Annotated in this window: 374 protein-coding genes, 7 tRNA genes, 3 rRNA genes, 2 other RNA genes, 12 pseudogenes and 1 other annotated feature (2 of these 399 cut by a window edge); of the genes and pseudogenes, 230 read left to right on the top strand and 168 right to left on the bottom strand. The window is 41.3% G+C overall.

The window, feature by feature from the left end:
* The 4 genes from BFG52_RS11640 to BFG52_RS11625 all read left to right on the top strand — a co-directional run.
* Positions 1-1,291, top strand: the 3' portion of a protein-coding gene (locus tag BFG52_RS11640) for a coniferyl aldehyde dehydrogenase (RefSeq protein ID WP_067556333.1). 137 nt of this gene lie to the left of the window's left edge; only the last 1,291 of its 1,428 coding nucleotides appear in the window; its start codon lies beyond the left edge, outside the window; its stop codon occupies positions 1,289-1,291.
* Between the two features lie 473 nt (positions 1,292-1,764).
* Positions 1,765-3,882 carry a TonB-dependent receptor gene (locus BFG52_RS11635; protein WP_067556330.1) on the top strand — a complete coding sequence of 706 codons (2,118 nt, stop codon included), beginning with the start codon at positions 1,765-1,767 and terminating at the stop codon, positions 3,880-3,882.
* 304 nt (positions 3,883-4,186) lie between these two features.
* Positions 4,187-4,531 (top strand): DMT family transporter, encoded by a 345-nt coding sequence (locus tag BFG52_RS11630; RefSeq protein WP_081408698.1) that lies wholly within the window; start codon positions 4,187-4,189, stop codon positions 4,529-4,531.
* 4 nt (positions 4,532-4,535) lie between these two features.
* Positions 4,536-5,153, top strand: coding sequence for a LysE family translocator (locus BFG52_RS11625; RefSeq protein ID WP_067556326.1), 618 nt, complete (start codon positions 4,536-4,538; stop codon positions 5,151-5,153).
* A 159-nt stretch (positions 5,154-5,312) separates the two neighbouring features.
* On the opposite strand, the gene BFG52_RS11620 is transcribed toward BFG52_RS11625, so the two are convergent.
* The 3 genes from BFG52_RS11620 to BFG52_RS11610 all read right to left on the bottom strand — a co-directional run bounded on the left by BFG52_RS11620 (position 5,313) and on the right by BFG52_RS11610 (position 7,877).
* On the bottom strand, positions 5,313-5,897 hold the full coding sequence (locus tag BFG52_RS11620) for a TetR/AcrR family transcriptional regulator (RefSeq protein ID WP_067556323.1): 585 nt from the start codon (positions 5,895-5,897) through the stop codon (positions 5,313-5,315).
* 132 nt (positions 5,898-6,029) lie between these two features.
* Positions 6,030-6,947 carry an alpha/beta hydrolase family protein gene (locus tag BFG52_RS11615; protein ID WP_067556320.1) on the bottom strand — a complete coding sequence of 306 codons (918 nt, stop codon included), beginning with the start codon at positions 6,945-6,947 and terminating at the stop codon, positions 6,030-6,032.
* Positions 6,948-7,091: 144 nt separating this feature from the next.
* On the bottom strand, positions 7,092-7,877 hold the full coding sequence (locus tag BFG52_RS11610) for a crotonase/enoyl-CoA hydratase family protein (RefSeq protein ID WP_067556316.1): 786 nt from the start codon (positions 7,875-7,877) through the stop codon (positions 7,092-7,094).
* A gap of 332 nt (positions 7,878-8,209) precedes the next feature.
* On the opposite strand from BFG52_RS11610, the gene BFG52_RS11605 reads away from it, so the two are divergent.
* A complete protein-coding gene (locus BFG52_RS11605; protein ID WP_067556313.1) occupies positions 8,210-8,668 on the top strand; it encodes a DUF6097 family protein in 459 nt (152 codons plus the stop codon).
* 120 nt (positions 8,669-8,788) lie between these two features.
* Here BFG52_RS11605 and BFG52_RS11600 read toward each other — a convergent pair whose 3' ends face one another.
* The 5 genes from BFG52_RS11600 to BFG52_RS11585 form a co-directional block, all read right to left on the bottom strand.
* Positions 8,789-10,195 (bottom strand): DKNYY domain-containing protein, encoded by a 1,407-nt coding sequence (locus BFG52_RS11600; protein WP_067556310.1) that lies wholly within the window; start codon positions 10,193-10,195, stop codon positions 8,789-8,791.
* A 348-nt stretch (positions 10,196-10,543) separates the two neighbouring features.
* The gene (locus BFG52_RS11595) at positions 10,544-11,977 is read right to left on the bottom strand and encodes an aminotransferase-like domain-containing protein (protein WP_067556307.1); all 1,434 of its coding nucleotides are present in this window, start codon (positions 11,975-11,977) and stop codon (positions 10,544-10,546) included.
* 308 nt (positions 11,978-12,285) lie between these two features.
* The gene (locus BFG52_RS17005; RefSeq protein ID WP_099092636.1) at positions 12,286-12,411 is read right to left on the bottom strand and encodes a DUF2474 domain-containing protein; all 126 of its coding nucleotides are present in this window, start codon (positions 12,409-12,411) and stop codon (positions 12,286-12,288) included.
* A gap of 33 nt (positions 12,412-12,444) precedes the next feature.
* A complete protein-coding gene (cydB, locus tag BFG52_RS11590) occupies positions 12,445-13,449 on the bottom strand; it encodes a cytochrome d ubiquinol oxidase subunit II (RefSeq protein ID WP_067556304.1) in 1,005 nt (334 codons plus the stop codon).
* Positions 13,442-14,887 (bottom strand): cytochrome ubiquinol oxidase subunit I, encoded by a 1,446-nt coding sequence (locus tag BFG52_RS11585; RefSeq protein ID WP_067556300.1) that lies wholly within the window; start codon positions 14,885-14,887, stop codon positions 13,442-13,444. The genes cydB (BFG52_RS11590) and BFG52_RS11585 overlap by 8 nt, the downstream gene beginning before the upstream one ends.
* Positions 14,888-15,311: 424 nt before the next feature.
* Between BFG52_RS11585 and BFG52_RS11580 the strand changes: the two genes are divergently transcribed.
* On the top strand, positions 15,312-16,115 hold the full coding sequence (locus tag BFG52_RS11580; RefSeq protein WP_067559499.1) for a hypothetical protein: 804 nt from the start codon (positions 15,312-15,314) through the stop codon (positions 16,113-16,115).
* Positions 16,116-16,165: 50 nt separating this feature from the next.
* The gene (locus BFG52_RS17155) at positions 16,166-16,330 is read left to right on the top strand and encodes a hypothetical protein (RefSeq protein ID WP_169817569.1); all 165 of its coding nucleotides are present in this window, start codon (positions 16,166-16,168) and stop codon (positions 16,328-16,330) included.
* 88 nt (positions 16,331-16,418) lie between these two features.
* Here BFG52_RS17155 and BFG52_RS11575 read toward each other — a convergent pair whose 3' ends face one another.
* The 7 genes from BFG52_RS11575 to BFG52_RS11545 form a co-directional block, all read right to left on the bottom strand.
* Positions 16,419-17,822 (bottom strand): LLM class flavin-dependent oxidoreductase, encoded by a 1,404-nt coding sequence (locus BFG52_RS11575; protein ID WP_067556296.1) that lies wholly within the window; start codon positions 17,820-17,822, stop codon positions 16,419-16,421.
* A gap of 172 nt (positions 17,823-17,994) precedes the next feature.
* A complete protein-coding gene (gene phrB, locus BFG52_RS11570; RefSeq protein WP_067556292.1) occupies positions 17,995-19,428 on the bottom strand; it encodes a deoxyribodipyrimidine photo-lyase in 1,434 nt (477 codons plus the stop codon).
* Positions 19,429-20,185: 757 nt separating this feature from the next.
* A complete protein-coding gene (locus tag BFG52_RS11565) occupies positions 20,186-21,493 on the bottom strand; it encodes an acyl-CoA dehydrogenase family protein (protein ID WP_067556288.1) in 1,308 nt (435 codons plus the stop codon).
* Between the two features lie 469 nt (positions 21,494-21,962).
* Complete coding sequence (locus BFG52_RS11560) at positions 21,963-22,697, bottom strand: siderophore-interacting protein (RefSeq protein WP_067556286.1); 735 nt, start codon at positions 22,695-22,697, stop codon at positions 21,963-21,965.
* Positions 22,698-22,729: 32 nt separating this feature from the next.
* Positions 22,730-24,265, bottom strand: coding sequence for a DHA2 family efflux MFS transporter permease subunit (locus BFG52_RS11555; protein ID WP_067556283.1), 1,536 nt, complete (start codon positions 24,263-24,265; stop codon positions 22,730-22,732).
* Positions 24,266-24,287: 22 nt separating this feature from the next.
* On the bottom strand, positions 24,288-25,436 hold the full coding sequence (locus BFG52_RS11550; protein ID WP_067556280.1) for an efflux RND transporter periplasmic adaptor subunit: 1,149 nt from the start codon (positions 25,434-25,436) through the stop codon (positions 24,288-24,290).
* A gap of 60 nt (positions 25,437-25,496) precedes the next feature.
* A complete protein-coding gene (locus tag BFG52_RS11545) occupies positions 25,497-26,966 on the bottom strand; it encodes an efflux transporter outer membrane subunit (protein ID WP_071890129.1) in 1,470 nt (489 codons plus the stop codon).
* Between the two features lie 90 nt (positions 26,967-27,056).
* Between BFG52_RS11545 and BFG52_RS11540 the strand changes: the two genes are divergently transcribed.
* On the top strand, positions 27,057-27,962 hold the full coding sequence (locus tag BFG52_RS11540) for a LysR family transcriptional regulator (protein ID WP_067556274.1): 906 nt from the start codon (positions 27,057-27,059) through the stop codon (positions 27,960-27,962).
* Positions 27,963-28,933: 971 nt separating this feature from the next.
* Here the strand turns inward: BFG52_RS11540 and BFG52_RS11535 are convergent.
* On the bottom strand, positions 28,934-29,149 hold the full coding sequence (locus BFG52_RS11535) for a hypothetical protein (RefSeq protein WP_067556270.1): 216 nt from the start codon (positions 29,147-29,149) through the stop codon (positions 28,934-28,936).
* Between the two features lie 806 nt (positions 29,150-29,955).
* Here BFG52_RS11535 and BFG52_RS11530 point away from each other — a divergent pair.
* The 3 genes and pseudogenes from BFG52_RS11530 to BFG52_RS11520 all read left to right on the top strand — a co-directional run.
* A pseudogene (locus tag BFG52_RS11530) lies at positions 29,956-30,270 on the top strand (helix-turn-helix domain-containing protein); the annotation flags it as partial.
* A 513-nt stretch (positions 30,271-30,783) separates the two neighbouring features.
* Positions 30,784-32,103 carry an NCS2 family permease gene (locus tag BFG52_RS11525; RefSeq protein ID WP_067556268.1) on the top strand — a complete coding sequence of 440 codons (1,320 nt, stop codon included), beginning with the start codon at positions 30,784-30,786 and terminating at the stop codon, positions 32,101-32,103.
* A gap of 158 nt (positions 32,104-32,261) precedes the next feature.
* Positions 32,262-33,257 (top strand): adenosine deaminase, encoded by a 996-nt coding sequence (locus BFG52_RS11520; protein ID WP_067556265.1) that lies wholly within the window; start codon positions 32,262-32,264, stop codon positions 33,255-33,257.
* A gap of 85 nt (positions 33,258-33,342) precedes the next feature.
* Here BFG52_RS11520 and BFG52_RS11515 read toward each other — a convergent pair whose 3' ends face one another.
* Entirely contained in the window at positions 33,343-33,900 is a 558-nt protein-coding gene (locus BFG52_RS11515; RefSeq protein ID WP_067559493.1) for a cytochrome b, read from the bottom strand.
* Between the two features lie 246 nt (positions 33,901-34,146).
* Between BFG52_RS11515 and rnhB the strand changes: the two genes are divergently transcribed.
* Positions 34,147-34,737, top strand: a complete 591-nt coding sequence (gene rnhB, locus BFG52_RS11510) for a ribonuclease HII (RefSeq protein ID WP_067556262.1) — start codon at positions 34,147-34,149, stop codon at positions 34,735-34,737.
* An 83-nt stretch (positions 34,738-34,820) separates the two neighbouring features.
* On the opposite strand, the gene csrA is transcribed toward rnhB, so the two are convergent.
* The 3 genes from csrA to BFG52_RS17375 form a co-directional block, all read right to left on the bottom strand.
* The gene (csrA, locus tag BFG52_RS11505; protein ID WP_067556259.1) at positions 34,821-35,075 is read right to left on the bottom strand and encodes a carbon storage regulator CsrA; all 255 of its coding nucleotides are present in this window, start codon (positions 35,073-35,075) and stop codon (positions 34,821-34,823) included.
* Between the two features lie 242 nt (positions 35,076-35,317).
* Positions 35,318-36,598 (bottom strand): aspartate kinase, encoded by a 1,281-nt coding sequence (locus BFG52_RS11500; protein ID WP_067556257.1) that lies wholly within the window; start codon positions 36,596-36,598, stop codon positions 35,318-35,320.
* A 361-nt stretch (positions 36,599-36,959) separates the two neighbouring features.
* Positions 36,960-37,082, bottom strand: coding sequence for a hypothetical protein (locus BFG52_RS17375; protein ID WP_267284026.1), 123 nt, complete (start codon positions 37,080-37,082; stop codon positions 36,960-36,962).
* Between the two features lie 45 nt (positions 37,083-37,127).
* On the opposite strand from BFG52_RS17375, the gene BFG52_RS11495 reads away from it, so the two are divergent.
* From BFG52_RS11495 to BFG52_RS16665, 3 genes and pseudogenes are all read left to right on the top strand, one after another.
* The gene (locus BFG52_RS11495) at positions 37,128-38,429 is read left to right on the top strand and encodes an IS4 family transposase (protein WP_067556254.1); all 1,302 of its coding nucleotides are present in this window, start codon (positions 37,128-37,130) and stop codon (positions 38,427-38,429) included.
* 238 nt (positions 38,430-38,667) lie between these two features.
* Complete coding sequence (locus tag BFG52_RS11490; protein WP_067552802.1) at positions 38,668-39,414, top strand: IS5 family transposase; 747 nt, start codon at positions 38,668-38,670, stop codon at positions 39,412-39,414.
* A 105-nt stretch (positions 39,415-39,519) separates the two neighbouring features.
* Positions 39,520-40,754: pseudogene (locus BFG52_RS16665) on the top strand (IS3 family transposase).
* Positions 39,795-39,903 (top strand) — a sequence feature (AL1L pseudoknot). It overlaps the preceding pseudogene by 109 nt.
* A 71-nt stretch (positions 40,755-40,825) precedes the next feature.
* On the opposite strand, the gene BFG52_RS11470 reads toward BFG52_RS16665, so the two are convergent.
* The 4 genes from BFG52_RS11470 to BFG52_RS17510 form a co-directional block, all read right to left on the bottom strand.
* Positions 40,826-41,338, bottom strand: a complete 513-nt coding sequence (locus tag BFG52_RS11470) for a transposase family protein (RefSeq protein WP_067552569.1) — start codon at positions 41,336-41,338, stop codon at positions 40,826-40,828.
* Positions 41,271-41,675: a transposase family protein gene (locus tag BFG52_RS11465; protein WP_067552566.1), complete on the bottom strand. Its 405-nt coding sequence runs from the start codon at positions 41,673-41,675 to the stop codon at positions 41,271-41,273. Before BFG52_RS11465 ends, BFG52_RS11470 begins: the two co-directional genes overlap by 68 nt.
* Positions 41,676-41,746: 71 nt before the next feature.
* Entirely contained in the window at positions 41,747-42,190 is a 444-nt protein-coding gene (locus tag BFG52_RS11460; protein WP_067556251.1) for a hypothetical protein, read from the bottom strand.
* An 18-nt stretch (positions 42,191-42,208) separates the two neighbouring features.
* On the bottom strand, positions 42,209-42,868 hold the full coding sequence (locus BFG52_RS17510; RefSeq protein WP_407639206.1) for a hypothetical protein: 660 nt from the start codon (positions 42,866-42,868) through the stop codon (positions 42,209-42,211).
* Here BFG52_RS17510 and BFG52_RS16915 point away from each other — a divergent pair.
* The 5 genes and pseudogenes from BFG52_RS16915 to BFG52_RS11430 all read left to right on the top strand — a co-directional run bounded on the left by BFG52_RS16915 (position 42,860) and on the right by BFG52_RS11430 (position 47,295).
* Positions 42,860-44,373, top strand: a protein-coding gene (locus BFG52_RS16915) for an IS3 family transposase (protein WP_099092610.1) whose coding sequence is annotated in 2 segments (ribosomal slippage) — positions 42,860-43,304 and positions 43,304-44,373 — 1,515 coding nt in all. Because the reading frame shifts where the segments join, the coding sequence is not laid out codon by codon here. The two genes, BFG52_RS17510 and BFG52_RS16915, sit on opposite strands and share 9 nt — an antisense overlap.
* A gap of 40 nt (positions 44,374-44,413) precedes the next feature.
* Positions 44,414-44,548, top strand: a pseudogene (locus BFG52_RS17315) (hypothetical protein); the annotation flags it as partial.
* 52 nt (positions 44,549-44,600) lie between these two features.
* Positions 44,601-45,185: an N-acetylmuramidase family protein gene (locus BFG52_RS11440; protein ID WP_067556248.1), complete on the top strand. Its 585-nt coding sequence runs from the start codon at positions 44,601-44,603 to the stop codon at positions 45,183-45,185.
* Positions 45,182-45,547, top strand: a complete 366-nt coding sequence (locus tag BFG52_RS11435) for a hypothetical protein (RefSeq protein ID WP_067556245.1) — start codon at positions 45,182-45,184, stop codon at positions 45,545-45,547. The genes BFG52_RS11440 and BFG52_RS11435 overlap by 4 nt, the downstream gene beginning before the upstream one ends.
* A 206-nt stretch (positions 45,548-45,753) precedes the next feature.
* Complete coding sequence (locus tag BFG52_RS11430) at positions 45,754-47,295, top strand: IS1182 family transposase (protein WP_067552400.1); 1,542 nt, start codon at positions 45,754-45,756, stop codon at positions 47,293-47,295.
* 202 nt (positions 47,296-47,497) lie between these two features.
* On the opposite strand, the gene BFG52_RS11425 is transcribed toward BFG52_RS11430, so the two are convergent.
* The 7 genes from BFG52_RS11425 to BFG52_RS11395 all read right to left on the bottom strand — a co-directional run bounded on the left by BFG52_RS11425 (position 47,498) and on the right by BFG52_RS11395 (position 52,378).
* Complete coding sequence (locus BFG52_RS11425) at positions 47,498-47,851, bottom strand: hypothetical protein (protein WP_067556242.1); 354 nt, start codon at positions 47,849-47,851, stop codon at positions 47,498-47,500.
* Positions 47,851-49,098, bottom strand: a complete 1,248-nt coding sequence (locus BFG52_RS11420) for a hypothetical protein (protein WP_067556239.1) — start codon at positions 49,096-49,098, stop codon at positions 47,851-47,853. The genes BFG52_RS11425 and BFG52_RS11420 overlap by 1 nt, the downstream gene beginning before the upstream one ends.
* 2 nt (positions 49,099-49,100) lie before the next feature.
* The gene (locus BFG52_RS11415) at positions 49,101-49,451 is read right to left on the bottom strand and encodes a hypothetical protein (protein WP_067556235.1); all 351 of its coding nucleotides are present in this window, start codon (positions 49,449-49,451) and stop codon (positions 49,101-49,103) included.
* 314 nt (positions 49,452-49,765) lie between these two features.
* On the bottom strand, positions 49,766-51,115 hold the full coding sequence (locus tag BFG52_RS11410; protein WP_179946357.1) for a tyrosine-type recombinase/integrase: 1,350 nt from the start codon (positions 51,113-51,115) through the stop codon (positions 49,766-49,768).
* A 142-nt stretch (positions 51,116-51,257) separates the two neighbouring features.
* A non-coding RNA gene (gene ssrS / locus BFG52_RS11405) (6S RNA) lies at positions 51,258-51,440 on the bottom strand.
* A 99-nt stretch (positions 51,441-51,539) separates the two neighbouring features.
* Positions 51,540-51,824 carry a cell division protein ZapA gene (locus tag BFG52_RS11400; RefSeq protein ID WP_067556230.1) on the bottom strand — a complete coding sequence of 95 codons (285 nt, stop codon included), beginning with the start codon at positions 51,822-51,824 and terminating at the stop codon, positions 51,540-51,542.
* A gap of 2 nt (positions 51,825-51,826) precedes the next feature.
* Positions 51,827-52,378, bottom strand: coding sequence for a hypothetical protein (locus tag BFG52_RS11395; protein WP_067556228.1), 552 nt, complete (start codon positions 52,376-52,378; stop codon positions 51,827-51,829).
* A 65-nt stretch (positions 52,379-52,443) separates the two neighbouring features.
* Between BFG52_RS11395 and BFG52_RS11390 the strand changes: the two genes are divergently transcribed.
* The 5 genes from BFG52_RS11390 (at position 52,444) to BFG52_RS11370 (ending at position 57,467) form a co-directional block, all read left to right on the top strand.
* Positions 52,444-53,073 (top strand): UPF0149 family protein, encoded by a 630-nt coding sequence (locus BFG52_RS11390; RefSeq protein ID WP_067556225.1) that lies wholly within the window; start codon positions 52,444-52,446, stop codon positions 53,071-53,073.
* A gap of 168 nt (positions 53,074-53,241) precedes the next feature.
* Entirely contained in the window at positions 53,242-54,573 is a 1,332-nt protein-coding gene (locus tag BFG52_RS11385; RefSeq protein ID WP_067556222.1) for an aminopeptidase P N-terminal domain-containing protein, read from the top strand.
* Positions 54,574-54,615: 42 nt separating this feature from the next.
* Positions 54,616-55,827 (top strand): 2-octaprenyl-6-methoxyphenyl hydroxylase, encoded by a 1,212-nt coding sequence (ubiH, locus tag BFG52_RS11380; protein WP_067556219.1) that lies wholly within the window; start codon positions 54,616-54,618, stop codon positions 55,825-55,827.
* Positions 55,824-57,056 carry an FAD-dependent monooxygenase gene (locus tag BFG52_RS11375; RefSeq protein WP_067556216.1) on the top strand — a complete coding sequence of 411 codons (1,233 nt, stop codon included), beginning with the start codon at positions 55,824-55,826 and terminating at the stop codon, positions 57,054-57,056. The genes ubiH and BFG52_RS11375 overlap by 4 nt, the downstream gene beginning before the upstream one ends.
* A gap of 168 nt (positions 57,057-57,224) precedes the next feature.
* The gene (locus tag BFG52_RS11370; protein WP_067556213.1) at positions 57,225-57,467 is read left to right on the top strand and encodes a hypothetical protein; all 243 of its coding nucleotides are present in this window, start codon (positions 57,225-57,227) and stop codon (positions 57,465-57,467) included.
* Positions 57,468-57,577: 110 nt separating this feature from the next.
* Here the strand turns inward: BFG52_RS11370 and rsmI are convergent, their stop codons facing one another.
* Entirely contained in the window at positions 57,578-58,435 is an 858-nt protein-coding gene (gene rsmI, locus BFG52_RS11365) for a 16S rRNA (cytidine(1402)-2'-O)-methyltransferase (protein WP_067556210.1), read from the bottom strand.
* 478 nt (positions 58,436-58,913) lie between these two features.
* Here rsmI and BFG52_RS11360 point away from each other — a divergent pair, with 478 nt between their 5' ends.
* From BFG52_RS11360 to BFG52_RS11350, 3 genes are all read left to right on the top strand, one after another.
* Complete coding sequence (locus BFG52_RS11360; protein WP_081408694.1) at positions 58,914-59,399, top strand: YraN family protein; 486 nt, start codon at positions 58,914-58,916, stop codon at positions 59,397-59,399.
* 67 nt (positions 59,400-59,466) lie between these two features.
* The gene (locus tag BFG52_RS11355) at positions 59,467-60,138 is read left to right on the top strand and encodes a BON domain-containing protein (protein ID WP_067556207.1); all 672 of its coding nucleotides are present in this window, start codon (positions 59,467-59,469) and stop codon (positions 60,136-60,138) included.
* A complete protein-coding gene (locus tag BFG52_RS11350; RefSeq protein WP_067556204.1) occupies positions 60,119-61,063 on the top strand; it encodes an alpha/beta hydrolase in 945 nt (314 codons plus the stop codon). Before BFG52_RS11355 ends, BFG52_RS11350 begins: the two co-directional genes overlap by 20 nt.
* Position 61,064: 1 nt before the next feature.
* On the opposite strand, the gene nudC is transcribed toward BFG52_RS11350, so the two are convergent.
* Together nudC and dnaQ are read right to left on the bottom strand one after the other, a co-directional pair.
* Positions 61,065-61,838 carry an NAD(+) diphosphatase gene (gene nudC, locus BFG52_RS11345; RefSeq protein WP_067556201.1) on the bottom strand — a complete coding sequence of 258 codons (774 nt, stop codon included), beginning with the start codon at positions 61,836-61,838 and terminating at the stop codon, positions 61,065-61,067.
* Positions 61,839-61,971: 133 nt separating this feature from the next.
* On the bottom strand, positions 61,972-63,639 hold the full coding sequence (gene dnaQ, locus BFG52_RS11340; protein WP_067556198.1) for a DNA polymerase III subunit epsilon: 1,668 nt from the start codon (positions 63,637-63,639) through the stop codon (positions 61,972-61,974).
* Between the two features lie 215 nt (positions 63,640-63,854).
* Between dnaQ and BFG52_RS11335 the strand changes: the two genes are divergently transcribed.
* From BFG52_RS11335 to BFG52_RS11305, 7 genes are all read left to right on the top strand, one after another.
* On the top strand, positions 63,855-67,118 hold the full coding sequence (locus BFG52_RS11335; RefSeq protein ID WP_067556195.1) for a lytic transglycosylase: 3,264 nt from the start codon (positions 63,855-63,857) through the stop codon (positions 67,116-67,118).
* Between the two features lie 41 nt (positions 67,119-67,159).
* On the top strand, positions 67,160-68,995 hold the full coding sequence (locus tag BFG52_RS11330; protein ID WP_067556193.1) for an extracellular solute-binding protein: 1,836 nt from the start codon (positions 67,160-67,162) through the stop codon (positions 68,993-68,995).
* A 9-nt stretch (positions 68,996-69,004) separates the two neighbouring features.
* Entirely contained in the window at positions 69,005-70,081 is a 1,077-nt protein-coding gene (locus BFG52_RS11325; protein WP_067556191.1) for a microcin C ABC transporter permease YejB, read from the top strand.
* Entirely contained in the window at positions 70,081-71,094 is a 1,014-nt protein-coding gene (locus tag BFG52_RS11320; protein WP_067556188.1) for an ABC transporter permease, read from the top strand. Before BFG52_RS11325 ends, BFG52_RS11320 begins: the two co-directional genes overlap by 1 nt.
* A complete protein-coding gene (locus BFG52_RS11315; protein WP_067556185.1) occupies positions 71,069-72,694 on the top strand; it encodes a dipeptide ABC transporter ATP-binding protein in 1,626 nt (541 codons plus the stop codon). The genes BFG52_RS11320 and BFG52_RS11315 overlap by 26 nt, the downstream gene beginning before the upstream one ends.
* 163 nt (positions 72,695-72,857) lie before the next feature.
* Positions 72,858-74,099 carry an NADH:flavin oxidoreductase/NADH oxidase family protein gene (locus BFG52_RS11310; RefSeq protein WP_067556182.1) on the top strand — a complete coding sequence of 414 codons (1,242 nt, stop codon included), beginning with the start codon at positions 72,858-72,860 and terminating at the stop codon, positions 74,097-74,099.
* 351 nt (positions 74,100-74,450) lie between these two features.
* Entirely contained in the window at positions 74,451-74,933 is a 483-nt protein-coding gene (locus tag BFG52_RS11305; protein WP_067556179.1) for an AmiS/UreI family transporter, read from the top strand.
* 120 nt (positions 74,934-75,053) lie between these two features.
* Here BFG52_RS11305 and BFG52_RS11300 read toward each other — a convergent pair whose 3' ends face one another.
* The 11 genes from BFG52_RS11300 to pyrC form a co-directional block, all read right to left on the bottom strand.
* On the bottom strand, positions 75,054-75,692 hold the full coding sequence (locus tag BFG52_RS11300) for a TetR/AcrR family transcriptional regulator (protein ID WP_067556176.1): 639 nt from the start codon (positions 75,690-75,692) through the stop codon (positions 75,054-75,056).
* A gap of 13 nt (positions 75,693-75,705) precedes the next feature.
* A complete protein-coding gene (locus BFG52_RS11295) occupies positions 75,706-76,914 on the bottom strand; it encodes a multidrug effflux MFS transporter (RefSeq protein ID WP_081408693.1) in 1,209 nt (402 codons plus the stop codon).
* Positions 76,915-77,237: 323 nt separating this feature from the next.
* Positions 77,238-77,313: transfer RNA gene (locus BFG52_RS11290), tRNA-Glu, on the bottom strand.
* 37 nt (positions 77,314-77,350) lie between these two features.
* Positions 77,351-77,426: transfer RNA gene (locus BFG52_RS11285), tRNA-Glu, on the bottom strand.
* A 32-nt stretch (positions 77,427-77,458) separates the two neighbouring features.
* Positions 77,459-77,534: transfer RNA gene (locus BFG52_RS11280), tRNA-Glu, on the bottom strand.
* A gap of 169 nt (positions 77,535-77,703) precedes the next feature.
* On the bottom strand, positions 77,704-78,591 hold the full coding sequence (locus tag BFG52_RS11275) for a lipase family protein (protein ID WP_067556170.1): 888 nt from the start codon (positions 78,589-78,591) through the stop codon (positions 77,704-77,706).
* A gap of 192 nt (positions 78,592-78,783) precedes the next feature.
* Positions 78,784-80,325 (bottom strand): IS1182 family transposase, encoded by a 1,542-nt coding sequence (locus BFG52_RS11270; protein WP_067552400.1) that lies wholly within the window; start codon positions 80,323-80,325, stop codon positions 78,784-78,786.
* Between the two features lie 104 nt (positions 80,326-80,429).
* A complete protein-coding gene (locus BFG52_RS11265; RefSeq protein WP_067556167.1) occupies positions 80,430-81,860 on the bottom strand; it encodes an amino acid permease in 1,431 nt (476 codons plus the stop codon).
* 345 nt (positions 81,861-82,205) lie between these two features.
* Positions 82,206-83,639, bottom strand: a complete 1,434-nt coding sequence (locus BFG52_RS11260) for an amino acid permease (protein ID WP_067556164.1) — start codon at positions 83,637-83,639, stop codon at positions 82,206-82,208.
* A 230-nt stretch (positions 83,640-83,869) separates the two neighbouring features.
* A complete protein-coding gene (gene rnt, locus BFG52_RS11255) occupies positions 83,870-84,529 on the bottom strand; it encodes a ribonuclease T (RefSeq protein ID WP_067556161.1) in 660 nt (219 codons plus the stop codon).
* The gene (pyrC, locus tag BFG52_RS11250) at positions 84,514-85,548 is read right to left on the bottom strand and encodes a dihydroorotase (RefSeq protein WP_067556158.1); all 1,035 of its coding nucleotides are present in this window, start codon (positions 85,546-85,548) and stop codon (positions 84,514-84,516) included. The genes rnt and pyrC overlap by 16 nt, the downstream gene beginning before the upstream one ends.
* A 409-nt stretch (positions 85,549-85,957) precedes the next feature.
* On the opposite strand from pyrC, the gene BFG52_RS11245 reads away from it, so the two are divergent.
* The gene (locus BFG52_RS11245) at positions 85,958-86,950 is read left to right on the top strand and encodes a L,D-transpeptidase family protein (protein ID WP_228703841.1); all 993 of its coding nucleotides are present in this window, start codon (positions 85,958-85,960) and stop codon (positions 86,948-86,950) included.
* Positions 86,951-87,104: 154 nt separating this feature from the next.
* On the opposite strand, the gene BFG52_RS11240 is transcribed toward BFG52_RS11245, so the two are convergent.
* Positions 87,105-87,806: a pirin family protein gene (locus BFG52_RS11240; protein WP_067556155.1), complete on the bottom strand. Its 702-nt coding sequence runs from the start codon at positions 87,804-87,806 to the stop codon at positions 87,105-87,107.
* Between the two features lie 764 nt (positions 87,807-88,570).
* On the opposite strand from BFG52_RS11240, the gene BFG52_RS11235 reads away from it, so the two are divergent.
* Positions 88,571-89,614, top strand: coding sequence for a M20/M25/M40 family metallo-hydrolase (locus BFG52_RS11235; RefSeq protein ID WP_067556152.1), 1,044 nt, complete (start codon positions 88,571-88,573; stop codon positions 89,612-89,614).
* Between the two features lie 197 nt (positions 89,615-89,811).
* On the opposite strand, the gene BFG52_RS11230 is transcribed toward BFG52_RS11235, so the two are convergent.
* Positions 89,812-90,630, bottom strand: coding sequence for an IclR family transcriptional regulator (locus tag BFG52_RS11230; protein WP_407639205.1), 819 nt, complete (start codon positions 90,628-90,630; stop codon positions 89,812-89,814).
* 260 nt (positions 90,631-90,890) lie between these two features.
* Between BFG52_RS11230 and BFG52_RS11225 the strand changes: the two genes are divergently transcribed.
* The 14 genes from BFG52_RS11225 (at position 90,891) to BFG52_RS11160 (ending at position 104,684) form a co-directional block, all read left to right on the top strand.
* Positions 90,891-91,196, top strand: coding sequence for a non-heme iron oxygenase ferredoxin subunit (locus BFG52_RS11225; RefSeq protein WP_067556146.1), 306 nt, complete (start codon positions 90,891-90,893; stop codon positions 91,194-91,196).
* A 56-nt stretch (positions 91,197-91,252) separates the two neighbouring features.
* Positions 91,253-91,552 carry a recombinase-like helix-turn-helix domain-containing protein gene (locus tag BFG52_RS11220; RefSeq protein ID WP_067556143.1) on the top strand — a complete coding sequence of 100 codons (300 nt, stop codon included), beginning with the start codon at positions 91,253-91,255 and terminating at the stop codon, positions 91,550-91,552.
* A gap of 20 nt (positions 91,553-91,572) precedes the next feature.
* Entirely contained in the window at positions 91,573-92,637 is a 1,065-nt protein-coding gene (locus tag BFG52_RS11215) for a Rieske 2Fe-2S domain-containing protein (RefSeq protein WP_407639204.1), read from the top strand.
* On the top strand, positions 92,630-93,394 hold the full coding sequence (locus BFG52_RS11210) for an SDR family oxidoreductase (protein WP_067556138.1): 765 nt from the start codon (positions 92,630-92,632) through the stop codon (positions 93,392-93,394). The genes BFG52_RS11215 and BFG52_RS11210 overlap by 8 nt, the downstream gene beginning before the upstream one ends.
* 10 nt (positions 93,395-93,404) lie before the next feature.
* The gene (locus tag BFG52_RS11205; protein WP_067556135.1) at positions 93,405-94,334 is read left to right on the top strand and encodes a VOC family protein; all 930 of its coding nucleotides are present in this window, start codon (positions 93,405-93,407) and stop codon (positions 94,332-94,334) included.
* Positions 94,335-94,363: 29 nt separating this feature from the next.
* On the top strand, positions 94,364-95,572 hold the full coding sequence (locus tag BFG52_RS11200) for an NAD(P)/FAD-dependent oxidoreductase (protein ID WP_067556132.1): 1,209 nt from the start codon (positions 94,364-94,366) through the stop codon (positions 95,570-95,572).
* A 44-nt stretch (positions 95,573-95,616) separates the two neighbouring features.
* The gene (locus tag BFG52_RS11195) at positions 95,617-96,840 is read left to right on the top strand and encodes an MFS transporter (protein ID WP_067556130.1); all 1,224 of its coding nucleotides are present in this window, start codon (positions 95,617-95,619) and stop codon (positions 96,838-96,840) included.
* 137 nt (positions 96,841-96,977) lie between these two features.
* Entirely contained in the window at positions 96,978-97,499 is a 522-nt protein-coding gene (locus tag BFG52_RS11190; RefSeq protein ID WP_067556127.1) for a cupin domain-containing protein, read from the top strand.
* Between the two features lie 121 nt (positions 97,500-97,620).
* Positions 97,621-98,448 carry an alpha/beta fold hydrolase gene (locus BFG52_RS11185; protein WP_067559480.1) on the top strand — a complete coding sequence of 276 codons (828 nt, stop codon included), beginning with the start codon at positions 97,621-97,623 and terminating at the stop codon, positions 98,446-98,448.
* A 9-nt stretch (positions 98,449-98,457) separates the two neighbouring features.
* Positions 98,458-99,252 (top strand): SDR family oxidoreductase, encoded by a 795-nt coding sequence (locus BFG52_RS11180; protein ID WP_067556118.1) that lies wholly within the window; start codon positions 98,458-98,460, stop codon positions 99,250-99,252.
* Positions 99,253-99,261: 9 nt separating this feature from the next.
* Positions 99,262-100,053, top strand: coding sequence for an aspartate dehydrogenase (locus tag BFG52_RS11175; protein ID WP_067556115.1), 792 nt, complete (start codon positions 99,262-99,264; stop codon positions 100,051-100,053).
* A 13-nt stretch (positions 100,054-100,066) separates the two neighbouring features.
* Positions 100,067-101,533 carry an aldehyde dehydrogenase gene (locus BFG52_RS11170; RefSeq protein ID WP_067556114.1) on the top strand — a complete coding sequence of 489 codons (1,467 nt, stop codon included), beginning with the start codon at positions 100,067-100,069 and terminating at the stop codon, positions 101,531-101,533.
* Between the two features lie 45 nt (positions 101,534-101,578).
* On the top strand, positions 101,579-103,219 hold the full coding sequence (locus BFG52_RS11165) for a thiamine pyrophosphate-binding protein (RefSeq protein ID WP_067556111.1): 1,641 nt from the start codon (positions 101,579-101,581) through the stop codon (positions 103,217-103,219).
* A gap of 250 nt (positions 103,220-103,469) precedes the next feature.
* Positions 103,470-104,684, top strand: coding sequence for a hypothetical protein (locus BFG52_RS11160; protein ID WP_067556107.1), 1,215 nt, complete (start codon positions 103,470-103,472; stop codon positions 104,682-104,684).
* A gap of 137 nt (positions 104,685-104,821) precedes the next feature.
* Here the strand turns inward: BFG52_RS11160 and BFG52_RS11155 are convergent, their stop codons facing one another.
* On the bottom strand, positions 104,822-105,214 hold the full coding sequence (locus tag BFG52_RS11155; protein ID WP_067556104.1) for a hypothetical protein: 393 nt from the start codon (positions 105,212-105,214) through the stop codon (positions 104,822-104,824).
* Positions 105,215-105,604: 390 nt separating this feature from the next.
* Between BFG52_RS11155 and BFG52_RS11150 the strand changes: the two genes are divergently transcribed.
* The 6 genes from BFG52_RS11150 (at position 105,605) to BFG52_RS11125 (ending at position 113,131) form a co-directional block, all read left to right on the top strand.
* Positions 105,605-106,135: a sigma-70 family RNA polymerase sigma factor gene (locus tag BFG52_RS11150; protein WP_067556101.1), complete on the top strand. Its 531-nt coding sequence runs from the start codon at positions 105,605-105,607 to the stop codon at positions 106,133-106,135.
* Positions 106,132-107,124, top strand: a complete 993-nt coding sequence (locus BFG52_RS11145; RefSeq protein WP_067556098.1) for a FecR family protein — start codon at positions 106,132-106,134, stop codon at positions 107,122-107,124. The genes BFG52_RS11150 and BFG52_RS11145 overlap by 4 nt, the downstream gene beginning before the upstream one ends.
* Before the next feature lie 169 nt (positions 107,125-107,293).
* On the top strand, positions 107,294-109,750 hold the full coding sequence (locus BFG52_RS11140) for a TonB-dependent siderophore receptor (RefSeq protein ID WP_067556095.1): 2,457 nt from the start codon (positions 107,294-107,296) through the stop codon (positions 109,748-109,750).
* 303 nt (positions 109,751-110,053) lie between these two features.
* Positions 110,054-110,830, top strand: coding sequence for a DUF481 domain-containing protein (locus BFG52_RS11135; protein ID WP_067556093.1), 777 nt, complete (start codon positions 110,054-110,056; stop codon positions 110,828-110,830).
* Positions 110,831-111,050: 220 nt separating this feature from the next.
* Entirely contained in the window at positions 111,051-111,488 is a 438-nt protein-coding gene (locus tag BFG52_RS11130; protein WP_067556090.1) for a Fur family transcriptional regulator, read from the top strand.
* A 440-nt stretch (positions 111,489-111,928) separates the two neighbouring features.
* A complete protein-coding gene (locus tag BFG52_RS11125; RefSeq protein ID WP_067556087.1) occupies positions 111,929-113,131 on the top strand; it encodes a lactate oxidase in 1,203 nt (400 codons plus the stop codon).
* A 239-nt stretch (positions 113,132-113,370) separates the two neighbouring features.
* On the opposite strand, the gene BFG52_RS11120 is transcribed toward BFG52_RS11125, so the two are convergent.
* The 6 genes from BFG52_RS11120 to tssH all read right to left on the bottom strand — a co-directional run bounded on the left by BFG52_RS11120 (position 113,371) and on the right by tssH (position 121,047).
* The gene (locus BFG52_RS11120; protein ID WP_067556084.1) at positions 113,371-114,318 is read right to left on the bottom strand and encodes a M15 family metallopeptidase; all 948 of its coding nucleotides are present in this window, start codon (positions 114,316-114,318) and stop codon (positions 113,371-113,373) included.
* Positions 114,319-114,325: 7 nt separating this feature from the next.
* Positions 114,326-114,922, bottom strand: coding sequence for a hypothetical protein (locus BFG52_RS11115; RefSeq protein ID WP_067556082.1), 597 nt, complete (start codon positions 114,920-114,922; stop codon positions 114,326-114,328).
* A gap of 10 nt (positions 114,923-114,932) precedes the next feature.
* Positions 114,933-115,736: a type IVB secretion system protein IcmH/DotU gene (gene icmH / locus BFG52_RS11110; RefSeq protein ID WP_067556079.1), complete on the bottom strand. Its 804-nt coding sequence runs from the start codon at positions 115,734-115,736 to the stop codon at positions 114,933-114,935.
* 12 nt (positions 115,737-115,748) lie between these two features.
* Positions 115,749-117,113 (bottom strand): type VI secretion system baseplate subunit TssK, encoded by a 1,365-nt coding sequence (gene tssK, locus BFG52_RS11105; RefSeq protein ID WP_067556077.1) that lies wholly within the window; start codon positions 117,111-117,113, stop codon positions 115,749-115,751.
* 5 nt (positions 117,114-117,118) lie between these two features.
* Positions 117,119-118,270 carry a type VI secretion system protein TssA gene (gene tssA / locus BFG52_RS11100; RefSeq protein ID WP_067556074.1) on the bottom strand — a complete coding sequence of 384 codons (1,152 nt, stop codon included), beginning with the start codon at positions 118,268-118,270 and terminating at the stop codon, positions 117,119-117,121.
* Positions 118,271-118,365: 95 nt separating this feature from the next.
* Positions 118,366-121,047, bottom strand: a complete 2,682-nt coding sequence (tssH, locus tag BFG52_RS11095) for a type VI secretion system ATPase TssH (RefSeq protein ID WP_067556071.1) — start codon at positions 121,045-121,047, stop codon at positions 118,366-118,368.
* Between the two features lie 381 nt (positions 121,048-121,428).
* Here tssH and BFG52_RS11090 point away from each other — a divergent pair, with 381 nt between their 5' ends.
* The 13 genes from BFG52_RS11090 (at position 121,429) to BFG52_RS11030 (ending at position 137,184) form a co-directional block, all read left to right on the top strand.
* Positions 121,429-122,085 carry a hypothetical protein gene (locus BFG52_RS11090; RefSeq protein ID WP_067556068.1) on the top strand — a complete coding sequence of 219 codons (657 nt, stop codon included), beginning with the start codon at positions 121,429-121,431 and terminating at the stop codon, positions 122,083-122,085.
* Positions 122,086-122,109: 24 nt separating this feature from the next.
* Entirely contained in the window at positions 122,110-122,619 is a 510-nt protein-coding gene (gene tssB / locus BFG52_RS11085; protein ID WP_067556065.1) for a type VI secretion system contractile sheath small subunit, read from the top strand.
* On the top strand, positions 122,612-124,093 hold the full coding sequence (gene tssC / locus BFG52_RS11080; protein WP_067556062.1) for a type VI secretion system contractile sheath large subunit: 1,482 nt from the start codon (positions 122,612-122,614) through the stop codon (positions 124,091-124,093). The genes tssB and tssC overlap by 8 nt, the downstream gene beginning before the upstream one ends.
* A gap of 47 nt (positions 124,094-124,140) precedes the next feature.
* Complete coding sequence (locus tag BFG52_RS11075) at positions 124,141-124,644, top strand: Hcp family type VI secretion system effector (RefSeq protein ID WP_067556059.1); 504 nt, start codon at positions 124,141-124,143, stop codon at positions 124,642-124,644.
* Between the two features lie 75 nt (positions 124,645-124,719).
* Positions 124,720-125,193 carry a type VI secretion system baseplate subunit TssE gene (gene tssE / locus BFG52_RS11070; RefSeq protein WP_067556057.1) on the top strand — a complete coding sequence of 158 codons (474 nt, stop codon included), beginning with the start codon at positions 124,720-124,722 and terminating at the stop codon, positions 125,191-125,193.
* 21 nt (positions 125,194-125,214) lie between these two features.
* Positions 125,215-127,023, top strand: a complete 1,809-nt coding sequence (gene tssF / locus BFG52_RS11065) for a type VI secretion system baseplate subunit TssF (protein ID WP_067556054.1) — start codon at positions 125,215-125,217, stop codon at positions 127,021-127,023.
* The gene (gene tssG, locus BFG52_RS11060; RefSeq protein WP_067556052.1) at positions 126,987-127,979 is read left to right on the top strand and encodes a type VI secretion system baseplate subunit TssG; all 993 of its coding nucleotides are present in this window, start codon (positions 126,987-126,989) and stop codon (positions 127,977-127,979) included. The genes tssF and tssG overlap by 37 nt, the downstream gene beginning before the upstream one ends.
* Entirely contained in the window at positions 127,980-129,401 is a 1,422-nt protein-coding gene (locus tag BFG52_RS11055; protein WP_067556049.1) for a hypothetical protein, read from the top strand.
* 22 nt (positions 129,402-129,423) lie between these two features.
* Positions 129,424-133,221, top strand: coding sequence for a type VI secretion system membrane subunit TssM (tssM, locus tag BFG52_RS11050; RefSeq protein ID WP_067556046.1), 3,798 nt, complete (start codon positions 129,424-129,426; stop codon positions 133,219-133,221).
* An 85-nt stretch (positions 133,222-133,306) separates the two neighbouring features.
* Positions 133,307-134,266 (top strand): type VI secretion system-associated protein TagF, encoded by a 960-nt coding sequence (gene tagF, locus BFG52_RS11045; RefSeq protein ID WP_067556043.1) that lies wholly within the window; start codon positions 133,307-133,309, stop codon positions 134,264-134,266.
* 17 nt (positions 134,267-134,283) lie between these two features.
* On the top strand, positions 134,284-135,039 hold the full coding sequence (locus BFG52_RS11040; protein WP_099092670.1) for an OmpA family protein: 756 nt from the start codon (positions 134,284-134,286) through the stop codon (positions 135,037-135,039).
* Positions 135,040-135,056: 17 nt separating this feature from the next.
* Positions 135,057-135,323, top strand: a complete 267-nt coding sequence (locus BFG52_RS11035) for a PAAR domain-containing protein (protein WP_067556037.1) — start codon at positions 135,057-135,059, stop codon at positions 135,321-135,323.
* A gap of 196 nt (positions 135,324-135,519) precedes the next feature.
* Entirely contained in the window at positions 135,520-137,184 is a 1,665-nt protein-coding gene (locus BFG52_RS11030; RefSeq protein WP_067556034.1) for a Na/Pi cotransporter family protein, read from the top strand.
* Positions 137,185-137,440: 256 nt separating this feature from the next.
* On the opposite strand, the gene BFG52_RS11025 is transcribed toward BFG52_RS11030, so the two are convergent.
* The 7 genes from BFG52_RS11025 to BFG52_RS10995 form a co-directional block, all read right to left on the bottom strand.
* Positions 137,441-138,292, bottom strand: a complete 852-nt coding sequence (locus BFG52_RS11025; RefSeq protein ID WP_407639251.1) for a SphA family protein — start codon at positions 138,290-138,292, stop codon at positions 137,441-137,443.
* A 232-nt stretch (positions 138,293-138,524) separates the two neighbouring features.
* Positions 138,525-139,586, bottom strand: coding sequence for an NADH:ubiquinone reductase (Na(+)-transporting) subunit F (locus BFG52_RS11020; protein WP_067556028.1), 1,062 nt, complete (start codon positions 139,584-139,586; stop codon positions 138,525-138,527).
* Positions 139,587-139,600: 14 nt separating this feature from the next.
* Entirely contained in the window at positions 139,601-139,960 is a 360-nt protein-coding gene (locus tag BFG52_RS11015; protein ID WP_067556025.1) for a phenol hydroxylase subunit P4, read from the bottom strand.
* A 164-nt stretch (positions 139,961-140,124) separates the two neighbouring features.
* Positions 140,125-141,648 carry an aromatic/alkene/methane monooxygenase hydroxylase/oxygenase subunit alpha gene (locus BFG52_RS11010; RefSeq protein WP_067556021.1) on the bottom strand — a complete coding sequence of 508 codons (1,524 nt, stop codon included), beginning with the start codon at positions 141,646-141,648 and terminating at the stop codon, positions 140,125-140,127.
* A gap of 166 nt (positions 141,649-141,814) precedes the next feature.
* The gene (locus tag BFG52_RS11005; RefSeq protein WP_067556018.1) at positions 141,815-142,096 is read right to left on the bottom strand and encodes an MmoB/DmpM family protein; all 282 of its coding nucleotides are present in this window, start codon (positions 142,094-142,096) and stop codon (positions 141,815-141,817) included.
* A gap of 11 nt (positions 142,097-142,107) precedes the next feature.
* The gene (locus BFG52_RS11000) at positions 142,108-143,112 is read right to left on the bottom strand and encodes an aromatic/alkene monooxygenase hydroxylase subunit beta (RefSeq protein WP_067556016.1); all 1,005 of its coding nucleotides are present in this window, start codon (positions 143,110-143,112) and stop codon (positions 142,108-142,110) included.
* 18 nt (positions 143,113-143,130) lie between these two features.
* The gene (locus tag BFG52_RS10995; protein WP_067556013.1) at positions 143,131-143,421 is read right to left on the bottom strand and encodes a phenol hydroxylase subunit; all 291 of its coding nucleotides are present in this window, start codon (positions 143,419-143,421) and stop codon (positions 143,131-143,133) included.
* Between the two features lie 632 nt (positions 143,422-144,053).
* Here BFG52_RS10995 and mobR point away from each other — a divergent pair.
* The 14 genes and pseudogenes from mobR (at position 144,054) to folE (ending at position 159,427) form a co-directional block, all read left to right on the top strand.
* The gene (mobR, locus tag BFG52_RS10990) at positions 144,054-145,727 is read left to right on the top strand and encodes a phenol degradation transcriptional regulator MobR (protein WP_067556010.1); all 1,674 of its coding nucleotides are present in this window, start codon (positions 144,054-144,056) and stop codon (positions 145,725-145,727) included.
* A gap of 688 nt (positions 145,728-146,415) precedes the next feature.
* Positions 146,416-146,562, top strand: a pseudogene (tatA, locus tag BFG52_RS16655) (twin-arginine translocase TatA/TatE family subunit); the annotation flags it as partial.
* A 32-nt stretch (positions 146,563-146,594) separates the two neighbouring features.
* Complete coding sequence (gene tatB / locus BFG52_RS10980; protein ID WP_067556004.1) at positions 146,595-147,023, top strand: Sec-independent protein translocase protein TatB; 429 nt, start codon at positions 146,595-146,597, stop codon at positions 147,021-147,023.
* 24 nt (positions 147,024-147,047) lie between these two features.
* A complete protein-coding gene (tatC, locus tag BFG52_RS10975) occupies positions 147,048-147,791 on the top strand; it encodes a twin-arginine translocase subunit TatC (protein WP_099092669.1) in 744 nt (247 codons plus the stop codon).
* A 134-nt stretch (positions 147,792-147,925) separates the two neighbouring features.
* The gene (locus tag BFG52_RS10970) at positions 147,926-148,249 is read left to right on the top strand and encodes a hypothetical protein (RefSeq protein ID WP_067555999.1); all 324 of its coding nucleotides are present in this window, start codon (positions 147,926-147,928) and stop codon (positions 148,247-148,249) included.
* A 95-nt stretch (positions 148,250-148,344) separates the two neighbouring features.
* Positions 148,345-150,132, top strand: coding sequence for a cholesterol oxidase substrate-binding domain-containing protein (locus BFG52_RS10965; protein ID WP_067555996.1), 1,788 nt, complete (start codon positions 148,345-148,347; stop codon positions 150,130-150,132).
* A gap of 212 nt (positions 150,133-150,344) precedes the next feature.
* Positions 150,345-151,607, top strand: a complete 1,263-nt coding sequence (locus BFG52_RS10960; RefSeq protein WP_067555993.1) for an HlyD family secretion protein — start codon at positions 150,345-150,347, stop codon at positions 151,605-151,607.
* Positions 151,608-151,634: 27 nt separating this feature from the next.
* The gene (locus BFG52_RS10955; protein WP_067555990.1) at positions 151,635-153,767 is read left to right on the top strand and encodes a peptidase domain-containing ABC transporter; all 2,133 of its coding nucleotides are present in this window, start codon (positions 151,635-151,637) and stop codon (positions 153,765-153,767) included.
* A complete protein-coding gene (locus BFG52_RS10950; RefSeq protein WP_067555987.1) occupies positions 153,764-155,251 on the top strand; it encodes a TolC family protein in 1,488 nt (495 codons plus the stop codon). The genes BFG52_RS10955 and BFG52_RS10950 overlap by 4 nt, the downstream gene beginning before the upstream one ends.
* 361 nt (positions 155,252-155,612) lie before the next feature.
* Positions 155,613-156,197: an aminodeoxychorismate/anthranilate synthase component II gene (locus tag BFG52_RS10945; protein ID WP_067555984.1), complete on the top strand. Its 585-nt coding sequence runs from the start codon at positions 155,613-155,615 to the stop codon at positions 156,195-156,197.
* A gap of 10 nt (positions 156,198-156,207) precedes the next feature.
* Complete coding sequence (gene trpD / locus BFG52_RS10940; RefSeq protein ID WP_067555981.1) at positions 156,208-157,254, top strand: anthranilate phosphoribosyltransferase; 1,047 nt, start codon at positions 156,208-156,210, stop codon at positions 157,252-157,254.
* A 9-nt stretch (positions 157,255-157,263) separates the two neighbouring features.
* Positions 157,264-158,067: an indole-3-glycerol phosphate synthase TrpC gene (gene trpC, locus BFG52_RS10935; RefSeq protein WP_067555977.1), complete on the top strand. Its 804-nt coding sequence runs from the start codon at positions 157,264-157,266 to the stop codon at positions 158,065-158,067.
* Between the two features lie 39 nt (positions 158,068-158,106).
* Positions 158,107-158,796 carry a Smr/MutS family protein gene (locus BFG52_RS10930; protein WP_067555974.1) on the top strand — a complete coding sequence of 230 codons (690 nt, stop codon included), beginning with the start codon at positions 158,107-158,109 and terminating at the stop codon, positions 158,794-158,796.
* An 82-nt stretch (positions 158,797-158,878) separates the two neighbouring features.
* The gene (gene folE, locus BFG52_RS10925; protein ID WP_171257365.1) at positions 158,879-159,427 is read left to right on the top strand and encodes a GTP cyclohydrolase I FolE; all 549 of its coding nucleotides are present in this window, start codon (positions 158,879-158,881) and stop codon (positions 159,425-159,427) included.
* A 228-nt stretch (positions 159,428-159,655) separates the two neighbouring features.
* On the opposite strand, the gene tssK (BFG52_RS10920) is transcribed toward folE, so the two are convergent.
* On the bottom strand, positions 159,656-161,020 hold the full coding sequence (tssK, locus tag BFG52_RS10920) for a type VI secretion system baseplate subunit TssK (protein WP_067555968.1): 1,365 nt from the start codon (positions 161,018-161,020) through the stop codon (positions 159,656-159,658).
* Positions 161,021-161,603: 583 nt separating this feature from the next.
* On the opposite strand from tssK (BFG52_RS10920), the gene BFG52_RS10915 reads away from it, so the two are divergent.
* Together BFG52_RS10915 and BFG52_RS10910 are read left to right on the top strand one after the other, a co-directional pair.
* A complete protein-coding gene (locus BFG52_RS10915) occupies positions 161,604-162,272 on the top strand; it encodes a hypothetical protein (protein ID WP_157758108.1) in 669 nt (222 codons plus the stop codon).
* Between the two features lie 175 nt (positions 162,273-162,447).
* Positions 162,448-162,951 (top strand): Hcp family type VI secretion system effector, encoded by a 504-nt coding sequence (locus tag BFG52_RS10910; protein ID WP_067555961.1) that lies wholly within the window; start codon positions 162,448-162,450, stop codon positions 162,949-162,951.
* Positions 162,952-163,178: 227 nt separating this feature from the next.
* Here BFG52_RS10910 and BFG52_RS10905 read toward each other — a convergent pair whose 3' ends face one another.
* Complete coding sequence (locus tag BFG52_RS10905) at positions 163,179-164,447, bottom strand: L,D-transpeptidase family protein (protein ID WP_067555958.1); 1,269 nt, start codon at positions 164,445-164,447, stop codon at positions 163,179-163,181.
* A gap of 214 nt (positions 164,448-164,661) precedes the next feature.
* On the opposite strand from BFG52_RS10905, the gene hemE reads away from it, so the two are divergent.
* From hemE to BFG52_RS10885, 4 genes are all read left to right on the top strand, one after another.
* Complete coding sequence (gene hemE, locus BFG52_RS10900; RefSeq protein WP_067555955.1) at positions 164,662-165,735, top strand: uroporphyrinogen decarboxylase; 1,074 nt, start codon at positions 164,662-164,664, stop codon at positions 165,733-165,735.
* A gap of 39 nt (positions 165,736-165,774) precedes the next feature.
* Positions 165,775-166,578: a DUF817 family protein gene (locus BFG52_RS10895; RefSeq protein WP_067555952.1), complete on the top strand. Its 804-nt coding sequence runs from the start codon at positions 165,775-165,777 to the stop codon at positions 166,576-166,578.
* Between the two features lie 195 nt (positions 166,579-166,773).
* Positions 166,774-168,807, top strand: coding sequence for an NADPH-dependent 2,4-dienoyl-CoA reductase (locus BFG52_RS10890; protein WP_067555949.1), 2,034 nt, complete (start codon positions 166,774-166,776; stop codon positions 168,805-168,807).
* Positions 168,808-168,919: 112 nt separating this feature from the next.
* Positions 168,920-169,009 (top strand) — tRNA-Ser (locus BFG52_RS10885).
* Positions 169,010-169,025: 16 nt separating this feature from the next.
* Here the strand turns inward: BFG52_RS10885 and BFG52_RS17445 are convergent.
* A pseudogene (locus BFG52_RS17445) lies at positions 169,026-169,118 on the bottom strand (tyrosine-type recombinase/integrase); the annotation flags it as partial.
* 191 nt (positions 169,119-169,309) lie between these two features.
* On the opposite strand from BFG52_RS17445, the gene BFG52_RS10880 reads away from it, so the two are divergent.
* The gene (locus tag BFG52_RS10880; RefSeq protein WP_067555946.1) at positions 169,310-170,488 is read left to right on the top strand and encodes a DUF4268 domain-containing protein; all 1,179 of its coding nucleotides are present in this window, start codon (positions 169,310-169,312) and stop codon (positions 170,486-170,488) included.
* 217 nt (positions 170,489-170,705) lie between these two features.
* Here the strand turns inward: BFG52_RS10880 and BFG52_RS17440 are convergent.
* Both BFG52_RS17440 and BFG52_RS10875 read right to left on the bottom strand, forming a co-directional pair.
* Positions 170,706-170,810: pseudogene (locus BFG52_RS17440) on the bottom strand (tyrosine-type recombinase/integrase); the annotation flags it as partial.
* Positions 170,811-170,885: 75 nt separating this feature from the next.
* Positions 170,886-171,617 (bottom strand): Fic family protein, encoded by a 732-nt coding sequence (locus tag BFG52_RS10875; protein ID WP_067555942.1) that lies wholly within the window; start codon positions 171,615-171,617, stop codon positions 170,886-170,888.
* Between the two features lie 500 nt (positions 171,618-172,117).
* On the opposite strand from BFG52_RS10875, the gene BFG52_RS10870 reads away from it, so the two are divergent.
* On the top strand, positions 172,118-177,217 hold the full coding sequence (locus BFG52_RS10870) for an ESPR-type extended signal peptide-containing protein (protein ID WP_067555938.1): 5,100 nt from the start codon (positions 172,118-172,120) through the stop codon (positions 177,215-177,217).
* Positions 177,218-177,283: 66 nt separating this feature from the next.
* Positions 177,284-178,090, top strand: coding sequence for an OmpA family protein (locus tag BFG52_RS10865; RefSeq protein ID WP_067555935.1), 807 nt, complete (start codon positions 177,284-177,286; stop codon positions 178,088-178,090).
* A 213-nt stretch (positions 178,091-178,303) separates the two neighbouring features.
* On the opposite strand, the gene BFG52_RS10860 is transcribed toward BFG52_RS10865, so the two are convergent.
* Both BFG52_RS10860 and BFG52_RS10855 read right to left on the bottom strand, forming a co-directional pair.
* The gene (locus BFG52_RS10860) at positions 178,304-180,535 is read right to left on the bottom strand and encodes an NADP-dependent isocitrate dehydrogenase (protein WP_067555933.1); all 2,232 of its coding nucleotides are present in this window, start codon (positions 180,533-180,535) and stop codon (positions 178,304-178,306) included.
* Positions 180,536-181,091: 556 nt separating this feature from the next.
* A complete protein-coding gene (locus BFG52_RS10855) occupies positions 181,092-181,901 on the bottom strand; it encodes a siderophore-interacting protein (protein WP_067555930.1) in 810 nt (269 codons plus the stop codon).
* 159 nt (positions 181,902-182,060) lie between these two features.
* On the opposite strand from BFG52_RS10855, the gene BFG52_RS10850 reads away from it, so the two are divergent.
* A complete protein-coding gene (locus tag BFG52_RS10850; RefSeq protein ID WP_228703743.1) occupies positions 182,061-183,401 on the top strand; it encodes a condensation domain-containing protein in 1,341 nt (446 codons plus the stop codon).
* Positions 183,402-183,455: 54 nt separating this feature from the next.
* Here the strand turns inward: BFG52_RS10850 and BFG52_RS10845 are convergent, their stop codons facing one another.
* Positions 183,456-184,229 (bottom strand): SDR family oxidoreductase, encoded by a 774-nt coding sequence (locus BFG52_RS10845; RefSeq protein ID WP_067555927.1) that lies wholly within the window; start codon positions 184,227-184,229, stop codon positions 183,456-183,458.
* 185 nt (positions 184,230-184,414) lie between these two features.
* Between BFG52_RS10845 and BFG52_RS10840 the strand changes: the two genes are divergently transcribed.
* From BFG52_RS10840 to BFG52_RS10820, 5 genes are all read left to right on the top strand, one after another.
* Positions 184,415-185,647, top strand: a complete 1,233-nt coding sequence (locus BFG52_RS10840) for an isochorismate synthase (protein WP_067555924.1) — start codon at positions 184,415-184,417, stop codon at positions 185,645-185,647.
* 36 nt (positions 185,648-185,683) lie between these two features.
* The gene (locus BFG52_RS10835; RefSeq protein WP_407639201.1) at positions 185,684-187,348 is read left to right on the top strand and encodes a (2,3-dihydroxybenzoyl)adenylate synthase; all 1,665 of its coding nucleotides are present in this window, start codon (positions 185,684-185,686) and stop codon (positions 187,346-187,348) included.
* A gap of 23 nt (positions 187,349-187,371) precedes the next feature.
* Positions 187,372-188,022, top strand: coding sequence for an isochorismatase family protein (locus tag BFG52_RS10830; protein ID WP_067555922.1), 651 nt, complete (start codon positions 187,372-187,374; stop codon positions 188,020-188,022).
* Positions 188,019-188,249, top strand: coding sequence for a phosphopantetheine-binding protein (locus BFG52_RS10825; protein WP_067555919.1), 231 nt, complete (start codon positions 188,019-188,021; stop codon positions 188,247-188,249). Before BFG52_RS10830 ends, BFG52_RS10825 begins: the two co-directional genes overlap by 4 nt.
* 121 nt (positions 188,250-188,370) lie before the next feature.
* Positions 188,371-189,537, top strand: coding sequence for a type III PLP-dependent enzyme (locus tag BFG52_RS10820; RefSeq protein ID WP_067555916.1), 1,167 nt, complete (start codon positions 188,371-188,373; stop codon positions 189,535-189,537).
* Between the two features lie 234 nt (positions 189,538-189,771).
* Here BFG52_RS10820 and BFG52_RS10815 read toward each other — a convergent pair whose 3' ends face one another.
* Complete coding sequence (locus BFG52_RS10815) at positions 189,772-190,290, bottom strand: hypothetical protein (RefSeq protein WP_067555913.1); 519 nt, start codon at positions 190,288-190,290, stop codon at positions 189,772-189,774.
* Positions 190,291-190,686: 396 nt separating this feature from the next.
* Here BFG52_RS10815 and BFG52_RS17305 point away from each other — a divergent pair, with 396 nt between their 5' ends.
* Both BFG52_RS17305 and BFG52_RS10805 read left to right on the top strand, forming a co-directional pair.
* A complete protein-coding gene (locus tag BFG52_RS17305) occupies positions 190,687-191,010 on the top strand; it encodes a hypothetical protein (RefSeq protein WP_067555910.1) in 324 nt (107 codons plus the stop codon).
* Positions 191,011-191,205: 195 nt separating this feature from the next.
* Positions 191,206-191,619 carry a hypothetical protein gene (locus BFG52_RS10805; RefSeq protein WP_157758107.1) on the top strand — a complete coding sequence of 138 codons (414 nt, stop codon included), beginning with the start codon at positions 191,206-191,208 and terminating at the stop codon, positions 191,617-191,619.
* Between the two features lie 73 nt (positions 191,620-191,692).
* On the opposite strand, the gene BFG52_RS10800 is transcribed toward BFG52_RS10805, so the two are convergent.
* Positions 191,693-192,232, bottom strand: a complete 540-nt coding sequence (locus BFG52_RS10800) for an MFS transporter (protein ID WP_157758106.1) — start codon at positions 192,230-192,232, stop codon at positions 191,693-191,695.
* A 282-nt stretch (positions 192,233-192,514) separates the two neighbouring features.
* Between BFG52_RS10800 and BFG52_RS10795 the strand changes: the two are divergent.
* Positions 192,515-193,377 (top strand): annotated as a pseudogene (locus BFG52_RS10795) (IS982 family transposase).
* A gap of 19 nt (positions 193,378-193,396) precedes the next feature.
* On the opposite strand, the pseudogene BFG52_RS10790 reads toward BFG52_RS10795, so the two are convergent.
* Positions 193,397-193,873, bottom strand: a pseudogene (locus tag BFG52_RS10790) (MFS transporter); the annotation flags it as partial.
* 131 nt (positions 193,874-194,004) lie between these two features.
* Here BFG52_RS10790 and BFG52_RS10785 point away from each other — a divergent pair.
* Positions 194,005-194,583: a TetR/AcrR family transcriptional regulator gene (locus BFG52_RS10785; protein ID WP_067555901.1), complete on the top strand. Its 579-nt coding sequence runs from the start codon at positions 194,005-194,007 to the stop codon at positions 194,581-194,583.
* 44 nt (positions 194,584-194,627) lie between these two features.
* Here the strand turns inward: BFG52_RS10785 and BFG52_RS10780 are convergent, their stop codons facing one another.
* The gene (locus tag BFG52_RS10780) at positions 194,628-195,935 is read right to left on the bottom strand and encodes an MFS transporter (RefSeq protein WP_067555898.1); all 1,308 of its coding nucleotides are present in this window, start codon (positions 195,933-195,935) and stop codon (positions 194,628-194,630) included.
* A gap of 424 nt (positions 195,936-196,359) precedes the next feature.
* Here BFG52_RS10780 and BFG52_RS10775 point away from each other — a divergent pair, with 424 nt between their 5' ends.
* The gene (locus BFG52_RS10775; RefSeq protein ID WP_067555895.1) at positions 196,360-197,205 is read left to right on the top strand and encodes a Cof-type HAD-IIB family hydrolase; all 846 of its coding nucleotides are present in this window, start codon (positions 196,360-196,362) and stop codon (positions 197,203-197,205) included.
* A 45-nt stretch (positions 197,206-197,250) separates the two neighbouring features.
* Here BFG52_RS10775 and BFG52_RS10770 read toward each other — a convergent pair whose 3' ends face one another.
* Both BFG52_RS10770 and BFG52_RS10765 read right to left on the bottom strand, forming a co-directional pair.
* A complete protein-coding gene (locus tag BFG52_RS10770; RefSeq protein WP_157758105.1) occupies positions 197,251-197,553 on the bottom strand; it encodes a hypothetical protein in 303 nt (100 codons plus the stop codon).
* Positions 197,554-197,757: 204 nt separating this feature from the next.
* On the bottom strand, positions 197,758-199,041 hold the full coding sequence (locus BFG52_RS10765; RefSeq protein WP_081408689.1) for an MFS transporter: 1,284 nt from the start codon (positions 199,039-199,041) through the stop codon (positions 197,758-197,760).
* Positions 199,042-199,434: 393 nt separating this feature from the next.
* Between BFG52_RS10765 and BFG52_RS10760 the strand changes: the two genes are divergently transcribed.
* On the top strand, positions 199,435-200,370 hold the full coding sequence (locus BFG52_RS10760; protein ID WP_067555889.1) for a helix-turn-helix domain-containing protein: 936 nt from the start codon (positions 199,435-199,437) through the stop codon (positions 200,368-200,370).
* 131 nt (positions 200,371-200,501) lie between these two features.
* Here BFG52_RS10760 and BFG52_RS10755 read toward each other — a convergent pair whose 3' ends face one another.
* The 3 genes from BFG52_RS10755 to BFG52_RS10745 form a co-directional block, all read right to left on the bottom strand.
* A complete protein-coding gene (locus BFG52_RS10755; RefSeq protein WP_067555887.1) occupies positions 200,502-201,359 on the bottom strand; it encodes a Vmh family MBL fold metallo-hydrolase in 858 nt (285 codons plus the stop codon).
* 62 nt (positions 201,360-201,421) lie between these two features.
* Positions 201,422-202,060, bottom strand: coding sequence for a DsbA family protein (locus tag BFG52_RS10750; protein WP_067555883.1), 639 nt, complete (start codon positions 202,058-202,060; stop codon positions 201,422-201,424).
* A 247-nt stretch (positions 202,061-202,307) separates the two neighbouring features.
* The gene (locus BFG52_RS10745) at positions 202,308-202,661 is read right to left on the bottom strand and encodes a hypothetical protein (RefSeq protein WP_157758104.1); all 354 of its coding nucleotides are present in this window, start codon (positions 202,659-202,661) and stop codon (positions 202,308-202,310) included.
* Between the two features lie 10 nt (positions 202,662-202,671).
* Between BFG52_RS10745 and BFG52_RS10740 the strand changes: the two genes are divergently transcribed.
* The 5 genes from BFG52_RS10740 to BFG52_RS10720 all read left to right on the top strand — a co-directional run bounded on the left by BFG52_RS10740 (position 202,672) and on the right by BFG52_RS10720 (position 207,901).
* Complete coding sequence (locus BFG52_RS10740; protein ID WP_067555876.1) at positions 202,672-203,382, top strand: LysR family transcriptional regulator; 711 nt, start codon at positions 202,672-202,674, stop codon at positions 203,380-203,382.
* Between the two features lie 144 nt (positions 203,383-203,526).
* A complete protein-coding gene (locus BFG52_RS10735) occupies positions 203,527-204,204 on the top strand; it encodes a class I SAM-dependent methyltransferase (protein ID WP_067555873.1) in 678 nt (225 codons plus the stop codon).
* 108 nt (positions 204,205-204,312) lie between these two features.
* Positions 204,313-206,979 (top strand): heavy metal translocating P-type ATPase, encoded by a 2,667-nt coding sequence (locus tag BFG52_RS10730; RefSeq protein ID WP_067555870.1) that lies wholly within the window; start codon positions 204,313-204,315, stop codon positions 206,977-206,979.
* A gap of 187 nt (positions 206,980-207,166) precedes the next feature.
* Positions 207,167-207,559 (top strand): Cu(I)-responsive transcriptional regulator, encoded by a 393-nt coding sequence (cueR, locus tag BFG52_RS10725; RefSeq protein WP_067555866.1) that lies wholly within the window; start codon positions 207,167-207,169, stop codon positions 207,557-207,559.
* Positions 207,560-207,706: 147 nt separating this feature from the next.
* Positions 207,707-207,901 (top strand): heavy-metal-associated domain-containing protein, encoded by a 195-nt coding sequence (locus BFG52_RS10720; protein WP_067555863.1) that lies wholly within the window; start codon positions 207,707-207,709, stop codon positions 207,899-207,901.
* Between the two features lie 203 nt (positions 207,902-208,104).
* Here BFG52_RS10720 and BFG52_RS10715 read toward each other — a convergent pair whose 3' ends face one another.
* Positions 208,105-208,806: a hypothetical protein gene (locus tag BFG52_RS10715; RefSeq protein ID WP_157758103.1), complete on the bottom strand. Its 702-nt coding sequence runs from the start codon at positions 208,804-208,806 to the stop codon at positions 208,105-208,107.
* Between the two features lie 131 nt (positions 208,807-208,937).
* Between BFG52_RS10715 and BFG52_RS10710 the strand changes: the two genes are divergently transcribed.
* Both BFG52_RS10710 and BFG52_RS10705 read left to right on the top strand, forming a co-directional pair.
* Positions 208,938-209,342, top strand: a complete 405-nt coding sequence (locus BFG52_RS10710) for a transposase family protein (protein WP_067552566.1) — start codon at positions 208,938-208,940, stop codon at positions 209,340-209,342.
* A complete protein-coding gene (locus BFG52_RS10705) occupies positions 209,275-209,787 on the top strand; it encodes a transposase family protein (protein ID WP_067552569.1) in 513 nt (170 codons plus the stop codon). The genes BFG52_RS10710 and BFG52_RS10705 overlap by 68 nt, the downstream gene beginning before the upstream one ends.
* Positions 209,788-210,102: 315 nt before the next feature.
* Here the strand turns inward: BFG52_RS10705 and BFG52_RS10700 are convergent, their stop codons facing one another.
* Positions 210,103-211,596, bottom strand: coding sequence for an MFS transporter (locus tag BFG52_RS10700; RefSeq protein ID WP_067555857.1), 1,494 nt, complete (start codon positions 211,594-211,596; stop codon positions 210,103-210,105).
* A gap of 108 nt (positions 211,597-211,704) precedes the next feature.
* Between BFG52_RS10700 and BFG52_RS10695 the strand changes: the two genes are divergently transcribed.
* Together BFG52_RS10695 and BFG52_RS10690 are read left to right on the top strand one after the other, a co-directional pair.
* On the top strand, positions 211,705-212,301 hold the full coding sequence (locus BFG52_RS10695; protein WP_067555854.1) for a TetR family transcriptional regulator: 597 nt from the start codon (positions 211,705-211,707) through the stop codon (positions 212,299-212,301).
* 163 nt (positions 212,302-212,464) lie between these two features.
* Complete coding sequence (locus BFG52_RS10690) at positions 212,465-213,049, top strand: hypothetical protein (RefSeq protein WP_157758102.1); 585 nt, start codon at positions 212,465-212,467, stop codon at positions 213,047-213,049.
* A 153-nt stretch (positions 213,050-213,202) separates the two neighbouring features.
* Here the strand turns inward: BFG52_RS10690 and BFG52_RS10685 are convergent, their stop codons facing one another.
* Positions 213,203-214,249 carry an NAD(P)H-dependent flavin oxidoreductase gene (locus BFG52_RS10685; protein ID WP_067555848.1) on the bottom strand — a complete coding sequence of 349 codons (1,047 nt, stop codon included), beginning with the start codon at positions 214,247-214,249 and terminating at the stop codon, positions 213,203-213,205.
* A 478-nt stretch (positions 214,250-214,727) separates the two neighbouring features.
* Between BFG52_RS10685 and BFG52_RS10680 the strand changes: the two genes are divergently transcribed.
* Both BFG52_RS10680 and BFG52_RS10675 read left to right on the top strand, forming a co-directional pair.
* The gene (locus tag BFG52_RS10680) at positions 214,728-215,987 is read left to right on the top strand and encodes a putative DNA modification/repair radical SAM protein (protein WP_067555846.1); all 1,260 of its coding nucleotides are present in this window, start codon (positions 214,728-214,730) and stop codon (positions 215,985-215,987) included.
* 3 nt (positions 215,988-215,990) lie between these two features.
* Positions 215,991-216,770: a TIGR03915 family putative DNA repair protein gene (locus BFG52_RS10675; protein ID WP_067555844.1), complete on the top strand. Its 780-nt coding sequence runs from the start codon at positions 215,991-215,993 to the stop codon at positions 216,768-216,770.
* A gap of 64 nt (positions 216,771-216,834) precedes the next feature.
* On the opposite strand, the gene BFG52_RS10670 is transcribed toward BFG52_RS10675, so the two are convergent.
* Entirely contained in the window at positions 216,835-217,533 is a 699-nt protein-coding gene (locus BFG52_RS10670) for a VIT1/CCC1 transporter family protein (protein WP_067555842.1), read from the bottom strand.
* A 402-nt stretch (positions 217,534-217,935) separates the two neighbouring features.
* Here BFG52_RS10670 and BFG52_RS10665 point away from each other — a divergent pair, with 402 nt between their 5' ends.
* Together BFG52_RS10665 and BFG52_RS10660 are read left to right on the top strand one after the other, a co-directional pair.
* Complete coding sequence (locus BFG52_RS10665) at positions 217,936-219,225, top strand: MFS transporter (RefSeq protein ID WP_067555839.1); 1,290 nt, start codon at positions 217,936-217,938, stop codon at positions 219,223-219,225.
* 53 nt (positions 219,226-219,278) lie between these two features.
* Complete coding sequence (locus BFG52_RS10660) at positions 219,279-220,433, top strand: amidohydrolase (protein ID WP_067555836.1); 1,155 nt, start codon at positions 219,279-219,281, stop codon at positions 220,431-220,433.
* Positions 220,434-220,578: 145 nt separating this feature from the next.
* On the opposite strand, the gene ahpF is transcribed toward BFG52_RS10660, so the two are convergent.
* On the bottom strand, positions 220,579-222,147 hold the full coding sequence (ahpF, locus tag BFG52_RS10655; RefSeq protein WP_067555833.1) for an alkyl hydroperoxide reductase subunit F: 1,569 nt from the start codon (positions 222,145-222,147) through the stop codon (positions 220,579-220,581).
* Between the two features lie 277 nt (positions 222,148-222,424).
* Here ahpF and BFG52_RS10650 point away from each other — a divergent pair, with 277 nt between their 5' ends.
* The 4 genes from BFG52_RS10650 to BFG52_RS10635 all read left to right on the top strand — a co-directional run bounded on the left by BFG52_RS10650 (position 222,425) and on the right by BFG52_RS10635 (position 224,922).
* On the top strand, positions 222,425-222,646 hold the full coding sequence (locus BFG52_RS10650) for a DUF1653 domain-containing protein (protein WP_067555830.1): 222 nt from the start codon (positions 222,425-222,427) through the stop codon (positions 222,644-222,646).
* A 329-nt stretch (positions 222,647-222,975) separates the two neighbouring features.
* Entirely contained in the window at positions 222,976-223,569 is a 594-nt protein-coding gene (locus BFG52_RS10645) for an O-methyltransferase (RefSeq protein WP_067555827.1), read from the top strand.
* A 285-nt stretch (positions 223,570-223,854) separates the two neighbouring features.
* The gene (locus tag BFG52_RS10640) at positions 223,855-224,622 is read left to right on the top strand and encodes a hypothetical protein (RefSeq protein WP_081408688.1); all 768 of its coding nucleotides are present in this window, start codon (positions 223,855-223,857) and stop codon (positions 224,620-224,622) included.
* A 129-nt stretch (positions 224,623-224,751) separates the two neighbouring features.
* On the top strand, positions 224,752-224,922 hold the full coding sequence (locus BFG52_RS10635) for a hypothetical protein (protein ID WP_157758101.1): 171 nt from the start codon (positions 224,752-224,754) through the stop codon (positions 224,920-224,922).
* A gap of 53 nt (positions 224,923-224,975) precedes the next feature.
* On the opposite strand, the gene BFG52_RS10630 is transcribed toward BFG52_RS10635, so the two are convergent.
* The 9 genes from BFG52_RS10630 to BFG52_RS10590 form a co-directional block, all read right to left on the bottom strand.
* A complete protein-coding gene (locus BFG52_RS10630; RefSeq protein ID WP_067555821.1) occupies positions 224,976-225,269 on the bottom strand; it encodes a cyd operon YbgE family protein in 294 nt (97 codons plus the stop codon).
* 3 nt (positions 225,270-225,272) lie between these two features.
* Positions 225,273-225,374, bottom strand: coding sequence for a cytochrome bd-I oxidase subunit CydX (gene cydX / locus BFG52_RS10625; protein WP_067555818.1), 102 nt, complete (start codon positions 225,372-225,374; stop codon positions 225,273-225,275).
* Positions 225,375-225,396: 22 nt separating this feature from the next.
* A complete protein-coding gene (gene cydB, locus BFG52_RS10620; protein WP_067555815.1) occupies positions 225,397-226,542 on the bottom strand; it encodes a cytochrome d ubiquinol oxidase subunit II in 1,146 nt (381 codons plus the stop codon).
* Entirely contained in the window at positions 226,539-228,125 is a 1,587-nt protein-coding gene (locus BFG52_RS10615) for a cytochrome ubiquinol oxidase subunit I (protein WP_067555812.1), read from the bottom strand. The genes cydB (BFG52_RS10620) and BFG52_RS10615 overlap by 4 nt, the downstream gene beginning before the upstream one ends.
* Positions 228,125-228,316: a cytochrome oxidase putative small subunit CydP gene (gene cydP, locus BFG52_RS10610; RefSeq protein ID WP_067559466.1), complete on the bottom strand. Its 192-nt coding sequence runs from the start codon at positions 228,314-228,316 to the stop codon at positions 228,125-228,127. Before cydP ends, BFG52_RS10615 begins: the two co-directional genes overlap by 1 nt.
* An 874-nt stretch (positions 228,317-229,190) precedes the next feature.
* Entirely contained in the window at positions 229,191-229,424 is a 234-nt protein-coding gene (locus BFG52_RS10605) for a hypothetical protein (protein ID WP_067555810.1), read from the bottom strand.
* Positions 229,425-229,778: 354 nt separating this feature from the next.
* Positions 229,779-230,870: a tRNA (uridine(54)-C5)-methyltransferase TrmA gene (gene trmA / locus BFG52_RS10600; protein ID WP_067555807.1), complete on the bottom strand. Its 1,092-nt coding sequence runs from the start codon at positions 230,868-230,870 to the stop codon at positions 229,779-229,781.
* 281 nt (positions 230,871-231,151) lie between these two features.
* On the bottom strand, positions 231,152-232,060 hold the full coding sequence (locus BFG52_RS10595) for a LysR substrate-binding domain-containing protein (protein WP_067555803.1): 909 nt from the start codon (positions 232,058-232,060) through the stop codon (positions 231,152-231,154).
* A gap of 237 nt (positions 232,061-232,297) precedes the next feature.
* Complete coding sequence (locus BFG52_RS10590; RefSeq protein WP_067555801.1) at positions 232,298-232,555, bottom strand: hypothetical protein; 258 nt, start codon at positions 232,553-232,555, stop codon at positions 232,298-232,300.
* Between the two features lie 93 nt (positions 232,556-232,648).
* Here BFG52_RS10590 and BFG52_RS10585 point away from each other — a divergent pair, with 93 nt between their 5' ends.
* Positions 232,649-232,975: a hypothetical protein gene (locus BFG52_RS10585; RefSeq protein WP_067559462.1), complete on the top strand. Its 327-nt coding sequence runs from the start codon at positions 232,649-232,651 to the stop codon at positions 232,973-232,975.
* A gap of 120 nt (positions 232,976-233,095) precedes the next feature.
* Here the strand turns inward: BFG52_RS10585 and BFG52_RS10580 are convergent, their stop codons facing one another.
* Complete coding sequence (locus tag BFG52_RS10580; RefSeq protein ID WP_067555798.1) at positions 233,096-234,076, bottom strand: LysR substrate-binding domain-containing protein; 981 nt, start codon at positions 234,074-234,076, stop codon at positions 233,096-233,098.
* A gap of 342 nt (positions 234,077-234,418) precedes the next feature.
* Between BFG52_RS10580 and BFG52_RS10575 the strand changes: the two genes are divergently transcribed.
* On the top strand, positions 234,419-235,633 hold the full coding sequence (locus tag BFG52_RS10575) for an acyl-CoA dehydrogenase (RefSeq protein ID WP_169817582.1): 1,215 nt from the start codon (positions 234,419-234,421) through the stop codon (positions 235,631-235,633).
* Positions 235,634-235,894: 261 nt separating this feature from the next.
* The gene (locus BFG52_RS10570; RefSeq protein WP_067555793.1) at positions 235,895-237,121 is read left to right on the top strand and encodes a CaiB/BaiF CoA transferase family protein; all 1,227 of its coding nucleotides are present in this window, start codon (positions 235,895-235,897) and stop codon (positions 237,119-237,121) included.
* A 319-nt stretch (positions 237,122-237,440) separates the two neighbouring features.
* On the opposite strand, the gene ppk1 is transcribed toward BFG52_RS10570, so the two are convergent.
* Positions 237,441-239,525, bottom strand: a complete 2,085-nt coding sequence (gene ppk1, locus BFG52_RS10565) for a polyphosphate kinase 1 (RefSeq protein ID WP_067555790.1) — start codon at positions 239,523-239,525, stop codon at positions 237,441-237,443.
* A gap of 558 nt (positions 239,526-240,083) precedes the next feature.
* Here ppk1 and BFG52_RS10560 point away from each other — a divergent pair.
* From BFG52_RS10560 to BFG52_RS10535, 6 genes are all read left to right on the top strand, one after another.
* Positions 240,084-241,620, top strand: a 16S ribosomal RNA gene (locus BFG52_RS10560).
* A gap of 57 nt (positions 241,621-241,677) precedes the next feature.
* Positions 241,678-241,754: transfer RNA gene (locus BFG52_RS10555), tRNA-Ile, on the top strand.
* A gap of 75 nt (positions 241,755-241,829) precedes the next feature.
* Positions 241,830-241,905, top strand: a tRNA-Ala gene (locus BFG52_RS10550).
* A gap of 316 nt (positions 241,906-242,221) precedes the next feature.
* Positions 242,222-245,113: ribosomal RNA gene (locus tag BFG52_RS10545) — 23S ribosomal RNA — on the top strand.
* A 186-nt stretch (positions 245,114-245,299) separates the two neighbouring features.
* Positions 245,300-245,414, top strand: a 5S ribosomal RNA gene (rrf, locus tag BFG52_RS10540).
* The 16S, 23S and 5S rRNA genes sit together here with 2 tRNA genes alongside, the layout of an rRNA operon.
* A gap of 222 nt (positions 245,415-245,636) precedes the next feature.
* The gene (locus BFG52_RS10535) at positions 245,637-247,202 is read left to right on the top strand and encodes a class I SAM-dependent methyltransferase (protein ID WP_067555787.1); all 1,566 of its coding nucleotides are present in this window, start codon (positions 245,637-245,639) and stop codon (positions 247,200-247,202) included.
* Between the two features lie 147 nt (positions 247,203-247,349).
* Here the strand turns inward: BFG52_RS10535 and BFG52_RS10530 are convergent, their stop codons facing one another.
* From BFG52_RS10530 to exaC, 4 genes are all read right to left on the bottom strand, one after another.
* A complete protein-coding gene (locus tag BFG52_RS10530; RefSeq protein WP_067552400.1) occupies positions 247,350-248,891 on the bottom strand; it encodes an IS1182 family transposase in 1,542 nt (513 codons plus the stop codon).
* A 111-nt stretch (positions 248,892-249,002) separates the two neighbouring features.
* Entirely contained in the window at positions 249,003-250,325 is a 1,323-nt protein-coding gene (locus BFG52_RS10525; RefSeq protein WP_067555784.1) for an MFS transporter, read from the bottom strand.
* A gap of 639 nt (positions 250,326-250,964) precedes the next feature.
* Positions 250,965-251,696 (bottom strand): glutamine amidotransferase, encoded by a 732-nt coding sequence (locus tag BFG52_RS10520; protein ID WP_067559459.1) that lies wholly within the window; start codon positions 251,694-251,696, stop codon positions 250,965-250,967.
* Between the two features lie 138 nt (positions 251,697-251,834).
* Positions 251,835-253,346: an acetaldehyde dehydrogenase ExaC gene (gene exaC, locus BFG52_RS10515; RefSeq protein WP_067555781.1), complete on the bottom strand. Its 1,512-nt coding sequence runs from the start codon at positions 253,344-253,346 to the stop codon at positions 251,835-251,837.
* Positions 253,347-253,768: 422 nt separating this feature from the next.
* On the opposite strand from exaC, the gene BFG52_RS10510 reads away from it, so the two are divergent.
* Both BFG52_RS10510 and BFG52_RS10505 read left to right on the top strand, forming a co-directional pair.
* Positions 253,769-254,947 (top strand): sigma-54-dependent transcriptional regulator family protein, encoded by a 1,179-nt coding sequence (locus tag BFG52_RS10510; protein WP_067555778.1) that lies wholly within the window; start codon positions 253,769-253,771, stop codon positions 254,945-254,947.
* Positions 254,948-255,113: 166 nt separating this feature from the next.
* A complete protein-coding gene (locus tag BFG52_RS10505) occupies positions 255,114-256,829 on the top strand; it encodes an AAA family ATPase (RefSeq protein ID WP_067555775.1) in 1,716 nt (571 codons plus the stop codon).
* Positions 256,830-256,931: 102 nt separating this feature from the next.
* Here the strand turns inward: BFG52_RS10505 and BFG52_RS10500 are convergent, their stop codons facing one another.
* The gene (locus BFG52_RS10500; RefSeq protein WP_169817581.1) at positions 256,932-257,240 is read right to left on the bottom strand and encodes a Rieske (2Fe-2S) protein; all 309 of its coding nucleotides are present in this window, start codon (positions 257,238-257,240) and stop codon (positions 256,932-256,934) included.
* 11 nt (positions 257,241-257,251) lie between these two features.
* A complete protein-coding gene (locus BFG52_RS10495; RefSeq protein WP_067555769.1) occupies positions 257,252-258,262 on the bottom strand; it encodes an adenosine kinase in 1,011 nt (336 codons plus the stop codon).
* Between the two features lie 234 nt (positions 258,263-258,496).
* Here BFG52_RS10495 and BFG52_RS10490 point away from each other — a divergent pair, with 234 nt between their 5' ends.
* Positions 258,497-261,436 carry an insulinase family protein gene (locus BFG52_RS10490; RefSeq protein ID WP_067555766.1) on the top strand — a complete coding sequence of 980 codons (2,940 nt, stop codon included), beginning with the start codon at positions 258,497-258,499 and terminating at the stop codon, positions 261,434-261,436.
* A gap of 19 nt (positions 261,437-261,455) precedes the next feature.
* Positions 261,456-262,655: a phospholipase A gene (locus BFG52_RS10485; protein ID WP_067555763.1), complete on the top strand. Its 1,200-nt coding sequence runs from the start codon at positions 261,456-261,458 to the stop codon at positions 262,653-262,655.
* 112 nt (positions 262,656-262,767) lie between these two features.
* Here the strand turns inward: BFG52_RS10485 and BFG52_RS10480 are convergent, their stop codons facing one another.
* The 3 genes from BFG52_RS10480 to BFG52_RS10470 all read right to left on the bottom strand — a co-directional run bounded on the left by BFG52_RS10480 (position 262,768) and on the right by BFG52_RS10470 (position 266,374).
* A complete protein-coding gene (locus BFG52_RS10480; RefSeq protein ID WP_067555761.1) occupies positions 262,768-264,114 on the bottom strand; it encodes a TrkH family potassium uptake protein in 1,347 nt (448 codons plus the stop codon).
* Position 264,115: 1 nt separating this feature from the next.
* Positions 264,116-264,772 carry a potassium channel family protein gene (locus BFG52_RS10475; RefSeq protein WP_067555758.1) on the bottom strand — a complete coding sequence of 219 codons (657 nt, stop codon included), beginning with the start codon at positions 264,770-264,772 and terminating at the stop codon, positions 264,116-264,118.
* A 273-nt stretch (positions 264,773-265,045) separates the two neighbouring features.
* Positions 265,046-266,374, bottom strand: a complete 1,329-nt coding sequence (locus BFG52_RS10470; RefSeq protein ID WP_067555755.1) for a metal-dependent hydrolase family protein — start codon at positions 266,372-266,374, stop codon at positions 265,046-265,048.
* A 350-nt stretch (positions 266,375-266,724) separates the two neighbouring features.
* On the opposite strand from BFG52_RS10470, the gene BFG52_RS10465 reads away from it, so the two are divergent.
* Entirely contained in the window at positions 266,725-267,180 is a 456-nt protein-coding gene (locus BFG52_RS10465; protein WP_067555752.1) for a hypothetical protein, read from the top strand.
* 31 nt (positions 267,181-267,211) lie between these two features.
* Here the strand turns inward: BFG52_RS10465 and BFG52_RS10460 are convergent, their stop codons facing one another.
* The 4 genes from BFG52_RS10460 to BFG52_RS10445 all read right to left on the bottom strand — a co-directional run bounded on the left by BFG52_RS10460 (position 267,212) and on the right by BFG52_RS10445 (position 271,796).
* Positions 267,212-268,312, bottom strand: a complete 1,101-nt coding sequence (locus tag BFG52_RS10460) for a YheT family hydrolase (protein WP_067555749.1) — start codon at positions 268,310-268,312, stop codon at positions 267,212-267,214.
* A gap of 160 nt (positions 268,313-268,472) precedes the next feature.
* Positions 268,473-269,471, bottom strand: a complete 999-nt coding sequence (locus BFG52_RS10455; protein ID WP_067555746.1) for a helix-turn-helix transcriptional regulator — start codon at positions 269,469-269,471, stop codon at positions 268,473-268,475.
* Between the two features lie 293 nt (positions 269,472-269,764).
* The gene (gene alr, locus BFG52_RS10450; RefSeq protein ID WP_067555743.1) at positions 269,765-270,841 is read right to left on the bottom strand and encodes an alanine racemase; all 1,077 of its coding nucleotides are present in this window, start codon (positions 270,839-270,841) and stop codon (positions 269,765-269,767) included.
* Positions 270,842-271,160: 319 nt separating this feature from the next.
* Positions 271,161-271,796, bottom strand: coding sequence for an alpha/beta hydrolase (locus BFG52_RS10445; protein WP_067555740.1), 636 nt, complete (start codon positions 271,794-271,796; stop codon positions 271,161-271,163).
* A gap of 123 nt (positions 271,797-271,919) precedes the next feature.
* Here BFG52_RS10445 and yaaA point away from each other — a divergent pair, with 123 nt between their 5' ends.
* A complete protein-coding gene (yaaA, locus tag BFG52_RS10440; RefSeq protein WP_067555737.1) occupies positions 271,920-272,699 on the top strand; it encodes a peroxide stress protein YaaA in 780 nt (259 codons plus the stop codon).
* Positions 272,700-272,863: 164 nt separating this feature from the next.
* On the opposite strand, the gene trmB is transcribed toward yaaA, so the two are convergent.
* A complete protein-coding gene (gene trmB / locus BFG52_RS10435; protein WP_067555734.1) occupies positions 272,864-273,580 on the bottom strand; it encodes a tRNA (guanosine(46)-N7)-methyltransferase TrmB in 717 nt (238 codons plus the stop codon).
* Between the two features lie 174 nt (positions 273,581-273,754).
* Here trmB and BFG52_RS10430 point away from each other — a divergent pair, with 174 nt between their 5' ends.
* The 3 genes from BFG52_RS10430 to BFG52_RS10420 all read left to right on the top strand — a co-directional run bounded on the left by BFG52_RS10430 (position 273,755) and on the right by BFG52_RS10420 (position 275,973).
* Complete coding sequence (locus BFG52_RS10430; protein WP_157758100.1) at positions 273,755-274,324, top strand: hypothetical protein; 570 nt, start codon at positions 273,755-273,757, stop codon at positions 274,322-274,324.
* 173 nt (positions 274,325-274,497) lie between these two features.
* Entirely contained in the window at positions 274,498-275,061 is a 564-nt protein-coding gene (locus BFG52_RS10425) for an FxsA family protein (RefSeq protein WP_067555728.1), read from the top strand.
* A gap of 282 nt (positions 275,062-275,343) precedes the next feature.
* Entirely contained in the window at positions 275,344-275,973 is a 630-nt protein-coding gene (locus BFG52_RS10420; RefSeq protein ID WP_067555725.1) for a LysE family transporter, read from the top strand.
* A 219-nt stretch (positions 275,974-276,192) separates the two neighbouring features.
* Here the strand turns inward: BFG52_RS10420 and BFG52_RS17300 are convergent.
* Positions 276,193-276,309: pseudogene (locus tag BFG52_RS17300) on the bottom strand (hypothetical protein); the annotation flags it as partial.
* A gap of 301 nt (positions 276,310-276,610) precedes the next feature.
* Here BFG52_RS17300 and BFG52_RS10410 point away from each other — a divergent pair.
* Positions 276,611-278,497 (top strand): M48 family metalloprotease, encoded by a 1,887-nt coding sequence (locus BFG52_RS10410; protein ID WP_067555718.1) that lies wholly within the window; start codon positions 276,611-276,613, stop codon positions 278,495-278,497.
* Positions 278,498-278,723: 226 nt separating this feature from the next.
* Complete coding sequence (locus tag BFG52_RS10405) at positions 278,724-279,503, top strand: hypothetical protein (RefSeq protein ID WP_067555715.1); 780 nt, start codon at positions 278,724-278,726, stop codon at positions 279,501-279,503.
* 73 nt (positions 279,504-279,576) lie between these two features.
* Here BFG52_RS10405 and BFG52_RS10400 read toward each other — a convergent pair whose 3' ends face one another.
* Positions 279,577-280,296: a FadR/GntR family transcriptional regulator gene (locus BFG52_RS10400; RefSeq protein ID WP_067555712.1), complete on the bottom strand. Its 720-nt coding sequence runs from the start codon at positions 280,294-280,296 to the stop codon at positions 279,577-279,579.
* A gap of 538 nt (positions 280,297-280,834) precedes the next feature.
* Between BFG52_RS10400 and BFG52_RS10395 the strand changes: the two genes are divergently transcribed.
* Positions 280,835-282,547: an OFA family MFS transporter gene (locus tag BFG52_RS10395; protein WP_067555709.1), complete on the top strand. Its 1,713-nt coding sequence runs from the start codon at positions 280,835-280,837 to the stop codon at positions 282,545-282,547.
* Positions 282,548-282,809: 262 nt separating this feature from the next.
* Positions 282,810-285,185 carry an FdhF/YdeP family oxidoreductase gene (locus BFG52_RS10390; protein WP_067559456.1) on the top strand — a complete coding sequence of 792 codons (2,376 nt, stop codon included), beginning with the start codon at positions 282,810-282,812 and terminating at the stop codon, positions 285,183-285,185.
* Between the two features lie 4 nt (positions 285,186-285,189).
* Here BFG52_RS10390 and BFG52_RS10385 read toward each other — a convergent pair whose 3' ends face one another.
* Positions 285,190-286,011 carry an AraC family transcriptional regulator gene (locus BFG52_RS10385; protein ID WP_081408687.1) on the bottom strand — a complete coding sequence of 274 codons (822 nt, stop codon included), beginning with the start codon at positions 286,009-286,011 and terminating at the stop codon, positions 285,190-285,192.
* Positions 286,012-286,263: 252 nt separating this feature from the next.
* On the opposite strand from BFG52_RS10385, the gene BFG52_RS10380 reads away from it, so the two are divergent.
* The 3 genes from BFG52_RS10380 to BFG52_RS10370 are packed head-to-tail and all read left to right on the top strand — an operon-like array spanning position 286,264 to position 290,721.
* A complete protein-coding gene (locus BFG52_RS10380) occupies positions 286,264-287,775 on the top strand; it encodes a TolC family protein (protein ID WP_169817568.1) in 1,512 nt (503 codons plus the stop codon).
* Between the two features lie 5 nt (positions 287,776-287,780).
* The gene (locus tag BFG52_RS10375) at positions 287,781-289,148 is read left to right on the top strand and encodes an HlyD family secretion protein (protein WP_157758099.1); all 1,368 of its coding nucleotides are present in this window, start codon (positions 287,781-287,783) and stop codon (positions 289,146-289,148) included.
* The gene (locus BFG52_RS10370; protein ID WP_067555703.1) at positions 289,141-290,721 is read left to right on the top strand and encodes an MDR family MFS transporter; all 1,581 of its coding nucleotides are present in this window, start codon (positions 289,141-289,143) and stop codon (positions 290,719-290,721) included. Before BFG52_RS10375 ends, BFG52_RS10370 begins: the two co-directional genes overlap by 8 nt.
* Positions 290,722-290,929: 208 nt before the next feature.
* Here the strand turns inward: BFG52_RS10370 and BFG52_RS10365 are convergent, their stop codons facing one another.
* The 4 genes from BFG52_RS10365 to betI form a co-directional block, all read right to left on the bottom strand.
* Positions 290,930-292,405 carry an alanine/glycine:cation symporter family protein gene (locus BFG52_RS10365; RefSeq protein ID WP_067555701.1) on the bottom strand — a complete coding sequence of 492 codons (1,476 nt, stop codon included), beginning with the start codon at positions 292,403-292,405 and terminating at the stop codon, positions 290,930-290,932.
* 697 nt (positions 292,406-293,102) lie between these two features.
* Positions 293,103-294,812 (bottom strand): choline dehydrogenase, encoded by a 1,710-nt coding sequence (betA, locus tag BFG52_RS10360; protein WP_067555698.1) that lies wholly within the window; start codon positions 294,810-294,812, stop codon positions 293,103-293,105.
* A gap of 148 nt (positions 294,813-294,960) precedes the next feature.
* On the bottom strand, positions 294,961-296,433 hold the full coding sequence (gene betB / locus BFG52_RS10355) for a betaine-aldehyde dehydrogenase (protein WP_067555695.1): 1,473 nt from the start codon (positions 296,431-296,433) through the stop codon (positions 294,961-294,963).
* A 31-nt stretch (positions 296,434-296,464) separates the two neighbouring features.
* On the bottom strand, positions 296,465-297,082 hold the full coding sequence (gene betI, locus BFG52_RS10350; RefSeq protein ID WP_067555692.1) for a transcriptional regulator BetI: 618 nt from the start codon (positions 297,080-297,082) through the stop codon (positions 296,465-296,467).
* A 232-nt stretch (positions 297,083-297,314) separates the two neighbouring features.
* On the opposite strand from betI, the gene BFG52_RS10345 reads away from it, so the two are divergent.
* The 14 genes from BFG52_RS10345 (at position 297,315) to BFG52_RS10280 (ending at position 317,130) form a co-directional block, all read left to right on the top strand.
* Positions 297,315-298,943, top strand: a complete 1,629-nt coding sequence (locus BFG52_RS10345) for a BCCT family transporter (protein WP_081408685.1) — start codon at positions 297,315-297,317, stop codon at positions 298,941-298,943.
* A gap of 280 nt (positions 298,944-299,223) precedes the next feature.
* Positions 299,224-301,278, top strand: coding sequence for a choline BCCT transporter BetT (gene betT / locus BFG52_RS10340; RefSeq protein ID WP_067555689.1), 2,055 nt, complete (start codon positions 299,224-299,226; stop codon positions 301,276-301,278).
* Positions 301,279-301,423: 145 nt separating this feature from the next.
* Positions 301,424-302,350 (top strand): LysR family transcriptional regulator, encoded by a 927-nt coding sequence (locus BFG52_RS10335; RefSeq protein ID WP_067555686.1) that lies wholly within the window; start codon positions 301,424-301,426, stop codon positions 302,348-302,350.
* A gap of 85 nt (positions 302,351-302,435) precedes the next feature.
* Positions 302,436-304,697: an FUSC family protein gene (locus tag BFG52_RS10330; RefSeq protein ID WP_067555683.1), complete on the top strand. Its 2,262-nt coding sequence runs from the start codon at positions 302,436-302,438 to the stop codon at positions 304,695-304,697.
* Between the two features lie 15 nt (positions 304,698-304,712).
* The gene (locus BFG52_RS10325; protein WP_067555680.1) at positions 304,713-304,907 is read left to right on the top strand and encodes a DUF1656 domain-containing protein; all 195 of its coding nucleotides are present in this window, start codon (positions 304,713-304,715) and stop codon (positions 304,905-304,907) included.
* Between the two features lie 51 nt (positions 304,908-304,958).
* Positions 304,959-305,879: an efflux RND transporter periplasmic adaptor subunit gene (locus BFG52_RS10320; protein WP_067555677.1), complete on the top strand. Its 921-nt coding sequence runs from the start codon at positions 304,959-304,961 to the stop codon at positions 305,877-305,879.
* An 11-nt stretch (positions 305,880-305,890) separates the two neighbouring features.
* A complete protein-coding gene (locus BFG52_RS10315; protein ID WP_081408684.1) occupies positions 305,891-307,342 on the top strand; it encodes an efflux transporter outer membrane subunit in 1,452 nt (483 codons plus the stop codon).
* A 192-nt stretch (positions 307,343-307,534) separates the two neighbouring features.
* A complete protein-coding gene (pheA, locus tag BFG52_RS10310; protein WP_067555674.1) occupies positions 307,535-308,644 on the top strand; it encodes a prephenate dehydratase in 1,110 nt (369 codons plus the stop codon).
* Positions 308,645-308,650: 6 nt separating this feature from the next.
* Entirely contained in the window at positions 308,651-310,906 is a 2,256-nt protein-coding gene (locus tag BFG52_RS10305) for a bifunctional prephenate dehydrogenase/3-phosphoshikimate 1-carboxyvinyltransferase (RefSeq protein WP_067555671.1), read from the top strand.
* Between the two features lie 212 nt (positions 310,907-311,118).
* On the top strand, positions 311,119-311,496 hold the full coding sequence (locus BFG52_RS10300) for a hypothetical protein (protein ID WP_067559444.1): 378 nt from the start codon (positions 311,119-311,121) through the stop codon (positions 311,494-311,496).
* Between the two features lie 751 nt (positions 311,497-312,247).
* On the top strand, positions 312,248-312,781 hold the full coding sequence (locus BFG52_RS10295) for a fimbrial protein (RefSeq protein ID WP_067555667.1): 534 nt from the start codon (positions 312,248-312,250) through the stop codon (positions 312,779-312,781).
* 44 nt (positions 312,782-312,825) lie between these two features.
* The gene (locus BFG52_RS10290; protein ID WP_067555664.1) at positions 312,826-313,554 is read left to right on the top strand and encodes a fimbrial biogenesis chaperone; all 729 of its coding nucleotides are present in this window, start codon (positions 312,826-312,828) and stop codon (positions 313,552-313,554) included.
* A 13-nt stretch (positions 313,555-313,567) separates the two neighbouring features.
* Complete coding sequence (locus BFG52_RS10285; protein WP_067555662.1) at positions 313,568-316,081, top strand: fimbria/pilus outer membrane usher protein; 2,514 nt, start codon at positions 313,568-313,570, stop codon at positions 316,079-316,081.
* On the top strand, positions 316,078-317,130 hold the full coding sequence (locus BFG52_RS10280; RefSeq protein WP_157758098.1) for a fimbrial protein: 1,053 nt from the start codon (positions 316,078-316,080) through the stop codon (positions 317,128-317,130). Before BFG52_RS10285 ends, BFG52_RS10280 begins: the two co-directional genes overlap by 4 nt.
* 164 nt (positions 317,131-317,294) lie before the next feature.
* Here the strand turns inward: BFG52_RS10280 and BFG52_RS10275 are convergent, their stop codons facing one another.
* From BFG52_RS10275 to BFG52_RS10250, 6 genes are all read right to left on the bottom strand, one after another.
* Positions 317,295-319,082: a sensor histidine kinase gene (locus BFG52_RS10275; RefSeq protein ID WP_228703741.1), complete on the bottom strand. Its 1,788-nt coding sequence runs from the start codon at positions 319,080-319,082 to the stop codon at positions 317,295-317,297.
* A 77-nt stretch (positions 319,083-319,159) separates the two neighbouring features.
* Positions 319,160-319,843 carry a response regulator transcription factor gene (locus BFG52_RS10270; RefSeq protein ID WP_067555652.1) on the bottom strand — a complete coding sequence of 228 codons (684 nt, stop codon included), beginning with the start codon at positions 319,841-319,843 and terminating at the stop codon, positions 319,160-319,162.
* Between the two features lie 291 nt (positions 319,844-320,134).
* A complete protein-coding gene (locus BFG52_RS10265) occupies positions 320,135-321,250 on the bottom strand; it encodes a hypothetical protein (RefSeq protein ID WP_067555649.1) in 1,116 nt (371 codons plus the stop codon).
* Between the two features lie 13 nt (positions 321,251-321,263).
* Complete coding sequence (locus BFG52_RS10260; protein ID WP_081408682.1) at positions 321,264-323,525, bottom strand: TonB-dependent siderophore receptor; 2,262 nt, start codon at positions 323,523-323,525, stop codon at positions 321,264-321,266.
* A 120-nt stretch (positions 323,526-323,645) separates the two neighbouring features.
* On the bottom strand, positions 323,646-325,085 hold the full coding sequence (dnaB, locus tag BFG52_RS10255; RefSeq protein WP_067555646.1) for a replicative DNA helicase: 1,440 nt from the start codon (positions 325,083-325,085) through the stop codon (positions 323,646-323,648).
* A 614-nt stretch (positions 325,086-325,699) separates the two neighbouring features.
* Positions 325,700-326,530, bottom strand: coding sequence for a YbgF trimerization domain-containing protein (locus tag BFG52_RS10250; protein ID WP_067555642.1), 831 nt, complete (start codon positions 326,528-326,530; stop codon positions 325,700-325,702).
* Between the two features lie 320 nt (positions 326,531-326,850).
* Here BFG52_RS10250 and ffs point away from each other — a divergent pair.
* Positions 326,851-326,947: signal recognition particle sRNA small type (gene ffs / locus BFG52_RS10245), an RNA gene on the top strand.
* Positions 326,948-327,179: 232 nt separating this feature from the next.
* On the opposite strand, the gene BFG52_RS10240 is transcribed toward ffs, so the two are convergent.
* From BFG52_RS10240 to BFG52_RS10225, 4 genes are all read right to left on the bottom strand, one after another.
* Complete coding sequence (locus BFG52_RS10240; protein ID WP_067555639.1) at positions 327,180-327,857, bottom strand: regulatory protein RecX; 678 nt, start codon at positions 327,855-327,857, stop codon at positions 327,180-327,182.
* A gap of 82 nt (positions 327,858-327,939) precedes the next feature.
* Positions 327,940-328,989: a recombinase RecA gene (gene recA / locus BFG52_RS10235; protein WP_067555636.1), complete on the bottom strand. Its 1,050-nt coding sequence runs from the start codon at positions 328,987-328,989 to the stop codon at positions 327,940-327,942.
* Between the two features lie 182 nt (positions 328,990-329,171).
* Positions 329,172-329,612, bottom strand: coding sequence for an RNA-binding S4 domain-containing protein (locus BFG52_RS10230; protein ID WP_067555633.1), 441 nt, complete (start codon positions 329,610-329,612; stop codon positions 329,172-329,174).
* 26 nt (positions 329,613-329,638) lie between these two features.
* Complete coding sequence (locus BFG52_RS10225) at positions 329,639-330,295, bottom strand: HAD-IA family hydrolase (protein ID WP_067555630.1); 657 nt, start codon at positions 330,293-330,295, stop codon at positions 329,639-329,641.
* Positions 330,296-330,660: 365 nt separating this feature from the next.
* On the opposite strand from BFG52_RS10225, the gene BFG52_RS10220 reads away from it, so the two are divergent.
* Together BFG52_RS10220 and BFG52_RS10215 are read left to right on the top strand one after the other, a co-directional pair.
* A complete protein-coding gene (locus BFG52_RS10220) occupies positions 330,661-331,515 on the top strand; it encodes a 3'(2'),5'-bisphosphate nucleotidase CysQ family protein (RefSeq protein WP_067555627.1) in 855 nt (284 codons plus the stop codon).
* A gap of 63 nt (positions 331,516-331,578) precedes the next feature.
* On the top strand, positions 331,579-332,349 hold the full coding sequence (locus tag BFG52_RS10215; protein WP_067555624.1) for a histidine phosphatase family protein: 771 nt from the start codon (positions 331,579-331,581) through the stop codon (positions 332,347-332,349).
* A gap of 244 nt (positions 332,350-332,593) precedes the next feature.
* Here BFG52_RS10215 and rpsT read toward each other — a convergent pair whose 3' ends face one another.
* Positions 332,594-332,860: a 30S ribosomal protein S20 gene (gene rpsT, locus BFG52_RS10210; RefSeq protein ID WP_067555621.1), complete on the bottom strand. Its 267-nt coding sequence runs from the start codon at positions 332,858-332,860 to the stop codon at positions 332,594-332,596.
* Positions 332,861-333,250: 390 nt separating this feature from the next.
* On the opposite strand from rpsT, the gene rraA reads away from it, so the two are divergent.
* Positions 333,251-333,760 carry a ribonuclease E activity regulator RraA gene (gene rraA, locus BFG52_RS10205; RefSeq protein WP_067555618.1) on the top strand — a complete coding sequence of 170 codons (510 nt, stop codon included), beginning with the start codon at positions 333,251-333,253 and terminating at the stop codon, positions 333,758-333,760.
* A gap of 86 nt (positions 333,761-333,846) precedes the next feature.
* Here rraA and BFG52_RS10200 read toward each other — a convergent pair whose 3' ends face one another.
* Together BFG52_RS10200 and lpxO are read right to left on the bottom strand one after the other, a co-directional pair.
* On the bottom strand, positions 333,847-334,329 hold the full coding sequence (locus BFG52_RS10200; protein WP_067555615.1) for a hypothetical protein: 483 nt from the start codon (positions 334,327-334,329) through the stop codon (positions 333,847-333,849).
* Positions 334,330-334,571: 242 nt separating this feature from the next.
* A complete protein-coding gene (gene lpxO / locus BFG52_RS10195) occupies positions 334,572-335,477 on the bottom strand; it encodes a lipid A hydroxylase LpxO (protein WP_067555612.1) in 906 nt (301 codons plus the stop codon).
* A 279-nt stretch (positions 335,478-335,756) separates the two neighbouring features.
* Here lpxO and BFG52_RS10190 point away from each other — a divergent pair, with 279 nt between their 5' ends.
* The 3 genes from BFG52_RS10190 (at position 335,757) to BFG52_RS10175 (ending at position 338,701) form a co-directional block, all read left to right on the top strand.
* A complete protein-coding gene (locus BFG52_RS10190) occupies positions 335,757-336,008 on the top strand; it encodes a hypothetical protein (protein WP_067555609.1) in 252 nt (83 codons plus the stop codon).
* Positions 336,009-336,560: 552 nt separating this feature from the next.
* On the top strand, positions 336,561-337,613 hold the full coding sequence (gene cobT, locus BFG52_RS10180; protein ID WP_067555603.1) for a nicotinate-nucleotide--dimethylbenzimidazole phosphoribosyltransferase: 1,053 nt from the start codon (positions 336,561-336,563) through the stop codon (positions 337,611-337,613).
* A 350-nt stretch (positions 337,614-337,963) separates the two neighbouring features.
* Complete coding sequence (locus BFG52_RS10175; protein WP_067555599.1) at positions 337,964-338,701, top strand: adenosylcobinamide-GDP ribazoletransferase; 738 nt, start codon at positions 337,964-337,966, stop codon at positions 338,699-338,701.
* A 290-nt stretch (positions 338,702-338,991) separates the two neighbouring features.
* Here the strand turns inward: BFG52_RS10175 and dsbG are convergent, their stop codons facing one another.
* On the bottom strand, positions 338,992-339,735 hold the full coding sequence (gene dsbG / locus BFG52_RS10170) for a thiol:disulfide interchange protein DsbG (RefSeq protein ID WP_067555597.1): 744 nt from the start codon (positions 339,733-339,735) through the stop codon (positions 338,992-338,994).
* A 58-nt stretch (positions 339,736-339,793) separates the two neighbouring features.
* Positions 339,794-341,866, bottom strand: a complete 2,073-nt coding sequence (gene dsbD / locus BFG52_RS10165) for a protein-disulfide reductase DsbD (protein WP_081408680.1) — start codon at positions 341,864-341,866, stop codon at positions 339,794-339,796.
* A gap of 264 nt (positions 341,867-342,130) precedes the next feature.
* Here dsbD and BFG52_RS10160 point away from each other — a divergent pair, with 264 nt between their 5' ends.
* From BFG52_RS10160 to BFG52_RS10150, 4 genes are all read left to right on the top strand, one after another.
* On the top strand, positions 342,131-342,727 hold the full coding sequence (locus tag BFG52_RS10160; protein WP_081408763.1) for a YceI family protein: 597 nt from the start codon (positions 342,131-342,133) through the stop codon (positions 342,725-342,727).
* 557 nt (positions 342,728-343,284) lie between these two features.
* Positions 343,285-343,959, top strand: a complete 675-nt coding sequence (locus BFG52_RS10155; protein WP_157758097.1) for a tetratricopeptide repeat protein — start codon at positions 343,285-343,287, stop codon at positions 343,957-343,959.
* A 224-nt stretch (positions 343,960-344,183) separates the two neighbouring features.
* Positions 344,184-344,276 (top strand): PAAR domain-containing protein, encoded by a 93-nt coding sequence (locus BFG52_RS17500; protein WP_407639200.1) that lies wholly within the window; start codon positions 344,184-344,186, stop codon positions 344,274-344,276.
* A gap of 259 nt (positions 344,277-344,535) precedes the next feature.
* Entirely contained in the window at positions 344,536-344,772 is a 237-nt protein-coding gene (locus tag BFG52_RS10150; RefSeq protein ID WP_067555591.1) for a hypothetical protein, read from the top strand.
* Between the two features lie 54 nt (positions 344,773-344,826).
* On the opposite strand, the gene BFG52_RS10145 is transcribed toward BFG52_RS10150, so the two are convergent.
* The 8 genes from BFG52_RS10145 to tusD all read right to left on the bottom strand — a co-directional run bounded on the left by BFG52_RS10145 (position 344,827) and on the right by tusD (position 351,833).
* The gene (locus BFG52_RS10145) at positions 344,827-346,839 is read right to left on the bottom strand and encodes a lipase family alpha/beta hydrolase (protein ID WP_067555588.1); all 2,013 of its coding nucleotides are present in this window, start codon (positions 346,837-346,839) and stop codon (positions 344,827-344,829) included.
* A gap of 365 nt (positions 346,840-347,204) precedes the next feature.
* Positions 347,205-348,575, bottom strand: coding sequence for an acetyl-CoA carboxylase biotin carboxylase subunit (gene accC / locus BFG52_RS10140; RefSeq protein ID WP_067555585.1), 1,371 nt, complete (start codon positions 348,573-348,575; stop codon positions 347,205-347,207).
* Positions 348,576-348,592: 17 nt separating this feature from the next.
* Positions 348,593-349,009 carry an acetyl-CoA carboxylase biotin carboxyl carrier protein gene (gene accB, locus BFG52_RS10135; RefSeq protein ID WP_067555583.1) on the bottom strand — a complete coding sequence of 139 codons (417 nt, stop codon included), beginning with the start codon at positions 349,007-349,009 and terminating at the stop codon, positions 348,593-348,595.
* A gap of 18 nt (positions 349,010-349,027) precedes the next feature.
* Positions 349,028-349,483 (bottom strand): type II 3-dehydroquinate dehydratase, encoded by a 456-nt coding sequence (gene aroQ / locus BFG52_RS10130; RefSeq protein ID WP_067555576.1) that lies wholly within the window; start codon positions 349,481-349,483, stop codon positions 349,028-349,030.
* A gap of 868 nt (positions 349,484-350,351) precedes the next feature.
* Entirely contained in the window at positions 350,352-350,663 is a 312-nt protein-coding gene (locus tag BFG52_RS10125; RefSeq protein WP_067555572.1) for a TusE/DsrC/DsvC family sulfur relay protein, read from the bottom strand.
* 97 nt (positions 350,664-350,760) lie between these two features.
* The gene (locus tag BFG52_RS10120; protein WP_067555569.1) at positions 350,761-351,042 is read right to left on the bottom strand and encodes a hypothetical protein; all 282 of its coding nucleotides are present in this window, start codon (positions 351,040-351,042) and stop codon (positions 350,761-350,763) included.
* 28 nt (positions 351,043-351,070) lie between these two features.
* A complete protein-coding gene (locus tag BFG52_RS10115; protein WP_067555565.1) occupies positions 351,071-351,421 on the bottom strand; it encodes a hypothetical protein in 351 nt (116 codons plus the stop codon).
* 43 nt (positions 351,422-351,464) lie between these two features.
* Entirely contained in the window at positions 351,465-351,833 is a 369-nt protein-coding gene (gene tusD / locus BFG52_RS10110; protein ID WP_067555562.1) for a sulfurtransferase complex subunit TusD, read from the bottom strand.
* Positions 351,834-351,909: 76 nt separating this feature from the next.
* Here tusD and BFG52_RS10105 point away from each other — a divergent pair, with 76 nt between their 5' ends.
* The 8 genes from BFG52_RS10105 to BFG52_RS10070 all read left to right on the top strand — a co-directional run bounded on the left by BFG52_RS10105 (position 351,910) and on the right by BFG52_RS10070 (position 360,789).
* A complete protein-coding gene (locus tag BFG52_RS10105) occupies positions 351,910-352,911 on the top strand; it encodes an NAD-dependent epimerase/dehydratase family protein (protein WP_067555561.1) in 1,002 nt (333 codons plus the stop codon).
* 110 nt (positions 352,912-353,021) lie between these two features.
* Entirely contained in the window at positions 353,022-354,416 is a 1,395-nt protein-coding gene (gene fumC / locus BFG52_RS10100; RefSeq protein ID WP_067555558.1) for a class II fumarate hydratase, read from the top strand.
* Between the two features lie 221 nt (positions 354,417-354,637).
* A complete protein-coding gene (locus tag BFG52_RS10095) occupies positions 354,638-355,129 on the top strand; it encodes a hypothetical protein (protein WP_067555555.1) in 492 nt (163 codons plus the stop codon).
* Positions 355,130-355,779: 650 nt separating this feature from the next.
* Positions 355,780-356,829 carry an N-acetyl-gamma-glutamyl-phosphate reductase gene (gene argC, locus BFG52_RS10090; protein WP_067555554.1) on the top strand — a complete coding sequence of 350 codons (1,050 nt, stop codon included), beginning with the start codon at positions 355,780-355,782 and terminating at the stop codon, positions 356,827-356,829.
* Positions 356,830-356,908: 79 nt separating this feature from the next.
* The gene (locus tag BFG52_RS10085) at positions 356,909-357,658 is read left to right on the top strand and encodes a DUF6776 family protein (protein WP_067555551.1); all 750 of its coding nucleotides are present in this window, start codon (positions 356,909-356,911) and stop codon (positions 357,656-357,658) included.
* An 18-nt stretch (positions 357,659-357,676) separates the two neighbouring features.
* Positions 357,677-358,090 (top strand): ATP-dependent Clp protease adapter ClpS, encoded by a 414-nt coding sequence (clpS, locus tag BFG52_RS10080; RefSeq protein WP_067559433.1) that lies wholly within the window; start codon positions 357,677-357,679, stop codon positions 358,088-358,090.
* Positions 358,091-358,099: 9 nt separating this feature from the next.
* Positions 358,100-360,376: an ATP-dependent Clp protease ATP-binding subunit ClpA gene (clpA, locus tag BFG52_RS10075; protein WP_067555549.1), complete on the top strand. Its 2,277-nt coding sequence runs from the start codon at positions 358,100-358,102 to the stop codon at positions 360,374-360,376.
* A 59-nt stretch (positions 360,377-360,435) separates the two neighbouring features.
* Positions 360,436-360,789 carry a YnfA family protein gene (locus tag BFG52_RS10070; protein ID WP_067555546.1) on the top strand — a complete coding sequence of 118 codons (354 nt, stop codon included), beginning with the start codon at positions 360,436-360,438 and terminating at the stop codon, positions 360,787-360,789.
* A gap of 88 nt (positions 360,790-360,877) precedes the next feature.
* Here BFG52_RS10070 and argF read toward each other — a convergent pair whose 3' ends face one another.
* Both argF and BFG52_RS10060 read right to left on the bottom strand, forming a co-directional pair.
* Positions 360,878-361,792 carry an ornithine carbamoyltransferase gene (gene argF / locus BFG52_RS10065; protein ID WP_067555543.1) on the bottom strand — a complete coding sequence of 305 codons (915 nt, stop codon included), beginning with the start codon at positions 361,790-361,792 and terminating at the stop codon, positions 360,878-360,880.
* A gap of 150 nt (positions 361,793-361,942) precedes the next feature.
* On the bottom strand, positions 361,943-362,596 hold the full coding sequence (locus BFG52_RS10060; RefSeq protein ID WP_067555540.1) for a TetR/AcrR family transcriptional regulator: 654 nt from the start codon (positions 362,594-362,596) through the stop codon (positions 361,943-361,945).
* Positions 362,597-362,825: 229 nt separating this feature from the next.
* Here BFG52_RS10060 and prpB point away from each other — a divergent pair, with 229 nt between their 5' ends.
* Positions 362,826-363,716: a methylisocitrate lyase gene (prpB, locus tag BFG52_RS10055; RefSeq protein ID WP_067555538.1), complete on the top strand. Its 891-nt coding sequence runs from the start codon at positions 362,826-362,828 to the stop codon at positions 363,714-363,716.
* 43 nt (positions 363,717-363,759) lie between these two features.
* Positions 363,760-364,896: a bifunctional 2-methylcitrate synthase/citrate synthase gene (gene prpC / locus BFG52_RS10050; RefSeq protein WP_067555534.1), complete on the top strand. Its 1,137-nt coding sequence runs from the start codon at positions 363,760-363,762 to the stop codon at positions 364,894-364,896.
* 108 nt (positions 364,897-365,004) lie between these two features.
* Here prpC and glnG read toward each other — a convergent pair whose 3' ends face one another.
* Together glnG and glnL are read right to left on the bottom strand one after the other, a co-directional pair.
* On the bottom strand, positions 365,005-366,477 hold the full coding sequence (glnG, locus tag BFG52_RS10045; protein WP_067555532.1) for a nitrogen regulation protein NR(I): 1,473 nt from the start codon (positions 366,475-366,477) through the stop codon (positions 365,005-365,007).
* Positions 366,464-367,573, bottom strand: coding sequence for a nitrogen regulation protein NR(II) (gene glnL / locus BFG52_RS10040; protein ID WP_067555530.1), 1,110 nt, complete (start codon positions 367,571-367,573; stop codon positions 366,464-366,466). Before glnL ends, glnG begins: the two co-directional genes overlap by 14 nt.
* 479 nt (positions 367,574-368,052) lie before the next feature.
* Here glnL and rimO point away from each other — a divergent pair, with 479 nt between their 5' ends.
* From rimO to lpxA, 12 genes are all read left to right on the top strand, one after another.
* Complete coding sequence (gene rimO / locus BFG52_RS10035; RefSeq protein WP_067555527.1) at positions 368,053-369,396, top strand: 30S ribosomal protein S12 methylthiotransferase RimO; 1,344 nt, start codon at positions 368,053-368,055, stop codon at positions 369,394-369,396.
* Positions 369,397-369,446: 50 nt separating this feature from the next.
* On the top strand, positions 369,447-370,175 hold the full coding sequence (gene pyrH / locus BFG52_RS10030; protein ID WP_067555524.1) for a UMP kinase: 729 nt from the start codon (positions 369,447-369,449) through the stop codon (positions 370,173-370,175).
* 79 nt (positions 370,176-370,254) lie between these two features.
* Positions 370,255-370,809, top strand: a complete 555-nt coding sequence (gene frr / locus BFG52_RS10025; RefSeq protein WP_067555521.1) for a ribosome recycling factor — start codon at positions 370,255-370,257, stop codon at positions 370,807-370,809.
* A gap of 6 nt (positions 370,810-370,815) precedes the next feature.
* Positions 370,816-371,568 carry a polyprenyl diphosphate synthase gene (gene uppS / locus BFG52_RS10020; RefSeq protein WP_067555519.1) on the top strand — a complete coding sequence of 251 codons (753 nt, stop codon included), beginning with the start codon at positions 370,816-370,818 and terminating at the stop codon, positions 371,566-371,568.
* A complete protein-coding gene (locus BFG52_RS10015; RefSeq protein ID WP_067555516.1) occupies positions 371,568-372,392 on the top strand; it encodes a phosphatidate cytidylyltransferase in 825 nt (274 codons plus the stop codon). The genes uppS and BFG52_RS10015 overlap by 1 nt, the downstream gene beginning before the upstream one ends.
* Positions 372,393-373,589: a 1-deoxy-D-xylulose-5-phosphate reductoisomerase gene (gene ispC / locus BFG52_RS10010; RefSeq protein WP_067555513.1), complete on the top strand. Its 1,197-nt coding sequence runs from the start codon at positions 372,393-372,395 to the stop codon at positions 373,587-373,589. It abuts the gene before it with no gap.
* Between the two features lie 2 nt (positions 373,590-373,591).
* Positions 373,592-374,947, top strand: coding sequence for an RIP metalloprotease RseP (rseP, locus tag BFG52_RS10005; RefSeq protein WP_067555510.1), 1,356 nt, complete (start codon positions 373,592-373,594; stop codon positions 374,945-374,947).
* A 43-nt stretch (positions 374,948-374,990) separates the two neighbouring features.
* On the top strand, positions 374,991-377,495 hold the full coding sequence (gene bamA / locus BFG52_RS10000) for an outer membrane protein assembly factor BamA (protein ID WP_067555507.1): 2,505 nt from the start codon (positions 374,991-374,993) through the stop codon (positions 377,493-377,495).
* 133 nt (positions 377,496-377,628) lie between these two features.
* Positions 377,629-378,114 carry an OmpH family outer membrane protein gene (locus tag BFG52_RS09995; protein WP_067555504.1) on the top strand — a complete coding sequence of 162 codons (486 nt, stop codon included), beginning with the start codon at positions 377,629-377,631 and terminating at the stop codon, positions 378,112-378,114.
* A gap of 3 nt (positions 378,115-378,117) precedes the next feature.
* Positions 378,118-379,188 carry a UDP-3-O-(3-hydroxymyristoyl)glucosamine N-acyltransferase gene (gene lpxD / locus BFG52_RS09990; RefSeq protein WP_067555497.1) on the top strand — a complete coding sequence of 357 codons (1,071 nt, stop codon included), beginning with the start codon at positions 378,118-378,120 and terminating at the stop codon, positions 379,186-379,188.
* Positions 379,189-379,190: 2 nt separating this feature from the next.
* Positions 379,191-379,676: a 3-hydroxyacyl-ACP dehydratase FabZ gene (fabZ, locus tag BFG52_RS09985; protein WP_067559430.1), complete on the top strand. Its 486-nt coding sequence runs from the start codon at positions 379,191-379,193 to the stop codon at positions 379,674-379,676.
* Entirely contained in the window at positions 379,673-380,461 is a 789-nt protein-coding gene (gene lpxA, locus BFG52_RS09980; RefSeq protein WP_067555494.1) for an acyl-ACP--UDP-N-acetylglucosamine O-acyltransferase, read from the top strand. The genes fabZ and lpxA overlap by 4 nt, the downstream gene beginning before the upstream one ends.
* Here the strand turns inward: lpxA and BFG52_RS17295 are convergent.
* A pseudogene (locus tag BFG52_RS17295) lies at positions 380,429-380,683 on the bottom strand (hypothetical protein); the annotation flags it as partial. The gene lpxA and the pseudogene BFG52_RS17295 overlap by 33 nt on opposite strands.
* A gap of 82 nt (positions 380,684-380,765) precedes the next feature.
* Positions 380,766-381,329 (bottom strand): alkyl hydroperoxide reductase subunit C, encoded by a 564-nt coding sequence (ahpC, locus tag BFG52_RS09975; protein ID WP_067555491.1) that lies wholly within the window; start codon positions 381,327-381,329, stop codon positions 380,766-380,768.
* 405 nt (positions 381,330-381,734) lie between these two features.
* On the opposite strand from ahpC, the gene BFG52_RS09970 reads away from it, so the two are divergent.
* The 4 genes from BFG52_RS09970 (at position 381,735) to BFG52_RS09955 (ending at position 385,163) form a co-directional block, all read left to right on the top strand.
* Positions 381,735-382,262, top strand: coding sequence for a chorismate--pyruvate lyase family protein (locus BFG52_RS09970; protein WP_067555488.1), 528 nt, complete (start codon positions 381,735-381,737; stop codon positions 382,260-382,262).
* A complete protein-coding gene (ubiA, locus tag BFG52_RS09965) occupies positions 382,259-383,140 on the top strand; it encodes a 4-hydroxybenzoate octaprenyltransferase (RefSeq protein ID WP_067555481.1) in 882 nt (293 codons plus the stop codon). Before BFG52_RS09970 ends, ubiA begins: the two co-directional genes overlap by 4 nt.
* 326 nt (positions 383,141-383,466) lie before the next feature.
* Positions 383,467-384,696: an alpha/beta hydrolase family protein gene (locus tag BFG52_RS09960; RefSeq protein ID WP_067555478.1), complete on the top strand. Its 1,230-nt coding sequence runs from the start codon at positions 383,467-383,469 to the stop codon at positions 384,694-384,696.
* Between the two features lie 209 nt (positions 384,697-384,905).
* Positions 384,906-385,163: a hypothetical protein gene (locus tag BFG52_RS09955; protein WP_067555475.1), complete on the top strand. Its 258-nt coding sequence runs from the start codon at positions 384,906-384,908 to the stop codon at positions 385,161-385,163.
* A gap of 237 nt (positions 385,164-385,400) precedes the next feature.
* Here BFG52_RS09955 and BFG52_RS09950 read toward each other — a convergent pair.
* A tRNA-Asn gene (locus BFG52_RS09950) sits at positions 385,401-385,476 on the bottom strand.
* Between the two features lie 298 nt (positions 385,477-385,774).
* On the opposite strand from BFG52_RS09950, the gene BFG52_RS09945 reads away from it, so the two are divergent.
* Positions 385,775-386,203: a GFA family protein gene (locus BFG52_RS09945; protein ID WP_067555472.1), complete on the top strand. Its 429-nt coding sequence runs from the start codon at positions 385,775-385,777 to the stop codon at positions 386,201-386,203.
* A 229-nt stretch (positions 386,204-386,432) separates the two neighbouring features.
* Here the strand turns inward: BFG52_RS09945 and BFG52_RS09940 are convergent, their stop codons facing one another.
* Positions 386,433-387,662 (bottom strand): pyridoxal phosphate-dependent aminotransferase, encoded by a 1,230-nt coding sequence (locus tag BFG52_RS09940; protein ID WP_067555470.1) that lies wholly within the window; start codon positions 387,660-387,662, stop codon positions 386,433-386,435.
* A gap of 225 nt (positions 387,663-387,887) precedes the next feature.
* On the opposite strand from BFG52_RS09940, the gene BFG52_RS09935 reads away from it, so the two are divergent.
* Complete coding sequence (locus tag BFG52_RS09935) at positions 387,888-388,070, top strand: hypothetical protein (protein ID WP_067555467.1); 183 nt, start codon at positions 387,888-387,890, stop codon at positions 388,068-388,070.
* A gap of 128 nt (positions 388,071-388,198) precedes the next feature.
* Here BFG52_RS09935 and BFG52_RS09930 read toward each other — a convergent pair whose 3' ends face one another.
* Positions 388,199-388,981 carry an A1S_2505 family phage non-structural protein gene (locus BFG52_RS09930; RefSeq protein WP_067555463.1) on the bottom strand — a complete coding sequence of 261 codons (783 nt, stop codon included), beginning with the start codon at positions 388,979-388,981 and terminating at the stop codon, positions 388,199-388,201.
* A gap of 138 nt (positions 388,982-389,119) precedes the next feature.
* On the opposite strand from BFG52_RS09930, the gene uvrB reads away from it, so the two are divergent.
* The 8 genes from uvrB to BFG52_RS09890 all read left to right on the top strand — a co-directional run bounded on the left by uvrB (position 389,120) and on the right by BFG52_RS09890 (position 398,304).
* On the top strand, positions 389,120-391,132 hold the full coding sequence (gene uvrB / locus BFG52_RS09925) for an excinuclease ABC subunit UvrB (RefSeq protein ID WP_067555460.1): 2,013 nt from the start codon (positions 389,120-389,122) through the stop codon (positions 391,130-391,132).
* Positions 391,133-391,244: 112 nt separating this feature from the next.
* Positions 391,245-392,183, top strand: coding sequence for an EamA family transporter RarD (gene rarD, locus BFG52_RS09920; RefSeq protein ID WP_067555457.1), 939 nt, complete (start codon positions 391,245-391,247; stop codon positions 392,181-392,183).
* 217 nt (positions 392,184-392,400) lie between these two features.
* On the top strand, positions 392,401-393,858 hold the full coding sequence (locus BFG52_RS09915; protein ID WP_067555454.1) for a glyceraldehyde-3-phosphate dehydrogenase: 1,458 nt from the start codon (positions 392,401-392,403) through the stop codon (positions 393,856-393,858).
* Positions 393,859-394,315: 457 nt separating this feature from the next.
* Positions 394,316-395,050 (top strand): MFS transporter, encoded by a 735-nt coding sequence (locus BFG52_RS09910; RefSeq protein ID WP_228703838.1) that lies wholly within the window; start codon positions 394,316-394,318, stop codon positions 395,048-395,050.
* A gap of 416 nt (positions 395,051-395,466) precedes the next feature.
* Positions 395,467-395,772 (top strand): YcgL domain-containing protein, encoded by a 306-nt coding sequence (locus BFG52_RS09905; protein ID WP_067555449.1) that lies wholly within the window; start codon positions 395,467-395,469, stop codon positions 395,770-395,772.
* A complete protein-coding gene (locus tag BFG52_RS09900) occupies positions 395,762-396,172 on the top strand; it encodes a hypothetical protein (RefSeq protein ID WP_067555447.1) in 411 nt (136 codons plus the stop codon). Before BFG52_RS09905 ends, BFG52_RS09900 begins: the two co-directional genes overlap by 11 nt.
* A gap of 56 nt (positions 396,173-396,228) precedes the next feature.
* Positions 396,229-397,080, top strand: a complete 852-nt coding sequence (locus BFG52_RS09895) for an AAA family ATPase (RefSeq protein ID WP_067555445.1) — start codon at positions 396,229-396,231, stop codon at positions 397,078-397,080.
* A gap of 36 nt (positions 397,081-397,116) precedes the next feature.
* The gene (locus BFG52_RS09890; protein ID WP_067555443.1) at positions 397,117-398,304 is read left to right on the top strand and encodes a vWA domain-containing protein; all 1,188 of its coding nucleotides are present in this window, start codon (positions 397,117-397,119) and stop codon (positions 398,302-398,304) included.
* A 98-nt stretch (positions 398,305-398,402) separates the two neighbouring features.
* Here the strand turns inward: BFG52_RS09890 and BFG52_RS09885 are convergent, their stop codons facing one another.
* The 3 genes from BFG52_RS09885 to BFG52_RS09875 all read right to left on the bottom strand — a co-directional run bounded on the left by BFG52_RS09885 (position 398,403) and on the right by BFG52_RS09875 (position 399,901).
* The gene (locus tag BFG52_RS09885) at positions 398,403-398,834 is read right to left on the bottom strand and encodes a CBS domain-containing protein (protein WP_067555431.1); all 432 of its coding nucleotides are present in this window, start codon (positions 398,832-398,834) and stop codon (positions 398,403-398,405) included.
* 275 nt (positions 398,835-399,109) lie between these two features.
* A complete protein-coding gene (locus tag BFG52_RS09880; RefSeq protein ID WP_067555429.1) occupies positions 399,110-399,484 on the bottom strand; it encodes a DUF2750 domain-containing protein in 375 nt (124 codons plus the stop codon).
* A gap of 183 nt (positions 399,485-399,667) precedes the next feature.
* Positions 399,668-399,901, bottom strand: a complete 234-nt coding sequence (locus BFG52_RS09875; protein WP_067555426.1) for an SEL1-like repeat protein — start codon at positions 399,899-399,901, stop codon at positions 399,668-399,670.
* A gap of 724 nt (positions 399,902-400,625) precedes the next feature.
* Between BFG52_RS09875 and BFG52_RS09870 the strand changes: the two genes are divergently transcribed.
* Positions 400,626-400,949: a hypothetical protein gene (locus BFG52_RS09870; RefSeq protein WP_067555423.1), complete on the top strand. Its 324-nt coding sequence runs from the start codon at positions 400,626-400,628 to the stop codon at positions 400,947-400,949.
* 32 nt (positions 400,950-400,981) lie between these two features.
* Here BFG52_RS09870 and BFG52_RS09865 read toward each other — a convergent pair whose 3' ends face one another.
* Both BFG52_RS09865 and BFG52_RS09860 read right to left on the bottom strand, forming a co-directional pair.
* Positions 400,982-402,673 (bottom strand): M16 family metallopeptidase, encoded by a 1,692-nt coding sequence (locus BFG52_RS09865; RefSeq protein ID WP_067555420.1) that lies wholly within the window; start codon positions 402,671-402,673, stop codon positions 400,982-400,984.
* Positions 402,674-403,996, bottom strand: a complete 1,323-nt coding sequence (locus BFG52_RS09860) for a M16 family metallopeptidase (protein ID WP_081408762.1) — start codon at positions 403,994-403,996, stop codon at positions 402,674-402,676.
* A 290-nt stretch (positions 403,997-404,286) separates the two neighbouring features.
* Here BFG52_RS09860 and ftsY point away from each other — a divergent pair, with 290 nt between their 5' ends.
* The 3 genes from ftsY to BFG52_RS09845 all read left to right on the top strand — a co-directional run bounded on the left by ftsY (position 404,287) and on the right by BFG52_RS09845 (position 407,406).
* Positions 404,287-405,405 (top strand): signal recognition particle-docking protein FtsY, encoded by a 1,119-nt coding sequence (gene ftsY / locus BFG52_RS09855; RefSeq protein WP_067555417.1) that lies wholly within the window; start codon positions 404,287-404,289, stop codon positions 405,403-405,405.
* Positions 405,406-405,818: 413 nt separating this feature from the next.
* Positions 405,819-406,412, top strand: coding sequence for a nitroreductase family protein (locus BFG52_RS09850; protein ID WP_067555414.1), 594 nt, complete (start codon positions 405,819-405,821; stop codon positions 406,410-406,412).
* 286 nt (positions 406,413-406,698) lie between these two features.
* Positions 406,699-407,406, top strand: a complete 708-nt coding sequence (locus tag BFG52_RS09845) for a DUF2057 family protein (RefSeq protein ID WP_067559423.1) — start codon at positions 406,699-406,701, stop codon at positions 407,404-407,406.
* 132 nt (positions 407,407-407,538) lie between these two features.
* Here BFG52_RS09845 and BFG52_RS09840 read toward each other — a convergent pair whose 3' ends face one another.
* Positions 407,539-409,041: an amidase gene (locus BFG52_RS09840; protein WP_067555411.1), complete on the bottom strand. Its 1,503-nt coding sequence runs from the start codon at positions 409,039-409,041 to the stop codon at positions 407,539-407,541.
* Positions 409,042-409,699: 658 nt separating this feature from the next.
* On the opposite strand from BFG52_RS09840, the gene BFG52_RS09835 reads away from it, so the two are divergent.
* Complete coding sequence (locus BFG52_RS09835) at positions 409,700-412,660, top strand: TonB-dependent receptor domain-containing protein (RefSeq protein ID WP_067555408.1); 2,961 nt, start codon at positions 409,700-409,702, stop codon at positions 412,658-412,660.
* Between the two features lie 113 nt (positions 412,661-412,773).
* Here BFG52_RS09835 and BFG52_RS09830 read toward each other — a convergent pair whose 3' ends face one another.
* The 3 genes from BFG52_RS09830 to BFG52_RS09820 all read right to left on the bottom strand — a co-directional run bounded on the left by BFG52_RS09830 (position 412,774) and on the right by BFG52_RS09820 (position 417,397).
* Positions 412,774-415,362: a TonB-dependent siderophore receptor gene (locus tag BFG52_RS09830; RefSeq protein WP_067555406.1), complete on the bottom strand. Its 2,589-nt coding sequence runs from the start codon at positions 415,360-415,362 to the stop codon at positions 412,774-412,776.
* A 282-nt stretch (positions 415,363-415,644) separates the two neighbouring features.
* A complete protein-coding gene (locus tag BFG52_RS09825) occupies positions 415,645-416,685 on the bottom strand; it encodes a FecR family protein (protein WP_067555403.1) in 1,041 nt (346 codons plus the stop codon).
* Positions 416,686-416,878: 193 nt separating this feature from the next.
* Complete coding sequence (locus BFG52_RS09820; RefSeq protein ID WP_067555400.1) at positions 416,879-417,397, bottom strand: RNA polymerase sigma factor; 519 nt, start codon at positions 417,395-417,397, stop codon at positions 416,879-416,881.
* 375 nt (positions 417,398-417,772) lie between these two features.
* Here BFG52_RS09820 and BFG52_RS09815 point away from each other — a divergent pair, with 375 nt between their 5' ends.
* The 10 genes from BFG52_RS09815 (at position 417,773) to BFG52_RS09770 (ending at position 430,706) form a co-directional block, all read left to right on the top strand.
* Positions 417,773-421,519 (top strand): ABC transporter ATP-binding protein/permease, encoded by a 3,747-nt coding sequence (locus BFG52_RS09815; protein ID WP_067555397.1) that lies wholly within the window; start codon positions 417,773-417,775, stop codon positions 421,517-421,519.
* Between the two features lie 155 nt (positions 421,520-421,674).
* Positions 421,675-424,608, top strand: coding sequence for an insulinase family protein (locus BFG52_RS09810; RefSeq protein WP_067555394.1), 2,934 nt, complete (start codon positions 421,675-421,677; stop codon positions 424,606-424,608).
* Between the two features lie 182 nt (positions 424,609-424,790).
* On the top strand, positions 424,791-425,591 hold the full coding sequence (exbB, locus tag BFG52_RS09805; protein ID WP_067555391.1) for a tonB-system energizer ExbB: 801 nt from the start codon (positions 424,791-424,793) through the stop codon (positions 425,589-425,591).
* A gap of 1 nt (position 425,592) precedes the next feature.
* Complete coding sequence (locus tag BFG52_RS09800; RefSeq protein WP_067555388.1) at positions 425,593-426,015, top strand: ExbD/TolR family protein; 423 nt, start codon at positions 425,593-425,595, stop codon at positions 426,013-426,015.
* A 14-nt stretch (positions 426,016-426,029) separates the two neighbouring features.
* A complete protein-coding gene (locus BFG52_RS09795; protein ID WP_067555385.1) occupies positions 426,030-426,845 on the top strand; it encodes a TonB family protein in 816 nt (271 codons plus the stop codon).
* Between the two features lie 131 nt (positions 426,846-426,976).
* On the top strand, positions 426,977-427,408 hold the full coding sequence (locus tag BFG52_RS09790; RefSeq protein ID WP_067555382.1) for a thioredoxin family protein: 432 nt from the start codon (positions 426,977-426,979) through the stop codon (positions 427,406-427,408).
* 3 nt (positions 427,409-427,411) lie between these two features.
* Positions 427,412-427,822 (top strand): thioredoxin family protein, encoded by a 411-nt coding sequence (locus tag BFG52_RS09785; RefSeq protein WP_067555379.1) that lies wholly within the window; start codon positions 427,412-427,414, stop codon positions 427,820-427,822.
* A 20-nt stretch (positions 427,823-427,842) separates the two neighbouring features.
* Positions 427,843-428,238 (top strand): thioredoxin family protein, encoded by a 396-nt coding sequence (locus BFG52_RS09780; protein WP_067555376.1) that lies wholly within the window; start codon positions 427,843-427,845, stop codon positions 428,236-428,238.
* A 145-nt stretch (positions 428,239-428,383) separates the two neighbouring features.
* Positions 428,384-429,547, top strand: a complete 1,164-nt coding sequence (locus tag BFG52_RS09775) for an aminotransferase class V-fold PLP-dependent enzyme (protein ID WP_067555374.1) — start codon at positions 428,384-428,386, stop codon at positions 429,545-429,547.
* A 154-nt stretch (positions 429,548-429,701) separates the two neighbouring features.
* Positions 429,702-430,706 carry an alpha/beta hydrolase gene (locus BFG52_RS09770; protein ID WP_157758096.1) on the top strand — a complete coding sequence of 335 codons (1,005 nt, stop codon included), beginning with the start codon at positions 429,702-429,704 and terminating at the stop codon, positions 430,704-430,706.
* A gap of 53 nt (positions 430,707-430,759) precedes the next feature.
* Here the strand turns inward: BFG52_RS09770 and BFG52_RS09765 are convergent, their stop codons facing one another.
* On the bottom strand, positions 430,760-431,410 hold the full coding sequence (locus BFG52_RS09765) for a CatB-related O-acetyltransferase (protein ID WP_067555372.1): 651 nt from the start codon (positions 431,408-431,410) through the stop codon (positions 430,760-430,762).
* 110 nt (positions 431,411-431,520) lie between these two features.
* Complete coding sequence (locus tag BFG52_RS09760; protein WP_218921008.1) at positions 431,521-432,456, bottom strand: LysR family transcriptional regulator; 936 nt, start codon at positions 432,454-432,456, stop codon at positions 431,521-431,523.
* Between the two features lie 90 nt (positions 432,457-432,546).
* Between BFG52_RS09760 and BFG52_RS09755 the strand changes: the two genes are divergently transcribed.
* On the top strand, positions 432,547-433,740 hold the full coding sequence (locus tag BFG52_RS09755) for an MFS transporter (RefSeq protein ID WP_067555369.1): 1,194 nt from the start codon (positions 432,547-432,549) through the stop codon (positions 433,738-433,740).
* Positions 433,741-433,868: 128 nt separating this feature from the next.
* On the opposite strand, the gene BFG52_RS09750 is transcribed toward BFG52_RS09755, so the two are convergent.
* Positions 433,869-435,395, bottom strand: a complete 1,527-nt coding sequence (locus tag BFG52_RS09750) for a class I adenylate-forming enzyme family protein (RefSeq protein WP_228703739.1) — start codon at positions 435,393-435,395, stop codon at positions 433,869-433,871.
* A 196-nt stretch (positions 435,396-435,591) separates the two neighbouring features.
* Positions 435,592-437,256, bottom strand: coding sequence for an isovaleryl-CoA dehydrogenase (locus tag BFG52_RS09745; RefSeq protein WP_067555363.1), 1,665 nt, complete (start codon positions 437,254-437,256; stop codon positions 435,592-435,594).
* 231 nt (positions 437,257-437,487) lie between these two features.
* Here BFG52_RS09745 and BFG52_RS09740 point away from each other — a divergent pair, with 231 nt between their 5' ends.
* Positions 437,488-438,330, top strand: a complete 843-nt coding sequence (locus BFG52_RS09740; RefSeq protein ID WP_081408677.1) for a PaaX family transcriptional regulator C-terminal domain-containing protein — start codon at positions 437,488-437,490, stop codon at positions 438,328-438,330.
* Between the two features lie 77 nt (positions 438,331-438,407).
* Here the strand turns inward: BFG52_RS09740 and BFG52_RS09735 are convergent, their stop codons facing one another.
* The 3 genes from BFG52_RS09735 to BFG52_RS09725 all read right to left on the bottom strand — a co-directional run bounded on the left by BFG52_RS09735 (position 438,408) and on the right by BFG52_RS09725 (position 442,862).
* On the bottom strand, positions 438,408-439,802 hold the full coding sequence (locus BFG52_RS09735) for an amino acid permease (RefSeq protein WP_067555360.1): 1,395 nt from the start codon (positions 439,800-439,802) through the stop codon (positions 438,408-438,410).
* Between the two features lie 134 nt (positions 439,803-439,936).
* Positions 439,937-441,433 carry a CoA-acylating methylmalonate-semialdehyde dehydrogenase gene (locus tag BFG52_RS09730; protein ID WP_081408676.1) on the bottom strand — a complete coding sequence of 499 codons (1,497 nt, stop codon included), beginning with the start codon at positions 441,431-441,433 and terminating at the stop codon, positions 439,937-439,939.
* 97 nt (positions 441,434-441,530) lie between these two features.
* Complete coding sequence (locus BFG52_RS09725) at positions 441,531-442,862, bottom strand: aspartate aminotransferase family protein (RefSeq protein ID WP_067555354.1); 1,332 nt, start codon at positions 442,860-442,862, stop codon at positions 441,531-441,533.
* Positions 442,863-443,765: 903 nt separating this feature from the next.
* Between BFG52_RS09725 and BFG52_RS09720 the strand changes: the two genes are divergently transcribed.
* A complete protein-coding gene (locus tag BFG52_RS09720) occupies positions 443,766-452,102 on the top strand; it encodes an ESPR-type extended signal peptide-containing protein (RefSeq protein ID WP_067555351.1) in 8,337 nt (2,778 codons plus the stop codon).
* 166 nt (positions 452,103-452,268) lie between these two features.
* Here the strand turns inward: BFG52_RS09720 and BFG52_RS09715 are convergent, their stop codons facing one another.
* Positions 452,269-453,015, bottom strand: coding sequence for an IS5 family transposase (locus BFG52_RS09715; protein ID WP_067555348.1), 747 nt, complete (start codon positions 453,013-453,015; stop codon positions 452,269-452,271).
* A 484-nt stretch (positions 453,016-453,499) separates the two neighbouring features.
* Between BFG52_RS09715 and BFG52_RS09710 the strand changes: the two genes are divergently transcribed.
* From BFG52_RS09710 to BFG52_RS09700, 3 genes are all read left to right on the top strand, one after another.
* Positions 453,500-454,087: an IMPACT family protein gene (locus BFG52_RS09710; RefSeq protein ID WP_067555345.1), complete on the top strand. Its 588-nt coding sequence runs from the start codon at positions 453,500-453,502 to the stop codon at positions 454,085-454,087.
* Positions 454,088-454,108: 21 nt separating this feature from the next.
* Positions 454,109-454,723: an acyltransferase gene (locus BFG52_RS09705; RefSeq protein WP_067555342.1), complete on the top strand. Its 615-nt coding sequence runs from the start codon at positions 454,109-454,111 to the stop codon at positions 454,721-454,723.
* Positions 454,724-454,873: 150 nt separating this feature from the next.
* Positions 454,874-455,716, top strand: coding sequence for a universal stress protein (locus BFG52_RS09700; RefSeq protein WP_067555338.1), 843 nt, complete (start codon positions 454,874-454,876; stop codon positions 455,714-455,716).
* 87 nt (positions 455,717-455,803) lie between these two features.
* Here the strand turns inward: BFG52_RS09700 and BFG52_RS09695 are convergent, their stop codons facing one another.
* From BFG52_RS09695 to mutS, 4 genes and pseudogenes are all read right to left on the bottom strand, one after another.
* Positions 455,804-456,469 carry an O-methyltransferase gene (locus BFG52_RS09695; RefSeq protein WP_067555335.1) on the bottom strand — a complete coding sequence of 222 codons (666 nt, stop codon included), beginning with the start codon at positions 456,467-456,469 and terminating at the stop codon, positions 455,804-455,806.
* 113 nt (positions 456,470-456,582) lie between these two features.
* Positions 456,583-457,146, bottom strand: a pseudogene (locus tag BFG52_RS09690) (peptidase M15); the annotation flags it as partial.
* A 297-nt stretch (positions 457,147-457,443) separates the two neighbouring features.
* Positions 457,444-457,767, bottom strand: a complete 324-nt coding sequence (fdxA, locus tag BFG52_RS09685; RefSeq protein WP_067555329.1) for a ferredoxin FdxA — start codon at positions 457,765-457,767, stop codon at positions 457,444-457,446.
* Positions 457,768-458,150: 383 nt separating this feature from the next.
* Entirely contained in the window at positions 458,151-460,775 is a 2,625-nt protein-coding gene (gene mutS, locus BFG52_RS09680; RefSeq protein WP_067555326.1) for a DNA mismatch repair protein MutS, read from the bottom strand.
* Positions 460,776-461,209: 434 nt separating this feature from the next.
* Between mutS and BFG52_RS09675 the strand changes: the two are divergent.
* A pseudogene (locus tag BFG52_RS09675) lies at positions 461,210-461,373 on the top strand (ShlB/FhaC/HecB family hemolysin secretion/activation protein) (it continues 1,584 nt past the right edge of the window).

Genomic DNA, 461,373 nt, shown 5'->3' with positions numbered 1-461,373 from the left:
ATTGGCAAAAAAACATGAGATTAGTCAAGCCATTTGTGCAGATTTTGGTCATCGCTCAGAACATGAAACATTGATCATGGAAGTGATGGTTTTGGTGATGGGCATTGATTATTTATATCAAAATTTAAGACGTTTTATGCGTGCATCGCCACGTAAAGTGGCTTTGGCGATGCGTTTTGGTCGTGCACGTGTTGAATATCAACCTTTGGGGGTGATTGGTATTATGTCGCCGTGGAATTATCCTTTTTCTTTGGCGCTGATGCCTTTGGCAACGGCGTTGGCAGCGGGGAATCGCGCTATGATTAAACCCTCTGAATTTACCCCACGCACCAGTGCAGTATTACAAACGCTTTTAGCAGAGATTTTTACAGAAAAACAAGTGGCTGTTGTACAAGGTGATCACAATGTTGGACAAGCTTTTTCCAGTTTAGCCTTCGATCATTTACTCTTTACCGGCAGTACTTCGGTGGGGCGTGCGGTGATGCGTGCAGCCAGTGAAAACTTGGTTGGCGTGACTTTAGAATTGGGGGGTAAGTCTCCTGTTCTGATCTCGAAAGATCAAGATCTAAACCGCGTTGCGACGGCGATTGCCTATGGCAAATTGGCAAATGCAGGGCAAACCTGTGTCGCACCTGACTATGTGTTATTACCAGAACAAGACGTCGATGCCTTTGTTAAAGCCTTTGATCATGCAACACGACAATTGTATCCGCAGGGTCCAAGTAGTATTGACTATACTTCGATTATTAATGCACAACATCATCAACGTTTACAACAGTTGCTAGACGGTGCCAAAGCGCAAGGCGCACATATTTTACAGGTGGGCATTCGTCCGCATGAAGCAGAGCAACGTATAAATACCATTGCCCCGACACTGGTTTTAGAGGCTGATGAGCAGATGCAGATTATGCAAGATGAAATCTTTGGTCCCATTCTGCCGATTAAGCGCTATGCACATATTGATGAAGCAATCGCTTATATTAACCGTAAACCCAGACCACTGGCATTATATTATTTTGGTCATGATAAACAGGAAAAATCTAAAGTATTATCGCAGACGACTTCTGGTAATGTGACGGTCAATGGTACCTTAACGCATTATGCACAAGAGGATTTACCTTTTGGCGGTGTTGGTAGTAGTGGTTTAGGTGCTTACCATGGTATTGAAGGTTTTCGGCGTTTAAGTCATGCCAAAGGTATTTTTGAACAAGGTCGTTGGCATACTGCTAGCTTGTTGCGTGCACCCTTTGGACGGATTGCCGATATTATCTTAAAAGTCTTTTTAAAATAATCAAACTGTACTGAATATTGCGCGAATAAACGTTCGCGTACCGGTATTTTATATAAAAATGGCTTAATATATTAATTTATATTAACGATGCTGTGCATTTCACGTTTATAATTTAAAGTCACTGAGAGGCTTAAAATCAATAACTGATTTTAAGCTATCGTGAGGGCTCATATCAATTCCAGCCCAATGAATATTAAATGATTGGATCAATGATTCGCGTAACGATTGGATCAGCAATTGGAGCAATGGTTGAATCATCTACGCTAGCGCTCACCGAGACCCAAGCGCAATTTTGTTGAGCAAAGATTGTTGATCAACAAATTTTGATTAAAGATATCTGCTTTTATTGATAATGGGTTGCGCCATTTATTGTACTCATTGCAGTTTAATATTCTCTCACGTCTCAATCGCTTATTTATTCTGTTGGTGCTTCCTATTCGAAACATCACGATTATCCAGCATAAGGATGCAACGTGAAATCAAATCAGCTGTATAAATTACCATTCAAACCGGTATTATTGACCAGTATTATATTTCAGGTCATGACACTATCTGCATTCGCAGAGCCTCTCGAATTACCTATTATTCAAATTCATGCCGTACCGACCCACCAAGATTTATTAACCACACCAGCATCTGTGCAAAAAATAGTAAATGATAAGGCACAACAGCAAAGCAATGTTAATTTGTCAGAACAGTTGCAAGGCATTGCTGGTTTGCAAGTCAATAATCGCGAAAACTATGCACAAGACTTGCAAATTTCCATGCGTGGATTTGGTGCTAGATCAACTTTTGGCGTGCGGGGGATTCGTTTATATGTTGATGGTATTCCAGCCACCATGCCAGATGGTCAGGGGCAAAGTTCGAATATTGACCTCAATAGCCTGCGTCAGTTAGAAGTCTTGAGTGGACCTTTTTCTTCGATTTATGGGAACTCATCTGGTGGTACGATCTTAACCCAAACCCAAGAAGGACAAGGTCGCGATAGCCTACAACTGGGTTATGTGGGCGGTAGTCACGGCAAACAACAGCTCAATGTGCAATTACAAGGCGGGTCCGATCAAGCGAGTCAACCTGCTTATGTAATTAGCTCTTCTTATTTTGATACAGATGGTTATCGTGAACATAGTGCTGCAAGAAAAGCCTTACACAATGCAAAATTGACTTGGAACTTAGATGATGGCAGTAAAATAAACTGGGTATTGAATCATGTAGATATTCGTGCCGACGATGCAGCTGGGCTGAGTCGCGCAGATTGGAAAGCAGATCGCAAACAACAAGCAAGTACTTTAAAAGCATTTGACGTTCGTAAAACTATTTTACAAACTCAAACGGGTCTAACGTGGACTAAACCGATTGATGCCCATAATGAGCTGTATAGCATGGCTTATTTGGGTAACCGACAGGTACAACAATACCAGTCTATTCCGCAAAAACCGCAATTAAACCCGCGTCATGCTGGTGGGGTAATCGATTTTGATCGCAATTATTATGGCGTAGATTTACGTTGGAAAAATACCGATTGGCTGCCCAATACCACGATCATTGCAGGCTTAGCCTATGATGCCATGCAGGAAGATCGCAAAGGCTATGAAAACTTTGATGCTGATGGGCATTATGGTGTGAAAGGTCAATTACGCCGTGATGAAAAAAATACCCTATGGAATTTAGACCCCTATGTACAAGCATCATGGCAGTTTTTGCCAGCTTGGCATTTCAATGCGGGTCTGCGTTATAGTAATGTCCATTATAAATCTGCGGATCATTATATTCGAGCTGGCAATGGCGATGACAGTGGTCGACAAAGCTATGATAAGGTTTTACCTTCAGTGGCATTGGGCTGGAATATCTTACCGTCCTTGTATAGTTACATCAGTTATGCCCAAGGTTTTGAAACACCAACCTTTACTGAAATGGCTTATCCTACGGTTGGTAGCTCTGGTATGAATTTTGATTTACAAGCATCATCCAGTGATACTTATGAATGGGGATTAAAATCCCAAAACCCTTATGGTTTATTTACAGCTGCAGTATTCCAGACCAATACTAAAAATGACATTGTTCCCGATGACGCCAATGCTGGGCGTAGTACTTTCCGCAATGCTGATAAAACCTTACGTCAAGGGGTAGAGCTAACTTGGCAAAAAGACGTATGGCAGGATTTAAAGCTGCGTACCAGTTATAGTTATCTTGATGCAACTTTTGCTGCTGATATTCCTGCTACTAATAGTAAAGCATTGATTACAAAAGGCACTTATATTCCTGGTATTGCCAAGAACCAAGCCTTTGCCAGTGTGGCGTGGCAACCGCAACAGGGAATACAGGCGGGTTTAGATATCCGTTATATGGATAAACTTTTTGTAGATGATATGAATTCTGATCAAGCGCCTAGTTATACTGTTGCAGGTGCTTATGTGGGGTATGTCTGGCGTAATCAAGATTGGACGCTCAATAGTTTTGCGCGTGTTGATAATCTGTTTGACAAAGATTATGTGGGCTCAGTTATTGTAAATGATGGCAATCAACGTTTTTTTGAGCCTGCCGATGGTCGTAATGTCAGCTTAGGTCTGAGTATTCGCCGTGCATTTTAAGAATGCTATAGGGCTGATAGCTTATGAATGTCATGCTATTTTGTGATCTAAACCCGTATTTATATCTATAGCCTTGGTCCGTGAATGGGTGATCTGATTGAACCCTCACGGACTTTGCTCAAAATTTGTAAGACTGTTGTATTTGAAAGCAAGACTGCTATAGATGAGAAAAGCATTGACAACTGCCTTGGCTCTTTTGTACTTTGCGCTGCTGTAATTTCTTTTTTCTAAGTGTATGAGTGAGCGATGGCATTATTGGCTGTTAATGCGATCGATGGCTGTGCTGATATCTTGAGACTGTGTCATGAATTCTTTATTAATGGCTTATATCTTGCTGGCGATTGCGATTGTGTCAGAGGTGATCGGTTCGACTTTTTTGGTCAAGTCCGATAGTTTTACCAAGCTGGTGCCATCTTTGATTGTGGTCATTTGTTTTTGTATTGCTTTTTATTTACTGTCACAAGTCGTGAAGGTGATTCCTCTGGGTATTGCCTATGCCATTTGGGCTGGAGTCGGGATTATCCTAACCGCCATTATTGGATTTTTTGTTTTTAAACAAAGTCTCGATTTTGCTGCTCTGTGCGGTATCGCCTTAATTATTTGTGGTGTCGTGGTAATTAATTTATTTTCGAGTACAGCAGGGCATTAAATAGATGTTGAGTATATTATTGCCTTACTTGGTCGCTATTACGCTATTGACCATCACCCCAGGTCTAGATACCACGCTCATTCTTAGAACAGCTGCATTAGAAAGTAAAGGTGATGCATTAAAAGCTGCCATGGGAATTAATCTGGGCTGTATGGTCTGGGGCTTGCTGGTTGCAGTGGGCTTGGGTGCTATTTTGGCCAGCTCTGCATTGGCTTTTGTGGTATTAAAATATTTGGGCGCAGCATATTTGGCATGGTTGGGATTGCAATGTATTTTAAAACCACGTCATCATTTGCGGGGAGATCAGCCAGTCACGCATCAGGAAAATTGGTGGCTTAAAGGGTTCTATACCAATATATTAAATCCCAAAGTGGGATTATTTTACCTGTCTTTTTTACCGCAGTTTATCCCAGCACAGCATGCAGTATTTATGTGGACGATGGGTTTGGTGTTTATCCATATTGTACTGAGTATCATCTGGGCATTTTGTCTCATTGCCTTAACACAACCTTTGGCACAATATTTAAAACAAAGTGCAGTGATTCGTAGGCTAGACCGTATCAGTGGTGTAATTTTTATTGGTTTTGCACTTAAGCTCATTGGCACTAAACTTAATCCTTAGGTGGACAGTATCGCACTGCTATTTTAAGGAATAGTTCCATTATTCAGCAAACCATTGCAACAAGAGGTTAATGCCTGTGCCAATTGGTTTTGCTTGTACTATGCCAATGAGTGTACCGTGCAGATTAATGCAATGACGTTTTATATATTGTGTTGATGATTACGGCGTAGTTGCAGTATATAAAGGCACGCTAAGTTGTTGTATAAAGCGTTGTTCAATAAGATCGATATAATCTAGATCACGGTTGAGGCGGAACATTAAAATTGCTCCCTCATAATCAGCAATGGCCATTTTTGCCAATCGTTCAGCTTCTACTGGGGGATAATGCGCTGTATATAAGTGCAACATGGCTGTTTGCCAATCGGCAAAAAACTGTTGTATAGGTGCTAATAATGCTGGCATTGCATAAAGTGCTTCAATGGAAATAATAGCCATTAAGCAACCTTTTTCGCCCTGACTAAAAAAGATTTTGGCGTAGTGATGCATCTCTTGGAAACGTTGCAGTGATGAGCGTTGTTTTTGCTCAGCAATTGCAAAGACTGTGGTGGCTAAGTGTTGATGTAAGCTGTTTAGAATATCGCTGATTAAATCTTGTTTATTACGATAATAATAATAAAATGCGCCCTTGCTTAAACCACACGCCTCTGCCAGCATTTGCATACTGGTACCATGATAGCCATGTTGCTTAAAACATAGCGCGCATTTTTGGATAATTTGCTCTTGGGTTAGTTTGGCTGGGCGCATAATATGGGTTACAGCTTATCAAAATAAAAGATTATAAAGTTAAAAACTAGTTTACAGCGAGTTCGCTTATAGAGAACTGGTTTATAGGCATCAGGGCTAGAAACCAGTGAATAGAAAGCTAACGCATAGAAACTAGCGCATCGCACACTGCGGCTTGGGCTGTTTAGCAATGACATCGCGCAATGTACCGAGTATTTGCGCCCAGAGCAAGTGAGCATCTTTACGAAAGTATCCCATATGACCAATGTGTTTTAGTTTAAATTGTGCGGGTTGAATATCGAGGCATTGTACCTTTGCTTGACGATAATATTTGGCAAAGGCATTTCTCGATTTTGCCATTGCCCATTCATCATCACTGGCGGTCAATGCAAAGATTGGCATTTTGACTTGTGCAAATTGCTGTTGTAACTGCTGTCCACGGATGGGGTCATTAAAAAAATATTCAGAACTTTTACACCATTGGCGCCACTGTTTATAAACATCCAAGGGGAGATCGGCGCCCATATTGAGCTTGCTCCATGCAATATAACCATCTTTGGCAGCCATCAGCGGAAAGACCATATTCCAGAACACATTGACTTTCATTCGTTCTGGCCAGGGCATATAACCAGCCCAGCCCACACCCGTGCCCAAGGTATAATAGGCACTGATTTTATCATGATTCGGACAGAGTCCTAGCGCTTGTCCGCCATATGAATGTCCGATGATAAAAAGTGGAATATCTTTACCATAAAAATAATCAATTGCCGCAGCTAAATCTAATTTCCCCCAATCTAAATAATCCATTTTAAAATTTTTCAATGTTGCTGGTGCGGACAGTCCAATACCACGATAATCAAAAGTGAGCACATCAAAACCTTGCTGACGAGCATATTCAGCAAAACGACGATAAAACTGTTGTGGCACACCGGTTGCACTGGCAATAATTAAACGTGCTTGGCACGGTGTTGCACTGGGATAATAAAGCGCCTGTAAGGGATAAGCATCTGCCGCATAAAATTGGCATGACTGTACAGATGAATCAGTTGCGGTGGAGTCAGAATTTTGCATATAAAGTCCTTTGCTTTTTGTTGTTCAGGCTTTTGAGGCTGACGCTATAGTTGATCTACTGCTGTATATGCTTTATATGCTGTAGTAGATATAGTCTGTGCTGTAGATATTTTTACTGCTTAGTATCTCGATTGTGGGTTATCGTTAGCGCCCTTGAAAGAGCGGCGCACGCTTTTCTAACATGGCCATAACACCTTCTTGCGCATCTTGTGATTGAAATAACGGCAAGATACTTTGATCAAGTGCGGCATAAGCGGCATCTGGTCCTTGTGCCAGCGCTTGCTGTGCTGAATGCAGTAATGCACGTACCGCCAGAGGAGCAGCGTGGCTAATTTCTGCGGCAATTTGTAAAGCACGTTGTAATTGCTGACCTTTTGCAACGACTTCAGAGACTAGATTGAGTGACCATGCTGTCTGCGCATCAAAATTTTTACCTGTAAGCAAGTAGGGCATGGCTTTTTGCCAACCGGCAGCTTGTACAAAACGGACCGTAGCACCGCCAAAAGGCATAATGCCACGTAACACCTCCATTTGTGAAAAGTTACAATCATCACTGGCAATGGCCACATCTGCATTGAGCATCAGTTCAATGCCTGCGGTATAGCAGGTGCCTTGCACAGCAACGACCACGGGTTTAGAGCGTTGTAGCCCAGATGTACCCCATGGGTTAATCTGTTCGGCTGAAAACTGGAAGATACCAGTTGAAATTTTGTCTTGCAATTCAAGTAAATCTAGACCAGCACTAAAGTGCTCACCATGTGCAAAAATCACAGCACAACGTAATTCGGGATCACGCTCATAATGGGTTAATGCTTGAGATAAGCTTAGAATCATATGGCTATCAAAAGCATTGCGTTTTGCAGCACGATCTAATCCAATACAAAAAATATGATCACGTGTTTCAGTCGTGACTTGACCAATTTGTGTCATGCATAGGCTCCTTGCATACAAGCGTTGTGATAGATTATGTTTTTAAACGATCATTTAAAAATTGTCAATTTTTGAATCGTTATCATGCGTGAACTGTACAGACACAAGGCGGATTGGCATATGAGGTGCCGCAGACTGTAAAGCATGATGTTGATGATCATGTGCGTGATTGGTGCTTAAATGACGATTTAAAGCCAAGCATCACCAGAAAATGTTATTTTTTATTTAAAAAGTTTATATCCATGATAATTATTTTATAAAATAGCTGAACTATATTTTGCACTAGATTTGCTGTGTTATGACACAGTATTCTTAAGGTTATACAGGTTGTTATGTCTATTTTAAGTACATTGAGTAAAACAGTGGATAATGCCCAGAAGTTAAAAGAGCTTCATCAATATATTGAGCAAAGGGATTTACCAATCCAATCTAGAGATGAGTATCCAGCGCAAATAATAGAAATTGAAGCTTATCTTGGCACACAGCAGTATCGAGATTTTCTCAAGAAAAAGAATACAGTCAATTATTTAAGCGGCATCTTGGCTTTGCCAGCATTGATTTTTGCTCTATTTCTATTTGCTGACCGTATTTTGAGTAAATGGGCAATTGATTTGAAAGTTGCTGAAGTGAGTCAGAAGCTATTAAATTTTGCCATTGAAAATAGTGCACTGATGATTATTTATGCTCTGATATTTATTGCGACGATTATTTATTTTTACGCACTCAATCGCAAAACTGAGCAATATGAAGAGCAGGTTATTACTGCATTCTTAGCACGTACCCAACGTTAGTTGAAGTCTGTTGCTATGGTCATGTTTAGTCTATCTGGCAGTGTATAAATCAAAACATCTGCATTAAAACTGGCAAATAGCAACATCAATTAAAATAAATAACCGAGCAGTAATATATCGCTAAGTTGCAGGAGATGACTGGCGATATATTCTATATCGTTGCACTAAAAATAATATAAATGATAATACTAAAATAGTGATGATCATAAACCATATCATTTTTTGATCGCGATAAACCACTTTGGATTTGACGGTCAACAGGGCTGTACGCTGAGGTTCGACGAGTTTATCTTGTTTAATGAGCTGGCGGATTTGCTGAGGAGATAATCTGGCATGTTGTAGCATATGCAAACTTTCTAGATCTTTAATACGGTAAATAGTCTTTTGAATCAGCTGACTACTACCAAGTTGGTCAAAATAATAAAAATGTTCGCCATGTTGCCACAGGCTATAATGGTTGTCATATTGCTTGAGTTGTTGCCATGCTGCTGTTTGGGCGTCATTTAAACGATATAACACGCTAAAATATGCTTTCGCCATTGTTCTTTTATGACCTTGATAGGCGTTTTTCGTCTCTAAGTAGAGCACTTGCTGACCATCCGCATAAACCAAGGGTGCGATTTCTTTAAAGTTGCCATTTAAAAATGGGTTGTCTCTTAGTGCAATAATTTTACGTTTTTCTGCATCAAAATAAAATATGCCTGACGGACTTAAAAATAAAGTATGTTGAATATGTGCGCCATATTGAGAGATTACACGATAAGGACGGTATTTCTGCTCAAAAGCTAAATCTCTTACATAAACTTGACCTGTGTGCGGTTCAAATAAATAATTTTCTTGATGACTTTGATCAATCACCAAAACATAAATGTCGGGATTATCTTTGAGATCAAGTACAGTGTTTTGATAATACACCCGTTGCCCATCAGCCAGATAAACAGGACTGGGTCGATAGGTTCCATCCGCATATTTTTGTGGAATCTGTCTTAACGTATGAGGATTGGCATATGGAAGCACTTGGCCACGATAATAGACTGCTGTGCCATCTGTGAGTAGGTCAGTATCGAGAAGAGCATGATAATGTTGCTTTGATGCTGGTAATTTAAAAGCAGGATAATCATGAGTGACTGGTGGAGTGCCAAGATTTAAAAAATAGCGCAGGCTTTGTAAGGTTTGTTGTATGGTCGACAGGCTAGCAATTTCTTGACTTTGCGGAGCACAATACCAAGTACTTTGACCGTCAGTGATATAACCATGTGCGATTATTTTCAGTTGTTGCACATTTAGACCAGCTAAAATCTGTTGACCACAATAAACATGCTGTCGATCTGCAGCCAATTGGCGATATTTAATTCTATCACTAATTAAATGGAAGCTGTGTGCATCGGCTTGTTGTATCCAATAAGTACCACCATGTGCAATATTGGCATAGACCTTTTGCCCCTCAATATGAAATATTCCAAGCTTTTGCTGATTTGTACTATGATCATGGCTATTACTTAGCTTTGCCACCAATATAAAGCACATAACACAGCTGATCAGGATTAGTAATGTACATAGAATAATAAAAATCTTTTTTAGTTTTGTTGGGTGTTTGGACGAATTCGGCATACGGTATTTGTATCACTCTAAGATTAAATCATCCTCAAACACCTATCTTCTCACTACGGCGAATAAAATAGCGCCTTGATGTCGGGTTAATATAGGGCAGAAAGTATAATAGCATGACCGAGCTCTGTGCTATAGACTTTGCAGCCTCTCCAGAGGGTTAGGTATTTATGTGCGAAGCAACATTGTCTTGAGTATCCGCACAGTCTTAATTCATGCCACGTTAGTATGCATACCACTTTTTAGTATGCATACTGGTAGTGGATTTTAGGCTGAGTGGGTGATTTGACGAAGCTTTAAATGATTTTGGATACTCTGACTAAGTTGGTCCAAAGCGTGTGCAATATCGCTATGCCATTCAAAGGAACAGTTAATCCGTAGGAAATGCTGTTGTGATTGCAAGATATTAAATAATGGGCTTGGTGTCACGCCAATATGCTGTTCTAGTAAATCTTCATAGATTTCTATGCTATTGACATGGTCTGGCAATTTAATCCACAAAAAATAGCCACTGGCATAATTAAAAATCTCACAGCCTACAGGTAAATGCTGCTTGAGATAGAGATAAAATTGCTTCTTGTGCTTTTCTAAACTACGTCTTAGACCACGCAGATGCTTTTCATAATGATGATGCGATAAAAACTCAACCAATGCATTTTGAATGAGACTGTTTGCCGAGATGGTGCTCATTAATTGTAAATGTTGTATATGTTCAGAAAACTTACCAGCATAGACCCAACCGACTCGAAAACCAGCACCCAAAGTTTTTGAAAATGAGGAGCAATGTAAAACCAGATTTTGCTGGTCAAAATACTTCATCGGAAGTGGTTTTTTACTACCATAAAATAGCTCTTCATACACATCGTCTTCAATTAAATGAATTTGATGTTGATGTAATAATTTAGCGATTTTATATTTAATCTCATCGCTCACGGTAAAGCCAATCGGATTATGCGCATTGAGCATAAACCAGCAGACTTTAATGGGATAGGACTGAATGACCTGTTCAAATGCTTCGAGGTCAAAACCATGTTGCGGATGTTCTGGAATGGTAATCACCTTCAGCCCGAGGCGTTCTGCGGCTTGCCACGCACCATAGAAAATGGTTTGTTGTAATAAAATATAATCACCTGGCTGAGTAATTGCTTGCAAAGATAAATTGAGTGCATCTAAACAACCTGAGGTAATGACAATATCATCAGCATCGGTAGTTATGCCTTGCATACAATAACGCTGAGCAATCAGTTGGCGTAGTGCAAAATTACCAGGCGGTAAGTTTGAGCTTTGTTCATAGTTTTTTCGATTACGTGCCAATTGCCCCATAATTTGAATCAATTTACTCGGGCACAACAACTGATGATCAGGAAAGGCAGAACCTAAAGGCACAATTTGCTGATGTTGTGTCGATTTCAAATACTTAAAAACTTGTGAGTTAATTTCAATTTTAGGATTCAGTGAAACCACGCTATAAGTTTGAGGAACTTGCGTACTCAGGTGTTCTGCAACAAAATAACCCGATTTTTCCTTGGCATAGATAAGACCCTGTGCCTCAAGTTCTTGATAGGCGTTCATAACGGTCATTAAGCTATATCCAGAGCTCTGCGCTTGCTGGCGTAGGGATGGTAATTTGCTGTGAGCGGGCCAAGTACCATTATCGATTAAAAGTCGCAGGTTATGCGCTAATTGTTCTGATTTATACATAGTGGGCTAAATAATTAAAGCAAAAATTGAATCACACGCAGTCACTGCGCATTGAAAAGCATATTGAAAATATGACAGGTTAAACATAAATTTCTTGTTGACTGCAACACGGTTTATCACCGCTATGCTTTGTACCATGGAGCATTTTATTTTTTATATAATAAATACAGCTATTTATATGAAATAAAGTGCTGTACATCCCTGTACTGACATATAAGTGACGAATTGCCCTGATCGGTTTAGCATCAATACACGACTAAATGCAGCGCATTGCCCTTTTATCCTGTTATATCGATGTGATGCAATGATTATGGATAGGCCAATAATAAGAGCATTTTAAATAGACCAGCAATCAGCGCTAAGCCTAAAAAACCCGCTAACCAGAGCACGATAAACCATTGTGTTTTGTTGAGCTTGATATTGAATTTTGCCATATGTAGCCTCCTTCTCTATAAATATCAACGACATTAATGATAGCCATCATCACCAACACGGACTTTATCGCGAAAAACCCAATACGATAAAATGGTATAAGCAATAATGATTGGAATTAAAATCACCGCCCCAACCAGGGCAAATAATTGACTAGAATGTGGTGATGCCGCCTGCCAAATCGTGACGGAAGGTGGAATAATATTCGGCCATAAACTAATTACAAAACCACTAAATGCCAAGAATACCAAAGCCAATGTATAAACAAATGGTTTTAATTCTTGATGGTTTTTGCACGCTTTTAAAATGAGTCCAACAAAGAGCAACACCAATAAAGGCACAGGGCTAAAATAAAATAAATTGGGGGTAGTAAACCAACGTGCCGCAATCTCAGCATGGGTGAGTGCAGTATATAGACTCACACCCGCAAAAATAACCAATAGCGCGATTATCATTTTCGGCATGAGCTGGAACATTTTTTGCTGTAATTCATGATCTGTTTTTAAAATCAACCAACCACAGCCTAAGGTTGCATACATTACCACCACACCGAGACCCGTAAAGAGTGAGAACGGCGTTAACCAATCCAAAGCCCCACCAGCATAAATACCATTTTGAGTTTCAATACCTTGGATATAAGCACCCAAAATGACGCCTTGCATAAAGCTCGATAAAATTGAACCCCAAATAAAAGCTAAATCCCAAAGATATTTACTACGGTTGGCTTTAAAACGAAATTCAAAAGCAACGCCACGGAAAATCAGTGCCACCACCATAAGAATAATTGGCAAATATAATGCAGAAAGTACAGTGGCATAAACTAAGGGGAAGGCTGCATATAAACCCGCACCACCCAATACCATCCAAGTTTCATTTCCATCCCAAACCGGCGCAACGGTATTCATCATGACGTCACGTTCTTGCTGGTCTTTAATAAAGGGAAACATAATACCGATGCCAAGGTCAAAACCATCGAGTACGACATAAATGAGCACGCCGAGCCCGATAATACCGACCCAAATCAGAGACAAATCAATCATGGTGTTTCTCCTTGGTTGAATCATTTTGATCAAAGGGTTCATCGACCGCACTTAATGGACGCTGAGGGGTTTTAAAATGACCATGACCAGCAGGTTGTAAATCTACGGCTTCAATAAACTGTGGACCTGTCTTCATCAGTTTCAGCATATAATAAATTCCACTGCCAAATACCAAGGCATAGACCACTACAAAAATAATCAGACTTAAGCCGACTTGGTCCGCAGAGACACTATGGGATAAACCATCATGGGTCCGCATCACGCCATAGACCACCCAAGGCTGACGACCTACTTCTGTGGTGACCCAACCTGCCAATAGTGCGATATAACCCGTTGGTCCCATGCATACTGCCCAGCGATGTAACCAGCTGTTATGGTAAATTTTGCCATTTCTACGTAAATATAAGGCAAATAATGACATTGCAACCATGAGCATGCCTAGACCGACCATGACACGGAAGCTCCAAAATACAATAGCCATATTGGGGCGATCTTCAGCAGGGAAGTCTTTGAGACCAGTCACTGTGCCGTCGATACTATGGGTTAAAATCAAGCTGCCAACATTGGGGAGCGCCACTTCTAGATGATTGCGTTCATTTTCCATATCTGGCAATGCAAATAATAATAAGGGCATGCCTTCATCATGGTTGGTTTCCCAATGCCCTTCAATCGCTGCCAATTTGGCAGGTTGATGTTTTAAGGTATTTAAACCATGAAAGTCACCGACCAAAACTTGTGCGCAAGAGGTCGCAAGCACCATCCAGAGTCCCATCGAAAATGATTTTTTGACTAATTCGTCACGACGACCTTTGAGGAGATGCCAAGCTGCTGTGGCGACAACCAGTAGCGAAGAGACTAAGAATGCTGCTACTGCCATGTGAACAAAGCGGTAAGGGAAGGAGGGGTTAAAGACGATTGCCCACCAATCTGTGGGCACAATAATGCCATTTTCAAGACTAAAACCTTGTGGTGTTTGCATCCAACTGTTGGACGACAAAATCCAAAACATTGAAATACAGGTACCAATAGCAACCATCAGGGTGGCAAAGAAGTGCGCTTTGGCACTGACACGCCCCCAGCCAAATAGCATAATACCCAAAAAGCCTGCTTCTAAGAAAAATGCACTGAGCACTTCATAGGTCAGTAGTGGACCTGTAACACTGCCTGCAACACGTGAAAACTCACTCCAATTCGTCCCAAACTGATAACTCATCACCACACCAGAGACTACGCCCATACCAAAGGCAACAGCAAAGATCTTGATCCAAAATTGAAAGAGATCTTTATAGATGGGGTTTTGGCTCCTCAGCCATTTCCACTCCAACATAGCCAGAAAGCATGCTAAACCAATAGAGGTGGCTGGGAAGATAATGTGAAAAGAAACAGTAAAGGCAAACTGTATGCGTGCCAATTCTAATGCGGTTAGACCAAGATCCATATATCCTCTCCCACGATCAACGACCAAAGGGTTGTTGATTGGAAAATCAAAATAAAATCGTTTCATTGCATGATGAACATCGTGCAGCGCTGTCGTGGTTGCCGATTGATCAGATCTGCTCGCGACAAGAGCGGTGCTTCAAGACACAATCCAATGATTATTATAATAATCAACTTTCAATCTGTTTTGGTATAGATACAGTTTTTTTATTATTTTATATAACAGTTTTAGCTATGTAGATGGATCTGTTATATTTTTTTATTCACTTTCTGTCTCTATACGCATTTTGAACACTGATAGACAATACAACCATATCGTATGGCTAATGGCTTTGTTGTTGCGCGAAATGATGTGAAAGCGTGCTATAGCATGTAGATTTGATGTGTTGAATGATTTTTAGTAAATAATTATGGGTACAGAAGCAATGTTTGTGACAGCAGAATTAAATGCGATCGTTCAGATGTTTGAAGATGACCCGCCATCATCGGCATTATTGGCGCAATTACGGCTTGATTACTTAAATTTAGAAGCGAATCTATTGCGTGCCAAGGTGTTGCGAGACTTTTCTACTGAGAAATTAATTTATATCGCACAAGCACCGATTGCCCAGCAAGACTGTAATCTGGCTTATTTATTTGCGCCTTTTATTTTGGCGAACTTAAACAAGTCTGTCATTTACAGTACAACGGCAACGCCTGAGTTATTAGCGATTTTAAATCGTTATTACCAAGCAGAACAGCCAGTACAGGTCAATGTCGATGATGTTCTACAGAATTTTCATGTTTATCTTGATCTGCAGGACGCACAGCTGAGCCAAAGCGATGTGTTATTTAAAAGTTTAATCAAGGCTTTATGCCGTAGTGACTTATCAACCCTATTTTTAATCACTGATAAACAGTTTGATCGCGCTTTAATTCGTCAAATCGAAATCTTTTTGAAAATTAAGATTGTGGTGATTTATAGCCAATATCAGCAGAGTTTATTACCAGCAGCAGAAATGAATGGTCGTAAATTATTGTTTAAAAATAAGGATGATGTACATAAAGCATTGTGTAGTGATTTTGCTCATCGGAATGCGTTGTTATTCAGTCATATAGAGCGTCTAAATATGGAACAGCTCACCCGACTGATGGATGACATGTTCTATGCCGAACATATTTTTGAGCGGATTTCTGTATATAGCGAATATATGCAAACGCGTATGCAATATAGCAAAGATACTACCTAGCGTAGAGCCACGCTATTCATGTTATTTGATCCTTTCAGAGGAGTGACGTCATGTCTTTAGAGAAACAAAAATTTCCAGTGATTACTGTGGTGATTAGTATCTTGTTGGGTTGTTTGTTTTTAGGAATATTCTATTTGGCGGTGAGTAATGAACCAGACTATATGCCATCTCAGAAACATAAACAAAATAATAGTCAGGTTCAAAACACGCAATAAGGTTTTCTCCCAGCCTCATTGCATGGAAGACATCGCCCGATTGTGGGCGATGTCAGTATATCCGCATAGGCATAAAGCTGGTTTGGAATTAAGCTGTCGCTTGCTCTGGTTGAACAGGTTGTTGTTGTGCTCGCTGACGGTATTGTGCTGCACGGTGCTGATCTGACAATAAAGGACCTTGCCCAAATAGTTTTTCTCTGAGCGTCCCCTCACGATATTGTGTTGGATAAACCCCGCGACGCTGTAATTCTGGTACCACATAGTCTACAACATCACTAAAACTTTGATGTGCCAAGATATAAGCTAAGTTAAAGCCGTCGATTCCGGTTTCGGCAACCCATTCTTGTAAGCGATCAGCGATGGTACTTGCTGAACCTACCAGTACAGGACCATTTCCGCCAATACTGGTCCACTTGGCAATTTCTTCAATGGTCCAAATCCGTTCTGGATCGGCATTCACATAAGATGCCAACATCGATTGAATAGCATTGGTTTCAATATATTCTACCTGATCGGTCGATTTAAACTGTGCAAAATCTACCCCAGACCAACCAGAGGTCAGGGTCAGTCCACCATCATAACTGGCATATTTTTGATAGTCAGCAAATTTAGCTTGCGCTTTTTCATCTGTTTCATCGACTACAATAGACAGCATGGTGTAAATGAGTACCGAATGCGGCTCATGACCTTCGCGAACTAAGCGTTGTCGGATACTGTCGTTGAACTGTTTAACGGCTGCTTTGGTGGGCGCAGAAATAAATATACATTCGGCATTTTGACTGGCAAATTGTTGACCTCGACTAGATGCCCCAGCTTGATATAAAACGGGGGTACGCTGTGGTGAGGGTTCACAGAGATGAATACCTGGCACGCTAAAGTATTTACCTTCATGTTGAATTGCATGGACTTTGTTGGGGTCGGCAAAAATCCCGCGTTTTTTATCTCTGAGTACTGCATCTTGTTGCCATGAACCTTCCCAGAGCTTATATAACACCTCTAAATATTCATCAGCAATATCATAACGATGATCATGGGTGAGCTGATCTTTTTGACCTAAATTTTTGGCGCCACTCTGCAAATAAGAGGTCACGATATTCCAACCTGCACGACCTTTGGTCAAATGGTCTAATGTGCTCATACGGCGCGCAAAAGGATAGGGGTGTTCAAAGGAAATAGACGTGGTTACACCAAAGCCTAAATGTTTGGTTACCGCAGCCATAGCAGGAACAATTTGTAAAGGGTCATTGACGGGGACTTGCACTGCGCCGCTGAGCGCATGTTCCGCAGAAGCATGATAAACATCATAAATCCCCAATACATCGGCAATAAAAATGCCGTCGAATATGCCACGTTCTAAAATTTTGGCAAGATCTGTCCAGTATTCTAAGTCTTTATATTCAGTAGAACGATCTTGAGGATGACGCCACAAACCAGGGGATTGGTGCGCAATGCAATTCATTTCAAAAGCATTAAAACGAATGAGTTGAGTCATAGTCTTCGATATACATCGTTTAAGTTACAGACGATGTTATGCAATAAATACAGAAAACATTAATAAGAAAAATATGCTTGGTTAGCAGATAAAATTTTTATGAAAATATCCACTTTAGGTTTAAGAATCTTTGATATTGATATTTACAGTCGTGATTATCGTAGCGACCATTTTATGAATGAGAGTGGTGTGTGGATGAGAGCTGTTGAAAGGCTGCTATCGCGGCTTGGCGACTTTGTTTTAAATCGACGATGGGTCGAGGATAGTCCAATGGTAGATCTGCTTGATAGGCATAAGGATCATGGATGCTTTTATCATCCAAATGTGCCAGTTCAGGCAGCCATTGTCGCAGGTATGCACCTGTTGCATCAAAGCGTTGCGACTGGCTAATCGGGTTGAAAACGCGGAAGTAGGGTACGGCATCTGTTCCAGTCGATGCACACCATTGCCACCCGCCATTATTGGCAGCCAGATCACCATCCATTAAATGTTGCATAAAATAACGTTCGCCATGGCGCCAATCGATCCAGAGATTTTTGCATAAAAACATTGCACAAATCATGCGAACACGATTATGCATCCATGCTGTTGCTTTAAGTTGTCGCATACCTGCATCAACGATTGGAACACCGGTTTGTCCATTTTGCCAAGCGTGTAAATCGTCAGGCGCATCACGCCATTGTAAGGCGCGGGTTGCCGCTTTAAAGGGTTGGTGTTTGGAGACCTGTGGGTAGTCAAATAATATATGTTGATAGAACTCACGCCAGAGTAGCTCATCTAGCCAAGTTTGTTGTCCTGTGCTGTTTAAATAAAACTGACCATATGGATTAAAAATACGCTTGAGACATTGCCGGATTGATAAGATACCGATATTGAGATAAGCCGCGAGTTGGCTCGTTCCTGTTTGTGCTGGAAAATCACGTGTTTGGTCGTATCGATCTAAAGCCGTATCGATAAACTGATCTAAGCAATGTTGTGCAAAGTGTTCACCGACAGGCCAACGTGTAAGCAGTGTTTCATCGACTACATAGTCTTGCAATACATCTTCAAGTGCTTGTAGAACATTGGGAAATTTCGTGTGTTGTTGCGGGCGAATGGCTGGATAGCATTGTGGCAAAGACAGGCTGAATTGTGCATAACAATATTTTTTAAAAGCGGAGAAGACTTGATAGGCTTGTCCAGATTGATTGCGAATACTGCCTACTGGGAATAATGTCCGATCTTGATAGTATTGCCAAGCAATGTGCTGCTTGCTCAACTGTTGGCGTACCGCTAGATCACGTTTTTGTTCATTGTAGCCAAACTCCATATTACTATGCACAGCATGGATATCGTAGTGTTGACACAGCTTTACGATACACTCGGCTACTGTTTGCCAGTTTGCGCAATGTGCAACATGTAGTGGTATATTGAGCTGCTGCAACTGTTGAGCCAGATATTGAACTTGTCGTAAATAAAAATTTATTTTAACGGTCGCATCATCATGCAATTGCCATTGTTGCGGGCTGAGGATAATCAATGCGACACATGGACCCGCTTGGGTGGCATGCCATAACGCAGCATTATCTTCAATTCGCAAATCTTGTCGAAACCACATCAATTGCATGTTATTACCTCGGTCAAATGATCTTCGCGATCAGCCAGTATAATCAGCACTCAACCTAGAAGTATATTGTAGAAACTTAAATCAAAACTATGGCGACTCAGATCGATATATTATCCTGATGATTTGCTATTTCTATTTCGGCAAAATTTTCTACTTCGGAAATTTTCTGCTTCGGCAAAATTATACTTTGGCAAAAAAAATTTCTACTTTGGTAAAATAAGTTCTTAAAATCATCACGGCGGTGTCTGACCGAAGTTCATCCAATGCTTGGAGCTCGTATTGTCACTTTTTAAAAAGTGACACAAAACTTTTTCATGCGCAAAACCTGTTTAAGTACATCAACTGTTTTGATTCTTCGCAGAAACAGGACAATCTAATGCCAGTCAGGTTGCGCATGATCACAAGCTTCACGGACTCAAAATTATTATTTTAAAAATATCAAATAGGGTGTTTTTGCATCAGCATACTGCATATTGAAATGCAGGAAATAATATATTAATGCCATATAAACAGTAGATTGTCTTTAATTTTCTTTAATATATGGTGTAAAAAATAAGCTTAAAACTTTATAAAAAATATATGTTTAGAGGTTTAGTCAAAAAAAATCCCATTGTTTATAAGCAATGGGTGGAGTCTACAATATTGGTATCCAATCTGAATACCTGCGCTGTTTATTTATTGTTATGGTTATTTCAACTAAATAGAGACTAGGCTTATTAAAAACTATTTTAGAACAACTTGCCATGGCAGATTGTGTTTATTTTAGCGTTTCCGTATTATTTTTAACTTGACCAATGCGCCATTGATAGGGCGGAAGTGTGCCATTAATACTAAAATCACCGACAATTCGATCTTTAAATATCCGCGGGTTATGTGAAGCTAAAGTTCTGATATTGCGCCAATATCGATCTAAGGCGAGGTCTTTGTTGGTTGCTGAAGCACCTAAGGCATCAAATAAAATTGATGCAGCCTCTAAACCTAAATCACTGATAATACTTTGGGTTTGTGCTGTTTCTAACTCAGCAATAGCATTTTGGTCGGCTTCATATTGTTCATCTTGTTGTAAGCCTGCTTCAAAAGCACGCTGCAAAGCTTGTGCATTTTTTTCGACCAAAACATTATTGCTATAGGCTATGCCACGAATCCTGCCAACGACTTGTTGAATTTGTGGATCTTGTTTGACCAGCTGACTATTGGCATGACTATAGTTGCGGGTACGCTGTTCAACCAGCTGAGCTACATCATAATGTGCTGCCCGAGTTAATCCCGCAATAATCGCCAACTGTACTAACTGATAATATGCTGCTGAGTATTTAAAACGCACTTCATCGAGTAAGACATCTTTGGCATCGACTTCGACTTGATGAAATTTTGCAGTTCCACTCGCTGTCAAGACCTGACCAAAGCCATTCCAATCGTCGATCACCTCAACACCTGAGGCGGTCCGTGGCACTAAAATAGAGGCAGAATTTCCATCTAAATCAGTAATTCCTACATCTAACCAGTCTGCATATAAGCTCCCCGTGGTGTAATATTTTTCGCCGTTTAAATAAACTTTTCCTTCTGCATCTTGGCTTAAATGGGTACTGAAATGGTCAATAGATTGCTGTCCACCTTCGGACCAAGCACTCCCTACAGTTTGACCTTGGGCGATGCGTTGTAACCAAGTCTCACGAAAAGTGGGGGCGCGACTTAATAAAACATCTTCTGTGAACCCAAAATGTACCCGTAAGGCTTGTGGAAGGTTAGAGTCAGCTTCAGCAAGTTCAACTAAAAGCGCAAATAATTCTGGGATCGTTGCATCAAAACCTTGATAAGCTTTGGGTAAGCGCAGTCGCGTGAAGCCGCTGTCTTTTAACCACTGTATCTGTTCTGTCGGTAAAATATGTTGTTGTTCACGTTCTTTGGTTGCTGCTTTGATTTTGGCAAAAATAGGACGAAACTGCGCAGCCAATTGATCATAGCGTGCCGATGGTCCTTGCCCCCAAACGGCATCAATTTGCGTGCTTTCTGCTTGCGGACGATGCTGTAAATTGCTGAGTGTCGGTATATTGAGTGAAGTCATAAAACTACTGCCAAGTATTATAAAAATATGATAGTAACCATCTTTTTAAATACGGAAATACAGTTTTTCTGCTATTAAAATATTTTTCAGAGATAAAATTTATTCTGACTTATTTATATAAAAAAAATATTTAGCTTGCTTGAGTGACTCTGTTTAAATAAGTTTTTCAATTAGATTAGAGGTGCTTTGTGATGTGCGTGCAATCATGCTGCTTATAATACAGTCATACTGTATTAAATGATGGATATTGAAAGTGCTTCATTTTAATGAGATACATCATTTTATTGCAGTTTAAAAAATCGGGCTCTATTTTATTTATAAATAGAGGTATATTTTAATGAGATATTCGCTGTGTCAATTTTGTTCAATTTAAACATTAAAGCCGATGCAACATGGCGCATCGGCTTTTTATTTAAATTACAGCCTAAACGGCGGCAGCCCTCTTAGGTGCGATAAATCGTGCGAAAAATTAATCTCGATAATCTTGTTCACCCAATTTCCAGTAGCCTTTGCTGCTCATTCGTGATGCTGGCAATTGCTGATGGTCCAACCAGAAGTCACGCCAGCCTTTGCTCCAACGTGCTTCTCCAGCAATCCAGACTTGACCATTACCCTGGGGCAGAGCTTTGATATCTTTCATAATATGGTTGCGCATGGCACCAGTATCTGGACGAATTGCCAACGTCCGCCAGCGTGCTTGTAGCTTTGCGACAGTGTCGATTTCTTGTTTATCTAAGAGTGAGTCAATTACAAAGAATGCCGTGACTGGAAAATCAGCTGCTAAAGACTCAATAATGTTAATGGCTGCAGGTAAGGCGGTAAGATCCGCAGCAATCCATAACCACTCCGTGTCGCTTTGCAAGTTAAAACCGCCACTGCGTGGTCCAGCGATTTCTACACAGTCGCCGGGCTGACAAAAGCTTGCCCATGCCGATACCGTATTCTTCTCATGCTCTTTGCTGTGCATTACAAAATCAATACAAATAGTCGACTTCTGGTAGTCAATTGAACGGATGGTATATGCTCTTCCTTTGATACCCGGCGGGAAAATCTTAACCCAAGCGGCGGGAACTTGGACTTGTGGGTTCGACAGCCATGCACTGAGTTCTGGTCCGCCAAGCACTACACGGCGCATATGAGGTGTAATCGTGATGGCGGATAACACGATACACTGGATATGTTGTTTAGTTTGATCAACAAACATATGGTCATTCCTTAAAAAAATTGATTAATCATCTATTTTTTGGTCGATAAAGCTTGAGGGTTACGTGCAAACCAAATCACCACAATAGAAAGTGCAAAGGCGATACTGGACCATAAGAAGAAGTCATTCAAGGCGAGCATGTCTGCCTGTATGATGGTTTCTCGCCAAATGACCTGCCAACTTTGCTGTTCTGTGAGCCCTTGTGCAGTCATTTGTTGCATGGTCGTAGCCACTGCCGGGCGACTGTCCTCGAGGGAATCGACCAAAACATTTTGGTAATAACGGGAACGTTGATCCCAATAGGTTTGTGCCAAAGATGCAATTAAACTTCCTGCCATCATGCGTATAGATGTCTGTAAACCTGAAGCAGATGCGATTTTTTCTGGTGGTATGCCATTGAGAGATAATGACACCAATGGCGTTAAAAACAACCCAATACCAATACCTTGCGCTAAACAGCTTAAGGCGATCAAGCTAACATCAACTTCGGTGGTCATTGAGGTACGCCACCATGCGACCAAGGACCAGGCAATAAAAGCGAGGCTGGCAAAAATACGCGCATCGTTGCGTTGTATCCAACGACCCAGCAAAGGCGCAAGTAATATGCCAAATATTCCCATGGGTGCGGTAGCGAGTCCCGCCCAAGTGGCGGTATAGCGCATATCAATTTGCAACCAGAGTGGAATTAACACCAATGCGGCAAAGTACAAGCCAAAGCCAACCGCAACTGCAATGGTACCAATGCTAAAGTTGCGGTATTTAAACAGGGTGAGATCAACTATTGGATGCTTGTCGCCCAATTCCCAGATAACAAAGAAAATAAAACTTAAAACACAGATAATGCTGGTGGTAATAATAAATGGCGATGAAAACCAATCCAAAATACGACCACGATCTAGCGTGAGTTGTAATGTTCCGATGGCTAAAGCTAATAAAATCAAACCACGGGTATCGATGGGAAGCTTAGCCGTTGCTGTATCACGTCCTTTCAACATCATACCGGTTACCACGACCACAATAAGACCAATGGGAAGATTGACGAAGAAAATCCAAGGCCAGCTATATGCATCGGTCAACCATCCACCCAATACCGGTCCTGCAACAGGACCTGCCATATTGGTCATTGCCCACATCGATAGAGCAAATGTTCTTTTCGAGGGTGGGAAAATTGCCACTAAGAGGGCTTGACTCAGGGGCACAATTGGACCAGAAACCACACCTTGTAAAATACGAAATGCCAATAAGCTTTCGAAACTTTGTGCCATGCCACAGAGTAAAGAGGCAATGGTAAAGGCAGTAACCGACATAATAAATAATCTAAGCTGACCAAAACGCCTCGATAACCAACCCGTTAATGGAATACAAATTGAGTTGGCGATTGCAAAAAAAGTAATGGTCCATTCACCGATTTCTGGGCTGACCCCGAGATCACCAGAAATACTCGGTACAGAGACGTTGGCAATGGTAATATCTGTGACCGCCATAAAGGACGCCAAACCGATTGCGATGGCGGCGATCATGAGTGCCATGCCCGATAAGGGTTCAATCGGACGAGTTTGAGTCGTCATAAACATTTCCTCATGAGAAGACCTAGATATCCCAATGTGTCAACATCATGTTGAATGATGTGGGTTTTGCAATCTGTAAGGACTGTAGTGGGGGGGTAGACGGCGTTTTATTTTTTATCGTGGTGCTGGGGTTACAACGCGTCGTATCCACTTTGACTTCGGCAGAAAGACCAATGCGCAGTGGATATTGGGCCAATTGTTTGGGGTCGAGTTGAATGCGAACAGGAACGCGTTGTACCACCTTAATCCAGTTTCCGGTAGCATTTTGTGCCGGGAGTACGGAAAATGCCGAACCACTGCCCACCATAATGTCTTGAACTTTGCCGCGATATTTAATTTTCCGACCATAGCTGTCTATGGTGACTTCAGCTGCTTGCCCTGCACAGATACCACTGAGTTGGGTTTCTTTAAAGTTGGCATCGATCCACATTTGATCTAATGGAATAATGGACAACAATTTTTGCCCTATTGCGACTTGCTCACCCAGTTGTACGGTACGCTGTGCCACCATGCCACTGACAGGTGCAATAATATTGCTACGTTGCATATTGAGTAGGGCTTTTTCAACCCGCTCTTTGGCCAATAGGACTTCTGGGTGATGATCAATGTCTGTTCCTTGGATGTGTGCTAGCACTTGTTGTTGGGCTGCAATTGCTTGGTCGACATTGGCTTGGGCAACTTTTACTGCATCAGCGGCGTGTCGAAGCTCTTCTTTTGTAATCAAGTCTTGATCAGCCAAACCACGTCGTGCATTGAAATCTGCTTGTGCTTTTGTTAACAGTACTTTTTCTGCATGAATTTTACTATCAGATTGTTTTTGCTGGGTAAATAATGCTGTTACATTGCGGCGTATACGCGCCAGATCGGCTTGTGCAGCTGCTAGTTCAATATTGACATCGCTTTGGTCTATATCGACCAAGGCGTGACCTGCCTGTACGCGATCGGTATTGTCAACATAGATTTTTGCAATAGACCCAGTAATACGCGGGCTAATATCTACCACATGGCCATTGACATAAGCGTTATCTGTGCTTTGGCTATTTTGTCCATTCATCATGTAATAACCCGTTGCACCGATTGCTGTCAGTAGGGTGACGCCAGAAGCCAGCATCAAATTTTTTCCACGAGCAGATTGTGCCGTGCTCTTGTCGGCTTTTTCAATATCAGTCATTTTTTCTACCTAGAACTTTTCTATCTAGAACTTTTATGTCTAGAATCAACTCAATACATTTCAATGAAAGACCCAACGCCCGCCCAGTGAACGGGTCAAATTAAACTGTGCCAGTGCAATGGCATGTTCGGTTTGGATACGTTGTATTGCACGATCGAGTTGTTGTAATTCAGTACGCAGCAGCGCTTGCCGTGTGTTGAGACCTTGCTTTAAGCGTTGCGCGGCAATTTTGTGTAATTGCTGCGTTTGTTGTTGCGCTTGCTGCACCAGTACAAATTGTTGTTGTGCACTGTGAAATTGCTGCAGCGCATCACTTACTTGTTGAATGGCATTGACCAAGCTTTGGTTGTATTGCACCACCGCCAAATCATAATTGGCTAGTTCGCCTCTTAAGTTGGCACGCAAACGGTTTTGTTCAAAAATAGGTAAATTGATCGCTGGACCAATCGCCATGGTGCGACTACCTTCTCTGAATAAATAGTCCAAACCTAGGCTTTGTAAGCCCAATACCGCAGTTAGATTGATGTCTGGATAAAAACTCGCGCGTGCGGCATCGCTTTGCCGAGCTTGTGCTTCAATCAGTTGCCGTAACGCGGCAATATCTGGACGTTCTCCTAACCAGTGCAAGGGGAGGGTTGTTGCAACAGCCTGCTGAGATTTTAACTGTAGTGCTGGCTTTTGCAGTGCATCACTAAATTCAGTGCTTTGTCCTAAGAGCGCTGCAATGGCATGACGATCTTGAGCAATGTTGCGCCGTAATATTGGCAGTTGGCTATCAATGGTATTGATAGCAAGACTTGCTTCAATAACATGGTCTTGTTTTGCCAAACCAGCACGGCGTTTTTGCTGTTCGATGTTGAGCAATTCTTGTAGAATTTTGCGTTTTTCCAGTTGCTTTTGCAGTAATTGTTCAGAAATATGCCACTGTAAATAATGATTGCTAATCGCCAGTTGTAAGCTGAGCCGTACATCTTGCAGCTGTAATTCTGCCGCATCAGTTTGTAATGCTGCTGCATCCGCCAAGGCTTTATATTTACCCCAGAGATCTAAATGCCAACCAATAGTTGTGGTTAAACGACCAGAGCTACCCGTTTTACCTGCATATTTTTCTGGATAGCTGTCATGATCTGGGTAGCGATCAGCACTCATTTTCAGTTCACTACTGGCTTGTACTTGACGATCAACCTGCTTAAGATCAGTTAATGCCGCGGCACGTTCTAGACGAATTTGCGCGAGATGTACGTTAGGTGCGTAATCATCCAATGCCGTTAAAATCTCATTGAGCTGCGGATCTTGCCAAACTTGCCACCAGTGCTGGGGAGATTGAGAAGAGTTAGGATGGGTTATATCGATACGCAATTGTTTGCTTTGTAAACTACTGAGTTCAACCGGTTTAAAGCTGGAACGTAGCTGACCATCACTGGCACAACCCACTAAGATAAAGCATAACGCGACAGTTAGGCTGTAACGGCTATGCCGATGAAGAACGATCGAGCGGGATGACTTGGTCGACCGAATAAGAGTATTCATTTACTTGGTTCCTAATAAGAACTTGTTTTTATTATGTGAAAAATATAATCTTGCATATATAGACAAAGTGGTAATCAATAGTTGCGCTATATGCAATCGATGGATTTAAATTTACTGGTCGCCTTAGATGCCTTGTTGGCTGAGGGTAGTGTGACGGGGGCAGCAGAACGTTTACAGTTAAGTGTGCCTGCAATGAGCCGCACGCTAGACCGTATTCGTAAAATGATAGGTGATCCTTTATTTGTTCGTGCTGGTCGTGGCTTGGTCCCAACGCCGCGTGCAGAACAATTACGTGAACCAGTACGTTTATTGGTATTACAGGCGCAACAACTGTTGGTTAAAGAGCAGGATTTTGATGTACATGCCATGCGCCGAGTCTTTACCATTCGCGCAGATGATGGCACGGTGGTGCTATTGGCACCCTTAATCATTGAAAAAATGTCACAGTTGGCACCAATGTCTACTGTTCGATTTATTGCACAAGGTCAACAGGATGTGGTCGCTCTTAGAGAAGGTCGTATTGATTTAGATATTGGTGTTATTCAAGATTTGGGTCCAGAGATTATTCGGCAGAGTTTATTTCAAGATCGTTTTATTGCAGTTTTTCGTAGTGAAAATCCATTGACGCATAAAGCACAGCTCATAGCAGAAGATTTTGCCAATGCTCAGCATGTTACTGTTTCGCGGCGTGGTATTTTGAGTGGTCCGATAGATGTTGAGCTGGCCAAACAGGGCTTATCACGGCATATTCATGCCGTCACACATTCATTTGCAGAAGCATTATTTATTGCACGGGCAACGGATTTAGTGGCTTCTTTACCAGCACGCTTAACTTCAACGATGCGGCAAGATATGCAATGGCGCACCTTACCCTTCGATACTCCCTCAATGACAATTTCACATGCATGGCATCCACGCTTTAATGGTGACTATGCGCATAAAGTATTACGTAAAATCGTCTATGAGATTTGCCAAACAGATGCTTTTCAACACTAAGCCATCGATGCTATAGCAACATATCGTGATCGCGTAAATGGCATGTTGTGCAATCCAACTGAAATATAAATAAAATATGCGAAATATATTAAGTGTGAATATTGATATATTTTTTATATTATTGATTTTAAAAATAAAAAGCTCGGATTTCATCATGAAATCCGAGCTTGTCATTCAGCTTATGCTGATCCGCATGCTGTAACAAACATTAGCTGAATGCTTTTAAATCGAGTAATCGAAATTACTTCTGACTTTTTAACTCTTTTTTGAGTTGTTTGATTTTGCTTTCGTGTTTTGAAATTTTTTCAAGACGTGCTTTGATCTTCTGCTTCAACGATTTAACTTGCTTAGACATAATGTCACTCCTTGGTATCAGTTGCTGCCCTATATAGATAGAAAGGCAGCTGATTATGGTTGCATGATTGATGACAAAGACATTGGCGATGCCATATAAAACTCAATACAACTGATGCATTTTTACAGGTCTTTCAGAGAGATTGAAGTCATGCTTCAAGCCGCATAAAGACCGTAATCCAAAAATGTATATACATTATATATACGTTTTATTTTAAATGCAAGTTCTTAAAAATATTAGTTTTTTATGTTTTGTACGGTCGCTGTTGTCGATATGTTGTATGTACTTGCAGCATGAGTCGCCGATATGGGCTAAGGCAAAAGCGCCAAAGCAGGGCTTTGCTTTGCTGAAGCTTTAGTAAAAAAACTAAGCAGTTTGTGGCGGGCGATGTTGCTCGTCAACGTGGCTACTTGCACAGAGGATATAGAAAAAGATATAGAAGATCTGGGGGATCAAAAATCAGGAGAATCAAAGAAAATAATGGCGAACCACAGTGCATATTTTTATAAGTTTTGAGATCTCGCAATCAGAAATTGCTTCAGCTTTAGGGTAAAGGAGAGTGTGTGAGATACTCACCTTTACTTTTATTTGTTTTTAGTCTGCGTTTTTAGCACAGTCAATGGTCTAAGGCGTTGGATTGTTCTGAGGGTTTTGCTTCGGCATCGTGGTGCATCTTGACAAAATTTCGAATAAATCTACGCAGTTCACGGGCGGCACTGGTATCGAGTTCATCGCAAAGGCGAATAAATTCATCACGTTCAGCACTACTAATACGGATTAAGAGCTGACCATCTTTTTTACTGGCTTTGGTTTTTTTAGGTAAATCTGACATTGCTTATCGTTCCACCAAACAACACAAATCGCATAGGCGCCAGTGCATATAAAGTTGTTTCAATTGCAGATCTAGATGCATAGAGCTTAAAGATAGCATGTTCTGACCCATTCAAAATTTTGTTAATTGTCTCATAAGCAATGATTTTTTCCCAGCTTGATCTCATACTTGGTTCAAGTGGTTGTTTTATATTTATAGTGCTTCAAGCTCAATGTTTTAAATAATGTTGTGTTTAGTACTTTTAATTGAATTTTTACAATAAGCAAAGCAAATACTTCAAGAATGCAGTAATCCTATACGGTTCGAAACGCAATTGTGAAGTAATTAATTATAAAATGCTTTACGCAACATTGGCTCAAGCACTGTCAAATTATGCCATTTCAGCAGCAGATGTTGTTTATATGCTCATTGATGAATTAAAACAAAGCATAAATTAAAACCATAAAATACCTGCAAAAGAAAAAGATGAAACATCATATTGATGCGATTAAACAACTGATAATTAGGATTTAATGTGATGTACATCACTTTATTTTGTGTATAATGTATTTTAATTATTGTTTTTTATTTAAGTGCTTTAGGTATCACGCTAAAAAGTTTAATTGACTGTTGGTGCGTGTTTTATGGATATTTAGTGATTAGCCAAAGGTTTTGTTTTTGCAGCTCAGTTGTAACGTTCTAAAACAAACCACATCCCCAATGCGCCATTTTGCATTGTTGTTTGCTGAAAAAAGCAGATTTTCAATAAACAATAGTCACCTCAGGTGCATTGATTGAACATGAACATTTTAAAGAACAGCAAAGCTATGAAATATGAAAATTTTAAAAACCTAAATGATGATGAGTTTGATGCTGCGGTGGGTATATCCCGTGAGCTCTTTCTCTTGATGGTGAAAACACTTGACCAAGCAGAAAGTCGTAAGAAAAAGTCAGGTCGACCACATTCTTTGTGTTTAGAAGACCAAGTCTTGTTAACACTCAATTATTTTAAAAACAATAAAACCCAATCACAGCTTTCATATGAATATCATTTGGCTGAAAGTAATGTGAACCGGACGATTAGTAAGGTGGAAACTGCTTTGTCTCAGTCTGGGCAGTTTTCTATTTCATCTAGACATCAAGTGACCTTAAATAATGGGGACTCTTTAACTCAAATTTTAAAAACAAAGTTAAGTTTATATTTACATCCAACCGCGACTGATTGAACGAAACAACAGATCTATTCTATTTTCTATTTGAAATAGGGGCTGTGCATTTGATTTGATGTTTTCTCGGATATAATTTACATCGCTGTTCCAATGGTTGCGGTGGATTCAAATGTTGTGGCGATGTCATATCATCACGACTGTCTAAAAATTGCAAATCGCTGACCGAGTGACTCATCGTTTTATAGGGGATTATGTTATAATTCGCCAAAATTAACAGGGTACGTGCTCCCTCATTTGATCTGCTCCTCTAAAGCTGCCATTTATGCAGCTTTTTTAGTTTTGCTTGGTTTAACCTCGGCACGATGATGTCGTTATGCTTAGTCTGAGCAACACTGTATGGCAAATCGCTTCGCCAATATGTGCTGATTCAGCAGATATTATTGAAATATCAACATAGTTATAGCTCAACGTCCACAGGAGCTCACGATGGCTAATCCAAATTCTACACTGAATTTATGGGAACGCTTATTTAAGCTTAGCGACAATAAAACGACTGTAAAAACAGAGATTGTTGCTGGCTTCACCACTTTTTTGACCATGTGTTACATCATCATCGTCAATCCAAGCATTTTATCCATTACTGGGATGGACTTTGGCGCTGTATTTGTTGCAACCTGTTTGGCTGCTGCAATCGGCTGTTTTGTTATGGGGTTAGTCGCCAATTATCCGATAGCATTGGCGCCCGGTATGGGACTGAATGCCTATTTTACCTTTAGTGTCTGTCAGGGCATGGGGGTACCTTGGCAAACGGCATTGGCTGCAGTTTTTGTGTCGGGGCTGGTTTTTATTGCCATTAGCATGTTTAAAATTCGTGAAGCTATCGTCAATGCTATTCCGATGTCACTGAAGTTTGCAATTGGCGGTGGTATCGGCTTGTTTTTGGCCTTAGTTGCCTTAAAGAATTCTGGCATTATTGTACAAAATCAGGCAACTTTAGTCGCTCTAGGGGATATCACTGAACCGAAGGTTTTACTGGTCTTTTTGGGCTTCTTGCTGATTATGGTATTGCATCATTTTCAAGTCAAAGGTGCGATTATTATTAGTATTTTGGTATTGACCGTGATTGCAAATCTGACGGGTTTAAAAGCCTTTGAAGGTATTATTGGTCCGATTCCAAGTATAGCGCCGACTTTTTTACAGATGGATTTCAAAGGTTTATTTGAAGCCAGCCTTATGGGTGTGGTTTTTGTCTTTTTCTTAGTCGATTTATTTGATTCGACCGGAACCTTGGTAGGGGTATCGCATCGTGCAGGTTTATTGCAAGATGGTAAATTGCCCCGTTTGAAAAAAGCCCTATTTGCAGACTCTAGTGCAATTGTTGCTGGCGCGGCATTGGGAACCTCATCGACTACACCATATATCGAATCTTCTGCTGGCGTTGCCGCAGGGGGGCGTACCGGCTTGACCGCAGTAGTGGTGGGAATATTCTTCTTATTGTGCTTATTCTTAGCGCCATTAGCGAAAAGCGTTCCAGACTTTGCAACAGCACCTGCCTTGATTTTTATTGGAATCTTGATGATCCAGGGGATTACCAATATTGATTGGGATGACATTACCGAAGCAGCACCTGCCTTTTTAACCATTATTTTTATGCCATTGAGCTATTCGATTGCAGATGGTATTGCCATGGGCTTTATTAGCTATGCATTGATCAAGTTATTGACAGGTAAAGCTAAAACTGTGCCTTATATGGTGTGGATCGTTGCATTGCTTTGGGTGGTGAAGTTTATTTACTTTGGTGGTTAATGGATTCCACTGACACATTTAGTTTGCTGCTCAGTCAAGCTGGATGATAGACCAGAACTTTGTAAAACATGCCTTGGTATAGCAATATGCCAAGGATTTTATTAAATATTTTCTTTTATACTTGATGTATAACATTTTGCCAGCATGAGACTTAAACAATGCATAGCCCGTTGATTGCTGCTTTACCCAAAGCAGAATTACATGTTCATATAGAAGGAACATTTGAGCCAGAATTGATGTTTGAAATTGCTCAGCGCAATCAAATTTCTTTGCCTTACGATAGTGTCGAAGCCTTACGCCAAGCCTATAACTTCCAAAACCTGCAGTCATTTTTAGATTTATATTATGCTGGTGCGCAGGTTCTCATACATGAACAAGATTTTTATGACTTAGCTTGGGCTTATTTTGAAAAGTGCCATGCCGATCATGTGGTACATACTGAAATTTTCTTTGATCCACAAACACATACTGACCGTGGTGTAGCCTTTGCAACTGTGTTACATGGCTTAAAGCGGGCTTGTCAGGATGCCAAAGCCCACTTTGGCATTAGTTCACATTTAATCATGTGTTTTTTAAGACATCTTTCTGAACAAGACGCCTTTAACACCCTAGCACAAGCTGCTGCATTTAAAGACGATATTATTGCTGTAGGATTGGATTCTAGTGAAGTCGGGCATCCACCTGAAAAGTTTGCACGGGTGTTTGCAGCTGCGGCTGAACAGGGTTACTTATGTGTAGCACATGCTGGTGAAGAAGGTCCGGCAACGTATATTTGGCAAGCACTAGAATTACTTAAGGTCCATCGTATTGATCATGGCGTGCGTTGTGATGAAGATGCCGAGCTCATGCGTTATTTGGCAGAAAAAAATATGCCTCTAACCGTATGTCCGCTCAGTAATTTAAAACTCTGTGTGGTGGACGATATGCGTGACCATAATATTAAAAAGTTGTTGCATGAAGGACTGTGTGTTACGGTCAATTCAGATGATCCATCTTATTTTGGTGGTTATATGAATGATAATTATCAAGCTATTCACGATGCGCTGGCACTGTCAGATGATGAACTTAAACAATTGGCATGCAATGCATTTCAAGCATCATTCTTGGCGGAAACAGAGAAACAAGCCTGGTGTGAACAGATTAAGGCATTATAACTACGCACTGAAAGCGCTCTTAAAATAGCAGCCTATAGGGTAATGGCTGCTATTGGATGACTTGACTGATGAATAGCACAACCAACTAAGATTTATCCTTGCCTAACATGCTACGCAATACATGGTCTTTATCGATAAAATGATGCTTCAATGCTGCGGCAATATGTCCGAGCAGCAATAAGCCTGCAAACCAAGATAAATAAACATGTGCTGGCGCAACGATGCTCATAATTTCAGGGTTTTTATCTAGTAGTCTGGGTATTTCAAATAAATACAATACGGGTGCAGGATGCCCAGCACTCCAACTATATAAACAGCCAGTAATGGGGAGAGCGATTAAAATAAAATATAAGATCCAATGTGCAATATGTGCAGCACTTTTCATTGCTGGCGACATACTAGCGGGTAAAGCAGGTGTTGGGTGGGTATAACGCCAAAATAGACGTACTACCACTAAAAATAGAATAACAGTAGCAATGTTCTTATGTAAGGTAATGATATTGCCCTTAAAGCTGCCATCTACGTCATAGCTAAGAAAATTACCACTATAAAAGCCGATCACCCAAGCGGTTATAAAAATTATTGCCATGATCCAATGTAAGTATTGGGCAGTACGCGTATAGTATTGAGTTTTTTCTGGCATTTGTTTACTCATCATGCGCATGTGCGCTTCGCTGGAAAAGGCATAGCTTAATCAGCCATGATGATGTGAGCAACCCTACAAAGTTCAACAGAATGTGCTGGATTTGCAACAATGAACATTGCAGTCTGGCACAGCTGAATTGAGGCGCTTATACCAGAAATTTTGCGCAGTACAATTGTATTTGATGATTTGTCGTATGCTGCCATTTGTAGGGCTATGCTAGACTGTGATCGGTCATAATGAGAGATGAAAATTTTGCAACATTTAAAAATAGCTGGCGTAGACGAAGCTGGTAGAGGTCCTTTGGTTGGTTCAGTGGTGGCAGCCGCTGTTATTTTAGATCCACAGCAAGTAATCCTTGGTCTAAATGACTCTAAAAAACTTTCTGAAAAAAAGCGTGAAGCATTATTTGTCGAAATCCAAGAAAAAGCTTTGGCTTGGTGTATTGCAGAAGCGAGTCATGAAGAAATCGATACGCTAAATATTCTACAGGCTTCGTTGTTGGCGATGCGCCGTGCAGTTGAAGGGTTACAGTTGCGACCTGATTTGGTGCGTGTTGATGGGAATAAAAGTCCAACAGGGTTGCTTATGCCATGTGAGGCGATCGTTTCCGGAGATGCATTACATGCTGAAATTTCGGCGGCAAGTATATTGGCTAAAGTCACGCGTGATCGTGAGATGGTTGCTTTGGGACAGCGTTATCCCGATTATGGCTTTGCTCAACATAAGGGCTATCCAACCAAGGCGCATTTTGCGGCGATAGAGCAATATGGGGTCATTGCAGAGCATCGTCGCAGTTATGCGCCCGTGCGTAAAGCCTTGGACAAGCAAATCTGACACATTGAATATTTACAATGCCCAGATAAGTTTAAAGCGGTATAAAACCGCTTTAGCATAATAATTTTAACCGTAAATGCGAATTAGCGGTTAAAATTATTTTGCGTATAATTATCATCTTCGAAAGAAGGCTGATAATCTTGATCGAGGTGTTGTAGGTGCTCATGCATCGCACGCTCATGTTGAATACGCTGATAAATCTCTTCACGGTGCACAGAGACTTCTTTCGGCGCATTCACACCAATACGTACTTGATTGCCTTTGACACCAAGTACAGTCACACTTACTTGATCCCCAATCATTAAAGTTTCGCCGACACGTCGGGTTAGAATCAGCATGTTTATCTCCTTGCAAAACGCTAAACGTGCAATCGTCAAATTTAAAAACACAGCCGAAAGATCAAACAAATTTGAATTTATTTATAAAGCCTTAGCTTATTTGAAATATTAAATCGAAATTTGAAAAATCTATGGGTTCTAATATAACAGAGCCACTATATAAAAAACTATAGTGGCTCTGATTTTTTGTATTGTTTTGCAAAAAATTGTCGAACAATAACAAAAAAGTAAACAAATTGCTCTTAAGCGCGGACGCTAGACTCACCTTGCTCACGGTCTAGACCAAAGGCTGTATGCAAGCTGCGCACAGTCAGTTCTAGATAGTTTTCATCAATAATGACAGAGATCTTAATCTCCGATGTTGAAATCATCAGGATGTTAATACCATCTTCGGCGAGGGCTGTGAACATTTTTGATGCAACGCCTGCGTGAGAGCGCATACCTACCCCAACAATAGAGACTTTCACGATATCATCACGGGTCGCGACTTCACGTGCACCAATGGCTTTGGCTGTTTCTTCTAAGATTTTTTTAGCTTTGGCGAGTTCACTACGATTAACGGTAAAAGTGAAATCAGTTGTGCCATCTTCTTCGACATTTTGGATAATCATATCCACTTCAATATTGGCCGCACCAATTGGTGAAAGAATTTTGGCGGCAATACCAGGCTCATCTGGCACACCTAAAATCGTCAACTTAGCTTCATCACGGTTAAACGCGATACCAGAGATAATTGGCTGTTCCATATTGTCTTCCGCCTCAGTGGTAATTAGTGTTCCAACATTTTTTTTGAAATTTTCGTCAAATGCACCATCATCTTCATTGTCAAAACTTGATAGTACGCGCAATGGTACTTGATATTTGCCAGCAAATTCGACGGAACGAATTTGTAAGACTTTAGAACCAAGTGATGCCATTTCCAGCATTTCTTCAAAAGAAATACGATCAACTTTTTTGGCCTTGGGTGCAACACGTGGGTCAGTGGTATATACCCCATCCACATCTGTGTAGATTTGGCATTCATCCGCTTTTAGTGCGGCAGCCAGTGCGACGCCAGTTGTATCTGAACCACCGCGGCCTAATGTTGTGGTGTTCCCGTATTGATCTACACCTTGGAAACCAGCAACCACGATGACGCGACCGGCATCAAGATGCTCCGTCATAATGTGCGTATCTATAGATTCAATACGTGCTTTGGTAAAGGCACTATCCGTTTTTATTCCAACCTGACGACCAGTCAGTGATTTTGCTGCAACATCTAAAGAATTTAAAGCCATTGCTAGCATGGAAATTGACACTTGTTCACCAGTAGAAACCATTTGATCTAGTTCACGAGAATCAGGTGTATCACTAATGGCTTTGGCGAGGGCGAGTAGGCGGTTGGTCTCACCGCTCATTGCTGAAACGACCACAACCACTTGATGGCCGTGATCATGCCAGCGTTTTACACGTCGAGCAACATTGAGAATGCGCTCGGGAGTCCCCATTGAGGTGCCACCATATTTTTGAACGATTAATGCCATTTTACCTAAACCCTTGACTTAACTTAGTAAAAGTTAAATCTTGTTCCTTGAGATTGGTATTATGTACACATTGATGTACATAAAAGAAAATGCTATGTTCTTGCAAGAAGAGAAAACGGAACAAGTATATAGTAAGAAAAAAGAGCTAACAATCATCGAAATAAGCATTTAGACTGTGGACATTGCTATAAGTATCACGAATATAAGGTGAGGCATGGGGCAGTAGTCGGGGTAATTGAGTAAGGCGTAATAAAACCCCAGCCATAAGACTAGGATAGATCAGTCGAATTATGTTAATTTGGATGATCAATGTAGCATTTAAAATTAGCTTGAGCTTTCTCGTCTCCGTTGAGATTGGTATTTATTCAATAGATTTAAATATTTCATCCGCATCATGACGTTGCCAAATTTGAAAAAATCCATCACAAGTACACGTCATTGCTTTTAAAATTTCTTCTTGTGTCTCATCCGAGTTATAACCCATAATTCTTAATTCCTGTTAAATTTCTACTATTTAATGAACTCTTCAATGTGGGCTGAGCAGGAAATGGGTAATATTGATTTAGGCGATCGCCGAAGAATGATTCGACTGTGTGAATTTCTAAACAAAGCCAGTCAAAACTTCCAAGCCAGTGTCTCTCAATTGTCTAAAGATCAACATACACGTAAAGCCTATTATCGGTTAATTGAAAACCCTAAACTCGATAAAAATATTGTTTTAGAAGAACATATTAAGGCTGTTCAACTCAGAGCAAAAGAACACGACACCGTACTATGTATTCAAGATACAACCGAATTAGATTACAGCACAAAGTCCTCAATCAAAGGCTTAGGTCGCTTGAATTACGAAGCCCGTCAAGGCATGTATTTACATCCAACATTGATGATTACACCCGAAGGTGTACCTTTGGGTATTACCGATATGTGGTCATGGGCGAGGAAGGCTAAAGATGAGCCAGATATCAAAGAGAGTTTACGTTGGAAAGAAGGCTACGAAAGGGTTTGTGAACTAGCCGAGGACAATCCCGAAACTCATTATGTTTATATTGCTGATCGTGAAGGTGACTTGCACGATATCATTGAATTAGCTGAGCAAAAACAATGTCCTGCAGATTATTTAATACGTGCAAAACATTCAAGATTACTACAGGATGGTAGTAAATTATTCGATATCACTAAAGCAGAAAATATACTTGGACAGATCGAATTTACTGTATCAAGTGGACGAGGTAAGCCAAGTCGTAAAGTTACTCAAACGATTTATAGTAAACGCGTTCAACTCAAAAGTGGCTTCTGGATAACGATTATTATCGCTAAAGAAAATAATCCACCGAAAGGAAGTACAGCAGTGATATGGCGCTTGTTGAGCAATCGCATTGTGAATGAGCTTGATGAGGCAAGCCAATTAATAGACTGGTATCGCCACAGTTGGCAGATAGAAATTTTATTTAACATTCTAAAAACGGGTTGTCTGATTGAAGAAAGGCAGTTCAATAGCATTGATAAGCTAGAGAAATTATTTTTACTTTATTTATTGATATCATACAGGATATTACTGGTTACGATGCTTTCTAGAGAGCTTCCTGACTCAAGTTGTGAGGTATTATTTGATAGAGAAGAATGGCATGTTGCTTACAAACTTTATTATGAAAAAAAGCCACCAACGAAGCCACCGAAGTTAAAACAAATGGTAAGTATCATTGCTCAACTTGGAGGGCATATGGGCAGAAAAGGAGATGGAGACCCTGGTGTAAAAACCATTTGGCGGGGTCTAATGCTAGTACAGACATCCTTGCACATGGTAAATATTCTAACAAAAACAAATAATTAGAGAGTTTTGGGTGCAACTATGAGTTAGATGCAGGGGGCTAATTTATATTTAATTTAAATTATGAATATCAAAAGCTTTATTCATTAGAATGCAGGGCTTGATATTAAGCTAGTTAGAAAAATAATGATTTATGTGTGTTGATTCAGAGTGGTATTAGATTAGGGTCTGTTGACATTTGTTGCCTAAAAAAATAGCGAGGTAGTAAAATCAAATCGCCAAACGTAATTTTACACTCGCTATGCTTCGTACAATGTTAAATGATCAACACTGGTCTAAGTTAAAATCTATTTTCAGACATTTTAATATTTATCTCAAATTAAATTTACGAAATTTTATTGAAGCCATCTTATTTCGTATTAGAACGGGATGTCCTTGGAGAGATTTACCTAAAGAATTTGGTAATCATAATTCAATCTTTAAAAAATATAATCGTTGGTCTAAAAATGATAAGCTCATGAATATATTTAAGTTATTTAGTAAACATGCTGACAAAGAATGGATTTTTATTGATGGCAGTCACGTCAGAGCACATCAACATTCAGCAGGAATTAAGCATCAAGACATTTCTAAAAGTATCGGTGGTAATAGCTCTAAAATACATTTAGCAACTGATTCTAATGGTAATCCAATAGACTTTATTATTTCTGACGGGACATCTCATGACATAAAAATTGCCCCAGCCCTAGTATCAAAACTGGATTTGACTGAATCAGAAATACTATGTGCTGATAAAGGTTATGACTCTGAAAGTCTGAGAAATCAAATTGAAGCGACTAAAACAAAAGCGAACATTCCTAAAAAATCCAACACAAAATCTAGTAATGATTATATGGACTGGTATATGTATAAAATCAGGCACTTAGTTGAGAATACATTCTGCAGATTGAAACAGTTCAGAGGAGTTGCTACACGATATGACAAGCTAAAGCGTAATTATCAAAGTGCTGTTGCCTTAGCTTGTATCTATATTTGGTTGCCTCTTTAGATCAATTTATCGACTGTAAATGTCAACACACCCTATTTATTCAACAGATTTAAATTGAACCGTACCGGGTTTGTCGGAGACCCAACTTTCTGAGAAACTACTCCGATGAAAAAAACAAACTATACCCCTGAGATCAGAGAACGTGCTGTTCGCTTAGTTCTAGAATCCAAAAAAGATTATCCCTCGAATTGGGCTGCAATCACTGCTATTGCGCCTAAAATAGGCTGTACTCCTGAAACACTTCGCACCTGGTATCAGAAACACCTTGATCTTCAAAATCCTAGCAAAGTTCAGCAGATGTCTGATCAAGAACGTATTAAAAAACTTGAGCGTGAAAATAAAGAACTACAACGTGCGAATGAGATTCTTCGTAAAGCAGCCGCTTTTTTCGCCCAGGCGGAGCTCGACCGCCCACGCAAATAATGGTGGATTTTATTCACAACAATAAAATCAAATATGGCGTAGAAGCAATTTGCACCATATTGCCCATTACAGCATCAACTTATTATCGCCACTTAGAGTTGATTGAAAATCCAGATAAACGTTCCAAACGAGCTTTGCATGATAAGCATTATGCAGAAGAAATTAAGCGAATATAGCGTGATAGTTCAGGTCGTTATGGCGTTCGTAAAGTGTGGGAGCAATTGAAAAAAGAAGGCTATAGTATTGCACGTTGCCGTATTGCACGTTGCCGTATTGCGCGATTAATGCAACAGCTTGGTATACAAGGGATATGGCGTGGTAAGAACAAACAAACCACGCGGAGTCGTGATGATCAAAAACGTGCGGATGATTTAGTTAAACGCGATTTTACAGCACAACACCCGAACAACCTCTGGGTGGCTGACTTCACCTATATTCAGACCAATTCAGGCTGGGTATATACGGCATTTATCATTGATGTATTTTCAAGGGCAATCGTGGGCTGGAAAGTTTCTACACGTATGAATACTGATATGGTCCTTGATGCATTAGAACAAGCATTACATGATTGAGGGATGCCAAAGAATGTGATTCATCATTCTGACAGAGGTGTGCAATATTTATCGATTCGCTATACCAATCGCCTAGAATCAGCAAATGTAAAAGCCTCCGTTGGTACTACAGGTGATTCATACGATAATGCTTTGGCTGAAACAGTGAATGGTTTATACAAAATGGAGGTGATTGAATATTTAAAATCTGATTGGACGGGTCTATCTGATGTTGAACTTGCAACATTGAATTGGGTGGATTGGTTTAATAAAAAACGGCTACATAGCGCAATTGGATATGTATCTCCATTTGAATATGAAACGATATACTATGCTAAGATGAATCGGTTAGGTCAAGTGGCCTAACTTAAATAAAAAGTCTCCGACAAACCCGGTACGGTTCAGAGCTATATTATTTACTCAATAGACTTCCTTCATTAATCATTTTTTAAACAGCCATCTTTTTGATCTCCCGCCCACTCAAGGTTATATATACCTGCTAATAAATTGAATCTTAAATTTATTCTTTTTCGCCGATTTCTGTACACACAGGATAAGATTTTAAAGATTTTCATTCTTCCAAAAACATGCTCAATACCAATTCGTCTACGGCTGATTTCTTTATTGAATTTTTTCAGCTGCTTATCTAGAGCACACCCTCTTTTAGCCTTAAAAGGAACCAAGCAACCAAATCCAAGTTTTTCTATACCTAAATAGCCCTTGTCAACTATAAAAAATGGTTTAAATTTAAGATATTTAATACTTTTATTAAATATCTTAAAATCATGAACTCTACCTTTATCGCAACAAACACTCAGTATTTTACCGGTCATATAGTGCATTGAAACTTGAAATTTAATCGTGTGACGTTTCTTTTTGCCGCTATACCATTTTTTCTGTTTTTTTTGGACGTTGCACGAAAATCTCTGTTGCGTCAACGACAACAACATCCCAATTAGCTTCTTCTCGATCAGGCATTTGTTTGGGTAGACTAAATTTCCCTGATTTAATCAGAATATCTTCAATCTTACGGGTGGTTCGGAGTGCACTGGTTTCTGAAACACCATAATTCATGCCGACATGGAATAGCGTTCTATATTCCCGCCAATACTCTAAACACAAGAGAAGACGGTCTTCTAAGGGCAATTTTGGAGGGCGACCCTTGCCAGTATTGACTGGTAATTGAACTCTTAATTCATCCATCATTAAATTAAATGTGGACCAACTAATGCCTGTAAGTCTGCGAAACTTATCATCAGGTAACTTTTTAACGTCTTTATATCTCATTGAGATATTATCGCTAAGAATTAGATTTTTAGCTGTATAGTTGGTAATCAAACAGCTGTGTATTTTTTAATTTATGAAGGAAGTCTAATAGTTTTAAGTATTTCCTCAGCATCATGACGCTCCCAAATTGAAAAATAACCCGTCTCAATACATCCTAGAGCTTTTAATATTTCGTGCTGTGTTTCATCAGAATTATAACCATCTAATTTTTCGTTTAAGATTTTAAAAAATAATATATCAGCATTTTTAATATCATTGTAAATATTAATACCACCATCTTTTTTTTGAATTGTCCATCTTGGCTGAGGAAGGTAATCGCTACCATCTACAATAATATAAACTGCTAAAATATCTTTATAAAAATATTTAATTTCTACTCCATCAATATTTGTAGCAATTATTCTTTCATTATCAAACCTTAAATCCATGATTTGAGACTTAATAGAATGATCCCGTTCAGCATCATAAATTAAGTTATCCTTTTTTTTGAATATTTTTTTTAAGAAATGAAACATGTCATACCCTTTTTCTAATTAAAATAAAGTCCATTTAGTGAATGCCTCTAGCTCTTCATCAAAAGCTTCGACTAATTTATACGCTCCATAACCCCCAGCTATTCCTCCAATAATCACACCCACGGTTGAGCAAATTGGTGATCCAGGACCGTATATACCTCCAGCAATTGCACCACCTGCTGCTCCGCCTGCAATTCCAGCACCAATCGTTGCACCTTGTTTATAAAACTCTTTTTCCTTATTCTCAGCGTTATAGATTTCATATCCAGCGTACGCAATAGAAATAAAAACGATAACTCGACCAGCAGGCTTCATAAATTTCGATGCTTTATCAAACCAACCATTAGAACTTCCTGAGCCTTTAATAACACTATAATAAACTTTATTTTTTTCAGATTTAGATGATTTTGAAAAATATGAATTCTCTGATTTTGCAGATTTTTTAACAAAGTTATCCAGATCTTTTCTCAATTGCTTTTGTAATTTTTCAAATAAATTGGGATCTTTTAACTTTAGGGCATAGTACTCAAGAAACTGATCCAAAGTTTTTGCAACCATCTTTTCTTTTTGAGAAACAGCTAAAGCAATTGGGGAATGATTGCCCCTCTCACTGTCAGGATAGTTGTCACCCCCTCTGAAACTAAATTTATGAGGGTAAAGGAGTGACAAATGAAACATATTTCATCTGAACGAAAAACGAGTGTCTTAGCTAAATTATTACCACCTTACAATATGACTGTAGCAGCTGTTGCTCAAATGGAAGGTATTTCTGAATCAACCCTTTATAATTGGCGACAACAAGCTAAAGCCAAAGGAATTCCTGTGCCAGGTACGAATATTACAACTGAACAATGGCCTGTCGAGGCTCGATTTGCTGTGATCGTTGAAACTGCAACCATGAGTGAAGCTGAAATTGCTGAATACTGTCGTAAAAAAGGACTTTATCCTTCTCAACTCATCGAATGGAAAAGTAATTTCTTAGACATACCTGAAAAAGTCAGTAAAAATGAGCTTAAAAAAGTGAAAAGTGAAAATGCAAAATTAAAAAGAGAACTGATTCGTAAAGAAAAAGCACTAGCTGAGGCGGCAGCGATTCTGGTTCTTCGAAAAAAGCTCAACGATTATTACGGGGAAGTCGACGAGGACAATTAACGAGTATTGATCATCGCCAGCTAATTATTTTATGGATTGGTGAAGCAGTAACAGCAGGTGCGCGCTTAAAAATAGCCCTTAAAGAGGTTAATTTAAGTTTACGGACTTGGCGTAGATGGCAGAAATCGAGTGAAGATCGTAGAACGACTGTTATCCGCCCAACACCAGTCAACCGATTGAGTATTGAAGAAGAACAACAGATATTAGAGATCTGTCATCAGCCTCGATATGCTGAGCTTCCACCTTCTCAAATTGTTCCAAGGCTTGCAGATCAAGGCATTTACATCGCCAGTGAGTCTACATTTTATAGAGTGCTTCGACGCCATGGGGAGATTCATCACCGAGGACGACAGCACAAACCAAGGAACATAAAACCACCGACAACTTTCAAAGCCCACACCTCATGTCAGGTGTGGAGTTGGGATATTACTTGGCTCCCCTCAAAGGTCCGTGGTCGTTGGTATTACTTGTATCTGATTGAAGATATATTTAGTCGCAAGATTACTGGAGCTGAAGTACATGAAGTTGAGAGTGGTGAGCTTGCGGCTGAACTCGTTCATCGTACGGTACTGCGTGAGCAATGCTATCGCCAACCATTAATACTGCATGCAGATAATGGGGCTGCAATGAAATCTCAAACTTTACAGGTGAAGTTAACGGATTTAAATATCTCGCCTTCACACAGTAGACCGCGGGTGAGTAATGACAATGCCTATGTTGAGTCATTATTTAAGACCTTGAAATACGTACCTTATTGGCCATCGTCAGGCTTTGAAAGTTTAGATCAAGCCCGAGTTTGGGTTGACGGTTTTATTCACTGGTATAACGAAGAACATCGTCATAGTGGTATTAGTTATGTTACGCCATCACAACGGCATAAAGGTGAGGATATTGGGTTATTAGCGCAACGGTCTGAAGTATATCGTATAGCGCGAGAAGCAAAACCAGAACGCTGGTCAAAGCAGATTAGAAACTGGCACAGAAAAGATGTTGTTATGCTTAATCCTGAGCGATTAAAAATAGCGGCTTAAAATCAACAAAGGGTGACAACTACCTTGACATTTACCGGCCCTTGGGGGCTTTTTTTTCGTCTGCGGTTTACCGGGATGGGCTATTGTACGCTGGACCTTTAACTTCATAAATCGACAAGAAGGGAAAACGATTGTTGAGGTAGTGAAAGAACTCAAGAAGATGAAAGATGAATAATTTAAATAAATTTAAGCCGCCGAAAGGCGGTTTTTAATTGGGGATAAGTGAAATGAAAAAACTCACACAACAGCAAATCGAAGCACAAGCCACGGCGTTAGCTGTTTCAGTTGCAGCATTACGCGCCGTGATTGAAGTTGAATGTCGTAATTCGGGCTTTAATTTAGATGGTACACCCGTCATTCTATTTGAACGCCATGTATTTCGGCAGCGTTTGATTGCCAACGGCAAAGCTAATATCGCAGCCCAAGCCATGCGTGAACGTCCAGATCTCTGCAATACATCATCTGGCAACTATGGCTTATATTCAGCTCAGCATGGGCGCTTAAATGTAGCAGCTCAATATCATCGTGATTCAGCATTAGAATCTGCAAGCTGGGGGCTTGGCCAGGTGATGGGCTATCACTGGAAATCACTAGGTTACGCTTCACTACAGACCTTTATAAATGCCATGTATCGCGATGAAGCATCACAGCTTGAAGCCATGTGCGGCTACATCAAAGTAAATAATCTTGTTAAAGCCCTGAAAAACAAAGACTGGAAAGCCTTCGCACGTGGTTATAACGGTCCAGCGTATGCAATCAATAAATACGATGTAAAACTTGCTGCAGCATATAAAAAGTGGGGTGGGCGATGAATTGGTACCTGATTTGGAAATACAAACACTGGATCGCAATCGCGGTCCTTTCTTTTATCTGCTTAGGGCAATTGGCCTATACCAATCATTTGGCAGGTGAGTTGCGTAAGGCTGAGGCAGCGTGCACAGCCAAAATCGACAAGATTCATTCTGACAATGCCAAAGCTATAGCCGACCAACAAAACAAACTCAATCAAGCGAGCGCCGACTATGAAAAACTCAAATCCGAGCAACGAGTCAAAACAGAAACCGTTACGCGTGAAGTGCAAAAGATCATTGATCGTCCTGTTTATCTCAACACTTGTTTTGATGATGACGGCGTGTCAGCAATCAACAGTCTTATCGCCGTCGATTCCAGCTAATCTACTCACACCTTGCCCTGATCTGCAAAAGTTAGAATCAGGGCAGGCTAGCGCCGTGATTCTTTGGGCTGTGGATGTTGTCATTAAATATAACGAGTGTAAGGCGAGGCATGGGGCGGTGGTTGAGTAAGAGTAATCAAAGAGGCTGTCTCAAAAGGCAGCCTTTTTGCTGTATAATTAAGCCATCTTAAAAAAGGATATTTAAGATGGCTATAAAGACATATCACCAAAACCAACTTCACTTAATTCCTCATAGCTTTGATGACTTGATTCCTGAGAAACACCCTGTTCGCTTAGTGAATAAAGTATTGGATCAAATTGACAGTAGCCCATTAGTAAATGCGTATGATGAATCTGGTCGACCAGGTTATCACCCACTACTCATGCTTAAAATCATGGTCTACGCTTATATGACCAATACCTATTCCTCTCGTAAAATCGAAAAAGCTCTACGTGAAAATATTAATTTCATGTGGTTAAGCAATATGACCATTATTGATCACAATACGATTAATCGCTTTAGAAATTCAAAGTTAGAGCAATGCTTTAAAGACATATTCAAACAGATCGTATTGATGTTAGCTGAAGAAGGAGTCATTACTTTAAAAGAGATTTACACAGATGGCACCAAACTTGAGGCACAAGCCAATCGCTACACCTTTGTGTGGGGTAATGCAATTAAAACCAACAAAGCTAAGATGCTTAAACAGCTAGATGAACTATGGAAGTATGCTCACCAAATCGAAGTTGGCGATCAAGAACCGAGTAAGCTTGAAATCACAGAAATATCATCGCATACGATAGATCAAGTTTTAAAAGCGATAGATGATCGTTTGAATGAACATTCGATTCAACCGGATCAAGCGACTAAAAAGAAATTAGGTGCGGTAAAAAAAAACTTTAAGAATCGACTAATAGACTACGAAGAAAAAGAAAAGATCCTTGATGGGCGCAATTCGTATAGCAAGACTGACCATGATGCAACTTTCATGCGGATGAAGGAAGACCATATGAAAAATGGTCAACTTAAGGCTGGTTATAATGTTCAAATAAGCACTGAAAATCAGGTAATTGTTAATTATAGCGTGCATCAAAATAGTAATGACTTTCCTACATTAAAGCCCCATTTAGAGCAAATGCGTGAACTTTATGGCGAAGAACAGTTTCAAGAACTTGAAGTTATTACCGCTGATGCAGGTTATGGTAGTGAGGAAAACTATCAATATTTAGAACAGCAAGGGTTATTAGCGTATATCAAATACAGCACCTTTGACTTAGAACGTCGTCAACAACGTGGTAAAAAAGCCAAACAGAATTTAAAAAATAAGCAATATCTACATTACAACGCGATTGATGACTATTATGTTTGCCCAATGGGACAACATATGACGAAGATCAAAGATAAACAAACAAAAACCAGTAGTGGATTCATTCAACATATCAGTATTTATGAGGCACAGCGATGCGAAGGATGCCCGCTTAGAAGTAGCTGCCATAAGAGCCAGGGCAATAGACGAATTGAGAGAAACCATCATTTAGAGCATTACAGGACGTTAATGTATGAACGCTTACTAAGTGAAGAAGGAATCGAAAAGCGTAAGCGACGAAGTATAGAAGTTGAACCGGTGTTTGGACATATAAAGTCGAATCGAGGCTTTAAGAGATTCACGCTTAGAGGGATGCGAAAAGTGAATTTAGAGTTTGGATTACATGCTTTAGCACACAATATGATGAAAATGGCAGCTTAAAAGGCTGCATTTTTACTTTTAGAAGTAAAAAGAGGAATAATAAAAATATTTTAAGGATCAAAAAAGAATATGGTGAAAATGAAGATGACTTAAACAAAAAGCCGCCCCATTGAGTTAATGGGACAGCCTCTTCATATAAAATTTGTTATGTAGATTTTAGGAGTTCTTGATTAATATTAGAACTTGTAAAATATATTTTCTATCATTCAACTGTAAATTTATACGTTTTTTTAATTTCATTATTGCCACCGCCAAAAAATTCAGCATAGACGGTTACAATATAGTTACCTTTATATTTTGGTATACCTTCAATTTTAAAAACATTATATCCATCGAGATCGTTAACTGTCTGAATTTTTAATCCCATATCTTCGGGAAAATTTGTTTTTAAAATAAAGTTTTTATCTATAACCTTTCCGCCTGATATGGTTACAGTTTGGCTGTATGACTTCCCTGTGTAAGCATTAGGTAATTCAAGGGGGTGTATTTCATATTTACGTCCACAACCATATAAAAAGATTGAAAATATTATTGTAAATAAATATATTTTACGCATTAAAAATTTTCCTTTTTAACTATAAATGAAAAAAATAAATTTTTCATGAATTTGTAATATGAGATATCATCTTTCAGTAATTGTTCATGATCTCCCCATGAAAACATTTTTAATTTAACTTTTGTATTAAATGGTTCTGTCAAAGCTTTTATAGGGATACCTTGTGTATCTCTAAGTTGGTCAGTCCAAACAATCCAATGATCAGGTAGTTTTGTTCCAGAACTTCCTCCGCCTCTTAAAATACTTGCAGATATTAATGAAACAACATAATAGTCTTGACCTGCATACTTATTAATTTCATCAATTAATATTGTATTATATCCATTTCCGTAGAAAGGATACTTTTTCAAGCCTCTAAAGTTAGATTTCTTAAACCAGTTAAATAAGTCCCCCCATGTTGTTATGCCTGCAATTTCCTGATCAGGATCATTTAGTTTCAGCAGTATATTTTCTGATTCTCGTAAACTTGCTAAAGTAATCCAATCTATAGGAGGAATTTTAGGTTGACCATTTTTGTTATAAAAATTTCTAACTCGTCTACATCCATCGTTAAATGGTTTTATGGATAATTTTCCTATATCTGCTTTTCCAGTTTCCCATAAACGCTTTACAGCCATCTTATAGCTTGATGGACTTAAGTTAACCAAGCAAAAAAAGTATGCTGCTGGACCACATAAGGAGGTACGATCTTGAACTGGAAAAGGATTATTTAACCTTGCTTGTAATCCAGCTTCTATTTGCTTTTTAGTAAAAGGGTCTTTAGGTTCACCGGGTCGACATCCAGGATCAATACATTGAAAAATTCTATTTTTATTCAGACTTAATTCAATGGTGTTTTTAAGATCTCCATCAAGTACAACCTGTGTGGGGAAAGTTGTTGTATTAAATTCAACTGGTTTAATTGCGGCGTTAAAGGCTGGTGTTGAATAATTATCTACTCTTTCGGGGATAACACTATCCCATACGAGTAACTCTTTTCCTGAAAGACTTAACTTATAGAGCTTAAAATTTATTACGTAGTCTCCTATAGACTTTTCATTTATTTGAGTATTATCTAATTTTATATGTTCAGTTTTATATAAATTTGCTCCAACTTTTTTAAAGTTATTGCTCGTTGGTAGCTTGGGTGGCAAAGGGAAACTAGATACTACTTTGTTAGTAACTGAGTTGTATATTTGGAAACTATACTTTAAGTATTTTATATCAACATTTGTTTTTAATACAACGTATGGATAATAAGCTTTCATAATTATTTAATATCAATTTGTTCATTTTTGAATAAATGTATTTCTATATCATCTGATTGGACTGTTTCAAAGAATTCAGTATATCCTTTATCATCTGTAACACCTTCTACAATATTTCCATTGGGTAAAAATGCTGCATATTTGTGATTAGAAAAAATAACACCATTTTTATCTTTCATTAGATACCTCAAATTATATTTGTTTGTATCTCCTAGAACAGGAAGCTGAATAGCAGGGATGTTAACTTTTTCTCCTCCCTCAAAAACATGCTGTCCAGCTTTTACCTCAAATTTTCGAGGAGTGATGATGGTAATCCCATTTTCATCAATAATGATCTGCGATCCGCCTGCCATAGTATTATCCTTCTATTTATTGCTCTATTTTTTATAGTACACAAAAAATGACCAGTTCATCTCACTAATTCGTATGACTTTTATTTATGTTATACCAATAGAGGATGACACCATTGTTGAGACTGACAAGCATGAAGCTGATGCACGGCGATTGAGCAAGGCGTAGTCTGAGTAAATCAAGGTCAGCGAGAGTTTACGCTGACCTAATGTCGGTATTGCCGACATCAACTTACTCGGAAATTTGATACTAAAACTTGAATTAAGACTAAATATCTAATTTGTCAACCAAGACTTAGGACTAAAAATGGGATTTGTCAACCAAATGAAGCTACCAGTTTGTTCACATGGTCATCCCAATATTGTTGCGCATTCCGTGTTTCACCATCTTTGATATAAAGCCTATTCTCGATTAAGACCTTTACTTGTTCGGGCAAAACGACATCTTCAATCATATTCATTGCTTTGCGTAAATCATCAAATGGAACCTGAACATAACCATCGGTTACGTCATGCGAGTTATCTTCGACGGTATGGTTAATTAGGCGCTTAATGGTATAGCTGCCGATGGCTAGACTATTCGCGATTGAACTAAATGTACGGCGTAGATCGTGATAGGTGAACGTTATGCCTGATTTCTCAGCCACCTTGGCTCTAGCAATACGCCGATCAGTTAGGTGTGAATCAGCATTACGTCCAGGGAAAACATATTTAGAGGTTGAGCGCTTTTTACGTTCTTTTAAAATATGCAGCAGGGTATCGCCGATTGGCAAAGTTAAATCCTCGCCATTTTTAGTGTCAGTAACAGTAATGGTGCCATATTTCAAATCTACCTTGGACCATTCGATCCGCTCGGCTTCATCACGGCGAAAGCCAGTTAAAGCGATTAAAAACAAGAAATCCAGATTGGTATAGGCGAACATATCATTATTTTGGTGACCGACCCATTGCGTTGTTGCAACAGCCATAGCCCAGTCAGATTGCTGATCTGCACGAATATAAGTTTTTCTACGTTTAACTTTATTCCATGATTTCAATTCATAGAGAATTTTTACTGGGTTATCAGATGTGATTATATTTTTACCAGAATCATCAATGTAGTATTTTTTTGAATAATTAAAGAGAGCTGATAATAACTTCATGCTTAAGTTGGCTTGAGCCTTACCTGATGTCGAATCTGAAATTATTTTATGTTTGTCGCGCACCATTTTTTCAGTGAGCTTGGTAATTTTTAAATCTTTCCAGTCGACAAAATAATTTTCTATGCAATTCGTATATGATAATAAAGTTCTTTCTGCAAGTTCCTTGTTGGCTTTGTAGTTTTCAAAAGCTTCAAATAGACTCGGAATAGACTTTTCTAGATTATCTTGGGCAATTGTATCTGCCTTAGCCTTTCTTTTTTCTTCAACAGGGTCTATACCATTATCCATATCAATGAGTAGTTGCTTGGCAATTGTGCGTGCTTGCTCAAGTGTATATACACCATGCTTGCCGATAACCTTACGTTTAGGTTTGCCGTTTGGCATTTTCTTTTCTACAAAATAACTTTTAACACCACCAACGCATATACCAAAGCCAATAGTGACAGTATCTCTATACAGAATCTGCTTTGTTGGTGATAAATCTATAGAATCAATAAAAGTTTTAGTTAGTTTCTCATGAGGCATTTTAACAACCCGTAGCAATACGAAGCGATACATAGCAAGATTTTTGCGGTCTATTAATGGTATATTTATTGAGAAATTAAGCAAGAAGTATATTTTTGCGAAATACTTATTTAATTCAAGTTATTGTTTTTATTATAAAAAATATAGCTCCAGGATGCCGCTGTATGTCATTACCCTTGAACCCTAAAGTTCAAGGTGGACACGACGTGTATTTGCTGGGTTTCCTACTCGAGGTAGGCATACACTCTAAACACACAGATCGCATCCTAAGATGTAGATATCGGCTCAGGGGAATTTGACCCACTGGCGTACATCCCAGAGTTATATTGAGTATAACCAAACTCGCTGTATTAGCAAATCGATAATCTTGATTCAGAGCATAAAAATGATGGAATCATTAACTGATCGTACAAACAAAAATCATTTAAATGATTTTTTCTACATCATCAATAATATCGGCTAACAAGCGCTCGCAATGAGAATATTCTTGTAGTGAGCGATTCATGCTTAAAACTTCCTGCATCAATTCTAAGCCCACCATGATAACCAGTTTATTATGTTCAACATTGGGTGCTTTACGGCGAAATTCTTGGAATTTCTCATTTAATAGTTGACCGGCACGTTCAAGATCTGCTTTTTTCTCGGCAGAAGTTGCCAGACGAAAAGTTTGTTCGATTAGGCGGAGCTCTACCGTAACGACATCAGACATGCTTATACTTCCTCATGAGATTCTGTTGGATGTGCAAGCTGTTGAATTTCTTGCGCATGATGATCTTGTTCTGTGCCTAAAATGGCTAAGCGTTGGATAATGGCTTCAACTTTATTTTTAGCTTGATCATTTTTTTGAGCTAAGCGTTCGCGATCTTGTTGCAACTCAGCAATTTGTCGCTGTGCTTGTTGTTGTTCATGCAGTAATTGTTCTTTTAAAGTTCTTAAACTATTACGTTCAGCTAAAATTTCTTGGAAGCGGTTTTTCAAATCGGTACAACTTTTTTCTAAACGGCTATAACGTTCAGCAAGTGCTGTGGCATCATGATTGAGTTGTTGGTGCTGAGCTTTAAGCTTGGCGAGACTCTCAGTGAGCTCTTCGATTTGATCTTGCTTCTGCGTAATAATGCTATTTTTTTGCATGATTTGGGCAGCAGACTGTTGTTCACTGCTGGCTTTGTCTTTGAGCAATGATTGGTTTTCACTGTCTAAATGCCCAAGTCGTGTTTTTAATACTTCAATATGCGTTTGAAGACACTTTAATTGTTCTAACATAAGATGGTCGCACAGAGTCATAATCAACGTTAATATATAGAGAAGTATAGAGGTTGGAAAAACGAATGCAAGACGATATTTCTGGTTGGACACAATGGCAACAAAATTTTTCTACTATTGATGAGCTTAGTGGTCCAAGTGAGCTCCATGGATTATTAACGGGAATTCTCTGTGTAACCGATGCACCGAGTGCTGAACAATGGCAAATGATTTTAGCAAGTTTAAATATTCCAAGTCTTCCGGATGAAGCCTTGCGTTTGTTGACAGAAGAAGCTGAGGATTTGGCACATTTATTTGCTGAAGAAGATTATGATTTTTTTCCGATTTTACCAGATGATGAACATGGTCTTGCAGAGCGTGTACAAGCGTTAGCCGATTGGTGTGCTGGTGTTGTGCTCGGTTTTGGTTTGGCATCGGGGCATATTCGCCGTGATGAACAGGAGTGGATTGAACACTTGCAAGATGTTGCAGCTGTTGAATTTGCCGATGACGATGATGATGAAGAAGGTGAGTTAAGTTATCAGGAACTGCTCGAATTTGTACGTTTAGTACCTGCATCATTGTCGGTTGGACGGCAAAAAGTTGCAGTTGACCAAAGTACTTTGTTGAATCATATGCGTATGGCTGCAAATAAATTGCCAGAGCATGCTGCTAGCGAAGTCGTAGAAATGTATACACCTGATCGTCCCAGTTAGCATACTGCAATTTATCTCATTGCAGTTGCAATATTTAAACTGGAGCCAAATAGGCATTGTAGTGGCTTGATCTGTGATCAATTGCTGCAATGCTAAACAAAGACTTTTGCCTGATGGCATGATTTTACATATATTGAATTCATCTGATTTGTGGTCGATTAATACATCATGAAATTTTCCCAAGATATTTTTGAACAGCGGCGTGATCGTTTGGCACAGATGATGGGTGCTAATTGTATTGCAGTGATTGAAACCAGCCCGGTGGCGATGCGTAATCGTGATGCTGATTATAAATATCGGGGGGATAGTAGTTTTTATTATCTGACCGGTTTTACTGAACCTGAGGCTGTTGCTGTCATTGAGACCTTCGATACAGCTGAACAGTACTGTTATACATTATTTTGTCGTGAGCGCCATCATGAAATGGAAATTTGGAATGGTCGTCGGGCAGGGACAGCGGGTGCATTGGCAGATTATGCTGCACATGAAGCTTATGCAATTGAATTTTTAGATGAAAATATCATTGAGATGTTGCAAGCCAAAGAGCAGCTTTATTATCGTATTGGGCAACGCAGAGATTTTGATCATAAAGTCACAGATTGGCTGAGACAAACTGCTGAACAATATACGCCTGCCGCAGTACCTAAACAGTTAAGACAATTAGATGAAATTGTTGATGAGATGCGGGTGATCAAATCGGCAGATGAAATTGCCTGCATGGAAACAGCCGCAGCAATTAGTGTGCGTGCACATCAACGCGCTATGCAACAGGTCCGACCCGGCATGATGGAATATGCTTTGGAAGCTGAATTGAATTATATTTTTGCTCAGGCAGGCTGCGTACCCGCATATACCAGTATTGTGGGCGGTGGGGCTAATGCTTGCATTTTACATTATGTTGAAAATGATCAAGTTTTAAATGATGGTGATTTAGTTTTAATCGATGCTGGTTGTGAATATGCATATTATGCCGCCGATATCACGCGTACTTTCCCTGTAAATGGTAAGTTTAGCCCAGCACAAAAAGCTTTATATCAATTGGTTTTAGATGCACAGTTAGCAGCCATTGCTGCGGTACAAGTCGGTGCACATTATCATGCTCCGCATCAAGTGGTGGTTGAAATCTTGGTGAAAGGTTTAGTCACGCTCGGTTTATTACACGGTGATATCGATACATTGATTGAAGATGAAGCCTATCGCCGTTTTTATATGCATGGTACCGGGCATTGGTTAGGCATTGATGTGCATGATGTTGGTGCTTATAAGCAGCAGGGTGAATCGCGTCGATTAGAAGCGGGAATGGTTTTGACGATTGAGCCTGGTCTTTATATTGCTGAAGATGATGAAACAGTCGATGCAAAATGGCGTGGTATTGGTATTCGCATTGAAGACGATGTCTTGGTTACGGCTCAAGGTCCGCGAGTATTAACCGATCAAGTTGCTAAAAGTATTGATGAAATTGAACAATTGATGGCGCAGCATAAAGCAGCCACATGCTAGAATCAAAGCGCGAGCAATCGGCTCGGCGGAGGAGTGTTGAAGGTGCAACAACAAGTTATTATTGTCGGCGGTGGCATGGTGGGATTGAGTCTGGCCTTGATGTTGGCTAAAGCCAATATATCCGTCAAGATATTGGAAGCAATTCAGTATCCAACATTAAATACCCAAGAGCCTGTACCTTATCACTCGAGTTTTGATGCACGGAATACAGCGTTATCGCGTCGTAGCGTACAAATTTATCAAAACTTAAATCTGTGGGAAGCCTTACAACAGCATGCAGCGCCCATTCTTGAAGTGCAAATTACCGAACAAGGTAGTTTTGGTAAAGCACGATTATTGGCTGAGCAAGAAAAAGTCGAAAGTTTTGGTCAAGTGATTGAAAATGCTTGGTTAGGGCGGGTGTTATTACAGCAGGTTCGTGCGCATGCTGGGATTGAGCTGATTGATGGCGTAACGGTGCAGGGGCTGTGTCAAGATCATGATAAAGTTTATATTGAAGCTGTGCGTGCAGATCAACAAGCTTTATCCTTGGACAGCGATTTACTCATAGCTGCCGATGGTCGTGACTCAGTTTGTCGTCAAGCCTTAGGAATATCGGTCTCTGTGCATGATTATGATCAAGTGGCTTTAGTGACCGCTGTAGAGACCAGTAAAGCACATCATAATATTGGTTTTGAGCGTTTTAGCCCGCAAGGACCTTTGGCTTTATTGCCATTACCTGGAGAGTATCGCCGTTCAGTGGTCTGGCCGGTTGCCAAAGGTACTGAACAGCAATGGTTGGGTGAAGAGAACGATCAGCATTTTCTCGATGCATTACAACAGACCTATGGCGACCGTGCTGGTAAGTTTGTCAAAACAGGTAAACGCTCAAGCTTCCCTTTGTCGCAAGTTTTGGCTGAGCGTCAGGCAGTTGGGCGTGTGGTGTTGATGGGCAATGCGGCACATACCATTCATCCAGTAGCAGGACAAGGTTTTAATCTTTGTCTGCGAGATGCAGATGTATTGGTACGATATATCGCTGAACAATTACAAAGCCAACAAGACATAGGTGATCCAGCAATGTTACACGCCTATGCACAAGCACGTTTAACCGATCAACGTCGTGTGATTAAATTTTGTGATAGCGTAGTGCGCGGTTTTTCCAATCAAAATCCAGTATTAAAAGTACTTAGAAATACTGGATTATTGGCTTTCGACTTGATTCCTGGTGTAAAACCATTATTGGCCAACTACGCGATGGGGCTAAAAGCATGAGTGAAATGTTAGATGTGGTCATTGTCGGTGGTGGGCTGGTTGGAGGATTAACCGCGTTATTACTTGCTCAAGGTGGGGTGCAAGCCACAGTACTTGATGCTGCGCCTATTTTAGATGAAGCAACGATATTGGCTGAAAGTAATCCACGTGTTTTGGCCTTAAACCGAGCAACGCTACACCTATTACAACGCGTTGACGTCTGGTCTTCGGTACAACGTTTCATGCCCTATACCGGTATGCAAGTGTGGAATAAAAATGGTTATGGTGACATTCATTTTGGTCAAGCCAGCGCGCAGCGTCCCCATCTCCAACACAGTCTTGGGGCGATGGTTGAACCGAGCCTGTTAAATCTGGCTATTCAGCAAAAGATGCAACATCAGTTAAGCGACTACCGTAGTCAGGTGCGGGTGCAGCGTATTGAAAAAATTAATCATGGTTGGTTGGTGGTATTGCTTGATGGCACGGAACTGCGCACGAAATTGCTCATTGGCGCTGATGGTGCCAATTCATTTGTGCGTCAACAAGCTATGATTGATTTGGCGGTCTTGGATTATCAGCAAGCTGGCTTAACGTGTGCCATTCAGACCACAGCGCCACATCAGTTTGTTGCGCGGCAAATTTTCCTTGAGACTGGTCCATTGGCATTTTTGCCGATGCAAAGTCTTATTTCTGCAGAAGATCAACATTGGCTTTCTATTGTCTGGACTTTGCCAGATGACTATGCCGCTGAATATGCGCGTTATGATGATGCAAAATTCCTGCAATGTCTCACGCAGGCAAGTCAACATATGCTTGGACCTGTGCTGGCGGCAACGGCACGAGTACAATTTCCACTAAAAGCACGCCATGCACAGCATTATGTACAAGATGGTTTGGCTCTGCTTGGGGATGCCGCCCATGTGATTCATCCATTAGCGGGGCAAGGTGTCAATATTGGCTGTTTAGATGCCGCTGTATTGTGTGATTGTTTGTTACATGATTTACAGCGTGGTGCTTGGGCATATCCACAGACTTTACAGCGTTATCAGCACTTACGTAAAGGGCAGAATGAGATAATGATGCATAGTATGTCGGGTATTGGTTGGTTAGAGCGTCAGGCATTTTTTCCTATTATTTGGGCACGTAATGCAGGATTAAAATGTGTGGAACAACAGCCTCTGCTAAAAGATTTATTTATGTCGCGAGCGGATGGTCTGTATGCTCTAGAAAATACACGCTATGCGCCATAAGATGCTTGGTGTTATTTTTTGAGCAGTCGATTAAAAATTTTTACTAATTTGATTAAAAAAAACACGTTTTTGTTGTCTTAGACTCTAGTCGAAAATCAGAGAGCTTGATAAATTTCTCGTTAAATCAACACCTATATTATAGGCAAAAGTATTGCTGGGGAGTTTAAGATGACTGATGTAAATGATTACGATGAAAATGAAGAAAGCAGTGTCGATGATGACGAAGCCAAAGCCGCTGAGAAAGGCGCATCAGATAGTGAGCCTGCACTCTCTGATGCCGATTTAGCAGAGGCTGAAAGCTTGACGGTAACGGCAAAACAACGGCAACGCCAAGCTCTAGAAGATGAAATTGCTGCATTTTTGGCGAAAGGTGGGCAAATTACCCAAGTTCCTTCGGAAGAGTCTAACTAAGCGTGCATATGCTATCAGGGCTATCTCGATAGCCCTTTAACTTTTTCACCGCGCCGACGACATTTTAACCACAGCCGGTCACAGTATTGGGCCGGAGAAAGCTTTCAGCTTTAATCTTCTGCTTGATCTGGGCTATTTTGATCGAGTTCTAAAGCACGTTGATAGGCTATTTTCTTTTTAACTCCCAATAAGTCTGCTGCTAATTGTGCTGCTGCTTTGACTGACAGGTCTTGTCTTAAACGTCCTAATAGTTGATCAAGCGCATCATCTGTAACGGCTACCGGTTGGGTTAAGCCTGCAACAACCAACACAATTTCACCTTTTTGCTGATGTGGATCATTGCTCACAAACTGATAGAGTTCACCTAAAGTCATTTGTTTAATGGTTTCAAAAGTCTTGGTAATTTCGCGCGCTAAGCCGACACGACGATCCTCACCAAAAACCTGACACATATCTTTGAGACATGCCAAGATACGATGTGGGGCTTCATAAAAAATCATCGTGTGGGGCTGCTGTTGTAATTGTTCTAATTGCTGTAAACGTTGTGAAGCTTTTGCAGCAAGAAAACCCTCAAAACGGAAATGGTCACTGGGTAAGCCGACACTACTGAGTGCTGCTATTGCCGCACATGCACCAGGAATAGGAATCACACGAATATTGTTTTCTTGTGCGGCACGCACCAGTTTAAAACCCGGATCACTGATTAATGGTGTGCCAGCATCACTTACTAAAGCAATATCTTGTCCTTGTTTGAGTTTTTCAATGAGTTGTTGAATCACACTAGATTCATTGTGGTCGTGGCAAGCAGTCAGTGGCGTATCTATTTGATAATGTTTCATCAGTTGTGCAGATTGTCGTGTGTCTTCGGCTGCAATTAAATCGACAGATTTTAACACCTGCACTGCGCGGAAAGTCATATCGTCTAAGTGCCCGATAGGGGTTGCAACGACAAATAACTGGGCACTCATAAATCCTCTCCATACTTCATCTAAACCACTACACGATTACAAATCAAAGCGTCTATGCTGAGCAAAAATGAGCGCGCGTTTGTAATCCATAAAGCCGTTATTCTACCCGATTCGACTGCAATGGCGAGAAACTTCTAGGCAATCTGCATGATTTACAGGCATTAAGCCAGAATTTATGCAGTGTTTTGATGATATCTCGCAGTGGATATTTCATTACCGATGAATATTGCACCACCGCTGAATCATGCCTTGTAAGGTAAGCACTGCCGGTCGTGATTGATGAGTATCGGTATTAGGTATTGAGTATTAGGGATTGAGTATTAGGGATTAGGTGTATTGGGGGCTATTGGGGTGAATGTCGGAAGTCAAACCTTAAGCGCTCTTGGTATTCAGTGCGATCAGTATTCAGCTTGCTTGATAATAGATCCCTTTGGGTACTGATGAGGCATTGTGATGTTGTAGTAGCGGAGTCTAGTCGATGACAAAATTATCCAAACGTTCGTCAAGCTCTGATCGAGCCCCAGCGCAGCAAGTCGTTACAGCTGCAATCGTGCCCTCATTGGCACAGTGGTCAGAACAGTGTGCTGCTGAGTATTTACAATTGCAGGGTTATCACATGTTGCAACGCAACTATCATAGCCGTTATGGTGAAATCGATTTGATCATGTGTCGTGCCGATCAATTAGTATGTGTTGAAGTAAAAGCTCGTTCTACAGATGGATTTGGTGCGGCATGTGAAATGCTTAATGATCGTAAGCAAATAAAAATATATAAGACAGCCTTATCTTTTTTAGCGCAGTACCCTAAATATGGAGAATATAATGTACGTTTTGATCTGATTTGTTTTGATTTATCGAAAGAAATTGCAAAAAATGTACAGTATCGCTTTGCCAAGCGTACATATGATTTATGCTGGATTGAAAACGCATTTACTTTAGATGCGGACTTGATTAATCTGTGTTGAGATACAGCACTTTATGACAGTAATGATCGAAAATTACGTTTATTAGAATATTTAGGAGTCGAACTGCGTGTTTAAGCCGATTGCGATAGCACTAATTTGTGTTGCTAGTTTATCTGGATGTACGAGCTTCATTTCAGGCGGTACAGGAACTCAACCTGTAGGGACTGAAAGTGGTGTTCGATCATTAGGTCAAGTATTTATAGACAATTCTATTCAACGTACCGCTAAAATTAACCTGTATAAACTCGATACGCGTTTTAAGCAGTCGCGGGTGAATATCAATAGTTTCCACAGTAATGTACTTTTAACTGGACAAGTGCCGGATGAGCATTTGAAACAGTTGGCAGAAGATAATGTACGCTCCATGAGCGATGTGAAAACCGTACATAACTATATTACGGTTGGACCGCAGATCGGTTATAGCACCATTATGCAAGATACCACTGTAACAGCAAATACGCGCGGTTTAGTGATGAAAGCTCCCGTTATTTCGGACAGTAAGGTGCTGTTACATACCGAGGATGGTGTGCTGTATGTGATGGGACGTTTAAACAATGCTGAGATTACCGATCTCAATGATGTCCTACAAAAAGTGGGGAATGTCACCAAGATCGTAACTTTGGTCGATAACACGCAACAAGCAACCGCTGTTGACGTCCAACCACAAGTACAAACGCCTTATGCAATTGATCCAAATACCAATATAGAAACAGCACCGAATGCTCAAATTCAACCTTAAGCCCGATCAAGTCCGTCGGCAAGTTTTGCTTCAAGTCGCTAAACTGAAACGTTTGAAGCAAAACTTTAGAGCCTATGATTTAGCCCGTGTGGCATTAAATAAATTCAGTGCAGCAGGACATTATCAAGTACAGCAGAATATTGCTTATGGTTTTAAGGCACGGCAACGCTTAGATTTATATTTGAGTAACAATGTGTCGCAACACCATGGTCAACGCCAAGCCAAAGGGTTAGTGATCTTTGTTTATGGTGGGGCATGGCAACATGGCAGCCGTCAAGACTATATCTTTGTTGCTGAAGCCTTAACCCGCCATGGTTATGATGTGGCAATCATCGATTATCAATTGGCACCGCAGCATAAATTTCCAAGTTATGTCGACGATCTGGCTTTGGCTATTCGCTATCTTCAAGATAAACAGCAACAGTATGCTATCGCTGCCGAGCGTCTGGCATTATTGGGACATTCCGCCGGGGCGTTTAACTGCATGAGCTTGCTTTATCATCCACGTTATCAAGATGCTGATTTTCAAGCACATATTGCAGCAGTGATCGGAATAGCTGGACCTTATCATTTTGATTATGTCGGTGACCGATTAGCTGAGGATGCATTTGATCAGCAGGTATCCTATCAACAGGTGATGCCTTATTATTTTGTACGTCCGCATCAAGCACGGCATTATTTGTTGCTTGCCCCCTATGATCGCGTGGTGGCGGCACAAAACAGCTATGACATGCAACAACAGTTGTTGGCACAACAAAATCATTGTCAGTTACAGCAGATTGCACATACTGGACATGTCACGATTATGGGCAGTATGGCGAGCATTTTTTCACGATTTTTCAATACCCAACAACGTGTTATTGCCGCTTTAGATGAAAGTTTTGCATTATTCAATGACCAAGCTAGCGATAAAAAATCGGCTTAGCTTAATTTTTACTGTGACTGCTTTGCCATTGTGCGTGCCCGTGTAGCACATGTTCAATCATGGCATGTGCAATACTGCCAGCGACAGGAATAGTCGGAAGATGGTTAAATTTGAAGAAGCGTGCATCACTGATCTCATCACGTTGTAGCTTGATTTCACCTGAGTCATATTCAGCTTGAAAGGCAAGCATGAGATTGCTGGGGAATGGCCAGGGTTGGCTGGCTAAATATCGAATATTTTTTAGTTTTAATCCGACTTCCTCAAAGGTTTCGCGTTGTACAGCTTCTTCCAGTGTTTCGCCAACCTCAACATAGCCCGCGATGAGCCCATAGATGTTATTGCTGGCTTTGGCATTTTTGGCTAATAAAATTTCATCTTCTCCACGCGTGATCACAGTAATGACACAAGGTTGCACACGCGGATATTGGTGATAGCGACAATTGGGGCAGACCATGGCGTATTCACGTTTATGTACATGGGTTTCATAACCACAATGACTACAAAAACGGTGGTTACGACGCCATTCTAATAGCTGTACGGCACGGCTGGCTTGTTCAAACTCTGTTTTGGTCCATTGTGAGATTAACTGTCGAATGGGAACGAGTTGGTAGCCTTCAGGAATCGGTTCTAGATCAAGTAAGTCCCGGGCAATGACACGATCACCCGTGCTTAAGAATTGATTCGGGTCAAACTCGAGCAGACGCGGAAGTTGTAAGTTATGATCGACTAATAATTGATGGTGATGAAAAATATAGGCGACGGCGAGTTCAGACATAATAAACCATGTATATCAGTATTTTTAAGTGAGGCGGTGACTAGCATAAATCGTGTTGCAATCACGCTCAAGTGAAAGTACACGATTTATGCTTTATAACGAGATCGGGATTTCTCGTACTGCATCGGCTGCTTTAGCTGTTATGGCTATTTTGTGCAAATAAACAAGCTTTGTCATTTTTTTCTTGGTATTTCTCCATCCATTGTTGATGTGCAGCAAGTTCTTCCGCAGAAGGTGCAATATAAGCCAACTGGTATTGGCTATAACTGGTCTGCTGCTGACCATGTTCATGGTCATGCTCAGTTTGGCTTAGGGCATCAATATCAAAAGCGACCTGACCACCCGTCATAGCCAGATAGACATCTGCTAGAATTTCGGCATCCAGTAAAGCGCCGTGGAAGGTACGGTCACGCTGAATAATATCGTAACGACGTACCAAAGCATCTAGAGAGTTTTTTTGCCCAGGATGTTTGTGTTTTGCCATTGCGAGGGTGTCAACAACTTCGCATACGCTTGATAATGCAGGGAGTTTACAACGTTGAAACTCTGCATCTAGGAAGTTCATATCGAAGCTGGCATTGTGGGCAATAATCTCGGCGCCCTTGAGGTATGCAAATGCGGTTTGGGCGATTTCTGCAAAACGTGGTTTACCCACCAAAAATTCATCGCTAATACCATGCACATTGACTGAATCACCGACAGCTTTGTCAGGCTGAATATAGATGTGAATAGAGCTACCCGTTAACTTACGGTTAATCATTTCAATGGCGCCAATCTCAATAATACGATCGCCATCTTGATAATAAAAACCAGTGGTTTCGGTATCGAGAATGAGCTGACGTGGACCGTCCAAACTGATGTTGGCTGCTGTGATATGAATGGCTGGATGGATGTCACTGTTGTCCGTCGTCATTTGACCGATGTCAGTTGTCTCCTGACTTGCTGCTGTAGGCACAGCTAAATGACTTGAAGAAGATTCTGTTTCAAACGATGCTGCTGAGTCTGAGTCTGAGTCTGAGTCTGAGTCGGTCTGTTCCGTGGGCTCTGCTGTTGCTGTTACTGCGTGAGCTGTCGCTGTGGCAAGTGTCGTGCTTGCTTTTTCTGCCGCTATCTCTGTAGCTGGCGTTTCTGCGGCAATTGTATCCGCTGTTGATTCAGCTATAGCGTCATTGTCGAGTAAATCAAAGCCAAAAGGATCATCTAATAACCAGTCATTTTCAATTTTTTTTTTGTCTGTTGTTTTTGTTGCTTCTGCTGCTGAAGCGGGCGTTGGTACAGCCTGTACTGGGTTGAAAGCATAGCGCTGTTGTATTGCTGCGGTCATGGCTGTGCTGTTTTGCGCTGTTAAGATTGGGTTTGGGCTTGCAGATTGGGCTGCGGCAGCGGCTAAGTCTGCGCCTTGATTGGCTAAACGGTCAGCCGTTTCGTTGCCAGCATGACCGGCATGTCCCTTGACCCAATTCCATTCGATATCACGACCTTGGCAAACTTGGTCAAGCTGTTGCCAAAGTTCTGGGTTTTTTACATTTTTCCAGTTTTTATTTTTCCAACTGCTAATCCATTCTGTAATACCGCGTTTTACATAGTTAGAATCGGTCCAAATCACCAACTGGGCATCGGCAGCACAGTATTGAATACCTTCGATCGCAGCCTGTAGTTCCATACGGTTATTGGTGGTCTGTAGGGCACCACCACATAGCTCATGTTGTTGCTCTGGTGTTAGAATGAGCGCACCCCATCCGCCAAGCCCTGGATTACCTCGGCAAGCGCCATCAACATAAAGTACGATTTTTTCAGACATATTTTGAACCAATGCGATAAAAATTAGGGTTGATCACAATCAACGTAGAATTTATTGTATACGCAAATAAACCCATTCAGAGCATGAACCGAAATTATTTTAATTTTTTGTAACATTTATATGCAATTGACATGAAATGATTGCCTTGTTTAAGCATTACGCTACTCTAAAATGTCACAGAGAAAATAATTGACGCGTGTTGTACGGAACCTTATATGTATAAACCTAGCTCAGTAGTGTCTCAGCCTACTGCACACATTATATTTAAATTATCTATACTTGCTTCTGCTCTTACAGCTGTAATGCTTAGCACTGGATGCTCAACGACACCAACAACAACGACAGTGAGCCAACAACCCAGTGGATTATTAGATGCTAACAGCCTGAACTCCTTAGAAGATTTATTATTTGCCACAGATATGCGCGCAGTTGAAGGGGATCGCCTACAAATTTTAAAACATGGTGATGTCTGGAAGCGAATGACCGTTGGTTTTAAAATGGATACCAATCATTGGGATGCACGGATCGATGCACAGCGGAGCTGGTTTATTTCACGTCAACCTTATCTCGATCGATTGAGTGCACGCGCATCGCGTTATTTATATTACACGGTAAAAGAAGCTGAACGCCGTGGTATGCCGACAGAGTTAGCGTTATTACCGATTATTGAAAGTTCATATGATCCTGCGGCGACCAGTAGTGCTGCTGCAGCGGGTTTATGGCAGTTTATCCCATCTACTGGGCGTATTTATGGTTTAAGACAAACCAGTCAATATGATGGTCGTCGCGATGTTGTTGAATCAACCCGCGCAGCCTATGAGTTCCTCGGAAGTTTATATAATCAATTTGGTTCTTGGGAATTGGCACTGGCTGCCTATAATGCCGGCCCTGGTCGTATCCAACAGGCAATTAACCGTAACCAAGCTGCAGGTTTACCAACAGATTATTGGTCATTGCGCTTACCACAAGAAACCATGAACTATGTGCCGCGTTTTTTAGCTGTTGCACAGATTATCAAAGAGCCTAAGCGTTATGGTGTGAGTTTACCGCCTATTGCCAACCGCCCGCACTTTAGAGAAGTGACGGTACCCGCCGGTGCACAACTCAATCAAATCAGTAGTATTACTGGTTTAAGTCGTGCAGAACTCTATGCGCTAAACCCTGGGCATCGTGCTGAAATGATTGATCCAGAAAGCCCGCGCCGAATTTTAATTCCAGCAGATTTAAATCCAACCATTGATGCCAAATTGAAGTCCTTGCAAACGGGTACCAGTGGCTATTGGGCAAATAATAATAACAGCACCGTCACTACAACTACGAGCTCAACCAGCACGCCACAGGCGGGTGTGGTCATTCAGGTGACACCTGGCAATAGCACCACCACCGCAGCAGCGAAACCCAATAGCACGCCGTCTTATATGACGACTACACCAAGCACACAGACCTTAGCCACAAGCAGCAAACCGACAGCAACACCAAGTACAACGCCAAGCACTGCGGCAGGCAGCATAAGCACCAGTAGTACCGTACCAACGACATTACAGCGTACACCACAAGGTGCAGAAGCCTTGGCAGCATTTGCCAATAATGCCGCTGTCCCTAGTGCACCACGTATTCCTGTTGCGGTCACTCCGGCAAGCAATGTGCAACCAATTCGCACTGAACCGCCGATTAGCGCACGCGAACGTGATCAGATCAGTGCTGGTTTTATTGCAGCATCTAAACTACAACAGCCTGAAGTGAGTGCTGCCGAAAAAGAACAGGTTGTGAAAGAACTGACCGCACTGGCACCGAAAGGCACCGAGGTGGTTGATCCACTAGATGGCAAAATTAAGCTCACGGCGATTCAAACCAGTCAATCGGTGGCTGAGCAACAAGGGAAAGATGTCAGTGTAGCCTTTGCTTATCCAAAAAGCGTTGCGGAGAATACCCCACGTGATTCCATCGAAGCCAAAATGAATAGCAATAAGGTATTTGAAAAAACGGCTGATGATGTTGTGGTTACACCGCCTAAAGGTAAGCGTAGTACGTATATCGTCGTTGCTGGCGATACCTTGGCGATTATTGCCACTAAAAATGGCGTCAACTGGCGTGATATTGCGGCATGGAACCAAATTGATCCAAGTGGCACGCTATATGCAGGCACAACCTTATATCTTTATGATGCCAAGCCAGTTGCAAGTGTGAGTAATACCACAAGTAATACGGTCAGCAATAAGTCGTCAGACAAGCCGAGTCAATATGTAGTACAGCCCAATGACAGCTTAACTGGTGTAGCCAATCAATTTGGCTTAACTGTACAACAGTTGGCGCAATATAATGATTTAAATGTCACCAGCAATTTATTTGTGGGACAGAAGCTCAAATTGCAGCCGAGTGCAGAGCCACGTAATCATGCGACCAATACGCATAGCCAAAACACAAGTAACGCAAACAGCAGCAACTCAAACAGTAGTACTGCTCGCGCGCCTGAACGTCCACAGATTAAAACCAAAGTCTATACGGTCAAACGAGGTGAGTATTTTAAAATGATTGCCGATCGTTACGGTTTATCATTGCAAGAGCTTGCCAGTTTAAATGACAAAGTTGATGTTTCTCAGCCCTTGTTGGTTGGCCAAAAGCTCAATGTGCCATTGCAAGAAGTTGCCACGAACAATGCCAGTAATAATAGTGCAAACAACAGCAATGCTGGCGCTGATCGTCAAGCCAAGAACAATAAAACACCGGATTATTATGTTGTGCAACCCGGTGATAGTTTAACGGCCATTGCTGATCGCTTTAATCTGCCGTTGAGCCGTTTGGCTGCATTGAATGGGCTTGCGAGCAATGCTGGAGTATTTGTCGGGCAAAAATTAAAACTTACGGGCGAAGTGGTCGAAAATACGGCAAACAGCAAAAATATGAAAACTGAAAAAGCACAGCCTACTACTCTACGTACGCAAACGCATGTGATTAAGGCAGGCGAGTCTTTGGCGAGTATTTCTGCCAAATATAATATGCAGATTACCGATTTAACCGAATTGAATAATCTAAGCATTCAATCCAGTATTCATCCCGGTCAGCGTATTAAAGTTGCGGCAGGCAATGAGCCGGTAGCCAGCAAAGCGGAGCGTAGCACTCCAGCCAACAACAGTATGACGAGTGTGAATAATACGAGTGCGAAGCCTGTGGTAAATAGTAAAAATACTGAAAAATATGTGGTCAAAGCAGGGGAATCATTGACCAGTATTGCCGCTCGCATTGGTGTAAGTGTACAGAGCTTGGCAGAGCTCAATCAGTTAAAAACCAATAGCCAATTACGCCGTGGTCAAAACATTTTATTGCCTAAGACCACGACGCAGTACAAAGTAAAAAGTGGTGATTCATTAATTCGTTTGGCTGCACGTCATGGGATTGAAGTACAGCAATTGGCTGAGATGAATAATATCAAGCCGAATGCTGCACTGAAGATCGGTGATGTAATCACGATACCGAACTAACCTATTTTATGCCGATTGTACTGTGTACTTTACAGCGCCTCATGTCAGGGGTGCTGTTGCTGTTTGCAACACTATTTGCAACTTTAACCCATGCGGCTTGGCAGCAATATGCTTATTTAGCCATGCATGGTGAAACACCGCGTTATTTGGGTGTTGGTGCCATGCCTTATGCCAATGCCCATGCTCCCAAAGGCGGTATTCTCATTCGTTCAGCGCCGGGAACTTTTGATAATCTCAATAGTATGAATGGGGCAGGCAGTTATACCGAAGGGGTGAATTTTTTATTTGACTCATTAATGGCGCGCTCTTTAGATGAAGCAGGGGTGATGTATCCCTTGTTGGCAGAAAAAGTTAGCTATGACGCAGATAATCTGCAAGAGATTATTTTTCATCTTAATCCTCAGGCGAGTTTTAGTGACGGCAGTCCAGTTACAGCCGAAGATGTTCAATTTACCTTTGAGATTTATCAGAGCAAAGCCAATCTCGGCTTACAAATGTATATTTCAGATTTGGCAAAAACCGAAGTGCTGTCAAAATACCAAGTCAAAATGATTTTTAAGTCGAAGCATAATACCGAGTTGCCTAGTATTTTGGCAGAGTTACCGATCTACTCTAAAGCAGATTGGCAAAATAAAGATTTTAGTCGAATTAGCCTGAGCCCGATTTTAGGTTCAGGACCCTATGTGATTGCACGTATCGATCCCGGTCGTAGCATTACCTATAAACGTAATCCACAGTATTGGGCACGGGATTTAGCCGTGAATCGTGGGCGGTATAATTTTGATTATCTCAAATATATTTATTACCGCAGTACCGAGATGAGCTATGAAGGTTTTAAAGCAGGGCAATTTAGTTTAAGAGAAGAAAATAGCGCTAAACGTTGGATGACCGGATATCAGTTTCCGGCGGCACAACAGGGTTTAATTGAAAAATACCAGCATCGTAGTCGTAATCCGGTAACGACCCAAAGTTATGTGTTTAATATGCGCCGTGCGCCTTTTGATAATATTTTACTGCGCCAAGCCATTAGTTATGCCTATGATTTTGAATGGATGAATAAATCCATGTTCTATGGGCAGTATCAGCGTTTAAATAGTTTTTTTCAAAATAGTGAGCTTGCAGCCACTGGACCTGCAAGTGCTGCAGAACGCGAGATTTTAACGCCTTATCTGAGGCAGTTAAATCCAGTACAACGTGCTGGGGTATTGATCGATTGGCAAGCGCCTGTTTCGGATGGCAGTGGCTATAACCGTGCAGCCTTATTACAGGCTCGACAATTGTTACAACAAGCAGGTTATCAGGTGAAGCAGGGACGTTTGGTTGACGGCAAAGGGCAGGCATTGCAGTTTGAGATCTTGGTGCATCAACAAAACCTGATACGAACCATGATGCCATTTGTGCGTAATCTCAAAAAATTAGGCATCAACGCGACAGTACGTCAAGTCGATGTTCCACAATATCTAGAGCGTATTCGTCGTTATGATTTTGATATGACGTCTTTGGCGATGCCGCAGTCGCTGAGTCCTGGTAATGAACAAGCCCAAATGTGGGGGTCGCAAGCGGCGGATGAGATCGGCAATTATAATTTATCAGGCATTAAAAACCCGGTGATTGATCAGGTGATTGCCAAAATTATTCAAGCCCCGAATCGCGAACAGCAGGTGTTATATACCAAAGTGTTAGATCGATTATTACGCGCAGGTTATTACCAGATTTTGGGCTATAGTAAAGCCGATAGTTGGTTTGTTTCGTGGAAGATGTATCAACGTCCGCAACGTGCACCGCAATTGAGTAGTGGGATTGAGTATTGGTGGTCAGATCCACAACAGGCAGCGCGGGTGGTGGGCTATTTGGGCAAAAATGCCATGCAACCCTAAGGAGGGGCAATGGGACGCTATATCTGCAAACGATTGCTGTTGATTATTCCTACCTTATTTTTGATCTTGTTGATTAATTTTATTGTAGTACAAATTGCACCTGGCGGTCCTGTTGAACAAGCCATTCAGCAAGCTGAATCTTTTCGCCCACCGGGCGCCGCATTACAAGCCAGTGAACATTCTTCTTTGGGTGCAGAGAGTCGCTATCAAGGGACGCGTGGCTTAAGTCCTGAAATGGTCGAGAAAATCAAACAGCAATATGGTTTTGATCAACCCGCAACAACCCGCTTCTGGCTGATGCTCAAAGGGTATCTGCAGTTAGATTTAGGCAATAGCTTTTTCAAAGATAAAGCCGTGACGCAGTTGATTTGGGAGCGATTGCCTGTGACCCTATCACTTGGGCTGTGGAGCACCTTGCTAATTTACTTAGTTGCCATTCCACTGGGAATACAAAAAGCACGGCGTCATGGCAGTGCCTTTGATCAATTCAGTTCTTTATTTTTAGCAATTGGTTATGCTGTGCCTGCTTTTGTCTTTGCAATTCTGTGTATTGTATTATTTGCGGGCGGGTCATATTGGCAATGGTTTCCTTTACAAGGCTTAGTCTCCGATCATTTTGCTGAACTGAGTTTATTGGAACGGATTGGCGATTATTTTTGGCATATTACTTTACCTATTCTTAGTGTGGTTTTGGGTGGTTTTGCAGGGCTATGCTACCTCACCAAATATTCATTTTTAGAAGAACTCAATAAACCCTACGTTTTGGCGGCACGTGCCAAGGGTTTAAACGAACAGCAAGTTTTATATGGACAAGTATTTCGTAATGCTATGTTGGTGGTTATTGCCGGTTTGCCTGAAGCCTTGATTGGGATTTTCTTTGCTAGCAACTTGTTTATTGAGATTATTTTTAATCTGGACGGGCTGGGTTTATTGGGTTTTGAGGCGATACAGCAACGGGATTATCCTGTCATCTTTGGCACTTTATTTATTTATACCGTGCTGGGGCTGTTATTACGTTTAGTCAGTGACGTGATTTATCAGTGGATTGATCCACGCATTCATTTTGATGCGATTGGAGGGCGTTAATGTCACCTGTACTGCATGCGGCTTTGCAACGCTTTAAACGCAATCGCTTAGGGTTTTTCTGCACCATTATTTTTTTAATTATTTTTGTTTTATCTTTGGGTGCGGAATGGATCGCCAACGATAAGCCTTTAGTGGTGCGTTATCAGCAACAGTATTATTTTCCTGTGCTACAGCAGTACCCAGAAACACAGTTTGGCGGGGTTTTTGAAACAGAAGCAGATTATAAAGACCCCGTCGTACAGCAGTTGATTACAGCGCAAGGCTGGATGCTATGGCCCGTGATCCGCTATTCCTATCAAAGTCCCAATCTGGCATTGGATGGTGCGGTGCCTTCCGCACCGAGTCGCGAAAACTGGCTCGGTACAGATGACCAAGGGCGTGATGTCTTGACTCGGATCTTATACGGACTAAGAGTCTCGTTACTTTTTTCTTTGGCTTTGACCTTGAGCGCTGCCAGCTTGGGCGTTTTAGTCGGTGCGATACAAGGTTATTTCGGTGGCTGGGTCGATCTGCTGGGGCAACGTATTTTGGAAGTCTGGGGTGGGTTGCCGAGCTTATTTGTGGTCATGATCGTGGTGAGCATGTTTAGTCCCAATATCTATTGGTTATTTTTGATTATGTTGTTTTTTGGCTGGCCGGCTTTGGTGGGGTTGGTACGTGCCGAGTTCTTAAAAAGTCGCCAGTTAGACTATGTCAAAGCAGCACAGCTATTGGGCGTTGGGCATTGGCGTATGATTTGGCGTCATATTTTACCCAATGCCTTGACCTCAAGTTTGTCACAAATTCCTTTGATGTTAACTGCTAATGTCACGGCACTTACCGCACTCGACTATTTGGGCTATGGTCTGCCACCCGATGCGGCATCTTTGGGCGAGTTGTTATTGCAAGCGAAAAATAATTTAGATGCACCGTGGCTGGCTATCGCCAGTTTTGTCAGCTTGGCACTGGTGTTGTCATTGCTAATTTATATGGGTGAGGCGATTCGTGATGCATTCGATCCAAGACGACAATAACAGCGCAGCGACAGCAGGACCTATCTTAAGCATTACACAGTTGCAGATAGCTCTTGCTGCACAGCCTAAGCAAATCTTATTGCAATCGCTTTCCTTACAGTTACATGCCGGTGAAACCTTGGCTATTGTGGGCGAAAGTGGTTCGGCAAAGTCCCTAACCGCATTGGCCATTTTGGGTTTATTGCCACCAACTTTATCTTGTCAAGGGCGAATCGACTATCGCGGGAAAAATCTGCTGACAGCTTCTGATCGGGCATTATTGGCATTACGTGGTCGAAAAATTGCCTTAATTTTACAAGAACCCATGACGGCATTAAATGCCTTACATCGGGTCGAAAAGATTTTAGCGCAGTCTTGGGCGCTGGCGGGTTATGCCAAAGCATCTTGGCGACAACGCAGTCTGGATATTCTGCATGAGGTGGGCATTGAGGATGCGGAACAAAAATTACGCTGCTATCCATTTGAGCTCTCTGGTGGGCAGCGGCAACGATTAATGATCGCTGCTGCCATTGCACTGGCACCGGATATTTTAATTGCCGATGAACCGACGACGGCATTGGATGTGAGTTTACAACAACAGATTCTCGAGCTATTACAACGCTTGCAACAGCAACGCGGTATGGCAATCATCCTGATTAGTCATGATTTGAATTTAATACGCCGTTATGCGCAACAGGTGGTGGTGTTAAAAAAAGGTCAGGTCATGGAGCAGGGCAGTGTTAGCGATATTTTTCAGCATGCACAGAGTGATTATACTCAGCAGTTATTGCATGCCGATTTTGGTCAAGCCCAGCCATATTTAGCGCATGCAGAAACGTTATTGTGCGTGAATGCTTTGCAAGTTGATTATCAGCTCAAATCGGGGTGGTTGCAGCAGCACAAACAGCAGTTTACCGCACTGCATGCACTGAATTTTCAGTTGCCTGTGGGCAGTTGTTTAGGTGTGGTGGGGGAAAGCGGCTCCGGCAAAACAACGCTAGCACAAGCATTGGTCCGATTGCTGCCGAGCCAAGGGCAAATGGTATTTTTAGGGCAAGATCTTAATCTATTGTCTAACCAGAAGCTCAGTCCGATACGTCGGAAAATGCAAATGGTTTTTCAAGACCCTTTTGCGAGCTTAAACCCGCGTATGCGCGTGTACGATATTATTGCAGAAGGGCTGTGCTGTTTACAGCTTGCCCGCAGCTTGGTGCAAGAAAAAGTATTACAAGCATTATCTGCGGTAGATTTGGCGGCATCTTTTGCCGAGCGTTATCCGCATCAACTGTCTGGTGGGCAGCGGCAAAGGGTGGCGTTGGCGCGTGCCATTATTTTACGACCGCAATTGTTGATTTTAGATGAACCGACCTCTGCTTTAGATCGTGTTACGCAAATTGCTATTTTGGCATTACTGCGCAGGCTGCAACAACAATATCAGATGAGCTATATTTTTATTAGCCATGATTTACAGCAAGTTCAAGCCATTTGCCAGCAGGTTCTGGTACTCAAACAGGGACAAGTGGTGGAATATGGTCGAACAGCGCAAGTTTTCCAACAACCGCAGCATCACTACACCCAGCAATTGTTGGCGGCTCACCAACTCAGTCAATCGACGTCTTAAAACCAAGATTTTGATTGTATTGATGATTTAACCTATGAGTGAATGATCATGTTCGACAGAATACACGCACGTCAAGCCGTGTTGAACGACAGCGTACATGACATAGCATAGGGGGCATTGACGTGCTATGTTAATTGCTTCTTCATGAGCGTTGAGAAGCTAGATGTCTGAGATTGCTGAGCCTTTTGTAATAAGGCATACCCGATTTAAAAACCGCTTGATTAAAGCCGCCATGAGTGAGGCGCTGTCGAATCATGCTGGGCAAGTGAACGATGGCTTAATCACTTTGTATCGGCGCTGGGCTGAAGGCGGTGTTGGCTGTGCGATTACAGGCAATGTCATGGTTGACCAACGTGCTAAAAATGAACCCGGCGTGTTGGTGATTGAAAATGATCATGACTTGCTCCAATTAAGGCGTTGGGCAGAGGTAGGGCGGCAGCATCAGATGGTGCAGTTGGTACAGCTTTCTCATCCTGGGCGCCAATGTCCCAAAGGCTTAAATCGTGAAACAGTGGCGCCATCGGCGATTGGCTTTAGTGCGGCATTATCAACCACTTTTGCCCAGCCGCGTGCATTGACTGAACAAGAAATTTTAGAGATTATCCAGCGCTTTGCCAATGCTGCCCGCGTTTGTCAACAAGCTGGTTTTGAGGGAGTGCAACTGCATGGTGCACATGGTTATTTGATCAGTCAGTTCCTATCGCCTTTGACCAACCAGCGTCAAGACCGTTGGGGTGGTTCGATTGAAAATCGTATGCGTTTTTTATTGGAAATTTACCATGCCGTGCGCGCAGCCACGTCAGATGATTTTATTGTAGCAGTGAAATTGAACTCGGCAGATTTTCAGCGCGGAGGCATCAGTGAAGCTGAAGTGGTCACAGTGTTTCAGGCTATTGATGCTGCGGGGATTGATCTGATTGAAATTTCTGGTGGGAGCTATGAAGCACCGGTGATGGCAGGCGCAAAGGCAGAACGTCGCACGGTCAGTCAAATTAGTCGTGAAGCCTATTTCTTGGCTTTTGCTGAAAAAATTCGTCAGCAGGTCAATTGCCCCTTAATGGTCACGGGTGGTTTTCGTACAGTACAAGCCATGAATGCTGCTTTACGTAGTGGTGCTTGTGATTTTATTGGTATGGCACGTCCCTTTGCAGTTGAGCTTGATCTAGGGCAGAGAGTATTACAAGGTCATGATGTGCGTTATGCCGTAAAGCCGATAAAAACAGGTTTGAAAGTCATTGATAGGATGGCAATCATGGAAATCATTTGGTATGCCGCGCAATTTAAAGCGATCGCCCAAGGCAAAGCACCGAATCCCAAGCAATCGGCATTGCTGATCTTTTTTAAATATGCCAAAAGTAATGTCAAAGCGATGCTCAAAGGGCAGTTAAATTCACGTCGCCGTTGATTATCGCACAGTCATAGCACTGCGAATATTCTCTCCAATAACCGCTTAAAAGAATAAAGACAGAACACCTCGCAATGGGCTGTTCTGTATGCTCTCTTGCGTAAGTCATAAAAATAGATTAAGGTAAATTGTCATGCAATATGCTGCAAGCACATGCAGCCGTTGCAGGCTCTATCAATAAAAAACATTTTCAATTTTGCCATCTACCGTGTCTTTGCCACGGTGTAGCGTTATAACATTAAATGAAAAAAAATCATGACATAAAGCGCAGCACAGTACGCCACATACAACAATAAGTTTGCGGAGATTGCTTTTAAAGCACACGCAATAGACAGAATAAGGAGCGCGTTGATGTTGGGAATTTCACTTTTTTTTATTGGTGCGGTATTGATCGTCAATGGTGTAGGGCTCACAGGGCGTATTCACGCCAAAGAGTCAGCACCTTTCAATCTCTTGGTTGGTTTATTAGCTCTTTTTATCAATCTTGTCGCGTTGTATCGGGCTACGGAGACCATGAGTTATTTTGCCGTGGCAGGCGGTTTATTATTTGCATTTACGTATTTATATCTTGCAGTCGTCCAGTGGTTTGGCCTAAAAGGTAGTGGGCTGGGCTGGTATTGTTTATTTGTTGCCATCAGTGCGCTGGTCTTTGCCGTGATGAGTAGCGATTATCGTTTGATTGCCATGTGGTTGGTGTGGGCAAGTTTATGGTTTCTCTTTTTTCTCAGTTTGGCGCTTGAAAAAGAGTTAAAATTCTTAGCCGCTTATACCATATTTGTTGGCATTGTCAGTTGTTGGCTGCCGGGGCTTATGCTTTTAACAGGCTATTGGTAAGTTCGGGTCTATGCATCCAACATCTGCTGAGTTGAGTCGGCATCTACTGCTCATAGGCGCAGTAGATGCATGGCTGCCCTGTGTAAACGTAAATCTTGAACGACGCATGCTAGCAATGATCTAGGGTGCTTTGGGGCTGGGCGTATGCACTGGCTTGCTGTGCTCATTTGTTTGAATTGCTAAGGCATCATAGGCTGAATGATACAGCATCATCATGGCATCAAAACGATGGCGATAGACATTGCCTGCATATAACAATTCAACACTTAAGCTATCGACTATCCCAAGATAGGCATCGATATACAGCCTTTGTTTGGCTTGAGGCAAATGATACTCTTGTAAAGCATGTTGCATGTACTGTCGAATTCGCTGGATATAATATTCATAATTTTGTTGGATTTTCTCAATAAAACAACTGGGTGGTGCATAGGCCATACGGATTAAAAAACGCGTACTGATATTCTGTTGGTAGCGACTTTGGAAGGCTTGGCAATAGGCTTCACCAGGTCCCAGTTGTGCATCTGTTGTTTCGAAACATTGCTGTACAAAAGTGCATTCCAGATACAGTGCATCCGCTAAAAGCTGTGCAAAAATAGCTTCTTTGCTGGCGAAATGGGTATAAATAGAAGCTTTGCGAATCCCAACATGTTCAGCAATGGCACGTAAAGACGCCGCATCATAACCATGTCGCACAAAGTGCTCAAAAGCCGCATCGATGAGACGTTGTTTGGCTGCAGTTCGCGGCGTGTAGACGTGCATAATAAAATCCTATTTAGCGATGAGCATGATTGATGGTGGCATATTTGGGAACACGCGCACCGAGGAAGACCAAGATTAAAATCACTGGACCAATTGCACCCAGTACAGTTAACCAATATAAAGTTCCCATTTCAACCAGTCGTCCTGCTATCGGCGTTGCAGTTGATGATAATAACATCGGAAAGGCACCGAGTAAGGCAGAACTCGCACCCAGCGCTTGGCGCTGTGATCCCATGGCAATTGCCATTAAGGTCGCTTCTAAAATACCCAGACCAAATAAGCCGAGACTAATACCTGCAACAATACCCAGCAGACCAAAAGACAGTAAATAAGCCCCGATGCAGACCGCACAACCGAGCATCATGATCAATGCACCGATCATGGCAAGGCGCGTGACGGCAATTTTTTTCACCCAGTAGGCTGAAGATGATGCGCCTAAAATTAAACTGACACTGGTCAAGCCAAAGACAAAACCAAATTGTTGTAGGCTAAGTTGAAAGTCAGTTTGGTAGACATAGGCAGAACCGCCGATGTAGGCAAATAAAAAGAAATATACCGCTGAAAGCGCGAGTAAATTAAAAGCAAAGACACGGTTCTTACAGATACTTAAATAGGTGTGGATCACCTCTTTACTGTTCAATTGGGTGCGTTGTGCTTTGGGGAGGCTTTCTTTGATGTTCATAACGCTATTGCAGAGGACTGCGGCGGCTAAGAGTGCCAACACCAACATGACACCTCGCCATCCGTAATGGGCGCCAATCATGCCGCCGATTGCCGGTGCCACAATGGGACCAAGTGCGACGATGGTATTGAGTAGGGCATAAAGTTGAGCTGCGGCAGCGCCGTCGAGCAGGTCACGTACCATACTCATGACCACAACGATTGCCATTGAAGCGCCAATCCCTTGTATGACGCGCGCTAAAATCAAACTGTCGAGACTATTGGCGCTAGCCGCCCAAAGTGCGGCAATCAGATAGGTGATTAAGCCCAATAATAGTGGGCGCCGACGACCTATGGCATCGGAGAGCGGACCAAAAATGAGCTGACCTAAGCCCATAAACATCAAGAAAACCGTTAAGGTCATTTGGGTTGCAGCATAACTGCTGTGTAGGTCTTTTGCCATATTGGGCATAGAAGCCAAGTACATATCTATTGCTGCGGGACCTAGGGCGACAATACTCGCCAAAGATAGGGTTATTTTGAAACCCACAGATTTGTTCATTTGCAAACAGTCCATAAACTAACTACCGATCGGTAGCTTTATAGGGTAAAAAAAAGCTCAATGCAAGATTTTTTTTCAACAAAGATTGTTGTAGCGAAGCACAATAAACAGCATAAAGCATTGTCTGTATGTGCTTATAGCGCAAGATTGGTAGCAGTTAGCCGACAGCAAATGAATTACATGGGGGCAATGTAGTCGTAGCGTTTTTAGATCTCTGATACAGCTGAGCTTGGCAAATCGCGCATGATGCGATTGAGGGAATGATGGGTGCTAAAAGCAATATAATCAGCTTAAATTGAGAAGGTGTTAAGCTGAGAAGAAGATGGCGACCCTACGGGGATTCGAACCCCGGTTACCGCCGTGAAAGGGCGATGTCCTAGGCCTCTAGACGATAGGGTCGTTTCGATGAAAAGCATTGCAAAACCATCTGAGAAGATGGCGACCCTACGGGGATTCGAACCCCGGTTACCGCCGTGAAAGGGCGATGTCCTAGGCCTCTAGACGATAGGGTCTTTGACATTGCAATTGCAAAATCATCTGAAAGTGGCGACCCTACGGGGATTCGAACCCCGGTTACCGCCGTGAAAGGGCGATGTCCTAGGCCTCTAGACGATAGGGTCACTTCAGAGGTGGGCGTATAATAGGTGTAATATAAAAAGCTGTCAAACTGTTTTTAGACGAATTACTGCAAAAAAGTTTTGAATGATTGAAATAAAAGCAAAATTGGCAATTCTGCTTATTTTTCATATAAAAATCATGCAAAACTATCAGCACAACAGTTTAATTTTTCTACTCAAGGGTAATAGCGCGAATGACTTGGGGATGTTGTAAATAACCAATAATCTCGTGGGGTTTATCGACAAAAGTGTGAATTGTCTGGTTTATGATCTGTGGTTGGAAATTAAAAGGGGCACGATCAAGGGGCTGAGTCGCAAAAAAATCTTCATCGGCACAGAAATTATACCAATCCCCCAATAGGCTGGTGGGGCGTGCTACACGCTGCTTGAAACTTTTTTTCATGGCTTGATAGGGCAAAGGCGAAGCCAAGGTAATCAAGCGCTGTACAGCAAACTGCGGATTTGCCCTGAGAAAATTATAGGCGATTACTGTGCCCAAAGAGTGTGCCACCACAATGGCAGGTTCGCTACTGTGTGCAAAACGCTGCTGTAAGCGTTGATGCACGGCTTGCATAAAGTGGTCATTGCAGAGGTAGAGATAACTTTCCGTGAGAAAGTGTTGTAATACTTTTAGATGCAGTTGTGGATGACGATTGAGTCTGATCATTAAGTCTTTATAAATCTCATCTTTAAAGCGCAATGAACGCCACCAGAGTTGGTGTTTGAGTGATGCTTTCTGCTGTGGGCGATAGATCGGGAGTAATGGAATCTGTGTTGTCGCTGCGCTACGGGTATAATAGTTGGCTAAGTTGGCACGTTGCCATAATTTGACCAAGGGTTGTGGCAGTTTTTTTTGTACTTCTGCCAAAGCCAACGCGCGTTGAGACTGATAGTGTGTGATCAGATCCCCATAAAAAGCCATTTCAATTTCAAAGTCTTCCGCATGATAACGGCTTTGGCTATGTTGTAGCCCTTGTTGAAAGATATCGCGCCAGTGTTGTTTTAAGCTGTGTGCTTGATGTTCTTGTTGGCTCATCCCATGAATAAATATTAAACGCATACTCTGACTAATATGAACTATTTATCAGGAGTATAAACAATTATCTGAAAGATAAACAAAAAGAGGCTGTCCCATTAACTCAATGGGGCGGCTTTTTGTTTAAGTCATCTTCATTTTCACCATATTCTTTTTTGATCCTTAAAATATTTTTATTATTCCTCTTTTTACTTCTAAAAGTAAAAATGCAGCCTTTTAAGCTGCCATTTTCATCATATTGTGTGCTAAAGCATGTAATCCAAACTCTAAATTCACTTTTCGCATCCCTCTAAGCGTGAATCTCTTAAAGCCTCGATTCGACTTTATATGTCCAAACACCGGTTCAACTTCTATACTTCGTCGCTTACGCTTTTCGATTCCTTCTTCACTTAGTAAGCGTTCATACATTAACGTCCTGTAATGCTCTAAATGATGGTTTCTCTCAATTCGTCTATTGCCCTGGCTCTTATGGCAGCTACTTCTAAGCGGGCATCCTTCGCATCGCTGTGCCTCATAAATACTGATATGTTGAATGAATCCACTACTGGTTTTTGTTTGTTTATCTTTGATCTTCGTCATATGTTGTCCCATTGGGCAAACATAATAGTCATCAATCGCGTTGTAATGTAGATATTGCTTATTTTTTAAATTCTGTTTGGCTTTTTTACCACGTTGTTGACGACGTTCTAAGTCAAAGGTGCTGTATTTGATATACGCTAATAACCCTTGCTGTTCTAAATATTGATAGTTTTCCTCACTACCATAACCTGCATCAGCGGTAATAACTTCAAGTTCTTGAAACTGTTCTTCGCCATAAAGTTCACGCATTTGCTCTAAATGGGGCTTTAATGTAGGAAAGTCATTACTATTTTGATGCACGCTATAATTAACAATTACCTGATTTTCAGTGCTTATTTGAACATTATAACCAGCCTTAAGTTGACCATTTTTCATATGGTCTTCCTTCATCCGCATGAAAGTTGCATCATGGTCAGTCTTGCTATACGAATTGCGCCCATCAAGGATCTTTTCTTTTTCTTCGTAGTCTATTAGTCGATTCTTAAAGTTTTTTTTTACCGCACCTAATTTCTTTTTAGTCGCTTGATCCGGTTGAATCGAATGTTCATTCAAACGATCATCTATCGCTTTTAAAACTTGATCTATCGTATGCGATGATATTTCTGTGATTTCAAGCTTACTCGGTTCTTGATCGCCAACTTCGATTTGGTGAGCATACTTCCATAGTTCATCTAGCTGTTTAAGCATCTTAGCTTTGTTGGTTTTAATTGCATTACCCCACACAAAGGTGTAGCGATTGGCTTGTGCCTCAAGTTTGGTGCCATCTGTGTAAATCTCTTTTAAAGTAATGACTCCTTCTTCAGCTAACATCAATACGATCTGTTTGAATATGTCTTTAAAGCATTGCTCTAACTTTGAATTTCTAAAGCGATTAATCGTATTGTGATCAATAATGGTCATATTGCTTAACCACATGAAATTAATATTTTCACGTAGAGCTTTTTCGATTTTACGAGAGGAATAGGTATTGGTCATATAAGCGTAGACCATGATTTTAAGCATGAGTAGTGGGTGATAACCTGGTCGACCAGATTCATCATACGCATTTACTAATGGGCTACTGTCAATTTGATCCAATACTTTATTCACTAAGCGAACAGGGTGTTTCTCAGGAATCAAGTCATCAAAGCTATGAGGAATTAAGTGAAGTTGGTTTTGGTGATATGTCTTTATAGCCATCTTAAATATCCTTTTTTAAGATGGCTTAATTATACAGCAAAAAGGCTGCCTTTTGAGACAGCCTCTTAAAGATGGTTTCCCAAATAATCACCATGACAGTGCGATTACGGCGTTTTATGACGATAGAAATAATAGTGGCTGAGGTAGCATGCCGCGATAAAGATTAAACAACCGATAAAACCCGGTAGCATCTCTGGATCGGCAGCCATACTAATGCCGGTAATAAAACAAAAGACAAAGCCTAGAATGGGCACCCAAGGAAAGAAGGGCGCAATAAATTTGAGTTGTTCTTTACGATATCCATCACGATACCATTGTCGTCTAAAATTAAAATGCGACCAACAAATGCTCATCCAGACGATGACCATGGTAAAGGCCGCGACACCGAGTAAGTTTTTAAAAATCGTTTCAGCGGCAAATTGTTCTGACAGTAAACCAGGCACAGCACCAAACATGGTTACAATAATCGCAATGAAGGGAATGCCTGAGCGGCTGAGTTTAGAAAAGACTTGCGGCAATTGCTGTTTAATCGACAATGCATACATCATGCGAGATGCCGCATAGAGTCCTGAGTTGGCAGCAGAGAGCAATGCGGTAATAATCACGAAGCGGATTATATCATCGGCATGGGGAATTCCGACATAAGCAAATACGGTCACAAATGGGCTATTGCTGACGCCATGTGAGGCATTGAGTCCTGCCTCTTGGTATGGCAACAAGGCACTAATCACCACAATGGTTCCCACAAAGAAGATCAGTAGACGCCAGATCGCAGCATTGATGGCTTTGGGAACATTGCGTGCTGGGTCTTGTGTTTCGCCTGCGGCAACACCGATCAATTCTGTACCAGAGAAGGCAAAATTGACAATGAGCATGGTGGTGAAAATTGGCCACGCGCCTTTAGGGAACCAATCATCGTGAATAAAATTGTTAAATAACGGGGCAGATTCAGCACCATTAAAAGAGATCAAACCAAAGATGGCACACAGACCTATCACAATAAAAGCAATAACGGTCAAGACTTTGACCAAGGAGAGCCAAAATTCAGATTCGGCAAATAAGCGTGTAGAGCTAATATTGAGTATAAACACCGTTGCCGCGAAAATCAGTGTCCACAGCCAAACAGACACTTGTGGAAACCATTCCTGCATGAGTAAAGCGGCTGCGGTAAACTCAGTGCCCAGTGTTGCCGTCCAAGTTAACCAGTATAGCCAAGTGACCATATAACCCGTTCCGGGACCGATGAACTTGGTGGCGTAACTCCCGAAAGAACCGGAAACGGGCATGTGTACCGCCAGTTCACCGAGGCAGAGCATCACCATATAGGCAATTAAACCACCTAAAATATAAGCCAGAATGGCACCGATGGGACCGGTTGCTGCGATCACTTCACCGGAGCCTAAAAATAAGCCAGTTCCGATCGCACCGCCCAAAGACAGCATGACCAAATGACGTGTGCTCATTGCACGCTTTAAACCGGTTTTTTGTGCTGTACTCTGGGTTGCAGCATCATTTTGCGAATCTGATGGGCACATAATCTGACACGTTTAAGACCATGGAAGGGGGTTATTGTATGCAAAAAAATATTCAGTGCAATGTAATAAAGCTGTAACTTGAAAATGAATGTTCTAGTTGTTTGTTTGATCGCAATTTCATGGTAAAAGGTGCGATTTACAAGGCTTTTCACTGCAATTTTGATATTCAACTAAGGATGCCACATTGCTGTGTTGAGCCACACATTGTAGTGCGCGATCATTTGCGCATAGTGCTGCGGGGTTGGGTGACGATGATGCGAGGCAAGGATATGATTTAAGGATCAATATCAACGTACAGCCTTGCAGCTTGCCACAAGGCTGTACGGATTTGAGCGCAGCTTGAATTTAAGCTTTGTTGTGATAGAGCAAATAGTAACTGGCATAGCAGCCAGCCATAAAAATTAAACAACCGATAAAGCCAGACAGCATACTAGGATCCGCAGCCATACTCAGCGCAGTGACTGCACAACAGAGAAAGCCTAAAATCGGTACCAAGGGATAGCAAGGCGTTTTAAATTTTAAATCAGTCAAGCTGTGACCATTGGCAAGCCATTGACGTCTAAAGTTAAATTGACTCCAACAAATGCTCATCCAGACGATGACCATGGTGAAAGCAGCAACACCTAACAGATTTTTAAAAATAAGATCCGCACCAAATTGTTCCGATAATAAACCCGGCAGACCACCGATCATGGTCACCAGAATGGCAATAACTGGGGTGCCACGACTGCTTAATTTTGAGAAAATTTTCGGCAGTTGTTTTTGAATGGACAGTGCCCACATCATACGCGAAGCTGCGTATAAACCTGAGTTGGCGGTAGACAGCAGTGCGGTAATAATAACAAAACGCATGATGTCTTCGGCATAAGGAATACCAATATACTGAAAGACAGTTACAAAGGGACTATTACTTAAACCAGCTCCATGACCTGCATCACCGACTAGCCCAGCATGTTGATAGGGCAGTAAGGCACTAATCACAATGATGGTCCCGACAAAGAAGATCATTAGACGCCATATTGCAGCATGAATGGCTTTGGGGACGTTCTTTTCAGGGTTTTCGGTTTCACCTGCCGCAATGCCAATCATTTCGGTCCCATTAAAGGCAAAATTGACAATGAGCATGGTGGCAAAAAGTGGCCAAAGACCATTGGGCAACCAATCGTGGAAGTGCAGATTGCTAAATAAGGGGGCTTGGGTTGCGCCCTGAAAGGGAATTAAACCAAAAATTGCCGCAAGCCCTAACAAGATAAATAAAGCCACGGTCATGACTTTAATCATCGATAGCCAAAATTCAGATTCAGCAAAGAAGCGGGTGGAACTCAGGTTGGAGAACAGTACACCAACAATAAAAATAATGGTCCAAATCCAAACCGAAATCGAGGGGAACCATTCTTGCATGAGCAATGCTGCCGCAGTGAACTCTGTGCCCAAGGTTGCCGACCAACCCAGCCAATACATCCATGACACCATATAGCCTGTGCCCGGACCGATATTACGTGCAGCAAAGGCACCAAATGAACCGGTAACAGGTTGGTTAACTGCCAATTCACCCAAACAGAGCATCACCATATAAGCGATGAGACCACCAATGATATAGGCTATCACAGCGCCCATTGGCCCAGCTTTTGCGATCACTTCGCCAGAGCCTAAAAAAAGCCCGGTACCAATCGCACCGCCCAAAGACAACATAATCAAATGTCGTTTGGTCATACTCCGTTTCAGTGTGGTGCTATTGGTTGGGGTGTGGGGCGAAGGCGGTTTTGAATGCAGTGACATAAAATTAACAGGTTGATCTTAAAGCAATAGTTTAAATGAATCCGCATCGTTACACAAAAGCAATGCATCATCGAAAGCGGTACTTTTGTGTGCTGTTCGACAAAATAAGATTGCTTTTGATGGTTTCTATCTGCCCGACGGCATTGTGCTAGAAACAAATAAGATGAACGGGGCTATCTCTGCGCTATAAGCAAATGGCTAACATGATCAAGCAGATACGATGGCTGATCTTATTGATCTGCCACCAAATGTTCAATTAAGTGTGGAGAGAGTTTATTGAGGATAAAACAAAATAACTCTGCTGTTTTTTGCGTATCGTACAAGGCCGAATGCGCTTCTTTGCCATTAAACTCAATTCCCGCTTGTATACACGATTTGGCCAATACAGTTTGCCCAAACATGACCGCACTCAACGTAACCGTGTCAAAAACCGAGAAACTATGGAAGGGGTTTTGATTTTTGGTTGCAGTACGCAATACCGCGGCTTTTAAGAAACCGAGATCGAAATGTGCATTGTGCCCAACCAATACCGCATGAGTACAGCCTTGTTGACGGCGCACGTCATTGATGGCTTTGAAAATACGCTTCAGTGCGGTTTTTTCATCTTCAGCCATGGCCATGCGCAGCGGATTAGATGGATCAATTCCGGTAAAGTCCAAAGAGCGTCGATCTAAATGTGCGCCCTCAAAAGGATTAATATGTGCATGATATGCAGGACCGGGGATAAACTGTCCCTGTGCATCATAGAGTATTGGAATACAAGCAATCTCTAATAAGGCATCAGTTTCGGCATTAAAACCAGCTGTTTCTACATCAACCACGACTGGTAAAAAACCACGAAATCGCTGACCCATCACGGGTAGGTTGTCAGTTGTCACACTTTTCTCCAAGCAATCGTTTGCCCCGCGTATAAAGGAATAATCTGTTCACCATCCAAATAGTCCAGTGCAGTCGGAATGACCTGATCTTCCTTCACTAAGGTAATGCTATTTTCATTGCGTGGTAGACCATAAAAGTCAGCACCAAAATGACTAGCAAAGCCTTCAAGTCGTTCAATTTTTCCAACTTGATCAAAAGCTTGTGCATAAAGTTCAATGGCGGTCGGTGCGCTATAACAACCGGCACAACCACAGGCATTTTCTTTGGCATGACGTGCATGTGGTGCGCTGTCGGTACCCAAAAAGAATTTCGGATTACCACTGGTTGCTACTTCTAACAGGGTTTGTTGATGACTTTGGCGTTTTAAGATCGGTAAACAATAGAAGTGCGGTTTCACACCACCGACCAATAAATCGTTACGGTTAAACAGCAAATGCTGTGGCGTAATGGTTGCGGCAACATTCCGGTCATATTCCAATACAAAAGTTGCAGCTTCGCTGGTGGTGATATGTTCAAGGACCAGCTTCAGTTTGGGGAACTGACGTAATAATGGCGTTAAAACCTCATCGAGGAAACGCTTTTCACGATCAAAGATGTCGATATGCTGATGCGTGACTTCACCATGCAGCAATAATGGCACTTGATATTCTTCTAGCTGTTCAATCACGGCATAGACTTTACGAATATCACTGACACCGTTGTCGGAGTTGGTGGTTGCACCTGCTGGGTACAGCTTAATGGCATTGACATAGTCTGAAGCATGAATTTTTGCGACTTCATCCGGCGAGGTTTGATCGGTAAAGTACAAGACCATCCGTGGATCAAAGTGCAGACCTTGAGGCACATGTGCCAAAATTCGCTCACGATAAGCCAATGCTTCGTCAACGGTTTTTACTGGCGGGACTAAATTGGGCATACAAATTGCGCGCGCAAATTGTTTGGCTAAATCGGGTACAGTGCGCTTTAGAGCGGAACCATCACGAAGATGTGCATGCCAATCATCTGGCTGGAGCAGGGTAATCGTTTCCAAGGCTTTTCAAACTAAAAATAAAATAGATGATAATCGATATACGCATAAAAAGGTAACTCACAGGGATAATTCGCTTAAAAATATACCGCGATAAGTTACGGATAGCACTAGATATTACTTACAAAACCGACGTTTGCACAGGCTGTGAAGAACAGCAGCTTGTGTTTGTCATCTGAGCAAATACATAGCGCTTGCTATTGAAGAAACGAGCATGGTCTGAGTTAAATTTGATGAATATCTAAATAATTATCTTATAACTAGAAATAACTATATAACTATAGTTAAAATATGAACCAATTCATATTTTTAAATATTTTAGTAGTCTAAGCCGAATTAGGCTGAGATGGAACACAATGAGAATAGCGAGTAATTGAAATTGATGACCAAGGGGAAATCTATCTATCAACTGATGATGAGCGTATTGTTGCTCAGCATATGTGGTTTGCTACAGGCACAGCCCAATTCACCAAGCCCAGTTGCCAGCAAGCCCACAGTAGCCGTTTCTTGGGGAATAGATCAACTCAATCAAGCACAATGGGATGCCAGTTTGGGACGGGGGCAATTCCCGGCCTACGCACGCGCACAAGTTATGTTGAATACCCAGCATGCTTCACCCGGTGCGATTGATGCTATGAGTGGGAAAAATTTTTTAAAAGCGCTTTCCGCATATCAACAGATGAATGCTTTGAATATTAGTGGGACTTTGGATCGTGAGACCTGGGAACATTTAGTGGCAAGACAACAGCAGGATGCATTTCAGTACTATACGATTCAGGCCGAAGACTTAAAAGGTCCGTATGTCAATAGTATTCCGCGGGATTACGCATTGCAGGCAAAAATGCAAGGTCTGCACTATACCCGTGTCTCAGAGATGTTGGCAGAGAAGTTTCATATGGATGAAAACTTTTTAAAGCAGATCAATCCCAAAGCCAATTTTTCCAAGGTTGGAGAGCGTATTGTAGTCAGCAATGTTCGCAATGAACTGCCTACAGACATTACTTTGATTGTGGCGCATAAAGGTGCGCGGCAACTGTATATGTTTAATGCGCAAAATCAAATGGTAGCATCTTTTCCTGCCAGTATTGGTGCGAGCAATACGCCATCGCCCAAGGGCACGCATACCATTACCAAAGTGGTCAAAAATCCATTTTATGGTTATTCACCTAAAAACTTTGTTCAAGGGAAAAATAATAAACCGTTGACTTTACCACCGGGTCCAAATGGTCCAGTCGGTAATATTTGGATTGCATTGAGCAAACCCAGTTTTGGCATTCACGGTACAGCAAATCCAAGTCTGATTTCTAAAACGGCATCGCATGGTTGTATTCGCCTCACCAATTGGGATGCCAATGATCTTGGGCGTAAGGTCAGTGCGGGGACGGTGGTCAAGTTTGTAGACTAGCCAAAGAAAATTGAGTTTATAGCGTGTGCGCATACAATATACAGCCCCCCAGCCGTTGCTCATCAACGCTGGGGGGCTGTGTATTACATCAATGTTTTACCATATGACTGTTTTACCACATGACGTTTTATCACATGGCTGTTTTACAGCAAAGCTATTCGGGCTGCGCGATTGCCAAGTCAAAATAAAGTAAATGGCTATGCGTTTGGGCTAAAATAGCAGTGGCTTGATCAATCTGTATAGCATCGCCTTGGCTTAACCGCTGCTGATTGACAATGACTTCACCATCAATAACATGCAAATAGCCTTTTTGCCCAGTGAGTGGCAATGCCAACTGTTGCTGCTGTTGCAGATAGGCAGTTTCGATCCGTACCTGTTGATGGATATGCATCGGTGCTTGTTGATCATTTGCTGCAATTTGCTGCCATTGATTGGGCGTTTCCTTGGCATCTAGTCGAATCTGTTGATAATGCGGTTGTAGATTGAGTTGGTCGGGTTGTATCCATATTTGAAATAGATGTACTGCTTCTGGACCTTGGTTAACCTCACTGTGACGAATACCTGTACCTGCTCGCATGAGTTGCCATTCGCCGGCAGTAATGTGTGTTTGGTTGCCCATACTGTCTTGATGGGTCAAGGTACCAGAAATAACATAAGTCAAAATTTCCATGTCCTTGTGTGGGTGGGTGGCAAAACCACGTTGGGGTGCAATAATATCTTCATTAATCACCCGTAGTGCGCCGACACCCATAAGGTCTGGATCATACCATTGACCAAAGGAAAAACTATGATGTGTTTTTAGCCAGCCATGATCGATATAGCCGCGCGCTTCACTGCGATGGATAGTTGTTTTCATCGTGGACTCACTTCAATGTTGCTCATTGAGGTCTATCTTACGCAGGGCATTATTGGAACAAAATATTGTAAGTATGATGTAGTGTTCTATTTATAAGACATGGTGCTTTCATGACCAGTCTGGTCAAGTTGCACTGGAATAGTACATGATGAACTTATTTATGGCATTCAGCAGCGTGCTGTGTGGCGGTGCGTATGATCAGTTTGTGGGGATGAGTGCTATACATGGTGATTCAAATAACGGCATGATGCTGTTAAAATACTAAAATTTCATCAATATAAATAATAGCTTAGATTATAAGTTAGTTTCTAAATGCGCTTCTAGAAGAACTTCTCGAATAGGTACTTGGCATAACAATTGCTATAAAACCTATGAGTCAAAGATGGCTCTAATAAAATTTGTAAGACAAGCAACCGAGTTTGTTCTGATCGACTCTACAAGGTCCTCATCTGCTTTGTAGAGATCCCAACACCTTCAGCGCTGAATAAGGTGATGTCTACAAATGCCAATCATCATAAAACAACAAAAATAACTTTTCTTACTGTTAGCCGTGTCGTCATGAGAGCCTTCCTAATGTGTTGGCTCTCTTTTTTAGGGCTGGCACAATTTTAGTTGGACATGGTCATTTTAGTTAGACATTGTCATTTTAGTTGGACGTGGTCGTTAAACTTTAGCAACGCACATACACTGAATAACTATAGGTTCGTCGGATTAAATGAGGTAAATTTCACATAAATTTATTGTTCATTCTGAGATATTTATTCATGTTTAGCAAAAAAAAATTAACATTATGTGTGCTGACACTCGGCATTGCTCTGAGCGCTTGTCAGGATCATCAGAAGTCAACGGACTCAAAAGATCATCAAGAAGTCAAAGTCGACAATGCTCTCGATATTTCTTTAGATAGTACGCAAATGATGGCGCATCTTAAGGCCTTTGAACAGATTGCGACTCAGCATCAGGGCAACCGTGCGGTGGGAAGCTCTGGTGGTATTGCCAGTGGTGACTACATTTTAGCTTATGCGAAGCAACTGGGTTATGCGACTCAAGTACAAAGTTTTAAAAATCACCAGCAGTTAACCGGTCGTAATATTATTGTGACCATTCCAGGAACATTAAAAGAACCGCAACTGCTAATAGGTGCGCACTATGATTCTGTAAAAATGGGACCTGGAATAAATGATAATGCATCTGGTGTAGCATTATTATTGGAACTGATGCGGAGTTTGGCTAGCAGTAAACAACCATTGCAGCATACGATTTATTTGGCTTTTTGGGATTCTGAAGAAGAAGGTATTGCTGGATCACGCGATTATGTTGCCAAGTTAAGTCCCGAACAATTACAGCAGATCAAAGCATATATTAATGTTGATATGGTGGGTACCAAAGATCCAGAGATTCTTATTGCAGATGGTGATCGTTCATCTATCGATGAGATGGAAAAAATGTTGCGCGAGCGCGGAATGACTGAAAATGACTTTAAACCGATCATTGAGGGATTACGCAGTATTCCTGTCCATGCAAAGGATGCCGCATTGGAAAATAGTTTGCAGCAGTTCTTTAAAGATAAAAATCTAAAAATCAAAGAGGACGTTTCTATTTTAACTGCCAGCGATACTGCGGCATTTTTAGGGAAAGTTCCCGTGACCGGACTGGTTTTATTTAATGAAAAACTGCAAGGTGATGAGTTAGAGTTTGCACCATGCTATCACAAGGCTTGTGACACACTAGAGCTGATCGATCCAGAGTCAATGAAATTGGCAGGTGAGGCATTAATGCATTTATTAAGAAGCTTAGATGCCCAATAATATAAAATCATCCATAGCATCACAGACTCGCCCACAGCACCTTATCGCAACTAATTGTTCGTCATGATATTTTCGCTAGGGGTGTAGTATGGGCGAGTATTTTTGAATAGGGTTAGGATTACTGCCGCGCGACTGTGTAATGGGTCTGTAGCATGGGCAGTTAAGCGGGTTTATTTATACAGGTTTATTGAAGGGCTTTATTTATAAATAAACTTTGAAATTTTATCGGCATATGCGACAACATTTTTTGAAACCTCATTGCTAAACTCTGCTTCAGAATAACTGCTAAGCGGGCAACTAACGGATAATATAGCACTAATTTGTTGGGTGGCTTGACTATAAATGGGTGCAGCACAGGCTGCCATATCATGATTGAAATGCCCCCAACTGATCATAAAGGCTTGTTGCCGCACGTCTTCAAGGCGTTTTAATAACGCGTCTAAATTTTTTGGCGTACGTTCTGAATAAACCTGCCAATCATTAAAGTTTTCATAACGTGCAATCACTTCTGCTTCACTCAGTTGAGATAAAGCCAATTGCCCAATGACGGTGGCATGTGCCGGCCAGCGTGTACCAATATGGATATTACTGGTGAATGGACCATTGGATTGCACATTGCTGACAAAAACAATATGGGTATTGTCTAAAATTGATAAATGCACAGCAATTTCAATTTGATCGCGGAGTTCCCGCATAATGGGTGTCGCAATATCAATTAAAGAAGATTTAGATAAACTATTGAACCCTAGTTCCATCACATTGCTATTCAGTGCATAGGTTTTTTGCGACATTTTTCTTAAATAGCCGCAATGTTCTAAGGTATGGATTAAACGAAATGCACTAGAACGATTCACTGCTAGTTTTTCTGCAATTTCAGAAATGGTCATTTCTTGATGATGTTGATCAAATAATTTGAGGATGGCCAAGCCACGTACCAAACCAGGTACCAAATAACGATCATCTAAATTAGCCTCAGTGTCTTGCTTTAAAAGAATATTTGTAGAGTTCATTGGCATTGTGACCTAATAAGAAAGGATGACATTCCCAGAGTGAAAAGAAATGCGCTGCGTCATTTTAGCGCGCTAGTTTTTATATCTCAATGTTTATATATAAAACAATATTTCATAATCAAAATAATAAAAAATCAATTTTAATGTAAATCATTGAAAAATATATAAATATAAGATTTGACAAATAAATCGCTTAAAGCTTATGCTATTTCTAGTGTTTCAAATACTAAATAATGTTTTGCATATGAAACAAGGAAGAAGAGCACATGAACTGGATCTCTGTTTGTAAGATTGATGATGTTGCTGAGGAGGAACCCAAAGCCGTTGCTGTAGATGACAAAAGTATTGGTATTTTTGTGATCGAGGAAAATTATTTTGCGGTTGAAAATGTTTGTCCTCATGCCTATGCACTGCTGACTGAAGGATTTATCGAAGGCAATACAGTGGAATGCCCATTGCATGAAGCAATTTTTAATCTTGAAAGTGGTGTCTTAGAGAGCGGGCCAGGTTGTAGAAATTTATGTGTTTACCCTGTGCGTGTTGAGAATGGAGAAGTACAAATTCAACTTTAAAAAAGCAACAGTAAGCAAAAAGCAGGCAATCAACAGCGAGCAAAAGGAAGCCCTCAATGAAAGAGTTCAATGAAAAGCTAGCCAGATGGATTAATGCGACGCCTTCAAAGGACGCAGGAATTAACAATATTCAAATCCCCGGTCAGGTCGAACATTTGGTGTGGCAAAACCGCAGCAAAATACCCAGCCAATATGAAATGGATTTTGTTCAGCATTTAATACAAGCGTTTAGCAATGACGTCACCCAGCTCAATGATTTGGTTAGCACACTGAATCAGCAAGGATTTAGAAATGAAGATGGTGAGCTTTGGACCATCGAGTGTTTTTCCAGTGAAATGCAACGTTTGGGTTATTAATCATAAATAAGGACATGATGATGACAATAGCAATTGATATTGAAAAATATTTAGCGCTGGGTTTGCGAGATCAATGGTATCCAGTTTTGGCCAGTTGGGAAGTGGGTGCAAATCCTGTCGGTATTACCCGTCTTGGGGAAAATATTGTGTTGTGGCGTGATGGCGATGGCGTGGTGCATGCACTAGAAGATCGCTGTCCACATCGTGGTGCACGTTTATCACTCGGTTGGAATTTAGGCGATCGCGTGGCGTGTTGGTATCACGGTGTAGAGGTTGGTCATGACGGTACGGTGGTTGATGTGCCTGCTGTGAGTGACTGTCCGTTAAAAGGCAGTGATTGCGTGAAGGCTTATGCAGTCAAAGAAATGCATGATGCAATTTTTGTCTGGTTCGGGGTGGATGTACAAGCGCCAGCAGCTGATCTGAATTTACCTGATCAATTGTGTGATGCTGAGTGGAGCTCATTTCTATGTATGGCGGATTGGAAGGTAAATCATCAATATGCCATTGATAATGTTATGGACCCAATGCACGGTACTTATTTGCATTGCACATCGCACTCCATGGCGGAAGGTGAACGCACGGCAGAAATGAAACATCGTGCAACACCACATGGCTTTGTATTTGAAAAAGAAGGTCAAACTGGCGTGAACTTTGACTGGGTAGAGTACGGTCAAACGGGTGCAGCATGGCTGCGTTTATCGATTCCATATCGTAAGCAGTTTGGACCGGGTGGGGAGTTCTGGATTGTTGGTTTTGCAACCCCGATTGATGAGCACAATACCCGCGTATTTTTCTGGCGTTGTCGTAAGGTCAGTGGTTGGCAGCGTAATGTCTGGCGCTTTTTATATCGTAATCATCTGGAAAAATTACACTGGGATGTTTTGGAACAAGACCGCATTATTCTTGAAAATCTGGCGCCCAATGCGCGGCAACATGAGTTCTTATATCAGCATGATGTCGGCTTGGCACGCTTACGCCGCATGATGAAAAAAGAAGCTGAAAAACAGCTTAAAAAAATTCAAGCTTTACAGGATGCGCAAGACAGTAGTCGTATTCGCATGCAGGATATTTCACATGCTTAGCCCTGAAATTTTAAGCAATAAACGGATTTTGCTCACCGGTGCTGCACGAGGATTGGGACGAGATTTTGCCGCAGCCATCGCCCATGCGGGTGCGCATGTGGTCATGGCCGATATCTTGACCAATCAAGTACAGCATGAGGCGGCACAATTGGCTGCCCAAGGCTTGAAGGTCAGTGCGGTTAGCATGGATATTAGCCAGAAACAGTCGATTCAGCAGGCGGTCGAGGTTGCTGTGCAGCGGTTGGGTGGGCTAGATGGCTTGGTCAATTGCGCCGCCTTAGCAACAGGGGTCGGTGGGGTTGGCATGCAACAACATGACGAAGCACTTTGGGATCGGGTGATGACAGTCAATGTCAAAGGGACTTGGTTGGTTAGCCAAGCCTGTGTTCCTCATTTGCAAGCATCGGGTCAGGGCAAAATTGTCAATATTGCCTCAGATACCGCCTTGTGGGGGGCGCCGAAATTGTTGGCCTATGTGGCGAGTAAAGGCGCTTTGATTGCCATGACCCGTGCGATGGCCAGTGAATTGGGTGAATACAACATTTGTGTCAATACCGTTAGTCCTGGTTTGACTTTGGTAGAAGCGACACAGTATGTGCCACAACAACGCCATGATTTGTATGTAAATGGACGTGCCATTCAACGCCAGCAACATCCTGAAGATGTCAATGGTACGGTGCTGTATTTGCTGTCTGAAATGTCTTCCTTTGTCACGGGGCAGAATATTCCAGTGAATGGCGGCTTTGTGTTTAATTAAGGAGAAACACATGATTACAGGGATAGAAGTGCTCAAGTTCGGTGTGGAGAACCGCCAAGAAGCACAGCGTTTTTTGACTGATTTTGGTTTGCAAGCAGCGCTGTCTGACATTGAGGCGACGGATTTATATCAGACCCAAAACGGCTGCAAAATTTATCTATATGACTGGCATGATGCGCGTTTGCCAGCGGCAATAGAAGCAGGTTCGACTTTACGTGAAGTTACTTGGGGGGTTGATCAGCTTGAAGATTTAACGCATTTGGCGGAGAAACTTGCCGATGTAGACGGCTTTGTACAGCATGCGACACAACTACAATGTCGTGATCCCAATGGCATGACATTGGTTTTTCAGCACAGTATAACCCAGCCTGTGCCTACGGCGAAAACTGCGGGCATTAATCAATATGGCAATGTGCAACGTATCAATGCCGCCAGCCCGGTGTATGAGCAGGCGCAACCCGTCGATATTGGTCATGTGGTATTTTTCACGCCAGATTTGGCGAAGACGCAGGCATTTTATATTGAAAAATTAGGTTTTTATTTATCTGATGCCTATCGTGCCCGCGGTGCATTCTTACGCTGCCGTGCCGAAGCTTTTCATCACGATTTGTTTTTATTGTCGATCCCCAATAAGCCGGCGGGACTAAACCATGTGGCGTTTGTGGTCCGTGATATCCATGAAGTAATTGGTGGCGGTCTGGCGATGAATCGTCAAGCATGGTCAACTTTTATTGGACCTGGGCGTCATCCAATTTCATCTGCTTATTTCTGGTATGTCCATTCACCATTGGGTGGGGCTTTTGAGTACTACACCAATGATGACTATCTCACTGCAGATTGGCAGCCACGCGAAGAAGAACATAGCTTGGCTTTATTTACTGAATGGGCGATTGAAGGTGGTTTAGATCACGATACACGTCGCCAAGTTAAATCAGCTTAGCAAAGCGCAGGGAATAGGAGCACAACAATATGGATCGAATCGTGATTGTTGGAGCCGGGCAAGCGGCAGGATGGGCTGTACATACCTTACGTGATCAAGGCTTTGCGGGTGAAATTCATGTGGTGTCCAACGAAGAACAAGTGTTTTATGAACGCCCGCCTTTGTCTAAAGCGGTGTTATCGCGTGAAGCGACGCTAGAAAGTTTGAATTTATTTTCGAAGGATCAGGTCGATGCATTTGCGATTACTTGGCATAAACCAGATATCGCGATTGATGTGGATAAGACCGCGCAAACGGTGCAGCTGCAAAGTGGCAAAGTCTTAGCTTATGACAAATTACTGCTTGCCACAGGCAGCCGTGCGCGCATACCTGTTTTGACTTGGTCGAGTATGCAGCATGTGTATACCCTACGCGATATCCAAGATTGCCAGCAATTGGCTGACAAATTGGCGAGCGCTGAGCATGTTGCGGTCATTGGTGGCGGCTGGATTGGTTTGGAAATTGCTGCGACTGCACGCAAACAAGGTAAAAAAGTTGATATTTTTGAGTATGGCAGCAGGCTTTGTGCGCGTAGTGTGAGCCCAGAAGTTTCAGACTTTTTGTTGCAGTTACACCAAGCAATGGGCACTCAGATTCATTTAAATGCAACCCAGTTGCATCTGATTGAAAGCAGTAGTCAGCGTATCGAAGTGTTTAATGCCGATGTGAAATTACAGCAATTTGACTGTGTGGTGGTGGGCGCGGGAGCTGACATTGCCAAGGAGCTGGCATTACAGGCTGGGCTCGACAGTAAAGATGGCATTGTGGTGAATGCCTATGGGCAAAGTTCGGATGCCAATATTTATGCGGCAGGAGATGTCGCGATTCACCCCAGCTTGGGGTATTGCATTCAGTCTTGGGCAAATGCACAAAATCAAGCGATTGCAACAGCGAAGTCGATGTTGGGTGATATGACAGCCTACCAAGATATTCCTTGGTTATGGTCTGATCAATATGACTGCAATATTCAAATTTTAGGGACTTATCAGCCAGAAAAAACGCAGCAAGTCATTCTCCGCAAAGTGTCGGATCGCCAGCTTAGTTTTTTTTATCTGGATCAACAACAGCAGTTACTCAATATGATTGCGGTCAATGAAGCGAAATGGGTCAAACTGGCTAAACGATGGATGAGCAGCGCACGTCAGTTGGATCCAGCACAGTTGCAAGATCCAGAATTTAATCTGATGAAACTAAAATAGCTGTTAAAAATCATAGTATTAGACCATGAATTAAAGGATTTTACATGGATAATGATGCAAAAACAGGGATTAAGCATTGGATACCTGCGACCATTTTAATGATCTGCGTGGTATTGGCTTTTTTTGACAAGATCAGCATCGCAGTATTGTTTTCTGACGCAACCTTTCAACACGCCATGGGGATTGCGCAGGACAAAGCCAAACTCGGTTGGCTGATGACCAGCTTTCTGTTGGCATACGGTTTTTCTTCAATGTTTCTGAGTTTTTTGGGCGATATTTTTAGCCCGAAAAAAATGTTGTTTTGGAGTGTGACCTCATGGGGCATTCTCATGATTTTAATGGGCTTCACCACCGACTATAGCACCATGCTGACTTTACGGGTGTTATTGGGGTTGGCAGAAGGTCCGCTGTTTGCCTTGGCTTATACCATTGTTAAACAGACTTATACCGATCGTCAGCAAGCCAGAGCATCAACCATGTTCTTGTTGGGTACCCCCATCGGCGCGTTTTTAGGTTTTCCGATCACAGCCTTTGTCTTGGCACATTACGATTGGCATAGCACCTTTTTTGTCATGGGTGCGATGACTTTTGTGGTCTTGGCTTTGATTGTGTATGGCCTAAAAGACTTGCAGTTGAAACGTACGGTTGATCTGGAAGGCGTAGGGAAACGGGTCAATTTTAAAACCCACTTAAAGAATACCCAGCGTTTGATCAGCAATGGTGCTTTTTGGTTGCTGTGTATTTTTAACATTGCGTTGATGACGTACTTATGGGGATTAAACAGCTGGGTGCCGTCTTATTTAATCCAAGACAAAGGCTTTAACTTAAAAGAATTTGGTATTTATTCCAGCTTACCGTTTATCGCCATGTTGCTGGGTGAAGTATTCGGGGCGTTTATTTCAGATCGTTGGGGACGCCGCGCTATACAAGTCAGTGCGGGACTTTTGGTGGCAGGTATTTTTATGTACTTGATGGTCTTGGCACACGATCCGATGCTGGTCATTGTTGCCATGTCCTTAAGTGCCATGGCGTGGGGCTTTGGGGTCGCCGCAGTATTTGCCCTATTAGCACGGATTACCACAGCCGATGTGGGCGCAACAGCAGGTGGAATTTTTAATGGACTGGGTAATTTTGCCAGTGCAGCGGCACCGGTGGTGATTGGTGCCATTGTGATGCAAACCGGCAGTTTTAATATCGGCATTAGCTTTTTGGCAGCTGTTGCAGTGATTGGGGCATTTTTCTTGGCACCCTTACTACAACGCTACTAGCGCGGCATGCTCGGTCGAGGCGACAGACTTGGACTGACAACATGTTAGAACTTTAGAAGCTTAGAACTTTAGACCGCTTGAAGGTACAGATGCGGCAGCGGATCTTTTGATCACGTTGCAATAAACAGGAGCAGATTATGTCTACACAACAATTTGAATCATGGAAACAACCGGAAGGTCAATCATTGGCAGATTGGATTGCTGGGCGTATCGCACGCTTTGAAACGCGTAAATACGATTTTAATGCCTTGAAATTTCAAGCCGACTATGACCCCAAATATCGCCGTGCACAAATGCGCTATATGGGAACGGGTGCAACAGGGGTCGCCAATGATAGCAATACCGTGCCTGCTGAGAATTTTACCTTCTCTACCATGGTGTTGCCGCCACAATGCGAAGGACCATTACACATCCACCATGACGTAGAAGAAGTGTTTTTTATGCTACGTGGTGAGATTGATCTATTTATTGAACATGACGGTGAGAAATTCTCAACCCGTTTAAAAGAGCGCGATTTGATTTCGATTCCACCGGGTATTTATCGTGGTCTCTTTAACCCAGGTCAGGATGATGCCTTGATGTGTGTGATGCTGGGAACCGGCAAACCGACCATCCCGAACTATCCACCTGAGCATCCTTTGTCAAAAATTAAGCGTTAATGATAAGGGGCAAAGCGCGTCGTTGTACGCAGCGAGGCGCAAAATTTAAAGCGTTTGACCCATTGATGGTGGTCTAGCGACGCAGCTGATCGAAATAGCAGTTTGGAACAACAGGATGACCATGATGACTTTGGTTGAACAATTGGCACAGTTTGAAGTAAAGCATATCGATTTAGCCGGTGTGCAGCAGTCTTATCGTGAAGCCGGTCAAGGACCAGATCTGGTGTTGTTACATGGTATCAGTTCTGGCTCAGGTGCATGGCTAAAACAGCTGCAGGCCTTAAGTCCGCATTTTCATGTGCTGGCGTGGGATGCACCGGGGTATGGTCAATCCGATGTTTTGGCAACCGATCAGCCTAATGCGCTGGATTATGCCCATCGTCTCAAAGCATGGTTGGATGCGTTGGGAGTGAAACAGGTCATTTTACTGGGGCACTCCTTGGGGGCTATGCAGGCGGCGGCATTTCAGGCGAGTTATCCCGAATATGTACGCGCACTGATATTGGCCAATCCAGCACAAGGCTATTACAGCGCAGATGCGGCACAGCAAGCTGAGGTTTATGCCAAGCGACCGCAAATGTTGCAACAATTGGGTGCGATTGGCATGGCTAAATTGCGTGGACCGCATTTGGCTGCGCATTGTTCGGCAGAGGTTTTGCACTTGATCACCGTCATGATGCAAGGCATTGGCTTGGCTGGTTTTACTGCGGCATCGTATTTACTGGCCTATGACGCTATAAAGCGTTATTTGCGTCCACAACAAGCCCATACCCATGTCATTAAAGCTATGTTGGATGGCATCACACCGCCACAAGATATTCAGGACTTGGCAGATCAGTTTCAGCTGCAGTCGTGTTATGCGCTTGAACAGGCAGGGCACCTGAGTTATTTGGACCAAGCCACACAGTTCAATCAAATTTTATTGTCACTTCATGACGCAAAGATGTGAGATAGGGAAATGAGCTTCCAATTAGAAGGGAAAAATGCAGTTGTGACCGGCGGCTCGTCTGGTATCGGTCTGGCAACTGTCGAATTATTACTGGCACAAGGCGCTCGTGTTGCATGGTGTGGTCGAGACCAACAGCGTCTAGAACAATCACGTGCTTATATGGAGTCGCGTTATCCAGATGCCAAAATCTTTACCATGACATGTAATGTTTTAGACAAACAGCAAGTACAGCAATTTGCTGCTGCGGTACAACAACAATTTTCAGGTGTGGATTGCTTGATCAATAATGCTGGGCAAGGGCGTGTGTCTAACTTTGACAATACGGCAGATGAGGACTGGCTCAAAGAAGTTGAGCTGAAGTATTTTAGTGTTTTGCACCCGATCCGCGCTTTTTTGCCAGCCTTAAAACAATCAAATGCTGCATCGATTAGCAATGTTAATTCTTTATTGGCCTTACAACCAGAGCCGCACATGATCGCAACCTCATCTGCACGTGCGGCATTACTGAACTTAACCCATTCCTTGGCGCATCAATTTGCCCCAGATCGGATTCGGGTCAATTCAATTTTATTGGGCATGGTGGAATCTGCGCAATGGAAACGACGCTATCAAGAACGCAGTGATCCTGAGCAGTCTTGGGCTGAGTGGATTGGCAATATTGCCAAAAAACGCGGCATTCCTATGGGGCGTTTGGGTAAGCCTGAAGAAGCGGCTCAAGCGTTGGTGTTTTTGGCATCACCATTGGCATCTTATACCACAGGTTCTGTGATTGATGTCTCTGGTGGCTTTAATAAACACATATAAGGTGAGCCTATGAAACAATTGATGATGATTGGCTTTGGTGCAATGGCCAACGAAGTTCGCCAGCATTTACCTGAAGATTTAGTGCTACGTTGGGTGGTGGTTCCTGCACGGAGTGTCGCCCATGTACAACAACTGTTACCAGCAACGGTGCAAGTGATCAGTGATGTTGAGGCTTGTCAGGGGCAGCCAGACTATGTGATTGAAGTGGCTGGTCAAGCGGCGGTCAAACAGCATGCTGCTCAGGTATTAGGCAAAGGCTGGCGTCTCGGCTTGATCTCAGTGGGCACTTTGGCAGATGCCGATTTTTTACAACAGTTACTTCACATTGCGCAAAATTCTGGCGGTCATTTACATGTGCTTGCTGGTGCAATCGCAGGTATTGATGGCTTAGCTGCAGCCAAAGAAGGTGGCTTAGAACAGGTGACCTATAAAGGTTGTAAAAGCCCCAAGAGCTGGCGAGGAAGCTATGCCGAACAGTTGATTGATTTAGATCAGGTCACAGAAAGCACTGTGTTTTATACCGGTACAGCGCGTGAGGCTGCTTTGGATTTTCCAGCCAATGCCAATGTTGCTGCCACCATTGCTTTGGCTGGAATAGGTATGGATCAAACCCGTGTGGAGCTGAGTGTTGATCCACATATTCAACAAAATAAACATAGCATTGTTGCGACAGGGCGTTTTGGACAAATGCATATCGAAATGTCTGGTGTGCCCTTAGCAAGCAATCCCAAAACCTCAACCTTAGCTGCACTGAGCGTGATCCGTGCATGCCGCAATAGTGTTGATGCCATTCAAATTTAAAAGGATTGTTGCCATGGTAAAAGAAATTTATATCGCTGGAGAATGGCGTTTAGGGCGTGGTCCTGTGATCCAAAGTAACTTTCCTGCGGATCAGTCGCTCAATGCCGAGATTGCGAGCGCATCGCTTGATGATGTGCATGAGGCAATCGTGAAAGCCGACCAAGCCTGGCGTCAGTCCGCATGGCGTCATTCATTGCCACATGAACGGGCTAAAATTTTATATCGTGTAGCTGATTTGATTGAGGCACGTGCTGAGCAATTGGCGCAATTACAAACCCGTGATAATGGTAAGCCTTTGGCTGAAACCCGTGCCTTGGTGATGAGTGCGGCGGCGACAGCACGTTTCAATGCTGCTGCATGTGAGACTTTAAATGAAGAGCTCACCACACAGCGTGCCGCAGATTTTATGACCATGAGTGTGCATGAGCCAGTGGGGGTGGTTGCTGCGATTACACCGTGGAATTCACCGATTGCCAGCGAAGTACAAAAACTGGCACCGGCTTTGGCTGCAGGCAATGCGGTGGTTTTAAAGCCTGCCGAAGCGACTTCATTGATTGCGTTGGAACTGGCGAAAATTTTTGCAGAAGCTGGGTTGCCCAAAGGTCTATTGAGCGTGCTGGTTGGGCGTGGCGCAGTGATTGGTGATGCCATCGCGCAGCATCCCTTGGTGCGCAAGATTTCATTTACTGGCGGAACCACTACAGGACGGCATTTGGCACATATTGCTGCCGATAAACTGATTACCACTGCGTTGGAATTGGGCGGGAAGTCACCAACCATCGTACTTGCCGATGCCGATATCGAGTTGGCAGCCAAAGGGATTGTTTATGGCATATTTAGTTCGGCCGGGCAGGCTTGTATTGCAGGATCAAGGCTGTTTATTCACCGTTCAATTTATGACCGTCTGTTAAAGCGTATTGTGGAAATCAGTGCTGCCTTAAGGGTGGGGCATCCAGAACAGCCCAATGTACATATGGGACCGTTGATCAATGCCAAACATTTGCAGTCGGTGCACCAATATGTCGAGTTGGCCAAGGCTGAAGGGGGGCAGGTGGTACTGGGAGGTGAAGCACTCACTGCAGGCGAATTGAGCAAAGGGAGTTATTATCCACCGACCATTATTACGGGTTTAAGCAATCAAGCGCAAAGTTGTCAGCAAGAAATCTTTGGTCCTGTATTGGTGGTGCTGGCTTATGACGATGAACAAGATCTGATCGCTCAGGCCAATGACAGTTGTTTTGGTTTGGCAGCTGGTATTTGGACTGAAAATTATCGTCACGCTTGGCGTTTGGCACGTGTGCTTGAGGTGGGAACGGTTTGGATTAACACCTATAAAAAGTTTTCGGTGAGTACCCCATTTGGCGGCTTCAAAGACAGTGGTATTGGCCGCGAAAAAGGACGACTCGGTATTTTGTCTTATATGCAGCAAAAAAGTATTTATTTGGGATTAAGCGAGCAAGCCAACCCTTGGGCTGAGTAGCCAGTAGGATGAAGCCAGCACCATTAAGAATGAAGGAACAAAAGAATGACTGAACGCGTAAATGTAGGCGAAGCCATCGCTAGAATATTGGAACAACATCAGGTTGAGAGTCTGTATGGCGTAATTTCCATCCATAACTTACCCATTGCCGATGCCATAGGTCGCCGTGAAAAAATTCGTTTTATCGCTGCACGTGGTGAAGCTGGATCGGTGACGATGGCAGATGCACATGCTCGTTTTAAAGGTTTGGGCGTAGCCCTGACCAGTACTGGCGCAGGGGCTGGCAATGCGGTAGGCTCTTTAATCGAAGCTATGAATGCCGCCAGCCCAGTGTTGCATTTAACTGGGCAAGTTGAACGCGAGTATCTCGATCGTGATGCCAGTTTTATTCATGAAACCAAAGATCAGCTCAGCTTTTTAAAAGCATCGAGTAAAGCTGCTTTTCGTATTAGCAGTCCAGAGCATGCGGTGGGGGTGATTCGAGAGGCTATTCGTATTGCGACCACTGTACCGATGGGTCCGGTGAGTGTAGAAATTCCAATCGATGTACAGGCAGCTGAAATCGATTTACCCGCCAATTTAGCACCAGTTCAAGCCTTAGCCTTGCCTGCTGCTGAACAAGCTGAAATCGATGCGCTTGCGGCACAGTTAACCGCAGCCAAACGCCCGATGCTATGGGTTGGTGGCGGGTGTTTACATGCGGTTGACGAAGTGCGTGCCTTGGCTGATTTGGGGATACCTGTGCTGTCGTCTACGCATGCCCGTGGCGTTTTGGCGGATGATCATCCGCGTAATTTAAGAGCCTTTCACAATGCAACGGCTGTGGAGCAACTGCTAGAACAGGCTGATCTATTGCTGGTGGTGGGTTCTCGCCTCAGAAGCAATGAAACCAAAACCTATAGTTTGGCTTTTCCAGATCAGGTGATTCAAATTGATGCCAGTCCGATGGCACAGCAACGCAATTATAAGATTTCACAATTTATTTGTGGTGATAGCCGCGACACCTTGGCACGTTTGCTACAGGCTATGTCGGGGCTCAGTAAAATAGATGCTGACTATGACGCGCAAATCACCGCAGCACGTGAACAAGCCATCGCCAAGCTACGTGAGCAAATGGATCAATATGCTTTGATTTGTGATCATTTGCGTGCAGCCCTCCCTGAGGATGGCATTTTTGTTCGTGACATCACTATGTCTGGCAGTACTTGGGGCAGTCGTCTATTTCCAGTACAGCGACCAAAGCAAAATATTCACTCCTTGGCGGGTGCCATTGGTTTAGGCTTGGCGCATGCCATTGGTGCTGCGATTGCCAATCCCACGAAGAAAGTCGTTGGTTTGGTGGGGGATGGTGGTTTGATGCTGGGTATTGGTGAAATTGCCACTATGGCACAGGAAAATACCGACATGGTGTTGATGGTAATGAATGACGGCGGTTATGGCGTAATGCGCGGCATTCAAAACAATTACTTTAGTGGCAGACAATATTTTAATGCACTGCACACACCAGACTATCGTTTATTAGGAGAGTCCATGGGAATTAAAAGTTGGAAGGTAGGCAGTGCTGCCGAATTTAAAACGGCAATCCAGCAAGCCATTGCCATCGATGGTCCTGCGCTTATTGAGCTGGATATGCATGCTATTGGTCCATTACAGTTTGCTGGACCGCCACAGAAAAAATTGTACTAGTGCTTGTACTGCGCCAATAAATTCTAGTGAGGGCTGAGGTTCAAGGTGTGGGAATTTTGGGGAAATTCTACGCCTTAGTCTGCTAAAGCCTAGTTCCATCAAGGGCGAAGTTTCATCAAGGGCGAAGGGGTTGCGCATAGGAATTGCCGACCTACAGCTGCTGAAGCAAGTCTTCACTATTATTTTTTTAGCTAAATTAAATACCAAACAATGTTTTTTATATAAAACAAGACATCCATAGGGAAATGATATGAAAAAAATAATTTCTAGCGTTGCAATCGTCGCATCTTGCACGGGGTTAAACAGTTATAGCTATGCTGAGGCATCGACTGAGCAAAGAGACCCTTTGTTGTGGAGCAGTGCAGATGGTCGTAAATCTTTTAAAGTCGGTGGGGTAGTGCGTTTAAACCATCGCTATGAGCAATGGCAGGCTAGTCCAAACCGCGGTTTTGGCAAATTAGACTTTGATATTTTTCGTTTAGACCTCAAAGGTCAGTATGACAAGGCTTATTTAGATGCCAGCTACGTGGTACAGGATCAAGAAAAAACTTCAATTGAAAAAGCCTTTGTCGGCTATAAACTCACAGATCAGCAACGGCTTGAAGCTGGTATTGTTTATAAACCTTTTGCGATTTATCCCTATCCACAAAATGGTTGGACCTATCATATCCCCTTCTTTTTAGGCTATGGCAATAATGCTGCACCTGGGGTGAACTGGGGGTATAACAATGCCGATTGGGATATTAAACTGGGATATTACCCGCGTATGTTAGATGCAGATTTGCGTTATTCACCAGAGTCGGCAACTTATGAAGATTTATCGGAGAATCATTTATCGTTCCAAGCTGGCTATCAAAATGAAAAGCAAAACCAAGTGAATGCACGTGTGGTACATAAATTTGGCAATGCGCAGTTGGGGAAACATGAAGCGGGTTTGTCTGGTTCTTGGGCACAGCTGCATAATAAGAGCACCGATAAACAAGGTCATTATTATGCTGTCGGGCTACATAGTAATAGCAACTATCAACGCTGGAATCTACAGTCTTCACTGATTCATTATCAATATGATGCCAAGAATCCAACCGGCGTCGACAAAGACATGACCTTAATGGGGGCAAATGGTTTAACGCCGGCATATTTTATTGCCTCTGAGGGAACGGTTGCGAGTGTCAATGTGGCCTATACCTTACCCGTACAGAATATGGGCAAATTAAAAGCCATCCGTTTTTATAATGACTATAGTTACCTCGATAAAAAACGTAGTGATTGGGCAGCTTCACAGATGAATACCACCGGCGCAATGTTTATTGCATCGCCCTTTATGCTTTGGGCGGATTATACCTGGGGTAAAAATGCCAATATTATTGGTGGCGCAACGAATGGCACGGGGTTTACTTCAGCGACTTCTGAAAATAGTGAGAAATGGATGTATCGCGTCAATTTAAATATTGGCTTTAGTTTCTAAAATTGCTTTAGGTTATATCTAGGTCCTGCGCAATCCTCTTTAAGCGAAATGTTGCTTAACCGATGAATCAACTGCAACTTTTGATTCATCGGTTTTTTTTAGAGGATAGGGGCACTGGTTCAGTTCGGGCTTTGGTTTTAGCAGGCAATTGCTGCAGCGCGTTCAAAAATGGACTCGACTTGTTCAAAAGCGAGCTTGCTCATTTGGTTTTGATGTTCGCGTGCATAACGATTGACAGCACGTTCTAGGGTTTCGAGGAAATCATTATAATGGTCTTCAAAATCGGGTAGATCGAGCAAATCTAAGCGTTTTTTATTATGACAATTATATTGCTGAATAAAGCTCAACATTAACTTTTGCACAGCGGTATCGGTAAAATAAATCAAATAGGTTGCGGCAGAACCACAATGTAAGCAGCCCTGTTCAAGGTAAATTTCTTCGTTGTTGAACCAACAACACTGTAGGGTGTAAAAAGCACGGAGGGCTTCAGTGGCTAAGCTTGGTTTTTCTATTAAGCTGGTTTTTTCCATAATGGTCACTATATATTAAACGCTTTATAATTGATAATCATTATCAGTTAGTTTGTGGGTGAAGTCCATCCGATAAAAATTTAAATTCTTAAAAAATTAATCGGTTATTCCGTAAATATTTGATATTAAGAAATATATTTTTATTGTTGCTTGCACGTATCTTAGACAAAGTATGTACGATTGCAGATAGGATGGTGTCGATCTAGGCACTCAATCGCTGCTATGGCATAGGGGGCTAAGCTGTGCCGAGCTTAGGATAAGCTAGCATCTACATCTTCATTGTTGATCATTAAATTTGCGCGAACAGCAGCTAAACTATTGCCTGTTTCGCATAAATAAATAATAATCACTATCATTTGAATTTAGTGCCAGTATTGATTGAGTTGCGTCATGTCATCAACCCTACAACAGAATATGCAACAACTTTATGTGGATCATAATGCATGGCTCAAAAACTACCTCAACAGGCAGTTACTGGCGCGTAATGATGTTGCGGCAGATTTAGTTCAGGATACTTTTTTATCTTTATTGGAGAAACCACATTGTATTCCACAGATTCGGGAACAGCGTGCTTTCTTATTAACCATTGCCAAACGGAAGTTATTTAATTTTTGGCGTAAACAAGATTTAGAGCAGACCTATTTACAAAGTTTGGAACATTATGGCATAGCGCAAGATAGTATTCCTGCCGAACAATTGTGTTTAATCCAAGATGCTTTACAGCAAATCGATTTATTATTAGATGGGCTAAGTAGCGCTGTACAACAGGCTTTTTTACTGAAAAAATTAGAAGGTTTAACCCATCCAGATATCGCACAGCGTATGCAGATATCTTTGGCCACAGTTGAGCGTTATATTAAACAAGCGACCATCCACTGTGTATTACGACGTAAACATATTTTAAATGACAACGTTAAATGACAGCTGAACACGATCAAACATCTGATCAACTGGACCCTATTTTACTACAAGCCATTGATTGGATGGTGTGTTTGGAATCTGGTTTAGCGACTTTAGCTGAACAGCAAGCGTTTCAGGATTGGTTACAACAAGATATACGCCATCAACAGGCTTGGCATAGTCTGGAACAAAGCATGGATCTGCCTTTTCAACAATTACAGCAATGTAGTCGCGCGGCAGAGCTCCCAGTTGCAGCCATGACGCAAACGGTGTTACAGCCTAAACAGCGTCAGCTTAAAGCGCTACTCAAAGGGGGCGGTGCATTATTCTGTTTGGGTTTATTGGTGAGCATGGTTTGGTTACAGCAAAGTCGTCCTTTGTCTTTTATTCAAGCTGACTACTATACAAAAACAGCAGAGCAAAAACAGATTCGTTTGCAAGATGGCAGTGAAATTACTTTGGCGCCTTATTCTGCGATTCAGGTCGATTATAATGCGTCACAACGACATATTTATATTTTAGAGGGTGCATTAATTGCCAAGGTGGCAGCAGATCGTAACCGTCCTTTTGTGGTTCAAACCAAACAAGCTGCAATGCAAGCTTTGGGCACAGAATTTATGGTGCAACAACATGGGCAATATAGTGATTTGGCGGTATTAGAACATCGTGTAAAAGCCAGCAATAGTCACCAGTCTAAAGCAGTATTCGAAGGGCAATCTGTACGTGTTGATGCAGATAAAATTGAAAAACTCGCCATGAAAGCGCAAGATCTCGCCAGTTGGAAAGATGGTGTTTTACAGGTTGAAGATATGACCTTGGCAGAATTCATTGAGCGGATTAAACCACATCATCAGGGTTATATTTACTTAAGCGATGAGGTCAAGCATATTAAAGTGTATGGGGTATTTTATCTCACGGACACCAATAAAATTTTAGAGATCTTAGAAAGTACCCACCCGATTCGAATACGAAAAAGTCATTTAGGTTGGATCGTTATTCAGTCGAAATGATTGGGGAAATGGGTGGGGAAATGAGTGGTATAAGTATTTTGAGTCATTCACGGTGTTAGTTTTACGGATTGAATTTAAAAAAATACGATTATTTTGAGGGGATTTACCTTGTTGGCGTGACATATAAAAAGAATACATTCATTTTGTCACGTTCGAGGTTGATCACAAGATGTCTTTTACGCGTTATCAGGTTTTAACACTTGCAGTCATGGCAAGCTTGCAGCAAGTCGCTTTTGCACAAACCCAGCATTATCAAATTGCAGTTGCACCTTTGGCGCAGACAATGGCGAAAATAGCACGTCAAAATAAAGTGAGTTTAAGTGCAGATCCAGCTTTATTAGAAGGAAAAATTGCGCCTGCAATCGAGGGAGATTATGCATTAGATCATGCATTTGATCTGGCATTACACGGCAGTGGCTTGGTACTGATAAAAAATGCTGATGGCAGTATGTACAGTTTAAAGCTGCTTGAAAAAAAACCAAGCACACCAGCTGATGATATTGTCATCTTAGAAACAATCCAATTACAGGCTAAGGCAGACCAAACTGCACAGCAAGTGGAGATGGAGAAAGGTGCTGTTGCTGAGCTGCCAGTGATCTCATTGCATGCAGAAGACAAGCGTTTAGCAAGCGCTAAAATTTCTATTATGAAAGGTGCCAATAGTATCAAAGAAATACCACAATCTGTTTCTGTGATGACCAGACAGCAAATGGATGAACAAGGCATCTCTGATTTACGTGATGCAGCAAATCATGTGACTGGTGTTGTTGGAACCAAAGGGGTAGGGCAAGGTATGATATTGTCGGCACGAGGTTTTCAAATTGATGCATGGCAATATGATGGGATTCCAATTCCTCGCAATATGTATGCGCTGGGAAACTGGGGAACACAGGATATGGTGTTCTACGAAAATTTAGAAGTTTTACGTGGTGCTTCTGGCTTAATGCAAGGTACAGGAAGCCCTGGTGGGGCAGTCAATTTAGTCCGTAAACGTGGTTCAACTCATCGTAATATTGCGTTAACTGCGCGTGCAGGGTCATGGGATCGTTATGGTGCACAATTAGATGCCGGTGGACCATTAAATCAAGATGCTTCATTGCGTGGTCGTATAGTCTTTGACGAAGCAGATACTCATTCTTTTGTAGATTATGTCCATAATCGCACCCACTCCTTATATGCAGCATTGGATTATGATCTTGGTCCCGCAACCACTTTAGGCGTTGGCGTGAGTTATTCAGACAGTCAGGGCAGACCAATGATTCGAGGTTTGCCGCGTTATAGCGATGGTGGTGATTTAGGTTTATCTCGTTCGACTTATTCTGGTGCATGGTGGAATCGTGCCAATATTCAACAGACAATGCTTTATGCTGATTTTGAGCATCATTTTAATCAAGATTGGCGGTTTAAAGTTTCTATTTTAAATCTCAATGAAAAAAATACTTCTGTGCACCAACGTATACAAGGCGCCGTGGCCAATGACGGCAGTGGTATTACCTATGCCAATTGGGCGACTGATTTTGATTCATCTAAAATTGGGATGGATACATATTTAACTGGAGATTTTCAGTTTTTAGGGCGGGAAAATAAACTTACTGTGGGGGCGACTTATTCTAAATATACCTCAGATGATATGTATGCTAGAACTTTTACTCCGGAAGGCAATGTTTTTGCGATTGAGCATCATAGACCATGGCAAAATGTAGATACGATTATGGCAGCTGGTGGTGTGCAAACTTTGGCAGATTATGATGTACAACAAAAAGGAGTTTATGCCAGCTGGCATATTAAACCATTAAATTCATTGACTGCAATTGTCGGTGCGCGAGGCAGTTGGTATGAGTATATTTATAATGAGTCTTTATATAATACCCAAACAGTGAATAAAGCTTCTGGTGAAATAACCCCTTATGTGGGGCTGATCTATGATATTAATCCAGAATGGTCAGTATATGGTAGTTTTACCAGTGTTTTTGAACCGCAATCATCTCGGGATATTCATGGACGTGTCCTTGATCCTATTATCGGAAGCAATTATGAGTTAGGTATTAAAGGCGCTTTAATGGATGAAAAAGTTAATGCTTCATTGGCTATTTTCCGTTATGACCATAAAAATCGACCTGTGAATGATGTTGAATCGGGCTTTGCTTGTGATGGTTGGTATTGTTCTAAACCATCTGGTGAAGTACGCAGTGAAGGGATTGAAGCTGAACTGAATGGCGAAATATTGCCTAATCTACAACTTTTAGCGGGTTATACCTTTAATAAGACTGAATTTTTAAGTGATCCTGTTAATCAAGGCAAAGTCTTTAGTACATGGACGCCGAAACATATGTTGCGTACATGGGCATCTTATCAGTTACCAGGACAATGGAACCAGCTGACGCTAAGTGGTGGCTTTAGCACACAAACACATACATTAAGCTATGATCGTTCTTTTAAAGTACCTGGTTTTACGGTGTGGAATATGCGTCTGTCATATCAGCTCACACCAGATAGCACGATAGCAATGAATTTCAATAATATCTTTGACAAGCGCTACTGGATTTCTGCTTTTGCTGAGCAGAATGGCAATAATGATTATGGTGATCCGCGCAATGTCATGTTTACATTACACAGTAAGTTTTAATCTTGCATGATATTGTTTAGGCGAAGCCTTAATATTGCTGTGTATACTATTCTTTAAAAGCAATAGATCCCAAATAAACATACAGTTTATATGTTATATGCTTGAGTGAATGCTGTTCTAGGTCATCGTCCAATCATTTAATTGATTAGATATATTACAAAGTCTGCATAGGAACACGAGGATATTTTAGCTTGCATCTAAAATATCCAACCAGACAAAAAATCTTTCTGTTACAAAAGAAAACGATTCAATATGAGCTTTTTTCTGACGCTCTACGTCTATGTATATAGACGGGGGAATTATATGAATCACTTTATTTTAAAATGTGGCGCGGTCATTTGTTTAGGGGGAGCGATCAGCAGTGCTTATAGCCATGATCTTGAGCCAGTACGCCAGATGCCAGCCAGTGTGCCTAGTATGTTGCAAAATAATTTATTTAAACTCAATTTTTCTTATTATTTGGATCAAGAGCAAAGCAAGCAGACTGAAAATACCACAGACCAACATAATTTACGTTTTAAGGTGGCTTGGCAGAATTACCAACATCATTGGTTAAAAGATTTGAATCTAGAAACCTTCCAGTTGCGTAATCAGGATGGCACTTTACGTGAGCAGTATTTAAACTTTTTTAAACTGGCTAAATATAAAAATGATTTGAACTATAGTTTTACCAAAGCACAGTGGGAAAAAGACAGTAGTCAAATTTATAACAGTTTAAGCAGTTTGACTGCGGGATTGGGGCGTGATTTCTTAATTTCTGATCATTCTTCATTGTCTGGAGAATTTGGTTTGGGCTATCGTTATAACGATATACAGTTAGCCGAAGTGACTAAAAATGAAGCTTTGGGTACAGCGGGGCTATTTTATAAACATTATTTTAGCCCAATAGTCAGTTATGAACAAAATCTGAGTTATGAGTTAACGCAAGACAATCATATTTTTCGAAGTAAGTCCGCTTTGAATTTTCGTTTAAATAAAAACTATTTTGCGCAAGCCAGTTATCATTTAAAGCGCCAAGAGGATTTATGGGATACGCATAAAGACTCAAGAATTTCATTGGGATTTGAATATCAATACTAAATTTTTAATTTGCATAATAGTTTTATTTTACCCAAATGCTTATCGAATGAAATTTATTTTAAGTGCTGATCAGTTTTATTGTCATAAGTTGGGCAGATAAACTGGTTTAAAGCTTACTTGTATTGTGATTGTTGTAGATACAAGAAAATGCCATAGATTGGCTGTAGATCTCATTTAAATTTTAGACTGAATTTGAATTTTGCAGAGTAACGATTTGACCATGTTGAAACTAAAACAGCTCAATAATGCACGTGATGTATTGAAACGTGTTGATGTGAGAGTAACCATTCCTAGATTGGCAATATATGACATTTTAGAAAATGTTGATGTGGGGCTAACTGCTTATGATATTGAAAATATGTTGATCAAAATGGATCATCATATTAATTTGGCGACGATTTATACCACACTGAAATTATTTCAAAATAAAGGTTTGATTCAACGTTATAAAACAGATTTTGAACAAGCAATTTATTTTATTAATCCTAAAGCTTCAGCAGTGCAATTTAAATGTCAGCATTGTGGCTCTTTACAGTCTTGGTATGATGAAGAAATCAAACAACGCATAACGCAGCTTTGTCAGCAGAGACAACTAAGTCTACAAGATTACCGCGTAATTATTGACGTTGCCCACTGTGAACATTGTGAGCGTGAGTGATGCACCAAGTATTGTGGTTTAGCCAATTTGCCAAAACTATAGTAAACGGTTTGTTGCTGCATAAATTAAAAATGAAGTGATTTAAATGAAGCATCTTGAATGTCGAGTTTAAAATAAAATATTTTGTATGCATGCTTTTAACTGGAAAGTTGCAAAGCTATATTTGTATCTTTAATATAGCTTATGCAGAATAAATCTGCTTTGAGCTTGCTTGATATCTATGAGTAGCAAAGTCGTTTATAGCGAGATCGAAAATATAAATGATTTGGCATATCAATATAAAACATATGTGTTATTAAAATAAAAAATAATTCAAAATATGGGAAATAATAAAATATTTAAGTTATATTAAAGTGCTTGTAAATAGATTAACAATTTAAACACTTATATTTTTATTTTGAAGAGACATGCTTTTAACTAAGTACCAGAGGGTAATTTGAATGAACCAGAAAGTCCGTCACATTATTTTTGCCTTGAGTACATTGACTGCGGCATTATCTGTACATGCACAAGAAACGGCATATAAAGCCAGTACTGTGAATAAACCAATAAATATTGTCAATATAGCAAGCCTCGAAGCTCAAGCAGAGGCACAAATGCAAGCTGGTGCATTTGGATATATCCGTGGTGGCGCTGAAGATGAAAAAAATCTGCGTAGTAATACCAGCGCTTTTGATAAAAAATATATTATGCCACGTATTATGCAGGGTATTGAGTTAAAAGACATTCAAATCAATACGAAATTTTTAGGCATTGATTTAAAAACACCAATTATTCAGGCGCCGATGGCTGCACAAGGTTTAGCCAATATAGATGGTGAATTATCAACTGCCAAAGGTATGGCTAAAGCAGGTTCTATTTTTTCACTCAGTACTTATGGTAATAAAACCATTGAAGAGGTTGCTCAAGTCGCAGGCAAGAGCCCTTTCTTTTTCCAGCTCTATATGAGTAAAAATGACAAGTTTAATGAATTCACATTAAAACGTGCCAAGCAAAATGGTGCTAAGGCGATTATTTTAACAGTGGATGCCGCGGTAGGCGGTTACCGTGAAGATGACATTAAAAATAATTTTGAATTTCCTTTAGGCTTTGCCAATCTCGAGCTATTCGCCAAACAAAATGGTGATACCGCGAAAACAGGCAAGGGTACAGGCATCAGCGAAATTTTCGCGCAAGCGAAACAAGGTTTTACGCCAGCAGATATTAATTATGTTAAAAAAATGACGGGTTTACCTGTCATTGTAAAAGGGATTCAATCTGCTGAGGATGCCGATATGGCAATACGTGCTGGCGCGGATGCCATCTGGGTATCGAATCATGGTGGTCGTCAGCTAGACAGTGGACCAGCTTCTTTTGATGTATTGCCAAGTATTGCCAAAGTGGTCAATAAACGCGTCCCCATTGTTTTTGACAGTGGTGTCCGTCGTGGTTCACATGTATTTAAAGCATTGGCTAGCGGTGCAGATATTGTCGCGATTGGTCGTCCAGTATTATATGGTTTGCAATTGGGTGGCGCTGAAGGGGTAAATTCAGTTGTAGAACAGTTTAATAAAGAATTACGCATTAATATGATGTTGGCTGGCGTCAAAGACATTGAGGCAGTTAAGCAAACTCGATTGTATAGTGATAAAGATTTTGAATAAGCAAACTCAAGTGTCGCTTTAAAATATTTAAGATAACCAGATTTTTTTATTGTTAAAAGATCTGGTTATTTTGAAATTATATTCATACAAAATAACCTCTTAGGTGACCTTCTTAAAATAATTATAATCTGGTGAGGGTTTTAGTTTTTAAGTATGCTTATATAAATCAACTGTCGGCTTATTGGAGTTGCTCAAATAAGCCGACAGCTTTACCAGATGATATTAATTTAAGGGAGATGTTATTGACCCTCTCGTGTGAGTTTTTCTGCCATTTCTGCTGTTTTCTTTAGACCGGGCATACGATATTCAGTATGACCAAAATCTTTGATCGATTTCCAGCGTCCTCCCCATGTTAAACCAACCGATTCAGCCACTTCACCATAGAGTTCATAACCACGCATTGCCCATGGATCGCGTTCACTAATCACGACTTTACCATTACGTTTAAATGCCACATCAGCCGCTAAACCAAATTGGTGATAACTTTGATATGCTTTGGCAAGTGTGGTATTTCGATTACCAGATAACATGTTTTGACGCTCAGGGCTACGGTAGCCTTCAAGTAATACCAATTCGTAGTTATAACGTTCCCGCATAATTTTAAATACCATGAGTAAACGCTGTTTATAACGAGGATTCATGCGATCCCATTTACGGTCTACCACTTGATTCTCAAGTTGACCATGTCTAGTTTGGCTCATGATTTCATTATTTAACTCTAAATTAAACGCAGTATGATCAGGATTGGCTGCTTGATATTTCTGCTCTAACTGAATTGCTTCAGTAATTGCAATATCAACGAGTTTTTCATCAACTTCTGGTGGCGGTGTGAGCATTTCTCCATTGAGTAGAGCATAAATCTGCGGATCAACTTCTTTTAAATAATCAGCTTCAACTCTGGTCGGGTCGATTTGACGGGTAAATGCAAACATCAAAATACTGGATAATAATAATAAACCAGCAATTAAAATCCACCATTGTTGTAAATGCCAATGCGTTTGCAATTGCTGATTTGAACTTGCATCACCCATCTGTTGCGCAAAATGACGAACAGAAAGCAATTTTTTTTTACTGCTTGGAATAATGGCGTGTAATATCTTCAAGACCTGATTACGTAAGTCATAAGACATTAATAGCCCTAAACCAATAATGAGAATTACAAAGCAAATAATGATAAATGCAATCATAAAGCTTTTAATCCGATTTGCTCATTGCTGCGCGAGAGGAATTGCTCTGTGCTGATTTAAGTTCATTTTCGATATTTAAACTATCTAATGAAGAGGGTTTTACCGGTGTAGTGGGACGCTCTTTTTCAACGCTTTTCTCAATCTTTTTGGTACGATCATGCTCAGGTTTAGTCTCCGGATTTTTTGTGTTTTGTGCAGAACGTGTTTGTGGGGCTTGACCAAGCATCGTATCAAAAGGGGATGAATGATTTTTTACCGGCTCTTTTGCTGCAACTGTCGGTGGTACAGGTTTAAATAAACTACTGAGCTGTTGCTCATCCACTTGATTTTCATAATCCTGCTCTTCAGTAGCAGCCTGCGAGTCGTTTAAGCGAATTGCTGTGCGATCAGCATCATTTTCTTCAATATGACTTTTAGACGGGGTTTTAACACTGCTTTGTGTTTGATCTGTTTCTTGATCAAAATAGAAATATAAAAAAATGATTAGGCAGATCGTAAGGATACCGCCTAAAAACCCCAACAATGCATAAAGAACAACGGGCTTTGCCGTTTTCTTCGCTGAGCTTGGTAAAATACGTACAGAATTATTTTTTTGATGGGCCATAGTTCAGCCATTAAGGTAAATAAATAGTAATATGTGCTTGCTCTTCAGGCGTTGTAATCACATTTTGATATTGGTTTAATGACGTATGATTCTGTTTGTTCAACATAAAATATAGTCCTGTAAAGGACAAAATTGCAAACAGAAACAATAAGAGCAAAATCCAAATAAACGGTAATTCTTTATGGATAATATGTTTGATCTGATCTGGAAGTTTAGAAAACGGTGAAAAAGCTGCTTTGGTCCCTTTCAAATAATCAATTTCATCACCGACTCTTGCAACCAAATGGTTGAGGCTTTCAATCGACTCAATGCGGTATTTACCTTGAAAACCCAATAATAGGCAATAATGACAGACTTCTAATGCCGCTAACCGTTCTTTACCTTTAGCACGTAGTTGTTCTAAGAGTTCAAAAAATTGATAACCCGCAAGTTGTGATCCAACCAAGCTTAATTGTAGTGGGTTAATTAACCAGGTATTTTGCAAGTTAAAATAACTCGCATCTTGCTGAGTCACGATGGTCTCATCTAATAATGCACAATAAGCATATTTTGCATCTTGAATATCTTGTGCTGAAAATTGTAGTTTTTTCGCTTGTAACTCAAAACGCTCTAAAAGATCTAAAATCTTTTGTCGAAAAGCTTCGGGTGAAGCGGGCACATAACCATTACGCAGTAAAAAGACAATATAAAACCCATCATAAAGTAAGTCGACTAAATTGAGGTTATACGCTGTATGTTGTGTTGTAGAAGGTGTGGCTGCTGCACCAATTTGCCCGTCATCAAATAATGACGGCGCGCCATGGGGTAATTTCATTATTATTCTCCTTTAGCCATTGAGGACCGCGATTAATTCAACGCTAATATCTTGGAATCCTGCCGGTATATAAATACAGAGTGTTTCTGAATCCAACATTCGTTGATAGAGTTCATCATGATTTTCGATTTCAAAATAACTCACGCCAGAACGTACAGGTATAGCGGTTGGAACTTGCATTAAGTGATGTAGCGGAATTGCGGGTAACGCAGCAACAACACGCTGTTCGACATCAACAGTATTTGCAACTTTAAAGCGTAATGGAACCAACTGAATCAGCTCATGGGTTTGCATCATGCCGCTGGATACTGCGAGATATAAACGTGTATCACGAGTAATTTTATCTGTTTCAAGACTACCAACCCAATAAGAAGGTCGAATTTCTTTGAGTGCAATACTAATATAACGATTGGAAATAATGGTATCGAGTAAATCTCTCAAGATGGTTTCGAGTCGGTTAAAACTTTCTTGTAAATTATGATGCTGATATTGCGGTAGTTGATCTACGTCATAGGCTGTTGAGAATGTTAACAGTGAGCCTGTTAATCTCAATAGTTCGCAAAATAAACGTTCTGGGTGGATATGTGGATTCAATAACAAATGATGAAGCGTTGCATGTGCAGTATTTAATGCATTGACTAACCAGAATGAAACAATATCGCCTGAGCGAAACTCGATTAACTTTTGCTCATTTTCGCGGTTATTGGCTTGGATGGCTTTAATCTTCGCTTTCAGCACATTGAGGGTACGTTGTAAGTTTTGCATTAATGTTGCGTTGGAGTGAATATGCAAAATAGGCGGAATAAATTTATGCTCTAACTCAAAAGTACCTGCACTATGCCGTTTGAGTTTGGCAATGGGTAAATATAAAAAACCATCGAGTTCCTGATCTGGTGCGATGCTTTGTTCGAGTAGTTTAAATTCTGCCCGACGTCTCAGTAAGGTTATTTGCGCAGGTGTCGCGTCTGTAAATAAATCGTGTGTATCCGTTGAATAAGAATGATAGCGACTCGGCTGTGTAATCTCATCAAAGCTGACATTCTTTTTATTAGCCTGCACAATAGGAAGTGCTAAATAGACGATCATTTCACCACGAAGATTAAGCTCGTCTAGTAACAGCGGTTCAGGCAATAAGTCTTGTGAGGGCGCATGATAGACCTCGCCATCTTGCCATATCATTTCTATCTTTTCTAAAGCCAAGACATGTAAATTTAACTGGCTTTCATCAAAATGAATCGCTTGCACACCATACGAAAAGGGTATCGTCGCGCGAATGGTATAATTCAGATGTTGTTCATGATATTGATCTTGAACCTGAAAGTGTTGTGGGCGTAAAAATAAACCTTCACCCCAAAGAATTTTTTCTGCTTTAAACATGTAAATTACCAGTCATTAGATTCATTATTATTGGATTGAACACCCAATAATTCTTGGATAGATTCAAGTGGATTGTCGTTTTTAACCACTTGTGCGAGCCATTCATGTAATGGCATTTGGCTCCACGCAATAGTTTTGTTCAGCATATAGCTAACAGGACTATGTGGCTCATTTTCTTGAAAGTATTTAGAAATATCCTGCAAGATTTTGAGTGCTTGTTCGCGATTTTGAATATGGCTTTGTGGCGCAGGTTGAAAGGATTGTTGCACTTGATTCACCATGGTTGGTGTTGTAGTGGATAGGGGTTCTGTCGAGCGGACCAGATTTTCTGATGAAATAGGTGTGTTATTGTCCTGTGATACGGGTGGATTTATCGCGCTATTGGTCGTGGCTATATGACTAAAAGTATGTGTTTTATAGATTTTATCGAGCGCGCTTTGAATATCATCAAGTTGTGAATCGACTTGGGCAAAACTCGGTGCATCTAATTGCATTAATTGGTCTAAAACATTTTTCAAAGTATGCCAATGCACTAAAATACTTTGAAAATCTTGATAATTTTGCTGTTGAAAGGTTTTACTGCTAGCAGACAAGGCTTGTTCGAACTGTTCCAGTTCTGGCAACATGTCCGTACTATCATAGTCTTCACTGTGTTTACGTCGATTATTTTGTTGATGTAAAAAGCTTTCATAATCAAATAATGCATAAAAAGGGCTGCTATTTACCAAAGCGACGGTCTTGATGAGTACCGGGAGCTGATTGACCAGCCCTTGTAATAAACCTAAACGCTGATCTAAATCCTCATCGTCATCCAGTTCTGGATGTATCTCACGCCAATAATCTTGCAGCATGCGATAGGACAACTCTAAGCTTTTTGCTAAACCAGCAAAGCCATATAAATGTGCCCACGCCTCAGATAACCAAGTGAGTAATCGAATATCTTTGGATTGTTGTTGCAGTAGTTCGGTGCATTTTTCTGCAACAAATACCCAGTCCGCTTGTTTGGGTTCTGCAACCCAATCCCCCTGATCTAATAAAGGATCATCTTGTGTCTTGGCTTTTTTAATGTCATGAAAGGCATTAGAAAAAGATAAATCTTCCCCACACGGATGTTGTTCAGATACAGGCTGTAATAATGTCTCTATGTTTATATTCATTATTGCTCTTACTCAATTGCTCTTACTTCATTAGCTTTAGGCGATATTGTGTTTTGCCATGACGTGTAGTTAATGTTGCGCGAAGGCAGTCATTGTTATTCAGTCGTGGTTTTTTTAGCTTTCGCTGGTGCTCTTTTTTTCGCCACCTTTTGCTCAGGATCAAGTTGATACATAATGTCATCATCTTTCACTTCAATCCGAATCAGCTTAGGTATTTTTTGTTCACTAATGGCAATTAAAATCTGAGTTGCCAATGCCGGAAGCACAGATGAGGTCAGAATATGATCCACATTACGTGCACCACTATCGACTTCTGTACAACGGCTCAGTAGTAACTCAGTTAGATCATCACCATATTGCACTTCAGTTGCATATTGTTTATGTAGACGATCAATAATTTTACCTAGTTTATGATGGATAATACGAACGAGTAAATCATCATGTAAAGGAAAATACGGCACGATACGCATGCGACCTAAAAATGCTGGTTTAAACTGCTTATATAAACTCGGTTTGAGTTGATCAATTAACTGCTCAGCATCTGGCCACTCTTCAACTGGGGTATTGATACAGGCTTGCATGATGACATTAGAGCCAACATTTGAGGTTAATAAAATCGTGGTGTTTTTAAAATCAATTACTCGACCTTCACCATCTTCTAGGGTGCCTTTATCGAAGACTTGATAAAATAACTCTTGCACATCTGGATGTGCTTTTTCAATTTCATCGAGCAATACTACGCTATAAGGATTACGTCTGACGGCTTCAGTTAATACCCCACCTTGTCCATAACCCACATATCCTGGCGGTGCGCCTTTAAGCGATGATACGGTATGTGCTTCTTGGTATTCCGACATATTAATGGTAATTAAATGCGATTCTCCGCCATAGAGCTCATTGGCAAGGGCGAGTGCTGTTTCTGTTTTACCCACACCACTTGGACCCACCAACATAAACACACCTTGTGGTTTATTGGGATCTTCTAGTTTAGCTTTGGAGGTTTTAATGCCTTTGACCAGTTGCTGTAAAGCGTAGTCTTGTCCCATGACACGTTGCTCAAGTTTATCTTCCAAGCTGAGGATTTGCTTAATTTCATCATGAACCATTTTCCCAACGGGAATACCAGTCCAGTCAGAAATAATTTCATTGATAATATTGGCGTTTACGCGTTCAAAAACGAGTGTTTGTTGTGCTTGCAAAGCTTGTAATTCAGCACGTAATTGATTGATCTCTTGAGCATTATCACTCAATTGCTCATGATTATCTACTTGTAAGGCTTTGATTTTATTTACAAGATTTAGTTCAGCTTGCCATTGTTGCTGAGTCTGACTGATTTCTGCTGTGAGTGCCGCAATCTCTTGTGCGAGTTGCTTTAGGCGTTGTTCATGAATCGGGCTTTGTTGGTGTTCATTGCTGAGAATATTACGCTCTAGGTTTAAATTGTGTAATTGTGCTGTTAATTGATCCAGTTTGACCGGTTCAGCATTTTGGGTCAGGGCAACACGTGCTGCAGCCGTATCTAATACACTGATTGCTTTATCTGGGAGTTGTCTACCACTGATGTAACGATGTGATGCATGTACGGCAGTCACAATCGCCTCATCATCAATGGCGAGATTGAAGTGCGCTGTCATTACTGGAATCATGGCGCGTAACATGTCAATCGCAACGTCTTCCGTTGGCTCTTCAATTTTCACCACTTGAAAGCGACGACTTAAGGCAGCATCTTTTTCAAAGTATTGTTTGTATTCTGCCCAGGTTGTTGCAGCGATTGTTCTTAGCTCACCACGCGCCAGTGCGGGTTTGAGTAAGTTTGCGGCATCATTTTGCCCAGCTTGTCCGCCGGCACCGATCAAAGTATGCGCTTCATCTATAAATAAAATAATAGGTTGTGTTGCACTCTGCACTTCTTGAATGACTTGTTTTAAACGGTTTTCAAATTCACCTTTTACGCTAGCGCCTGCCTGTAGTAGTCCCATATCCAGCACATGAATTTGCACATTTTTTAAGGCATCCGGGACCATGTTGTTGGCGATTTTTAAAGCAAGCCCTTCGACAACAGCAGTTTTTCCGACCCCGGGTTCGCCGGTCAGAATCGGGTTGTTTTGGCGTCGGCGCATTAAAATATCGAGCATTAAGCGTATTTCAAATTCACGACCAATCACTGGGTCAATACCGCCGTTTTGTGCTTTATGTGTCAGATTAATGGTGTATTGATCTAAAGCAGGTGTTTTATGCTGATCGGGAGCAGCCGTTTGTGCTGCTGTAGCAGACTGTTGATCGCTGTCAGTTGCAGCTGTTTGCTGTTCACTGCTGCTATGGCAGAACTCTAAAAATTTATGCTTCAGGGTGTCGATAGGAAGTTGTTCAAATAGACTGGAAGCGCGCATAGCCATCTGATATAGATCAGGGGCAGTCGTTAGTGCCACCAGTAAATGCCCACTGCGGATCATTGGATTTTGGTCTGCTGAAGCCAATAGCCAAGATTGTTCTAATAGTCGAATAATAGACTGCGCAAACACAGGGGTGCGGGTATTTCCTTTAGGAAGCTGTTGAATATTTTCTAGTAAATCCTTACATAAGTCTTCTGTTGAGACTTTGTATTTGTTTAGTAAAAGTTGTAAATCATTTTTACTCGAATCCTTTAAGATTTCGTACAAGAAATGCTCAATTTCAATTTCATAATTTTGTTGCGATATACAAAAGTTAGCCGATTTTTCTAAAGCTGTTCTGGCAGGTTTAGATAGTTTTGTAATTAATATTTTCAAATTATTCATCGTTGCGCTCAGTAATAAAGTTAATGCTGACGTCTTGTCAAACAGTTGCTATGTGGTTGTCTTACATTAATTGTTGATTTGTGAAAACTAAATGTTCGACGTGTTATCTATGTTAAATTGAGGATTATTTTACATAAAAAAATAAACTTTTGTATAAACTTGTGTTTAATTCATTTTAAGTTGTATGGTTATATTAAGTTGTAAAGTTATTTGTAAGGTTGTATTATTTTTAAATATGTGTTGCTTGATTAATGCTTTACAATATTAATGCGATTGATTTCTAAGTTGAATAAAATTTAATGATGCGTTAACAAGCTAGAGATATTCTAAATGATATAGATATCTAAATTAAGAAATCTAAAACGATTATTGAGGTTGGTTTTGAAAAGAATATTTGCAGTAAGTGCTTTTCTCGTTAGTGCAGCATTGTCACAAGCAACTGTTGCGAGTGGTTCTGAAATTAGCTTAAAAAAAGCATGTATTAAAGACAATCCTTTGGTCAAAGGCGAGACAGATCCAACGCTCCTCGGCATATATTCCCAAGTGTGTGACAAGAGTAAGGCAGCAGATCGTGATGCCTATCTAGTGCTAGCGACACAACGCTTTCAGCAATTGGGGCATGATAACAAAGCGTTGCAATTAATCACTGAATTAGAAAGTCGCCAGGTTAAAAGTCATATTTTGACGGATACGCAGTTTTTAATCGGCACGACATTGGCTACAAAAGCCTTAAAACAAATTCGTGAAGATGAAGTACGCTATTTAAGTTCTGAAACAACTTATCCGCCAGCAAAAGCGTTAGTCGATTTGATTGATCAAGCGAAACCCGCTACGGTATTAGCACAAGAAAAAGAACTCGTTGAGGAAGTAACGGTAAGTAAGTCTGTGACGCGTGCAACAACAGCTCGTCCTAAACCACAGACTCCACCAAGAGCACAGACCCCACCACGGGCACAGACTCCACCAAGAGCTCAGACCCCACCAAGAACTCAGGCTCAACCGCGTAATCCTTCTCCATTTCAGGGACTGTTTAAGTAAGTATTTTTAAAAAGAGAAAAAATTATGGCAAAACGTGAAAGTGTGCAAAAAAAATTGCAACGTATTCGCCCACCTCGTGTACAACTCACCTATGACGTAGAAGTCGGGGACGGCAAAGAAATTAAGGAATTGCCTTTTGTTGTTGGTGTTTTGGCTGACTTTTCTGCGGCTTCAGAGCTAGAGAAAACTAAATTAAAAGATAAAAAATTTATTAATGTCGATTTGGAAAATTTCGATGAAGTGATGGAGTCTTTAGCACCACGTGCTGCGTTTCAGGTTGAAAATACCTTGACCGAAGAAGGTGGGCGTATGGGGGTAGATTTAACTTTTAATTCTATTGAAGATTTCCGACCAGAAAGCATTGTGCAACAAGTCGATCCGCTACGAAAACTGTTAGAAGCACGCGAGCGATTAACTGATCTACGTAATAAAATTTCCAATAGCGAACGTCTAGAAGATTTGTTGGATGATGTCCTTAAAAATACTGAACAAGTTCGCCAATTAAGCAAAGAAGCAGGGGGCGAAGATGAGTAATATGCAAGCTACTGCTGCACCTCAAGCACAAGCTGAGGGCGTAAATTTACTCGATTCAATCGTTGAGCAAAGCCGCATTGCTCGCAATGATGAAGAGCATGGGCGTGCCAAAAGCTTGATTGCTGAGTTGGCCAAAGAAGTTATGGCAGGAACCATTACGGTTTCTGAAAACATGACTTTATCGCTTGATAAACGTATTGCTGAAATTGATGAATTGATATCAAACCAGCTCAGTAAAATCATGCATGCTGCTGAGTTTCAAAAAATTGAGTCGACATGGCGGGGTTTATATTATTTCTGTCAAGAATCTCCATCTAATCCTTTAATTAAGATACGGATGTTGAATACGACTAAAAAAGAATTGATCAAAGACTTCCAAAGTGCGACTGATTTTGATCAAAGCACATTGTTTAAAAAGATCTATGAAGAGGAATATGGGTCATTTGGTGGCGCACCTTATGCGACGCTCATTGGTGATTTTGAATTCGACCGTATTCCTTCAGATATGTATTTGCTTGAGCAAATATCGCATGTGGCTGCTGCTGCGCACGCACCGTTTATTTCTGCAGCATGTTCAAATATGCTGGGCCTAGAATCCTTTACCGATATCGATCGCCCACGTGATGTTTCAAAAATCTTTGAAACAGCCGAATATGTACAATGGCGTTCTTTCCGTGAAAGTGATGACTCACGCTATGTTGCCTTAACGATGCCGCGGGTACTGGGGCGTTTACCTTATCATCCGAAAGAGGGTACACAGACTGAAGGTTTCAATTTCGTCGAAAGTGTTTCTGGTCAAAATCATGACGAGTACCTATGGATGAATGCTGCGTATGCCTTTGGTACCCGTTTAACCAATGCTTTTGATATGCATGGTTGGTGTGCTGCCATTCGCGGTGTTGAAGGTGGTGGTTTGGTTGAAGGCTTGCCAGTGCATACGTTTAAAACGGTTGATGGTGAAGTTGCTTTTAAATGCCCAACTGAAATCGCCATTACAGACCGTCGTGAAAAAGAACTGAGTGATTTAGGGTTTATTCCACTTGTTCATTGTAAAAACACAGATTATGCAGCATTTTTTGGTGCTCAATCTGCGCAAAAACCTAAAAAATATGATAGTGATACGGCCAATGCAAACTCAGCATTGTCTAGTCAAATTCAATATATTATGGCTGTTTCTCGTATTGCCCATTATTTAAAAGCAATGATGCGTGATAAGGTTGGTAGTTTTGCTTCGGCAGGTAATGTTGAAGCCTTTTTAAACGAATGGCTAGCACAATATGTGTTACTTGACGATGGGGCATCACAAGAGGCGAAAGCCCAGTTTCCACTTAGAGAAGCGTCAGTAAAAGTTGTAGAGAATCCAGCTGAGCCTGGGCACTACAAGTCTGTGGTCTTTTTAAGACCGCATTTCCAGCTGGATGAGTTGTCTGTTTCTTTACGACTTGTCACTGAGTTACCTCAGTCTTCTAATTAATCCTTTAAGCAGCTAAATAATAAACTTAATAAGATGGTATAACGCACATGAAAGACATATACGTACAATTCAATGGTAAATATAAAGTTGATGGCGAGTCTCGTGATTCAGAACACAAAGGATGGCTAGAAGTTAATTCTTGGTCGCATAATATCCGCCAGCCAAAATCAGCAACTTCATCAAGTGTTGGTGGTCATACTGCAGAACGTGTTGAACACTCTGACATGGTTTTTGTGAAAGATTTGGATGCAACCAGTCCAAAACTATGGGAAGCGTGTTCTGCTGGTTACACTTTTGATGAAGTGCAAATCGATTTCTATCGTGCCAATGGTGACAAACGTATCAAATACCTACAGGTTAAGTTGAAACACGTTTTGGTTTCTAGCGTAACGCCAGTTGTAAATGAAGAAGGTGTTCCAACTGAATCATTTGGTTTGAAATACGCAGCTGTTGAGTGGACTTATAACCAACAAGATATTAACGGTACTGCCAAAGGTGCAGTTACTAAAAAATGGTCGCTTTCTAATAATACAGCTTCATATTCAGCTTAATCAGATAGAAATGACTATTAAAAATAGAGAGCAGTCGATGTGCTCTCTATTTTTAACTGCATTTAGATATATAAAATGAATTTAGATCAATTATATCCTTATGGGTTCAGAGCTACATTATTTGATCGTTTACTGCCAGAAGATGAAGAGAGTAAAGGGCTATCTATACAAGAATTACGTGAGTCTGTTGCACGTGATTTAGAAGACTTACTCAATAATCGTATGGCGAAGTTAGATGATGTTATTGATGATTATCCATTGGTCAAAAAATCAGTATTACAATTCGGAATTATAGATTTTGTTGGACTCTCGACAGCCAATCCCATGGATCGAGATAAAATTTGTCAGTCAATTGAAGCATCCATTTCTGCACATGAGCCAAGATTACGTCAGGTTAAGGTGGAAATGCTTTTAGATGGACATAATATGGGGGCATTGTGTTTGAGTATTCAAGCTTACTTAAATATTCATCCCTTATATGAACCGGTTATTTTTGATGCATTATTAAAGCCAACAACACAACAATATGTTATTTCTGCAAAGTCATAGGGTAGCTAGAGGATGGTGAACGTGATTGAGGAACTCTTACCTTATTACGAAAAACAATTACAAGAATTTGGTCAGCAATCTCGAGATTTTGCTGAGAAATACCCTAAAATTGCACAACGACTTTCATTAAATCAAGAACAAATTGATGATCCTCATATTGAAAGGCTGATTCAGGCTTTTTCATTGATTGCTGCACGTGTCGATAAAAAGCTTGCAGAGAGCTATGACGTGTTTACGCGGGCATTGTTTGAGGTCATGTTTCCGCAGTATTTAAGGCATTTTCCTGCATGTACAGTTGTCAGTTTTGAAGATAGTAATAAACAAAAACAATTGACTGAAGCACATTTAATTCCTGCACATACCATTTTAAAATCACGTAGTTTTAAAGGCGTACAGTGTGAGTTTCAGACCAGTCAAACTGTGCGGTTATTGCCTTTGCAATTACTCGCTTTGGATTTCAAAACCAATCCAAGCTCACATATGCATTTGAATCAGAATGCAACATTAAGCCTTCGTTTTGAAATATTCAATGATGCCAATGCTTGGTTACAGCATGAGACATTACCGATTTATTTAGACGCTATATCAAATTTTCCGCTACAAGTTCTGGATGGAATTTTTAGAAAAGACAGTAGTTTTAGTCTTAAGTTTGGGCAGCGTGTCATTGAAATCAAAAATCCTTTTAGTGTTATGGGTTTTGATGAAACAGAAAGTTTATTACCGATTGATGAGCATACCCATCATGCATATCGCTTACTCTTAGAATATTTTTGTTTTCCAGAGAAATTCAGTTATTTAAAACTGAATTTAAATTTCTTAAAACATTTAGCAGAAAATCAGAATGTTTTTGAAATACATATTCATTTAAAACTCAATTTAAATGATCAGGCTATTGTTAGAAACTATTCTGAATTGAATGTGGCAAATTTTAAATTATTTACTAGCCCCGCGGTAAATTTATTTGAAAAAAATGCCGAACCGCAAAAAATAAATCACAAACAATTAGAATATCCTTTAATTACTGATGCACATCATCCTGAGTTATATCAAGTTTATAATATTATCGATATGCAGATGATTCGTGAGAAACAAAATGAGGAAAATGTAAATTATCCAATTTTACCATTTTTTGCTATGAGTCATTATTATGGTAAAAATGTGCAGTTTTTCTATGCGACCAATTTGAAACAATATCAAAGTAAACATGTCGCAGCGGGCTATTCGATTATTTCCAAGCATTTATCGCCATACGAAATCAAATCAGATTTTATTAGTACCGTGTTGCTTTGCTCAAATGGTGATCTGCCACATGAAGCACTAAGTTTGTCCAATAATGTATTAAATCTTAACGATGCCAGTATGGCTAGGCGCGCATTGGTGTTAAAACGACCGACTGAGCCCTATTTCTTTTCTCAGAATCAAAAAGAGCAATGGCGAATTATTTCCCACTTGTCACTCAATACCGTTGCATTGATGAAAGGAGATGCCGTCAGTCATTTGAAAGAATTACTTGAGCTGTACAACTTACCGCGCTCCAAAGAAAACCATCTTATTATTGATGCAATTCAACAGATCAAGTTTGAACTGACGCATAAATTGGTGGAAGCAAAACCTTTCCCGATGTTTGTGCGTGGGGTAAAAGTATTACTGCATATTCGATCTCAGGTATTTCGTGGTCATAGTCTATATTTATTTAGTCAGTTGGTGAGTTATGTATTTAACCTAAAAGTGCAAATGAATAGTTTTGTAGATGTCAGTATTTTTGATGAAAGTTCAGGACAGGAGTTATACCAATGCGTACAGAACGTTGGTGGCAAGAAGCTTCTGTAATCGATCAACTCTTTAAAGTTCCTACGGCTTTTGAGTTTATTCAAGTAACACGTTTACTTAGACATGTTCCTTATCAGCAGCACAGTAAATATTGGGCGAACGATTTTTATTTTGAAAGCTCTTTAAACTTAAATTTTCCTACAGCAGAAATAGAATCTTTAACCCGGGTGGATGAAAAAGTTGCAGTGAGAAATCTGCTGGTGGGATTAACCGGTATTCAAGGTGCTTTGCCTTATAATTACACCAATAAAATTAAGCAGTCTGCGCGCAAGCAACGGGAGTCTGTGCAAAAGTTTATGGGGTTATTTAACCATAAGCTGACCGCACAATATGTCGATGCCAGTCTTGCCTATAACTTACCGATTCGTTATGAAATTGAGGCTGAAAACCATTATCTCAATATCTTACATGCATTGAATGGTTATATTAGTAGTCAGCATCAACAAGTTGAATTAGACGATTACTTTGCAGAATTTGCTGGCTTAATGCAGGGGCAGAATAATACCGCGCATGCCTTGCAGACCATGTTACGCTGTATTTTAAAACAACAGGTCAAAATTAAAGAGTTTGTTGAAGAGAAATTTAAACTTGCCGATGATCAAAAAACACGTTTAGGTCAAGGTGGTGCCTGCTTGTTAGGGCTAAATACATTTTGTGGCGATAGCATCCGGCAAATCGATGGCAAGATTGAGATTCAGGTTGGACCATTGAGTTATCAAGAATACCTAGAATATTTGCCGCAGCAAAAACAGAGTGAAAAGATTAAGAGCATTATTCAAAGCTGGTGTATTCCCACGCTATTTATAGATTTACGTATTATTCTCGCCAAAGAAGCCGTTTTAGCCGTGCAGTTGAATAATCAAGCTGCAGCTGGTTTGGGACGAGGTACTTTTCTGATGCCGCAAGATCCTACAGAAAATGCCGAGACCTGTTATCCATTAATTGGAGCAGCATAAATGATAAAAATTATAATCACGACCTTACTCAGTATTTTTCTAATCACATGCGCGGTGGTGGTGTTTTATTGGCGAGATGCGGGTTTTGACCCATCAAAGCAAGATTTATTACTGTATTTAGGGTTGCTTCCACTTGGAATCAGCGCATTGGTTTTAAGCCCTTATCTTTTGTGGAAGTTTTATCATTATAAAAAAAATAAAGCTTTACAACAGCAGCTTAAAAAAGAGCAAGAACAGGCTGCTACGCATGATGAATATCAAGATCGCCAGCAAGCTGTTGAGTTACTTTCTTTTCAAGTCTTTTCTACGGCATTACAAAATGCGCATGGCGAAAATGCAACTTTATTTGACAAAGCATTGGAAAACTTTAGTCCAAATTTAGATGCGCAGTTGGTGAATGCTCAGGGTATTGCTTTATTGGCACATCGTATTGAGGCATTAGATGAGGCATTACTTGAGCAGTTTGCTGATGAGCCGATGAGTGATCTACAAAAACGCGTCATGGTATTATTAGCACAACAATTTAATCAGCATATAGAGAGTATTTATCAAATAGCTGAGCATTTAAGACAATCGGCGTTATTTTATGATCGTGAATTGGCTTATGCCTACCGGATGCATCCAGCTTGGATTAATCCAGATTTTAAGGCTGAAGAAGTAGAAATAGCACTTACAACGGCACCAGAAGTACCACGTTTAAACCGTTTGAATATACATGTGGTCTTGGCGGAAAATATGCTACATCTGTGGGATGAAGCGTTGAGTAGTGAATATCTAAAAAATATGATGTTTGAATTGGGTGTTATTCAACAGCAAGTGCAAGTAGAATATCATTATTGGAGTGCGCAGAATGCCTATCATAAATGGATTGAGTTAGTACAGCAGATTCAAAAAAATGATTTTGAATTGTCTTTATTGTTGGTTGCCGATTCAGAACTGGATCAAGATTTATTAGATGATCGTTTATGGTCGACCCAAGCGTATGTACCTGCTGAATTTGCTGCGAGTTGTTGTATTGCACCAGCCCATGTTCAGGTTCTCAATTTAAAAGCGCACAAAACATTAAATGTCGTGTTGCATCAAAATAACTTAGCACAACAATTAAAGCAGCTTGGGCTTGAGCAATTACCACAATATGACTTGGAAGAACCATGTGTGGTTATTGCAGATGATATTACTCAAGTCAAAACTATACAGAAAGTGAGTAAAAACTTCGCAGAAACGCCGATCGAGTCCTATCATTTTCTCTATAGCCGAGGGAGTCTTGGTCATAGTCAGAACTTAGCAACGATTTATAGCTTTATATTAGGGCTACAAGTTTCTGATGATAAATGCAGTTTGGTCTATAGCTCAGATGAGCCAACGACGCAGGTCATTATTACAGCTGCAGATCAACAACACATACTTAGTGAAGATTTATAACATTTAGTCAAACGAGAAAACAATGTATACGATATTAGGCTACTTGTGGCAATACATTACCAACCCCAAAGCGATTATAGCATTGTCCTTATTTGTGGCATTGCTGTCGTCATATAATGTGATTTCTCGGTCTATATTTTGGGCTTTAGCGGCCACGTATGTATTGGGATTGATTTGTTATGGCATCTATTGGTTGATTCAGCGTAGACGCCATGCCAAACAAGGGGAAGAAATCGCTGATGCGATTGAAAAAGAAACCGAAGCCGAATACGGTAAGAGCAAAGATAAAGAAGAATTACAGCTGATTAACCAGCAGATGAAAGAATCTATTCAATTGATTCGAAAGTCCAAGCTTGGTGATAAAAAAGGCAATGCCGCATTATATGAGTTGCCATGGTATATGGTGATTGGTAATCCAGCAGCAGGTAAAAGCTCGGCTATTTATAATTCGGGTTTAAAATTTCCATTTGAAGAAACTCATCAAAAGGTCGTTTCAGCCGGCTTAAGTGGTACGCGCAATTGTGATTGGTTTTTTTCTACGGAAGGGGTATTACTCGACACAGCGGGTCGTTATTCAGTCTATGCCGAAGACCATGATGTTTGGCTGGGATTTTTAAATCTATTAAAGAAAAACAGATCAAAAGCCCCTATTAATGGTTTGATCGTGGTGGTCAGTGTGGCTGAGTTAATCAGTCAAAGCCCAGAAAAATCATTACAGTTGGCTAAAAATTTACGCGCACGGATCCAAGATCTTACCGAGAACTTAGAAGTTTTTGCGCCGGTTTATTTGGTCTTTACCAAAATGGATTTGATTGCAGGTTTTACTGATTTCTTCGAATGTTATGAAGGTCAGGAGTTTGATCAGGTTTGGGGGGCAACTTTAGCCTATGATGCTGAGTCTTCTCATAATGCCGTTGAGTTATTTGAAAAGCATTATAATATTTTGTATGACGGTTTAAAAAGTGTCAGTACCACGCATTTAAGCCGTCGCCATGCGCAGAATATTTCTCCAAGTGTGATGACTTTCCCTTTAGAGTTTAAGACCCTCAAACCGGCATTAAAAAGTTTTGTGGGTACATTATTTGAAGATAATCCATACCAATTTAAACCTGTCTTCCGAGGCTTTTATTTTACCAGTGCTTTACAAGAAGGCATTATTGAAAGCCCAATGACTGAACAAATTGCTCAAGAGTTTCAGTTATCTAAAATTGCAGGTTCAGATCAAGATGCATCACAGCAGTCGATTTCACAGAATCATGGCTATTTCTTAAAAGGCTTATTTTCTGATGTTATTTTAAAAGACAAGAATCTGGTCAAACAACATATTAATCCAGCCAAGAAACGTCAGCGTTATTTAGGTTTTATTGCAACCTTAGTCGGTGTATCGATTGTCTTGGGTGTCTGGGTTTATTCTTATCGCAATAACCAGCAATTGATTGCAGATGTACAAGCAGACTTAAATAAAGTTGTGCAAATGGAACAAAGTTCAGGGGGGCAATTGGCAACCCAATTAGATGCTTTGTTGATTTTACAAAAACGTTTGCAACAATTGGATGCTTTTGCTGAAGATCGTCCTTTAAAACTATCTTTTGGTTTATACCAAGGGAATAAACTGCGTGAAAAACTCCGTGCGGAGTATTTAAATGGTGTAAAACAAATTGTTTTACAACCGACACAACAAAATATTGCTCAGTACTTATTGCGTGTGAAGAATAATGAGGAAACGCTCAAAGCGAACCATGTCAATGTGGAGATTAAACAAAGCTCTAGCACACAAGCCCAGCAACAATATTTTGAACCTTCAGATAGTAATCCTCAAGATGCTTATAATGCGCTCAAAGCATATTTAATGTTGAGCAATCCACAGTATATGGATTCAAGCCATTTGAGTGATCAAGTCACTAAATTCTGGCGTACTTGGTTAGAAGCCAATGCCGGTCAAATGCCACGTGGCGATATGATTCAAAAAGCAGAGCAAGTCTTAAGCTATGCCATGACTTTAGCCAATGATCCACAGTTCCCTAGTTTGCCCGCCGATGCACAATTGGTTGATCAAACACGTCAGGTCTTAGTGGCTGTGGTGCGTGGTATGCCTGCACGCGATCGTGTGTATAACGAAATTAAAATGCGTGCTGCTGTACGTTATCCAGCGGTAACGGTTGCGCAAATTGTCGGTGAGCAAAATAAGAGTTTTGTTTTGGGTGGCTATGCTTTACCGGGGATTTTCACCCAAAAAGCTTGGGATGAGTATGTGGCACAAGCCATTGATGAGGCAGCCAATCAGCCCACCGATAGCAAAGATTGGGTCTTAAATACCACACAATCTGATGATTTGACTTTTAGTGGTAGTCCCGATCAAATTCGTAAGCAACTGACTCAGCTTTATAAACAAAACTATATTGCTGAATGGAAAAAATTCTTAAGTGCTGTGCATTATGCCAAAGGTGCCGATTTTAAAACTGAAGCCAATATTATCGATAATCTGGGTGAGCCACAAAATTCTCCGATTCGTATTTTTATGGATCGTGTGGCGAAAGAAACCAGTTGGGATAATCCAGTTGTACAAGCCGAATTGGCAGCCCCACAAACGGGCTTTGTGGCTTGGTTTAAACGCAAAGTCTTAAGACAAGGCAATGACGTCGCTGTCAATCGGGCAATGACACAAGCTCAAGGTGCTATTTCTCAAGAGTTTTCGGTATTTTATCAATTGGTGCGCAAACGTGATGATCAGCAGAATAAATCATTATTAGATGAATATCTCAGCAAGCTCGCACAGGTGCGGAGTAAGTTTAATGATTTAAAAAATGCAGGTGACTTTGGTCCAAATGCATTGCTTTTGGTCAAACAAACCATTAATGATCAAAACTCAGTATTCAATGAAACGCAAAAAATAGTTGATGAAAAACTATTGGTTGGGCTCAATGGTACTGATCAGCAAACGGTACAAAAGCTTTTAGTCAGTCCCTTGACCCAAGCCTTTGATACGCTATTGGTGCCAGCACAAGATGAAATTAATAAATTATGGGTGATGCAGGCGTATCAACCCTTTACACAAAATTTGAGCCAAAAATATCCATTTAACTCCTCTGCGACGATTCAGGCCAATGCTGCCGAAATTGGTCAGATTTTTGGTGAAAATGGTAGTATCGCGCGTTTTGTCAAAGATGTACTAGATCCACTGGTGATCCGTCGTGGCTATACCTTGTCCTCGAAAACGTGGAAAGATTTGGGTATTGGGTTAAGTCCAGATTTTGTGAGCAATTTCCAACGTTATGTGGCACCAGCCAATGGCGTGGCTACCGGTGAGCTCAATCAAACTCAAGCACCAGCTGCTAGTAATCAGTCGAATTTCCAGTTCTTCCCATTGCCGAACCCGAAATTGCTGTCTTATACCATGGATATCGACGGTCAACGTTTAGTCTATGAAAATGGTGTGCAACAATGGGTGAATTTCGTATGGCCAAACCCGAGTGCGATTCCGGGCGTACGTATCACTGCCGTGGACTTAGAAGGGCAAACGCATACGATTTTTGAAGCACCGGGTGAATACGGTATCAATAAACTGATTGATTCTGCACAACGCAAACAGCAGAGTGGTGGTTTTGAAATGACTTGGGCTAGTGCCAAAGATCCATCCTTATTTGTGAAAACCAATTTCCGTTTGATTAGTGGCAATAGTGGTGGCGCAGTTGGGGCTGGTCGTGGCTATAGTAGCTTACAGTTAGTCGATAAAGTCGTCATGAATAAAGTTACCCGTGTGGTCGCTGCACAAAAAGCGCCTGCAACTGCGGCACCGCAGTCAGCAGCGCCGAGCCCTTAAAGGTGCATTATAAATCTGCAACAACAGTATGGTGTTTGTACACCATACTGCCGATAGTCAAAGCCTGCTGTGCAGAGGATGTATTATGCAACGAATAAAATCTACACCACTTTATTTTGGTAAAAGCCCAGCACGTGGCGATTTCTTAAAGAGCCAAGGGCAATATGCATTGATTCAGGTGATTGATCAGTGGATTACGGAAGCACTTGAACAAGCCATGCAACATATAACATTTGACGATGCCTATCAAACACTTCCAGCATTAGACTTTTTTATTGGCAACCCACAAGAACCATTATTTTTAGTCGCCAATTTGATTAGCAGTCATGATAGTTCTGGTCGACGTTTTCCCATGGTATTAGGGCACTTATTGGAAGTTCAGCAGCCGCTGCAAAATTTACAATATGCGCCTTATATTTATAAGTTGGTTCTCATCGATTTATTTCAAAAAAATAGAAATATTCGAAATATAGACAATGCCGAAATCTTATTGGAAAAGCTCAACCAACTTGGGCAAGAAATTGATGCTTTTAGTGTGATGGAAAGTAGTGCATTCTTTGAAAACCACACCATGCATTCTTTTTCACAATTATTAAAAATCAGTCCCTATGCCTTGGCACAAAGTTTAATTGGTTTAGGTTTATTATTACAGCCAGTCATTCAGCATGGTACTTCAAAACTCAATAAGGTTTTGATTTTACCTGTCAATAATCCCAATTATTGTTATGAAATCGCCGCATTTTGGGTGAGCTTGATTGGTGGTTTTTTAGAATATCAAAATGCTGAGGTTTTGGTGGGTTTACTGCATGCGGAGTCGCCAGTATTGCTATTTGGTTTTCAAGGAGCGGATATTGCAGCATTGAGTGATATTTTTATTCAAGATCTCAGTCATGAGCGTTGGGTCTCGCTTTTAAATGCGCAATGGGTCGATCCCTATTTAGAGCAAAATGCTGGGCTTGCAGCATTAGAACAGTCTTTGTGTGAAAGACAATTGAGCTTGAAGCAAGCCATAAAATTATTTAGACAAACATTTATAGATGGTTGAATGACAAGATGAATAAAATGAAAACCGTACTGCTAAAAAGTTTATTTGCCGCCATTGGGCTGGGTTTTAGTTTATACACCATGGCACAACCGATTGTGGTCGAAGGGGTAGTGCCGAATGAGGCGAGTAAACAAGTGATCTTGACCAAGATGCGTGCTGTCTATGGCAATGATCAAGTTGTCGATAAAATTCAGGTCAAAGCAGTCGCCGCGCCCAATGGTTGGAGTGAGTCGGTGACGCAAGTCATTACGCCCGATTTAAAAAAAGTGAGTCAAGGTAAACTGTCGGTGCGCGGTACACAAGTTGAGTTAAGCGGTAAAATGTCAAACCCAGCCGAGATTCAACCAACAACAGCCGCCTTTCAAACCTTGGTGCAAGCGCCATATCGTTTTAATGCCCAGCTTTCTGTTAATCAAGCAGAACAGAAAATCGTTGATGATGCACTGAAGAACCGTATTATTGAGTTTGAATCTGGTAGTGCAATCCTGACTGCAACAGGTACTCAGATTTTGGATGAAATGGCGCTTGCACTCAATAGAGTCCAAGGTAAAAGCGTGAAAATTATTGGGCATACCGACAGTTCAGGGGTGCCACAAAAGAATTTGCAATTAAGTTTGGAACGTGCGGAAGCAGTAAAAAAATATTTGATAGGCAAAAATATTCCAGCAGAAAGACTCAGTACAACCGGTTTGGGATCAGAAAAACCAGTTGCTGATAATGCCACTGCCGAAGGTCGTAAGAAAAACCGTCGTATTGAATTTGAAGTATTATAATCTTTAAGGAGAATGCAATGACACAGCCTTATATTACTGTGGGTTGCCCAACTACAGGTGGCGGGGTGGTGATTACAGGTGATAGTCATTTCTTAATTGATGGTGTTGCCGTTGCTTGTGTTGGGGATAAAGCCATTTGTCCTTTACATAAGACGGTGGCATCGATAGTGAGTGGCGATACGCATATGTTGGTAATGGGTAAAGCTGCCGCCCGTGTTAATGATTCATTGTCCTGCGGTTGTAAATTATTGCCTAAACAAGCCTTGGTGGTCGGGGACAATTAAAGCCAGCAGCACTTGAAATAGAGCAGCGCCAGCATTTTGGGGAGCATAACGGTTTTATCAACGTCAAGCGCAAAGATTTGTATTGCATAAAAAGCATGCACAGCTTAGGATCAACAGTCGCATGCGTAAGTCGCAATTTTCCCAGTAAGTACGTTCTAAGTATTTAATTTTAAAATCATTAATCAAAAGATTTTCTATGTATCAAATCATTGCTCAATTTTGTGGTGGCGTGGGGATATTCCTGATCGGAATGACTTTAATGACCGATAGTCTTAAAGCCTTAGCTGGTGGAACGCTGAAATCATGGTTAACCCGTTTTACTCGCACGCCCTTAAAGGCTGCTGGGTCAGGTTTGGGGCTAACTTTAATCATGCATTCATCCACCGCCACGATTTTAGCAACCATTGGTTTTGTCAGTGCTGGGGTATTAAATTTTAGTCAGGCCATTGGCGTAGTGATCGGTGCCAATATCGGCACCACCAGTACCGGCTGGTTGGTGGCTTTATTGGGGGTAAAGTTTTCCATCGGCACTATTGCCTTACCTATCATTGGCTTAGGCGCCATCATGAAATTGCTGCTCAAGGGTAAAGCCGGTTTACTCGGTTTTGCCTTGGCGGGTTTTGGCTTGATGTTTTATGGGATTGATTTATTGCAAGTGGCCATGGCCGGCGTTGCCACACAAGTCGATTTTTCGGTATTCGGTTATGCCACGCTTTGGGCACAATTAATATTGGTTTTAATCGGCGTCATCATGACGGTGCTCCTGCAATCTTCTACCGCCGCCATTACCACCACATTAGCCGCATTGGCAACGGGGGCAATTGATCTACATCAGTCTTTGCTTTTGGTCATCGGACAAAACGTGGGGGCGGTGAGTATTATTTTATTGTCAGTTGTTGGCGCATCGATGAATGCTAAACGAACCGCCGTTGCCAACGTCTTTTTTAACTTGGTCTGTGCTGTCTTAGCCTTTGTGATATTGCTGCCGCTATTTTTATGGTGGGCGACTGTAGATACCGCATGGGGGCATATCGATGATGTAATCTTAGTGGCGGCATTTCATACTGCATTTAGTAGTTTTGGCGCATTGTTTTTCTTACCTTTTATTCAACAACTCCAACATGTGATTGTACGATTATTGCCGAGCCATGAACCGGAGATTCTCAGTTATTTGGATCAAGCGAGTTTTTCTGTACCCGGTCTAGCGATTTCATCAGCGCAACATGTCATCTATGCGGCACTGGGGCAAATTTTTGAGTTATTGCATGATGCCTTACAAAATGGGCATTTGCCCAGTCAAAGCCAATTACAACAGCTGGACGATATCATTCAGCAATTGGAAACTTATCTCGATAAAATCCCTGTTTCAGATAATTTAAATGATCGACAACGTTTAATTGCACTACTGCGTATTATGGTTTATGTGCGTGTGTTAAGAAATGACTTAGAACAGATTAATCGGGTGGTATTGCTTCGCACGATGCCTTTTATTCACCAAGTCGCCTTGGATTATATGTACATTTTGGACAGCCATTATAAGGTAATCCAGCAATTTAATAGCATTGAGAAAATGCAGAGTTTACAGATTGAGCTGAAAAACTTAAAAACATGGCAAAGCCAACATCGTGATGAACTGCGGCAGAAGATTATGGATTATGCCGGTACGCATCAGTTAAGTGCCGCCACCAGCTTAGAGTTATTAGCCGCGCAACGTTGGTTAGAACGACTGATTGCCCATTCACAGCGCTTGGCCAATGTGTTAGATGAAAATGCCAACATCTTGAAACAAGAAGCGATTGAACCATCGACAGATGTAAATACACAAGATCCTGTCGTGCCAGACATGAGCCAGCAGCCTTAAACGTTCCCAGTTTTAAGCTAACTTGGTTTAAAGTTAAACCAGCTTTAAGTTAACTCGGCTTAACGCTAACTCAGTTTTAAGCTAACTCGGCTTAACGCTAACCCAGTTTTAGCTTAATCCGTCATATACTAGATCGGTCTAAACGCTATCTATGCATAGCAACAGCCACCGATCAAGCATATGATTTCAGACTTGATCAGTGGTTGATGTGAGTGACGTTTAGTTCATCAATGGGGGTATTACTGGGGATGAATCATTAAAAAGCCCAAGTTAATTTCAATAAACTGCTATGACCTTTGGGGCGATTTTCAACGGCGGTTTCAGTCAGATATTTGGCTTCTAAAGCCCAGTTTTTATCTTGATATTGAATAGCCGGTCCTATTGCAAATACTTGCCCTCGATGACCAATCGATTCCCCTTGGACTTTATCAGAGCGAGTTTGTTTAAAGGCATAGCCTTCGACAGCAATTTTGACATGTTCATGCACGCGAAAACCTAGACTATAATCACCAGCAAAATATTCACCCGATTTATAATCTGTTTTGTCATTTTCACTATTAAAGCTATACGACAATTTGGTAGAAAGATCCAATCCATTTGGATGTAAATAACTATAAGCCAAAATAGGGCGCAGGGTATTATAGTTCTTAGCAATATTGGCGACGACTTGTTGCGGGGCAGGTGCCTGATATTCACCCGTTGCTAATACAGTTTCTAAAGCCCCAATCCAGTGATGATGACCCTGATGCCAGCCGAGCATTGTGCCCAAAACCACATCACCCAAAGCCGTGTCATGGTCCGTCGTGCCGTTGACAGCTAATCTGAGATGAACCATGGGCTGTGCGGCATAAAAGCCCAATTGACCGCCCAGCACTTTTTGTTCAGTGACCCAGATGAGGCGTGGAATCACCGCATTAACATCTAGTTTAAATTGTTCAGGTCCTTGGTCATAATGATCTGCCTGATAGTTTTGATAATAGCTTAGTAAATACACACCGGCAGGCGGAAGTGCACCAGCCATTAAGCCTTCAGCGCCCAAGGCAAAGGAATCGGAACCACTTTCTGTCGCCCATAATGAATTGCTGGCAAATAACATGCTGGCGAACATCACAGTATAAAAACTTTTCTTGTTCATAGAATATCCTATTCAAATTGAGTTAAATGACATCCGCTGTGTCTGATGTCATCGCATGACAGCATGTCCTTGCTGTCATGGTTCATGGTGGTGGAGCTGCGATTTTCCGGGCAGAATTTTGCGCTAAGGCATCGCAATGTCTTTGCTTCAAGTTCAGTTGATCACGCTTTGGGATGTTTAAACTTACCTAGAGTAAGTTACTCACCTATATGTGTTTAAACAAGGCTGAACGAGATTGACCACTGGCACCGTCCGCAGCACTGAGGAAGCGTTCAGTATGAATATCTTTTTCAAATAATCGACTTTGCATGAGGGTGGAAATTGCTGCATCAATCATGACTGGCGGACCACATAAATACGCTTTATGACCGGCACAACGGTGTTCAAAATAATCAGCAACGGCTTCATGCACATAACCTTGAAAACCAGACCATTGGTCTTCGGCTTGCGCCGCATTTAATGCGGGGATATAACGGAAATTGGGATAATCTTTGACCCATTGTTCAAACAATTCACGGTTATAAAGCTCAGATAAATCACGTGCACCTTGGAATAAATAAATGGTGCGACGATCACCTGCTTGTAGCAGATCTAAAATCATCGATTGTGGGCTAGACAAACCTGATCCACCTGCAATGAAAATCACATCTTGCGTATCGGATTTACGCACAAAGAATTGTCCATAAGGACCAGAAATATTTAAATTTTCACCAAGCTGTAATTGTTCATGTACATAGCCTGTTGCTACCCCATCGACGACTTTACGAATATGCAGTTCCACAATCCCGTGCTCACTCGGCGCATTGGCAATGGAAAAGGCGCGGGTGCCTTCAATGCCGGGGAATTGTACATTGATGTATTGTCCAGCTTGGAATGCGATACTGCGGTCGAGTTGTAGACGCACGCCTTTAATCGTAGGCGATAAGTCTTTGATCTCAATAACTGTAGCTTGATAATCTTCAACCAAATAGCCTAAGAAATCTGGGTCCTCATCGACATCGGCTTCGATGACCATATCGGATTCAGGTTTACAGCAACAAGCCAAAACCTTATTCTCATCGCGTTCAATATCCATTAAGGCAAAAGGCGAAGCTTCACCAAAATCAAAAAAGCCGTCAGTGACTTGGACTTTGCAGGTGCCACAGGTGCCATGACCACAGGCAAAGGGCAGCCATACACCTTGACGTAAGGCTGCATCTAAAATGGTTTGATCTTCTTCCACCTCAATGGTGGTACCGAGTGGTTCAATGGTGACTTGATAGCGCATATCACACCTCCAGATTAGACATTGCAGCCGTAGCCACGAAGGCCTGGCGTTTTAAAACGAATAAGTGATTTATGTGCAACACCTAAATCCGCTAAGTGTTGTGTGGCATGGGGCTGGATGCTCTTGCCATCGAGGCTATATTGCACCTGATCCCAATCGATCTGTGTAAATTCTGGGTGTTGTGAAAAAGCCGCGCTTAGATTTTGGCTTATAAAATCGGCAAAACTTTGTTCCGGTGAAACCAGCATGGCTTGTGCCGAACAAAATAAAGTATGCTCATCCCAGCCCACATAAATGAGTAAGTTGTCGCCATAGTTTTGTTGCAGATCCATTGCTGCAAATTGGTAATGATCATGAATTGCACGTACTGGCATGTTATTTCTCCTGATCAGTCGGCAGAGACATGGGACTGACTCTGCCGCACTGCTGTAATCGTCCTATTGGATAAACGCTTTGCTGAAAGCGAGGCTTTTGGAACGAAGCTTTTGATAAATGAAGCTTTTGTTGAGCTTGAAGTGATAAGGGCTATGGCGATGTGCTAAGCCGTTTCACCTTTCCATTTTCTCCAGCGTTGTTGGTCGGGTGAGCCTTCGATGTCCATATTGTCTGCCCCCACATTCATGCGGTAGTAGTCGCGTAACATGGTTTCTAAGTCTGGACCGCCACAATTGCCTTGCAAAATTTGGTTTACAGGTAACCATGCTTGTATGTATTTTTCGGGCTCGCGTTCAAAGATGTCATGACAGCCATCGGAGCAGGTGTGATAACGCTCACCTTGGTAGATACTGTGACGATAGCTAAACTGGGTTTGATCGCCGTCCATTTCAGTGAAGGTCATTGGAATTTGACAGATTTGGCAGAGATGCGGCAGACCTGCGTTATAGAAACGCTTGCCTTCAGCTTCCATTTTGCGTGCCATTTCCCATTTTGGACGATAATACTTGTCGAAAGTATCTGGGTATTTTTCTGATAACCAATCCATTTCTTCGTCTGTCGGAATCCAAGTATGGAAACCAGCGGCATGACCATAGTTGTAGAAAATCCACCATGCTTGATGTGAAACATGTTCTTTTTCTTTATCAATCACTTCAGAGTATTTCGGCATACGAATACCATAACGGCTTAGGTCTTTAAACAAGGCACCACCCGCTTGTTCAAAATACACTTCCCACGCTTCTTTCCATGACATCACTTTGTTGGGCAACATATAATCCATCATCATGCCAACAATGGACAATAAGCGCGTGCCACGCCAGAACCATTTGTCAATCCACTCTTGCACGATTGGCACGTTATCTTCATGCTGTTCTAACAGGAATTTTACGATCTCTAGCCCCAAGGTCATGTGGCGTGCTTCATCTGATTGCGCACTAAAACCAAAGGTCACAGTTGCCATATCGCCGTTATACGCTGCACCCGACATAAAGGGCACAAAGAGTAAGTTGGTGAGGACGTATTCAAAAGCAAAACTAATGGCTAATAAAAACTCAAATGGTCCTGCGGAACGCGCATCTTCAAAGAAAGATTTAGGAACAGACAAATACCATACGCGGTCATGCATATGTGCCCAGTCTTGGAAACCATCAAAGAACTTGTTGTAATGGCTCATGGCATGGATTTGCGTTTGCACATGGCGCAGTTCATCGATGGACTGCATTTGTGAAGCAATGCGTGCACCAATACCACTAAACTGCCGTCCTACATGAGCATAGCCTTGATATGCTTGATATTCCAATGGCGTTACTGCCGTGAGGAACAATTTGATGGCATTGAGATAGCGCTCATTGGAGACATTCATTTGCCCATTATTTTGTGCAAAAGCATCAAAAATGGCATAGAGTTTTTTCTCTTTTTCCGCTTGATATTTCCAATAAGCATCCATGGTCAAACGGAATGGATCTTCCCATTTTGACCAATCGGTAATTTTAATGCCTTCGAACTCTTCATAAGGGAACGCATCCTTACGATCGATATAAGAAAAGTCCCAGTCCAAATCACGGGTGAGGGCACGATAGCGCTCTTTGGCGTTTAGTTTTTTTTGCGTATTAACCTGTGAATTCATAGCGAATCATCCTTAAATTTTAATCCATTGCCGTCATTGCTAGCACATCGCGACTTGATTGCAGCGTATGGTTCAGCAACTGCCGCTGAGCAATGACTGCTTCATACAGCGCGTTCAGCAAAAGCTCAACACAAAAGCTCAACAAAAGTGTTGGCGCGTTGCAATGTTACGATGTGCTTTGCTCGTTCCAGTGCAGTCGGAAGCTTTCATCATCTTCTTCGACGTTGCCACCGAGCGTAATCATATTGAGTTGTAAGGATTGTATGTCCCAGTCCTGCCCGAGTTTTTCGCCAACAGTCGCGGCATTAATCACTAGATCATGGCTGCTTTCGACTCGGATCATGGCAGGCAGGTATTGAATCTCAGCGTCAGGGTTATCTTCTTCAATTGCTTCGATGATGTAACGTGAGACATCATTATCTTGTAAGGCTAAATAAACTTTAGACATGCGACTACTCCTTAAGCTGCGGTCACTGTGGCGGTATCAATTCCGAGTTTTTGTGCGCGTTGTAACACGGCTTGCTCAGCTAGATCGACGGCATCTGCGGTCAATGCCTGTGCAGCCCATGGGCGAAAAGCTTCTTTGACCGGTGTTAAGTATTCAGCCAACCATTGACCCAATAACTGTTTATTGTATTCAGACTCTGCTGCAGCAGTTTTTAAGACAAGATCAGACCATTTACGTAAATCGTTGAGGCTATCTTGCATAAACTCAGTGAGCATCGCGATATCACGGGCTTGATGCTCAACCAAGTATTGGTCAAATTGTTGATAGACCAAGACGTTCAGAAAGCCATCGATGAGCAAGTTTTGCAGCACAAATAATTTAAAATAGTCTTGTTCTAATAAGCTTTTTTCACATAACTGGCGTAGCCCTTGCCATGCATCATCTTGCATCCAAGCAGTTTTGGCTTCGTTCAGTGCGGTTGCGCTATTGCCATCAAGTGCTAAACCAATACGTGATAAATATTGCGCCATACCGAGACGATCCATGGCGGCAAAAATACAGGCTTGGGTCAGTACTGTGCCGTAGCCATAAGCACTGCCTGACATCATGTGCAGATTGGCAGTTTGCTCGACATGACGAAAGGGCAAGAGTAGCTGAATGACTTTCTGTTTTACGGCATCACTGATATGTGCGGCTAAGCCCCGTTTTTCAAAAAAGGCAAAGTTACTTTCAGCGCTATCTTGCAAACGGGCACGATGTTGTACATAGGTACCATAATAAAACTGACGTGGGTCCTTAAATGCATACCAATCCTGCATTTGCAGTGCAGTATGGGTTTTATCATTTAAGGTTTTTTCTGGTTTCCATAAGGGGCGATAATGAAAGTTGGCAGCACCTTGTATATCAAAGCTCACTTCCTGATAGCGTGTTGCAGGCTTATTGCCGAAGCGTCGTTCGATATAAGCATAGCTATTGCGTATCGGGGCAATATTGGCGGTTTTGATTTCTAAAGTCATGGCTAGCTCCTTAAGCAATTAAAGTTGATCATCTTGATCAAAGGTATAACGTGTCGCACCCACAAGCGTATTTTCAATGCCATATCGCCATTTATCCTCTTCAGCATCATTGATGGCCTGTTGTTGCTCAGTCATTGCAACAACTTGGTTTGTCTCACAAAATTGGCGGAAGGCTTGTTGTGGTAACACCAGCTCGACATACAAGGTCGGATCGTGGATGGCAAAATCAAATTCGACAAATTCCGCATCGAGATCGCCAGTCACGCGAATGTATTTGGTCATAGGGGCTGTGTTCAGTTTTTCCATCATGTTTACTCCACTCAAAATTCCATTTTGGGATGGTGTCTCTACTAGGCTTATTACAAAAGCTGTGCCAACTTTTATATTTTTATATAAATCAATTGTTTATTAATTTTTAGTAAAATGGTTGGTTTTTGATTTTCATGTTTTTATGAAATAACAGCACTGACTTCATAGTCAATTTCATGATTTGATGAAATACGCAAAAACTCAATTCAGCGCTGTGCTGCGGCAAAAAACATCTGCAGATCAAAAAAATAAAACCAACTAAAACAATAAGATATATTTTTTTGCTTTTGTCGTGTCGACATCTATGCTTAACATAAGCAAATCACTTGATTTTTCGAGTAATTTAAACGCAAGCTATACGCAGTGTCAGAGCAGATCGCCATGACCCGATAGCGCTTGTGTGGAGATCAAGTATTGTGTTGAGATCAAGCATGTTGCCAGATCACTCGACATCAGTGATGTTGTACTGTGTTGCGCAAGCTTGTCGCTGTACAGGGCAATAGGACAAAGCTGGCACATGATGTGCCAATAAAAATTTGTCAATCACAGCAAAACGCGTAGCAGAATGGAAGAGATCTGTGAGCAAAAGTCTGCTGCATGCGCACAACAAGGAAGGGAATAATAGATTGCATATGGCTAGAGTAAAATACGATACCACGAGACAAGATAGCGATCATCCGCAAGTGCAGGATCTGTTATCAAAAATAAATTTTGATACCAAACATGGGCAAATTTGGTTTGACGAATACCGTATGGTGCTGATGCATACCAGTATTATCGGCTATTTACGCAAAGATTTGGCACAGATGATTGGCTTAGAACGAACCAAGCGTTTTTTTATTCGGTTAGGCTATCAGGCCGGCATGAAGGATGCCGAAGTCACCACCAAAATGCGTCCCAATTTAAATGAATATGATGCATTTATGGCTGGACCGCAAATGCATGGTATTCGTGGCATGGTACAAGTAGAAGCCAATCAACTCGAACTGGATTATCAACAAAAGAAATTTTATGCCGATCTTAATTGGTTAAATTCTTTTGAAGCCGATGCGCATATTGAGCATTTTGGCATGAGTGATGAACCCTCTTGCTGGATGTTGTTGGGCTATGCTTGTGGCTATAGTAGTTTTGCGACGGGGATGACCATTATCTATAAAGAAGTCGAGTGCAAAAGCGCGGGTCATGCGCATTGTCGTATTATCGGTAAACCCTTAGAACAATGGGAAAATGCAGAGCAGCTGATTCAGTTTTTATCGCCAGAGCCATTAGAACAAGAGCTCATCGCATTACAGTCTGAATTACGTGCGCTGAAAAAATGTATTTATACTGACAGTGACACCGACTACAACATGTTTCATTCAGTGGGACAGTCCGCAGCCTATAAACAAGTCTGTCATCTTTTGACCAAAGCCGCAGGTTCTAAAGTTTCTATTTTATTACAAGGTGAAACCGGGGTCGGCAAAGAAGCTTTTGCGCGTGGTGTGCACCAGCATAGTCAGCGCCGTCAGCAAGCCTTTGTCGCAGTAAACTGCGCAGCCATTCCCCAGGAGTTGATAGAATCAGAATTATTTGGTGTTGAAAAAGGGGCTTTTACTGGAGCGCATCAATCACGCTTAGGTAAATTTGAGCGCGCCAATGGCGGAACTATTTTTTTAGATGAAGTCATTGAGTTATCACCTCGTGCGCAGGCGGCTTTATTACGTATTTTACAAGAAGGTGAGTTTGAGCGGGTTGGTGATTGTCAAACTCGCACACTCGATGTGCGTGTGGTTACAGCCAGCAATGAAGACTTAGAACAAGCCGTTAAAGCAGGGCGTTTCCGTGCCGATTTATATTACCGTTTAAATATTTTTCCCGTGCAAATACCACCTTTACGTGAACGCCGTGAAGATATTCCATTGTTAGTCGATTATTTCTTAGAACGTTTTGAAAATATGTACGGTAAATCTATACAAGGGCTGAGTGAAAAAACCAAAGCTTTTATGCAAAGTTATACATGGCCTGGCAATATTCGAGAATTGGAAAATCTATTAGAACGGGCAGTACTGCTGACAGATGATCAACAGCTGATTAAATTAAGTGCTTTCTTCCCGCAGTTTAAACAAGACCCAGAACAGCTCGAGCAAGGTCTCAATTATGAATCGGTATTACAAACGGGTTTTTGTTTGGAATCACATGAACAACAGCTGATTAAGACGGCAATGCAGAAGGCAAAAAATAATATCTCAGAAGCTGCACGTATTTTAGGGATCACCCGAGCGGCTTTAGACTATCGTTTAAAAAAATATCAAAACCAAAGTGTATAACGCTGCACTTTAGCGGATGAGGTATAGAATGCAATAGAAAGTCAATACGTGATCAAACCTTGATTGAATATTATAAAAACCTCGGAGCAATGCTCGCTCAGTGCCTCAGGCCGAGTATTGGTACTTATTGGTCATATACTCGGTCATATGAGTTTAGTCTGGGTGCATCAGTTGTTTTGAGCATGTGAACGAAGATTTTAGATGAAAGCATTGTTGTGAAACTAAAGCTAAAAGCTGGTTTTATTGGATTGTGTAAAGTATTTTATTGTAAAGGTATGGTTAAATATAAACAATATTACCTTGAACAAGTAATCATACAATCAGCTGTTTGCAGATGGGCTGCTATGAAAAAGAATGAGGACGATGTCTGGCATCGTTTTAGCAGCAATTTTTGCATATTCTGGAATACTTTATTTTTAAAATAATCATTTAATATCATATTTTTAATATTAAATTTAGTTGATTTTTTACTCGGCATAGCTGAGCATTTTAGCAACTTATTTTTTAGAAGTATGGATCATTTTTTAACATGATTTTTAAGTTTTTAAAGCTTGTTTTTGCATGTTTAGTGAATTGACTGGATTAACTTTTTTATTAAATTTTTGTAATTGTTTAACAATTTTAATGTCGATTTTTTTTTAAGACTGTTTACTATCTCGAAATTCATAATTATTAAGTGAGTAAAAAAATGATGGGTTTATCAATTGGGCATATTATTTTATTTGCAATTGTCATTTTACTAATTTTTGGCACCGCCAAATTAAAGAACTTTGGTAAAGACGTTGGTGGCGCGGTGAAAGATTTTAAAAAAGCCGTTAAAGACGACGAGAAGGATTCAGAAGTAAAATAATACTTGGGTGAGTTTCGATGTTTGACGTTGGTTTTGGTGAAATATTTTTCTTAGGCATCATTGCAATTATTGTGCTGGGTCCAGAAAAGTTACCAGAAGTCCTAAGATATATTGCCAAGTTAAAAAGAAAATTCGATATTTTAAAAAATGACTTAAATAATTCTCTTCAAAAAGAGTTGGAGCTCAACCAGCTTAAACATGAAGTGAATGCCGAAATGAGTAATTTGAGAATATTAGAAAAAAAGTTAGATCTTTATCTTAAAAATATTACTGCCGAAGAAATCCCAGAGCAAAAATATTATCCGGTAGAGCATTTTGTAACGCCTATACCATTTAACGCGAAGTTTATTCTCGATCATCTCATGTCATGGCCATGTTTTGAGGTGCAATCCTCAACATCATCAAAGCATAGATCAAAGCATAGATCGGATAATAATAGAGAGTAATGCAACATGCATAATTCACAGGATATGGCTAGCAAAAATACTGCTGCAAAAGATCATGGCTTTGTTTTTTACTTTTCGGAAATAAGGCGGCACTTAATTCATATTGTTATATTTTTTGCTATTATTTTTATAGCATTAGCACCTTTTTCCAAGCATTTATATAATTTTTTGACGATTCCCTTACAAGCGAAATTGCCTTTAAATTCGCATATGATTGCTACCGATATAACATCGACATTTGTAGCACCATTTAAGTTAATATTTTTTATTAGCTTTATTGCTTTGATCCCTTTTATTTTTTATAAAATTTATTATTTCCTCAATACTGCACTGTATAAGAATGAAAAAAAAGCTTTGCAAATCTTTTTTGTCGTCAGTGTTGTGCTGTTTTATTTGGGCGTTTTAGTTGGTTATATATTTGTATTGCCGCAAGTTTTGAATTTCTTTTTGGGCATTGCACCAGATGCCGTGACGCCTATGACTGACATTAATAAATATTTAATGTTCTGTATAAAGTTATTTATTGTGATTGGCTTTATTTTTCAGCTGCCTCTCATGACGGTGCTTGCCATTTATTTTAATATGATCGAACTGGATAAATTAAAACAAAAACGTCGCTTTGTCATCGTGGCTTGCTTCTTTATTGCGATGTTTATTACCCCCCCTGATATTTTTTCTATGGCCGTTGCTGGCAGCTTTATGTATCTATTATTTGAGCTGGGCTTATTGCTGGCAAGCTTGTTTACAAAGCGACATAATGTTAACTAATTCACATAAAAATTACAGAATTGTTAGACAATTCACATTAATTTTTTAATAAAACATCGGTATATTTAAAAAAGCTTAATAATTTAGTATTGGGCTAAATGAAAAATTTTAAAACGAAACGAGAGGTAAACAACATGAGTTTAGTAGAATTAAAGCAAGAAGAAATTGATGAAGTTTCAGGTGCTGGTACATTACTTGGTGACGGTATCATTACTGTGGTAAATGGCTTTAACAAATTCTTAAACAGCCCTTTAATCTCATCTGTTGGTGTTACATTCAGCGGTATTGGTTTGGGTCGCGTACATCAACTCGCTGATACAACTGGTTTAATCGCTTCAAAAGCCGGTATTGCTTTAGGTCGTGCTTTAGGTGGTGATATTCCTGAAACTCAGAATCATTACGAAAAAGAAAAAGGTGAGGGGCAATATACATTCTTGCCACGATGGATTTTCCGTTGATTTTGTGCTTTATAAAATCTTTGTAATTTAAAAGATAAAGAAGTGTTCTACGGCACTTCTTTATCTAATAAAAATCAAATAGGTTTCTTATAAATATGAATGACAATAAAGTACTCGACGCGTCAAAACGTGATTTTTTAAAAACAATGGGAAGTATTGCAGCAGTGGGTGCAGTCAGCACCTGGGTTCCGACCCAAAAAGCTGAGGCTTGGTTTTTTTTGCCTAAAGATCGAATTGCAAATTTTCCGTCAAATATCACTTTATTTAAACAACGCTATGAAAACTGGTCTGGTGAGTCTCGTTATGAAGATGCTTGGACTGCTCGACCTAGAAATCAAGAGCAAGTACTGCGCATTATTAATTGGGCTGCAGAGAATGGTTATAAGGTCAGACCTAAAGGGATGTCTCATAACTGGTCACCATTAATGTTGAATGATCAGGATAAAAAAACCAAAATACTTTTGGTTGATATGCCGACGTATATCAATAAGATTTCTATTAATAGTAAAGGGATTGTAACGGCAGAAGCTGGTATTCAAATGGAAGCCTTGCTAAAAGCCATGGAAAATAGAGGACGTGGTTTTGTTGCAACGCCAGCACCAGGTGATTTAACCTTAGGTGGTGTACTTGCCATCAATGGGCACGGCACGGCAGTACCGGCAAAAGGCGAAAGAAAAACAGAAGGTCAAACTTACGGTTCAATTAGTAATCTGGTTGTTTCGATTACAGCCGCTGTATATGACCAGCAACAACGTAAATATGTTGCAAAAACTTTTTATCGAAATGAACCCGATATTCGCGCATTTTTAGTAAATTTAGGGCGAGCATTTGTTTTATCTGCACAATTACAAACATCAAAAAATCAATATCTCAGATGTCAAAGTATATTTAATGTTCACCAAAAAGAATTATTTGCACCTAATGCAAAATCAGGTCGCACATTTTCTCATTTTTTAGATCAGTCTGGACGCGTTGAAGCGATTTGGTTTCCATTTACCGACTATCCATGGATTAAAATCTGGTCTATTACACCAAACCGACCTTTAACATCACGTATAGCGACCCATGCTTTTAACTATTGGTTTGCTGAAAACATTCCAAAATCTGTCTTAGATTTAATTAAAAAAATCGTGATAGATAAAAGCACCTATCTCACACCATCTTTTGGGAGTTTCCAATATAAAATTTCTAAACGTGGTGTAGAGGGATCTATTTTTTCTGGTATTTCAACTCTCTTGACCAATGGTCGTGTATCTACGCAAACCTATGATTTATGGGGGCCATCTAAAAATACCTTGTTATATGTCAAACCATCAACATTGCGTGTGACGGCAAATGGTTATGCGGTATTAACATCTCGTGCCAATGTACAACGTGTTATTGCAGACTTTTGTACCGAGTATCAAGTACGCGTGAAAAAATATCAAAGAATGAACCGTTATCCTATGAATGGACCGGTTGAAATCCGTGTAACCGGTTTAGACCAGCCGAACGAGTCGGTTATTCCAAATGCGCAAACACCGGCATTATCTGCAATTAAACCTTGTCCAGATCATCCGGAATGGGATTGTGCAGTTTGGTTTGATATTTTGACCTTACCTGGTACACCTTATGCTGAACAGTTTTATGCAGAAATTGAGGCATGGATGTCGCAGCATTATCAAGGTGATTGTTTAATGCGTCCTGAATGGTCAAAGGGCTGGGGATATTCAAATACGAAAGCTTGGGATAGTCGTTATTATTTTGAGCAAGAGTTACCACGTGTTCATGCACAAGGGCAACATGTAGATTTAACAATTCAGTCTGCTGCAAAAGTATTAAAACAATATGATCCTCTTGATTTATTTACCTCACCATTAATCAATAAAATACTTAAGTATTGATATCGTGCTATATCCGTTATTTTTGAATCAAGATGAAATAAATCAAGACAAAATAATGGATAGAGCCGAGGTAGCATGTGTTTTAAGTGTATATGCGGATAAGTGCTTAATAGATTTTGTGTCAGAAAATCTAAGTTATTTCATTATTATTTATCCGCGAGCTTAAATTTTATGACGCTGTTGTACATTAAAATAAGTTTATAAATTTTATTATGTCTAAACCATTATTTAGAAAAAAGGCAGTTGATGCTCAAAAGTCGAAATGGATTGGAGAAGTTATACTGATCCGTCCTTTTTCTTTTGCTGTGTTGACTTTGTGCGTTGGGGTTATTTCTTGTGCCATTACCCTATTTTTATTTTTTGGTAGTTATACCAAAAGAACCACTGTGCAAGGGCAGTTAATGCCAAATACCGGATTAGTTCGAGTATTCACGACAGATGGGGGGATTGTCGATAAAAAATTCATAGAAGATGGGCAACATGTAAACAAAGGTGATCCACTCTATGCTGTACGCATGACACGTTATAGTTCAGCAGGTAATTATAATGCTTCAGTTGAACAGCAAATTCAGTTAAAGCGTGAAACCCTAGATATCGAAAAAGATAAACTGAAAGATATGCATAGGAATAATTATGAACAAATGCTCGCTGAAATTTCTGCGTTAAAATTAGAAGTAGATAAAGTCCATACTTTAATTCAACAACAACGACAACGTTTGGCACTTGCTCAACAAAATGTCAATCGATATCAGGAATTACGTAATAAAGATTATATTTCTGTAGAAGAATTTCAACTGAAGCAAGACACTTATTTAAATCAAAAGTTAAGCTTGCAAAGTTATGAGCGTGATTTAATTTCGAAAAAATCTGAGTTAGAAAATAAACAGATTTTACTGAAAAGTTTATCGAGTAAATTAGACAATGATTTAGCTGGTGTTGATCGTCAGATTGCAGCCAATCAACAAGAATCGATTGAAAATAATGCACGTGATCAATTAATTATTAAAGCAAATGCTTCAGGTTTAGTCACTTCTAGTAATGCGCAAATTGGTCAGCAAATTAATCCAAGCACAGCTTTATTAAATATTGTACCAGATGGTTCAATATTGGAAGCTCATCTTTATATTCCAAGTTCTGCTATTGGTTTTATTAAAGTCAATCAACCGGTTAAATTGCGTTTTCAAGCTTATCCTTATCAAAAATTTGGTCAAGCTCAAGGGAAAATAACCGCTATTTCTGCAACGACTGTGAACCCTCAAGAGTTAAGTACGATTGGGGAGTTGCCGAGTACTTTGCATAGTAATGAACCTGTTTATGTGGTTAAGGTGCATTTGAATCAACAAAATATGTACGCATACGGGGAAAAGAAAGCCTTGAAGGTGGGAATGGTTTTCGATGCAGATATTTTGCAAGAAACAAGAAAGTTATATGAATGGGTGCTTGAACCGTTATATAGCATCACTGGCAAATTATAAAACACTTAAAAATATAGAAGCAGACTTATGCAAATATTAGATAAATTATCTTTTGGTTTTGGGCGAAAAGCTCCAGTCATTTTACAAACTGAAGCGACAGAATGCGGTTTGGCATGTATTGCCATGATTGCCCATTATTATGGTTATGAATCTGATTTATTAACACTCAGAAGGCGTTTTTCTGTATCACAAAAAGGCAGTAATCTGAATCAACTGATTAAGATCAGCAATCAGTTAAAATTGGTTACACGACCTTTAAAATTAGAATTAGAAGATATAGATCAGCTTAAAACGCCTTGTATTTTACATTGGGATTTTAATCATTTTGTCGTTTTAGAAAGTGTTTCTGGTCAGAAAGCTACAATTCTTGATCCGGCATTTGGTAAAAGAGTTCTGAGTTTCGATGAAATTTCGGAGCATTTTACCGGCGTTGCTTTAGAGTTATGGCCGAATACTGATTTTGAAAAAAAACAAGAAAAAAACCAAATTGAATTGCGAAGTTTTATTGGGCATGTACGTGGTTTATGGAAATCATTGGGGCAGATTTTAATTCTTGCACTGGCATTAGAAATTTTTTCATTGATTAGCCCGTTTTTTATGCAATGGGTAATTGACCACGTGATTGTTTCTGCAGATCGCGATCTCTTAACCGTACTGGCTATTGGCTTTTGTATTTTGATGCTATTGCAGCAATTTATTGGTTTATTGCGCTCATGGATCATGATGTATATGAGTACGCATTTAAATGTGCAATGGCGTGCCAATGTCTTTCAACATTTAATCAATGTTCCCGTCTCTTATTTTGAGCGTCGTTCATTAGGCGATGTGGTTTCTCGATTTGGTTCTGTCGATAGCATTCAGCGGACATTAACATCTACTTTTTTAGAGGCAATTTTAGATGGTCTTATGACGATCTTTACGCTTATTCTGATGTTCGTGTACAGCCCAAAATTAGCATGGATTGCGATTATTACCATGTGTATTTACGCCCTAATTCGTTGGATTTGGTATACCCCTTTAAAGCGTGCGACTGAAGCTGAAATTATTCATGCAGCGAAACAAAGCAGCCATTTTATGGAAACCGTACGTGGTGCGAAAACAATTAAACTTTTTCAGCGCCAAGACTTAAGACGTTCAACATGGTTGGGATTATTGGTCAATCAAGTGAATGCTGGTTTAACAACGCAGAAGCTCGGTTTAGGTTTTCGTCTGGCAAATGGCGTGTTGTTTGGTATTCAAAATATTTTGATTGTATGGCTGGGGGCAACTCTAGTTTTGGAAGGTAATTTTACAGTTGGTGTGTTCATGGCATTTATGGCCTATAAAGGTCAATTTGATGGGCGTGTTGCGGGTCTTATAGATAAATTCATTGAAGTAAAAATGCTGCAAATTGATGTAGAGCGTTTATCTGACATTGTATTAACTGAACCTGAGAAACTATATGCAGAAACTGATCATCATGATTTTTCAGATGTAGAAAATGCTATTGAAGTGTCCAATTTATCTTTTAAATATTCTGAAAATGATCCCATGATTTTAAAAGATCTAAGTTTTAAAATTCCAATGAATCAGTCGGTCGCAATTGTTGGTCCAACAGGCTGTGGTAAAACTACATTATTACATATCTTATTGGGCGTATTTCATCAATCTAAAGGTGAAATAAAAGTTATGGGGCACGATTTGGATCAATGGGGATTAAATTCAATTCGTGAACAAATCGGGACGGTACTCCAAGATGATATTTTGTTTGCCGGATCAATCGCTGAGAATATTTGCTTTTTTGATACTAGCCCACAACAAGAATGGATGCAGCAGTGTGCCGAAATTGCTTCGATTCATCAGGACATTTTAAAAATGCCTATGGGATACCAAACTCTGGTTGGGGATATTGGTAATATGCTCTCAGGCGGGCAGAAACAGCGTATTTTGTTAGCACGTGCATTATATAAAAAACCGAAGATTCTTTTTATGGATGAAGCAACCAGCCATTTAGATGTGCAAAAAGAGCAAGAGGTCAATCATAAACTGAAACAACTCAATATTACCAAGATTCTAATTGCGCATCGTCCTGAAACAATTGCATCAGCAGAGCGCGTGATTGCCTTACAAGATGGATTAATTGTTGAAGATGTCTTGCTTAAGGATATTCGACCAATATGAATATATTCAATCAATATATTGCGTCCTTAGCAATTTCATTGGCACTTTTCAATAGTTCATTACAGGCACAAAGCGAATTCGCTTTAAACAATCATTCTGTTGATCATTTATTGGTGACTCAAGAGGCTAAGATTCCAGTGCATACAACAGATGCATCTCTTGGTGTTGCTGGGCAACAGCCACTCAGAAATCAAATTGGTGTGATGAATTGTTTAAGTCAGCCTACACTGGCTGCTACAAAAACTTTGGAATTAATTCAAGCTATTGAAAAAGCAGTATGTTTTAGCCCAGAGACCAATAGTGCTTGGGTGCAAACCAAAATACAAGCGGCTCAACTTGCTATCAGTAAATCAAGCTATTATCCACAACTTTCTACTAATGCAAATTATGATTGGGGTAAAGACAACTATCAGGTTAAAGACAGAAGTGAGTTAAGTTATGATACCAATACGCGGCGTTTTGCTATTACGCTTCAAGCAAATTGGTTGCTATATGATTTTGGTACACGTAAAGCGCAAGTTGATGAAGCGAATAAGTTATTAGCAACTTCGCTGGCCTTACAGAACCAAGTATTACAGGAAGTGATTTTAAAAACGATTACTGCCTATTATGAGGTTATTCAATACGAGTTAAAACAAGAAAACCTTAAACAGTTAGTTGCCATTGCCCAGAAAAATTACGACATTGCTCATGCCCGTTATCGGGCGGGTGCTGGAATTAAATCTGATGCATTGCAAATGCAAGCAAATTTAGCGAAAGCACAATCCAGCTTAACGCAATTAAATGGCGAGTTGAATATTGCCAAAGGAAATTTAGCCATTTTAATGGGTGAACCTGCATATCAGGACTTTAAAACCAATAATAAGGTAAATATTCCTACATTATTAAATTTGCGCAGCATTCAAGATTTATTGAATGAATCCTTGCAGGTCAATCCAAAACTAAAAGCTGCACAGTTAGCAGTTGAAGCAGCGCAAGCAAAAGTGCGTGCTACAAAAAGATCGCAATATCCTGCGATTTCTCTGCTAAGCAATATGAGTCATTCAAAGCAGTTAGGTGAAAGTCCATTTGCAAATGATACGCAAAGAATACAAGCTGGTATTCAAGTTAGTTTTCCAGTTTTTGATGGCTTTAATCAGAAATACCAGATTCGTTCTGCGCAAGAAAATTTAAAATTAAAACAATTGGAAGAAGATCAATTAAAACTGCAAACCCATGCCGATATCTGGAAAAGCTATAATCAATTGCAAGCCATGCATGATAATTTAATTGCATTAAAAAGCTTAAATGAAAGTGCCAGTCAAGCTTTTGAAGTGACGCAAGGACGTTATAAAGCTGGTGTAGGCAACTTAGTCGAAGTGATTAATGCACAAAATATGTATATTGAAGCGCGGTTAAATTTTTCCACTGCTTTGACTGAGTTTTTAATCATTCGTTTTCAGCTTTTGGCAAATATCGGCAACTTAAATCTATGGGATGAATAGACAATATGCTGGGACCCTCTTGTTTGGTAGAAAACCCTTTTTTACAGGCTACAAAATTTTGGGGGCTTTCAGCACAGGCGAACCGTGCTCATCTCAATCATTGACGACATATACATGACCATCTTCAAATCTCTTATCCCCTCACAGTAATTAGTCTACATGCTAACCATCTTTTGTTGGCTAAGATGCGTAATTCTATTAGTTTCTCAAGTAAAATCTGCTAAAGTAACTGCTCTTAGATTCTGATCTAAGTGAGTATGTCTCTATTTTCTGTGAGACATTAAAATTTGTGAGTAACATTGTGAGTAATACTGCAAGGCTCTAAAAATTTGGTTTTATACATCAAAGGATTAAACGTAAAATGCTTCTAATGATCGACAATTATGACTCTTTTACTTATAACATCGTCCAGTATTTTGGCGAGTTAAATCAAGAAGTGAAAGTGGTCCGTAATGATGCCGTGACGCTAGAGGACATTGAGCGATGGCAACCCAAGTATTTGGTGATTGGACCTGGACCATGCTCTCCGAATGAAGCCGGTATATCTTTGCCTGCAATTCAGCATTTTGCTGGAAAGATCCCGTTATTGGGGGTGTGCTTGGGGCATCAAAGTATTGGTCAAGCTTTTGGTGGTGAGGTTGTCCGTGCCAAAACAGTGATGCATGGGCGTTTATCGGATATGTATCATCATGATCAAGGGATTTTCCAAGGTCTACCGTCACCATTTTCTGCTACACGTTACCATTCTTTGGTGATTGATCAAGAGACGCTGCCAGATTGTTTAGAGGTCACCTGTTGGACGCAATTTGCTGACCAACAACGTGAAGAAATTATGGGAATTCGCCATAAAACATTGGCAGTCGAAGGCGTGCAATTTCACCCAGAATCAATCTTGAGTGAACATGGTCACCAAATCTTTCAAAATTTTTTAGAAACCTATGCATAAGTACAGCACAATGAATATTCAACAAGCATTAAACCACATGACCAAAAACATTCATCTCACACATAGCCAAATGCAAGATGTGATGCGTTGCATTATGCAGGGTGAGGCTACTGATGCTCAGATTGGCGCCTTATTGATGGGGCTGCGGATTAAGGGTGAAAGTATTGAAGAAATGACTGCGGCGGCTGAAGTGATGCGTGAGTTAGCGCTCACAATTGATGTCAGTGATCTGCCTTACCTCGTCGATATCGTCGGTACTGGTGGTGATGGTCAAAATTTATTTAACGTCTCAACGGCATCGAGTTTTGTGATGTCGGCAGCGGGCGCGACGGTCGCCAAGCATGGTAACCGTGGGGTGTCATCTAAATCTGGTTCATCTGATTTATTAGAACAAGCGGGCATTGAACTGGATTTAAGTATTGCCCAAACTGAGCGCTGTATTCGAGAGATGGGGGTGGGCTTTTTATTTGCACCCAATCATCATCCTGCTATGAAATATGCCGTTGGACCCCGTAAACAATTGGGTTTTCGGAGTATCTTTAATTTACTTGGACCGCTCACCAACCCAGCCGGGGTCAAACGTCTGGTATTGGGCGTTTTTTCCCAAGAACTCTGTCGCCCAATTGCTGAAGTCATGCGTAAGCTCGGCGCGGAACACGTCATGGTGGTACATTCTCAAGACGGTTTAGATGAGATTAGTCTGGCTTCATATACCCATGTCGCAGAGTTGAAAGCGGGTGAAATTATAGAATGGACTTTAAGTCCTGAAGATGTTGGCATTGCTTCACAAACTTTGAGTAGTTTAATGGTACAAGATTCGGCAGAAAGTCTAGCCCTGATCAAAGATGCTTTGTCGCGTAAAAAATCAGAACGCGGTGAAAAAGCTGCTGCCATGATTGCTTTAAATGCGGGCGCAGGTTTATATGTGTCGGGTTTGTGTTTGAGTTATGCCGAAGGTGTGGCTTTGGCGCAAGATATTATCGATGGTGGGCAAGCCTTAGAGAAAATGAGTGTATTGGCTGAATTTAGCCGTACTTTGAAACAGTACACGGTATAGGGGCTGCAAGTGGATATTGCAAATACAATTTTAGGGCGCATTATTACGCGCAAATATGAAGAGTTGGCTGAGCGTCAGGCTTATCGGAGCTTACATGATGTTGAGCAATGGGCGGCAGCTGCGAGTCCAGTACGAGCATTTGCCAAAGCTTTGCAGCACAAACGTCCAGCGATTATTGCTGAAATTAAAAAAGCCTCACCCTCAAAAGGCATTATTCGTGCTGATTTCGATCCTGCACAGATTGCGGCACAGTATGAACAAGCAGGTGCAGCCTGTTTATCTGTGTTAACCGATGTAGACTTTTTTCAAGGGCATGATCAAAATATTGCTATTGCACGTCAACATTGCGCTTTGCCGGCTTTGCGTAAAGACTTTTTGGTTGATCCCTATCAGGTGGTTGAAGCACGTGCTTTGCATGCGGATTGTATTTTATTAATCGTTGCAGCGTTATCTGATCAACAATTGCAAGAAATGGCACAAACAGCTTTTGAACAACATTTGGATGTCTTGGTTGAGGTGCATGATGAACATGAACTGGAACGGGCATTACAATTAGATGAACGTTGCTTACTCGGCGTCAATAACCGTAATCTTAAAACCTTTGCTGTTGATATCCAAAATAGCTTGCGTTTAAAAGCATTATTGCCTCAAGATCGTTTGTTGGTTACAGAAAGTGGTATTGCCAGTACTGAGCAAGTTGCAATGATGCAACAACATGATATTCATACTTTCTTGGTGGGTGAAAGCTTTATGAAACAGCCTGATCCAGGTCAGGCCTTACAAGCGCTGTTTGGTCAGCCACAATCACTTTGATTGCCATTCATTGGCTAGAGGAATAATTTAAAATTTGCTATGGGTAATTCTGATTCAACGCTGTCCAAAGAACAGCAAAAACTTCTCAAAGCTTTTAAAAAGCAGATTGGTGTTGTGACAACGGCAAAAAGTGTTGCGCCTGTTGAAAAGATAGACGTGGTCGAAGATGACCGCACGATTTTCTTGAGTGCGTTACACGGGGTTGTCCCGATGCCTAAGCAAAATCAGGTACAGCCAACCAAGCCGCAGCGCCCAGTGGTTGATGCGCAGATTTTGGCGAAACGTGCAGCAGCAGAAGGTCCAGTGCAAACGGAACATGTTGAGTTATCAGATACCCAAGCGATTTTAAACCCGGTAGGCAGTCAGTCTAAATTAAGTTATCGCATTGCAACCTTACAGCATCGCGTGTTTGAAGATTTAAAAGCTGGTAATCTGCGTTGGTATGAAGCGGTAGATTTACACGGTTGTACGGTTGAACAAGCGCGCAGTGCTGTATTGCAAGTCATTGAAATGGCAAAAGCTGAAAACCAAAATGTGGTAAAAGTGGTGCATGGTAAAGGACCGGATGCTTTATTAAAAAGTTATGTTAATGGCTGGCTACGTCAGCATCGTGATGTATTGGCTTTTGTCAGTGCACCAGAGCAACAAGGGGGTACGGGTGCCGTATTGGTACTGCTCAAACGTGCCGAAAAAAATCCCAAATACGACCGAACTCAACAGCGTGCTTGAATAGTTGTCAGAATTTCACATATTTTCTGCTACAATGCCGTCGTCCCAGTTCGATCAGTTTAAGTGAACACGTTTTATGTCTATGCAGCAATCCTACGCCAATATCCTCACAGCAGTGGGTGAGGATCTTAATCGTCCAGGTCTTAAAGATACGCCGTTACGTGCTGCTAAAGCTTTTTCTTATCTGACCTCAGGTTATACACAGTCACTCGCGGAAGTGACCAATAATGCGGTCTTCCCGTCTGATAATCATGAAATGGTTTTAGTCAAGAATATTGAATTTTATTCGTTGTGCGAACATCATTTACTGCCTTTTTCTGGGCGCGTTCATATTGCCTATTTACCCGAAGGGCATGTGCTAGGGCTGTCTAAATTTGCCCGCATTACAGAAATGTTTGCACGTCGCTTACAGATTCAAGAAACGCTAACCCAGCAAATTGCTGAAGCCATTGCAGAAGTGACACAGGCACGTGGTGTTGCAGTCATGATTGACTCGGCGCATATGTGTATGATGATGCGCGGTGTGAGTAAGCAAGCTTCGACTACGCGTACCGTCGCTTATGTGGGCGATTTCAAAACAGACAAAGATGTACGTCAAGAATTCTTACAAGCATTACCCGAAGTCTATTAAGTGAATACTCGATGTGAAGTTTTGCATTTGAGTAGAGCGCTGGCAAGTATGGCGTGTCGCAACGCTCTCAAGTGTCATCTTGCGACACACTCAACCCTGAACAACATGGTTTGCTGGTTTTGTTCAGGGCTGAGTGCTATTGATTGAATGACATCATTTTAAGGCTCGTTTTGGGCTTAAATCGAAGCCCTTGTTATAAAATTTTAATGTATTTTTTAAATCACCTCTTTAAGCATTTACAACGGCGATAAGTTCTAGGCTAATGTCTTGAAAACCATTTGGAACATAAATACAAATTGCCTCGGATTGCAGCATGTTTTGATAAAGCACATGATGCGGTTCAATTTCAAAATAATGTACGCCTGATCGAACCGGAATAGCAGTGGGAACTTGTAATAAGTGTTGTAGTGGTACAGCAGCCAAAGCGGACACTACACGTTGTTCTACATCAATGCTACTTCCCACTTTAAAGCGTAACGGCACCAGTTGAATCAATTCATGGCTAGGCATTGCGCGACTGGATACCGCCAAATATAAACGACTATCTCGGTTAATTTTGTCACTTTCTAAGCTACCCAGCCAATAAGAAGGGCGTATTTCTTTGAGCGCAATACTGATGTAACGATTGGAGATAATGGTATCTAATAAATCTCTTAAAATCTTATCGAGCGCATTAAAACTGCTATACAAATCTAAATGTTGGTATGGGGGTAAATGCTCAACATCATAGGCAGTGGAAAAAGTCAGTAACGAACCAGTCAATTTTAATAGCTCATTATAAAGTCTTTCTGGATGTACATCTGGATGTTGATATAAATGTGCCAAACTGGCATAGGCCGTATTGAGGGCATTGACCAACCAAAATGAAACAATATCTCCTGAACGAAATTCTATAAGCTTTTGTTCATTTTCGCGGTTATTGGCCTGAATGGTTTTAATTTTAGTTTTGATCACATTTAAAATTCGTTTTAGATTTTGCAATAAACGCTCAGAAGCATGTAAATGGAGTAATGCTGGAATAAAATCCTGAGCCAGCTCAAAATGACCTGTATTTTGTCGCTTTAATTTGGCGATTGCTAAATATAGAAAACCATCGTCATGATGTTGATCGGTTAATTGTGTTGCACTAAGTTTAAACTGCGCTTGTTTATGCAATAGGGTAATGTCGGCTGCTGGTGCATTGGTAAATAAATCTTGGGTATTGGCTAAATAGTGATGATAGCGACCGCTTTGGCTGTTATTTTGCTGGGATAGATTTTGTTTATTGGCTTGTACGACAGGTAATGCCAAATAAACCAACATTTCTGTTTGCATTTCCAGCGTATCTAAGGCAAGTGGTTCAGGTAGTAGATCTTGATCTGGTGCATTATAAATATCGCCATCCTGCCACAGCATACAGATTTGATGTAACGCCAAAATATTGAGTTGTAATTGGACGTGATCAAATAACAGATTCTGAATACCAAAAGCATAAATCTGTATGGCATTGATATTTTGGTTCAGCTGTTGTTGTTGATAATAATCTTGTAATTGGAAATGTTGTGGGCGTAAAAATAAACCATCGCCCCATAGGACTTTGTCTGCTTTAAACATAGAGAATACTCTTAAATATTACGCTTATAGCTTGCGTTTATGGTTTTTATAGGCGCTTAAGGCACATCAAATATTGCTGTTGATTTGCCTAGGGCATGAAGATCATATAGATTGTTGTAGCTTTGCTGGTATAACTTGATGACTACGGTGGATCTATGAGATTGCATCGCAGTTCAAGTGTATAAAGCGGTCGTTTTTTGTTATTATACGAAGCCATTTGTCGAATAAGAATATGAATTTAATAGATAATTTAATAATCTGGATTTTTAATCCATTTGGTACACAATAGGGCTAAGCCCTCTAAAGTTCAGTTGTATCAAACTATATTTTTGATAAATATTAAAAAAATAAACAGTATGGCTTTTAGCTTGCCAATGACTTGAGTCGAGGTCGCTATTCTTTACAAAAAGATTGAAGCGCTTAGCAACTGAAAAGTTATGATGTATTGCGTATCATCATGATAAAAATAATGAGCAGCAAAAAAGCATTTCTATCACGCCATCCCAATCATGACAGATTTAGGGCAGCTGAAAACCAATATGCAGCAATTAAAATAATTTTTATCCTAAACATGAGGTTAATTTTGAAAAAGACAATAATTATATCGGCTGTAATGTTTTCTATGGGTTTATGCAGTACCGCACTGTATGCGGAATCGGTTAAATTGAGTCGCAGTTGTATCAAAAAAAATCCATTGGTAAATGGAGCTGCCGACCCAACTTTATTGAGTATTTACGCGCAGATTTGCGATAAAAAAAATAAAGAGCCGCAACAACAATCCATTTATCTGATCCAAGCTGCGCAACGATTTACTCAGTTAGATCAACCTTATAAAGCACTGACAATAATCAATACGCTAGAACAGCGTCATATTCAGCATAATGTTTTAACCGATGTAAAATTTGCTGCCAGTAGCGCTTTGGCGAATCAAGCAATTTTACAGATGCGTGAACATGAGGCGCGGTATTTACCGTCGGATCAACTGACCAGCACGCAAAATTTATTGCATAATATTCAGCTCGCACAAGGTGCTCCCAAAGAAACTGTCGTGGCTAAAGCCGTGACAGTAGAGCATGCAGCGCCAGCGACTGTACCCACAAAACCCCAAAGCAGACGTCGCGTAACGACACCGAAGGCGGTAACGCCAAACAAAGTAACACCACGCACTCATGTAAGTCAGCATGATAACAATCATAAAAGCACACAGCGCGCGAGTGGATCATCAAGTGATCCTTTTAATGGCTTAAAATAATAGGGTTTAGCAACAGGTCTTGTCTTGTATAAGATATTGATTTTACCCGATGTGACAGATCACATCATTGCACAATAGATGAGCGCTTACTGAACAATATAAATTTAACAGTGTTAATTTATCGCGTTATCAGTGGACGCTGATCTTTTTATTATCACAACAAGGACAATAAAACATGAAAGATATTTATATTCAATTTTTAGGCAATTATAAGATTGAGGGTGAATCTCGAGATACTGAACATAAAAACTGGTTAGAAGCCAATACTTGGTCACATCATATCCGCCAACCCAAGTCTGCAACCTCCTCAAGTGTTGGTGGGCATACCGCTGAACGCGTAGAACATTCTGATATGGTTTTTGTGAAAGATCTCGATGCAACCAGCCCTAAACTATGGGAGGCATGTTCGGCTGGGCATACCTTTGATGAAGTACAAATCGATTTTTATCGTGCCAATGGCGATCAGCGTATTAAGTATTTACAGATCAAGTTAAAGCATGTGCTGGTTGCCAGTGTTACGCCAACCGTCAATGAAGAGGGTATTCCGAAAGAAGCATTGGCATTAAAATATGCAGCGGTAGAATGGACTTATAATCAGCAAGATATTACTGGTGCATCGAAAGGTTCTGTGGTGAAAAAATGGTCTCTTTCCAATAATACAGCATCTTATGCGGCTTAAGTGCTGAAGTTAACTTAGCTTAACTTAGAGATTGCAGTATATAAAGATCATTCTAAATAGACTGTTTTTATAAATGTCTTGTATTTAATCTATCATATTGTATTTAAAAGTAAATTATTTGATTTTTAAGGGAATTTAATGTATTTATTATGATAAAAACGCCAGTTCAATGACTGGCGTTTTTAGCTTTTTACATCAAGAGCATGATGTTCTGTTGACAGATGTGATTATTCTAAAAACTTCACCGTAACACCTGCTTTAACTTTTTTACCTAAATCATTTGCATCCCAGTTGGTCAGACGAATGCAGCCATGTGATGCGGTTTTTGAGATGAGGCTTGGGTTTGGTGTCCCATGAATACCAAAGGATTTTTTACTTAATCCGATCCAGATATTGCCGACTGGACCATTTGGACCAGGGGGTAATGAAAGTGGTTTGGTGTTATTCCCTTGCACGAAATTACTCGGTGAGTAGCTATACCAAGGATTTTTTGCAACACCCGTTACTTTATAGGTGCCAATTGGTGATGGCGTAGCAGAACTACCAATGGTTGCAGGGAAAGATGCAATCATTTGATTTTGTTGGTTAAACAAATACAGTTGTTTGGCACCTTTGTGAGCAATGATCAAATGTATATCTTCAGGTAAGTCATTACGCACATTGCTGACGATGATTTTTTCACCAGCTTTTTTAAAGGTTGCATTTGGATTCAATTTCTTTAAGAAGTTTTCATCCATATGAAATTTTTCACCCAACATTTCACTGACACGTGTGTAATACAAACCTTTCATTTTGGCTTGTTGCGCATAGTCACGTGGAATTGAAGCAGCATAAGGCCCTTTCAAATCTTCAGCAGTAATGGTGTATTCCACAAAAGCAGCTTTATTGCCTTGTAAACGTACCAGTTCATCCCAAGTTTCTTGGGTGAGCTGCCCAGTGGCTTTTAAACCATTCATTTGTTGGAAAGATGAAATCGCTTTTAAGGTATTCATGCCGCTGGTGCCATCTATTGCACCAGGAGAAGCATGTGCATTATTCAACATCACATGGGCACGGGCATAGACTGGGAATTGACCTGCACCAATATTGTCATACCATTCCGCATTATTTAGACCATCCAGTGTCCAAGATGCTTTGATGGCGGGTTTGGGGCTGGTTGTTTTACTGTCGGTGACAGGGGCGCTGCTAGGCGTTTTGTCGGCACTGGGCGCTTGTCCAATGGTTGCATCAAGATTTTCAGTCTTTTCTAAGTTCTGTAGTGTGGCAGAAGCTTTATTGAGATCACTTTGTTCTTGAGCTGAGATTTTTGTGGTTGTCGAATTGTTTTGACCATCAATTGCAAGTGGATCGATTGGGTCTTCTACAACTGTTGTGCTGGTATTGTGTGTAGGCTTAGCTGATTTGTCTGTATTGGCTTGCTGGGTATTATGAGCTGCATAGCTATGTCCAACCAATATAGTACTTAAACTCAGCGCAAGGATAGAGCGAACGAACATGTATTGCGACCTTTACAATGATAGATGTAGGTATATAAAAAACCTATCAAGTATTACAGAAATTGTTTTTTTATGCAGTATTTGTTTTGTTTCTTATCCCAAAATAAGTTACTCATTTTGGGAATGATTCCGCGCTAAACTTGGATAAAGCATGACTCAATCTATTGCTTTTTGCTATGATGGCTAAAATTTGATTGTAAGATTGGAAAAGTAAATGACGACCTTAAAAAATGATCGTTTTTTGCGTGCATTATTGCGCGAGCCAGTGGACTGTACACCGGTATGGATGATGCGACAAGCTGGTCGTTATTTACCAGAATACCGTGAGTCACGGAGTCAAGCAGGAGACTTTCTCTCGCTCTGTAAAAATACTGATTTAGCCTGTGAAGTGACTTTACAGCCTTTGCGCCGCTATGACTTAGATGCCGCAATTTTATTTTCTGATATTTTAACTGTGCCAGATGCGATGGGCTTGGGATTATATTTTGAAGCAGGTGAAGGTCCAAAGTTTAAAAAGACCATTGCCACCGAGCAAGATGTTGCTGCTTTGCCTAAGTTAAATGCGCAAAGCGACTTAAGTTATGTCATGGATGCTGTGCGTGCTATTCGTTCCGCATTGTCTGGTCAGGTCCCGTTGATTGGTTTTTCTGGTAGCCCTTGGACTTTGGCGACTTATATGATTGAGGGTGGTTCGAGTAAAGACTTTCGCTTTACCAAGCAAATGTTATATCGTCAGCCTGAAGTATTACATGCTTTATTGGATCATTTGGCAGATGCAGTCATTGACTATCTCAATGCACAAATTGATGCGGGCGCACAAGCAATTCAAATCTTTGATAGTTGGGGCGGCGCACTGGCTCATCAGCAATATCAAAGCTTTTCTTTACAATATATGCAAAAGATCGTCGCAGGCTTACAAAAAGAAAAAGAGGGGCGACGCATACCTGTTATCTTATTCACCAAAGGTGGTGGGCAGTGGTTAGTACCGATGTTAGCGAGCGGTGCAGATGCTTTAGGTTTGGACTGGACAACACCTTTAGACGTGGCTAGACAAATGGTACAAGGGCGTGTCGCATTACAAGGTAACTTGGATCCTGCGACTTTGTATGGTGATCGCACAACGATAGAAACTGCGGTTAAACATATGCTTGATGATGCTTATGCTGCCGGTGAAAAAACAGGTTATGTTGCAAATTTAGGTCACGGCATTACACAATGGGTTGACCCAGACCAACCGAAAATCTTTGTCGATACAGTTCACCAATACAGCGCAAAATATCTTGCCTAAATATTTATAACATATAAATTTGGTGTTGAACTGCATTCGATGCATATGATTTCAGATCTATTTCATTTACTGTACAAGGCAGCTTCCTCTGCCTTGTTTGGTATTTTACTATTGCTCGCCTTTATGGTGACAGCTCCCATTGGCAGTGATGCACATTGGGGCTTATATCGTTATGACCTTTTATTGATCTATGCTTTAGTCATTCAAAGCGTATTATTGCTGTGCAAATTGGAGTCTTGGAAAGAAGCAAAGGTGATTGCAATTTTTCATGTCTTGGCAATGATCATGGAGGTTTTTCTTACTCATCCCGAGATTGCCTCTTGGCAATATCCTGAACCTGTTGTTTTTAAAATCTATACCGTACCGCTGTTTGCTGGTTTTATGTATTCAGCCGTAGGGAGTTTTTTTGCGCGGGCTTTAAAAATATTTCAGGTAAAGATTTGTGCACTTCCGCCTTTTTCGTGGATGATCATATTGTCTGTCATCTCTTATTTAAACTTTATGACTAAATTTTTTATTTGGGATGCACGTTATATTTTATTTTTAAGCAGTATTTTATTATTCCATAAGACACAAGTTTATATGACGCTGAAACAACGCCAGATCAAAATCCCCATGCTGGTGCTGTTATTAATTTTTGCATGTGTGATTTGGATTGCAGAAAACATTAGTACTTTTTTTAATATCTGGTTATATCCTTCGCAATTGGAAACTTGGCATATGGTCAGTTTATGGAAGTTAGGCTCATGGTATTTGCTGTTATTGTTGAGCTTTGTCTTGGTACTTAAGGTATTGGGGCATCGACAAGGTAATGGTGACTGGACTTTAAACTGTAAACTGTAAATAGTTAAAGCCCCAAATAGTTAAAGCCAAAAATAGTTAAAGCATGGTATTTAAACAATAATAAATAATAATTGACTGAGGGAAAATTGACTGTGGCGTTCGCCAAAACAAAAGAAATGCCATATTGCCAAAAAATAATTCAGTTAAAGTATTATGCAACAAGTTGCAATAATGAACCGTCGAGAAGGATTAATCATGAGCCGTCGCTATGAACATCTTTTACAGCCCTTGGACTTGGGCTTTACCCAGATAAAAAATCGTGTTGTGATGGGATCCATGCACACTGGATTAGAAGATCGTTTTTATAATTATTCTAAACTTGCTGCATATTTTGCTGAACGTGCCAAAGGCGGTGTTGGGCTATTAATTACGGGTGGGATTGCGCCAAATCGCCAAGGTTGGTTATTACCCGCGGGTGGCACCATGAATATGCTTGGTGATGTGTTGCCACATCGTTTGGTGACACGCGCCGTGCATCGCCATGGCGCTAAAATTCTCATGCAAATTTTACATGCAGGACGTTATGGATATCAGCCTTTTGTGGTATCTGCTAGCGCGATTAAGTCACCGATTTCACCGTTTAAACCGCGTAAAATGTCAGAGCGGAATATTCAGCAGACGATTGTAGATTTTGCACAATGCGCAGCATTGGCCAAAGCTGCAGGCTATGATGGTGTTGAGGTTATGGGGTCAGAAGGTTATTTAATTAACCAGTTCTTGAGTCGTCATGTGAACCAACGCCAAGATCAATGGGGCGGTGAGATTCAAAATCGTATGCGCTTTGCTGTAGAGATTGTCAAAGCGATACGTGCCAAAGTGGGTGAAAAATTTATTATTAGCTTTCGTTTGTCGATGATTGATCTGGTCAAAGATGGCAATAGCATGCAGGACGTGATAGCAGTTGCACAAGCGTTAGAGCAAGCTGGCGTGACACTGATGAATACCGGCATTGGCTGGCATGAGGCGCGTGTACCGACCATTGTGACTTCTGTGCCACGAGCCGCTTTTGTTGAATATACGGCCGAAGTCAAAAAACATTTGCGTATTCCTGTAATTGCTTCAAACCGTATCAATATGCCAGATACTGCAGAACAAATTCTAGCAACCGGTCAAGCCGATATGGTACAAATGGCACGTCCGTTGTTGGCCGATCCAGAATGGGTGAAAAAAACTGAGCAAGGTCGTGTGGATGAAATCAATACTTGCATTGCCTGTAACCAAGCTTGCTTAGACCATACCTTTAAAAATATTCGTGCCACTTGTTTGGTCAACCCGCGTGCGGCATATGAAACAGAGCTGGTTTATCGTAAAGCTAAACAACATAAACGTATTGCTGTGGTTGGTGGGGGAGTGGCTGGCATGTCAGCCGCCATGGTTGCAGCTGAACGTGGGCATCAGGTTACCTTATTTGAGGCTCGAGATGAGCTAGGTGGACAATTTAACCTTGCCAAAGTTGTACCCGGCAAAGAGGAGTTTCATCAGACTATTCGTTATTTTAAAAGCAAGATTGCCAAATTAAAAATAGAAGTCCGCCTAAATACCAAAATTAATCGTGAGCAATTACAACGCGAAGGCTTTGATGATGTGGTGGTGGCAACTGGCGTGGTACCACGTGATCTTCAATTGACTGGTCAAGCGCGGTTACGGGTTTTATCTTATGCAGATGTATTACGTGGAGCAGAAGTAGGTAAACGTGTTGCTGTGATCGGTGCAGGAGGAATTGGTTTTGATGTGGCAGAGTTTTTACTTAAACCTGAACAACAGCCACAACCACAGCCCTTAGCTCAATGGCAACGCGAATGGGGTGTAGACCGTAATGCACATTATGATTCTGCTGGCGGTTTAAGTCAGCCGCATGTTGATGCACCAATTCGTGAAATTTATTTGATGCAGCGTAAAGATACACCTTTAGGGATTGGCTTAGGAAAAACCACAGGCTGGGTACATCGTGCTCAATTGAAAAAACATGCGGTAAAAATGCTATCTGGCGTATCTTATAAACAAGTGACTGAGGAAGGGCTTTGGATTCACCATCAAGGGCATGATCAACTGCTTCGGGTCGATACCATAGTGGTCTGCGCAGGACAGGAATCGGTGCGTGATATTATGCCAGCAGAATCTCAATGGGGTAATCAAACTTATCACATTATTGGTGGTGCAAAACTGGCTGCTGAATTAGATGCCAAACGTGCGATTCGCGATGGCGCTGAACTGGCAGCGCGCTTGTAATGCTTCGCTTATAAGCAAAAATTGCTAAAAATGCTGAAACATTATGCATTCGAACGGAAAAATATAAAAATGGCTTGAAAACAAAAGCGAAGCTTTGTATTCTTGCGCACATGGAAGCGTGGCAGAGCGGTTTAATGCACCGGTCTTGAAAACCGACGAGGGTTCACGCCCTCCGTGAGTTCGAATCTCACCGCTTCCGCCAAATATCTAAAAGGGAATCACACACATCGTTTGATTCCCTTTTTCTTTGCCGTAATTTTGGCACTATTCGAAATTTTAGTAATCTCTTCTTTGTTCTTTTCTGAGTTGATCTATTTTGTATAAAAGCAATTGAGCAACAAATGAATATTGCTATTCAAATTAAGAATCAGCAGATCGAAAAGTTAAAAGGATATTAGGCTACACGCATTAATGATGCTGTAATAGACAAAATTAAAGTGGCATAAAAATTTAAACCTAGCGAACTTTGATTGGCTAGGTTTTTAATATTCGGGGGGCGAATATGAGCTTATATACAGTAGACACAATTAATAAAAAACTCAAACCATTAGACGTTACGAGACTCAGCGAACAACAGCTTACAGAGCGTTATGACTTACAAGAATGGTTAGTCAATCATCCTGAAGCATTGGGCGAAGAACTACTCATTATCCAAAAAGAATTTGATGGCTTTGATGGTACAGGCGAACGCCTAGATCTGTTGGCATTGGACACCAAAGGGCAATTGGTGCTGATTGAAAATAAACGCGATGACAGTGGGCGTGATGCTGTATGGCAGGCATTGAAATATGCGTCTTATGTTGCGCCGTTTACTTCTGATGATATTGAAGATGTTTTTGCAAAATACCTAGCTAAAAATAAACCTAGCTATCCAGATTTAGAAGTAAATGCATTTGATGCGGATCAAATGAAAAATACAGCCAAAATATTGATCGAATGTTTTTTAGAACAACATCAGGAAATGGGTGTTTCGATTACGACTTTAAACCCACGTAATAGCCAACGTATCATCTTGGTGGCAGGTGAGTTTCGCAAGGAAGTAACCAATACTGCATTGTGGTTACTTGACCGTAAGATTGATGTGAAATGTGTCAAGGTTTTGCCATATAAACTTGGCGCACAATTGTTGGTGGATATTCAGCAAATTATTCCTGTTCCTGAAGCTTCAGAATATATGGTAAGACTTACTAGAAAAGAAGATGAAGAAACTATTGCTAAAGTAAAACTAGCTGATCATACAGATATTCGCTATCAATATTGGGAGCAATTGCTTGCCCATTTTTCACAAAGCGATAATTCACTTTATAACAATATTAGCCCGAGGACTGATCATTGGCTAAGTTCGGCAACTGGTATATCGCAATGCACTTATCACCTGATTTTTCTGCAGAAAGCGATACGTGTGGATATTGAGTTTGCGAGAAAGGATGCTGCAGAGAATAAACAGATATTTGATTTCTTTTATGAGCGAAAACATGAGATTGAAAGTAAGTTTGGTCATTCACTAGATTGGCTTAGATTAGATAATAAGAAATCATCTCGTATTGAGTTTATTTTACATACTGATGGTCACAATCAAGAGTTATGGAATAATCATACTGCTTGGCATTTGGAGTATATTCAAAAGCTCGAACAAGCCTTTAAGCCATATATGAATGAAGCGTATCAAATCATTAAGTAAGAGTAATGAGGATGGCACATTCTTTGGACTGTAACTTGTTCTAAGACAATTTGATCTTGTTTAGATTTCAAGACATCTCGTTAACATTGTTGGTAATAAGCTTGTCTGGTTCTACTAAGATAACGGCAAAATAATGATTTAAACCTAGATAGAATCTATCAAAAAGTTATTTACAGAGTTCGAATCTCACCGCTTCCGCCAAATATCTAAAAGGGAATCACACACATCGTTTGATTCCCTTTTTCTTTGCCGTAATTTTGGCACTATTCGAAATTTTAGTAATCTCTTCTTTGTTCTTATCTGAATTGATCCGTTTTGTATAACCACTTTTTTATTGAATTTATTTTACAAATGACTTCAAATACGATTGTAGCGATCAAAACACCGCTCACGTTTACTAAATTCCTAATATAACCTGATATGGCTTAAATCCATCTACTACTGCCTCAGAAATTAGCTGGATAAAGCAGTCAGTTTTGCCATAAGCCATCCATTGATCTAGCGCTTCATAGTAGGCTAAGCGATTGTCGACTGTAATAACACAAGGCGGATATCCAGCTTTGAGCAACTCAAGGTTCATCAAGAGACGTGATGTGCGACCATTACCGTCAGTAAATGGATGAATACTAACAAAATCCGCATGCACTTTAGCTGCACGTTCAACAGGATGTAGCTTATATGCCTCTGAATTGTACCAATCGATAAGTTGCGCCATCTTGTCATTCAATAATGTATAGTCGGGAGGGGGCGTCGTAGCACCTGAAATCAATACGTTTTGCTGGCGATAACGTCCTGCATTGTCATCATCAATATTTTTGAGAATGAGCTGGTGGATATTTCGAATCTGCCATTCAGAAAAAGGCTCTTCTTTACGAACAATGTCCTCAACATAGTAGATAGCATTTCTATGATTGATTGCCTCGAAATGTTCTCGTAATGCTTTTCCACCAACAGTTATCCCTTCCAACACAACTTTTGTTTCTAGTAATGTAAGTGTATTGCCTTCGATTGCATTTGAATGATATGTCCAACGAATAATAAGATCTTCTTGTAGATTCTTTACAATTGCAGGAGAAAGAGGACGATACTGATCTAATTTTGCTTTTAAAGCATCAATATTTTCAAACATAATCTTGTCCCTGCAGTTTTATTCTTAAATGATACATGAAAAAAAGAAACATAAAGAATCATTGCTTAAAAAAAGGCGTTGCCACAAAGTTTGCACTATTCGAAATTTTAGCAATCTCTTCTTTTCTTGTTGGTGATTTTTCTACACTCTTTATATAAAGCTAAAAAGAATCATGTGTTAAAAAAATAGCCAAGACTAGGTTTTATTATGTTAATTTTCTAATAAACACCAATTATTTAGTATAATTAAATAATATTAATTTTTTTAAAATATTTATTATTTAACAATATTTTATCTGTTTTTTTGGATTGAAATGGTTAATTTTTATTGTAAATTGAGCAGTGCTGTAAATATATTCTAAGTAGTAATTATAAGAATTTTATGTGATTAATCATTATTGTTAAGTTAATTTACAATAGATCTTGATGATATTGCGTTAAAGTGCCAACCAGTTCGCATAAAAGTAAATTTAAGTGATTTAAAACTGGGTGTAATTGAGCATGAATAAAATATATCGCGTGGTTTGGAATGCAATGACTGGTTGTTGGGCAGTTGCCGCTGAAACGGCTAAAACCAAGTCTAAATCTAATTCTAGAAGTTTAACCGTTACAGCATGTAGTCTGATGGGTGCTATTTTAATTTCTACCGATGCTATGGCAAATTTATCCTTAGATGGTGGAAAGGCTGAAGGTACTGGAACAATTGCAATTGGACGCAGTGCTGTTGCGGGTTCAACACAAAAAAATGCTAATGAATCCATTGCAATCGGTGTTGATGCTATTGCTGATGGCGATCAATCTATTGCATTGGGCGCTAATACTCGAGCTTCTGGTCGTTCAGCGGTGGCGATTGGTGGTGATGATGTCGATAAGCTGGCACAAGATGCCACCTTAAGTAAAAAATATACCAGCATTACGGGTGGAAAATTACAATCAGGTAACTACCAAAATACAACTGCAAAAGAGGGATCAACTGCAGTAGGCGTACAAGCATTTGCAACAGGTGACTTTTCATCAGCATATGGTTTGACGTCGAAAGCAACAGGCGATGTTGCATCTGCTTTTGGTGTAATGGCAACGGCGACGGCTAAAGGTGCAACTGCAGTCGGTAGTGTATCGACAGCCAGTGCGGATGGTGCTACAGCAATAGGGATGAATAGTACGGCTTCAGGTAAAAATGCAGTGGCTATTGGTGCTGGTAATGCTGCCGGTCAGGGAGCACAGGCATTGGCAGATCGTGCGGTTTCAATCGGTTTTCAGTCTAAAGCCAGTTTGGCTTCAACGATAGCCATAGGCGCAGATAGTTTGGTTTCTGTTGCTGGTGGCACTGCTTTGGGTACCGAGAGCCGCGTTAATGGACAAAATGGTCTGGCGCTAGGGACCGCTGCACAAGTGACACAAAATAATGCTGTGGCTTTAGGTGCTTCGGCAAATACTGTGACCAATGCAACAGCGGAAAATCAGGCAGATGTTGCTGGAATAAGTTATCAAGGTTTTGCAGGTCAAGCCAAAGACAGTGGTATGCAAGTTTCTGTTGGGCGTCAAGGTCAAGAGCGACAAATTAAGAACCTTGCGGCAGGTGCGGTTCATGCAAATAGTACGGATGCCATCAATGGTAGCCAACTCTATGCAACCCAAAAGGTATTGGGAAATTTAGCCACCAGTAATATTCAATATTTAGGTGGGAATAGCAAACTAAATCAAGATGGTACCATTAGCTATAGCAATATTGGTGGTACTGGTAAAAATACCGTGGATGCAGCGATTGCCACCTTAAATACCAGCAGTAAAGCCGCAAAAACACAGGTTGTAGCAGGTGATAATATTGTTGTGACAGAGGAACTGGGCAACGATGGGCAAAGTATTTATCAGGTAAAAACCGCAAAAGATGTGAGCTTTGATCAGATCAAGTTGGGTGAAACCAGCATAGATGCGAGTGGTATTCGTATTGATCAAGGACCAAGTGTAAGCGTTGCCGGCATAGACGCTGCAAATAAAAAAATTAACAATGTTGCAGCAGCAGAGCTTGCAGCAGATTCAAAAGATGCCGTGAATGGTAGTCAATTATTTGAGACCAATCAAAACTTAAATCGTGTGACCAATACCGCCAACGATGCATTAAAAGAAGCAGCTAAACATACGACAGTTGTGGCTGGTGACAATGTAGAGATCAGTGAAGCGGTTAATGCAGCAGGCGGCAAAGAATATACGGTAAAAACCGCAAAAGATGTAAGCTTTGATCAGATCAAGTTGGGTGAAACCAGCATAGATGCGAGTGGTATTCGTATTGATCAAGGACCAAGTGTAACCGTTGCCGGCATAGACGCTGCAAATAAAAAAATTAACAATGTTGCAGCAGCAGAGCTTGCAGCAGATTCAAAAGATGCCGTGAATGGTAGTCAATTATTTGAGACCAATCAAAACTTAAATCGTGTGACCAATACCGCCAATGATGCATTAAAAGAAGCGGCTAAACATACGACAGTTGTGGCGGGTGACAATGTAGAAGTCAGTGAAGCGGTTAATGCAGCAGGCGGCAAAGAATATACGGTAAAAACTGCAAAAGATGTAAGCTTTGATCAGATCAAGTTGGGTGAAACCAGCATAGATGCGAGTGGTATTCGTATCGATCAAGGACCAAGTGTAACCGTTGCCGGCATAGACGCTGCAAATAAAAAAATTAACAATGTTGCAGCAGCAGAGCTTGCAGCAGATTCAAAAGATGCCGTGAATGGTAGTCAATTATTTGAGACCAATCAAAACTTAAATCGTGTGACCAATACCGCCAACGATGCATTAAAAGAAGCGGCTAAACATACGACAGTTGTGGCGGGTGACAATGTAGAAGTCAGTGAAGCGGTTAATGCAGCAGGCGGCAAAGAATATACGGTAAAAACCGCAAAAGATGTAAGCTTTGATCGTGTTCATGTGGGTGCAGTGCAGATCGATAAAGACAGTCAAAGCATTACGGGGCTGGCTAATACTACATTGACCGGAGATGATTTTGCGAGCAAAGGGCGCGCCGCCACTGAAGAGCAATTAAAATTAGTCCGTGATGCAGCACAGCAAACAGATGGTTTTGCTGTTAAATATCAGCCAAATAAAGATGGTAGTGTAAATTACGATCAGGTTGTTCTAGCTGGGAAAACAATCGAAGCTAGCCCTGAGGCGGGTAGTAACCGCATTCAGACGACGGGCGGTACTCAAATCAGTAATTTGGCAAGCGCAGGTGATTATCGCAAAGTCGAAAATGCTGGGAATGCTGTTAATGCCGCTGATTTAAATAATGCCGTGTTAGATACCAGTAAAACGCTTAGTCAAAAAGGGCTAAATTTTGTTGGTAATGATGGTCAGACGATTCATAAAAATCTATCTGAAACCCTGCAGATCGTTGGTGGTTTGGCGCAAGATAAAGCAGCAAGCGCTGAAAATATTAAAACAGTCAATCAGGATGGAACATTAGCAATTCAATTGGCAACAAATCTAACTGGACTTGAGTCGCTCAGTGTTGAGGATGGGAAAGGCAATAAAACCTACACCACGGCGTCATCGACAAAGATCAAAGATGTGTTGGGCAATACAACATCAATGCTGGCAAGTGGCACAGTTGTTGAAAATATTGCAGGTGATCGCAGTACTGTTACCGCGGGTGTGGTCAATATTAAAGATGCCAAGGGAACGACTATTATCAATGGTTCTGGTGTTAACTTGGTTGATGGTCCACGTTTTACCCGAGAAGCCATAGATGTTGCTGGTCATAAAATTAATAATGTTGCAGCGGGTACAGCAGACAGCGACGCGGTCAATGTAAAACAGTTGCAAGAAGTCAAAAATACGGCTGAAAAAGGTTGGTTGTTGAGTACCAATCAAGGTGCAGCAAATCCAGTAAAACCAGGCGATCGTGTTGACTTTCAAGGTGATGAAAATATTCGCGTCAGTAATCAGGGCAACGATGTTAAGGTTACTTTAAATAAAGACTTGGCTGTAGATCGTATTCGTCTTGAAGATGAAGAAGGTCATCAAACCATACTCGATAAAACCGGTAGTAAAGTAAAAAATGCTGCTGGTGATGAAAGCTTTTATGGTGCTCAAGGCATTGTGATTAAAGATAAAGACGGTCAACAAAGCATTCTAAATCAAGACGGTCTTAGCTTTGTTCGCGTAGATGGCACACTAGGACCAAGCATCAGTGTCAATGGGATTAATGCTGGGTATAGCAAGATTATCAATGTGCAAAATGGTGTGATTGCCAAAGATTCCCAAGATGCGGTGAATGGTGGGCAAATACATGATATTGCAACCAGTATTAGCAATGTTATCGGCGGTAATAGTCACGTCAATACCGATGGTTCAATGAGCGCAAATAATATCGGCAACACAGGTAAAAATAATATTCACGAAGCAATCGATAGTATTCGCAAAGATGCTGCATCGGCTAATCAGGGCTGGGATATTGCCACCGATAATGGCAAAACGAGTACCGTCAAACCAGGCAATACGCTCAATATAAATGGTGATGCGGATAAAAATATTACGGTTTCCAATAATGGCAATAACGTTACTGTTGAATTGGCAAAAGACATTCAAGTCGATAGCGTAAAAGCAGGTAATAGCACACTCAACGATCAAGGTTTAACGATTGGTGAAGATGTTAGCATTAATAAAGATGGTTTAAATATTGCAGGTGGTCCAAGCATTAATAAATCTGGTATAGATGCTGGTGATAAAGTCGTTCGTGGTGTTGGCAGTGGTTTAGTCGACAGTAATGGTAAAGCAACGGATTTAGCCAATGCCAATGGTAATAATGCCGTAAACATTGATGATTTGCGCAACTCTGTAAACAGTGCAGCGGCGGCTGCAAAAACAGAAGTGAAATCTGCAGATAATAATTTATCGGTGAATAACATCGGACCCGGTAAAAATGGTCAGAGTATTTATGAGATTGCACTTGCCAAAGATTTAAATGTCAATAGCGTGACATTGGGTGACACACATCTTAGTCAGGATGGTTTAAAAATCGGTCAAGATGGACCAAGTATCAGCAAGAGTGGTATTGATGCGGGTCAGCAAAAAGTAACAGGAGTCGCAGATGCCACGATTGCTCAAGGTTCTCAAGATGCTGTGAATGGTGGTCAGCTTCACGCACAAGCTGAAGGGGTCAAAAATATTATTGGTGGTAATACGAGCTATGATGCAAAAACGGGTACGTATACCAATAATAATATTGGGGGAACCGGTCAAAACAATATTCATGATGCCATCGGTACACTAAATGGCACAGTGAATAATATAGGCGATCAAATTACCAATCTTGGTGATCGGATGGAACAGGTATTTTACGATACCAATAAACATATCGATAAAGTTGAGAAAAAAGCCAATGCGGGTATTGCTGCCGCGATGGCCATGGAAAGCGCACCTTTTGTCGCGGGTAAATATACCTATGCCGCTGGTGCAGCATATCATGGTGGAGAAAACGCTATCGGTATAACTTTACGGAAAACATCTGATAATGGTCGTTGGTCTATTACGGGCGGTGTTGCAGCGGCATCACAAGGCGATCCAAGTGTGCGCATCGGGATCAGCGGTGTGATTGATTAAGCTTAAACCTATAGAGAAACAGCAAAAACCGGCTGTTTCTCGGTCACCATGTGAAGAGTACAGACTATGAAGAATATTGTTAAAATCCTATCGATGAGTATCTTGGCGAGTGTATCGATGGCAAACTACGCCAAGTCCAATAGTGCAAATCAAGCTTTTCCAGAATTGAAAAAAAGCTATTTAAAACAAGTAAATCGTTATGAATACGATGATGTTGCACGTTTGAGTACCGGCTTAACCAAGGATCAATTCCGTCATGTGTTGGGTAATCCACATTTTAATGAAGGTCTATTTGGCGTTAAAACCTGGAATTATGTGATGGATATTCGTATGCCTAATACGCAAGAATATAAACGCTGCCAGTTACGTATTGATTTTGCCAAAGATGGATTGTCTGAGAATATGGCTTGGAATGGGCGAGATTGTGAAACGTTTATTTATCCAGAATCCAATCGCGTGGCAGTTGCAGCAACGCCTGCAACTGAAATTTTAAACTTAAGTGGTGATGCCTTATTTCAGTTTAATGGCGGAGCATTAAATGATTTACTCCCACAAGGTCAACGCGAGTTGCAAAATATCACACAACGTATTCAATCTGAATATGCCAATATTAATCGTATTCATTTGATTGGTCATAGCGACCGCATCGGTGCTGATGGTTATAATTATGCATTGGGATTACAGCGTGCGCAAAGCATTAAACAATATTTGCAAGCACAAGGAATACCTGAACAAACCATGATTATTGCCAGTGCGGGTAAATATCAGCCTGTGAGTCAGGGCTGTGAACATCTGCATGCTGGTCCTGCTTTGAAATCTTGTTTACAAGCTGACCGTCGTGTTAGCGTTGAAATTACCGGCATGAAACGCTAAGCATTGGGTAATATTTGCCGAAAGTATTCACCGCAAAAAAACCTACTGTAAATATGCAGGAGGTTTTTACACTGAGAGAATGGTTTTATATTTTAAATCAGTGCAATTAATTGCCTTCATTTCATGATTATCTGAATAAAAACTGCATAAAAAAACTGGTGCCGAGGCACCAGTTTTTGGGTCTTTATATTGTTATACGGTTATAGCATCACTTTAAATTGCGGTTAAAGCGGTATTGAATGTTGCGCTTGGACGCATGACTGCACTGACTTTGTTTTGGTCGACTAGGTAATAACCACCGATATCGGCCGCTTTACCTTGTACAGCAGAAAGTTCAGCAATAATTTTTTGCTCATTTTCAGCCAAAGTTTTCGCTAAGTTTGCAAATTTAGCTTTTAATTCAGCATCTTCATCTTGAGCTGCCAAGGCTTCTGCCCAATACAATGAAAGATAGAAATGGCTACCGCGGTTATCCAATTCACCCGTACGACGTGATGGTGATTTGTTATTATCGAGCAATTTACCTGTCGCTTGATCTAAGGTTTTTGCCAATAATTTTGCGCGGTTATTGTTTTCTTTAATACCAAGTTCTTCGAGTGAAACCGCAAGTGCTAAGAATTCACCCAGTGAATCCCAACGTAAGTGGTTTTCTTCGACCAATTGCTGTACGTGTTTTGGCGCAGAACCACCAGCACCAGTTTCGTACATGCCACCACCCGCCATTAATGGCACGATAGAAAGCATTTTTGCAGAAGTACCAAGTTCCATAATTGGGAATAAGTCTGTGAGATAGTCACGTAAAATATTACCTGTTACAGAGATGGTATCTAAACCACGTGCTACACGCTCAAGGGTATAACGCATTGCACGTACTTGAGACATGATTTGAATATCTAGACCGTCGGTATCGTGGTCTTGCAGATATTTTTGAACTTTTTTAATCAGTTCATTTTCATGTGGACGGTATGGGTCTAACCAGAAAATAGCTGGCATACCAGAGTTACGAGCACGGGTTACAGCCAATTTAACCCAATCACGGATGGGTGCATCTTTGACTTGGCACATACGCCAGATGTCGCCTTCTTCCACAGTTTGAGACATGAGTACTTCACCTGTCTCAATATCAGTGATATTGGCCACACCCGCTTCAGGGATTTCAAACGTCTTATCGTGAGAACCGTATTCTTCAGCTTTTTGCGCCATCAAACCAACGTTCGGTACTGTACCCATGGTTCGAGGATCAAAATTACCATTCCATTTACAGAAATTGATCATTTCTTGATAGATACGCGCAAAAGTAGATTCTGGCATTACGGCTTTACAGTCGTACTGTTTACCGTCAGCACCCCACATTTTACCACCGCCACGAATCATAGCGGGCATAGATGCATCGACAATAATATCGTTAGGTGAATGGAAGTTGGTAATGCCTTTGGCAGAATCCACCATGGCTAAAGCAGGGCGGTGTTCTTGGCATGCATGTAGATCACGAATGATTTCATCACGTTGTGATTCAGGTAAGGTTGCGATCTTTTCATATAAGACCGACATCCCGTTATTGACATTAATGCCGAGCTCATCAAATAACTTGCCATGTTTTTCGAAAGCATCTTTGTAGTAGATTTTAACGCAGTGACCAAATACGATTGGATGCGAAACTTTCATCATGGTCGCTTTAACGTGTAAAGAGAATAAGATGCCTGCTTCACGGCAATCATCAAGTTCCTGTTCATAGAATTCGCAGAGCGCTTTCTTACTCATGAACATTGAATCGATGATTTCGCCATCTAGTAAAGCAACTTTTTCTTTAAATACGATGCTATTACCACTGTTGCCAATCAATTCCATCTTGACGTTACGCGCACGATCAAGTGTTATTGATTTTTCACCGTGATAGAAATCGCCGTGATCCATATGAGAAACATGGGTTTGTGACCATTGTTTCCATTCATTCATTGAATGAGGATTTTTCTTGGCGAAGTTTTTGACAGCTGTTGGTGCACGGCGGTCAGAGTTTCCTTCACGTAAAACAGGGTTTACAGCAGAACCGAGACATTTGCCATAACGTGTCTTAATGGTTTTTTCTTGTTCTGTCGTTGGATTTTCAGGGTAATCAGGAATTGCATAGCCCTTAGATTGCAACTCTTTAATGCACGACATTAATTGAGAAACGGAAGCACTGATATTTGGGAGCTTGATAATATTGGTATCTGGATCCTGAGTAAGGCGTCCCAATGTTGCGAGATTATTTGATACCTTTTGTTCGTCGCTGAGATAGTCATTGAATTCAGCTAACACACGTGCGGCAACAGAGATGTCTGTTTTAACGATGTCGACATCTGCCGTTTTTGTAAAGGTCTCAATAATCGGCAGTAGCGAATAGGTCGCCAACAGAGGTGCCTCATCGGTCAGTGTGTAAATGATTGTTGATTTTCCACCAGTCACATATAGCCCCTTGCGTTAGATTGAGTTTTTTAGGAACCAAAAATACAGTTCCTGCAAACCGATTTGCTTAAGTAAAATATAGAGAGTATCAGCCTACATCCTACCACAGTCAATGACATAACATTTAATATTGTCTTGACTGAAAATTGATATAGATCAGTATTTTTACCTGTACCAATACTCCTATCCAGAGGTCGTGTTGATGACAGCATGTTGCTTATATTGATGCAATATCACCGCTGTTTTCACAGACCAGTTGACCTCTATTCAACGAGGTCTTATGTGTGTAAATGCCATTTAGTCGGCGTTGGATCATTGATCTATGTGATTCAAAAAACAACGACACGTATCTAGCAGTTACGATAATGAACAGTCTACCATGAGCAAAAGACAAAAGATTTACAGGATTGATCGGATTGCTGTTGACATGATTCAATTGAGCAAAATACTGGCAAATTCCTCCAAAATAGCTTTAGAAATACGATGCGATACAGAGCTTAAATGACCTGCTGAGAGCGAGTTGTACTCGAAAAGTGTATCAAGCAGATATCGGACTTTAGCCTTCATTGTCCATGATGCTATGCCGTTCATCATGATAGCTTTCCTCTGTATGACCTTGTTTCCAATAAGGAACTGCGTACAAATTGCTTTTGTTGATCTGATATTGTGTTCTGAGTATGTTTCTTAAATTGACGACACGATTGTTTTCACCTGCTAAGGAGACAGAAATACTGAGCTTTTCCCAATCCAGTTGTGCTAAAGCCGCTGCAATTTGCGCTTCAATATCTTGTGCATTTTGCAGCCAATGAATTTTGATCCCCTGCGGATGCTGTAAATTTTGCTGATCATCCGCATGCTCGATTTCGATCCAGACTTCACCTTGAGCACCCTGATTAAGCTGTTCTAATGAGGCTGCAATCATTGGCAGTGCAGATAAATCACCAATAAAAATAAAGTAATCGGCTGCAGGATTAAATCGCGCAGGACCACCCGGTCCAGCTAAACCAAGGATGTCACCCTTTTGAGCACAGCTTGCCCAATGTGCTGCAATACCAAATGCTTCATGGCGGACAAAATCAACCACCAGCAATTGTTCAGACTGGTCAAAGTTTCGAACAGTATAGGTCCGTGTAATCGGTTTTTTACCATCAGGCCAAGTGACTTTGCCCAGCTCATTTTTATAGGGTAGCGCTGGTATGAGGTGTTGTTGTTCGGGGAAAAATAATTTGATATGTGCGCCACCAGTATGCGGTGGAAAACTTGAGAAATCATCACTTGAAAAATAAATGCGTTGCATATTGGGGGAAAGCTGTATGGAGGATTGCACCTGGATATGCCGTGGTAAAGTATTACTCGATTTAGCCATTATTTAATCTTCTATGCTTGGTCTGATATTTAAATAAAAACAGTATATTCAATTACTTTATCCTTTGGTGGCTGTTGTTGCAATATGGGTGATAATAAATTACATTTGCAAATGATAATTATTACTTAAAACGATATTTCTAATTTCAATGGTACGGATATGCAAGCAATCAATAGTATGCAAGAAATAAGCACATTACAGCCACTCACTAGAGCACAACAAAGTATGTATTTAGGTCATCATTACCACGGTAGTTTGCCTTTTCATACTGCAGAATGGTTGGTCATTGATGGACCATTGCTGCGAGAGATCTTCCATCAAGCGGTATTTTTAACATTCAAGGAAGCCAAGGCATTACATTGGCGAGTGGTTGAACAAGATGGTCAGTTTTATCGTAAAGATGATGTCGCTGTTCAGGCGGCAGGTTTTATTGATTTATCGCATTACAACGAACAAGAACTAAATAATTGGCTTGAACAACAGGTTGTACCCGCTTTTGATCCAATGATAGGGCATTTATATGACTATACTTTTGTGCATTTAGCTAAACAGCGCTACGGACTATTTTTTAGAGCCCATCATATGGCTTTAGATGGTTATGCTTATGGACTGCTAATTAGTCGTTTTATTGATTATTATCAATCTCTTAAAAATAATACTGCATTGCAGAATAAAGCTTTCGAGCATTATGATAAATATATTCCAGAAGAACAAAATTATATTCAATCGGCACAAGCAGAAGTTGATTTAAATTTTTGGAAACAAAATTATTCAGGTGCATTGGCGCCAAAGAAAAGACTGAAACGGCGTTTGAATGATCCATTTACTCAAGGTTATCGCTTTGAAGCGGTTATTCCATTGCCGCAACAGCAACAGTTAAATGCCTTGGCTGCTGAATTAAAATTACCCAGTGCATTGATTGTGATGGCTGTTTTTATGGGCTATATGGCATTACAGCAAAATGATCAACAGCTATGTTTTGGCATACCGGTGTTGGCGCGTTTAGGTACTTCGGCAATGCGTACCCCTTGTTTGACCATGAATATTTTGCCACTCAGGCTTGCTGCGCAAGGAACGGAAAACTTAACTGAAATTGTGCAGCTCTTGGCCGCTCGTTTTGCCGAAATGAGACCGCATCAAAAAAGTTATTTTGAACAGATACGTTTTGTATTGGATGACTTTGAACCTTTTAACAATATTTTATTTGGACCCGTGGTGAACTGGATTCCATTTCCGCTACCAGAGTTTTTTGAAGGATGCCACCTAAAGAAAACCACCATTTCTGCAGGACCGATTGAAGATTTTGATATGGCAATTACCAACAAAATGCTCAATGGTCAGGAGCGTTTATATTTAGCAATGGATGGGCATCCTGAGCTCTATTGTGTGGAAAGTTTGGCAGAATATTGGCATGATTTTATGCGCATGCTGAGCTTATGGTTAACTGAGCCCAGCACAATGCTGCAGGAATTTGAATTGAATAAAGCGCTGCCAGACTAACACTGGCGCTGCTTTAGCTCGGCTTACTCCGTATTCTCTAGTTGGTTTTTTAGCCTACACGCCTAAGGTTGCGCCGCCATCGACGACAAGTTCATGCATTGTGATGTGCTTGGCTTGGTCAGACAGTAAAAATAACACGGCATCGGCAATGTCTTCTGGCTCTGCAATTCTTTGCAACGGAATACCAGTACGATATTGCTCAAGATTACCTTGAATAATACTGGCAGGTGGTTGTGCGTCGGACCAAAGTTGACGTTGCATCTGGGTGAGGGTAGAGCCCGGTAATACTAAATTGCAGCGGATGCCATGTGGAGCCAATTCCAGCGCAAGATTTTTAAAATAATGGCTAACAACAGCTTTTGTTGTTGCATATAGTCCCATGCCTAATCTTGGAACCAATGCTGCATTGGAGCCGATACTGACAATTGTCCCGGCTTTATGCGCTAGCATTTGTTGTGCAACCCATTGGCTGAGCTGAGCGGGTCCAAGAAAGTTGGTGTCTAGATTATGCAACCATTGTTCACGGGTGCTGTCGAGTAAGCTGCCCATTTGCAAAATGCCCGCTGCATTGACCAGCCCATAGATTGGATAGTGTGCGAACTTTGCGTGTTTGAGTTTTTCGATTAACGCTGAGGTGTGCTGAATGTCGCCACTGATCGCTTCAAAATTGCTGCGTTTCGAGGCGTCTAGTTTTTGCATAATTTCCCATTCATCTGTCTCGGGATGAAGATCGATTCCGATCACCATGTGACCTTGTGCAAGTAGTTTTTCTGCGATGGCTGCACCAATGCCTTGTGCTGCACCCGTAATAATAAATAAGTGTGACATTTTTAAACCTTTATAGTTTAACGAAAAAATAGTTTAACAAAAATTAACGATAATCATTTTTATTTGAAAATAATAACCATTATAGTTTTACAGTTCAATGACTTTAGAATGACTTTAGATTGGTAATTTTAAGTTAAAAGAATTGTGCTTGATCACACCATCACTGATGGATATGAGAGAAAAATATGTTAGCAACAGAAATAGATGCATTCAAAAATGTCATCGGGATTAAAAGAGAAGAATTATTTGTCGAAAATCTAGCGGGCTTTGTATTTGCTTCACCAACGGGGATGATATCGAGTAAAAAAATTATCCAGAATATAGATTTTTGTAGAAATCAGGATTTAAATTTTTTACAGCAACAACAAACATGGTTAGATCAAGCGAAGCAGCAGCTACAAGATCAGATCAAAGCATGCTCAAATACAGAGTTGATTATTGTGGGGAGCTTAGCATTTGATACCCGTGATTTACCGGAGTTGTCTATTGCTGAAGCTAAAAATACTTATTTAGCCGATGCTGCCAAAGGCGAGCATAACAACGCTTTTCATCTCGGCAGTGTTGAAGCAAAACTACTGCCACAACATGCAGAATATGTTGGTGGCGTACAAAAATTAGTAGATCTCATGCAAAATACAGCATTAAAAAAAGCTGTATTAGCACGGGTGGTAGATTTAACAGTCACAGAGAAAATTAATATCCTGCAATTGTTTTATCGCCTATACCAAGCCAATCCTGAGGGATATACCTTTGCATATGCGCAAAACCCCACACATCATGGCTGGTTTATGGGGGCGAGTCCTGAACTGTTGGTGGCTAAACAAAATGCAAATGTTTTTAGCCAGCCCGTTGCAGGAACACTCATCCGAAGCGAAGATGCAACGGAAGATAAATTACAAGCCGAACGACTTTTAGCATCGAGCAAAGATCAAAGTGAACACCGTTTAGTGATTGAAAGTATTGCTGATTTGCTTACACCATTCTGTAAAGAACTGCATATTCCCAAAAAACCCTCCTTGATCAAAACGCAAACGCTATGGCATTTGGCGACATCAATCCAAGGCAAATTAAAAGATCCAGAACTGCATGTTTTTGATTTGGTTTCTGTTTTACACCCAACACCCGCCGTCTGTGGCGCGCCTGCGCAACTGGCAAGAGCCTTAATATCAGAGCTCGAACCTTTCCAGCGCAATCTATTTGCGGGCACCATGGGTTGGAGTGATGCATATGGCAATGGTGCTTGGTCGGTTAACGTTCGTTGTGGGCGTATACATGATCAGTTTGCACGGCTTTATGCCGGGGCAGGCATTGTTGAAGCATCCAAACCAGAACTGGAACTAGATGAAACAGCAGCAAAATTTAAAACCATGCTGAATGCCTTAGGTCTAAATACTGAACAATTGATTTTTACTGAATAATTGATTTTTACTGAATAATATAACAAGGGTTTTCCCATGTCAGATCATGCGTTAATGGATTCAAAACTGTGGGATGGTATTGTGCAATACCCAGCCGAATTCGTAGAGCAATACATTGCCAAGGGCTATTGGCTTGGACTGAGTATGAGTCATTTTTTAAATGATTGTGTACGCAAATATGCAGATCATTGCGCCATTATTTGTGGTGCTGAAAGTCTTCGTTACAGCGAATTAAAACAGAAAGTTGATCAGTTTGCTGTTTATTTAGCAAAAAAAGGGTATCAGGCTGGTGATAATCTTGTGATTCAACTGCCAAATATCACTGAATTTTTCATTGCATATTTCGCTTCTATTCATTTGGGTATGCGCCCGATTATGAGTTTACCTGCACATCGCCACGCTGAGCTGAGTCATTTTATTCAACAAACTGAGGCGAAACTTTATATCTGTGCGGATCATTATCTCGGTTTTGATTATCGGACACAGGCCAGAACCTGTCAGCAACGTTGCCCAAGTCTAAAACAAGTGATTGTAGTGGGTGACGATGCCGAAGAGTTTGATGCCTGGCCAGACACATCTTCATTTTCAAATCAGTATGTTGCCGAGCCAGCCATTAGCGCACGGCATGTTGCTTTTTTTCAACTCTCTGGTGGCAGTACTGGAACGCCGAAATTGATTCCCAGAACGCACGATGACTATTTATATAGTGTGCGTGCAAGTGCTGAAATCTGCCAGTTGGACGCAAAGAGCAAAATGTTGATGGTTTTACCCGTCGCCCATAATTTTAGTTTAAGTTCCGCAGGTTCATTGGGGCTATTTTATGCTGGAGGAACTTTAGTTCTCGCCAAAGATCCCTCACCCAATACCTGTTTTAACTTAATTGAAAAGTACCAAATTAGTCATGTTGCCTTGGTTCCAGCATTGGCCGCAAAGTGGCTTGCGACCGTGCAACAGGGGGCTCACAATATTTTTGCCGATTTGAAGCTTTTACAAGTCGGCGGTGCACGGTTGGCCGATGCTTTGGCACGGCAATTGATTGAAGAATATGGCTGTCGTTTACAACAAGTCTTTGGTATGGCTGAGGGGTTGGTGAATTACACCCGATATAACGATTCGATTGAAACCATCATTGCCACTCAAGGCAGCAGAATCAGCCCTGGTGACGAAATTAAGATAGTGGATGATGCAGATCAGGAGCTGGCAATTGGGCAAGTTGGACATTTATTAACACGTGGTCCATATACTATTCGGGGCTATTTTAAAGCTGATGCGCATAACAGCAAAGCATTTACCAAGGATGGGTTCTATCGAACGGGTGATCTGGTACGCATGACCGCAGATGGAAATATCATTGTCGAAGGTCGCAGTAAAGATCAGATCAATCGTGGCGGAGAAAAAATAGCCACCGAGGAGGTAGAACAAGTCCTGAACCAACATCCTCAGGTGATTCAATCTGCATTAGTGTCAATGCCAGATGAGATGCTCGGTGAAAAAAGCTGTGCTTTTATTCAATGGCGCAAAAGTAATGAAGACCCAAGTCTGACCCGACTGAGCATGCAGCTTCGTCAATATGTCAAAAATGCCGGTTTAGCGACTTTTAAAATACCTGATTATATTGAGCTTGTTGATGATATGCCTTATACGGCTTTGGGTAAGATCGATAAGAAAACATTAAGACAACGTCTAGTGACCAAACATTAAATTCATCTCTCATGGGGTAAAAAATGACCATTCCTCGTATAGCCAGCTATCCGATGCCACAAGCCGATAGCTTTCCAGTGAATACCGTAAACTGGCAGCTTGATAGCGCTAGAGCAGTATTACTCATTCATGATATGCAACAATATTTCCTAGATTTTTATGATCAAAGCCAAGCACCGATTCCTACGTTATTGCAAAATTGTCGAAAGTTAATAGATTTTTGTCATGCTGTAGGCATTCCGGTGTATTACACTGCGCAACCTGGTGATCAAAGCCCAGAACATCGCCAACTATTGACTGATTTTTGGGGGGCGGGCTTAGCGGCTGATGAAAAATTAGTTCGCATTATTCCGGCACTGGCACCAAGCAATCAAGATGTTTTATTGGGCAAATGGCGATATAGCGCCTTTAAAAAAAGTGACTTTGAACAACAGATAAAAAGCAATCATCGTGATCAGTTATTGATTTGTGGTGTATATGCTCATATAGGCTGCTTACTGACAGCTGCTGAAGCTTTTATGTTAGATATCCAAGCATTTTTAGTCGGTGATGCACTTGCAGATTTTAGTTTGGATGAACACCACATGGCATTGAATTATGCTGCGAAGCGTTGTGCCAAAGTGGTCGATACTATTGCTGTGATTGAAAATAGCCATGCCAGAGAGTCAATATGAAAACTAAACCATTGGATATCGCGCAAATACGTCAAACAGTTGCAACGCAACTGAATATCGATGTCGAAGAAATTCAAAATGATGATGATTTGTTTATGTTGGGTTTGGACTCCGTGAGTTTAATGACCTTGGTTAGTGTATGGCGTGAGCTTGGGATCAATATTGAATTTCAAGATTTGGCTGAAGCAGCAACCATACAAGATTGGTCACAAAGATTAAATCGATAATCTATACCGCCAGAATTGATGAGCGCATGAGATGAGCTTGTTGGATTGAGGCTTTCTCTTCAGCGCTGCGCTTATCTGAACAGATCTTTGTCTATCATTAGATTTAAAAGTGTGGATCTCTATGAACTTAGAACATTACTACTCATCACAACAATGGGAAAAAATTCAGAATTTTTCTGCATCAAAAACCAGCCCTTTTTTAGTGGTCGATTTGGATCGTATCCAGTTTAAATATGATGAGTTAACACGATGTTTTCCAACTGCAAAAATTTTTTATGCAGTAAAAGCCAATCCGGGTGTTGAAGTTATTCAAAGACTAAAAGACATTGGTTCCAATTTTGATGTTGCGTCGGTTTATGAATTAGACCGTGTGATTGCAAGTGGTATTGCACCAGCACGTATTTCCTTTGGGAACACCATTAAAAAAGCAGTTGATGTGAAATATGCATATGCGCAGGGGGTACGTCTCTTTGTGACAGATGCACATGCGGATCTTGAACAAATTGCAGCCTTTGCTCCAGGTTCAAGGGTATTTGTGCGTGTATTAGTCGATTCTGGTGACACCGCAGAATGGCCATTATCCAGAAAATTTGGTTGCGATACCGACATGGCGGTGCAATTGATGGTGAAGGCGCAGCAATTAGGTTTAAAGCCTTATGGCGTTTCCTTCCATGTTGGCAGTCAGCAAAAAGATGTGACGGTGTGGCGTACCGCAATTGATACGGTTAAAACGGTTTTTGAACGTTTAGAAAATCAATATCAGATTAAACTTGAATTAATGAATATGGGGGGAGGTTTTCCTGCGCATTATTTATCAGACATTGACAGTATTCAAGCCTATGCGGATCAAATAAAAATGTACATCCAGCAAAATTTTAAGCGTGAAATTACGCTATTTTTAGAACCTGGTCGGTCATTGGTTGGTGATGCCGGTGTGATTGTTTCAGAGATTGTATTAATTGCCAATAAGTCAGAAAAAGATGCTAAGCGCTGGGTTTATACAGATGTTGGCGTATTTAATGGTCTGATTGAAACTTTAGGAGAAACAACTAAATACCCAATTTATACCCCGAAAATGCAATCACAGGCTGAACAGTCTAAAGTTATTTTGGCGGGTCCAACCTGTGATTCGACAGATATTATGTATGAGCAATCGCCCTATCAATTACCGAGTAACTTGGCAATAGGTGATCGTTTATATTGGTTAAGCACGGGGGCGTATACAACGTCTTATGCATCGGTTGAATTTAATGGTTACCCGCCACTCAGAACGTTTTATTTAGATTGAACCGGTTATTTAAACTGAAGCAGTTATTTAGATTGAACCGGTTATTTAAATTGAAGCGGTCATTTAGATTGAACTGATTATTTAAACTGAAGCTGAATAGCCACGCGATTTAGCGTGAACCAATTGTTTAAACTGAAGCAGTCATTTAGAGTCAACCGGTTGTTTAGAGTAATGCAGATTGATTAGTCTTTAAATACCGATGCAACTGTGCAGGTTAGCATTTTAAAGCAACGATTAAGGCATTGTCGTTGGATGCTCAGCATGTTGTTGTGGCGTAGTATCAGATGCTTTGCTTTCTATTTTAATGCTTAACGTATCATCTGGATTGTGACTATGAGCGATTGTCTCTTGCGCCTGATGATGCTCACTTGGACGATTGCTTTTCTCTACAGGATGTTGCGCGCTTGTTTCAGCTACAGGGGGGATTGGAGCGGACGTGGTTTTTGATGGTGTGACAGTGTGACTTGGTGGGTTTGTGCTTGACTTAGCTGTAGCTGTGGGAGATTGACTTGAGCTGTTTTTTGGTTGAGGTTGTTTCAACCATGAATAACTCACAGCTGCCAATAGCATAATAATCACAATCCCCCATTTGATACGGGTAGTATTACGCTGAGCATATTGCGGTGAGTTGGGTACACCATGTGTGAGTACAGAACTGGTATACATGGGAATAGATACGAATTCTCGCCCACAATTTTGGCATTCAAAGGCATTGGGTGTTGGATTGGGATATTTTTCAGGTTGGCTGATCATCGATCTAACTTGCGGGCTACTACAATAAGGACATCTAACGCGATCACCTTCTCGATGTGTTGTAGATTTTAGCGGCATTGAATGATTAAACTCCGTCATTTATCACATTTTGTTGTAAGGTTTATCATAGCAGAATGAATATTTAAAACATGGATTATTGCGGGAAATAGGCTTGTTGTTGGTAGATGATCCGATTAGGCATTTGCTTTATATGACCCGTCAATAACATTGTCATGATGAAACAATTGAGGTACATGCAAATTAAAGCAAAAGCAGATGTAAATAAAACGCTCTAGCTTTCGATCAGAGCTGTTAATCAGGGCAGTTAAATTGTAGAGACTATTTTCTCAATCGGGTGTAAATTGAAGGATTTGAAATTGAACAGCGGAGTACTACGTGGAGCTGCAGACTTTAGAAGACAAATATAACAGCTTTTTGAACAGCAAAGCCTATCAACAGAGTGGTATAAATCCTCAATACTTTAAAAGAAATGCTGATTTATCTAGATTGGCCATTATTGCTGATCATATGGTCTGTAATATATTATTTTTTAAAAATTATTTTCAATTAGCACAGCCTGATCATACGCAGATGGCGAGCAATTATGTCATTCTGGTGAATGATATTGAAGTAACGCTGAATATCAATAAGGCTCCCGATTTTCGGGATAAAGATGAATACCTGAAATGGCTTCATTCACAGATTAATATACACGGATGAATATAAGCATTAACCAGATAAGGGTTAAGGGCAGTTTTTATACGCTGATCGCTCAACTGGATAATGCAGGCTCTTCTAAACTGTAGGTTGATACTCGATAGTTTTTGTTGATCTATGAAACGATTGCTGATGTATGAAATGATAGCGGGAAATTCAGGTTATTATGGGTAAACATGTTTAAGGGGTAGCTAGATTGTGGTCACTAAAGTAAGTATGGTCAATAAAGTAGTTGCATTAAATACATTAATCGCGGTGAATAAAGTCATTGTCGTCGCGGCTATGCTTTATTCGAGCAGTATATTGGCTGCAATTGGTATTCCTGAAGATGGCAAGAAAATGACGATAACAGGTGTGGTGACTGAAGCCATTGCAACAGCACCGGATGTAGAACCGAGTTTTAAAGCGCATTATCTTCAACTTGATGAACCTATGGTATTTGAGGACGAAGGGGCTTGTGGCGAAATTACACAGCACAGAATCGCACTCAATGGGTTTAATCTGAGCTCATATCAAGCGAAAAGAGTAAGTGTTGAAGGCACTGTGTTTTGCCAACAGGAATATACAGGGCAATATCATTTACAAGATATAAAAATTAAGCTTCTGAAATAATCATGTTGGCAGCCTTGGCTCAATATATTGCGGCGTGAAAATACGCTTGTTATTGCACATCAGACCAAGGATGTCACTTGGGTTGTTTAGATATAAAGAATAGTTCAACAAATCCTAAAAAAATAATCGACATAATATATAAATTTGAACTCATTTCTAATCCAATTTTTTGGATGATCAATCCGATTAGAATGGCTGGAATACTAAATGCGAGGTAACTTTCTATATAAAATGCCGACATTAATGCCGCACGTTCATCTGGTAAAGCCAAAGGTGCAACAAATCGGATAGCGCCCATAAAACTCGTTCCAAAGCCAAAGCCAGCAATCAAGGCAGCTAAAAATAAAACAACAATATTGGTCCAGTGTATAGCAAAAAGAAGGCTAATATTACCCACAATTAAGCTGATTGTTCCTAATTTTAAAATGAAAATAGATGTATATTTACGGAGCAGGAGTATTCCAAGAGCACCAGATAATGTCATGATGCTAAAGGAAATCCCATTCAGCCAAGCGGAATGAATATCAAATGTTTGTTTTAATAATGAGGGCATGAGCGATAAAAAGAATCCGCTTAGCATCCATAATGCGATATTAATCGGACTTATACTCATCAATGCAAATTGAGCGCTTGCTGGTATGGCTATTTTAGGCTTGAATGAAGCGAAAATCCCAGATTTTTTTATCGTGGATTCTGCTGTGAAGCAGCTTAGAAAAAACTCGATGATATAAACTACAATAAAGATAACAAAAATATGTTTTAAGGGAAGATTGGAATATTGCAGGACTAAACATACTAAAATAACCTGAGTTCGACATAAAAAAAGTAGAAAAAAAGCCTTAATGTTTGTAACTTATTGGTTCTTAAGACAAAAGTTAAAACACAAGGCTTTTCTATGGATCATATTACTGAATTATTCTGTAAAGTGGATGATTTTTGCAAAATATTTAACGAATCTCTAGAGAAAGCTCTTATTCCTGAGCAAAATAAGCCAGTTCAAAAGTCAGCTTTAAGTTTATCTGAGATCATGACAATTGTTATCTTATTTCACCAATCAGGTTTTAGATTCTTTAAATATTTTTACTGCCACATGGTCATCCCTTTTTGGAAATCAGCATTTCCTAAGCTGCTGAGCTAGAATCGTTTTATTGAAATCATGCCACGTTGTTTACAAGCTTTGAGTAGCTTTTTTCATCAGGTTAAAGGAACTGATACAGGAATTAGTATTATTGATTCAACCAAACTTGTAGTTTGTCATAATCTTAGAATTAAAAGAAACCGCGTATTTAAAGGCTTAGCGAATCGTGGAAAAAGTAGTACTGGGTGGTTCTATGGTTTTAAATTACACATGGTTATCAATAACTTAGGTGAATTATTAATATTAAAGTAACATCAGGGAATATCCATGATATTGCTGTACTAGAGTCTTTAACCAAAGAATTAAAAGGCATTTTATTAGGAGATAAAGGCTATTTAAGCAAAGCTAAGACAGAGGCTTTAGCAGCAAGAGGATTAAAAATATTGACTCCATCACGTAAGAATATGAAAAACAAGCCACTCCGAACTGAAGAAGAAAAACAATTGCTTGGCAGAAGAGGATTAATAGAAACGGTGAATGATCAGTTAAAAAACTTACATCAACTTGACCATTCGCGTCATCGTTCTGTGAATAATTTCATGGTAAATATTATGGCTGCTGTAGTGGCTTATTGTTTAAATCCGAATAAGCCAACTTTCAAAAATATGCTGAAAGGTTGAACGTTTTTCATCGAACTCAGGTTAAAATAGCACCTGCAGTCATGCCTAACATTGGGGCAATGCTGTTAATTAAAGCGCCCCTGGTTTGGCTTAAATCTAGCAGTGCAGCGCCAATAGACGATACCGCAAGTGCACCAGCGATGCCTTGTATTGCTCTAGCGATAAATAGCATAGAAATATTTGTTGAGAACAGAAAAAATCCCATCGATAAAATCTGTAAGAAGATCGCGATTAAAATTGCTGGGCGACGACCAATGAAGTCAGATAATGATCCTATGATTAATAAGCTGAGAAGGAGTGAAAATGCATAGGTGGCAAAGATTAAGGTGAGTATAGCGGGGGAAAAGTGCCAAAGTTGCTGATAGATTTGGTATAACGGCGCTGGTGCACTCGCCGCTGCCATAAACGACATCATTGTGGTGGTCTGTAAGATCAGGGTGTGTTTTCTATTGAGCTGAAATATTGGATAAATAGTCGGTTGATTTGAGCCGCTCATGGAATTTTGATTCATTAAAAGCTAATATTTAGCTTTTATAACATTTTTTAAGTTGTTAACGCAATTTATTTGCTTTAGCTGTAGTTTATTTGGTTTGTTAAATTTCTAGGTAACTTAGGTAACATTGTCATATGTCAAAAGTGGTCACAGGATTACGCCCCGGTGGACGAAGCGCACGAATACAAGAGGCAGTTCACCAAGCTGTTTTAGCGTTACAGCATGAGGTCGATGCAGCACAATTGAATGTGCCAGCTATTGCCAAAAAAGCAGGAGTCACACCATCTACGATTTATAGACGTTGGGGGAGTCTCTCGGCACTTTTAGCAGATGTTGCTTTAGCTAAGCTGCAACCCGATGCTTTGCCTCAAGATTATGGTTCTTTTAAAGCTGATTTATATGCTTGGGTCGAGCAGTATTTTGAAGAATATACATCGTGTATCGGCTTGAGTTTATTGACCGATATTGCATCTGATCCTGATCATAGAGAGGAGTGTTATAGCCTGGTCAATCAGCAATTAAATGTCATTCGAGATCGGGCAATACAAAGAAAGGAAAGTTATATTGAAAATAGCATTATTATTGAGATGATCGTATCTCCAATTATTTATATGATTTTATTTTCAAAACATGATCTAGATATTGCATATGTGCATAAACTTTTAGAGAGGCTATGTAAATATCAAGGATTATTGACCACTACAGAACGATAACAACATAAGCATCGGGTGAATGCGTGCACCCGATGCTTAGTATTTCAGTTACGATGATGAGAAGGGTGATTTTCAAAACGGCGTTGATAGCCATACATGCCGAGGATGGCTATTATGCAAACAGGAACAATATAGTACATCGCACCAATTGGACTATAGAGGCTGAGCCATTGAATGATGGGGAGCGTTAAACCGCCAGCAATGGCATAAGCCAAATTATATGAAAAAGAAATTCCGGTAAACCGAATTTCTGCTGGAAACATTTTAACCAGAACATAAGCTACTGTGCCGACACTACCAGAGCATAAGCCCAAAAGCATATAGAGTATAAATAAGGTGCTCTGTTCACTATGATTGAGGTTTAAATAAAATAGAATACTACTGGCAATAACACAAAGTGCGCCCAGTATTAAGGTTTTGCTAGCACCAAAACGATCCGCCGCAAGCCCCGCCAAAATACAACCCAGCATCTGCATCAATATTGCCAGACTTTGCATCGTAAAAGCTTCAGCTCGATGGATGCCAAACTTCATGAATAAATTGGGCATTGCCAAGATAATCACAACGACACAGGCTGTTAAAAACCATGTTAAGAGCATGCCAATGGCAACCGCCGTTTTATGCTGTTGTAGTACTTGTGCAATAGGGAGGCTTTTGGCCAGACTTTGCTTGGCTTGCATTGCTTGGAAAATAGGTGTTTCTTTTAAATAACGGCGTAAATACATGGCAATTAAACCAAATATACCACCCACAATAAATGCGATGCGCCATGCCCAATCTTGAATTTGTATTTCACTAAACTGTTTGGAAATTAATAAAGACATTAATGCGCCAAGCAATATGCCCAAGGATAATCCTGCTGTCAGTAAACCATTGGCGAGACCAACCCGACGCGCTGGTACATGTTCTGATACAAAGGTCCATGCCGCAGGAATTTCCCCACCAATTGCAATTCCCTGAATAATACGCATGAGTAATAAGAGTAACGGGGCAAAATAACCGATTTGTGAAAAATTAGGTAATAGCCCGATGATTAATGTGGGCAATGCCATCAATAAAATAGATAGGCTAAATAATTTTTTGCGACCGAATAAATCACCAAAATGTGCCATGACGACACCACCCAAGGGTCTAAAAAAATAACCGGCTGCAAAGATTCCGTAGGCATTGAGTAAGGCCCAAAAAGGGCTTAGGCTGCTGGGGAAAAATTGTTCAGCAATGATCTGCGCATAAAAAACGTAAATCACAAAATCATAAAATTCCAGCGCACCGCCTAAGGAGGAAAGCGCCAAAGTTCGACGATCATGGGGCGTTAAGGCTGTGGTGTCTGGTACAGCAGAATGTTCGGTCATGAAATTGTGATAAAAGCTAGCGTTGTCATCATGTTACTTGATGCTTGAAAGTAAAGTAAATAAATTGTCGACTAAGGCGGTATATCTCCCAAACTTTAGTTTTAGTTTTAGTTTTAGTTTTAGTTTTAGTTTTAGTAAAGCTTCGCTTCCTTAGCTGGGGAATGTTAAGCTTATTGGTTGTTGGGCGTATATAAATCGGCATTGTACAATCTTGCTAGGGCGATGACGTGGTGTATCCGTCATATTGAGTGATACGCGAATGCTCCTCCAAAATAATCGAATTTTTCTGTTTATTTTCCATATATTGTTCATCATATTGTGATGGTAATTGAGCATAATATGCGAAAAGCTACGCCTGATTGGCTCATAGGCGTGTTGGAATAATTGATAATGTCAAAAAACTTGTGACAAATATGAGGCATATATGTCGGTTAAATTAATCGCAGTCGATATGGATAGTACTTTCTTAAGGACGGATAAAAGCTACGATAAAACACGTTTTTTACAGCAGTATGCCGCATTAAAACAACGTGGGATTTATTTTGTTGCTGCCAGTGGTAATCCACTTTATACCTTACAATATTATTTCCCTGAGATTGCCGATGAAATTGCTTATGTTGCTGAAAATGGCGTTTACGTGGTCGATGGCCAACAAGAATTAAATTTCAGTCATTTTGATAGCGAGCTTCTGCGGCTGATTTTAAATGATTTATATCCGGATTTTGCCGCATGTATGGTGCTGTGTGGCAAGCAACAAGCATTGATCTCAACTGCAGTAGCAGAACAGAGTTTAGCGAAGTTATCGATCTATTATAAAAACCTACAACGCTGTGAAGATGTATTGGCATTGCAGCAACCGATTTGTAAAATTACATTGAATACTAAAGCAGAACACGAAGCTGCTGTCTTGGCGCAACTGGCAGAAAAAAGCTATGTGCAACAGCATTTGGTTCATGTGGTATCGAGTGGCTTTGGTTTTATCGACTTGATTTTACCCAACAAGCACAAAGCCTATGGTCTGCGTTTTTTACAACAGAAGTGGGCAATTGATAGCGCGAATGTATTGGCAATTGGCGATAATTATAATGATTTGCAAATGGTACAACAGGCAGGTTATGGCTTTGCCATGGACAATGCGGTAGATGCCTTAAAGCAAGTGGCTAAATATCATGCGCCAAGCAATGATGAGGATGGTGTCTTGGCAGTGATTGATTGGGTATTGGCTGCTGCTAAGCCCTGGCCCTTAGCCACAACAGCCGAATCCTATTGAGGTATTGATGTTATTGCATTCTAAGTCACTATAAATGATATATTTTTAGTGACGTTTATCGGGGTGTTGCTGTGTTTTATGCCAACGTTGATCATACTGTGGACGCGGTGGTCGTTGCACGGCTTGTTGATGGTGGTCATGTCGATAGTAGTCATGTCGATAGTGCGGTGCTTTGGGATGATGTCGTACCGCAGGTGGTGGTGTTTTATGACGTGGCACATGCTGATAATGGCTCGGATGACTTTGATGTGGGCGGTCATCATAACGTGGCTGCGAGTGTGCATCGGGTGCCACCACACAGCCTGTTAATGCAGTGCTTAGGGTAGCCAATAACATTAATTTTTTCATTATCGTCGTACTCAAAAAAGATAATGCTGTTAGCTTAATGCAAGGCTGCATAGATTTATGGCATGCGTTGTTGTGAAATACTATCGAACTGTAGTCAGCCAGTAAGTGCGATGGGCAAATGTGAATCGATTATAATCAAGCGCTGTGCTTATAAGCTGATGATTCTCTAATGCTGATCTGACTGATGCTTATCAAGTTGAAAAACTATTGAATTTTTACATTTTTACCGGCTTGCCAGCATAAAAATAATTCTGCAACTAAAATAGCACTTAAGAGTAAAATCTGTTGATTCCAATCGATACCGCGTTGATAAAAATAAGCAATCCACAAGGGACCAATCGCAGCCATAAAGTAGCCTAGCATTTGTGCCATCACGGCCAATTTAACCGCAGTTTCGATATTGCCACTTTTGGCAATAAACAGATAAACACATAAGGCCGGTGCAGCACCTTGGGCAAAGCCTAAGCAACATGCCCAAAATACTTTGTGCGCAACAGCTCCGAATTGCACACCCAGCGTTCCCATTAGCGACAAGATAATAATCAAGACAATGAGACCACGATGATCGCGATAACGTGCTGCCCAAAGTGGAATACTAAAGCTTGCAAGCATGAGGCTGAGTTGAGACAGAGAGAAAATAAAACTAGCTTGCGCCTGATCAATCTGTTGTGCCATGAGCAGTGTTGGTAACCAAGGCAAAAATACATATAGATTTAAGGTTTGTAAGCCAAAAAACAAAGTAATCGACCACGCCATCCAGTTGCTATATACGCTTTTGGTCGATGATTGAGCTGCTGGGTGTGCAGCTGGTGGTGCTGTGGGCGAGCTGTCAGGGACGCGGCGTTGTGATAACTGTGGTAACCAAAAGATTAAAGCGACAAATGCTGGAAGCGCAGCACAGGCTAAGGTGATAAACGCGGCATCACGATCTGACCCAAAGACTTGAAATAAAGGAAAGCTCATACTGGCGCCGAGTACCGCACCTACCCCTAACATGAGTGCATAAATGCCCATCACCAAGCCGATGGATTGTGGCGGAAAACGTTTTTTGGCCAGTGCTGGCATGATGACATTCATGACAGCGATACCCGTGCTGCCCAAGATTGTACCCAGTATTAAACCGGTCTCACCAAAATAACGTACGGCACAACCAAGACTTAATAAGATTAATGCCCAGAATAAACTTTTTTCTTCGCCCAATTTTTGTCGAAACACTATGCCTAAATAACAACATCCTCCCAATAAGAATAAGGGCAGTGTAGTGACCAAGAGCGTGCTTCTAAAACTTAATTCAAGATTCTGTAATAAGGGTCCAACTGTGGCAAAAATTAATCGCAAATTTAAAGCAATCAGGATAAAACCGATCCATAATAATACATTCGAGAATTTAGATGGTCTGGTCTGAGGCGAGAGGCTTGTTGGTGTGGCTATTCTGACTGTGGTCGATGAAGCTGCGGTCGATGAAGCGATATGTTGTGTCTCTGACATGAAAAACTCCCAAGAATCATTGTTTTTGCATAATCAGGAGATATCGCTAGCATGGGCATGTTGAACACAAAATAAACAGCGCTGGTGCTGTATATATGCAGCTTATATATGATTTAGAATACGGTCTCTGTAAGTCAAATCATGCAAGTACACGATATACCCTGAACATGTCATCTGACTATACAAAGTGTATTGAAGAGGTTTTGTTCTAAGAATAACGAAATCGGTATTAAGATTGATGAATTCGGTTGTTTCACCAAGGACATTAAACATGAATAATGCGTGCATAACTGCGCAGGCTATGCTATGGGTAAATCATCAACAAGTGAGATAAAACAGTGCTGACAGATAAAACCCAAGTCAAAGTCAGCCGAATACTGAGCGAATTTGAGCATGAAAGTATTTGATAGTCATTCTATTCGGGCAAAGTTACAGCACTTAAAGATGCAACGTGACTCCGTCCCAGATCATTTTGGGCAGGGTTATACGGATAGCATACAGATAGAATCTGGTTTAAGTTTGGCATATACCGATTATATGGCCACGCAGCATATTGTGGAGCATAGTGATTTAGATTTAGCTGTACCGCAATTAAGCATTACTTTTGCCTTACAGGGCTATTCTTATTATCTTGCGCATGCTGGAGAAGAATTTCAGTTTCGTGCCGGTTCTACCATGGTCACGGCATTACATCAAGTACGTGCAGAGCGGCATTATTTTGCCAAGCAAGCAGTTAGACAATTACGGTTATTGTTGAGCCCAGCGTTTTTAGCACAATACCATTTTCAAGATTTACAGCAACAACTAGAACAAACCCGTTCAGCACAACAATGGGCATTGCAGCGTACAACGCCGCAAATGCTGCATCTAGCAGAACATATTATTGCCTTAAGCCATGCTGATGCCAGTCATTTGGATTTTAAAATCGCAGCACTTTCTTTGGTGGCATCGCAGTTTAAACAATTACAACGCCCCGATCAGCCTGCCTTTAAAATCAGCAGTGCCGATGAAGAAAAACTATATGCTGCCTTGGAAATGATGCAGCGTGATTATGCTCAGCCTTTGGGTTTGGATTATTTATGTTTAAGTGTGGCTATGAACCGCTTTAAGTTTAAACAAGCTTTTAAAGCGCTCTTTAACATTACACCACACCAAAAATTGATTCAAATCCGCATGCAACAAGCACGTCAACGCCTAGCAGCGGGGGAGCATGTTTCTGTGGTTGCCTATGGTGTTGGCTATAAGCATGTTTCCAATTTTAGTGCGGCTTTTTTACAGTATTATGGCTATCGCCCTAAAGCATTATTTCATGATGATCACAGGGAATAGCTCAGACATTATAAACAGCAGGACTTTAAACTACACCTATAGCCATATACCTATAGCAATACCGCTATATAAAAGATCTATAGCGATATTGCAAAGAAGAACAACTTATTCGCGTTATTGGCGCGACGGTATTACCATGGCATTTCACCAGTATTGACTTTAGAGCTGAGCTCTAACGAACTCTCTTCAGCAAGTGTTGGATATTGAGTTTTCATCTCAGCAATCACTTCGCCAGAGGCTTTATGTTGTTTTAACGCTTTTTCAAAATCTTTGAGATATTGCGCGGTAAATTGTACGGCTTCAGTTTGTTTTGGCATGTCACCAATATAATGTCCAGGGATTACCGTAGTTGCACCTAAAGATTGGATTTGTTGCAAGGTGCGTTGCCAATCTTGGCGTTGTTTTGCTGTTTGTGCATCGGCGGTCCAGACATGAATACCTGAACTAATACCAACGCCTCCTAATACTGTACGGGTACTCGGTACCCATAAATACGCTGCATAAGATTGAGGGGCTTTGAGTTGAATTTTATGTCCTTCCAATTCAAAGTTTTTAGTTTTGCTGATGGTCGGTACATAGAGCTGTTGTGGTGCTGCATCTTTTAAAATCGGCCCCCAATAAGCCAATTTGGCGTCTTTGGTTTTCTCAATATGCGCAACAACTTGTTCTGAAGCAAGAATAGGCGTGTTTGGAAATGCTTTGACAATCGGCTCTAAACCAAAATAAAAATCTGGATCGCCAGCGCTAATGACAATGTATTTTAAGTTTTTACCGCTATCCTTAATCAGTTGTACCAACTGTTCAGCATCTTTGGTACTAAATTGCGCATCGACCAATACCGCATCTTTATCGCCCACAATCAGGGTAGAGCTGACCGGAAAGATGGCCTGTTGTTGAGGATTATAGGTTTTATAACTCAATGTACCTGCAAACAGTTGTGAGCTGAATAAAGCGGTGCTGATGGCGATGGTTTTTAGCAGTGTATTCATAATCATGGTTCCTATTTTTGCTGTTCGATGTTCGATGTATTGTGTGTGGGGTCTTGGCAATATTATTGGGTTTGAATCAGTGCGGCAAAATCTGCTGTACGATGATAATAATCTGCGACAGCAATATTTTGGTAGCCAGCACTGCTTTCTAATACTGCAGTGGGATAACCCTGCCCGCCGACTTGATGGAGTAGAGCGTGCGCATGGTTAAACTCCAGATTCACATCATCGGCTGTAACTGCTGCAATAGTTTGTTGCCATTGCGCAGCATGCATATTGGCAGTGGGCAAGAGTTTATATAGGGTTTCCAGCTGATTAATATTCTTGCCATACTGATAATAAGCCACTTGTAATTGTGTTAAGTAGGAAATAAGTAATTGATCATTCCCACTTTTTTTGAGTGCAACCAAAGCTTGAATGGCTGGGAGTGAATTGAGCACCAAGCTTGGATCTTGTAAACGTTTTAGATAATCCTCACCAAATTGCGCCCCTGTGCGCTGATGAATCTGGTGATCAAATTGTGTAATGCGTGCTCTTAATTCGCCATCCATTGCTTGGCAACGATCACCGATAAACAGACCACCAAAATGTAACTGCTGTGGGCAAAGCTGTTTTTGCTCAATCTGTTGGATCAGTGGCAATGCAGCATAGCTCCAGCCACAAATTGGATCGACGATCCAGTGTAAGGTCTTTATTGACATAGCTGATCTCGTTTTAACAGGGCATGCATAGCACATCATCTGCGATAGCATGCCTTAAATATTGGATTGCAGACTATGCTAATCTACTTACTAATTATTAGTAAGTACTTACCTAAAAGTAAGTATCAAGTTTTTTAAAAAAACTGTATTGTTCATGTAAATTTTTAAGGGTATTTACCTGAAAGATTTGTGGCGAATCGGCATGAGATGTCATGTGTTTTGTGATGTCAGTAAACGATAACGCGCATTAGTCTGTTCGATGCGAGATCGCGTGATTTGCGACAGAGTGCGCTTGTTCTGCTTTTCGTATACAGTACAAACCCAAGATGCTGCCTAGTGCCAGCAGTTGCAGAATATGGTTGAAAGGTAGGTAGCGTAATAATTGTGCGCTTCCCAATGCACCAAGACCAATACTGGCATTAAAAATTGCCACATAAATTGCAACGGCACCTTGCGCATGTTGTTGCGCAGTTTTAATAACATAGCTTTGCAAGGCGATAAATAAAATCGCGGCTGCACCGCCCCACAGACAGAGTAGTGCAATCGTAAAATATAGATTGAGCTGTGTCATAAAGTAGCCCAATGCTAATAAACTCAGCATAAAACCAAACATGATGCCTTTTAAAATGTTGATCAGAGCATGGTCTAAATATTTCGCAGCAATGATATTGGCGATTAATCCAGTTGCACAAATACATAATCAGGTTGAAGGTTTAGTACGTATAGCTGTACCTGAAAATTTAGCTTATACCTTGGTGTTACCTGCATTGCAAACACTCTATCAGCAGCATCCCAAATTACGTATTGAGTTAAGCACAGGAGTGGAAATACGTAATGTACATCGCCGTGATGTGGATTTAGCCATTCGTACCATACAGCCAGAGCAGGGCAACGTTACCATTCGCCGTTTGGGGGCATTGGCTTTTGCATTTTATGGTACACCTCACTATCTACAGCATAGCGATGAACAAGATTATGCTTATATTGGTTGGACTGAGTCGCAACAAGATTTGCAATTGGCGCGTTTTCTTAAGCGCTTTTTAAAACATAAAAGTTGTGTCCTACAATGCAATACGCTGTCGATGCAAATCCACGCGGTACAGCAAAATTTAGGCATAGCCATCCTACCAAGGTTTATTGCTCAACAACGTGATTTGCTGCGCGTTCATCCTACACAGCAACTCCAGCAACCAATTTGGTTGGTCGCACAAAGCCATGTCCTGAGTAGTCAACGTGTACGTACTGTGGCTGATCACTTGATTGCTTTGTTTAGTGAAATGACCATGTTTAATGATGGCATAGGGTTTGATAATATGCAGTAAATTTTGTTTTGATCATTTTACTTGAGGTCATTCATTATTGCAGCCCCAGCCTGTTGTTTAAATTGCTTAAGTTGTCTAAATCGGTAGACTTTGGCGTATTGGCAAGGTATAGATAGTGCTTTCAATGTGTTGCAAGAGAAGCATATGGCTAAGGACTTCGCTCATCCAGATGTAGTCGATCAGTATGATCAGCATATTTTAAAACTGATTCCTGGTTATCACTTAGTACACCAACAGATTGCGGTGTTATTAGAAAGCTATTTACCGCAACGCGCACATATTTTAGTTGTGGGCTGTGGCACAGGCTATGAATTGGCAGCATTATTGGCACTGCAGTCTGATTGGACGTTCACCGCTACAGATTTGTCCGCCACGATGTTAGAAAAAGCGCAAGCGAAGATCAGCGCAATGGGCCAAGCACATCGTGTGCAATTTATACAAGCAGATGTACATCAATTACCCGCTGATGCGCAATTTGATGCGGCATTATTGATCTTGGTTGCCCACTTTATTGCCCATACAGATAAAACAGCATTATTCCAGCAAATCTATCTACGCTTAGCGGCTGGTGCCATTTTACTCAGCTATGACTTAATGCAATCACCACGCACTGAAGATTTATCCGCTTTGGCGAAATTATGTCAACAACAAGGCTTGAGTGCCATACAAAGTCAAAAAATGCTACAACGCTTACACGATGATTTTTATGTCGATGATAGCGCTGTTTATCAGCAGCGACTACTCGACAGTGGTTTTGCAACAGTAAGTAGTTATAGCCAAGTACTGTGTTATCAAGGCTTTCTTGCACAAAAGTCACGCTGATTTTAGCCCAGCATTGAGGCTGGCAGTGACAGCATATCACTTGACCTTGACCGTATTGGAAGCTTTAAGCTAGATGCATATTATTCTCATCTTCTTGGGGTTTTGATCATGGATACAAAGCGTTCCTCACCCTATCAGCTGGTTTTTGGAGTTGAAGGCATGACTTGCGCCTCATGTGTGGCGCGAGCAGAAAAAGCATTATTAAAAGTCTCTGGCGTTCAAGCTGCACATGTCAATCTAGCCACTGAAACGGCGCATGTGTCGAGTGATCAGCCACTTGATTATGAAATACTCGCGGCGGCTCTGGCACGCGCTGGTTATCAGGCGGAAGCCACTCAGCAGCAGCAATTGCAGATCACGGGGATGAGCTGTGCATCTTGTGTTGGGCGGGTAGAAAAAGCCTTAAAAAAAGTACCAGGCGTATTACAAGCACAGGTCAATTTGGCAACGGAAACCGCCAGTATCTTACATTTGGCAAGACTGAAACCAGAAATACTAGATCATGCCATTCAAGCAGCAGGTTATCAGGTTGTGCCGGCTGAAATAGTATTAAATATTACGGGAATGAGCTGTGCATCCTGCGTGGGGCGTGTGGAAAAAGCTTTGCAAAAAATTGCTGCTGTGGAAAAAGCGACGGTCAATTTAGCGACCGAAAGTGCAACGATCAAAGCTGACCCCGGGCTCAATGTGAACGATCTGATTTATGCGATACAACAGGCGGGTTATCAGGCAAGTCTGGCATCGAATGAGCAAAATAAGTCACAACAGCAGCGTAAAGAGCATGAGCAACAACAGTTAAAATTTAATTTTATTTTGGCTTTATTGCTGACCTTGCCGGTGTTTATTTTGGAAATGGGATCACACATGATTCCAGCTTTCCACATGTGGATTGCCGAACATATCGGTATGCAAAATAGCTGGTATATCCAAGCCTTATTGACTGGCTTGGTGATGTGTTTGCCTGGACGGCATTTTTATCAAAAAGGTTTGCCAGCATTATGGCGTCTGGCACCCGATATGAACTCTTTGGTGGCAGTGGGAAGCCTTGCCGCATATGGCTTTTCCTTGGTAGCGACTTTTGCACCGCAGTATTTGCCAGAAAATACGGTCAACGTCTATTTTGAAGCTGCCGCAGTGATTATTACCCTTATTTTATTGGGGCGTTTTTTTGAAGCCAAAGCCAAAGGGCGTACCTCACAAGCTATTCAGCATTTAATTGGCATGCAAGCCAAAACAGCACATGTTTTACAAGGTGATCAATTCGTCGATTTACCGATTATGCAAGTGCAAACAGGCATGCGAATTGAAATACGTCCGGGTGAACGTGTCCCTGTCGATGGTAAGGTCACCAGTGGTCAAAGTTATATCGATGAATCCATGTTGAGTGGCGAGCCTTTGGCTGTGGCGAAACAGATCGGAGATGAGGTGGTTGGCGGCACCATTAACCAGACTGGTAGTTTGCAAATTCGAGCAACTGCCGTTGCTGAAGCGACAGTATTGGCGCAAATTATTCAAATGGTTGAACGAGCACAGGGCGCGAAGCTTCCCATTCAAGCAGTAGTCGATAAAATCACCTTGTGGTTTGTGCCTGTGGTGATGATATTGGCAGTGCTCACGTTCTTGATCTGGTTTATTTTTGGACCAGATCCAGCCTTAAGTTTTGCTTTGGTCAATGCTGTAGCCGTACTGATTATTGCTTGTCCCTGTGCGATGGGATTGGCGACACCGACTTCAATTATGGTGGGTACAGGGCGTGGGGCGGAACTGGGTATTTTATTCCGTCAGGGCGATGCCTTGCAGTCTTTACAGCAGGCCCAGGTGGTCGCGGTCGATAAAACCGGAACCTTGACCGAAGGCAAGCCGCAATTGACTGATTTTGAAGTACGACCAGCTTTTCAACGGGAACAACTGTTGGCACAAGTGGCAAGTCTTGAGTCTAAATCTGAGCATCCAATTGCCCATGCCATCGTCGAGTCGGCACAACAACAAGGGCTTGCCTTGCTGCCGCTTGAAGAATTTCAGTCGATTACTGGTTTTGGCATCCAAGCGCGTGTTGCGGGTCAAATGATTTACATTGGTGCAGATCGCTTTATGCAAAAGCTTGGGCATGATGTCAGTGTATTTGCAACCATTGCACAGCAGCTGGGTGAAGAAGCCAAAACACCGATTTATATCGCCGTGGAAGATCAGTTGGCTGCATTAATGGCGGTTGCCGATCCGATCAAAGCCAGCAGCTATACTGCCATTCAAGCCTTGCATCAATTGGGCTTAAAAGTGGTGATGATCAGTGGTGACAACCGCCATACAGCTGAAGCAATTGCCAAACAATTAAATATCGATGAAGTCATTGCCGAAGTATTGCCTGAAGATAAAGTCAATGCCGTCAAAAGTCTACAACAACAATATGGTCATGTCGCCTATGTGGGGGATGGCATCAATGATGCACCCGCACTGGCGGCAGCAGATGTAGGGATTGCCATTGGTACAGGCACCGATATTGCCATTGAAGCGGCAGATGTGGTGTTGATTTCGGGACAATTAGATGGTGTGGTCAATGCAATTGCTTTAAGTAAGGCAACCATTCAGAACATCAAACAAAATCTATTTTGGGCTTTTGTCTACAATGCAGCATTGATTCCCGTGGCAGCCGGTGTTTTATATCCACATTTTGGGCTGTTATTGTCGCCGATTTTTGCCGCTGCGGCGATGGCCATGTCCTCGGTTTTTGTCTTGAGCAATGCCTTGAGATTGACACGTTTTAAAGTACAAACGTGATATATTGCAAAAGTTAAAAAGCTTTTAGTGAAGTGCTGTTGTGCTAAAGTATCCGTCGTTTGCGAGGTGTTCAGGTGGTCTGAGCACTGCGTTGGCATAAGACTGCGCCCAATCAGGCAAATGATAGAAAATTAGGCAAATCAAATCATAGACGGCTATGCGACGGTTTTGTTAGGTTGAGGTCAATATGAATATAGGACAAATTGCAAAACGCTCAGGTATATCGGCAAAAATGATCCGTTATTATGAACAAACGGGATTAATTGCGCCGGTGCAGCGAAGTGCCGCAGGGTATCGGGTATATAGTGATCAAGACCTAAAAACTTTACAGTTTATTGTGCATGCGAAGCAGCTTGGCTTTGCCACAGAACAGATTAAAGCCTTGTTAGGGCTGTGGCTGCATGAACACAGACAAAGTGCTTCAGTCAAACATTTAGCCCAACAACATATTCAGCAACTTAAACAAAAAATTGCCAGCTTACAGCATATGGTTGCCGTCTTAGAGCAATCGGTTGCAGCGTGTGCGGGAGATGAACATCCGCAATGTTGTATTTTAGATCAATTAGAACAAGGCGTATAAATACTTCATATTGTTGTAGATACATTGTTCTAAGTTCTAAGTTCTAAGTTCTAAAAATATTCAGTTCGACTTGACCTTGACCCTATCGGAAGCTTTACAGTGTGTAGGATGCTTTAGTTGTGCAATAGATGAAGGAGAGTTCTTATCATGCAACTTTATATTGAAAATATGACATGTGGTGGTTGTGCCCGTGGTGTGACTGCAACGATTAAAGCCGTTGATCCAGCCGCACAGGTCGAAATCGATGTCGAAAAGAAATTGGTGTCTTTACAAAGCCAAGCAGATCTTGAGGTGATTTTAGCTGCCTTGGCAGAGGATGCATTCCCTGCCGTGCCACGTTAAGGTATCGGCGTCATATACTGAGCAGCCTACGCGCTACCTCTACAATTGGCTTCAATTGATGTAGAAAGGGCGAGTAGGCTTTATTCTTTGCAGCATAATCTATCGGAGCATCATTCAGAAACAGAATTCTGAAACATAAGTCAGAAACATAATTCAGCGATAGAATTCAGAAACATAAGTCCGAAATAGCAGCATGTCTAACTTTAGCGTATTGTATATTCATCTTTAAGCGCTTTATCTTTAAATGCGATCAGCAGCTGCTTTTTATTATAGTGCGGTACGATATAAAACTCGGTTTGCCATTTTAGAGTTGGTCGTAAAAGGTCTTCAGGATTTTGCATCAGATTATATGCAAACTCGACATCAATATTTAGTGTGTCTGAAAAGCTGGCTGCTTTTTTTACGCGATGTGCTATCGGTATGAAGACCGCAGCGGTATATTCTTTGCCAAGCGGTAGCATCGGAACAGAGGTGACGATGATTATATTTTTATTAAAATCTACCTGTTGTAGTTGTTCTTTAATATCATTCGGTATTGTTAAACCTGGTATATAGCGGCTATATTGACTGAGAGTATGATCTAATTGCTCTAGATTAAAAATTGGAAAAGCAGAGTAGACTTCGTTAACTAAAGTCTGTTGCTGATGGGCAGATTCTTCATCTGTATCGAGCAGCTGTAAAATTTCTGTATTATTATTTTGATAGACATAATTACGTTTCAGTGAATGCGCGAGTTTTTGTCGTGCGTCAAAATCTGCTGGATACATTTGATTGCGCCCTTCATATGACGCAACAGGCTCTAATTTTTTAGGAATCAGCGCTTCAATTTTATTACATGCAGAGATGGTCAAAATAATAGCCATCAGGGTGATGAACATTCCCTGCTTCCATAATATCTTTTGCATCAATTTATTTTCCTCAGCGTATCTACTGTTATATTGCCCAATATTAGACTTCCTTCATAAATTAAAAAATACACAGCTGTTTGATTACCAACTATACAGCTAAAAATCTAATTCTTAGCGATAATATCTCAATGAGATATAAAGACGTTAAAAAGTTACCTGATGATAAGTTTCGCAGACTTACAGGCATTAGTTGGTCCACATTTAATTTAATGATGGATGAATTAAGAGTTCAATTACCAGTCAATACTGGCAAGGGTCGCCCTCCAAAATTGCCCTTAGAAGACCGTCTTCTCTTGTGTTTAGAGTATTGGCGGGAATATAGAACGCTATTCCATGTCGGCATGAATTATGGTGTTTCAGAAACCAGTGCACTCCGAACCACCCGTAAGATTGAAGATATTCTGATTAAATCAGGGAAATTTAGTCTACCCAAACAAATGCCTGATCGAGAAGAAGCTAATTGGGATGTTGTTGTCGTTGACGCAACAGAGATTTTCGTGCAACGTCCAAAAAAAACAGAAAAAATGGTATAGCGGCAAAAAGAAACGTCACACGATTAAATTTCAAGTTTCAATGCACTATATGACCGGTAAAATACTGAGTGTTTGTTGCGATAAAGGTAGAGTTCATGATTTTAAGATATTTAATAAAAGTATTAAATATCTTAAATTTAAACCATTTTTTATAGTTGACAAGGGCTATTTAGGTATAGAAAAACTTGGATTTGGTTGCTTGGTTCCTTTTAAGGCTAAAAGAGGGTGTGCTCTAGATAAGCAGCTGAAAAAATTCAATAAAGAAATCAGCCGTAGACGAATTGGTATTGAGCATGTTTTTGGAAGAATGAAAATCTTTAAAATCTTATCCTGTGTGTACAGAAATCGGCGAAAAAGAATAAATTTAAGATTCAATTTATTAGCAGGTATATATAACCTTGAGTGGGCGGGAGATCAAAAAGATGGCTGTTTAAAAAATGATTAATGAAGGAAGTCTATTAGATAGGTTTTGGGGCATTAAATCTAGTGAAGATATGCTACTGGATTATTGTCGTTCGCTTTGAGGAGCAAAGCCGCCTGATAATGCGGCACAATAGTATGGCTAATGCTGCTATAGGTTAAATCTCTGTAGGATAAATAGTTATAGGCTAAAGTATGGCTAATGCTGCTATAGGTTAAATCTCTATAAGGTAAATAGTTATAAGCTAAAATCGCTATAGGTTATAAAACAGCCATACGCTGGAATATCAATATCCAGATCATCAAATATGCAGCATTATGGACGATGTTATGGATTATTTTATGGCCCATCTTGTTGCTGTACGCGTTGCGGCATCAAGCGCCAGACGAATATTGCCAATATTATAAATAAACTCCCTGCAATGATGAGTACCCAGCGGTGTGCATATTGAAAAGCTTGGGTTGCTTGCTGTTGAATAACCGTAGCAGATTCTGGACTAAATTGCTGCAGTGCGGCTAATGTCTCACCGATGGAATGTCCCAAACTTGTCAGGTCAGCACTGGAGAGTTGTGGTATTGACTGTAAATGTTGCATATAAAATAGAGAAATTAACATGCCAAATATTGCGATTCCTAAACCAGCGCCTAGTTCATAGGCCATGCCTTCAATTGCCCCAGCGGCAGTGGCTTTATGCTTCGGTGCAGTCGACATAATCGCAGCAGTTGAAGACAATAATGTGATTTCCACACTTAGGCCGAGTAATACCATCCATGTCCAAGCCAAATAATGATCTATGGCAAAATTAATTTGAGATAAACCAAAAAAGCTGAGGGCACAGAGCAATAAACCACAGCTCGAAACGCGTTTTAAGCCAAAATGGTTGAGTAAAAAACTTACAAAAGGACCGCCAAAACTAATGGCAATAATAAAGGGTAATATATAAAGCCCTGCGTCAAGTGGGCTATAGCCATAAATAAATTGCAACTCCTGAGAGAGTAATAGCTCAAAACCGACTAAGGACACCATGGCAAAAATGGCTAGGGCAATACTGACGGCAATTGCAGGGTGTTGGAACAGTTTAAAATCAATTAACGGTCTGGTACTTTTGAGTTGTTGGCGAATAAACCACATGAGTATGGCGCTACCAGCAAATAATGCACTCCATGCACTGAGTGTTGCATTATAAAATAAACTTTTTAGCGCATAGATAATCAATAAAATCGCCGTGATTAATTGCAGTGCTTGCCATAAATTAATGCTTTGTTCTGCTTGGGTTGCCTGTTTGGGAACATACAGTAAAATGAAGAGCAAAGCGCAGGCAATAATCGGCACATTAATAAGAAAAACCATTCCCCAATGATAATGCTCCAAGATATAACCACCGACTAACGGTCCAATGGCAGCACCACCGCCACCGACGGTTCCCCAAATACCCAATGCAAAATTACGTTGTTTTTCATCGGTAAAACCATGCCTGAGTGCCGCTAGGGTCGCTGGAATAATCATGGCAGCGCCTAGCGCGAGGAGCGCGCGCATCGCAATTAACATAGCAGCACTCTGTGCAACAGCAGCGGCAGTTGATGCGATTGCAAAGATACTGGCACCGATAAGCATTAAGCGCTTAAAACCAATACGATCACCCAGTGCGCCCATAGGCAAGATGAGGCCTGCCATAACCAAGGAGTAGATATCAATAATCCACAACATTTGTTGGTTATTGAGCGCTAAGGCTGAGGTCATGCTGGGAATCGCGACGTGTAATACCGTGGCATCAATGGAGACGGGTAAATAGATCAAGATGATAATAAATAAAATCATCCATTGGCGTGACATAAAGCACCTAATATAGATTTGGACAGTTGTTCAAGTTTGGATTTTAAGCTAATTTGGACATTTGTCCAATATAATTTACAATTGTTGTAAATTATTTGGGGGTGGGGCATGAGCTATTTACAGCGTGATAAACGGCGTGAATTAATTTTGGCTGCGGCAATGCAAATTGCCTTGCAAGATGGATTGGCTGCGATTACTGCACGGCGTGTTGCACAGCAAGCGGAAGTCTCGACGGGGCAGGTACATCATCATTTTCAGTCTATTTCACATTTGCGTGCGGAAAGCTTTTTGGCCTTGATGCAACAGATGGAGGCAATAGAAGCGGATTTTCGACCGCAAACTCCTTTAGCACGTCTCTTGGTGGAATTAGGCGCAGAGAATATTGAACAAACACAAGCATATTTAGCATTATGGAATGAAGCTGAGGTTTTATTAAATAGCGATGCGGTATTAAAAGAAGCCTATAAGCTGAATATGCAGCTGTGGCAGCAAAATATTGTGGCGATTATTGAACAGGGAATTCTAGCGCACGCTTTTCAATTGCGTTCTAATCAGAATAGTCAGCAAGTTGCTTGGCAATTTATTGCCTTTGTTTGTGGTTTAGAAGGAATTTATCAATTGGGTTTGACACAGGCCTCAGCAGAAGATTTTAAACAACATATGAGCAATATCATTACTGCTTTATTGAGCCCTTCAAATATCTAAACTCACGATAGCAACATTGAGTAAGTTGACGAGGCTATTGAGTTATTGTGAAATAGGATTGATGGGTTAAAGTCGCTAAAACAAGATAAATACGTTATGCTAGGGCGGTTGGTTTTAAATAACATTATATCGAAAAAAATTTAAGATTTAGATAGGATTAAATGTGTTCATAAATAGTATTGTGATGGGATTTCTCGATTTAATATATACATTTTTTGCTAAAATGGATGTGGTATCGGGGTTTGCTATTTCTTTTGTCATCGTTGTTATTTTGATTATTCACAACAATATAGAAGCCACTGAGGATGACAAGAAAATAGAAAAGCAGTTGGAGCATTTCAATATAAAACAATTAAGCCCAGTGATTCGTTTGCTTTGTTATTATGCTTTATATGGTCAAAATGACTGGAATGCAGAAAAAATTGCTTATATTCGCTCTATTTTTGAGCCACAGTGTAAAACAGCAGAAGATTTCGAATATCTACAGGTCCTTTTAAATGAGCAGACCTATTATGCCAATATTCAACTGAGTTTGATTGCGCGTAAGAACTTGGATTTAGCTTCTAGGCAAGCTATTTTTAATGATTGTGTACATTTATTAAATATGAATCAAGTTACAGCCGCAGTAATGCAAACACTCATGTCGCAGTTGCGTAAAGACCTTAAAATAATTGCAGAAAAACCAACAGAAAAGCACAAGATAAACGAAAAGTTCAATCTGAAAACACATGATGATGCAACACCTTAGGGGTGAGATCTACTGCCAAGTTTCGCATAGCGCAATCAAATTGATATCTGTGCGATGTTGAAGATGTTGCAGATATTGCGCTTAAAGTACTCTCGGAAAGTACTTTAAGCAGTATGCTATACCGCACAGCAGCGAGATTGTATATCTATTCTGCTAAGCCGTTTGATTCATTTCTAATACCAATTGATTGATCAAATCGGGTGCCGCAAGGGGACGGATTTGGGCAACATTGGCACCGGCCCAAAAAGCACCATAGCCATGGTCATCTTGTGCTGCGGCAGCTGCATGCAATTGTTTTGCAAGGTCATAAGCATAAGGGTAGGCCGCTACGGCTGCCCGATCAGGTCGATCGACACGGGTTTGCCAATGTTGCATCAGGCTACGTGCAGGGCGACCAGAAATACTGCGGGTGATATGGGTATGCGGATTATTTTTGAGTGCATAACGATAAGCAGCATGGGCGGCAGAGCTGGGGCAGGCGACAAAAGCTGTGCCTAATTGGACTGCGCTGGCACCGAGTTTAAGCATATGTTTTGCCTGTTGCCCATTCATTATTCCACCAGCAGCAACTACGGGTAATTGGCATTCTGCAACACAGAGTTTGACTAAGTCAGCGGTACTCAGTGCTGCATCAATATCTATATTAAAAATACCGCGATGACCACCCGCTTCTATACCTTGCGCAATAATGACATCAATTCCTGCTTGCTCAATTAACTGCGCTTCTGCCAAATTGGTTGCGCTTACCATGGTGACAATACCAGCGTGTTTGAGTGCGGCAATTTGTGCAGCATGTGGAATACCAAAATGAAAACTGACAGCTTTGGGTGCCAGTGCTAAGACCACGTCAAGATAATCATCATGGTCCAGAAAACTGGGATAAATACAGTTTAATGTGCTCGGTGGTGTGGCACCGTATTGGGCAAATAGCGGGGCGAGTGCGGCAATCCAAGCTTGGTGAGCCGCGCTGTCTAGCGTAGGGGATTGGTGGCAAAAAAAATTGACTTGAAATGGTGCGCTGGTGAGGTGCTGTGTGTCTAAAATCTGTTGGCGTGCTTGGGCTGGCGTGCTGGCGCCCAGCCCCAGTGCGCCCAATGCACCTTGATTGGATACTTCTGCTGCCAGCGTTGCAGTAGAAACACCTGCCATCGGTGCCAGCAATATGGGATGTTTAATGTCTAACTGTTGTAATAGATGCATGGCAATATCCTTTCTTTATCACACTACGTTAGCGGATTCATTCCAAATGAAGCAACTGATATTCATCATTTATTTTATTGATAGCGCATCATTTAAAATATCTGTTTTTGAGGAACGTCATTCTCGGTGCAAGTGACTTGCAAAAGTAATCATGCCACATAGAAGCATCGATTGGATGATTTTTTCAGAAATTTGATAGGCGCTGTTGTGAGCGGATGTCTAATATGTTGTGCAGCGCATGAGCACTGTATTGGACCGTTTGGGTTTAGCCCTGATAATGTGATGCCATTGATGTAGAGGCTTTGCATACAGAGATTTTGCATGTAGTAGAGATATTGTACGCAGAGATTTTGCATGTAAAGATCTCGATTATAAGGCGTCATCTGATGTCGTTTTATTGCCACTAGATGCTAGTAAAAAAAATTACATTCGTTTATTTTTTGCACTGAATGCGCTAGGTAAATAAGATGGTGTGGCAATGTCAGATAGAATGCGTGAAAAACTACAAATTTTAGCCGACGCGGCAAAATATGATGTGTCTTGCTCTTCAAGTGGCAGTCGTCGCCAAAATAAAAATCAAGGATTGGGCAATACCGGGCATGGCATTTGCCATAGTTATACCGAAGATGGTCGCTGCGTATCATTGCTCAAAATTTTATTGAGTAATGTCTGTATCTATGACTGTGCATATTGCGTGTCTCGCCGTTCCAATGATGTACGACGAGCGGCATTTACCGTACAAGAAGTGGTTGATCTCACCATTAATTTTTATCGCCGTAATTATATTGAGGGTTTATTTTTAAGCTCAGGAATATTTAAATCTGCTGACCATACGATGGAACGTATGCTACAGGTGGTGAAGAAATTACGTTTAGAAGAAAATTTTCACGGTTATATCCACCTTAAAACAATCCCAGGCGCGGCACCGGCATTAATACATGCGATAGGTTTATATGTTGACCGCATGAGTAGTAACTTAGAAATGCCAACAGTAGCTGGACTGAAGCGTTTTGCACCAGAAAAATCACATCAGATTGTGCAACATGATATGGCTTATATTCGTGACTGTCGTATGCAACTACAAGATGAGTCTAAACAATCTAGCAAAGCTATACATTTTGTTCCCGCTGGGCAAACAACGCAAATGGTGGTGGGGGCTCATCATGAAACAGATCGTGATGTGATTTTAATGGCAGATCGGCATTATCGTGAGTTTAAGTTAAAACGGGTTTATTATTCGGGTTATATCCCGATTAATGCTGAAGATACCGCATTACCTGCTGTAGGTAGTGCACCGCCACTCATCCGTGAAAATCGCTTATATCAAAGTGATTGGCTGATGCGATTTTATGGCTTTGCCGCAGAAGAGTTATTGGATGCACAGCAACCCAATTTAGACTTAGAGATTGATCCCAAATTGAGTTGGGCTTTAAGACATCCAGAACAATTTCCAGTCGACTTAAATAACGCTGAATATGCCATGATTTTAAGAGTGCCTGGCATAGGTGTGACATCCGCAAAGAAAATTATCAAAGCTAGACGTTTTGGTAAAATACGCATTGAACAATTAAAACGTATAGGCGTCGCTTATAACCGTGCGCAATACTTTATTCGATGTCAGGATAGTCCTGCGCATCAGCGCGCAATGACCAGTCAAGCGATCCGTCAGAACATTTTACAGACCAGTCAATCTAAATATCAAAAGCCTTTATCGCCTCAACTCAGTTTTGGTTTTTAACAGATGATTTATGGTTATGACGGTAGTTTAGCCGGTTTATTAAGCTGTGTATTTCGCGCTTTTCAATTTCGAGAGTTCGGGATTACGTTGCAGAGGTCACAAGCGCTGCAACAGCAGCTATTTACAGATTCAATTGAAGTTGCTACGCACACAGCACATGCGGAACGGGTTTGGATTGCCTTGCAGAAAAAACTTTCATCGGGTGCATTGCGTAGAGTTTATTATGCATTTCTGTCTGAGCAACCATGTGCACATCAGCATATTTTTAATTTTTTAGTTTATGTTTTTCAATCCAAGCAATCTGTGGCAGAAGATTATGGTCATCCAGATGTATTAGCAGTGGCACAATGGGCTAAACAAGTCGGACGTGAAAAACATCGTATGGAAGCTTTTGTGCGTTTTAAAAAAACCAAACAAGCGCTGTATTTAAGTTTAATCCGTCCAGATTTTGATGTATTACCGATCATCCAAGCGCATTTTCAGCAGCGTTATCAGGATCAACAGTGGTTAATTTATGATGAGCGTCGGCGATATGGAATTTACTATGATTTAACCGAGATACATCAAGTTGCAATGCATGCCGAGCAGATTGATTCCCATCTAGGCACTGGTCAAAGTCAGCAGTTTAGTGTTGCGTTGGATGAACAAGAACGACAATATGACCAACTGTGGAAAGATTATTTTCAGAGCGTGAATATATCATCTCGGCAAAATTTAAAACTGCATATCCAATACCTGCCCAAACGATATTGGCGTTATTTAAACGAAAAAGACTTAAGTTAAATTGGTTTGGATGTTCTTAAGATAAAGACCTCTAGAAAGACAGTAGCTCATCAATTGCTCTGCCTTAGATTGGCACATCAAAGAATGAACCAATCCAACTGGCAAAGAGCATGGCAATCACGCCCCAGATGGTCACTCTTAAACTGCCTTTAAGCATTGAAGTGCCTGAGAAATAACTGGCTAAAGCGCCCAGCGCCAGTAAGGATAATACTCCCACTACCGCCACTGTATTTTGAATCAGGTGTGCTGGACTGAGTAAAATTGCCAGCATCGGACACAATGCTCCAAGCGTAAAAGATCCAGCAGAGGAGGCGGCAGCTTGTAAAGGTTTAGCGCTGGTTGCCTCATTAATCCCAATTTCATCGCGCGCATGGGCTTCTAAAGCATCTTTGGCGGTGAGTTGTGCGGCAACTTGTTCTGCCAACGCTGGGGTAAGACCCCGCATGATATAAATATGTGTGAGTTCTTTTAATTCTAATGTCGGATTATGCTTTAGCTCGCGTGCTTCAGTTTTTAAATCCGCTTCTTCAATATCGGATTGTGATTTGACCGAAATATATTCACCGGCCGCCATAGAGGTGGCACCTGAAATCAGTCCAGCAACACAGGCAATCAACAATGTTTGGCTACTGGCACCACTGGCAGCCATTCCCATAACCAAACTGGTCACTGAAATAATGCCATCGTTGGCACCTAAAACAGCTGCACGTAACCAACCGGCACGATGAATAAAATGTGGTTCTGAATGATGTGAATAGCTCATACATAATCCATGTAATGATGGTTTAAATCAAAAAATATTTGCTTTAAGCATGGTATTCAATGCTTTTATCACGCGTATTTGATCGATCAAACAGGAATAATGACAAGGTGTAGACCTTGCCAGTAGCATATTTAAATTTCTTGCAAAAGTCATTGAAGCAGTATATTTTTTTAGCATACAGATTTAAAAGTATATGGTCGTTCAATTATAAATCACGTCACTCGAAACGACACATGAGCGTAATGCATTATCGAGAATGGCACTATAGAGAATAAAGTAATACCCATAAATAGAGCGACAGGTTTTAATATAAACAAGCCAAGTACTTTAAAAGTAGATTGCAACAACAATTATTCTGCGAATGTTGATTATAACTAAAAAACAGTCAACAAGGAGGATGAGATGCAACAGCAGGCTAAAAATAAAATTATCTCTGCGGTGATTGGCAATGCCTTGGAATGGTATGACTTTTTAATTTACGGTTTTTTGGCAACCACCATAGCACAGCTTTATTTTCCAGAACAAAATCCAGTAACGTCATTATTAATGGCCTTGGCGACCTTTGGTGTTGGTTTCCTTATGCGTCCCATAGGGGGATTGGTTTTGGGATATTATGCCGATAAAAAAGGTCGAAAATTTATTTTAGAAGTGATTATTGCTTTAATGACACTGTCGGTATTGCTGATAACGTTTTTACCCACCGCGGCCAGTATTGGCATTGCAGCACCGATTATTATGGTCATTGCACGGATGATTCAAGGTTTTGCCACAGGTGGTGAGTTCGCCAGCTCTACAGCATATGTGATCGAGGCATCGCCAGCCAATCGCAAAGGACTTTATGGCTCATGGCAATTTTTTGGACAATGTTTGGCAATATTATTTGGCTCAGGTTTTGCCGCATTATTGAGTCATTATTTGTCCGCTGAGGCATTTATGAGTTGGGGCTGGCGTTTATTATTTTTTGTCGGATTATTGATTTGCCCAGTGGGTTTATGGATTCGCTATCAATTAGATGAAAATGAAGCCTATCAACAACAACGTGTACAGGCGAGTCAGCCATTATCTATGATTGCGCAAAACCTAAAAGCGTCGATCAAACAAATTATTTTAACCATCGGGCTTAGCATAAGTGCTACAGCCGCTTTTTATGTGGTATTGATCAATACGCCGACGTATTTATATATCAAGCTAGGCATCGTGCTCTCGGACCTTTTAATTTTACAAGCTGTAGCGGTTTTATTATTAATGTTGGTTATTCCTCTAGCAGGTTTATGGTCCGATTATATTGGACGCAAGCCAGTGATTATTTTAGGTCTTTCTATCTTAATCGTGACGACTTTACCCTTATATCACTATGTCTTTACTGAAAAATCTCAAGGTGCTGTATTGCTTATGCAGTGCGTTTTGTGTGTAGGGATTGGTCTATTATTGGGTCCGGCACCGGCATTGGTGAGTGAGCAATTTAGAATAATGGGAAGAACCACGGCGATGTCGATTGCTTATAATATTGCCGTCATGACCTTTGGTGGTTTTGCGCCATTTTTAGTGATTTGGCTCAGTGAAATTTTTAATTATGCAGCACCGGCGTATTATCTGATTTTAGCGCAAATGATTGGAATGTTAGCCGTAGTCTTAATGAAAGATGATGTGCTTGAATTTAGCTATAAAAAAATTAATAAAAGCGTGACATAAACCTAAAGATCACCGTCACGTCCAGCACGACAAAGACCTAAAAGGAAGTCGCTATGAATAGCCAATTTTTACAAAAATTTATCGAGATTCGTCACCATTTACATCAGTATCCAGAATTGGGTGAGCAAACTGAAAATACCGCAACATTAATCGCAGATACTTTGGATGATCTAGGGTATCAAGTACATCGCTATGTGGGAGGTCAAGGGGTCGTCGCCGTGATGCAACGTGGGCAATCGCCGAAACGTTTGGGAATCCGTGCCGATATGGATGCGTTACCGATTGAAGAACAAAATAATTTGCCCTATAGCAGTCGTCATAAAGGACGTATGCATGCGTGTGGTCATGATGGTCATACTGCAATTTTATTGGCAGCAGCAGAATGGATTGCCGCACAAGAGGATTGGGAAGGGACGTTAAATTTAATTTTTCAGCCAGCCGAAGAAACCTTAACTGGGGCAAAAAAAATGCTAGAAGATGGTTTATTTGAGCGTTTTCCATGTGACGCGGTTTTTGCATTACATAATATGCCTGGCATTGCCTTGGGAACAGTCGTCGTGCAAGAGGGTGCTGTGATGGCTGCATCACAACACGTTGTTTGTCGGATCCGCGGGGTGGGTGGGCATGGTGCGATGCCTGAACTGACCCAAGATCCCATTATGGCTTTATCTGCTTTGATTGACGCTTTACAAACCATTAAATCACGTAATTTGGCGGTGGATGACGATGCGGCAATCAGTATCGGTTCGATCCATTGTGGTACGGTATATAATATTATTCCGCATGATATTGAGCTACAAATTAGTATTCGTACCAATCAAGAGGCGGTATTACAAAAAATAAATACGCGTTTGCAGCAAATTATAGCCGGAATAGAAATCAGCTACGCAGTTAAAATAAGTATGACCCAAAACAACTTGGTCCCTGCAACGGTAAATAGTGCCGCAGAAAGCCAATTCTTGGCTGAGCATTTACAGCAAGGTGCTGGGGTAGACGTAAAACGACAGTATAAAAAATTAATGGGCTCCGAAGATTTTGCTTGGATGCTGCAAGAATTACCTGGTTGTTATTTTTTCTTAGGCAATGGTGAGGGAGAACATCATGGGTGTTCAATCCATAATGCCCGCTATGATTTTAATGATGACAATATTTTAATTGGTGCGCAGTGTTGGAAAACTTTAGTGAGTGCCTATTTGGCACCGGTTTAGAAATTATTCAAGCACGCTTTTATATTGCGCAATATCATCATGTTAAAAAAACCAGCTGTTCATGAGAACAGCTGGCTGAGGAACAGCAGTAAATATCGTAGCAAGGTGTTTAAACTAAGCTGTTGATCGCTAGTGTATGGGGCATTTAGTCTTGGTGACCTGAACGAATAATATAATCAAATGCAGAAAGTGATGCTTTGGCACCTTCACCAGCGGCAATGATGATTTGTTTATACGGAACAGTTGTACAGTCACCTGCAGCAAACACACCTTTTATATTGGTTTCATTGCGATCATTCACCACAATTTCACCACGATTGCTCAATTCAACTTGCCCTTGCAAAAATTCGGTATTGGGCAATAAACCAATTTGTACAAAGATCCCAGCTAGCTCAAGTGTATGCTCTTGCTGTGTTTTGCGATCTTGGTATTTTAAACCAGTGACTTGGCTGCCATCGCCCAAGACTTCAGTTGACAGCGCACTGACGATAATGCTGACATTGGGTAAGCTACGCAATTTGTTTTGTAATACTTGGTCAGCACGCAGTTCATCACCAAACTCGACCAAAGTTACATGTTCTACAATTCCTGCAAGATCAATAGCCGCTTCGACACCAGAGTTACCACCACCGACAACGGCAACTTTTTTACCTTTAAATAACGGACCATCACAGTGTGGGCAATATGCAACGCCACGGGTACGATATTCTTGCTCACCCGGAATGTTCATCTCTCTCCAGCGTGCGCCAGTTGATAAGATGACTGTTTTAGAGCTCAGTTTTGCACCATTTTCCAATTCAAGTTCAACCAAGCCTGAAGCAGATTGATCTGCACCAGTAATGGTTTGCACTTTTTGTAAGTTCATGATGTCAACTTCATAGTGGCGAACATGTTGTTCCATACTGCTACCAAAAGTTGGACCTTGAGTTTTGAGTACAGAAATAAAGTTCTCAATGTCCATGGTGTCCATGACTTGCCCACCAAAACGTTCAGCCACGATACCTGTACGAATTCCTTTACGTGCCGCATACATTGCAGCAGTTGCACCCGCAGGTCCACCGCCGACCACTAAGACATCAAATGCTTGTTTGGCATTGAGACGAGCAGCATCTTTTGCAGCCGCACCCGTATCCAATTTAGCAATGATTTCTTCTAAAGTCATACGACCTTGACCAATGTGTTCACCCTCTTGGAATAACATTGGCACAGCCATGATTTTGCGTTGTTCTACTTCATCTTGGAAGAATGCACCATCAATCATGGTAGCGCTACTACCTGGATTATAAATGGCAATCAGGTTCAAGGCTTGTACCACATCAGGGCAGTTATGACAGCTTAACGATACAAAGACTTCAAAGTTCTGTGAGATATTTAAATCTTTAATTTGTTGTAATACTTCATCAGAAATTTTCGGTGCATAACCCGATACTTGTAATAGTGCCAAGATCAATGAGGTGAACTCATGTCCCATAGGAAGCCCAGCAAAGAATACCCGAGCGGCTTCACCAGCTTTGGCAATCCCAAAACTTGGACGACGACTGTTTTGTCCATCAAAGCGTGCCGTTACCAAATCAGATAACTCAGCAATTTCGGTGACTAGCTCTTTGATTTGATCAGATTTTTGCGAGTCATCCAAGCTAGCAATCAATTCGATTGGGCTTTCTAAACGTTCTAAGTAAGTTTTGAGTTGTGCTTTGATGTTTTGGTCTAACATAATCATCCTCTCCAATGAGTTGAATTATTAACTTAAGGCAATGATAGGCATTTTATACAGATTGGTAAAACAGTTAGTTTTTATTAAAACAATCGGATTTTTGGATATTAACCGAATTTTAATATGTACAGCACATTCCAAGCAGTGTTGATGCCCATCGATGTTTTGCTGGAAACTGCTGCTATTGGGTGACGTTTAAGAATATATTTATAGGATGAACCTCAATCAGCGACAATAGTTGACTATAATAAGGGTGACCATTGCTTAGGAGTGCTATATGTCAATACAACGGGGAATTTACCAACATTATAAAGGACCTTTATACCAAGTTTTATATACAGCCAAACATAGTGAAACTGAAGAACTATTGGTGATATATCAGTGTATGTATGGGGATTATTCAATTTGGGCACGACCATTATCGATGTTTCAGGAAATGATTAATATGCCCAATGGTCAACAGCAACCACGTTTTAAATTATACCAAGCAGTACAATAAAAGCACGGTCTAATTGTCGTGATGATCTGATGGACTTTATTTGAGTGCCAAATGTAAAAATATAGCCGTGCTGCATGAAAAATAATGAGGCGAATGCAAACATGAGGTAGGACAGCTTTAAAGGCTTAAGTACTTAAGTATAAGAATATCATGATCTAGGGCGCATGCAGATGCAGCTCTACATGCATCTGCTGGTATAATAGAAACCCCGATGACACCGTAGTAGAAGTGCTATGCAGATAATATATGAATGTCATCTGGATGTTATTCAATATAGATATACTTAACCTATGTTGTTATTGCGCCATATTGCTTAGAGGGTAAAGGCGATGAGTCTTGATCAAGAATTTATTACCAATGTTCAGCAGTTATATCGTAGTTTTGCAGCGCATGATGCTCAGCAAACAGAGCGTTTAAAGCGTTATCGAAATATTGAACCAGAATCAGCTCAGTTTATTGCCATGTTGATTCAGATTCAGCAGTCGAAACGAATTTTAGAGATAGGAACCTCAACAGGATATTCTACGCTTTGGATGGCAAAGGCAGCAGCAATGCATCAAGGTCATATTAGTAGTTTAGAAATTGATCCTAAACGAACAGCACAGGCCAAACAACATGCAGAACGTTTTGGTTTAACTGAGTATATTGAATTTTGGACTGGCGATGCCAAAGATTTTATTGCCCAAGCCCAAGCACCTTATGATTTGATCTTGCTAGATGCAGAACGTGATGCTTATTTAGAATACTGGCCGCATTTGCAGGCGCTTATTCGACCACAGGGTGGGGTTTTAATTGTGGATAATGTTATTTCACATGCCCAAGAGGTTAAAAGCTTCTTAGCATTATTACGCACCACACCCGGTTATTTATCCACCACATTGGCGCTGGGGGCTGGATTATTTTTATTGAATACGCAAAATTGAGCAACGAATCTGCTGATGGAGCATTATGGTATTTATTTTAGATAATACCGTGGTATTGCCTGTAGATAATCAGTCTTGCATTTGCTATTTGAGCCAATCAAATATAAAGTTTCACTGCTCTATTCGGTTTCTAGCGATGTGCTCTGAAACAATGCACGTATAACGCGTATAAAGTGATGGTTATTTGGATAAATAAAAGGCTGCGTTAACGGAAATGCAGCGTTAACAGACATGCAAGTTAAATTACAGCGTTAAATTAAAGGAAATGCAAGAAAGGAAATACAGATGAACCATCAAATGCGTCCTAAAGTATTGGCTGTCAGTGTTGTATTGGCGATACTTCCGAGCCTACTCTATGCAGATATTGGGGCCTTGAAGGCTTGGGAAATGCAGCAATTAAGCAAATATCAGGATGATGATTTCTATGATGTCAATCAAGATATTGCGACTTCAATGCTGAAGGCAATTGCACAAGACCCAGATAGTTTTCACTATGATTTCCCCGACTTGCAAAAAGCTGGTTTTTTGCAAATTCACTATTCTCCAGATAAAAAATTAAAATTCTATACTTTTGATGTGGGGCATGGTGGCACGATGGCTGAGTCAGATAATTACGTGCAGTACTATGTAACGAAAAATGATGCAGCCAACAACTCAACAAATAAAATTTTAAAATTTGATCAATTCACCGCAGGTTCTCATATTTATGAAGTAAAGCAAGTGAATATTCAGAAACAGCCTGTATATTTGGTAGCCAGTTATTATAAGGGCAGTAATTGTAATGGCATACATGCTTTAAGGGCGGTGCAATTGGGGCCACAGCAATTATTGAAGTCTTATGTTTTTCAAGCAAAGAACAAAAGCAATCATGAAATTACGCTTGAGTATGATTGCAGTAAAATAGATAGTTTTGAGCACGAAGCAGATTATTTTCGACTGAACGCAACGACGGTAGATGTACTTTTGCTGGATCAAAACAATATCCCTCAAAATAAATATCTACGTTATCGTTTAGATAAAAAGGCATTTGTTTATACCGGTATCGTAAAATAACCGCTAGATCAATTGTGCTTCAGGGGCAAACTTAAGTGACAAACTTAAGTGATAAATAATCAGGCTTTTATCATCCAACAGCATACGCTTTCTAGCATGTAGCTATACCGCAATGAAATGATATGGCTCTTGTTGGGCGAAATCATCGAGGCATTAACTGATTTTAGGGCAGTATTAGAAACAAAAGCAGAAACAAAAGCAGAAACAAAAGCAGAAACAAAAGCAGAAACAAAAGCAGAAACAAAAGCAGAAACAAAAGCAGAAACAAAAGCAGAAACAAAAACAAAGCGGCTGTCTTAAAAGACAGCCACTTTGGCGCAATCTGCTCCGGTGATGTCATCCACAACGCTAGTCTAGGCAACAAACCAAGTGTAATAACCCCATAACATCAATGGCCAAGCCAAAACAGGGTGGAATAGATATTTCCAAAGCCAAAAGCGTGGTACAAAGCCAACACCATAAACGAAGCCACCAGAGATCCCAATCATAATCAGCATTAGGCTACTATGATTGTAATGTCCATTGGCATCTAACATGGCGCTTGGATGCAGTAGTAACACACTTGCGAGGGGCAATGCCAACAAAAACGATATGGCCATTACCCATTTCTGGGGCTTTTCACTTTGTGTTGGAATTGCTTCACTCATTGCTTATTCCTCATCTAAATTTTGATGATGTTCAATATAGAGTGCGCTCAGTACACCCGCGAAGCAGGCCATGAGTACACCCAAAATCCAGGCAAAATACCACATTTAATTTCTCCTTCACCCGATCTTAATACAGACTGTGTGAGTTGTCTTCGATATGTTTCTTGGTCACTACCCCCCACATTTTGTAGTAACACCAAGTGGTGTAGCACAAAATAAGTGGTACAAAAATACATGCAGCTACAGTCATCACGGTTAAGGTATTTTTACTGGATACCGCATCCCACATGGTCAAGCTTGATATCGGGTCAATGCTTGAAGGCATCAGGAATGGGAACAAGGCAAAGCCCGCAGTTAAAATTGTACCCGTAACCATTAAGGTGGTTCCTGTAAAACTGAGTCCAGCTTTATTGCCAGATGCTGCTGCAATGGTAATCAATGCACCCAAAATCGCAACAATCGGTGCAAGCATGGTAATCGGATATAAAGTGTAGTTGTTCATCCAACCTGGGTTGTTATTGACCAAAACGTCTTTCGCCAATGGGTTGGCAATGCCGCCGATGTCATAAGGTGTGACCAGACTATAGCCTTGGATGCCACCGAAGTATAACCAAGCACCAGCAATCAAGAAGCAGGCTAGATAAACAATACCCATGATTTGCGTTGCTTTTGCAGAACGTTTACGTAGATCGTGATCTGTACGAAGCATTAACCAAGCACCACCGTGGGCACACAGCATGGCTAAACTGACAATACCACAGACCAATGCAAATGGGTTGAGCAGTGCAAAGAAGCTACCGCTGTAAGTTGAACGTAGGGTGTTATCAAGTTCAAACGGTACGCCTAAGAACATATTCCCAAAAGCAACCCCGAACACCAGCGCAGGTACCGCACCACCGACACATAAACCCCAATCCCAAGCATTACGCCATTTGGTATTTTCCAGCTTAGAACGATAGTCAAAGCCTACAGGTCTGAGGAACAGGGCAAACAAGACCAGTAACAAGGCCCAATACATACCGGAAAAGGCAGTCGCATACACCATAGGCCATGCTGCAAATAAAGCACCACCAGCGGTAATAAACCAAACTTGGTTACCATCCCAGTGTGGTGCAATGGTATTGATGGCTGCACGGCGTTCGCTATCGGTTTTACCAACAAAAGGCATAAGTGCCATGGAGCCCATATCAAAGCCATCGGTGAGGGAAAAGCCGATCAATAACACACCAACCAAAACCCACCAAATGATCTTCAGCAGTTCATATTCAATCATGACTGAGCTCCTTCATTTGCTTTTTGTTGCGCTTCGAGTTTCTCAAAATGATACTTACCCGTATGTAGAGAACTTGGACCTAAGCGTGAGAATTTGATCATGAGGTACATTTCGATCACCAACAAAATGGTGTAGAACGCAGCTAATGCACCGATAGAGCCCATGATGTCGCCCGTACTTAGGGTAGACGTTGACAAGTGTGTCGGTAGAACTTCACCAATGGTCCATGGTTGACGACCCACTTCGGCAACATACCAACCGGTTTGTGCTGCAACCCATGGTAAAGGAAGGGCAAATAAACCAAATTTTAATAACCAAGGTTTGTTCTCTGCATTGCGTTTGGCGACCGCAAAGGTAGCTAGAATAAAGAGCAATAACATGAGGAAACCAGACGCAACCATGGCGCGGAATGCCCAGAATAAGCTAGGTACGTGTGGAATAGTATCTTTGGCAGCAGATTTGATTTGTTCATCCGTCGCATCAACCACATTGCTGGTATATTTTTTCAATAGCAAACCATAACCTAAATCTTTTTGCGTGCTTTCAAAAGCGGCTTTTAATTCAGGAGATTTGTCGCCAGCGCGAAGTTGTTCCAACTGACCATATGCAAGCATACCATTACGAATACGGTCTTCATGTTGCACAATCAGGTCTTTAATCCCAGTGACTTCTTTATCGGTAGAGCGAGTTGCAATCAGACCCATTACATAAGGGATTCTGACCGCATAATCTGTGGTCATGGTTTCTTTATTGGGAATACCAAATAACGTAAACGGTGCTGGCGCTGGGTGAGTATCCCATTCTGCTTCAATGGCAGCCAGTTTGGTTTTTTGTACATCACCAAGCTCATAGCCAGATTCATCACCCAGTAAGATCACGGATAGCGTAGATGCTAAACCAAAAATTGCAGCGATGGCGAATGAGCGACGCGCAAAAGGTAAATCACGTTTCTTGAGTAGGTAATAACTTGAGATGGCTAAAACAAAGATCGCACCAGTGACATAACCCGCAGAAACGGTATGTACAAATTTAACTTGTGCAACTGGGTTGAAAATCAATGCGGCGAAATCAACCAATTCCATACGCATGGTTTCATAGTTAAATGCTGAGCCGACCGGGTTTTGCATCCAACCGTTGGCAACCAAAATCCACAAAGCAGACATGTTAGAACCAATGGCAACCAACCAGGTGACACCTAAGTGCTGAACTTTGGAGAGACGATCCCAACCAAAGAAGAATAAACCAATAAAGGTTGATTCTAAGAAGAAGGCCATTAAACCTTCAATGGCAAGTGGTGCACCAAAAATATCACCAACATAGTGTGAATAATATGCCCAGTTGGTTCCGAATTGGAACTCCATGGTTAAACCGGTGGTCACACCAAGAGCAAAGTTAATACCAAATAATTTACCCCAAAATTTGGTCATGTCTTTGTAGATTTCCTTACCTGAAATCACATAGGTGGTTTCCATGATGGCAAGGATAAATGCAAGACCTAGCGTGAGAGGTACAAAAATAAAGTGATACATTGCGGTCATTGCAAATTGAAACCGCGAAAGATCGACCACGCTTTCAGAAATCATCAACGTGTCTCCTTAATTGAGGAAGAATTGCCAGCGATACGCTCGGCGACTTGATTGTCAAAATCTTTAGGAATAGTGGGAGCATCAAACCAAATATGTTTGATGATAAGCAAAATAATCACCTTAATAATTAATATGGCAATTATCTCGCGTTTGAATCTTACATTAAAATCTTTTGGCACTAAGCTCATAATAAACCAGCCCATAAAAATATATATTCTATTATTAACCAAATAAGACAAAAGTAAAATGGTTTTGGTGACTAAATAGGTGTTAAATTTAAAAATAAATCAAGCTTAAATAAATATTAATATAAATTATTGATTTATATTAATTTTAATATATGTAATATTAAACCAACTAAAACAGTTGTGTATGTGTTTGACTAAAAGTTAAACTAAATTATTTATTTTAAATTAGACTAAAACACTAGGTTTTTTGAAGAAATATTAAACCAAGTAAATTGCTCGGGATTTTTTATACACCTGAGTAATTATTAATATGATGGAGTTATTTATATTTAAAATGATCTAAATCGATATACAATGCGGGTAATAATACGGATGACTCCTATTCTCGCTTGTCAAAGGCATTATGCATTGAAAACAGCTTGCACTAAAAAATACTAGATTTTTAAATGAAGAGCTCAGTCTGTACCCAAAAATAAATACAGAGTTCAAATAAGTCTCTCAAAAATCAGTTTCTCAATAAATAGACTGCTGCGAAGCTGAGATACGCTTATTCTATTATTAGTGAATGGCTAAGAGGGTAAATAAGCCAAGAGGATAAATGCGCTAAGACCTAAATAGGTTGGCAATATAAATGAGCTGAGGGTAAACGAGCTGATGGTCAATGGAATAAGGCGCTAATAGGCTATGATGACCGAGCTAAAATTGTAATGTATTCAAATGAAGTGCTAACGGGATTGCAATGTGATAACTTGCTCAGCGGTGTGTGCTGGAATGCTGGTGCGTAGGTTTGAGTGTGATCTTCTAGAAGGTGCTCAGCCAAACCGATGTTGGCTGTAGCACCTCTGGTCATAGGCACCCAATAGGCGCGATCTGATCAGTGATTATGAAATTGGCTAGGCAGATAAGAAACCAGTTCTTTGCGACTAAAGCCACGAGACAATAAAACGTTTTTGATTCCCTTGATAATGTCGATATCAGTTGCTTGCTGTAATGCAGTGAGTAACTGATCATTGCTCTTGCAAACAAAATCATTTTCGATACATGCGATCTGATTTTTTTGCTCGTTATGCTGTTGATCAATTAACAATACTTTATGCCAGAAACTCATAGAGCCTTCTTTACCAACCTAAGATAGATTGAAATATAACCAATAAAAAATAAAATACAAGCGATTGCTGCTGTATACATAGGCGATTAAGTACTAATATTTTCGATGATGAGCCAGCTCTTAAACGAAAAAATTAAATATGGCAGTCTAATTGAAGATTATGTTTATATGATGTGGATCACATATTTGTCATTGCTTAAAAAATGGATAAAACTATTAAGTGTTTGTATTTTATATGTTTATTTATTTTTGTTGTGGTGATTTTACCATATGCCTAAGCCATCTTAAAAGTCAAATTCAGGATTAGTCTCCATCCAGATTTTAAGATTAGCTTGGGCATCATCGCGGGCATGATTAAGTTGTAACTTTTTCTAATAACACCCCAGATTCGACATGATGGGTATAAGGGAATTGATCAAATAGCGCAAATTGAACAATTTTATGGGTCTTACAGAGCTGCTGTAAATTGTCGTATAAAGTGTCTGGATTACAAGAAATATAAAGTATTTTCGGAAACTGTTGCATTAAGGCTAAAGTGTCTGCATCGATGCCTGCACGTGGTGGATCAACAAAAATAGTGTCAAATTGATAATCTGCTAATGCAATGTCCGCTTCTTGTAAGCGTCTAAATTGGCGTTCACCCCGAAAAGCCTGACTAAATTCTTCAGCCGATAAACGTGCAACTTTAATATTCTCAATGTGATTACGTGCAATATTCCATTGCGCTGCCTGTACGGAAGACTTAGCCAGTTCTGTGGCAAGAACTTTATTAAACTGTGTGGAGAGCGGTAAGGTGAAATTGCCATTACCACAATACAGTTCTAACAAGTCTTGATTGTCGCCAGCGATGGCATCCACAGCCCATTGCAACATTGACTGACAAACTACAGCATTGGGTTGTGTGAAACTATTTTCATATTGCTTATAGCAATAATCACGTGCTGAAACGGTTAATTGTTCTAAAACGAATTGCTCACCGAATACATATTTTTCACCACGACAACGTCCAATCAGATTGATGTTGAGTTGCTGAGCCAATGTTGCTGCTGCACTGTGCCAATCCGCGTCAAGCTGACGATGATAAATCAATGACACCAACATATCGCCATGTAAAGTACACAAGAAGTGAATTTCAAATAAGCGTTTAGACAGATGAAGATTATTTTTAATCTCTGTTAATAAGATCGGCATCAACTGATTAATCGACTGATGTGCAATCGGGAACTGCTCGATGCGTTGTACAATTTTTTGTTTTTGATCTGGGCTACGCTCAAACATGGCGTAGAATAAGTCATCCTCTTGATGCCAAATACGAAATTCTGCGCGCATACGGAAGTTTTGTTCAGCGGACGGGAAAACTTGTAGTGGTGGTGCTTGGAAGACTTGAAACTGTTGTTGAATACGTTCAACTTTCTCAGCCAATTGCTGTTGATAAGCAGAAGTCATGGCAGTGATATCTATACAATACTAAAATTGCTGCGATGTTAACAAAAAAACGCTGCCTTGGCTGTAGCACAAGACAGCTTCAATACTATTTCCCTGGTTTTTGTGATATGAAGTCGCAATAAACAGTGCCCATGACCGCATTTACTCGGCAGCAGGTCGTATCGTTGTATAGCCGCTGTCCGGTATCATCGCCTTAGGCTGATGCGATTTCAGTACGTTGCTATTTCAGTACGTTGCTATTTCAGTGCACTGCTATCAGTGAGGTGTTCGAGGTATTGACTTTAGGCTTTGCTAAAATTTTGCACCAAATAATCGATAAACACACGAACCGCAGGCAATTGCCCACGACGAGACGGATAAACTGCATGGAATACGCCATGTGGTGCTTTCCACTCGGGGAGTACACGGACCAATTGACCCGATTTGACATAGGCGCATGCAATGGTATCGGGTAAAAGTGCAATACCACATCCTTGGCTAACCAACTGTGCCAGCATACTCAATTCAGATGCCATGATCATCGGATTGATTTTGACTTTGATCTGTTGTTGGGTGGATTGTTCCGTATTATAGAGTACCATTTGCTGATCCAGCTGATCTGCCACCATGCTTAAAATACGATGTTGACTCAGATCTTGTGGTGTTTTAGGGCTGTCATATTCATTGAGATAAGCTTGGCTGGCAAATAGATGTTGTTCTATATGACTAAACTCACGGATGATTAGACTCGGATCATCATCTAAGCTAGAGCGTACCCGTAGGGCCACATCAATCCCTTCATTAATAATATCGACACGGCGATTGCTCACGGAAAGCTGTAGTTTAATTTCAGGATATTGTTTTAAAAATTGTGGCAATATCTGAGCAATTTCATTTTGGGCTATACTGACTGGTAAGCTCACTTTGATCACACCACGCGGTTGTACACTTAAATGATCAACCAAATCATGAGCAGCTTGTGCGGCGTTCATCATAACTTGTGCATGGCGGTAGATATTGGCACCAATATCAGTAATAGCAAAATGTCTGGAACTACGCTGGATTAAACGTACACCGAGACTTTCTTCTAGGTGATAAACGCGACGACTTAGTTTGGATTTTGGAATATCTGTTGCTCTTTCGGCAGCACTAAAACCACCATGTTCTACGACGAGGGCAAAATAATAAAAATCATCAAAATCGTTGAGCATTGATTTTCCTAATGGCGAGCGAATGAGAATGGGAACAACACGTGTTTATGGTGAAATAATTGAGTTAACTCAGACTAAAATATAATACTATGAGCATGCTAGCAATATTTGTTGTGCATATTGATATTCTTAGCTGTGTTGCTGATCTATGTTGGTGTTTTGTAGCTGAGCATGTGGGGTAAAGAGGCAAAGAAAGACAGTTACTAGGTTGATAACGACGAGGTTATAACTGCCAAGTTAGTGCTTCGCATGCTTTTGTTGATGGCGTAATAATGCATCAATCACCTCATTGCTAAATCCCATGGAAATCAAATCAACCACCGTAGTATCACTGTGGCTTAAGATATCTTGCAGTATGGCAATGAGCTGTTGTTGTGGGGATGAGCTCTGTAACATAATACGTAGCAGATGTAAGATATAAGGCTGTCCATGACAGTCGATTTGACCACGATGTTTTTTACACGCCAAGATAATCGCGTTTTCTAAAGTTGACATGGGAGTATTCCTTAATCTTGCAAAGATTATGTGGATAAGAGTTTTTATAAAGATAAAACTGCTTTAAACTATTTTTATTTTGCTGCAGATCTTATGTCTTTTCAGTTAATCGAATCTGATCACATGCCTGAGCATGTGTATTGCCCGCATTGCCAACATGCCATCATCAATAACGATGAAGTACAATACATCCAGCCCTGTGCCCATACCTTATTTATTGCGATGGATTTGAGTTTTGAGTTTGTAAGTGATGTATTTGAAGACAGTTTGCCGCTCAGCATTGATGAAATTCATGGTAATGATGAAAATTTAAATATTTTCACAGAAATAACACGTTCTAATTATCCAGATTTTGTCATTTATAAATTTTCATTAGGGCTGCATGATTTATCGCGCTATGTGGGGGTGGCAGCAGCCTAAGCACAAACATACTGGATGCATACAAAAAACACGCAAGCCAGCCGTGATTGCTGATAAAAGCTCCGTACAATCTTTAGCCAAGCTAACAGCTGTTGATCATTGTTACTAGCTTTTAGGTTTTTATTCGAACTTGCTCTGGCTGGACGTAGTGCTGTGTTGCTTATGTGGTTGTGTTTGCGCGATTTCCTGTTGTAGCCAGGCAATAAATTTCTGTACGAGGGTGTTATTTTGCTGTTCTGAGTGGACAAAATAATAACAACGCGCGCCTTGTAGTGGAATGGGCGATGCAATAACCAGTTCTTGCTGCTGTAATTCTTTTTCTAATAACATTTGTGGAATTAAGGCAACGCCCATGTGATGCGTTGCAGCAACAGCGAGCATGGAAAATAATTCATGACGCTGCCCCTCCATGGCATAAGGATAGTCATATGCTGCGGCATCAAACCATTCTTTCCATATATAGGGACGGGTTGTTTGTTGCAATAAGGGCAATTGAGCAATTTGTGCTGGACTGAGTTGAATGTTATGGCAGTCTTGTGTGTTCACTTCTGGAAAATATTTTTCAATCAAGCGCGGCGAACATACTGGACGAACCTCTTCGGACATGAGCCAATGAAAGTTTGCACCTGGCCAATTTTCCAATTGTGATGAGGTTCCTGCATAAATTGCCCCATCAAATAAATGTTCACTAAATAAAAAAGGCTTGGTACTGGTTTCCAAATGGACCGTAATCTCTGGATAAATTTGATTAAAGCGATATAAACGCGGCAATAACCATCTCGTGGCGAAGGTTGGAACAACGCCAAGTTTTAAGGTTCCGCCCAAACCACGGTGTGAGATTAAATCCATGGTGCATTGTTCAATCCCCAATAAATGCTGTTGAATGCCTTTTAAATAGTTTTCGCCAGCTTCAGTTAGACTCACGCCATGTCGAGTACGGTGAAACAAGGACAGTTGTAAGCGTTGTTCAAGTTGCTGGATTTGACGAGAAACAGCGCTTTGCGTCATAGAGAGGCTTTGTGCTGCATCGGTGTAGCTTTTGTGCTTTGCAGCTGCCTCAAAACACAACAGTGCTTGTAAAGAAGGAATCATACGACGCATCAGGCTTGGCTCCATAGGGTTTAAGCGCTTCAACAAAACTACAGCTTTTAGAAGGTATCTCAGCACACCATTCAGCTTTAAGATATTTAAAAATAGCATGCTTGGTCGGTTTAAAATGTATTTATATGCAATATTTTTTTAAAATAATCCTGAAACTATCACAAAATCATGGTTATGGTCGCGAACAAATATTCGAAGGGGTCTTCCTGTTGTTTTAGCTATGCGTTTTACGCATAGCTCTATGCAAATTAATCGTTTGCCTTTGAGGATGTGCTTGGCTAGCATCAAGACATATCTCAAGATGCAAAGGATGCAATAATTCAAATGACTGAACATCAAACTATGCAGAAAGCTGCAAAATCACAACGTGTTGCCTTTAACTGGGAAGATCCTTTGTTGTTAGAACAACAATTAAGCAGTGAAGAGCGCATGATTCGTGATACGGCACATGCCTATTGCCAAGATAAATTGCAAGCACGGGTACTTGAGCAATTCCGCCATGAAAGTGTTGATGCGCATATTTTTAGAGAAATGGGTGAATTGGGCTTGTTGGGGCCGACCATTGCTGAGCAATACGGTGGTTCAGGTTTGAACTATGTCAGTTATGGTCTAATCGCGCGCGAGATTGAGCGAGTCGATTCTGGCTATCGTTCAATGGCGAGTGTGCAAAGTTCTTTGGTGATGGTACCGATCGAAGCCTTTGGCTCTGAGCAACAAAAACAGAAATACCTACCGAAACTGGCAACTGGCGAATATATCGGTTGCTTTGGTTTAACTGAGCCAGATCATGGTTCTGATCCGGGAAGTATGATTAGCCGCGCGCAAAAAGTTGCTGGAGGCTATCGTTTGAGTGGTGCCAAAATGTGGATTACCAATAGCCCGATTGCAGACGTTTTTGTGGTTTGGGCGAAAGAGGTCTCCGAACAAGGTCATGTTGGTGATATTCGTGGTTTCATTTTAGAAAAAGGATGGGAGGGGCTATCTGCTCCAGCAATCCATGGCAAGGTGGGATTACGTGCATCGATTACCGGTGAGATTGTCATGGATCAAGTTTTTGTGCCCGAGGAAAATGCTTTTCCTGAGATTCGTGGTTTAAAGGGTCCATTTACTTGCTTAAATAGTGCACGTTATGGCATTGCATGGGGTGCGATGGGTGCCGCAGAGTTTTGTTGGCATACTGCACGCCAATATACTTTAGACCGTAAACAGTTTGGTCGCCCATTGGCTGCCAATCAGTTAATACAAAAGAAATTGGCCGATATGCAAACAGAAATTGCACTGGGTTTACAAGCTGCATTGCAGTTTGGTCGTATGAAAGATGCTGGCGTTGCTTCGGTAGAAGGGACTTCTTTGATTAAGCGAAATAACTGCGGTAAGGCCTTGGACATCGCACGTTTGGCACGCGATATGTTAGGTGGAAATGGTATTAGCGATGAATTCGGTGTGGCGCGGCATTTGGTCAATTTAGAAGTGGTGAATACCTATGAAGGAACGCATGATGTGCATGCCTTAATTTTAGGGCGCGCACAAACGGGTATTGCGGCATTTTGTAATTAGTTGACGAAGAACAATCTGTTCTCTAGATGGCTTGCTCGGTTTTGCAAGTGATCACTGAAACCTAATTTTATTCAATCGAATCAATATAAATTACGCAGGTGTGTTGTTCGCAGCACACCTTAGGCTGCTTTTATCTTGTAAAAGCCAAATAACACGAAGGAATCATCGTTATTCAGGTCTTATGGAATATAAAAAATTAGGCAAGCATTAAGATTAGACAGCCATCAAAATGAGATGAATCAGTATAAGGGAATCAGCCAAATGGGTGCATTAACAGGGTTAAAAGTTTTAGATTTAAGTCGGGTCTTGGCCGGTCCGTGGTGTAGCCAAATTTTGGCAGACATGGGTGCAGACGTCATCAAGATTGAACGTCCAAAAACGGGTGATGATACCCGTATGTGGGGGCCGCCGTGGATGTTGGATGAACAGGATGCAGTGACCGATCAAGCCGGATATTTTCAATGTGCTAATCGCAACAAATCATCTGTCGCGATAGATATGTCGAGCGCAGAAGGGCAGGCTTTATTGCATGATATGGTTAAAGATGCAGATGTGGTGATTGAGAATTTTAAAGTCGGTGCCTTGGCAAAATATGGCTTAGATTATGAGACTTTACAGAACATACAGCCTAAATTGATTTATTGCTCTATTACGGGATATGGACAAACTGGACCACGTGCCAAGCAACCTGGTTATGATTTTGTCATCCAAGGTTTATCGGGTTTGATGAGCATCACTGGTGAAGCCGACCATCTTGCTGGCGGTGGTCCACAAAAAGTTGGTGTTGCTGTAGTGGATTTACAAACTGGATTATATGCTGCAACGGCCATTCTTGCTGCGCTTTGGTCACGTGATCGAACCGGGCAAGGACAGCATATCGATTTAGCACTATTTGATGTGCAATTGGCTGCATTGGCAAATCAGGGCATGAATTATTTACTCACAGGCAATGCCCCCAAACGTTTAGGCAATGCGCATCCCAATATTGTGCCTTATCAAACCTTTGATGCCAAAGATAAGGCTTTTATTATTGCTTGTGGTAATGACAAACAGTTTAAAGATTTATGTCATGCCATCGGGCGTTCCGATTTGCTCGAATTGCCTGACTATAGCAGCAATCAACAGCGTGTGGCACATCGTGATCGATTAATTGCAGTATTGGCTCAGCATTTCCTAACACAAGATGCCGAATATTGGGTGAGCCGTATCGATCAAGCGCAAGTGCCAGTGGGGATGATTAATAATATTGCTGAAGCTCTGGCAGAACCTCAAGTTCAAGCACGCGATATGGTGGTCAATATCCCTCATCCTCAAAATAAAGATTTTAAGATGGTTGCTTCACCGATTAAATTTTCAAAAACACCAATTGTCTATCCGCAAGCGCCTCCAGCATTAGGGCAGCATACTTTTGCTGTATTACAGCATTATCGTGACCAGCAGCAATTGCAAAGTTTGCTGGCAGCGGGTGTATTAGGCAGTAATGAGTAATTTAAAGCGCCTATATACCTATATAAGATATAAGCACAATTATTTTAGTTGATACCTAGGTTTAGCACGGTGACAGCAGTATTAGATTTGGGATACTGAGTCAGTTAAAAATACTAATACTGGCTAAGTTAAAAGTAGTGCGCCCCAACAACGGTAAATGAAAGGATAAAGACTAAAGCTTAGATAATGGCTGTATCTAGTCCATTTCAGCTTTAGTTTTTATCTATGTGTTCAAATCCAACTGCATATTATATTTAGGATGTGTCAGAGCTATGCTGTAGATGATGAAATGAGTAACATTCTGCTTGCTGTGTGATTGCTAATCTTCAAACTGATGTCTCTCAATGAGCTGTTGCTGTGCCATAAACAAGGCTTCACCATCTTTAGCTTGTATTTGTTGCCATTGTTCATCTGCATTGAGTTGCCAAGCATTGACATTGTCTTTTAAATAATTCAACAAGCCAAATTCAATAATCTGTTTTTTCAGTTTTTTATTCTCGATCGGGAAGCAGGTTTCAACCCGTGAAAATAAATTGCGACCCATCCAGTCAGCACTGGCACAATAAACTTTATTTTCGCCTGCATGGTGGAAATAATACACTCGGGTATGCTCTAAAAAACGTCCGACGATAGAACGTACCTGAATATTCTCTGAAAGTTCTTTAACCTGTGGGCGTAAACAACAGATCGAGCGCACAATTAAATCTATTTTTACCCCGGCCTGTGAGGCGCGATACAGCGCAGCAATTAATTTTGCTTCAGTGAGTGCATTGACTTTAATGATGATATGCGCTGCTTTGCCAGCTTGTGCAAAATGAATTTCTTGCTCAATGAGCTCCAGTAAATGCTGGTGTAAGGTAAATGGTGCATGTTGTAGCTTTTGTAACTGTACCAAGCGTCCCATTCCTGTCAGTTCTTGGAAGATTTTATGGACATCTTCACAGATATCTTCTTGTGTGGTCAATAGACCATAGTCTGTATAAATTTTGGCATTGCCAGCATGATAGTTACCTGTACCCAAATGTACATAACGCTTTAGCTGTTTTCCTTCTCTACGCACTACTAAAATCATTTTAGCGTGGGTCTTATAGCCGACGATGCCATAAACTACTACTGCACCAGCTTCTTGTAGCAGATTGGCGACTTCTATATTGGACTCTTCATCAAAACGCGCTCTTAACTCAATGACGGCTGTGACTTCTTTACCATTACGCGCTGCTTCGGCAAGCACTTGCACAATTTCAGATTGAGCACCACTACGATATAAAGTTTGCTTAATGGCAAGTACATTGGGGTCGTGTGCAGCCTGTTTGAGTAATTGAATAACAGGCACAAAAGAGTCAAAAGGGTGGTGTAATAAAATGTCTTGTTTACTCAGGACATCAAAAATACGCTGGGGTTGGCGCAGTACTTTCGGGATTAACGGTTGGAATGGCTTGAAATGTAAGGAAGGAATATCAAAGTCAGCCATGAAGCGTGCTAAATTGACAGGTCCTTCTATACGATAAAGTTGCGAGGGTTCAAGGTCAAATTGTTGTAATAAATAGTCACTTAGGGCTTCAGGTGCTTTACTTCCCAATTCTAGACGTACGGCACGACCAAAACGACGTGAGCTCAGCTCATCTTTGAGGGCTAATGCAATATCTGTTACATCTTGACTTAGGCTGAGATCGGCATTCCGTGTGACACGGAACTGATAGCAGCCCGTAGCAGTCATACCAGGAAATAAATCACTAATATGTTGATGGATAATTGCGGACAGTAAAATATAGTGTTCAGCGCCACCAGTAAGCTCATCTGGTAGTCGAACCATGCGGGGCAGTGAGCGTGGTGCAGGAACGATCGCCAATTCGATTTGCCGACCAAAAGCATCTTTCCCTTGTAGGGTAACAATAAAGTTTAGGCTTTTATTGACTAAACGCGGGAAAGGATGTGATGGATCAAGGCTAATAGGGGTGACTACAGGTTGAATTTGTTTGAAGAAGTACTGTTTAATCCATGCCTTATGTTTTTCTAAAATATCTTGATATTGAATAAAGCGTACAGAATAATGTTGGAGTTGTGGCAGGATCGTATAATTTAAGATTTCATATTGCTCAGCCACTGCTTGATGTGCTGTTTCTGAAATCTGTTGCAAAATGATTTCATTGGGAATGCCGTCTGGTGCATTGCTGATATTTTTAAGGTCTATTTGCTTCATTAAACCAGCAATGCGAATTTCAAAAAACTCATCGAGGTTTTTGGAAAAAATAATTAAAAAATTTAAACGCTCTAATAATGGATAATTTTCATTTTTAGCTTGAGCTAAAACACGTTTATGAAATTCTAATAATGATAGTTCACGATTAATATAGGTTGCAGAGCTATGTTGAAAGTCATTTTGAAATGGCATGTACTGTGACATTGATGGAAACCATTGATGGGCTTAAAGTTTGTTTGCATGGTAAGTCTTTGATGTGACAAAAATGTTACAGAAAAATCATGCACCGTTTGTTTGATGATTATAGTCTAAAGTATGTAGATATTCAGATAATAATGTGTGTTTTGTTAGGTGAATTTAAGCCAATTTTCAGTGTTATTACGCAAAGAAGGGGAAATTATTTTTTATATTGAGAATATCATTTTGTCTAAAAATAAAGCACTCAATAAAAATATTTAAAATAAGGCTTGCGCTCGGCTTTAAAATCTATAGAATACGCTGCATCCCAACGCGATACAGCTTAAACAACTTAGCTCTTGGGCTTAAGTTGAAGGGTTTTTTGTTGTGTTGATCTTACTCCTGACGAAGTAGTAAGAAGATCATTAAGAGATTATGAAGAACAACTTGTGTGGATTTTTACTGGTTGATTGATCGAAAATATTATCATTGATTGATTGGTAGGAATTACTCGAAGTTTATTTGAGCAAATTTTTTGTCAGTAATTGATGAGCCAGAATTGTGACCTTAAGTCACTAATGATTTTAACTGAAGAGTTTGATCATGGCTCAGATTGAACGCTGGCGGCAGGCTTAACACATGCAAGTCGAGCGGGGGAAGGTGCTTCGGTACTGGACCTAGCGGCGGACGGGTGAGTAAAGCTTAGGAATCTGCCCATTAATGGGGGATAACGTTTCGAAAGGAGCGCTAATACCGCATACGCCCTACGGGGGAAAGCAGGGGATCGTAAGACCTTGCGTTAATGGATGAGCCTAAGTCGGATTAGCTAGTTGGTGGGGTAAAGGCCTACCAAGGCGACGATCTGTAGCGGGTCTGAGAGGATGATCCGCCACACTGGGACTGAGACACGGCCCAGACTCCTACGGGAGGCAGCAGTGGGGAATATTGGACAATGGGGGGAACCCTGATCCAGCCATGCCGCGTGTGTGAAGAAGGCCTTATGGTTGTAAAGCACTTTAAGCGAGGAGGAGAGTACCTTAGATAATACCTAAGTGTATTGGACGTTACTCGCAGAATAAGCACCGGCTAACTCTGTGCCAGCAGCCGCGGTAATACAGAGGGTGCGAGCGTTAATCGGATTTACTGGGCGTAAAGCGTGCGTAGGCGGCCATTTAAGTCAAATGTGAAATCCCCGAGCTTAACTTGGGAATTGCATTCGATACTGGGTGGCTAGAGTATGGGAGAGGAAGGTAGAATTCCAGGTGTAGCGGTGAAATGCGTAGAGATCTGGAGGAATACCGATGGCGAAGGCAGCCTTCTGGCCTAATACTGACGCTGAGGTACGAAAGCATGGGGAGCAAACAGGATTAGATACCCTGGTAGTCCATGCTGTAAACGATGTCTACTAGCCGTTGGGGCCTTTGAGGCTTTAGTGGCGCAGCTAACGCGATAAGTAGACCGCCTGGGGAGTACGGTCGCAAGACTAAAACTCAAATGAATTGACGGGGGCCCGCACAAGCGGTGGAGCATGTGGTTTAATTCGATGCAACGCGAAGAACCTTACCTGGCCTTGACATAGTGAGAACGATCTAGAGATAGATTGGTGCCTTCGGGAATTCACATACAGGTGCTGCATGGCTGTCGTCAGCTCGTGTCGTGAGATGTTGGGTTAAGTCCCGCAACGAGCGCAACCCTTTTCCTTACTTGCCAGCATTTCGGATGGGAACTTTAAGGATACTGCCAGTGACAAACTGGAGGAAGGCGGGGACGACGTCAAGTCATCATGGCCCTTACGGCCAGGGCTACACACGTGCTACAATGGTCGGTACAAAGGGTTGCTACCTAGCGATAGGATGCTAATCTCAAAAAGCCGATCGTAGTCCGGATTGGAGTCTGCAACTCGACTCCATGAAGTCGGAATCGCTAGTAATCGCGGATCAGAATGCCGCGGTGAATACGTTCCCGGGCCTTGTACACACCGCCCGTCACACCATGGGAGTTTGTTGCACCAGAAGTAGGTAGGATAACCGTAAGGAGTCCGCTTACCACGGTGTGGCCAATGACTGGGGTGAAGTCGTAACAAGGTAGCCGTAGGGGAACCTGCGGCTGGATCACCTCCTTAACGAAAGATTAGTGATTGGTAAGAATCCACAACAAGTTGTTCTTCAGTGTCTACGATGGGTCTGTAGCTCAGTTGGTTAGAGCACACGCTTGATAAGCGTGGGGTCACAAGTTCAAGTCTTGTCAGACCCACCACTAACTATGCTTGCAAGGTATCTTGTGAGAGGGTGACGGAAGAGTAGATACGAAATAATCTCGTAGATTTAAGCTGGGGACTTAGCTTAGTTGGTAGAGCGCCTGCTTTGCACGCAGGAGGTCAGGAGTTCGACTCTCCTAGTCTCCACCACTCATTATGATGAGTAAGGCTAAGAAAGATTATAGAGCTTAGTAAGCAGAAGTTTATTAACCTCTGTGATTTATCACAGTATCTTGACCTGACGAAGGCAAGATAAATCATTAACAGATTAGAAATTGAGTCTGAAATAAATTGTTCAACTTGATTTGTTTGAAAAGACAAATTGAGAACTAGTAAATGAACACTGAATCAAGCGTTTTGGTATGTGAATTTAGATTGAAGCTGTACAGTGTTTAAGTACACGAACCTTCGAACTGTGATGTTGTTAGTGCTCCTTGTAGGTGCTAGCGACTGTTTGGGGTTGTATAGTCAAGTAATTAAGTGCATGTGGTGGATGCCTTGGCAGTCAGAGGCGAAGAAAGACGTGATAGCCTGCGAAAAGCGTCGGGGAGGCGGCAAATATCCTGTGATCCGGCGATGTCTGAATGGGGAAACCCACCTACTTTAAGGTAGGTATCAATAACTGAATACATAGGTTATTGAGGCGAACGAGGGGAAGTGAAACATCTCAGTACCCTTAGGAAAAGAAATCAATTGAGATTCCCTGAGTAGCGGCGAGCGAACGGGGAACAGCCCATTAAGTCATATTTGTTTTAGTGGAATGCACTGGGAAGTGCAAACGTAGAGGGTGATATTCCCGTACACGAAAGAGCAAATATGATGATGTCGAGTAGGGCGAGGCACGTGAAACCTTGTCTGAATATGGGGGGACCATCCTCCAAGGCTAAATACTCCTGACTGACCGATAGTGAACCAGTACCGTGAGGGAAAGGCGAAAAGAACCCCTGTGAGGGGAGTGAAATAGATCCTGAAACCGCATGCATACAAGCAGTGGGAGCTCCATATTGGAGTGACTGCGTACCTTTTGTATAATGGGTCAGCGACTTATATTCAGTAGCGAGGTTAACCGTATAGGGGAGCCGTAGAGAAATCGAGTCTTAATAGGGCGTCTAGTTGCTGGGTATAGACCCGAAACCGGGTGATCTATCCATGAGCAGGTTGAAGGTTGGGTAACACTAACTGGAGGACCGAACCCACCGTCGTTGAAAAGCCGGGGGATGACTTGTGGATAGGGGTGAAAGGCTAATCAAACTCGGTGATAGCTGGTTCTCCCCGAAAGCTATTTAGGTAGCGCCTCGGACGAATACCATTGGGGGTAGAGCACTGTTTCGGCTAGGGGGTCATCCCGACTTACCAAACCGATGCAAACTCCGAATACCAATGAGTACTATCCGGGAGACAGACTGCGGGTGCTAACGTCCGTAGTCAAGAGGAAAACAATCCAGACCGCCAGCTAAGGCCCCAAAATCATAGTTAAGTGGGAAACGATGTGGGAAGGCATAGACAGCTAGGAGGTTGGCTTAGAAGCAGCCACCCTTTAAAGAAAGCGTAATAGCTCACTAGTCGAGTCGGCCTGCGCGGAAGATGTAACGGGGCTAAAACTATGTGCCGAAGCTGCGGATGTATACTTATGTATACGTGGTAGGGGAGCGTTCTGTAAGCCGAAGAAGGTGGATTGAGAAGTCTGCTGGAGGTATCAGAAGTGCGAATGCTGACGTGAGTAACGATAAAACGGGTGAAAAACCCGTTCGCTGAAAGACCAAGGGTTCCAGTCCAACGTTAATCGGGGCTGGGTGAGTCGACCCCTAAGGCGAGGCCGAGAGGCGTAGTCGATGGGAAATTGGTTAATATTCCAATACTTCTGTGTAATGCGATGAGAGGACGGAGAAGGTTAAGTCAGCCTGGCGTTGGTTGTCCAGGTGGAAGACAGTAGGCATGCATCTTAGGCAAATCCGGGGTGCTCTATGCTGAGAGTCGATAGCAAGCTAGTTTACTAGCGAAGTGGCTGATACCCTGCTTCCAGGAAAAGTCTCTAAGCTACAGTTACACAGGAATCGTACCCGAAACCGACACAGGTGGTCAGGTCGAGTAGACCAAAGCGCTTGAGAGAACTCTGCTGAAGGAACTAGGCAAAATGGTACCGTAACTTCGGGAGAAGGTACGCTGCTGACGGTGATTCCCCTCGCGGGATGAGCGGTTGGCAGCCTCAGAAACCAGGCCGCTGCAACTGTTTATTAAAAACATAGCACTCTGCAAACACGAAAGTGGACGTATAGGGTGTGATGCCTGCCCGGTGCTGGAAGGTTAATTGATGGGGTTAGCGTAAGCGAAGCTCTTGATCGAAGCCCCAGTAAACGGCGGCCGTAACTATAACGGTCCTAAGGTAGCGAAATTCCTTGTCGGGTAAGTTCCGACCTGCACGAATGGCATAATGATGGCGGCGCTGTCTCCAGCAGAGGCTCAGTGAAATCGAAATCGCTGTGAAGATGCAGTGTACCCGCGGCTAGACGGAAAGACCCCGTGAACCTTTACTGCAGCTTGACATTGAACTTTGACCTTACTTGTGTAGGATAGGTGGGAGGCTTAGAAGTGGTGACGCTAGTTACCATGGAGCCATCCTTGAAATACCACCCTGGTAATGTTGAGGTTCTAACTCTGGTCCCTAATCGGGATCGAGGACCATGTCTGGTGGGTAGTTTGACTGGGGCGGTCTCCTCCTAAAGAGTAACGGAGGAGTACGAAGGTGCGCTCAGCGTGGTCGGAAATCACGCGTAGAGTATAAAGGCAAAAGCGCGCTTAACTGCGAGACCAACAAGTCGAGCAGGTACGAAAGTAGGTCTTAGTGATCCGGTGGTTCTGTATGGAAGGGCCATCGCTCAACGGATAAAAGGTACTCTGGGGATAACAGGCTGATACCGCCCAAGAGTTCATATCGACGGCGGTGTTTGGCACCTCGATGTCGGCTCATCTCATCCTGGGGCTGAAGCAGGTCCCAAGGGTATGGCTGTTCGCCATTTAAAGAGGTACGCGAGCTGGGTTTAGAACGTCGTGAGACAGTTCGGTCCCTATCTACCGTGGGCGTTGGAAATTTGAGAGGATCTGCTCCTAGTACGAGAGGACCAGAGTGGACGAACCTCTGGTGTACCGGTTGTGACGCCAGTCGCATCGCCGGGTAGCTATGTTCGGAAGGGATAACCGCTGAAAGCATCTAAGCGGGAAGCCTACCTCAAGATTAGATTTCCCTTGGAGTTTATCTCCACTAAAGAGCCGTTGAAGACTACGACGTTGATAGGTTGGATGTGGAAGCATGGCGACATGTGAAGCTGACCAATACTAATTGCTCGTGAGGCTTGACTATACAACACCCAAACAGTTGTTGTATAAAGCTCATTCGATTCATTTAAAATCAAATCTACTTGATTCATGTGAAATTCTAGTTACAATACAGACCCAGTTCTAATCCGTTAATAACTCATTTGGTTAAGAAAGTATGGCACTGAATAAAAATGTTCAGATCAGACCAGAAATCACCATAAACAGTTGTGCTGGCGACAATAGCAAGAGTGAACCACCTGATCCCTTCCCGAACTCAGAAGTGAAACCTCTTCGCGCTGATGGTAGTGTGGGGTTACCCATGTGAGAGTAAGTCATCGCCAGCTCATGATTACATATCCCTCGATGTCAAACATCGAGGGATTTTTTTTGGTTATATTTTATGCGACTGATTGATTAATCATCAAAATTTAACGTTTTTATTTCTGATAATCTGCTATGTTTTAAACACTGTTTAATACATATGCGAACGACCTAATGCTAAATGTACTTAAACAACAAATACAACATTGTGAAAATTTAAAATTAAGTTTAGCAAGGGGAAATAAATGGATATGGCTTGGAGCAATGGTTATCAGACTGAGGTCAATTATACATACGGGTATTACCGTGATTTAAGCCCAAACTATCAACGCTTTTGTTTATTGCTTAATGGTGTGGATTGTCCAAGTTCTCAACAATCACATCATCATTGTGAATTAGGCTTTGGTCAGGGTGTGAGTATTAATATACATGCTGCTGGATCTGATAGTATTTTCTGGGGCACAGATTTTAACCCCGCTCATGCGGCCCACGCAGATCAATTGGCAGATTATAGTCATGCCCAGCATTATTATTTTGATGATAGTTTTGAGGAGTTATTCAATCGCTCCGACTTACCGCAATTCGACTCCATTAGTTTACATGGTATTTGGAGTTGGATTAGCTATGAAAATCAGCTGATCATTTTAAAGTTCATTCGAACTTATCTTAAGCCTAATGGCATTGTTTATATTAGCTATAATTGTGAGACTGGTTGGGCTGCAAGTATGCCAGTACGAGAGCTACTTTATAGTCATTATAAATATGCTAGTAAAAGTCATAGTCCAGTAAAGAATGTTCAAGATGCGCTAGATTTTAGCGAGGCATTATTACTCAAAGATCCACTGTTGATTAAGCAAAACCCATTGGCATTATCTAAGCTAAAAAGTTTAAAAGAAAAGAATCCTAATTATTTAATTCATGAATATTTTAATAAAGATTGGAAGTGTTTTTCATTTCAGCAAATTGTACGCTTATTTGAAGAAATTAAGTTGAGTTATGCTGGCACTACAGACTTGTTGGTTCATGTTGAGCAAATTAATTTTAGCCCCGAGCAAACTGAATTTTTAAATCGTATTGAACATCCAATTTTAAAAGAGCAGTGCAGAGACTATTTTACTGCTGCACAATTTAGGCGTGATCTTTATATTCGGGGTAAAAATATCCTGACGCCCTTACAGTGTAAACAGCGTTTAAGAGAATATTATTTTGTAGCGCTCAGACCCGTTGCGGCTTGGCCGAATACTATTCAGGGTATTTTAGGAGAATTTAATTTAATTGAAGAAATCTATAGTGAAATTGGGCGGATTTATGTTGAAGAGCACTATCGGGCAATCAGTATTGCTGAACTCGAACAGCGATTACCCGATTTAAGTTATGAAAAGATTTTGAATGCTTTAGTTGTCTTATGCCATTGTGGCTATATGCAACCCTGCCAGCATAATCAAGCTTCTGAAAGTGTGTTACAACGCGCACATAAGTTAAATACGTATTTACTAGAACAAAGCCAGTTTCATCGTAATTACACAGTACTGGTTAACCCATTGACTGGAATGGGGATTGAAATGACTCAATTTGAGCAATTAACCTATCTTTGCTATTTCTTTAAGGGGCTTAAAACAGCAGAAGAAGTGGCGGATTATATTCAAAATGTATTAGACCAACTGGCATTATTTATGTTCGATGAGAATAAAAATATTGTACGTGAGCGTGAAAAATCTATCGCTCGGATACGCGATAGTGTTTCAGAATACCTTAACCCTGAAAAGCTCCAAATTATTAAACAACTACAGTTGTTTAATCCAGAGTTCTAGTTATAGCCCAATAAAAAGAGGCTGTCCCATTAACTCAATGGGGCGGCTTTTTGTTTAAGTCATCTTCATTTTCACCATATTCTTTTTTGATCCTTAAAATATTTTTATTATTCCTCTTTTTACTTCTAAAAGTAAAAATGCAGCCTTTTAAGCTGCCATTTTCATCATATTGTGTGCTAAAGCATGTAATCCAAACTCTAAATTCACTTTTCGCATCCCTCTAAGCGTGAATCTCTTAAAGCCTCGATTCGACTTTATATGTCCAAACACCGGTTCAACTTCTATACTTCGTCGCTTACGCTTTTCGATTCCTTCTTCACTTAGTAAGCGTTCATACATTAACGTCCTGTAATGCTCTAAATGATGGTTTCTCTCAATTCGTCTATTGCCCTGGCTCTTATGGCAGCTACTTCTAAGCGGGCATCCTTCGCATCGCTGTGCCTCATAAATACTGATATGTTGAATGAATCCACTACTGGTTTTTGTTTGTTTATCTTTGATCTTCGTCATATGTTGTCCCATTGGGCAAACATAATAGTCATCAATCGCGTTGTAATGTAGATATTGCTTATTTTTTAAATTCTGTTTGGCTTTTTTACCACGTTGTTGACGACGTTCTAAGTCAAAGGTGCTGTATTTGATATACGCTAATAACCCTTGCTGTTCTAAATATTGATAGTTTTCCTCACTACCATAACCTGCATCAGCGGTAATAACTTCAAGTTCTTGAAACTGTTCTTCGCCATAAAGTTCACGCATTTGCTCTAAATGGGGCTTTAATGTAGGAAAGTCATTACTATTTTGATGCACGCTATAATTAACAATTACCTGATTTTCAGTGCTTATTTGAACATTATAACCAGCCTTAAGTTGACCATTTTTCATATGGTCTTCCTTCATCCGCATGAAAGTTGCATCATGGTCAGTCTTGCTATACGAATTGCGCCCATCAAGGATCTTTTCTTTTTCTTCGTAGTCTATTAGTCGATTCTTAAAGTTTTTTTTTACCGCACCTAATTTCTTTTTAGTCGCTTGATCCGGTTGAATCGAATGTTCATTCAAACGATCATCTATCGCTTTTAAAACTTGATCTATCGTATGCGATGATATTTCTGTGATTTCAAGCTTACTCGGTTCTTGATCGCCAACTTCGATTTGGTGAGCATACTTCCATAGTTCATCTAGCTGTTTAAGCATCTTAGCTTTGTTGGTTTTAATTGCATTACCCCACACAAAGGTGTAGCGATTGGCTTGTGCCTCAAGTTTGGTGCCATCTGTGTAAATCTCTTTTAAAGTAATGACTCCTTCTTCAGCTAACATCAATACGATCTGTTTGAATATGTCTTTAAAGCATTGCTCTAACTTTGAATTTCTAAAGCGATTAATCGTATTGTGATCAATAATGGTCATATTGCTTAACCACATGAAATTAATATTTTCACGTAGAGCTTTTTCGATTTTACGAGAGGAATAGGTATTGGTCATATAAGCGTAGACCATGATTTTAAGCATGAGTAGTGGGTGATAACCTGGTCGACCAGATTCATCATACGCATTTACTAATGGGCTACTGTCAATTTGATCCAATACTTTATTCACTAAGCGAACAGGGTGTTTCTCAGGAATCAAGTCATCAAAGCTATGAGGAATTAAGTGAAGTTGGTTTTGGTGATATGTCTTTATAGCCATCTTAAATATCCTTTTTTAAGATGGCTTAATTATACAGCAAAAAGGCTGCCTTTTGAGACAGCCTCTTTTTATATTGTGCAAGCCAAAATATTATTTTAAGTGAGTAAAATTTCAGATTTTGTCTTTGTCGAGTTGTTCTGGATTTTTAGTAAAGATATATGTGCCTGCTGAGATTGCGATCATGGCACTGATATAAATATAAAAACCAGATTCAAAGTTAAAGTTTTTAAATAACAATCCGACGGCTTCTGTTGTACCACCAAAGATCGATGTGGCTAATGCATAGGGAAGGGCAACACCTAATGAGCGAATATGAGCAGGGAATAACTCAGATTTAGCAATCACATTAATTGAGGTATAACCGGTGGTAATTAAGAGACCTGCGGCAATGAGGAAGAATGCTGTATAGGGGTTATTGGTCCCAGATAGCATGGTAAATAGTGGATAGGTAAAGAGTACACCGCCAATGCCAAAGAAAGTAATCATTACTTTCTTCCCAAAACGATCAGATAAATGCCCCGCAATAGGCTGTAAAATCATAAAGAACAATACGGCACAAGCATTAATTTCTGTTGCTGTTTCTTTACTAAAACCAGAAGTATTGACCAAGAATTTTTGTGTATAAGTGGTATAAGCATAAAAGGACAATGTCCCACCAGCCGTTAAGAAAAATACTTTTAAAGCTTCTTTGGGATATTGTTTAAATAATGCAAAGGCACTACTTTTTTTACTCTCACCACGCTTTTGTGCGGCTACAGATTGCTCTGTTTCAATCATATTACGACGAATCCACAATACTGTGATAGCAAGCACTGCACCGATAAAGAATGGAATACGCCAGCCCCATGCTTGTAAGTCTTCTTTGCTCAGTGTTGCTTGTAAGATAAGCAATACTGCCAATGCAATTAACTGACCCGAAATCAGGGTAATATATTGAAAACTTGCGTAGAAACCACGATTTTTCGGGGTTGCCAATTCGCTGAGATATGTTGCACTGGCACCATATTCACCGCCTAAACTGAGCCCTTGCAATAAGCGTGCAATTAACAAGATGATCGGTGCAATGAGACCGATTGAATTATAGGTAGGTAAAAAGGCGATGACCAATGAGCCAATACTCATGAGGGCGACAGACAAAGTTAAACCAGCTTTTCGTCCTTTACGGTCCGAATAAATACCCATCATCCACGCACCTAATGGTCGCATGAAAAAACCAAGGGCGAAGATCACTGCTGCTTGAAGGAGTTGAATGGTACCACTACTTTGTGGAAAGAATACCGGTGCAAAATATAATGTAAAGGCAGAGTAAACATACCAATCATAATATTCGACTAAATTACCAGCAGAACCACCTACAATTGATTTGATGCGTTGACCAAAAGTTAAATTTGCATTTGCGATTTGGTTTGTATTTGCGTCATGGGGAGTTGTCATGCAAATTCCATTGGTGAATACTTAAAACATATTCAGTATATGCCTACTTGTATTATCACCACCTTAAACTTTAGTCTAATATCTCTTGGCTAATAATCGATAGAATTATTATATTTGCGGATATTTTATATTATTAAACTATTGTTTTTTATGTAATATAATATTTATTAATATGCATATTTTTATATTATATGTGCTTTGTTTTTTTAATGGTTTTTATTAATCTCAGTGATATGTATGGAATGCTTTGTTGATTATATCACCGCATTGTATATTGTTTATTCAATGGCCTTTTGCTGTCCACAGATGACATCCTTGTCATCTGTGGACAGCCGTGGCATTCATGCCACTGAACACGTATCATCTAACGATTGGGATGTTATATTGATTTGCTTATAAAATGATTTATGAAAGAGACCTAATGCAGATCATAAAATGCACTGAAATCTTGTGTATTAAAAAGAATTTTTATATTAAAGCTCTTGTATATTAAAAGCACTTGTATATTAAAAGTACTTGGGCTTTGTACAATATTGTATATTGCGAATTGAGATACAAAGCCCAGATATTATACAGTGTATGATAAACCAAGTTTATTTGGTATTTTATACTGCCTGTGCTTATTTTATATTACCCGTATTATAGCGGAATATGTTGCCAGTCGAGTTGACTTAAGTATTGCTGTAGAATCTCTGCGGCGGCATCACAAAGTTGTGGTGCATAATTTTGATTGTCCGCACGTAACTGTTTTATATCGATACCTGTGTGTTGCAACTCAACATAATGGCCAATTAACCATTTCTCTAAATGTTCTGGATCAATTTCTAAATGAAATTGTAAAGCTAGAATTTGTTTGCCAATTTGAAATGCCTGATGTGGATAATATTCACTGCTTGCCAATAAATCGGCATGTTCAGGTAAATCAAAACTATCCCCATGCCAATGTAATACTTTAAGGTCTTTTAACGGTGTCAGTAGATTAGGCTGCTGTGTGCTCAGTGTAAGTTTATGCCAGCCAATTTCTTTATGTAGTCCAGCATAGACATTGGCACCGAGGGCTTTGGCAATCAGTTGTGCCCCCAAACAAATACCCAGAGTCGGCAGTTGTTGAGTGAGACGTTGTTTTAATAGCAGCAGCTCATCTGTAAGAAAGGGAAAATGTTCAGTGTCATATACTGAGATCGGTCCACCTAAGATAATGGTTAAACCGGTATATTGTAGCGCAGTGCTGAGGTCATCTATACCCGCTTCAAAATAGCGGATACGAAAACCAAGTTGATAAAAAATATCTTCAAAGCAGCCTAAGTCTTCAAAGGCAATATGTTGAATCACGTAAATTGTTTTGGGAAAGCGGCAATCAAGTTGAGACATGGTTTTATTGTATAAGTGATAAAAATCTACTGTAACTGAATTACGATCTTGTGCAAGTTTTCCGCATGCAAGTTTAGATAAAAAAATCAAGCAAAGTGAACTTTGCTTGATTAGGAGATAAGGAGCCGCTGCAGGGAATTAGAAGAAACCCATCGGTTTGGTTGAATAACTCACCAATAAGTTTTTAGTTTGTTGGTAATGATCTAGCATCATCTTATGGTTTTCACGACCGATACCAGATTTTTTATATCCACCAAATGCCGCATGAGCCGGATAAATATGATAGCAGTTGGTCCAAACACGACCTGCTTCAATCGCACGACCGGCACGGTAAGACGTATGTGCAGAACGTGACCATACCCCAGCCCCTAGACCATACATGGTGTCATTGGCGATTTTGATTGCTTCGTCATAATCTTTAAAGGTTGTAACAGATAAAACGGGTCCGAAAATTTCCTCTTGGAAAATTTTCATGTTGTTTTGCCCTTTAAAAATGGTTGGCTCAATATAGAAGCCTTGCCCCACTTCTTGGCGATCACCACCACCTAACAATAATTCTGCACCTTCTGAACGACCGGTTTCGATACAGCCTAGAATTTTATTCTGTTGTTCCAAAGATGCTTGCGCACCGATCATGGTTTCGGTATCCAGTGGGTGACCGGTTTTAATCCGTTTGACCCGTTCAATGGCTTTTTCTAAGAAACGATCTGCAATGCTTTCTTGGATCAGGGCACGTGATGGACACGTACATACTTCACCTTGGTTTAAGGCAAACATCGAGAAACCTTCAAGGGTTTTTTCGAGGTAATCATCCTCATGATCCATCACATCTTCAAAGAAGATATTGGGTGATTTACCACCCAATTCTAAAGTAACAGGAATAATATTTTCAGTGGCATATTGCATGATCAACTGACCCACTTGAGTTGAACCTGTAAATGCAATTTTGGCAATACGTGGATTGGTTGCCAAAGGGCGACCCACTTCTGCACCGAAACCATTGACGATATTCAATACGCCAGGCGGTAAAATGTCTTGAATTAATTCAGCCAATACCAAAATACTGGCTGGTGTTTGTTCTGCAGGTTTTAAAACGATACAGTTCCCCGCAGCCAGCGCTGGTGCTAGTTTCCATGCCGCCATTAAAATTGGGAAGTTCCATGGAATGATTTGTCCCACCACCCCCAAAGGCTCATGGAAATGATAAGCAACGGTGTCTTCATCAATCTCGGAAATACCGCCTTCTTGTGCACGGATACAGCCCGCAAAATAACGGAAATGGTCGATTGCTAAAGGAATATCGGCTGCTAAGGTTTCTCGGATAGGTTTACCATTTTCCCAAGTTTCAGCAACTGCAAGTAATTCTAAGTTTTGTTCTAAACGATCTGCAATTTTTAACAGCAAATTAGAACGTGTTGTTGGGGAGCTTTTATTCCATTGTGCTTTAGCGCGATGTGCCGCATCTAAAGCGAGCTCAATGTCTTCGGCGCTAGAGCGCGGAATACGGGTAAAGACCTGACCATCGACAGGGGAGATATTGTCAAAGTACTGACCTTTTACTGGGGCAACCCATTCACCGCCAATAAAGTTCTCATATTGTGCTTTAAAGTCAACTTTAGCACCAGGTTGGTTCGGATCGACGTAACGCATATGTATGTCCTTTACTTCGTTATTCTGCAAAATTATTCTGCAAATTGATTTATATACAGCTCAAAACACGGCAGGATAATGTTTTGATCAAATTCAAATTAAAACAGTCAAGGTTGGAAAAAGGTAGGCATTGCTATGACGTCTTTTTTATAGCCATGACGCGCCAAAAACAGCCTTGCAATAGCCCCTATAATTCTTTATAACATGTTGTTCGTTCAATAAAAAATGGTAGTTTTAATGCTGTTCATTACAACCAAGCTTGGTTATAAACAGAGTGGTGTTTGCATATTTTATACTATCCTAAGCTGAATACTGAATAAGTTGCAACGCTGATCTATCACATTATGGCGCATGATGTCTTCACGCCATTCACCATAACGACAATCTGGTTAAACCTATCATCTTAACCAAGGATGTGAACGATGCTCAGTCAACAGATTTTATTAGAAAAACGTCAGCAAATAGAAAAGATGTGGGAGAAAAACACTTTTCGCTTTGATCATGACGATCCACATCAGCAAAGCATTGTGAGTTCATGGCAACGCTCACAACGTGCCGCTGTTTGCAAAGAACGTTACGCAGCACCATTACAAGACAAAGTTTTAGCGCGCAGTAGTACTTTACACAATGCTTTAGAACGTTGTGCGACAGCATTACAAGATATTGCAGCACAATCCGATATGGTAGTGGCGGTTGGCGATAGCGGCAGTACCATTGTCTGGTCTGCAGCCAGTGGACGTATGCAGCAAGCTGCTGAACAAGTTCATTTTGTAGCAGGTGGGCAATGGGGCGAAGAGGCGGTAGGAACCAATGCCTTGGCTTTATCACTGAAAACAGAACAGTCTAGTTGTGTATTTTCCAATGAACATTATATGTCCTCTGTACATGATTGGGTGTGTTATGCCGCACCGATTATTGACCCTTATAGCCGACAACTGTTGGGGGTGATTGATCTCTCAACCACATGGCAACATCATAATAGCTTGGGCCTGTTGGCTGTTGAGCGCTGTGCCAGCATGATTCAAAGTGCGTTATACCAAGCGCAACAGCAACATCTCTATATCCGTGCCTTTGGTATACCGCAAATTTTAATGAATGGAAAACTGCTCGTGCTTACACCACGGCAAATTGAAATTTTGACCATACTCTCACTGTGCCCACAGGGCATGAGCTTAGATCAATTACACCAAGCACTATATGGTGAACGTAAAGTGAGTATGGGAACGCTCAAAGCCGAGATGTCACAATTAAAAGATATTTTGTCGGGGCAATTGGCTTCTCGACCTTATCGGATTATGGCAAAAGTAGATGCCGACTTCTTGCAGACTGAACAAGATTTAGATGCCGGATATATTCAAAGTGCATTAAAACGTTGTCGCGGGGTTTTCTTGTCTAAAACAGAAAGCCCTTTTTTATGTACATGGCGTGACTGCTTAGAGTCGCGTTTGAGTAAGGCAATTTTTGATTCTCATGAGCCGGACAGCCTCTTAAGACACTTGGCATATAGCCCAGAAGCGGTGGATGCCTTAGAGCGTCTTTTAGAGTTAATCCCCGTAGAGCATCCCGCTCATCAGCAGCTGTTACAATTTAAAAATCTCTAAGGCTTTGGGTTTCATTTGATTTAAGGTTTTTCTATTTAAGCGGTGGCAGTGGAATCACGATAATTCTATTCATTTGCGTGGGATTGGGCGGTTAAATAATTTTTTGGCTTAACTTTTAGGATAAAAATCGTTAGGCTATAAGCCCTCTGAATAATCTAGTTGATGTATGAAACAAGAAACTGCACTAAAGTTGATGAAAGCGGGTGAAAATATCTTTTTAACAGGGTCGGCTGGTGCAGGCAAAACCTATACCTTAAATCAATACATCAACTATCTTAAAGTTCGTAAAGTTCCTGTGGCGATTACTGCATCAACTGGGATTGCTGCCACGCATATGAATGGTATGACCATTCATACTTGGGCGGGTATTGGCATCAAAGACAGTCTCAGTGATGATGACCTGAAAAGAATGAAAGAGCGCAAATATCTAAAAGATCATTTGCAAAATGCGCAAGTGTTGATTATTGATGAAATATCGATGCTACACGCCAAACAACTCAATTTGGTCAATCAAGTCCTGAAGTATTTTAAAGAATCTGATGATGCTTTTGGTGGTATACAGGTGATTGCTGCCGGCGATTTTTTTCAGCTTCCTCCAGTGGGGAAAAATGATGAACAAAATCGTGATAAATTTTGTTTTATGTCCAATGCTTGGGTCGAGGCAAAATTTCGGGTCTGTTATTTGACCGAGCAACATCGTCAAGATGATTCTGCCTTAAACGATATTTTAAATGCGATTCGTGCACAGCATTTATTGCCAGAACATATTGCGGCATTACAAAGCACTCAACAACAAGATATAGGCAGTAACTTTACCCGTTTATATACCCATAATTTAGATGTAGACCAAATTAATGCCAAGCACCTCAATGCAATTGCTGGCGAACAACATCAGTTTAATGCCGTGTTAGATGGTAATGACAAATTAGTCGAAACTTTAAAATCTTCCGTACGTGCGCCCGAAGCATTACTGTTGAAGAAACATGCCAAAGTCATGTTTGTAAAAAATAACTTTGACTTGGGGTATATCAATGGCAGCTTGGGGGAAGTGATTGCTTTTGAGGAGGATGATAGTTTTGGTATTTTACCAAAAGTTCGCTTGAGTGATGGGAGCGAGTTATTGGTTGAACCTGAAACTTGGTCTGTCGATAACGACGCTGGCAAAACTTTGGCCAGTTTACAGCAAGTACCTTTGCGTTTGGCATGGGCGATTACAGTACATAAATCGCAAGGGATGACCTTGGAAGCGGCTGAAATTAATCTCAGCCAGACCTTTGAAATGGGGCAGGGATATGTTGCCTTATCTCGCTTAAAATCTTTACAGGGTTTACGATTACTGGGTTTTAATCAACAAGCTTTGGCTTTGGATCGCTTAGCACTCAAAGCAGATCATCGTTTTCAGGAATTATCGGCAGAAGCAGAACAGCATTTTGCGGAACAAGATTTAACTACACAGCATGATGCGTTTATTCGGCATTGTGGTGGTACTTTAAATAGCACTGAAATTAGCCGTAATGAAAAGAAATTATCTCGTCAAGGCAATAAAGCCAATTATGCAACAGCAACTCTGGATGAAACACGGGCTTTATTTGAAGCGGGTTATGATATTCAAGATATCGCCACAGAGCGTGGTTTAACCCCAGCAACGATTATTAATCACTTGGGACGCTTGCACCGTGAACAAAGTTTAGATATTACGGTCGCAAGCCCGGGGGATGAAATTGTGGAGCAAGTGCGTAAAATTTATAAGCGTTTATTAAAACGTGATGATCCAGCACATTTTAATGAAGATGGTAGTATTAAGTTGCGCCCAATTGTAGAGATGACTCAGCCTAAAATGGCCTATGATCAAGTACGTTTAGCACTATTATTTGTAGAATAAGTGCATGGGTATTTGTAGAATAAGCGCATGGAGAAAATCAGTAGATGCGTTGAGCAAGCCAATGGTTTTAAGCTGGCTCAACGTACGCTATTAAGGCGGTGGCTAGGCTTTTAAATAAATCCCGCCATCAGAATGGATTTCAATCGCGACTGCGGTCAAGGATTCACCCTGACAAGGACCGCTAATACACTCGCCATCTTCCACATTAAATAATGCACCGTGGGTTGAGCATTCGATAAACTCACCGTCCTGATCTAGAAATTGGTTTTCCAAGAATTCAAGCTCAGTTTGCAAGTGCGGGCATAGGTTGAGGTAAGCATAAAATTGCCCATCGCGCTGGGTAATAAAAATGATTTCACCTGATTCTAGATCAAAAGCACGCGCTTCACGTTCTGGAATATCATCGGTCATACAAATTTTAGTCATGCTTGGGCCTTTTCTTGCTGAAACTGTTGCAGCAAATGTCGATACTGTTGCAAGGTCAAACGTGGACCAAATTGGGCGACTACTTCACTAGAGACCAACACTGCAAATGCGGTTGCACGTTGTAGTGACATGCGCTGTTGTAGTGCATAGAGCATCGCACCAGAGAAAGCATCTCCCGCACCTGTGGTATCAACGGCATGGACAGGTCGACCAGCAACCTTGAATTGTTGTTTGTGATCTGCAACCATAGCACCATCGGCACCTAGAGTAATCACCACTTGCTGGGCAAGATGCAATAGTTTTTGCATTGCTTGCTCAAGGTCTGCGCTTTGGGTATACATTAACGCTTCTTGTGCATTACAGAAGATTAAGTCGACACCATCACCCAGCAGCTCATCTAAGCCTTCGCGGGCATATTGCACCATCGCTGGATCAGATAAAGACAAGGCAATTTTAACTTGATGTTCACGCGCAATTTTTCTTGCCGCAACCACAGCGATTCGAGCAGCTGGACTACTCGATAAATAACCCTCGATATACATCCATTGGGCGGATTGTAAGGCATTAAAATCGATTTGTTCCGCACTTAATTCTGCAGAAGTACCTAAATATGTGTGCATGGTCCGTTCAGAATCTGGGCTGATCATCACCAAACAGCTTCCAGTTGTACCTTGGCTGATGGATTGGTTTGAACACAGAACCTTGGCTTCATTTAGACCTTGTAGGTATTGTTGTCCAAAGACATCATCACCAACACGACAAGCATAGAAGGCTTGACCACCCATTGCAGCAAAAGCAACAACACTATTGGCAGCAGAACCACCAGCAGCCTGACAACGAAAGTTTTGACTGGCTGTCAAATTTTCATAGAGGCGACTTTGTGCTGCGGCATCACCGAGCTGCATGGTGCCTTTCTGCAAGGCATGTTGTTGTAGAAAGTCATCACTGATACTAAACTCTTGATCAACCAGGGCATTTCCGATCGAAAAAAGATCAATTGCGTGCATAGGCTTCGTCACTTTTATCATAAATGCCGCAAAGTTTACCTGATAATGCCTGACTTCTGTAGTGACTTGAACAGAATTCAGTTTGGGGTGGCTATTGGCGCTTTTGAGCGCGGCATGTTGTCATTTTAACCAGCATAAGCCTAGATCAAAACAAACTCATGCACGAAGGATGAATTGCATTGCAAAGTATAGGTATAATGCGCTGAGTCTAATGAATTATTTTAAGGAGAACACATGACGGTCGATGTCACTGGAACTATATCACAAACAACTCATCCCGCGTTTCAGTTGGTTCGTCAACACCATGTTGAAGCCTTAGATATCTTAGTGTCTGAATATCAACACAAAGTCACTGGCGCAATCCACTATCATCTGGCGACAGAACATGATGAAAATGTGTTTTTACTGGCATTTAGAACACAACCCATGGACTCCAAAGGCGAGGCGCATATTTTAGAGCACACCGCACTTTGCGGTTCTGAAAAATTTCCAGTACGCGATCCATTCTTTTTGATGATTCGTCGTTCTCTCAATACCTTTATGAATGCCTTTACTGCAGCGGATTGGACAGCCTATCCCTTTGCTACACAAAATAAAAAAGATTTCCAAAACTTATTGGAAGTGTATTTAGATGCCGCTTTTGCAGCCAATTTAAACCCTTTGGATTTTGCGCAAGAGGGGATTCGTGTCGAACTAGAAGAGGGCAAACCTGTCTATAAAGGTGTGGTCTTCAATGAAATGAAAGGTGCCATGAGTGCACCGAATGATCAGCTCTATCACCAATTGGCACATCATTTATTTCCTAAAACCACCTATCACTATAACTCTGGTGGCGATCCCAAAGATATTCCAGATCTCAGTTATGAGGAATTACTGGCATTTTATAAATCACATTATCATCCAAGTAATGCGATTTTCATGACCTTTGGTAATCAGACTGCCTATGATTTACAGCAACAATTTGAAGACTTGGCACTGGCAAAGTTTGATCGAGGCGAAACCCTTTATTCTGTTGCAGAACAACGTCTTACTGCACCTATTCGTGTGACTGAAGCTTATGCTGTCGATGCAGATGACCTCAAAGATAAAACCTATCATGTGATTGCTTGGTTATTACCAGAGTCCAGTGATATTAAACTACGTTTAGGGATGCGCTTGGTCGAAGGCATCTTATTAGAAAATTCTGCATCAGCACTGCGTCATCGTTTAGAAACCTGTGATTATGCACAATCGACAGGTCCATTGATGGGGGTTGATGACTCTAACTTTGAAATGACTTTCTTTTGTGGTGTACAAGGCTCTAATCCTGAACATGCTGAACGTTTTGAACAAGATGTGCTTGAGGTTTTACAACAGGTTGCCTCTAAGCCAGTCGACACTGCATTGGTTGAAGCCATTTTACATCAGATTGAATTACATCAACGTGAAATCAGTGGTGATGGTACGCCTTATGGCTTAACCCTGATTTTAAATGCGCTGAGCAGTGTGATTCATCACAGCGATCCTGTACAAGTCTGGGATGTCGATGCGGCGATTGCCTTGGTTAAACAAGAACTGCAAGATCCAATGTGGTTACCGAACCTGATTCAAACGCACTTATTGGATAATCCACACCGTGTGCATATGACCTTGCTACCCGATGCAGATAAAACCCGTCGTGATGCAGAGGCAGAACAAGCCCGTCTAGATCAATTGGCTGCGCGTTTAACTGAGCAAGATAAAGCCGAAATCGAACAACAGCGCTTGGCACTGCAACAACGTCAGGAAACTGAGGATGATCTTAATTTATTACCCAAAGTCGGCTTAGATGATATTCCCGCTGAGTTGCATATCGCTCAAGGTGAATTACGTGAGATTATCTGTAACCAAGTGGATACACCATTAAATCTTTACCATGCTGGTACCAATGGTTTGTACTATCAACAGGTTTTGATTGAAATTCCAGAAGCAGTGTTGCAGTCCCCTTATTTTAATTTACTCTCGATCTTGGTGGGTGAAGTTGGTGCAGGAGAATATGACTATTTGACCTTGCAACAATTACAAACTGCTGTCAGTGGTGGTTTGGGCATGGGGGCATCTCTACGTAGTCACATCAATGACAAACACAAAATTAGTGCTTGGTTAAGCCTAACCACCAAGTCTTTGTCAGATAAACATGATGCCATAGCTTTATTGAAACTAGCATTTGAGCAACTACGCTTTGATGAGAAAGATCGTATTTTAGAACTGCTACAGCAACGGAAAACCCGTTGGGCCGCGCGTCTTTCTGGTTCAGGGCATAGTTATGCCATGCAAGCCGCATCACGTAATATGTCTGCTTTAGCCGAACGGGATTATTTTAATACGGGTCTGGGTGCTTTAAATTGGTTGGCACAATTGATTCAACGTATTGAAACAGATGAACAAGCTTATCAAGACTTCATTGCTGAGTTACAAGCGATTCATCAAACATTATTGCGTGCACCGAAGCAGTTTTTATTGGTTTGTGAAGAGCAACAAGCCGATGTCTTGATTGAACAGATTCAAGTTGTTTGGGACAAACTTGCGCTTGGCGCTGCGCCTCAGGCTTTGCAAACAGTCCCGCGTCAGCACAGTACCGCAGATGTGGCATGGTTGATCCAATCCAATGTGCAGTTTTGTGCAATGGCATATCCAGCAGTAATACCAACACACCCTGATGCAGCAGCTTTAATGGTTTTAGCGGCTTATTTACGTAATGGTTATTTGCATAGCGCTATTCGTGAGAAAGGCGGTGCTTATGGTGGCGGGGCAAGCTATGACGGTAATGCCTGTGCCTTCCGCTTCTTTAGTTATCGAGATCCAAGGCTTGAACAAACTTTTAATGATTTTGAAGCCAGTATTCAATGGTTGCTCAATACCCCACAACAAGCACACCAGTTAGAAGAGGCGATTTTAGGTCTGGTGTCGAGTATGGATAAACCTGGTTCACCGGCAGGTGAAGCAATTAGTGCATGTTATGCATTATTACATGGTCGAGATGTGAACTACCGCAAAACATTGCGCAAGCGTTTGCTTGCCGTTACGCTAGATGATATAAAGCGGGTTGCTCTACAGTATTTAATCGATCAGAATGCGGTAAAAGCTGTGGTTGCGCCATTTGCGAAACAACAAACATTACAGCAATTAGGTTTTGAAATTCAACAGATACAATAAATGATGGGGTGGGGAAAATATGCCGTTAGCGATATTTCAGCGTACGACATTGCAACTGAGTATGCTCGCTTTGTGGGCTTGTACAGCAGCAGTTCATGCAGAAAATGTAAATATTGAATCTGATACACCGCACAATACGTCGTACAATAGCACGATTAGCCCTACACCCAGTACACCACAAGCATGTGCGGCATTGGAGTCCAATGCCGAGCGCTTGAATTGTTATGATTTATTGTTTCAACATCCTGAACAGCCACAGGTTTTAGTTTCTGAGCGGCAAGCGGCGAAAGAAATTGCCAAGGACATTGCCGCGCCAACTGAAAGTCATGGTGTGAAGGATAATGTCCGTCAAGTGATCGGTAGTTTATTTGCGGTTGAAGGTCCTGCATTTGACAATACCACGTCATTATTAGACAGCCGTTGGGAGCTCTCTCCAGATAGTAAATTGGGTACATGGAATCTACGTTCTTATCAACCGGTTTATTTATTGCCTTTATTTTGGACCAGTTCTAAAAATACCACACCATACAGTCCTAACCCAGATAATCGGGTTCCAGTCGAGGATGCACAGATTTTAGATTCGATGGAATCTAAGTTTCAGTTATCCTTAAAAACCAAAGCATTGGAAAATATTTTTGGTGACAATGGCGACTTGTGGTTGGGGTATACACAGTCCTCTCGTTGGCAAGTATACAATTCTGAAGATTCGCGTCCTTTTCGTGAAACCAATTATGAACCCGAAGCCAGTTTAATGTTCCGAACCAATTATGAGGTTTTGGGGTTAAATGGTCGTTTATTGGGGCTAAGCTTAAATCACCAATCTAATGGGCGTGCCGATCCTTTATCACGCAGTTGGAATCGGGTGATGTTGAATATCGGTTTGGAGCGTGAAAACTTCGCCATTATGTTTAGACCATGGTATCGCGTTGAAGAAAAAGCCAAAGATGATAATAACCCTGATATTAAAAACTATATCGGGCGCGGTGATGTAACGGCATTTTATCGTTGGAATGAGCATGATTTTAGTTTGATGCTTAGACATTCTTTGCGTACAGGAAGTCGCTCACATGGCGCAGCACAATTTGATTGGTCTTTCCCTATCAGTGGACGTTTACGTGGACACTTACAGTTATTTGATGGTTATGGCGAAAGCATGATCGATTATAACCACCGTGCTTTTTATGCCGGTTTGGGTGTTTCTTTAATGAACTGGTTTTAAGTGTTAATGATGTGCTGACGTTGATGCGTTGGCGAATGCTTAAATATTTTAAAATAGCGCTGTTGCGCATTTGCTGGCAACAGCGCTATTTTCAGTTTAACTGTAAAGTTTTTTAACCGACTTGGATTTCAGTATTGGGATGGCGCAAACGGCTTTTCTTCGGGGTTGCAATTAAATAGGCGAGGGTTAATGGTCCCAAACGTCCTGCAAACATAAGTAAGGACAAGACGATTAAACTCCCATAGTGTAAATCGCCCGTAATACCACGTGATAAACCCACTGTACACGCTGCGGAAATGGTTTCAAATAATAAATCTAAAAAATGTTGTTTAGGTTCTAAGATCAATAAGCAAAATAAACCACTGACAATGAGTAAACAACTGATACAGACCACTGCCAATGCCTTAAACATGGTTTGCTGTGGAATAGCGTGTTGAAATACACACAGTTCATCTGAGCGCCTTAAAAAATTAATCACAGTTAAAATAAGGATAATAAAGGTTCCGACTTTAATTCCACCCGCAGTACTTAGTGATCCCCCACCAATAAACATCAGTAGCATGGTAATAAAACTAGAGGCTTGGCTCAGACTACCGACATCTAGACTATTAAAGCCAGAAGAACGTGGTACAGTGGCATGGAACCAAGCATTTAAAGCTTGATCTCCAATAGACATTGGTGCCAAAGTCGCTGGGTTATTGGCTTCTAAGAGCCAAATAAAAATAAAGGCAAATAGGTTTAAACCAGCAATGGTGGTTAAAATTAATTTACTATTGGGACTCAATTTAGACCATTTTCGTTTACGTTTAATGTCCATCAAGACTAAAAAACCAACTCCACCAATGATGTACAGCATACTGATGGTGAGCGTTACCATATATTGTCCAGAAAAGCTCATTAGACTATTCGGGAATAGCGAAAAACCACCGTTATTGAACGCTGAAATACTATAAAAGGCAGCATAAAATAAAGCATGCTGAAAATCATAATGCTGCATCCAAGCAATGGTCAGTATAAAAGTACCTAATAATTCAAAAAAGAGTGAATATAAAAACACGCCTTTTACGGTTGAGGCAACATTATATAAACTGGTTTGACCAATGGTTTCTTGTGCCATGATTTGTTGTTTTAGTCCCAGTTTGGGAGATAAACTCATGACTGCTAAAATCGCAAAAGTCATAAAACCTAAACCACCACACTGTAGTAAGAGCATAATCACTACTTTGCCAAAAACAGTATAGGCTTCACCGACATTAACCACAGATAATCCTGTGATGGTCACAGCAGATGTCGCGGTAAAAAATGCATGAATCCATCTTAATTCGCCGTGATGGGCAAAGGGTAGTTTGAGCAACAGTGTGCCTAAAATAATGAAACTCAAAAAACCCAAAGCCAGTAAGCTTGGTGGGCTTAAGTTAATACGCTTGCGTTTTCGATCAATAATCTTTTGCTGAATCATGTTATAAGAATCGCGTTGATAATCGTTTTAGCACATCAATATGCCCTTCGATGACTAGAATATCGTGGGGTTGTAATATTGTGCCCGGCACAATGTCATAAATAACGTGTGAGCCACGTTGTAATAACAGACATTTAAAATCAGACTCGCTGGCATTTTCTAATAAGCTTTGGTATTGCGCCCCAGCCAGTTTCTCTGCAATTTCTACTTTGACGATATAACGGTTGTCATTGAGTGCCATATAACGCCGTACCATCGGATAACTCAAGGATTGTGCAACGCGGATACCCATATCTTCTTCAGGGTGAATAATCGTATCTATGCCCAAATGACTTAAAATCATATGGTGTGATTGCGACTTGGCTTTAACCAAAATTTTTTCAATCCCCATGTTCTTTAAATTTAATACGCATAAAATACTGGCTTCAAGATCTTCGCCAATTGCAACGACAACAGCATCGCAGTTTTGAATATTGAGTTCTTTCAGTACATGTTCATCGGTTGCATCAGCAATGACTGCGTGGGTAATTTGATCGGCAATGTTCTCGACATTTTTCTTCGTGCTATCTATACCAATCACATCATGGTGTAAGTTACTGAGTTCAGAGGCGACGGTGGCACCAAAGCTGCCTAAACCAATCACTGCAAATTGCGCCATATTTGATGATTTCCATTTGAGCCTGAAAATAAAACAGACATGTGATCTGTCTGTGCAATTTGCCTTATCATACCTGTTTGTTCAAGTCTTGAAGAGAGTATTTTATTTATATCAAACTTATATGAGTTTTTACTGTGGTGCTTGGTCATATTGTTTGCTTGTGCGATGGATTTAATTTTATCTGCTCAGTGCCCATAAAAAAATTCTGCACAAGGCAGAATTTTTGCGATTGAACAATGGGCTATGGCGATGATGAAAACGAGATGCCAGCCCTCAAGGCGCTTGCAAAAGGTTCTTATAGATCACGCCATCTTTCATAATGACGACAAAATTTTGCTGAGGATTAGCAATTAATTGTATATTTTCAATTGGATTGCCGTCGACCAATAAGATGTCGGCGAAAGCACCTTCTTCGATTACACCGATTTTTCCGGGGTAGGGGTTGCGTTCACCAGAAAGCTGTAATAATTCAGCATTATCATGGGTTGCCATGCGTAGCACCGCAGCCGGTTGATACCAACGTGTCATGGTAGCCAATAATGCACCTTGGTTTTTGGTTGCTGCAGGATTAAATAAAATATCCGTTCCCCAGGCGACCTTCAGCTTATATTTTTGGGCTAAGGCAAAGGATTTATCGGTACCGGCTTGTACCATTTTTTGTTTTTCACGATTGGCACCTGTTTGTGGGTTAGCAAATTCGTTATCAATAAAAGCTTGTGAGCTTAGCCAAGCACCTTTTTCAGCCATCATTTTGGCGGTTGTTTCATCCATCAGTTGACCATGCTCAATAACTTGAACACCTGCCTTTAAAGCCGTTTGAATAGATTGTGGCGTATATGCATGTACTGAAACATAAGTACCCCAATTTTTTGCAGCACTCACAGCCGCTTTAAATTCAGCTTCGGTATATTGCGCCACATCAATTGGATCATAATTGGAGGATACGCCACCACCTGCTGCCAATTTTAATTGTGTTGCGCCTAACATTAATTGTTCACGACTTCGTTTTAATACTTCTACTTCACCATCTGCAATAATACCGCCACCCACTGCTTCACCACGGCTTAAACCACTGCCTTGCGCGGCGGGCACATCATAGGGCATACGGAAATCTGCATGACCACCAGATTGAGAAATAATGGCACCCGATGGCCAAATACGAGGGCCATTGACGATTTTATTGTCGATGGCACGTTTTAATGCAAATACTGGTCCACCTAAATCACGAACGCTGGTAAAACCACGCATCAGTGTATTATTGGCTTCTTGTGCGGCGAGGAAATTGATATCAGCCACTTCTGCCATCATCATTTTATTGGCAGGTAGCGCAGCCAACATTGCATGCCAATGCGCGTCAATTAATCCGGGCATTAAGGTTTTATTTTGACCGTCAATAATATAAACCCCATGAAGCGGAACATGAATTTGCGTACCAATTTTGCGAATAATATTTGCTTCAACCAAGACATTGACTGGCTGACTGAGCTGTTTGGATTTTCCATCAAAAACGCGAACATTTTTAAAGAGAACGCTATTATGTTGCGCTGGGGTAGGATTTGAACTGGCAGGAATTACGGCACTATAAGTCGTTACCGAGACCAATGTAGTTAAAAAAAAATTGCTGGTGTACTGATCACCTTAGCAAATGTAGTGTTGATTAATTTCATTCAATTGATTTCCTACAAAATGAGCGAATCAAATTTTTATCATCTCAGGGCTGATGAATTGTGCATCTTTCAATAATCAATAGGCGCTTTCAATACGTTGATTATTTTATTACATCGGCTGGTTTATTGCGTTACTTAGTTATAGCATAAATTGCGATATTAGATTTATAGAAATCTATGCTTTTCTACAGGAGAGGCAGTGCTGTGGTAAGCGCAGTGATAAAATCAGGCATGAAGATCCGTTAGTAGACCAGTTAAATCATAGTCTAAACGTTGGAGAACAGTATGTTAAAACTGCTACAAGGCAGTATATTCATCAGTAGTGTGGTGATGGTACAAGCGTGTATTCCTCATTATAAAATGATTCGACCAGCATTACAGGTCACGGTAAAAGATAGCCAAGGTCAAGTTATTGAGCAGGCTAAAGTTGTATTGGTCACTCAACAACGACCTGCATTTGTTGGTTTAAAATATGATTTACAAATGAGTAATCAGCAGGGCATAGCACATTTTGTAAAACGTTCTGCATGGCATAATGACATAATGTTTTTACATGGCGTACAGTATTATAGTTGGTGGCTTTGTGTGAGCAAAAATGGTTATCAAACGCAGAGATATATTTCACTCAATGCCGAACAGATTAAAAAATCCAACCGAGTGGTATTTTTACCAGCGATAACTGATTCAACACAAGATCGCGATCAGGACTGCACATCTACAGCAGATGCATCTCACGAATAGGATATGATCCAGTTTAATGCTATGTTGCACGCTACTGATTTTTCTGCGCTTCAATTAAGAAGAAATCTGCAGCTAAGCGAGATGCCCAAGATCGTGTTTGCCAGAAACCTTCATAGAAGCCGCAATGGCTGCCTTTGGGCGTCGTGACTACGGCAATATTTGGCATGTTTTCCACGACTGCTTTATAGGGTTCAAAATTGGCAATATGACAAATAGGATCATCCTCTGCATTTAAAACCAATAATGGGGTTGTGATATTCTGCAAGACATAAATTGGGTTGGTGGCTTGGTTATAGCTGTCATAATCTGGATAGCCCGCCATTTCATAATATGCTTGTTCAAACTCATATAATGTTTTGCTGGCTGTGACGCGTTGTAAAGTAGCCGTGTTTTGCCATGTTTGCCGATAAGGATAAATAAATTTTTTAAATAATTTTTGTGTCATGACTTTGCTATAGAGTGGATGCACATTCCGAAAACCCAGTTCGGTATTATAACCAGGGCACAGGGCAAAGGCTGCTTTAAGCGGGGTTTTTTCTGCCTCCTCACCTAAATAACGTACCAATAAACCAGTACCTGCAGAAGACCCCATGGCATATAAGTCAGATTCTGGATAACGCTTTTGTATATATGCCAGTTGCTCACGTAAATCAGCAGTAGAACCAAATAAATTAATCTTGGCGACAGGCATGGGCAAACCGGCATGCCCACGTCTTAAGCATAATGCAATTCTCCAGCCTGTATATTGATGTAAATCACGTGCTAACTCGCGCATACTTTCAGGCGTACCAGTAATGGTATGTAAAATTAAAATCGTAGGAGTTTGTGCAGGTAAATCTTTGCCTAACCAGACGATTGCAGTCATACCACCATCTTGCATAGTTAAATGATCGATGCGGTCATAAGATAGCCGAATACGTCGTTTTTTAATAAGGTCAAAATAGAGTAAGTGAGCATGTCGATTAGATAGCCAAAGGGTTGGACGGTATTTTTGTTGTAGTTGCGACAGTTTATCTAAGGTATTTTCAAGTTTACCTTGAGGTTGAAAATAGAGTTTAGGCTTTTCATTCGCGGCGATATGATCGAGCTGCTGTACAATCTGCTGGCTGATTTTATTCAATAAGTTTTTCAAGTGCAGCACTCCTTATTTAGCATCAATTATATTGCTATTTATCGTTATATGAGAAGAATATCAGATTTTGAGTGGTGTGATCATATTTTAGGTGACAAATACGGCAGTGCAAATATGCCCCGCCGTGTTGTCGAGAGATTAGAGATCCTAGCCCGTGTGCTTAGTGTTCAATTTCATATACCGCATTAAAGACTTCGACAGGTTCAATACGAATCAATTTTTTACCAAAACTTCTGAGCCACCAAACCAGCTGTGAGGTAAAAGGAACACGTGCACTCACTTGGTAAAGATCATGATTGAGTTGTTCAATACGTTGTTCATGACTGAGCTGGCTTTCGGTAAAGTATTGTGCATCGGCTTCATGCATCACCAGTTTTAAATCAATCAAATCTGTTGGGCGGTTAAAGTCGACTCGGAAGCCCAGCGCACCTGATTCGATATAGGCATCAATATCAAAATTGACGGGATGTAATGCACGTTGCTCCAGCACTTGCGCTGATTTAAACCGATGTAGTGCAAAGGTTTGTACGTCAGATTTATCATGGCGTGTACACACCAAATAAATAATGGCACCTTTTTGTACCAAAGCGAGAGGATTAAGCGTATAGCTGCGTTCTTCAGCTTGTAATGAACGGGCACGATAGACACATTCAAGTTGTTTATCTTGTAGTAAGCCTTCGTAAATCGCTTGTTGTGCGGCACGATCTACTGTCGGTGGAATGAGCGGTTGGGTTGCAGGAACAATGCGTACCCGGTTAACCCATTGTCGTACATTATTATGATTAGACAAACTACGACGTGCCAGATCAAACCATGGATTCATTTCTTCAATCAGGCTGGGGGGGAGCAAATGCTTTAAATGCTCTTCAACCATCATAAAGGTGACCGCTTGTGAGCTGGTCATATGCGGGAGGCTTTGAATCGGGGCATCGGCACGCCAGCGCCAGCCTTGCGGAATGGTTTTATTACTCTCGATGGGAAAGCGTTGTGAGAGTTGGTTTAAATCACGTTGAATGGTTCGAATACTAATCTCGATGCCTTCACGTAATAAGGTCGCATGTAGCTCACGTGTCCCTGTCCATTTACCGATAGTCAGTTGAGATAAAATTTGCCATTGACGGTACAAACTGTTGGAAGTTTCTTTTTCGAGTGAGGACATAGTGATCGCTATAGCAAGTAAAAATTAATCAAAGAAAAGCTAGACCTAATCGGACACCATAAAAAAAAATTGTCGATTTATCAAGTAGGGCGTAGTAAACAGTGCTAAAACGAACGGGCAAGTCACGTAGAATTTTGTGTTATAAGACAATTAATTTTTAAAATACTTTGACGCGCTATGATTGATTGCTCGATGACCGAGCAGTGGATTCAAGCGAGCATTGCACAGCGTGATGTCTGACAATGCTCTAGCTATCCAGCTTAATTTATCAAGTTTATTGACGCTGGTTTAAATTAGTTTTGATCGATGATGCGTTTCGGACGTTGTGATAATCGACAGAGTAATTCATAACCGATGGTACCATTGCTACGTGCCACATCATCTACTCGGCGTTGTTTCCCCCAGAGTTCAACTTTTTCACCCAGTTGTATATCTAACCCAGTCACATCAATGGCCATCATATCCATAGAGACACGACCGACCAGTGGGCGCTGTATGCCTGCGACAAAAACACTATTCGGTTCTAGATAAGCGCGTGGGTAGCCATCACCATAGCCGATACTCACCACGGCAATGTCCATTGCATCCGTTGCTTGGAATGTTGAACCATAGCCGACACATTCACCAGCCTGAATGTGATTGAGTGCCATAATCGCTGCTTCGAAGGTCATGACCGGTTGTAAATCGAGTTGTTGCACATCACGGTCAGCAAATGGGCTGGCACCATAGAGCATAATCCCCGGGCGTACATAGTCAAAATGCAGCTCAGGCCAACGATAAATCGCTGCCGAGTTACAACAAGAGGCGAGGATGGGGGCGCAAGCTTGCTTGACGGCTAAGAATTGTTTAATTTGTTGATCATTTAAGGCATGGTCAGCATCGGCATTGGCAAAATGCATGGCCAAAACACATTCAAAGCCAGCGGATTTCAGCTGTTGAATGACATCGATAATTTCAGCAACTTTAAAACCTAAACGGTTCATACCGCTATTGAGTTTGACCCAAACTTTTAGCTGTTTGGCATTATAGGCTTGCTGATGTGCCATTAACCAGTCAACTTGCTGTTGCTGATGCACTACAACTTCTAAGTTGTGTGCAATCGCAAGGTCCATTTCGACCGCACTAAAAACCCCTTCAATGAGTGTAATGGGTTTTTCGCAGCCAAGTTCTCGCAGTTGCAGTGCTTCTTGCATACAGGCCACGCCAAAAGCATCGCTTTGCGCAAGCGCATCAAGACAGTTTTCAACCCCATGCCCATAGGCATTGGCTTTCACCATACTGACAATCTTAGACTTTGGGGCAAGTTGTTTGACGCGGTTAAGATTATATTGAAGGGCTTTGCGATCAATATACACTGTAGCTTGGCGCACCGAATAAACTCCTATGTGCGAAGGATCGCTGAGTAAAGTTTGCATCCCGCAAATCCGTACAGCATGGTCGATGCTTGTATTGGTTGTGGTTCACAATAACGGCTCAGCATCTTTCTATTATTCATCAATGTGAGGCACTGCAGATGCACACCCACAGCGGGTGTAAACAGCAGCATAATGGCTTTATTGTATGCCTTTATCAAACAAATTAAAATTAACTAAACTCAGTCTTTTTGCATGATTTTCCAGATAAAATCCTGTCAAAACGCTTTAATATATTCTTTTTACCTATTTGTATGGATTCGTGCGAGATCATCATCTAATGGTTGATCTTTAAATAACGCCGAATGGTCAGACCCAATGCTTTCAGGTAGCCGGTAAAATAATGGTTTGCACCGGGCAAGACCATGACGGGATGGCGTTTAGTTTGTGCCCAATCGAAAACATCCTGCAAGGGCGTAATTTGATCTTTTTCGCCGTGTATCAATAATAAATCACCATCGATGATGGGCGTGTCATAACGGCGTAGCCCCGCCACTTCACCCGCTGGTAAGCCACATAAAATCAATTGTTTGGGTCTTTGTTCTAAACTGAGAGCGGCATAACATTTGGCAATGACGTGCGCACCAAAACTAAAGCCCGCAGCATAAAACTGTAGCGTGGGGTGTTTTAAGCGCAGCTGTTGAATCAAATATAAAATATCCTCTGTTTCCCCAAAACCTTCATCATGTACACCTTGGCTGTGCCCTAAACCACGAAAATAAGGGCGATAGACTATACAGCCTTGTTCTACCAAAAGCTGCATCAGTAGGGTGGGGACTTTATGTTGCGGCGTGCCGCCAATTAAGGGGTGGGGATGGCACACAATGGCAAAGGCTGTGGCGGCTTGTGTTGGATAATCAACCAAGAGTTCCATCTGACCGGCAGGACCAGCCATTAAAATCTGTTCAGTCATATGAAAATAAAGCACCAGCGCAAAACAAAGAGGCGTTATTATACTGCACATGTAAACATGAATTGGCAATAAATCATGTGGCTGCTATAGTTTAAGCTCAACCATAACGATGATTGGATTATTATGCTGGCTTTAATTTCTCCTGCCAAAACATTAGATTATGAATCGGCTTTGCCAACGGATGCCTATAGCAAACCACGTTTATTGGAACATTCTGCGCAGCTTATTGCTGAGGCAAAGCAGTTATCGGCAAGTCAAATTGCCCAACTGATGAAAGTAAGTGAAAAAATTGCCCAGCTTAATGTAGAACGTTTTCGGGATTGGCAAAGCGATTATGATTTTAGTCATGCTGCACGTCAGGCGATTTTTGCCTTTAAAGGGGATGTCTATACGGGTTTAAATGCTTATGCGCTCGATGCTCAGCAGTTGGACTATGCGCAAACGCATTTACGGATGTTATCTGGTTTATATGGTCTATTAAGACCTTTCGATTTAATGTTGCCTTATCGTTTGGAAATGGGGACCAAGCTGGAAAATCCACGTGGTCATAATTTATATGAATTCTGGGGTGATCGTATTACCCAATTGATCAATCAGGACTTGGTCGATAGCTGTAGTACAAGCCTAATTAACTTGGCATCCGATGAATATTATAAAGTGGTACAAGCTCAAAAGATTGATGCAGATATTATTAAGCCAGTATTTTTAGATCAGAAAAATGGGCAATATAAAGTGATTAGCTTTTATGCCAAAAAAGCCCGTGGCTTAATGGCGCGTTTTATGATTGAACAACAAGCTGACGATGTTAATGTGCTGAAAGATTTTAATCTTGAAGGCTATTATTATGATGCAGACAGCTCGAATGCGCATGAATGGGTATTTAAACGAGATGAGCAACAATAAAAATCCAAGCCCAAAACCGGCTTAAGATCACTCGCTTGGAAACTCAAATAAAAGTCCAATAAAAGCCCAATAAAAGTCAAATAAAAATCAAATAAAAGAAGGCATGGTCTTGCAATGACCATGCCTTCTTTTTGCAACGATATATTTGTCCAATAAATAACAGCTTAGCCAATCTTTTTAAAGATAAAGTCGCTGATTTGATGCCCTTCTTCTAGACCACGGCGTTCAAATTTAGTTTGTGGTCGCCAGTCTGGGCGCGGATAACGTTGACCTTTACCCGCAAGGTTTTCCAATTGTGGGCGGTTATCCAGTACATCCAGCATCCATTGCGCATAGGGCTCCCAGTCTGTTGCAGCATGGAAAGTTCCACCACAGACCAGCTTTTGTTCAACCAGTTGCATGCGTTCATGTATAACAAAACGTCGTTTGAAGTGGCGTTTCTTTTGCCAAGGATCTGGGAAATAAAGTTGTATACAGTCTATGCTTTGATCGGGCATTTCTTTGAGCACTTGAATGGCATCTGCATCTAACACGCGTAGATTGTCTAAACCCGCCATACCTGCCTCATAAACACATTGTGCAATACCCGGAACATGTACTTCGATACCGACAAAATTACGTTCTGGATTGGCTTTGGCCATGAGGACCAACGAGCGACCCATACCAAAACCGATTTCCACTGTTAATGGACGCTCTGGATGGGGGAAATGTTGACGTAAATCACCGACTGGATATTCTAAGATTAAATGCGAATATTGTTCTAGTGCAGTCCGTTGGGAGGTATTGAGTGGCGAAGAACGACGCATAAAAGTCACGATTTCGCGTTGTTCTGCGAGGTGCTCTAATTCGATAGGCTGCGCTTCAGGATGATCAATCGACATAAACTTATTTTAACAACAGTGGCAAAGCGGCTATTTTAATTCTTTGCTCTAAGATGTCAAACAACGATGAAGATATCATCGTTTGTGTATTTTTAGACAGATCATTGCATGAAAAAATAAATAAGTTGATATACCATAAATAAAATTTACAGTATGGATGATATTGAATTGAAGATGACAGTGTTAGGAAAGGCATTGCAAAATACATCGCCAAAGACATTACAGAAACTTGCCTTATCTGCGCTGATGAGCCTAGGTGTATCGACAGGATTATGGGCGAAAAATCCTCCTGTAGACCAGCCAGTGGTGAGGTTTTCAGATTTTAGTACCGAGGATCAAGCTTTAATCAAGGCGGCACGAGCAAGTATTCAATCACGCCAACCCAATGATCTTATTCATCAAAGCGGTCATTTTGCGGTAGTTCTAGATGATGTGCAAAAGCAAACTTATACGCTCAAGTACACGGTATTGTTAGACCCTATTGTCGATATTGCACTGTCTAAACACGAGTTGATCAATGATGTTAAATTTGTCACAGCTTTGATTTATTTAGATTTGCAGCAATACTATCACAGCTATCAACCCAGTGATGTGATGGTGCTGCAACAGGGTTTAAAGCTGAGTTATCAAGTACGTTATCAATATCAAGATGCGCAAGGGAACACGCAGGTTGGATTTAAGGAAACTGATCTGCTGTTAAGCGCAGATGGAAAATATTATCCAGTAACTGACGCAAATCAATAAAATGCCATAAAGTACTGGGTACGGCTATTGAATATTTTGATAATATCTCCATATAAAACACCAAGCAGATTTCTGTAACATTAGATCAAAGCGCGCAGGATGTGCTGGATTGTTGACAGAAGTATTTAGAGCTACATCAATTTGCTCATTATATGGTTTGAGGAGTTTCGTTTTTGTCAAAATTATTCCCGATTATTTTGATAGCTATTATTGCTGAAATTGCAGTATGGATCGGTGTAGCGCAATTCATAAGTGGTTGGTATGTCTTTTTCTGGTTCATTATTGCTTTCTTCATCGGTCTGAACATGTTGCGTTCAAGCTTGGCGACGATTATGCCGCAGATGCAACAAATGCAGATGGGTGGGCAAATGGGCGCGATGGGATCACCCAAAATTGCTTTGGCGATGTCAGGCTTTTTATTGATGCTGCCAGGTTTAATCAGTGATGTGTTCGCTTTATTGATTTTAATTCCACCAATACAAAAAATCTGCCGTACTTTTGCGATGGGAATTTTGGCAAAACGACAACAAGCCATGATGGAAAAAATGATGGGGGGCATGATGGGCGGTGCTGGTGGTATGGGCGGCAACGATGCATTTGCCGACTTGATGCGCCAAATGCAACAGATGCAGAATCAGACTGGTCAGCAAGACTCAAGTATTATTGATGGTGAAGCACATGAGGTTGCACCTGAACGTAAACAGATTGGCATGAAAGATGTGACACCGAAAAAATAATCCTGTTTATCTAATTGTTTCTCATATGGATTGAAAATTGAGCCGAATGAAATATTCGGCTTTTTTTTGGAGCATCGCTGCTGTGGAGGCAATCCGATTATAGTGTAATGTGTTTTTTACTGTGTTCTTCGATTTAAAAGCTGTTGTTGATTTTTATTTTTTAAAATTTTTATTTAAAAAATACACCTAAATATGTTAGTTTTTTTAATTGTTCGCTTAGAAACGACGCTTATTTTTAATTTTTAGACTATTTTTTTATTTAGCGCAACAAAGGTATATTCCATGTCAATGTTATTGACGATTTGTGCATTACATTTTATTGCGCAATTAACGCCCGGTCCAGACGTTTTATTGATTGCTAAAAGCGCAGCCGCCAATCGAAATATCGATACCTTTAAAATTATTTTAGGCATTACTGTAGGGGTGGTTGTTTGGGTTGTTCTGACATTATTAGGCTTTCAAGTCCTCATTGAGCAATGGCCTTGGATTCAGCAAATTATTATGGTTTTGGGTGGGATATTCTTAGCGCGCATGGGCGTGGCGATGTTTAAGAGCGGTCTAGCTAGTTTTAATCAAAGTACAGATTTAAATGATGAGCGCCCAGTTCAGCGTCAAAATTATTTTCTATTGGGATTGATGACCAATTTATCCAATCCCAAAATTGTGATTTATTTTAGCAGTGTCTTTTCTCTGGCACTGAGTTCAAACGCCAGCAATAGTTTAAAAGCTGAATTGGCATTTTTAATTCCCTTACAAACGATTTTGACCTTTAGCTTGTTAATGTTTATTTTATCTCGCCCGAAAATCAAACAAATATATCAATATTGCAGCGCATATATTGATTTAATCTCAGGTGGCTTATTTATGCTATTTGCGATTTGGCTTTGGCTGGATGTGTGGCGTACCTTCTAAAGCGCTTGATGCTGTGGGCTGTAGCGCTGGGGTTTGCATTGGATTGGGGGATAGATGATTATTGGATCTGTTTTCGGATTGACTGCTTTGGGACTGATCGTTTTCGGGTTGACCATTTTCGGGTTGACCGTTTTGGCGTAGAGAGTTTTCAGACCGGCAGTGTGGGAGCAGATCAGTTGTTGCAGGGGCAATTGCTGAAAGGTCAGTTGCGAATGCATTGCTTTGCGGTTGATAATGCTGCGCTGCCAATTGTGTTTGATGGTTTTCTGAGTGTTGATAACGACGACTACGATTGGCGCGTTCTCTAAAACCACCTTTGCGAATTAAACCTGACATTGCCGAGTCTCATGATAAAAATTGCTCTCAAAGCATTGTAATCAATCCAGCATAGATGATAAAGCTAGCTTGCAGTAAAACTGCCGCAATGAACGTGCGCTCGATTAAAGCGAGCTCAGCTAAATCCAACGAAGATCAATCAAGTGCTTTATGGGCTGGATCATAGTCGATCATAATTGAAATGTATCTTGTTCATAGAACAGGTTAGAATACGGCGAAATGAATTATTCGGGCTACCGCTACAAAAGCCTGTGAGTACGTTAAGATGTCGAAGATAAAGCATACACAAGGACGATAGATCTTGAGAGATATGGGGCAATACCTAATCAAAAATAAAAACATGTTGTGGTCAGTGAGTATTTATATGCTGGCGGTGCTGCTGTGTTTATTTATTTTGAATAGTGTTGCAGGGCTCTTGGTTTATTATTTTGATCATCTACAGTCGGTGTGGTGGCATGCATTGAGTTTGTATTTGTTGGTTGCTATTCTCACGGTGATTATAGGGTCAATTTTTTACGAGTTTTATGTATTTCGGGCAGGTGGGCATACACTGGCAAAACAGTTACGTGCCCGTCGTTTGATTTTAATTGAAAGTACGCCTGAAGAAAGTGTTGCGCTGAAATTGGTCGATACCTTGGCCAAACATTTTGCTATCGATGCCCCCGCAGTTTATGTCTTACCCGATGAAAGCGGTGTAAATGCTTTAACAGCTGGTTTTCAACCCAAGGATACCGTGGTGATCTTGACTTGGGGGGCATTACAAAACCTCGATGAGCTGGAACTATATGGTTTATTAGCCCACGAGTTTCATCAGATTTTATCGGGTGAAGTGACGGAAAATACCAACCTTAAAATTTTATATAGTGGTTTGACGACTTTTAGTCAGTGGGGCAGTAAAATTGCCAAACAAGGCTTTAGCCCATATGGTCGTGAACGCAATAAATTTGAAACGCTATTTGTTGCGGTGGGGGGGCTTATATGGTTGTTCGGTTGTTTGGGGGTATTGGTTGCACGACTCATTAAATATTGTACGCTGAGGCGCCGGACTTATTATAACGATACAGCAACAGCCAAAATGGTTGAGCATCAGGCCAATATACAAACTTTACTGCGGATTTATGCCCATCATGCCGGCTCACAAATTCACAGTGAATATTCTGAAGCCATTGCCCATATGTGTTTTGCCAACTCGCTATCACCGCAAAGCTGGTTAAATATTCATCCGAGTATTGAAGCACGATTATACGCTATGAATCCGAGTCTATTACAAGACGTGCAGTTGGAGGATTTAAAAAAAATCCGTTCACAACCGTGGTATAAACTGATTCAAAGTTTTGAAGATGCTAGTCCAGAGAGTTATACGCCTTGGATTCCTCCTCAACCCCTGCCTTTATTGCGCTTATCACCGATTAGTTTTTCTTTGAATGATGCGATTAAGCCTTTAAATCCGGTGGTACGCCGTCAGATTGAACGTCCCGAATTATTACAACGTGCTCTGCAAACCTCGACGGGATCGCGTGAAGTGATGGTGGCTATTTTAATGATTCGCCAATATCGCGAGTTTATTCCCTCTGAGGCCGCCATTAGCCGTGCTATCGTCGATGCCTTGCTGCATTTAGATGGACGTGTTCATATTCAGATTTTTTTTGATGCTTGTGATAATCTTGGCGCCATTCCCAATAGTATTGCACGGCAGTTTTTGACCAAGCTGGCAAAGATTATTCAAGAAGATGGTGAAATTGGTTTGTTAGATGCTTTGTTATTGGAGAAAGTAAAAGCCAAACTCAATTTATTGCCGGCACATACGCCAACATCATTAGAAAATGCCAAAGCACAAATTGTGCGATTAATTGATGCCTTATTGCATGTGCAGCAAATCAATAGCAGTCAGCAGCTCAGCGTGCGTTATAAAATTTTAGAGCGGGTATTGAGTCCTGAAGAATTGGAGCTCTATGAAGAGATTTCAGATGAGCCAATCGACTTGAGTGAGATACTCAATGATGTTGCGGGGTTATTGCTGCGGGATCGTTTAAATATTTTGGGAATTGCGGAAATTTGTCTGTGGCATGAACGTATTATTAGTCAAGATGAACTGGATGTGCTGGCATTGCTGTATTGGCGTTTGGGTTTTGAACATGAAGAAATTGTCGATCAAATGTTGAAGAAAAATAGTGTGATGATTTTTTAATCTGGCACGAAACTGAGAAGCCTCGCTTTGTATCACCTTTCTGTTTTGCATCATCTTTCTGTTTGGTCGCGTACCTCTGCTTTGTGGTCGATCAATGCACAGTGATTCAGCCCATGGTGATGGAAGTTTTCAACTTTTCGGGCTGCTCATGCTAAACTTGCCATCTTAACGATACAACGCTGTTGTGCTGGGGTTGTATTGGATCGTTTTTGAAGGTGTAAAAAGCATGTTGCAACATCAGCGCGATATTTTGGCGCATATGGGAATAGATATTTGGTTGTCACGGCAACATGCACAAACACGTCCGCACCAACAACAGTTTTTTCGTGATCAAATCATCGCGCCAACAGAAGCACAGGTTCATCCTGTTCAGTATCCAGCCGATGCCGCCACAACGCAAACCATACCACAGCATGACACACCGCTGCTTACCCAGCAGCAGTCAGTGCCTCAGCAGGCTGTGACCACAACAACACACTGCGCAGCACAACAGAAAGTAGCTGTGACCGACGCCGATACCACGCTGATTGCACTCGATCAAACAGCGCAGCTAGGGGCTAAGTTATCGGCTGCAACCTCGCTCCCTTCATCGCTCGATAGCGAGGCACATCCACAGCTTGCGCCATTTGAACTACAGCTGGTGCAGTTTAAGCATGCGGTATTGGTGATTGATAGCACGAATTTGAGTCATGCTGAACAACGTTTGTGGCGCAATATTCAAGCATTATATTCTGGGCAGTTTCATGTTTTAAAATGGCCATTGCCGCTAGAAAATTTACAAGAGGGTCGTGGTGCGCATTATTATGTGGCAGGTTTTTTGACGGCACAATCAAACCAGCGCCGCTTAATTGTGTTGGGGCATTTAGCGCATGCGCAAGATTTGTCTTATCAGACGGCACCCAGTCTAAAAGAAATGTTGACACAACCACAGCGTAAAGCAGCACTGTGGCAGTTATTATCTGCGGCGATTGCGGCAGAGACCAAGATACCTGAGACGGCTGTCTAGCCGCAAACTGTTGTCTAGTCGCAAATAGATACAATACCAAGGGTAATGCTCCCTAAAAATAATTGAACTTGCTTTACTGCGTCGCTAAACGGTAATGCAACATCTGGTCAGTTTGTTTAGTCATGATGGTCTTGATATGTTGAATGGCTTGTTGCTCATTTGCTTGGCGCATGGCGGCGAGTAGTTGTTGATAACATTCGACAATACTTTGATGAAAATTATTATCTTGATATAACACTGCCGTAAGAGGTGCCCATTCAGCCTGTAAGCTGAGCTCTTGATTGGCGAGGCGAGGGGATTGTGCCAGACTGGCCATAAATAATAAGCAGCGCAAATCCAGCTGAGTGCGTTGGTCTGGCGTTTGGCACTGAGCAAATTGTTCAATTAAATGCTGTAGTTTTTGTAAATCTTGCGAGGTACTGCGTGAGACTGCCAAATAAGCACTATGTGCCATAATGGCGCTGTGCATTTCGCCTAAATCTGTTAAATATTCATTGCTGGCTTGCCGTAGAGGATGCTGGCTCATGATGAGGGTGTTGGGCAGCTCGCAGACAAAACTACCGCCATTTCGACCGCGACGGGTATCAATTAAACCTTTGACACGTAAAGTATTTAAGGCTTCGCGTACGGTTACAGGGGAAACACCCATCAATTGTGCGAGGTCTGATTCATTGGGCAATTGCTCATGTTTTTTGAGTAAGCCCGAAATGATGGCATTTTCCAAGCGCTCTACGACCTGTTCCGATCGTGTTGCTTGACCAATGGGGGCAAAAATAATGGTATATGCTGACATGTTAGCGTTCTCTAAAGCAGAGCCTTAGTAAATTAGAACTAGACAAGCGCTAGCTGGTATTGTGTGATCAAAACAGTATAACAAATATGTTTTGTGTTTTATGAATATTAATGCAGAAAATATAAATATATCATTATGATCATAGCACCGTATATTTATGAAGCACCCAAGTTGCTCAATCGCGCGAAGAGCTTGGTGTTCATGCTGATGCTATGCTTTGGGGGGCTGAGTTTGATTTTGGACTGAATTACAATAAAGATATATAACAGAAAAAAGAAATATTCTTAGTATAACAAACATGATAAAGCAACCGAATTACAGCGATTTTAAAAAAGAAAGAATTTTTTAGGAGTACTGTTTTTTGAAACAGCGCTATTTTTTAAGAGCACTGTTTTAAGGATGCAGTTTTAAGGATGCGGTTTTAAGAAAGCTACGGCGATCGAATAGATGAAGATGGATCAAGAATAAAGAATAAAGAGAATAACACCACCCACACAGAATAAACATTATAGGGATGGTTTACATAGGAGGTTCACAGATGTCAGATGTATATGCTCAAAAGCCTGCTTTTCTGTCTAAGCAAAGGATTATTGCACCAGCACATTATAATCGTTGGTTGGTTCCGCCAGCTGCTTTAGCGATACATTTATGTATTGGCATGGCATATGGTTTTTCAGTTTTTTGGTTGCCTTTGTCAAAGGCACTTGGTGTTGATCATGCAATTGCATGTCCAGTTGATAGTGGTTTTTGGCTGCAATTATTTAGCCGTCAATGTGATTGGAAAATTTCTACTTTGGGCTGGATGTATACTTTATTTTTTATTTTATTGGGCTGTTCTGCTGCATTATGGGGAGGCTGGTTAGAGCGGGTGGGTCCAAGACGGGTTGGATTATTAAGTGCATTCTGTTGGTGTGGCGGAATGCTTATTTCTGCACTCGGGGTGTATTTACATCAATTTTGGATCATGTTAATTGGTTCAGGCGTCATTGGCGGAATTGGTTTAGGATTGGGATATATTTCCCCGGTGAGTACCTTAATTAAATGGTTTCCAGATCGTCGTGGTCTGGCGACTGGTTTAGCCATTATGGGCTTTGGGGGTGGCGCCATGATCGGCTCGCCCTTAGCAGTTGATCTGATGAAATATTTTGCGACGCCAACAAACAATGGCGTGGCTGCAACATTTGTTTGTATGGCATGTATTTACGCTGTTTTTATGACGTGTGGTGCATTGATGTACCGTATCCCAGCGTTGGGTTGGAAGCCCGCACATTGGCAAGAACCGCAACCGAGTGAAAGTAGTCGCTTGATGACACGGCAACATGTTCATGTCAAAAAGGTTTGGGGCATACCACAGTTTTGGTTGGTATGGTTTGTACTGTGTATGAATATCTCTGCGGGCATTGGTATTTTAGGGATAGCCTCACCGATGCTACAAGAAGTCTTTGCTGGATCATTAATTGGTATACAGTTAAGTTTTAATGCACTCAATACGGAGCAACTGGCTCGTATTGCTGCCATTGCCGCGGGGTTTACTGCACTGTTGAGTTTATTTAATATCGGCGGTCGATTATTTTGGGCTAGTTTCTCAGACCAGCTCGGGCGTAAAGTGACCTATAGTGTATTTTTGATTTTAGGCGCGATTTTATATATTTCGATTCCGATGGCAGCTCAGGCTGGGCACAAACTAATTTTTGTTGCCAGCATCTGCATTATTATTAGTATGTATGGCGGTGGCTTTGCAACTTTGCCGGCGTATTTAGCTGATTTATTTGGTACGCAAATGGTGGGTGCCATTCATGGTCGTCTGCTCACCGCATGGGCAACAGCGGGTATATTGGGTCCAGTTTTGGTCAATCATATGCGTGATTATCAGTTGAGTTTAGGCATGGCAACCAGCCAAGTTTATAATCAAACCATGTATATTTTAGCGGGTTTATTATGCTTGGGATTGCTTGCGAACTTATCGATTCGCCCTGTAGCCAGTAAGCATTTTATGACAGAGAGTGAGTTGGCATTAGAACAGGCATCGATGCAACGTCAACAACAGGATTCACAGCAAGCCTTGCATAATGCGCCTGCATTTTCAGCGCCAATGCGTGTAGTCGACCAGACCGTTACCGTAGAGCAAGCTGCGGTTATGCTCAGTGGGCATGTACAATATGTTTACTTAGCCTTAGCATGGTTGGCCGTATTAATACCCATCAGTTGGGGGATTTACCGGACCTTATTGAGCGTACAAGCATTTTTTTAGTCTAGCTCACTGCGGCAGTCTCGAAGACTACCGCTCCAAAACAGTACAGCTCCAAAACAGTATAGATAAAATAGTACGGATCAAAATCGTAAAACAGTATAGATAAAGCAGGTTCTGTGCATGCGTGCGCAACCACCATAACACAACATGGCATCACAGCGAGGAACGCAGTATGAATCATGTCGATGATCAAAATAAAAACAACAGCAACAACAGCCAGCGTAAAACCCATACAAATAAGCAAGAGCCGTATGGCAAGCCCATGCGACATCATGCCATAGACGTCGATAATCCAAATGCACGCATTGAGCCTTATACTCAGGCGGCAGGAGGTTGGGGGGCTTTGCTCAGTGTTGCGCGTAATTTAAAGCGCCAAAATATTTTAAAAAAAGGTGCAATCAGCTTATTAAATGTCAATCAGCCAACGGGTTTTGATTGTCCAGGTTGTGCGTGGCCTGAAAAAAAAGATAGCCATGCCTTTAATTTTTGTGAAAATGGCGCCAAGGCCGTTGCCTTTGAAGCCACCAGCAAATACCTGAGCAATGAATTTTTTGCCCAACATACACTGCGTGAATTGGCTGAAAAAAGTGATTTTTATTTAGAGGATCTTGGACGTCTTAGCCATCCTCTGTCTTATGATGCCGCACAAGATCGCTATGTCGCCATCAGTTGGGATGATGCATTTCAGTTGATTGCAAAACATCTCAATGCTTTAGATGATCCCAACCGTGCTGCATTTTATACCTCGGGTCGCGCCAGCAATGAAGCCTCTTTTTTATTTCAACTCTTTGTACGTTGTTTTGGCACCAATAACTTTCCAGATTGTTCCAATATGTGCCATGAAGCCACCAGCGTAGCCTTGTTGGCAGCCATTGGTTTAGGTAAGGGCACCGTGACCTTGGACGATTTTGACCATGCCGATGCAGTGTTTATTTTTGGTCATAATCCCGGTACCAATCATCCACGTATGCTGGCAACCTTACGCGAGGTCTCGCGTCGTGGTGGCACTATTGTTGCAGTCAACCCATTGAAAGAACGTGGATTAGAGCGTTTTCAAGATCCACAAGCGATGATGGAAATGGTGACCAACCAAAGTACCCCAATCAGTCGATATTATTTCCAACCTAAAGTTGGTGGTGACTATGCCGTGTTATTAGGCATGTTGAAGCATCTGCAACAATGGGATCAAGCCGCATTGGCTGCGGGGCAGAGCAGTGTATTTGATCGAGAGTTTATTGCGCAGCACTGTGAAGGATTTGCCAGCATGTTGGCGCTGGTTGATGCCACACCTTGGGCAGAAATACACGAACATAGTGGGCTGAGCCCAACGCATTTGCAAGCTTTGGCTAAACTGTATCTCGATGCCAAACGCGTCATTTTCTGTTGGGGAATGGGCATTACTCAACATCGACACGGTACGCTCAATGTGCATTTATTGGCAAACTTAATGCTGGCTCGTGGGCAGATTGGAAAAGCTGGGGCCGGACTATGCCCTGTGCGTGGACACAGTAATGTTCAAGGTAACCGCACCATGGGGTTAAATGAGTTACCCAGCACACAATTTTTAGATAGTCTAGATCGGGTATTTCAGATCAAATCACCAAGAGCGCATGGTTTGGCTGTGGTTGAAAGCATACAAGCCATGCATGATGGGCGCGTCAAGGTGTTTTTTTCACTGGGTGGCAACTTTGCTGCTGCTAGTCCTGATACCGACTTTACCGCACAAGCATTGCGTCATTGTGATTTGGTGGTGAATGTCGCGACCAAGCTCAATCGTAGTCATTTGATATGCGGTCAAGCGGCATTGTTATTGCCCTGTTTGGGACGTACTGAAATCGATATGCAATTACATGGACCACAAGCCATTAGTGTCGAGGATTCCATGAGCAATGTACATTTATCGGCAGGGCAGAATCAGCCGATCTCTGAGCATTTGTTGTCAGAAATCGATATTGTGGCACGTATGGCAGAAGCGACTTTGGGCAAAGATCATATAGACTGGCGTTGGTATGTCGAAAGCTATGATCGTATCCGGGATGCAATTGCAGAAGTATTCAGTGAGTTCCATGATTTTAACCGCCGAGTTTATCCACCGGGTGGTTTTCATTTAGAACATCCAGCCAATCAGATGCAATGGCGGACGGCATCGAAAAAAGCCCAATTTATTATTGCGCCGATGGCTAGCGTCTATGCCGATGCTGAAAATCAATATCTTGCGACCCAGCAACAACAGCATTATCTGTTGATGACCATTCGTTCACATGATCAATATAACACCACGATTTATGGTTTAGATGATCGTTATCGTGGCGTATATGGTCAGCGACGGGTGATTTTTATGAATCCAGAAGATATTCAAGCTTCAGCCTTTGCAGAGGGGCAATGGGTCGATATTGAAAGTATTTATCGGGATCAGGTCAAGCGGGTGGTGCAGCATTTTAAAATAGTTGCCTATAATATTCCGCGTGGCAGTGTGGCCGCTTATTATCCAGAAACCAATCCTTTGGTTGCTTTGAGCAGCCATGATCCCTATGCCAAAATTCCTGCATCGAAAAGTATTCCTGTTATTTTACATGCAGGGCAAGCAGCAGAATATACAGGCTCCGCTGGTATAGCGGATGCGGTGTTGATGAAGTAAATTTTCATTGGCTTTGCAGTTGCAATTTTTGCATAAAGCTGCTGGGTGAGTGTCCAAAATGTTTATGAAAGGCAACGGTAAAGGCGCTATGACTTTCATAGCCACTGCTGAGCGCAACTTCAGTAATCGATTTGCCTTGAATGAGCTGGTTTAAGGCACTCATCAAACGCAGTTGTTGCCGCCAACGACTAAAGCTAAGTCCAGTATTTTTCAGAAAATGTCGTTGAAAGGTTTTACTACTCATTGCCAGCTGTTCTGCCCATTGTTCAATCCGCAAGTCCAAACTGGGATCACGGCTCAACTGTTCACAAAGCTGCACAAATTTACTGTCATTGGGCCAAGGCAAATGATAAGGCAAAGCCTGTTGTTCACTCAGTTCAGCCAGAAATAAATCTGCCAAGAGCTGGCGATGTCGACTGACTGGTGCATCTGCTGCGATTGCGACCAAGCGAGCAATCAGGGCTTTTAGTAAATTGGATACCCCGATAACACTGTCGGACAAGGATAAAGCACGCGCTTCGGCAGGCGCCACCAAAATACCATGTACCTGTACAGCGCTTTGCATAATGAGACGATGCGGTACTTCGGGTCGCAGCCAGACCGCCGTAGTCGGTGGCACCATCCATTTCCCTGTTTGGGCTTCGACCAGCATGACACCGCGTGTGGCATAGAGCAGATGGCAACGTTGGTGCTGATGCCACGGGACCACATAGCCGCGAGGGTATTCAGCGGCGATGCCATTGACTGCAAATTGTGCTTGATCCTGTGCCATATCGGCAAATTCTGGAATGCTTTCAGATCTGATGATTTCCAACATAGCAGGCATCGCCGCGCTCCTTAGAGATGATTTCGATTACTCGAAGCTTGATCGATTTTTTTTGTCCTTTTTGATAAAGAAATTGTCCTTTATTTTATAGAAGGACAGTTTCAGCAAGCATTATAGTGCAGTCATTCCGACGATGAAAGCACTGATCCATGCTGGATGATGGCTAGATCGTCTTTATAGTGCATGGTTTGCTGGCATGGTGATTGATCGTCTTGCAGTGGACCGATGCATACTGATGAAGTAGAGCCTGCAATGAGATTTCAATTTAATAATCCTACCTCGCGACAGCGTTTGCTCGTGCTTGGCGTACTGAGTAGCGGTTTGAGCGGATGTTTCAATCCGTTATTGCCAGTACCGCAAAGTACGATAGCACCGATTGTGCGTGCGCCGCAGTCGGCTATGCCCGATCAATTCGCGCCCAATTGGTGGCAAGTCTATGATGATGCCCAGCTCAATGCGGTTGTGACAGAAGCTTTGGCAGCCAATCGTCAACTACAGCAAGCCGCAGCAACAGTGCTGGAATATCGTGCCGCTGTGCAAGCGATAGCGCCTTCGGCATGGCATAGCAATACTGCGCTATGGGGGAGTCGCGGTAATAGTGCGGCTGGTGGGCAACCCGAAGGCGTGATGGCAGATAAAGCCTCTGCGCATCGCCAATCGAATTATGCTGCTAGCTTTGACTTGCAATGGGAATTGGACATATTTAAGCGCTTATCTGCCTTAAAACAAGTATCCAGCGCAGCGTTAAGCGCAGTACAAGCCGATCAAGCTGCATTACAACTACTGATCGCTGCGGAAACCACGCGCGCTTGGCTCATGGGATGTAATACCGTGCAGCAGCAGCGACTATTACAACAACAGTTGCAATTATTGGCGCAGCAAGCCCAACTGAGCGAAAAAATGTATCACGCTGGGCGAAGTACAGCGGCAGATCTATTACAACGACAAAGCCATTATGCACGCGTGTTGGCAACTCAAGCGACCTTGCAACAACAGCTACAACAGCATCAAAGTGCACTAAATATTTTAATGGCTAGACCTCCCACTCTAGCGCTGTCGATTGCACAACAATGCCAGCAATTGCCGCCGTTACAGCACAATGTACAGCACTTAGAGGCAACGGTGATGTTACAACGGCGTCCAGATATTTATGCCGCTGAGCAACGTCTACGGGCAGCAACGGCACAGCGCAACGTGGCTCAAGCGGATTTGTATCCACGAATTCAACTGGGTGCTGGTGTGTATCAGCCTTTGGCAAATAGCCCACAGAACAATGCGTCTCGTGCCACAGTTTGGCGGATTGGTCCGCTGCTCTCATGGCAATTCCCAAACTTTAGTGCGGCACGGGCGGCAATTGCTCAAGCCGATGCCAGAGCGGTTAAAGCATTGGCGCAGTTTGATCAGCAGATAATTGTCGCGCTGAATGAATGGCAACAAGCCTTACATGATGATCAGGTTATGGGGGCTGCGCAGCAGCAACAGCGGCAGGCTTGGCAATATAGCCTACAACGCCAGCATATGGCTGAGCAAAGTGTCAAGTTGGGGCGATTAGAGTACATGACGCAGCTTGATTTACAGCTGGAACAGCTTGAACAGGCGGCGTTACTCGCCCAGCAAAATCAAAATTATATCGCCACACAAATACAACTTTTCAAAGTGTTCGCAGGGCGATGGCAACATGCTCCAGCTCCAGCACCCGCAACGACAACGGCATTACAGCGCACAGCTGCTGACCTTGCTACGATCCCTTCTGCAACAGAGTAATGATTATGCGCTCCTCTCCAAATGATGAATCTACCACGGCGGCAGTGAATGCAAAGCACAGCGCAAGCGCTTCTGCTGATACTGTGACATCTGCCAATACTACAACACCCGCCAATACTACAACACCCGCCAATACTGCGACATCCGCCAATACTGCGACATCCGCCAATACTGCGACATCCGCCAATACTGCGACATCCGCCGATAATGCGACATCCGTCGAGCTAGGCAATGCACAGCATACAGCAAGTGCGTATCAGCATTCTCCCGAGCCGAATGATCCAGCCCAGCACGTTGCGCCGCGCAAGCCTAAGACCAAGATTGCTTTGTTTCTTGTGGGGGGAATGATGTTGCTCTTGGCACTGGCATGGCTATTTTATTGGTGGAATGATGCGCGCTATAAGGTCGAAACCGATGATGCCTATGTACGCGCCGATGTGGCTACGGTGTCGAGTCATATTGCAGGTTTTATCGCGGCTGTACAGGTTGAAGATCATCAATGGGTGCGCGCTGGGCAAGTATTGGCAACAATTGATGATCAAGATTTACAACAAAAACTCCAACAAGCACAGGCAGATGTTGATGCCGCACAGGCAGATGTCAATGCTGCGGTCAGCAAAATTCGCTATAACCAAGGGCAGGTACAACGACAAGATCATCTAATTCAACACGCCCAAGCACAGTATCAAGCCAGAATCAGTGATGCCGAATGGAGTAGACAACAGCGACAACGAGAGCAGTTGCTTTATCAGCAACAATTGAGTAGCACTGAACAGTTAGAACAAGCTCAAGCCAAGCAAAAGCGTGCTGATGCTGATCGTTTGGCGGCACAAGCCGCATGGCATGCCCAGCAGCAAGATCGCGGCTTACTCGGCTTAGAAGAGCAACATTTACAAGCCGAATTAGCTAAAGCACAGGCCGTTTTACAGCAACAGCAAGCACGCTTGCAACAGGCAAAAATTAATTTATCTTATCGGGAGATCATTGCGCCGATTTCTGGGCGTATTGGTCAGCGCCGTCTACGCTTGGGACAAACTGTTGCTGCCGGCACACCATTATTGGCGATCGTACCAGAGCAGTTTTATATCATTGCCAATTTTAAAGAAACCCAAATACAGGCGATGCGCAAGGGGCAAGCTGTTGATGTCAAAGTAGATGCCTTACATGGGCAGCATTTCAAAGCCTATGTGGACAGTTTGGCACCTGCATCTGGCGCCCAGTTTGCGCTATTACCGCCAGACAATGCAACGGGTAACTTCACCAAAATCGTGCAGCGTATTCCAGTCAAAATAGTCTTTGATGCCCAGCAAGATTTAACAGCATTGAAGTCGGGGATGTCCAGCGTCATTACAGTGGATACTCGCCATGACTAAATCTGCCATCGATCAAGTTGCTGCCAACGAAAAGGTGTCTTTACGAACTTGGGTTGCGGTGTTGGGAAGTGTGATTGGTTGTTTTATGGCGGGGATGAATGTCCACGTCACCAATGCCTCTTTACCTGATGTCCGTGGTTCACTAGGGGCAACCTTTGAAGAAGGTTCTTGGATTAGTACCGCTTATCTGGTTGCTGAAATTATTGTGATTCCCATGACGGGATGGTTGGTGTCTATTTTTGGCATGCGCCGCGTGTTGATGGTGGGAACAGCAGGCTTTGTGCTCTTTTCCATAGCCTGTTCCTTAGCACCCAATATTCAAATGATGATTATGGCACGTGCTTTGCAAGGTGCATTCGGTGGTGTATTAATTCCGCTGTCTTTTCAGTTAATTGTTACAGCGTTACCAGCATCAAAACATCCACTGGGCATGGCATTATTTGCTGTCGCAAACAATGTTGCGCAGGCTGCCGGACCCTCTCTGGGAGGCTGGCTGACGGACGCTTATTCATGGCGCTGGATTTTTTATCTGCAGGTGCCACCGGGACTCTTGTTGTTGGCGGCAATTGCTTGGTCAGTACGACCTGAAAAAGTCAAACTAGACCAGTTGAAATATGGCGATTGGTGGGGTATTGCCAGCATGGCAGTGGGCTTGTCTGCTTTGCAAATTATGTTAGAAGAAGGGGGGCGTTATGACTGGTTTGAGTCAAGTTTCATTGTGCAATGCGCAGTGGTTGCCGCAGCAAGCTTAGCACTGTTTACCTACTTGCAATTAAAGCGTGAACAACCGTTATTAAATTTGCGTTTGTTGGGACGTTATAATTTTGGTATTGCCAGTTTAATGCAGTTTAGTTTTGGTGCGGTGGTGTTTGGCGTCGTCTTTTTGGTGCCCAATTATTTTGCTGAAATCCATGGCTACAATGCACGACAAATTGGCTTGATGATGATTCCCTATGGGGTGATTCAGTTTGCCATGTCCTTTGCTACCCCCTATCTCATGCGCCGTATGAGTGCTCGTGTGGTGATCATTATGGGTTTTGCTTTTACTGCACTGGGCTGTTTAATGAATATTTCATTAAATGTAAATGCCGCTGAAAATGTCATTATTCCATCCCTCATCATCCGTGGCATTGGGCAATCTTTGGTGGTGGTGGCTTTGGGAGTGATGGCGATTCAAGGGCTAGAGAAGTCTCAAGTGGGCTCTGCATCGGGACTCTTTTCTATGGTGCGTAATGTGGGGGGTGCTATTGGCATTGCTATTTCTGGGCAACTTGTGGTGCAACGAAGCAAAGTGCATGAGCAGCACATCGGTGAATCCGTGACACCGTTTCAAGCCAATGTTCAAGATGGTTTACAGGAGTGGATGATGCTGTTATCACAAAAAAACCTTAACCCTTTACAGCTCTGGGATGATTTAGACACGGTAGATTTAAGTCAGCAAGCCTTGGCAATGCTCAATCAGATCATACAACGTGAAGCACTCTTAATGGCTTATAGTGATACTTTCTACTTGGCTGGTGTCGCCATGTTGCTATGTGTGTTGGCTGGCTTTGCTTTAAAGAAATCTGCTTAAGGTTACCGTTGCATAAGCGCAGCTGCGACACAGTGCATGCAGCCTAAAAAAGTGTTTGAAAATAGTTTATAAAACAGATCAAACCAAGTCGTTTAAAGCAAACAGATCCAATCCAACAGTTCTCAGCCAATAAAACAACAGCGCTGCTGTGGCAGCGCTGTTGTGGCATTTTAAAATGGTGTGGCAGGGTCACGACAGACCAAGACCATTACCAAATATCAGAATCTACTTTTTTCTTGAGCTCTGGATATTGCTCAATCTTAAAAACAGGTTCTTTAATACCGCGTTTTAATTGCTGAGTATAATCTTTGAGTAAGGTGCGTGCGATGGGAGTCAGCAGTAAAATTGCCATCAGGTTAATGGTTGCCATAATCCCCATAAAGAGGTCAGCCATATTCCAAACCACAGGGACACTACTGACCGCACCAAAATACACCATGGCTAAAACACATAGTCTAAAGAGCAACATGAGTTTGGGATTGCTATTGATAAATTGCACATTACTTTCAGCATAGGCATAATTCCCCAATACCGCAGAGTAGCAAAATAAAAATAATAACACCGCCAGTAAGTCACCGCCCCAAGCACCGATTTCGGTTTCTAAGGCGCGTTGGGTGAGTTCAACGCCAACAAAGCCAGCATCATGATATACCCCAGAAACCAAGATAATCATCGCGGTACAGGTACACACCAAGAAGGTATCGACAAATACGCCAAGCATCTGTACTAAACCTTGGTTGACGGGATGTTTGACATCAGAGGCTGCTGCAGCATTTGGTGCAGAGCCCATACCGGCTTCATTGGAAAATAATCCGCGTTTAAAACCTTGTAACACCGTAACGGAAATCATACTCCCAAAGAAACCGCCCGCAGCAGCTTTAAATTCAAAGGCTTCGGTAAAGATCAATTTAAATACGTCAGGTAAGAGCTGATAGTTACTGATCATGATATATAAAGCGATCAGGAGATATAACCCCGCTTTGATGGGAACAAACATTTCAGCAAATTTGGCTATACGTTTAATGCCGCCAAAAATGGCAATGCCAACCATGGCAACTAAAAGTAAACCGAGCCAAGACAGTTCAAATTGAAAACCGGCTAAAGACAGTTGCGGGTTATAACTCGACCAACCCCAAGAGTGATTAGATGCACCGACAATGGCATTAATTTGTACCGAGTTAAAAACAAAACCGTAAGTAAAAATCAGGGCAATGGCAAAGATAATCCCAAAGGTTTTATTTCTGAGACCTTGGGTAATGTAGTATGCAGGACCACCACGGAATTGTTTGTTGCTATGGTCACGCACTTTAAATAATTGCGCCAAGCTCGATTCAATAAATGCCGAACTCATTCCGAGTATGGCGGTAAACCACATCCAAAATACCGCACCAGGTCCACCTATGGCGATGGCAATGGCAACACCGGCGATATTGCCAACCCCTACACGACTCGCCAAACCGGTGACAAATGCTTGGAAGGGGGTAATACCATGCGAGTCTTTGACTTGCTTGCGACTCCCTTTCATAATTTTAAAACTATGTAGGAATAAGCGGATTTGTACTGCCTTGGTGGCGACCGTATAAAATATACCAACAAAAAGTAAGAATAGGACTAGAAAATCCCATAATGGTGAGTTGACCTTATCAATTGCATATAACAGCATTGTATTAACGGAATCATTCATGTGGTTAATACATCCATATTTGATGAGTTAATTTTAAAGTCTATCAATGCAGCCATCGTATAAATAAACATAGCTTGTTTCAATGCTGCAAAAAATTCAGCGGATTATAGAGTAAACATATAATCAAAGATATATTTTGGCAGTCGATGATATTATGCATTTGCTCAAGCAAAGCTGGTGAAATAAGGCGTTGTCACAAAGATCGTACTAAAAAATATTTATATTTTATATATTTATAAAGCATATTATTCATTTACTTAGCAGGGGGTTGGGGTAAATTTTTTTTGTAACTGAGACAGTTAAATGTTCTAAAAATAATCATAATATGCTGTTTATTTTGCATATATTATCTAAGTTTGCGGTAGATTAATTTGAAAAAATCAATACCTGATTAGAATGTCCTAATATCTATTGGGCTCACATAATATGCTCAAGCAAAACATGGAATAAAACTGAATAAACCCGAGGGGCGATTATATAGGATGAGTTGTTGCTGATAAATTGTGTTTGATGGCTTATTTTTGATGACTTATTTTAGATGAATCCTATTTTTACAAAGAATATATAGGACTGTATATAGCGAGGGCAGTATATACAGAGGATCAGGTCAGGCATTGAGTAGAGTGCCAACACAAAGCGCTGAATGCAGGGATCTCATTCAGCGCTTTGCAGCAGCAAAGCTTAGGCGATTACTGTTTTATTTCAACATCGTCGCTGGATCAAACTCTCGTTGTGGCGCAGCACGGACAGGACGACCATCGGCTTTGAAATAAGGGGCGTTTGAAGGTGGCAAATGTTTGTTGCGGATCACGTCAGCAATTTTCTCACCAATCATAATGGTCGTTGCATTGAGATTACCAGTAATAATCAATGGCATAATCGAGGCATCGACCACTCTTAACCCTGTAACGCCATGTACACGACCTTGTCCATCGACGACCGACATTTCGTCATTGCCCATTTTACAGCTACAAGAGGGGTGATAGGCCGTTTCCGCATGGTTGCGGACAAAGTCATCGAGTTCAGCATCTGTTTTTGCCAATTTCCCCGGACTGATTTCACGACCACGAAATTCATCTAAGGCGGGTTGATGCATGATTTCGCGTGTGATTCGAATCGCATCGCGGAATTCTTGCCAATCCTGTTCATGAGACATGTAGTTAAACAGAATACTAGGGTGGTCATGCGGGTTGAGGGATTTCAAACGAATACGACCACGTGAAGGCGAGCGCATTGAACCAACATGGGCTTGGAAGCCATGCTCATTGACCGCATTTGAGCCATTATAATTAATCGCTACAGGCAAGAAATGGTACTGAATATTAGGCCATTCAAATTCTGGACGTGAACGAATAAAACCACCTGCCTCAAACTGGTTGCTGGCACCAATACCTTGTCTTAAGAAGAGCCATTCTGCGCCGATTTTGGGTTGGTTATACCACTGTAACGCAGGGTAGAGTGAGACGGGTTTCTTACACGCGTACTGTAAATACATTTCTAAGTGGTCTTGTAGATTTTCCCCTACGCCAGGCAAATCTTGTACCACGGCAATGCCAAATTCATCTAATAGATTTTTAGCGCCGATTCCTGAGCGTTGTAGGATTTGCGGTGAGGCAATCGCGCCGGCACAAAGTAAGACCTCACGTTTGGCACGGACTTGAATTGGATTTGGATTCGTCCCTTTTAGATATTGCACAGCAATAGCTTGCTTGCCTGAAAATAAAATTTTATCGGTGGTGGCATGTGTTTCAATGTGTAGATTAGGACGCCCTTTGGCTTGATCTAAATAGCCACGTGCCGTGCTGGAGCGACGACCTTGTGGGGTCACTGTACGGTCCATTGGACCAAAACCTTCTTGTTGATAACCATTTAGATCATCTGTGCGTGGATAACCCGCTTGTACACCAGCCTCAACCATGGCATGGAAGAGGACATTGTTGTTATTTTTGGGGGTGGTGACACTGACTGGACCTTCACCGCCATGGTAGTCATTGGGACCAATATCACGGGTTTCAGCTTTACGATAATAAGGCAGACAATCGGCATAACGCCAATCTTCTAAGCCATCCAAAGTTGACCATTGATCTAAATCCATCGCATTGCCACGAATATAGCACATGCCATTAATCAAAGAAGAGCCGCCAAGCCCTTTGCCGCGACCGCACTCCATGCGACGATTATTCATATACGGTTCTGGGTCGGTGAGGTAGGCCCAGTTATAACGACGACCTTGTAAGGGGAAAGCCAATGCCGCTGGCATTTGTGTGCGAAAATCTAAGCGGTAATCAGGACCACCGGCTTCCAGCAGCAGTACAGTACAATCGGCATCTTCGGTTAAACGTGTTGCCAGTACATTACCCGCAGATCCGGCGCCAATAATAATATAATCGTATTCTTTCTGGCTCATCATCTTATCCTTTTTCATTCATGGAGCATGTCTATGCCAATCAGACCCAATACAACATGCTCATATGCGCTGTCTTTAAACCAGCTGCTGATGATTGCACTCTCGGCAATCATGCAGCTGTGGACGGATACTCAAACGTGGAAAACGTTTAGAAAATTGATTGGAATTCACCCATTTCGACTTGGATGGATTTGATACGGGTGTAATGTGCCAGTGTGTCTAAGCCATTTTCACGACCAACACCGGATTGTTTATATCCCCCGACTGGCATTTCAGCAGGAGACTCACCCCAGGTATTGATCCAGCAAATACCGGCTTCGAGTTGATGAATAATACGATGGGCACGGCTAATGTCTTGAGACACCACCCCAGCGGCCAAACCATAAATACTGTTATTGGCACGCGCAATCACTTCCGCTTCGCTGTCATAGCTGAGGATGCTCATCACTGGACCAAAAATTTCTTCCTGCACAATGCGCATGTCATCTGTACAGTCGCTAAAAATGGTCGGCAGTACATAAGCGCCTTGCGCCAAGGCACCTTCTGTTGCACGCGCACCACCGCATAATAGGCGCGCACCTTGTTGTTTGCCTATTTCGATATAGCGCAGTACATGCTCCATATGTTGGAAGCTGTTGACCGGACCAAAGTTGGTCTTGCTGTCCAGTGGATCACCAAGACGAATATTCTGCACACGGGCGAGCAAGGCTTGCTCAAAGTCATGTTGCATGGCTTTGGGAATAAAAACCCGTGTACCATTGGTACAGACTTGTCCTGAACTAAAGAAGTTTGCCATCATGGCGATGTCAGCGGCTTTATTGATATCGGCATCATCACAAATCACCAGTGCAGATTTTCCGCCTAGCTCCATGGTCACTTCTTTGAGCGTAGAGCCAGCTGCGCTAGCCATAACTTTTTTCCCGCTGGCAACACCACCAGTAAACGATACTTTTTCAATATCTGGATGCTCGGTTATCCAAGGACCGATTTCTCGTCCAGGACCTTGTACGACATTAAAGACACCAGCCGGTAAACCAGCTTCGGTATAAATTTCAGCGAGTTTAAAGGTGCTGAGTGGGGTTGACTCACTCGGTTTAAATAACATGGCATTGCCTGCGGCCAAGGCTGGTGCTGATTTCCACATTGCAATTTGGATGGGATAGTTCCACGCGCCAATCCCCGCAACGACACCGAGTGGTTCACGGCGGGTATAGAAAAAGCTGCTATCACGTAATGGTAATTGTTCGCCATGAATAATAGTGGTCAAACCAGCATAGTATTCAATGACATCTGCACCTGTGACGATATCGACAGTAGATGTTTCGGAGATGGCTTTGCCTGAGTCTTGGGTTTCAAGCAATGCCAGCTCGTCATTGCGTTCTCTTAAGATATCGACCGCACGGCGTAAAATACGTGAACGTTGCATGGCGGTCATGGCAGCCCATTGTTTTTGCCCTTCAACAGCACTGGCAACGGCTTTGTCGATATCGGCTTTAGAGGCGATCTGCACCTCAGCTAAAACTGCTCCATTTGCAGGATTGATACTCTGAAATGTTTTACCACTGCTGGCATCTACATATTGACCATGTATATATAACCGATAAGTAGGTATTTGACTCATAATATAGCTCCTGCATAAAGCACTGCGTTAATCAAGCGCTACGGTGTTGCGCGTTGTTGATCAACATATCTAAATAGTGATAGGCGACATCACGGGCCTGTTCGATATCAAATTTTTCAACCGCACTACCGATTAAACTGCCACGTAACCACAGCCCATCAATCAATGCTGCCAAACCAAAAGCCCCTCGTTCTGCTTGCTCTGCTGAGACCAGTTGTAAGAGGTGATGGCGTAAATTTGATTTCAGCCGTTGATCATTGATACGTTGTAGTCGGTGCAGTTCAGGCATATGCATACTGGCTGACCAAAAGTCGAGCCATAAACGCATCGAAATTTTATTGACCTGCGTGACGTCAAAGTTTGAATCAATGATCGCTTTAATCTGTTCGACCGGGGTATCTGCATATTCAGCTTTATATTGCTCAGTTTTTTGGCGCAGTATATTCAACATTTCCAGCATACAGGCATTGATTAAACCTTGTTTATCGCCAAAGTAATGACTGACGATACCGGTTGATAATCCTGCTTGCTTTGCGATTTTGGCGATGGTCATATTGGTCAAGCCTTGATCATGAACGACTTGAAAAGCCGCCTGCATAATCTCTTCTCGCCGAATATGTTCTGGCTTTACGCGTGACTTATTTAGCATGGTGTCCAATTAAACTAAAAAATACAAAACCGCATTTTATACGATATTGTTCCCGAAGATGGGATTGATTATAGACGATATTGATTGAACGTTCAATCAATGGGGTGTAAAATGCTTTCCTAAGCGGCTTAGATGCACTTTTACTGCGACGCCCTACAGGCAACTACTGGATCTATTACGCTTGCAAGGATTCTATGAAAAGCGCGATCTAAACGACCTTAGGAGTTAGATCATGTTGCAAAATAAAAAAACTGGTGTTGAACGGATACGATTAAACCGCTTCGTATTTTTCAGTTCGGCACTGAGTATTAGCGTTTTTGGCTTTATTTTTGTCATGTTTCCCGAGTGGAGCCAACACGCTTTACAAATCGCACAGCAAAAAACCAATGCCTTATTGGGCTGGTATTATGTTCTGGTCATCGTACTGTGTTTATTGTTTGTACTTTGGTTGGCGCTGTCCAAAGTGGGACATATTCCCTTAGGCAAGGATGGAGACAAACCTGAATTTAGCTATTTGGCTTGGACTGCCATGCTATTTTCATCCGGTATTGGAATTGCCTTATTGTATTATGGTGTTGCTGAACCGGTGGATCATTTTATGCAACCACCCGAAGGCAGTGGGGGCACCATTCAAGCCGCACGTGATGCCATGACCTATACTTTTTTACATTGGGGGGTACATGGTTGGGCACTCTATGCATTATTAGGCATTACGTTTGCTTATTTTGCATATCGTCGTAATTTACCCTTGGCATTGCGTTCAGCACTTTATCCGATTTTTGGTCAACGGATTTATGGCATGATCGGTGATTGTGTGGATGGCTTTGGTATCTTGGCGACAGTCATCGCCTTGGTCACCAATTTAGGCATTGGCGCTTTGGTGTTAATGTCGGGCTTACATTATTTAATGCCTAATCTTGCACAGACTGAACACAGTCTGATTGTTTTGGTGGTGGCGATGATGGCTGTTGCGACCTTGGTAACGGTTATTGGGATTGAAAAAGGTTTGGCGTGGTTATCGAGTATCAATATACGCATCTTGTGTTTGTTTTTACTCTTTGTCTTTGTGACCGGACCCACCAATCATCTGTTGAATAGTCTCATGCAAAATACCGGTGATTATCTCAGCAATTTTGTGCGTCTCAGTTTTGATTTGCATATTTATGATGCAAAAGCCAATGCTTGGCTGGGTTCATGGACGGTATTTTATTGGGCTTGGTGGATTGCATGGTCGCCATTTGTCGGGCTATTTATTGCGCGTATTTCTAAGGGGCGTACGATCCGCGAAGTGGTCTTGGGCGTATGTCTTATTCCACTGGGTTTTACCTTGGCGTGGTTGTCTATTTTTGGCAATACGGCTATCGACTTGATTTTAAATCATGGACAACAGGCTTTGGCCAGCTTAGCTGTACAAGATGCTGCCTTGTCATTATTTAAGCTGTTAGAATATTTACCTTGGCATCCATATGTCGCCGCAATTGTCGTGGTGATCTGTTTTATTTTATTTTTAACCCCGGTCGGTTCTGGCACCTTAATGGTGGCAAATTTATCTTGCCGTGGCGGTGAAAATGATCAAGATTCTCCGATTGCCTTACGAATATTCTGGTCGGTGGTGATTACCTTAGTCAGTATCGGGCTATTATTGGCCGGTAGTTTTCATGCCATGCAAAGTGCGGTGGTACTATGTGGTTTACCATTTTCAGTCACGATTCTGATGTATATGTATGGTCTACATAAATCTTTGCAACAAGATCCCATGTTTGCAGCACAAGACCATCGTGCCGATCTTGCATTGGCGGTGCAACCCGCTGCTGAAACTAAAACTGCATTGATGGCAAAAGTAAACAAGAAAGTGAGTTGAAAAGCAGTTTAGGCTTAAACTCAAGGTGATTCATTTTACATGGTGTTATAAGCCCTTCAGCTTCATCACTCAGCCGATAATGTACTGAGTGATGAAGCACATATTGATTGGTTGTTCAGTACCCACGTGGAAGGAGGTGTGGTTTTGTATGATTGATGCTGTGATAGCACATTGTTCTGTTCGACGTTAGTCGCCTATATGTTCATAAAATCTCTAATTATTTCGTCAATATTTACGCGATCAGCGTGATTTCATTATTTAATTTGCCCAAGAGGATCCTATGCAAAGTGACTCGACCAAGCACACATCATCTGGCAATTTTGTGCAAACCCAACGCTTAAACCGACCGGTTTTTTTTATTGCGGCAGGGTTAATTTTAATTTTCTCTTTTTTCACCATGCTGTTTAACCAGCAAGCGGCAGTATTACTGGATCTGGGTTTAGATTGGGTAAGCTCACATTTTGGCTGGTATTACTTTGTTGCCGCATCAATCTACATTATTTTTGTGATCGTTCTGGCTTGTTCACGTTATGGTGATATCAAGCTGGGTCCCAAACATTCGCAACCGGAGTTTAGTGTACTGAGTTGGTCTGCCATGCTCTTTGCCGCGGGGATTGGGATTGATTTAATGTTTTTCTCAGTCTTTGAACCGATTACTCAGTTTATGCATCCGCCAGTGGGTGATGCACAAAGTCTAGAGGCAGCACGTCAGGCGATCGTCTGGACAATTTTTCACTATGGGATTACCGGTTGGTCGATGTACGCGCTGGTTGGTATTGCCTTGGGCTATTTTGCCTATCGCTATAATTTACCTTTAAGTATTCGTTCTGCTTTATATCCAATCTTTGGCGATCGGGTGAATGGTTGGATCGGGCATTTGGTCGATATTGCTGCGGTTCTAGGAACAATTTTTGGGATTGCTACCACTTGTGGTATTGGCGTGGTGCAGCTGAATTATGGCTTAACCGTTTTATTTGGCTTACCTGAGGGCATGGGGTGGCAGATTATTCTGGTTGGTGTTGCGGTTACGATTTCTGTGGTTTCTGCTACGACTGGTGTAGATAAAGGGCTCAAGTTATTATCTGAGCTCAATGTATTTTTTGCGATTGGCTTAGTGCTATTTATTTTATGTTTAGGCGATAGTCAGTTTTTACTTAATGCTTTGGTGCTCAATACTGGGGATTATATGAGTCAATTCCCAGCCATGACTTTAAATAGCTTTGCCTATGCTCAAGATCCAGCCATCCAGCAATGGGTGAAGGACTGGACGCTATTTTTTTGGGCGTGGTGGATTTCTTGGTCACCTTTTGTGGGTTTATTTTTAGCGCGGATTTCCCGCGGGCGTACCATACGTCAGTTTGTCTTTGGTGTGTTATTTATTCCCTTTATGTTTACCCTGACTTGGGTCTCGGTGATGGGCAATAGTGCCTTATATGAAGCATTACAGGGGCACTTAAGTTTTGCACAGGAGATCTTGCTTAAACCCGAGCATGGTTTTTATCAACTTTTAGCACAATATCCTTGGTTTGGTTTTACCGCAGTGGTCGCTTTTATCACAGGCTTGTTATTTTACGTGACTTCAGCTGACTCAGGTGCCATGGTCTTGGGCAACTTTACTTATCAGTTGAGTGATGTCAACCAAGATGCACCGAACTGGATTCGAATTTTCTGGGCACTGACCATTGCCTTATTAACCATTGCCATGCTGATGACGGATGGGATTAGTACGCTGCAAAAAGCCACAGTGATTATGGGCTTGCCATTTAGTTTGGTGATGTTCTTGGTCATGTTTGGCATCTTTAAGGCATTCCGTTTGGAAGATTATCGTTCACAAAGTGCAACTGCCAATGCAGCACCAGTGGTCGGGAACGTTGATATTTTGAATTGGAAGCGACGCTTGAGTCGTATGATGCATTATCCTGGTACGGCATCGATGCGACGGATGTTGGATGAGGTTGCCAAACCCGCTGTAGAAGCAGTGGCGACAGAATTACGGCATAAAGGCAATCAGGTGTCTTTGCAGTTGGTGCCTTTAGAAGACAATGAACAGCTGTATCATATTGATCTCACTATTGATTTAAATCATGAGCAGAACTTTGTCTATCAGATTTGGCCTCGACGCTATATTGCGCCATCTTTTAGTATGCGCGCTAAAGTGGGTAAAGAATTTTACTATAGACTAGAAACTTTCTTGCAAGAAGGCAGTCAAGGCAATGACTTGGGCGGCTATAACAAAGAACAAGTGATCAATGATATTTTAGATAAATATGAACGTCATTTGACTTTTGTGCATTTGCAATTGTCCAATGCAAAACCTCGCTCAGAGGAACATTAAACTGAGGGTAGCATTGCGTGTGCTGTTGCATCAGCTTTACGCTATAACAGCACACTTTAGTCGATAGATTGACAGTACAGCTGGCTTGGTTATGCTGTACTGCGTTGTGTTTATACAAAAATGGTTTCTATCCCAGAGTACAGCTATGCGTCCTGATTTAAATTTACTCTATGCCTTAGATGCTTTATTGCAAGAAGGAAGTGTGGTGGGTGCTGCGAAACGCATGAATCTCAGCCCACCGGCAATGAGTCGCACGCTCAGTCGCTTAAGAGAAAGCACTGGTGATCCTATTTTTGTCCAATCTGGACGACAGTTGGTACCGACTGCGCATGCCTTACAATTGGCGAAGAATCTTCAGCCACTGATTCATGACGCAACACAGGTGTTATTGCCGAGTGATGCAATTGATTTAGCGCAACTCACAGATCAGTTTAATATTCGTGCCAATGATGTTTTTGTCGCCATTTATGCGCAAGCGCTCTTGAGTGCGATGCGCCAAGACATGCCCTTGGCGAGTTTGTGCTTTACGCCTGAAGAAGATGATGTAGATGATGAAGCCTTACGCAGTGGTCGGGTGGATTTATTTATCAGTGCAGCACGTCCGATGGGACATGAAATTCGTGTTCAGCCATTATTTAGTACCGATATGATTGGGGTTGCATGTGCCGATCATGCGATTTTTAATGCGCCGATTGATGCCACAGTATGGGCAAGTTATGCGCATATTGGGGTGTCGCGCCGTGGTAAAAGCCAAGGACCCATTGATCAAGCATTGGCTGAGCTGGGCTTAACACGTCATGTAGCAATGATTACACCAACTGCCAGTTCAGCTTTATTGGCTTTATTGCACACAGATTTGTTACTGACCTTACCGCGCCAGTTGGCTCTCTCTGCGCAAAGAATGGGGCTCAATATTGGTTGTTTCGAGTTGCCGGTCAGTCTGGGTCCAGTTGTGATTACGCAGGCATGGCATCCACGTTTACATTTACAACCAGGGCATCAATGGTTGCGACAAAAAATTCGTGACTTGACACGACAACCGACATTAAGCGTGCAGCAAACGCACGGCTGAGCTGCAAAAAAGCAACTTCTCCCTTCAAAAACCGACTCATATACTTGGTTTATCTTTTGTTAAGTCAAGATTATTGAGTCTGCATATGCGCATCAATTCTATCGCTCAAGCGCTTTGGCGCAGTCTATTGCATGGCGTTGTTGCTGTCATCAATGGGCTGGCGCAGCGACTTGATCTCACGACTGCACGTAGTGCCTATATTTTTCGTTCTATTCTGGCCGGCTGGCTGGCTTTAAGCATTGCCTATGCGCTGCAATTGGAGATGCCTTATTCAGCCGCATCTACCGTACTTTTAGTGATTAATCCTGTACAAGGCGCTGTGGTCGCCAAGGGTAAATGGCGTGTCATCGGGACTTTATTGGGGATGCTGGTTGCATTTTTATTGATGATTTTCTTTGCCCAACTGCCGTTGCTCTTTATCTGCGCTTTTGCACTTTGGTTAGCTGTTTGTGTGGCTGCCATGAGTGTGCTCAGGCATTTTTATGCGACCGGTGCTGTGGTTGCCGGCTATACCATTGGTTTAGCACTGTATGGTGCAATGGGGCATCCTCAACATAGTTTTGAGCACATATTGGGGCGAACCAGTACGGTGGTCATTGGTGTGCTGTGCTTGAGTGTGGTCACGATGTTACTGAGTCGTAGGCAGTTATTGCCAAAAGTACAGCAGATGTACCGTGCACAGATGCAGGCTGTGGCACAGCAGTTGGCGGCATTTTATCAGCATCATGCCAACCCTAGTGCGTCATTCGCTGCAACACTCGGTCACAGTGCTGTAAAACAGGGGCACAGTGCTGTAGTGCATGCAGATGAAACGATTGCAGCGATGCCATACCATGCCGACCCTGCGCAGTTGCGTGATATCTACGGTATTGATGATGTCTTGGCAGTCGCTGTTGCAGAGTCTAAAACGCTCGCTACACGTCAAGCTGTGATTCAAAGTAGTTTGGCACATTTACATTGGGTGCAGTTGCAGACGCATATGGCATTGCCCTATACACACCCACAGTTATCTGCTTATTTTTTAGAGCTTGCCGCAGCGTGGCAAGCTTGTGCAGCAGATTGCACTGTTACAAAGCCTGATACTCATGCGATCCAGCAACAACTTGAGCAAGCAGAAAAGCATTTTGTACAGCAGGTCACAACAGCCGCATCGGGTGTGGTCGATGCGCATGCCCATGGGCGATTGATTGACTTAGTGACGGTATTGCATCGTCATTTTGTCCATTACCGCGCTGCGCTGGATGGTTTACAGGTTTTACAGCAGGGCGCGCGACCCGGCAAAGTGCCGCGTATTCTTTTTCATCGTGATTATGTGGGCGCATTACGCAATGGTGCACGCGCTGCGCTGTGCTTATTTTTGGCGGGTATCTTGTGGTTGTATAGCGGCTGGCAATATGGCGACATGATGCTGTTGGTGGTTGCACCATACTGCGCGCTTCTGGCTACAGTACCACAATCTAGCGCAGTTGCAGGAGCATGGTCATTTGTTAAAGGCACAGTCTATGCCATTCCTGCGGCTTGGGTGTGTAGCTTTATGATACTGCCGCATCTTAGCGGTCTTCCTCTGCTATTGTTCGTGCTGGCTATTTTTTGGTTACCTGGCATTTATGCCACCAGTCAAGCGGCAACAGGGTTGACGGGCTTAGCTTATTTGGTGGCTTTTAATACCTTGGCTGCTGTAACCAATCCAATGCAGTATCTTTACCACGAGTTTCTAAATTTTAGTCTGGCCTGGCTATTGGCGACATTATTGGTTTGGTTGTGCTTTAAGCTGTTTTTGGCTCGTGATATTGGCAGAGACAGTGCGCGTTTATTGCTACAGATCACACAATACAGCACCGCACAATGGTCCTTGCATAAAACGGCACAAAGTCAACGCTGGCAATGGTTACAGCAACATCGCCTACATCAGCTCATCAGCTTTAATCAATCGAACCCACAGCACTTAAACAGGTTTTATCGTCAAGCCATGTGCTGCATCGAATTGGGAGATTGTTTGTTGCAATTACGCGCACTGTATCACAGCAAGAATGTATCAGCTCAGATAAAGGCGCAGCTTGCAGCTTTGTTGGCGCAGCAGCCACAGTATCGCCCTGACAGTCAAGAATTTATCAGTTCTTTAAGCTGTTGTTATAACGAGCTATTAGAAATAGTCAATGCACACCTGCACACAGAACAATGGGAAAAGCCAGCGCAGACAACATTGACCGCAACAGCACTAACCCGCGATGCCAGTGTATGGGCAAATAATTTTCATGCTGAGCCATCAAAGCTGTTGCTATGTACTGGCTTATTGCATCGCATCTTGGTGTTATCAAAAGCATATCCGCACATTTTTGCTGACTAGGTTGGAGGGAATTTTATGCTGACAGAAGTTGCAATTGCAGGCATTTATCTGCCGCCTTTTTTGATTTATTGCGTCGCAGCTTGGGCACTGATGTATGGCATACAAGGGGTACTCGGTTACTGGGCAGTTTTAGAAAAACTGTGGTTTCCGACCGCATTTGAATTGTCGTTAACCTGCATCGTCTTGGTCTTGCTGCTGTGGTGTTTATGAGTTTTTAAAAGCGTGTAGGGATGTTTGGGTAAGGTTTATAGAGTAGAAAATATGACACACAATCTAAAACAGCTCGGTCGTATGGTGGTGACTATTTTAGCCATCATATTGGCACTGAGTTTGGTCTATGCATTATGGCAGGCTTATGTGCTTGCACCTTGGACACGAGATGCCCGCGTCAGTGCTCATGTGACGCATATTGCGCCTGAGGTTTCCGGTACGGTTGCACAGCTTCAAGTTGAGGATAATCAGTTGGTACAACAAGGCGAATTATTATATCGCTTAGATCCGAGTCGCTTTCAACTGAGCGTTGCACAAGCCCAAGCGGCTTTAGATGAAGCACGTTTGCAACTGCAACAACGGCATAGCGAAGTACAGCGGCGCCGTGGTCTAGAAGACATTTTGGCAAAAGAGGAAATTCAGCAAGCACAGCATGCCGCGGCATTGGCCCAAGCCAGTGTGCAAAAGGCAACGATTCAATTGCAAGAAGCACAGTTAAATCTACGACGGAGTGAAATCCGAGCTCCTGTTACTGGCTATGTTACCCATTTAACCTTACATCAAGGCGATTATGCACAAGCCGCAAACCCTAATCTTGCCTTGATTGATCAGGATAGTTTCTGGGTAACGGCTTATTTTGAGGAAACCAAGCTCAAACAGGTCAAGCACAATAGTCGTGCTCAGATCAAACTGATGGGCTCCGATCAAATCCTCAGTGGTCGTGTGGTTTCGATTGGTCGCGGTATTGCGGATAGCAATGATCATGTCAATGCCGATGGACTGGCCAATGTCAATCCCAATTTTAGTTGGATTCGTTTGGCACAGCGCATTCCAGTGCGGATTGCCTTTGACGCCGTTCCCAAGGATGTCGTGCTGGCAGCTGGCATGACCTGTAGTGTTGACCTTGCCAATGCAAAGCAGCACAACAGCTTACAAGGACGTTTAATTGGTTGGGTACAACAGTGGATTTAAAGGGGGAAGATATGCGTAATCCGATAGAACGTATTGGCAGATTAAAGGTTAAATCTGGGGCGCGTTATCCACTCTTGGTGTGCTGGATGATTTTATGCCCAGCCTGCCGGATGCTCGGTCCAGACTATGTTGCACCCACAGCGCAGAATTATCCGCAGCAGTGGACGCAACACGCAGCACATCCTGTTCAGCAGGATGGCAAAGATAGAACGGCGTGGCAGCAATGGTGGCGGGGTTTTAATGATCCAGTTTTAAATCAGTTACTTGAGCAGGCTTTCGCTGCCAATCAAGATATGGCAATTGCGGCACAACGCATGGTACAAGCCCGCGCACAACGTGATCTTGTGGCCAGTCGTAGACAATGGCAGGTAGGTGGACAAATTGATCTAAAGTCACAGCGCAGTGCCAAAGCTTTGCAAGATCCACCCGGTATAGGGGGTTCACAAAGTTATCGTTTGGGCTTGGATGCCAGTTGGGAGATCGATGTTTTTGGACGGCAGCGTCGCGCGCTTGAAGCCGCAGATGCTGAGCTCGACGCTTTTATGGCCGATCAGCAGACTGTAAAGTTATTAGTATTGGCAGAGGTTGCCAATCGTTATATTGAGCTGCGTCGTATACAGCAACATATTCAATTGGCACAGCAAGAGCAAAAGATTTTGGCACAGCTAGAGACTTTTGCTCGAAAATCGTATCAACAGGGTTTGGCGAGTCGTTTGCCGCTACAACAAGCCGAGATTGAAAAGCAAATTTTGCAAGCCAAACAAGCACAGTTAGCTGCAGATGAAGCCGAAACAGGTCATGCTATCGCGGTATTGTTAGGTGGTTTTAGTCAAGACATACAACAAAGCTTGCAACAAAATTATGCTCAGCTGCCGCAATTACCGCCATTGCCCGAGACCGTACCCAGTCAAATGTTACAGCATCGCCCCGATATCCGTGCCGCAGAACGGCGTTTGGCCGCAGCATCGGCGCAGATTGGGGTTGCTGACGCTGAGCGTTTTCCTCGTTTTGTAATTCCCTTAAGTTTAGGCAGCGCGGCGAGTCATTTTGCTGATCTTTTTAGTGCAGATAGTATTTTTGCTGCCCTAGGGCTCGCGATGCAATCTCATATTGATGATGGCGGTGGCAAACAAGCCAAGCTTCACTATGCTGAAGCTGAATACCGCATTCAGGCTTTGGCCTATGCGCAGGGGATCCGGGTGGCATTTCAAGATGTGGAAGATCATATCAGCCATCTCAATGCTGCAAAGCAGCAACAGCTGCAACTGCAATTGGCTTTCACCCAAAGTAGCCAAAGTTTGTCGCAGGCGAAACGGTTATATCAACGGGGCTTGCGACCTTATCACAGCGTACTGGAGCTATCGCGGCAGCATATACTGCTTCAACAGCAGTTGCTGAATAGTGAAGCCAGTTATGTGCAACAGGGTATTGGTTTATACAAAGCCTTTGGCATGGGTTGGTAAAGCCACCTTAAAACATAGGATACGATGTTGGTAAAACAGGATTTTGCTGAAACTGAATGTTATATCACTCAGCTAAAACTGGGTTAAATATCATATTCTTCAGTGTATATGCAGCTATTGCACAATAACTTTAACTCAACTATTGTTATACTGCTTTATATCTGACGTATTTTTTTTAAAGGCATATTCCCCATGGTTCATGATGGTCATCAACAATCGACACCGCTTGATCTGACGTCGATTCGCAATGAAATAGATTCAGTTGATCAACAATTACAACAACTCATCAATCGCCGTGCAACATTAGCTGAGGCTGTGGCCAAAGCCAAGTTCGCTGCCGAAGAAGATCCGATGTTTTATCGACCAGAACGTGAAGCACAAGTGTTACGTCGTGTGATGGAACGCAATGATGGTCCCATTTCTGATGTCACCATGGCGCGTTTATTTCGTGAAATCATGTCTGCTTGTTTGGCCTTAGAAGCACCGCAAAGTATTGCATTCCTTGGACCAGAGGGGACTTATACGCATTCCGCAGTACTCAAACATTTTGGTCAAGATGCTTTGGTGCGTCCATTGCCAACCATTGATGAGGTTTTCCGTGAAGTCGAGGCGGGCAGTGCGCATTATGGTTTGGTGCCAGTAGAAAACTCATCTGAAGGCGTGGTCAACCATACCCTAGACTGTTTTAAAGCATCACAATTGCATGTGATAGGTGAGGTTGAGTTACGTATTCACCATCAGTTTTTGGTATCAGGCAATACCCGTAAAGACAGCATCAAACAAATTTATGCCCATCAACAAACGTTGGCACAATGCCGCAAATGGCTAGATGCACATTATCCGGGCGTAGAACGTGTGGCATTAAGTTCAAATGCCGAAGCTGCGCGGCGTATTCGCAATGAATGGCATTCTGCGGCTATTGCTTCCGATGTGGCGGCAACCTTATATGAATTAGAAATTTTACATGGCAATATCGAAGACAATCCGGAAAATACCACGCGTTTCTTGGTGATTGGTCGTGAGAAGGTTCCGCAAAGTGGCAATGATAAAACCTCATTGTTGATTTCTGCACATGATCGTGCCGGGGCTTTATTGGAAATTTTGGCGCCTTTTGCCAAACATAAAATCAGTCTGACCAGTATCGAAACACGTCCAGCATTACCTGAAAAATGGGCTTATGTGTTCTTTATCGATCTAGAAGGGCACATCGAACAAGAGCATGTTCGTGCTGCAATTGAAGAAATTCGCCCGATTGTCAAAGAAGTCCGGGTATTGGGGTCTTACCCACAGGCGGTGTTATAAGCCGTGATGAGCACTCCTTTATTTGAAAAAGTCGCTTTTATTGGTTTAGGCTTGATTGGTTCGAGTTTGGCACGCGTCATCGCCGCTCAACATTTGGCAAAGCAGGTGGTCGCCTGTACTCGTTCTGCTAAAACTTTGCATGATGCACAGCAACTTGGCTTAATCGATGCCGGGTATCATCAAGCTGCCGAAGCGGTCGTTGCTGCGGATCTAATCGTATTAGCCATCCCAGTTGAATCAACCGCAGCGATTTTAGCTGAAATCAAGGCTGTGGTTGCACCTCATGCCATCATTACCGATGTAGGCAGTACCAAGGCCAATGTCGTTGCTGCCGCACAAGCAGTTTATCCCGAGGGATTACCTGCAGGTTTTGTGCCTGGGCATCCGATTGCCGGTGCTGAACGTACTGGTGTGCATGCTGGTAAGGTTGACTTATTTGCACAGCATAAGGTGATCTTAACGCCTTTGCCCAGTAGTGCAGACTGGGCAGTTGCAAAACTAACCCAGCTTTGGCAGGCAGCACAGGCTGAGGTTATTTGTATGGATGTCGATAAACACGATGAAGTGTTGGCACATACCAGTCATTTACCTCACTTACTCGCTTATGCGTTGGTACAACAGCTGGTCAATCGGGAAGATAATCTCGATATTTTCCGCTATGCGGCGGGTGGTTTTCGAGATTTTTCAAGAATTGCCGCCAGTGATCCACAGATGTGGCACGATATCTTTTTTGCCAATAAAACCGCTATCTTAAAAGCCGTAGATGGTTTTAGCACACAGTTGGCAGCGCTCAAACAGTGCATTGAAACAGAGCAACGCCAAACATTAATTGGGCAGCTTGGACATGCCCAAGCCGCAAGACAACATTTTAATCATATGCTTGCGCAGAAACCGCTGATGGAGAAACACAACGTGGCACAACAATTTACCATTTTGCCTGGCGCACATCGTTTTCAAGGCAAATTTAGCGTACCTGGTGATAAGTCAGTGTCGCATCGTTCGATTATGTTTGGTGCAATTGCCGAAGGTACGACCCATGTGACAGGCTTCTTAGAAGGTGAAGATGCCTTAGCCACTTTGCAAGCATTTCGTGATATGGGTGTGAGTATCGAAGGACCCAAGAATGGTGAATTAACCATTCATGGCGTCGGTATGCAGGGGCTCAAAGCGCCTGCCAGTGCTTTATATATGGGCAACTCAGGCACGGCAATGCGTTTGTTGGCTGGGCTATTGGCTGCGCAATCCTTTGACAGCGTATTGACCGGCGATGCCTCTTTGTCGAAACGTCCCATGGAGCGTATTGCCAAGCCTTTACGTTTAATGGGCGCACAGATTCAAAGTACTGGTGAGCGCGGCACACCGCCGTTATCGATTAGCGCTCAGCCAGCGCTGCAAGCCATCGACTATGACCTACCGATGGCATCTGCACAGGTCAAATCTGGTATTTTATTGGCTGGTTTGTGGGCACAAGGTACCACCACAGTCACTGAACCAGAGCCAACCCGTGATCATACTGAACGCATGTTACGTGCTTTTGGCTATGAAGTGAAAACCGAAGGCAATCGGATTTCATTACAAGGTGGCGGTCAGTTAGTTGCAACAGATATTCAAGTGCCTTCAGATATTTCTTCTGCAGCATTCTTTATGGTTGGTGCTGCGATTTGCCAAGATTCTGATATTACTTTAGAGGCAGTGGGGATTAACCCAACGCGTACAGGCATTATCGAAATTTTAAAACAAATGGGTGCAGATTTAACGGTCAGCAATGAACGTATTGCTGGTGGCGAGCCTATTGCTGATATTCGCATACGTGGCAGCCGTACTTTAAAAGGTATTCATATTCCTGAAGATCAGGTGCCGTTAGCGATTGATGAATTCCCCGCATTATTTATTGCCGCTGCCTGTGCACAAGGGCGTACGGTTTTAACCGGTGCAGCTGAACTACGTGTCAAAGAATCTGATCGGATTCAAGTCATGGCAGATGGTTTAATTCAAATGGGGATTGATTGCACGCCAACGGATGATGGCATCGTCATTGAAGGCAAGGGGAAAGATGGCGATTGGTCGGCTATTTTTGCCGGTGCTGAAATTGAGTCCCATCACGATCACCGCATTGCGATGAGCTTTAGTATGGCGGGTCTACGCAGTTATGAAACAATTCGTATTGTGGGCACAGAAACCGTTGCGACCAGTTTTCCAAGCTTTACGGAACTCAGCAAGCAAGCGGGTTTGGAGATTCAGGTGCATGAGCTGACCGAATGATAAGTTGCATACCCGCTATAAGTTGTATATAGGAACTCGCCATATAGGCTGAATACAACTGTGATGCCAAAGCTGGTCGGCATGCCATGTTCAAACTGCCTATCTTGAAAATTGTTTAAAAATATTGTAATCCGCCAAGTTTTGACTTGGCGGATTGCGTTTATTTCCGTATGCTTAATCCATATAAAAATTATGCTATTATGGGAGAGCATATGAAAAAGTTAGAATTTTCAGCAGATCCACAACAGCTCACCGCACTAGGATCTGGCTCGGCGTCATTAAACACCCAAAATTATGTTGTCGATTTATTAAGTCAACAATTACAACAACAAGGTTTTGTCACAGCACGAGAACATGCTTCAGATCAGTTTGAAGTGTCACTGACGCAGCCAGAAGTATCCTTTCAAATCAACTGCCAGCCTGATCAAGCGAGTGGGCGCATGAGCTGTCAAATTACTTTATTACATGCAGAGGATCAGGACTGGTTCGATAAAATTACCGGTCAGAGTGTACTAAGGCAATTGAAATACGCGATGGAAAATAGCTTAAAGCTGCAATCAGCCTTTAGTGCTTTTGAGTGGAAAAACTAACAATTGCGCTGTAAATGATCGCTATCACGGCGGTGTCTTATCTGTGCTCATCTGAGATGCATTGTGAATCATATCGGCTTGTGTCCGGCAATGCTCACTGATCATTTGCGCGCGAAATTCACCGCCTCCCAACAATAGCAGTGGTCATAATAACTGATCAGCCAAAAAAGCATCTGCGACAGCTGGGCTATCTAATAAGTCTAATTTTTAGTTTTAAATTTTATTTTAAGGAGTTGTTTAAATAATCCCTTAAAATATTTTCTCCTTGCAGTTTATATTTATATTGAACTGTTTTTTTATTTATAAATCGAAAATATTTATTCTAATTATTCTACAAAAATTATAAATCCCTTGTCTTAATGTGTTATTCATCTAAATATACAAATATCTCTATTAAGATAAATTTAATAGTGTTTGGATTAAAATGTATATTTAAAATGAAAATAAAAAATCAAAAAACTTAAAATCAAAAAAATAGAATAAATTACTTTCGCAATGAGTATGGTGTTTTATTAATAAAGCGTGATTTTTATCACAATTATTTGATTTTAAAATAGTGATAAATACCAAGAAATAGTGATTTTTTAACAATAAAAAAACATATTTAATATGAAAAGTATCGAAAAGATACATGAGTAGTGATTTTGAGTGATATTCGAAATCTGGTTTTTAAATCATGAAACTATATTGGGTCGCAAACTAAATTTATAAATATAGTTGAAGTGAATAATCTATTTTGAGAGATTTTAAAATGAAAAAATTAACATTATCTTTGGGTGTGTTGACTGCATTGTTGGCAGCAAATTCTTCATTTGCAGCTACAACAGGAAGTGTATATATCAATGGTAAAATAGAAGGGCAAACATGCCGTCTTACAGACGACAGTGTAACTCAACATATTAGAATTCCTACAGGTTATACGCGTGATTTAGGGAATGCTGGCGATGTATCACCTCAGCAAGAAAGATTTGCAATTAAGATTATTGAATGCGAAAAAAATGTTACTGCTGGTATTCGTTTTGATCGTACCAATGTTGAAGCAAATAATGCTGGTACTTTACGTAATATTTACCAAGGACGTAATGCAGCTAAAAACGTTAATATCCAATTATTACATGAGGATAAACCGATTAACCTTGCTGCTCAAACCCAAGATCATTATCTCACCACAATAACATATGACGATACGATTAATTATCAATATGCTGCGCGTTATTATGCAACTGCACAAGCAGAGCGTGGTGAAGTTCGTACCTTAACTACATTCCAAATCGATTATAAATAATCTTAAGTTGTTGGCTTAATTATTTATATTTTTGAAGGTGCGATATGTTTGCAAAACCATTATTGAGCGCTGCGAAACTACTGGCTGTAATGGCAGTATTTTCTACAGCACATGCAGGAATTGTGATTGGTGGAACACGAATCGTGTATCCCTCTAATCAAAAGACCGTAACGGTTCAGGTTAAAAATCAGGGTAATAATCCTGCATTAATGCAAACCTGGATTGATAATGGTAATGCAGATCTCGCACCGGATGAAATAGACGTGCCATTTAGTGTTATGCCGCCGGTGAGTCGGATTGACAGTAAGGTGGGGCAAAATATTAATATTAGTTATTTAGGTGGAAATTTAGCAGAAGACCGCGAATCTATTTTTTGGTTAAATGTTTTAGATATTCCAGCTATGCCCAATAAGTCCGATATTGATGAAAATAGCGCAGTGATGCAAATTGCGGTGAGAAGTCGAATTAAATTATTTTATCGACCTGCTCATTTGGAAAAAGATGCTGAATATGCAGCTGATAAAATTGTCTGGCAAGTTGTTGCCAATCAATTAATCATAAAAAATCCTACAGCCTATTATATGAATATTTCTAGTATTGATCTGGAATTAGAAAATGACAATAAAAAAGAGATATTAACTGAAGGTGCCATGATAGAACCTTTTTCGGAACAGCATTTTCCTATAGAGAATGTTCATTTTAAAAAATTTAAAGCAAATATGATCAATGATTTCGGTGGTATTTACAGCCTAGAGGTTAATCAAGGCAATTAACTGGGGGCAGTTCATGAAATTAAATAATCATGGCTTTATATTAAAAAGCTTGATGCATTATTGCCTTCTAACGGGTTTTTTATATACAGCAACTGCTTTTCAATATTTATATGCAGAATTGGAGGAGCAAGATGTTAATAACAATCCAACTGCTGAATTTGAAAGTAGTGCTTTGGTCGGCGGTGCACAAAATATAAATTTAGCGCAATTTGCCAAAGGAAATCCTGTACAGTTAGGAAAATATGAAGTCAATGTCTATATTAATAATAAATTTCATGGAAAAAAAGAATTAGAGTTTAAGCAGCACGGTGATGTTGTGGAGCATTGTTTTGAGTATGCAGAATTACAAGAACTATCCATTGATCTGCAACACGTTAAAATAAAAGATCAGCAGCAGTGTTTATTGTTATCACAATGGATTTCAGCTGCAAGTTCCTCGATGGATAGTAATAATCTACGTTATGACCTACAGATTCCACAAGCATATTTAAAACGGACATCGCGTGGTTATATTCCTTATCCTTTATGGGACCGTGGTATTAATGCGGCTTATGTCAGTTATAATTTTAATACCTTAGAAAGTCGTATTCATCATCATCAAGATAATCATAGTTATTTATCACTCAATACCGGTTTGAATCTTGCGGGATGGCAATTTAGACATAATGCTGTGGCACGGCTACAACGTGGTGAGCAGCTTGATTATGAAGGGCTTAATACCTATGTGCAGCGTGCATTTCCACAAATAAACTCTGTTTTAACGCTGGGTGAAAGTTATAGCCCTGGTGAGCATTTTAATAGTTTTGCTTTTACTGGGCTACAACTCAATAGCGAAGACCGTATGCTGCCTGAGACGGCAACAGGCTATGCACCCGTGATTCGTGGTATTGCCTATAGCAATGCCGTGGTTGAAGTTCGGCAAAATAAACAATTGATTTATCAAACGACAGTTAACCCCGGCGCCTTTGCCATTACTGATCTTTATCCGACCGGATCTGGGGGCGATTTACAAGTCACTGTCCGCGAAGCTGATGGTCAAACTCAACAATTTAATGTGCCCTATGCCAGCGTTAGTCAGTTACTACGTCCAAATCATTCACGTTATGCTTTGACGATTGGGCGAGTACGCAATGAACATTTGCTTGAAAAAGATTTTTTCTCACAATTGAGTTATCAACGCGGTTTAAATAATATTGTCACAGCATATGGTGGCGCAATCTATAGCGAGCATTATCAAGCTTTACAGTTAGGGAGTGCATTTTCTACTGTGCTTGGGGCCTTAGCCTTTGATGTGACACATGCTAGAACTGAATCATTACAAGCTGCGCAAAATAATTTAGAAGGGCAAAGTTATCGTTTAAGTTTTAGTAAAGCTTTAGCTGGAACGGGCAGTTTATTCAATATTGCTGCCAGCCATTATGCCACACGAAATTATTATCATTTTTCTGATGCCAATTTATATCAAGATATGCAGCGCAGAGGCAATGAGATGCTCGATAGCTCAAGGCAAAAAAATCAACTGCAATTATCTTGGAACCAAGAGCTTGGTAAGCAAGCTGGTAGTTTCTATTTAAGTGGCAGCTGGAATGAATATTGGGGAGATAGTCGCGCACAAAAAGACTGGCAAATTGGTTATAACAACCAATATAAACAGCTCAACTATAGTCTTGTCATGCAAAAAACTACCGATGTTCAAGGCAACCGAGATGAACAATATATGTTGATGCTGTCTTTACCACTACAAACAAAACAGCGTAATAGCTTAAACCTGATGCATGTGATCAGTGATGATGGCAATAATAGTAGTGTGAGTGGTCTTTTCGGTGCAGATCAAGCCTATAACTATAATGTCTCGGTCAATGATATTGGCTATACGCAATATTCTAGTGATGCACGCTTGCAATACCGAAGCCCCTATTTAAGCAGTGCTGTATTTGCCAGTGCGGGGCAAAATTATCATCAATACGGTCTCAATTTAACTGGAACCGTATTGGCACATCGTCAAGGGATTAGCTTTAGTCCTGAAATGGGACAAACCATGGTTTTGGTACAGGCAGATGCCGCAAAAGGGGCGCAGATTAAAAATACCACAGCACTTAAAATAGATCGTTGGGGCTTTGCAGTGATTCCCTATGTTTCTGCTTATCGCATGAATGAAATTTCAATCGACAGCAAAGATATACATGATCAAGTCGAATTATTATCGAGTTTAAAAGAACTAGTACCTTATGCTGGCGCCATTGCCAAAGTTGAGTTTAAAACCCAAAAAGGATTTTTGTTGTCTATTAAATCGAAACAAGCATCTGGTGCGCCTTTACCTTTTGCGGCACAAGTGTTTGATCAAAATAATCAAGTCGTGGGCGTGGTAGCACAAGGCAGTCAGTTGATTTTGCGCAGTGCGCTACATCAAGGTACGCTGCGTGTGAAATGGGGCGATGCTGCAACGGAACAGTGTCAGATACATTATCAGCTGGATGCCAATACACCGCATACAGGCTATCAAAAAATTGAGGTGCCATGCCAATGAACCACCTGCAAAAAATCATCAACACTGTTCAAAAGCTCAGCCCACAGCAGTATCTTATCCCCACTAAGTTTTTACTATTGGGGGGATTTTTTTCAGCTGCGACAGTTTGTTTGCAACAGCATAGTTTTGCAAATTGTGCCACATTGCCGGCACAGCATATCGCGAAGCAAATGACGCTTGATCTGGGACCTTTACAGATCAATCCCAATCTTCCTATCGGGGCAACGATTGCTGAAAAAGATATTCTCATCACAGAGCCAATAGAATGGTCAGCTTGTGAAGGTTTAGCAGAGATCACTGCTAAAATCACCCATGCTCAGCCGAGTGCTTATGATGCCAATATTTATCGTAGTAATATTGAGGGCGTGGGGATTGCGCTTAGCCTTATGAGCGCTGAAAAAACGTATCATTTGGCGGATCCCAATATTCGTTTTGCTGCAACAGCACTACAACATGCTACGCTTCGCGTAAGATTAGTAAAAACCGCAGCACAAACCGGCACGGGTTATTTGGCGGCAGGCTCTTATTTGAGTTTTTATGCCCCCAATCAAGCAGGGCGTCAGCAAGCTATTTTAAATGTCAATTTAATGGCTCAGCACAACAGCATTCAAAATGCCAGCTGCGATATAGATGAGCAGCACAGAGTATTATCAATTGATCTAGCTCCAGCATATCTTCGCGCCCGTGATACGGTGGGTACTATTTTGGCTGAGAAAACTTTTCAAATTAAATTAAACTGTGTGCAAAATAGTCAGTCTACACAAGCTGTCCATTTGAAATTTTATTATCAAGCGGATCAGCAAGCTGGGGCGCAAGGCGTGATTGCCAATAAAAAAGGTCGTGCATATGCACAAGGGGTAGGAATACAGTTACAGCGTGCCGATACGCAACAGCCTATTTTATCTGGTGAAAAAATCGCTATGACGATTAAGCCACAGCCTTATGCCCAGCCAGAGCTTGCAATTGATGCACGTTATTATCAAACTAGCGCTCAGGTGCGTGCAGGTTTGCTTTATGCCATCGCAACTTTCCAGATTGATTATCCATAGTTGAGCCATGGTGCTGTCACATAAGCACTCTATTCTTTGCAATACGGTACGCCAGCTTATTTGCGCTATATAACAAAAGAGCGCGCAGTAAGGCTAAAAGTCTATATTTAAAGCTTATATCTATATTTAACTATCTATATTTAACGCTTATATTTGACGAGATCTTAGGTCAGTTGACGTTTTAAATGGACTTGAATCATTGTTTGTCCCATCGCATGTTCGATTTTAAGTTCCCCAGCTATTCTCTGTACGCGCATACGCATACTATGCAAGCCTACATGTAGCCCCGCTTCAACATCATTGAGGTCAAAACCAATACCATTATCGATAATGGTTAAGATAAGTTCCTGCTGATTGGGCATTTGCATATCTACAGAAACTTGAGTAGCTTGGCTATGTTTAACAATATTGGTTAAGGCTTCTTCAGTAACACGTAACAGGCTAAGACTTTCTAAGGCATTGGGAACAAAAAGCCAGTTTTCAGGTAATGACCATGTCGATTCGATATTTATTTCCTCAAATATTTGGATATATCTGCGACGTAGTGAGGCTCCCCAAAGGATCGGGGTTTCAGGTACTTTATTATGAATACTAGAGCCCGAATCGATAATCTGTCGAAGGTCGTCGCGAAACAGTTTTAAAATTGACATAAAATTCTGTTTACCAAAATGCTCGGCTTTATCGACCATCACCATGGAGCGAACCAAAGAGCCACCTAAACCATCATGTAATTCATGGGAAAGATGCAGTCTTTCTTGCAGTCGAATATTATCTAATTCTAGGCGATATTTACTTTGTAAGGAGTGTTCTAGCTCTGATTTAACCTGCTGAATTTTCATGGCCAGTTCATGGTTAAAACTTTCAATACGACGAATATTTTCTGCAAGGCGATGTCCCAAGGCCAAAGAAATCGTCAATGCCAATAATGGCGCTGCAAGCGCTCCGAGCATGATTTCATCAGTCGATTTGCTGAAGAGGCGATATAAATCGTGTGCGGCAATGAAAATAAACGACAATAATATTATGGCCAATACCCAAATATTACGTTTTTTTGCGCGATAAGCGATCGATTGATAAAATATACAATTAATGAAAAATAATAAATTAGCACTCATAAAGGTAATGATGCTGATAAAAACATATAAATGATCTGGTAGCCCGATTAAGTTGCAGATTAAAATAACAGTAATGACCCAGAGTATTCGTTCGGTCTTTTTAAAAGCTTTATTGGCAAAGCGCCAAGTAAAGATTGTAAAGCAGGTCATATAAATACAATAAATACTCAGGTTAAGCCGAGCGTTCATTAAGGTTGTTAGCCATGATGGAATATGGGTAATGAGGGTATTGGATATAAAAGCCATCCAAAGAAAGCAACAAATGGCAAACCAACCAAAGACGCTATCTTGGCGTCGAAATAACCAGATTAAAAAACATAAACTACCAAAGACCATGGTAATTATTAGATTGATAAAATGTAATGTACGATGCCGAAAGAGATAATCTTGGTAGAGTGCATGAATAGCATGTGGTGCACCAATTTGTATTTTACCGATCCCTGGGCTTTGTGTGGCAACACCGACAACTTTAATGCTGAGCTCATTGAGACCATCACGATAATAATTTTGCGGAAAGCTCCAATAACGAGGTGTATTCCAACTACGAGATAGCGGTTCGGTGAGCGATTGATCTGTCCAAAGCAGATGATGATTTAAGTACACCTGACCAGCCATATTAATACTATTAATACTCAAGGCGATCATTTGGTTGGGAGCATGGCATTTTTGTTGCCAGCGTAGCCGATACCACACCGTACCGCTATAACCTCGCCAGCGTTTTTCCCAATAATCGGGGAGCTCTACATCGACCCATTGCCGTTGTGATGGGATGGCATGATCTTTCGCTGCTTGTATTTGGACAATATCGATTTGACAATTTAACCCAGCGCTATGCACTAAATTTGTCGTGCTTGCATAGCTGCTGGAAAGACTAAAGTAAGCGTATAAAATCAAACAAACATAAAATAATCGATTTAATCGAGTAAGCCGAGCGATCTTGCGGTATCGATGGCTTTGGTGCGTGTACATACTGCGAGTTTCCGATAAATATGTTTGATATGAGATTCAACGGTATAACGAGAGAGAGTGAGTTGGTCTGCGATTTCTTTATTGCTGAGCCCGGTTGCAACCAAGGCTAAGATTTCATATTCACGTTTGGTGAGTAACTTTTCGTGGTTGGCTGTGGTGACTGTGGGAGTATGCTTTTGATATTCTAAATCGAGCTGTTTTAAAATTTTTTGTGCAATAAATGGATCTATCGGTGCGCCACCACGTAGTACACTGCGAATAGACATCATGACCTCAAGATCATCACGTTCTTTTAAAACATAACCTGTGGCGCCAGCTTTTAAAGCTTCGAGTATGGCATCTTCAGTGCTCCATGCCGAAATGACCAAAATTGCAATACTGTCATCATAGTTTTTGAGGTGCTGTATAAAAGTATTGCCATTGCCATCGGGTAAACCAAGATCCACCAAGGCTAAGGAAGCCGAGTTTTTATCTAATAAGTTTTTAGCTTGTTGAATATTTTGCGCAAACAGTAGATTACTGGCGTGATAGCCGATATCTTCCAAGATCTCTCTTAAACGATGTTGCATGAGCGGTTCATCTTCAAGAATGATGACGGGCACTGGGAGTTGGAGATCGACTGGTGACATGTATTATATTTCACAATTTAACATTTTTATTAATGTGCATTAAGCAGCTTTTTGAAGCTATCCCTAGAACTAGGTATTTATAACATTTTTAATAACTTTTAACTATAATTTTTTTAAAAACAGCATATTAGTTTTAATATTATCTGGCTGGTGTGGTGTGTTTGCCACAGCGCTTTGTTTATAGAGTAGTCCCCAAAGCTTGCCCCTCAAGGCATCGCGATTTACTCATCTGCGTAGTAGATCGCGGTATGGTTTGCGTTGAGGAGGATGTCAAGCGTCAAGGTTTAAGATTTAAGGCGATAAGATAAACGCGGGTCGTGCACCGGTGGTTAAACTGCGTTGTGTACGCGGATGGCTGAGGCATAAGGTTTCATACGCTGCGCCAAGACCTGAGTACCAAGCACCGCCTGCTAAAAACATACGCTCACCATAATTGCGTAAATAAACCTGGGCATCATTTTTCAGGTTGGCGCGTGGCGCTAAGCCCAAGGCACGCAGTAACGGCGGAACTTCGCTAGAAATGGATGGATGTACACTGATCTCACGAAATAATCCATCCATAAGCCCAGCCGCATTGATATTATCCGCAATCGGACCTGCTCGATGAATAATCTCAGTATTTAAGATGGGTGTGCCAGCATTGCCTTCTGGTTTCAGTTCTGCGGCATCATATTTACTACTAAGTGCATGACCGGGTGCGACTAGATTGCCATCGATGAGATTCACTGCCATCCAAGCCTTGGAATGTACCGATACATCAGCATGGCTGGCATTGTTGTCTGCAATGATCTGAATCTCGCCATCAACCAGTCGAAGACCTGCTTGCCATTCCCAGATATTGCCACATAAATCGGCAATACCATAAGGGCTATGATCATGCCGCCAATGCTGTGGACCACTACCGGTATAAGTGGCAGGATTACCGTCAGGATAATCTAAAAAACCATGATCAATACGCTGACCATGTTGGCTGGGATCCACAACACAGTGACCATTTTCAGTATTGCCATATTGTTGCCAGCCTTGTTGCTGACACCAGAGCATGAGTAGGGCACGTTCCGCATTGGTACTAAGATGCCAGCCCTGACCATTGGCACGGGCCACCTGAACGGCTGTGTCAAAATCGATATATGCACCCGGCTCAAGCCCGGGTTGACTGACCAATTCTCCGTCTTTGATCACACCATTATAGCTGCCATAGAACAAGGCATCGCAGACCTTATCATTGACAATGAACGCTGGGTGCGGACCTTGACCTAAGTCATCGCCAAGATCTTCACAACGCAACATTGGAATAATATTCATATAGCTAGGCTGACCTTTTTGCGTATAGAGTACCGTCTGTTGCCCATTTGATTCTCGTTCGACTTTGTTCCTTAAAGCATCTCTTTGTAAAATAGTGACCATTGCACGGTTCTCCTTACCAGTTATAACTGAGGCTAGCACTGACGACACGATCTTGCCCGATAAAGCAATACATCTGCGAGGTACAACTTGCGACATATTTTTTATTGGTTAAATTACTTACATTAAAAGATGCTTTGCTGCCGGTTAAAGTATTGGACAGTTGTCCCAAATCATAATGTAGCGCCAAATCAAATAAAGTCGCATCAGGCACTTTAAAGCTATTGACAGGATTTCCCCAGCTGGAACCCAGATAACGCACACCAAACCCAACTTGTAATCCTGCCAGCGCCGCTTGGTCAAAACGATAATCAAGCCAAGCAGATGCGCTATGTTTTGGCGTTTGGGTCAGACTTTTTCCTTTATAGTTGGCATCTTGCGTGAGTTCATTATCGAGGTAGACATAGCTTGCCATGAGGTTTAATTGTTGCATGAGCTGCGTGGTGGCTTGCAGTTCAATTCCGCGTGATCTGACTTTACCTGATTGTGTCCAATAGCCTAAGTGTTCAGTATCTGACGTTTTGACATTTTCTTGGTCCAATTGGAAAACTGCAGCACTGAGTAGTGTTGCTGCATCACTAGGTTGATACTTGATTCCAATTTCGGCTTGTTTTGCTTCAGTGGGTGAGAAAGCATTGCCGTTATAGTCATTGCCCAAAACGGGATCAAAAGATGTGGCATAACTGATATAGGGAGCAATACCGAGGTCAAAGACATAATTTAAGCCAATGCGACCACTCCATTGTGTATCGCGTTGACGGCTACTGTGCCAAACAGGCGTATAGTTACGCGATTCATCATCGAGTGTCGACCAATCATGCCGCCCACTGAGGGTTAAACGCCATTTTTGATAAGCAATCTGATCTTGCGCATAGACGCCTACACGGTCAAATTCTTGACGTACATTGTAGGGCCAGTTGTTCATGCTGTCAGAAAAGTCGGGTTGAGCATGTGGGCGATAGTCATTGGGGGCAAAGGGATTGAAGGGAATTGGGTTCATACGATAAGAGTCATTGTTGATTTTGCCATGCGCATAATCAACACCGAGCAATACTTGATGTTGCCAGTCACCCCATGTAAATTTTTTCGCTACATTATTGTCAAATTGGAATGTGCGAGAGTTAGAGGGAGCAAGACCATAGGTTCCCTCAAACCATAACTGACCGTCACGGTCTTGATAGCCATATACGGTTGTTCTTTTGGTATCTGAATTAATGTACATATAGCGAAAATTACTGTTTAAGCTCCAGTCATTTGCAAATTTATGCGTAAACAAAGAACTTAAAGAATGTTGTTCGCGTGAGGAGCCATTAAAATCCACATCATTAAAATTACGATGGCGATTGACTTGAGCATAGGGACTACCATCTAAGCCAAGTGCGACAGCAGGTAAGCTATTATAGTCTGGAATTTCAGGTTCATCTGAGTAGGTTGCCAGCACGGTCCAGGTGGTTTGATCTGATGGTTTCCAAGTTATGGCGGGTGCTAAATAGACTCTTTTGTGTCGCATGTCTTCGACTTGCGTTTGGCTATTGAGCCCTGTAGCTGTAAAACGGTACAGCAGCGAAGCATCCTTATTTAAAGCACCGGTACTGTCTAAACCAATTTCATAACGATTGAAATTGCCGGCTTTTAGAAATACTTCATGGGCGGACTGTGCTTGTGGTCGACGGCTGACTTGGTTGACCACGCCACCGCCAGTACCTTGTCCATAGAGCACAGAAGAAGGGCCTCTTAAAACTTCAACACGTTCTAATGAATATGCATCAATTTGTGGTGACCATGTAGAAACATTACTGATCACTCTTAAACCATCAAGATAATAATCAGCATCAATTCCGCGAATACGCGTGATATCCAATTGACCGCCGAAACCACCAAAACGCTCACTATTCGCACCTGCTGTATAGCGTAAAGCTTGGCTGGTACTTGCCGATGGTTGAGTATCCATTTGCTCTCGTGTCACAACAGAAATGGATTGTGGTGTTTCTAATAGGGTAGTTGGCGTTTTAGTACCAATCATTGAGCCCTTTGCGACATATGCTTCAACAGCATTGGCAACTGGGGTTGTTTCTGCAGAAAGGCTAATGACAGGAAGTTGCTGAATATCATCTACTGCGGTCGATGTTGCATCGTTGTTGGAGAATGAATTATTTGCTGCATGAATTGTATTACACCCCATACAAATCATCAGAATAGACAAAGCAAGGCTATGTTGAACAGTTTTAAAACGATACTGCGGTGTGATCGTTGTTTTTGCAAGGGCATTAAAAGTCATGATTTAAGCCAATATAGAGATTGAGAAGTCTGAAATTGGGATTGTATATATCGACCGACCGTCGGTCAATATAAATCGCAATAAGAATTACTTTCAATTAACTTTTATAGCTCAGTCTATTTATTCATCATCATCGAATTGGTTGTAGTACTCGGGTGAGAGATTACTAAAACGTGTGTATTGCCCTTCAAAGGCTAGACGAACTGTACCAATTGGACCATTACGTTGTTTACCAATAATAATTTCCGCCGTTCCAGCTTCTTTAGACTCTTTGTTATAAACTTCATCACGGTAAATAAACATGATTAAGTCGGCGTCCTGCTCGATTGCACCAGATTCACGTAAGTCCGACATTACAGGGCGTTTATTGGGGCGGTTCTCTAATGAACGGTTGAGCTGAGAAAGCGCAATAACAGGGCAGTTCATTTCTTTGGCTAAGGCTTTTAAGCTACGAGAGATTTCAGAAATCTCGGCAACACGGTTATCGCCTAGACCGGGTACTTTCATTAATTGTAGATAATCGACCATGATACAACCGAGTTTGCCGCCATGTTGTTTGGCAATACGGCGCGCGCGCGCGCGAACTTCCGTCGGGGGGAGTGCCGATGAATCATCGATATATAAGTGTTTTTCTTGTAGTTGCAGAATGGTTCCGGTTACTTTAGACCACTCTTCACCATCTAATTTACCGGAGCGTAAATGACCCTGATGGACTTTACCATAGGCTGAAATCAAACGCATGGCGATTGAGTCGGCAGGCATTTCCATAGAGTAAACCAACGCCGGTAAGTCGCAGTTAAATAGCACACTTTCCACCAAGTTCATGGCAAAAGTGGTTTTACCCATAGAGGGACGTGCTGCAACAATGATTAAGTCACCTGCTTGCATCCCAGAGGTTTTATTGTCTAACTCTAAGAAGCCTGTGGTTAAACCGGTAATATTACCTTCCATTTGAGACAGTTCATTGAGTTTATCAAATACATCTGCAACAACTGAGGTAATGGGTTTAGGACCTTGCGCTTTAGCATTGTTATTGTGTTGTTCGGCAATAGAAAAAATATTGGTTTCAGCAAGATCTAAAATTTCACTGACTTCGCGTCCTTTGGTGTCATATGCGTTCTGTAAAATCTCATTGCCGACTTTGATCATATTGCGTAAAGTCGCAAACTCACGGATTTTATTGGCATAAATTTCTAAATTATAAAAACTGGCAGGAGAGTCTGCCATGAGTTGCATGAGGTATTCTTCGCCGCCCATGCTTTCCAGTAAGTTTTGTTTGATTAACCAGTCATTGACCAAGACGGCGTCATAGGGAGAGTTTTCTTGTGCAAGTTTTTCGATTGCACGAAAGATATATTTATGCCGTGTTGCATAAAAATCATTTTCATTCAGAATATCGCTGACCTGTTCAAAAGATTCAGCTACCGTCATTAATGCTGCCAAGACCGCTTGTTCAATCGCTAGATTATGCGGGGGCGTACGAAATTCTTTTAATGTCGTTGGGTTATTGTTGTTTGCATTAAAGGGGATACTGGGGGTAGTAGCCGTAGCCTGAGACATAGAAGACCTTAATTGAAAACAAAATATTAGAAACCATAAGCGACAGTGAGACTGTCTTTTACCCAGTATCGATCAAGCCAAAGACTCAGCATAGATAAAATAGACTGAGCATAATCATGGCTAGATTTTGTGTTTTAAGTCATCTATTTGATGGATGAAAATTCAACAGCAATTGAATAGGGTTTGCTTATCTTAAAGCATATTGTTCTAAGTTCATAACTGAAAAAAAAGATCATGAGTTAATTGCTGATAAACTCTACCAGCATGCGTGACTGCTTCACTCGCTCAACAGCGCATCTACTCTAAGTATTCAGTTTGATAGTAATTTTGCTTGAGGCGTTTGCGCATGTCTAGGAACTGTTGATTTTCAAACTCATGGTCTGATGTAGTGAAATATAAGAAAATATCTTGTTGAACGTGGCTTAGAAAGAACTTTTCATGTGCTAATTGTTCTAGAACACAGATACAACATTCAAATAATTTTGTGCTAAAAACATCAAAGGCATCATCATCCAAGCGTACTAGGGGTGTGCACAGTTGTGTTGCTCGATTTCTATAAATAAAAACCGCAACATGCTATCTGTTGCGGTATAAAACATCACAACCAGAATGGTCTATTTTTTTAGATAGCCCGCTTCCTCAGACTGTGGATAAGCGCTTAAAAGTTTATTTTTATAGACCTTTGCGGTTGCAGCATTATGCTCGACATCTTGCGCAATACTATAGAGCTGATATAGGGCACGTGGTGCTTTACCTGAGTTTGGGAATTTAGCCGCAACGACTTCATAGTTTTTCTTGGCTTCGGCATATTTGGGGGGATCAATCGCTAAATTAAATTCAGCTAACCAAAAATAGGCATTACCGGTGTATTTGCTATTGGGATAATTTTTTATAAAGTTTTGCATTGGAGCGATGGCTTGTTTTGCTCCACCTTTTTTATAGGCATCTAAAGCGACGGTATAGGCTGCTTCTTCGAGTTGCTGTGGATCGCTGGTATTGCTGGCTTGGGCAATTGCCGCGGGAGATTGTGCGGTGGTTGGCGCAGCGTTAGATGTTGACTCTGTATGGGGCTGAGCATCGGCATCAATCACTTCTTCTTGCCCGTCATTGCCTTCATTGGGGTCAAGACGTTGTTGTAATAGTTCTAGTCGCTGATCTAGATCGGTATAACGGTTGGTTAATTCTTTATTGAGTTGCTCAATTTGGTGATCTTGTTCTTCTATCTTGCCGCGTAATTCACGAATCTGATTTTCTAAATCCTGATTTTTTTGCAGTAAATCCCAATTTAGATTGCCAGCAACTGGTGCGCCGGGGTTATTTGTGCTTTGGGCACTTCCACCAGCCTGACTTAAACCGCGAGATTCAATAGGAATAGCATAAGCACTGCTGCAGAAAGAGATTCCTGTGAGCAGTGCGATGGACAAGAAGAGTTGTTGTTTGTGCATGGTCTAAAACCTATTCGATTGATTTTTATTTTATGATCTATATCAAATCAATAACATAGAGCATATAAACCTATTCAGCTTGGCTCATTTAAAACGGCTCGCTTTAGAAAATCAAGACTAATTTACAATGTTCATGCAGAAGCATGATACCGAGATAAGATCAAATCTATATTTCAATTGCCGCATAGTGTACATAAATAAAGCACTTATATTCAAATTGTTGATCAATTAAACAGATGATTGCTAAAAGCATTTAAATCCTGAATTTGAACTTGCAACTTTATGAAAAATCTCTATACTTTGTCCTGCAATGGTAGCCCTACTGGTGGTTTCGCAATTGTACTCTGTGAACCCCGCCAGGACCGGAAGGTAGCAACGGTAGCAGATCTATGATGTGCCGGAATTTTGCTAGTAGGGTTGCCACCATATATCTATATTGCAACTATCTTAAAAATTGCAACTATCTTAAAACTTAGAATTATCATGAGATATAGCGATCAAAAAATCACTTCAAATTATATCCATAAACGTCATTTTCTCTTTGCAAATTCTTGCATTTTAATTCTCTAAAAGTTTGCTTAGATCATTGATTGTTTCTAGGGTTTAGTCTTTTTGTTTGTCTAATCTGATCAGCGTGATGATAGGCATTTTAGGATTCTGGGAGGCGTTGGATTGCGGCAAAAATCGTTTCTAAATGAAAACCTCGATATTGTAAAAAACGAATTTGTTTAGCTTTTAATTTCGGTTCTGTTGCAACTTCAAGACCAAATTTTTTACATTTCAGCTGATAGGCCTGTTCTAACCAATCGATTTCTTGCAAATCATCTGCAATTAACTGCTGGTCTAGATGCTTTTTGTGCAGGGCTTGTTTGATACGCTGAGGTCCTTTTCCCTGTCTGAGTTGACTATTTAGTGTCATCTCCGCAGTACGTTGGTCGCTTTGATAATGACTTTGCGCCAGTTCTTCAACTAATTCGAGTACTTCATTACGATTGTGTGCACGCAACAATAGCTTTTCGATCAGCTGTTGTTTTGAGTATTCTTTACGCGCAATGACGGCGAAAGCATAACTGCGTAGACGACTTCCGGTTAAACCTTCAGTGCCAAGCGCTTGATTTGGCTGAGTAGTAGATACATTGGCACTATGCTGTGTAGAAGATAGTTGTGTAGAAGATGGTGGTGTTGAGCATGGCTGCTGTGTAGAGGGGAGTGCCTTAGAGTGTGGTTGCGTGGAGGCTGTAGCGTGATGCTCTGTGTGTTCAAGCTGTTGTAGAGCTTGCTTAAGTTGTTGGTAATCGATGAGTTTATTAAATTTTGCATTTGACATGAGGTTAAACCTATTTCCGCTTTGCTAAAAGCAGACTGAGTGTGAAAAACGCCCGAAAGGGCGTTCTCTCATATAGATCTTTTTAGGCGTCGAGTAAATCGCCGTCTGCGACAGGTTCTGCTGGGCTTTCTTCTGCAGGTACGGTTTTGGCGAGAAGCTGGTCGCGAATCATGCGATCTAAATCTTGTGCAAGCTGTGTATTTTCTTCTAGATGACGGATGGCATTGTTTTTACCTTGACCAATTTTGCTGCCTTGATAAGAATACCAAGCACCTGCTTTTTGTACCAATTCTAGCTGCACCGCCAAATCAACCAACTCTGCAAGATGATTGGTTCCTTTACCATACATAATTTGGAAGAGCGCTTCTTTAAATGGAGGTGCCATTTTGTTCTTAACGACTTTGACTTTGGTTTCGGAACCTACAATTTCATCACCCTCTTTTACTTGACCAGCACGGCGTATATCTAGACGTACCGAAGCATAGAATTTAAGTGCATTCCCCCCAGTTGTTGTTTCTGGGCTACCAAACATGACTCCAATTTTCATACGAATTTGGTTAATGAAAATGACCATACAGTTGGAGCGTTTGGCGTTACCGGTAATTTTACGTAGGGCCTGACTCATAAGACGAGCCTGTAAGCCCATGTGGGAGTCACCCATTTCACCTTCAATCTCGGCACGTGGTGTGAGTGCTGCAACAGAGTCGACCACGATCATATCAACCGCACCAGAACGCACTAACATATCTGCGATTTCTAAAGCTTGTTCACCATGGTCAGGTTGAGAAACCAAGAGGTTATCAATGTCTACACCCAGTTTGCGGGCATATTGTGGATCTAAGGCATGTTCAGCATCGATAAATGCACAGGTACCACCCTTTTTTTGACATTGTGCAATGGCTTGCAGCGTCATGGTTGTTTTACCTGAGGATTCTGGACCGTAGATTTCGACAATACGACCTTTGGGCAAACCACCAATGCCTAAGGCAATATCTAAGGTTAGGGAACCTGTTGATATTGCTTCAACCGCTTGTACAGTATTTTCACCTAAGCGCATGACTGTATTTTTACCAAATTGTTTTTCAATTTGACTTAATGCGGCATTGAGCGCTTTGCTTTTATTTTCATCCATCTTGTAACCTCAAAAACAATATTTATCACAAATAATCTAGGTGGATGCCTGAGTTTGATGCTGTCGTCCACGGCAATTATAGTGACAGAAAAAAAAGAGAGTTTCTAGCATTTGTTGTTACTTGGCGACATCTGGTGTCGCAGTAACTGGTCGTCGTAACAATGAATTGGCTTGATATAAAATCAAGAGCGATTTTCATCCTCAGGATCTTTGCCAATATATTGATATTCTTGTTGAAACTTATGAATGTCGCGACGTTGTTTTTTATTTGGACGATGTTCAGGTCGTGCCAAGTTATGCAATTTTCGTTGAGCACTATTCAACTCGCGACGGGTAATGCTGTCGGCAGTTTCCTCATAAAGCAATTGGGCTATAGGCGCAGGTCCGCGACTATTAGACAGTCCCTTGATCAAAACTGTTTTTTTATCAAAACCTTGTTGGATGGTGATTTCCATACCAACCCGTATTTCTTTAGATACTTTGACCCGTTCACCGGCATGATGTACTTTGCCGCCTTCAATGGCTGCCTTTGCCAAAGAGCGAGTTTTAAAAAAACGGGCAGCCCATAACCATTTGTCTATGCGTAGACTTTCTGGCGCTTTCAGTTCTGTATTTGAGGACATTCTATCTCTTATATACGTAAATACTGTTATAGATTTAGATAATCGAGCAATTCAGATAAATGCTCTAAGGCTGGATAAACAAGTTCGCTGCTGCTTCGTGGAGCACTGCTAGAAGAGGGTTGTACAATACTAAACAACTGCGTGATACCATTTTTTTCAGCTTGCTGTAGTACAGCCAAATTATCATCGACTAGTATAACCTGAGCTGGATCAAATGGGTGATGAAGTTGTAGTTGTTGCCAGAAACCGGCTTCTTCTTTGGGGAAACCATATTGCTCACTACTTACAATGCATTGAAAGTAGGGGCTTAGTCCTGTTTGTGCGAGTTTTAATTTAAGACTGGCTTGATCGGCATTGGTGAGCAACCATATTGGGATTTCTTGCTGCTTTAAGCTATCGAGTAAAATTAAACAATCGCGACGTAGTTGGATGTGTTGACGGTGTTGTATTTGTAAAGCGAGTGCGTCTACGCCAGTTTGTTGTTGCCAGAACCGTGAGCTATACCAATTGAGGCTATGTTTGTGTTGTGAGTAAAGTTGTTTTAAAAATCGATGACTTTCTTCTAGGTGGCATTGCTGTAGAGCCGCATGTTGTTGCGGCAAAATACTTTCCCAAATCATATCGTCAAAAGCTAAATCTAAAAGGGTACCATCCATGTCAAATAGAATAGTCAGATCTCTCATTCAAGTTTTCTCAATATTTTATAAAGTTTGAAATTGTAGCGACATAATAAATCTAGACAAGCAATAAGGGAGGTATTGAGCAATAAAGATAAAATCAAAGCAATAAGGACGGCTGTTTATTCGGTCGCCTTAAGTGGGAGTAAATTTGATTTATCTGTAGTCGTTTGATGTTGCGAGTAAATTTTCAGTTGCTGTGTCTGCGCTATTGAAGTCTGCACGATTAAAGATTGTTGAATAGATGTTTTTTTTCATTTTGAAAGAGTTGCACCCATCATACAACTTTGGCAGTATGAATGTGCGAATACACCATAACATATACCTACGTATTTATTGCGGTTTACATTGGATGTCATAAGGTTTTGCCCATGTTTATAACGACTCAAGCTCCTCAAGATCCACAAATTCTTAGCCTAATACCGATCATGGCGCAAGCCAGTGCGATGTTATTTGATGAATACCAGAACTATTGTGCGGGAGGTGAGGGCTTTTTGATTGATCATAAAGAAGATCAATCACCAGTTACGCAAGCAGATTTAAAAATAAATCAATTTATCTTAAAAGAACTGGCACAGCATGATCCACGCCTTCCTGTGTTATCAGAAGAAAGCGATCATAGTGAGCGTTTAAATTGGTCACAATGTTGGATGCTAGATCCACTAGACGGCACAAAAGAGTTTATTCATCAAAGAGATGAATTTACCATTAATTTGAGTTTAATCCATGAGCATCAAACGATCTTTTCTATGATCGCTGTGCCTTGTGAGCATGTGATTTACTTGGGGTATTTAACAGAGACACCTTATAAATATGATTATGAGCAACATAATTGGTCACGTCACTGTAAATATAAGCAACAGCAACAAGATGCGGTGCAAATTGGTTTAAGTCATCGTAGCAAGCACGCACATTATCAAGAATATTTAGATTTAATTGCACAAGAACAACCCGTGATTCGGCGTGAGGCGGGGAGTGCCTATAAATTTTGTATGATGCTAGAAGGTGAAATCGATATTTATCCACGGTTTCACCCAACCTCTGAGTGGGATACCAGTGCCGGTCAAGGTTTGTTAGAGAGTATTGGTGGTGGCTTGGTAGATTTATCTGGGCGACCATTTACTTATAATCAGCGCGATAGTTTATTAAATTCTGGCTTCATTGCTTTTAGGGGGGCTGAGAGCCAAGCCTTGGCACTCAATGCTTTAGAGCAACTGGCATTGTAAAGGCTTGGGTTCGTAACAGAATAGTGTATATTGAAGAACTTTACGGTGTTTGGAGTTTGGCCCATGCTAGACCAGCTGTTGCCGCCCAGTATGTTTCAATCCATTGCATTATTACCACAGGCAGATATGCCTGTGACTTTGCTCACGCGTCATTCGATACGTGAGTTAGCCAATGGTCAGGGGCTGGCGGGATATAATCTACAGCTGACTGAATCTGGTCGCAATTTGGCATATGCATGGGGTGCATATTTGTTGCAGCACAGTGATCGTTATATCGCACAGTGTATATCTAGTCCCATTCAGCGTTGTTTGGATACAGCAAGTCTCATGATTGCCGGTGCAGCGCAACTGGATGAAACACAGGCTTTTGAAGATATCCAGCAAGACGCCAATATTGATATTGTGGAACAGGGCTTACTGGTAGAGCCTGGCAGCTTTGTGGTCGATATTAACCAAGCGGCGCCTTATTTTCGTGCTCAAGGTGCATTGGGTTTTATGAATAGTTTTATTCGTCATGATTTGCCCGGTATGAAGCATCCGATCCGTGGCGTATTAGATATTTTGGAATTATTATATAAACAATCTTGTGATCAAGCACATCGTTTAAATTTAGCAGTAAGTCATGACACGATCTTAGCGGCTTTGATTGCAGTTATTGCGGGACAACAACAAATTTTGCCGCAAGACTGGCCAGAAATGATGGAAGGTTTATTTATATGGTTCGAAGGTGATTATTTTGCGGATGCTGAATTACATTGGATTTGGCGAGCAGAACATCATCAGGTGAGTATTGCTCATTTATTGCAACAGCTTAGGGTTGCTCCAGTTGATTAAAATAGTAGTTTATTCGAATATTGATTGATAGGATCGCTATTCATTAAAATCGTTATTCATTAAAATCGCCATTGAGTAAAATAACCATTCATTAAAATAGTCGCTGATTAGAAAATAGCAGGCGTATATAATATTCAATATTTTAGAGAGTTAAATATTGGGGTTGAAATTATTGTTAGCCAAGTGGTTTAAGAATTTTAGCTACAAAAAAAGCCCATAAGAGGGCTTTTTTAGTGACATCAAATTATTGCGCTAGGGCTTTAACTTGAGCATTCAAACGGCTCTTATGACGAGCAGCTTTATTTTTGTGGATGATACCTTTATCAGCCATACGATCGATTACTGGAACTGCTTTGCTATAAGCTTCAGTTGCAGTAGCGTGATCGCCAGATGCGATAGCAGCGATAGTACGTTTGATATAAGTACGAACCATTGAACGCAAGCTTGCGTTATGTTTGCGTGCTTTCAAATTTTGACGAGCACGTTTTTTAGCTTGAGCAGAGTTTGCCACTCGTGCACTCCTTGAAATTGGTTGGTCTGGGCGGGCTGAAATTACAACTGAAACCACTTTCAGAAGAATGGTCACCAGCCCGTAAACAAGTGCCATATTGTGATTAAAGAGAGCGCGGAAGTCAAGTCTTGTGATAGTTACAGCATGATTTGAAAGACACAAATTTGTATATAAAAGCTCTACTTGTCATAAATATCAGCGCATTGCTTTAAAAACAAGCATTCATAAGTTGGTGTAGTTGCTGCGTAGCAAGCATAAATCATCTGTTGCTTGTTGGATAATAAGGTCGATATCAATTGAAAAAATGTACATTATCACGTTGCAGTTAAAGTTATGGAATTATGCTAATTTAACGGCACAACAGAGTAATAGATAAGGAGATATATAAAGATGACCAAGCCAGCATTTGTAACGTGTGATCTATTGGATGATCATCCAACAACCGCAATTCAAGTTTTAACCCCGTCGCTTGATGGTCGTTTTTTTCAAAGTTATGGCGCGCGTAAAAGCTTTTATGGCGAAATCGTTACCGTCAAATGTTTTGAAGACAATTCGCGGGTCAAAGAAGTTTTGGCAACAGATGGACAGAATAAAGTGTTGGTGGTCGATGGCGGTGCATCAATGCGTTGTGCATTGATGGGTGATATGATTGCTGAATCAGCGCTAAAACATCAATGGTCTGGGGTGATTATTTATGGTTGTGTGCGTGATGTAGATGCATTGGCAGAGCTAGATTTAGGTGTGCATGCTTTGGCTGCGATTCCGCAAAAGAGTAATCGTCAAGGCATAGGGGAGTTGAATGTTGCATTACGCTTTGGCGGAGTAACATTTAATCCTGGGCATTATATTTATGCGGATAATAACGGTATCCTTGTTAGTGCCGAAGCATTGCTAAAATAAAAGATATTTATTTGAGCAATCAATAAAGCAATAATCCCTGCCACTGGCAGGGATTATTGCTTAAACTTGATTTGGAATCTCAAAGATTATTTTTCATTTTCCAAGTCGCCTAAATAACCTTTTAAGAAGGTCAGATAAGCAGAAGACTGACGTCCATCTGCGCCTAATACCACGCGATCAATATCGCCTTTGTTGGTGACGAGATTTAAATCGATTTGTTTGGCATTACGGAATGAGTTTAAGAAACTTACCGGTACATAAATTGCGTTACTTGAGGTTTTAATTGCCTCACCACTGACGTGGGTGGGCTGAATTGTCGAGTAGGCATAGGTTTGACCGTCTACAATGAAATTCAGTTGTTTGATGTCATATGCTTCTACTGCTTTAATTTCGGTTGAGATTTTAAAACCATTACGTTTTTCTTCATTCCAACCTAAAGACAGTTCAGGGCATACTTCGTCTACAGCACAAATAAGTGGACCCTTGGCAACAACACGTTCTGGATATGAGCCAGCACATGCACTGAGTAAAGCCGTCAGTGTAGCAAGCATTGCAAGTTGAAGTTTCATGTTCTACCTGTGAAGTAAGTTTGTTATTAGAAAATGACCAGCAGATTTTAATTTAACGTTTTATATCGCAAAAGGAAATAGCAATAGCGCATAAAAGCTAAATATCTTGTGGTTTTCCTAATCATTGGCGTAGATTATATAGCAGCAAGCAAATGATATGATCATCTCCTATAATCATCGAGATCATTATAGGAGAATAATAGCGTGCTTGTGATCATCAGAATATGATAAAAGCATGTCTTTTATAAAAAAGCAGGTACAAAAATAATGGCAAATAAAATGGTAAAGAGTGTCCATTTATATAGATAATATTTTTTAGGATTTTCTGCTTTAATTTCACGACCTTTGGCATGTACTGCATATAAATATTTAAATACACGGTTAATACCACCGGTACGGTCTTGATCATCATTGGGTGAGCTGGCGGCTGACATGACATTACGACCAAACCATGCATTAAAAGATTGTGCCCATCGCCATTTCATTGGACGTTCAATATCACAAAATAAAATAATACGTGTTTGTTCGGCTTTATTTTCTGCCCAGTGCACATAAGTTTCATCAAATAAAGTGGCTTCACCATCGCGCCAACTATGACGTTCTTGATCCACTTCAATAAAACAACGGTCATCATTGGGGGTAGATAAACCTAAATGATAACGAATTGAGCCAGCATAAGGATCACGGTGTTTACCTAAATAACTCCCAGATGGCAGTTCGGCAAACATGGCCGCTTTTACACTAGGAATTTTTTCAAGTAAAGCAACTGTTTGAGGACAAAGTTGCTGTGCAGAAGGGTGGCTTGCTTGGTACCATTTTAAATAAAATCGTTTCCAACCACGTTTAAAGAAGGTATTAAAACCAGCATCATTATTGCTTTCAGCCGCTTTAATCTGATTCTGCAATTGTAGTGCTTCATCACGAATGACTTGCCAATTTTCTTGCAGAGCTTTGAGCTCAGGAAAATCTTCAACTGAATAAAAAGGTTGATTCGGTAAACGTGAAAAGCCAGTCATAAACATATTGACAGGGCCGAGGAAGGTAGAGTGATCAAATAGCTGTCGAGAAAATTTAAGTTTTTCTTTACCGTGACTATGTGCATATATCACACTAATAATAAATATGGATACAATAATTAGCGCATACATAATACGTCATATATTCAATTTCTAATGAGATGAGCAATTTTACCCTATAAACTCAGTCAGGTAGCAGCTTATTCTGGCTAAATATTGTAAATGATCATCGACTCAGCAAAAGCCTTCGTTGATAGCCTTGATGGCGATGGCACATGACGGGTGGCGCCGTAAAAAAGCTGAACTGCTGTAAAATGCAGCAAAAGAATATTTTATAGCAAGATTACGCTGTTTCTTTGGATTAAACCTGATATAACTAAAAATAAAGCTTATGTAAAAAGAGTGAGCAGGATGAAAACAACTGTAAAATATATGGTTCTAAAGAGTAAAGACTACCAGTTAGGCACGCCATTATTTGAAGAAAGTTTGGATGCGGATAGTGATTATTTTACTCAAATCCCAGCCATTATCCATTATCAAAATCACGCCTTCCAAGTTAAATCAAAAGAATTGGTGCATAAACAGATTTTTGATGATTTTGAAGAGTCACAAACTATTTTAGTTAAGGTTATCGCTTTGGCAGAAGATTTTGTAAAAGACTAGATTCAAAAGGATAAAATCGAGGATAAAACGTAGTAAGGCATCGTGATGGATTGACTTGCTACGTTTGCTCGCTGGCTACGCTACTCATATGTTGTTAGGTGATGGGTCATATGTGGTTAGTTAGAAGGCGAGCTGGACACAGAATTATTTACATCCTCTTTACAGGTTCTTATTTACATCCTCATCCTCCTTGACCCCCTCATTTGATATTTTGCTGCGGCATATTTGAACAAGCTTTTTCCGTGATGCCGATGGCTCTATTCTTTGTGAAAAACGATTTCTAAAAACACTTTTTATTATTTTATTTTCTATATACCCCACAGTATGATTCGCTATACGATACTGCATAGATTTATATATTTCGAATACCCATCGCATAAACATAACCTAGCTTCTTGTCACTCGCGTATAGTTAAAACGACAATTTCAATCATGCACAGCGTTGCACATCACACAGAGCAGTAGTTGTTTAAAAAATGGTGTTCAAGCATTTTATTGATTTAAAGAAAATGATCTTCTGCAGCAAAAATTTAATTTAAAAGGGAGTTAAAGATGAAATGGTGGCAACAAGCTTGTCAGAAACCGAATAATCTGACACGACAACAAGCAATACAACATCAATTACAATTGACCAAACCCGCTGGTGCTTTGGGGGAATTAGAAAATATTGCTATACAATTGGCAGCGCTACAGGCCACAGTACAGCCGCATGTGGATCAGATTTGGATTTGCATTTATGCAGCTGATCATGGGGTAGTTGCTGAGAACATCTCAGCTTATCCGCAGCAAGTTACACGACAAATGTTAAGTAATTTTGCGCATGGTGGAGCGTGTATTGCGGTGATGGCGCGGCAATATCAAGCCCATTTAGAAGTGATTGATTGCGGCATTGTTGGTGCAGCAGTTGATATCACAGGCGTAAAACGTTGTGCTGTTGCATCTGGTACGGCAAATTTTACTCAGCAAGCTGCGATGAATATTGCACAATGTGAGCAAGCTTTAAGTATTGGCTATGACAGTGTTGAGCGTGCGATACAAGCGGGTAGTGACCTCTATGTGGCTGGTGAGATGGGGATTGGCAATACTTGTGCAGCGACCGCACTGGCTGGTTTGTTATTAAAACATCCCGCTGCGGTTTTAACCGGACCCGGTACTGGTTTAAATGCAGATACGTTACAACATAAAATTGCAGTGATTGAGCGAGCAATCGCTTTACATGCACCACGCGTCGGTCAGGACGCTTTACAGATACTCGCCGCCGTGGGTGGTTTTGAAATTGCGGCAATGGTGGGGGCTTATATTCGTTGTGCACAACGTGGTTTAGCCGTTGTAGTTGATGGTTTTATTAGTACAGTTGCTGCCTTAATTGCAGTACATTTAAATTCAGCGGTCCGACCATGGTTGATTTTCGCACATCAATCCGCAGAACCTGGACATGCCTTGGTACTAGAAGCACTGAATGCACATGTTTTATTGAAACTCAATCTTCGCTTAGGCGAAGCCAGTGGGGCTGGTGCCGCGTTGGGTTTGATTCGTTTAGCATGCTTGTTGCATCAACAAATGGCGACGTTTAGCCGCGCTGAAGTAGATCAGTCGCTTCAGTAAAGAAAGCAAACATGACAATTTAAATCGTATATAACGCAATACCGATCATTGATTTTTATCTAGGTGGCAGAGCAGTAAAGCTATTGTGTCATTGCGTCAAAAAATACAGCTCTACAGTGTTGGTCATGTCTTGTTAATTGTTGAGGGGAGTGTTATTAAGCTATTGAAGTTTCTGTTTTTAGATTAAGCATTCCATGCAGCAACAAAATGCAGCAATATGCTGTAATGTAGCCATAGTTCAAAGAGATGATTTTGAATTGACGTGTAAGTAAAAGGGATTTTATCTGATTTTGTTGGCGCAGCATGTAACTAAATAGAGGTCGCTCGCCTAAACATATAGAGAATAGAACATGAAAGCATTTCTGGTTGCGCTACAGTTCTTGACTACCATTCCGATTCGGCTGAAACAAGCGCCGAGTGAACTGCAACAAGCAGCTTCTGTTTTATTTTATCCTGTGATAGGCATGATTATTGGGGCTTTACTTTTTGCAGTAGCCTATCTCTTGCATCCATTGCCTATTATTTTATCTAGCACACTCTTATTGGTGTTGTGGGTGCTGCTCACGGGTGGGCTGCATTTAGATGGTTTAGCCGATACCTGTGATGCGTGGATGGATGGCAATGCTGATCCTCAACGCCGTTTGTCGATCATGAAAGATCCACACTGCGGTACTATGGGGGTGCTCAGTTTAATGATGCTGTGTCTATTAAAATGGTCTGCACTTTATGTGATATTGGCACAACATCATTTGAGTTTATTGATTATTAGTCCTGTTCTAGGGCGTGCTGCTGCAATGTTACTTTTACTCACGACAGAATATGTACGTGAAAGTGGTTTGGCAGCTGCCATGAGTCAACATTTACATCAGCTGGCAACCAGTACTATTTTATTATTGTGTATCGCTTTTTCAGTCTTGTGGAGTATCGGAGGATTGATTGCCATAGGTGTTTTAACGCTATTTACCTGTTTATTGCGTGCTACATTTATAAAGCGTTTTGGTGGTATTACAGGGGATACTTTAGGGGCGAGTATAGAAATAGCTGAGGTGGTGGTTTTATTCACCATGTTGATTTACCTCTTATCATGACATTTACTTATCATGACATTTATTAGCTTTTAACCGCTTAGCTCTTAACTGATTGGCTTTTAACGAATATTATTGCTTGCTCAACGGGTGGGCTTTACTTCATTCGAGATGACGTTATGCATTGACGTTAATATCTAGGGCTGACTATTCGTGTATTCAACGATTTTGTAATGGTTGAGTGTAATAACTGTGAGAGAATATTTATCCTTTGGAGCGTAAAAGCTCGGGGTATAAATATTCTCTAGGAACAGTGTTTAAGCGTAGTGGCTAACAGCAGTATCTAGGATGAATTATTGGAAAATATCTTTAGGATTTTGTGGCAGCCCATCCATACTTTCAAGTTGACCTTGGGCATTTTTCCATAGCATCGCTGGTGTTGCATAGAAGCCATATTTTTGCATCAGTGCTTCATTAGCATCTAATTGCTGTTCGATTTTTGCTGGGATTTTTGCCATTGTTGCAATATTCTTTTTCATTGCGCTTTGGTTATATTGTTTAAAAAGTGCCGCAGGATCTTTGTGACTCAAGAGCGTTGCAGCTTGACCACGACTAGTGTCACGAATGACACCAACCATAATATGTCTTAATTGCACTTTTCCTGCATCAACCCAAGGGCGAGCTTGTTGCCAAAATTGATAACAATAGGGGCAATTTACATCGGTAAAAACATAAACCACTTTGGGGGCATCGGCTTTACCATCCAAAATCCAAGTTGAGTTTTCGAGATTTTCCCAGACTTTATCGAGCACAGCAGATTTTGCATGCTGCTGAATGGCTTGTTCGGTTAAATCTTCGTTGTTGGCGTTCATCAAACTACCGACAATATAATATTTCTGATCATTGGAAATAAAGACCGTAGAGGGGTAGTCATCTTTCAGGCCAACCCAGCCCTCTAGGCCCGCTGGCGCAGGTATTTTTTCAATGAATTGATAACCTTGTGCTTGCAGTTGTTGTTGCAGTTTGGCATTGGAAGCCATTACAGTACTGGTTGTAGCGATCAAGCTTAGTGTGATTAAAGATTTTATCAGTCGCATGATGTCTCTCATCTGTGGTAAGAAAGGGCTTTGCCAAGCATCACCCTCTGAATATTTGTTATTGCGCTTGCGTTGCTTGTAAGCGTTGCATCTGTTGTATAAATTTCGATGCGGAGAAGCTGCCTGTGAGGCGAAGCTCACGTTGTTCTTGTCCTTCCGGATTGAGAAATAGCATGGTTGGAGGGCCGAGAATTTCATGCTGTTGTAGTATTTGCTCTTGTGACGGATGGTAATGTGTAAGATCGAGCTTAATTCTCACTAGACGTTGTAGCTGTTGTTGTACATCCGGGTGAGGCATTACATCGTTCTCGATAGGTTGACAAGCAACACACCAATCGGCATAGACATCGATTAAAATTGGTCGCTGTTCTTGTCGCGCTTGTTGCAACGCCTGCTGTAGCTGCTCAGTGGTATTTACTTGTTGCCAAGGAAGCAGATGTTCACGTTGTAGATGATGTTGCTTGGCATAATAAGCCTGCTGTGATTGCCAAACTGCAGCCCATATACTACATCCTATGGCAGCGATAAAAAATAAACGTGTCCAAACTTTATGGCTGACACGGATGAGATAGATAAAATATACGCTTAAAGCAATGCATAAAACTGCTAACAATACTGCATAGTAAAAACTACCAATCATTGGACGTATAAAATATACTGCCAAGATTAGCATCATAAAGCCGAAACAGAATTTTAAACGATCCATCCAATCACCAGGTTTAGGCAAATATTTTGCACCAAAAACACTGGCAATAAATAAAGGAAGTCCCAAACCTAAACCTAAGATAAATAAATATAGTCCGCCCATTAGCGCATTTTGGCTTTGCGATACAAAGAGTAAGGCACCGGCTAAAGGGGCACTCATACAAGGTCCGACAATCAGCGCAGAAAGCGCGCCCATTATAGCAGCTCCAATAAAAGTACCACCTTGTTGTTTATTCTGTAGCTGATCTAGTTTATTGATAAAAACTTGCGGCAGTGAAAGCTGATAGAGTCCAAATAAATTAAAGGCCAGTAATATAAAAATAACGGCAAATGACCCAATGATCCATGGGTTTTGAAACCATCGTTGTACACTATAGCCAATCTCAGCAACGATAATGCCCATTAGGCTATAAACCAATGCCATACTGACTACAAAACATAAGGCGACGGCAACAGCTTTATAGCCTTGACTACGCTGCACTATAATACCGGATAGAATTGGAATGAGTGGTAATGAGCAGGGTAAAAATGCCAGCAATATACCTAATATAAAAAATACACCAAGGTTAATCAGAAATCTGTCGGGGGATAACAACTGTAAAAACTGTTGGTCATTGTTGAGGCTGAAAGTGCTTTCTTTTGGTGTTGAGATAAGCTTATGGTTTTCGGTAGGATCGACAGTTGTCTCTGTGATTTGCGCTATATTCTTTTGTTCTGGCGTATGTGTGACATCAGTGTTGATTTGATCTACTTCATTTGTTTCTGGGGCTATATCCGTTGTGAGTGATGAAGCGACCTCAAGCTTCTCACTCTTTATTGCTGGTCGACCTTGTTCTTTTGTTGGAATAAATTTATCTGCTGTTTTTTGATCGACGCTCTGTGCATGGTTTTGTTTTGATGCGGCAGTTTCAAAGGTATCCAAGTTTAGACGATGTGCTTGGTTTGTTACTTTTGGCGGAGGAAGTAAAGCATTATGTTGCGTGGTATTTTGCTCAGAGATCAGTAAACCAGTGGAGTCCGTCTGAAAAGTCGCTCTCTGCATCGGGTAGCAGAGCCCTTCCTCTGCGCAACCTTGCCAAAAAATGGTATAACGCTTTTCCGGTTGCACCTGAATCGTTGCTTGTACTTGACCATAATGGACATCTGTTAAGCCAAAGGTTGGGTCATTTTTGGCTTGCCCTGCAGGGAGCTGTAGTTTGATGGCTTGTTGCTGTTGTTTAACTTTAAATTGGTCATGATATAGATAGTAATGGTCCGCTATTTTCCACTGTAATTTGATTTGCTGTGGGCTGACAGATTCTGCTGAAAATTGAAAAGCTTGTTGCGGTGGAAGAAATTTTGATTCAGCATAGGCTGTGTGGGTTGTTAAAATATTGGATAATAACAATGCCAGACAGACAAAAATTGGATAAATAAACAGGTTCATCTTTTCATCGCTATATCAGACTTGGCGCTATTATCTCTAATAAGAACTGAAAAGTGTGATAAGTGATGTTTTTCTTTGTAAAACAGCAATTAACAGTAACAGTAAGTCCATAGAATTTTCTGCGGTTAAGGTGTGATGGCGTCAACAGCAGGGGATTTGTCTGAGAGTTGTTGCATAAATGCAACATATCGTTTTATCTAGCTCGGTGCAACATGAGAATAAATCTATAGACTTAAGGCTATTGTAAATGAGAGATATATGACAATGAAATATACTAGCCAATTAACATTAAAATGGTTATCTGCTGCATTATTAACAGCTGGTCTTAGCCAAGCTATTATGGCAAAGCCAGTGAGTTATAAAATAGACCCAACCCATACGGCAACGGTTTTTACTTGGGATCATTTAGGTTTTTCTACGCCATCTGCAAATTTTCGTGATATTCAAGGCACCATTCAAATCGATGAAGATAAACCAGAAAATTCTTCTGTTACAGTCATAATTCCTGTGAGCAGTGTGAATACCAATGTTGATGCATTGGATAAAGAATTCCAAACGGCTGATTGGTTTAATGCTGCAAAATATCCAAATATCAGCTTTAAAAGTACCAAAGTAGAAACTCAAGATAAGAAAAATTTTAAAATCACAGGTAATCTTACAGTGAAGGGCATTACAAAACCTGTTGTGTTAAATGCTGTATTGAATAAAAAAGGTGTACATCCAATGACTAAGGTTGAGTCTGTTGGTTTTAATGCCAAGGCAAGTTTTGATCGTTCTGCATTTGGGATCGCAAACTATATCCCAAATGTTGGGGATAAAATCATTGTAAACATTACGACTGAAGCCTCTGTAGCTAAATAATATTTATATAAAACAATAACCTGCATGATTTTTATATAAAGTCATCGCAGGTTTTTTATCGTCCACATCTTGCTAAAAGTTGCGTATTTTTACTGAAATACCAGCTTTTCTGGTAATATTGGTAATTATCTGCACCAGAAAATGAAGATACCAACTCCGAGAAAAAGCCGCTCCATTAATTTAATGGAGCGGCTTTTTGTTTAAGCCATCTTAATTTTCACCATATTCTTTTTGGTCCTTAAAATATTTTCGTTATTCCTTTTTTTGCAGTGTCAGATTTACCAGGCAGCCAGCTAACGGCAGAGCATTAAGAATGGCTTATGAAGTGCATTTGAAGCTTGTGGGTATTTTATTTCATACAGATCAAGGTACACTCAATTAATCCAGATTCTATAGAAGTGCTGGAATTAGTTTCTGACATAAGTAAAGGTGTTCTAGACTTAGCTTCATCTGTTATTGATCGTATTAATACTGATTTATAAGATTAGTGAGATGCTTAGATAGGCTCACAAAATATGGGCTTTTTATTTTAGAGAAAATGATTTGAGGGATGATTGGTGAATAAGACGTGTATTCTTTTACTTGGATTAATGTTGTTTTCAAATGCTGTTATTGCCGCGAAGTCAAATTTAAATACTAATCGAAAGATAACAGATAAAGCTGAAATAAATACAATGGTTTTCAATGAGGAGTTTGTAAAAAGAGATGTGTATAAAGCACTTGCATGGTATTTAAGTGCTGCAAAGCAAGGGGATGCCGACGCGCAAACTAGTGTGGGTAGAATATATCATAATGGCAGCTATGGTATAGATAGGGATTTCAATAAGGCTAATGAGTGGTTTTTAAAAGCTGCTAAACAGAATAATAAGGATGCCCAGTTTTATTTAGCTTTTGCGTATTTTAATGGACAAGGGTTTGATGAGAATATAAAAAAATCAATTTATTGGTATCAAAAATCGGCAAATCAAGGGCATGCTGTAGCTCAACACGATCTTTCCATGATGTATTTTAGTGGTGATGGCGTAAAAAAAGATATGATAAAAGCACGAGAGTGGATGACTAGGTCTGCAAATCAAGATCTAGCTGTAGCGCAGTTTGCTCTTGCTGAAATGTATGAAAATGGAGAGGGTGGTCCGGTTAATATTGATTTGGCAAAATACTGGTATAAAAAATCTACTGAAAATGGCTTATCTTGGGGATATATAAAGTTAGAAGAGCTCTCGGAATTTTAAAAGTAAAGTTCGCATCCTTTTCAAGTCCGAATAATAGTATCTTAAAATCAGCCTTGTGCAGTTTTCTTTTGTACAGTTAAACTAAATAATTTAAAAATATTTATAAAATTTTTGCTTTTTTTTTTGTTGTTTTGAACCCTTGGTGATTTTTGAGATTAATTATTCAATAATTCTTAAATTAATCAAAGGTTAAGAATGGTAACGCCGTATATAACAATAAATGTATGCAGATTATGGGAAAATCTGCGGCACGTGTGAACGATACATTATCGTGTGGTTGTAAGCTTATGTCGATACAGAATTTGCTGGTAGGGTGATACCGGTCCTGACATTGGTGGAGCTGCTTTTGCAAGCGCTATGTCATCACACGATACTACGTCGAACTTTAAAGATACTCATAAATAAAAGCCATGAAATTAAATTTGTAAGTATAAAGCCGACTGGTAAGCTATTTTCGCCGTTTGGTGTTCCTAATGCTGCAGGTGATACCTCAGCAGAATAGCTCGAAATAAAGTTGAAAGTTCAAAAGGGTAATTTTGACAGAATTACGGTAGAAGCTGTTGGGCTGGTAGTCAGATGTTATCTGATCAACAAGGTTCATATTCTGCTGGAGCCGAAATTAAGGTAGATTGGGATGGTTTTAATGATCAATATCATTTGACAGATTTCATTAGCAAAAGCGGCATTAAACTGTATATCAAAGGCTATCCTGATGGAAATGAAGAGTCATCAGATACACATAACTTGGAAATGAAATATGCCAATGTTCATTGGATTGATAAAAAGTTGACTGAGCAAATAAAACATTTTTAAAATACCATTGATTCGCTCCGTGAGAGCATTTTGATAACCGTCATAGCCATCTGTCTAAGAGTTGGGTTTATAGATGTTCAATTGGGTTAAATGCTCTCTTAAAATACGGCGTAATTCTAATACTGCTTCGGGTGTTTCTTGAATAGAATGTCCACCTTTAATAATTTTTTCTGATTTGGCTCCGCCTAAGTGAGCACTTTTATACGGCACAATTCCATCTGTCATAACATCAGGGTCATTACTGTCTGTGACATTGCCCATAATAGAATGAAAGATCATACCTTTACGAGGCTGAATATCTTCAGTTAATAACGTAAATTTAGAATTATGACTTAAATCACTTGGACCATTTTGAATAATTCCTTTGCCAATTTCATTTACAAAGTCTTTTACGTGTATATCTTTGTCTTCAATGGTATTGACCATTGCACCAACAAATGCGCCAGGAAGTTTAATAATACGACGTGCTAAACGGGTAAACCAACGATCAGCAAAAGCAGTGCCGCGGTGTGGCGCAGCGAGGAAAATTGCGCGATCAAAATTTTCAATCGGTTTGATGGTTAAACGCTCTTGGAATATAGGGTTTTGTTTTAAACGATTTGCTTCTCGCGGGGAAAACACGGTTGTAGCAGAGTTGACCAAATTGTGGTCGCTGACCAATAGTCGCGCAATAATCCCACCCATACTATGACCAATTAAAACAGCATCTTTTGCTGCAGATGCCTGTGGATCAAGTGTTGAGAAAGTCTGGTTAATGATGGCATTAATTTGATAGCGACTTTCAAAAATGGGCATATTGGTAGAATAAAACACTTGCCAAACTTGATAATGATCCCGTAAAACAGGATCACCCATAATATCGTTGGTGAGTCGAATCCATGCTTCAGGACTACTGGCTAGACCATGTACCAATACAATGACTTTTTTATTGGGATTATAAGGTTCAAGCATATAGAGGTGCGGCATGGTGAGGTTTTGATCGCGATCAATCAAACTCAAATAGGCTGAAATTCCGAGTTTGTTTTCAGCCAACCATAAGCCATAAGGTGCAGAGAAATTCGCGGCTAGAGGATATTCACGCCCAGCAACTTTGAGGTTGTCGACACTATAGGGGTCGAATACTTTAATATCAAAATCGGCATTATTTAAAATTTGTTCAATACTATATTGGTCTGATCTGGGCTCGGCAACGATACTTACAGATAAATATCGAGGCTGGTGGATATTGGGGTTCATACCATTTTTATATTTATGATGTAAAGGATCGATAATATAATCGTTCATTTCTGGTGCATCTGGTTTATTTAATATTGCAATAAACTCGGAGCCAAAACCATCGCGACGGTTAATTGAGCGTAAGCCTGAGAAGTTTAGATTATAGCTAGATAATAAACTTTCAACGCTTTCATTGGCGAGTTGTGGATAACCAGTAAAGTTGATATGAAAGGTATTGTTGCCAAACTTGAGTTCTTTATCGATCACACCTTCTGTTTTATGTCTAACACTGTAGGTTGTAATCATTTTAGCGAGAGCCTGATTGTAAAAATCTCGGATCTGAACTTGTCTATTATCAAAAATACGGTCTTGCGGTCCACGTCGTGTTTTAAATAAGTAAACATAACTATAGCGTATGCTTTTATCATACATATAAATTTGTTGATCTAAGCATTTGTGATAGCTTTCGATTTCTTGCTGTTGCTTTTCTTCTTTATGGCGTTGACTAAAGCGACTGAGTTTACATTCTGAATCAAGCGCCAGTGCACGAGATAAATAAAGCTCGCTGGCGGCAGAATAGAGTTGTTCATCTTGGATTTGTGGAATTTTTAATAAACCAGTAATACATTGCTCGGGATCAATTTCACAATGTTTCGCCTCGCTGCCCGTCATAGATAAGACGTTTAATGTTGCTTCACTTAATTTACTACGGGTGAGAATATTATCCCGCTCATTCGCGATGGTGACATTGAGTGCTTGATTTTTAACACTGACAACTTGGCATCCAGTGATGAAAATAGGGCTGAGTGCCAAAACCAAGAGCCATGCTTTTTTTGAATGAGTAGGCAACATAGAGAGTAGAAAATCCCGGAAAATTTATCATTTTAAAGTTGTACAATAATATAGCTGCGTTAAAACTTTTTGCAAAGCCAAATCACTAAAATTCAAATCAAGCCATTGCATACAGCTAAACATCATAATAAATGGCTTTTATTTCAGTATAGTGAGCATATTATGCGTTGTAGTATACTGAGCTGCGGCGAAGAGATAAACTGAAAAATGATCTGTGTGTATTGCGATTTTATAATTTGAAGAAAAAGTGAGTTTGAAATATAGCAAAATATTGAGGCAAAGAGAATTGAGGTAAAGAGATAAGTCGCTTCTAAAAAGAAGCCCTAACCGAGGTTAGGGCTAAGGGAAAACCGTATGAAATAAAATTAAACTTTAAGGTCTACCGTGGTAACTTCAAGTTGTTTTAATAAATGATTCTCTAAATAATGAATATCCATTGCCTGTTCACAAAATTGAGCATCTTCTAGAATTAAATCTTTGTGCAGGGGAATATTGGTTTTAATACCCGTCAAGATCATTTCATCCAAAGCTTGTTTCATACGTGCAATTGCTGTAGCACGGTCTTTACCATGTGCAATCAGCTTAGCAATCATAGAGTCATAATATGGTGGAATACTATATCCCGTATAAATATGTGAATCTAAGCGAATTCCTGCACCACCTGGTGCATAGAAGCTTTCAATTTTACCTGGCGAAGGTAAAAAGGTAGATGGATCTTCTGCATTGATACGACACTCGATCGCATGTCCTTGTACTGAAATATCTTCTTGTGACAGATTTAAGCCTAAACCAGCAGCAATGCGAAGTTGTTGCTCAATAATATCAATGCCTGTCACTTGCTCAGTCACTGGGTGCTCTACTTGAACACGTGTATTCATTTCAATGAAGAAAAATTCATCATCTTCAAACAAAAACTCAAACGTTCCTGCACCTCGATACTGAATCAACTTACAAGCATTCACACAGGCTTCTAAAATATCTGCGCGAGCTTGTTCTGGTAAGTTCGGTGCGGGTGCTTCTTCAAGCACCTTTTGGTGACGGCGTTGTAAAGAACAATCACGATCATATAGATGTATGGCATGACCATTGCCATCGCCGAGCACTTGAATCTCAACGTGACGAGGTTTTTGCAGGAAGCGTTCCATATAGACCGTGTCATCACCAAACCACATTTCTGCATCGCGTTGCGCCGCTTGTACAGATTCGAGTAGGGTGTCAACACGCTCAACGATACGCATACCCCGACCACCACCACCTGCGGCAGCTTTTACGATCAATGGGAAACCAATTTCTTTGGCTTCAGCCAACGCATTATTGGGTGTAACCGCGTGTGCTGAACCCGGTACGGTTGGAACGCCCGCTTTACGCATTGCGGTAATGGCGGATACTTTATTTCCCATCAGGCGGATATGCTCTGGACGAGGGCCAATAAAGATAAAACCTGAGCTTTCAACAATTTCAGCAAATTCAGCATTCTCTGAGAGAAAACCATAACCTGGGTGAATTGCATCTGCACCGGTAATTTCTGCTGCGGTGATAATTGCTGGAATATTTAAATAACTATCACTGCTTGCGCCAGGTCCAATACAAACGGCTTCATCAACAAAATGTAGGTGCATCAGATCTTTGTCTGCATCTGAATAAATACCTACGGTTTTGATCCCCAGTGTTTTACAAGCTCGGGTAATGCGTAAAGCAATTTCACCACGGTTTGCAATCAATACTTTTTGCAACATTGTTATCCCCTATAAGCTTAAGCGCGGTAGCGGAATAATGGTTGTCCAAATTGAATCACGTCACCATTTTTAACGAGAATTTCTTCAATGACACCGCTTTGTGTTGCTTCGATCGGATTCATAATTTTCATGGCTTCAATGATGCCAAGTGTTTCACCAGCGGAAATGGTTTGACCTACATTGACAAATGGTGCTTCACCAGGGCTTGGCGCTGCATAAAACACCCCCACCATCGGTGATGTTTCAACAGCACCACGGGCTGCGGATTTAACCACTGGAGTTTCGACTGGCGCAGCCGCAGGTGCAATGACCTGACCAACCACTGGATTACGCCTAGTTAAAGCAATTGATTGATCTCCTTCTTTGACTTCAATTGCTTGAAGATCAGATTCAATCATCAAATCAATGAGCTTTTTAATTTTACGAATATCCATGGGTTTATTTTCCTAAAATTATGATAGGGATGTAGATTGAAGATGGGCAATGGCATAATCGAGTGCAGCACGATAACCTTGGGCACCTAAGCCACAAATGACGCCAATTGCTTTATCAGATAAATATGAATGATGTCGAAATGCTTCACGCGCATGGACATTCGATAAATGCACTTCAATAAAAGGGAGGGCAACGCCGAGCAAAGCATCTCTTAATGCAACGGAGCTATGTGTCAGTGCTGCTGGATTAATAATAATAAATCCAACCCCTTGTTGTGGTGCTTGATGTATTCGGTCAACAAGTGCGCCTTCCCAATTACTTTGGAAAGTTGCAAGTTGGATGTGCTGTTGCGCAGCTTGTGTCGATAACTGTTGATTGATATCGTTAAGGGTCAAATGACCATAGACTTCAGGTTCGCGCTGTCCTAGCAAGTTTAAGTTTGGTCCATGAAGAACCAAAATAGTCGAACTCATGCAGCCTGCTCCAAATTTAAAAGTTACACTTAAACTTTGCAAGATCACTGCAAAGTTTAATTATTATGGCATAATTTTTTACAATTATTTTATAGTTTGTATTGAACATTGTAGAAAAGCGCCATCAATCCGGTCTGCATTATTGTTAATTTTGCTTTGATCTGACAATGTTAAAAAATGACAAATTCTAGATAGATTATTCTTGGTAAAGATTTTGCTTGAATTGACCAAAATGATAAAAGCACAATGATACATTTGCTGTACCCATGAGCTTGCTCGAGGCTTTGTAAGGCAGAATAAGGCAGGTATTTGCTGGTAGATATCATTGCCTGAGTGGAGACGCAGCGTAGTAATCTTAATTTTTATGATAGATCCCGTGGTCTAAGTAAAAAATGTTGTTATTTCGGTGTACAAGGTTTTTAAAATTGATCATATCTTATTTAATTTTTGTAAGTTTATGAAAAATATATGCTTATATTTTGAGAGCAAGACGTTTCTCAGAAATATTGGCTTTATATAGCCAGAATACAGGGTAGCGTCAATATCATGTGGACAAGAGCAAAAGCTGGTCTATGTTATGGCATCTGAGATGCATGGGCTGTATCGTCCCTGAGATGAAAGACCTAGGCTAAGCCATCGCAATAAATCGCAGATGGCTTGAATGACCAAAATGCTCATTTATAGAGGGTTTGTATATTCAATCAAACACGTAGCGAGCGGGTATGTTCTCAGCAAGCAATGGCAAAATTATTAGCAATCAACAATCTCACCCACTCAGGGCAGGCTAAAAATAGCATTTTATGTTGGAGCATCTATTGCTTTGCTGCAAAGACTACAGTCGCTTTAAGGGTTACAATTGCTTTCAAGATTACAGACAATTTGCAGGTTTTGGGATTCCTGCGAGACGGCTTAATTGTCGCGCCACTAAGCCCGTATTAAAACGTTGCTGTAACACAGTGTTATTTAGCTCCGGGTCTAAGCTTTTATTGAGATATTTAAGCAATGGGCGAGTAGCAGGTGCGTGACCAAATTGTTGGTAAAAGCTTCGAACAGCAGCCAATACCTCTAAATGCCAAGCACTAAGCTGTATTTGTAAGGGCTCCGCAAGCTGTTGAGCGATTTCAGGGGTCCATTGGGTATAGTCAAGTAGATGACCATCTTGATCAAGTTCTAAATGCATGAATATCGTAATAGCGATTAAAGTAAATGACGGTAATTAAAGTGCATGAAAATTTCATGAAAATAATCAATGAAAATATGTATTGCGAGGTGTTGTGCTATTGATAGCTAATACAGCGTTTAAAATGAACGACCAATTGCGCAAACTCCGCATAACTTAGGCTTAAGCTATTGTGCTTTGAGCACAGTTCGTTTTCAACATTTAAACTATAAATGGGCTGTTTATTGTTAAAGCCTGTATGGTCGAGGCATAGTAAGGCATCTCCCATCACCACAATAGCATCACCGTTATGATAAATTTGGTCAATTTTCAATAACATTGCATCGACTTCCGTATATTTACATTGTAGTAAATGTAAGGTCGGTGTGACTTCAGACATGATTTTACCTTAGTTCTACGATGAGTGATTACCAGTACAACACATGATCAAATGATTGAATAAATGCATTGTTAAATTCTATAAATGCAAGTTCTTGTGTTGACTGGGTTACTGCTTCTGCATTTTTATCTTTATTTTGTACTAGAATGGGCGTGAGATCATAAAACTCAAAACCATCTAGCAGATTTGAAGCATGCTTATATGCATGTTTTAAACCGTTAAACTGTAGCTCTGATTTCAGTAAACTAAGTCCAGCATCTTGTAATAATACTTTGACTTCACAGCCAAAAGTCGCCAAGACCATGATGGCAGATAGGCTCTCATAGATGGCTAAACTCTTTAGATTGGATTGGGTCACAATGACCAAAACACTACTCACACAATACGCCTTTTAAATGCAACAAACTCAGTAATATTAAGTCTTAGAATCGAAGCAGTCGATCACTAGACTGTACCGCATCAGCAAGCTCACCCAAGCCGACTAGCTCAAAACCTGATGCTAAATTATCGGCATGGAGTTGATGGCGTGCTGCGTTGTCCTGATCAGTAATTCCTCTAGCCAATGCAGCACTAACACATACAGGTAAACGAATCGAAAGTTTTTGCCATTCCTTACATAGGTTACGTTGGTCGTCTGGAACCCACAGTAAGCGATTGGCAACAGTTACGCCATCTTGATAAAAAAAGACGCGTACTTGCTGCTTTTGGATGAGTAATGCTTTGGTTAACTCAAAGGCATGCCAAGCGTGTATTACGCTGGGCGCAGCAGTAATCAACAGTAAAGTACTCATATCATTTTAAATACCAAGAATAGTTGCGTTGGAACGCAATTAAATTTACAGATCATAAAAATATAGGAAATAAACAATGATTTTAGTCACTGGTGGATTAGGATACATCGGTTCACATGTGGTATTAAGCTTATTGGCACAACGACAAGAGGTTGTGATTGTCGATAACTTAGCCAATGCAAGTTTAGACACTTTGGAACGGCTCGAATATATTTCACGGATGTATATTCCATTCACTAAAATTGATATTCGTAATACACCTGCTTTAAATAAGGTATTTGAACAATATTCTATCGATACAGTCGTGCACACCGCAGGATTTAAATCGCTTGAAGAATCAAACCTTAAACCCTTGGAATATTATAACGATAATGTCAGTTGTATTATGAGTTTATTGCGCTCCATGCAAAGAACCGGGGTACGTAAACTCATCCACCTATCAAGTTTAGCGGTATATGGGCATTCGAGTCTAGCCTTACATGAGCAATTAAACTTTAATTATGCCTATCCTAATCCTTATATTAAGTCACAACAGTTTATTGAAGAAATTATTCAGGATACTTTTAAAACCGATAATGAATGGAAAATCGCTATTCTGCGTTTAAGTAATATTGCAGGTGCGTTTGAACAAGGCATTCTTGGAGAAGTGGTGACTCAACTTCCTAAAAATATTGTGCCTTTGGCGATGCAAGTCGCTGCATTACAGCGCGATGCAATAGAATTACAGCGTTATGCAAAAACCAAAGATGGTACTGTAGAACGCAGTTTTGTACATGTCTTAGACCTCTGTGAGGTTATTCAAAAGGTATTATTATTTTTACAAAAACAGGTTAATGTGTGTGAAGCATTTGATATTGCAGGACAAGTTATTTCAATCCAACAACTTCTAGCGCTCGTTTCAGAGGTTACACAAGTTCCGATTCAGACCGTAGAAGCAAACTTCCCAACAATTACGCTTGATTGTTTAGGCTCAAGCAGTCAAAAAGCCAAAAATACTTTAAATTGGAGCGTAAAACGTCCAATAGAGAAAATGATTGAAGATGAATGGGCTTTCTATCGTGCTGTTTTACAGAAGTAAGTTCTGATATTGATTATCATTTACAAGGGTGCGCATTTTGATTAACATGCAGCAGTGATCTTTTGATCAAATTTAATCTTGCGTGAACTTAGGGAATAATGGAGCTAATTATGCAAACACGTACCGAACATGACACGATGGGTGATGTAGAAGTACCAAGTGATGCGATGTGGGGTGCTCAAACACAACGTAGTGTACAAAACTTCAAAATTGGTCAGGAGCATATGCCGCGTGCCATGATTCGTGCAATGGGACTGGTCAAGAAAGCTGCAGCAATAACCAATGCTGAACTGAAACAAATTCCAGAAGAGCTGGCGAGTTATATTGTGGGTGCAGCTGATGAAGTAATTGCAAATCAGTGGGATAGTCAGTTTCCATTAGTTGTTTGGCAAACAGGTTCAGGTACGCAAAGTAATATGAACTGTAACGAAGTTATTGCCAATATTGCCAATCAGAAACTGGGTAAAGCATTGGGTGCGCAAAATCCGGTTCATCCCAATGATCATGTCAATCGTGCTCAATCAACCAATGATTCTTTCCCGACTGCCATTCATGTTGCAGCGAGCTTACAAATCAATGAATTGCTTATTCCTGCAGTCACGCAACTTAGAGATACTTTCGCGCAAAAAGCCGAACAATTCAAAGATATTGTCAAGATTGGTCGTACCCATTTACAAGATGCAACGCCGTTAACACTGGGACAAGAGTTCAGCGCTTATGTGACTCAACTCGATAATGGCTTAAAGCGTCTACAGCAAGCCTTGCAATGGTTATATGAATTACCCTTGGGGGGCACAGCAGTTGGAACAGGCTTAAATGCGCATCCTGACTATGCCGTGAAAGCGGCTGCGCAGTTGGCAAACTTAACGGGCTTAGCTTTTGTTACTGCGCCAAATAAGTTTGAGGCGTTGGCTGGACGTGATGCCATTGTCTTTACCTCGGGAGCATTAAAAACATTAGCTGCTAGTCTAAATAAAATAGCCAATGATATTCGTTGGTTGGCAAGTGGTCCTCGTTGTGGTTTGGGGGAGTTGTATATTCCTGAAAATGAACCAGGTTCAAGTATCATGCCAGGTAAGGTAAACCCGACACAATGTGAGGCGATGACGATGGTCGTTGCACAAGTGATGGGTAACGATACCACAATTAATTTTGCCGGTGCTGCGGGTAATTTTGAGTTAAACGTCTATATGCCGGTACTAGCGTATAACCTAACCCAGTCGATTCAGTTACTTGGTGATGCATGTAATAGCTTTAATGAGCATTGTGCTGTAGGCATTGAACCTAATTTAGAAAAAATAGATCACTTCTTACATAACTCTTTAATGTTGGTCACCGCATTGAATCCCGTTATTGGTTATGAAAATGCTGCAAAAGTAGCTAAAACAGCATATAAAGAAGGTAAGACCTTAAAGCAAGTTGCAGTGGAGTTGGAGCTGGTAACCGCAGAACAGTTTGATCAAGTCGTTCAGCCAGCTAAGATGGTTCATCCTAATACCAAGTGATTGGTCGTGAAAAGCGCTGTTATGATCATGACAGCGCGATAGTCGAATAAATTAGCTTTTATGAGATTAGCGATGGATAGAATGCCCTATAAATCAGGGCATTTTTTGTTGATATTACAAACAAAAAATCACATAAGGTAGATGAGTTGTTCTACATTGGCTGTTATTGTGTAGATGAGTCGGTATAATACAGCAGACCCAGTAATATATGATGAAAGAGCATGCTAGATATCTACTTAACCGATCTCAATCAACGTATCCAATTTAAGGATTATCCTGCGGAGCATCCAGTTAAGTTTGTATTAAATTTTAAAAAAATATTCCCGAGTGTGATGGAGTTATTGTTACCAGTATTACCAGATGATGAGGACTTAGAACATATGACTTGGGAATCAACCCAAGCCGATTTCGATATATTTAAACAGCTCTTAAGTGAATGGGCATGCATTGAACTGAGATTGCACGCTATGGCACATTATAAAAACAAAGCCTTTGCTGATCAGTTGGTCAAAAAAGCTCAGGCAAAACGCAAAGCACTAAAACAACAACATTCCAATTTAAATCAGGTGAGCTTAGACTATGTCTTTATGCATGAGGTTCATGCGCAACTTGATGCTGAACTGATTGATCTGGGCGAAAAGTTTTATTTACCAGTATTACGCCAAAACTGGCGAGGATTAGTAGATAGTTCTGTTCTCATCTTAAAGTCTTAATAGCTTAGATCCTTTCTATACCTATATAAGCTTGTTTAAGTATTCATATGGCTATACGCAAGCTTATTTTTATTGAGTACTTTGGAGTGTTTTTATACTATTAAGTTTAGATTTTACTAGGCTAGTTTAGATTTTACTAGGTACGAATGGCTTTAAATCATGTGACTGCGGTCAATAATAACTATCGTCATATAATCGGTATTTCTCTTAATGCTCGGCAGAAATCACCGGTTGTGTAATTACATTGTATTGCGTTTGTGGGTGTTAAAGTCTTAATTTGGTCAAAACTTAGTTAGACTAAACCTAAACTTAGTTAGAATAAATGAGCTAGACTAGATCCGTTACAATGATTATGTGGCAACAAATTATCGTGTAGCAATAAATGATATTGTAATAAGCATTATGCTAGGCTTTGGGTTTTAATCAGCATGATTGGCTGAGTTGGTAGACAAAAAAGATTTATAATGACGATCGTTTTATGTGTCGTTAAAGTAGTTCAATTAAAAGAATATCTGAGTTGTTTATAGCGTCATGATATGGTCTTTAAAGTTTCTTCATTCTCAGCTTAAAATAGTTTGGAAAAGCTGTTGTTCCTGTCATACTAGGCACTTACTTATTTTTAGCAAAAATAAAATGAGAGGTATTTCAAAGTGATCACAGTTGGCATTGTTGGTGGTACGGGGTATACAGGCGTGGAATTGTTGCGGTTATTATTAGGCCATCCACAAGTGACTGTGACAATATTAACCTCACGTACTGAAGCGGGTCGCCGTGTTGATGACTTGTTCCCAAGCCTACGAGGTCATACCGATTTAACTTTTTCAGATTTAGATACAGCGCAGTTAAAACAGTGTGATGTGGTATTTTTTGCCACACCACATGGTGTGGCCATGCAACATGCGGAGCAATTGCTTGCAGCGCAAACAAAAGTCATTGATTTGGCTGCAGATTTCCGTTTACAAGATTTGCTGCAATTTGAAAAATGGTATGGCATGACCCATCAATGTCCAAATGTGTTGAAATCTTCTGCTTATGGTCTGTCAGAACTTAATCGTGACAAGATTAAGGCTGCTTCGGTCGTTGGCAATCCAGGTTGTTATCCTACAACGGTGCAAATTGGTTTAGCACCCTTGTTAAAACATGAACGTGCCTTGATTGATCCGACGCGTATTATTGTTGATGCCAAATCTGGCGTATCGGGTTCTGGTCGTAAAGCCAATATGGCAATGATCTATACCGAGAATGCCGATAACTTCAAAGCTTATGCTGTGCAGGGACATCGCCATCATCCTGAAATTGTTGAAGCATTAGAGCAGATCTCTGGTCAAAAAGGTCTATTTAATGATTTAATTTTTGTACCGCATCTGGTGCCAATGATTCGTGGTATGCTCAGCACAATCTATGTCGATTTGACTACTGTTGGTAGTGAGATTGACTTACAAAAGCTATACCTAGATTTTTATGCCAATGAGCATTTTGTTGATGTCATGCCTGAAAATAGTTCACCAGAAACGCGTTCATTACGCGGTTCTAATCAAATTCGTGTTGCTTTGCATAAGATACAAGCAAATAAATTGATTATTCTGGTTGCGCAAGATAATTTGGTAAAAGGTGCTGCAGGTCAGGCTATTCAAAATATGAACATCATGTTTGGTTTTGCTGAAGATTCTGGTTTAGATGGGATTGCTTTATTGCCTTAAGGTCTTAGCAGATCCCGCAATAAAACAGTTTGATCTATGGTGATATAAATATTTAATTGATTAGACATTAGAGACCGCGATGCAAGAGCGTGAATTGAAAAAAGCATCCAAATTTGAACAAAAGCTACCTGAGGCTTTGAAGCGCAATTACATTCCACTGATTGTAGGTGGAATCGTACTCTGTGCTGGCAGTATGTTGTTAGGCTACACCGTAGGTCATCGTCAGGGTTTAACCGTCGTTGGCTATGATGCGGATGCAGAACAATTGGTTGAAGTGGTACAAAAGCAGAAAGATAGTCTGAAGACGCTGAATCAAAACTTAAATACAGCCATTCAAGAGCGTGATATTGCAGTTAATAATTCTAATGAGTTATTTACAGCTTTAAATAAAGCTAAGGCTGAAAAAATACAAGCTGATGCAATGAGTACAGCTTATCGAGAAACTTTGCGTCAGCGTGGTGGTTTAAGTTTAAATGTTCATAATCTGGCTGTAAAAGCATTGCCTGAAAATGCATTTGAATATCAACTGGACTTGATGCAAGTTAGTCCAAGTAAAAGCCGTGCACAAGGAAGTGTGGAATTGCGTTTGATTCGTGGTACTGAGGTACTGGTGGTGCCATTAGAAGACAAATCGTTTAATTTTTCGGATTATCAACGACTCACTGGTCGTTGGACGATGCCTAAAGGCTTTAGCCCGCAATTTATAGAGGTTCGTCTGATGGGACCGGTGTCGGTGATAAAACGCTTCAGCTGGCAAAACGGTGAAGCTGTTGAGAATACTGCGACCTTTGCTGCGGAAGTTCCGCAAGCAGAAGCCAATGTACATTAATGATTGATAGAGATGACAATGCGTAGTTACAAAGGACAAGTGAGTCTTGGTCAAATGAAAGACTCCTTTCAACAGTCAGGGTTAGTTGATTGGCATTTCAATCCACGCCTGCAAGATGGCGATGAACAGCATACCGATGGTGATTTGGCTGTGGCTTTAGCACCACCGCAATTAAAACGACCACCATTATATGCTGTGGTGATGCTGAACGATGACTATACCCCAATGGACTTTGTAATCGAGATTTTACAACAATACTTTGCTTTAAATCTTGACCAAGCTACGCAAGTAATGCTAACAGTACATTACGAAGGAAAAGCTGTTGCTGGCGTCTATCCACGAGACATCGCGGAAACCAAAGCAAATCAAGTTAATCATTACGCTCGTTCACAAGGTTATCCACTGCTTTGTCAGATTGAGCTAAAAGAATAGGGGGTTTCCATGCTCAGTCGTCAATTAGAAGTCTCGCTGCGTTTGGCTGTGAGCATGGCTCGACAAAAGAGACATGAATTTCTCACAGTTGAGCATCTATTATTGGCGTTACTTGATAATGATTCTGCAGTAAATGCGCTGAAAGCGTGTGGGGCAGACATTGTCACATTACGCAAAGAGCTTGAAGAATACGTAGAACAACACACACCAAAGTTATCCGACAGCCTAGATCAAGCACCGCATCCGACTGAGAGTTTTGATCGCATTTTACAACGTGCGATTTTTCATGTGCAATCGAGTGGTGGTGATCGTACTGTTGAAGGTGCAGATGTCCTTGTGGCAATGTATTCGGAACGAGACTCTTTTGCGGTTTATTTATTGAAACGCCATCAAATCAATCGTTTGACTTTAACGCAGTATCTGTCACATGGTGCGCGTAAAGATGAAATTCAAGTTGATGAAGATGTAGAAGAACTTGATGCAGATGTGGGCAGCACATCGAATGCTGGTCCATTGGAGTTGTATGCCGTCAATCTCAATACAGAAGCACAAAAAGGTAAAACCGATCCACTGATTGGGCGGGAAAAAGAAATTGAGCGTACCGCGCAGATCTTATGTCGTCGTCGTAAAAACAACCCATTACTGGTGGGTGATCCGGGGGTTGGTAAAACCTCGATCGCTGAAGGCTTGGCTTGGTTAATTGTCAATGGCAAAGCACCTAAACCGCTTGAAAATGCTGAAATCTATAGTCTTGATATCGGTGCGTTGGTGGCGGGGACAAAATATCGCGGTGATTTTGAGAAACGCCTAAAACAATTGCTCAATAGTCTTAAGAAGAAACCTGAAGCAATCTTGTTTATTGATGAAATCCATATGATTATTGGTGCTGGTTCAAGTATGGGCAGCACCATGGATGCTTCAAACTTGATTAAACCTGCCTTGGCAAACGGGACCTTACGTTGTATTGGTTCTACCACTTTTCAGGAATATCGCCAAGTTTTTGAAAAGGATCATGCTTTATCAAGACGTTTCCAAAAGGTCGATGTCAATGAACCAACGATCTCAGAAACGATCGATATTTTACGTGGTCTTAAAACTAAATTTGAAGAATTTCACCATGTGCAATATGAAGACAGTGCCTTAGTCTCTGCGGTGGAATTATCGGCACGTTACATTAACGATCGTTTCTTGCCCGACAAAGCCATTGATGTCATTGATGAAGCAGGTGCACAACGTCGCCTTAAAGCAGATAGTGAGAATAAAATTATCAATGTCGATAATATTGAAGACATTGTGGCAAAAATTGCACGTATTCCACCTAAAACTGTCTCTAAAGATGATAAGAGTGTCTTAGCCAACTTAGAACGTGATTTGAAACGTGTGGTATTTGGGCAAGACGAAGCAATTAATGCTTTATCATCAGCCATTAAACTGGCACGGGCTGGATTAAAAACACCCGATAAACCTGTAGGTAGCTTTGTCTTTGCAGGTCCAACAGGTGTTGGTAAAACCGAAGTGACCAAGCAGTTGGCAAAACTATTGGGTGTTGAGTTAATTCGCTTTGATATGTCTGAATATATGGAGCGTCATGCGGTATCTCGCTTGATTGGTGCACCACCTGGGTATGTTGGTTATGATCAAGGTGGCTTATTGACCGATGCGATTCATAAAAATCCGCATAGCGTGTTACTTTTGGATGAGATTGAAAAGGCACATCCAGATGTCTTTAATCTATTATTGCAGATTATGGATCACGGCTCATTGACTGACAATAATGGTCGAAAATCTGATTTTCGTAATGTTATCTTAGTATTAACCACTAATATTGGTGCAGAAAGTATTTCTCGCACCAGTATTGGCTTTAATGAGCAAGATAATTCTACCGATAATCAGGAGGCCATGAAACGTGCCTTCTCACCAGAGTTTCGTAACCGCTTAGATGCAACCATTCAATTCAAAGCCTTGCCAACCACAGTGATTGAGTCTGTTGTCGATAAATTCTTAACAGAATTGCAAGCGCAGCTGGATGAGAAGAAAGTCGTCTTAGATGTCGATCAAAGCGCTCGTGATTGGATGGCTGAACATGGCTATGACCGTCTTATGGGCGCACGTCCAATGCAACGCCTGATTCAAGAACATTTGAAAAAGCCCTTGGCTGAAATGATTCTATTCGGCGAATTGGCTGATCATGGTGGTAATGTGGCTGTCTCAGTGAAAAAAGAAAATGGCAAAGCGGTTGGGCTTCAGTTGCAAGTCTTTGAAGATCAGACGACCGAGCCAGCGTAATGATTAACTTGAAATAATAAAATAACCCGTTGTATTACGGGTTATTTTTTGGATGAAGTATGGATATACAGTTCACAAAAGTATTGACAACTGTACTGTTGTTTTTTTGCACGGCTTTGGCGGAAATTTTAGGATGTTATTTTCCTTATCTGATTCTTAATCAAGGGCGTAGCCATTGGTTTTGGTTGCCAACCATATTTAGTTTGGCAATTTTTGTTTGGTTATTGACGTTACATCCTGCCGCTTCTGGACGAATTTATGCTGCCTATGGTGGTATCTATATTTTTTCTGCACTATTGTGGCTACGTTTTGTCGATCAAGTCAGTTTGAGCCGTTGGGATGTTTTGGGTGGCATGATTGTTCTGGTTGGCGCAGCTGTGATTATTTTGCAACCGCAAGGTTTATTACGTTAGTTTGAACTGATCTATTATTATTGTTGTGCATGTAAAAAGCGCCGAACAAAGTATTGTTTGGCGCTTTTTTAAAGCATTGATTGACTAGTTACTTACTGTTTTCATTGAGTAAAAATTCAACCAATGCCTTTTGTGCATGTAAGCGGTTTTCTGCTTCATCAAATACCACTGAATTGGGGTGATCCAGCATATTTTCTGAAATCTCTTCGCCACGGTGTGCAGGTAAGCAGTGCATAAAGAGGCAGTCCGGGTGTGCGACCGCCATGAGTGCTTCATTGACTTGATAGTCGGCAAATGCTTTTTCACGAATTTTCTGTTCTTGTTCTTGTCCCATGCTTGCCCAAACATCGGTAACGATGAGGTCGGCATCTTTGGCAGCATCTTTGGCAGTTGCACATAGCTCTACGCAATCTTCAAAGCCATCTAAGAAGCGTTGTTCAGGTGTATAGCCTACTGGTGCGGCAATTTTGAGTTTGAAGCCCCAGAGCTGTGCGGCTTCAATGTATGAGTTGCACATATTGTTACCATCACCAATCCATGCCACTGTTTTGCCTTGAATTGAACCACGATGCTCAAGGTAGGTTTGCATATCTGCCAGCAGTTGGCAAGGGTGGTGGTCATCCGTGAGAGCATTGATGACAGGGACTTTAGAGTATGCTGCGAAGCGTTGCACAATGTCATGTCCAAAAGTACGGATCATAACAATATCTAACATGCTCGAAATAACACGTGCTGAATCTTCGATTGGCTCACCACGACCCAGTTGACTGTCCCGAGAAGAAAGGAAAATCGCACTGCCACCAAATTGACTCATACCAGCTTCAAAGGAAACGCGAGTACGTGTACTAGATTTTTCAAAAATCATCCCCATCACTTTGCCAACAAATGGTTGGAATGTGATCTGTCGGTGTTGCAGTTGTTTGAGTTCGATTGCGCGTTTTAAAATTTGATTCAGTTCTACAGGAGTTAAGTCGCCTAGTGTTAGAAAGTGTCGTAAAGCCATTCGATACCCCACAACGATTATTATGCCAACATTCATTGCTTAATAGCGTTATGAATGCATCGGTTTAACAATCCATTGTTGATCAGTAGTTGGTTAATGAAAAGAAAAGACAATCAATTAATATACTATAGCCATAAAGCAATATACAAATTAGATTTTTTGATGCCCTTCAAGAAAGCGATCAATGCAATACTCAAAATATGCATAAACTTTTGGATCATCTTTATTGATGTGAATTCCCATCAATGCTCTTTGCTCTAATTCCCGAATAATCCCTGCATAAAACTGAGCAGAGTAATACGGTTCAGGGCAATATAAAATATCTCTTTTATGTGCATTTTCAAGTGCTTTGGCAATAGCATTTAAGAATATTTTTGGACCTTGTTCATGAAAATAATAGGCGAAGTCACTGGTTGCCTGACTTCTTTCAAAGATCAATCGAAAAAAAGCGGCGTGTTCAGGCGTACTGAGCAAGTTGTAAAAATTATACAAATTATTGATGAGATAACTGCGTAGATTCTCTTTGCTTTGCGCAAAACCAGGAATGATATCTTTAAAGAATTCAGTACGTCGATAATCACAGATGGCAACGAACAGACCTTCTTTATTGCCAAAATATTTATAAATTGAGGTTTTTGAGCCACCCGCATGCTGCACAATATCATCAAGCGACACTGCATCATAGCCACGTTCAAGAAATAGAGCGGTCGCACTCTGCAACAGCGCTAAGCGTCTTTTCTGTCCTCGTGCTGTAGTCGGGGCTTCGCAATTATTCAGTTCTAATTGCGCTAATTCTTGATTCATAAGAAGATTTTGTTGAGGTGGAGTACTGTAATTTAGATTGTAGCAAATTCGCTTTGGAAATGCTGCTTTAATGTAGGGGATTAATTGATTCTAAGCAATAGCGCTGATTTCGATAGACTTGGCATAGGACTAAAGTTCTAGAAAAAGCGCTGTCTAGTTCGTACTTCTTTGGTTTTTTTATGGTTATACTCAAGTTTCAAAAGTAATTGCAATAAGAACGGAAAGGATTATGACCGTACAAAATTCTGCAGGATTGAGATTTAGAGAGGCATTGACCCAAGAAAATCCATTACAAATATTAGGAACAGTCAATGCATATGCTGCCATGATGGCAACGCAAGAAGGGTATCGCGCCATTTATTTGTCTGGTGCAGGTGTAGCCAATTATTCCTATGGTTTGCCAGATTTAGGCATGACCAGTTTGGATAATGTACTTGAAGATGTACGACGTATCACAGCACGTGTGGATACACCATTATTGGTGGATATCGATACCGGTTGGGGTGGCGCATTCAATATTGCCAAAACTGTGAAAGATATGATTCGAGCTGGCGCAGCAGCAGTACATATTGAGGATCAAGTTGCACAAAAGCGTTGTGGTCATCGCCCCAACAAAGAAATCGTTTCGCAACAAGAAATGGTTGATCGGATTAAAGCCGCAGTGGATGCCAAAACTGATGATAATTTTGTCATTATGGCGCGTACTGACGCATTGCAAAAAGAAGGTTTACAAGCCGTGATTGACCGTGCTGCTGCTTGTGTCGAAGCCGGTGCAGATGCGATTTTTGCTGAGGCAATGACCGATATTAATATGTACCGTACCGTTTGCGATGCAGTGGGTGTGCCAGTATTGGCAAATATTACTGAATTTGGTGATACACCCTATTACACCGTCGATGAGCTTGCCGCACAAGGTATTGCTATGGTGTTATATCCACTTTCTGCAACACGTGCGATGCAAAAAGCAGCATTAGAAGTTATGCGTGCGATCCGTAGTCAAGGAACACAGCAACATGTGCTTGATCTGATGCAGCAACGCAAAGAGCTTTATGATTTCTTGGATTACCATAGTTTTGAGCAAACTTTAGATCAACTTTTTAAGAGCAATTCATCACAATAAAATTGATAATCGCATTACACCATTAATCAGGAGGATTAATTCAATGGCTGAAGGAAAAATACTCACTGGCGCAGGGTTGCGCGGACAAGTTGCAGGGAAAACAGCACTTTCGACTGTAGGAAAGACTGGTGCTGGGCTGACCTATCGTGGTTATGATGTGCGAGATTTAGCAGCGCATTGCCAATTCGAAGAGGTTGCCTATTTAATTTTCTTTGGTGAGTTACCAACATTACAGCAATTACAAGATTATAAACAACAGTTAAAAGCACTTAGAGCTTTGCCAGATGCACTGAAACAAGTTTTGGAGCGGATTCCAGCACAAGCTCACCCCATGGATGTATTGCGTACGGGCGTTTCGATGCTAGGCAATCTCGAAACGGAACACAGTTTTGATCAACAGCAAGCGGTGGCTAATCGTATATTGGCGACACTGCCCGCAATGATTTGTTATTGGTATCGCTTTAGTCATGATGGTGTGCGTATAGATGAAAATACCGATGATGACAGTATAGGCGGGCAGTTCTTGCATTTATTGCATGGTAAAGCACCCAATGCCTTGCATGAAAAAGTCATGAATGTTTCGCTGATTCTCTATGCCGAGCATGAGTTTAATGCTTCAACCTTTACGGCGCGTGTCTGTGCTTCGACGTTGTCCGATATGCATTCTTGTATTACGGGTGCCATTGGTTCCTTGCGCGGTCCATTACATGGTGGTGCCAATGAAGCGGCAATGGAAATGATCGAGCATTGGACTACGCCAGAACAAGCTGAACGTGAAATGTTAGGCAAGCTAGAGCGTAAAGAGAAGATTATGGGTTTTGGTCATGCAATTTATAAAGATCATGATCCACGCAATGATATTATCAAGCAGTGGTCTGCGCAATTGGCGGCAGAGGTAGCAGATACTGTGTTATATCCTGTTTCGGTGCGTTGTGAAGAGGTGATGTGGCGTGAAAAGAAACTATTCTGTAATGCAGATTTTTTCCATGCTTCGGCTTACCATTTTATGGGCATTGCCACCAAACTCTTTACACCAATTTTTGTGATGAGCCGAGTGACAGGCTGGGCAGCACATGTCATGGAACAACGTGCAGATAACCGTATTATTCGACCAAGTGCTGAATATACAGGACCAGAACTGCGCCAAGTCCAGCCGATTGAGCAACGTATAGCATCTTGATGGTTATGAAGGCTTAACTGCTTCATTGTTATTCAAAAACCAAGGCTTTCGCGTGAAAGCCTTGGTTTTTTATTAGGGGTGGGTGATCATGATGAGCGTTGATTGCTGTTATTCCTCTTCATCGTCATCACTGTCCATTCCCAATTCTTTGAGTTTGCGCGTTAGGGTGTTTCTTCCCCAGCCCAATAATTCGGCAGCATGACGTTTGCGCCCACGGCTATGTTGCAGTGCAACCTCAATGAGGCAGCGTTCAAACATCGGTGTGGCATGTTCTAAAATTTTACTTTCACCATTTTTGAGTTTTGTGCTTGCCCAGCTTGCCAACAGACTATCCCATTGTTTGAGCTGTTCTGTGGCGAGGTTTGTCGATTGAGGCTGGTTAAGATCATGTTCATCCTGAGTTTTTTGAATGGGAATTTGTTTTAACTCATTGGGTAAGTCTTCTGGGTAAACTTCATTGCTGGTGATCATGACCGTCAGCCAGCGACAGATATTTTCCAGTTGCCGAACATTGCCCGGCCACGGTAATTGCTGCATATAGGCTTGGGTTTCTGGTCGTAAAATTTTGGCGCTGACGCCCAGCTCTTTACCGGCACGTGCTAGGAAGTGTTCGGCTAACATGGGGATGTCTTCTGCACGGTGGGCTAGTTTCGGGATATGGATACGGATAACATTTAAACGATGATAGAGATCTTCACGGAAGCGACCTTGTTGTACTAATTTTTCGAGATCTTGGTGCGTGGCAGCAACAATACGAACATCGACACGAATGGCAACATGACCACCGACACGATAAAACTCACCATCAGCGAGAACTCGCAGTAGCCGAGTTTGGGTTTCAAAGGGCATATCCCCAATTTCATCAAGAAATAGCGTGCCGCCATTGGCTTGTTCAAAACGCCCTTGTCGTAAGGTGTTTGCGCCAGTAAAAGCTCCTTTCTCATGGCCGAATAATTCAGTTTCAATCAAATCTCGTGGGATGGCGGCCATATTTAGTGCGATAAACGGTCTATTGCTGCGTGGTGAGTGACGATGCAAAGCATGCGCAACAAGCTCTTTGCCTGTGCCTGATTCGCCATTAATCAGTACGGTAATATGAGACTGCGATAGTCGACCAATTGCGCGAAATACTTCTTGCATGGCTGGCGATTCACCCAAAATTTCGGTCGATTGAATCGGAATTGCGCGGGCAGATTCTTGGTGTTGTAGTTTATTAAGATGCATGATGGCACGACTGACCAATGCCAATGCTTCATCAATATCAAAGGGTTTGGGCAGGTATTCAAAAGCACCAGTTTGATAGCTGGAGACAGCGGATTCTAAGTCAGAATGTGCAGTCATGATAATCACGGGCATATCTGGGTAATTGGCTTTGACTTTTGCCAAAAAGCCTAAGCCATCAATACCTGGCATACGAATATCACTCAGCACAACATCAGGTGGATCAAGGGCGAGTTGTTTTAGGGCACTTTGTGCATCTTCAAAACTTGAAACGTCAAAGCCTTCTTCTTTAAATGTTTTTTCTAAAACCCAGCGCATTGCGCGATCATCATCGATAATCCAGATTTTATGCTGTGGCATGATTTGACTCCCAAGGTAGATAAAGACTAAATACTGTTTTGCCAGGGATGGATTGACACGCAATCATGCCATTGTGTTGCTGCATGATGTTCTGCGCGATACTGAGACCCAGCCCAGTACCATTGGCTCGTCCTGTAACCAGTGGATAAAAAATTCCTTCTAATAGTTCTTCTGCTATACCCGGTCCATTGTCTTCAATATCAATGCGAATGGTGGAGCGATGTAGCAGACCGTTGATCGTGACTAAGCGATGAATACGTGTGCGTAAGATTAAGGCAGGGAGGCGTTGTTGCATGAAGCTTTTATTTTCAGTCATGGCTTGGACAGCATTGACACAAACGTTGAGCATAACTTGAATCAGTTGATCACGATCGGCATAGAGTTCTGGGAGTGAGAGATCATAATCACGGGTGATGTTAATTTTATTTTTAGTCTGGCTGGTTACTAAAGCACGTACCCGTTCAATCGGTTCATGAATATTGATCAGATTATAACTGGGCGGTTGCCGTGAGCCGAGCATGGTATCGGCCAGAATGCGTAGCCGATCTACTTCGTCGATAATAATATCGGTGAACTCATTATATTGTGGATCATTTAAACGGCGCGCTAAGAGTTGTGTTGCACCACGAATGCCTGCTAAAGGGTTTTTAATTTCATGCGCTACGCCACGTATCAGCTGTCGGGTCACTTGATGTTGCTGAATAATATTTTCTTCTTTGGTGATTTTGAGCATACGGTCGATGGGATTGAGCTCAATCAGAAGGAGCGGATGATAAGGTTTTCCTGTATGTAATTGTGAAACAGAATAGTCGACATGGATGTCTTTAAAGTTAACACTAATAGTTGCTTCACGGCGTGTATAGGCTTGACCTTTATGGAGTGTATTCTGTAAAGCTTCATAGGTGTTAAAACGATCATTGGGGGCATGCAAAATATTCAAGACTTGCTGGCCGTGAGCGCGCAATAAGCTGATATCAAAAAGCGCTTCGCAAGCAGAATTGAGATAGAAAATGTTGAGTTGACTATCGACCAGTAAAATTGCTGTATTCATGTTGTCGACTAAGAGTCGATAGTCAATGCTAGGTTGTTGATACATGCTGTACAGCGTCCTATTTCATGTTGTGCCATGTCGATGAGACATTGAAAATAAATTTTTACTTTGTTTTCAGTTGTTAAACACCCATTATGTGCAAATATAGGCTTGTCTGGTATGGCGTCATTCGGCGTGTAGACAAGGGCTTACTGCATACAAGGCTGTTATTAAAGTCGTTATTTACATCGGTTTTTGCATCACGCTAACCATATTCGTGTATATAAAGCAAAATCTGCGCCAACATGCCGAAAAAGATCTTTTTGCGCTGATATAGGGAATTGAGCAGAAATTTGCATGTATTAGTGCACTATTAAGGGGATTAATCGCTCATTATAAAATTATTTGAACCAAAATGGTGCGAAAAATACAAGATGTATAAAAATTGGTTTAATTGTGGTGCATAACACAAAGAGTATGGTTTCAAGCTATTTTTATAGTAAGAAAAGTCATACAATACGCGCATTCTAGTGGAGTGCAGAGTCATGAAATCCCCCAAAGTCGGTTTTGTTTCTTTAGGTTGTCCTAAGGCATTGGTCGATTCTGAACGTATTTTAACCCAGTTGAAAACTGAAGGTTATGAAGTTGCATCAGATTATGACGGTGCAGATTTAGTGGTTGTCAATACCTGTGGTTTTATTGAATCTGCAGTGCAAGAATCACTAGACGCAATTGGTGAGGCCATCAATGAAAATGGTCGTGTGATCGTGACGGGATGCTTAGGTAAAGATGAAGAGAAAATTCGTCAGATGCATCCCAATGTTTTAAAAGTTACTGGTGCAGCAGCTTATCAAGATGTGATGGAAGCCGTACATCAATATGTACCCGCGCCACCCGCACATAATCCCTATGTGGACTTGGTTCCGCCACAAGGCATCCGTTTAACACCTAAACATTATGCTTATTTGAAAATATCGGAAGGCTGTAATCACCGGTGTACCTTTTGTATTATTCCAAGTATGCGCGGCGATTTGGTGTCTAGACCAATTGGTTCGGTTTTAAACGAAGCGCAAGCCTTAAAGAAATCTGGTGTAAAAGAAGTACTTGTGATTTCACAAGATACCTCTGCCTATGGGGTAGATACCAAATACAAGCTTGATTTCTGGAATGGTCAACCGATCAAAACCAAATTCTACGATATGTGTGAAGCACTTGGGAAACTTGGCATCTGGGTGCGTTTGCACTATGTCTATCCTTATCCACATGTCGATGCTGCGATTGAACTCATGGCAGCAGGCAAAATCTTGCCTTATTTAGATATTCCTTTTCAACACGCCAGCCCGAAAGTTCTCAAATTGATGAAACGGCCAGCACATAGTGAAAATACCTTAGCGCGTTTACAAGCTTGGCGCGAGAAGTGCCCTGATCTGGTGATTCGCTCCACTTTCGTTGTGGGTTTTCCGGGTGAAACAGAAGAAGATTTCCAAATGCTACTGGATTGGTTGCAACACGCACAACTGGATCGCGTTGGTTGCTTTACGTATTCACCGGTAGAAGGCGCAACAGCAAATGATCTGCCAGATCATGTGCCTGAAGAGATTAAACAGCAACGTTATGAGCGCTTCATGCAAGTGCAACAGCAAATTTCTACTGCCAAATTACAACAGCGCATTGGTCAAGTGATGACAGTGTTAGTTGATGATTTGGAAGAAGATTATCCAGTGGCAGTAGCGCGGTCATATGCAGATGCACCAGAAATTGATGGGCATGTATTTGTAGAAGATATCGATAAATCACAAATCAAGGTAGGTGATTGGCTTGAAGTCGAAATCACTGATGCTGATGAGTATGATTTATTTGCAAAATTAATTCGAGTGAAATCGGTTTAATCGTATTTTAGTGTGTATATAAAATTAAAGTGAGTTGCGGAGCTTTAGCTATGTCAGATTCAAAAAATCCACGATATTCTAGGATTTTACTTAAACTTTCTGGAGAGGCGTTGGCCGGCAATAAAGATATGGGGATCGATGCGCAAGTATTAGATCAGATGTCTTTGTCGATCGCGCACTTGGTTGGTTTAGGGGTACAAGTCGGGATTGTTGTTGGCGGTGGTAACTTATACCGTGGTAGCCAATTACAAAAAGACGGTTTGGTCGGTCGGGTCACAGGCGACCAAATGGGAATGTTAGCAACAGTGATGAATGGTTTGGCTTTGCGTGACGCCTTGGTGCGCCGTAATATTAAAACACGTTTAATGTCTGCCTTACCGATAGGAACCGTTGTAGAGTCTTATTCGAGTCGTGATGCTATTCGTCATTTGTCACAAGGTGAAGTGTGTGTGTTTGTGGCCGGTACTGGCAATCCATTCTTTACGACAGATACTGCTGCATGTTTACGTGGTATTGAAATCGAAGCCAAGCTGATTTTAAAAGCAACCAAAGTAGATGGCGTGTACAATAAAGACCCAAGTAAATACGAAGATGCCGTTAAATATGATCAATTAAGCTTCGATGAAGTGCTAGATGGTAAATTGGGGGTGATGGATTTAACAGCAATCTGTTTGTGTCGTGATCACCAAGTACCATTGCAAGTCTTTGATATGAATAAGTCTGGCGCATTGCTTTCTGTGGTAATGGGTGAGAAAGAAGGCACCTTGGTCACAAACTAATGTACCTGAGCGGCAAAGCTCTTTATACTACTGCAATTTTTAATAAAACACTTTTGTAGAAATAAGTAAGGAAGATCATATGATTAACGATCTTAAAAAAGATAGTGAATTACGTATGCAAAAGACCCTTGAGTCGCTAGAACAAGGCTTTGCAAAAGTTCGTACAGGACGAGCACATCCTTCAATTTTGAATGGTGTTATGGTGCCTTATTACGGTTCAGATGTTCCATTGAACCAAGTTGCCAACGTCGGTATAGAAGATTCACGCACATTGATCGTACAACCATTTGAACGCACTATGGTTTCTGCTATCGATAAAGCCATTCGTGAAAGTGATTTGGGTTTAAACCCAATTAGCGCAGATGCGATTCGTGTTCCTTTACCAGCACTAACCGAAGAAACACGTCGTGACATGCAAAAAGTAGCGCGCAGTGAAGCAGAAAATGCCAAAGTTGCGATTCGTAATATTCGTCGTGATGTATTGGGCGATATTAAAGCACTATTGAAAGAAAAAGAAATTTCTGAAGATGATGAACGCCGTGCCGGTGAGGATGTTCAGAAAATTACCGATAAGTACGTTGCTGAAGTTGATAAACGTTTGGCTGCGAAAGAAGCAGAATTGTTAAAGGTCTAATTTTGCATGACTGCATCAGATGCTTCGGGACTCCCACAACATGTTGCCATTATTATGGATGGCAACAATCGTTTTGCTAGAAAAAATAATCTTGATAAAGGCGATGGTCACCGCGAGGGAAAAAATGTTTTAGATCCTATCGTTGAACATTGCCGTAAGCTTAATATTCGGGCATTGACCGTTTTTGCTTTTTCCAGTGAGAACTGGAATCGTCCTCGTCATGAAATTGAACTCCTGATGCAGTTGCTTGTGGATACTATCCACGAGCAAATTCCACGTATGGAAAAATTTTCAATCGCCTTGCGCTTTATTGGTGATCGTCAGCGATTATCACCCACATTGCAGCAGCTCATGCAGCACGCCGAACAGAAAACCGCACATTTTACCGCCATGACACTCAGTATTGCGATCAGTTATGGTGGAATGTGGGATATTATCAATACCGCCAAGCAAGTTGCAGCACAAGTTGCAGCACAGCAATTGCAACTCGAGGATGTTGATATTGACCTATTCGGTGGTATGTTGAGTTTGGGGGATCTGCCGCCAGTTGACTTACTGATTCGTACAGGCGGAGATTATCGATTATCAAATTTTTTATTATGGCAGGCTGCCTATGCGGAATTATATTTTACCCAGACATTGTGGCCAGAATTTACACCAGAAGAATTTGATGATGCGATCGCCGTCTATATGGGGCGTGAGCGCCGTTTTGGTAAGACTTCAGAACAACTTCTTCATGAGAAAATAGAGAAAAAATAATGATAGAGCGGATCATCACCGCATTGGTACTGGTTGCTGTTGTATTCTTTTGCATGTTTTATACAACATCACACTATCCGATGTTGATTTTAATGGTAGCTGCCGCAGGTGCCGCAGGATATGAGTGGTTTAAGCTCATGCCGCATCCAGAGCAAAGCGTCAATAAAGTTGCTGCTGCAGCTTTTGGTTTTGTAACTGCTTTATTGTCTTTACTTACTCTAAATCATGAGCATGTTGGTTTGGTGCTGTGGGTTGCGTCCATTTTTATTTGGCTCCTAAGCATTTATTGGGTAAAGCACTATCCACGAATAGACCATTGGTATTGCAATCGTTTATATCCGATGGGCGTTATTCTAATTGCCGCAGCAGTAAGTGCCATTTATATGGTTTGGCAGATGTCGCCGTGGTGGCTGATGTATTTGTTCTTATTGGTTTGGGGAGCAGATAGTGGTGCTTATTTTGTGGGTCGCAAATTAGGACGGCGTAAATTGGCACCACATGTCAGTCCCAATAAAACCATTGAAGGTTTATTGGGTGGCATCGTGACAGTCGCTTTGGTCATTATTGTTGTGCAAGCGTATTTCCTCTCGTTAAGTTTGCTGCATCATGTTATTTTTTTAGTGATTTCTATCATTACTGTCTTTAGTTCTGTGCTGGGTGACTTATTCGAATCCATGATTAAGCGGCGGGCAGGCATCAAAGATTCTGGACGCATTTTACCAGGTCATGGTGGCGTGTTAGATCGTATCGATTCTTTACTTGCTGCTGCGCCAATTTTTGCGGTCGGGATTATTGTACTTCAACTTATTGGTGTAAATTTATAGATGTTACAATCGGTTAGTATCTTAGGCGCAACGGGTTCCATTGGTCTAAGTACGCTTAAAGTTTTGGAACAGCACCCTGAACAATATACAGTTTTTGCTTTAAGTGCACATAGTCGTATCCATGAATTGGTACAGTTATGTGTACGTTTTCATCCACAAGTGGTGGTGGTACCTGAGCAGCATGTAGATCAATTACATCAATTATTACAACACAATCAACTGACTGAAATCGAAATTTTAACTGAACAAGATGGTTTGGTTGCAATCGCTGAGCACCCACAAGTAGATGTGGTCATGGCGGCAATTGTTGGTGCTGCGGGGTTGTTGTCGACATTGGCTGCTGTACGTGCTGGCAAACGTGTACTACTAGCCAACAAAGAAGCATTGGTGATGAGCGGTGAGTTAATGTTACAAGCCGCACGTGATAATCACGCGTTATTAATGCCGGTCGACTCCGAACACAATGCAATTTTCCAATGTTTGCCACATCATTATCAGCAGGCTGCGGTACGCCAGCCAGAACACTTTGGTATTGCAAAAATTTTATTGACTGCATCTGGCGGTCCTTTTTTAAATCATAGTCTTGCACAACTTGAACAGGTTACTCCGGATCAAGCTTGTAAACATCCGAACTGGTCGATGGGACGTAAAATATCGGTTGACTCCGCAAGCCTAATGAATAAAGGCTTAGAGTTAATCGAAGCTTGTCATTTGTTTTCAATTCCTGAACATTTTGTTACAGTGGTAATTCACCCACAAAGTATTATTCACTCATTGGTTCAATATATTGACGGTTCAACTTTGGCTCAACTTGGAAATCCTGATATGTGTACTCCGATTGCACATGCACTGGCCTGGCCAGAACGCATTGCAACGCAGGTCGATGCTTTAGATTTGTTTGTGCATCATCATCTCGATTTTTGTGAGCCAGATCTACAACGTTTTCCGGCGTTGAGGTTGGCAAGAGAGGCGATGAAAGCTGGTGGTACCAGTACGACCATTTTGAACGCTGCGAATGAAGTTGCTGTCGATGCATTCCTAAATAAGAAAATTTCTTTCTTAAAAATTCCGCAGATAGTTGAACATACCTTAAATCACGTTCAAAATAGCCCTGCAGAGAGTATTGCGGCTATCTTGCACAGCGATCAGTATGCGAGACAAGTTACTTCACACTATATTCAGCAGTTGGAACACTAAAAATGAGTATCCTGTTTATTATTGTCGCCGCTATATTATTGTTAGGCCCACTCATTGCAATACATGAATTTGGTCATTATTGGGTGGCACGTAAATTAGGTGTAAAAGTACTGATTTATTCAATCGGTTTTGGTCCAAAGATCATTCACAAAACATCTAAGAAAACAGGTATTCAATATCAACTATCTGCCTTACCACTCGGCGGTTATGTCAAAATGCTGGATGAGCGTGACGGCAATGTTAAAGAAGAAGACTTGCCATATGCGTTTAACCGCCAATCTGTCTGGAAAAGAATAGCCATTGTGGCTGCTGGACCTGCCATTAATTTGATTTTTGCGGTGTTATTATTCTGGTTGTTATTTCTTCCAGCCCAAGAACAACTCAATACCCGTGTAGGTAAAGTCGTTGCAGATACACCCGCTGCAATGCAAAACATGCAAGTGGGCGACAAGATTGTGATGGTCGATGGTAAAGAGACCAAGAGTTGGGAACAAGTGAACCTTGCTTTGGTGAATCGAGTCGGCGAAACAGGGGTTGTTAATCTACAGGTAGAGTCTCAAAACCAACTCAAAAACTTACAATTACCGATTAATAATTTTCTAAAACAACAAGGTGATTCCGCATTTGCAGTGCTTGGTTTCCAACCCTATCATCCGCCAATTCCTGCTGTGATCTATAAATTGACAGATGATGGGGCTGCCGTACGTCAAGGTATGAAAGAAGGCGACAAAATTGTTGAAATCAATGGTGTTGCCATGCGCGACTGGTTTGATGTTGTCGATGTTGTGCAAAAATCACCAGAAAAAATGCTTAATATTTCAGTACTTCGTGCTGGACAGCCGTTAAATTTACACGTGATGCCACAAGGTCATCGTGATAATATGGGGAATGTTGTCGGGATGCTTGGTGTTGAAGCTCAAGCACTAGATAATGAAATTCCTGAACAATATAAGCAGGTTATTCATTATAATCCTCTCGAAGCGCTTGGTGTTGCCGTAAATAAAACCGTACAGCTTTCTGGCATGATGTTTGGATCTGTTGTGAAAATGGTGCGCGGGTTAATTGGTTTGGAAAGCTTATCTGGTCCAATTACGATTGCTAAATTTGCTGGACAAAGTGCAGAAATGGGCTTGCAAAGTTTTATTTCCTTTATGGCGATGATGAGTGTCAGTTTAGGAATATTAAATTTGTTGCCAATTCCGATGCTAGATGGTGGTCATTTACTTTATTATGTCATAGAGGCAATTCGGGGTAAGCCGGTATCTGAACACATACAAATTATTGGTCTTAAAATTGGTATCGTACTGTTGGGTAGCATGATGCTACTGGCGATCTTTAACGATTTTATGCGATTATAAACTTTAATTTTGGAAAAAATTAACCTACTGGAAAATAATAGGCATGCAACACTCACATTTATTTATGCCGCTTGCGCTGGTCAGTGCAATGGCAGCAGTACAACAAGTTCATGCAGCGGAAGACTTTATCGTTCGTGATGTTCGTATTGATGGCCTTGTTCGTTTGCAACCGAACACTGTACTGCCTTTGCTTTCAATCAATAGTGGTGATCGTATCAATGACATGACGATTGCTGACGGGGTGCGTAGCTTATATGCTACTGACTTGTTCGATGACATTCAGGCATTCAACGAAAATGGGGTGTTGGTGTTTAAGGTTGTTGAGCGTCCAGTCATTGCCAAAGTAGAGTTTAAAGGCAATAAACTCATTCCCAAAGAAGCCTTACAAGAAGGGCTCAAGAAAATGGGCTTAGCGGAAGGCGAGGTTTTGAAAAAGTCGACATTACAGACTTTGGAAACCGAGTTGGAGCAGCAGTATTCGCAACAGGGTCGTTATGATGCGACTGTAAAAGTTAATACAATTGCGCAGACCAATAACCGTGTTTATCTAGAAATTGAGTTCAATGAAGGTAAACCCGCTAAAGTTTTCGATATCAATATTATTGGTAATAGTATTTTTAAAGATGATGAGATTAAACAAATCTTTGCGGTAAAAGAATCAGGTTGGGCATCGGTTCTTACCCGTAATGACCGTTATGCACGTGAAAAGATGGCCGCAAGTTTAGAGGCTTTACGTGCACTTTACCTCAATAAGGGCTATATCGATTTTAAAATCAATAACTCTTACCTGAATATTAGTGAAGATAAAAAACATATCTTTATTGAAGTATCTGTCACAGAGGGTGACCAATATACCTTCGGGACTACAAAATTTTTGGGTGATGCACTTTTTAAACCAGATGAGTTAAAAGCGCTTCAGGTTTATAAAGATGGGAATATTTATTCGCAAGAAAAAGTCAACAATGTCCGCCAACTGCTCGCACGTAAATATGGTAATGCCGGCTATTATTATGCTGAGATTAACGTTGTACCGACCATTCACCATGATACCAAGATTGTAGATCTCAACTATTATGTCAATCCGGGTCAACAAGTTACTGTACGTCGTATTAATTTCAGTGGTAATAATAAAACAGCCGATGAAGTCTTACGTCGTGAAATGCGCCAAATGGAAGGTGCATTGGCAAGTAATGAAAAAATTGAACTCTCAAAAATTCGCTTAGAACGTACGGGTTATTTTAAAACTGTCGAGGTGACGCCTGTACGTGTACCGAATTCACCTGACCAAGTTGATTTGGATATTAAAGTTGAAGAACAACATTCGGGGACTACAACTTTAGCGGTCGGTTATTCCCAAAATGGCGGTGTAACCTTCCAAGCGGGTTTAAGTCAAACCAACTTCTTAGGTACCGGTAACCGGGTCGCGATTGATTTGTCTCGTTCACAAACCCAAGACTACTATAACCTGAACGTAACTGATCCATACTTCACAATTGATGGTATCAGTCGTGGTTATAATATGTATTATCGTAAGACTAAGTTAAATAACAACTATAACGTCAATAACTATGTTACCGATAGTATTGGTGGTGGTCTTAACTTTAGTTATCCTATTGATGAAAACCAAAACATTAGTGCGGGTTTAAATATCGACCAGACTAAAGTTACCACGGGTCAATATGTTTCGACTTATATTCGTGACTTCTTAAAAGGGCATGGTGGTAAAGCCACAGCATCTGCTCAATATAATGAATGCACAATTGAACTTACATCAGGACAAACATGTCCAGAGGATAAGATTGCAGTACGTACCTTTGAAAGTGCCTTTGAAGGTAAATTTGTTACCTATAACTTTAACTTGGGCTGGGCATATAACACTTTGAACCGCCCAATTTTCCCAACCTCTGGTACTTTACACCGTATTAATGGTGAAATTGCCATTCCTGGTAGTGATGTTGAATACCAAAAAATCGTTTATGAAGCGCAAAGTTACTTCCCACTTGGTAAAGATTTTGTACTAAGAGGTTATGGTAAATTGGGTTATGGTAATGACTTGCCATTCTATAAGAACTTCTTTGCCGGTGGTTTCGGTTCAGTACGTGGTTATGACAACAGTACTTTAGGTCCTCAATATCCAGCAGTGACCTATAATGAACAAAAAATTCGTGATTGGGACCCAGAGGAAGTTGGTGGTAATGCCTTATTCCAAGTGGGTGCAGAGTTAGCCTTGCCGATTCCATTTAAAGGTGATTGGGCACGTCAAGTACGTCCTGTAATCTTTGCTGAAGGCGCACAAGTATTTGATACGCAGTGTGATATACCAAATGGTACGTTGTACTTAAATGGCGACAAAAAAGGTGTCGATGCCAAACAATACTGTAAAGACAATTACGGCTTTGATTTAAGTAATTTACGTTACAGTGTCGGTGTTGGTTTCACTTGGATTACCATGATTGGTCCAATTTCCTTAAGTTATGCCTTCCCATTAAATGATAAGCAAGGCGATCAAACCAAAGCCTTACAATTTGAAATCGGTCGTACGTTCTAATTTTGCTTGATTAATCTCTCTATTGCTCCACAACTCATATCTGCACAAGCTATCGAAAGCTCGCTTTCGATAGTGCTTATATGAGGGCTATAGTTTTTACTTTTATAATGTTCTTCAATACCTTAGGTGTAAAATGAATAAATTAAATGCTTTTGTTTTAATGTTGGGTTTGGGTGTAAGCGCTGCGGCACAAGCAGCTGGTTATGGTGTTGTAGACATGGAACGTGTTGTGGAGAGTAGTCAGTACTTAAAACAACAAAATGCCAGCTTAGAACAATCGGTCAAACCACAAACAGCACAACTTGAACAATTGAATAAAGAATTAGAAGCGTTGCGTCAAAAAGCACAAGAAAAAGGTGCGAATACAGATCAATTGGGACAGCAATTCCAAGCTAAAGCAGCGCAATTCCAATCGATTCAACAAAGCGTACAATCTAAAGTTCAATCAACAATTCAAAACACCAACAAGACTTTTGAAGCACGTATCAAAACTGCTGCAGAACAGTTGCGCAATGAAAATGGCTTAGATTTAGTCATCAATCGCAATTCGGCTTTAGCATTCGACCCAAAGTTTGATTTAACTGATAAAATGATTCAAAAGGTTAATGCTATTAAATAATCAATGAAATCTACCCAATTTCGACTAGACGAGCTAGCGCGTCATGTGAATGGTCAAGTGATTGGCCATTCAGATTTATCTATTTCTGCGCTCGCGAGTCTGGCAGCAGCAGATGCACAATCCATTTCATTTGTGAGTCATGAAAAACATTTAGCAGATGCTCAGCAATCTCATGCTGCTGCTTTGATTGTGACTGAGCAATTACGTTTAAGACTGCCGCAACAGCAGAACTTTATAGTGGTCGAAAACCCGTATTTAGCATTTGCCTTATTAAGCCATGTCTTTGAGCATAAAGTACTGGCGCGAGGTATCGAAGCTACGGCACAAATTGCTGAATCTGCGATTATCGCTGAAGATGCTTATATCGGTCATTATGTGGTGATTGGTGAGCATTGTGTGATTGGTTCAAATACCATTATTCAAGCACATAGCACCATAAGCGATGGTACTGAGATTGGGCGCGATTGTTTTATTGCACATCATGTCGCATTCGATTGCGCAGTGAAGGTTGGTGATCGTGTTCGTATTCATAGTAATACTGTGATTGGCGGAGAAGGATTTGGTTTTGCACCGTATCAAGCCAAGTGGCACCGCATTGCACAATTAGGGTCCGTGCGTATTGGTCATGATGTTCGCATTGGGTCCAATTGTAGTATTGATCGTGGTGCATTAGATGACACTATTTTGGAAAATGGTGTGATTATTGATAATCTTGTGCAAATCGCGCATAACGTGGTGATTGGTGAAAATACAGCCATTGCTGCAAAATGCGGTATAGCAGGAAGTACGAAGATTGGCAAAAACTGTATCTTAGCGGGTGGCGTAGGTGTAGTGGGGCACATTGAAATTGCAGATAATGTCCAATTGACTGGAATGTCAATGATCACAAAAAATATTTTACAAGCAGGGACGTATTCTTCTGGTACAAGCTTCTTAGAAACAGGACAATGGAAACGCGCTGCAATTCGATTCAAACAATTAGCAGATGTGCCATTGACCAAAATAGTCAAACAACTTGATCATATGCAGGCTCAAATTGAGTCCCTTGAAACAATATTAAAGTTGCGTAAATAATGATGACTGAGTCTAAATCTTTATCTTTTAAGGTTCCTGAATTACCGATGAATATTCAGACAATCCGGAGTTATCTGCCTCATAGATATCCATTTTTACTGGTTGATCGTGTTACTGAAATCAGTGAACATGGTATAGTTGGTTATAAGAATATCTCTATTAATGAAGAGTATATGCAGGGGCATTTCCCCAATTATCCTATTACGCCGGGTGTATTGATTATTGAAGCGATGGCGCAAATTTCTGGTATTTTGGGATTTGTTATGAATGATGAAACACCGCAAGCGGGTTCATTATTTTTATTTGCTGGTGCTGAAAAAGTTCGTTTTAAAAAACAAGTTGTTCCTGGTGATCAATTAATTTTAAAATCTGAGCTGGTCATGCAAAAGCGTGGTATTTATAAATATTTATGTACTGCTAGTGTTGATGACGTGGTCGCAGCAACAGCAGAGATTATTATTTCTCATCAGAAATTAGAGCAGGCATGAGTAAACCCGAATTAATTCATCCAACCGCGATTATCGACCCAACTGCAACGATTGCAGAAGATGTTGTTATTGGCCCTTATTGTATTATTGGCCCTCAAGTAAGTATTGGTGCAGGCAGTGTTATTCACCCCCATGTGGTTATTGCTGGCTATACAAGAATAGGGGTTTGCAATGAAATTTTCCAGTTCTCAAGTATTGGGGAAATTTGCCAAGATTTAAAATATCAAGGTGAGGAAACTTGGTTGGAGATCGGGGATTATAATAAAATTCGCGAGCATTGTAGTTTCCATCGGGGGACTGTACAAGATCAGTCGATTACCCGTATTGGTAGCCATAATCTCATGATGGTCAATACACATATTGCGCATGATTGTGTTGTTGGTGATCATAATATTATTGCCAATAATGTGGGGATTGCGGGGCATGTTCATATTGCAGATTATGTGGTAATTGGTGGGAATTCAGGAATTCATCAATTTTGCCATATTGATTCTTATAGTATGATTGGCGGTGCTTCATTGATTTTAAAAGATGTACCGGCTTATGTTATGGCTTCTGGTAATCCTGCACATGCATATGGTTTAAATATAGAAGGGATGCGCCGCAAGGGGTGGTCGCGCAATGTTATCCAAGCCCTACGTGAAGCATTTAAATTTATCTATAAAGAAAATCTCACCACTGAACAAGCAATCGCGAAAATTCAGTCTGAGATTCTACCAGAGGCAGCGGAAGCGCAACGTTTGATTGATTCCTTAGAAAAATCTAAGCGTGGTATTGTGCGTTAATCTAACCATACCAAAACAATCATAAAATACCCCGCAGAACAGTGGGGTATTTTTATTGAAAGATTCAAAACGCAGCCGTACCTGATTATAGAATACTGTAATGTAATGGCTAATATCTTGAATTGCTTCTTGATGATTAGCATAGTACTTCTGCCATACACGTTCCATTTTTAGGTTTAAAAAGAAACGTTCCATAACAGCATTATCATAACAAAGTCCTTTAAAAAACCACGCCCTAAGACGTGGTTTTTTCACTCTAACTAAGCGCAATGCATACTGCGCTTGAGGCGAGTTTTAAATAAAATTAGATTTTACCAACGAGGTCGATTGAAGGAGCAAGTGTTGCTTCGCCTTCTTTCCATTTAGCTGGGCAAACTTCACCTGGGTGAGCGTGAACATATTGAGCTGCTTTGATTTTACGAAGCAATTCAGAAGCGTCACGACCTACACCACCAGCGTTGATTTCAACGATTTGGATTTTACCTTCTGGATCGATAACGAAAGTACCACGATCAGCAAGACCATCAGATTCGATTAATACGTCGAAGTTTTTAGCCAAGGTCCAAGTTGGATCGCCAACCATTGGGTATTCGATTTTTTTGATTTCTTCAGAAGAATCGTGCCAAGCTTTATGCGTGAAGTGTGTATCAGTAGAAACTGAATAGATTTCAACACCAAGTTTTTTGAACTCAGCATAGTTATCTGCAAGGTCGCCTAATTCAGTTGGGCAAACAAATGTAAAGTCTGCTGGATAGAAGAAGAATACAGACCATTTGCCTTTAAGATCAGCTTCAGTAACTTCGATGAATTGTCCGTTAAGATATGCTTGTGCTTTGAATGGTTTAACTTCAGTATTAATTAAGCTCATCATTTACTCCATGAGTGTAGTGAAAATCTAATATGTTGTTAGCATAAGATAAATTCTATTATTGGGGAAATAGTATTTTTATATGATTAAGATCGGAAAATTAAATCTTAAACGAAAAGTATATTTCATCCCAATATCTTGCACATTTAAGTCGACATCTTTGCCGCCTAGTGCCCTGTGATAATCTGTATTGATGCCTGAATAATATGATCTTTTCATGACAAATTATAGATGCTGCCAGATTAGTAGAATTCAAGCATTGATTCTATTAACCGTTTGATTTTTGACCAAGTTGTTTGAAATCAGGGTTAAGTGTTGGCTATAGCAGCATGCTCAGGGTGGGCGAGCGGAAAATATGTGTTAAATTTCAGTTATACTGCCGCAAAATAGGAAGAGTGAAAGACTATGCTGAGACCAAGGGTATTTAACGAGGATATCGATCCGCAATTAAAAACATGGTTATACGCATCGGGGTCTTTGACACAGCAACTAACGCAGCTGGCGGATGGTCAATTTTGTGTTGAACCGACGGTACAGTGCTTTCAAAAAATGTCACAACAAGATAGTCAATGGATGAACATGCCGATGCATCATCTTGCATGGGTGCGCGAAAGTTTATTATATGGTTCAGAGTCAGTACCATGGGTCAAAGCCAAAAGTATTTTTCCGATTCTGAGTGTGCAGGGTAAAGCACGAATTTTTAAAACCATTGGTACTCAGCCAATCGGTCGTTTTTTATTTAATCGCTGTCAACCGCTTTGCCAGCGTCGCATTTTGCGTTTACCAGAAGGGTGGACGCGTCAAAGTTGTTATACTTGGCATGGCTGTAGGTTTATTGTGCAAGAAACTTTTTTAAGTAGTTTTGAGCGTTTTTTAGCACAAAAAAAAATTAAGGCAGATGCCAAGTCTTATATTTCGGAATACACATCATGATGAAATCAACGGCGTTAGACTGGCGGCAACGTTTAGCAGCTTATTATTATTTATGTCGTTTTGATAAACCGATTGGTACCGAACTGGTTTTTTGGCCAACCATGTGGGCATTATGGTTGGCGCAAGGCGGGACACCAGATTTTAAAATATTCATTGTTATGCTGCTCGGGGTTGTTTTTATGCGTGCAGCAGGTTGTGCCATTAATGATTTTGCAGATCGTAAGGTCGATGCGCATGTCGAACGCACCAAAAATCGGCCTTTGGCAACGGGTGTGATTTCGGCAGCTGAAGCCATTTGGGTATTTTTGATTTTGGTTTTTGCTAGTGCGTTATTGTTGTTATTTTTACCGATTGAAAGTTTTTACTGGTCTTTTGGCGCTTTAGCCTTAGCGTTTATTTATCCATTTATGAAGCGCTATACACATTTACCGCAAGTATTTTTAGGTGCGGCATTTTCATGGTCTATTCCAATGGCGTATACCGCTGTTGGGGCAACACCAGATTTGACGTGTTGGTTGCTGTATTTTGGAAATTTAGCTTGGACGGTTGCCTATGATACGCAATATGCCATTACTGACCGTGAATATGACTTAAAAATTGGAGTTAAGTCGACCGCTATTTTATTTGGGCGCTATGACATTCAGATCATCGCCTTATTACAGGGCGTGAGTTTAGTGCTGATTGGTGCTGCATTATATCGCGAGGATTTGTTATTGCCCTATGCGATTTGGCCACTCTTATTGGTGTTGCTTGATTTTATCTATCAGTTAGTGCAAACAGCCGATCGTGATCCTGCACGATGTTTCTGGGCGTTTAGACATAATCGTTGGGTTGGATTAATGATCTTTCTTGCAATTTTTATAGCATTGTACTGGTAGTATTTAATTATTATGCATATTTATGAGGCATCACTTGGCAAAACGGCTTAAACGTCTAAGTATTCCTAGGTTTAACCGTGTTATGCACTAAGCAGTTCAAATAAGAGTCATTTTTATATGTTGTTAAGGTTTATTTTTTTAATTATTTGAATTAATCTGTGCTTAGTTTTAGTGTTGTTGGGCTTACAGCTTAATTTACTAAAATTGTGAAATATACAAAATAATACTGTGCAAAATTGGACGCACAAGATAATCCTGTGCAGGAGTGGATGCACAAAGCAAGCGCTCAGGATGCGTGATCAATAAATAGTGTAGGGAACAACTGAATGAATATTTTTTTAAAGAAATCAATGATTGCTTTGGCATGCAGTAGCGTACTATTTTTAGCTGCATGTAATGATAGTGATGATGATGCTGACAATACATCGCCCAGTCAGTCCAACTATATTAAAGAGCGTGCCTATAGTTTGGATAGCATGCAGCAAGCATCGAAGATTCAGGTGATGCACTATAATATGCCTAATGTGTTGGGAGAAACTGCAGAAGCAACGGCATTGGTATTCTATCCAAAGACAGCACAGCCCAAAGATGGTTGGCGTGTTGTGGTTTGGGAGCATGGGACGGTGGGTGTGGCGGATCAATGTGCACCAAGCGCCAATACCTTTAATCCACGTTTTAAAAATATGGCGGAAAGTTTATTGGCGGCTGGTTATGTCATTGTCGCACCAGATTATGAAGGCTTAGGGACCAAAGGCATACACCCTTATCTAAATTTAGGAAGTGAGGCGAAATCAGCGATTTACGCAGTCAATGCCATTCAAGCACAGTATAAAGGCACGTTTAATGGGGCTTGGATGTCAGTTGGGCAATCCCAAGGTGGCCAAGCATCTTTAGGAACTGCAGAATATGCCAATGATGATGCAAACTATAAAGGTGCGGTTGCAGGTGCACCAGCATCAAGTTTGGGGGTTATCATTGGTCAGGTTGCACCGCTAGCTTTACAGCAGTTGGTCGCTGCAGGACAGACGGAGGTCGCTACAGAAGCTTATGCCGAGTTGCTGGCCTATGCCGCTTTGACCTCTGTGGGCATAAAAGCTTATGAGCCACGTTTTGCGTATCAAGCTTTATTTAAAGATCGCTCACGTCCAATTGCTGAATTGGCTGAGGGAACAACAGGGGAAAATGGCTTATGTTTGGCAGAGTTGCATGATAAGTTTGCAGATGATATCCGTGCTTTCTTGGCGGAGAATTCCAATCATCAATTATTGCAATATCCTGCTTTGATTGAAAAATTTGAAGAAGATCCGACCATCAAAAAATTCTTAGTTGACAATCAGCCAGGAACCAAGAAGATCAATACCCCGATTATGATTATTCAAGGTACGGCAGATATGGCTGTACCGTATGTCATCACCGATGGTCTACAAAAGAATTTAAAAACTTTGGGAACGGATGTAACTTTCTTACCGGTAGAGGGCGCAAGCCATACTCAAGCGATTGTTACGAAGAATCCTGAATTGGTTGCGTTTATCAAGAAATATATGCCGGCAGCATAATCTACTTTGAAGAAAGTTACATCTGATATCGCGACTTTTAAATACCCATAATCATAATCATGGTTATGGGTATTTTTGTTGTTAGCGGGGATGATGCTGATGTTATGTAAGCGCTGATACAGACAGCTTTGTCATTGTGATCTTGAACGTTGTTTTTTCATCTGGCTTTGTTATAGTGCCTAGGAGTTTTTTGCAAGGAACCATGCACAATGACGCAGTCAAAGAAGAAGTTAAGTTCTAGACAGATTATATTTATTGCAGTAATTATTATTTTGCCTATTACTGTGCTGAGCATTAATTTTGTTGCGGCAAAATACGATGTCGAAAATAAGAAAAAATATGATGAGCTGATTGCCAAACAGCAGGCTTTGCGTTTTACCGAACATGATCGGATTAATCAGCCTACTGCCTCTCAAACTCAGTCAACCAACACCAATCAAGCTGCATCAGCAGTTGTATCGCCATAATAGCGTTGATCATGCATTAAATTAAAACAGACTTGGTTTGATCAGCGCGTAGCTTTAGGCAAGGTATAGCGAGCACTTCATTTATCTGCTCAGTGGGGTGTTTGCATTATTGCCTTATAAGCCCAGTTTGGATATCCGCTATTTATTTTTTAATGGTTATTTTTCAATGGTTATTTTTTAATAGTATTTGGTCATTAAAAAAGCCATACAGTAACTCCTGTATGGCTTTTAGAATCTTGGCTCTCCCACCTGGGCTCGAACCAGGGACCTGCGGATTAACAGTCCGTCGCTCTACCGACTGAGCTATGGGAGAATCTGCATGCGATTATAAGGGGATTTTAATATGGGTCAAGCTTATTTTTAGCTTGATCATTAAATTGTGGTTTGAGTGGTCTTTATTTAGACGATTTGCTGATTTTGAATAAATCATGATTATGTTGGGGAAAAGTTATTTACTTTGATCAGGCGAGAGCCGGCCGTGCGTATGATTGAGTGTAGCGTATTTTTTCTTTGTTAAAATCTTGATGCTTGATGAGATAGATACTCGAATTTTGATGGCTGATATGTTAGTTTATATTTAGTTTATAGTGGTGAATCTAATGGGGTGTGCAATGAAAAAAGTTTCTGGGCAATGTTTATGCGGTGCTGTGCAATTTTCGCTACAACCAAAAAATAATCAGTTGAGTAGTTGTCATTGTTCAATTTGCCGTCGGCAAGCTGGTGGGGTTAATTTAAATATAGAAATTGTCGCAGATAGCTTAGTCTTTTCAGCACAGCAAGCGTTAAAATATTATGATTCCTCAGCTTGGGGAGAACGTGCATTTTGTAGTGATTGCGGCACACATTTATTTTGGCGTAGCAAAGACCAACAATACTGCAATGTCAATCCCTTTATTTTGGCGGAATTGCCTGAAGATACGTATTTGGCAACAGAGATTTATATCGACAATAAACCAGATTATTATACTTTTGCTGGGCAACGTCAGCAGTTGACGGAAGCGGACATCATTGCGATGTTTAGCCCTCAAACAGACGCATAGCGTGGCATAGTGATAAGCGTGATAAGAACATACGACCAATAAAATCCTTCATAGATGTGCTCTACACGGTATTTTGTTCAAGTGAGTTTGTTCCGACTTACGTGGGCATCATTGTGATTGAATGAATAATTGTGGTTTAAGTTGCGATCAAAAAAACCGTAGCCACTAAGGACTACGGTTTTGAAAGCAAGCAACTTGTATTGCTTTAACTTTGCTTTAGCACAACAGTTTAAGCTTTTTCAGCAGCGATGGAGGCAATCGCAGCATCCACACCCTCAATAGAATCAGCCGCTTTTTTGATACGTGCGAGTGCATCAACCAATACGTCGTCAGCCGTTGCATAAGAGATTCGCATAAAACCACCGAGACCGAATGCATCACCAGGGACTACTGCAACGCCGGTTTCTTCAAGTAGCCATTCAGAGAATTCAGTGCAAGATTTTAAGCCTTTGGCACGGATTAATGGACGGATATTGGCATAGGCATAGAAAGCACCATCAGCAGGTAAGCAGCTAATGCCGTTAATCGCATTTAAACCATTGACCACAAGGTCGTGACGACGTTTAAAAGCCTCAACCATTGGCTCTAGTACATCTTGTGGACCATTTAAAGCAGCTTCAGCAGCAACTTGTGAAATGGAGGTTGGGTTAGAGGTTGATTGAGATTGGATTTTTTTCATTGCGCCAATCAATTTTGCTGGACCAGCAGCATAACCGATACGCCAACCAGTCATGGCATAAGCTTTAGACACGCCATTGAGCACAATAACGCGGTCATATAAATCTGGTGCAACTGTTGCGATGTTGTAGAACTCGTCTTGCCAACGAATCGGTTCGTACATGTCATCAGAAGCAACCATCACGTGTGGATGTTTACGTAATACCTCTGCCAAAGCTTCTAATTCAGCTTTGCTATAGATCATACCTGTAGGGTTTGATGGGCTGTTGAGCACCAGCAAACGAGTTTTATCGGTAATCGCTGCTTCAAGTTGTGCCGCTGTGATTTTAAAACGTTGCTCTTCGCCACATTTTACGATGACAGGTACACCTTCTGCGATAATGACCATATCTGGGTAACTTACCCAATAAGGCGCAGGAATAATCACTTCATCACCTTTATTGAGCAGAGCCAAGGCAAGGTTAAAGAATGATTGTTTTCCACCGCAAGAAACGAGAATTTGGTTGGCTTGGTAATCTAATTGATTGTCGCGTTTTAATTTAGCAATAATCGCTTTTTTTAGACCTGGCGTTCCATCTACTGCCGTATATTTGGTGAATCCATTTTGGATTGCTGTAATAGCGGCATCTTTGATGTGTTGAGGGGTGTCAAAATCAGGTTCACCTGCACCAAGACCAATGACATTTTTGCCAGCGGCTTTTAATTCAGCAGCTTTGTTGGTCACAGCAAGTGTTGGGGACGGTTTGATGGCATTTACACGATCAGAGAGACGTACGTCCACGGCATTATTCCTTCTTTATAGGGCTAAAAAAATAAAAAGCGCTTTATCTTAGCCTAAAATAAACGCCTTGGGGGCACTGAAAAGCAGATTCATTAAAAAAATATCAGCAAAAATGTGTATAAATTTTAAGTATTTTCAATAATAAGCAGACAGTAGCATTGAAAGGCTCGCCATTCGGGATGAAAAAAACTAAAATAAGCGCCAATTTGTCTAAGAGTACGCGACATGAGCCAAGTCAAACGAGCAAAACTGTCTTTGAATCTGCCACTGCCTTCACAGCAACTAAAGCAGCAAGCTGAATCTGAACAGAGCACTGAATATAATCATGTTCGTCCTAAACCCAAAGCCTATGCAGATCGCACTTGGGCGCCACCCCGGGGTACACGTCGTTCTATGGGGAAACGTTAGGGCGTACTGTAGCTGTGCTACAGATAATTGATATTAGTAGTTGATATCCGTAATAGATATTCGCCATAAAGAGTCGGAATAAAGAGCCATGCTTGAGTGATAGGCAGGCAAGGTCAACTGGCTAAGCACTAACTGGGTTTGGCATGGTTCTGGGCAGCAGGTGCAGCAATCTGCTGTTGACCTAACCAGACTTTGAGAAAGTCCCGTTCATTGATGCCATACAGTTCCAAAATAGCCAAGACCACACCGCCAAAACTGAGCGCTTCGGTAGAGTGAGCTGGGAAATCGATAAAATCTTCTTTGAGGGTATATAAAATATCTTCAATTTCATAGACTCGATCGCGTCCGTTACTATCGATTGGATACATGGGCGTATTTAAAATAATACGGACAAAACTTTTTTCTGCTGCGCTTAAAGGTAATTGTTCAATGGCTGCTTCAGGATCGGTGTTGAGTACAATCTCAGGTTGTATAAAGCTATACAGTAATTTTTGTGTGAGTCGCGGTAAAGTCTTGGCAACAAAAGGACGGAATGATTCGGGGAAAATCACGTTGTGGGCAATGCCTTTGAACATTGGTGCAATTTCTGCAACCTTATAACCTGCAACGCCACAACCGACTGCTGTAATGAAGAAGGTGATGTGGGGATGATGCTGAACATAGGTTTTGAAGTCATCAATATAATGTTGAATCTGAGACAATGGCATTTGTTGTAAATGTTCATTCATGGTGGGAATGGCAAAACTTTGCCCAGCCCAACCTCGTCCAACGCCTTTGCTGGCACCAAAATGTTGTAATGCTATTTTCGCAGCGCCACCAGCATGGGTTCCAGCCAAGTTACTGCCAAATACGAAAAAAGTATTTGATGCGAGGTGACGAATAATGGTTTCATCATGATATTGATACGACATACAGGTTCTCATCATGTGCTCAGCGCGGTTGAGTTCATGTTGCAGTTGAATTGTCATGGCGTCAAGTCATAATTGATCAGTCGTCATCACAGGCGATGGTATTTTTTACCGCGCTATATTTTGAGTTGAGAGTAGGGTGTGAACGATAAGCAACCATTTGAATTGGTAACAAATTATCAACCAGCGGGTGATCAACCCCAAGCCATAGCCAAATTGGTCGATGGGGTTAAACGTGGTTTACATGACCAATTGCTATTGGGGGTAACCGGTTCAGGTAAAACCTATACCATGGCCAATGTGATTGCACAGTTGCAACGTCCAACTATTGTGATGGCACATAACAAGACTTTGGCTGCACAGTTATACGGTGAATTCAAAGCGTTTTTCCCGAATAATGCTGTGGAATACTTTGTTAGTTATTACGATTATTACCAGCCCGAAGCCTATGTACCGTCATCGGATACTTTTATTGAGAAAGATGCAGCGATTAATGATCACATCGATCAGATGCGTTTATCTGCGACACGAGCACTGCTAGAGCGGCGTGATGCGATTATTGTGGCATCGGTTTCGGCAATTTATGGTTTGGGGGACCCCAATGCTTATATGAGTATGCTGCTGCATATTGTGCAGGGTGATCGGATCGCCCGTGATGATATTATTCGACGTTTGGTGGAAATGCAGTATAGCCGTAATGAGCTAGAGTTCTTGCGCGGGACCTATCGTATTCGTGGCGAGATCATGGATGTTTTTCCAGCTGAATCAGATCAATACGCCATACGCATCGAATTATTTGATGATGAAGTCGATTCTATCCGTTGGTTTGATCCGATTACGGGCAAAATGATCCGTAAAGTACCACGTGTTACGATTTATCCTAAAAGCCATTATGTGACCCCGAAAGACAATTTGACCCGCGCCATTGCAACTATTCAAGAAGAATTGCAACAGCGTTTGGCGTATTTTCGCGAGCATGACAAATTATTAGAGGCGCAGCGTATCGAACAGCGCACGCGCTATGATTTGGAAATGATGCAACAATTGGGGTATACCAACGGTATTGAAAACTACTCAAGACATTTGTCTGGTCGACCTGCTGGCGAGGCGCCACCGACATTATTTGATTATATTCCCGATGATGCTTTGCTGATCATTGATGAATCGCATGTTAGTGTGTCGCAGATTGGTGCCATGTATAAAGGTGACCGTTCACGTAAAGAGAATTTGGTTAATTATGGCTTTCGTTTGCCCAGCGCACTCGATAACCGTCCGATGAAATTTGAAGAGTGGCAACGTATTATTCCGACCACTATTTATGTTAGTGCGACGCCTGCCGTATATGAATTGGAACGTGCTGAACAGATTGTTGAGCAAGTAGTTCGCCCAACAGGTTTAATCGACCCTGAGATTGAAATCCGACCCGTATTAACGCAAGTCGATGATGTGTTGTCAGAAATTAATATACGTCGCGCATTAGATGAGCGGGTGTTGGTCACGACCTTGACCAAACGTATGGCCGAAGACCTCAGCTCATATTTAAAAGAATATGGGGTAAGAGTTGCGTATTTGCATTCTGATATCGATACCGTCGAAAGGGTGAAGATTATTCATGAACTGCGCACAGGTGTTTATGATGTTTTGGTCGGCATTAACTTATTACGTGAAGGCTTGGACATGCCTGAGGTGTCTTTGGTTGCGATTTTGGATGCCGATAAAGAAGGTTTTTTACGTTCAGAGCGCTCATTAATTCAAACCATTGGACGTGCTGCTCGTAATATCAAAGGTAAAGCGATTTTATACGCTGACCGCATAACGGACTCTATGCAAAAAGCCATTGATGAAACGGATCGTCGTAGACAAAAACAAATTGAGTTTAATCAGCAGCACGGCATTACGCCGCGTAGTGCTGTACGTCAGGTGATCAAGGAAATTGATACCGGTGAGTCCTTAGAGCAAGAAGCGCCGCTAGCAGTACAATCTGCTGCGAGTTTATCGGCAGATGAGCAGCATTTATTGGCTGACCCTAAATTACTGGTGAAACATCTTGCAAAACTTGAAAAGGACATGTTAAAAGCATCTAAAGACTTGCAATTTGAGCAAGCTGCGCAAATTCGAGATGAGATCTTGCGTCTTAAGGCGCATGCACTTTAAGTGCATGCGATCGGTAAAATAAGCACGATCATCAAGATCGCCATTGTACTGATATCAATGGATATGACAGCAGTACAATGCTTCTCCTAAGATAAGCCCACGAGGTGTAACAATGTTAAAAGGCATTGCTTTATCGGTCTTGGCATCGATTAGCTTCGGGGTATTGTATTTCTATACCCAATTGCTGGGTGCTTTGGATAGCCAACAAATTTTTGGCTGGCGTATTTTGGCGACTATACCTTGTCTTACTGTATTTTTGTGGTTGATTGGCGATTTATCCTTGATCCATAAAGTCTGGCAACGCTTAACGGCAAATCCATGGTTGATACTCGGTTTGGCGCTCACCTCGGCATTGTCTTCAGTACAATTGTGGTTGTTTTTATGGGGACCTGTGCATGGTCGAGGCTTACAGGTTTCCTTAGGATATTTCCTTTTGCCACTGATTTTAGTCTTGGCTGGTTGTCTAATCTATAAGGAGAAACTTTCTAAGTTTCAGGCAGTCGCAGTGTGCTTTGCTTTGTTTGGTGTCGGCTTTCAGTTTTGGCAACATGGCAGCATGGCATGGGAAACCCTCGTGGTTGCTGCAGGCTATTCGCTCTATTTTATTCTTCGTAAAAAATTACAGACCGAGCATCTTGGTGGTTTTTTCTGGGACTTGATCTTATGTTTGCCTGTGGCAGTTTATTTTATTGTGATGGGTGAGGGGAGTTTACAATATTTTGTACAGCAACCCAGTTTGGCATTGATTGTGCTGGGGCTGGGTGTGCTCAGCGCCATTGGCTTGGGCAGTTATATTTTAGCCAGTCGACAGTTACCATTGATTTTATTTGGGTTGTTGAGCTATTTGGAGCCCGTATTGTTAGCGCTTGCTGCATTGATTATGGGGGAGAGTATCGCAGAAAATGAATGGGTTACTTATATTGCCATTTGGACGGCGGTTGCTATTTTGGTATTGGAAGGCGCGTTACATTTATATCGGCAGCAGCATAATCGTAAAAACTTATTGCGTAATGTAGAGCGTGTTCAACACCGTCTGAAAGATGATGCCTAAAGAAGGCGACAAATGTGGAAAAATCAAAAAAATGTGAAAATTATCACTTTGTTGCGGTGGAATTTGCTGATGAACTGCTAGTGTATTGTGCTTTATTCGCATTAAATGACAATTATTCTACCACTTGTACAGCTTTTGATTCATTCTTGCTGGGATTTCCTTTACAATGATGCCCGTAAAACATCGCTTTGATAGATATTAAATAGAGGACGTATCTGTGAGCAAAGACACTATTATCGCCTTACACGCAGAGCACCAAGGTCGTTGGAAAAACCGCGAAGAAATCGCAGAACGTATGATTGCGCTGATTGGCCAACTGTACCGTGAAAAAAATATTGTTGTTGCTGTTTACGGCCGCTCTTTAATCAACCGCTCAGTGATTCAAATCCTGAAAACACACCGTTTAACACGTGTGGTTGATGTTGAACTTTCCGTGGTTCATACTTTTCCAATTTTAGAAGCACTCAGCAAAATTGAAAATATCGGTTCAGCAGAAGTTGATATCGGTAAATTGGCTGTTGCATATAAAGAAAAAGGCGGTGACATTGATGCTTTTGTTGCAGATGCAGTCAAAGGTATTCAGGGCAACCCTGAAGAAGAAACGCCTAAAGATGTAGTGCTATATGGCTTTGGTCGTATCGGTCGTATTTTAGCGCGTTTAATCATTAGTCAATCTGGTTTAGGTCGTGGCTTAAACATCAAAGCCATTGTCGTGCGTAAAACATCTGATGGTGATTTGGCAAAACGTGCATCGTTATTACGTCGTGACTCAATCCACGGTACATTTGCTGGAACGATTTCTGTTGATGAAGAAAATGAAGCGATTATCGCCAATGGTAACTTCATTAAAGTCATTTATGCATCAAACCCAAGTGAAGTTGACTATACTCAATATGGTATCGATAACGCACTATTGATCGACAATACCGGTAAATGGCGTGATGAAGACGGTCTACAACAACATTTACAATGCCCAGGTATTGCACGTGTTGTCCTCACTGCTCCTGGTAAAGGTGAGATGAAGAATGTGGTCTTTGGTGTCAACCAAAAAGACATTCTAGATGAAGACAAAATCATCTCCGCAGCAAGTTGTACCACCAATGCCATCACACCAGTATTGAAAGTTCTTGATGACAAATATCAAGTGTTAAATGGTCATGTTGAAACGGTTCACTCCTTTACCAATGACCAAAACCTCATTGATAACTACCATAAAGCAGACCGTCGTGGTCGTGCTGCAACCTTAAATATGGTAATCACTGAGACTGGTGCAGCAAAAGCAGTTGCCAAAGCATTGCCAGCATTGAAAGGTAAGTTAACAGGTAACTCAGTACGTGTTCCGACACCAAACGTATCCTTGGCAATTTTAAACTTGAACTTAGGTAAAGACGTTGATCGTGACGAAGTGAATGAATACATTCGCCAAATTTCTATTAACTCAAACCTACAAGGTCAAATCGGCTTTACCAACTCCACTGAAGTGGTATCGAGCGACTTTATCGGTTCACGTACAGCAGGTGTATTTGATGCGCAAGCAACCATCTGTTCTGGTACCCGCTTAACGGCCTATGTTTGGTATGACAATGAAGTCGGTTATAGCTGTCAGGTATTACGTATTGCTGAACAAATGTGTGGCGTAAGCTATGCTAAAGTACCAGCAAGCACCGATGCTTAATTGCTGAGTAGGTTTGAGCGTTCTAAATAGAATCTCTCAATCTACATCACTAGCTATTTGAAATAAGAGTCTCAATGGAGGCTCTTTTTATTGCTGTAATGATTAGCCTGTCTCTCTAATTCATCCATCTCTCTACCTTGTGTCTAATCAATAAAAAAGTTGACATTTCTAAACCATAAATAAAGTAAACATAGCTTGTTTGGTCAACGATAGCAGCTTATATCTAAGCAGCTAAGGTTTCGCTGTTGGTTGTGACATGTTTTGAAAAGTAAAACCCGACAAATTGAAAATAAATAAAAACTGGTACAGTATTGCCGATCGATGAGTGACTAAATTTGAGTTGCAATGCAGAGAAAACAATAAATATTTCAAACTAGGCAATGACTCAAATGAGTAAACAACTCAACTCAAGTGATGCAAATTTTGCACATGAGCGATAAATAATCATAAGGATTGAATTTTGAATATTAGAAAAATAAGTATCGCTGTTGCTGTTGTGTTCTTGGCTACCGTGACGGGAGTATTGTTGGCGATTTGGGTATTTCGCTATTTTAATATTTATATTCCACTTGAAAACCAGTCTGTTGCCATTGATTTACAGCAACCTTTGCAAACCCGTGTCAAAATTCATGAGCCGCTTGATGTTGATGTCACTGGGGAGGTGGATGCGGTTATTCCAATCAATGAACAACTCAATGTTCCACTTAAGCAAAGCTTTAGACCACATGTGTTTTTTGATAATCAAGTTCCGATTTCAACACAAATTCCTGTTAAGGAGACACTGAAAATTGATCAAAATATGCCTATCAATACAGAAGTGCAGTTACAGATTTTAGGAACTCAGATCAAGGTTCCGCTCAAAGGGGTAATCCCTATTAAGATGGATGTTCCGATTGATTTAAAGATTCCACTACAACAAAAAGTACATTTGAAATTTGATACACCCGTTGAAACAGTCTTTCGTGAGAACTTACAACTGCCTTTGCAAACTACCGTGCATAGTAAAATTCCGATAGCAGGTCGTTTACAGGTACCTGTGAAGGAGGCGATGGATGCGACCGTGGAAGTGCAAAATACCTTAGCTGTGCAGATTCAACAAGGACAATTAAAAATTCCACTTAAGCATATTGCACTGGCGAACCCGCAACATCGCCCAGCACTAAAACCACATGCAGTCGTGGCACAGCAGTAAAATCAACAACCACTTGGACACCCGTTCTCACCAAACTTGGAAACTAGTCGATCATCACCTTATCCTATAAGTGAAATGTAATGATCAGCATTTGATTTTAGGAATAGCTAATGAACTATTTCTTTTTTCTCAGAAATGGCTCGGACGACTTCTAGAAATTGTAAGTTTCTTAGTAAAACGAATAAGTGAAGCATATTGACACTTTTTTGCGACCAGCTGTGGAGAGGCTTTAATTTCAATCATTAGGCAATATATTGGGAATCCAGTAGATCGCGTATGAATAACTTCGGTCAGCCTCGTTTATATCCTCGCGCCAACCCTGTGGTTTTACGCTGCAATGGATAAAATTCCAGTGAATCTATGTCGATTTTGTTGTATGCTGTGAGAAATTTTTAGTTGTTATCCTGAATTGAAATATGCACTGCGATATTTATAAGTCCAGCAAAAAAGATGAAATGTATCTTTATATTGCCGCCAAAGACAGCACTGAGCAGGCTGAAGATTATGATCCTTTAGCGGTACTCCCAGACATGTTACGTCAGGCCTTTGGTCGCGCAACCTTTGTCATGCAATTGGAAATTTATCAAGAGCGAAAGTTAGCACGGGTCAGTGCACTACATGTGATAGATTCTATTGCTGAGAAAGGGTATTTTATTCAATTGCCGCCCGATGGTTTAATCAATAGCAATGCAGTAGAACCAGAGGGCTTGCGTGGTGCTTGAGAAATTCGTCGATATATGGAATCGCTTCTTAGATTTAATAGATGCAATTCCTGAAGATAATATTGCAGTCAGTGTATATATATTGGGTGCGGTGATTATTTTATGGTGTTGGTATGCTGTTATACGTCGTATTCCTGCACCTTTCGGCGGAATCTTATGGGTTGTCCTCTTTGCTTTGATTGCAACGCCAACAATTTCAGAAGGACCAAACTCGGAAATTGCACCAGCCATATTTGGTTTGCTATTTGGTATTTTAACCAAAGACAGTCCATTGATTTGGTCTAACCTGTCATTAATATTATTTGTGATTGGGATTGGCTTTGTGATTGGGTGGTGTTGGTCTAAGGCGAATATCACAATGAAAAAAACCAAGAAAAGTGATGATGCTTCACCATTATAGTGGGGGCATTAATGTCGTTTTAGCATTTATATATGCATTAAATTTAGGTCTCATTTATGTCTGTAGATAAGCAGAAGTTTGTTGGAACTGATGAGTATATTGCCACTGATAGTTTAAAGTTGGCAGTACAAGCCGCACGTACATTAGAAAAACCGTTATTGGTCAAGGGTGAGCCTGGAACGGGTAAAACATTACTCGCCGAGCAAGTCGCTGCAAGTCTTGGTTTGAAGCTGATTACATGGCATATCAAATCGACCACCAAGGCACAGCAAGGTTTATATGAGTATGATGCCGTTTCACGTTTACGAGATAGCCAGCTGGGTGATGATCGCGTATTTGATATTGCAAACTACATCAAGCCCGGGAAACTGTGGGAAGCCTTTGCCAGTGATGAGCGTTGTGTATTATTAATCGATGAGATTGATAAAGCAGATATCGAGTTCCCCAATGATTTATTACATGAATTGGATAAAATGTCCTTTTATGTATATGAAACGGGTGAGACGGTTTATGCGAAGCAACGCCCAATCGTCATTATTAGCTCAAATAACGAAAAAGAATTACCAGATGCATTTTTAAGACGTTGTTTCTTTCATTATATTGAATTCCCTGATGAGGCAACAATGCGCGAGATTATTGCAGTACATTTTCCAAAAATTTCTAGTCAACTGGTGCAAGATGCATTACATATTTTCTTTAAATTACGTCAGGTACCAGGGTTAAAGAAACCGCCATCTACCTCCGAGTTAATTGATTGGCTACGTTTATTAATGGCAGATGATATGCCTGATGATGTATTACGTCAGCATGATCGCCGTCAGGCTATTCCTCCTTTATATGGTGCTTTAATTAAAAACGAACAAGACGTGCAGTTACTTGAACGTTTGGCATTTATGACACGTCGTTAAATATTGCTAAAATTTTAAGCTGGCTGGGAGCACATTATGTTTGTACGTCTTTTTTATAAGTTAAGACAGTATGGCATTCCTGTGAGTACGCGAGAGTTGATTGATCTTAATCAGGCTGTGGCGGCAGGGGTTGTGTTTGCCGATCAAGAAGCATTTTATCAGCTTGCCAAAATTATTATGGTTAAGGATGAACGCCATTATGATAAGTTTGATCGCGCCATTCAGGATTATTTTAATGGAATTGAGCACATCGATTTGGATGATGTGTTGGATCATTTAAATCAGTTACCCAAAGACTGGTTTGATCTGGAATTACTCGAAAAAAATTTAACAGAAGAGCAGCGCCAAGCCTTAGATCAGGCAGGTTCATTGCAAGAACTTATGAAAATGCTAGAAGAGCGTTTACGTGAGCAGCATAAAAAGCATCAAGGTGGTAACCGTATGATTGGTACGGGAGGAACTTCTCCTTTTGGTGCTTATGGTGATCATCCGGCGGGTATCCGTATAGGAGGGCCTGGACGTAAGCGTTCTGCTGTCAAGGTTTGGGAGCAGCGTAAATATCAAAATCTCGATGATGAGCAGCAGTTGGGTACGCGGCAAATGCAAATGGTTTTACGTCGTCTACGTAAATTTGCACGTCAAGGCGCTGCCGATGAATTAGATATTGAGCACACCATTCGAGAAACTGCGCGACGTGGCATTTTGGATGTACATATGCGTCCTGAGCGGCGTAATCGTGTCAAAGTACTCATGTTATTTGATGTGGGGGGCTCAATGGATGCCTATATTGCTGCTTGTGAAAAACTTTTTAGTGCGGCACGGACTGAGTTTAAAAGTTTAGAATATTTTTATTTTCATAACTGTTTATATGATTATGTTTGGAAAGATAATCATCGTCGGCAAAGCTCCAAAATGAATACCTTAGAGCTCTTTCATACCTATGGGCGAGATTATCGTGTCATTGTGGTTGGAGATGCCAGTATGGCACCTTATGAGATTCGTTCGGTTGGTGGTTCTGTCGAATATATGAATGAAGAGTCTGGTGAGGTCTGGTTAAAACGCCTAAGACAGCATTTTGATAAAACCGCATGGCTTAATCCAGAACAAGAAAAATACTGGCATTATACTGCGAGTATTGGCATGATACGCGAGCTGTTTGAGCAACATATGTATCCTATGAGCTTAAAGGGTATTGAAGAAATGAGTCAATATCTGGCACGCTAATACATCCCAATGCTTGATTTAGCATTAGAATTTGTTTTGCTGCATACAGCAAAGGCGCATGCAGCGCCTTTTTTGTTTTTGTGTTTCAATATGACTATTTAGCCAGAAATATATTGTTGTAGTTGTAGGATCAATTGTTTTTGATCTTCCATGGTTGCTTTGACTAAATCGCCAATCGAAATTAAACCAACCAACTGATCATTTTCTACTACAGGTAGATGCCGTAGGTGTTTATCAGTCATTAATGATAGACACTCCTCAACACTTTGCTGGGGATTTACGGTAATGACTTTGCTGGTCATAATTTCTGCCACAGTGGTATGGTCAGAACTACGATGATGCAAAGCGATTTTTCGGGTGTAATCGCGCTCAGATAAGATGCCAACCACATGCTGGGCATCGAGGACTACAAGTGCGCCGATGCCTTTTTGCGCCATCATCGCAATTGCTTCGAGTACAGTTGCTTCAGGATGGATGGTGACAATTTCTTTATTACTTTTGTTATATAACACTTGTGCAACGTTGGTCATATGAGCTCCCTTGGTTTTTATCGGTGGCTTTGTTTTATCGTGCTTTATCGCTTCAATGTGTATCCTTTATATGCAAAGATAACCTGCTTTAAAAATAATGCAAATATTTTGCATGAAAATAAAATTTTAAATATAAATTTTTAAATATAAAAATCTGCTGTTCAGTGGCATTGCGTATAGCGGAGTAGACAACTGTGATAGAGCAAACCATTATATAAAAATTGACCGCATCAAGAGAATGCGGTCAAAATGATCAATATATTGTGGGTGACGCTTTAAGCAAAACGTATTTGTCTTGAATTAAAAAAGAAATGATGCATTTGTTGTGTTGATAGTCTGAACTTACAACGTGAAGCATTAAACAGTGCAGGAATAATTTTAAAACGTGTGAGTGTGGGGAGTAATGCTTCTTGAAAATCCTGTGGGGTAATCTTGCGTGGGCGATAGTTTGGCCAATGTACTTTGGCATATTGGTTGGCCTGTACGGCATTTAACCAGAAAGGAAAAATATTTTGATCTGGTTCAGTTTTAATCGCCCAACCTTCATTAAACAAGCCCCAAAGTACACCACAATACATCATGGTTTTTAGAATCGAAACCTGTAAAATCAACTGCTTGGATACAGGTTGGAACTGAGTAAACGTTTTCATGACAACCTATTCTTATGACGAGCGATGCTAAGTAGCATTGTATGTGATCTAGAAATTGATTGAGTAACTTAATTGATTTTAATCGTTAAAATTTATTATTTGCACATCACTATGATGTAGATATTTAGGCGGTGATATTGCGCAAATAATGCCCAAAAAAAACGCCACCGAGGTGACGTTTAATTATGCTTGCATTGTGGCCATCTTTTGCCAATATTGTGCTTTGAGTGAATCGCGTTCTACACGGAAGCCTTGATAATAGAGTTCAGCAAGAAATAATGCTGCTTTACCATGCCCAGCGCGTGCTGCTTCCTCAAGCTGGTTTACTGCATCAGAAAAGTTCATTTCTGAATGGATCGTGTTTACTGCACTGACATAGATGTTTTCGAGGTCACGTGCAGAGTTTTGTTGAATCATATCAAACTCCTTATTCTAATTATGATTACTAAAATCTTTTGCCTTGTTTGTTAAAACGCAGCTTGTTACTTTCATCTAAGTCTAGATAGTCAATGTTAAATTAATATTACAACTTATGAGATTTGTCAATATATACCTCAAGATAATGCGGTTTATATTTAAACAATTAATTCAAAATAGAGTTTACACAAAGTATTGCCATATTATTGAATAAAATTAATATAAGCTTTCAGTAAAATAATCTATTGCTTAAAATGATTTTTTATTTCTGTTGAGAAATAAACAGCAGGAGAAATCATTTTGTATAAGTATTTGGGACTATACTGTTTTTAGTGTAAGCATCTAAATATTACATTGAACATCATGTGTTATAGATATCAGCAAGTAACAACTTCAACTAGAGAGTATACGTGAGTGATCTATTAAAAGCAAAGCCAATTACCCTGAGCGCTCGTTATTTAAGCTAAACAATCCTATTTGATTGCAAAATTAAGATCAATAACAGGTGCTGGCGCGAGAGGAGACCGCCCAACTGAGGGGGCAACAGCGGATTTAGGCGATGTTATTGATTTACTGTTATGCTTGCGGCAATACATCTATTGTACGCTTTGTGATCTGTGGTCGGGAATGTTGTAAATTCGCTGAAAGATACAGCGAAACAGCAGAATAGGGCTATATTTTTAAATAGGCTGTGATTAAACTACTGGGCAGTTTGAGGTAGTACATGCATATTTTAAAAAATTGGTTCAATGATTTTAAATTTCCTATATCGCTAGATTATTTATCTAAAGCTTTGATTATTTTTATGGTATTGGTGATTGTTGTGACATCTATTGCGCGCTTACGTGCGCCAATTAGTCTGAAAAAATATAATAATGTTGTGATGTTGTCTCAGCAAAAAACACAGCCTTATAGTCAATATTATGCACAACAGTTGCTGCCGCAACAGATTAATCACGTCATGTATTTTAAATTGATGTGGATTCATCAAAAAGAACGCGCACAGATTCAACACTATGCAGCAGTCGATGCCAAAGATAATTGGTAATAATCACATCATCATCGCTCCGTTTAGTTAGCCTAGTCTTTGCTGTCTTTGCTGTCTTTGCTGTCGAGTGCGAAACGGCTTGTGGCAAGATTATCTTCTAGGCTTTGTTGTAATGCGGCGAGGTCTAAGCTTTCTGCAACGACCACGAGTGTTAATTGATCTGGATGTAAATGGCGCTGCACGGCTTGATGAATTTGTTTGGCGGTTAATGAACTGAGTTGTTGTTGGTAATCTTTTAAATAGGTATTGGGTAAATCATAAAAAGCCATTGCGGCAATTTGTGCATTAATGCGTTCATTACTACTAAAGCTCATTGGAAAGGCACGTAGCATCCCCGCTTTTACATCATCTAGAGCCGTTTGATCAATCGGTTGTTCAACAAAATCGATCAATGCACGATGACTGAGAGTCAGACTAAAGATTAAATCATCCAAAGCTGTGGAATAACTGATTTGAAAAACCCCTCGCGCTTGTAATGCAGATAGCTGACTATAAATTCCGTAAGTTAGACCATGCTTCACGCGTAGTTCACGCATCAAAATAGAGTTGAGTCCTTTACCGCCTAAAATTTGGTTAGCAACCTCTAGTGCAACACGGTCTGGATCTGCATAATCAACGGCAAGATGCCCCATCATCACATAAGCTTGTTGACCACTGGCTGGAATATATTGCACATTAAAATGCTGTGGAGCATTTGCTGCGGCTAGGCTGGGGGCTTTTTGTCCTGTAGCTAAACTATTACTGATTTTATTGGCGATGTCGCTAGCTTGTTGGGTGCTTAAATGACCCGTTAAGGCAATGCTCATATTTTGCTTGACCAGGAGCTGTTGGCGAAACTGTTGTAAATGCTCACGTGTTATTTTGGTTAAACTGAGGTTGGTGCCTGCAGAAGGATAGGCGTAAGGATGTTCTTGGTAGACACTGCGATAAAATTGAAAGCTGCGTAGACTTATTGGATTTTCTTGTACTTGTTTTTGTCCTACACGGCTACTACTGAGCATCATACTGAGGTCTGAACGTTTAAATGTTGCATGGTTCAAAATATGCAGCATGAGATCAATGGCGGGCTGTAAATGTTGGGGATCAGATAAGCTGCGTAAGCGAATAACAAACATATCCCGATAAGAACTAACACTGAAACTTGCTCCTAAGCTTTCAAAACGATTGGCAACTTCTGCAGCAGAATACTGATCTGTCCCTTCAGTCATAAGGCGTGCAGCTAAGCTGGAAAGCCCATACAAACCTTTGCCGATGTATTCATCTTGTGCAGAACCCGCATTAAAGGTAAGTTGTATATCCACAATAGGTAAGGCTTGCGTGGCAACAAATAGACTCCGGACATGTGCCGTATTTTCCAACTCTTGTACAAAAGGTGTCTGATAAAGTGCGGTCGTTTTAACGCCTTGTAGGCTTTTGAGTTGTGCGAGTGATTTTAAACGACTGCTTGTAATCTCATCTTGGTTGGGGGGTGTTATTGCATCGTCGTTGTTATGTTGTTCTGCATCATGTATTTCATTGCTGGCATCGACATCGAGTTCTAAATGTTTTGCAACTTCTACCGTATCTGTTGCTTCTTCTGTGACGGTCGGGCTTGCAACATGTTCAGCTTGCGGGCTTTGTGCGTGGCAATGCCATGTCAGTATGCTAAGCAGCAGTACGGCACTGCTTTGTCGGAGCATTTTGTGGAATGACGAGAATGCGTGGACAGGTGTGGTTGCTTGCATTTATCGGTCCGCTGCTTGTGGAATGATATAAAGAGTGCTGAGATTGTCACGTACCAAATATAAATTGGCAACACGCTTAATTTCTTGTGCGGTGACTTGATCATAATGTTGACTGAGTTCATCAATTAAACGATAGCTCAGCCCATTAACCTCAAGTTGCCCTAACATTCGTGCTTGCTCGGCGATATCATCTTGGCTATAAATCAAATTGGCAACAAAATTGGTTTTAATACGTTGTAATTCATGGGCTTCAATCAGCTCATTTTGTAGAACTTTAATTTGTTGTTCAATAGCTTGCTGTGCTTGTTCGAGCTTAACATTTGCTGCGGGTACTGCCGTAATCATAAAAACGCTGTCGCCGCGGTTATAGGGTTGATAATCGACATGTACTGCACTTAAAACTTTTTGCTGCCGGATCAAACGGGCTTGTAAACGGGCCGAGAGATCTTTGCCCAAAATAGATTGAATAATATTCAAGGCATAGGCATCACTGGGATTCTTACTGGTTGCCAAGGAGCGTACATTCCAAGCCATATACAGGTTTGGCACTTGGGTTGAAAGCTGTAGCTCCATATGCCGATAACCCACTCGATCAAACTCTAAAACATCATTACGTTCTGGCAAAGTCTGTTTCGGAATGGCTGCAAAGTACTTTTTGACTTGTGACAGTGCTTGTTCGGCATTGACATCACCGACGATGATCAGTGTTGCATTATTGGGTGCATACCAAGTTTTGTACCAGTTTTTAAGATCATTGAGTTGTAAGTTATTGAGGCTTTTCATATAGCCAATAACAGGTTGGCGATAATGACTGGTTGGATAGGTAATCCATTTAAAACGTTCAAATGCGAGATTGCGTAGATTATCTTCAGTCCGTTGTCGACGTTCTTCAATAACCACTTTGAGTTCAGTGGCAAAATCTTCCTGACGCAGTACTAAATTTTGCATCCGATCGGCTTCTAGCTCTAGGGCGAGTGGAAAGTATTGTTTGGGATAGAGCTGGTAGTATTGTGTGTAATTACTACTGGTTGCTGCATTAATTTTTCCACCAAAGCGTTGACTCAGTAAGGTAAATTCATTGTCTGGTACTTTTTGAGTGCCTTTGAACATCATGTGTTCTAGTGCATGTGAGACGCCCAAATGATTGCCTGATTCATCAGCACTGCCCACAGCATACCAAATTTGGGTCATCACGATGGGGGCGCGTTGATCTTCGCGGATGATTACTTTTAAACCATTACTTAAGGTTGTTTCAAAGGTAGAACGGGTAAGATGGGTCGCATTGGGCATAGACCAAAGCAAGGTGCTACTAGAGAGCAGCATGGCTAGCAGTCCAATGCTGTTTAGGCGAGGCAAACCATAACGATGAAAAAAATGCTGTTGACTCAAAGACGCCCTACAATGTAACAAAAAACCAAGATAGAAATTAAAATATAGATAAAAATCAGCTGTGACAATGCAATCCATGTAATGTTTTTTTCAATATCAATCACATGGCGTTTAAAAAAAACGGCAGATGGTGCAATCTTGGGCTGTGTGGGGGGCTAGAGGTAAAATTACTGGAAAATATGCTAGAATCGGGCTTTTAACGCTATGCTTTTCAAGGAATCGGCATGCAACAGCAGCAAAATAAATTTTTGATCGATGCGGACATCGGTGATGATGATGTCACTTTACCAAGTTTAGCCGCCGTTGATGCGCCTGTCGTCGAAAAACAACAACAACCTAGCTCTAACGCTACAGCAATCACGCCAACAGAGAATGAGATCATCTCATCAGCTGCTGAAACGACAGAGGAGCCAGCGCGTACTGGCTTCTTTAGTCGCATGAAGCAAGGTCTAAGTAAAACGCGCCGTAATTTAGCGGATGGTATGGTAAATATCCTCATTGGTGGCAAAGAAATTGATGATGAGTTACTGGAAGAGGTTGAAGAGCAATTATTGATTGCTGATATTGGCGTGGATGCTACCAAGACCATTATTCAAAATTTGACAGAGCGCACTGCACGTGGTGATTTGATTTATTCACATTCATTGTATAAAGCGTTGCAACAAGAACTCGTCGATTTGTTGGCACCTCGTGTTAAACCTTTACATATCGATCACAATAAAGCACCGTTTGTGATTTTGGTGGTGGGGGTTAATGGTGTTGGTAAGACCACAACCATTGGTAAATTGGCAAAACGCTTACAACTTGAAGGTAAAAAAGTGATGTTGGCCGCAGGCGATACCTTCCGTGCTGCAGCAACAGAGCAGCTGGAAATCTGGGGGGAGCGAAATAACATTGCCGTAGTGGCCCAAGGGCATGGTGCTGACAGTGCCTCTGTCATTTTTGATGCTTTTGAAAGTGCACGCGCCAAAGGCGTCGATGTTCTTATTGCCGACACTGCAGGCCGTTTACACAATAAAAGCAATCTGATGGAAGAGCTGAAAAAAGTTAAACGGGTAATGCAGAAGATTGATGCCACAGCACCGCATGAAATCATGTTAGTGGTAGATGCCGGCACAGGACAAAATGCAATTAATCAAGTGGAACTATTTGATGAAGCCATTGGTCTAACGGGTTTAACCATTACCAAATTGGATGGTACCGCCAAAGGTGGGGTGTTGTTTAATATTGCCAGTCGCAGTCATGTGCCAATCCGTTTTATTGGCGTGGGTGAACAAATTGATGATTTACGCCCATTCTCAGCGAAGTCTTTTGTTGCAGCATTATTTGAAACAGAAAAATAAGGCTTGCTAAGAAATTACAGTATTTTTCATATATTTATAATTTGAAAAATACAGCGTGACGAGCTGCGAAGTCGAGTCATCGAGGTAATTAATCAATCAACCCATACCAGATGAAGCCAGTCCCAAAGACTGGCTTTTTATATGTTTTTGTTTGATCTGCTTTTGCAGAATATAAGTTGAAAAATATAGTTTAACAACGGCGCGGTCACCGTTGTTATCATGTAGAATGATTCTCATTTGTTGCGGTTATTTTGTATTGTATCAAGCATAAAGCCATACTCATCATGGCCTGGGGAGCTTGTTGCCGACTGTTCCAAAATTAATACGCAATGTACTGGTAACGCGCATAGACTATGCTTTTATGCCATCTATAATGAACCCCATAAAGTAAAAACCAAATACGGAGTCTCAAAATGTCATTTTTGGATCAATTGCAAAAACGTCGCACTATTTATAATATCGGTCGTCAAGTCAGTTTTGCTGATGCTGAGCTTGAAAGCTTAATCAAAAATGCTGTACGTCAAAGCCCATCTGCTTTTAACTCGCAGTCATCACGTGTGGTTATTTTGTTTAATCAATCACATGAAAAGTTCTGGACTTTGGTACTTGAAGCGCTACAAAAATTAGTTCCTGCAGATGCATTTGCTGCGACTCAGCAACGGATCCAAGGTTTTATTGATGGCTATGGTACGGTTTTGTTTTATGAAGACCAAGATGTAGTCAAACAGCTCCAACAAAATTTTGCACAATATGCAGAGAACTTTCCTGTATGGTCTGAACATTCTACTGCTATTGCTCAATTTGCAGTCTGGTTAGCACTAGAAGATCAAGGACTTGGTGCATCATTACAGCATTATAATCCAATTGTAGATGAAGCAGCGGCTGAAGCTTTTGGTATTCCAGCACAATGGAAACTTCGCGCGCAATTGGTATTTGGTTCAGTTGAAGCACCTGCTGCAGAAAAAACATATATTGATGATGCTGTGCGTTTCAAAACTTTTAATTGAGTAATTACGCTGTAAGCAATGCAGTTGCAATAACAGGGTGATTCTTGCTTTGCTTCTATTCGACTGCATCCACAAACTATATATACATAAAAGAATGATATACATAAAAGAATGCCTAGGCGTTCTTTTTTTATTGCTTTACTTGAATAATGGCGCAGCAGCTTGATTTTATGCTGTAGGGTGTATGCAAATATCCTGTGAATGATGCTATGGGGTTGTCATAAAACTGTCATCGCAACGTAGCATAGTGCATTAAATTTTAATATTTATGCAAAGAGATGATCAGATGACATTCAATAAGTTAATTGCGCTAAGTGTGGGGATGACCTTAAGCAATGTATTATGGGCTGCCGTGACCATTAGTACACCTGAAGAAATTGTATTATTGGCTGTAAATGATCAAGAAGTCCGTGGTGGTTTACTACGAACAGAAAAAAATGATTTTAAAATTGATGCAGGTCAACAGAGTATCAGTGTGCGTTATCAGGAGTTCTTTCAGCATTTAGATGGTGAACATGATATTTTGAAGTCGGGGGTGGTGACAATTCATACACCTGCCTTACAAGATGGTCAGCAATATAAATTGGCTTTGGTTGATGCGCCGCAGAGTTTCGAGCAAGCACAGCGTTATGCTGAGCAACCGACCATTGCACTTTATGATAGCAATAACCGCTTAGTGGTACAGCAAACGGGTGCCAATAATGAAACTAAACCTTGGTTAAGCAGTGGTTTATTCGGCAAGGTTATGGACTTAACGGGTAAAAATAAAAACAATAGTGCTCAGCAACCTCCGGCAGTTTATGCGACCAGCACAACGCAAGCACAAACAACCTCAATGCAGCCAAGTGCTACGGTAGATCCTGCGCCAACAGCGAATATAGTCATCACGGATAAAACCGGTCATGTCACAGCAGATCAACGTTTGATCCAGATCTGGCAAGGTGCCACAAAGCAAGAGCGTCAGCGTTTTATGAGTTGGTTAGCAGAACAATAACATAAGCATGCGCGCTTAAATACAACAAAACCCCAAAACAATTCAGTTTGGGGTTTTTTAGATTTGGTCTTTTGACAGAGCTCGAGATCACAAGATGGAGATGGCGTGTTAGGGGCTGTTTTGAGAGCTTGATTATGAATGTGTTGCTAAGGCAATATAGCGGTACTGTGACTGCCATGGTTGCGCTTGTTCAAGTTGTGCAGCGAGTTGTAAGAGTCGGTCTTCACGACCAAATGGCGCAATGAATTGAGAGCCGATGGGGAGCTGATCACTATTCCAATACAATGGTACCGACATCGCTGGCAAACCTGTAATATTGGCGAGTTGGGTAAAAGGAACCCATTCTAAGTTATTGCGAATTAAGTGTTCTACAACTTTGCCTTGTGCTAAATGATGGGCTTGATATGTTTTCATCATGCCTTTGATCAATAGCTTTTGCCAGCTACTGGTTTTGACCTGACCATTACGAGGTGCTACGGATGCAGTTGCTGGGCTGAGCAATAGGTCATAATTTTGGAAGAATTGATTCATATAAAAACTATAATCCCCCCAACGATTAAGCGTATCGATATAGTCAATGGCTTTGGCTTGTTTGGCAAAAGCAGCAATTGCCAGACTATCAAACTCAAAATCATCATCAACAAGATGAAATTTTTGTTTGAGTTCTCGGATCTGATAAGCGAATTGGTTAAACCATATGCTGACGAAATCTTTTGCCATCGCCATTCCATCAATCGCCGGTTGATCCTCTATGACATTGTGACCAAGTGATTGCAATAGTTTGACTGTTTTTTGCAATGCTTTGTGCGCGTCTGGACTGACTTTGGTTCCAATCGGTGAATGAAATTGTACGGCAATTTTTAAGGCATGTGGGGTCTGCTGTAAACACTGCAAATAAGATTGGCTTGGTGCTTGTATCTGAAATGGTGCATTAAGATCAGCACCTTGGCTACAATCGAGCAAAGCTGCGCTATCACGTACCGTTTTGGTTAAAACGTGATGCATTGCTGCGCCGTGCATTGCTTCACCGTGCTCAGGCCCCCAAGGCGTACGCCCGCGACTGGGTTTTAAGCCAAATAGCCCACAATAAGATGCAGGAATACGAATAGAACCACCTCCATCGCTGGCACCTGCTGCGGGGACAATACCGCCAGCCACAGCAGCAGCTGAACCACCAGAAGAGCCGCCACTGTTAAATTGTAAGCTCCACGGATTATGGCACGCGCCCCAAAGTTCGGGTTCTGTGATTCCTTTAATACCGAGTTCAGGACTATTGGTCATTGCAAAACTAATCAGACCGGCATCTTCCCAACGTTGGACGATATTGGCATGTTGTTGGGCAACTTGCATTTTACGATGCACGCCTTTGCAGCCATAACTGCTGGCTACGCCACGATAATCTTGTTGTAGGTCTTTCAGTAAAAAAGGAACGCCAGCAAAAGGTCCGGTCAACTGTTGCCTAGCACGTTGCCGCGCTAAATCTAACATGGGAATGACAACTGCATTGAGTTTGGGATTCACCTGTTGATAGCGCGCAATAGCGACTTCGAGTAATTCGGGCGCTGTGATTTGTTTTTGTTGTATCAGTTGCGCCAAGCCCATGGCGTCATATTGTAAGTATTCATTGATTTTCATAATATTCCTTAAAGTCTCGCAAGCACTATAAAAGTGTGTAGTGGTCCAATGAGTGCATTGCTTGCTGAGAATACTTGAGCACGCAATGCCTTGCTGGGTAGTGTTTCTATCTTATTGTGTCTTATCGAAAAAATTAAGATCATTTGCGCTCAGAATGTCGCGAATTTTGCGATGTAAACTTATTGACTAATTTTATTGATTAAGTCTATTGATTTTGGCTGTGCTCCTGCATTTGATGTAAAGGCATGCAGTGCAAAGACCTAGAAAAATAACCGCATAGCCATCAAACAGGTCGCTTATCAGTTGTACTTCATGCAATGAAGCATTCTGGTCCAGCGATTGGTCTGTGATGATGTGGGACGCAGCATTATCGAATTTTCAAGATCAGTCTAACTGAGATAACAAATCTTTTAATATCTTATAACGGTTTTTTAGAATAACGAGTTCTTGAAATAGTGTAAATAGCAATCAAACGCATGTAGAAATGATTATCATTTGTATTAATTGTTAAATCTTTTTGTTATTATTTTTTTGCTTTGATTAAATGTTAATAATCAAGTGCATTGATTCGTTTTATTTAAAAATATGTGTTTGAAAAGACTAGGCTTCAACATGTATTTCCTTTCTTTATTTTGTATCTTCTTTAGAACCAATACTCATGAAAATTCATCAGTTGTTGCTTATTGTGAGCAAAAAACCGGCTATTTTTAGCATGGTTTTTGTTATTCATTGTGCCTATGCCGAAAGTGTGGACACGCATCCTGCGTCTTTAGGTACAGCAAACTCACCTGAAAATGTGGTGAACTTAGAGACAATCTCCTTAAAAGCTGAGCAAAGTAAAAATGCTCTTAAATATGCAGCCAATCAAAGCCGTGATTACTTGGATCAAACGAAAATAGATCGTCTCAACCTCAGTAATCCGGCAGATTTAATCACTGCTGTAAATGGGGTATATACCGGTGACAGTCGTAATAGTGGTGCAATCGATCCAAATATTCGCGGTATTCAGGGGCAGGGACGTGTACCTGTTTTTATTGATGGTAGTACACAATCTCTGACAGCAAACCGTGCCTTTGGTGGTGTGAGCGAACGCTATTATATTGATCCAAATCTAATAAGTGAGCTTTGGGTTGACAAAGGTATTGCCAATCGTAAAGGCGTGAATAGCTCGGTAGGTGGAAGCATCAGCATTAAAACTTTGCAGGCAGAAGATATTATCTCTGAAGGGCAAGAATATGGTTTTATGCTAAAGACTAAACTCGCCAACAATAGCACAAAAGAACGTTTTCCAGATTATTACTTTGGTTCATATTGGGGAGATCATCCTTCTTATAATCCAGACAAACCACAAGAAAAATACTTTCCCTTTGATGATACCAGTATGCGTTTACAGGCTAAAGATGGGGATTCCTCTATACTCTCCAATTTTGGGCAGGACTGCCAATTTACTGTCGCATCTGCATTTAAAAAGAATGCGTTGGCTGGGGTGATTGCTTATTCATATTCACAGCGCGGTAATTATTTCTCAGGCAAACATAATCGCTCCTTTTATGAAAATATCGATAAAAGCGAAGATACCATCTATGATTTGACCAAGATTTATGAACCAGGGCAAGAGGTTGCCAATACCTTTAATCAAAGTAAGTCTTTATTGGCAAAACTCAGTTATACCCCCAGTGATGAACATAAATTGGAAGTCGGTTATCGCTCGACGGATATTCGGCATGGTGAAATTATGCCCTATCGTTTGGTGGCACATGATCATTTAAAAGCTGGTTTTCAAGAATTCTGGCCCGCCAGTCATATCGATACTCAAAATTATTATCTAAGTTATGACTACACTCCAGCCGATAATCAATGGATTAACTTAAATACTTTGCTTTGGCATAACCGAGCCGATACCGCCATGCACAATAAGAGTAATACCTTATACCAGTTTGATTATCAGGGCTGTGTGCGTAATGGTCGAAATCCTAGTCGTGATCATGTGGCTTGTTATTTATGGGACGACGCTCTAACTGAATATAAATTAAATAGCTCGGGTTTAAACCTAAGCAATTCTATGCAGCTTATGCCGTGGCTGAATTTTGATATAAATTATTTTTTAAGCTTTCATCAACGTGATTCTGAGGATCAAGAAGCTCGTAGCAGTAATATTAGCTATAACAATGTTAAGCAGTTACAGCATGACTTTGCTTTTAATTTTAACCTCATGCCCACTGATCGTTGGTCGATTGATGTTGGTTTTAAGAAAAGTATGGCGACAGCAGAAAATCCATCGCGTAGTAATAAAGATGCGAAAGTAATGAAAAACTCCGCTATTAGTTATAGCTTAGAACGTCATTTCACCCAAGCGGATTTAGAGCAATTACAGCGTGGTGAAGATATTGCGGGTGCTGTAAGTGCCAGTGCTTTTTATAACTACTATATTCGACCTTATGGTGATTGGGATGATCTAAAACTTGCTGATGGCAGCTTCGATCTGGATGAATTGATTTATGCGCGTGGTTCAACCACGCTCAGAGATACTGTGTACTGGCGACCAGATGATAAAGGTGATTATCATATCGAGGATAATCCAATATTCAATGGTGAAGTTACACAGCGCTATAAAGATCAAAATATCCAAGTAGGCAGTAATTTTATTGTGGGTTCTCTATATGAAGTCGAGCGTATGGCGTATGAAACCAAGCAGAAATTAAATAGCAAATGGAACCCAGTTTTGGCAACGCGTTTTAAATTAAATGATCAGCACAGTGTGTATGCTAAGTGGGCGAAAGAAGAGCGTTTGCCTTCGATCTTTGAGTTTTATCCGCAATTTGGTAGCTTAGAATATATTGGTTTTAACTTACGCTCCGAAAAGGCAACCAATTTTGAATTGGGCTATGTCTCTAACTTTGATCAATATTTTAAAGATGCCGAGAGTAATTTTAAACTGGCGTACTTTACCAATACCACCGATGACGTCATTGATAATGATCGCCGTTATTTACGTAATGTTGGGCGTTTGAAAACCAAAGGTCTAGAACTACAGTTTGATTATGACAATGGGCGTTTCTTTACTGAACTGAACCATGCATATTTACACCAGCAAGATTTTTGTCAATATGGTGTCGATGCGGATAAATATGTGAGTGGTGGCGATGAGATAATGCAAAATATCGCTTATTATTATGAGCTAGATCAAAACTATCAGTTCCAAGGTATTGGCTTTAGAGGGGAGCGGCATACCAACTTGTGCTATCGCGGCGGGAAAGCTTCCAGCTATCAAGCGACCATGGTTGTTCCAAAACACTCCTTCAATGCAACTGTGGGGATGCGTGCCCTTGATAATCGTTTAGAAATGGGGGCTAAAGCGCGCTGGTATAGTAAATATGATGGTTTCTATCAAGATAACTTGAAGCAAAGTGATAAACAAGAAACCTTATCTAATGCACCTATTGGTTGGGGCAGTACCTGGTTAATTGATTTCTTTGCACAATATCGATTTAACGACAATATGCAAGTCAATGCCTTGGTGACGAATTTAAGTAATCAATATTATATTGATCCTTTGTCGCGCTCAAATATGCCATCACCCGGGCGGACTTTTTCATTGGGGTTAAAAGCTAATTTCTAAATGGGCATTTAAAAAGCGCCTAAACCATTATGCGGTTTAGGCGCTTTATTGAGACTGAATTGATATCGTCTGATTGATATAGCGTGCTGCAATAAAACGAGCTAGAGCTGATTTTAATATTTAGCTTGTAGACTCAATAAGAAATTGCGTGGTGCGCCATAGCGAGTCGAGTATAAATCGGTAATGCCTGAATAGTATTGCTTATCAAAGACATTATTGATGTTAAGTTGCAGCTGCCATTGCTTATTGATCTGATAGCGCGCAAAGACATCGGCGATGGCATAATCGGATTGTTTTAGATTGATACTCACTGTATTTGAGTTTTGATCATAAATATATTGTTTACGATCTTGTTTAGAGAGATAGATTGCATTGGCACCAAGCGTAATGCGTTGTAACCAGTCATTCCCCCATAATTGTAAGGCATTACTCCATTTTAAATTATGTTTTGGTAAATAGCCAAAGTCGACCGATGCTGGGTTTTGGAGCTCTTTATAACGGATGCGATTGTCATTATAGGTATAGCCTATGGAACTTTGCCAATGTGGGCTAAATTGTCCTGAAAGTTCTAATTCAATACCGCGCTTATCCTCTTCATAGGTATTGGTACTCCAGCAGCAACCCGTTAAGGGATTGGGAATGGAAATACCGTCCCAAATAAACTCGGCGACATTTTTATATTTGGATTGAAATAGTGCAATTGAGCCTGAAAGTTGCTGTGATGGGCTGAGGTATTTCATACCGATTTCTTGTGTATAGCCGCGTTGAGGCTCTAGTTTACTTAAGTCTTGGGTATTTAAACTTTGTTGAAAAGCAAAATTATCGCTATGTGAGGCATAGATACTCCATTGCGGATTGAGATCATAGCGTAGCCCATAATAGGGAATATAAAATTTATCATCATTGCTGCTTTGCCCATCGGCATTTGTATAATGAGATTCTACCCAACGTGGACCTGTGAGAAAATGTAGATTATTGAGCAATTGCAGATCAAGTTTTAAATAAGCTTCATTCTCTTTATTGCGCGTATTTTGTTGATCTACTTGGCTATAATCTACTGCAGGAATGTTTAAACTCGCAAAGTCTATGTCAGTCAAAGCATCATAGGCAAGGGAAAATCCTTCACCATAATAATGTTTTTCATGCCGTTTAGTATCTGAATGTTGTATAGAAAATTCAATCCCGTGTTGCCGTTGTAATGCATCTACTTTACCGAGAATGACAGCATTATAGACGCTTTTCTCATCTTTAATACGTTCATCATTCGGTGTGATATAAAGACTATTATGACCTGCTGGGTTGATATTATATGTAGAAATACTCGGTGATAAACTATTGGTCTGACCATGGCTTTTATTTGCACTGAAACGTAGCGACCAATTATTATTGAGGTTATGCTCTATGGCGGCATCTACATTATAAATGCTGAGTTGATCTTGTACACCAGAAGTAATATTGCTAAAAGCATAGGGTAGATTGAGGTCTTCACCTGTAGCACCCCGTGGAATAGCACCACGCCATTTAGGACCATTATTTTCGGCATAGTTTCCACCAAAACTGATAGTGGTCGCTGGTGTGACATCATATTCAAAGTGTAAGTCGGCAATATTTTTGCTGCTTTGTTCACCACGCCAAAACTCTTTTTTATCTACATGGGTGGCAATCAGCCGTGCTCTTAAAGCACCGTCTAATGCTAAAGGTCCTGTGATATCAATCGATTGTCGATAATGATCCCAGCTACCCGCAGCTAAATCAATTTGTGTCTGTAGATGATCTAAGGGTTTTTTACGAACCAGATTGATACTACCGCCTGGTGATGCAGCAGAGCCAATGGCAGAACCACCCAAAAAGGCGTCGGAACCGCGTAGGACTTCAACATGGTCATAAAGTGAAAAATCATTAGCAATCAGATAACTGTATTGTGCTGCAACGCCATCAACAGAAATGTTTTGAATTTTATCACCTCGACTATGGTAGTTATCAATCCCACCAGCACCTTGTTGGGTGATGATGCCCGTGGCAAACTTCAGTGAATCACTGAGCGTTGTTGCTTTTTGGTCTTCTATTTGTTGAGCACCAATAACACTCACGCTTTGTAAGATTTTTTGTGTAGAAACAGGCGCTTTACCTGCAATACTAATATTTCCTCGGGTATAGCTTTTATTACCTTCAGTTGCGGTTAAATCACGGCTACCATTGCCACCGCTGCTACTGCTTAGATTGTTTGATGCAATACCCGTTATAGGGCTATATACTGCGGTATTGCTACCTTCTACATTGACGGCACCCAATAATAGTGTTCCATCTGTCGATTTAGCGCGAATGACTGCGGTATTGCCGTCAAAGTTGACCTCTAAATCATGTCCAGCCAGAAGCTGTTGTAAGGCATCGATTACACTATATTGACCTGTTAAAGCTGATGTTTTCTGTTGTTCAACTAAGGCTGTGGCAACAATAATCTGAGTATGGGTTTGTTGCGAGAGCTGCTTGAGAGCTTGACTTAGCGGACCCGCTGCAATATTGAGTTTAAATTGCGTGCTTGCAGATGTTGCGGTATTTGCTGGCTGCTGTGGGTTACTCCAAGCGAGACTACTGCTGAAGCTCAATAAAATTGCGAGTGCTAAGCTTGATTTGGCATAAAAAGCTACAGGCTTGTGATGCGACCTTAAGGTTGACGCTGAGGTATTAGGGATAGTGCTCATAAATAACCTGCGAAAAGAGAGGGTTTATTAACTTTCAAACGATTAGCAACGATGAACACCGCAATATTTTATTTGGCTTATTGTTTTATAAGGTTTTGAATTTTAAGTACATTAAGTAAAGTGCTTATAGTATATATTGTGCAAACTTTATTTTAATTTTAGATATATCTTGGGGCAGATGATTATTTTAAATCTGTAGAATAGCTATGGTTGTATATATTCTTCTATGTCGCACATGGGCATCCACGCATTGACGAATCATGCCGATGGCGATGAAGGTGCTTAATAGAAGACAATGAATGGTCCGAGTTTTTTTTGTCGAATCGGTAATGCTTGCTCAAGATTGTCCAGCCATTGATCAAGTTCTGCAATATGTACCGTAGTATTGATTTTGCTATTTTGCAGTTGAGGATCCAATAACAATACCCATTTACGTGTGTCATATTGACTAAGTTGATGTAGCACATCGTAGACAGTGCTTTGGCTAAAGTATAATTTTCCTTGCGTCCACGAGATGTCCTGCTGCGCATCAATGTGCTGAATATAATTTTGTGTAGAACCATTGCGATGTACCAGCTGCTGATTGGCATATAGCACGTGCTGTTGCTGACCATGATTGATTTTAACCTGACCTGCAACCACGGTAATTTTAGTTTCAAAGTCATTTTTTTTGATGGAAAAGCGGGCAGTAGCAGGATGAACGACCAAGTTATCGGCATAGATCATAAACGGCGAAATGGCTTGACTTGCCATTTTAAACAGTGCCTCACCATGATGTAATACCAGTTGATGTTGAGGGGGTTGGGGCAGAGAGAGTATGCTATTGGTATTGAGCGTAACCTGATTGTTGGCATCTAAATCAAATACGGTCATTTCACCAAAATCAGTGCGAAATTGCGGTGCTGCTGTAAGCTGTAAATAGGCAAATAATACAATAGCAATCGCCAGTAATACCGCAGCCACATAACGATAAGCTGAATAACAGAAAAAATAAACCAAGGGCTGCATATGCTGCACATACATAGGGTGGTGGCTATCTAAAAGCGATGACTGATAGTCAAGGTATTGATATTGTTGTAGTACATCACTTTGACCTAAGCTTAACCAGATTTGCCGCGCTTGTTGAAAAGCCTGTTCATGTGTGCTGGATTGCCGTCGCCAACGTTGACAGAGATTACGTTGCATCTGATCGGCTTCGCCTGAAGTGAGCATAACCAACCAGTGCAACGCCTCCTCAGCCAATTGTTCCTTTTGCTGATCGGAGAAGGGTACTGTTGTTTCACGCATGTCGGAGGCGTCAGTCGTTGCTTTATTGGTATCCATAGGTTTATCGCATTACACGAGAGTTGGCCTTTATAATGGCATGATAACGGGAGGTATAATACATCGTCTATAGTCTGCGTTTTGAGCAGATTAAAGCGCTTGGATCATATAATATACCGTGCATAATCAATGAAATGAAGATTTTTAGTCACGATGTCTAGTAGAGCACAATGAGCATCGCTAGATAAAGACGCTATTCGGATTGTAATTGACTACGGCAATGCAACAAGGCTTTGACGATATATTTTTCGACTAAGCTCTGCGAAATATTCATTCTTGCCGCAATTTCAGCATGAGTCAGCCCTTCCATACGACTAAGATACAGAATTTCTTTACATTTATCGGGTAGGGCAGATAAAGCATGATCAATCGCTTTGATTTGGTCTTTAATGATGACCTGATGCTCTGGCTCTGAATCTACCATATGATTTTCAAATAAATCATAACTGCCATGCAGTAATTGCTGACGCCGAGCTTCAGTACGAACATGATCGATCGAACTATTGATGGCAATTCTAAGTAAATAATGCCGTGCATCATCGTAGCTTGGAAAAGTCTCAGCTAAATTTTGAACCTTAAAATAAATATCTTGAGTCAAGTCTTGGGCTACTGCCTGAGAGCCTGTTCGACTGACAATGACTTTTTGCAAAGTACTTTGTAAGTCAAGAAACACCTCTAGTAAGCCGACGGGCTGTTTGGTCTGTGCATTCATGGTATTTAATCAAATTTACTTCATGTAAGCGTATGTTAAGAAAAGTTAACAAACTTAAAAAAGAAGATTTTCTTCATAGCTAAACAAAAAAACAGATATGTTCATGCAATACGCAGATTATTTGTGCTGTGACATGGTTTGTTTTTATACAATGAGACCTAGACAAAGAACGCTATTGGTTTGCATTAGGCACTGTTGCTATGTGTGTTGAGACGACATCCGTGAGCTATGGATGTTGCTGTTTATCTGCTGTTTATCAAAGTTATCCAACTATTTTCATTGAGCGTAATTGCGGAAAAATGTGCTCTGAATCGTTTCAGGGGTATTGACATCTTGTGATGCCATATTGGTTGCAACCCCTTGGTGGATATATTTATGACGCGCTCACGTGCAAGCTCCAATGCAAAGAAATTTACAATCAGTCGACAACTTTTTGGCAGGCTATTTGAGCTGGTCAAGCCTTATTGGATGCGAACAGGTGCATTCAAGTCTTGGTTACAACTGGCATTATTAATTGCAATTGTTGTGACACTCAGTCTGCTTGCAGGATGGTTATCTTTTCAAACGGCAACAGTTGCTGATTTACAGTTACAACGTCAGCACAGTTATTGGCGTGAGTTTTGGATTTTAACCGTGGTGACCATCATCTCATGGTGGTTTTCAGAGCAGGTCATCAATCTGCTGAAAAAACGCATTGCTTTGGATTGGCGCAAATGGCTTTCTGAGTATTTGACCCAGATCTACTTAGATAAGCGTCGTTATTATTATATCGAACAAGATAAAGTTATTGATAACCCAGATCAACGTATTCAGCAACAGATTGGACCGTTCTGTGATGTTCTGTTGAGTATACCGCAAATGATTTTAGGTTCAGTTTTGGGGCTGAGTATACAGGTTGGTATTTTAGTCAGTATTTCAGAAGTATTTTTATGGACCAATATGGCATATATCGCCTTGGTATTGCTGAGCACATATTATTTTTCGGTACCTCTTATTCGTAAAAACTGGGAAAAAACGGTTGCTGATGCTGAGTTGCGCAGTGGCTTGGCACATGTACGTGAAAATGCTGAAAACATTGCGTTTTATCAAGGAGAAGGCAAAGCAAGTCAGGGCATTGGGGCGCGTATTCAGCAGGTCTATCAAAAAAACCGAGCTATTTTTGTCTTTAATAGCAAAGTTGCTGGCGCCAATGTTTTTATTTATGCCATTCCGAGTTTGTTATCGGCACTTATTTTAGCGCCATTATTTTTTCAAGGCACAATCTCTTATGGCAGTATCGCGCAAGCCACTATGGCTGCCATGATTATTGAAATGAGCTTTAGAAATTTTTTTGCGTTTATTCCTTTATTGGCAGATGTTGCACCCCAAGCGATTCGCTTGGCAGAAATTCAGGAACAGCAGTCAGCCGATTTGACAGCTGTACAGCAAAATCCTGTAGATACGGTCAGCGCCATAGAGCCAGTGCCGCCGCCATGTGTGCCGACAAAACCCAAACCCATCGCATCGCATCAAGCCATAGCGCAGCAAGCATCCGGCATTGTGTATGATGATGCAACGGACATTGTGATCCAACACTTGTCAATCCAAGTACCGGATAGCGAACAGTACTTGATTGAAAACTTAAATCTGCATTTAGCAGTCTCTCAGCATGTATTGATTGTGGGTGCAACGGGTGTTGGCAAGAGTTCATTGATGCGTGTGATGGCCGGTTTATGGCAACATGGTCAAGGCTATGTGGCTTTGCCACGTGATGACATCATGTTTTTTCCACAACGTCCGTATATGTTTTATGGCAGTTTAGCAGATCAACTGCGCTATCCTCTGACCGAAAGCAAACATGCTACAACGGAACTGAGTGCGATTTTGACGCAAGTGGGTTTAGAGCATCTATTGCAACGCTATGACTGGGACAGTGTACGTGATTGGGGGCGAGAGCTGTCGCTGGGTGAGCAACAGTGTTTGAGTATTGCTCGCTTATTGGTGTATCAACCGCGTTATGCCTTTTTGGATGAAGCCAGTAGTGCTTTAGATTTGCCGCGAGAACAGCAAGTCTATCAAGCTATTCTGGCACAAGGCTGCACCCTGATCAGCATTGCACATCGTGACAGCTTAAAAGCATTTCATCGGGTGCAACTGCATTTAATCGGTGTAGGACAATGGCAGTTGAGCCGCATCGCTGCATCTGCAGAGCCTCTCACTACGCCCACTACGCTTACGCCTTTAACAGCAGCGGCTACTGCTAAGAAAAGAAACATCGATCAAAGCTACATCGAACAAAGACACATCGACCAAAGCTACATCGATACCATGGCGCAACAGCCCATTATGCAACAACCTAAGCAGGTTACACGGACTGCACAGACATTATCGATGGACCCCGCTTGGCAACAACATTCCAGCTTAGCGACGGCGGTTGCACACCGGGATTTAAAATTAGATCGCTTGTTTTTTCAGCGTTTATGGCGTTTGATTCGCCCTTATTGGTGGCGGCGGAAGAGTTATTTTGCTTGGAGCATGTTGGCGGTGATTTTATTTTCATCGGCATTGAGTAGCGCATTATATGGTTATATTTCTTATCTGACCGCCGATCAAACCAATGCTTTGGTTGAAAAAGCCCAAGATCGTTACTGGCAATTGCTGATTTTACTCAGTGTCTTGAGCGTTGCAGTTGGGCTATCCACTGTGTTATTTGGTTATTTGGGTGATTTACTGAAGTTCCGTTGGCAGCAGTGGCTGACGCAATATATGACAGAAAAATATCTCAGTGCCAAGACGTATTATCATATTGTGTTGGATGAAAAAATTGATAATCCAGATCAACGTATTCAAGAGGGGGTGGCGCCATTTTGTGAGAAGATCTGTAGCATGCTGACCAATATTCCATTTTCCTTTATGGGCATTGGGGTACAGGGCGCAATCTTGGTTGCGATCTCCACCCCCTTAAGTTTGGCGGTACTGGTTTTTGCGTTAGTTTATGCAAGTTTCATTGTTTATGCCTATCGACCGACGATTGCCAAAGATTTTTATATGGTCAAAAGTGAAGCCGATCTTAGACGCAGTCTATTACATGTTAAAGACAATGCCGAAAACATTGCTTTTTATCGCGGTGAGCGCAGTGAGCAACGGCATATTTCTCAGCGCTTAAATCTAGCATTGAAAAATACTTGGATATTTCATGTTTATCAGGAAATTGCCCGAGGGCTGGATTACTCCTTACGGCAATGCCTACCGATTATTGCCGTATTGTTTTTGGTGCCACTATATTTTGCTCAACAAATCAGTTTTGGTGCAGTAGCCCAAGGAACTTTGGCCGCAACCATGTTTATGCAGTATTTCGTCACGTTGTCGAATGTGATTCAAGGCTTTAATACCATTGCACCGACTGTGGTACGGCTGTCCGAGATTGATGAAAAGCTCACGGCAATCCAGCAAGATGTAGCGGATAAGCCCAAACTTGATCTATGCCATGGTACTGAGATTGGTTTTGTTGATGCTGATATTTATACCCCAAATGCTGAATTATGTTTGATTCGCCAGCTCAATCTCAGCATTCGAGCGGGTGAGCATTATGTGATCATTGGCAGTACTGGACGCGGTAAAAGCTCTTTATTACGGGTGATGGCTGGTATTTGGCAAACCGGTTATGGGCAGTTAACTTTACCTGCCGCAGATCAGCAGATGTTTATACCACAGCGCCCCTATATGTTTCGCGATAGCTTAAGGGCACAATTGATTTATCCAGCTCAGCACAGCAGTGTAAGTGATGAGCGCTTAATCGCCTTATTACAACAGTTAGATTTAGGTCATTTGCTGGAGCGTTATGCGAGTTTGGCGGCGGTAGATGACTGGGCACAAAAACTGTCTCTGGGTGAGCAACAGCGTATTGGTTTTATTCGCGCCGTGATCAATGCCAAAGCATTTGTTTTTCTTGATGAAGCGACCAGCGCTGTTGATGCTGCAATGGAACAACGTTTATATCAATTACTTTTGGCACAAGGCTTGAGCCTGATTAGCGTTTGCCATAAACCCAGTGTTTATGCTTATCACCACTATTATTTAGAATTATTGGCTGAGGGGCGTTACCGCATCGGAGAGATTGCTGAGCTGGTGACGCGTGCCTAAGTGCGTATGCGCGCCTCACTGCGCATGCAATGTTTCGGTGATGTGCGTAATTTCGGCTTCACTTTTGCTTCATTTAAGCTTTTACTGAAATTGTTTGCTGTATTTGATGCGCTGGCGCGTTTCTTTATCAATAGCGCAACTCTTGAGTAGTTTATATGTCTCAGTCCATCGATGCAGTATCAAATTTTATTTTATTAAAACAACATCATATTGCTGCTCTAGCTTTGGATGTCCAGCTCTATCAACATCGTGAAACCGGGTTGCAGCATTATCATTTTGCAGATGGGGCAGCAGAATACTGCCTCATGATCATGTTAAAAACCCAACCAGATTCCAGTAATGGTGTGGCTCATGTATTGGAACATACGGTGTTAAATGGTTCTAAGAAATATCCCATTCGCAATGTTTTTACAGCCATGGCACAGCGTTCAGTTAACCATTTTATGAATGCTTTTACCGATGCCGATTATACCTGTTATCCCTTTGCCACCAGTAACCCGCAAGATTTTAAAAATTTAGCAGATGTTTATTTAGATGCGGTTTTTGCTGCCAATTTAGATCCGCTAGACTTTCAACAAGAAGGCATTCGTATAGACTTTGAACAACAACAAGCGCAGTTTAAAGGAATAGTCTTTAATGAAATGAAAGGGGCTATGAGTGTGGTGGATCGGGCACTATATAGTGAAGTACAACAGCATATTTTTGCTGGTAGTTGCTATGCCTATAATTCTGGTGGCAACCCTTTAGAGATTGCCACACTGCGTTATCAGCAGTTACAGGATTTTTATCAGCGGTATTATCATCCATCTAATGCGCTGGTATTTAGTGCTGGGGATATTGACCTGACGCTACTGCATCATCAATTACAACAAAAAATAGCCCATCGGCATGCGGTAGCGGCTGCGTTACCGCAGTTTGCTCCGCGGCGCAATGTTCCAATGTATAGACAGGCATCTTTTCCAGCGCAGGATACAACACAAAAAAGCTATATCCAAATGGCATGGTTATTGGCACCCTCTGCCGATTTATTGCTTAATCTGGCGTGGTATGTATTAGCCGAGCTATTGTGTGGACGAGCTGATGCGCCGTTACGACATTATTGCGATCATTTTGCCGCGGGTGCATTGAGCAGTAGCTTGATGGGGCTGGTCGATCAGACCACAGAATCAGTTTTTCACTGTGGCATACAACAGGTCGATGCCAGTGCTGTTTCAGCTTTTGAAGATGGAGTATGGCGTGTATTGCAGGACTTTATGCGCGATCCAATCGATGATCAATTGCTCGACAGTATCATGACTCGACTAGAGTTCGAACAACGCGAGGTACGTTCTGGGCCATATGCGTTGTCATTGTTTTTTAAAGCAGCCCGTTATGCGGCTATAGATGCAGATGTATTTGCAGCACTTGACCTGAGTGCAACATTGGCACAATTGCGGCTTAAAGTACAGGATCATGTTTGGTTAAAATCTTTATTACAACAAGGCTTAATAGATAATCCGCATCGCTTGTGTCTGCTCTATCAGCCTGATCCAGCACAACTCGCTCAACAACAATTGGCTGAACAAGCATTACTTCAGAAGATGACCGCACAGTTGAATACTGTACAACGAAAGCAATTACAACAACAGGCACAGGCTTTGCAGCAGCGCCAGCAGCAACCACAAGATGCCTCAGTTTTACCCAAGCTTGAGATATCAGACCTGAGTTTGCAATCTAAGGAATATCCATGCCAACGCAGTGTAATCCAACTTAAACAGCAAGAAGCCGCCTGTTATGCCTATGCCGCAGGGCGTAATGGCGTGTTTGATTTACAGATTTCATTTGTGCTCTCTGAAGAAATTTATTTGCATCCATTATTTGAGTTTTATCAGGATTTATTTGGACAGTTAGGTGCTGGCGAATCGAGCTATCAGCAGATTGAATTGGCCGTGCAAGCGCAAAGTGCGGGGCTGAGTACCGAGCTACAGTCCTATATTAAGGTCGAAGATCAGCAACAGCAGTGTGCTGTACGCTTAAGTTTTGCCATCAAGGCTTTGGCACAACAACATCAAGCCATTGCATTATTGCAGCAAGTGTTAGAGCAGCAACGCTTTGATGAACCTGAACGTTTGATCCATGTATTGGAACGCAATATCCAGTTTAAGCAAAGCAATATCAACCATTTTGCAGCCACGATTGCGACCAGTAGTGCCTGTCGCCATTTTAATCCTAGTGCAGCATATGACTATAAAAGCAATGCTTTACAAAGCTTACAGCGACAACAACAGTGGCTGAAACAGTTACAACAAGATGAACATGCCGTTGCTTTGCTTATGTCGCAATTACGGCAATTGCATCGCCAAGTTTTGCATTGTCCAAGGCATTTTATTTTGGTTTGTGATGCCGATGTACAGGCTGAATTATTGGCGCAATTAGAACAGCAATGGCAAGGCTATCAATCACTTGCGCTTGTAGAGGGCATAGAACAAACAGTGCCACAGCATAGTATGGCAGCCGAAGAACAGGCATGGCTCATCGATGGGCAGGTGAATTATTGTGTACAAGCTTATCCGGCAGTACCGATAGAACATCCAGATGCCGCAATCTTTATGGTATTGGCGCATTATTTGACAGAAGGTTATTTGTTTAATGCGATTCGTCAACAAGGTGGTGCTTATGATGGGCGAGCACGTTATGTCGAACACAGTGCTGCATTGCATTTGAGTTCTTTTCGCGATCCTCAACTTGAACGGACCTATCAACATTTTCAACAAGCCATTGACAATGTGTGTCATCGCACGGTTGACCACGCCTTACTTGAAGCAGCAATTTTAAAAGCCTCTAGCAGTTTAAATCGACATGGCTTGCCCTTACAGCAAGTGCTGGAGCAGCATGCGGATGATTGGCGTGGACATACACAGCACCACGATCAATTGATCAATCAGCGTATTTTAAAAGTCACCTATGCGGACTTACAGCGGGTATGTCAGCAGTATTTAACCCCCCAATCTGCCAGTCGTGCTGCATTGGCTGGGCAGCAACAAGCCGCGGCTTTGGCACAACTCGGTTTTCAAGTTTGTGCATTGTCGAAGCATGAGGCGCTGACTTAAGCTCGAGTATCCTATATTTTTGATGGTTAAGTTTATGATTTTATGTATTTTTAAGCTTTGCTATCTAAAAAATTCATATCGATAGCTTGATAAATAATGTATACGCTCGGATTGGCATTGCGGTATTTCATGGGGTGATACGTTTAACACATATTAGGTTCTTGTTTGTTGGAATTGATCACATGAAGCATCCGCGCTCATCATTATTTCGCCCCTTTTTTAAATTGCTTGCGAGTTTCATTGTATTGTTGAGCTTTAACTCGATGTGCCATGCAGCACTTCCACTCAGCAACATTTCACTGTCCCCATTGGCACTGTTTCAGCAGGCCGATATTGTGGTCAAAGCAGTACTGATCATTTTACTCTTGGCGTCTTTTGCCACTTGGGTGGCTTGGTTGATGAAAGTATTAGAGCTGAAAAAACAAGGGCGCTTGGTGGTACGGAGTATGCTTGCCATTGAGCAATTAAATCACTTGGCAGATCGTATTGACTTGCCCAATGGTGCGACACAGACCATGCACCATATTAGCGCGAAGGAATTCCAATTGGCGCAAAGTGCGGGACTGCAAGATGAAAATACCGTGAAAGAGCGGGTTATTAGCTTGACAGATCGCATTATTAGCAATGAAAAACATCGCTTAAGCCACGGTACGGCTATCTTGGCAACGACTGGTGCGATTGCGCCATTTGTGGGGTTATTCGGTACGGTATGGGGCATTATGCACAGCTTTGTGGCGATTGCACAAAGTAATGTGACCAATTTGTCTGTGGTCGCACCCGGGATTGCAGAAGCTTTGTTTGCAACAGCATTGGGCTTATTTGCTGCGATTCCAGCGGTGATTTTCTATAACCATGTCGTACGTTTAATCACGCAATATGGTCTATTGATTGAAGATACTATGGCACTGTTAATGGTTTTACTCAGCCGTGATTTAGATCAACTTGCTGCGCAGCAAAGGCAACGCCCACAAGGAGACGATTAATATGGCTTATTATCGTAGACGGAGTAAAGCAGCAGATTTAGAAGTGGTGAATAGTATTAATGTCACGCCGTTTATCGATGTTATGTTAGTGCTTTTGATTATTTTCATGGTGGTCGCACCGCTTTCTACGGTCAATATTCCGTTAAATTTACCAAGCTCTACCCAACAGGCGAATGCCGATAACGCGCAGCCGATTGTGGTGAGCTTAGATGCTCAGTTCGATATTTTTGTCAATGAACAGAGCGTTAGCAAAGCCCAGTTGGCGACGCATCTGGCACAGTTAACACAGCATGATTTGGAAAAACGCATTTATATCCGCGCTGACAAGGCTGTGCCTTATGAAAAATTTATGCAGTTACTCGATCAATTGTCACAGCTGGGTTATCGTAAAGTCGCGCTGGTCACTGAACAAGTTGACTCGTAGTTGGGAGTGCTATTGTGAAATATAGAACCGCCAAGCAACTCAGCTATCACATCCCCAATAAACCATGGCGGCAAAGTGTGGCGTGGGTAACAGGGGCTTATGCTGTTTCGGCGCTGATCTTCTTGGTGTCTTTTAGCGAACCCGTCGCGATGTTGCAGTCAGCACCACAAGCTCATCCAATTGCCATTGAGCTCGCAGATGTAGTGGCTGCCGCCAAACAGCAAAATTTATCTGAACCAGAAGCGCAGCAAGCCCCCGTGACTGCGCCCAAACCAGCGCCAAGGCCAAAAGTTTTGACCAGTGCTGCGCCAGCGCATGATGAGCAGATTGTTAGCACCCAACCCTCGCAGCCGAAACCCTTACTGCAACAACCATTGCCAGCAACAACACAGCCACCGGTTGAAGCACCTAAGCGAGCTATACCACCCAAACCAGACAGCACGCAGGCTGCCGTGAATATCACTCAGCCCACCGCGCAAGAGGCGGAAAAATCAACCACGACACAGTTGAGTAGTTCGAGTCAGTCTCATTCCAGTGATAGTACCGCCCAATGGCAGCATGGGGTGCTGGCAAAATTACAACAAATGAAACGCTATCCAGCCTATGCGCAACGTGAGAAACAACAGGATGTGGTGCTGGTACATTTTCGTGTCGATGCCAAAGGGCAGTTGCTTAGTGTTGAGATTCAACAAAGTAAAGGCTATGAACTGTTAGAGAGGGAAGTACGCGCCTTGGTGAAACGTGCTGCACCATATCCTGCTCCACCAGCATCGGCATTGAAAAATGGTGTGGTCGACATGGTGGCACCGATTAACTTTTTTATTCAATAAAGTTTATTCAATAAAGTTGCCAAGCAAAAATGCTTGAAAACGGCGGAAAAAACATTGGATTGAATTACGGTAAAAGCTGTGCTGGCACGTTCTAGAAGTAGTGATAACGCATACAGTTGAGTCAAAATATTATGCCAATAATCTCTCGTGATGAAAAAAGTTTCCAATTGGAGGACTTGCCGCAGGGGCAATTGGTGCTCTTGGATATTTGGGCAACATGGTGCCCACCTTGTGTGAAGTTATCTCCAATCATCACACAAATTGCAGAACACTATGCGCAGCAACTGACTGTCATTAAAGTTGATGTTTCTCGGGAAGATACGCGTATCCCGAGAGCTTGGTATAGCTTATTTCACAGCATTACGTTTTTACCGACCTTATTGTTAATCAAAGACAAACAAGTTTTATTACGCTTTGGTCAACATGGGGTCTTTCAAGGTGATCATGAACCAAGCTATGACAGTCTAGCCAGTTTTCCTCAAAAAGAGGATGAGATCGAGTTGAGTTTTGAAAAAATTCAGCAATTGATTCAGCCTTTTATGACAGCAACCACAGCGGAGTAAACGATGCCTATTTTACAATACGACCATCAAAATTTTGACTTCGCACATTTGTCTTCTAGCAACTTATATTTGCTGGCGATTCAAGCCGAATGGAATTCATTTAGTCAGCGTTTGGATCAGGTATTACACGATCTCGCCACAGCACAGCCGACATTGCAGCTGGTACAGATTGATGTCAGTCGTGATGATTTAAGCCAGCAACAGGCGTGGCGTCAGCAAATTGGCAAAATTCATTTTGTGCCAACTTTATTGGCGTATCAAAATGGTCAAGTCTTGGGACGTTTGGGTACACATGGGCAGTTTGTAGGTGACAGTGAGCCGAACTATGCTGAAGAGGAGCGTCCTTGGGAAAATGGTACTGAAATTGAACTCAGTCTGCCCGTTGTATCTGCTTTCATCGCACAATATTTTTAAGGAATCTTTAAGGAGCAGTTATGGCCATCGACAAAATCTGTGCTGGTGATCTAAGCCCGATTTATGCACAGCAAGGCTTTGTACTTTTGGATGTTTATGCCAATCGCTGTATACCCTGTGAGCAGTTGGCAGCACTCTTGGTCAGACTCGCGCAAGATCCGGCATACCCTATACCCATCTATCAAATGAATGTTTCCGAAACTGGACATGATGTGATTGCGCAGCAGTTGGGAGTACAACTCACACCAAGTTTATTGTTGTTACATGCCGGGCAAGTTCAAGCCCAGTTGAATGTATTTGGTGCTTTTGCCAGCTCAGAGCTGCCACAATTTGATGATGATTATATAGCCCAGCATGACATGATGGACCTGAGCTATGTACAGATCATTGCGTTCATCAAACGCTTTGTATCTTAAGGCGATATGCATTATATCGTTTGTATGATGTCTATGACTGACCATCTGATCCTTTTATACCGCCTGACCCCTATGAGATCGTAGAGCAGCAATGCTGCTGAGAAATATCAGCGGTTTCGTTGCTCTCAAATAAAAGAGTTTAATCGTGAAGCATTTAATTTATTTAGATTATGCTGCCACCACCCCTGTTGCTGAGCATACCATTGCAAAAATGGTTGCTTGTCTAGGGCAAGATGGACATTTTGCTAACCCTGCCGCGCGTTCCTATTTCGATGGGCAACGTGCCGCCGCACAGGTTGAACAAGCACGTGCCGAGGTTGCGGCATTGATTCATGCTGAGCCGCACCAGATTATTTGGACATCTGGTGCGACAGAGTCAGATAATCTTGCCATCAAAGGTATTGCCCAGAGCTATGCTAAGCGTGGTAAACACATCATTAGCAGTCAGATTGAGCATAAGGCAGTACTTGATAGTTGTCAGGCTTTGGCACGACAAGGCTATGAAATCACTTATTTGGCACCAGAAGCGCATACGGGTTTGATCCATCCAGAAGCCGTATTGCAAGCCATGCGCCCAGATACCATTTTAGTGTCATTGATGCTGGTCAATAATGAACTGGGTACACTGACGGATATTGCCCGTATTGGTCAATATACTCGCGAACGCGGCATTTGTTTGCATGTCGATGCCGCTCAAGCCGCCGGAAAGGTAGCCATTGATGTCAATGCTTTGCAGGTCGACCTCATGAGTTTATCGGCACATAAACTCTATGGTCCCAAAGGGATTGGTGCTTTATATGTAGCATCGTCATTCCGAGATGAACTGACCGCACAAATTCATGGCGGTGGGCATGAACAGGGATTGCGTTCTGGTACATTGGCAACCCATCAAATTGTTGGTATGGGGCAAGCATGTGTCGATGCCTGTGCTGATTTAAGCGCTGAACAGCAGCGTTTACAGGTCTTGCGGCAGCAGTTATTGACAGGTTTGCAAGATTATGCCGATATCATTTTGAATGGTGATTCTGATCAGCATGTTGCCAATTATTTGAATATCACTTTTTTAGGCACTGCTGCCGCAGCACAGATTGCAGCGATCCGCGCCATTGCTGCGGTTTCTAGTGGTTCAGCCTGTAATTCACATCTGAGCTCTGCATCGCATGTATTACGCGCGATGGGCTGTAGCCCAGAGCAGGCGCAACACAGTATTCGTTTTAGTTTGGGACGCTATAGCACGGCTGAGCACATTGAGCAAGTCATTGCCGCAGTTGCCGCGGCTCAACCTGATCACGGTATTCAATTTATTTAAGGTCGAATCTGATTGCCAATCGCTTGGCAGTTGTATCGTGGCGTAGCAGCTTTTTTACATTATTGCCCGTCTTAAAATGGATCAGGGCACTTTTTCTCGGCTAGGATTGTGGTTAGGCTTAAGCGCAATAATCATAACCACAGGCTTAGCCTCTATGCAAAAACAACAACAGATTATTTCTTTTCCGAGCATTGCCAATGAGCGCAGTGATTTTCCTTTACGTCGCAGTTATCGTGACCAAGTTGCTTGGCAGCAATTGCAGCAGTATTTTAGTGCCGATTATCAGCTCAATGCGCACAATCAACCGACTGAATATTATTGGGCATGGCGTGAACAACATCATATCCATATCGATTATTATCCCCAAGCCACTGCTGCGGCAAAAATTATTTTGGTACATGGGGTCGGCAGCAATGGTCGGCAAATGAGTTTAATCTTGGGACGTCCTTTGGCTGAAGCGGGTTATGAATGTTTAGCACTCGATTTACCTGCTTATGGGCTGAGTGAAAGCCGGACGAAATCCATTCTTTATCAGGACTGGGTGGCTGTGCTAGATGATTTTATTCGGGCACAGCAGCAAAAAGATGATCGCCCTATCTTTTTATTTGGTCTTTCGGCCGGTGGAATGTTGTGTTTGCATGTGGCGGCGCGCAATCCGCAGATCAAAGGCATTATTGCCATGACCTTGTTGGACCAACGTTATGCTGTGGTCAATCGCGGTACGATGCGTTTTTCTGCCTTAAGCCGCATAAATCTTGCATTGCTCGGTCTATTGGCAAAAACACCATTGCGTCAGATGCTCTTACCGATGCGTTGGGTGTCGAAAATGGACAAGTTATGTAACCATCGTTTGGCCTGCCAAAGCATGTTAAACGATAGCAGTTCGGCGGGTAATGCCATGAGTATTGGTTTTCTCGACAGTTATATGCATTATCAACCAGAGCAAGCCTTGCAAGATATCACTGGACCCGCATTGTTATTAACCCAACCCGCTTGTGACCGTTGGACCGATCTAAGCTTAAGTGAACCGGTATTACAGCAGCTGAGCTTGGACTATCAAGTGGTGTTATTGCCGCAGGGTGGGCATTATCCCATTGAGGCAAGCGCACTCAATGCACTCAAACAGCACAGTCTACGTTTTATTGCGGCGCAGCTATAGATGCCGTGATGATATTGCTCGATGGCAAAGTGAGTACATTGTGCTAGATGTACTCACTGTAACTTTGATGAAGAAGAAATGTCTGCATAAGCTTGTCGCAACGCGCCGAGATCATTTTGTGTGAGCAGAGGCTGTAACTGCGCGAATTGTGCTGGGCTCAGATCATATAACTTTAAGCGCAATAACTGTGCAATGGTGTCTTTATCAAAACGTGACTTAATCACTTTGGCTGGATTACCTGCGACAACTTGATAGGGGGCGACATCTTTGCTCACAATACTACCCGATGCGATGACCGCACCTTCGCCAATGGTTACACCGGGCATGATCATGGCACGCATACCAATCCAGGCACCATCACCAATATGGGTATCACCTTTCATTTGATAGGCATCAACTATGCTTTCCAGAAAAGGGTAGAGGCTAAACCAATCCATACGATGGGTATGATTGCCACCCATCAAAATCACAGCTTCTGCACCAATACAAACATGGCTGCCAATATACAACTGGTCGATTGGCCACTGTGGTTGCCAAGCTTGTAAACTATAGGCATCACCATAGAGGTAACGTACCACGCTGTCCTCAAAATTGCCTGTCCACGCATTGCTATAGTAGCTGGTGGTGCCTTTGATATGAATATTGGGATTGCTATGGGTTTGGTGCAGATATTCAACCTGTGACCAATGTTTCGAATTTGACATAGATTTGCCTACTTGCTATTCAATGATGACCAGCACAGGATTGTAGCTGGAATCATGGGCAATGACGATGGAAATAGCAAACTTCTGGCGCTTTTCACTCGGCATATTCTTTACTTTAGAGATTCGCGCCACGTCGGTTGTTGTTGCCAACGTTGTCGAATGTAGTCAATCAAACAGCTGACTTTAGGGGAAAGATGTCGTTTAGATGGATAAACAGCACAGATCGGTTGCGGAGCAGGTCGAAACGCGCTGAGTACTTCGACCAGTTGTCCTTGTGCCAATGAATCGGCAACCAAAAATTCACCAACTTGGATTAACCCAAAATGGGCCAATGCAGTATCGGTGAGTGCTTGTACATCATAGAGGCGTATACGACCTTGCGCAGCATAGCGTATGGTTTCTGCATTGACTTGAAAGCGCCATGCCACCGGACGACCTTGATGTAAATAGATCAATTGTTGATGCTTGAGTAAATCTTCAGGACTATGTGGTTGCCCAAATTGCGCCAAGTACTGCGGCGATGCACAGACCAGCAACTGATGTTGTGCCAAGCGCTGTTGCACCAGACGACTGTCTTTTTGTTGACCAAAACGTATGGCGAGATCAATCCCATCTTCGATCAGGTCTTGATAGTCATCTGAGAAGATTACTTCCAGTGCAATATCTGGATAAACATCCAGAAAATCTAGCAAAATCGGCATGAGGTGTAGGCGACCAAAGGCAACGGGCATGGTGATTCTTAAACGCCCTTTGGGACTATGATGACGTTTTAGCATCATATTTTCGGCATCTTCTACATCGTGCAAGATACGCTGTGCCGCTTGATAAAATAATAAACCTTCATCGGTCAGACTTAATTTACGTGTCGTTCGATGAATCAGTCGACTGCTTAAACGACTTTCTAAGCGTTGAATACTTTTACCGACAGCAGAGCGTGAGAGGTTGAGTAGATCTGCCGCTTTGCTAAAACTTCCTGCATCGGCAACACGAATAAAAATGACAATATCGCTGATGTTATTGAGTGAGATGTTTGCATGATTGACCACTTTTATTCCCCAATGTTGTTCGCAAAGTTCAGTTTATTCCCTAACCGCTTTGCAGTATATTGCACAATGTCTTGATGATTGAAGAGAAAAATGCGTTTAGAAGCAGATGTAAAAGCCCTTGAGAACACCAGCCCTAAAGCTTGGTTGGCGGTGATTGCAGTGGCATTGGCGATTTTTGCTGTGGTCAGTGCAGAAATGTTACCCATTGGTTTATTAACCCCCATTGCGCAGAGTATGGCGCAATCGGTCGGGCGCAGTAGCCTGATTATTTCTGTACCGTCCTTTGTTGCCGCCGTGACAGCGCCGAGCGTGGTTTTGCTTTTTAAAGGGATGAATCGCCGTAGTCTGCTGCTGTTTTTTATGTTGCTATTGCTATGCTCCAATCTCTTGGCAGCGGTGGTCAGTGATTTTCATTGGTTATTGTTGGCGCGGGTATGTTTTGGCATCTCGATGGGAGGCATTTGGTGCCTAGCTGGTGGTTTGGCGCTACGTTTGGTGGCCGATCAGCATGTGGCTTTGGCAACTTCTATTATTTTCAGTGGTGTTGCCGCTGCCTCGGTATTGGGTGTGCCCATCGGGGTGTATTTGGGCGATCTATGGGGCTGGCGACAAGCCTTTGTTTGTGTTGCTGTGTTAGTCGCAGGGGTTCTGGCATTGTTATTTTGGTCTTTGCCCAGTTTGCCCGCCAATAGTGATATTAGTCTGAAGTCTACGCTGCACACCTTAGCGCGCAGTAAAATTGTCCTTGGTCTAGCACTGACCTTACTGTTGGTCACCGGTCATTTTACGGCCTATACCTTTGTGCGTCCTGTATTGCAATCGATAGCTTTATTTTCTGACCACTCGATTGGGGCATTGTTATTGTTTTACGGCGTGTGCGGTATAGTCGGGAACTTTATTGCTGGTTTTAACTTACAAAAACGTTTGCATGCCACCATTATTGCTATTGCCTTGGGCATGGCTGTGGCGACCATATTATTCGTACCTTGGGGCGATTCACAAGCGATCAGTGTGGCACTGTTACTGCTCTGGGGCTTGGCTTATGGTGGCGTGTCGGTCTCATTGATGACATGGATGATTCGTGCGGCGCCAGATCGGGTCGAGATTGCTTCGGCTGCCAATATCGCAATTTTTAACCTTTCTATTGGTTCGGGAGCCTATATCGGTGGTGTATTATTTGATGGTTTTGGGGTGCTGAGTAATTTGATTTTTGCCTGTGTTCTTAGTGTTGCTGCCGCAATATTGGTGGCCACTACATCGAAAATGCAGCGTATGCGCACATAAGCTGTTCGCTTAAAGCAGCGTTTGAAGCACTCAAACGCTGCTATTAGAACCTTGGACTGCATTGTATTAGGACGTTGTATTAGGACATCGGACTGCATCGCAGTTGAGCCATTAAGCAACGCTAAGATTTAGTGCACAGCCGATGTCATGGCGAGATCATGTTGCTGGAGTTGGCTCTTGATGACTTTACCAATACCATTACGGGGCAGTGCAGCAATAAAACGTACTGCTTTAATGCATTTATAGGCTGCGAGCTGCTGACGGCAATGCTGTATTAACTGCTGTTCATCTACTTGATGTTCGGCATTGCTGACCACATAGGCGACAGGAATTTCACCCCAATGTGCATCAGCGACGCCAATTACTGCCACATCTTGAACAGCAGGATGTGTCATGAGACTGGCTTCAAGTTCCGCAGGGTAAATATTTTCCCCACCACTAATAATCATGTCTTTTAGGCGGTCGACCACATAGACAAAATGCTGTGCATCGAGACGTCCGATATCTCCAGTACGATACCAACCATCGACGAAACTTGCCGCAGTAGCCGCTGGGTTATTCCAGTAATGCGAAAAACGCATGGCACCTTTACACCAAATTTCACCTTCTTGCCCGATTGCAACGGGGGCTAAACTGACAGGATCAACAATTTTAACTTGTACGCCCAGTGCGGCTTGACCATGTGATTTGGCATAGTCTAGTCCCATGGCAGGTGTCCAAAAACACACTGCACCACAAAATTCAGTAATGCCATAGACCTGTTGAATATTGAGCCCCAATGCTAAGCCCGCCGTGATCAGTGCATAGGGCACTGCGGATGCACCACAGGTAATCCAAGATAAACTACTGTGATCAACCGTGGTTTTTTGTGCTACTTGAAGCAAGGCTTGTAGCATGACAGGAACGGTCATCATACTGGTGACACCTTCTTGTGCAATCAGTTGCCAGACGTGGACTGGATTGAAATCTGCCAGCAAAATTGTAGTACAGCCTTTAAGCACATTGGTAATCCAAGGCGATAAACCTCCAATATGAAACATTGGTGCAACCAATAAGAAACGATGGTCACTATTCCAAGATAAGGTACAGCTATTACTCTGTGCTGTGGCAACTAATGCCCGATGTGACAAAACAGCGCCTTTCGGCTTACCCGTGGTACCCGAGGTATACATAATGACCGCAGCTTGTTCGGCATCCTCTAGCATTGGCAGTTGACCGTCAAAACGCTGTTCCGCGATGATGTCTGGATAACTAGGATGTACAGTACTGTGTTGACCTGCCAGCAAGACGCGGATTGAAGTGTGTGCCGAGAGGGTACGGACTTGCTCGCCAAAACCGTTGTCATACAACATAGCACTGGGAGTACTGTCTTGTAAGATATATTGCAACTCATTGACTTGTAAACGCCAATTTAAAATCACCACCACAGCACCAATATAGCTACTGGCAAATACAGCGGTTGCCAAAAAGTCACTGTTTTTGGCATAGATGGCAATACGATCACCCTGCTGTATGCCTTGTTGTTGTAAATAGTTGGCAAGGCGTTGGCTGCGCTGCGCCAGCTCTGCAAAATTTAACCGTAGATCGCCGTAAACCAGCGCTGGTTGTTGCGGGCTTAAACTGGCGCGTTGCTGCAATAATTGGCTGAGGTGCATTTGTATCTCCTTATCACAAATGGCAAATAAAATTTAAAATGGCGTCTTGCCCTATTATGGGTGGTCATTGCATGCCAGATCCTTGCTCTGGCATAGGCTTTACTGTAACGCAGCATATTAGCGCTGTCACAATACCTGCTTCTTGGCTATGAAACTTGGTTTAAAGACTTAGTATGGTTTAAAGACTTGGCATGGTTTAAAGATTTGGCATGGCACGGGTTAAAATATGCGCGTTGTATTGGTCATCACTAAAGCTGCCAAAACTAAAGCCGTAGTCTGTACCGAAGCGGGTTGCACAAAACATTGTCGCCATGGCTGGGTCGCCGTGCAGCAATAATTGTGCAGCTTGTAAGGCCAATGCGGTACGTTCTACCAATAGTCGTGCTTTTTTTTCAAAATTATCTTGCATTTGAAATTGTTGTTCTAAGCAGATTAAGTGTTGGTCATAGGCCGGGTGGCGTCCTTGAGCAAGCTTTAACTCGGCAAACAATGCCGCAGCCGTACTGCGGTCTTTGTGTAAGCTGCGAAGTACATCAAGGCATTGTATATTGCCACTACCTTCCCAGATCGAATTGAGCGGTGCTTGACGGTACAGTCGCGGTAAAATATTTTCTTCCACATAGCCAATACCGCCCAGACATTCTTGTGCTTCATTAATAAAGGCGGGTGTGCGTTTACAAACCCAAAATTTTGCAATGGCTGTAGCGATACGGGCAAAGGCAGCTTGTGTGGCATCATGCGGTGCAGCATCGATGGCTTGGGCGACACGAAAGCCAAGTAATAGTGCAGCTTCGCTTTCGATGCTTAAATCGGTAAGTACATTGCGCATAATTGGTTGGTCAATCAAAAGCTTCCCAAAAGCAGCACGTTGTTTAACATGATCTAAGACCTGTACCAAAGCTTGGCGCATTTGTGCGGCAGAGCCAATGACGCAGTCTAATCGTGTTAAGGCGACCATTTCTAAAATCGTTGCAATTCCACGACCCGCTTCACCAATTAAATACGCCGTTGCACCTTGGAACTCAACTTCGGAAGAGGCATTACTCCAATCTCCCAATTTATTTTTCAGGCGCTGTACATGTACTGCATTTAAACTACCATCGGGCAAGATCCGCGGCATTAAAAAACAACTCAGCCCAGCATCTAATTGTGCTAATACCAAGTGAGCATCGCACATTGGTGCAGAAAAAAAGAATTTATGCCCAACAATTTGATAGTCGCCATTGGCTTGTAAATAAGCACGACTGCTATTACGGCGGACATCTGAACCACCTTGTTTTTCAGTCATTCCCATACCAATGGTACAGGACTGTTTTTCAGCAATTGGCAGCGCTCGAGGGTCATAGCCATTGGCTAAAATTTTCGGTAACCAAATAGCGGACAGCTCTGGAGAATGCGCCAGACAAGGCACTGCCGCATGCGTCATGGTTAAAGGGCAGGCTGTGCCAGCATCGGCTTGGCTATTGATATACATCAATGCACTACGGATAACATGCGCACCAGACTGGTGTTGGTTTTGCCATGAGAAGTTATGTACAGCATGTTCAGCGGCATTGTGCATGAGTTGATGATAGGCAGGGTGAAATTCGACTTCATCAATGCGCCGACCATAGCGATCAAAACGATGCAGGATGGGCTTGTGAGTATTGGCTAATTCGCCCAAGGTCATTTGCTGTATGCCTGTGACAGCACCCATTTGATTGAGTTGCTGATCAGCCCAATCACCGGCATAGTGATGTGTCGCCTGCTGCAAGGCGAGATCACTTTGCCATAAATTTTGGTCAAATAATGCAGTTGGTTGATTTTCAATACGGTGTGTTTGAAATTGCTGCCTTAAGTTATTGTGTTCTGAGTCATGCATTTGAACCTCCTGTTCAAACTGACAAGCTTTTGCTTTGTCCTATGCGCTGATCATGCTTGCTATATAAATACTATTTTGTTTTTAGTTCAGATATTTACTGTGCATTGATATTACATATTTTGACACTTTGCGTCAATCTGTGTAATTTTATTTGCAAGAGCGAATATGACCCGATGTTTATGTATTACACGATTGCAGTAAATTTAGGCTAGGACATAGGACAAATTTAAAATGTTTCAAATGGATTTGAACAGTACACCCCATGCAACACAGTTATTATTGCGTTTGCTGGCCGTGGCAGAGCAACAACAACTGGATAGTCGGGCAGCCATTGCCGCAGGCGCGTTATTTGACATTTCAGCCAATGCAATGCGTGTTGCTTTGGCACGGTTACAGGCAAAAGGGCTTATTCAGTCGGTTGAACGTGGTTGTTATCGTTTAGGTGAAAAAGGGCAAATATTAAGCGCGGATGTTGCCGCTTGGCGCAATGCTGAACAGGCTATGGTGCAGTGGGATCAGAGTTGGCTTGCAGTGTCTCTTGCTGGGCAAAGCCGTCGTGATCGCAAAACCTTAAGAGTGCAACAACGTGCTTTGGCGCTATTGGGCATGTGTCCATGGCACTCTGGGCTTTATTTACGTCCCAATAATATCCAAGGTGCCGTCACAGGTCTGACCGCACGGTTAAAAAATCTTGGACTGTCTGAACAGGCGGTGTTATTTCGACTGAGCGATTTAGCAGCAGAGCAACAACAACAGGTTTGTCATTTATGGGATAGCACCGCTTTAGAGCAGAGCTACCATCAATTGATGAGAGGCTTACAGCAAGCGACGATTCAGCTTAAACACGGCTCATTGCCGGATGCCGCACGTCAAAGTTATGTAATTGGGGATGCTGCAATTCGGCAGATGATTTTTGATCCTATGCTGCCAGAACCCTTATTGGATGTAAAACTGCGGCAACAATGTCGACAGCAATTACAAGATTTCGATGCCTTGGGGCATGAGATTTGGGCGAATTTTTTGGTGCAATGCGTAGGCGATCGGCTTACACAGCAGATATCGAATAGTACTTAGATGATTGCACATAGAGAAAGATGAACGTATAGCGCGTTCATCTTTCTAAAGAGTTTAGAGTAATTTACTGCATTGTTTTAACTGAGTTGTTTGGTTAAAGCATATTTCTTTTTCCGTTTATAATTGATGAACACACCGCAGACCACGACCACACCAGTGACGGTCAAAGACATTAATGTTTCGTAACTATAATCGGGGGAGAAGAACATATAGCCAAGTACCGAGACGATCATCAAAATGACCAACCATGTCAACCAAGGAAATAGCCACATTTTAAATGGTATCTCGACCCCTTGTGCCTCATAACGTTTGCGTAAACGTAGTTGGGAAATTGCAATCACCAAATAGACCAGTAAGGCAATTGCGCCCGTTGTCGATAATAAAAAGGTCAGTACTTGACCTGGGAAGAAGTAATTCGCCATGCAGCCTAAAATACCCACCACACAAGATAAAATCACTGCAACACGCGGAACGCCGCGAGGGGTTAGGCGTGTCACGGCAGCCGGCGCATCTTTGCGGGCCCCGAGAGAGAACAACATACGAGATGCTGTATAAAGTGCTGCATTCATACAGCTGGCAACGGCAACAAATACCACACTGTCCATAATCAGTTTGGTGCCCGGTACATTGAGGGTCATGAGGACATATTGAAAGGTACCATAGTCTTTTAGACCCGAAGCACGCCAATCGACCAAAGAGACCGCCAAGAAAATAGACACCACAAAAAATAGAATAATACGATAAATCACCAGATTGGTGGCTTTACGAATTTTCTCTTGCGGATTATGAGCTTCAGCAGCAGCGATCGATAAAATTTCTACACCAAAGAAAGAAAAGGCCGTGATTAAAATCCCGGCCAAGATGCCACCAAAACCAAAGGGCATAAAGCCGCCATTTTGATAGAGATTGGCAATCCCGCTGACATCAGCCCATGGCCATAGCCCAAATACGGCTAAGCCGCAAATGCCAATAAACATCAAGATGGCAACGACTTTAATCAGTGAAAACCAAAACTCAAAAGTGCCAAAGTTTTTCACATCAAATAAGTTGGCTAAACTTAAAATGACAACAAAGAGTAAGGCATATAACCAGGCGGGCAGCATGGGAAACCAAGCATGTAAAATTTCTGCACCTGCGATGGCTTCAACGGGAATGACCAATACCCAAAACCACCAGTATAACCAACCAATGGTAAAGCCTGCCCACGGTGCAATAGCCTTACTGGCATAAGTTGAGAATGAACCGGTATCTGGTTGCATCACTGCCATTTCACCCAGCATACGCATGACTAAAAAGACGACCAGACTGGTTAAGGCATATGAAAGTACTACAGCAGGACCTGCTTTGGCGATGGCTGCAGAGGAGCCAATAAATAAACCAGCACCAATGACACCGCCGATACTGATCATCATGACTTGACGATTGGTTAGTCCTTCACCAAGTTTTGGGGTCGTATTATTTTGATTCTTCATTTTTTATCCTTAAAAATGATTGACTGGATATCAACTGAATACGCTCTGCGATCGCTAAAGATGCAGGCTATTGTAGTCCTTCAGTCGATTAAAAAAAGGGAAGAACAGTCAATTTCTTCCCAGAGTTTTTTGTTTTAGTTTAAGGTGGGCATGGAGAACTGTTTGCTTTCGCGCAAATTTGCGCTGGGCCAACGTTGGGTAATCGTCTTACGGCGGGTATAAAAACGCGCGCCATCTGGACCATAGGCACTGAGATCACCGAACAGAGAGCGCTTCCAGCCACCAAAGCTGTGATAGGCCACAGGCACAGGTAAGGGAATATTAATCCCCACCATACCGACCTGAATGTGCGTACTAAAATAACGCGCCGCTTCTCCATCACGGGTATAAATACAGGTGCCATTACCATATTCATGGGCATCAATGAGTTGCATGGCATCTTGCATACTGTCGACACGAATAATTTGTAAAACTGGACCAAAAATTTCTGCGCGATAGCTGTGCATCTCTGCTGTAACGGCATCAATTAAAGTAGGTCCAACAAAAAAGCCGGCTTCAAATCCTGCGACTTGGGCTTGTCGTCCATCGACCACGATTTTAGCCCCTTGTTGCTCTGCACTATCGATATAGCCAAGCACTTTGTCTTTGTGGGCTTGGGTAATGACAGGACCAAAATCATTGTCCGCATCATGATATGCACCGTAACGTAGTTTTTGCATTTCAGCTTGAAGCTTTTCAATCACTTGGTCTGCAATCTCATCTCCAACGGCAACCGCAACTGACAAGGCCATACAGCGTTCACCGGAGGAACCAAAAGCTGCACCAAGTAATGAGCTGACCACATTGTCTAGGTCGGCATCCGGCATAATAATGGCATGATTTTTTGCTCCGCCTAAGGCCTGACAGCGTTTACCAGCTGCCGTTGCCGTTTGATAGATATATTCTGCAATCGGGGTAGAGCCGACAAAACTAATCGCCTGAATCCGGGGATCATGCAATAAATAATCAACCGCTTCTTTATCGCCGTTGACCAGCGCAAAAACACCATCGGGTAAGCCTGCTTGTTGAAGCAATTGTGCGATATAGAGCGTTGACGACGGGTCACGTTCCGATGGTTTTAAGATAAAGCAATTACCACAAACCAAGGCCATCGGAAACATCCACAGCGGCACCATCACTGGAAAGTTAAAGGGGGTAATTCCAGCAACTACACCGAGTGGTTGGAATTCACTCCATGAGTCGATATGAGGTCCTACATTTTTACTAAATTCGCCTTTTAAAAACTCAGTTGCTGCACAGGCATATTCAACATTCTCAATACCACGTTGTAATTCCCCCATAGCGTCATGAGAAATCTTGCCATGTTCTTGCCCGATCAATTCACAGATTTTATCAGCATGTTCCTCAAGTAACTGTTTGAACTTAAACATAATGCGTACCCGTTTAATGACTGGGGTATCGCGCCATGCAGGAAAGGCTGCTGTAGCAGCGGCAATGGCTTGATCAACTGTGTCATGATCTGCCAAAGCTACTTGTTTGTGGGCTGCTCCTGTGGAGGGATTAAATACGGTTTGATAACGTGTACCGCTATTTTGAACTTGACCTTGTATAAAATGACCAATGGTTTCCATGTCTAAATCCTCTGACACACCCGATCGGGTGCGCCGTTTTTGTTGGCATTTGGGTAAATTAGAATAATAAGGTTGCGCCTTGAGACGAAGACATCTGCTAGGCAATGTGGGATAAATGTTCGTCTACTGCGCAAAAGAGATTATTTAAATCATTGCGGCGACTATTGAACATTGGTCCAAATTGCAAGGTATCACCACCAAAGCGTACATAAAAACCTGCTTGCCAGAGTCGCATACCAACTTCGAATGGCCGTATGGTCGGGTCACCATCACGTGCCTGTAGTTGTACGGCACCAATCAAGCCACAGTTACGGATATCGATCACGTGTTTACTGTCTTTCAGTTGATGGATGAGTTGTTCAAAATCGCTGCTTAAAGCATCTGCTTGTTGTACGATGTCTTGTTCCGCCATGACTCTCAGTGTGGCGAGTCCAGCCGCACAGGCAACAGGGTGGGCAGAGTAGGTATAACCATGACTAAACTCTACCGCATGCGCTGCTAAGTCTTGCTGCATAAAGGTGTCGTAGATTTGACTTGAAACGACTACTCCACCGAGAGGAATAGCGCCATTACTGATTTGTTTGGCAAAACAGAGTAAATCAGGCGTGACACTAAAGTATTCTGCGGCACTATAGCGACCTAAACGACCAAAGCCGGTGATGACTTCATCGAAAATGAGCAGGATATTATGTTGATCGCAAATTTCTCTGAGGCGTTTTAAATAGGACTGTGGTGGAATGAGTGCCCCTGCTGAACCAGAGACAGGTTCTACAATCAATGCTGCAATATTCGATGCATCATGTAACTCAATGACTTTGAGCATTTCATCAGCTAAGGCAATCCCCCCTTGTTCAGCCATACCTTTGGTAAAAGCCATATTGGGTTGCAAGGTATGTGGGATATGGTCTGCATCCATCAATGGTCCAAACATTTTACGGTTGCCACCAATACCACCGACACTGCTCCCGCCAATGTTGACCCCGTGATAGCCACGTGCACGCCCAATAATTTTAGTTTTATTGGCTTGTCCGCGAATGCGCCAGTAAGCCTTGGCTATTTTAATGGCGGTATCGGCAGATTCAGAACCAGAGTCTGTAAAAAACACATGATTTAACGGATCTGGCAATAACGCAGTGATTTGTTCAGCCAACTGAAAAGACAGTGGATGAGCAAATTGAAATGCGGGGGAATAGTCCAATGTAGCCAATTGATGACTGACAGCTTGCTGGATTTCCTGTACACAGTGCCCTAAACCACAGGTCCACAGTCCAGACAATGAGTCATAAACTTTTCTACCTTGCTGATCTATGAGATGGGCATCTTTGGCTGCAACAATGATACGTGGGTCTTGTTGGAAATTACGATTTGCTGAAAAAGGCATCCAATGTGCTTGATAGTTCAAATTTTGAAATTGATTGTGATCAACCATGATCGACACTCCATTGCTGTTGTTTTGCTTGAGTGTAGGCAGGATTTAAATTTTTATAAATACAAACTATCTTTACTTTAGATTTGTTTTTTTGTAACTAAATAATTTGGCTTGTGAAGCTGAAAGCATACGAATCCAAATAAGAGTTTTCATAATTTGAATGTTTTTTGCATAAGTCAAAAATTGTATGAGAAGTCAACAAGATATTTTTTTAGATTTTTATTTTATGAGTAAACTATTTTATAAAAATCGTTTTATTAATATTTAACTCTTAAAATTTTTTTCATTTTATGTTTTTAGTTAAATTACATGATTTTATTTTATTATTTTTAGGTGATTTATAATAAATAATTTATATTTAATTGATTTTAAGTTGATTGTTTTTAGTGATGATTGAATTTATGTATAATATTATTTTATCTATTAATGGTGAATATATAGGTATTAATTTATTGTGCGTTCTGAAGAATTTTCTTTGTTTATTTTTTCTTAATTGTATTTCTAAATTTTATTTTCATCATTCGTTGCTTTTGAATGTATTTTTATTTAATTAATCTTTTGGTGGCATGTTTTTATTAAGTTTTTATTTATTTTTCCTTGAGGCTAAAATTATTTTAAAATCTTTAATTATATTGCTTTGTATTTTATTAGTAAAATAAAATATGATTTTTTATTTTATTTAAAACATATGTGTTAATTTAATTTAATTTAATTCTCATTGTAAATATGTGTTGTGTTTATTGTGTTTGCTGTGCTGAGTGGTTGATATTCGAAATTTTAATTATAAAAAATTAATGTGAGATTTACATCACATTTGTATCTGATTAAATGCTATCGAGTAACCTTGAATATATGTTTTGTATTTTTTAGGGTTTTATATGTTAATTACGATAGGGTTTAATTGTGAATAAAATCTATAGGGTCGTTTGGAATGCATCTCTAAATATATGGATTGCTGTATCTGAGTTAGCATCTGCAAAAGGAAAATCATCAACTCGAAGTCAGTTAATACAAACTGTTAGTCATGATGATCAACAGTCGCATATGGTCTTTAAAAAAAGTAAGCTAATTGTCTCAATATTGGGAATGACTTTATTTGGGACCCAGTTTTCTTTTGCTGCAGATGTAAAAGCTACAGAAATAGATGATTGTATTTATTTTTCTCAGTTAAGCAGTGATTCTGCTTTGGCATTAGGATGTGAAGCAAAAACGTTTAGTGATATTTCAGCAGCAAAGACCAAATCCGTTGCTTTAGATGGTACGGATTCTAGCAATATAACAGATTTAGCGATTAGTAATTTTGCGAGTGATGAACTTCATTTTTTCAGCGTTAAAGGTGGTAGTAGCGATGGTAACTTTAATAATGACGGTGCAGCTGGTGCTAGCTCAATTGCGATTGGTAAAAATGCTTCTGTAGATGCTGGTAGTGCTTCTGGTGTCGCCATTGGTAACCAAGCTACAGTTATTAATCAAAATAATACTGGTAGTGCTGATGGTATCGCCATTGGTAAAAAAGCTACAGTTATTGGTCTAAATGGTAATGGTATCGCATTGGGTAGTGACGCAACATCTGGTGTGGAAGCAGCTCAAGGAAATCCTATTGCGATAGGTACTAGAGCAAAAGCAAATCAAGGAGCTAGTGGTCTTGGCTCTCCAGTTGCAATTGGTACAGCTGCAGAGGCTGTAGGTGCGGGTTCACCTATCGCTATCGGGGATTGGGCTAAAGCGACAGGTAGGAGTGCAATCTCTATTGGTGGTAACCCTAGCGCTACCGCTAACAGTGCACTTGGCGATTATTCAATAGTAATGGGGGTAAGTTCTATTGTTGAAAAAGATAGTTCAGGAAGTTTGGCTTTAGGTAGAAAAGCTCAGATACTTGGTACGAGTAGTAACTCTTTGGCGCTGGGAACTAATACGACTGTTTCTGCAGCATCGGGGATTGCTATCGGTAATGGTGCAACTGTTACCCAAACAGGCGCAATTACGAGTAGTAACTCTTTGGCGCTGGGAACTAATACGACTGTTTCTGCAGCATCGGGGATTGCTATCGGTAATGGTGCAACTGTTACCCAAACAGGCGCAATTGCGTTAGGTGGGGGAGCAACAACTATAACAAATGCAACAGAAGAGACTCAAGCCGTTGTTGGTAAGATTACTTATAGTGGTTTTAAGGGGAAAGTTGCAAGTAGTGGTATGCAACTTTCTATTGGTTCAGCAGGAAATGAACGCCAGTTAAAAAATCTTGCTACTGGTAAAATTAGTACAGATAGTACAGATGCAATTAACGGTAGTCAGCTATATGCAACTAACCAGATTATTGATAACTTGGCGGACTCTGTAGCAACTATTTTAGGTGGTAGCTCAAGCGTTGGTACGGATGGTAAAATTACTGCGCCAAGCTATAAAATCGGTGAGACAACGGTACATACAGTCGGCGATGCGATCAGCAATATTGATGGTCGTGTAACAGGTAACACTACCAGCATTACCAACATCGCTAAAACCTTAGACCAAGGTGCCTTTAGTGTCTCTGCCAATGGTGAGGGTGCGGAGAAGGTTAAGAAAGATGCAACCATTGACTATGCCAATACTGACGGCAATATTGATATCTCGAATACTGGAACGAAATTCCAATTTAACTTGGCAGATCAACTGACAGTCAATAATGGTATTAAAGTGGGTGCCAACGGTCCATCACTTAGCAAAAATGGCGTTGACGCGGCCAATAAAGTTATTGCAAATGTAAGTGTGGGTACGATAAGTAGTTCTTCTAAAGAAGCGGTCAATGGTAGCCAGCTGTATGCAACGGGTAAATCTGTAGCGGATGCGCTCGGTGGCGGTGCAACGATTGGTGCTGATGGTAAAGTGACTGCGCCAAGCTATACAGTTGATGGTAAACCTGTGAATAACATCGGTGATGCGATTAGCAATGTTGATGGTCGTGTAACTGATAACACCACCAACATTACCAACATCGCTAAAACCTTAGACGAAGGTGCCTTTAGTGTCTCTGCCAATGGTAAAGAGAATGCAGTGAAGGTTGAGAAAGATGCAATCATCAATTATGCCAATACTGACGGCAATATTGATATCTCGAATAGTGGAACGGAATTCCAATTTAACTTGGCAGATCAACTGACAGTCAAAGATGGCATTAAAGTCGGTACTGATGGTCCTTCGCTTGGTAAAGACGGTATCGATGCGGCAAACAAAGCCATTACCAATATTGGTACTGGTGCGGTAGAAGCTGGTTCGAAAGATGCTGTGACGGGTGATCAACTCTTTACATCGAATGAAAGAATCAAGGATCTTGATGAAAAAATCCAAGCTTCAGGTTTGATCGGAGATGATGGTAAAGCAATCGCTGCAGTGACTTATGGTGATGACGACAATGTTGTGCTAAAAGGCAAAGATGGTAGCGTCATTAGTAATCTTGGTGCAGGAAAAATTACTGATCAATCAACAGATGCGGTCAATGGTAGTCAGCTGTATGCAACGGGTAAATCTGTAGCGGATGCGCTCGGTGGCGGTGCAACGATTGGTGCTGATGGTAAAGTGACTGCGCCAAGCTATACAGTTGATGGTAAACCTGTGAATAACATCGGTGATGCGATTAGCAATGTTGATGGTCGTGTAACTGATAACACCACCAACATTACCAACATCGCTAAAACCTTAGACGAAGGTGCCTTTAGTGTCTCTGCCAATGGTAAAGAGAATGCAGTGAAGGTTGAGAAAGATGCAATCATCAATTATGCCAATACTGACGGCAATATTGATATCTCGAATAGTGGAACGGAATTCCAATTTAACTTGGCAGATCAACTGACAGTCAAAGATGGCATTAAAGTCGGTACTGATGGTCCTTCGCTTGGTAAAGACGGTATTGATGCGGCAAACAAAGCCATTACCAATATTGGTACTGGTGCGGTAGAAGCTGGTTCGAAAGATGCTGTGACGGGTGATCAACTCTTTACATCGAATGAAAGAATCAAGGATCTTGATGAAAAAATCCAAGCTTCAGGTTTGATCGGAGATGATGGTAAAGCAATCGCTGCAGTGACTTATGGTGATGACGACAATGTTGTGCTAAAAGGCAAAGATGGTAGCGTCATTAGTAATCTTGGTGCAGGAAAAATTACTGATCAATCAACAGATGCGGTCAATGGTAGTCAGCTGTATGCAACGGGTAAATCTGTAGCGGATGCGCTCGGTGGCGGTGCAACGATTGGTGCTGATGGTAAAGTGACTGCGCCAAGCTATACAGTTGATGGTAAACCTGTGAATAACATCGGTGATGCGATTAGCAATGTTGATGGTCGTGTAACTGATAACACCACCAACATTACCAACATCGCTAAAACCTTAGACGAAGGTGCCTTTAGTGTCTCTGCCAATGGTAAAGAGAATGCAGTGAAGGTTGAGAAAGATGCAATCATCAATTATGCCAATACTGACGGCAATATTGATATCTCGAATAGTGGAACGGAATTCCAATTTAACTTGGCAGATCAACTGACAGTCAAAGATGGCATTAAAGTCGGTACTGATGGTCCTTCGCTTGGTAAAGACGGTATTGATGCGGCAAACAAAGCCATTACCAATATTGGTACTGGTGCGGTAGAAGCTGGTTCGAAAGATGCTGTGACGGGTGATCAACTCTTTACATCGAATGAAAGAATCAAGGATCTTGATGAAAAAATCCAAGCTTCAGGTTTGATCGGAGATGATGGTAAAGCAATCGCTGCAGTGACTTATGGTGATGACGACAATGTTGTGCTAAAAGGCAAAGATGGTAGCGTCATTAGTAATCTTGGTGCAGGAAAAATTACTGATCAATCAACAGATGCGGTCAATGGTAGTCAGCTGTATGCAACGGGTAAATCTGTAGCGGATGCGCTCGGTGGCGGTGCAACGATTGGTGCTGATGGTAAAGTGACTGCGCCAAGCTATACAGTTGATGGTAAACCTGTGAATAACATCGGTGATGCGATTAGCAATGTTGATGGTCGTGTAACTGATAACACCACCAACATTACCAACATCGCTAAAACCTTAGACGAAGGTGCCTTTAGTGTCTCTGCCAATGGTAAAGAGAATGCAGTGAAGGTTGAGAAAGATGCAATCATCAATTATGCCAATACTGACGGCAATATTGATATCTCGAATACTGGAACGGAATTCCAATTTAATTTGGCAGATCAACTTATAGTCCAAGATGGTATTAAAGTTGGTACTGACGGTCCATCGCTTGGTAAAGACGGTATCGATGCGGCAAACAAAGCCATTACCAATATTGGTACTGGTGCGGTAGAAGCTGGTTCGAAAGATGCTGTGACGGGTGATCAACTCTTTACATCGAATGAAAGAATCAAGGATCTTGATGAAAAAATCCAAGCTTCAGGTTTGATCGGAGATGATGGTAAAGCAATCGCTGCAGTGACTTATGGTGATGACGACAATGTTGTGCTAAAAGGCAAAGATGGTAGCGTCATTAGTAATCTTGGTGCAGGAAAAATTACTGATCAATCAACAGATGCGGTCAATGGTAGTCAGCTGTATGCAACGGGTAAATCTGTAGCGGATGCGCTCGGTGGCGGTGCAACGATTGGTGCTGATGGTAAAGTGACTGCGCCAAGCTATACAGTTGATGGTAAACCTGTGAATAACATCGGTGATGCGATTAGCAATGTTGATGATCGAGTAACCAACATCACTGAAACCTTAGACGAAGGTGCCTTTAGTGTCTCTGCCAATGGTAAAGAGAATGCAGTGAAGGTTGAGAAAGATGCAATCATCAATTATGCCAATACTGACGGCAATATTGATATCTCGAATACTGGAACGGAATTCCAATTTAATTTGGCAGATCAACTTATAGTCCAAGATGGTATTAAAGTTGGTACTGACGGTCCTTCGCTTGGTAAAGACGGTATCGATGCGGCAAACAAAGCCATTACCAATATTGGTACTGGTGCGGTAGAAGCTGGTTCGAAAGATGCTGTGACGGGTGATCAACTCTTTACATCGAATGAAAGAATCAAGGATCTTGATGAAAAAATCCAAGCTTCAGGTTTGATCGGAGATGATGGCAAAGCAATTGCTGCAGTGACTTATGATGACGCCGGCGATGTTGCACTTAAAGGTAAGGATGGTAAAGCAAGCCGCATTAGCAATGTTGACGGTGGCAGCATCGCGGTAAATTCAAGCGAAGCCATCAATGGTGCTCAATTGTACTATACCAATAAAACTGTAGCGGATGCTTTAGGTGGTGGTGCCACGGTTGATGCCGAAGGTAAAGTGACTGCACCAAGCTATAAAGTTGATGGTAAAACCGTGAATAATCTTGGTGATGCGATTAGTAATGTTGATGATCGAGTAACCAACATCACTGAAACCTTAGACGAAGGTGCCTTTAGTGTCTCTGCCAATGGTAAAGAGAATGCAGTGAAGGTTGAGAAAGATGCAATCATCAATTATGCCAATACTGACGGCAATATTGATATCTCGAATACTGGAACGGAATTCCAATTTAATTTGGCAGATCAACTTATAGTCCAAGATGGTATTAAAGTCGGTACTGATGGTCCTTCGCTTGGTAAAGACGGTATCGATGCGGCAGGTACGGTAATCAGTAACATTAAAGACGGTATCAATGCTGGTGATGCTGTGAGCAAAGGTCAGTTAGACAAGAGCTTAAAAGACATTGGTATTTTGAATGGAGATAACAAACTATTAAATGTTGTGACTTATGATGAAAGTGGCAAAGTGAGTCTAAATGACAATGCAGGTCAAGGCAGCATATTGACCAATATTGCCAATGGCAAAATTGAGAAAGATTCTCGTGATGCGATTAATGGTACTCAATTATACAATACCAATAAATCTGTAGCCGAAGCGCTCGGTGGTGGTTCAACGGTTGATGCCGATGGTAAAGTTACAGCACCAAGCTATACCGTTGGTGATAAAACCGTGAATAATCTTGGTGATGCGATTAGCAATGTTGATGATCGAGTAACCAACATCACTGAAACCTTAGACGAAGGTGCCTTTAGTGTCTCTGCCAATGGTAAAGAGAATGCAGTGAAGGTTGAGAAAGATGCAATCATCAATTATGCCAATACTGACGGCAATATTGATATCTCGAATACTGGAACGGAATTCCAATTTAACTTGGCAGATCAGCTGACAGTCAAAGATGGCATTAAAATTGGCGCTAGTGGTCCATCAATAACTAAAGATGGTATTGATGCGGCAGGTACGGTAATCAGTAACATTAAAGACGGTATCAATGCTGGTGATGCTGTGAGCAAAGGTCAGTTAGACAAGAGCTTAAAAGACATTGGTATTTTGAATGGAGATAACAAACTATTAAATGTTGTGACTTATGATGAAAGTGGCAAAGTGAGTCTAAATGACAATGCAGGTCAAGGCAGCATATTGACCAATATTGCCAATGGCAAAATTGAGAAAGATTCTCGTGATGCGATTAATGGTACTCAATTATACAATACCAATAAATCTGTAGCCGAAGCGCTCGGTGGTGGTTCAACGGTTGATGCCAATGGTAAAGTTACAGCACCAAGCTATACCGTTGGTGATAAAACCGTGAATAACCTCGGTGATGCTATTAGCAATGTTGATAATCGTGTAACCAATATCACTGAAACCTTAGACGAAGGTGCTTTTAGTGTCTCTGCCAATGGTACGGGTGCGGTGAAGGTTGAGAAAGATGCAACCATCGACTACACCAATAAAGATGGCAATATTAAGATTACGCAAAGTGGTACGGACTTCCAATTTAACTTGGCAGATCAGCTGACAGTCAAAGATGGCATTAAAATTGGCGCTAGTGGTCCATCAATAACTAAAGATGGTATTGATGCGGCAGGTACGGTAATCAGTAACATTAAAGACGGTATCAATGCTGGTGATGCTGTGAGCAAAGGTCAGTTAGACAAGAGCTTAAAAGACATTGGTATTTTGGGTGAAGATGGCAAACTCTTAAATGCCGTAACTTATGATGAAAGCGGCAAAGTGAGCCTCAATGACAATGCCGGTCAAGGCAGTACATTGACCAATGTTGCTAATGGCAAAATTGCGAAAGATTCTCGTGATGCGATTAATGGTGGTCAACTCTTTACCAGCAATGAGAACCTTGCCAAAGCCTTGGGCGGAGGTGCAATGCTAGACAATAACGGCAATCTCATTGGACCTAATTATCAGATAGGTGGTCAAGTCTTTACCAATATCGGTGGTGCATTAAGCAATATCGATGGTCGAGTGAGCACGATTCAAGGTCAAGTCAATAATATTGTTGCCAAATCTGAAAGCACTGTAAGTTATGCTGTTGATGAAAATGGTGAGTTAGATAAAGACAAATTGGTGTTAGCTGGCAATACAGCAAACATTGCTAAAGACAGTAAAGGGAATAGTGTCGTGACTTCTGGTGGTACAACCATTGAAAATGTTGCCAACGGTGTTACTGCTTCTGATGCAGTCAATAAAGGTCAATTAGACAAAACCTTATCTGATGCCAAAGACTATACTGATCAGCGGATTAATGACGTGACCAATGGTATGAGTGAAGACATTAGTAATGTGAAAACTGATGTAAATAACATTCAAGAAGGTAAAGACGGGATGTTCCAAGTCAATACCCAAGCATCTGTGGTTAAACCACAAGCAAGTGCTGAAAATACACTTGCTGGTGGTAGTGGTGCGGAGGCAAGTGCTGAAAATGCCGTAGCATTGGGTAATAATGCTGTTGCTAAAGGCAAAAATAGCGTGGCACTCGGTCAGGGTTCCGTTGCTGATCGTGAGAATACGGTCTCTGTTGGTAGTGAAGATAAAGAACGCCAAATTACTCATGTTGCAGCGGGAACCAAGGAGACCGATGCAGTGAATGTGTCACAATTAAATGATGTGAAATCTACACTTGCTGAAACGCAAGAAGCGTTTACACAACAAATTAATGACACAAATCGCTATGTTTATAATGTCGATAAACGTTCTCGTGCCGGTATTGCAGGCGTGTCTGCTATGGCGAACATCCCACAAGTTATGGTTGGTGGTCAGAAGTCATTAGGGGTCGGTGTTGGTAGCTATCGTGGTCAAAATGCGATTGCTGTTGGTGGTTCATTTTCATCTGATGATGGTAAATGGGTCTTCAAAGGCAGTGCTGCATTTGATAGCCAAGAAAAATCAACTGTTGGTGCTGGTGTGAGCCGCGTATGGTAAGCTGATATTGCTAAAAATACCGATCTAATTTAATTTTTTGAAACAAGAAAGATCACCTCTGCGGAGGTGGTTTTTTTTGAAGCGTAATTTTCTAACTTTGACATAGAAATTTTTGGAAATGAGGAATAGTTTAGGGTGTGTTGACATTTACAGTCGATAAATTGATCTAAAGAGGCAACCAAATATAGATACAAGCTAAGGCAACAGCACTTTGATAATTACGCTTTAGCTTGTCATATCGTGTAGCAACTCCTCTGAACTGTTTCAATCTGCAGAATGTATTCTCAACTAAGTGCCTGATTTTATACATATACCAGTCCATATAATCATTACTGGATTTTGTGTTGGATTTTTTAGGAATGTTCGCTTTTGTTTTAGTCGCTTCAATTTGATTTCTCAGACTTTCAGAGTCATAACCTTTATCAGCACATAGTATTTCTGATTCAGTCAAATCCAGTTTTGATACTAGGGCTGGGGCAATTTTTATGTCATGAGATGTCCCGTCAGAAATAATAAAGTCTATTGGATTACCATTAGAATCAGTTGCTAAATGTATTTTAGAGCTATTACCACCGATACTTTTAGAAATGTCTTGATGCTTAATTCCTGCTGAATGTTGATGTGCTCTGACGTGACTGCCATCAATAAAAATCCATTCTTTGTCAGCATGTTTACTAAATAACTTAAATATATTCATAAGCTTATCATTTTTAGACCAACGATTATATTTTTTAAAGATTGAATTATGATTACCAAATTCTTTAGGTAAATCTCTCCAAGGACATCCCGTTCTAATACGAAATAAGATGGCTTCAATAAAATTTCGTAAATTTAATTTGAGATAAATATTAAAATGTCTGAAAATAGATTTTAACTTAGACCAGTGTTGATCATTTAATATTGTACGAGGCATAGCGAGTGTAAAATTACGTTTGGCGATTTGATTTTACTACCTCGCTATTTTTTTAGGCAACAAATGTCAACACACCCTAATCATATTTTAATTTTATTTAATAACCCAAAAGATGGTGAAATATCAAAATGATTTAATTGAGAAAGAAGTCTAAAATTTTTAAAAATTACATTTATATTCAACTAAAAATGGGGGTATTACTTTGTAGTGGGATTGGTGAGTTTCTTAACTGATGTTTTAGCTACAGTGGCAAAAGAAGATGATTAAGAGTTCGGGGTGGGAGTTTATGACCGTCGTGTCAGTGTTGAAATTACAGGAATGAAAAAGTAAATTGTAATTTATTCAGGTAACTAGAGCCTTATTTACGCTATGTAGATAAGGCTTTATTTTTTATAAAATAAAGCTCAAGCGCTGTCTTTTCTCGTAAAGCGCAGTATACTCAGTCTCATTGATTGATCTTTTTATTTGCTAGTTATTTTGACTTATGCCATTTACCCTTGATTGCACCTATCAGTTTGAAGAAGAAATAAAGAAAAGCCGTTTTCAAGCAATCGCAGCACCTGTCGACCATGAGCAGGATGTGAAAGCATTTTTAGAATTGCATAAAGATATTTCGACTACACACCAATGTTGGGCTTGGAAAATTGGCCATGATGTGCGTTTTAATGATGATGGCGAGCCATCAGGAACTGCTGGACGACCTATTTTAGCGACGATTGAGGGGAATGAATTAACCAATGTTATCGTTTTGGTGAACCGATGGTTTGGTGGTATTAAGCTTGGAACAGGTGGTTTAGTACGTGCGTATGGTGGTTGTGCTGGTCAATGTTTACTGCAAGCAGAAAAAATAGAACTCATTCACAAAAAAATCGTAAGTTTCCAGTGTTTATTTAATGAATGGCCTATTTTGCAATATGAGTTACAACAATTGCAGATTGAATATCAAACGCAATATTTAGCAATGGGGGTTGCGGTTGAAGGGCAATTTAAATTAGATCAAATTGCAGGCTTTGCTTTAAAAATACAAGATGTCACGCGTGGGCGCGAGCAACTTCATTATGATGAACTTTAAGTTTTGTAGAACAGTATTGATATGAGCACTGAGGATCCATTATTAAAGTATCGTACCCAACATCAGCATCGTCTGAATTATATGCCGTGGTTATATTGGCGTTTAAAAGATAAACATCGGATTTGGGCTGAACAATGGCAGCAAGAATATCAAGCTTATTTGATGCAGATGGAAACGGTGCATATCGGTAAAAATTGTTTTATTTCGCCTTTGGCACATATTTTTGCTGAGCCTGGTCGAGACATTATTATTGGTGACCATAGTTTTATTGCAGCGGATTGTGTATTACATGGGCCCTTGCAGATAGGGGATGAAGTCGCGATTAATCATCACTGTATTTTAGATGGCGGACGTAAAGGAATTATGATTCACGATCAGGCTCGTTTGGCTGCCTACTGTGCATTATATGCTTTTGATCATGGTATGGCTTTAGAAAGTCCCATATATCAACAGGCTGTACGCTCGCAAGGGATTGAAGTTGGGCGAGATGTTTGGCTAGGTGCACATGTTGGTATCAGAGATGGGGTAAAAATTGCAGATCATGCTATTGTCGGCATGCACAGTATGGTGACACATGATGTTGCAGCAGCAACAGTTGTCGCTGGAAACCCGGCAGTATTTAAGCGTCATAGATGATAGATCGACTATAAATTGGCTATAAAAAGCTAACCACTTGAGCGCCATGGTCATATTTTTTTGCATATTCATGCCATAGATTAAAGCAAGATATGCTAAGTTAAAGTTTATAAATAGACCCGAGGCATATTGCCAGAGAGAGGTAAAACGATGAAACGTGTAATTGCTTGTATAGACTCATCGCCTTGCATTCAGGCATTGGCAGATGCAGCCGCATGGATTGCAACGAAGACCGGTCGTGAATTGGTCTTATTACAAGTGTTAGATTATTATCCTGCTAGCTATCATTTGGGGGAAATCAGTGGGGTAATAGGCTTTGAAAGCAACGCTATGTTATTAAAAGAACTGGCGGATTTAGAACAGAAGCAAAGTGAATTGGCGCTGGATTATAGTAATAATTTACTGCAACATATTTCCGAGAGCATTCAGCAGCAATATGGTATTACACCAAGTCATATTCAAGAAAAAGGCGATTTCTTGGAACAAAGTTTTAACCTCTTACAAGCAGATGATATCGTTGTTATTGGTCGAGTTGGTGAGCGTTCAGCAGAAAATAATAAATTTTTAGGCAGTAATGTTGAAAATTTTATTCGCGGTGCAAACTGTACTGTTATGACTGTAGGCGAGAGTTATAAACCGCCGCGTCGTTTTATCTTTGCTTATGATGATTCTGCAACTTGTCGTAAAATGTTAGAGCGTATTGCCAAGAGTGATTTACTCAGATTATTGCAATGTCATTTACTTTATGTGGGTGAGCATGCAGAAATTTTAAACTATCCTCTGCAATACTTGACAGAGGCGGGTTTAGACGTGGTTGTAGAATATCGTTACGGTGATGTGGCAGAAAATATTTTAGATTATCAGCGACAACATCAAATTCAATTGATCGTCATGGGGGCATTTAGTCGTAGTAAAATCCATCAGTTCTTTCTGGGAAGTGTTGCCACTACGATTTTTCGTAACTGTGAAGTCCCGTTATTGGTGACCAAATAACATTGATTTGCAGTAACACCATGACAAGGCTATTTTGATTATCTCGAAATAGCCTTTTATAATTTTTTATCGAAGAGGCAAAGATCGTTATTTAACAATCGCTATAGCAAAGCCATCATGTCCTTTACTCCCCACAGTTTGTAAGGCGGTACAAGATAAAATTTGTGGATGGTTTTGTAGTGTTGAAAAGAGTGTGCGCAGACCTTCAATACTCGGTTTATGATTATCTGGATCGATAATATCTCCTGCACGTACTACATTATCTAGCACAATAATACTGCCTGAATGGCAATATTTTAGACAAAGTTCTAAATATTCTGGATAGCTTTGTTTATCAGCATCGATAAAAATAAAATCAAAAGCGGGGGTGTTTTCAGGTAATGCAAGCAAAATATCACGTGCAGGTCCAACACGTAAATCGATTTGGGGTTTAAGCTGGGCGCGTACAATGTTTTCACGACCAATATTGGCATGTGCTTCACGACCTTCAATAGTTAAGATATAACCATCATCGGGTAAAGCACGTGCTAACCACAGGGTACTATAGGCGGCAAAAGTACCTAATTCTAAAACACGTTTAACTTGATTCATTTGAATCAGCATTTGTAATAACATGCCTTGATTGGCTGCAACGGCCAAATGATCAGGTAAACCTTGTTCATCGGTATAGGCTAAGGTCTGCTTTAAAATTGGATCATCTGGTATCAGATGCGATTCGATGTAATGATCAATTTCAGCCCATTGCTGTTGCATTATCGGTACTCGGCAGTTAAAACTACTGCATTCTATACCTTTCAAGCGCTAGTTCAATCATCATCTGGTTGAGGTGTATATTAATTGCTCAAAACATAAGACCAATATATACCTTAAAGAAATGAAGAACACATTGAGCTATTGCGCGTTAGATCGGGTCCCCAGGTACGATAGCCTTGAGTATCAATATGAATTTGACCAGATGCATATAGCCCTAAGCCCATATTAAAGCGTTGGCCATATTGGCTCCAGAACTGACATAATTTATATTTAGTATTTTCAATAAAAGCATAATCTTCAGGTTGTGGGTATTGTGGACCTATACGAAAATCAATTGCTGAATTAAATAAGTGCCGAGAGGATGATGCGCCACCAGCACATTGATTGAGCGGTAAATCGCGATAAACAGAAGTCACTTCATAATCGGTTAGTGTTTTAGTTGCCACCATATATTTAAATACTTTGAGTGTTTCAACTTGGTTTTGCCATAATTCACGGCTAGGTACCATATATTCACTACGACCACAGCGTTGCCAATCACGTGCAGTGCGGAATAACTCAAAGCTTGGAACAATGTGACCAACATTATTTTGTTCTAAGAAACGTTCATATTCACGTACTTTTTTTAAATTGTCTGCTTGACCCAGCCATTGTTGGTAAGATGCAGGCGTGATTTTTTGTCGTGCTGGACGTTCTAAAACTAAATCTTTTTCAGGAATAGGGCGTTGGATAATAACTGGCGGCGTGGTATTTCCTTGTTGCGTGGGCGCGGGAGGAACATTACATGCAGTTAAAAACAGCGGTAAAACAGTACTGGCGAGAGAGGCTTTATAAATTGCTTTCATTATTGAAATAAGGAAATAACGTCATTGCACGATATTCTAGTCTAGTTTGCAGTGTGTGTTAGGACTAAATTGCAAAATAATGTATGGCTTAAGTATAAAAAAAAGACCAGCATAGCTGATCTTTCTTCATTATTTTTCAAGATATTGTAGCTTGTCTGGTTTACCATTCCATTCTTCACGGTCTTCTGGTTGATCACCGATCTGGGTAATGTTCGGCCATTTTTCTGCTAACTCCGCATTCAGTTCAATGAATACTTCTTGCCCCTCAGGTAACTCATCTTCGGAGAAAATAGCGTTAGCAGGGCATTCAGGTTCACATAGCGCGCAATCAATACATTCGTCTGGATTGATAACAAGAAAGTTTGGACCTTCATAGAAACAGTCTACTGGACAAACTTCTACGCAGTCTTGATATTTACATTTAATACAATTTTCAGTGACAACAAAGGCCATGGCGACAGCTACCTAAAAAATTTAGTCTTCATCAATAGCGGGATATTTTAGGCAAAAAGTGGGGTAAGTAACAATCGCTTTTATTGATATTTATTATTTATATCGATGAATTGGGGCTATCTTGATGATTTATATAGATAATTATTAATAATAAAAGTCAAATTTCTTTTAGGAAATAATCATATAGATATGAATAAATACAATAACTTAAAACAAGAATAATTTTCATCAAATTTGTCATTTCGGCAAATCGAGCTAAATGTGATTTTCATACCAGTAAAATCAAAGCCAAAACAAGGGTAACTGGTACAAAGAAGTACAGCATTGACCTCGATATTTCACTTTTATCGCGATTGAGATCAATGCTATTTCTCTTAAACTTGTTATTGTTTTAACAGTTTTTTGAGTGCGTAAAGCTGATCCAGTGCTTGTCTTGGTGTGAGATCATCGACATCTAAATGCTGTAATTGTTCTAATACTGGTGAGCTTTGTGCAACTTCAACATAGACCACTTCTGCTTCAGATGGGGCTGCAAATAAATCATTTTGTAAGCTTTTTTGCTGCTGTTGAATGTGCTGTTTTTCTAAAATTTTTAAACGCTTTTGTGCTTCTTGAATCACAGCGACAGGAATACCTGCCAATTTTGCAACCTGTAAACCGTGGCTTTGGCTGGCAGGACCGCTTTGAACTTTGTGCAACAAGATAAGTTGACCATTTACTTCTTTTGCAGTCACGTGATAATTATCTATGCCGATCTCATGCCCTAACTCGGTCAGTTCAAAATAATGGGTCGCAAAAAGGCATAAACATTTAATGCGTTTGGTTAGATCAAGTACACAGGCCCAAGCTAAGGACAAACCATCATAGGTACTGGTGCCACGCCCAACTTCATCCATTAATACCAGAGACTGCTGCGTAGCATGATGTAAAATTTGTGCTGTTTCAGTCATTTCCACCATAAAGGTCGATTTTCCTGAAGATAAGTCATCGGCAGAGCCAATACGGGTAAAGATTCGATCGATCGGACCTAAGCACGCAGATTGTGCTGGAACAAAGCTACCACAATAGGCTAATAAGCTAATTAAGGCGGTTTGTCGCATATAGGTTGATTTACCTCCCATATTAGGACCCGTAATGATTGCCATACGATGCTGGAAATCTAAGTGTGTGTTATTGGGGGTAAATGGAGATTTATTGATCGCTTCGACAACCGGATGTCGTCCAGCCTCTATACGTATACCGATTTCTGGACTAAAGCTTGGTCTACACCAACGTTGTAATTGTGCTTGTTTGGCAAAGTTACAAATCACGTCTAACTGCGCGATGGCTGCGGTCATTTGTTGTAATTCACCAAGATGGGTACGGAGTTCATCAAGTAGTTGTTCAAATAGCATTTTTTCGCGTGCTAAGGCACGTGATTCGCTTGATAAGACTTTATCTTCAAAAGATTTAAGTTCTGGAGTGATATAACGTTCAGTATTTTTCAGTGTTTGACGACGGATAAAATGCGCCGGTGCATTTTCTGCTTGTGCGCGACTGAGTTCAATATAGTAGCCACTGACACGGTTATAGCCAATTTTTAAGGTTTGTATGCCTGTATGTTCTCGTTCTTTTATTTCGAGATCTAGTAAGAATTTACCAGCATGATCGCGAATTTGTCTGAGTTCATCCAGTTCCACATCATACCCTTCAGCGATGACATTGCCATCCCTTAATAAGACTGGTGGATTTTCAGCAATTGCGAGTAGGAGTTGTTGATGTAAGCCTTGAAAATCTCCAAGTTCTTCAGCCAGTTGTTGAATCAAGCTCTGTGGGTATTGTTGAATAATCGCAGATAGACTTTGTTTTAAAGCCGGCAATTGCCCACAGCCTTGGCGAAGTTGCACTAAATCTCGTGGACGTGCACTTCCTAAGGCCACTCGACTGAGTACACGTTCGATATCACTGATATCTTTAAGTACATCACGGATAGGCGTACTGTGATCACCTGTTAAGACATGTTCAATCGCATCCAAACGTTGATCTAAAATCGCGGTATCACGAATAGGCTGCATCAAATTGCGGCGTAAAAGACGTCCCCCCATAGCCGTTTGGCAATCATTGATGAGTTCAAATAATGAGGTGCCATGCTCAAACAGTGCTTCGGTAATTTCTAAGTTACGTCGTGTCACAGGGTCTAAAGCTATGAAATCACTGCTTTGTTCAAGCTGTAACGAACAAATATGCGGGAGAGCTGTTTTTTGTGTTTCTTTGGCATAATGAATTAAGGCAGCAGCGGCAGCTTTTGCCAGTGGTAAATGGTCAATACCAAATCCCGCTAATGTTGCTACCCGAAGCTGATCACACAGGGTTTTTTCTGCATTATTGAGATTAAAGTCTACATTTGGACGTTTACTTATGGGGCAGTCTAGGTTTTTTTTAATCTGTTCAATAATTTGTAAGTCGACTAAATCTTCATCAATTAAAATTTCACTTGGACAAAGCCTTGCCAGTTCTAATGCCAAACGATCTGGATCAAAAGTTTGCTGCTGAACTTTAAAAATACTCGCGCTAATGTCTAACAGCGCTAAGCCTATTTGTTGCTGTTGCACACAAATAGCAACCAGATTTGAGCTTTGATGCGCACCTAATAATGCATCATCCGTCAGGGTGCCAGGGGTAATAATTCGGACCACTGCTCGTTCTACGGGGCCTTTACCTGTAACTTCACCCACTTGTTCGCAGATTGCGACGGTTTCGCCTTTTTTTACTAAACGTGCTAAATAACCCTCTGCTGCATGATAAGGCACCCCTGCCATTGGAATGGGTTGACCATTACTTTTACCGCGATGGGTCAGCGTAATACCAAGTAGTTTGGCTGCTTTTTGTGCATCAGTAAAAAATAATTCATAAAAATCTCCCATCCGATAAAACAGCAAAGCGTGTTGATGTTGTGCTTTAACTTTGAGGTATTGCTGCATCATTGGGGTATGCGAGGAGAGATCAGTTGCTATTTCACTGAGGGTCATGCAGATTAAGTCCTTATATTCTATAGAATAAGTACAAATTATTGTGTTGAATTAGTGCGATACGAAGCATTTTTCTGATCCAGTATATTGGAAAATAGTTTATGGAAAAATGTATCGTATCGTATTTCAACATGAATATTGGATCTTAACAAATTTAACGACGTATAGAAAAAACTAAGTTATAGCAAGTGCGGAAATAGTAGACGCTTTTGGAGGGAGCTTTCTAGAGTTTCTCAAAAAGGAGATTTCATTATTATTTAGTACATATCAATATCTAACACGGGCGAGTAAAAAGCCTACTCAGTTAGACTCAAAATGAGAGAAATATAAGTAGGCTAGAAAATTTAACATAATTTAAAATATCGATTAAAAATGTTATCAATCAAATATTGATATGTTAATATTGTGTGATGCATATCACTTAATATATTGAAATGTTGATAATAAACAAGTCTAAATATAGCCATATTGCTCTTTCTTTTACGCTTATTTTATTGAGTGGGAGTGGATATGCCGCAGATCCAAGTGTTGATGCCATCCAGCGCCAGCAGCAACGCGATGAAAATTTACAAAAGCATATCCAGCCTGAAGTCGATGT

Source organism: Acinetobacter larvae (assembly GCF_001704115.1).
Lineage (GTDB): Bacteria > Pseudomonadota > Gammaproteobacteria > Pseudomonadales > Moraxellaceae > Acinetobacter > Acinetobacter larvae.
The sequence above is the reverse complement of the archived record's forward strand: the minus strand, read 5'-3'. Positions and strand labels throughout refer to the sequence as shown.

What these genes read in the sequence shown, in the direction of transcription:
- BFG52_RS11630 (WP_081408698.1), top strand. Translation starts at nt 4,187, where the DNA reads ATGAATTCTTTATTAATGGCTTATATCTTGCTGGCGATTGCGATTGTG.
- BFG52_RS11625 (WP_067556326.1), top strand. Translation starts at nt 4,536, where the DNA reads ATGTTGAGTATATTATTGCCTTACTTGGTCGCTATTACGCTATTGACC.
- BFG52_RS11620 (WP_067556323.1), bottom strand. Translation starts at nt 5,897, where the DNA reads ATGCGCCCAGCCAAACTAACCCAAGAGCAAATTATCCAAAAATGCGCG.
- BFG52_RS11615 (WP_067556320.1), bottom strand. Translation starts at nt 6,947, where the DNA reads ATGCAAAATTCTGACTCCACCGCAACTGATTCATCTGTACAGTCATGC.
- BFG52_RS11610 (WP_067556316.1), bottom strand. Translation starts at nt 7,877, where the DNA reads ATGACACAAATTGGTCAAGTCACGACTGAAACACGTGATCATATTTTT.
- BFG52_RS11605 (WP_067556313.1), top strand. Translation starts at nt 8,210, where the DNA reads ATGTCTATTTTAAGTACATTGAGTAAAACAGTGGATAATGCCCAGAAG.
- BFG52_RS11600 (WP_067556310.1), bottom strand. Translation starts at nt 10,195, where the DNA reads ATGTGCTTTATATTGGTGGCAAAGCTAAGTAATAGCCATGATCATAGT.
- BFG52_RS11595 (WP_067556307.1), bottom strand. Translation starts at nt 11,977, where the DNA reads ATGTATAAATCAGAACAATTAGCGCATAACCTGCGACTTTTAATCGAT.
- BFG52_RS17005 (WP_099092636.1), bottom strand. Translation starts at nt 12,411, where the DNA reads ATGGCAAAATTCAATATCAAGCTCAACAAAACACAATGGTTTATCGTG.
- cydB (WP_067556304.1), bottom strand. Translation starts at nt 13,449, where the DNA reads ATGATTGATTTGTCTCTGATTTGGGTCGGTATTATCGGGCTCGGCGTG.
- BFG52_RS11585 (WP_067556300.1), bottom strand. Translation starts at nt 14,887, where the DNA reads ATGGATCTTGGTCTAACCGCATTAGAATTGGCACGCATACAGTTTGCC.
- BFG52_RS11580 (WP_067559499.1), top strand. Translation starts at nt 15,312, where the DNA reads ATGTTTGTGACAGCAGAATTAAATGCGATCGTTCAGATGTTTGAAGAT.
- BFG52_RS17155 (WP_169817569.1), top strand. Translation starts at nt 16,166, where the DNA reads ATGTCTTTAGAGAAACAAAAATTTCCAGTGATTACTGTGGTGATTAGT.
- BFG52_RS11575 (WP_067556296.1), bottom strand. Translation starts at nt 17,822, where the DNA reads ATGACTCAACTCATTCGTTTTAATGCTTTTGAAATGAATTGCATTGCG.
- phrB (WP_067556292.1), bottom strand. Translation starts at nt 19,428, where the DNA reads ATGCAATTGATGTGGTTTCGACAAGATTTGCGAATTGAAGATAATGCT.
- BFG52_RS11565 (WP_067556288.1), bottom strand. Translation starts at nt 21,493, where the DNA reads ATGACTTCACTCAATATACCGACACTCAGCAATTTACAGCATCGTCCG.
- BFG52_RS11560 (WP_067556286.1), bottom strand. Translation starts at nt 22,697, where the DNA reads ATGTTTGTTGATCAAACTAAACAACATATCCAGTGTATCGTGTTATCC.
- BFG52_RS11555 (WP_067556283.1), bottom strand. Translation starts at nt 24,265, where the DNA reads ATGACGACTCAAACTCGTCCGATTGAACCCTTATCGGGCATGGCACTC.
- BFG52_RS11550 (WP_067556280.1), bottom strand. Translation starts at nt 25,436, where the DNA reads ATGACTGATATTGAAAAAGCCGACAAGAGCACGGCACAATCTGCTCGT.
- BFG52_RS11545 (WP_071890129.1), bottom strand. Translation starts at nt 26,966, where the DNA reads ATGAATACTCTTATTCGGTCGACCAAGTCATCCCGCTCGATCGTTCTT.
- BFG52_RS11540 (WP_067556274.1), top strand. Translation starts at nt 27,057, where the DNA reads ATGCAATCGATGGATTTAAATTTACTGGTCGCCTTAGATGCCTTGTTG.
- BFG52_RS11535 (WP_067556270.1), bottom strand. Translation starts at nt 29,149, where the DNA reads ATGTCAGATTTACCTAAAAAAACCAAAGCCAGTAAAAAAGATGGTCAG.
- BFG52_RS11525 (WP_067556268.1), top strand. Translation starts at nt 30,784, where the DNA reads ATGGCTAATCCAAATTCTACACTGAATTTATGGGAACGCTTATTTAAG.
- BFG52_RS11520 (WP_067556265.1), top strand. Translation starts at nt 32,262, where the DNA reads ATGCATAGCCCGTTGATTGCTGCTTTACCCAAAGCAGAATTACATGTT.
- BFG52_RS11515 (WP_067559493.1), bottom strand. Translation starts at nt 33,900, where the DNA reads ATGCCAGAAAAAACTCAATACTATACGCGTACTGCCCAATACTTACAT.
- rnhB (WP_067556262.1), top strand. Translation starts at nt 34,147, where the DNA reads ATGAAAATTTTGCAACATTTAAAAATAGCTGGCGTAGACGAAGCTGGT.
- csrA (WP_067556259.1), bottom strand. Translation starts at nt 35,075, where the DNA reads ATGCTGATTCTAACCCGACGTGTCGGCGAAACTTTAATGATTGGGGAT.
- BFG52_RS11500 (WP_067556257.1), bottom strand. Translation starts at nt 36,598, where the DNA reads ATGGCATTAATCGTTCAAAAATATGGTGGCACCTCAATGGGGACTCCC.
- BFG52_RS17375 (WP_267284026.1), bottom strand. Translation starts at nt 37,082, where the DNA reads ATGGGTTATAACTCGGATGAGACACAAGAAGAAATTTTAAAAGCAATG.
- BFG52_RS11495 (WP_067556254.1), top strand. Translation starts at nt 37,128, where the DNA reads ATGTGGGCTGAGCAGGAAATGGGTAATATTGATTTAGGCGATCGCCGA.
- BFG52_RS11490 (WP_067552802.1), top strand. Translation starts at nt 38,668, where the DNA reads ATGCTTCGTACAATGTTAAATGATCAACACTGGTCTAAGTTAAAATCT.
- BFG52_RS11470 (WP_067552569.1), bottom strand. Translation starts at nt 41,338, where the DNA reads ATGTTGTTGTCGTTGACGCAACAGAGATTTTCGTGCAACGTCCAAAAA.
- BFG52_RS11465 (WP_067552566.1), bottom strand. Translation starts at nt 41,675, where the DNA reads ATGAGATATAAAGACGTTAAAAAGTTACCTGATGATAAGTTTCGCAGA.
- BFG52_RS11460 (WP_067556251.1), bottom strand. Translation starts at nt 42,190, where the DNA reads ATGTTTCATTTCTTAAAAAAAATATTCAAAAAAAAGGATAACTTAATT.
- BFG52_RS17510 (WP_407639206.1), bottom strand. Translation starts at nt 42,868, where the DNA reads ATGTTTCATTTGTCACTCCTTTACCCTCATAAATTTAGTTTCAGAGGG.
- BFG52_RS11440 (WP_067556248.1), top strand. Translation starts at nt 44,601, where the DNA reads ATGAAAAAACTCACACAACAGCAAATCGAAGCACAAGCCACGGCGTTA.
- BFG52_RS11435 (WP_067556245.1), top strand. Translation starts at nt 45,182, where the DNA reads ATGAATTGGTACCTGATTTGGAAATACAAACACTGGATCGCAATCGCG.
- BFG52_RS11430 (WP_067552400.1), top strand. Translation starts at nt 45,754, where the DNA reads ATGGCTATAAAGACATATCACCAAAACCAACTTCACTTAATTCCTCAT.
- BFG52_RS11425 (WP_067556242.1), bottom strand. Translation starts at nt 47,851, where the DNA reads ATGCGTAAAATATATTTATTTACAATAATATTTTCAATCTTTTTATAT.
- BFG52_RS11420 (WP_067556239.1), bottom strand. Translation starts at nt 49,098, where the DNA reads ATGAAAGCTTATTATCCATACGTTGTATTAAAAACAAATGTTGATATA.
- BFG52_RS11415 (WP_067556235.1), bottom strand. Translation starts at nt 49,451, where the DNA reads ATGGCAGGCGGATCGCAGATCATTATTGATGAAAATGGGATTACCATC.
- BFG52_RS11410 (WP_179946357.1), bottom strand. Translation starts at nt 51,115, where the DNA reads ATGCCTCATGAGAAACTAACTAAAACTTTTATTGATTCTATAGATTTA.
- BFG52_RS11400 (WP_067556230.1), bottom strand. Translation starts at nt 51,824, where the DNA reads ATGTCTGATGTCGTTACGGTAGAGCTCCGCCTAATCGAACAAACTTTT.
- BFG52_RS11395 (WP_067556228.1), bottom strand. Translation starts at nt 52,378, where the DNA reads ATGTTAGAACAATTAAAGTGTCTTCAAACGCATATTGAAGTATTAAAA.
- BFG52_RS11390 (WP_067556225.1), top strand. Translation starts at nt 52,444, where the DNA reads ATGCAAGACGATATTTCTGGTTGGACACAATGGCAACAAAATTTTTCT.
- BFG52_RS11385 (WP_067556222.1), top strand. Translation starts at nt 53,242, where the DNA reads ATGAAATTTTCCCAAGATATTTTTGAACAGCGGCGTGATCGTTTGGCA.
- BFG52_RS11375 (WP_067556216.1), top strand. Translation starts at nt 55,824, where the DNA reads ATGAGTGAAATGTTAGATGTGGTCATTGTCGGTGGTGGGCTGGTTGGA.
- BFG52_RS11370 (WP_067556213.1), top strand. Translation starts at nt 57,225, where the DNA reads ATGACTGATGTAAATGATTACGATGAAAATGAAGAAAGCAGTGTCGAT.
- rsmI (WP_067556210.1), bottom strand. Translation starts at nt 58,435, where the DNA reads ATGAGTGCCCAGTTATTTGTCGTTGCAACCCCTATCGGGCACTTAGAC.
- BFG52_RS11360 (WP_081408694.1), top strand. Translation starts at nt 58,914, where the DNA reads ATGACAAAATTATCCAAACGTTCGTCAAGCTCTGATCGAGCCCCAGCG.
- BFG52_RS11350 (WP_067556204.1), top strand. Translation starts at nt 60,119, where the DNA reads ATGCTCAAATTCAACCTTAAGCCCGATCAAGTCCGTCGGCAAGTTTTG.
- nudC (WP_067556201.1), bottom strand. Translation starts at nt 61,838, where the DNA reads ATGTCTGAACTCGCCGTCGCCTATATTTTTCATCACCATCAATTATTA.
- dnaQ (WP_067556198.1), bottom strand. Translation starts at nt 63,639, where the DNA reads ATGTCTGAAAAAATCGTACTTTATGTTGATGGCGCTTGCCGAGGTAAT.
- BFG52_RS11335 (WP_067556195.1), top strand. Translation starts at nt 63,855, where the DNA reads ATGTATAAACCTAGCTCAGTAGTGTCTCAGCCTACTGCACACATTATA.
- BFG52_RS11330 (WP_067556193.1), top strand. Translation starts at nt 67,160, where the DNA reads ATGTCAGGGGTGCTGTTGCTGTTTGCAACACTATTTGCAACTTTAACC.
- BFG52_RS11325 (WP_067556191.1), top strand. Translation starts at nt 69,005, where the DNA reads ATGGGACGCTATATCTGCAAACGATTGCTGTTGATTATTCCTACCTTA.
- BFG52_RS11320 (WP_067556188.1), top strand. Translation starts at nt 70,081, where the DNA reads ATGTCACCTGTACTGCATGCGGCTTTGCAACGCTTTAAACGCAATCGC.
- BFG52_RS11315 (WP_067556185.1), top strand. Translation starts at nt 71,069, where the DNA reads ATGCATTCGATCCAAGACGACAATAACAGCGCAGCGACAGCAGGACCT.
- BFG52_RS11310 (WP_067556182.1), top strand. Translation starts at nt 72,858, where the DNA reads ATGTCTGAGATTGCTGAGCCTTTTGTAATAAGGCATACCCGATTTAAA.
- BFG52_RS11305 (WP_067556179.1), top strand. Translation starts at nt 74,451, where the DNA reads ATGTTGGGAATTTCACTTTTTTTTATTGGTGCGGTATTGATCGTCAAT.
- BFG52_RS11300 (WP_067556176.1), bottom strand. Translation starts at nt 75,692, where the DNA reads ATGCACGTCTACACGCCGCGAACTGCAGCCAAACAACGTCTCATCGAT.
- BFG52_RS11295 (WP_081408693.1), bottom strand. Translation starts at nt 76,914, where the DNA reads ATGAACAAATCTGTGGGTTTCAAAATAACCCTATCTTTGGCGAGTATT.
- BFG52_RS11275 (WP_067556170.1), bottom strand. Translation starts at nt 78,591, where the DNA reads ATGCGTTTAATATTTATTCATGGGATGAGCCAACAAGAACATCAAGCA.
- BFG52_RS11270 (WP_067552400.1), bottom strand. Translation starts at nt 80,325, where the DNA reads ATGGCTATAAAGACATATCACCAAAACCAACTTCACTTAATTCCTCAT.
- BFG52_RS11265 (WP_067556167.1), bottom strand. Translation starts at nt 81,860, where the DNA reads ATGTGCCCATCAGATTCGCAAAATGATGCTGCAACCCAGAGTACAGCA.
- BFG52_RS11260 (WP_067556164.1), bottom strand. Translation starts at nt 83,639, where the DNA reads ATGTCACTGCATTCAAAACCGCCTTCGCCCCACACCCCAACCAATAGC.
- BFG52_RS11245 (WP_228703841.1), top strand. Translation starts at nt 85,958, where the DNA reads ATGATGAGCGTATTGTTGCTCAGCATATGTGGTTTGCTACAGGCACAG.
- BFG52_RS11240 (WP_067556155.1), bottom strand. Translation starts at nt 87,806, where the DNA reads ATGAAAACAACTATCCATCGCAGTGAAGCGCGCGGCTATATCGATCAT.
- BFG52_RS11235 (WP_067556152.1), top strand. Translation starts at nt 88,571, where the DNA reads ATGTTTAGCAAAAAAAAATTAACATTATGTGTGCTGACACTCGGCATT.
- BFG52_RS11230 (WP_407639205.1), bottom strand. Translation starts at nt 90,630, where the DNA reads ATGCCAATGAACTCTACAAATATTCTTTTAAAGCAAGACACTGAGGCT.
- BFG52_RS11225 (WP_067556146.1), top strand. Translation starts at nt 90,891, where the DNA reads ATGAACTGGATCTCTGTTTGTAAGATTGATGATGTTGCTGAGGAGGAA.
- BFG52_RS11220 (WP_067556143.1), top strand. Translation starts at nt 91,253, where the DNA reads ATGAAAGAGTTCAATGAAAAGCTAGCCAGATGGATTAATGCGACGCCT.
- BFG52_RS11215 (WP_407639204.1), top strand. Translation starts at nt 91,573, where the DNA reads ATGACAATAGCAATTGATATTGAAAAATATTTAGCGCTGGGTTTGCGA.
- BFG52_RS11210 (WP_067556138.1), top strand. Translation starts at nt 92,630, where the DNA reads ATGCTTAGCCCTGAAATTTTAAGCAATAAACGGATTTTGCTCACCGGT.
- BFG52_RS11205 (WP_067556135.1), top strand. Translation starts at nt 93,405, where the DNA reads ATGATTACAGGGATAGAAGTGCTCAAGTTCGGTGTGGAGAACCGCCAA.
- BFG52_RS11200 (WP_067556132.1), top strand. Translation starts at nt 94,364, where the DNA reads ATGGATCGAATCGTGATTGTTGGAGCCGGGCAAGCGGCAGGATGGGCT.
- BFG52_RS11195 (WP_067556130.1), top strand. Translation starts at nt 95,617, where the DNA reads ATGGATAATGATGCAAAAACAGGGATTAAGCATTGGATACCTGCGACC.
- BFG52_RS11190 (WP_067556127.1), top strand. Translation starts at nt 96,978, where the DNA reads ATGTCTACACAACAATTTGAATCATGGAAACAACCGGAAGGTCAATCA.
- BFG52_RS11185 (WP_067559480.1), top strand. Translation starts at nt 97,621, where the DNA reads ATGATGACTTTGGTTGAACAATTGGCACAGTTTGAAGTAAAGCATATC.
- BFG52_RS11180 (WP_067556118.1), top strand. Translation starts at nt 98,458, where the DNA reads ATGAGCTTCCAATTAGAAGGGAAAAATGCAGTTGTGACCGGCGGCTCG.
- BFG52_RS11175 (WP_067556115.1), top strand. Translation starts at nt 99,262, where the DNA reads ATGAAACAATTGATGATGATTGGCTTTGGTGCAATGGCCAACGAAGTT.
- BFG52_RS11170 (WP_067556114.1), top strand. Translation starts at nt 100,067, where the DNA reads ATGGTAAAAGAAATTTATATCGCTGGAGAATGGCGTTTAGGGCGTGGT.
- BFG52_RS11165 (WP_067556111.1), top strand. Translation starts at nt 101,579, where the DNA reads ATGACTGAACGCGTAAATGTAGGCGAAGCCATCGCTAGAATATTGGAA.
- BFG52_RS11160 (WP_067556107.1), top strand. Translation starts at nt 103,470, where the DNA reads ATGAAAAAAATAATTTCTAGCGTTGCAATCGTCGCATCTTGCACGGGG.
- BFG52_RS11155 (WP_067556104.1), bottom strand. Translation starts at nt 105,214, where the DNA reads ATGGAAAAAACCAGCTTAATAGAAAAACCAAGCTTAGCCACTGAAGCC.
- BFG52_RS11150 (WP_067556101.1), top strand. Translation starts at nt 105,605, where the DNA reads ATGTCATCAACCCTACAACAGAATATGCAACAACTTTATGTGGATCAT.
- BFG52_RS11145 (WP_067556098.1), top strand. Translation starts at nt 106,132, where the DNA reads ATGACAGCTGAACACGATCAAACATCTGATCAACTGGACCCTATTTTA.
- BFG52_RS11140 (WP_067556095.1), top strand. Translation starts at nt 107,294, where the DNA reads ATGTCTTTTACGCGTTATCAGGTTTTAACACTTGCAGTCATGGCAAGC.
- BFG52_RS11135 (WP_067556093.1), top strand. Translation starts at nt 110,054, where the DNA reads ATGAATCACTTTATTTTAAAATGTGGCGCGGTCATTTGTTTAGGGGGA.
- BFG52_RS11130 (WP_067556090.1), top strand. Translation starts at nt 111,051, where the DNA reads ATGTTGAAACTAAAACAGCTCAATAATGCACGTGATGTATTGAAACGT.
- BFG52_RS11125 (WP_067556087.1), top strand. Translation starts at nt 111,929, where the DNA reads ATGAACCAGAAAGTCCGTCACATTATTTTTGCCTTGAGTACATTGACT.
- BFG52_RS11120 (WP_067556084.1), bottom strand. Translation starts at nt 114,318, where the DNA reads ATGATTGCATTTATCATTATTTGCTTTGTAATTCTCATTATTGGTTTA.
- BFG52_RS11115 (WP_067556082.1), bottom strand. Translation starts at nt 114,922, where the DNA reads ATGGCCCATCAAAAAAATAATTCTGTACGTATTTTACCAAGCTCAGCG.
- icmH (WP_067556079.1), bottom strand. Translation starts at nt 115,736, where the DNA reads ATGAAATTACCCCATGGCGCGCCGTCATTATTTGATGACGGGCAAATT.
- tssK (WP_067556077.1), bottom strand. Translation starts at nt 117,113, where the DNA reads ATGTTTAAAGCAGAAAAAATTCTTTGGGGTGAAGGTTTATTTTTACGC.
- tssA (WP_067556074.1), bottom strand. Translation starts at nt 118,270, where the DNA reads ATGAATATAAACATAGAGACATTATTACAGCCTGTATCTGAACAACAT.
- tssH (WP_067556071.1), bottom strand. Translation starts at nt 121,047, where the DNA reads ATGAATAATTTGAAAATATTAATTACAAAACTATCTAAACCTGCCAGA.
- tssB (WP_067556065.1), top strand. Translation starts at nt 122,110, where the DNA reads ATGGCAAAACGTGAAAGTGTGCAAAAAAAATTGCAACGTATTCGCCCA.
- tssC (WP_067556062.1), top strand. Translation starts at nt 122,612, where the DNA reads ATGAGTAATATGCAAGCTACTGCTGCACCTCAAGCACAAGCTGAGGGC.
- BFG52_RS11075 (WP_067556059.1), top strand. Translation starts at nt 124,141, where the DNA reads ATGAAAGACATATACGTACAATTCAATGGTAAATATAAAGTTGATGGC.
- tssE (WP_067556057.1), top strand. Translation starts at nt 124,720, where the DNA reads ATGAATTTAGATCAATTATATCCTTATGGGTTCAGAGCTACATTATTT.
- tssG (WP_067556052.1), top strand. Translation starts at nt 126,987, where the DNA reads ATGCGTACAGAACGTTGGTGGCAAGAAGCTTCTGTAATCGATCAACTC.
- BFG52_RS11055 (WP_067556049.1), top strand. Translation starts at nt 127,980, where the DNA reads ATGATAAAAATTATAATCACGACCTTACTCAGTATTTTTCTAATCACA.
- tssM (WP_067556046.1), top strand. Translation starts at nt 129,424, where the DNA reads ATGTATACGATATTAGGCTACTTGTGGCAATACATTACCAACCCCAAA.
- tagF (WP_067556043.1), top strand. Translation starts at nt 133,307, where the DNA reads ATGCAACGAATAAAATCTACACCACTTTATTTTGGTAAAAGCCCAGCA.
- BFG52_RS11040 (WP_099092670.1), top strand. Translation starts at nt 134,284, where the DNA reads ATGAAAACCGTACTGCTAAAAAGTTTATTTGCCGCCATTGGGCTGGGT.
- BFG52_RS11035 (WP_067556037.1), top strand. Translation starts at nt 135,057, where the DNA reads ATGACACAGCCTTATATTACTGTGGGTTGCCCAACTACAGGTGGCGGG.
- BFG52_RS11030 (WP_067556034.1), top strand. Translation starts at nt 135,520, where the DNA reads ATGTATCAAATCATTGCTCAATTTTGTGGTGGCGTGGGGATATTCCTG.
- BFG52_RS11025 (WP_407639251.1), bottom strand. Translation starts at nt 138,292, where the DNA reads ATGTTCGCCAGCATGTTATTTGCCAGCAATTCATTATGGGCGACAGAA.
- BFG52_RS11020 (WP_067556028.1), bottom strand. Translation starts at nt 139,586, where the DNA reads ATGCGCTATCAAGTCACCATTGAACCACTCGGTACCACCATTGAGGTG.
- BFG52_RS11015 (WP_067556025.1), bottom strand. Translation starts at nt 139,960, where the DNA reads ATGCCAGTACGTGCAATTCATGATCATTACCAATTTGCAGCAATGGAT.
- BFG52_RS11010 (WP_067556021.1), bottom strand. Translation starts at nt 141,648, where the DNA reads ATGAATTCACAGGTTAATACGCAAAAAAAACTAAACGCCAAAGAGCGC.
- BFG52_RS11005 (WP_067556018.1), bottom strand. Translation starts at nt 142,096, where the DNA reads ATGTCTAAAGTTTATTTAGCCTTACAAGATAATGATGTCTCACGTTAC.
- BFG52_RS11000 (WP_067556016.1), bottom strand. Translation starts at nt 143,112, where the DNA reads ATGACTTTAGAAATCAAAACCGCCAATATTGCCCCGATACGCAATAGC.
- BFG52_RS10995 (WP_067556013.1), bottom strand. Translation starts at nt 143,421, where the DNA reads ATGATGGAAAAACTGAACACAGCCCCTATGACCAAATACATTCGCGTG.
- mobR (WP_067556010.1), top strand. Translation starts at nt 144,054, where the DNA reads ATGGCTAGAGTAAAATACGATACCACGAGACAAGATAGCGATCATCCG.
- tatB (WP_067556004.1), top strand. Translation starts at nt 146,595, where the DNA reads ATGTTTGACGTTGGTTTTGGTGAAATATTTTTCTTAGGCATCATTGCA.
- tatC (WP_099092669.1), top strand. Translation starts at nt 147,048, where the DNA reads ATGGCTAGCAAAAATACTGCTGCAAAAGATCATGGCTTTGTTTTTTAC.
- BFG52_RS10970 (WP_067555999.1), top strand. Translation starts at nt 147,926, where the DNA reads ATGAGTTTAGTAGAATTAAAGCAAGAAGAAATTGATGAAGTTTCAGGT.
- BFG52_RS10965 (WP_067555996.1), top strand. Translation starts at nt 148,345, where the DNA reads ATGAATGACAATAAAGTACTCGACGCGTCAAAACGTGATTTTTTAAAA.
- BFG52_RS10960 (WP_067555993.1), top strand. Translation starts at nt 150,345, where the DNA reads ATGTCTAAACCATTATTTAGAAAAAAGGCAGTTGATGCTCAAAAGTCG.
- BFG52_RS10955 (WP_067555990.1), top strand. Translation starts at nt 151,635, where the DNA reads ATGCAAATATTAGATAAATTATCTTTTGGTTTTGGGCGAAAAGCTCCA.
- BFG52_RS10950 (WP_067555987.1), top strand. Translation starts at nt 153,764, where the DNA reads ATGAATATATTCAATCAATATATTGCGTCCTTAGCAATTTCATTGGCA.
- BFG52_RS10945 (WP_067555984.1), top strand. Translation starts at nt 155,613, where the DNA reads ATGCTTCTAATGATCGACAATTATGACTCTTTTACTTATAACATCGTC.
- trpD (WP_067555981.1), top strand. Translation starts at nt 156,208, where the DNA reads ATGAATATTCAACAAGCATTAAACCACATGACCAAAAACATTCATCTC.
- BFG52_RS10930 (WP_067555974.1), top strand. Translation starts at nt 158,107, where the DNA reads ATGGGTAATTCTGATTCAACGCTGTCCAAAGAACAGCAAAAACTTCTC.
- folE (WP_171257365.1), top strand. Translation starts at nt 158,879, where the DNA reads ATGCAGCAATCCTACGCCAATATCCTCACAGCAGTGGGTGAGGATCTT.
- tssK (WP_067555968.1), bottom strand. Translation starts at nt 161,020, where the DNA reads ATGTTTAAAGCAGACAAAGTCCTATGGGGCGATGGTTTATTTTTACGC.
- BFG52_RS10910 (WP_067555961.1), top strand. Translation starts at nt 162,448, where the DNA reads ATGAAAGATATTTATATTCAATTTTTAGGCAATTATAAGATTGAGGGT.
- BFG52_RS10905 (WP_067555958.1), bottom strand. Translation starts at nt 164,447, where the DNA reads ATGTTCGTTCGCTCTATCCTTGCGCTGAGTTTAAGTACTATATTGGTT.
- hemE (WP_067555955.1), top strand. Translation starts at nt 164,662, where the DNA reads ATGACGACCTTAAAAAATGATCGTTTTTTGCGTGCATTATTGCGCGAG.
- BFG52_RS10895 (WP_067555952.1), top strand. Translation starts at nt 165,775, where the DNA reads ATGCATATGATTTCAGATCTATTTCATTTACTGTACAAGGCAGCTTCC.
- BFG52_RS10890 (WP_067555949.1), top strand. Translation starts at nt 166,774, where the DNA reads ATGAGCCGTCGCTATGAACATCTTTTACAGCCCTTGGACTTGGGCTTT.
- BFG52_RS10880 (WP_067555946.1), top strand. Translation starts at nt 169,310, where the DNA reads ATGAGCTTATATACAGTAGACACAATTAATAAAAAACTCAAACCATTA.
- BFG52_RS10875 (WP_067555942.1), bottom strand. Translation starts at nt 171,617, where the DNA reads ATGTTTGAAAATATTGATGCTTTAAAAGCAAAATTAGATCAGTATCGT.
- BFG52_RS10870 (WP_067555938.1), top strand. Translation starts at nt 172,118, where the DNA reads ATGAATAAAATATATCGCGTGGTTTGGAATGCAATGACTGGTTGTTGG.
- BFG52_RS10865 (WP_067555935.1), top strand. Translation starts at nt 177,284, where the DNA reads ATGAAGAATATTGTTAAAATCCTATCGATGAGTATCTTGGCGAGTGTA.
- BFG52_RS10855 (WP_067555930.1), bottom strand. Translation starts at nt 181,901, where the DNA reads ATGGCTAAATCGAGTAATACTTTACCACGGCATATCCAGGTGCAATCC.
- BFG52_RS10850 (WP_228703743.1), top strand. Translation starts at nt 182,061, where the DNA reads ATGCAAGCAATCAATAGTATGCAAGAAATAAGCACATTACAGCCACTC.
- BFG52_RS10845 (WP_067555927.1), bottom strand. Translation starts at nt 184,229, where the DNA reads ATGTCACACTTATTTATTATTACGGGTGCAGCACAAGGCATTGGTGCA.
- BFG52_RS10840 (WP_067555924.1), top strand. Translation starts at nt 184,415, where the DNA reads ATGTTAGCAACAGAAATAGATGCATTCAAAAATGTCATCGGGATTAAA.
- BFG52_RS10835 (WP_407639201.1), top strand. Translation starts at nt 185,684, where the DNA reads ATGTCAGATCATGCGTTAATGGATTCAAAACTGTGGGATGGTATTGTG.
- BFG52_RS10830 (WP_067555922.1), top strand. Translation starts at nt 187,372, where the DNA reads ATGACCATTCCTCGTATAGCCAGCTATCCGATGCCACAAGCCGATAGC.
- BFG52_RS10825 (WP_067555919.1), top strand. Translation starts at nt 188,019, where the DNA reads ATGAAAACTAAACCATTGGATATCGCGCAAATACGTCAAACAGTTGCA.
- BFG52_RS10820 (WP_067555916.1), top strand. Translation starts at nt 188,371, where the DNA reads ATGAACTTAGAACATTACTACTCATCACAACAATGGGAAAAAATTCAG.
- BFG52_RS10815 (WP_067555913.1), bottom strand. Translation starts at nt 190,290, where the DNA reads ATGATCAGCCAACCTGAAAAATATCCCAATCCAACACCCAATGCCTTT.
- BFG52_RS10800 (WP_157758106.1), bottom strand. Translation starts at nt 192,232, where the DNA reads ATGAGTATAAGTCCGATTAATATCGCATTATGGATGCTAAGCGGATTC.
- BFG52_RS10785 (WP_067555901.1), top strand. Translation starts at nt 194,005, where the DNA reads ATGTCAAAAGTGGTCACAGGATTACGCCCCGGTGGACGAAGCGCACGA.
- BFG52_RS10780 (WP_067555898.1), bottom strand. Translation starts at nt 195,935, where the DNA reads ATGACCGAACATTCTGCTGTACCAGACACCACAGCCTTAACGCCCCAT.
- BFG52_RS10775 (WP_067555895.1), top strand. Translation starts at nt 196,360, where the DNA reads ATGTCGGTTAAATTAATCGCAGTCGATATGGATAGTACTTTCTTAAGG.
- BFG52_RS10770 (WP_157758105.1), bottom strand. Translation starts at nt 197,553, where the DNA reads ATGAAAAAATTAATGTTATTGGCTACCCTAAGCACTGCATTAACAGGC.
- BFG52_RS10765 (WP_081408689.1), bottom strand. Translation starts at nt 199,041, where the DNA reads ATGTCAGAGACACAACATATCGCTTCATCGACCGCAGCTTCATCGACC.
- BFG52_RS10760 (WP_067555889.1), top strand. Translation starts at nt 199,435, where the DNA reads ATGAAAGTATTTGATAGTCATTCTATTCGGGCAAAGTTACAGCACTTA.
- BFG52_RS10755 (WP_067555887.1), bottom strand. Translation starts at nt 201,359, where the DNA reads ATGAATACACTGCTAAAAACCATCGCCATCAGCACCGCTTTATTCAGC.
- BFG52_RS10750 (WP_067555883.1), bottom strand. Translation starts at nt 202,060, where the DNA reads ATGTCAATAAAGACCTTACACTGGATCGTCGATCCAATTTGTGGCTGG.
- BFG52_RS10745 (WP_157758104.1), bottom strand. Translation starts at nt 202,661, where the DNA reads ATGCTGAGTTTATTAGCATTGGGCTACTTTATGACACAGCTCAATCTA.
- BFG52_RS10740 (WP_067555876.1), top strand. Translation starts at nt 202,672, where the DNA reads ATGATGCCTTTTAAAATGTTGATCAGAGCATGGTCTAAATATTTCGCA.
- BFG52_RS10735 (WP_067555873.1), top strand. Translation starts at nt 203,527, where the DNA reads ATGGCTAAGGACTTCGCTCATCCAGATGTAGTCGATCAGTATGATCAG.
- BFG52_RS10730 (WP_067555870.1), top strand. Translation starts at nt 204,313, where the DNA reads ATGGATACAAAGCGTTCCTCACCCTATCAGCTGGTTTTTGGAGTTGAA.
- cueR (WP_067555866.1), top strand. Translation starts at nt 207,167, where the DNA reads ATGAATATAGGACAAATTGCAAAACGCTCAGGTATATCGGCAAAAATG.
- BFG52_RS10720 (WP_067555863.1), top strand. Translation starts at nt 207,707, where the DNA reads ATGCAACTTTATATTGAAAATATGACATGTGGTGGTTGTGCCCGTGGT.
- BFG52_RS10715 (WP_157758103.1), bottom strand. Translation starts at nt 208,806, where the DNA reads ATGCAAAAGATATTATGGAAGCAGGGAATGTTCATCACCCTGATGGCT.
- BFG52_RS10710 (WP_067552566.1), top strand. Translation starts at nt 208,938, where the DNA reads ATGAGATATAAAGACGTTAAAAAGTTACCTGATGATAAGTTTCGCAGA.
- BFG52_RS10705 (WP_067552569.1), top strand. Translation starts at nt 209,275, where the DNA reads ATGTTGTTGTCGTTGACGCAACAGAGATTTTCGTGCAACGTCCAAAAA.
- BFG52_RS10700 (WP_067555857.1), bottom strand. Translation starts at nt 211,596, where the DNA reads ATGTCACGCCAATGGATGATTTTATTTATTATCATCTTGATCTATTTA.
- BFG52_RS10695 (WP_067555854.1), top strand. Translation starts at nt 211,705, where the DNA reads ATGAGCTATTTACAGCGTGATAAACGGCGTGAATTAATTTTGGCTGCG.
- BFG52_RS10685 (WP_067555848.1), bottom strand. Translation starts at nt 214,249, where the DNA reads ATGCATCTATTACAACAGTTAGACATTAAACATCCCATATTGCTGGCA.
- BFG52_RS10680 (WP_067555846.1), top strand. Translation starts at nt 214,728, where the DNA reads ATGTCAGATAGAATGCGTGAAAAACTACAAATTTTAGCCGACGCGGCA.
- BFG52_RS10675 (WP_067555844.1), top strand. Translation starts at nt 215,991, where the DNA reads ATGATTTATGGTTATGACGGTAGTTTAGCCGGTTTATTAAGCTGTGTA.
- BFG52_RS10670 (WP_067555842.1), bottom strand. Translation starts at nt 217,533, where the DNA reads ATGAGCTATTCACATCATTCAGAACCACATTTTATTCATCGTGCCGGT.
- BFG52_RS10665 (WP_067555839.1), top strand. Translation starts at nt 217,936, where the DNA reads ATGCAACAGCAGGCTAAAAATAAAATTATCTCTGCGGTGATTGGCAAT.
- BFG52_RS10660 (WP_067555836.1), top strand. Translation starts at nt 219,279, where the DNA reads ATGAATAGCCAATTTTTACAAAAATTTATCGAGATTCGTCACCATTTA.
- ahpF (WP_067555833.1), bottom strand. Translation starts at nt 222,147, where the DNA reads ATGTTAGACCAAAACATCAAAGCACAACTCAAAACTTACTTAGAACGT.
- BFG52_RS10650 (WP_067555830.1), top strand. Translation starts at nt 222,425, where the DNA reads ATGTCAATACAACGGGGAATTTACCAACATTATAAAGGACCTTTATAC.
- BFG52_RS10645 (WP_067555827.1), top strand. Translation starts at nt 222,976, where the DNA reads ATGAGTCTTGATCAAGAATTTATTACCAATGTTCAGCAGTTATATCGT.
- BFG52_RS10640 (WP_081408688.1), top strand. Translation starts at nt 223,855, where the DNA reads ATGAACCATCAAATGCGTCCTAAAGTATTGGCTGTCAGTGTTGTATTG.
- BFG52_RS10630 (WP_067555821.1), bottom strand. Translation starts at nt 225,269, where the DNA reads ATGAGTGAAGCAATTCCAACACAAAGTGAAAAGCCCCAGAAATGGGTA.
- cydX (WP_067555818.1), bottom strand. Translation starts at nt 225,374, where the DNA reads ATGTGGTATTTTGCCTGGATTTTGGGTGTACTCATGGCCTGCTTCGCG.
- cydB (WP_067555815.1), bottom strand. Translation starts at nt 226,542, where the DNA reads ATGATTGAATATGAACTGCTGAAGATCATTTGGTGGGTTTTGGTTGGT.
- BFG52_RS10615 (WP_067555812.1), bottom strand. Translation starts at nt 228,125, where the DNA reads ATGATTTCTGAAAGCGTGGTCGATCTTTCGCGGTTTCAATTTGCAATG.
- cydP (WP_067559466.1), bottom strand. Translation starts at nt 228,316, where the DNA reads ATGAGCTTAGTGCCAAAAGATTTTAATGTAAGATTCAAACGCGAGATA.
- BFG52_RS10605 (WP_067555810.1), bottom strand. Translation starts at nt 229,424, where the DNA reads ATGAGTTTCTGGCATAAAGTATTGTTAATTGATCAACAGCATAACGAG.
- trmA (WP_067555807.1), bottom strand. Translation starts at nt 230,870, where the DNA reads ATGACTTCTGCTTATCAACAGCAATTGGCTGAGAAAGTTGAACGTATT.
- BFG52_RS10595 (WP_067555803.1), bottom strand. Translation starts at nt 232,060, where the DNA reads ATGCTCAACGATTTTGATGATTTTTATTATTTTGCCCTCGTCGTAGAA.
- BFG52_RS10590 (WP_067555801.1), bottom strand. Translation starts at nt 232,555, where the DNA reads ATGTCAACTTTAGAAAACGCGATTATCTTGGCGTGTAAAAAACATCGT.
- BFG52_RS10585 (WP_067559462.1), top strand. Translation starts at nt 232,649, where the DNA reads ATGTCTTTTCAGTTAATCGAATCTGATCACATGCCTGAGCATGTGTAT.
- BFG52_RS10580 (WP_067555798.1), bottom strand. Translation starts at nt 234,076, where the DNA reads ATGCGTCGTATGATTCCTTCTTTACAAGCACTGTTGTGTTTTGAGGCA.
- BFG52_RS10575 (WP_169817582.1), top strand. Translation starts at nt 234,419, where the DNA reads ATGCAGAAAGCTGCAAAATCACAACGTGTTGCCTTTAACTGGGAAGAT.
- BFG52_RS10570 (WP_067555793.1), top strand. Translation starts at nt 235,895, where the DNA reads ATGGGTGCATTAACAGGGTTAAAAGTTTTAGATTTAAGTCGGGTCTTG.
- ppk1 (WP_067555790.1), bottom strand. Translation starts at nt 239,525, where the DNA reads ATGTCACAGTACATGCCATTTCAAAATGACTTTCAACATAGCTCTGCA.
- BFG52_RS10535 (WP_067555787.1), top strand. Translation starts at nt 245,637, where the DNA reads ATGGATATGGCTTGGAGCAATGGTTATCAGACTGAGGTCAATTATACA.
- BFG52_RS10530 (WP_067552400.1), bottom strand. Translation starts at nt 248,891, where the DNA reads ATGGCTATAAAGACATATCACCAAAACCAACTTCACTTAATTCCTCAT.
- BFG52_RS10525 (WP_067555784.1), bottom strand. Translation starts at nt 250,325, where the DNA reads ATGACAACTCCCCATGACGCAAATACAAACCAAATCGCAAATGCAAAT.
- BFG52_RS10520 (WP_067559459.1), bottom strand. Translation starts at nt 251,696, where the DNA reads ATGTCTCAACTTGATTGCCGCTTTCCCAAAACAATTTACGTGATTCAA.
- exaC (WP_067555781.1), bottom strand. Translation starts at nt 253,346, where the DNA reads ATGCGTTACGTCGATCCGAACCAACCTGGTGCTAAAGTTGACTTTAAA.
- BFG52_RS10510 (WP_067555778.1), top strand. Translation starts at nt 253,769, where the DNA reads ATGCTCAGTCAACAGATTTTATTAGAAAAACGTCAGCAAATAGAAAAG.
- BFG52_RS10505 (WP_067555775.1), top strand. Translation starts at nt 255,114, where the DNA reads ATGAAACAAGAAACTGCACTAAAGTTGATGAAAGCGGGTGAAAATATC.
- BFG52_RS10500 (WP_169817581.1), bottom strand. Translation starts at nt 257,240, where the DNA reads ATGACCGATGATATTCCAGAACGTGAAGCGCGTGCTTTTGATCTAGAA.
- BFG52_RS10495 (WP_067555769.1), bottom strand. Translation starts at nt 258,262, where the DNA reads ATGCACGCAATTGATCTTTTTTCGATCGGAAATGCCCTGGTTGATCAA.
- BFG52_RS10490 (WP_067555766.1), top strand. Translation starts at nt 258,497, where the DNA reads ATGACGGTCGATGTCACTGGAACTATATCACAAACAACTCATCCCGCG.
- BFG52_RS10485 (WP_067555763.1), top strand. Translation starts at nt 261,456, where the DNA reads ATGCCGTTAGCGATATTTCAGCGTACGACATTGCAACTGAGTATGCTC.
- BFG52_RS10480 (WP_067555761.1), bottom strand. Translation starts at nt 264,114, where the DNA reads ATGATTCAGCAAAAGATTATTGATCGAAAACGCAAGCGTATTAACTTA.
- BFG52_RS10475 (WP_067555758.1), bottom strand. Translation starts at nt 264,772, where the DNA reads ATGGCGCAATTTGCAGTGATTGGTTTAGGCAGCTTTGGTGCCACCGTC.
- BFG52_RS10465 (WP_067555752.1), top strand. Translation starts at nt 266,725, where the DNA reads ATGTTAAAACTGCTACAAGGCAGTATATTCATCAGTAGTGTGGTGATG.
- BFG52_RS10455 (WP_067555746.1), bottom strand. Translation starts at nt 269,471, where the DNA reads ATGTCCTCACTCGAAAAAGAAACTTCCAACAGTTTGTACCGTCAATGG.
- BFG52_RS10445 (WP_067555740.1), bottom strand. Translation starts at nt 271,796, where the DNA reads ATGACTGAACAGATTTTAATGGCTGGTCCTGCCGGTCAGATGGAACTC.
- yaaA (WP_067555737.1), top strand. Translation starts at nt 271,920, where the DNA reads ATGCTGGCTTTAATTTCTCCTGCCAAAACATTAGATTATGAATCGGCT.
- trmB (WP_067555734.1), bottom strand. Translation starts at nt 273,580, where the DNA reads ATGTCGATTGATCATCCTGAAGCGCAGCCTATCGAATTAGAGCACCTC.
- BFG52_RS10430 (WP_157758100.1), top strand. Translation starts at nt 273,755, where the DNA reads ATGACAGTGTTAGGAAAGGCATTGCAAAATACATCGCCAAAGACATTA.
- BFG52_RS10420 (WP_067555725.1), top strand. Translation starts at nt 275,344, where the DNA reads ATGTCAATGTTATTGACGATTTGTGCATTACATTTTATTGCGCAATTA.
- BFG52_RS10405 (WP_067555715.1), top strand. Translation starts at nt 278,724, where the DNA reads ATGTTGCAACATCAGCGCGATATTTTGGCGCATATGGGAATAGATATT.
- BFG52_RS10400 (WP_067555712.1), bottom strand. Translation starts at nt 280,296, where the DNA reads ATGTCAGCATATACCATTATTTTTGCCCCCATTGGTCAAGCAACACGA.
- BFG52_RS10395 (WP_067555709.1), top strand. Translation starts at nt 280,835, where the DNA reads ATGTCAGATGTATATGCTCAAAAGCCTGCTTTTCTGTCTAAGCAAAGG.
- BFG52_RS10390 (WP_067559456.1), top strand. Translation starts at nt 282,810, where the DNA reads ATGCGACATCATGCCATAGACGTCGATAATCCAAATGCACGCATTGAG.
- BFG52_RS10385 (WP_081408687.1), bottom strand. Translation starts at nt 286,011, where the DNA reads ATGCCTGCTATGTTGGAAATCATCAGATCTGAAAGCATTCCAGAATTT.
- BFG52_RS10380 (WP_169817568.1), top strand. Translation starts at nt 286,264, where the DNA reads ATGAGATTTCAATTTAATAATCCTACCTCGCGACAGCGTTTGCTCGTG.
- BFG52_RS10375 (WP_157758099.1), top strand. Translation starts at nt 287,781, where the DNA reads ATGCGCTCCTCTCCAAATGATGAATCTACCACGGCGGCAGTGAATGCA.
- BFG52_RS10370 (WP_067555703.1), top strand. Translation starts at nt 289,141, where the DNA reads ATGACTAAATCTGCCATCGATCAAGTTGCTGCCAACGAAAAGGTGTCT.
- BFG52_RS10365 (WP_067555701.1), bottom strand. Translation starts at nt 292,405, where the DNA reads ATGAATGATTCCGTTAATACAATGCTGTTATATGCAATTGATAAGGTC.
- betA (WP_067555698.1), bottom strand. Translation starts at nt 294,812, where the DNA reads ATGAGCCAGAAAGAATACGATTATATTATTATTGGCGCCGGATCTGCG.
- betB (WP_067555695.1), bottom strand. Translation starts at nt 296,433, where the DNA reads ATGAGTCAAATACCTACTTATCGGTTATATATACATGGTCAATATGTA.
- betI (WP_067555692.1), bottom strand. Translation starts at nt 297,082, where the DNA reads ATGCTAAATAAGTCACGCGTAAAGCCAGAACATATTCGGCGAGAAGAG.
- BFG52_RS10345 (WP_081408685.1), top strand. Translation starts at nt 297,315, where the DNA reads ATGTTGCAAAATAAAAAAACTGGTGTTGAACGGATACGATTAAACCGC.
- betT (WP_067555689.1), top strand. Translation starts at nt 299,224, where the DNA reads ATGCAAAGTGACTCGACCAAGCACACATCATCTGGCAATTTTGTGCAA.
- BFG52_RS10335 (WP_067555686.1), top strand. Translation starts at nt 301,424, where the DNA reads ATGCGTCCTGATTTAAATTTACTCTATGCCTTAGATGCTTTATTGCAA.
- BFG52_RS10330 (WP_067555683.1), top strand. Translation starts at nt 302,436, where the DNA reads ATGCGCATCAATTCTATCGCTCAAGCGCTTTGGCGCAGTCTATTGCAT.
- BFG52_RS10325 (WP_067555680.1), top strand. Translation starts at nt 304,713, where the DNA reads ATGCTGACAGAAGTTGCAATTGCAGGCATTTATCTGCCGCCTTTTTTG.
- BFG52_RS10320 (WP_067555677.1), top strand. Translation starts at nt 304,959, where the DNA reads ATGACACACAATCTAAAACAGCTCGGTCGTATGGTGGTGACTATTTTA.
- BFG52_RS10315 (WP_081408684.1), top strand. Translation starts at nt 305,891, where the DNA reads ATGCGTAATCCGATAGAACGTATTGGCAGATTAAAGGTTAAATCTGGG.
- pheA (WP_067555674.1), top strand. Translation starts at nt 307,535, where the DNA reads ATGGTTCATGATGGTCATCAACAATCGACACCGCTTGATCTGACGTCG.
- BFG52_RS10305 (WP_067555671.1), top strand. Translation starts at nt 308,651, where the DNA reads ATGAGCACTCCTTTATTTGAAAAAGTCGCTTTTATTGGTTTAGGCTTG.
- BFG52_RS10300 (WP_067559444.1), top strand. Translation starts at nt 311,119, where the DNA reads ATGAAAAAGTTAGAATTTTCAGCAGATCCACAACAGCTCACCGCACTA.
- BFG52_RS10295 (WP_067555667.1), top strand. Translation starts at nt 312,248, where the DNA reads ATGAAAAAATTAACATTATCTTTGGGTGTGTTGACTGCATTGTTGGCA.
- BFG52_RS10290 (WP_067555664.1), top strand. Translation starts at nt 312,826, where the DNA reads ATGTTTGCAAAACCATTATTGAGCGCTGCGAAACTACTGGCTGTAATG.
- BFG52_RS10285 (WP_067555662.1), top strand. Translation starts at nt 313,568, where the DNA reads ATGAAATTAAATAATCATGGCTTTATATTAAAAAGCTTGATGCATTAT.
- BFG52_RS10280 (WP_157758098.1), top strand. Translation starts at nt 316,078, where the DNA reads ATGAACCACCTGCAAAAAATCATCAACACTGTTCAAAAGCTCAGCCCA.
- BFG52_RS10270 (WP_067555652.1), bottom strand. Translation starts at nt 319,843, where the DNA reads ATGTCACCAGTCGATCTCCAACTCCCAGTGCCCGTCATCATTCTTGAA.
- BFG52_RS10265 (WP_067555649.1), bottom strand. Translation starts at nt 321,250, where the DNA reads ATGGTCACTATTTTACAAAGAGATGCTTTAAGGAACAAAGTCGAACGA.
- BFG52_RS10260 (WP_081408682.1), bottom strand. Translation starts at nt 323,525, where the DNA reads ATGACTTTTAATGCCCTTGCAAAAACAACGATCACACCGCAGTATCGT.
- dnaB (WP_067555646.1), bottom strand. Translation starts at nt 325,085, where the DNA reads ATGTCTCAGGCTACGGCTACTACCCCCAGTATCCCCTTTAATGCAAAC.
- BFG52_RS10250 (WP_067555642.1), bottom strand. Translation starts at nt 326,530, where the DNA reads ATGCACAAACAACAACTCTTCTTGTCCATCGCACTGCTCACAGGAATC.
- BFG52_RS10240 (WP_067555639.1), bottom strand. Translation starts at nt 327,857, where the DNA reads ATGTCAAATGCAAAATTTAATAAACTCATCGATTACCAACAACTTAAG.
- recA (WP_067555636.1), bottom strand. Translation starts at nt 328,989, where the DNA reads ATGGATGAAAATAAAAGCAAAGCGCTCAATGCCGCATTAAGTCAAATT.
- BFG52_RS10230 (WP_067555633.1), bottom strand. Translation starts at nt 329,612, where the DNA reads ATGTCCTCAAATACAGAACTGAAAGCGCCAGAAAGTCTACGCATAGAC.
- BFG52_RS10225 (WP_067555630.1), bottom strand. Translation starts at nt 330,295, where the DNA reads ATGAGAGATCTGACTATTCTATTTGACATGGATGGTACCCTTTTAGAT.
- BFG52_RS10220 (WP_067555627.1), top strand. Translation starts at nt 330,661, where the DNA reads ATGTTTATAACGACTCAAGCTCCTCAAGATCCACAAATTCTTAGCCTA.
- BFG52_RS10215 (WP_067555624.1), top strand. Translation starts at nt 331,579, where the DNA reads ATGCTAGACCAGCTGTTGCCGCCCAGTATGTTTCAATCCATTGCATTA.
- rraA (WP_067555618.1), top strand. Translation starts at nt 333,251, where the DNA reads ATGACCAAGCCAGCATTTGTAACGTGTGATCTATTGGATGATCATCCA.
- BFG52_RS10200 (WP_067555615.1), bottom strand. Translation starts at nt 334,329, where the DNA reads ATGAAACTTCAACTTGCAATGCTTGCTACACTGACGGCTTTACTCAGT.
- lpxO (WP_067555612.1), bottom strand. Translation starts at nt 335,477, where the DNA reads ATGTATGCGCTAATTATTGTATCCATATTTATTATTAGTGTGATATAT.
- BFG52_RS10190 (WP_067555609.1), top strand. Translation starts at nt 335,757, where the DNA reads ATGAAAACAACTGTAAAATATATGGTTCTAAAGAGTAAAGACTACCAG.
- cobT (WP_067555603.1), top strand. Translation starts at nt 336,561, where the DNA reads ATGAAATGGTGGCAACAAGCTTGTCAGAAACCGAATAATCTGACACGA.
- BFG52_RS10175 (WP_067555599.1), top strand. Translation starts at nt 337,964, where the DNA reads ATGAAAGCATTTCTGGTTGCGCTACAGTTCTTGACTACCATTCCGATT.
- dsbG (WP_067555597.1), bottom strand. Translation starts at nt 339,735, where the DNA reads ATGCGACTGATAAAATCTTTAATCACACTAAGCTTGATCGCTACAACC.
- dsbD (WP_081408680.1), bottom strand. Translation starts at nt 341,866, where the DNA reads ATGAACCTGTTTATTTATCCAATTTTTGTCTGTCTGGCATTGTTATTA.
- BFG52_RS10160 (WP_081408763.1), top strand. Translation starts at nt 342,131, where the DNA reads ATGAAATATACTAGCCAATTAACATTAAAATGGTTATCTGCTGCATTA.
- BFG52_RS17500 (WP_407639200.1), top strand. Translation starts at nt 344,184, where the DNA reads ATGCAGATTATGGGAAAATCTGCGGCACGTGTGAACGATACATTATCG.
- BFG52_RS10150 (WP_067555591.1), top strand. Translation starts at nt 344,536, where the DNA reads ATGTTATCTGATCAACAAGGTTCATATTCTGCTGGAGCCGAAATTAAG.
- BFG52_RS10145 (WP_067555588.1), bottom strand. Translation starts at nt 346,839, where the DNA reads ATGTTGCCTACTCATTCAAAAAAAGCATGGCTCTTGGTTTTGGCACTC.
- accC (WP_067555585.1), bottom strand. Translation starts at nt 348,575, where the DNA reads ATGTTGCAAAAAGTATTGATTGCAAACCGTGGTGAAATTGCTTTACGC.
- accB (WP_067555583.1), bottom strand. Translation starts at nt 349,009, where the DNA reads ATGGATATTCGTAAAATTAAAAAGCTCATTGATTTGATGATTGAATCT.
- aroQ (WP_067555576.1), bottom strand. Translation starts at nt 349,483, where the DNA reads ATGAGTTCGACTATTTTGGTTCTTCATGGACCAAACTTAAACTTGCTA.
- BFG52_RS10125 (WP_067555572.1), bottom strand. Translation starts at nt 350,663, where the DNA reads ATGCATTTAGAACTTGATCAAGATGGTCATCTACTTGACTATACCCAA.
- BFG52_RS10120 (WP_067555569.1), bottom strand. Translation starts at nt 351,042, where the DNA reads ATGTCTGAAGTCACACCGACCTTACATTTACTACAATGTAAATATACG.
- tusD (WP_067555562.1), bottom strand. Translation starts at nt 351,833, where the DNA reads ATGAGTACTTTACTGTTGATTACTGCTGCGCCCAGCGTAATACACGCT.
- BFG52_RS10105 (WP_067555561.1), top strand. Translation starts at nt 351,910, where the DNA reads ATGATTTTAGTCACTGGTGGATTAGGATACATCGGTTCACATGTGGTA.
- fumC (WP_067555558.1), top strand. Translation starts at nt 353,022, where the DNA reads ATGCAAACACGTACCGAACATGACACGATGGGTGATGTAGAAGTACCA.
- BFG52_RS10095 (WP_067555555.1), top strand. Translation starts at nt 354,638, where the DNA reads ATGCTAGATATCTACTTAACCGATCTCAATCAACGTATCCAATTTAAG.
- BFG52_RS10085 (WP_067555551.1), top strand. Translation starts at nt 356,909, where the DNA reads ATGCAAGAGCGTGAATTGAAAAAAGCATCCAAATTTGAACAAAAGCTA.
- clpS (WP_067559433.1), top strand. Translation starts at nt 357,677, where the DNA reads ATGCGTAGTTACAAAGGACAAGTGAGTCTTGGTCAAATGAAAGACTCC.
- clpA (WP_067555549.1), top strand. Translation starts at nt 358,100, where the DNA reads ATGCTCAGTCGTCAATTAGAAGTCTCGCTGCGTTTGGCTGTGAGCATG.
- BFG52_RS10070 (WP_067555546.1), top strand. Translation starts at nt 360,436, where the DNA reads ATGGATATACAGTTCACAAAAGTATTGACAACTGTACTGTTGTTTTTT.
- argF (WP_067555543.1), bottom strand. Translation starts at nt 361,792, where the DNA reads ATGGCTTTACGACACTTTCTAACACTAGGCGACTTAACTCCTGTAGAA.
- BFG52_RS10060 (WP_067555540.1), bottom strand. Translation starts at nt 362,596, where the DNA reads ATGAATCAAGAATTAGCGCAATTAGAACTGAATAATTGCGAAGCCCCG.
- prpB (WP_067555538.1), top strand. Translation starts at nt 362,826, where the DNA reads ATGACCGTACAAAATTCTGCAGGATTGAGATTTAGAGAGGCATTGACC.
- prpC (WP_067555534.1), top strand. Translation starts at nt 363,760, where the DNA reads ATGGCTGAAGGAAAAATACTCACTGGCGCAGGGTTGCGCGGACAAGTT.
- glnG (WP_067555532.1), bottom strand. Translation starts at nt 366,477, where the DNA reads ATGCCACAGCATAAAATCTGGATTATCGATGATGATCGCGCAATGCGC.
- glnL (WP_067555530.1), bottom strand. Translation starts at nt 367,573, where the DNA reads ATGTATCAACAACCTAGCATTGACTATCGACTCTTAGTCGACAACATG.
- rimO (WP_067555527.1), top strand. Translation starts at nt 368,053, where the DNA reads ATGAAATCCCCCAAAGTCGGTTTTGTTTCTTTAGGTTGTCCTAAGGCA.
- pyrH (WP_067555524.1), top strand. Translation starts at nt 369,447, where the DNA reads ATGTCAGATTCAAAAAATCCACGATATTCTAGGATTTTACTTAAACTT.
- frr (WP_067555521.1), top strand. Translation starts at nt 370,255, where the DNA reads ATGATTAACGATCTTAAAAAAGATAGTGAATTACGTATGCAAAAGACC.
- uppS (WP_067555519.1), top strand. Translation starts at nt 370,816, where the DNA reads ATGACTGCATCAGATGCTTCGGGACTCCCACAACATGTTGCCATTATT.
- BFG52_RS10015 (WP_067555516.1), top strand. Translation starts at nt 371,568, where the DNA reads ATGATAGAGCGGATCATCACCGCATTGGTACTGGTTGCTGTTGTATTC.
- ispC (WP_067555513.1), top strand. Translation starts at nt 372,393, where the DNA reads ATGTTACAATCGGTTAGTATCTTAGGCGCAACGGGTTCCATTGGTCTA.
- rseP (WP_067555510.1), top strand. Translation starts at nt 373,592, where the DNA reads ATGAGTATCCTGTTTATTATTGTCGCCGCTATATTATTGTTAGGCCCA.
- bamA (WP_067555507.1), top strand. Translation starts at nt 374,991, where the DNA reads ATGCAACACTCACATTTATTTATGCCGCTTGCGCTGGTCAGTGCAATG.
- BFG52_RS09995 (WP_067555504.1), top strand. Translation starts at nt 377,629, where the DNA reads ATGAATAAATTAAATGCTTTTGTTTTAATGTTGGGTTTGGGTGTAAGC.
- lpxD (WP_067555497.1), top strand. Translation starts at nt 378,118, where the DNA reads ATGAAATCTACCCAATTTCGACTAGACGAGCTAGCGCGTCATGTGAAT.
- fabZ (WP_067559430.1), top strand. Translation starts at nt 379,191, where the DNA reads ATGACTGAGTCTAAATCTTTATCTTTTAAGGTTCCTGAATTACCGATG.
- lpxA (WP_067555494.1), top strand. Translation starts at nt 379,673, where the DNA reads ATGAGTAAACCCGAATTAATTCATCCAACCGCGATTATCGACCCAACT.
- ahpC (WP_067555491.1), bottom strand. Translation starts at nt 381,329, where the DNA reads ATGAGCTTAATTAATACTGAAGTTAAACCATTCAAAGCACAAGCATAT.
- BFG52_RS09970 (WP_067555488.1), top strand. Translation starts at nt 381,735, where the DNA reads ATGCTGAGACCAAGGGTATTTAACGAGGATATCGATCCGCAATTAAAA.
- ubiA (WP_067555481.1), top strand. Translation starts at nt 382,259, where the DNA reads ATGATGAAATCAACGGCGTTAGACTGGCGGCAACGTTTAGCAGCTTAT.
- BFG52_RS09960 (WP_067555478.1), top strand. Translation starts at nt 383,467, where the DNA reads ATGAATATTTTTTTAAAGAAATCAATGATTGCTTTGGCATGCAGTAGC.
- BFG52_RS09955 (WP_067555475.1), top strand. Translation starts at nt 384,906, where the DNA reads ATGACGCAGTCAAAGAAGAAGTTAAGTTCTAGACAGATTATATTTATT.
- BFG52_RS09945 (WP_067555472.1), top strand. Translation starts at nt 385,775, where the DNA reads ATGAAAAAAGTTTCTGGGCAATGTTTATGCGGTGCTGTGCAATTTTCG.
- BFG52_RS09935 (WP_067555467.1), top strand. Translation starts at nt 387,888, where the DNA reads ATGAGCCAAGTCAAACGAGCAAAACTGTCTTTGAATCTGCCACTGCCT.
- BFG52_RS09930 (WP_067555463.1), bottom strand. Translation starts at nt 388,981, where the DNA reads ATGTCGTATCAATATCATGATGAAACCATTATTCGTCACCTCGCATCA.
- rarD (WP_067555457.1), top strand. Translation starts at nt 391,245, where the DNA reads ATGTTAAAAGGCATTGCTTTATCGGTCTTGGCATCGATTAGCTTCGGG.
- BFG52_RS09905 (WP_067555449.1), top strand. Translation starts at nt 395,467, where the DNA reads ATGCACTGCGATATTTATAAGTCCAGCAAAAAAGATGAAATGTATCTT.
- BFG52_RS09895 (WP_067555445.1), top strand. Translation starts at nt 396,229, where the DNA reads ATGTCTGTAGATAAGCAGAAGTTTGTTGGAACTGATGAGTATATTGCC.
- BFG52_RS09890 (WP_067555443.1), top strand. Translation starts at nt 397,117, where the DNA reads ATGTTTGTACGTCTTTTTTATAAGTTAAGACAGTATGGCATTCCTGTG.
- BFG52_RS09885 (WP_067555431.1), bottom strand. Translation starts at nt 398,834, where the DNA reads ATGACCAACGTTGCACAAGTGTTATATAACAAAAGTAATAAAGAAATT.
- BFG52_RS09880 (WP_067555429.1), bottom strand. Translation starts at nt 399,484, where the DNA reads ATGAAAACGTTTACTCAGTTCCAACCTGTATCCAAGCAGTTGATTTTA.
- BFG52_RS09875 (WP_067555426.1), bottom strand. Translation starts at nt 399,901, where the DNA reads ATGATTCAACAAAACTCTGCACGTGACCTCGAAAACATCTATGTCAGT.
- BFG52_RS09870 (WP_067555423.1), top strand. Translation starts at nt 400,626, where the DNA reads ATGCATATTTTAAAAAATTGGTTCAATGATTTTAAATTTCCTATATCG.
- BFG52_RS09865 (WP_067555420.1), bottom strand. Translation starts at nt 402,673, where the DNA reads ATGCAAGCAACCACACCTGTCCACGCATTCTCGTCATTCCACAAAATG.
- BFG52_RS09860 (WP_081408762.1), bottom strand. Translation starts at nt 403,996, where the DNA reads ATGCTGCTCTCTAGTAGCACCTTGCTTTGGTCTATGCCCAATGCGACC.
- ftsY (WP_067555417.1), top strand. Translation starts at nt 404,287, where the DNA reads ATGCAACAGCAGCAAAATAAATTTTTGATCGATGCGGACATCGGTGAT.
- BFG52_RS09850 (WP_067555414.1), top strand. Translation starts at nt 405,819, where the DNA reads ATGTCATTTTTGGATCAATTGCAAAAACGTCGCACTATTTATAATATC.
- BFG52_RS09845 (WP_067559423.1), top strand. Translation starts at nt 406,699, where the DNA reads ATGACATTCAATAAGTTAATTGCGCTAAGTGTGGGGATGACCTTAAGC.
- BFG52_RS09840 (WP_067555411.1), bottom strand. Translation starts at nt 409,041, where the DNA reads ATGAAAATCAATGAATACTTACAATATGACGCCATGGGCTTGGCGCAA.
- BFG52_RS09835 (WP_067555408.1), top strand. Translation starts at nt 409,700, where the DNA reads ATGAAAATTCATCAGTTGTTGCTTATTGTGAGCAAAAAACCGGCTATT.
- BFG52_RS09830 (WP_067555406.1), bottom strand. Translation starts at nt 415,362, where the DNA reads ATGAGCACTATCCCTAATACCTCAGCGTCAACCTTAAGGTCGCATCAC.
- BFG52_RS09825 (WP_067555403.1), bottom strand. Translation starts at nt 416,685, where the DNA reads ATGGATACCAATAAAGCAACGACTGACGCCTCCGACATGCGTGAAACA.
- BFG52_RS09820 (WP_067555400.1), bottom strand. Translation starts at nt 417,397, where the DNA reads ATGAATGCACAGACCAAACAGCCCGTCGGCTTACTAGAGGTGTTTCTT.
- BFG52_RS09815 (WP_067555397.1), top strand. Translation starts at nt 417,773, where the DNA reads ATGACGCGCTCACGTGCAAGCTCCAATGCAAAGAAATTTACAATCAGT.
- BFG52_RS09810 (WP_067555394.1), top strand. Translation starts at nt 421,675, where the DNA reads ATGTCTCAGTCCATCGATGCAGTATCAAATTTTATTTTATTAAAACAA.
- exbB (WP_067555391.1), top strand. Translation starts at nt 424,791, where the DNA reads ATGAAGCATCCGCGCTCATCATTATTTCGCCCCTTTTTTAAATTGCTT.
- BFG52_RS09800 (WP_067555388.1), top strand. Translation starts at nt 425,593, where the DNA reads ATGGCTTATTATCGTAGACGGAGTAAAGCAGCAGATTTAGAAGTGGTG.
- BFG52_RS09790 (WP_067555382.1), top strand. Translation starts at nt 426,977, where the DNA reads ATGCCAATAATCTCTCGTGATGAAAAAAGTTTCCAATTGGAGGACTTG.
- BFG52_RS09785 (WP_067555379.1), top strand. Translation starts at nt 427,412, where the DNA reads ATGCCTATTTTACAATACGACCATCAAAATTTTGACTTCGCACATTTG.
- BFG52_RS09780 (WP_067555376.1), top strand. Translation starts at nt 427,843, where the DNA reads ATGGCCATCGACAAAATCTGTGCTGGTGATCTAAGCCCGATTTATGCA.
- BFG52_RS09770 (WP_157758096.1), top strand. Translation starts at nt 429,702, where the DNA reads ATGCAAAAACAACAACAGATTATTTCTTTTCCGAGCATTGCCAATGAG.
- BFG52_RS09765 (WP_067555372.1), bottom strand. Translation starts at nt 431,410, where the DNA reads ATGTCAAATTCGAAACATTGGTCACAGGTTGAATATCTGCACCAAACC.
- BFG52_RS09755 (WP_067555369.1), top strand. Translation starts at nt 432,547, where the DNA reads ATGCGTTTAGAAGCAGATGTAAAAGCCCTTGAGAACACCAGCCCTAAA.
- BFG52_RS09750 (WP_228703739.1), bottom strand. Translation starts at nt 435,395, where the DNA reads ATGCACCTCAGCCAATTATTGCAGCAACGCGCCAGTTTAAGCCCGCAA.
- BFG52_RS09745 (WP_067555363.1), bottom strand. Translation starts at nt 437,256, where the DNA reads ATGCATGACTCAGAACACAATAACTTAAGGCAGCAATTTCAAACACAC.
- BFG52_RS09740 (WP_081408677.1), top strand. Translation starts at nt 437,488, where the DNA reads ATGTTTCAAATGGATTTGAACAGTACACCCCATGCAACACAGTTATTA.
- BFG52_RS09735 (WP_067555360.1), bottom strand. Translation starts at nt 439,802, where the DNA reads ATGAAGAATCAAAATAATACGACCCCAAAACTTGGTGAAGGACTAACC.
- BFG52_RS09730 (WP_081408676.1), bottom strand. Translation starts at nt 441,433, where the DNA reads ATGGAAACCATTGGTCATTTTATACAAGGTCAAGTTCAAAATAGCGGT.
- BFG52_RS09725 (WP_067555354.1), bottom strand. Translation starts at nt 442,862, where the DNA reads ATGGTTGATCACAATCAATTTCAAAATTTGAACTATCAAGCACATTGG.
- BFG52_RS09715 (WP_067555348.1), bottom strand. Translation starts at nt 453,015, where the DNA reads ATGCCTCGTACAATATTAAATGATCAACACTGGTCTAAGTTAAAATCT.
- BFG52_RS09710 (WP_067555345.1), top strand. Translation starts at nt 453,500, where the DNA reads ATGCCATTTACCCTTGATTGCACCTATCAGTTTGAAGAAGAAATAAAG.
- BFG52_RS09705 (WP_067555342.1), top strand. Translation starts at nt 454,109, where the DNA reads ATGAGCACTGAGGATCCATTATTAAAGTATCGTACCCAACATCAGCAT.
- BFG52_RS09700 (WP_067555338.1), top strand. Translation starts at nt 454,874, where the DNA reads ATGAAACGTGTAATTGCTTGTATAGACTCATCGCCTTGCATTCAGGCA.
- BFG52_RS09695 (WP_067555335.1), bottom strand. Translation starts at nt 456,469, where the DNA reads ATGCAACAGCAATGGGCTGAAATTGATCATTACATCGAATCGCATCTG.
- fdxA (WP_067555329.1), bottom strand. Translation starts at nt 457,767, where the DNA reads ATGGCCTTTGTTGTCACTGAAAATTGTATTAAATGTAAATATCAAGAC.
- mutS (WP_067555326.1), bottom strand. Translation starts at nt 460,775, where the DNA reads ATGACCCTCAGTGAAATAGCAACTGATCTCTCCTCGCATACCCCAATG.